Source organism: Aeromonas sp. 160P, assembly GCF_055193095.1.
The window spans coordinates 3,197,887-3,659,259 of the sequence record NZ_JBUXKV010000001.1 but is presented as its reverse complement, the minus strand read 5'-3'; the positions used below and the strand labels follow the sequence as shown (position 1 = coordinate 3,659,259).

The 461,373-nt window shown below is 56.6% G+C and carries 389 protein-coding genes, 10 tRNA genes, 2 other RNA genes, 9 pseudogenes and 2 riboswitches (2 of these 412 cut by a window edge); of the genes and pseudogenes, 214 read left to right on the top strand and 196 right to left on the bottom strand.

From position 1 onward, the window contains the following. From nagA to ACY8FN_RS16900, 19 genes are all read left to right on the top strand, one after another. Positions 1-980, top strand: the 3' portion of a protein-coding gene (gene nagA, locus ACY8FN_RS16990; protein WP_463100665.1) for an N-acetylglucosamine-6-phosphate deacetylase. It extends 220 nt beyond the left edge of the window; only the last 980 of its 1,200 coding nucleotides appear in the window; its start codon lies beyond the left edge, outside the window; the stop codon is at positions 978-980. Further along, positions 971-1,825, top strand: a complete 855-nt coding sequence (locus ACY8FN_RS16985; protein WP_042061250.1) for a tagatose bisphosphate family class II aldolase — start codon at positions 971-973, stop codon at positions 1,823-1,825. The genes nagA and ACY8FN_RS16985 overlap by 10 nt, the downstream gene beginning before the upstream one ends. A gap of 383 nt (positions 1,826-2,208) precedes the next feature. After that, positions 2,209-2,709 (top strand): PTS N-acetylgalactosamine transporter subunit IIB, encoded by a 501-nt coding sequence (agaV, locus tag ACY8FN_RS16980; protein WP_438538590.1) that lies wholly within the window; start codon positions 2,209-2,211, stop codon positions 2,707-2,709. A gap of 45 nt (positions 2,710-2,754) precedes the next feature. Further along, positions 2,755-3,519 carry a PTS N-acetylgalactosamine transporter subunit IIC gene (agaW, locus tag ACY8FN_RS16975; RefSeq protein ID WP_463100664.1) on the top strand — a complete coding sequence of 255 codons (765 nt, stop codon included), beginning with the start codon at positions 2,755-2,757 and terminating at the stop codon, positions 3,517-3,519. Next, complete coding sequence (locus ACY8FN_RS16970; RefSeq protein WP_463100663.1) at positions 3,509-4,411, top strand: PTS system mannose/fructose/sorbose family transporter subunit IID; 903 nt, start codon at positions 3,509-3,511, stop codon at positions 4,409-4,411. Before agaW ends, ACY8FN_RS16970 begins: the two co-directional genes overlap by 11 nt. A gap of 61 nt (positions 4,412-4,472) precedes the next feature. Then, on the top strand, positions 4,473-4,913 hold the full coding sequence (gene agaF / locus ACY8FN_RS16965; RefSeq protein WP_438538593.1) for a PTS galactosamine/N-acetylgalactosamine transporter subunit IIA: 441 nt from the start codon (positions 4,473-4,475) through the stop codon (positions 4,911-4,913). A 146-nt stretch (positions 4,914-5,059) separates the two neighbouring features. Beyond that, complete coding sequence (gene kduI, locus ACY8FN_RS16960) at positions 5,060-5,890, top strand: 5-dehydro-4-deoxy-D-glucuronate isomerase (RefSeq protein WP_463100662.1); 831 nt, start codon at positions 5,060-5,062, stop codon at positions 5,888-5,890. A gap of 65 nt (positions 5,891-5,955) precedes the next feature. Further along, positions 5,956-6,711 carry a 2-dehydro-3-deoxy-D-gluconate 5-dehydrogenase KduD gene (kduD, locus tag ACY8FN_RS16955; RefSeq protein ID WP_139690675.1) on the top strand — a complete coding sequence of 252 codons (756 nt, stop codon included), beginning with the start codon at positions 5,956-5,958 and terminating at the stop codon, positions 6,709-6,711. Between the two features lie 15 nt (positions 6,712-6,726). Beyond that, positions 6,727-7,773, top strand: coding sequence for a glycoside hydrolase family 88/105 protein (locus ACY8FN_RS16950; protein ID WP_463100661.1), 1,047 nt, complete (start codon positions 6,727-6,729; stop codon positions 7,771-7,773). Between the two features lie 180 nt (positions 7,774-7,953). Continuing rightward, complete coding sequence (locus tag ACY8FN_RS16945; RefSeq protein WP_463100660.1) at positions 7,954-9,180, top strand: anaerobic sulfatase maturase; 1,227 nt, start codon at positions 7,954-7,956, stop codon at positions 9,178-9,180. Between the two features lie 34 nt (positions 9,181-9,214). Further along, positions 9,215-10,804, top strand: coding sequence for a sulfatase family protein (locus tag ACY8FN_RS16940; protein WP_463100659.1), 1,590 nt, complete (start codon positions 9,215-9,217; stop codon positions 10,802-10,804). Between the two features lie 59 nt (positions 10,805-10,863). Next, complete coding sequence (locus ACY8FN_RS16935) at positions 10,864-12,333, top strand: DUF2264 domain-containing protein (RefSeq protein WP_463100658.1); 1,470 nt, start codon at positions 10,864-10,866, stop codon at positions 12,331-12,333. A gap of 265 nt (positions 12,334-12,598) precedes the next feature. After that, complete coding sequence (locus ACY8FN_RS16930; protein ID WP_463100657.1) at positions 12,599-13,552, top strand: sugar kinase; 954 nt, start codon at positions 12,599-12,601, stop codon at positions 13,550-13,552. Next, on the top strand, positions 13,549-14,190 hold the full coding sequence (locus ACY8FN_RS16925; protein WP_463100656.1) for a bifunctional 4-hydroxy-2-oxoglutarate aldolase/2-dehydro-3-deoxy-phosphogluconate aldolase: 642 nt from the start codon (positions 13,549-13,551) through the stop codon (positions 14,188-14,190). The genes ACY8FN_RS16930 and ACY8FN_RS16925 overlap by 4 nt, the downstream gene beginning before the upstream one ends. Next, positions 14,187-14,783: a DJ-1/PfpI family protein gene (locus ACY8FN_RS16920; RefSeq protein ID WP_463100655.1), complete on the top strand. Its 597-nt coding sequence runs from the start codon at positions 14,187-14,189 to the stop codon at positions 14,781-14,783. The genes ACY8FN_RS16925 and ACY8FN_RS16920 overlap by 4 nt, the downstream gene beginning before the upstream one ends. A 278-nt stretch (positions 14,784-15,061) precedes the next feature. Next, a complete protein-coding gene (locus ACY8FN_RS16915) occupies positions 15,062-16,615 on the top strand; it encodes a sulfatase-like hydrolase/transferase (RefSeq protein WP_463100654.1) in 1,554 nt (517 codons plus the stop codon). 33 nt (positions 16,616-16,648) lie between these two features. Continuing rightward, positions 16,649-17,368: an oligogalacturonate-specific porin KdgM family protein gene (locus ACY8FN_RS16910; RefSeq protein WP_463100653.1), complete on the top strand. Its 720-nt coding sequence runs from the start codon at positions 16,649-16,651 to the stop codon at positions 17,366-17,368. A 71-nt stretch (positions 17,369-17,439) separates the two neighbouring features. Next, a complete protein-coding gene (locus ACY8FN_RS16905; protein ID WP_463100652.1) occupies positions 17,440-18,771 on the top strand; it encodes a polysaccharide lyase family 8 super-sandwich domain-containing protein in 1,332 nt (443 codons plus the stop codon). A gap of 132 nt (positions 18,772-18,903) precedes the next feature. Then, positions 18,904-19,980, top strand: coding sequence for a polysaccharide lyase family 8 super-sandwich domain-containing protein (locus ACY8FN_RS16900; protein WP_463100651.1), 1,077 nt, complete (start codon positions 18,904-18,906; stop codon positions 19,978-19,980). A 233-nt stretch (positions 19,981-20,213) separates the two neighbouring features. Here ACY8FN_RS16900 and ACY8FN_RS16895 read toward each other — a convergent pair. Together ACY8FN_RS16895 and ACY8FN_RS16890 are read right to left on the bottom strand one after the other, a co-directional pair. Beyond that, positions 20,214-20,599 (bottom strand): annotated as a pseudogene (locus ACY8FN_RS16895) (DUF6404 family protein). A gap of 92 nt (positions 20,600-20,691) precedes the next feature. Next, positions 20,692-21,779 (bottom strand): IS3 family transposase gene (locus ACY8FN_RS16890; protein ID WP_463099321.1). Its coding sequence is split into 2 segments (ribosomal slippage): positions 20,692-21,530 and positions 21,530-21,779, totalling 1,089 coding nucleotides; the frame shifts between segments, so codons are not numbered across the junction. Between the two features lie 216 nt (positions 21,780-21,995). On the opposite strand from ACY8FN_RS16890, the gene ACY8FN_RS16885 reads away from it, so the two are divergent. Then, positions 21,996-22,898: a LysR substrate-binding domain-containing protein gene (locus ACY8FN_RS16885; protein ID WP_101346599.1), complete on the top strand. Its 903-nt coding sequence runs from the start codon at positions 21,996-21,998 to the stop codon at positions 22,896-22,898. A 166-nt stretch (positions 22,899-23,064) separates the two neighbouring features. On the opposite strand, the gene ACY8FN_RS16880 is transcribed toward ACY8FN_RS16885, so the two are convergent. The 4 genes from ACY8FN_RS16880 to ACY8FN_RS16865 form a co-directional block, all read right to left on the bottom strand. Continuing rightward, on the bottom strand, positions 23,065-23,271 hold the full coding sequence (locus tag ACY8FN_RS16880; protein ID WP_101346600.1) for a hypothetical protein: 207 nt from the start codon (positions 23,269-23,271) through the stop codon (positions 23,065-23,067). Between the two features lie 193 nt (positions 23,272-23,464). Continuing rightward, complete coding sequence (locus ACY8FN_RS16875; protein WP_463100650.1) at positions 23,465-25,441, bottom strand: methyl-accepting chemotaxis protein; 1,977 nt, start codon at positions 25,439-25,441, stop codon at positions 23,465-23,467. Between the two features lie 226 nt (positions 25,442-25,667). Beyond that, positions 25,668-27,170: a glycerol kinase GlpK gene (glpK, locus tag ACY8FN_RS16870; RefSeq protein ID WP_101315214.1), complete on the bottom strand. Its 1,503-nt coding sequence runs from the start codon at positions 27,168-27,170 to the stop codon at positions 25,668-25,670. A gap of 53 nt (positions 27,171-27,223) precedes the next feature. Next, on the bottom strand, positions 27,224-28,072 hold the full coding sequence (locus ACY8FN_RS16865; RefSeq protein WP_101315213.1) for an MIP/aquaporin family protein: 849 nt from the start codon (positions 28,070-28,072) through the stop codon (positions 27,224-27,226). A 489-nt stretch (positions 28,073-28,561) separates the two neighbouring features. Between ACY8FN_RS16865 and glpT the strand changes: the two genes are divergently transcribed. The 9 genes from glpT to ACY8FN_RS16820 all read left to right on the top strand — a co-directional run bounded on the left by glpT (position 28,562) and on the right by ACY8FN_RS16820 (position 38,474). Continuing rightward, positions 28,562-29,920, top strand: coding sequence for a glycerol-3-phosphate transporter (gene glpT / locus ACY8FN_RS16860; protein ID WP_068977473.1), 1,359 nt, complete (start codon positions 28,562-28,564; stop codon positions 29,918-29,920). A 102-nt stretch (positions 29,921-30,022) separates the two neighbouring features. Next, the gene (locus tag ACY8FN_RS16855; RefSeq protein WP_068977472.1) at positions 30,023-30,781 is read left to right on the top strand and encodes a DeoR/GlpR family transcriptional regulator; all 759 of its coding nucleotides are present in this window, start codon (positions 30,023-30,025) and stop codon (positions 30,779-30,781) included. A gap of 306 nt (positions 30,782-31,087) precedes the next feature. Next, positions 31,088-32,575, top strand: a complete 1,488-nt coding sequence (gene glpD, locus ACY8FN_RS16850) for a glycerol-3-phosphate dehydrogenase (protein ID WP_463100649.1) — start codon at positions 31,088-31,090, stop codon at positions 32,573-32,575. Positions 32,576-32,682: 107 nt separating this feature from the next. Beyond that, entirely contained in the window at positions 32,683-33,771 is a 1,089-nt protein-coding gene (gene glpQ / locus ACY8FN_RS16845) for a glycerophosphodiester phosphodiesterase (protein WP_463100648.1), read from the top strand. Between the two features lie 218 nt (positions 33,772-33,989). Then, positions 33,990-34,472: a serine protease inhibitor ecotin gene (eco, locus tag ACY8FN_RS16840; RefSeq protein WP_042018918.1), complete on the top strand. Its 483-nt coding sequence runs from the start codon at positions 33,990-33,992 to the stop codon at positions 34,470-34,472. A 297-nt stretch (positions 34,473-34,769) separates the two neighbouring features. Next, entirely contained in the window at positions 34,770-35,147 is a 378-nt protein-coding gene (locus tag ACY8FN_RS16835; RefSeq protein ID WP_438578411.1) for a MaoP family protein, read from the top strand. Further along, positions 35,147-36,019 carry an HTH-type transcriptional regulator HdfR gene (hdfR, locus tag ACY8FN_RS16830; RefSeq protein WP_068977468.1) on the top strand — a complete coding sequence of 291 codons (873 nt, stop codon included), beginning with the start codon at positions 35,147-35,149 and terminating at the stop codon, positions 36,017-36,019. The genes ACY8FN_RS16835 and hdfR overlap by 1 nt, the downstream gene beginning before the upstream one ends. Positions 36,020-36,191: 172 nt before the next feature. Next, positions 36,192-37,133 (top strand): hypothetical protein, encoded by a 942-nt coding sequence (locus ACY8FN_RS16825; protein ID WP_463100647.1) that lies wholly within the window; start codon positions 36,192-36,194, stop codon positions 37,131-37,133. Positions 37,134-37,283: 150 nt separating this feature from the next. Then, positions 37,284-38,474, top strand: a complete 1,191-nt coding sequence (locus ACY8FN_RS16820; protein ID WP_463100646.1) for an amino acid aminotransferase — start codon at positions 37,284-37,286, stop codon at positions 38,472-38,474. Between the two features lie 123 nt (positions 38,475-38,597). Here ACY8FN_RS16820 and ACY8FN_RS16815 read toward each other — a convergent pair whose 3' ends face one another. Next, the gene (locus ACY8FN_RS16815) at positions 38,598-39,101 is read right to left on the bottom strand and encodes a DUF2062 domain-containing protein (RefSeq protein WP_042018923.1); all 504 of its coding nucleotides are present in this window, start codon (positions 39,099-39,101) and stop codon (positions 38,598-38,600) included. Continuing rightward, complete coding sequence (locus ACY8FN_RS16810) at positions 39,095-39,613, bottom strand: DUF2062 domain-containing protein (RefSeq protein WP_463100645.1); 519 nt, start codon at positions 39,611-39,613, stop codon at positions 39,095-39,097. Before ACY8FN_RS16810 ends, ACY8FN_RS16815 begins: the two co-directional genes overlap by 7 nt. 27 nt (positions 39,614-39,640) lie before the next feature. On the opposite strand from ACY8FN_RS16810, the gene ACY8FN_RS16805 reads away from it, so the two are divergent. The 11 genes from ACY8FN_RS16805 to ACY8FN_RS16755 all read left to right on the top strand — a co-directional run bounded on the left by ACY8FN_RS16805 (position 39,641) and on the right by ACY8FN_RS16755 (position 49,836). Continuing rightward, a complete protein-coding gene (locus ACY8FN_RS16805) occupies positions 39,641-41,842 on the top strand; it encodes a DNA internalization-related competence protein ComEC/Rec2 (RefSeq protein ID WP_463100644.1) in 2,202 nt (733 codons plus the stop codon). A 104-nt stretch (positions 41,843-41,946) separates the two neighbouring features. Next, on the top strand, positions 41,947-43,716 hold the full coding sequence (msbA, locus tag ACY8FN_RS16800; protein WP_098969732.1) for a lipid A ABC transporter ATP-binding protein/permease MsbA: 1,770 nt from the start codon (positions 41,947-41,949) through the stop codon (positions 43,714-43,716). Next, positions 43,716-44,711, top strand: a complete 996-nt coding sequence (gene lpxK / locus ACY8FN_RS16795; RefSeq protein ID WP_463100643.1) for a tetraacyldisaccharide 4'-kinase — start codon at positions 43,716-43,718, stop codon at positions 44,709-44,711. The genes msbA and lpxK overlap by 1 nt, the downstream gene beginning before the upstream one ends. Positions 44,712-44,783: 72 nt before the next feature. Then, a complete protein-coding gene (locus ACY8FN_RS16790; RefSeq protein ID WP_042018929.1) occupies positions 44,784-44,972 on the top strand; it encodes a Trm112 family protein in 189 nt (62 codons plus the stop codon). Then, entirely contained in the window at positions 44,969-45,736 is a 768-nt protein-coding gene (kdsB, locus tag ACY8FN_RS16785; protein WP_463100642.1) for a 3-deoxy-manno-octulosonate cytidylyltransferase, read from the top strand. The genes ACY8FN_RS16790 and kdsB overlap by 4 nt, the downstream gene beginning before the upstream one ends. A 215-nt stretch (positions 45,737-45,951) precedes the next feature. Beyond that, entirely contained in the window at positions 45,952-46,596 is a 645-nt protein-coding gene (uvrY, locus tag ACY8FN_RS16780) for a UvrY/SirA/GacA family response regulator transcription factor (protein ID WP_042018933.1), read from the top strand. Positions 46,597-46,724: 128 nt separating this feature from the next. Continuing rightward, entirely contained in the window at positions 46,725-48,578 is a 1,854-nt protein-coding gene (gene uvrC, locus ACY8FN_RS16775) for an excinuclease ABC subunit UvrC (RefSeq protein WP_042018934.1), read from the top strand. A 209-nt stretch (positions 48,579-48,787) separates the two neighbouring features. Further along, positions 48,788-49,342, top strand: a complete 555-nt coding sequence (gene pgsA, locus ACY8FN_RS16770; RefSeq protein WP_042018936.1) for a CDP-diacylglycerol--glycerol-3-phosphate 3-phosphatidyltransferase — start codon at positions 48,788-48,790, stop codon at positions 49,340-49,342. A 181-nt stretch (positions 49,343-49,523) separates the two neighbouring features. Beyond that, positions 49,524-49,599 (top strand) — tRNA-Gly (locus tag ACY8FN_RS16765). A 35-nt stretch (positions 49,600-49,634) separates the two neighbouring features. Further along, positions 49,635-49,708: transfer RNA gene (locus ACY8FN_RS16760), tRNA-Cys, on the top strand. A 41-nt stretch (positions 49,709-49,749) separates the two neighbouring features. Further along, a tRNA-Leu gene (locus ACY8FN_RS16755) sits at positions 49,750-49,836 on the top strand. Positions 49,837-49,918: 82 nt separating this feature from the next. Here ACY8FN_RS16755 and ACY8FN_RS16750 read toward each other — a convergent pair. The 4 genes from ACY8FN_RS16750 to ACY8FN_RS16735 form a co-directional block, all read right to left on the bottom strand. Beyond that, entirely contained in the window at positions 49,919-50,698 is a 780-nt protein-coding gene (locus ACY8FN_RS16750) for a contractile injection system protein, VgrG/Pvc8 family (protein WP_463100641.1), read from the bottom strand. Further along, positions 50,658-51,104, bottom strand: a complete 447-nt coding sequence (locus ACY8FN_RS16745) for a hypothetical protein (protein WP_463100640.1) — start codon at positions 51,102-51,104, stop codon at positions 50,658-50,660. The genes ACY8FN_RS16750 and ACY8FN_RS16745 overlap by 41 nt, the downstream gene beginning before the upstream one ends. Then, positions 51,104-51,598 (bottom strand): phage tail protein, encoded by a 495-nt coding sequence (locus ACY8FN_RS16740; protein ID WP_463100639.1) that lies wholly within the window; start codon positions 51,596-51,598, stop codon positions 51,104-51,106. The genes ACY8FN_RS16745 and ACY8FN_RS16740 overlap by 1 nt, the downstream gene beginning before the upstream one ends. A gap of 69 nt (positions 51,599-51,667) precedes the next feature. Then, positions 51,668-52,108, bottom strand: a complete 441-nt coding sequence (locus ACY8FN_RS16735; RefSeq protein ID WP_463100638.1) for a hypothetical protein — start codon at positions 52,106-52,108, stop codon at positions 51,668-51,670. A 51-nt stretch (positions 52,109-52,159) separates the two neighbouring features. On the opposite strand from ACY8FN_RS16735, the pseudogene ACY8FN_RS16730 reads away from it, so the two are divergent. Then, positions 52,160-52,420: pseudogene (locus ACY8FN_RS16730) on the top strand (transposase); the annotation flags it as partial. Positions 52,421-52,660: 240 nt separating this feature from the next. Here ACY8FN_RS16730 and ACY8FN_RS16725 read toward each other — a convergent pair. Beyond that, positions 52,661-53,704, bottom strand: coding sequence for an IS110 family RNA-guided transposase (locus tag ACY8FN_RS16725; RefSeq protein WP_139692446.1), 1,044 nt, complete (start codon positions 53,702-53,704; stop codon positions 52,661-52,663). Between the two features lie 61 nt (positions 53,705-53,765). On the opposite strand from ACY8FN_RS16725, the pseudogene ACY8FN_RS16720 reads away from it, so the two are divergent. Together ACY8FN_RS16720 and ACY8FN_RS16715 are read left to right on the top strand one after the other, a co-directional pair. Further along, positions 53,766-54,665 (top strand): annotated as a pseudogene (locus ACY8FN_RS16720) (IS3 family transposase); the annotation flags it as partial. 302 nt (positions 54,666-54,967) lie between these two features. Next, positions 54,968-56,164 (top strand): DUF4852 domain-containing protein, encoded by a 1,197-nt coding sequence (locus ACY8FN_RS16715; protein WP_463100637.1) that lies wholly within the window; start codon positions 54,968-54,970, stop codon positions 56,162-56,164. Positions 56,165-56,319: 155 nt separating this feature from the next. Here ACY8FN_RS16715 and ACY8FN_RS16710 read toward each other — a convergent pair whose 3' ends face one another. Then, positions 56,320-56,673 carry a hypothetical protein gene (locus tag ACY8FN_RS16710; RefSeq protein ID WP_139730421.1) on the bottom strand — a complete coding sequence of 118 codons (354 nt, stop codon included), beginning with the start codon at positions 56,671-56,673 and terminating at the stop codon, positions 56,320-56,322. Positions 56,674-57,140: 467 nt separating this feature from the next. Here ACY8FN_RS16710 and ACY8FN_RS16705 point away from each other — a divergent pair, with 467 nt between their 5' ends. After that, positions 57,141-58,058 carry an IS5 family transposase gene (locus ACY8FN_RS16705; RefSeq protein ID WP_463100618.1) on the top strand — a complete coding sequence of 306 codons (918 nt, stop codon included), beginning with the start codon at positions 57,141-57,143 and terminating at the stop codon, positions 58,056-58,058. Between the two features lie 59 nt (positions 58,059-58,117). Here the strand turns inward: ACY8FN_RS16705 and ACY8FN_RS16700 are convergent. The 12 genes and pseudogenes from ACY8FN_RS16700 to ACY8FN_RS16645 form a co-directional block, all read right to left on the bottom strand. Further along, a pseudogene (locus ACY8FN_RS16700) lies at positions 58,118-59,089 on the bottom strand (IS481-like element ISAs19 family transposase); the annotation flags it as partial. 166 nt (positions 59,090-59,255) lie between these two features. Next, positions 59,256-60,077 (bottom strand): hypothetical protein, encoded by an 822-nt coding sequence (locus ACY8FN_RS16695; RefSeq protein WP_463100636.1) that lies wholly within the window; start codon positions 60,075-60,077, stop codon positions 59,256-59,258. A 74-nt stretch (positions 60,078-60,151) separates the two neighbouring features. After that, positions 60,152-60,474 (bottom strand): annotated as a pseudogene (locus ACY8FN_RS16690) (IS1595 family transposase); the annotation flags it as partial. 156 nt (positions 60,475-60,630) lie between these two features. Further along, positions 60,631-61,206: a hypothetical protein gene (locus ACY8FN_RS16685; protein WP_139727433.1), complete on the bottom strand. Its 576-nt coding sequence runs from the start codon at positions 61,204-61,206 to the stop codon at positions 60,631-60,633. 288 nt (positions 61,207-61,494) lie between these two features. After that, positions 61,495-61,722 (bottom strand): EexN family lipoprotein, encoded by a 228-nt coding sequence (locus ACY8FN_RS16680; protein WP_139727431.1) that lies wholly within the window; start codon positions 61,720-61,722, stop codon positions 61,495-61,497. A gap of 73 nt (positions 61,723-61,795) precedes the next feature. Then, positions 61,796-62,269: a DUF2846 domain-containing protein gene (locus ACY8FN_RS16675; RefSeq protein ID WP_162517145.1), complete on the bottom strand. Its 474-nt coding sequence runs from the start codon at positions 62,267-62,269 to the stop codon at positions 61,796-61,798. Positions 62,270-63,019: 750 nt separating this feature from the next. After that, a complete protein-coding gene (locus ACY8FN_RS16670) occupies positions 63,020-64,033 on the bottom strand; it encodes a diguanylate cyclase domain-containing protein (protein ID WP_463100635.1) in 1,014 nt (337 codons plus the stop codon). 72 nt (positions 64,034-64,105) lie between these two features. After that, positions 64,106-64,576, bottom strand: a complete 471-nt coding sequence (locus ACY8FN_RS16665; RefSeq protein ID WP_463100634.1) for a nuclease-related domain-containing protein — start codon at positions 64,574-64,576, stop codon at positions 64,106-64,108. A gap of 72 nt (positions 64,577-64,648) precedes the next feature. Further along, entirely contained in the window at positions 64,649-64,825 is a 177-nt protein-coding gene (locus tag ACY8FN_RS16660) for a DUF3606 domain-containing protein (protein ID WP_082186713.1), read from the bottom strand. Positions 64,826-65,121: 296 nt separating this feature from the next. Further along, complete coding sequence (lpxH, locus tag ACY8FN_RS16655; RefSeq protein ID WP_101320241.1) at positions 65,122-65,853, bottom strand: UDP-2,3-diacylglucosamine diphosphatase; 732 nt, start codon at positions 65,851-65,853, stop codon at positions 65,122-65,124. Continuing rightward, positions 65,850-66,683, bottom strand: coding sequence for a DUF4269 domain-containing protein (locus tag ACY8FN_RS16650; protein ID WP_463100633.1), 834 nt, complete (start codon positions 66,681-66,683; stop codon positions 65,850-65,852). Before ACY8FN_RS16650 ends, lpxH begins: the two co-directional genes overlap by 4 nt. Further along, positions 66,673-67,170 (bottom strand): peptidylprolyl isomerase, encoded by a 498-nt coding sequence (locus ACY8FN_RS16645; RefSeq protein ID WP_042018948.1) that lies wholly within the window; start codon positions 67,168-67,170, stop codon positions 66,673-66,675. The genes ACY8FN_RS16650 and ACY8FN_RS16645 overlap by 11 nt, the downstream gene beginning before the upstream one ends. Positions 67,171-67,443: 273 nt before the next feature. Between ACY8FN_RS16645 and cysS the strand changes: the two genes are divergently transcribed. After that, positions 67,444-68,820, top strand: a complete 1,377-nt coding sequence (cysS, locus tag ACY8FN_RS16640) for a cysteine--tRNA ligase (protein ID WP_463100632.1) — start codon at positions 67,444-67,446, stop codon at positions 68,818-68,820. Between the two features lie 412 nt (positions 68,821-69,232). On the opposite strand, the gene ACY8FN_RS16635 is transcribed toward cysS, so the two are convergent. The 3 genes from ACY8FN_RS16635 to ACY8FN_RS16625 all read right to left on the bottom strand — a co-directional run bounded on the left by ACY8FN_RS16635 (position 69,233) and on the right by ACY8FN_RS16625 (position 72,872). Further along, the gene (locus ACY8FN_RS16635; RefSeq protein ID WP_463100631.1) at positions 69,233-71,041 is read right to left on the bottom strand and encodes an ATP-binding protein; all 1,809 of its coding nucleotides are present in this window, start codon (positions 71,039-71,041) and stop codon (positions 69,233-69,235) included. Next, positions 71,041-72,285, bottom strand: a complete 1,245-nt coding sequence (locus ACY8FN_RS16630) for an SIR2 family anti-phage-associated protein (protein ID WP_463100630.1) — start codon at positions 72,283-72,285, stop codon at positions 71,041-71,043. The genes ACY8FN_RS16635 and ACY8FN_RS16630 overlap by 1 nt, the downstream gene beginning before the upstream one ends. A gap of 302 nt (positions 72,286-72,587) precedes the next feature. Further along, positions 72,588-72,872, bottom strand: a complete 285-nt coding sequence (locus ACY8FN_RS16625) for a hypothetical protein (RefSeq protein ID WP_463100629.1) — start codon at positions 72,870-72,872, stop codon at positions 72,588-72,590. A gap of 551 nt (positions 72,873-73,423) precedes the next feature. On the opposite strand from ACY8FN_RS16625, the gene ACY8FN_RS16620 reads away from it, so the two are divergent. Together ACY8FN_RS16620 and ACY8FN_RS16615 are read left to right on the top strand one after the other, a co-directional pair. Next, positions 73,424-73,732: a hypothetical protein gene (locus ACY8FN_RS16620; RefSeq protein ID WP_139427546.1), complete on the top strand. Its 309-nt coding sequence runs from the start codon at positions 73,424-73,426 to the stop codon at positions 73,730-73,732. A gap of 1,069 nt (positions 73,733-74,801) precedes the next feature. Further along, the gene (locus ACY8FN_RS16615) at positions 74,802-76,157 is read left to right on the top strand and encodes an 8-oxoguanine deaminase (protein ID WP_463100628.1); all 1,356 of its coding nucleotides are present in this window, start codon (positions 74,802-74,804) and stop codon (positions 76,155-76,157) included. 71 nt (positions 76,158-76,228) lie between these two features. On the opposite strand, the gene ACY8FN_RS16610 is transcribed toward ACY8FN_RS16615, so the two are convergent. The 7 genes from ACY8FN_RS16610 to ACY8FN_RS16580 all read right to left on the bottom strand — a co-directional run bounded on the left by ACY8FN_RS16610 (position 76,229) and on the right by ACY8FN_RS16580 (position 81,732). Beyond that, the gene (locus tag ACY8FN_RS16610) at positions 76,229-76,984 is read right to left on the bottom strand and encodes a substrate-binding periplasmic protein (RefSeq protein ID WP_463100627.1); all 756 of its coding nucleotides are present in this window, start codon (positions 76,982-76,984) and stop codon (positions 76,229-76,231) included. 132 nt (positions 76,985-77,116) lie between these two features. Next, positions 77,117-77,863, bottom strand: a complete 747-nt coding sequence (locus tag ACY8FN_RS16605) for a substrate-binding periplasmic protein (RefSeq protein WP_463100626.1) — start codon at positions 77,861-77,863, stop codon at positions 77,117-77,119. A gap of 94 nt (positions 77,864-77,957) precedes the next feature. Beyond that, positions 77,958-78,476: a GDYXXLXY domain-containing protein gene (locus ACY8FN_RS16600; protein WP_463100625.1), complete on the bottom strand. Its 519-nt coding sequence runs from the start codon at positions 78,474-78,476 to the stop codon at positions 77,958-77,960. Continuing rightward, positions 78,473-79,477, bottom strand: coding sequence for a DUF4401 domain-containing protein (locus tag ACY8FN_RS16595; protein WP_463100624.1), 1,005 nt, complete (start codon positions 79,475-79,477; stop codon positions 78,473-78,475). Before ACY8FN_RS16595 ends, ACY8FN_RS16600 begins: the two co-directional genes overlap by 4 nt. Beyond that, the gene (locus ACY8FN_RS16590; protein ID WP_463100623.1) at positions 79,470-80,408 is read right to left on the bottom strand and encodes a DUF2157 domain-containing protein; all 939 of its coding nucleotides are present in this window, start codon (positions 80,406-80,408) and stop codon (positions 79,470-79,472) included. Before ACY8FN_RS16590 ends, ACY8FN_RS16595 begins: the two co-directional genes overlap by 8 nt. 177 nt (positions 80,409-80,585) lie before the next feature. After that, positions 80,586-81,143 carry a TMEM165/GDT1 family protein gene (locus ACY8FN_RS16585; protein WP_463100622.1) on the bottom strand — a complete coding sequence of 186 codons (558 nt, stop codon included), beginning with the start codon at positions 81,141-81,143 and terminating at the stop codon, positions 80,586-80,588. Between the two features lie 259 nt (positions 81,144-81,402). Next, positions 81,403-81,732: a translation initiation factor gene (locus ACY8FN_RS16580; protein ID WP_068979416.1), complete on the bottom strand. Its 330-nt coding sequence runs from the start codon at positions 81,730-81,732 to the stop codon at positions 81,403-81,405. Between the two features lie 119 nt (positions 81,733-81,851). Between ACY8FN_RS16580 and ACY8FN_RS16575 the strand changes: the two genes are divergently transcribed. From ACY8FN_RS16575 to ACY8FN_RS16565, 3 genes are read left to right on the top strand one after another with little or no spacing between them, the layout of a single operon-like run. Beyond that, a complete protein-coding gene (locus ACY8FN_RS16575; protein WP_042018966.1) occupies positions 81,852-82,079 on the top strand; it encodes a FeoA family protein in 228 nt (75 codons plus the stop codon). Next, positions 82,076-84,346, top strand: a complete 2,271-nt coding sequence (gene feoB, locus ACY8FN_RS16570) for a Fe(2+) transporter permease subunit FeoB (protein ID WP_463100621.1) — start codon at positions 82,076-82,078, stop codon at positions 84,344-84,346. Before ACY8FN_RS16575 ends, feoB begins: the two co-directional genes overlap by 4 nt. After that, positions 84,343-84,582: a FeoC-like transcriptional regulator gene (locus ACY8FN_RS16565; protein WP_005346763.1), complete on the top strand. Its 240-nt coding sequence runs from the start codon at positions 84,343-84,345 to the stop codon at positions 84,580-84,582. The genes feoB and ACY8FN_RS16565 overlap by 4 nt, the downstream gene beginning before the upstream one ends. A gap of 109 nt (positions 84,583-84,691) precedes the next feature. On the opposite strand, the gene ACY8FN_RS16560 is transcribed toward ACY8FN_RS16565, so the two are convergent. Both ACY8FN_RS16560 and ACY8FN_RS16555 read right to left on the bottom strand, forming a co-directional pair. Beyond that, on the bottom strand, positions 84,692-85,342 hold the full coding sequence (locus tag ACY8FN_RS16560; RefSeq protein WP_463101191.1) for a DUF2913 family protein: 651 nt from the start codon (positions 85,340-85,342) through the stop codon (positions 84,692-84,694). 78 nt (positions 85,343-85,420) lie between these two features. Beyond that, the gene (locus ACY8FN_RS16555; protein ID WP_042018970.1) at positions 85,421-86,716 is read right to left on the bottom strand and encodes a DEAD/DEAH box helicase; all 1,296 of its coding nucleotides are present in this window, start codon (positions 86,714-86,716) and stop codon (positions 85,421-85,423) included. A gap of 287 nt (positions 86,717-87,003) precedes the next feature. Between ACY8FN_RS16555 and ACY8FN_RS16550 the strand changes: the two genes are divergently transcribed. From ACY8FN_RS16550 to ACY8FN_RS16530, 5 genes are all read left to right on the top strand, one after another. After that, the gene (locus tag ACY8FN_RS16550; RefSeq protein ID WP_101316639.1) at positions 87,004-87,582 is read left to right on the top strand and encodes an O-methyltransferase; all 579 of its coding nucleotides are present in this window, start codon (positions 87,004-87,006) and stop codon (positions 87,580-87,582) included. A gap of 7 nt (positions 87,583-87,589) precedes the next feature. Further along, the gene (locus ACY8FN_RS16545) at positions 87,590-87,820 is read left to right on the top strand and encodes a hypothetical protein (protein ID WP_463100620.1); all 231 of its coding nucleotides are present in this window, start codon (positions 87,590-87,592) and stop codon (positions 87,818-87,820) included. A gap of 96 nt (positions 87,821-87,916) precedes the next feature. After that, the gene (locus ACY8FN_RS16540; RefSeq protein ID WP_463100619.1) at positions 87,917-88,513 is read left to right on the top strand and encodes a transporter substrate-binding domain-containing protein; all 597 of its coding nucleotides are present in this window, start codon (positions 87,917-87,919) and stop codon (positions 88,511-88,513) included. A gap of 44 nt (positions 88,514-88,557) precedes the next feature. Beyond that, positions 88,558-89,475 (top strand): IS5 family transposase, encoded by a 918-nt coding sequence (locus ACY8FN_RS16535; RefSeq protein ID WP_463100618.1) that lies wholly within the window; start codon positions 88,558-88,560, stop codon positions 89,473-89,475. Between the two features lie 118 nt (positions 89,476-89,593). Beyond that, positions 89,594-89,761, top strand: coding sequence for a transporter substrate-binding domain-containing protein (locus tag ACY8FN_RS16530; RefSeq protein WP_463100617.1), 168 nt, complete (start codon positions 89,594-89,596; stop codon positions 89,759-89,761). Positions 89,762-89,879: 118 nt separating this feature from the next. Here ACY8FN_RS16530 and ACY8FN_RS16525 read toward each other — a convergent pair whose 3' ends face one another. After that, entirely contained in the window at positions 89,880-91,094 is a 1,215-nt protein-coding gene (locus ACY8FN_RS16525) for an IS256-like element ISAs3 family transposase (RefSeq protein ID WP_463099048.1), read from the bottom strand. Between the two features lie 43 nt (positions 91,095-91,137). Between ACY8FN_RS16525 and ACY8FN_RS16520 the strand changes: the two genes are divergently transcribed. Next, complete coding sequence (locus tag ACY8FN_RS16520; RefSeq protein ID WP_463100616.1) at positions 91,138-91,809, top strand: amino acid ABC transporter permease; 672 nt, start codon at positions 91,138-91,140, stop codon at positions 91,807-91,809. After that, the gene (locus tag ACY8FN_RS16515) at positions 91,806-92,567 is read left to right on the top strand and encodes an amino acid ABC transporter ATP-binding protein (protein ID WP_463100615.1); all 762 of its coding nucleotides are present in this window, start codon (positions 91,806-91,808) and stop codon (positions 92,565-92,567) included. The genes ACY8FN_RS16520 and ACY8FN_RS16515 overlap by 4 nt, the downstream gene beginning before the upstream one ends. A gap of 85 nt (positions 92,568-92,652) precedes the next feature. On the opposite strand, the gene ACY8FN_RS16510 is transcribed toward ACY8FN_RS16515, so the two are convergent. Continuing rightward, entirely contained in the window at positions 92,653-94,068 is a 1,416-nt protein-coding gene (locus ACY8FN_RS16510; protein WP_463100614.1) for an FAD-dependent oxidoreductase, read from the bottom strand. A gap of 12 nt (positions 94,069-94,080) precedes the next feature. Beyond that, positions 94,081-98,538, bottom strand: a complete 4,458-nt coding sequence (gene gltB, locus ACY8FN_RS16505; RefSeq protein ID WP_463100613.1) for a glutamate synthase large subunit — start codon at positions 98,536-98,538, stop codon at positions 94,081-94,083. 610 nt (positions 98,539-99,148) lie between these two features. Between gltB and mnmL the strand changes: the two genes are divergently transcribed. The 9 genes from mnmL to ACY8FN_RS16460 all read left to right on the top strand — a co-directional run bounded on the left by mnmL (position 99,149) and on the right by ACY8FN_RS16460 (position 117,903). After that, the gene (gene mnmL, locus ACY8FN_RS16500) at positions 99,149-100,078 is read left to right on the top strand and encodes a tRNA modification radical SAM protein MnmL/YtqA (protein WP_463100612.1); all 930 of its coding nucleotides are present in this window, start codon (positions 99,149-99,151) and stop codon (positions 100,076-100,078) included. Between the two features lie 375 nt (positions 100,079-100,453). Then, on the top strand, positions 100,454-102,598 hold the full coding sequence (locus ACY8FN_RS16495) for a type I secretion system permease/ATPase (protein WP_101325110.1): 2,145 nt from the start codon (positions 100,454-100,456) through the stop codon (positions 102,596-102,598). Beyond that, positions 102,591-104,024: an HlyD family type I secretion periplasmic adaptor subunit gene (locus ACY8FN_RS16490; RefSeq protein WP_139718925.1), complete on the top strand. Its 1,434-nt coding sequence runs from the start codon at positions 102,591-102,593 to the stop codon at positions 104,022-104,024. Before ACY8FN_RS16495 ends, ACY8FN_RS16490 begins: the two co-directional genes overlap by 8 nt. A gap of 36 nt (positions 104,025-104,060) precedes the next feature. Further along, positions 104,061-105,380 carry a TolC family outer membrane protein gene (locus tag ACY8FN_RS16485; RefSeq protein WP_463100611.1) on the top strand — a complete coding sequence of 440 codons (1,320 nt, stop codon included), beginning with the start codon at positions 104,061-104,063 and terminating at the stop codon, positions 105,378-105,380. Positions 105,381-105,511: 131 nt separating this feature from the next. Further along, positions 105,512-106,264 carry a transglutaminase-like cysteine peptidase gene (locus tag ACY8FN_RS16480; RefSeq protein ID WP_172956272.1) on the top strand — a complete coding sequence of 251 codons (753 nt, stop codon included), beginning with the start codon at positions 105,512-105,514 and terminating at the stop codon, positions 106,262-106,264. A 3-nt stretch (positions 106,265-106,267) separates the two neighbouring features. Continuing rightward, entirely contained in the window at positions 106,268-108,193 is a 1,926-nt protein-coding gene (locus tag ACY8FN_RS16475; RefSeq protein WP_463100610.1) for an EAL domain-containing protein, read from the top strand. A gap of 266 nt (positions 108,194-108,459) precedes the next feature. After that, positions 108,460-116,487, top strand: coding sequence for a retention module-containing protein (locus ACY8FN_RS16470; RefSeq protein WP_463100609.1), 8,028 nt, complete (start codon positions 108,460-108,462; stop codon positions 116,485-116,487). 83 nt (positions 116,488-116,570) lie between these two features. Beyond that, positions 116,571-117,131 (top strand): hypothetical protein, encoded by a 561-nt coding sequence (locus ACY8FN_RS16465; protein WP_463100608.1) that lies wholly within the window; start codon positions 116,571-116,573, stop codon positions 117,129-117,131. Positions 117,132-117,186: 55 nt separating this feature from the next. Next, on the top strand, positions 117,187-117,903 hold the full coding sequence (locus ACY8FN_RS16460; RefSeq protein ID WP_463100607.1) for an SIMPL domain-containing protein: 717 nt from the start codon (positions 117,187-117,189) through the stop codon (positions 117,901-117,903). Positions 117,904-118,039: 136 nt separating this feature from the next. On the opposite strand, the gene ahpF is transcribed toward ACY8FN_RS16460, so the two are convergent. The 3 genes from ahpF to ACY8FN_RS16445 all read right to left on the bottom strand — a co-directional run bounded on the left by ahpF (position 118,040) and on the right by ACY8FN_RS16445 (position 121,459). Beyond that, positions 118,040-119,620: an alkyl hydroperoxide reductase subunit F gene (ahpF, locus tag ACY8FN_RS16455; protein WP_463100606.1), complete on the bottom strand. Its 1,581-nt coding sequence runs from the start codon at positions 119,618-119,620 to the stop codon at positions 118,040-118,042. 154 nt (positions 119,621-119,774) lie between these two features. Next, positions 119,775-120,341, bottom strand: coding sequence for an alkyl hydroperoxide reductase subunit C (gene ahpC, locus ACY8FN_RS16450; protein ID WP_101316621.1), 567 nt, complete (start codon positions 120,339-120,341; stop codon positions 119,775-119,777). A gap of 671 nt (positions 120,342-121,012) precedes the next feature. Next, positions 121,013-121,459, bottom strand: coding sequence for a CBS domain-containing protein (locus ACY8FN_RS16445; RefSeq protein WP_101316619.1), 447 nt, complete (start codon positions 121,457-121,459; stop codon positions 121,013-121,015). A gap of 212 nt (positions 121,460-121,671) precedes the next feature. Between ACY8FN_RS16445 and queA the strand changes: the two genes are divergently transcribed. The 7 genes from queA (at position 121,672) to nlpI (ending at position 128,658) form a co-directional block, all read left to right on the top strand. Next, on the top strand, positions 121,672-122,739 hold the full coding sequence (gene queA / locus ACY8FN_RS16440) for a tRNA preQ1(34) S-adenosylmethionine ribosyltransferase-isomerase QueA (RefSeq protein ID WP_101316617.1): 1,068 nt from the start codon (positions 121,672-121,674) through the stop codon (positions 122,737-122,739). Positions 122,740-122,812: 73 nt separating this feature from the next. Beyond that, positions 122,813-123,949 (top strand): tRNA guanosine(34) transglycosylase Tgt, encoded by a 1,137-nt coding sequence (gene tgt, locus ACY8FN_RS16435; protein ID WP_101316615.1) that lies wholly within the window; start codon positions 122,813-122,815, stop codon positions 123,947-123,949. Positions 123,950-124,004: 55 nt separating this feature from the next. After that, positions 124,005-124,340, top strand: a complete 336-nt coding sequence (gene yajC, locus ACY8FN_RS16430; RefSeq protein ID WP_042018994.1) for a preprotein translocase subunit YajC — start codon at positions 124,005-124,007, stop codon at positions 124,338-124,340. An 18-nt stretch (positions 124,341-124,358) separates the two neighbouring features. Continuing rightward, entirely contained in the window at positions 124,359-126,212 is a 1,854-nt protein-coding gene (gene secD / locus ACY8FN_RS16425; protein ID WP_101316613.1) for a protein translocase subunit SecD, read from the top strand. Between the two features lie 10 nt (positions 126,213-126,222). Further along, positions 126,223-127,170, top strand: coding sequence for a protein translocase subunit SecF (gene secF / locus ACY8FN_RS16420; protein ID WP_101325093.1), 948 nt, complete (start codon positions 126,223-126,225; stop codon positions 127,168-127,170). An 84-nt stretch (positions 127,171-127,254) separates the two neighbouring features. After that, positions 127,255-127,623 carry a rhodanese-like domain-containing protein gene (locus ACY8FN_RS16415; protein ID WP_438579198.1) on the top strand — a complete coding sequence of 123 codons (369 nt, stop codon included), beginning with the start codon at positions 127,255-127,257 and terminating at the stop codon, positions 127,621-127,623. A 90-nt stretch (positions 127,624-127,713) separates the two neighbouring features. Beyond that, positions 127,714-128,658, top strand: coding sequence for a lipoprotein NlpI (gene nlpI / locus ACY8FN_RS16410; RefSeq protein ID WP_301335802.1), 945 nt, complete (start codon positions 127,714-127,716; stop codon positions 128,656-128,658). A gap of 62 nt (positions 128,659-128,720) precedes the next feature. On the opposite strand, the gene ACY8FN_RS16405 is transcribed toward nlpI, so the two are convergent. Next, a complete protein-coding gene (locus tag ACY8FN_RS16405; protein WP_463100605.1) occupies positions 128,721-129,593 on the bottom strand; it encodes a U32 family peptidase in 873 nt (290 codons plus the stop codon). A 12-nt stretch (positions 129,594-129,605) separates the two neighbouring features. Then, a complete protein-coding gene (gene ubiU / locus ACY8FN_RS16400) occupies positions 129,606-130,601 on the bottom strand; it encodes a ubiquinone anaerobic biosynthesis protein UbiU (protein ID WP_303844846.1) in 996 nt (331 codons plus the stop codon). A 189-nt stretch (positions 130,602-130,790) separates the two neighbouring features. On the opposite strand from ubiU, the gene ubiT reads away from it, so the two are divergent. After that, entirely contained in the window at positions 130,791-131,324 is a 534-nt protein-coding gene (gene ubiT / locus ACY8FN_RS16395) for a ubiquinone anaerobic biosynthesis accessory factor UbiT (protein WP_463100604.1), read from the top strand. Here the strand turns inward: ubiT and ACY8FN_RS16390 are convergent. Further along, complete coding sequence (locus ACY8FN_RS16390) at positions 131,277-131,693, bottom strand: hypothetical protein (protein ID WP_101316599.1); 417 nt, start codon at positions 131,691-131,693, stop codon at positions 131,277-131,279. The two genes, ubiT and ACY8FN_RS16390, sit on opposite strands and share 48 nt — an antisense overlap. A 186-nt stretch (positions 131,694-131,879) precedes the next feature. On the opposite strand from ACY8FN_RS16390, the gene trmJ reads away from it, so the two are divergent. The 20 genes from trmJ to ACY8FN_RS16290 all read left to right on the top strand — a co-directional run bounded on the left by trmJ (position 131,880) and on the right by ACY8FN_RS16290 (position 150,843). After that, entirely contained in the window at positions 131,880-132,602 is a 723-nt protein-coding gene (trmJ, locus tag ACY8FN_RS16385; RefSeq protein ID WP_101316597.1) for a tRNA (cytosine(32)/uridine(32)-2'-O)-methyltransferase TrmJ, read from the top strand. 92 nt (positions 132,603-132,694) lie between these two features. Next, positions 132,695-133,198 carry a Fe-S cluster assembly transcriptional regulator IscR gene (iscR, locus tag ACY8FN_RS16380; protein ID WP_101316595.1) on the top strand — a complete coding sequence of 168 codons (504 nt, stop codon included), beginning with the start codon at positions 132,695-132,697 and terminating at the stop codon, positions 133,196-133,198. Between the two features lie 57 nt (positions 133,199-133,255). Continuing rightward, positions 133,256-134,470, top strand: coding sequence for an IscS subfamily cysteine desulfurase (locus tag ACY8FN_RS16375; protein WP_463100603.1), 1,215 nt, complete (start codon positions 133,256-133,258; stop codon positions 134,468-134,470). 42 nt (positions 134,471-134,512) lie between these two features. After that, positions 134,513-134,896 carry a Fe-S cluster assembly scaffold IscU gene (gene iscU / locus ACY8FN_RS16370; RefSeq protein WP_040094674.1) on the top strand — a complete coding sequence of 128 codons (384 nt, stop codon included), beginning with the start codon at positions 134,513-134,515 and terminating at the stop codon, positions 134,894-134,896. 15 nt (positions 134,897-134,911) lie between these two features. Continuing rightward, positions 134,912-135,235, top strand: a complete 324-nt coding sequence (gene iscA, locus ACY8FN_RS16365) for an iron-sulfur cluster assembly protein IscA (protein ID WP_042019010.1) — start codon at positions 134,912-134,914, stop codon at positions 135,233-135,235. Between the two features lie 114 nt (positions 135,236-135,349). After that, entirely contained in the window at positions 135,350-135,868 is a 519-nt protein-coding gene (hscB, locus tag ACY8FN_RS16360) for a co-chaperone HscB (protein WP_042019011.1), read from the top strand. Positions 135,869-135,896: 28 nt separating this feature from the next. After that, complete coding sequence (gene hscA, locus ACY8FN_RS16355) at positions 135,897-137,744, top strand: Fe-S protein assembly chaperone HscA (protein WP_463100602.1); 1,848 nt, start codon at positions 135,897-135,899, stop codon at positions 137,742-137,744. Between the two features lies 1 nt (position 137,745). Next, a complete protein-coding gene (gene fdx, locus ACY8FN_RS16350) occupies positions 137,746-138,084 on the top strand; it encodes an ISC system 2Fe-2S type ferredoxin (protein WP_042019013.1) in 339 nt (112 codons plus the stop codon). 160 nt (positions 138,085-138,244) lie between these two features. After that, positions 138,245-139,549 (top strand): aminopeptidase PepB, encoded by a 1,305-nt coding sequence (pepB, locus tag ACY8FN_RS16345; RefSeq protein ID WP_463100601.1) that lies wholly within the window; start codon positions 138,245-138,247, stop codon positions 139,547-139,549. Next, positions 139,546-140,829: an aminopeptidase PepB gene (gene pepB / locus ACY8FN_RS16340; RefSeq protein ID WP_463100600.1), complete on the top strand. Its 1,284-nt coding sequence runs from the start codon at positions 139,546-139,548 to the stop codon at positions 140,827-140,829. Before pepB (ACY8FN_RS16345) ends, pepB (ACY8FN_RS16340) begins: the two co-directional genes overlap by 4 nt. A 267-nt stretch (positions 140,830-141,096) precedes the next feature. Next, complete coding sequence (ndk, locus tag ACY8FN_RS16335) at positions 141,097-141,525, top strand: nucleoside-diphosphate kinase (protein WP_042019017.1); 429 nt, start codon at positions 141,097-141,099, stop codon at positions 141,523-141,525. 178 nt (positions 141,526-141,703) lie between these two features. Then, a complete protein-coding gene (rlmN, locus tag ACY8FN_RS16330; RefSeq protein ID WP_042019018.1) occupies positions 141,704-142,807 on the top strand; it encodes a dual-specificity RNA methyltransferase RlmN in 1,104 nt (367 codons plus the stop codon). Positions 142,808-142,818: 11 nt separating this feature from the next. Further along, positions 142,819-143,610: a PilW family type IVa pilus biogenesis/stability lipoprotein TapF gene (gene tapF / locus ACY8FN_RS16325; protein ID WP_098969695.1), complete on the top strand. Its 792-nt coding sequence runs from the start codon at positions 142,819-142,821 to the stop codon at positions 143,608-143,610. After that, positions 143,600-144,541 (top strand): cytoskeleton protein RodZ, encoded by a 942-nt coding sequence (gene rodZ / locus ACY8FN_RS16320; protein ID WP_463100599.1) that lies wholly within the window; start codon positions 143,600-143,602, stop codon positions 144,539-144,541. Before tapF ends, rodZ begins: the two co-directional genes overlap by 11 nt. Positions 144,542-144,551: 10 nt before the next feature. Then, on the top strand, positions 144,552-145,682 hold the full coding sequence (gene ispG / locus ACY8FN_RS16315) for a flavodoxin-dependent (E)-4-hydroxy-3-methylbut-2-enyl-diphosphate synthase (RefSeq protein ID WP_042019023.1): 1,131 nt from the start codon (positions 144,552-144,554) through the stop codon (positions 145,680-145,682). Between the two features lie 138 nt (positions 145,683-145,820). Continuing rightward, positions 145,821-147,098: a histidine--tRNA ligase gene (gene hisS, locus ACY8FN_RS16310; protein WP_042019024.1), complete on the top strand. Its 1,278-nt coding sequence runs from the start codon at positions 145,821-145,823 to the stop codon at positions 147,096-147,098. A 3-nt stretch (positions 147,099-147,101) separates the two neighbouring features. Continuing rightward, a complete protein-coding gene (locus ACY8FN_RS16305) occupies positions 147,102-147,752 on the top strand; it encodes a YfgM family protein (RefSeq protein WP_042019025.1) in 651 nt (216 codons plus the stop codon). After that, complete coding sequence (gene bamB / locus ACY8FN_RS16300) at positions 147,745-148,929, top strand: outer membrane protein assembly factor BamB (protein ID WP_101346940.1); 1,185 nt, start codon at positions 147,745-147,747, stop codon at positions 148,927-148,929. Before ACY8FN_RS16305 ends, bamB begins: the two co-directional genes overlap by 8 nt. 74 nt (positions 148,930-149,003) lie before the next feature. After that, positions 149,004-150,494, top strand: a complete 1,491-nt coding sequence (der, locus tag ACY8FN_RS16295; RefSeq protein ID WP_068979372.1) for a ribosome biogenesis GTPase Der — start codon at positions 149,004-149,006, stop codon at positions 150,492-150,494. A 124-nt stretch (positions 150,495-150,618) separates the two neighbouring features. Then, positions 150,619-150,843: a zinc ribbon domain-containing protein gene (locus ACY8FN_RS16290; RefSeq protein WP_101316578.1), complete on the top strand. Its 225-nt coding sequence runs from the start codon at positions 150,619-150,621 to the stop codon at positions 150,841-150,843. A 49-nt stretch (positions 150,844-150,892) separates the two neighbouring features. Here ACY8FN_RS16290 and ACY8FN_RS16285 read toward each other — a convergent pair whose 3' ends face one another. Together ACY8FN_RS16285 and mltF are read right to left on the bottom strand one after the other, a co-directional pair. Then, the gene (locus tag ACY8FN_RS16285; protein ID WP_162850107.1) at positions 150,893-151,039 is read right to left on the bottom strand and encodes a hypothetical protein; all 147 of its coding nucleotides are present in this window, start codon (positions 151,037-151,039) and stop codon (positions 150,893-150,895) included. A 175-nt stretch (positions 151,040-151,214) separates the two neighbouring features. Then, positions 151,215-152,699 (bottom strand): membrane-bound lytic murein transglycosylase MltF, encoded by a 1,485-nt coding sequence (gene mltF, locus ACY8FN_RS16280; RefSeq protein ID WP_463100598.1) that lies wholly within the window; start codon positions 152,697-152,699, stop codon positions 151,215-151,217. A 149-nt stretch (positions 152,700-152,848) separates the two neighbouring features. Here mltF and purL point away from each other — a divergent pair, with 149 nt between their 5' ends. After that, positions 152,849-156,799 (top strand): phosphoribosylformylglycinamidine synthase, encoded by a 3,951-nt coding sequence (gene purL / locus ACY8FN_RS16275; RefSeq protein WP_463100597.1) that lies wholly within the window; start codon positions 152,849-152,851, stop codon positions 156,797-156,799. Positions 156,800-156,863: 64 nt separating this feature from the next. On the opposite strand, the gene ACY8FN_RS16270 is transcribed toward purL, so the two are convergent. The 39 genes from ACY8FN_RS16270 to ACY8FN_RS16080 all read right to left on the bottom strand — a co-directional run bounded on the left by ACY8FN_RS16270 (position 156,864) and on the right by ACY8FN_RS16080 (position 198,732). Beyond that, a complete protein-coding gene (locus ACY8FN_RS16270) occupies positions 156,864-158,408 on the bottom strand; it encodes an HD domain-containing phosphohydrolase (protein ID WP_463100596.1) in 1,545 nt (514 codons plus the stop codon). Position 158,409: 1 nt separating this feature from the next. Then, the gene (locus ACY8FN_RS16265) at positions 158,410-159,867 is read right to left on the bottom strand and encodes an HD domain-containing phosphohydrolase (protein WP_463100595.1); all 1,458 of its coding nucleotides are present in this window, start codon (positions 159,865-159,867) and stop codon (positions 158,410-158,412) included. Next, on the bottom strand, positions 159,864-161,000 hold the full coding sequence (locus tag ACY8FN_RS16260) for an FIST C-terminal domain-containing protein (protein ID WP_463100594.1): 1,137 nt from the start codon (positions 160,998-161,000) through the stop codon (positions 159,864-159,866). Before ACY8FN_RS16260 ends, ACY8FN_RS16265 begins: the two co-directional genes overlap by 4 nt. A gap of 251 nt (positions 161,001-161,251) precedes the next feature. Continuing rightward, a complete protein-coding gene (nuoN, locus tag ACY8FN_RS16255; RefSeq protein WP_463100593.1) occupies positions 161,252-162,715 on the bottom strand; it encodes an NADH-quinone oxidoreductase subunit NuoN in 1,464 nt (487 codons plus the stop codon). Continuing rightward, the gene (gene nuoM / locus ACY8FN_RS16250) at positions 162,712-164,256 is read right to left on the bottom strand and encodes an NADH-quinone oxidoreductase subunit M (protein ID WP_463100592.1); all 1,545 of its coding nucleotides are present in this window, start codon (positions 164,254-164,256) and stop codon (positions 162,712-162,714) included. Before nuoM ends, nuoN begins: the two co-directional genes overlap by 4 nt. 98 nt (positions 164,257-164,354) lie before the next feature. Further along, a complete protein-coding gene (gene nuoL / locus ACY8FN_RS16245; protein ID WP_463100591.1) occupies positions 164,355-166,202 on the bottom strand; it encodes an NADH-quinone oxidoreductase subunit L in 1,848 nt (615 codons plus the stop codon). Further along, the gene (gene nuoK, locus ACY8FN_RS16240; RefSeq protein WP_042019042.1) at positions 166,199-166,507 is read right to left on the bottom strand and encodes an NADH-quinone oxidoreductase subunit NuoK; all 309 of its coding nucleotides are present in this window, start codon (positions 166,505-166,507) and stop codon (positions 166,199-166,201) included. Before nuoK ends, nuoL begins: the two co-directional genes overlap by 4 nt. Next, positions 166,504-167,055, bottom strand: a complete 552-nt coding sequence (gene nuoJ / locus ACY8FN_RS16235; RefSeq protein ID WP_101316562.1) for an NADH-quinone oxidoreductase subunit J — start codon at positions 167,053-167,055, stop codon at positions 166,504-166,506. The genes nuoK and nuoJ overlap by 4 nt, the downstream gene beginning before the upstream one ends. A gap of 10 nt (positions 167,056-167,065) precedes the next feature. Beyond that, positions 167,066-167,608 (bottom strand): NADH-quinone oxidoreductase subunit NuoI, encoded by a 543-nt coding sequence (gene nuoI / locus ACY8FN_RS16230; protein WP_463100590.1) that lies wholly within the window; start codon positions 167,606-167,608, stop codon positions 167,066-167,068. Between the two features lie 10 nt (positions 167,609-167,618). Beyond that, the gene (nuoH, locus tag ACY8FN_RS16225; protein ID WP_042019045.1) at positions 167,619-168,587 is read right to left on the bottom strand and encodes an NADH-quinone oxidoreductase subunit NuoH; all 969 of its coding nucleotides are present in this window, start codon (positions 168,585-168,587) and stop codon (positions 167,619-167,621) included. Beyond that, the gene (gene nuoG, locus ACY8FN_RS16220) at positions 168,584-171,340 is read right to left on the bottom strand and encodes an NADH-quinone oxidoreductase subunit NuoG (protein ID WP_463100589.1); all 2,757 of its coding nucleotides are present in this window, start codon (positions 171,338-171,340) and stop codon (positions 168,584-168,586) included. Before nuoG ends, nuoH begins: the two co-directional genes overlap by 4 nt. 40 nt (positions 171,341-171,380) lie before the next feature. Then, positions 171,381-172,766, bottom strand: a complete 1,386-nt coding sequence (gene nuoF, locus ACY8FN_RS16215) for an NADH-quinone oxidoreductase subunit NuoF (protein WP_101346856.1) — start codon at positions 172,764-172,766, stop codon at positions 171,381-171,383. Continuing rightward, positions 172,763-173,305, bottom strand: coding sequence for an NADH-quinone oxidoreductase subunit NuoE (gene nuoE / locus ACY8FN_RS16210; RefSeq protein ID WP_101316557.1), 543 nt, complete (start codon positions 173,303-173,305; stop codon positions 172,763-172,765). Before nuoE ends, nuoF begins: the two co-directional genes overlap by 4 nt. Before the next feature lie 91 nt (positions 173,306-173,396). Then, entirely contained in the window at positions 173,397-175,202 is a 1,806-nt protein-coding gene (gene nuoC / locus ACY8FN_RS16205; protein ID WP_463100588.1) for an NADH-quinone oxidoreductase subunit C/D, read from the bottom strand. A gap of 2 nt (positions 175,203-175,204) precedes the next feature. Next, complete coding sequence (locus ACY8FN_RS16200) at positions 175,205-175,879, bottom strand: NuoB/complex I 20 kDa subunit family protein (protein WP_042019050.1); 675 nt, start codon at positions 175,877-175,879, stop codon at positions 175,205-175,207. Between the two features lie 29 nt (positions 175,880-175,908). Continuing rightward, positions 175,909-176,313 (bottom strand): NADH-quinone oxidoreductase subunit A, encoded by a 405-nt coding sequence (locus ACY8FN_RS16195; protein WP_101316552.1) that lies wholly within the window; start codon positions 176,311-176,313, stop codon positions 175,909-175,911. Between the two features lie 380 nt (positions 176,314-176,693). After that, the gene (locus ACY8FN_RS16190) at positions 176,694-177,263 is read right to left on the bottom strand and encodes an Lcl C-terminal domain-containing protein (RefSeq protein ID WP_463100587.1); all 570 of its coding nucleotides are present in this window, start codon (positions 177,261-177,263) and stop codon (positions 176,694-176,696) included. Between the two features lie 13 nt (positions 177,264-177,276). Then, a complete protein-coding gene (locus ACY8FN_RS16185) occupies positions 177,277-178,722 on the bottom strand; it encodes an Lcl C-terminal domain-containing protein (protein ID WP_463100586.1) in 1,446 nt (481 codons plus the stop codon). Positions 178,723-178,781: 59 nt separating this feature from the next. Continuing rightward, the gene (locus tag ACY8FN_RS16180; protein WP_463100585.1) at positions 178,782-181,229 is read right to left on the bottom strand and encodes a proprotein convertase P-domain-containing protein; all 2,448 of its coding nucleotides are present in this window, start codon (positions 181,227-181,229) and stop codon (positions 178,782-178,784) included. Then, on the bottom strand, positions 181,226-183,232 hold the full coding sequence (locus ACY8FN_RS16175) for a prolyl oligopeptidase family serine peptidase (protein ID WP_463100584.1): 2,007 nt from the start codon (positions 183,230-183,232) through the stop codon (positions 181,226-181,228). Before ACY8FN_RS16175 ends, ACY8FN_RS16180 begins: the two co-directional genes overlap by 4 nt. Then, entirely contained in the window at positions 183,232-185,370 is a 2,139-nt protein-coding gene (locus tag ACY8FN_RS16170) for a TonB-dependent hemoglobin/transferrin/lactoferrin family receptor (protein WP_463100583.1), read from the bottom strand. Before ACY8FN_RS16170 ends, ACY8FN_RS16175 begins: the two co-directional genes overlap by 1 nt. Before the next feature lie 163 nt (positions 185,371-185,533). Continuing rightward, on the bottom strand, positions 185,534-186,412 hold the full coding sequence (locus tag ACY8FN_RS16165) for a flagellar motor protein MotB (protein WP_198559543.1): 879 nt from the start codon (positions 186,410-186,412) through the stop codon (positions 185,534-185,536). Next, entirely contained in the window at positions 186,387-187,145 is a 759-nt protein-coding gene (locus tag ACY8FN_RS16160) for a flagellar motor protein (RefSeq protein WP_101316550.1), read from the bottom strand. The genes ACY8FN_RS16165 and ACY8FN_RS16160 overlap by 26 nt, the downstream gene beginning before the upstream one ends. Before the next feature lie 286 nt (positions 187,146-187,431). Further along, a non-coding RNA gene (locus ACY8FN_RS16155) (RtT sRNA) lies at positions 187,432-187,561 on the bottom strand. A 54-nt stretch (positions 187,562-187,615) separates the two neighbouring features. Beyond that, a tRNA-OTHER gene (locus ACY8FN_RS16150) sits at positions 187,616-187,741 on the bottom strand. A gap of 87 nt (positions 187,742-187,828) precedes the next feature. Then, a complete protein-coding gene (locus tag ACY8FN_RS16145) occupies positions 187,829-188,356 on the bottom strand; it encodes a YbjQ family protein (protein WP_463100582.1) in 528 nt (175 codons plus the stop codon). Positions 188,357-188,404: 48 nt separating this feature from the next. Then, complete coding sequence (locus tag ACY8FN_RS16140; RefSeq protein WP_463100581.1) at positions 188,405-188,938, bottom strand: recombinase family protein; 534 nt, start codon at positions 188,936-188,938, stop codon at positions 188,405-188,407. 112 nt (positions 188,939-189,050) lie between these two features. Continuing rightward, positions 189,051-189,188: a hypothetical protein gene (locus tag ACY8FN_RS16135; protein WP_219263743.1), complete on the bottom strand. Its 138-nt coding sequence runs from the start codon at positions 189,186-189,188 to the stop codon at positions 189,051-189,053. A gap of 411 nt (positions 189,189-189,599) precedes the next feature. Next, positions 189,600-190,505: a hypothetical protein gene (locus ACY8FN_RS16130; protein ID WP_463100580.1), complete on the bottom strand. Its 906-nt coding sequence runs from the start codon at positions 190,503-190,505 to the stop codon at positions 189,600-189,602. Then, the gene (locus ACY8FN_RS16125; protein ID WP_463100579.1) at positions 190,502-192,274 is read right to left on the bottom strand and encodes a DUF6538 domain-containing protein; all 1,773 of its coding nucleotides are present in this window, start codon (positions 192,272-192,274) and stop codon (positions 190,502-190,504) included. The genes ACY8FN_RS16130 and ACY8FN_RS16125 overlap by 4 nt, the downstream gene beginning before the upstream one ends. A 127-nt stretch (positions 192,275-192,401) precedes the next feature. Continuing rightward, positions 192,402-192,489: transfer RNA gene (locus ACY8FN_RS16120), tRNA-Ser, on the bottom strand. A gap of 177 nt (positions 192,490-192,666) precedes the next feature. After that, on the bottom strand, positions 192,667-193,284 hold the full coding sequence (locus ACY8FN_RS16115; RefSeq protein ID WP_101316548.1) for a TPM domain-containing protein: 618 nt from the start codon (positions 193,282-193,284) through the stop codon (positions 192,667-192,669). Between the two features lie 20 nt (positions 193,285-193,304). Then, positions 193,305-194,030 (bottom strand): TPM domain-containing protein, encoded by a 726-nt coding sequence (locus ACY8FN_RS16110; protein WP_101316546.1) that lies wholly within the window; start codon positions 194,028-194,030, stop codon positions 193,305-193,307. Further along, positions 194,027-194,617, bottom strand: coding sequence for a LemA family protein (locus ACY8FN_RS16105; RefSeq protein ID WP_139691618.1), 591 nt, complete (start codon positions 194,615-194,617; stop codon positions 194,027-194,029). The genes ACY8FN_RS16110 and ACY8FN_RS16105 overlap by 4 nt, the downstream gene beginning before the upstream one ends. Before the next feature lie 94 nt (positions 194,618-194,711). Next, entirely contained in the window at positions 194,712-195,449 is a 738-nt protein-coding gene (gene mepA, locus ACY8FN_RS16100; RefSeq protein WP_463100578.1) for a penicillin-insensitive murein endopeptidase, read from the bottom strand. Next, positions 195,449-196,348 (bottom strand): amino acid ABC transporter permease, encoded by a 900-nt coding sequence (locus ACY8FN_RS16095; RefSeq protein WP_463101190.1) that lies wholly within the window; start codon positions 196,346-196,348, stop codon positions 195,449-195,451. The genes mepA and ACY8FN_RS16095 overlap by 1 nt, the downstream gene beginning before the upstream one ends. Next, positions 196,348-197,169: a transporter substrate-binding domain-containing protein gene (locus ACY8FN_RS16090; RefSeq protein WP_139727318.1), complete on the bottom strand. Its 822-nt coding sequence runs from the start codon at positions 197,167-197,169 to the stop codon at positions 196,348-196,350. The genes ACY8FN_RS16095 and ACY8FN_RS16090 overlap by 1 nt, the downstream gene beginning before the upstream one ends. A 2-nt stretch (positions 197,170-197,171) precedes the next feature. After that, positions 197,172-197,969: an amino acid ABC transporter permease gene (locus tag ACY8FN_RS16085; protein WP_463100577.1), complete on the bottom strand. Its 798-nt coding sequence runs from the start codon at positions 197,967-197,969 to the stop codon at positions 197,172-197,174. Further along, complete coding sequence (locus ACY8FN_RS16080) at positions 197,962-198,732, bottom strand: amino acid ABC transporter ATP-binding protein (protein ID WP_463100576.1); 771 nt, start codon at positions 198,730-198,732, stop codon at positions 197,962-197,964. Before ACY8FN_RS16080 ends, ACY8FN_RS16085 begins: the two co-directional genes overlap by 8 nt. A gap of 106 nt (positions 198,733-198,838) precedes the next feature. Between ACY8FN_RS16080 and ACY8FN_RS16075 the strand changes: the two genes are divergently transcribed. Then, the gene (locus tag ACY8FN_RS16075; protein WP_139691606.1) at positions 198,839-199,381 is read left to right on the top strand and encodes a hypothetical protein; all 543 of its coding nucleotides are present in this window, start codon (positions 198,839-198,841) and stop codon (positions 199,379-199,381) included. Positions 199,382-199,597: 216 nt separating this feature from the next. Then, the gene (locus ACY8FN_RS16070; RefSeq protein WP_162515556.1) at positions 199,598-199,879 is read left to right on the top strand and encodes an RNA recognition motif domain-containing protein; all 282 of its coding nucleotides are present in this window, start codon (positions 199,598-199,600) and stop codon (positions 199,877-199,879) included. Between the two features lie 70 nt (positions 199,880-199,949). On the opposite strand, the gene ACY8FN_RS16065 is transcribed toward ACY8FN_RS16070, so the two are convergent. Then, on the bottom strand, positions 199,950-200,849 hold the full coding sequence (locus tag ACY8FN_RS16065) for an aldo/keto reductase (protein ID WP_463100575.1): 900 nt from the start codon (positions 200,847-200,849) through the stop codon (positions 199,950-199,952). 147 nt (positions 200,850-200,996) lie between these two features. Here ACY8FN_RS16065 and ACY8FN_RS16060 point away from each other — a divergent pair, with 147 nt between their 5' ends. From ACY8FN_RS16060 to ltaE, 3 genes are all read left to right on the top strand, one after another. Then, on the top strand, positions 200,997-201,404 hold the full coding sequence (locus ACY8FN_RS16060; protein ID WP_033137628.1) for a helix-turn-helix domain-containing protein: 408 nt from the start codon (positions 200,997-200,999) through the stop codon (positions 201,402-201,404). 87 nt (positions 201,405-201,491) lie between these two features. Next, positions 201,492-202,193, top strand: coding sequence for an SDR family oxidoreductase (locus ACY8FN_RS16055; RefSeq protein WP_463100574.1), 702 nt, complete (start codon positions 201,492-201,494; stop codon positions 202,191-202,193). Positions 202,194-202,305: 112 nt separating this feature from the next. Then, the gene (gene ltaE, locus ACY8FN_RS16050; protein ID WP_463100573.1) at positions 202,306-203,325 is read left to right on the top strand and encodes a low-specificity L-threonine aldolase; all 1,020 of its coding nucleotides are present in this window, start codon (positions 202,306-202,308) and stop codon (positions 203,323-203,325) included. Positions 203,326-203,415: 90 nt separating this feature from the next. Here ltaE and ACY8FN_RS16045 read toward each other — a convergent pair whose 3' ends face one another. From ACY8FN_RS16045 to ACY8FN_RS16035, 3 genes are read right to left on the bottom strand one after another with little or no spacing between them, the layout of a single operon-like run. Then, on the bottom strand, positions 203,416-203,847 hold the full coding sequence (locus tag ACY8FN_RS16045) for a PAS domain-containing protein (RefSeq protein ID WP_463100572.1): 432 nt from the start codon (positions 203,845-203,847) through the stop codon (positions 203,416-203,418). Positions 203,848-203,855: 8 nt separating this feature from the next. Next, entirely contained in the window at positions 203,856-204,878 is a 1,023-nt protein-coding gene (locus ACY8FN_RS16040) for a response regulator (RefSeq protein ID WP_101346873.1), read from the bottom strand. 54 nt (positions 204,879-204,932) lie between these two features. Then, positions 204,933-205,871, bottom strand: coding sequence for a LysR family transcriptional regulator (locus ACY8FN_RS16035; protein ID WP_101324430.1), 939 nt, complete (start codon positions 205,869-205,871; stop codon positions 204,933-204,935). 849 nt (positions 205,872-206,720) lie between these two features. Here ACY8FN_RS16035 and ACY8FN_RS16030 point away from each other — a divergent pair. The 5 genes from ACY8FN_RS16030 (at position 206,721) to ACY8FN_RS16010 (ending at position 212,675) form a co-directional block, all read left to right on the top strand. After that, entirely contained in the window at positions 206,721-208,673 is a 1,953-nt protein-coding gene (locus ACY8FN_RS16030; protein ID WP_463101189.1) for a putative bifunctional diguanylate cyclase/phosphodiesterase, read from the top strand. Positions 208,674-208,816: 143 nt separating this feature from the next. Then, the gene (locus tag ACY8FN_RS16025) at positions 208,817-210,382 is read left to right on the top strand and encodes an AbgT family transporter (protein ID WP_463100571.1); all 1,566 of its coding nucleotides are present in this window, start codon (positions 208,817-208,819) and stop codon (positions 210,380-210,382) included. A 72-nt stretch (positions 210,383-210,454) separates the two neighbouring features. Next, positions 210,455-211,180, top strand: coding sequence for an oxygen-insensitive NADPH nitroreductase (nfsA, locus tag ACY8FN_RS16020; protein ID WP_463100570.1), 726 nt, complete (start codon positions 210,455-210,457; stop codon positions 211,178-211,180). A 182-nt stretch (positions 211,181-211,362) separates the two neighbouring features. Next, entirely contained in the window at positions 211,363-212,127 is a 765-nt protein-coding gene (locus tag ACY8FN_RS16015; protein WP_101316518.1) for a DNA repair protein, read from the top strand. Next, a complete protein-coding gene (locus tag ACY8FN_RS16010; protein ID WP_463100569.1) occupies positions 212,121-212,675 on the top strand; it encodes a VOC family protein in 555 nt (184 codons plus the stop codon). The genes ACY8FN_RS16015 and ACY8FN_RS16010 overlap by 7 nt, the downstream gene beginning before the upstream one ends. Positions 212,676-212,842: 167 nt before the next feature. Here ACY8FN_RS16010 and ACY8FN_RS16005 read toward each other — a convergent pair whose 3' ends face one another. Beyond that, complete coding sequence (locus tag ACY8FN_RS16005) at positions 212,843-214,066, bottom strand: MFS transporter (protein WP_463100568.1); 1,224 nt, start codon at positions 214,064-214,066, stop codon at positions 212,843-212,845. A gap of 95 nt (positions 214,067-214,161) precedes the next feature. Here ACY8FN_RS16005 and ACY8FN_RS16000 point away from each other — a divergent pair, with 95 nt between their 5' ends. Together ACY8FN_RS16000 and ACY8FN_RS15995 are read left to right on the top strand one after the other, a co-directional pair. Next, positions 214,162-215,037 carry a LysR family transcriptional regulator gene (locus tag ACY8FN_RS16000; RefSeq protein ID WP_421299906.1) on the top strand — a complete coding sequence of 292 codons (876 nt, stop codon included), beginning with the start codon at positions 214,162-214,164 and terminating at the stop codon, positions 215,035-215,037. Between the two features lie 63 nt (positions 215,038-215,100). Beyond that, complete coding sequence (locus tag ACY8FN_RS15995) at positions 215,101-216,057, top strand: LysR substrate-binding domain-containing protein (protein WP_463100567.1); 957 nt, start codon at positions 215,101-215,103, stop codon at positions 216,055-216,057. A gap of 81 nt (positions 216,058-216,138) precedes the next feature. Here ACY8FN_RS15995 and ribA read toward each other — a convergent pair whose 3' ends face one another. Further along, positions 216,139-216,732, bottom strand: a complete 594-nt coding sequence (ribA, locus tag ACY8FN_RS15990; protein ID WP_042019127.1) for a GTP cyclohydrolase II — start codon at positions 216,730-216,732, stop codon at positions 216,139-216,141. A gap of 249 nt (positions 216,733-216,981) precedes the next feature. Between ribA and cmk the strand changes: the two genes are divergently transcribed. From cmk to pyrF, 6 genes are all read left to right on the top strand, one after another. Beyond that, positions 216,982-217,674 carry a (d)CMP kinase gene (gene cmk, locus ACY8FN_RS15985; protein ID WP_042019128.1) on the top strand — a complete coding sequence of 231 codons (693 nt, stop codon included), beginning with the start codon at positions 216,982-216,984 and terminating at the stop codon, positions 217,672-217,674. 94 nt (positions 217,675-217,768) lie between these two features. Further along, on the top strand, positions 217,769-219,439 hold the full coding sequence (gene rpsA, locus ACY8FN_RS15980; RefSeq protein WP_042019129.1) for a 30S ribosomal protein S1: 1,671 nt from the start codon (positions 217,769-217,771) through the stop codon (positions 219,437-219,439). A 93-nt stretch (positions 219,440-219,532) separates the two neighbouring features. Beyond that, positions 219,533-219,817: an integration host factor subunit beta gene (gene ihfB, locus ACY8FN_RS15975; protein ID WP_033136607.1), complete on the top strand. Its 285-nt coding sequence runs from the start codon at positions 219,533-219,535 to the stop codon at positions 219,815-219,817. A 158-nt stretch (positions 219,818-219,975) separates the two neighbouring features. Beyond that, the gene (locus ACY8FN_RS15970; protein ID WP_042019130.1) at positions 219,976-220,260 is read left to right on the top strand and encodes a LapA family protein; all 285 of its coding nucleotides are present in this window, start codon (positions 219,976-219,978) and stop codon (positions 220,258-220,260) included. A 9-nt stretch (positions 220,261-220,269) separates the two neighbouring features. Then, on the top strand, positions 220,270-221,436 hold the full coding sequence (gene lapB / locus ACY8FN_RS15965) for a lipopolysaccharide assembly protein LapB (protein ID WP_463100566.1): 1,167 nt from the start codon (positions 220,270-220,272) through the stop codon (positions 221,434-221,436). Between the two features lie 18 nt (positions 221,437-221,454). Beyond that, entirely contained in the window at positions 221,455-222,156 is a 702-nt protein-coding gene (gene pyrF, locus ACY8FN_RS15960; protein ID WP_101324439.1) for an orotidine-5'-phosphate decarboxylase, read from the top strand. Here the strand turns inward: pyrF and rrtA are convergent. Then, complete coding sequence (gene rrtA, locus ACY8FN_RS15955; RefSeq protein WP_463100565.1) at positions 222,131-222,724, bottom strand: rhombosortase; 594 nt, start codon at positions 222,722-222,724, stop codon at positions 222,131-222,133. The two genes, pyrF and rrtA, sit on opposite strands and share 26 nt — an antisense overlap. Here rrtA and ACY8FN_RS15950 point away from each other — a divergent pair. From ACY8FN_RS15950 to ACY8FN_RS15930, 5 genes are all read left to right on the top strand, one after another. After that, complete coding sequence (locus ACY8FN_RS15950) at positions 222,723-223,346, top strand: tRNA-uridine aminocarboxypropyltransferase (protein WP_463100564.1); 624 nt, start codon at positions 222,723-222,725, stop codon at positions 223,344-223,346. The genes rrtA and ACY8FN_RS15950 overlap by 2 nt on opposite strands. A gap of 20 nt (positions 223,347-223,366) precedes the next feature. After that, the gene (gene queC / locus ACY8FN_RS15945) at positions 223,367-224,074 is read left to right on the top strand and encodes a 7-cyano-7-deazaguanine synthase QueC (protein WP_139727284.1); all 708 of its coding nucleotides are present in this window, start codon (positions 223,367-223,369) and stop codon (positions 224,072-224,074) included. Between the two features lie 61 nt (positions 224,075-224,135). Then, the gene (gene queE / locus ACY8FN_RS15940; RefSeq protein WP_463100563.1) at positions 224,136-224,807 is read left to right on the top strand and encodes a 7-carboxy-7-deazaguanine synthase QueE; all 672 of its coding nucleotides are present in this window, start codon (positions 224,136-224,138) and stop codon (positions 224,805-224,807) included. Between the two features lies 1 nt (position 224,808). Continuing rightward, a complete protein-coding gene (locus ACY8FN_RS15935) occupies positions 224,809-225,039 on the top strand; it encodes a DUF3820 family protein (protein ID WP_335862941.1) in 231 nt (76 codons plus the stop codon). After that, complete coding sequence (locus ACY8FN_RS15930) at positions 225,036-225,611, top strand: cob(I)yrinic acid a,c-diamide adenosyltransferase (protein WP_463100562.1); 576 nt, start codon at positions 225,036-225,038, stop codon at positions 225,609-225,611. The genes ACY8FN_RS15935 and ACY8FN_RS15930 overlap by 4 nt, the downstream gene beginning before the upstream one ends. Positions 225,612-225,680: 69 nt before the next feature. Here ACY8FN_RS15930 and ACY8FN_RS15925 read toward each other — a convergent pair whose 3' ends face one another. Continuing rightward, a complete protein-coding gene (locus ACY8FN_RS15925) occupies positions 225,681-226,085 on the bottom strand; it encodes an H-NS family histone-like protein (protein WP_101318834.1) in 405 nt (134 codons plus the stop codon). A gap of 198 nt (positions 226,086-226,283) precedes the next feature. Further along, a complete protein-coding gene (locus ACY8FN_RS15920; protein WP_463099013.1) occupies positions 226,284-227,201 on the bottom strand; it encodes an IS5 family transposase in 918 nt (305 codons plus the stop codon). A 257-nt stretch (positions 227,202-227,458) separates the two neighbouring features. Beyond that, a riboswitch (Lysine riboswitch) is annotated at positions 227,459-227,630 on the top strand. An 87-nt stretch (positions 227,631-227,717) separates the two neighbouring features. On the opposite strand from ACY8FN_RS15920, the gene ACY8FN_RS15915 reads away from it, so the two are divergent. Together ACY8FN_RS15915 and ACY8FN_RS15910 are read left to right on the top strand one after the other, a co-directional pair. Beyond that, entirely contained in the window at positions 227,718-229,298 is a 1,581-nt protein-coding gene (locus tag ACY8FN_RS15915; protein ID WP_101324444.1) for a Na+/H+ antiporter NhaC family protein, read from the top strand. 104 nt (positions 229,299-229,402) lie between these two features. Further along, positions 229,403-229,984: a thymidine kinase gene (locus ACY8FN_RS15910; protein ID WP_042019140.1), complete on the top strand. Its 582-nt coding sequence runs from the start codon at positions 229,403-229,405 to the stop codon at positions 229,982-229,984. A 216-nt stretch (positions 229,985-230,200) separates the two neighbouring features. On the opposite strand, the gene ACY8FN_RS15905 is transcribed toward ACY8FN_RS15910, so the two are convergent. Further along, positions 230,201-231,886 (bottom strand): aspartate:alanine antiporter, encoded by a 1,686-nt coding sequence (locus tag ACY8FN_RS15905; RefSeq protein WP_042019141.1) that lies wholly within the window; start codon positions 231,884-231,886, stop codon positions 230,201-230,203. A 772-nt stretch (positions 231,887-232,658) separates the two neighbouring features. Next, positions 232,659-232,734: transfer RNA gene (locus ACY8FN_RS15900), tRNA-Asn, on the bottom strand. A 147-nt stretch (positions 232,735-232,881) separates the two neighbouring features. On the opposite strand from ACY8FN_RS15900, the gene uvrB reads away from it, so the two are divergent. The 3 genes from uvrB (at position 232,882) to ACY8FN_RS15885 (ending at position 235,923) form a co-directional block, all read left to right on the top strand. Continuing rightward, on the top strand, positions 232,882-234,894 hold the full coding sequence (gene uvrB / locus ACY8FN_RS15895) for an excinuclease ABC subunit UvrB (RefSeq protein WP_042019142.1): 2,013 nt from the start codon (positions 232,882-232,884) through the stop codon (positions 234,892-234,894). Continuing rightward, positions 234,891-235,148: a YkvA family protein gene (locus tag ACY8FN_RS15890; RefSeq protein WP_101318830.1), complete on the top strand. Its 258-nt coding sequence runs from the start codon at positions 234,891-234,893 to the stop codon at positions 235,146-235,148. Before uvrB ends, ACY8FN_RS15890 begins: the two co-directional genes overlap by 4 nt. A 124-nt stretch (positions 235,149-235,272) precedes the next feature. Continuing rightward, positions 235,273-235,923, top strand: coding sequence for a DedA family protein (locus ACY8FN_RS15885; protein WP_101318828.1), 651 nt, complete (start codon positions 235,273-235,275; stop codon positions 235,921-235,923). Between the two features lie 357 nt (positions 235,924-236,280). Here ACY8FN_RS15885 and mnmC read toward each other — a convergent pair whose 3' ends face one another. After that, a complete protein-coding gene (mnmC, locus tag ACY8FN_RS15880; RefSeq protein WP_463100561.1) occupies positions 236,281-238,299 on the bottom strand; it encodes a bifunctional tRNA (5-methylaminomethyl-2-thiouridine)(34)-methyltransferase MnmC2/FAD-dependent 5-carboxymethylaminomethyl-2-thiouridine(34) oxidoreductase MnmC1 in 2,019 nt (672 codons plus the stop codon). Between the two features lie 328 nt (positions 238,300-238,627). On the opposite strand from mnmC, the gene ACY8FN_RS15875 reads away from it, so the two are divergent. From ACY8FN_RS15875 to ACY8FN_RS15865, 3 genes are read left to right on the top strand one after another with little or no spacing between them, the layout of a single operon-like run. Continuing rightward, complete coding sequence (locus ACY8FN_RS15875; RefSeq protein ID WP_463100560.1) at positions 238,628-239,926, top strand: anaerobic sulfatase maturase; 1,299 nt, start codon at positions 238,628-238,630, stop codon at positions 239,924-239,926. Positions 239,927-239,936: 10 nt separating this feature from the next. Then, the gene (locus ACY8FN_RS15870) at positions 239,937-241,043 is read left to right on the top strand and encodes a hypothetical protein (protein WP_463100559.1); all 1,107 of its coding nucleotides are present in this window, start codon (positions 239,937-239,939) and stop codon (positions 241,041-241,043) included. Beyond that, positions 241,012-241,878: a formylglycine-generating enzyme family protein gene (locus tag ACY8FN_RS15865; RefSeq protein WP_463100558.1), complete on the top strand. Its 867-nt coding sequence runs from the start codon at positions 241,012-241,014 to the stop codon at positions 241,876-241,878. Before ACY8FN_RS15870 ends, ACY8FN_RS15865 begins: the two co-directional genes overlap by 32 nt. A gap of 7 nt (positions 241,879-241,885) precedes the next feature. On the opposite strand, the gene ACY8FN_RS15860 is transcribed toward ACY8FN_RS15865, so the two are convergent. The 8 genes from ACY8FN_RS15860 to ACY8FN_RS15825 all read right to left on the bottom strand — a co-directional run bounded on the left by ACY8FN_RS15860 (position 241,886) and on the right by ACY8FN_RS15825 (position 251,274). Beyond that, positions 241,886-242,821 carry a LysR family transcriptional regulator gene (locus ACY8FN_RS15860; protein ID WP_139693455.1) on the bottom strand — a complete coding sequence of 312 codons (936 nt, stop codon included), beginning with the start codon at positions 242,819-242,821 and terminating at the stop codon, positions 241,886-241,888. A gap of 176 nt (positions 242,822-242,997) precedes the next feature. Continuing rightward, complete coding sequence (locus ACY8FN_RS15855) at positions 242,998-244,371, bottom strand: BatD family protein (RefSeq protein WP_463100557.1); 1,374 nt, start codon at positions 244,369-244,371, stop codon at positions 242,998-243,000. After that, positions 244,352-246,085, bottom strand: a complete 1,734-nt coding sequence (locus ACY8FN_RS15850) for a VWA domain-containing protein (RefSeq protein WP_042019153.1) — start codon at positions 246,083-246,085, stop codon at positions 244,352-244,354. Before ACY8FN_RS15850 ends, ACY8FN_RS15855 begins: the two co-directional genes overlap by 20 nt. Beyond that, positions 246,078-247,124 carry a vWA domain-containing protein gene (locus ACY8FN_RS15845; RefSeq protein ID WP_463100556.1) on the bottom strand — a complete coding sequence of 349 codons (1,047 nt, stop codon included), beginning with the start codon at positions 247,122-247,124 and terminating at the stop codon, positions 246,078-246,080. Before ACY8FN_RS15845 ends, ACY8FN_RS15850 begins: the two co-directional genes overlap by 8 nt. Then, positions 247,117-247,638 (bottom strand): DUF4381 domain-containing protein, encoded by a 522-nt coding sequence (locus ACY8FN_RS15840; protein WP_463100555.1) that lies wholly within the window; start codon positions 247,636-247,638, stop codon positions 247,117-247,119. Before ACY8FN_RS15840 ends, ACY8FN_RS15845 begins: the two co-directional genes overlap by 8 nt. Beyond that, entirely contained in the window at positions 247,635-248,606 is a 972-nt protein-coding gene (locus ACY8FN_RS15835; RefSeq protein ID WP_139693446.1) for a DUF58 domain-containing protein, read from the bottom strand. The genes ACY8FN_RS15840 and ACY8FN_RS15835 overlap by 4 nt, the downstream gene beginning before the upstream one ends. Positions 248,607-248,614: 8 nt before the next feature. Beyond that, positions 248,615-249,592 (bottom strand): AAA family ATPase, encoded by a 978-nt coding sequence (locus tag ACY8FN_RS15830; RefSeq protein WP_101347429.1) that lies wholly within the window; start codon positions 249,590-249,592, stop codon positions 248,615-248,617. 143 nt (positions 249,593-249,735) lie between these two features. Continuing rightward, the gene (locus ACY8FN_RS15825; RefSeq protein ID WP_232790185.1) at positions 249,736-251,274 is read right to left on the bottom strand and encodes an arylsulfatase; all 1,539 of its coding nucleotides are present in this window, start codon (positions 251,272-251,274) and stop codon (positions 249,736-249,738) included. Positions 251,275-252,072: 798 nt separating this feature from the next. Between ACY8FN_RS15825 and ACY8FN_RS15820 the strand changes: the two genes are divergently transcribed. Next, entirely contained in the window at positions 252,073-252,390 is a 318-nt protein-coding gene (locus ACY8FN_RS15820) for a heavy metal-binding domain-containing protein (protein WP_042019164.1), read from the top strand. Between the two features lie 322 nt (positions 252,391-252,712). Beyond that, the gene (locus ACY8FN_RS15815) at positions 252,713-253,315 is read left to right on the top strand and encodes a hypothetical protein (protein WP_463100554.1); all 603 of its coding nucleotides are present in this window, start codon (positions 252,713-252,715) and stop codon (positions 253,313-253,315) included. 119 nt (positions 253,316-253,434) lie between these two features. Here ACY8FN_RS15815 and cysG read toward each other — a convergent pair whose 3' ends face one another. The 6 genes from cysG to ACY8FN_RS15785 form a co-directional block, all read right to left on the bottom strand. Then, positions 253,435-254,826, bottom strand: a complete 1,392-nt coding sequence (gene cysG, locus ACY8FN_RS15810; protein ID WP_463100553.1) for a siroheme synthase CysG — start codon at positions 254,824-254,826, stop codon at positions 253,435-253,437. Between the two features lie 197 nt (positions 254,827-255,023). Beyond that, the gene (gene asrC, locus ACY8FN_RS15805) at positions 255,024-256,034 is read right to left on the bottom strand and encodes a sulfite reductase subunit C (protein WP_463100552.1); all 1,011 of its coding nucleotides are present in this window, start codon (positions 256,032-256,034) and stop codon (positions 255,024-255,026) included. 11 nt (positions 256,035-256,045) lie between these two features. Beyond that, positions 256,046-256,885 carry an anaerobic sulfite reductase subunit AsrB gene (gene asrB, locus ACY8FN_RS15800; RefSeq protein WP_463100551.1) on the bottom strand — a complete coding sequence of 280 codons (840 nt, stop codon included), beginning with the start codon at positions 256,883-256,885 and terminating at the stop codon, positions 256,046-256,048. 1 nt (position 256,886) lies between these two features. Next, complete coding sequence (asrA, locus tag ACY8FN_RS15795; protein WP_463100550.1) at positions 256,887-257,945, bottom strand: anaerobic sulfite reductase subunit AsrA; 1,059 nt, start codon at positions 257,943-257,945, stop codon at positions 256,887-256,889. A gap of 191 nt (positions 257,946-258,136) precedes the next feature. Beyond that, entirely contained in the window at positions 258,137-258,979 is an 843-nt protein-coding gene (locus ACY8FN_RS15790) for a patatin-like phospholipase family protein (protein ID WP_463100549.1), read from the bottom strand. 421 nt (positions 258,980-259,400) lie between these two features. Further along, positions 259,401-261,656 (bottom strand): LTA synthase family protein, encoded by a 2,256-nt coding sequence (locus ACY8FN_RS15785; RefSeq protein WP_463100548.1) that lies wholly within the window; start codon positions 261,654-261,656, stop codon positions 259,401-259,403. A 255-nt stretch (positions 261,657-261,911) separates the two neighbouring features. On the opposite strand from ACY8FN_RS15785, the gene ACY8FN_RS15780 reads away from it, so the two are divergent. Beyond that, the gene (locus ACY8FN_RS15780; RefSeq protein ID WP_101324462.1) at positions 261,912-262,997 is read left to right on the top strand and encodes a protein kinase family protein; all 1,086 of its coding nucleotides are present in this window, start codon (positions 261,912-261,914) and stop codon (positions 262,995-262,997) included. Between the two features lie 145 nt (positions 262,998-263,142). On the opposite strand, the gene lysC is transcribed toward ACY8FN_RS15780, so the two are convergent. Next, complete coding sequence (gene lysC, locus ACY8FN_RS15775; RefSeq protein ID WP_463100547.1) at positions 263,143-264,495, bottom strand: lysine-sensitive aspartokinase 3; 1,353 nt, start codon at positions 264,493-264,495, stop codon at positions 263,143-263,145. Between the two features lie 90 nt (positions 264,496-264,585). Beyond that, positions 264,586-264,809, bottom strand: a riboswitch (Lysine riboswitch). Positions 264,810-264,916: 107 nt separating this feature from the next. Beyond that, positions 264,917-266,245 carry an amino-acid N-acetyltransferase gene (gene argA / locus ACY8FN_RS15770; protein ID WP_042019181.1) on the bottom strand — a complete coding sequence of 443 codons (1,329 nt, stop codon included), beginning with the start codon at positions 266,243-266,245 and terminating at the stop codon, positions 264,917-264,919. 270 nt (positions 266,246-266,515) lie between these two features. Between argA and msrA the strand changes: the two genes are divergently transcribed. Further along, positions 266,516-267,148, top strand: a complete 633-nt coding sequence (msrA, locus tag ACY8FN_RS15765) for a peptide-methionine (S)-S-oxide reductase MsrA (RefSeq protein WP_463100546.1) — start codon at positions 266,516-266,518, stop codon at positions 267,146-267,148. Positions 267,149-267,409: 261 nt separating this feature from the next. Here msrA and ACY8FN_RS15760 read toward each other — a convergent pair whose 3' ends face one another. The 3 genes from ACY8FN_RS15760 to ACY8FN_RS15750 are packed head-to-tail and all read right to left on the bottom strand — an operon-like array spanning position 267,410 to position 268,659. Then, positions 267,410-267,745, bottom strand: a complete 336-nt coding sequence (locus ACY8FN_RS15760; RefSeq protein ID WP_042019186.1) for a DUF3802 family protein — start codon at positions 267,743-267,745, stop codon at positions 267,410-267,412. A gap of 57 nt (positions 267,746-267,802) precedes the next feature. After that, positions 267,803-268,279 carry a GNAT family N-acetyltransferase gene (locus ACY8FN_RS15755; RefSeq protein WP_463100545.1) on the bottom strand — a complete coding sequence of 159 codons (477 nt, stop codon included), beginning with the start codon at positions 268,277-268,279 and terminating at the stop codon, positions 267,803-267,805. Continuing rightward, a complete protein-coding gene (locus ACY8FN_RS15750; RefSeq protein ID WP_463100544.1) occupies positions 268,276-268,659 on the bottom strand; it encodes an MmcQ/YjbR family DNA-binding protein in 384 nt (127 codons plus the stop codon). Before ACY8FN_RS15750 ends, ACY8FN_RS15755 begins: the two co-directional genes overlap by 4 nt. A 106-nt stretch (positions 268,660-268,765) precedes the next feature. Between ACY8FN_RS15750 and ACY8FN_RS15745 the strand changes: the two genes are divergently transcribed. Beyond that, positions 268,766-269,554 carry an alpha/beta fold hydrolase gene (locus ACY8FN_RS15745; RefSeq protein WP_463100543.1) on the top strand — a complete coding sequence of 263 codons (789 nt, stop codon included), beginning with the start codon at positions 268,766-268,768 and terminating at the stop codon, positions 269,552-269,554. A 289-nt stretch (positions 269,555-269,843) separates the two neighbouring features. Here the strand turns inward: ACY8FN_RS15745 and ACY8FN_RS15740 are convergent, their stop codons facing one another. The 5 genes from ACY8FN_RS15740 to ACY8FN_RS15720 all read right to left on the bottom strand — a co-directional run bounded on the left by ACY8FN_RS15740 (position 269,844) and on the right by ACY8FN_RS15720 (position 277,198). Continuing rightward, entirely contained in the window at positions 269,844-271,631 is a 1,788-nt protein-coding gene (locus ACY8FN_RS15740; protein ID WP_463100542.1) for an NACHT domain-containing protein, read from the bottom strand. A 645-nt stretch (positions 271,632-272,276) separates the two neighbouring features. Further along, entirely contained in the window at positions 272,277-272,759 is a 483-nt protein-coding gene (locus ACY8FN_RS15735; RefSeq protein WP_463100541.1) for an MgtC/SapB family protein, read from the bottom strand. A 234-nt stretch (positions 272,760-272,993) separates the two neighbouring features. Beyond that, entirely contained in the window at positions 272,994-274,067 is a 1,074-nt protein-coding gene (locus ACY8FN_RS15730; RefSeq protein ID WP_463100540.1) for a lipocalin-like domain-containing protein, read from the bottom strand. Further along, complete coding sequence (locus tag ACY8FN_RS15725; protein WP_463100539.1) at positions 274,064-276,493, bottom strand: ABC transporter permease; 2,430 nt, start codon at positions 276,491-276,493, stop codon at positions 274,064-274,066. The genes ACY8FN_RS15730 and ACY8FN_RS15725 overlap by 4 nt, the downstream gene beginning before the upstream one ends. 24 nt (positions 276,494-276,517) lie before the next feature. After that, entirely contained in the window at positions 276,518-277,198 is a 681-nt protein-coding gene (locus ACY8FN_RS15720) for an ABC transporter ATP-binding protein (RefSeq protein ID WP_463100538.1), read from the bottom strand. A gap of 198 nt (positions 277,199-277,396) precedes the next feature. Here ACY8FN_RS15720 and ACY8FN_RS15715 point away from each other — a divergent pair, with 198 nt between their 5' ends. Beyond that, positions 277,397-277,864 (top strand): DUF4357 domain-containing protein, encoded by a 468-nt coding sequence (locus ACY8FN_RS15715; protein WP_042019202.1) that lies wholly within the window; start codon positions 277,397-277,399, stop codon positions 277,862-277,864. 291 nt (positions 277,865-278,155) lie between these two features. Here the strand turns inward: ACY8FN_RS15715 and ACY8FN_RS15710 are convergent, their stop codons facing one another. Then, positions 278,156-278,794, bottom strand: a complete 639-nt coding sequence (locus ACY8FN_RS15710; protein WP_463100537.1) for an NAD(P)-dependent oxidoreductase — start codon at positions 278,792-278,794, stop codon at positions 278,156-278,158. A gap of 101 nt (positions 278,795-278,895) precedes the next feature. Here ACY8FN_RS15710 and ACY8FN_RS15705 point away from each other — a divergent pair, with 101 nt between their 5' ends. After that, entirely contained in the window at positions 278,896-279,786 is an 891-nt protein-coding gene (locus tag ACY8FN_RS15705; protein ID WP_139718766.1) for a LysR family transcriptional regulator, read from the top strand. A gap of 140 nt (positions 279,787-279,926) precedes the next feature. Here ACY8FN_RS15705 and ACY8FN_RS15700 read toward each other — a convergent pair whose 3' ends face one another. Both ACY8FN_RS15700 and ACY8FN_RS15695 read right to left on the bottom strand, forming a co-directional pair. Further along, positions 279,927-280,829 carry a LysR family transcriptional regulator gene (locus tag ACY8FN_RS15700; protein WP_101318764.1) on the bottom strand — a complete coding sequence of 301 codons (903 nt, stop codon included), beginning with the start codon at positions 280,827-280,829 and terminating at the stop codon, positions 279,927-279,929. 95 nt (positions 280,830-280,924) lie between these two features. Continuing rightward, positions 280,925-281,836 carry a LysR substrate-binding domain-containing protein gene (locus ACY8FN_RS15695; RefSeq protein WP_463100536.1) on the bottom strand — a complete coding sequence of 304 codons (912 nt, stop codon included), beginning with the start codon at positions 281,834-281,836 and terminating at the stop codon, positions 280,925-280,927. A 277-nt stretch (positions 281,837-282,113) separates the two neighbouring features. Here ACY8FN_RS15695 and metE point away from each other — a divergent pair, with 277 nt between their 5' ends. Together metE and ACY8FN_RS15685 are read left to right on the top strand one after the other, a co-directional pair. After that, positions 282,114-284,378: a 5-methyltetrahydropteroyltriglutamate--homocysteine S-methyltransferase gene (gene metE, locus ACY8FN_RS15690; protein ID WP_463100535.1), complete on the top strand. Its 2,265-nt coding sequence runs from the start codon at positions 282,114-282,116 to the stop codon at positions 284,376-284,378. A gap of 189 nt (positions 284,379-284,567) precedes the next feature. Continuing rightward, positions 284,568-285,317 (top strand): substrate-binding periplasmic protein, encoded by a 750-nt coding sequence (locus ACY8FN_RS15685; protein ID WP_463100534.1) that lies wholly within the window; start codon positions 284,568-284,570, stop codon positions 285,315-285,317. A gap of 36 nt (positions 285,318-285,353) precedes the next feature. Here the strand turns inward: ACY8FN_RS15685 and ACY8FN_RS15680 are convergent, their stop codons facing one another. Next, positions 285,354-286,217 carry a LysR family transcriptional regulator gene (locus ACY8FN_RS15680; protein WP_463100533.1) on the bottom strand — a complete coding sequence of 288 codons (864 nt, stop codon included), beginning with the start codon at positions 286,215-286,217 and terminating at the stop codon, positions 285,354-285,356. A gap of 167 nt (positions 286,218-286,384) precedes the next feature. Here ACY8FN_RS15680 and ACY8FN_RS15675 point away from each other — a divergent pair, with 167 nt between their 5' ends. From ACY8FN_RS15675 to pflB, 4 genes are all read left to right on the top strand, one after another. Further along, positions 286,385-287,818, top strand: a complete 1,434-nt coding sequence (locus tag ACY8FN_RS15675) for a glycoside hydrolase family 1 protein (RefSeq protein ID WP_463100532.1) — start codon at positions 286,385-286,387, stop codon at positions 287,816-287,818. A gap of 193 nt (positions 287,819-288,011) precedes the next feature. Further along, complete coding sequence (gene ycaO, locus ACY8FN_RS15670) at positions 288,012-289,772, top strand: 30S ribosomal protein S12 methylthiotransferase accessory factor YcaO (protein WP_101324479.1); 1,761 nt, start codon at positions 288,012-288,014, stop codon at positions 289,770-289,772. Between the two features lie 381 nt (positions 289,773-290,153). Further along, complete coding sequence (gene focA / locus ACY8FN_RS15665) at positions 290,154-291,002, top strand: formate transporter FocA (protein ID WP_068977892.1); 849 nt, start codon at positions 290,154-290,156, stop codon at positions 291,000-291,002. Positions 291,003-291,048: 46 nt separating this feature from the next. After that, complete coding sequence (gene pflB, locus ACY8FN_RS15660; RefSeq protein ID WP_463100531.1) at positions 291,049-293,331, top strand: formate C-acetyltransferase; 2,283 nt, start codon at positions 291,049-291,051, stop codon at positions 293,329-293,331. 528 nt (positions 293,332-293,859) lie between these two features. On the opposite strand, the gene istB is transcribed toward pflB, so the two are convergent. The 4 genes and pseudogenes from istB to ACY8FN_RS15640 all read right to left on the bottom strand — a co-directional run bounded on the left by istB (position 293,860) and on the right by ACY8FN_RS15640 (position 296,904). After that, positions 293,860-294,630 carry an IS21-like element ISAeme17 family helper ATPase IstB gene (gene istB / locus ACY8FN_RS15655; protein WP_099994263.1) on the bottom strand — a complete coding sequence of 257 codons (771 nt, stop codon included), beginning with the start codon at positions 294,628-294,630 and terminating at the stop codon, positions 293,860-293,862. After that, positions 294,627-295,639, bottom strand: a pseudogene (istA, locus tag ACY8FN_RS15650) (IS21-like element ISAeme17 family transposase). Before istA ends, istB begins: the two are co-directional and overlap by 4 nt. Before the next feature lie 193 nt (positions 295,640-295,832). Next, positions 295,833-296,267 carry a YcgN family cysteine cluster protein gene (locus tag ACY8FN_RS15645; protein WP_042019284.1) on the bottom strand — a complete coding sequence of 145 codons (435 nt, stop codon included), beginning with the start codon at positions 296,265-296,267 and terminating at the stop codon, positions 295,833-295,835. 151 nt (positions 296,268-296,418) lie between these two features. Next, a complete protein-coding gene (locus ACY8FN_RS15640; protein WP_463100530.1) occupies positions 296,419-296,904 on the bottom strand; it encodes a cell division inhibitor in 486 nt (161 codons plus the stop codon). Positions 296,905-297,132: 228 nt separating this feature from the next. Between ACY8FN_RS15640 and ACY8FN_RS15635 the strand changes: the two genes are divergently transcribed. After that, complete coding sequence (locus ACY8FN_RS15635; protein WP_042019225.1) at positions 297,133-297,330, top strand: DUF4250 domain-containing protein; 198 nt, start codon at positions 297,133-297,135, stop codon at positions 297,328-297,330. Between the two features lie 375 nt (positions 297,331-297,705). Further along, positions 297,706-300,183 carry a glycogen/starch/alpha-glucan phosphorylase gene (locus ACY8FN_RS15630; protein ID WP_101347122.1) on the top strand — a complete coding sequence of 826 codons (2,478 nt, stop codon included), beginning with the start codon at positions 297,706-297,708 and terminating at the stop codon, positions 300,181-300,183. A 64-nt stretch (positions 300,184-300,247) separates the two neighbouring features. Here the strand turns inward: ACY8FN_RS15630 and ACY8FN_RS15625 are convergent, their stop codons facing one another. Then, positions 300,248-301,630 (bottom strand): SLC13 family permease, encoded by a 1,383-nt coding sequence (locus tag ACY8FN_RS15625; RefSeq protein ID WP_101320063.1) that lies wholly within the window; start codon positions 301,628-301,630, stop codon positions 300,248-300,250. A 161-nt stretch (positions 301,631-301,791) separates the two neighbouring features. Then, positions 301,792-302,226: a thioredoxin TrxC gene (trxC, locus tag ACY8FN_RS15620; protein WP_463100529.1), complete on the bottom strand. Its 435-nt coding sequence runs from the start codon at positions 302,224-302,226 to the stop codon at positions 301,792-301,794. 176 nt (positions 302,227-302,402) lie between these two features. Between trxC and ACY8FN_RS15615 the strand changes: the two genes are divergently transcribed. The 3 genes from ACY8FN_RS15615 (at position 302,403) to ACY8FN_RS15605 (ending at position 308,858) form a co-directional block, all read left to right on the top strand. Further along, positions 302,403-305,207, top strand: coding sequence for a hybrid sensor histidine kinase/response regulator (locus ACY8FN_RS15615; protein ID WP_463100528.1), 2,805 nt, complete (start codon positions 302,403-302,405; stop codon positions 305,205-305,207). Between the two features lie 166 nt (positions 305,208-305,373). Further along, positions 305,374-307,110, top strand: a complete 1,737-nt coding sequence (locus ACY8FN_RS15610; RefSeq protein ID WP_463100527.1) for an ABC transporter transmembrane domain-containing protein — start codon at positions 305,374-305,376, stop codon at positions 307,108-307,110. Beyond that, on the top strand, positions 307,107-308,858 hold the full coding sequence (locus tag ACY8FN_RS15605) for an ABC transporter transmembrane domain-containing protein (protein ID WP_463100526.1): 1,752 nt from the start codon (positions 307,107-307,109) through the stop codon (positions 308,856-308,858). Before ACY8FN_RS15610 ends, ACY8FN_RS15605 begins: the two co-directional genes overlap by 4 nt. Before the next feature lie 118 nt (positions 308,859-308,976). On the opposite strand, the gene ACY8FN_RS15600 is transcribed toward ACY8FN_RS15605, so the two are convergent. Further along, positions 308,977-310,572, bottom strand: a complete 1,596-nt coding sequence (locus ACY8FN_RS15600) for a methyl-accepting chemotaxis protein (RefSeq protein ID WP_463100525.1) — start codon at positions 310,570-310,572, stop codon at positions 308,977-308,979. A gap of 254 nt (positions 310,573-310,826) precedes the next feature. Between ACY8FN_RS15600 and hutW the strand changes: the two genes are divergently transcribed. Continuing rightward, positions 310,827-312,188, top strand: coding sequence for a heme anaerobic degradation radical SAM methyltransferase ChuW/HutW (gene hutW / locus ACY8FN_RS15595; RefSeq protein ID WP_463100524.1), 1,362 nt, complete (start codon positions 310,827-310,829; stop codon positions 312,186-312,188). 100 nt (positions 312,189-312,288) lie between these two features. Here the strand turns inward: hutW and ACY8FN_RS15590 are convergent, their stop codons facing one another. Both ACY8FN_RS15590 and ACY8FN_RS15585 read right to left on the bottom strand, forming a co-directional pair. After that, positions 312,289-313,674: a DEAD/DEAH box helicase gene (locus ACY8FN_RS15590; RefSeq protein ID WP_042019238.1), complete on the bottom strand. Its 1,386-nt coding sequence runs from the start codon at positions 313,672-313,674 to the stop codon at positions 312,289-312,291. Between the two features lie 179 nt (positions 313,675-313,853). Next, complete coding sequence (locus tag ACY8FN_RS15585) at positions 313,854-314,330, bottom strand: glutathione peroxidase (protein ID WP_463100523.1); 477 nt, start codon at positions 314,328-314,330, stop codon at positions 313,854-313,856. Positions 314,331-314,634: 304 nt separating this feature from the next. Between ACY8FN_RS15585 and ACY8FN_RS15580 the strand changes: the two genes are divergently transcribed. The 5 genes from ACY8FN_RS15580 to ACY8FN_RS15560 all read left to right on the top strand — a co-directional run bounded on the left by ACY8FN_RS15580 (position 314,635) and on the right by ACY8FN_RS15560 (position 320,625). Beyond that, a complete protein-coding gene (locus ACY8FN_RS15580) occupies positions 314,635-315,243 on the top strand; it encodes a 2OG-Fe(II) oxygenase (RefSeq protein WP_463100522.1) in 609 nt (202 codons plus the stop codon). 204 nt (positions 315,244-315,447) lie between these two features. After that, complete coding sequence (locus tag ACY8FN_RS15575) at positions 315,448-316,437, top strand: D-alanine--D-alanine ligase (RefSeq protein ID WP_463100521.1); 990 nt, start codon at positions 315,448-315,450, stop codon at positions 316,435-316,437. 491 nt (positions 316,438-316,928) lie between these two features. After that, on the top strand, positions 316,929-317,705 hold the full coding sequence (locus tag ACY8FN_RS15570; RefSeq protein ID WP_463100520.1) for an FRG domain-containing protein: 777 nt from the start codon (positions 316,929-316,931) through the stop codon (positions 317,703-317,705). A gap of 562 nt (positions 317,706-318,267) precedes the next feature. Further along, positions 318,268-319,683, top strand: a complete 1,416-nt coding sequence (locus ACY8FN_RS15565) for a leucine-rich repeat-containing protein kinase family protein (RefSeq protein ID WP_463100519.1) — start codon at positions 318,268-318,270, stop codon at positions 319,681-319,683. Between the two features lie 294 nt (positions 319,684-319,977). Then, positions 319,978-320,625 (top strand): thiopurine S-methyltransferase, encoded by a 648-nt coding sequence (locus ACY8FN_RS15560; RefSeq protein WP_463100518.1) that lies wholly within the window; start codon positions 319,978-319,980, stop codon positions 320,623-320,625. A gap of 321 nt (positions 320,626-320,946) precedes the next feature. Here the strand turns inward: ACY8FN_RS15560 and ACY8FN_RS15555 are convergent, their stop codons facing one another. Further along, positions 320,947-323,733 (bottom strand): insulinase family protein, encoded by a 2,787-nt coding sequence (locus ACY8FN_RS15555; protein WP_463100517.1) that lies wholly within the window; start codon positions 323,731-323,733, stop codon positions 320,947-320,949. 162 nt (positions 323,734-323,895) lie between these two features. Between ACY8FN_RS15555 and sixA the strand changes: the two genes are divergently transcribed. The 3 genes from sixA (at position 323,896) to ACY8FN_RS15540 (ending at position 325,768) form a co-directional block, all read left to right on the top strand. Next, positions 323,896-324,363, top strand: coding sequence for a phosphohistidine phosphatase SixA (sixA, locus tag ACY8FN_RS15550; protein WP_042019250.1), 468 nt, complete (start codon positions 323,896-323,898; stop codon positions 324,361-324,363). Between the two features lie 133 nt (positions 324,364-324,496). Then, positions 324,497-324,703, top strand: a complete 207-nt coding sequence (locus ACY8FN_RS15545) for a DUF1107 domain-containing protein (protein WP_139694198.1) — start codon at positions 324,497-324,499, stop codon at positions 324,701-324,703. A gap of 147 nt (positions 324,704-324,850) precedes the next feature. Then, entirely contained in the window at positions 324,851-325,768 is a 918-nt protein-coding gene (locus ACY8FN_RS15540) for a DMT family transporter (protein ID WP_463100516.1), read from the top strand. Positions 325,769-325,872: 104 nt separating this feature from the next. On the opposite strand, the gene ACY8FN_RS15535 is transcribed toward ACY8FN_RS15540, so the two are convergent. Then, positions 325,873-327,489, bottom strand: coding sequence for a peptide ABC transporter substrate-binding protein (locus ACY8FN_RS15535; RefSeq protein ID WP_463100515.1), 1,617 nt, complete (start codon positions 327,487-327,489; stop codon positions 325,873-325,875). Between the two features lie 379 nt (positions 327,490-327,868). Here ACY8FN_RS15535 and fbp point away from each other — a divergent pair, with 379 nt between their 5' ends. Then, a complete protein-coding gene (fbp, locus tag ACY8FN_RS15530) occupies positions 327,869-328,903 on the top strand; it encodes a class 1 fructose-bisphosphatase (protein WP_042020895.1) in 1,035 nt (344 codons plus the stop codon). A gap of 175 nt (positions 328,904-329,078) precedes the next feature. On the opposite strand, the gene mfd is transcribed toward fbp, so the two are convergent. Then, positions 329,079-332,567 (bottom strand): transcription-repair coupling factor, encoded by a 3,489-nt coding sequence (gene mfd, locus ACY8FN_RS15525; RefSeq protein WP_463100514.1) that lies wholly within the window; start codon positions 332,565-332,567, stop codon positions 329,079-329,081. Between the two features lie 50 nt (positions 332,568-332,617). Next, entirely contained in the window at positions 332,618-333,193 is a 576-nt protein-coding gene (locus ACY8FN_RS15520; RefSeq protein ID WP_463100513.1) for a PilZ domain-containing protein, read from the bottom strand. Positions 333,194-333,269: 76 nt separating this feature from the next. Here ACY8FN_RS15520 and ACY8FN_RS15515 point away from each other — a divergent pair, with 76 nt between their 5' ends. The 3 genes from ACY8FN_RS15515 (at position 333,270) to lolE (ending at position 336,554) form a co-directional block, all read left to right on the top strand. Further along, a complete protein-coding gene (locus ACY8FN_RS15515) occupies positions 333,270-334,505 on the top strand; it encodes a lipoprotein-releasing ABC transporter permease subunit (protein WP_101319750.1) in 1,236 nt (411 codons plus the stop codon). A gap of 109 nt (positions 334,506-334,614) precedes the next feature. Further along, entirely contained in the window at positions 334,615-335,313 is a 699-nt protein-coding gene (lolD, locus tag ACY8FN_RS15510) for a lipoprotein-releasing ABC transporter ATP-binding protein LolD (RefSeq protein ID WP_463100512.1), read from the top strand. Then, the gene (gene lolE, locus ACY8FN_RS15505) at positions 335,313-336,554 is read left to right on the top strand and encodes a lipoprotein-releasing ABC transporter permease subunit LolE (RefSeq protein WP_463100511.1); all 1,242 of its coding nucleotides are present in this window, start codon (positions 335,313-335,315) and stop codon (positions 336,552-336,554) included. Before lolD ends, lolE begins: the two co-directional genes overlap by 1 nt. A gap of 87 nt (positions 336,555-336,641) precedes the next feature. Here the strand turns inward: lolE and yfbR are convergent, their stop codons facing one another. Both yfbR and ACY8FN_RS15495 read right to left on the bottom strand, forming a co-directional pair. Then, positions 336,642-337,244, bottom strand: a complete 603-nt coding sequence (gene yfbR / locus ACY8FN_RS15500; protein WP_463100510.1) for a 5'-deoxynucleotidase — start codon at positions 337,242-337,244, stop codon at positions 336,642-336,644. Between the two features lie 93 nt (positions 337,245-337,337). Continuing rightward, positions 337,338-337,772 (bottom strand): YccF domain-containing protein, encoded by a 435-nt coding sequence (locus ACY8FN_RS15495; RefSeq protein WP_068977869.1) that lies wholly within the window; start codon positions 337,770-337,772, stop codon positions 337,338-337,340. 453 nt (positions 337,773-338,225) lie between these two features. Between ACY8FN_RS15495 and tig the strand changes: the two genes are divergently transcribed. The 7 genes from tig (at position 338,226) to ACY8FN_RS15460 (ending at position 348,268) form a co-directional block, all read left to right on the top strand. Next, positions 338,226-339,536: a trigger factor gene (tig, locus tag ACY8FN_RS15490; protein ID WP_042020883.1), complete on the top strand. Its 1,311-nt coding sequence runs from the start codon at positions 338,226-338,228 to the stop codon at positions 339,534-339,536. An 86-nt stretch (positions 339,537-339,622) separates the two neighbouring features. Next, entirely contained in the window at positions 339,623-340,246 is a 624-nt protein-coding gene (clpP, locus tag ACY8FN_RS15485) for an ATP-dependent Clp endopeptidase proteolytic subunit ClpP (protein ID WP_042020882.1), read from the top strand. A 70-nt stretch (positions 340,247-340,316) separates the two neighbouring features. Beyond that, positions 340,317-341,591, top strand: a complete 1,275-nt coding sequence (gene clpX / locus ACY8FN_RS15480; protein WP_463100509.1) for an ATP-dependent protease ATP-binding subunit ClpX — start codon at positions 340,317-340,319, stop codon at positions 341,589-341,591. A 141-nt stretch (positions 341,592-341,732) separates the two neighbouring features. Beyond that, positions 341,733-344,087, top strand: a complete 2,355-nt coding sequence (lon, locus tag ACY8FN_RS15475) for an endopeptidase La (RefSeq protein WP_101319741.1) — start codon at positions 341,733-341,735, stop codon at positions 344,085-344,087. Between the two features lie 240 nt (positions 344,088-344,327). After that, the gene (hupB, locus tag ACY8FN_RS15470) at positions 344,328-344,600 is read left to right on the top strand and encodes a nucleoid-associated protein HU-beta (protein ID WP_042020877.1); all 273 of its coding nucleotides are present in this window, start codon (positions 344,328-344,330) and stop codon (positions 344,598-344,600) included. 148 nt (positions 344,601-344,748) lie between these two features. Further along, positions 344,749-346,662: a peptidylprolyl isomerase gene (gene ppiD, locus ACY8FN_RS15465; RefSeq protein ID WP_463100508.1), complete on the top strand. Its 1,914-nt coding sequence runs from the start codon at positions 344,749-344,751 to the stop codon at positions 346,660-346,662. A 277-nt stretch (positions 346,663-346,939) separates the two neighbouring features. Beyond that, complete coding sequence (locus ACY8FN_RS15460) at positions 346,940-348,268, top strand: IS4 family transposase (protein ID WP_463100507.1); 1,329 nt, start codon at positions 346,940-346,942, stop codon at positions 348,266-348,268. A 59-nt stretch (positions 348,269-348,327) separates the two neighbouring features. Here the strand turns inward: ACY8FN_RS15460 and ACY8FN_RS15455 are convergent, their stop codons facing one another. The 5 genes from ACY8FN_RS15455 to ACY8FN_RS15435 all read right to left on the bottom strand — a co-directional run bounded on the left by ACY8FN_RS15455 (position 348,328) and on the right by ACY8FN_RS15435 (position 354,584). Continuing rightward, positions 348,328-349,920, bottom strand: a complete 1,593-nt coding sequence (locus ACY8FN_RS15455) for an ABC-F family ATPase (protein WP_042020873.1) — start codon at positions 349,918-349,920, stop codon at positions 348,328-348,330. Positions 349,921-350,086: 166 nt separating this feature from the next. Then, positions 350,087-351,739, bottom strand: a complete 1,653-nt coding sequence (locus ACY8FN_RS15450; protein ID WP_463101188.1) for a cation acetate symporter — start codon at positions 351,737-351,739, stop codon at positions 350,087-350,089. A gap of 11 nt (positions 351,740-351,750) precedes the next feature. Further along, positions 351,751-352,062 (bottom strand): DUF485 domain-containing protein, encoded by a 312-nt coding sequence (locus tag ACY8FN_RS15445; RefSeq protein WP_101319735.1) that lies wholly within the window; start codon positions 352,060-352,062, stop codon positions 351,751-351,753. A gap of 105 nt (positions 352,063-352,167) precedes the next feature. Then, positions 352,168-352,794 (bottom strand): 3'-5' exonuclease, encoded by a 627-nt coding sequence (locus ACY8FN_RS15440; protein ID WP_463100506.1) that lies wholly within the window; start codon positions 352,792-352,794, stop codon positions 352,168-352,170. 2 nt (positions 352,795-352,796) lie between these two features. Then, entirely contained in the window at positions 352,797-354,584 is a 1,788-nt protein-coding gene (locus ACY8FN_RS15435; RefSeq protein WP_463100505.1) for a putative nucleotidyltransferase substrate binding domain-containing protein, read from the bottom strand. 168 nt (positions 354,585-354,752) lie between these two features. Between ACY8FN_RS15435 and ACY8FN_RS15430 the strand changes: the two genes are divergently transcribed. After that, the gene (locus ACY8FN_RS15430; RefSeq protein WP_463100504.1) at positions 354,753-355,559 is read left to right on the top strand and encodes a crotonase/enoyl-CoA hydratase family protein; all 807 of its coding nucleotides are present in this window, start codon (positions 354,753-354,755) and stop codon (positions 355,557-355,559) included. A 101-nt stretch (positions 355,560-355,660) separates the two neighbouring features. On the opposite strand, the gene ACY8FN_RS15425 is transcribed toward ACY8FN_RS15430, so the two are convergent. After that, complete coding sequence (locus tag ACY8FN_RS15425; RefSeq protein ID WP_463100503.1) at positions 355,661-357,160, bottom strand: alanine/glycine:cation symporter family protein; 1,500 nt, start codon at positions 357,158-357,160, stop codon at positions 355,661-355,663. A gap of 348 nt (positions 357,161-357,508) precedes the next feature. On the opposite strand from ACY8FN_RS15425, the gene ACY8FN_RS15420 reads away from it, so the two are divergent. Together ACY8FN_RS15420 and ACY8FN_RS15415 are read left to right on the top strand one after the other, a co-directional pair. After that, positions 357,509-357,946, top strand: coding sequence for a GNAT family N-acetyltransferase (locus tag ACY8FN_RS15420; RefSeq protein WP_139721198.1), 438 nt, complete (start codon positions 357,509-357,511; stop codon positions 357,944-357,946). A gap of 78 nt (positions 357,947-358,024) precedes the next feature. After that, complete coding sequence (locus ACY8FN_RS15415) at positions 358,025-358,789, top strand: M90 family metallopeptidase (protein ID WP_463101187.1); 765 nt, start codon at positions 358,025-358,027, stop codon at positions 358,787-358,789. 81 nt (positions 358,790-358,870) lie between these two features. Here ACY8FN_RS15415 and ACY8FN_RS15410 read toward each other — a convergent pair whose 3' ends face one another. The 9 genes from ACY8FN_RS15410 to ACY8FN_RS15370 form a co-directional block, all read right to left on the bottom strand. Beyond that, positions 358,871-359,467 carry an acetate uptake transporter gene (locus tag ACY8FN_RS15410; protein ID WP_042062716.1) on the bottom strand — a complete coding sequence of 199 codons (597 nt, stop codon included), beginning with the start codon at positions 359,465-359,467 and terminating at the stop codon, positions 358,871-358,873. 224 nt (positions 359,468-359,691) lie between these two features. Beyond that, positions 359,692-362,667, bottom strand: coding sequence for a DUF748 domain-containing protein (locus ACY8FN_RS15405; RefSeq protein ID WP_463100502.1), 2,976 nt, complete (start codon positions 362,665-362,667; stop codon positions 359,692-359,694). 52 nt (positions 362,668-362,719) lie between these two features. After that, on the bottom strand, positions 362,720-363,481 hold the full coding sequence (locus ACY8FN_RS15400) for a substrate-binding periplasmic protein (protein WP_139692659.1): 762 nt from the start codon (positions 363,479-363,481) through the stop codon (positions 362,720-362,722). 36 nt (positions 363,482-363,517) lie between these two features. Further along, positions 363,518-363,928, bottom strand: a complete 411-nt coding sequence (locus tag ACY8FN_RS15395; protein WP_098969576.1) for a MerR family transcriptional regulator — start codon at positions 363,926-363,928, stop codon at positions 363,518-363,520. A gap of 14 nt (positions 363,929-363,942) precedes the next feature. Next, positions 363,943-364,881 (bottom strand): hydroxymethylglutaryl-CoA lyase, encoded by a 939-nt coding sequence (locus tag ACY8FN_RS15390; protein ID WP_463101186.1) that lies wholly within the window; start codon positions 364,879-364,881, stop codon positions 363,943-363,945. Between the two features lie 14 nt (positions 364,882-364,895). After that, positions 364,896-366,884: an acetyl/propionyl/methylcrotonyl-CoA carboxylase subunit alpha gene (locus tag ACY8FN_RS15385; RefSeq protein ID WP_463100501.1), complete on the bottom strand. Its 1,989-nt coding sequence runs from the start codon at positions 366,882-366,884 to the stop codon at positions 364,896-364,898. A 109-nt stretch (positions 366,885-366,993) separates the two neighbouring features. Further along, entirely contained in the window at positions 366,994-367,848 is an 855-nt protein-coding gene (locus ACY8FN_RS15380) for an enoyl-CoA hydratase-related protein (RefSeq protein WP_463100500.1), read from the bottom strand. Positions 367,849-367,859: 11 nt separating this feature from the next. Continuing rightward, positions 367,860-369,494, bottom strand: a complete 1,635-nt coding sequence (locus tag ACY8FN_RS15375; protein WP_463100499.1) for a carboxyl transferase domain-containing protein — start codon at positions 369,492-369,494, stop codon at positions 367,860-367,862. Next, positions 369,491-370,633 carry an isovaleryl-CoA dehydrogenase gene (locus ACY8FN_RS15370; RefSeq protein ID WP_463100498.1) on the bottom strand — a complete coding sequence of 381 codons (1,143 nt, stop codon included), beginning with the start codon at positions 370,631-370,633 and terminating at the stop codon, positions 369,491-369,493. The genes ACY8FN_RS15375 and ACY8FN_RS15370 overlap by 4 nt, the downstream gene beginning before the upstream one ends. Before the next feature lie 336 nt (positions 370,634-370,969). Between ACY8FN_RS15370 and ACY8FN_RS15365 the strand changes: the two genes are divergently transcribed. The 11 genes and pseudogenes from ACY8FN_RS15365 to ACY8FN_RS15315 all read left to right on the top strand — a co-directional run. Then, a complete protein-coding gene (locus tag ACY8FN_RS15365; protein WP_463100497.1) occupies positions 370,970-372,127 on the top strand; it encodes an acyl-CoA dehydrogenase family protein in 1,158 nt (385 codons plus the stop codon). A gap of 140 nt (positions 372,128-372,267) precedes the next feature. Continuing rightward, complete coding sequence (locus ACY8FN_RS15360; protein ID WP_463100496.1) at positions 372,268-373,050, top strand: enoyl-CoA hydratase; 783 nt, start codon at positions 372,268-372,270, stop codon at positions 373,048-373,050. 18 nt (positions 373,051-373,068) lie between these two features. Next, entirely contained in the window at positions 373,069-374,181 is a 1,113-nt protein-coding gene (locus ACY8FN_RS15355; RefSeq protein WP_463100495.1) for an enoyl-CoA hydratase/isomerase family protein, read from the top strand. 51 nt (positions 374,182-374,232) lie between these two features. Continuing rightward, positions 374,233-375,153 (top strand): 3-hydroxyisobutyrate dehydrogenase, encoded by a 921-nt coding sequence (mmsB, locus tag ACY8FN_RS15350; protein WP_463100494.1) that lies wholly within the window; start codon positions 374,233-374,235, stop codon positions 375,151-375,153. A gap of 52 nt (positions 375,154-375,205) precedes the next feature. After that, complete coding sequence (locus ACY8FN_RS15345) at positions 375,206-375,985, top strand: SDR family NAD(P)-dependent oxidoreductase (RefSeq protein ID WP_463100493.1); 780 nt, start codon at positions 375,206-375,208, stop codon at positions 375,983-375,985. A 357-nt stretch (positions 375,986-376,342) separates the two neighbouring features. After that, positions 376,343-377,779, top strand: coding sequence for an arginine-ornithine antiporter (gene arcD, locus ACY8FN_RS15340; protein WP_463100492.1), 1,437 nt, complete (start codon positions 376,343-376,345; stop codon positions 377,777-377,779). Positions 377,780-377,881: 102 nt separating this feature from the next. Beyond that, positions 377,882-378,670, top strand: coding sequence for a sulfite exporter TauE/SafE family protein (locus tag ACY8FN_RS15335; RefSeq protein WP_101324545.1), 789 nt, complete (start codon positions 377,882-377,884; stop codon positions 378,668-378,670). A gap of 102 nt (positions 378,671-378,772) precedes the next feature. Continuing rightward, positions 378,773-378,869: signal recognition particle sRNA small type (gene ffs / locus ACY8FN_RS15330), an RNA gene on the top strand. Positions 378,870-378,953: 84 nt separating this feature from the next. Further along, complete coding sequence (locus ACY8FN_RS15325) at positions 378,954-379,175, top strand: hypothetical protein (protein ID WP_463100491.1); 222 nt, start codon at positions 378,954-378,956, stop codon at positions 379,173-379,175. A 3-nt stretch (positions 379,176-379,178) separates the two neighbouring features. After that, positions 379,179-379,553, top strand: coding sequence for a hypothetical protein (locus tag ACY8FN_RS15320; RefSeq protein ID WP_463100490.1), 375 nt, complete (start codon positions 379,179-379,181; stop codon positions 379,551-379,553). An 88-nt stretch (positions 379,554-379,641) separates the two neighbouring features. Then, a pseudogene (locus ACY8FN_RS15315) lies at positions 379,642-379,887 on the top strand (transposase); the annotation flags it as partial. 240 nt (positions 379,888-380,127) lie between these two features. On the opposite strand, the gene ACY8FN_RS15310 reads toward ACY8FN_RS15315, so the two are convergent. Further along, complete coding sequence (locus tag ACY8FN_RS15310) at positions 380,128-381,171, bottom strand: IS110 family RNA-guided transposase (RefSeq protein WP_139692446.1); 1,044 nt, start codon at positions 381,169-381,171, stop codon at positions 380,128-380,130. 61 nt (positions 381,172-381,232) lie between these two features. Here ACY8FN_RS15310 and ACY8FN_RS15305 point away from each other — a divergent pair. After that, a pseudogene (locus ACY8FN_RS15305) lies at positions 381,233-382,137 on the top strand (IS3 family transposase); the annotation flags it as partial. A gap of 124 nt (positions 382,138-382,261) precedes the next feature. Here the strand turns inward: ACY8FN_RS15305 and ACY8FN_RS15300 are convergent. Beyond that, positions 382,262-383,476 carry an IS256-like element ISAs3 family transposase gene (locus ACY8FN_RS15300; protein ID WP_463099048.1) on the bottom strand — a complete coding sequence of 405 codons (1,215 nt, stop codon included), beginning with the start codon at positions 383,474-383,476 and terminating at the stop codon, positions 382,262-382,264. Positions 383,477-383,608: 132 nt separating this feature from the next. Between ACY8FN_RS15300 and ACY8FN_RS15295 the strand changes: the two genes are divergently transcribed. Together ACY8FN_RS15295 and ACY8FN_RS15290 are read left to right on the top strand one after the other, a co-directional pair. After that, on the top strand, positions 383,609-384,571 hold the full coding sequence (locus ACY8FN_RS15295; RefSeq protein ID WP_463100489.1) for an IS1595 family transposase: 963 nt from the start codon (positions 383,609-383,611) through the stop codon (positions 384,569-384,571). A gap of 4 nt (positions 384,572-384,575) precedes the next feature. Beyond that, positions 384,576-385,520: a M14 family metallopeptidase gene (locus tag ACY8FN_RS15290; protein ID WP_463100488.1), complete on the top strand. Its 945-nt coding sequence runs from the start codon at positions 384,576-384,578 to the stop codon at positions 385,518-385,520. A 247-nt stretch (positions 385,521-385,767) separates the two neighbouring features. On the opposite strand, the gene ACY8FN_RS15285 is transcribed toward ACY8FN_RS15290, so the two are convergent. Next, on the bottom strand, positions 385,768-387,591 hold the full coding sequence (locus tag ACY8FN_RS15285) for a response regulator (protein WP_463100487.1): 1,824 nt from the start codon (positions 387,589-387,591) through the stop codon (positions 385,768-385,770). 8 nt (positions 387,592-387,599) lie between these two features. Continuing rightward, complete coding sequence (locus ACY8FN_RS15280) at positions 387,600-388,091, bottom strand: putative pterin-binding protein (RefSeq protein ID WP_463100486.1); 492 nt, start codon at positions 388,089-388,091, stop codon at positions 387,600-387,602. Positions 388,092-388,467: 376 nt separating this feature from the next. Between ACY8FN_RS15280 and ACY8FN_RS15275 the strand changes: the two genes are divergently transcribed. From ACY8FN_RS15275 to ACY8FN_RS15250, 6 genes are all read left to right on the top strand, one after another. Continuing rightward, the gene (locus ACY8FN_RS15275) at positions 388,468-388,818 is read left to right on the top strand and encodes an STAS domain-containing protein (RefSeq protein WP_042020833.1); all 351 of its coding nucleotides are present in this window, start codon (positions 388,468-388,470) and stop codon (positions 388,816-388,818) included. Further along, positions 388,815-389,231, top strand: coding sequence for a hypothetical protein (locus ACY8FN_RS15270; protein ID WP_083221077.1), 417 nt, complete (start codon positions 388,815-388,817; stop codon positions 389,229-389,231). Before ACY8FN_RS15275 ends, ACY8FN_RS15270 begins: the two co-directional genes overlap by 4 nt. 18 nt (positions 389,232-389,249) lie before the next feature. Then, positions 389,250-391,355, top strand: coding sequence for an SLBB domain-containing protein (locus ACY8FN_RS15265; RefSeq protein ID WP_139690576.1), 2,106 nt, complete (start codon positions 389,250-389,252; stop codon positions 391,353-391,355). A 1-nt stretch (position 391,356) separates the two neighbouring features. Then, positions 391,357-392,025 (top strand): P-loop NTPase family protein, encoded by a 669-nt coding sequence (locus ACY8FN_RS15260; RefSeq protein WP_068979293.1) that lies wholly within the window; start codon positions 391,357-391,359, stop codon positions 392,023-392,025. A gap of 58 nt (positions 392,026-392,083) precedes the next feature. Next, on the top strand, positions 392,084-393,574 hold the full coding sequence (locus ACY8FN_RS15255) for a SpoIIE family protein phosphatase (RefSeq protein ID WP_463100485.1): 1,491 nt from the start codon (positions 392,084-392,086) through the stop codon (positions 393,572-393,574). Between the two features lie 101 nt (positions 393,575-393,675). After that, on the top strand, positions 393,676-394,677 hold the full coding sequence (locus ACY8FN_RS15250) for a glycosyltransferase family 4 protein (RefSeq protein ID WP_463100484.1): 1,002 nt from the start codon (positions 393,676-393,678) through the stop codon (positions 394,675-394,677). 543 nt (positions 394,678-395,220) lie between these two features. Here ACY8FN_RS15250 and ACY8FN_RS15245 read toward each other — a convergent pair. From ACY8FN_RS15245 to ACY8FN_RS15235, 3 genes are read right to left on the bottom strand one after another with little or no spacing between them, the layout of a single operon-like run. Then, positions 395,221-395,856, bottom strand: coding sequence for a sugar transferase (locus ACY8FN_RS15245; protein ID WP_042020824.1), 636 nt, complete (start codon positions 395,854-395,856; stop codon positions 395,221-395,223). After that, positions 395,853-397,046: a glycosyltransferase family 2 protein gene (locus ACY8FN_RS15240; RefSeq protein WP_463100483.1), complete on the bottom strand. Its 1,194-nt coding sequence runs from the start codon at positions 397,044-397,046 to the stop codon at positions 395,853-395,855. The genes ACY8FN_RS15245 and ACY8FN_RS15240 overlap by 4 nt, the downstream gene beginning before the upstream one ends. 30 nt (positions 397,047-397,076) lie before the next feature. Beyond that, positions 397,077-398,192, bottom strand: a complete 1,116-nt coding sequence (locus tag ACY8FN_RS15235) for a glycosyltransferase (RefSeq protein WP_463100482.1) — start codon at positions 398,190-398,192, stop codon at positions 397,077-397,079. Positions 398,193-398,383: 191 nt separating this feature from the next. Between ACY8FN_RS15235 and ACY8FN_RS15230 the strand changes: the two genes are divergently transcribed. The 4 genes from ACY8FN_RS15230 (at position 398,384) to ACY8FN_RS15215 (ending at position 403,431) form a co-directional block, all read left to right on the top strand. Continuing rightward, a complete protein-coding gene (locus ACY8FN_RS15230; protein WP_303843428.1) occupies positions 398,384-399,799 on the top strand; it encodes a GumC family protein in 1,416 nt (471 codons plus the stop codon). 383 nt (positions 399,800-400,182) lie between these two features. Next, on the top strand, positions 400,183-401,403 hold the full coding sequence (locus ACY8FN_RS15225; protein WP_463100481.1) for a DUF4365 domain-containing protein: 1,221 nt from the start codon (positions 400,183-400,185) through the stop codon (positions 401,401-401,403). A gap of 327 nt (positions 401,404-401,730) precedes the next feature. Beyond that, positions 401,731-402,818 (top strand): IS3 family transposase gene (locus ACY8FN_RS15220; protein WP_113736197.1). Its coding sequence is split into 2 segments (ribosomal slippage): positions 401,731-401,980 and positions 401,980-402,818, totalling 1,089 coding nucleotides; the frame shifts between segments, so codons are not numbered across the junction. A gap of 40 nt (positions 402,819-402,858) precedes the next feature. Continuing rightward, entirely contained in the window at positions 402,859-403,431 is a 573-nt protein-coding gene (locus tag ACY8FN_RS15215; protein ID WP_463100480.1) for a hypothetical protein, read from the top strand. A gap of 143 nt (positions 403,432-403,574) precedes the next feature. Here the strand turns inward: ACY8FN_RS15215 and ACY8FN_RS15210 are convergent, their stop codons facing one another. Next, positions 403,575-404,420, bottom strand: coding sequence for a DUF1194 domain-containing protein (locus ACY8FN_RS15210; protein ID WP_463100479.1), 846 nt, complete (start codon positions 404,418-404,420; stop codon positions 403,575-403,577). Between the two features lie 143 nt (positions 404,421-404,563). Here ACY8FN_RS15210 and ACY8FN_RS15205 point away from each other — a divergent pair, with 143 nt between their 5' ends. After that, positions 404,564-405,331 (top strand): hypothetical protein, encoded by a 768-nt coding sequence (locus tag ACY8FN_RS15205; RefSeq protein WP_463101185.1) that lies wholly within the window; start codon positions 404,564-404,566, stop codon positions 405,329-405,331. A gap of 111 nt (positions 405,332-405,442) precedes the next feature. Continuing rightward, the gene (locus ACY8FN_RS15200) at positions 405,443-405,892 is read left to right on the top strand and encodes a hypothetical protein (RefSeq protein ID WP_172954863.1); all 450 of its coding nucleotides are present in this window, start codon (positions 405,443-405,445) and stop codon (positions 405,890-405,892) included. Here the strand turns inward: ACY8FN_RS15200 and ACY8FN_RS15195 are convergent. The 4 genes from ACY8FN_RS15195 to ACY8FN_RS15180 form a co-directional block, all read right to left on the bottom strand. Further along, positions 405,870-406,286, bottom strand: a complete 417-nt coding sequence (locus ACY8FN_RS15195; RefSeq protein ID WP_232790200.1) for a hypothetical protein — start codon at positions 406,284-406,286, stop codon at positions 405,870-405,872. The genes ACY8FN_RS15200 and ACY8FN_RS15195 overlap by 23 nt on opposite strands. Before the next feature lie 96 nt (positions 406,287-406,382). Then, the gene (locus ACY8FN_RS15190; RefSeq protein ID WP_463100478.1) at positions 406,383-408,986 is read right to left on the bottom strand and encodes a hypothetical protein; all 2,604 of its coding nucleotides are present in this window, start codon (positions 408,984-408,986) and stop codon (positions 406,383-406,385) included. Next, positions 408,986-410,224, bottom strand: coding sequence for a glycosyltransferase (locus ACY8FN_RS15185; protein WP_463100477.1), 1,239 nt, complete (start codon positions 410,222-410,224; stop codon positions 408,986-408,988). Before ACY8FN_RS15185 ends, ACY8FN_RS15190 begins: the two co-directional genes overlap by 1 nt. Further along, entirely contained in the window at positions 410,221-410,982 is a 762-nt protein-coding gene (locus tag ACY8FN_RS15180) for an acyltransferase (protein WP_463100476.1), read from the bottom strand. Before ACY8FN_RS15180 ends, ACY8FN_RS15185 begins: the two co-directional genes overlap by 4 nt. A 340-nt stretch (positions 410,983-411,322) precedes the next feature. Here ACY8FN_RS15180 and ACY8FN_RS15175 point away from each other — a divergent pair, with 340 nt between their 5' ends. The 4 genes from ACY8FN_RS15175 to ACY8FN_RS15160 are packed head-to-tail and all read left to right on the top strand — an operon-like array spanning position 411,323 to position 416,385. Beyond that, entirely contained in the window at positions 411,323-412,627 is a 1,305-nt protein-coding gene (locus ACY8FN_RS15175) for a lipopolysaccharide biosynthesis protein (protein ID WP_101319662.1), read from the top strand. Then, complete coding sequence (locus ACY8FN_RS15170) at positions 412,615-414,033, top strand: O-antigen ligase family protein (RefSeq protein WP_463100475.1); 1,419 nt, start codon at positions 412,615-412,617, stop codon at positions 414,031-414,033. The genes ACY8FN_RS15175 and ACY8FN_RS15170 overlap by 13 nt, the downstream gene beginning before the upstream one ends. Further along, positions 413,996-415,261: a glycosyltransferase family 4 protein gene (locus tag ACY8FN_RS15165; protein ID WP_463100474.1), complete on the top strand. Its 1,266-nt coding sequence runs from the start codon at positions 413,996-413,998 to the stop codon at positions 415,259-415,261. The genes ACY8FN_RS15170 and ACY8FN_RS15165 overlap by 38 nt, the downstream gene beginning before the upstream one ends. Next, positions 415,258-416,385 carry a glycosyltransferase family 4 protein gene (locus ACY8FN_RS15160; protein ID WP_463100473.1) on the top strand — a complete coding sequence of 376 codons (1,128 nt, stop codon included), beginning with the start codon at positions 415,258-415,260 and terminating at the stop codon, positions 416,383-416,385. Before ACY8FN_RS15165 ends, ACY8FN_RS15160 begins: the two co-directional genes overlap by 4 nt. 275 nt (positions 416,386-416,660) lie before the next feature. Here the strand turns inward: ACY8FN_RS15160 and ACY8FN_RS15155 are convergent, their stop codons facing one another. The 17 genes from ACY8FN_RS15155 to ACY8FN_RS15075 form a co-directional block, all read right to left on the bottom strand. After that, the gene (locus tag ACY8FN_RS15155) at positions 416,661-416,798 is read right to left on the bottom strand and encodes a hypothetical protein (RefSeq protein ID WP_463100472.1); all 138 of its coding nucleotides are present in this window, start codon (positions 416,796-416,798) and stop codon (positions 416,661-416,663) included. A gap of 12 nt (positions 416,799-416,810) precedes the next feature. After that, positions 416,811-417,029 carry a hypothetical protein gene (locus tag ACY8FN_RS15150; RefSeq protein ID WP_463100471.1) on the bottom strand — a complete coding sequence of 73 codons (219 nt, stop codon included), beginning with the start codon at positions 417,027-417,029 and terminating at the stop codon, positions 416,811-416,813. A gap of 175 nt (positions 417,030-417,204) precedes the next feature. Then, positions 417,205-418,292, bottom strand: a protein-coding gene (locus ACY8FN_RS15145) for an IS3 family transposase (protein WP_463099321.1) whose coding sequence is annotated in 2 segments (ribosomal slippage) — positions 417,205-418,043 and positions 418,043-418,292 — 1,089 coding nt in all. Because the reading frame shifts where the segments join, the coding sequence is not laid out codon by codon here. A 249-nt stretch (positions 418,293-418,541) separates the two neighbouring features. Next, positions 418,542-418,617: transfer RNA gene (locus ACY8FN_RS15140), tRNA-Asn, on the bottom strand. Positions 418,618-418,619: 2 nt separating this feature from the next. Then, a tRNA-Asn gene (locus ACY8FN_RS15135) sits at positions 418,620-418,695 on the bottom strand. Between the two features lie 163 nt (positions 418,696-418,858). Further along, on the bottom strand, positions 418,859-419,251 hold the full coding sequence (locus tag ACY8FN_RS15130) for a hypothetical protein (protein WP_463100470.1): 393 nt from the start codon (positions 419,249-419,251) through the stop codon (positions 418,859-418,861). Then, positions 419,244-421,856 (bottom strand): DNA polymerase type-B family protein, encoded by a 2,613-nt coding sequence (locus ACY8FN_RS15125; RefSeq protein WP_463100469.1) that lies wholly within the window; start codon positions 421,854-421,856, stop codon positions 419,244-419,246. The genes ACY8FN_RS15130 and ACY8FN_RS15125 overlap by 8 nt, the downstream gene beginning before the upstream one ends. Before the next feature lie 64 nt (positions 421,857-421,920). Then, positions 421,921-422,433 carry a hypothetical protein gene (locus tag ACY8FN_RS15120; RefSeq protein WP_041205484.1) on the bottom strand — a complete coding sequence of 171 codons (513 nt, stop codon included), beginning with the start codon at positions 422,431-422,433 and terminating at the stop codon, positions 421,921-421,923. A 1,422-nt stretch (positions 422,434-423,855) separates the two neighbouring features. Then, positions 423,856-424,575 carry a hypothetical protein gene (locus ACY8FN_RS15115; RefSeq protein WP_463100468.1) on the bottom strand — a complete coding sequence of 240 codons (720 nt, stop codon included), beginning with the start codon at positions 424,573-424,575 and terminating at the stop codon, positions 423,856-423,858. Positions 424,576-424,628: 53 nt separating this feature from the next. Further along, a complete protein-coding gene (locus ACY8FN_RS15110) occupies positions 424,629-425,411 on the bottom strand; it encodes a hypothetical protein (protein ID WP_146037073.1) in 783 nt (260 codons plus the stop codon). A 30-nt stretch (positions 425,412-425,441) separates the two neighbouring features. After that, on the bottom strand, positions 425,442-427,145 hold the full coding sequence (locus tag ACY8FN_RS15105) for a M48 family metalloprotease (protein ID WP_463100467.1): 1,704 nt from the start codon (positions 427,143-427,145) through the stop codon (positions 425,442-425,444). Between the two features lie 96 nt (positions 427,146-427,241). Further along, a complete protein-coding gene (locus ACY8FN_RS15100) occupies positions 427,242-428,123 on the bottom strand; it encodes a helix-turn-helix transcriptional regulator (protein ID WP_440016057.1) in 882 nt (293 codons plus the stop codon). 222 nt (positions 428,124-428,345) lie between these two features. Next, positions 428,346-429,581: a tyrosine-type recombinase/integrase gene (locus ACY8FN_RS15095; RefSeq protein ID WP_231554924.1), complete on the bottom strand. Its 1,236-nt coding sequence runs from the start codon at positions 429,579-429,581 to the stop codon at positions 428,346-428,348. A 303-nt stretch (positions 429,582-429,884) separates the two neighbouring features. Further along, positions 429,885-430,331, bottom strand: coding sequence for a DUF2787 family protein (locus tag ACY8FN_RS15090; protein WP_104455767.1), 447 nt, complete (start codon positions 430,329-430,331; stop codon positions 429,885-429,887). Positions 430,332-430,389: 58 nt separating this feature from the next. Continuing rightward, a complete protein-coding gene (locus ACY8FN_RS15085; protein WP_463100466.1) occupies positions 430,390-430,887 on the bottom strand; it encodes a hypothetical protein in 498 nt (165 codons plus the stop codon). 21 nt (positions 430,888-430,908) lie between these two features. Then, positions 430,909-431,433, bottom strand: a complete 525-nt coding sequence (locus tag ACY8FN_RS15080; RefSeq protein ID WP_463100465.1) for a hypothetical protein — start codon at positions 431,431-431,433, stop codon at positions 430,909-430,911. Between the two features lie 12 nt (positions 431,434-431,445). Continuing rightward, positions 431,446-431,664, bottom strand: a complete 219-nt coding sequence (locus ACY8FN_RS15075; protein ID WP_463100464.1) for a hypothetical protein — start codon at positions 431,662-431,664, stop codon at positions 431,446-431,448. Positions 431,665-431,850: 186 nt separating this feature from the next. Here ACY8FN_RS15075 and ACY8FN_RS15070 point away from each other — a divergent pair, with 186 nt between their 5' ends. Then, positions 431,851-432,624, top strand: a complete 774-nt coding sequence (locus ACY8FN_RS15070) for a BRO family protein (RefSeq protein WP_463100463.1) — start codon at positions 431,851-431,853, stop codon at positions 432,622-432,624. A gap of 115 nt (positions 432,625-432,739) precedes the next feature. Continuing rightward, a complete protein-coding gene (locus tag ACY8FN_RS15065) occupies positions 432,740-433,432 on the top strand; it encodes a hypothetical protein (RefSeq protein ID WP_463100462.1) in 693 nt (230 codons plus the stop codon). A 218-nt stretch (positions 433,433-433,650) separates the two neighbouring features. Here the strand turns inward: ACY8FN_RS15065 and drt2 are convergent, their stop codons facing one another. After that, entirely contained in the window at positions 433,651-434,925 is a 1,275-nt protein-coding gene (gene drt2 / locus ACY8FN_RS15060) for an antiviral reverse transcriptase Drt2 (protein ID WP_463100461.1), read from the bottom strand. Between the two features lie 1,163 nt (positions 434,926-436,088). After that, positions 436,089-436,164 (bottom strand) — tRNA-Asn (locus tag ACY8FN_RS15055). A gap of 486 nt (positions 436,165-436,650) precedes the next feature. Between ACY8FN_RS15055 and dauA the strand changes: the two genes are divergently transcribed. The 4 genes from dauA to ACY8FN_RS15035 all read left to right on the top strand — a co-directional run bounded on the left by dauA (position 436,651) and on the right by ACY8FN_RS15035 (position 442,082). After that, entirely contained in the window at positions 436,651-438,387 is a 1,737-nt protein-coding gene (gene dauA, locus ACY8FN_RS15050) for a C4-dicarboxylic acid transporter DauA (protein WP_463100460.1), read from the top strand. Positions 438,388-438,661: 274 nt separating this feature from the next. Next, positions 438,662-438,749 (top strand) — tRNA-Ser (locus ACY8FN_RS15045). Between the two features lie 128 nt (positions 438,750-438,877). Further along, positions 438,878-440,590 carry a DUF6538 domain-containing protein gene (locus tag ACY8FN_RS15040; protein WP_463100459.1) on the top strand — a complete coding sequence of 571 codons (1,713 nt, stop codon included), beginning with the start codon at positions 438,878-438,880 and terminating at the stop codon, positions 440,588-440,590. Between the two features lie 400 nt (positions 440,591-440,990). Next, complete coding sequence (locus ACY8FN_RS15035) at positions 440,991-442,082, top strand: M14 family metallopeptidase (RefSeq protein WP_463100458.1); 1,092 nt, start codon at positions 440,991-440,993, stop codon at positions 442,080-442,082. Between the two features lie 176 nt (positions 442,083-442,258). Here ACY8FN_RS15035 and ACY8FN_RS15030 read toward each other — a convergent pair whose 3' ends face one another. The 3 genes from ACY8FN_RS15030 to ACY8FN_RS15020 form a co-directional block, all read right to left on the bottom strand. Then, a complete protein-coding gene (locus ACY8FN_RS15030; RefSeq protein WP_463099048.1) occupies positions 442,259-443,473 on the bottom strand; it encodes an IS256-like element ISAs3 family transposase in 1,215 nt (404 codons plus the stop codon). A 75-nt stretch (positions 443,474-443,548) separates the two neighbouring features. After that, on the bottom strand, positions 443,549-446,194 hold the full coding sequence (locus tag ACY8FN_RS15025; RefSeq protein ID WP_463100457.1) for a phage/plasmid primase, P4 family: 2,646 nt from the start codon (positions 446,192-446,194) through the stop codon (positions 443,549-443,551). A gap of 803 nt (positions 446,195-446,997) precedes the next feature. Further along, positions 446,998-447,348 carry a hypothetical protein gene (locus ACY8FN_RS15020; protein WP_463100456.1) on the bottom strand — a complete coding sequence of 117 codons (351 nt, stop codon included), beginning with the start codon at positions 447,346-447,348 and terminating at the stop codon, positions 446,998-447,000. A 206-nt stretch (positions 447,349-447,554) separates the two neighbouring features. Between ACY8FN_RS15020 and radC the strand changes: the two genes are divergently transcribed. From radC to ACY8FN_RS14975, 9 genes are all read left to right on the top strand, one after another. Continuing rightward, positions 447,555-448,010: a RadC family protein gene (radC, locus tag ACY8FN_RS15015; RefSeq protein ID WP_463100455.1), complete on the top strand. Its 456-nt coding sequence runs from the start codon at positions 447,555-447,557 to the stop codon at positions 448,008-448,010. After that, on the top strand, positions 448,007-448,375 hold the full coding sequence (locus ACY8FN_RS15010) for a DUF2787 family protein (protein WP_463100454.1): 369 nt from the start codon (positions 448,007-448,009) through the stop codon (positions 448,373-448,375). Before radC ends, ACY8FN_RS15010 begins: the two co-directional genes overlap by 4 nt. A 17-nt stretch (positions 448,376-448,392) precedes the next feature. Beyond that, complete coding sequence (locus ACY8FN_RS15005) at positions 448,393-448,521, top strand: hypothetical protein (RefSeq protein WP_254902196.1); 129 nt, start codon at positions 448,393-448,395, stop codon at positions 448,519-448,521. Further along, complete coding sequence (locus ACY8FN_RS15000; RefSeq protein ID WP_176698531.1) at positions 448,518-448,661, top strand: hypothetical protein; 144 nt, start codon at positions 448,518-448,520, stop codon at positions 448,659-448,661. The genes ACY8FN_RS15005 and ACY8FN_RS15000 overlap by 4 nt, the downstream gene beginning before the upstream one ends. A 240-nt stretch (positions 448,662-448,901) precedes the next feature. Beyond that, on the top strand, positions 448,902-449,459 hold the full coding sequence (locus ACY8FN_RS14995; RefSeq protein WP_463100453.1) for a recombinase family protein: 558 nt from the start codon (positions 448,902-448,904) through the stop codon (positions 449,457-449,459). Positions 449,460-449,597: 138 nt separating this feature from the next. Then, a complete protein-coding gene (locus ACY8FN_RS14990) occupies positions 449,598-451,046 on the top strand; it encodes a hypothetical protein (protein WP_463100452.1) in 1,449 nt (482 codons plus the stop codon). A gap of 88 nt (positions 451,047-451,134) precedes the next feature. Next, complete coding sequence (locus ACY8FN_RS14985) at positions 451,135-451,545, top strand: hypothetical protein (protein ID WP_463100451.1); 411 nt, start codon at positions 451,135-451,137, stop codon at positions 451,543-451,545. Positions 451,546-451,720: 175 nt separating this feature from the next. Next, positions 451,721-452,023, top strand: coding sequence for a DUF4156 domain-containing protein (locus tag ACY8FN_RS14980; protein ID WP_254196874.1), 303 nt, complete (start codon positions 451,721-451,723; stop codon positions 452,021-452,023). A 742-nt stretch (positions 452,024-452,765) separates the two neighbouring features. Further along, positions 452,766-453,853, top strand: a protein-coding gene (locus ACY8FN_RS14975; protein WP_463099321.1) for an IS3 family transposase whose coding sequence is annotated in 2 segments (ribosomal slippage) — positions 452,766-453,015 and positions 453,015-453,853 — 1,089 coding nt in all. Because the reading frame shifts where the segments join, the coding sequence is not laid out codon by codon here. A gap of 253 nt (positions 453,854-454,106) precedes the next feature. Here the strand turns inward: ACY8FN_RS14975 and glpC are convergent. From glpC to ACY8FN_RS14955, 4 genes and pseudogenes are all read right to left on the bottom strand, one after another. Then, entirely contained in the window at positions 454,107-455,309 is a 1,203-nt protein-coding gene (gene glpC / locus ACY8FN_RS14970; RefSeq protein WP_463100450.1) for an anaerobic glycerol-3-phosphate dehydrogenase subunit GlpC, read from the bottom strand. Between the two features lie 103 nt (positions 455,310-455,412). Beyond that, complete coding sequence (gene glpB / locus ACY8FN_RS14965; RefSeq protein WP_463100449.1) at positions 455,413-456,690, bottom strand: glycerol-3-phosphate dehydrogenase subunit GlpB; 1,278 nt, start codon at positions 456,688-456,690, stop codon at positions 455,413-455,415. Beyond that, positions 456,683-458,354: pseudogene (gene glpA / locus ACY8FN_RS14960) on the bottom strand (anaerobic glycerol-3-phosphate dehydrogenase subunit A); the annotation flags it as partial. The gene glpB and the pseudogene glpA, both read right to left, overlap by 8 nt. Positions 458,355-458,598: 244 nt before the next feature. Further along, complete coding sequence (locus ACY8FN_RS14955; protein ID WP_463100448.1) at positions 458,599-459,054, bottom strand: YchJ family protein; 456 nt, start codon at positions 459,052-459,054, stop codon at positions 458,599-458,601. 123 nt (positions 459,055-459,177) lie between these two features. Here ACY8FN_RS14955 and ACY8FN_RS14950 point away from each other — a divergent pair, with 123 nt between their 5' ends. Together ACY8FN_RS14950 and ACY8FN_RS14945 are read left to right on the top strand one after the other, a co-directional pair. After that, positions 459,178-460,845 (top strand): methyl-accepting chemotaxis protein, encoded by a 1,668-nt coding sequence (locus ACY8FN_RS14950; RefSeq protein ID WP_463100447.1) that lies wholly within the window; start codon positions 459,178-459,180, stop codon positions 460,843-460,845. A 132-nt stretch (positions 460,846-460,977) separates the two neighbouring features. After that, positions 460,978-461,373, top strand: partial view of an ROK family transcriptional regulator gene (locus ACY8FN_RS14945; protein ID WP_068979313.1) — the 5' portion only. It continues 816 nt past the right edge of the window; the window shows 396 of its 1,212 coding nt (coding positions 1-396); its start codon is at positions 460,978-460,980; its stop codon lies off the right edge, out of view.

Sequence of the window (461,373 nt, the reverse complement as noted above, 5' to 3'; positions counted from 1 at the left end):
TCTTGTCGATGGCCAAGGCGGCGGAAGGTGTCGGTGCATTTCTCGCTACCACGGTTACTGCTCCGCTCCCCGAGATCGAGCTGACCCTTGCCCGTATTGCTGATGGCGTCGCCAGCGGCATGCCGGGCGCTGAGCTGCTTGGTTGCTATCTGGAGGGGCCCTATTTTACCCCCGCCAATAAGGGTGCCCACGATCAGGCGCTGTTTCGGGAGCTGGAGGTTGCCGAGCTGAACCATCTGCAACAGCTGGCTCGCGGCACCCTGAAAGTGGTGGCGCTGGCACCGGAAAAGCCCAATGCCATCACGGCCATTCGCCATCTCGCCGCAAACGGCGTGCGGGTGATGCTGGGCCACTCGGCGGCTGATCACGACACTACTATGGCAGCGCTGTCGGCGGGCGCTTCCGGGCTGGTGCACTGCTTCAACGGCATGCGAGGTCTGCACCACCGCGAGCCCGGCATGGTGGGCGCGGGCCTGGTCCATCCCGATGCCTGGCTGGAGCTGATCGCCGATGGTCATCATATCCATCCAAGCGTGCTCAAACTCTGCCACTGCTGCGCCGGTGAGCGCCTGCTCCTTATTACGGATGCGATGCGCGCCGCAGGTATGCCAGATGGTCACTACCTGCTGGGCAACTACCGGGTCGAGATGAAAGAGGGGGTGGTGCGCACCGAGGCCGGCGGCCTGGCCGGTAGCACACTCACGTTGCTCGATGCCGTGCGCAACATGGTCAATTTGGCAGACATCCCGCTTGCCGATGCCATTCGGATGGCCTCACTGGCCCCGGCAAAGATGCTCGGTATTGCCGATCGTCTCGGTTCACTGGCGGTTGGCAAACAGGCCAACCTGCTCGCCCTCACTACTGAACTTACTCAACAACACATCTGGGTTGCTGGTCGGGAGATTGAGCCCGCCCACTTCGCCCCCCTTTTCTCAGGATCTCGCGTCAATCAGGACGCTCAGGAGTCACTATGTATCTGATCTCTTCCCATGAAATGCTCAAAGATGCCCAGCGCCGCGGTTACGCCGTGCCTGCTTTCAACATCCACAACCTGGAAACCGTCCAGGTGGTCGCTCGTACCGCAGCCCGTATGCGTTCACCGGTGATTTTGGCTGGTACCCCGGGTACCTATCGCCATGCCGGGGTCGAGTATTTGGTCTCCATCTGTCAGGCAGCTGCCCATGAGTACCGCATTCCGCTGGTGCTGCATCTGGATCACCACGAAGACGAGCAGGACATCCATAACAAGGTCGAAGCGGGTATTCGCTCGGCCATGATCGATGCCTCGCACTTTCCGTTTGAAGAGAACATCGAAAAGGTGCGCAGCGTAGTCACCTACTGCCACCGCATGGGTGCCAGCGTCGAAGCCGAACTGGGCCAGCTGGGCGGCCAGGAAGATGACCTCATCGTTGATGCCGCAAATGCCAAATTTACCGATCCGCTGAAGGCGGCCGAGTTTGTCCGCCGTACCGGTATCGACTCGCTGGCTGTTGCCATCGGCACTGCCCACGGCCTCTATAAGGAAGAGCCCCGCCTCGATTTTGCCCGCCTCGCTGCGATCCGTGAGCAGGTGGATATTCCGCTGGTTCTGCACGGCGCCTCCGGTGTGCCGGAAGCCGATGTCCGCCGCTGCATCGAGCTGGGGATCTGTAAGGTCAACGTAGCGACCGAATTGAAGATCGCCTTCGCCGATGCCATGAAAGCCTTCCTTGGTAGCCACCCCGATGCCAGCGACCCCCGTCAGTATCTGGTGCCTGCCATGGCAGCCATGGAAGAGGTGGTCGAAGCGAAAATCCGCATGTGTATGAGTGAGAACCGTATTTGATTTGGATAGGTTATCCATCGCCTGTGATTTATATCCGTTTATTGACGTGCGGCAGTGACCTGGGTTCATCTGTTTGCTAACCGTAAGTGAGATGCATTCTTACAGAAGGCATTAAGTAGTTAGAAAAAGCATTGATGATGGCAGTATCTTTCAATGTCTTTTTATTTACTTCGTGAAAGCGATCCCATTTTCGTTTTCTTTCAGTGTGTTAATATCAGGACTAGAGTTAAGCTCACTAAAACACCGTCAGTGCGGGCTGGAACGAATAATGACATCAAGTATGCACCCAACAAGCATAATGACGTCTCTAGTTAATCTAATCAGATGGGTTAGTGTATTGCCTGCATATATTCAGGCATGCCTATAATAGAGGGATGAAATATATGAAAACTCCAAATATCGTATGGACTAGGATTGATGAACGTTTGTTGCACGGGCAAATTCGTATCACTTGGGGTAAACACACAGAGGCGAATTTGATTCTTGTTGCTAATGATGATGCAGCAGAAGGTCCCAATGCTGCTTTCATGCAGGCAGGGATGAAGGCTTCTGCAGGGGGGGAGTATGCGGTCAGGTTCTTTACGATACAAAAGACCATTGATGTAATTAAAAACGCTTCAGAGAGACAACGAATTTTTATTTTGTGCAACAATCCAACCGACGTGGCTCGTTTAGTCGAAGGGGGCGTGCCTATTACCCATTGCAATATCGGTAACATGCATTATCACGAAGGAAAAAAACAAATTTCAAAAACTGTCTCCGTTGATTCAAAAGATATGAAAGCTTTTGATGTCATGGTTGGCAAAGGGGTCGTCTGTACAGTTCAAAATACACCAGACCAGACTGCTATCGATATTTTTGAGTTGGCTAAGCGTGCAGCTTAACATTCGATTTTAAATGATAGGTTGCATCATTTAAAGGAATTAAATATGTTTATAGAATCTATTCTTGTAGCTATATGGGCATTTTTTTGCGGCATTGATAAATATGATGTTGCATTAAATATCCACCGTCCATTAATTACTGGGCCGGTAGTTGGTTTGATTATGGGTGATATGCAGATCGGGTTAATTGCTGGTGCGACGCTGGAATTAGCCTGGTTGGGTCTTGTTCCCAATGCTGGCGCTCAACCGCCAGATGTCACGATGGGAACGATTGCTGCTGTAGCCTTTGCCGTGATGACTGGACAATCAGCTGAAGTCGCCATGGGTGTAGGTATGCCTATTGCTGTGTTGATGCAGATGCTGGTCATTGGTTTCTTTGCATTAACTGCGTTCACAATGGGTAAGGCTGATCGTTATGCCGAACAGGCGGATGCCTCTGGCATTGAGCGACTACTGATTTCCACCATTTCGTTACGTTCTATGCTCTATGCGGTTGTTGCATTTACAACCGTCTATTTTGGTGAACACGGTGCTACATGGATTGATGAAAATGCACCAAAAGTATTACTGGAGGGGTTGGGGATTGGTGCCAAAATGGTACCAGCTATCGGTTTCGCCATGCTACTAAAAATCATGTGGTCCAAAGAAGTTGCAGGTGTGTTCTTTGTCGGTTTTGTGATGACCACCTACCTAAAATTGCCAATAATGGCTGTTGCAATTTTGGGTGCGTCTGCCGCAGCGCTTTATTACTTCTTTAGTGGCGATAACAATTCAAACAAGCAAGCAGAGGAATTTGAAGATGGCATCTGATATTGCAATTTCTCCATCTAAATCTGATGTCACAGTATCTCCAGTAAAAAGTTCATCACTGGTAGATAATGTGGATTCTTATGAGGACATCACTGTTCGTCAAGTCATTACCAAGAAAGATTTATGGATGTGTTCATTGCGTGGCTTGTTTATGGAGGGTAATTTCAACTTTGAAAGAATGCAGGGTGGAGGGTTCGCATACTCTATTATCCCGGCATTGAAAAAAATCCATGGTGATAATAAAAATGATCTAGCTAAGGCGTTGAAAAACCATCTGCAGTTTTTTAATGCCAGTCCGAAGTTATTTACCTTCCTGCTCGGCACCGCTATAGCAATGGAAGAGAACAAGGAAAAACCCTCTACTGTCAATGTGATGAAAGTCGCCGGTATGGGTCCTACCGGCGGTATTGGTGATGCGATAGACCATATGACGTTGATGCCATTGACATTAGCGCTAGGGGCATCTATTGCCATTGAGGGATCTATTGCTGGTCCGTTTGTATTTTTTCTGTTGTATCAGATAGTGCATTTCTTTGTATATTTCGGATTGATGTTCATGGGATACCGTGCTGGTACTGCAGCTATGGTAAACATGAGTGATGCAACCGAAAAATTGGCCAAGGCAGCCAATATTATGGGTATTTTCGTGATAGGTGCACTATCCGCTACGTTTATCAAGTTGCAGACAACGGTATCATTAGAGTTAGGGGGGAAGACGGTCGAACTTCAAACATCATTATTTGATAAAATAATGCCAAATTTACTGCCGTTGGTATTGGTGTTTTTTATGTTAAAAATGGTAAAAGGGACCGGATTCTGGGCTAAGCCACCAGTGCTTATTTTTTCAACCTTAGCCGCTGGGGTTATTGGTCACTATATGGGTATTATCTAAATATAGTAATCATAGTTAATGGGGGTACATCGCCCCCATATATTTAAGAGGATTCAATTGCATGATCGGTATTGTAGTATCTGGACATATAAATTTTGCATCCGGAATGCAGTCTGCAATAAAAGCAATTGTGGGAACGCCGGAACAGATGCGCTTTGTCGACTTTGTCGAGTCAATGTCGACAGATGATTTGGAGTTAGCACTAAGAGAAGCTGCTCAGGAAGTGAGCTCAGATGATGGGGTGTTATTTTTAACCGATATTCCTGGCGGATCGCCAGCAAATCGAGCATCAGCGATTTTAATGGATACCGACAATGTCGAGGTATTGGCAGGGGTCAACTTGCCGATGATTGCAAATGCCGCATTTGAACGTGATGGTGTGTCGTTAAGTGAGCTGGTCGAGATTCTGCAAGAGATAGGTAAGAGCACGATGCAAGATATGCGAAAAGCACTGGATGCCGCCATGTATCAGCAAGACATTGATGAAGTTGATGGTCTTTAATAACGATGACACTTGTTTTCAGATGAGTTGCATACAATAAAATTTGGCTTCTTCATCATGAACTATTAATACAAAGCCAGTAACACGTTGATGGCTATTTATTGTTATCGATGATTTTGGCTGTGGTAATAACTTGAGGTTTAACAATGGAAATTCGTCAACCTATCCATAGTGAACATGCCAAACAATTGGATACAAGCGGCTTGCGCAGCCATTTTTTGATCGAAGGTATGTTCCAACCGAATGAAATTAATCTTACCTATAGCCACATCGATCGTATCATCGTTGGAGCAGTTGTGCCGGTTGATTATCCCATCTCCCTTGAGGGCGGTAAGGAAATCGGTGTGGAATTCTTCTTGCAGCGTCGAGAGTTGGGGCTGATTAACATTGGAGCCCCTGGCTTGGTCACTGTTGATGGCCAAACTTTTGAGATTGGAGCTCGCGAGGCTCTCTATGTCGGTATGGGGGCTCGTGAAGTCTCGTTTACCAGTGTAAATTCAGAGCATCCTGCTCGCTTTTATCTTAATTGCGCTCCCGCTCATCATGCTTATCCGACGCGTAAAATTTCTCGCGAAGAGGCTGCTCCGGAATCTTTGGGTTGTCAGGAAAACTGTAATATTCGCACCATCTATAAATACTTGCACCCTTCGGTTCTGCCGACCTGTCAGCTGCTGATGGGCATGACAGAGCTGGCTCCGGGCAATTTATGGAATACCATGCCTTGCCATACCCATGAGCGCAGAATGGAGGTCTATCTCTATTTTGATATGAGTGAGAACAACCTGGTTTTCCACTACATGGGTGAACCGCAGGAGACTCGGCATCTGGTGGTGCGTAATGAGCAGGTGGTAATCAGTCCGAGTTGGTCTATCCACTCCGGTGTCGGTACTGCAGCCTACACCTTCATTTGGGGCATGGTCGGTGAAAACCAGACTTTCCACGACATGGACCATGTTGCCATGAGTGATTTGAAGTAAACCCTACCAATTAATCTATGCGGGTTGCTTGATGCAAGCCAATCCGTCTTGTCGCAGGAAGAATTATGAGTATGTTTGAGCTTACGGGTAAAGTTGCCATGGTGACGGGTTGCAACACCGGTCTTGGGCAGGGCATGGCATTGGGTTTGGCTCAGGCGGGGGCTGATATTGTGGGTGTAGGCTATGAGCCAGCACCGGAGACTCAGGCCGCCATTGAGGCGCTGGGCCGAAAATTTCACTACATCACAGCAAATTTGATGCAACAGGACTTGCTGGAGGCGATAGTCGCTGAGGCCGTCGAAGTGATGGGTGCAATCGATATCCTGGTAAATAACGCAGGTATCATTCGTCGTCAGGATATTCTTGAATTCTCCAATAAGGATTGGGACGACGTCATCAATATCAACCAGAAGACGGTATTTTTTCTGTCACAGGCAGTTGCCAAGCAATTTGTCAAACAGGGTAAGGGTGGCAAGATCATCAATATTGCCTCAATGCTCTCGTTCCAGGGCGGTGTAAGAGTTCCTTCCTATACAGCCAGTAAGTCAGCGGTAATGGGTCTGACGAGAGCTCTGGCCACTGAACTTGCTCATCATGGAATTAATGTTAATGCCATTGCGCCAGGCTATATGGCAACAGATAACACAGCTGCTTTACGTGCAGATGAGGCTCGTAACAACGCAATATTGGAACGGATCCCTGCGAATCGTTGGGGATCACCATCTGATCTGGCTGGCCCTGCGGTATTCTTGGCATCTGCTGCCAGTGACTATGTTAACGGCTACACATTGGCCGTTGATGGCGGCTGGCTGGCACGTTGATAAGAGGAGCTGACTATGTCATCAGAATCTAGAGCTGAGGTGCTGGCAGCGATGAAGCGTGTGTATCGCTATCAAGCAGCCCATCAGACCCGTAGTGTGGTTCGCCGCAGTGGCAAGGTTCGATTTATTAAAGATACCGATTGGGAACGGGGAGTATTCTGGTCCTGTGTTGCGAGCGCATGGCAAGCAACGGATGATAATGAGTATCTGGATGGGGTGATGAACTACACCCTGCATACCGGATTTCGGACCGGCCCCAACCCACGCTTTGCTGATGATCATGTGTGCTGTCAGGCCTACTTGGATGTCTATCCTTTGGTCAACCAGATTGAAGCGCTGGAGCCGACCATCAAAGCCCTCGATTTGATGTTGGAATCTCCGGTTCCTGGTCGCCAGGATTGGTGGTGGTGTGACTCTCTATTTATGGCTCCCCCCGTGTTTGCAGGGCTCTCCCAGCTGACAGGAGATCACAAGTATCTGGATTATATGGAGCCTGCATTTTGGGATGCGGTGAACCATTTATTTGATCCACATACTGGTCTCTTCTTTCGTGATCATCGCTATATCCCTGATGGAAAAGGGGGCGAGTTGCGTGAAGCGAATGGAGAGTTGGTCTTCTGGAGTCGAGGGGTGGGGTGGGTCCTGGCCAGTATTCCTCGCTTGCTAGCGCGGTTGCCTGATGACCATCCATCACGGGAACGTTACGTGACACTGTTTTGTAGCTTGGCCAAGACAATATGTCGTTATCAACAGCCGGATGGGTTTTGGCGTACCAGTTTGCTTGATCCTGAGCATTTCCCCGCTCCAGAAAGCAGTGCAACTTCATTGTTTTGTTATGGTTTGGCTTGGGGGATTAATCAGGGGATTCTGGCTCGTGATGAGTACCTTTCAGCCGTACTTTCATCTTGGCAGGCATTACTCGGTTGCATCCATGAAAATGGCATGATGGGTTGGGTACAGTTGCCCGCATTTAATCCCCGTGATGTTCAGCGAGACCATAATATTGACTATGGTGCTGGCGTATTTTTGCTTGCTGCCACAGAGGTGATGCAACTCGTATAGTGTCGTGGTGTACACAAGTTGCAATGATATGAAAACCCAGTTCAGTTGGCTGGGTTTTTTCTTTTATCTGTTTTCATTTTCTTTTGTTTATTGTGTTAATTGTGACTCGACACAACAAATGCTTTCATATTGTTTCGTATACTATGGTTACAGCTTCAATTTGTTTAAAGTATCGGCATCATGAGCATTGATCAAAAGAGTCAAACAGCATTTCATATGATGGCAAAGCCAACTGGCTATCGCTGTAATCTCAAGTGTGAGTACTGTTTTTATCTGGAGAAAGAGCACACCATTCACCAGGATAGTTCCACCGCGTCACAGGTTATGTCAGATGCCACCCTGAAGCGTTACATCCGGGAATATATCCGCTCTCAACATAGCCAGCAGATCGACTTCTCATGGCAGGGGGGAGAGCCTACTCTCGCAGGCTTGGATTTTTATCGCAATGTGGTGGCGTATCAACAGCAATATGCGGATGGAAAGCACATTACCAACAGCTTTCAAACTAATGCGATCGGGATTAATCGGCAATGGGCAGAATTTTTTGCCAAGCATAATTTCTTGGTTGGTGTGTCAGTAGATGGACTGCAAAGTGTGCACGACGCATATCGTGTTTCAGTGAATGGTAACCCAACATTTGAGCGGGTACAGCATGCGATAGAATTACTGAAGGAGTTTGGCGTAGAGTTCAACACCCTGACTGTAATTAATGATAAAAATTGGGATAAGGGGCGTGACACCTATCTTGCTCTGAAAAAACTGGGTGCAAATTTCATGCAATTTATTCCTTTGGTGGAGTTGTCACCTGATAGTCAGGCTGATAATAATGGCCATTATACACCTATGCCAAATCCGAAATTAATGGATTTCTCTGTGCCTGCACATGGATATGGTCGTTTCATGACTGATGTTTTTGATGAATGGTGTCCGAATGATGTCGGACGCATTTTCATTCGTATGTTTGATAGCATACTCGCAGTTTGGATGGGATATCCGGCTTCAGTGTGTGTGCAGTCTAAGGATTGTGGTCAGGCAGTTATCATTGAAGCAAATGGTGATTTGTATTCATGTGATCATTATGTATATCATGCCAATAGACTCGGAAATATACATTCTCAATCACTTGTCAGTATTGTGACCGGTAAGCAACAAAAAAAATTCGGAAAAGTAAAATCATCTCGTTTGACTTCTGAATGTCAACAATGCGATGTTTATTTGCTTTGTTATGGTGGTTGCCCAAAGCATCGAGTTATTTCTCTTCCAACAGAGAAATATCGACATAACTATTTGTGCCCATCATATCGTCACATATTTAACCACACAGCCACCATCATGGCCAGGATGGCTGATGAAATTCGTAGAGGAGGCATTGCGGCTAATGTAATGGTCAACAATCTCGTATTTTGATGAAAACTAAATAAATGGAGTGAATATTTCCACTATGTCAAAAAAAATCATCGCAAGCATGGTTGCTCTTGCCTGTTCCATTTCACCTGTAATGGTTTACAGTGCCGAGTCAGAGCAACCCAATGTGCTTGTTATAATAATGGATGACCTTGGTACTGGCCAGCTTGATTTTACTCTTGATTCATTAGAAAGAGAGACGCTTGATAAACGCCAGGTAGCTCCGCGTTATCAAGGCGATATCGCAAAAATGATAGATGCAGCAGCTCGTTCAATGCCAAATGTAGCTAATTTAGCTCATAATGGTGTTAAAATGACAAATGCATTTGTCGCTCACCCCGTATGTGGGCCATCCCGAGCAGGAATATTTACGGGGCGACACCCGGCGAGTTTTGGTACTTACAGTAATGATGATGCATCACAAGGAATTCCGCTTGATGTAACATTGCTTCCTAAACTATTACAAGATAATGGCTATGCTACCGCTACAATTGGTAAATGGCATAATGCTAGAGTAGAAAGTAAAAATTTAGTACCAGAAAATACACGCACTAGGGATTATCATGATAATGAAGTGACGGTGACATCAAAAGGATATGAACCTAATGAGCGAGGGTTTGATTATTCCTATAGTTATTATGCGTCAGGCGCAGCGTTATGGAACTCACCAGCGATATGGGTAAATGGTAAGAACGTACCATCTCATGGCTACTTGACGCATAATTTGACTAATGAAACTATAAAGTTTATTAACAGCAACAAGGATAAGCCTTTTTTTATTAACCTCTCTTATAGTGTGCCACATATTCCTTTAGAGCAAAGTTCACCTGCTCGATATATGGAGAAATTTAATACCGGCAACATAGAAGCAGATAAATATTTTGCAGCCATTAATGCCGCAGATGAGGGGATTGGACAAATCCTGGATACATTGAAAAAAAGAGATGAACTCGATAATACACTGATCTTTTTCCTTTCCGATAATGGCGCTGTGCACGAGTCCCCGATGCCATTGAATGGAATGGACCGGGGATTCAAAGGTCAAATGTATAATGGCGGGGTTAGGGTCCCATTCATTGTGTCGTGGCCTAACAAGATCCCTGGGGGTCAAGTCAGTGACATCATGGTATCTGCATTAGATATATTGCCTACTGCATTGAGCTCCGCCGGTATTGAAATACCCGGCGTCATGCATATAGATGGCAAGGATATTATGCCTGTACTTAGTGGTGTCAGACATGATTCACCCCATGATTATCTATATTGGGCTGGTCCTGGCGCCAAGCATTACAGTGAAGATAATGACAAGTTCTGGTCGGGATATTGGAAATGGATCACCTATCAGGAGAATGTCATCCCAAGCAATCCTAATCTAGAAAAATTATCTCCAGGTTCATGGGCTATACGTGATGGTGAATGGGCGCTGTATTTTTATGATGATGGCGGTAAAATTAGCCTGTTCAATGACAAATTGAATCCTTCCGAAAGCAAGGATCTTTCTTTGCAATATCCAGATAGAGTGAAGAAAATGAAGTCAGCATTTTATGACTGGATTAAAAACAAACCAAAGCCAGTTGCATGGGGTAGTGACCGTTATCAGGTTTTAACTACATCAGCACAACGCTAAATATATGGCCACCTGATGGGTGGCCATTTCATTGAAAATAAAAACGGTCTTTGTATTCGATGGAAATTTCAGAAACAAAACGTCCATATATTCCTTATGAAAATCCTGATCTGGCTATGTACTATCATCTTTTCCGAGAGAACTTGATACGTGTACGTTACAGAAAATGTGCTTACAGTGTTAATGACAAGTATGTCACAGATGTCTTTTCAACGTCGGAAGGCGAGTTGAAATATCAATGTGATGAGTTGGTGAAGTATTTTTCTGAAGCATTTGAACACTATGCTGTTTGGGACTATACGCATGCATATTATCCCGGGAGACCTAGTCAGCAAAGTGCTAGAACTGATGCTATGGAGGGTACTAGCCGATTATTGCCAACATTGGCATCTTGGCTGCATGGTAGAGGCATTCAAGACAATGAAATTACCCTCATAAATGGTAATAAGCTGAATGTGGCGGAAGTTATTCGTCGTGCATTTATCGCGGGCACAGATCCCTATCACGTTGGTTATTGGGGGCGGATGCATGATTGCGATCAGCGTATTTGTGAAAGTGCAGATTTGGCTCTCACACTCTGGTTGAGTCGTCAACATGTATGGCAATATTTCTCGGCTGCAGAGCAGGAAAAAATCATCTCATGGTTTAGTCAAGTAGATGCATTGATCACTGTTGACAATAATTGGCATTTGTTTCCGCTAACTGTGCAGTGCGTGTTTAAGGCACTAACAGGTGAAGACCATATAAATCGTACCAAGTATGCTCGGATCAAAGAGTTTTATGTTGGTTCTGGCTGGTTTCGTGATGGAGCTCAAGGCAACTACGACTATTACAACGCGTGGGGTTTTCACTACGCGCTCTATTGGCTGGACCAAATCCTTCCTGATTTTGACCCTGAGTTTATTCGTGGTGCTCTAGCAGAATTTGTAGATTCCTATCGATACTTTTTCACTACGCAGGGATTGCCTTTCTTTGGCCGCAGCGCTTGTTATCGATTAGCGGCCGCAGCCCCTCTTATTGCAGCTGCAGATCACGGCATCTTGCCATCAGGTGAAGTGAAGCATGCTTTTGGTTCTTCGCTCTCCTATTTTATTTCGAATGGGGCACTGAAAGCTGGCCTCCCAACCCAAGGGGTATTTGGGCATGATGATAGGTTAATAGATAACTACAGTGGCCCAGCAAGCAGCCTCTGGTCTTTGCGGGCTTTGAATGTGGCCCTTTATTGCGGGGAGCGTTGTGGTCTCTGGGAGGCGCAACCATCACCACTACCGATCGAGCAAGGTGATTTTACTCTTTCGGTACCGGCTATTGGACTCCAGCTCCAAGGGGTAAGGGAAACGAATGAAGTGGTTGCGCTGTTCCGTTTCGATTATGCCGAGCAGCAGAGTCCTTTGACGCGACGTTTGGAGCAGCAACACTGGTGGAGTCGTTGTAAAGAATGGGTCATAGGGAGGGCAGAAAGACCGAAAAACAACCTACTTCGAAAGGGCGTCACTTGTTACAGCTCTAAAATGTTTCATTTTTTCTAGTCTCGCTTACGGTTCTTTTCGTTTTTGTGTGATCAAGATCTTTGAATTTATCATTTAGTTTCGTTATCCTGCTTTTATGGATCGAAACGAAATGGTTGGGGGCATTATGTGTGCTAGTGTCATTAAGATATCTGCAGTATTGGGCACCTTTTACTCGTTGTAGGTTTATGAACTGGGTAACCAGGAATGCGTCAGCTCTTTCACTGATTTCACTGATAGTGGGCGGTGACTCATATGTATCTCATTGTTAAGGTGAATGACTCAAATGGATAAACAACCTGGTGGTATCGCGATACTCGGTGAGTGCATGGTTGAATTGAGCGGACCGGCATTCGGCATTCAGCAGCAAGCGTTTGGGGGCGATACCCTGAATACCGCTATTTATCTCTCTAGATTATTACCAGATCTATCTCCTCGTTATGTCACTGTACTGGGCCATGATCATTACAGCGATGGTATGTTGGAGCGTTGGAAAGAAGAGCAGATAGATTGCTCTATGATATTTCGAGATCTGAATCGGCTTCCTGGCCTGTATGCCATCGAGATAGATAAGCATGGTGAGCGTTGTTTCCATTATTGGCGCAATGAATCCGCAGCACGCTTTCTCTGTCAACATGAGCAATTTACGTCATGCCTGGATAAACTACATGGTATAGAGTTGCTTTACCTCTCTGGGATCAGTATCGCCATTTTACCTGAAGAGGATAAGGAGACATTGATTTTGGCTTTGCAGTCACTTAAAGCCGCGGGTGTCACTATTGCATTTGACTCAAATTATCGTCCTCGTCTTTGGGATAATCATGCTCATGCGGCAATGTGGATTAATCGGTTATATCAACTTTGTGATATTGCGTTGGTAACCGCAGATGATGAAAGTCTGTTGCTGAATGAACCTCAGAGTTCAGAGATGATTATTGAGCGTTTGCACCATTTTGGTGTTAGCCAAGTTATTATAAAATTGGGTAAAGAAGGTGCCATGTGGTCCGTGCTGAATATTGGCTGCGGATTGAGTCGAGGTGAACAGGTCCAGAAGGTGATCGATACGACAGCTGCTGGTGATTCGTTTAACGCGGGTTTTTTGGCTGCTCGACATCATAATCTATCGGTCGCGGAGTGTTGCCGATGGGGTAACAAGGTCGCTGCGGAAGTTATACAGCATCAAGGGGCCATCATTGGCCGCCACTATATTGAGACGTTAACTAGGGAATTGGAATCATGATGAGCAGATGGCAAGAGCAGCTGGGGAAATTAAAAGTAGTCCCAGTGATTCAGATCGACAATGCCATGGATGCAGCCATGTTGGGTAAAACCTTGGTTGAAAATGGTTTGCCTGCTGCCGAGATCACCTTTCGGACTCCCGCAGCTGCAGAAGCTATTCGTCAGATCAAGGCAACAATCCCTGATATTATTCTTTGCGCCGGAACAGTATTGACACGAGAGCAAGCGGACCAAGCTATCAGTGCCGGTGCGGATTTTGTGATCAGTCCTGGATTGAACCCAAACATTGTTAAATACTGTCAGGATGCAGGGATCGGGATCATTCCTGGCGTGAATAATCCCAGCCAGATAGAACAGGGGTTGGAGCTGGGACTTGAATTACTGAAATTCTTCCCTGCAGAGGCATCCGGTGGTGTAACCATGTTGAAATCGCTGGCAGGACCATATTCCCAGGTTCGATTTATGCCTACCGGTGGAATTAAATTGAGTAATTTGTTGAGTTATCTGGCGTTGCCGCAAGTAATAGCCTGTGGCGGCACTTGGATTGCCACGCCATCAGCTATTAATGATCATGACTGGGTCTCTATTGGACGTAATGTTAAAGATACTATGAATTTATTATCCAAGGGGGATGCATGAATGACATGAAACACGTTGCGGTGTTATTGGCTGATGGCTTCGAAGAGGCTGAAGCGGTTGTATTTATCGATATAATGCGCAGGCTGGATATTAAAGTAGATGTGCTCTCATGCATGGCAACGACCAAATTAGCAACTTATTTTGGTACCAGAATTGAAGCTGATGCGATTTTGGATGAAAAGATAGATGTTCTTTATGACGCCATCATGATGCCGGGAGGACCAAAAGGAACTGACAATCTCTTTGGTTCTTCGGTGGTCTATAGCTTTATTAAAAAGCATATTGATAATAACAAATTAATTTGTGCACTTTGCTCTTCAGGGGCAAAGGTTCTCGCTGCACATAACTTGTTACAACATCATCAATATACCTGTGGCAGTGGATTGGAGAAGAAATTTTCTGATGGTGTATATGTTGATAAAAAAGTGGTTTTGGATGGGCGCTTCATCACCGGTAAGGGGCTCGGTGTCAGTTTTGAATTTGCATTTACTGTTGCCCATCACTTATTGAGTGATAATCAAGCCAAGGTAGATTGGCAAGCACGACATATCTATTTTGAACATTGGCCACTGTCTGAAGTGGATAATTGTTAGTTTTGATAATGTGCGGATGATTGATCGAGCATGTAAAAAAGTCATCTCTTCGGAGATGACTTTTTTACATCTATTCTCACTTCACTTCACTTCACTTCACTTCACTTCACCTGCCCTGTCATTTTCTTTTTTTTTAAAATAAACAGCACACATAATCTTTCATTTGGTTTGTGTGATCTTTCGCACTATGCTGCCACTTTCTTTTTGTTATCATTTAACAGTTGAATAAGAGTTGAAAGAAAAGGTATCGAAATCATCTATCATTTCTGGAGTGAAACATGTCCATCTCTCGGCGTGACTTGCTGAAGGGACTAGCGGCAACCGGCGCGGTCGCTATGACTTCATCAATTTCAGGGTGTCAAACATCACTAAGTGGAGGCGCATCCACTGGGCGTATCAATGGAAAAACAAATTTATTAGTTGTATTTCCAGATGAGATGAGAGCTCATGCTCTTGGATTTATGGGGCAAGATCCATCAGATACCCCAAATTTAAATAGATTTGCGAAAGAGAGTGTTGTTCTTAGGCAAGCTGTATCCAATTTTCCGCTTTGTACCCCATTTCGTGGCATGTTAATGACGGGGCAATATCCATATCGTAATGGTATACAAGGTAACAGTCACACTGGTATGCCTGGCCAGTTTGGCGGAAAAGACTTTGGTATTGAGTTGAAAAAAAACTCGGTGACTTGGTCCGATATTTTGAGTCAGCAAGGTTATTCAATGGGGTATATTGGTAAATGGCACCTCGATGCCCCCAGTGCGCCTTTTATTCCAAGTTATAATAACCCAATGGAAGGGCGTTATTGGAATGATTGGACAGCTCCTGATCGTCGACATAGTTTTGATTTTTGGTATTCATATGGTACGTATGATAAGCATATGTCACCTATGTATTGGACTAATAATACTCCTCGTGACAATCCGATAAAAGTAAATCAGTGGAGCCCTGAACATGAAGCGGATATTGCGATAAAATATCTCCGTAATGACAATGGAACTTATCGTGATAAAGATAAACCATTTGCTCTTGTAGTATCAATGAATCCCCCTCATTCCCCTTACGACGAGATACCGCAGAAATATTTAGATAAATTTGAGGGAAAGACTTCTGAAGAATTGAATAGTAGGCCAAATGTTCAATGGAATAAAGAGTACTTGGAAGGATATGGTCCTCAGTATTTCAAAGAATATATGGCAATGGTTCATGGTGTTGATGAGCAATTTGGCAGAATATTGGACGAGTTGGATCATCTAGGTTTGAAAAACGATACGTTAGTTGTATTTTTTTCAGATCACGGTAGTTGTATGGGGTCAAATGGTGAACCGACAAAAAATGTTCATTATGAGGAGTCGATGAGGATTCCAATGATCTTTAGGTTGCCAGGGAAATTAAAACCAAAACAAGATGACTTGCTTTTTTCTGCTCCTGACATATATCCAACAATTTTTGGGTTGCTAGGTTTTGAAGCGTTAATTCCCGATACGGTGGAAGGGAATAATTATGTAAAAACCCTGAAAGGTGAATCTGGTGATGCTGTACCGACATCACAGTTTTATACTTTCATGCCATATGGTGCTCAATCATATGGCCGGCGTGGAATTAGAACAGAACGCTATACGATGGTTATCGATCGGAAGATAGGTAAGCCGTTAACATATATTTTGCATGATAACAATAACGATCCTTATCAATTGCATAATATAGCTGGTAATCACATGAATTTGGTTAATCAATTGACAGAAAAAGAACTAATACCATGGTTAGAGCATACTGGTGATCCATGGCGTCCAACTGAGGTGTCTGTTGGCGTATTGAAAGCATATTCGTAACATACTGTAAAAATAATAATCGGAGTGATTTATATGAAAGGCTATGTCAAGCTTTTACCTATTGCCTTGCTTTCGTTGTCTATTAATCAAGCAATGGCAAATGACTATAAGACAACTGTTGAATATCGTCATGGTTATGCTGATGGTTCTAAAAAGCATGATGATAGATTTAAAGTGTATGTCGATACCGGGAAAAATATAGGATTTGAGCTTGATGCTCGATATGGCAATAGCAATCCATCTCAAGTTTTTGATTCTACATATCTTGATGGATCTGAATTATGTGCATTTTATTATAAATCCTTAAGTAAAAATCTGACTGGCTTAGTTGGCTCTTCATTTGATGTGTCATCAAGTGGTGCTGTTCATATTCCATTCGTAAGATTGAATTATAGCTTTGATAATGGTTTTAGAGTTCAAGGTCGTTATAAATGGAAGTTTTGGGATTATGAAACAGTAAATCCAGTCACAAATTATGGCTATCGTTCTAAAATACAAGAATTTGATGCGTGGGTTGGCTACAAATATAATGATTTTGACTTTGAATATCAGTTCGATTTGTTTAAGCAAATGGCGAGTGGTGCGATGCCAGAATTTAATGGAAAGGAATATGATACTCAGCACAATATTAAAATCAGTTATGCAATAGATAAAAATTGGAAGCCATTTTTTGAAATTGGTAACTTGAGGGAAGACCGTTATTCTGACAATCGGCAAACGCGTTATCGTATTGGTATAAAGTATACGTGGTAAGATTATATTGCAACTAAATAAAGCTGAGGGCTTATTTCTTCAGCTTTATTTTTATATAAAATGGTGAAATTATGTTTTCTATCAAAAATATTGCACTTTATACATTGTTATTTAGCAATGTTGTTGTCGCTCAGCAATTAACAGCGGAGTATGAAATATTAGCCGACAGATGGACTGAGTCGATTATTGGTACTCCTGAACAGGAGTATGACGCGTTTCAGCAGAATATGCTTAGCAATATTCAGCGGGATGCAATGAAATACCTTCATTCATTAAACATGACGGATATGCGACATTCTCTTTGGGATGATCTTCCGCTCGATTACTCACAGGGAGGGAAAGCGCTTGGCCCCAATATAAGAGCATCAATGATTAGATTGCTCACTATGGCAAAGGCTTATCATTTTCCAGGGGAATTGCAAGGTAATAAGGCATTACTCTCCAGTGTAATTAACTCTCTGGATTATCTATTTAAAGAGCATTATAGGGTAGGAGCTCTTGAATATGGAAACTGGTGGGAGTGGGAGATCGGTATACCAAAAACAGCAAATGATCTCTTGACTTTAATTTACGCTGAACTGACAGAAGTACAATTAAATAATTATACGAGTGCCTGTAGATATTTTGCACCATTACCGGACAGGAATGGTGTCAGTGAGGGGGCTAGCGCTTCGAGTAATCCGGTCAATCGTGAAGCAACAGGAGGAAACCGTACAGATATGGTGCAGGTTGTACTGGTTCGAGGGATCTTATCAGAAAGAGATGATGAAATAAAAAATGCACTTAATGCATTACCTCAGGTACTCGAATCTGTGACAACAGATGATGGTTTTTATAGTGATGGTTCTTTTATTCAGCATGGAGATATTCCATATACTGGAACCTATGGTAATGTATTACTTGAAGGTATTGGTAAGGTAATGAATCTGATGGCAAATTCAAAATGGCCTGCAGATGACCCAAGATTATTACGAGTATATGGAATTATCTACAATAGTTTTTTCCCATTTATTTATTCTGGGCAAATGCTAGATATGCAAAATGGTAGAGGTATTGCTCGAGGTAATCGACAGAATCATGTTGAAGGTCACGCTGTTTTAGCATCAATGATTCGGTTTTTGGATGGCGCATCCGAAAGTGATAATAAGAAGTTATCTGGATTTATTAAAGAGCAAATCCTATCAGATCATGTCAAGAATTTTCTTGAGGGACAGCAGGATTTCTTGATTAGTAATAAAGCCAAAAAACTGCTCGAAGATACAAGTATTGAGCCAATGGTTCAATCGCCTAAGGCTTACTATTTTCCTGAAATGGACCGTTTTGTTTACCATGGTAGTGACTATGTATTCTCTCTTGCATTGCATTCCGCCAGGGTTGGTAATTTTGAATGTATGAATGTATGAATGTATGAATGTATGAATGTATGAATGTATGAATGTATGAATGTATGAATGTATGAATGTATGAATGTATGAATGTATGAATGTATGAATGTATGAATGTATGAATGTATGAATGTATGAATGTATGAATGTATGAATGATGAAAATAGAAAAGGTTGGTTTACTGGTGATGGTGCTACATATATCTATAATACAGATCTTTCTCAATATACTGATTATTGGCCTTTAATAAATCCATACCATATCGCCGGAACTACCGTTGATATGACAACCAACTTGGATGATTGTACAAATAAAAATAAAGTTGCTTCACGTGTTGGTAAAAATAAGCAGCTTAAAATGCAACGAGTTGGGGGGGCTGTCTACAGCACAGAGGCTGCGATTGGAGCAGATTTCTATAACCACGATAACAGCGTCAGTGCACTGAAATCCTGGTTTATCTTGAACGATAAGGTTATTGCAATTGGTTCTGATATTGCAAGTAGTGAACATGTTGATGTAGGAACCATCATTGATAGTAGAAAATTAAATGTTAATGGGACAAACACTATAAAAATTAATGGTGTTGTTACCCCTATAGACAACAAGAGCAAGATTGAAAAAATAAGCTCTTTGTTTGTCGAGGGGAATGTTGATGGCGCAAATATTGGTTATTGGTTCCCTAAGCAGGAAGATATTATAATCGAACATCGGAACGTGTCTGCTAACTGGTCTGATATAGGCACTACCAAAAAACTAGTGGAGGGACACACATTAGCTTCTTTCATTCCTCATAATGAGAATTCATCTGGTTATCAATATGTGATGCTAAATGGCATTAGTAACCATGAATTAAATATGTACACCCTCCAACCGGATATAATGGTTATTCAGGCAGATGAAATGGCGCATATTGTTGGTGATACTTCCGGTGAGAATATATTAGCGAATTTATGGGGTAATGGCGATGTTAGTGTTGGTGGACTCAAAACATCTTTCCCTGGGTCTATAGTGTTGAAGAAGAAGTTGAATACATTGGAGGTTAACCTTGCTGACCCAACTAGATCGCTATCTCAAGTTGAATTTATAACAGATGAATATTTTAATGTTATGTCTGATCCTGATGGTCGAGTCAGTATTAATGGTAAAACGATGGTAGTGAATCTTGAAACCTTAAGAGGAAGTACCTACCATTTTTCTCTTCAGAGAGATAATGACTCTTCGCTTTAAAATGAATGAGATGAAGATTAAAACGGCGGAGGAACTGCTGATTTTGAGTGATGCTTATCTTGGGGCAGGTGGATGGCATAGGACTATTCACGCTATTAGCGTATAGTATTTTTAATAAAAAAGCCCCCCGTTGGGGGCTCTATTTTATTGGTGTCTGCAACGCTACATAGTTCAGGTTTTCATGGGCTTTCATATCGAGCTGCTTCCTGTCTCTGAATAATGCCGCTGGTTATCTATCTGGGTTGCCAGCGCTTTGTGTGCGGCTTGTTGAGCATGGCAATCTTTCCCAAGGTGTTAGTTTGAGCTGCTTGCGACGAACCCAGAAGATGATCGCCATCAGCAGACCGAATCCGACACCAAATTGAACGATCTGGCGCATGGCAAATGCTGGGCTTACCTCATATTGCCAGCCGAAGAACCACATAAAGAGTCCCCATATCGCTCCAGTTGGCAGACCCAGAGCAAGCAGGTTGATGATAAAGCGCTCGTAATGAGGTGGCCTGATGTTGAGACCTAATCTGCGCAATAGCCGCCATAATGGCGGGTTATAGTTGAGTGCCAGCACTCCTTTATCCGTTAACTCACTGTGGGCGGCTACCAGCCTGCGTTCGAATTCCATGGTGTTTTTCCTTGTAGTGCATAGTGCCATACGATGCCGTTTTGGCAGCATTGGGTAATCCCCCCATTTTTAGGGGCATTCAAAAGTAGAGGTCATGCAGCCTTTGCCAGATGCTGCTTCGGGGTATAACCATCCAGCGCCATATTGGGCCGCTCATGGTTATAAACCCACAGCCATTGGGTTGCAAACTCTTGGAGCTCCTCCAGCGTGCCAAACAGATGATGAGCCAACCAATCGTAACGTACCGTTCTGTTAAACCGCTCTATGTACGCGTTCTGCTGAGGATTGCCTGGTTGGATATACCCCAAGGTGATCTCCTGTTTCGCCGCCCACGCCTTGAGCACTTCGCTGATATATTCTGGTCCATTATCGCACCGGATCATCGCCGGTTTGCCACGCCACTCAATCACCTGTTCCAGTGCGCGCTTGATCCGTGAAGCGGGCAATGAAAAATCGACCTCAATGCACAGCGCCTCGCGGTTAAAATCATCGATCACATTAAACAGTCGCACTGACCGGCCATCGCTCAGTTGATCGTGCATAAAATCCATCGACCAGCAGTGGTTAGGCTGGGCAGGCACGGCCAGAGCCTGTGGCTTTTCACGTACCAGTCGCTTCTTGGGCTTGATGCGCAAGTTCAGTTCAAGCTCCCGATAGATCCGGTAGACCCGCTTGTGGTTCCAAGCAAACCCTTTGACGTTACGCAGGTAGAGGAAGCAGAGGCCAAAGCCCCAGTTCCGCTGGCTGTTGGTGATACGCAGCAACCAATCCGCAATAAGCTGGTTTTCATCGGCGAGCATGGGTTGATAGCGATAACAGCCTTCGCTGACCTTGAAGATGTTGCAGGCTAGCCGGATAGAAATGGCAAAGAGCGACACGGCTTTGATAGCCATCTCCCTGCGGGCAGATGGCGTCACCACTTTTTTGCTATGGCCTCGGCGATAATCTCGGCTTTGAGGCGCTCCTCGGCATACATCTTCTTGAGGCGGCGGTTTTCCTCCTCCAGCTCTTTGAGGCGAGCCATGAGAGAGGCATCCATGCCACCGAATTTGGCGCGCCACTTGTAAAAGGTCGCGGAACTGATGCCATGCTCGCGGCAGAGTTCAGGGACGGGTGAGCCAGACTCGGCCTGTTTGAGGATGGCGATGATTTGGGCATCGCTAAAGCGTGATGTTTTCATGTTAGAACCTCCTGCGTTCAAGATACGAGAAAATTCTACTTATGAGCACCCCAGGTTTTCGGGGGGATTACCATTGTACTGGCAAACCGTGAGGGCGGTGTGGGCTCGCTGTCACGTTATGTCTCTGTGGAAAACAAAAGGTGGCGCCACAGCACACTTGCCAATCCCGAGCAGCTGCGCCTATAAAGGCCCATTACTCTTGTCCGGATAGCAGCAATGAAGACCCATTCTGATGAACTGACCCTGTTTGTGGCGGTGGTGGAGGCGGGCAGTTTTCGCCAGGCGGCGGAGAACCTCGGCATGGACAACTCGGTGGTGAGCCGTGGCATCAAGCGGTTGGAGGAGAAGCTCTCCACCATGCTGCTTAATCGCACCACCCGCCGGGTCAGTCTGACCGAGGAGGGGAGCTGGTTCTATCAGCGGGCGGTGAAGATCCTGACCGAGATGAGCGAGGCGGAGGGGCATCTGCTGATGCGTCGGGAGCAGCCGGAGGGGATCTTGCGGGTCGATGCGGCCACTCCCTTTATTCTGCACCGGCTAGTGCCGATCATCGGCGAGTTTCGCCGCCGTTATCCTGCCATCGAGCTGCAACTGCACAGCTCGGAGGGCTTTATCAATCTGATGGAGCGGCGGGTGGACATGGCCATCCGCATCGGCGAGTTGACCGACTCCTCCCTGCGCGCGCTGCCGCTGGGCCGTTCGCGGCTGCGGCTGCTGGCTTCCCCTGGCTATTTGAGCGAGCGCGGCACCCCGCGCCAACCGGCGGATCTGCTAAGCGGCCACGAGCTGCTCGGCTTTTTGCATCCCGATCACCTCAACCACTGGCCGCTGCTCAGTGCCGAGCAGGGGGATCGCTTTGCCATCACCCCCAGCCTGCGTGCCAGCAGCGGCGAAACCTTGCGCCAGCTGGCGCTGGCGGGGCAGGGGATCGTCTGTCTGTCGGACTTTATGACTGGGCCGGATCGGGCGAGCGGGGCGCTGGTGGAAGTGCTGGCGCGCAACAACAGCGGTGCCTCGCGCCCCATCAATGCGGTGTTCTACTCCGATGCCCAGCGGGATATCCGGCTGCGGGTCTGGCTCGATTTTCTCAAAGAGCAGCTGGGCAGCCATACCCTGTAGCGCAGGTTGGTTTGTGCGGTTAGTCGATGTGGTTTGCTTATCGAAGAACAAGCCGCACCTTAGTTGCGGCCAATCAGCATCAGCCAAGCGGCAGATAAGCAGATAAACAGGCGGCCAACTTGAGGGTCGGCCGCCGGTTCGGGAAGGTGTGTGAGCTGAAGCGCAGTTACCGTGGCAGTTTGCCCCAGACCCGGCTGAGCAGGGCGCCGCCGATCACCGGCGGAATGGCCAGCAGCAGGGTCCACTGCCAGGAGAGGCCGCCGACGGTGGCTGCCAGTACGATGCAGGTGAGTACCACCAGTTGGGCCACCATCATCAGGAAGGTGCCTTCGCGGGGGGTCAGTGTCTCTTTTTGAGCGGTGGTCGGTTTCATGGCGATATCCCTCTGTTGAGTCTGATATCACTAAGCAATGGCCGTTCCACATTTTTTCAGGTTAATTATCAATAAGTTGCACTCTTGCTCGTCATTCCCGTTTTGAAAACCCAGGCAAAATGATTTGCAAAATGAACACGCCACCCTGAGGTGGCGTCTTGATGATGGAGAGGGGGAGGGAGACGAGCTGGGCCTAGCCAATCCGGTATTGGCGGATCTGCTCGTCGATGGCTTTGGCCAGTTCGAACAGCTCGCGGCTGGCGGCATTGCTCTCCTGCGCGTGTTCCCGCTGGTGCTCGGCCACCATGGCCAGCTCATCGAGCGCCGTTCTGGCTTGCCCCATTTGCTGATTCTGGGACTGGGCCAGTGCGCTTATTTCGTTGATCTCTAAGGCGGTCTGGTTGATCTGGCTGGTGGCATCAACCAGCACCTCTCTGGCCTGATTCATCCGGTTGTATCCCTCTTCGCTCAAGGTGCGGGAGTCCGCCATCGAGCCGCTGGCCTGCCGGGTTCCCTCCTGCAGGCGCAAGATGAGATCCTGCACATCCTTGGTGGCGGTCTGGGTGCGCACCGCCAGCTGGCGCACTTCGTCGGCCACCACCGCAAAGCCGCGCCCCATCTCCCCCGCACGGGCCGCTTCGATGGCGGCGTTGAGGGCCAGCAGGTTGGTCTGGTTCGAGACATCGCGGATCAGGTTCATGATCTGGGTGATGTTGTTGCTGTCTTTCACCACCTCATCGAGCAGGGTCGATGAGCTGCCGATGCTGCTGCGCAAGGTGTCGAGTTGTGCGGCGCTCTGGGTCACATCCTGCTCGATGCTGAGCATATGGTCGGCGATGCGCCGGGTCACCTCGTTGACCCCCTCCGAGCGGCTGGCGATCTGTTCGGCGTTATCGCCGATGGTGGTGACCACATTGGTCAGCTCCTGAATGCTCTGGGCCTGCTGGCTCGCTTCCCCCGCCAGTGCCTGCGCCTGCTGCATGGATTGGGATGACTGCGCGGAGAGGGCGCTGCCTGACTGCTGGAAGCGGGAGAAGCTCTGGTTCAGGCTGTGGATCAGCTGATTGAAACTCTGGGCCATTATTCCCAGCTCCGATTCGTCAGAGAAGTCGAGGCGGGTCGCCAGATCCCGATCGGCGGTGATGTGGTGCATGCCATCGGCCGCCTGACGGATGGGACGGCTGATGGAGTGGGCCAGCCAAGCCGACGCCAGCATCGCCAGTCCACCAATGGCCAGCGATACCATGATGATCAGCTTGCGGGAGGCGAGCAGCCCCTCTTCCAGTTCGGCGCTGTTGATCTCGCCAATCAGCAGCCGGTTGAGGGTGGGGATGTAGCGCACCGCGATGAGGTAGGTCTCTCCATCCAGCGTCAGCGCTTGCACGGCCACTTGATCCCGGGCGTTTGGGGTGAGCCGCTTGACGGTATCGAGGAAGGATTGCTGGTGGTGGGCGGCGCTTTCCTGCTCCTGCTCGGGGTGGATCTCGATATTGCCCTCCATGTCTGCCAGATAGACCTGACCGCTCTTGCCGATCCGGTAGCCGCTGATGAGCTTGCTCAGGGCGCTCATGTCGATGGAGGTGCCTGCCACCGCCAGGGTCTTGCCTTCGTGGGTGACGGCGGTGTTGATATAGAGGGAGGCGCGCTTGTCAAAATCGGAGATGTCGAGGTTCAGCTCATAGGGTTTGCTGCGTTTGAGAAAGCCGTAGAACCACTCATCTTTCGGGTCTGATCCGTTCAGCGCTTTCTGGGCGGTGGGGCCGCCGCTGAAGTTGATCAGGGTGTTGCTCTGGCGAGGAGCGATAAAGACGTTGCCGCCGATGCGCCGCTGCAGATCCTGAAAGTAGCGCTCCATCTCGGGCCACTGCGCCTCGGGCATCCCCCGGGCCAGCCAGTCGATGACGAAGCTGTTGCTGGCCAGCGCCTGCGCTTCGGTCAGGTGCTGGATCAGCTGGGCGGTCAGCTGGTTGGCAATGCGATCGACACTGCTTGGCAGCTCATAGCGTTCGACCCGCTGCTGGGCCTGATTGTGGGATATCTGCTCGAGGATCAAGGTGATGCAGCTGATGGCGATGGCCATCAGTATTGCCACGCCAGCGAGGATCCGGGTGCGGATCCCGAGTCCCGACCAGAGTGAATGCAATCTAAAACGGTGTATCGCCCTATCCATATCGCTCTCCTCATAAATAAGGTCGCATATGCGACCCAGAAGATGATTATAGATAGAGAACTCAATTGCGTTGTTACGGATGGTGACAACAGAGGGCGGCAGGAGAGCAGGGGGAACAACGGGCGGGGAAGGGGGCAGACACCTGCAAAGGCAACAACAAAAAGAGAGGCCGACATTGCTGTCGGCCTCATTAGTTATGTATGTCAAAGGGGAGTCGGTTGCCCGATCAATCCTCTTCAGCCCAGCGGCGTGAACGCTCAACCGCTTTTTGCCAGCCGTGATAGCGCTTGTCGCGATCGGCGTGATCCATCTGCGGGATAAACTCGCGATCCACACTGAACTTGTCTTGCAGCTCGTCAGAGCTTTTCCAGAAGCCAACCGCCAGACCGGCCAGGAAGGCGGCGCCCATGGCGGTGGTTTCGATGCGGGTCGGACGCACCACCGGGGTGTGCATCATGTCGGACTGGAACTGCATCAGGAAGTCGTTGGCCACGGCGCCGCCGTCTACCTTGAGAGCTGCCAGTTTGATGCCGGAGTCCTGCTGCATCGCATCCAGCACATCGCGGCTCTGATAGGCGATGGATTCCAGCGCGGCACGGATGATGTGGTTGCGGTTGGCGCCACGGGTCAGACCGACCATGGTGCCGCGAGCATACGGATCCCAGTAGGGGGCGCCCAGACCGACGAAGGCTGGCACCAGATAGACACCGTTGGTGTCACCTACTTTGGAGGCGAAGTAGTCGGTATCGCGGGCATCGTGAATGAGTTTCAGCTCGTCACGCAGCCATTGGATAGTGGCGCCGCCCATGAACACCGCACCTTCCAGTGCGTAGTTCACTTCCCCTTTCGGGCCGATGGCGACTGTGGTCAGCAGACCGTGGCTGGAGCGAACCGGGGCGGTGCCGGTGTTCATCAACAGGAAGCAGCCGGTACCGTAAGTGTTCTTGGCCATCCCTTTTTCAAAGCAGAGCTGACCAAACAGGGCAGATTGCTGGTCACCGGCAATACCGGCGATGGGGATGCGGGAGCCGCCGCCACGGGTGGTGTAGCCATACACTTCGGAAGAAGGTTTCACCTCTGGCAGCATGGACATCGGGATGCCCAGCTCGTCCAGCATCTTCTCATCCCACTTCAGATCGCGGATGTTGTAGAGCATGGTACGGGAGGCGTTGGTCGGGTCGGTGACGTGCACTTCGCCGTTGGTCATCTTCCACACCAGCCAGGTGTCGATGGTGCCGAACAGCAGCTCGCCGTTCATCGCCTTCTCGCGGGCACCTTCGACGTTATCCAGAATCCATTTGATCTTGGTACCGGAGAAATAAGCATCCAGCACCAGACCGGTATTTTCGCGAACGTACTCTTCCAGGCCGCGCGCCTTGAGCTCTTCACAGATGCTGGCGGTACGACGGCACTGCCAGACGATGGCGTTGTAGACGGGCTTGCCGGTGGCTTTTTCCCATACCACTGTGGTTTCACGCTGGTTGGTGATACCGATGGCAGCGATCTCTTCGCTGCGCAGGCCAGTCTTGGCCAGCACTTCGGTAAAGACGGAGGATTGGGTCGCCCAGATCTCCATCGGGTCGTGCTCTACCCAGCCCGCTTTCGGGTAGTGCTGGGTGAATTCGCGCTGGGAGGTGCCGACGATGTTGGCATCCTGATCAAACACGATGGCGCGGGAAGAGGTGGTTCCCTGGTCCAGAGCGACGATATATTTTTTTTCAGCAGACATGATGTTCTCCACGTTTCTATTTTCCACGTTGTTACACGTTGGAGGGGCCGCTCTTATGCGGCAGCCTCTTCTTTGGCGGTTTGGGTAGCTTTCTCGGCGGCGGCAACACGGTTGCCCGGCACGCAGGGAGCCAGCACTTTGACATACAGAGCGGTACCAAGCTGGGCGCCAACGATGGGGCCAAGGATCGGAACCCAGAAGTAGGGGTTGTCACGACCACCGGTCAGGGCGACATCACCCCAGCCAGCAAAGAACGCGAACAGTTTCGGACCAAAGTCACGGGCCGGGTTCATGGCGAAACCGGTTAATGGGCCAAGGGAGGCACCAATCACCGCGATCAGGATGCCGATCAGCAGGGCGGCAGCGAAACCTTTGGGTGCGCCGTTGTTGTTGTCACCCAGCGCCATGATGCCCAGCATCAGGACGGCAGTGATCACCAGCTCGACCGCGAAGGCTTGCATGTTGTTCAGCAGAGGATTGGGGTAGGTGGAGAAGATCCCGGCGGTGCCAAGGCTCTCGACGCTGCCGCGCACCACGTTGTGGGTCACTTCCCACTGGGTGAACAGGCCGCCGTAGAGGAAGTAGACAAGGGCGGCGAAGCAGAAGGCACCGGCGATCTGGGCGATGATGTAGGGCACTACCTTGCGCTTGTCAAAGCCGGCGAAGGTCATCAGCGCCAGGGTAACGGCCGGGTTGAGGTGGGCACCTGAAATACCGCCGGTCACATAGATGGCGATGGCGACACCCAGACCCCAGGTAATGGAGATTTCCCACTGCCCGAAGTTGGCGCCTGCCAGCACCAGTGCGGCGACACAGCCGACGCCGAAAAATATCAGCAGGCCGGTTCCGATAAACTCGGCGATGCATTCGCCAAGCAGGGTATTGGGTCTTTGTATGCTCATACGTTTGTTCCTTATATCCACCCAGAGTTGAAGTGATGTTCTGTTTTGTTGTTTTTCAGGCCGAGCAATGGTTCCGAAAACGTTTTTTCTTGTTTTTCGAGCTAGCGCAAACGTTATGCTCGTTTGCGCTCGTTATCGGACGTGACTGAAAATAACCCTTCTCGCGGATTTCACCATCCCCCCGCCATAGGAAATGTGGACAAGATCCCACTCATTGCTAAGGAAATGTGACGTAAAGCAACTTGAAAAAGGGTTAATACCCCTTAGGTGGTAGCTTGAGCCCTTGTGGCATAAGGGCTGGCGCTTGCTGAGTAACTGCTCATTTGGAGCTTTTATTTGTAATAAAAATGCAATATTTGAGCCTTCATCACAGATTGAATGTTCACTTGTGAGCACAATAGGCTCGCTTACGAATCAGTGGACTCACATGATTCGTGGTCATGATCAGGGCATCCTCAACCGCCCATAACAACAATAAGGAAGCAGAACATGCTTAGTCTCTTCAAGCCTGCGGCGCACATCGACAGGCTCCCGGCTGACAAGGTCGATCCCTTCTACAAGCGCATGCGTTGGCAGGTGTTTTTCGGGATCTTCTTCGGTTATGCCGGTTACTACCTGGTACGGAAAAACTTCAGCCTGGCGATGCCTTACCTGATCGAGCAGGGATTCTCTCGCGGTGATTTGGGCCTGGCCCTCTCCGGTGTCTCTATCGCCTATGGTCTGTCCAAGTTCCTGATGGGCAACGTCTCTGACCGTTCCAACGCCCGTTACTTCCTCTCTGCCGGTCTGCTGTTGTCGGCCGGTATCATGTTCATGATGGGTACCATGCACTGGGCAACCTCCAGCATCGCCATCATGTTCGTGCTGTTGTTCCTCAACGGTTGGGCGCAGGGCATGGGCTGGCCGCCTTGCGGGCGCACCATGGTGCACTGGTGGTCACAGAAAGAGCGTGGCGAAGTGGTTGCGGTCTGGAACGTGGCGCACAACGTGGGTGGCGGCATGATTGGTCCGCTGTTTATCCTCGGGATGGGCTGGTTCAACGACTGGCGCAGTGCCTTCTATGTGCCTGCAGCGGCCGCCGCGGCCATTGCGGTGATCGCCTTCTTCGTGATGCGTGATACCCCGCAATCTGTCGGTCTGCCGCCTATTGAAGAGTACAAGGACGACTATCCGAAGGATTACAACGCGAGCCACGAACAGGAGTTTTCCGCCAAGGAGATCTTCGTCAAGTACGTGCTGCACAACAAACTGCTGTGGTACATCGCCATTGCCAACGCCTTCGTTTACCTCATTCGTTACGGTGTGCTGGACTGGGCGCCGACCTACCTGAAAGAGGCCAAGCACTTCACTGTTGATAACTCCTCCTGGGCTTACTTCCTCTACGAGTGGGCCGGTATTCCGGGCACCCTGCTGTGTGGCTGGATCTCTGACAAGATGTTCCAGGGCCGCCGTGCCCCGGCCGGTATCCTGTTTATGGTACTGGTGACTGTGGCTGTGCTGGTCTACTGGCTCAATCCGGCGGGTAACCCCACCGTGGATATGTTGGCGCTGGTCGCCATCGGCTTCCTGATTTACGGCCCGGTTATGCTGATTGGTCTGTATGCCCTTGAGCTGGCACCGAAGAAAGCAGCCGGTACTGCGGCAGGTTTCACCGGTCTGTTCGGTTATCTGGGGGGCGCCGTGGCAGCCAACGCCATGCTGGGCTATACCGTTGACCATTTCGGCTGGGACGGTGGCTTCATGGTATTGACCGCCTCTTGCGTGGTTTCCATCATCCTGCTGGCGATGACCCTCAAGCACGAGAATATTGCTGTAGCGGCCAAGAAAGCGGCTGCCGGTAAGGCATAAAACGTGATCCTCAGCTTATTGATCCCAAAGGGGATCAGGTAAACTGCCAAAAGGCCCCGCACCTGCCGGGGCCTTTTTTTGTCTCATCATCGGAGTGCAAGCGTGAAGCAAACCCAACGACATCTGGAGATCCTGGACGTCCTGACGCGGCAGGGCTTTGTCTCGACCGACGATCTGGTGACCCATTTTGATGTCAGTCCCCAGACTATTCGCCGGGATCTGAACGATCTCGCCGAGCAAAGCAAGATCCGGCGCCATCATGGCGGTGCCTCCCTGCATTCGAGTACCGTCAATACCGCCTACAGTGCCCGCAAAGTGATGCAACTCAAGGAGAAAGAGCGCATTGCCCGTGAGGTAGCGGCCAATATTCCCGACGGTTCATCGCTCTTTATCGATATCGGTACCACCACCGAAGCCATTGCCCGTGCCCTGCTCGATCACCGGGAATTGCGGGTGGTGACCAACAACCTCAACGTGGCTAGCATTCTGACGGCCAAGGATGACTTCACCGTGATCATCGCCGGTGGCGAGATCCGCAACCGCGATGGTGGCATCGTCGGGGAGGCGACCCGTGACTTTATCGGTCAGTTTCGCATGGACTATGGTGTCATCGGGATTTCGGGTATCGACAACGACGGCTCCCTGCTCGATTTCGATTACCACGAAGTAAAAATTGCCCAGGCCATCATTGCCCACTCCCGTCAGGTGTTTCTGGCCGCCGACCATACCAAGTTTGGTCGTAACGCCATGGTCAATCTGGGTAATCTCAACCAGATCCACGCCCTCTTTACCGATCAGGAGCCACCGGAAAGCTTGACGCGATTGATGGAGCAACACCAGATCGCCTGTCACATCTGCTGATCGCGGTGTGAACCTGCGCAGTGCCGGTCGCCCGTTCGGGCGGCCTCCTTTCTTTCTTGTTTCTCTCATTTCATCCCTTTCTGGGTATTGCTAAAACCTGTATTCAATCTGGTTTTTTTGGCTATTAACTCGCCGATTTCAGCCCACCACCTGTTGCTCACCTGACGAGCCCTCCTTGTTCCCTCTGGCGGGCTGTGGCGATCACACTTTCGCTAAAAAATGTTCGTTTGTTGTATTTTCATGTTCTAAAATGAGCGAAATCAAACATTGCTGTTATAGCAATCATAAAAATGAAAGTAGGTGAACATGAGCGAACATTATGATCTGGTTGTCGTCGGTGGCGGCATCAATGGGGTCGGCATCGCAGCCGATGCGGCAGGACGGGGCCTGAAGGTTGCCCTGTTTGAGGCGCAAGATCTCGCCTCTGCCACCTCGTCCAACTCCAGCAAGCTGATCCACGGTGGTTTGCGCTATCTCGAACATTACGAATTCCGGCTGGTGAAAGAGGCGCTGGCGGAGCGGGAAGTGCTGCTCGGCATGGCGCCTCACATCGCCCGCCCCATGCGTTTTCGCCTGCCGCACCGCCCGCACCTGCGTCCGGCCTGGATGATCCGCGCCGGTCTGTTCCTGTATGACAATCTGGCCAAGCGCGACAAGCTCAAGGGGAGCTGTGGTGTGCGCTTGCTGCCACAAGATGGCTTGATCGCCGGCATCAACAAGGGGTTTGAATACTCCGACGCCTGGGTCGACGACGCCCGGCTGGTGGTGCTCAATGCCATGATGGCCCGGGACAAGGGCGCCGATGTGCAGACCCGCACCCGCTGCGTCAAGGCGGTGCGCGGTTCCAAACACTGGACGCTAACGCTGGAGCGGGAAGGGGGCGAGCAGTTCACCGTCACCTGCCGTGGTCTGGTCAATGCGGCCGGTCCCTGGGTCAAGACCTTCTATGACGAGAGCCTGCAAGAGAAATCCCCCCGTGGCATTCGCCTGATCAAGGGCAGCCACATCATAGTGCCGCGCATCCATGAGCGCGAAGAGGCTTATATCCTGCAAAACGAGGACAACCGCATCGTCTTCGTCATCCCCTATCAGCAGGACTATTCGCTGATTGGCACCACCGATGTGGAGCATCACGGCAGCCCGCGCGAAGCCAAGATCAGCGAGGCCGAGATCACCTACCTGTGCAAGGTGGTCAATGCCCACTTCATCCGCCAGATCGCCCCGAAAGATGTGATCTGGACCTATGCCGGGGTACGCCCGCTCTGTGATGACGAGTCAGATTCACCGCAGGCGGTGACCCGTGACTACACCCTTGAACTGTCGGGTGAATCGGACGGCGCACCGCTGCTCTCGGTGTTTGGCGGCAAGCTCACTACCTATCGCAAGCTGGCTCAGGCCGCCTGCAACAAGCTCAAACCCTGGTTCAGCCAGATGGGGGATGACTGGACTGCGACCAGCCGTCTGCCCGGCGGCGAGTTTGACTGCTCGGTGCGTGAGCTGGCCCGCGCCTTTGCGCTGGAATTTGACTGGCTCGACGATCGCAGCGCCCTGCGTATTGCCGAAGCCTATGGCGCCCATGCCCGTCTCTGGCTGAAAGAGGATCGCGGCATTCACTTCGGTGGCGGCCTCTACGAGTCGGAAGTGCGTTATCTTATCGAGCGGGAGTGGGCCTGTTCACTGGACGATATCCTCTGGCGCCGCAGCAAGCTGGGGCTGCGCCTGAATGAGTCAGAGCAGCAGATGCTGCACATCTGGCTCGACCAATATCATCACGCTTTGCGCAAGGCGAGCTGATGAGTGACGGTGGGCAGCAGCGCTGCTGCCCACCGCCATCCACCGAAAATATGCAATCAACCTCTGATAGAACAATTCCCTACACACAATAATAACGAGCATCACATATGAAAAAACTCGCCGTTTCCCTCATCGCTTTGAGCCTTGGGGCCTCCCTCTCATTACCTGTATTTGCTGCCGATGAAGGCAAGGTGGTGATCGCCCACCGCGGCGCTTCCGGCTACCTGCCCGAGCACACCCTTGAGTCCAAGGCGCTGGCCTATGGCATGGGGGCCGACTATCTGGAGCAGGATCTGGTGATGACCAAGGATGACCAGCTGGTGGTGATGCACGATCACTTCCTCGATGGCATCACCGATGTGGCCGAGCGTTTCCCCGGTCGCGCCCGTCCGGACGGGCGCTATTATGTGGTGGATTTCACCCTGGCCGAGGTGCGCTCCCTGCGCATGACAGAGCCGTTCCAGCTGGTGGATGGCAAGCAGGTGCCGGTCTATCCAGCCCGCTTCCCGCTCTGGCAGTCGGACTTCAAGATCCACACCTTCCAGCAGGAGATCGAGATGATCCAGGGGCTCAACAAGAGCACCGGTAAGCACATCGGCATCTACCCGGAGATCAAAGCCCCTTGGCTGTTCCGTCACGAGGGCAAGGACATCTCCAAGGCGGTGCTGAAGGTGCTCAAGGAGTACGGTTACACCGGGAAGGATGACAAGGTCTATCTGCAGTGCTTCGATGCCGACGAGCTCAAGCGCATCAACAGCGAGCTGATGCCTGCCATGGGCATGGACCTGAAACTGGTGCAGCTAATGGCCGAGACCGACTGGAACGAGACCATGGTCTATGATGCCAAGGGCAAGGCGACCCCCTACAACTACGACTGGATGTTCAAGCCGGGTGCCATGAAAACCATCGCCAGCTATGCCGAAGGGATTGGCCCGTGGAAGCCGATGATCGTCACCGAGCCGGGCACCCTGGGCAAGCCGGTCTTCACCGGTATGGTGAAAGAGGCCCACGCGGCGGGGCTGAAAGTACACCCCTATACCTTCCGTCAGGATGAAGGCCAGATCCCGGCCTATGCCAAGGACTTCACCGACTTGCTCAACATCTTCCTCTATCAGGCTGATGTGGACGGGGTGTTCAGCGATTTCCCGGACAAGGCGGTGGCCGTCATCAAGGCTCATGAAGGGGCGGCTAAATAACAGCCAGGCGCCATTTGAATGCAAAGCGAGGCCAATTGGCCTCGCTTTTTGTTTGAGGTTCCCGCAACGGGAGTGTGCGCCCTGTCAGAAAATAGCCAGATCACGTCATGGTGTGCCGGATCTGCATCATTTTACGCAGTTTTTACGTAGCAGACCGCTGGCATGAAATCGGCAGAGCGGTTAGTCTAGCGGCGTTGAAGCAACCCCAAGAGGTACAGATGAAAACCGTATTGCGTTTTAGCCTGCTGGGCGCCTTGTTGTTGGGTGGCCATGCCTTCGCCGCCGAGCCGAAAAAATTTGATATCAGCATGTTCCCAGCCGCTGACGTGAATCAGGAACGTGTGGTGATCCGCCTGCCTGAAGTCGAGAAAGAAGCCGACATGATGGTCGAGCTGCAGGTTGGCAAAAAGATGATGGTTGATTGCAACGTGCCCCGTTTTGCGGGCAACCTTGAACAGCACAGCGTTAAAGGCTGGGGCTACAACTACCTGAAATTGGGTAAGATCTCTGATCCCATCAGCACCCTGATGATGTGCCCGGAAAATCAGCAGAAAGAGACCTTCGTCCAGATTTATGGTCAGGGTTTCTTTGTGAACTACAACTCCAAACTGCCGTTCGTGATCTATGTGCCGCAGGAGTATGACGTGCGTTACCGTTTGTGGCGTGCCGATAACCTGGCACAGCCGGCCATGATTGAATAAGTGCATGTGAACCTGAAATGACATTGGCATCGCTGATGTGATAAATAAAGCGCCGTATGGCGCTTTATTTTTACCTGAAAATCAAGAAAGTGGCCGTGTCGGATGGCGATGGACTTACATAAGCCTGTTATTTATCAACGATTTTTGTGTGTTCTGCCACAAAATCGGCGCAAGCTATGGGGTAAATGGACTTCGATAAAAGATATTTATTAATATAGTGAGAAAATTGATTTTGCACTCGGCGATGGCCTGATGATACTTGCCCGCAAAGGTCAAACTAACCAGAAAAAGAGCACTATGAGCTTCGAATCAGACAAGCGTTTCAATGACTTCAAACATTTTCCCCGTGGCCTGCGTCGCAGTGGTGAATTCACTGTGGCCGAAGCGGACAGTCTGGAAAAATATGGTTCAGCCATGCTGGCACTCTATCAGGGCACGCAGAGTGCCCGTGACGATGTCGAGACGGCTTTCGTCGAGCAGGTCAAATCCGGCGCAGCAGGCACTAATCCCCACGCCAAGGTATGGTTCAAATACCTCAAGGTGATCGGTCCCAAGCGGGTGCATCGCCTCTGTACCGTGGTCGGCGGTGCCAACGAAGAGAGCAGTGGCGGTGCCAGCTTTGATGTCGGTGGCGGCAGTGGCAGTGGCCGCAACAGTGACGAGTCCATGGATTAATGGATACCGAGCTGCTTCGGACTTTTATCGAGGTCAGCAAGACCCGGCACTTTGGCAGGGCGGCAGAAAATCTCTACCTGACCCAGTCGGCGGTCAGTTTCAGGATCCGCCAGCTCGAGCAGCAATTGGGTGTCAGTCTGTTTGCCCGTCATCGCAACAACATTCGTCTGACCGCTTCCGGCGAGCGTTTGTTGCCTTATGCGGATGCCATCTTGCACACCCTTGGCCGTGCCAAGCAGGATGTGGCGCTCTCGCCAGGATTCAGCCAGCAGTTGGCCATCGGTGCTCCCGCGGTGTTCTGGGAGCTCGATTTCAACGACTGGCTCAATCACATCTATGCGCTGGCGCCCGGGTTGGCGGTGCGGCTGGAAACTGCTTCCCGCGAACACCTCTGCCGCCAGTTGCTGGAGCGCTCCCTCGATCTGGCCCTGCTCTCCGAGCCCACCAAAATCGACGAGATTGCCCTGCATCCTATTGGTGAGCTGGTGTTCGAGCTGGTGAGCCGAGATCCGGCGGCCAATGCCGATAACCTGATGCAGATGCCTCATATCCATCTTGATTGGGGCACCAGCTTCGAGCCACAGCCGAGCCGTCTGCAGAGTCTGCAAAAGACTCCGGTGCTGCACTCCAGCTCCGCCAGCATGGCATTGCAGTTCGTGCTGGCCAACGGTGGCGCCGCCTATCTGCCCCGGCGGATGGTCAGTCCCTTCCTCGAGCAGGGAGCGCTTCATCTGGTTGAGGGTGGGCACGCCTTGAGTCGTCCGCTCTATCTCGCCTATCTGGAGAAATCCGATCGGCGGGAGCTGATTGATCAGTTGCTGACCCTGCCACTGGGTTGGCACGATGCCGAGCTGCGGCTCAATATCGAATAAGCGTCGCACCCTTATCAAGCAAGAGCCCACCACCATGGTGGGCTCTTCTGTTAGGACACAATTGCAGGGAGCAAGGTCACGTAATTGGCGCGGAAGGCTTGGCGTCATCAGCGGGTAACGGTACCTTTTCAGGCTGTTTATCCGATTGGCTGTTTACAGGGATGGATTGCAATTGATCGACTTTAGTCACCCCGAATGGCGGGCGTTGGCGCAGCAGTTGCTGGAACACGCGCCAGCAGTGATCCGCGGCCGTCAGTGGCAGCCGCTGGTGGGCTTGCTCAGGGACAACCAGCTGCTGCTGGCGGTGGGCCAGCATCGCTATGAGCTGACCCCGGCCGGTCGGCGCTATCTCACCCGCGAGCTGATGCTGGCCGAGATCGCCACCGCCCCCCCTGAGCCCGAGGAGTGGCTGCATGCTCAGGGCTGGCAGCTGAGGGAGCTGGTCAACGAGCGGGTGCTGGCTGCGCTCTATCGCAAGTCAGAGGTGAACTTCTCCCCTAACGAGCAGATCGACTTTGAGGATAAAGGTATTCGGCTCTGTGCCGATCAGCTGTTGCGCTTGCGCGCCGCCCAGCCGTTCAGCCTCTTTTTCAGCAGTGGTACTCTGATCGACGCAGCGCCCTGGTTACAGGCGCTCGGGGAGCTGGCTCTGCCGGAGCGGACCCTGGCTGGCCTTGGCAAGATCCTCTGGGGGGAGGGGGACATTGCGCGGGTGATCACCACCGACAGTGTCGGCGCCTTTGCCGAGCTGCCCGTTGATGCCGGCACCTTGCTGGTGTGGGCCCCGCCATCGGCCCCCCTTGCCCTGCAACAGGTGGTGGCGGCTTTGCCGCCCAAGGTGCAGTGGAGTCATCTCACCGCCCTCGATCCTGCCGGGGTGGATCGGCTGCAGGCGCTGGCCCAGCGGCTCGGCCGCCCGGCCAGCTGGTGGTTGCCCCGTGATCTGGCACCTATCCTCAGCGCGTATGCCCAACCCTTGACGGATCCTCGGCCCTGGGAACCAAGCCGGATCCCCAAGTCATTGTTAGCAGTTTGTAGCGGTTTGGTTGAGTCCAATGGTGGCTTGTCGGCCGAGGTGTGCGCATTGGCGCCAGCCTGGCATGCAGTTGGTTGAAATTGGCCTGTAAGCGAGCCAAAAAGCGGTTTTCCCCCATTGAACGCGATGATATAAAGAGTTGACGAAGCGCTTGCCATCGGCCGAATCGTGCTTCGCTTGCCAACATGTTCAGTCATCCAACGCACTCAACGGAATACAGGGAATACCATGTTTGAAAAGGTTGTTGCCGCCCCAGCGGATCCGATCCTGGGCCTGACCGAAGCCTTCCGCGCTGACTCTCGCAGCCACAAGATCAATCTGGGGGTCGGGATCTACAAGGATGAGACCGGTGCCACCCCAATCCTTCACTGTGTCAAGAAAGCCGAGCAGAAGCTGCTGACTGACGAGAAGACCAAGAATTACCTCGGTATTGAAGGCAATATCGAATATGGCCGCATCGTGCAGCAACTGCTGTTCGGGCAGAATTCCGCACTGGTTGCCAGCGGTCGTGCCAAAACAGCCCAAGCACCGGGCGGCACCGGGGCCCTGCGTATCGCTGCCGAATTCGTGGTGCGCAACGGTCTGGCCAAGACCATCTGGATCTCCGATCCCACCTGGGCCAACCACGTCAGCGTATTCCAGGCCGCAGGTCTGACCGTCAAGTGGTACAAGTATTATGATGCCGCCACCAAGGGGCTCGACTTTGCCGCCATGCAGGCCTCACTGGCGGAAGTACAGCCGGGTGAGCTGGTGCTGCTGCACGGTTGCTGCCACAACCCGACCGGTATCGACCCCACCAGCGATCAGTGGCGCGCGCTGGCCAAGCAGAGTGCTGCCGCTGGCTGGCTGCCAATGTTTGACTTTGCCTATCAGGGCTTTGCCCGTGGTATCGAAGAGGATGCCGAAGGTCTGCGTATCTTCGCCGAGTGCCACGACGAGCTGCTGGTGGCGAGCTCTTTTTCCAAGAACTTCGGCCTCTATAACGAACGGGTCGGCGCCTTCACCCTGGTGAGCGCGACCAAAGAGATCGCCGATGTGGCCTTCACTCAGGTCAAGACTGTGATCCGTGCCAACTACTCCAACCCGCCGTCACACGGTGCTGCAGTGGTCACCGCCGTGGTGAGCGATCCGGCTCTCTATGCCGAGTGGGTTGAAGAAGTGGCCGCGATGCGGGTGCGTATTCGCGAGATGCGCGAGCTGTTGGTGGAAAAACTGGCAGCCCTCGGTGTGAGCCAGGATTTCAGCTTTATCCGCGAGCAGAACGGCATGTTCTCCTTCTCCGGTCTCTCCAAGGATCAGGTTGCGCGCCTCAACAGCGAATTCGCCATCTACATCGTCGGCTCCGGCCGGATCAGCGTGGCCGGTATTACCCGTGCCAATATCGATCCCCTGTGCGAGGCGATCGCCAAGGTGCTGTAACCCCATCACCTTGTGCTCATGCGGCACTATGCCATGAAAAAGCCCGTCACCTTGGTGACGGGCTTTTTTGATCGCCAAGTGCTGATCGCCAAATGTTGATCGACAAACAATGGAAAGGGCGATTCAGTGGTGACGAGCGCCTTGCCACAGTTTGCGCAACTGCAGTAGCAGCGCGGTCAGGGCGCCGCCGCTCAGGGCAGTCAACACCGCCAGCAGCAGGCTGCCGAGCAGGAACGGGGGCACCAGGGTTACCGCCTCCTGCTCCAGCCAGTGGAGGGTCCAGCTAAGGTGGAAAGGCTCTGGCGTCTGGTGCAGCACCAGACAACCGGTGCGATAGGCGTAGAGATACATGAACGGCAAGGTCAGCGGATTGTTGAACCAGACAGCCAGCAGGGCCAGCGGCAGGTTGAGGCTGAATGCCAGCGCCAGTCCGACGGCGATGAGCGAATGCATCGGGATGGGGATCCAGCAGGCGAAGATCCCGGCCGCTACCGCGCCACTGAGGGCTCGGGAGCCCCCTTGCCACAGCGCGGGTGCCAGCAACCGCTCACCAAACAGCGCAAACCATTTTTGCTGGCGCAGGGTGTCGGGGTCTATTTTGAAGCGGGCAAACCAGCGACTCAGCATGCGCGTGCTACCTTGCGCTTTTGCCACTGACGCACCGTGCTGATCCGCCAGAAGGTGCGGATCAGGGTGTAGCCGATGAGGGAGCTCAGCAGGGCCAGTATCAGCGATCCCATCAACAGCGGCGGCGCTATCGTCCCCAGCACCGAGACCAGCCAATCCCAGGTGAACTCAATCTCGATCTGCTGTGCCGAATGTCCCAGCAGCTGGCAACCGACCAGATAGGCGCCATAGAGCAGGGGCGGCATGGTGAAGGGGTTGGAGAGCCAGACCAGCGCCACTGACAGTGGTAAGTTGACCCGAAACAGGATGGCACCCCCGGCGGCCAGCAACATCTGGCAGGGCAGTGGCACCCAGGCTATGAACAGGCCTACCGCAAATGCACCTGCGGCAGAGCGTCGATTGAGATGCCAGAGATTGGCGTCGAGCAGCAGTTTGCCGAACAGTCGCAAGTGCTTGTGTTCTTTCAAGGTTTGTTGATCGGGCATCCAGCGTTTTATGAGTCGTTTGGGCATATTGAAACCTTGCTAAATACTTATCCCATGGATCTGCGTCTATTGTCGTTTGCCCTGGGGGCAAGCTCCTCACTGCTCTGGCCATGGTTACCTTCACTCGCATGGGGGGGCCTGTTGCTGTCCCTGCTGGCTCCCCTTGCATATTACCGCGCCTGGCGGTTGTTGTTTCTCCTGCTTGGTATCCTCTGGATGCAAGCCAACCTTGCCTATCGGCTGACGTGGTTGAACCAGCTTGGAGAGCAAACAAGCCACATCATAACCGCGCAGCTGCAAAGTGCAGAGCCCGAGGGGGATAAATTTGTCCGGCTGCTGCTGCGGGTGAGCACCCTTGACGCACAACCGGTGACACCTGAGCCCCTGATCCGGGTCAATGCTTATCAGGCATTGCCAGCCATGACTGTGGGCAGCCGGATCACCCTGGTCACTTCGCTGAAACCGGCCCACGGTCTTGCCAACGAGGCCGGGCTGGATGGGCGGCGTCTGCTGCTGGGCAAGGGGATCACCGCCACCGGCAATCTGCGCCGGGTGATCGCCATTGAGCCAGTGGCCGCGGGCTGGCGTGAACGCTGGTTGGGAGCGGCGACCGAGAGTTGGCGTCCGCTTGACCATGCGCCCTTGCTGGCGGCCCTCACCTTTGGTGAGCAGAGTGGCATCACGGATGCCCAGTGGGAGCTGTTTCGCGGCAGCGGCCTGACTCATATCATCGCTATTTCAGGGCAACATATTGCGCTGGTGGCGGTGCTCGGGTGGTGGCTGGGGCGTTTGTTTGGCCTGCGTGGCGCCATTGTCACGTCCCTGCTGTTTGCTGCCGTCTATAGCGCGCTGGCAGGATTTGCGGTGGCCACCGAGCGGGCCCTGATCATGGTGCTGGTGTGGAGTGTGCTGCGCTGGAGCCGGCGGGAGTGGCCCGCCTGGCGCATCTGGTTGTGGGCCTTTGTAGTGCTGACCCTCTGGGATCCCTTCGCCCTCTATTCGGCCGGGTTCTGGCTCTCGTTTCTGGCGGTGGCCATTTTGTTGCTGGTGGGATATTTCCACCACAAGCCCGGGTTGTGGCAGATCCAGCTCTGGTTACTGCTCGGCCTGTTGCCACTGCAGTTGGCGCTATTTGAGGGAATCGCGCCGCTGGCCATGGTGATCAACCTGCTGGCGGTGCCGCTCTTTTGTATTGCCATCATACCGCTGGCGCTGATTGGCGTGCTGCTGGCACCGCTCTCCACTTCGCTCGCCTATGGCCTGTTCTGGCTGGCGGATCTGGGGCTGGGGTGGGTGCTGGCCACGTTGAGCTGGTTGGCCGGTCAGTTGCAACTGTGGTGGCCACTGCCAGGCTGGTGGCTGCCGCTCTGTGCCCTGCTGTTGCTGCTCTGGTTCGGTTGGCAGTGGCGCCCCGCACGCTGGATCTGGCTGCCGGGCGTCCTTGCGCTGGTGTTGGCGTGCTGGCCTGCACCGGCCCGCTGGCAACTGCGGGTACTGGATGTGGGGCAGGGGCTGGCGGTGCTGATCAGCAAGGGCGATCGCGCCATCCTCTATGACACCGGTGATCGCTATCCCGGTGGCTATAACATGGCGGATGCGGTGATCTTGCCCCAGTTGAGCCGTCTGGGTATCAGAGTGATCGATCGTCTCATCATCAGCCACAAGGATCGGGATCATGCCGGTAATCGCAGGCGGCTGCTCAGCGCCATGCCGGTGCGCCATGAGACCTCATCTTATCCCTTCAGCGAGGGAACCACCCTTTGCCAGCGTGGGCAACAGTGGCGCTGGCAGGGGCTCGCGTTTGCGGTGCTCTGGCCCGAACACCCGGGCGGTGGGCGTAACAACGATGGCTGCGTGGTACGGATCAGCGATGGCGAGCGCAGCATATTACTGAGCGCCGATATCGAACGGCAGGCCGAACAGCGACTGGTGGCGCTGGAAGGCGAGGGGCTGGCCAGCACCCTGTTGGTTAGCCCGCACCATGGCAGCCGCAGCTCTTCCACCCCACCGTTTGTGGCGGCGGTGGCGGCCCGAGAGGTGGTCCATAGCGCCGGTTTCAGGAACCAGTGGCACTTTCCCCGTCCCGAGGTGGTGGCCCGTTATCAGAATGCTCGCCAGTGGATCACCGGTCAGCAGGGGGCGATATTGGTCGAGCCAACAGCTGAAGGCTTGCGTGTCACGGCCGAGCGTGATGATGGCCCCTGGTATCGGCGCAGTGGCGACTGGTGGCGGCCGAAGCGGTGGTTTGACCAATAAATAGTCACTTCCGGTGTGGATGGTGGTCATATCCAAGGCGGCACTTGGTGGAAACCCAAGCTTTGGCTAGAATGGCGCGTCATTTCCATTACTAACGGCTATTCATGCAACAAGAAACCTCACAAGAGAGCTGGCCAGTATTCAAACGCCTGCTCGGCTATGTCCGGGACCGCAAGCTGGGCCTGGTTGGTGGCATCATCGGGATGCTGGGCTATGCCGCCGTGGATACCACCTTCGTCTACTCCATCAAACCGTTGATCGATCAGGGCCTCAATGGCAATGACAGCAGCGTATTGAAATGGATGCCTTTCTTCGTTCTCGGCATTGTGGCGCTGCGCGGTTGCGCCGCTTTCCTCTCCAACTATTGCATGGCCTGGGTCGGCAACCATGTGGTGATGCGGCTGCAGCAGCAGGTTTTTAGCCACCTGATGGCGATGCCCATGAGCTTCTTTGACCGCCAGAATACCGGCAACTTGCTCTCCAAAGTGACCTATGACGCAGGCCAGGTATCCTCTGCTGCCAGCTCAACCCTGGTATCGCTGGTGCGAGAGGGGGCCACAGTGGTGGGTCTGCTGGGGCTGATGTTCTGGCACTCCTGGCAGCTGTCAGTGATCTTCCTGGTGGTGGGCCCGGTGGTGGGGATCCTGATTGGCCTGATCAGCCGACGCTTTCGCCAGATCAGCCGCCATATTCAGCAAGCGGTGGGAGACATCACTACCTCTACCGAGCAGATGCTCAAAGGTCATAAAGAGGTGCTGATGTTTGGTGGTCAGCAGGTGGAAGACAAGCGCTTCTTCACCGTCAGCAACCGGATGCGTCAGCAGACCATGAAGATGGTCGCGGCCGATGCCATCGGCAGTCCTATCGTCCAGATGGTGGCCTCGGTCGCGCTGGCGACATTCCTCTATGTGGCGACCATCGACAGCGTCAAGGCGACCCTGACCGCCGGTACTTTTACCGTCATGGTCACCTCCATGATGATGCTGCTCAAGCCGCTGAAAAGCCTGACTGACGTCAACAACCAGTTCCAGCGCGGTATCACCGCCTGTCAGAGCCTGTTCGGCCTGCTCGATTCCACCCCGGAAGAGGATTCAGGGACCCGTACTCTGGCGCGCGCCCGCGGCGAAATCGAGTTTCGCAACGTCACCTTTAGCTACCCGACCAAAGAGACACCGGCGCTGCACAATGTCAGCTTCAAGGTCGAGGCGGGTAAATCGGTGGCGCTGGTGGGCCGCTCCGGCTCCGGCAAGAGCACCATCGCCAGCCTGTTGACCCGTTTCTACGATATCGAACAGGGCGAAATTCTGCTCGATGGCGTCAACATTCGCGAATACAAGTTGAGTGAGCTGCGCAAGCAGTACGCGCTGGTCTCCCAGCATGTGCACCTGTTCAATGACTCGGTGGCCAATAACATTGCCTATGCCGCCGAAGAGCGCTACAGCCTGGACGAGATCCAGCAGGCTGCCCGCATTGCCCATGCCGATGAGTTTGTGCGCAAGATGCCGGAGGGTTACGACACAGTGGTGGGCGAGAACGGGGCATCGCTGTCTGGTGGTCAGCGCCAGCGTATCGCCATCGCCCGCGCCCTGCTGCGCGATGCACCTGTGCTGCTGCTCGATGAGGCGACTTCGGCGCTCGATACCGAGTCAGAGCGCCACATTCAGGCTGCCATCGACGAGCTGTGCAAAGCGCGCACCTCGCTGATGATCGCCCACCGTCTCTCTACCATCGAGAAGGCGGACGAGATCCTGGTGATCGACGAGGGTCATATCGTTGAGCGCGGCAACCATGAAACCTTGATGGCCATGCAGGGCACCTATGCCCAGCTGCGGGCCATCCAGTTTGGGAGCGCGTCACTGGGAACCAAGGCCTAATGCTGCAACAGCTTTGGTACGGCAACAGTGGCTGGCGCTGGTTGCTAGCCCCCTTTGCCCTGCTGTTCGCCATCATCAGCGGCACCCGCCGCTACGCCTATCGTCACGGCTGGCGCAAGGGGTATCGCTCCTCCTTGCCGGTGATGGTGGTGGGCAATATTTCGGTGGGTGGCAACGGCAAGACCCCGGTAGTGGTCTGGCTAGTGGAGCAATTGCAAGCCCGTGGTTTTCGCCCCGGGGTGGTGAGTCGGGGTTATGGTGGCAAGGCGCCCCATTACCCTTATCGGCTGGATGAGACCAGCACCACGGCGCAGGCGGGAGATGAACCCGTGTTGATCGCCCGGCGTTGCGGTTGCCCGGTAGTGGTTGCACCGAAACGGGCCGACGCGGTACGGCTGCTGGAGCAGAGCGGTGAGGTGGATATCATCATCACTGATGACGGTCTGCAGCACTATGCACTGGCCCGCGACATCGAGCTGGTGGTGGTGGATGGTACCCGCCGTTTTGGCAATGCCTGTCTGCTCCCCATGGGACCGTTGCGCGAGCCGGTCACCCGTTTGAAGCGGGTTGACGCCATCATCTGCAATGGTGGCGAGCCGGGCAAGGGGGAGTATCCCATGCAACTGGTGGCCGATGCCCCGCGGCGGGTGCGCGATGATGCCCCGTTGGCGGCGCAACTGTCGGGCCCGGTCGATGCCCTGGCAGGCATTGGTCATCCCCCCCGTTTCTTTGCCACCCTGGAGGGATTGGGCTACGCACTGGATCAGCAGGTCGCTTACGGGGATCACCACCCCTTCGATCGCAGCGAGCTGGTGGGGCGCTTTGCCGCCAAGCCGCTACTGATGACCGAAAAGGATGCGGTCAAATGCCGCGCGTTTGCCCTCGATAACTGGTGGTATCTGCCGGTCAGCGCCCAATTGCCGGCTCCCCTGCTCGATACCCTGCTGCAGAAATTGAAATTGGTGAAAGCACCCAATGCGGGTGCCGGGATTTAACATATCGGATTGCTCGACATCATAGCTGGCCGGGTTGTGTGGCTGGCTCGACATCGTTGAAGGAGTATCGTTTTGGCATTAGATATCAAGTTGCTCGACATCATCGCCTGCCCGGTCTGCAAGGGTAAGTTGCACTACAACAAAGCTGTTCATGAGCTGGTTTGCCGCTTCGACAAGCTGGCCTATCCGCTGGAAGAGGGGATCCCGGTGCTGTTGGAAAACCGCGCCCGCCTGCTCAATAGCGATGAGCTGCCATCATGAGTTTCGTGGTCGTCATTCCAGCCCGCTATGCGTCAACCCGCTTGCCGGGCAAGCCGCTGGCGGATATCCATGGCAAGCCTATGGTGCAGCATGTAGTTGAAAAAGCGCTGCAATCTGGCGCCGACAGGGTGATTGTCGCCACCGATGATCAGCGAGTCGCGCAGGCGTTGGCGGCGACCGGTGTTGAGGTGTGCATGACCTCACCGGATCACCAGTCCGGCACCGAGCGTCTGGCCGAAGTGTGCCGTCACTACGGCTTTGCTGCCGATACCATCATCGTCAACGTGCAGGGGGATGAACCGCTCATTCCGCCCGCCATCATTCGTCAGGTGGCCGACAATCTGGCCGCCGCCACGGCACCCATGGCCACGCTGTCGGTGCCGATCAAGGATGCCGAAGAGGCGTTCAATCCCAATGCGGTCAAGGTAGTGACTGACAAGGATGGCTACGCCCTCTACTTCAGTCGCGCGTGCATTCCCTGGGATCGGGACCGATTTGCTGCCAGAGATCGCGCTGCCGGGAGCCACGAGCAGATTGGCGGCCACTATCAGCGCCATATCGGCATCTACGCCTATCGCGCCGGATTCATCCAGCGTTATGTGGACTGGGCTCCGAGCGTGTTGGAGCAGGTCGAAGCGCTGGAGCAGCTGCGGGTGCTCTGGTACGGCGAGAAGATCCACGTTGCCCAGGCCCTTGAAGCCCCGCCGGTAGGGGTAGATACCCAAGCCGATCTGGAGAAGGTGCGCGCATTGTTGGCCAAGTGATGGCAAGGACGTGAAGATTAAGGAACAACGGTGTCGCCAGACACCGTTTTTTGTTTTTAATATTTATATAATTATTTGATTTTAAACATCAATAACGGGTTTTCTCAAACTTTTGGCGGACATGGTTTGCCAATGCGACGAGTTTGGTTATGATGCAAGACGCTCTGTTAACCCTAACCGAGCGGCAAAAACGAGATAAAAAACGGGGTGTTTGGGTGATAAATGTATTCCTGGTCGATGATCATGAGCTGGTGCGTACAGGGATAAGACGCATTCTTGAAGACGTGCGCGGGATCAAGGTGGTGGGCGAGGCACAGAGCGGGGAAACCGCCGTTGCATTTTGTCGCCAACACCATCCGGATGTGATCCTGATGGACATGAACATGCCGGGCATTGGTGGTCTGGAGGCGACCCGCAAAATTCTGCGGATCCGCCCCGATGTACGCATCATAGTGCTGACCATTCACTGCGAAAATCCGTTCCCTACCAAGGTGATGCAGGCGGGTGCCGCGGGTTACCTGACCAAGGGCGCGGCCCCTGACGAGATGATCCAGGCGATCCGGCTGGTGCACTCCGGTCAGCGTTACATCTCCCCGGAGATCGCCCAGCAGATGGCCCTGAGCCAGTTTGCCTCGGCAGACGAGAATCCCTTCAAGTCCCTCTCCGAGCGGGAGTTGCAGATCATGATGATGATCACCAAGGGACAGAAGGTGACCGATATCTCCGAGCAGCTCAACCTGAGCCCGAAGACGGTCAATAGCTACCGCTATCGCCTGTTCAGCAAGCTGGACATCAGCGGTGACGTGGAGCTGACTCATCTGGCCATTCGCTATGGCATGCTGGATGCCGACACCCTGTAACCGGGTGGCGTGAGGTCTCAAAGGCGGCGGATGCCGCCTTTTTGCTTTTCTGCCCCTTTGCTTTTCAGGCGGCAGGGGCAGTATGCTCTGCCCGTCTTTTTGCATTCATCTGTTGAGCCGAGTAGCTGATGACCCTCTCTCCCGATCCCCTCTTCGACAGCAAAGCGTTTCTGAGCGCCGTGACCCATCAGAGTGGCGTCTACCGCATGTATGACAGCGGTGGTACCGTTATCTATGTGGGCAAGGCCAAGGATCTGAAAAAGCGGCTCGCCTCCTACTTTCGCACCAATGTCGACAGCATCAAGACCCGCACTCTGGTGCGCCAGATCGCCGATATCCAGGTCACTGTCACTCACACCGAGACCGAGGCACTGATCCTCGAGCACAACCTGATCAAGCAGTACCAGCCCCGCTACAACGTGTTGCTGCGGGATGATAAATCCTACCCCTGGATCATCATCACCGCGCACCTGCACCCGCGTATCGGCGTCCATCGCGGCGCCCGCAAGGTGAAGGGGGAGTACTTCGGGCCGTATCCCTCCGGCGGCGCGGTACGCGAGAGCTTGCACTTGATGCAGAAGATCTTTCCGGTGCGCCAGTGCGAGGATGCGGTCTATGCCAACCGCAGCCGTCCCTGCCTGCTCTATCAGCTCAAGCGCTGCGCGGGCCCCTGCGTGGCAGGGCTGGTGAGCGAGGCCGAATATGCCCAGCAGGTGGAGTTGGCCAAGCTGTTTCTGGCGGGCAAGAACCAGCAGGTGATTGGCGAGCTGGTGGGCAAGATGGAGTCCGCCAGCGGCGATCTGCGCTTTGAAGAGGCGGCCCGCTATCGGGATCAGATCCAGGCGCTACGCCGCGTCACCGAGCAGCAGTCGGTGAGTGGCAACGTGCTGGACGAGCTGGATGTGGTGGGGGTCGCCTTCGAGCAAGGGGCCGCCTGCATCCACGTACTGTTTATCCGGCAGGGCAAGGTGCTCGGTTCGCGCAGCTACTTCCCGAAAGTGCCGGCCGATACTCCGCAGGACGAGGTGGTGCAATCCTTCCTGCTGCAGTTCTATCTGTCGGGGCAGGGGGGTCGGCAGATCCCCAGTGAGGTGCTGCTCGATGTGGCCCTCGAGGACGAGAGCGTGATCGCCGAAACCCTGAGCCAGACTGCGGGCTACAAGGTGCGGGTGGTCAGCCGCACCCGCGCCGAGCGGGCTCGTTTTATCAAGCTCGCCTCCATCAACGCCGAGACTGCGCTGCGCTCCCGGCTGGCCCACAAGAGCACCCTCATCGCCCGCTACGATCAGCTGGAGGAGCTGCTGGAGCTGGAGCGTCCCATCGCCCGCATGGAGTGTTTTGATATTTCCCACACCATGGGGGAGCGCACGGTGGCCTCTTGCGTGGTGTTCAACCGCGAGGGGCCGCTCAGCTCCGAGTATCGTCGTTTCAATATCGACGGTATTACCGGTGGCGATGACTACGCGGCCATGGAGCAGGTGCTGGAGCGCCGTTTTGGCAAGTTGCAGGAGCCGGACAAGGTGCCGGACGTGCTGTTTATCGACGGCGGTCTTGGGCAATTGCGCCGCGCCGAAGAGATCCTGGCGCGCCAGCTGGAGTTCCTCGGTGGCAAATACCCGCTGTTGGTGGGGATCGCCAAGGGGGTGACCCGCAAGGCGGGGCTGGAGACCCTGATCATGGGGGAGAGCCACGAAGAGCTGCACTTGCCGGCAGATATGCCCGCTTTGCACCTTATTCAGCATATTCGCGATGAATCCCACCGTTTTGCCATTACCGGTCACCGGGCGCGGCGCGCCAAGGCCCGCACCAGCAGCAGTCTGGAGGATATTCCCGGGGTAGGCCCGAAGCGGCGTCAGGCGCTGCTCAAATACCTTGGCGGCCTGCAGGAGGTGAAAAAGGCGAGCGTGGACGAGTTGGCTAAGGTGCCCGGTATCAGTCAGGAGCTGGCTCAGACCATCCACGATGGCTTGCACAGTGCCTGACCCGCTGTTGGTCCCTCGTTGGCGCCAGAGGAGATCGCTAACTCCTTGATGCACAAGAGCCGTGACGCGGGGGGGCCGTAAATGCCATAATGGCCCCGCATCTTGAGAAGATTGATGGATTAACAAGACCGAGACGAGCGCCAGTGCGATTGCATCGCAAATCGGCTTTGGCGCACTGTGTAGCGACGTACAAGAAGTGGCTGAAAATAATGACAAACATACCTAACCTGTTGACGTTTTTCCGGATTTTGCTCATTCCCGTCTTCGTCATCCTGTTTTATCTGCCTTATCAATGGTCCTATCTGGCGGCCGCCCTCGTCTTTATCCTGGCCGCTGCCACCGACTGGTTTGATGGCTACCTTGCGCGCAAGCTGAACCAGTCCACCGCCTTTGGCGCCTTCCTCGACCCGGTTGCTGACAAGATCATGGTCGCCGCCGCGCTGGTGGTCATCGTCGAACACTACAACACCATCTGGGTCACCATCCCCGCCATGACCATGATTGGCCGCGAGATCATCATCTCCGCCCTGCGCGAATGGATGGCTGAACTCGGCAAACGCTCCTCGGTGGCGGTCAGCTGGATTGGCAAGTGGAAGACCATGATCCAGATGGTGTCGCTCACCGGCCTTATCTGGCAATACAACGTCTGGATGGTGTGGCTCGCCTATGTGATGCTCTATGTCGCCACCGTGCTTACCTTCTGGTCGATGTTCCAGTACATGAAGGCCGCCTGGGGCGATCTGACCCACCACGCCAAGCTGTGAGTCACCCGCGCCGCAAGGTGACGTTTCCGCTGACTTGAGACAGGAAACGGCCAAAGGCGCTAAAACTGTTCAAAAAGGGCAAAAAATGCCCGAGCGATCAGGTAATTAAATATTTCTGGTTGACTGGGCGAGGAACATCGCTAGAATGCGTCCTCGTAGTCAGGCAGTCAGCCAGACCAATGCGGGAATAGCTCAGTTGGTAGAGCACGACCTTGCCAAGGTCGGGGTCGCGAGTTCGAGTCTCGTTTCCCGCTCCAAATTCAGACAATAGAGAGCCAACTCTCTTTTGCATGGCGCGTTAGCAAAGCGGTTATGCAGCGGATTGCAAATCCGTTTAGTCCGGTTCGACTCCGGAACGTGCCTCCATATTGACAAGCCCGCCACGCGGACTTGATACCGATTGCGGTGCCCGAGTGGTGAAATCGGTAGACACAAGGGATTTAAAATCCCTCGCTTTTCGAGGCGTGCCGGTTCGATTCCGGCCTCGGGCACCATTAAAATCAAAGAGTTACAAAGGCCACTAGCGATAGTGGCCTTTTTATTTTTCCTCAGTGTCCACATTTGATCCACACAGGTTTATTCCGGTAGCTCTTCCACCTTCACTTCGAGTTGCAGGCGGTTGGTGTAGCCCTGATCGGTGAGGTCGTGCACCACCTGTGTGAGTAGCCAGTCGGCCTCGTCGATTTGTGGTTTGAAGCCCCTGACCGTGGTGGGTTGTTCCGGGTAGAGTTCGGGGCGACCTCTGGCCAAGGTGATCTGAAACTCTGCCACGCCGCGCTGCAGCTTTTCCCACTCTGCCCTGGCAGCCCGCTGGGCGTTGCTCTGGCTTGTGTAAACATGGCGCAGCTCCTTGACGTTCTCGTTACTACCAACCAGCAGCTCATGCTCCTGCTTGTTGACAATAACCCCCGGTGGCAGCGGTTGTTCTTCCTTCGGTTTGGTCTTCTTCTTGCGCTTCACCTCGATTTTCTTTTTCTCGGCGGCCTTGTTGTCTTGCCAGTAGGCGGTGACGCCGGTGTAGGCATCGCGGTCGGCCACCGAGAACTGGTGCTGATCGCCGTCCTGGCGGGTGATGGTGATGCCAGGGAGTGGCTTGCCACTGGCGGTGGTGCCATTGCCCGCTTTGATGAACATCAGACGGCCCGATTTGACGGTGGCGATGGCATCCTGCTCGGTTGCCAAGCGGGTGAGAAAGGCCAGATCGCTTTCGTTGGTCTGGTCGATGTGGTCGATCATCATTCCCTTGAAGGCTTCGCCGACGCTCGGGGTCAGGCCATAGCGGGCGGCCAGCTGCTCGACGATGGCTCCGATGTATTCATTGTGCCAGCTGCTCGACGATGGCTCCGATGTATTCATTGTGCCAGCTGCGCTCGCGCAGTTTGTTCATTCCACCGCTCAAGTCTGCTGACTTGCCCCGGATGGAGAGGGAGTCCGGGGCGCCGCTGTGCCCCACCTCGTCAATGTTGAAGGTGCCTTTATCGACCAGCGCTTGGCCCTGCCAACCGATAAAGGCTTGCATCGTGGCCCCACGGCGTGGCATGGCTAGCAGGCCGTCGCTGTCATCAAGGGTTACCTCGATGGTGTCGGCCGAAAAACCCCGGTTATCGGTGATGGTCATCGACATCAAACGAGGACGGATGGCTGCCGAAATGTCATTGCCATCGATCAGTAGTTGATAAGCCGGGATCGGATGGCCATTCAGCAGGTCATTGAGCGGGTTTTTGATGCCCGCAAATTCGGCCAGTTCGCCCAGGGTCGCCATTAATAGAGCCCCCCAACTTTGCCGCCGATCATGGCGCCCATCATCACGCTGCCGCCGAGACGGCCAAGCAGGTTACCGCCCACGCGGCCTAGCAGGCCACTGACGAGGCTGCCATCGTTGTTATCAATGCGCTTGAGCTTGATGGTGAACTCGATTTTTCTGGCGCTGCCATCTTGAAAGAACTCGCTGCGGGTGGTGCTGATCCCCTCTATCACGAATGAGCCGCGCATCACGCCATCGCCCTGGATTAATGGGAAGGCTTGGCCGCTGTCGCCCATGCTATTGAGCATATCGAGGGAGACGGGCCCGCCGGTGAGCTCTGGATAGAGCACCCCGCTCAGGGTGCTGAGTTCGTCATCTGGCCCGAGGTACTGATATGAGGGGCGGGCGCCGACCCGGTTATTGCCCGGGTGGCGCCATGATTTTTCGTCTTGTTGGGATTGGGGGGCCACGGTCGAGCGCATAAACACGAACCAGCCCAGGGTCATCATCATGTGGTTATCTCCTTACTGGATGTAAAAGGCAGGGGCTGCCCGCAAGGTATTGTGAAAATCAACTGCATATCATGGCCTGTCACCGTATTGCGCTCGGTAAGCCGCCGCTGCGTTACGTTCACGTTTATCAAGCTCTGTGGTTATCGCTTTGGCCACGTCTGTACCTGATTGCCCTGGCTGTTGGTTGACGGTGATGTGGGCGTTGATATTGGTGGTGCCTCCTGCTTTGGCTATTGGGCGCGGTGACGTCATGATGCGCTCACCAATGGTTGCGCCCCCCGCCAATGCCCATTGGTTCATTCCAGACGGGTTCGCCGTGGTGCTGATGCTGGCGGTCATGTTGGCAGAGTCTTTCATCCAGTCAGGCAGCAGGTCTGTCAGGCTTTTGATCTTGGCGACCGCATCATCCCAGAACTTGCTCAAGGCTTTGGATGGGGCGTCCCACAGTTCGCTGAACCATTTCGATATACCATCCCAGTTTTTGTAAATGAGATGTAGTGGTCTAATCATCCCGGACACCATTTTAGGTGGTACAGTCGCCACCATAACCTGAGGTGTTCAATGACAAGATTACGTCGCTCATTTACTGCCGAATTCAAACTCGAAGCCGCATCCCTGGTGCTCGACCAGGGATATTCTGTCCCCGAAGCAAGCCGTTCACTGGATGTCGGTGAAACCATACTTCGCCGCTGGGTTCGGCAACTGCAATCCGAACGAACCGGCACTACTCCTATCAGCAAAGCGCTGACTCCTGAGCAGCAGAAAATCCAGGAGCTGGAAGCCCGCATCAATCGGCTCGAACGCGAAAAGGACATTCTAAAAAATGTATGGTCTGCTCCTTATCTGCAAGCTTGAACTGATTTCCAGAAGTCGTTTGCGTCAATGTATCCGGCCTGTCTGTGAGCCGTTTTCCGGCTCTGGCCTTGATGGGATCCGCACGTCGTCGTCCTAATAAAGCTACCAGTCATGAGAGACTGCTTTTTTAGCCAGGCTGCAACGTCGTGGGGTGAACGCTTCTGTCATCTGTTTTTGGCTCGCAAAACCGGGTATGAGTTATATCTGTTAAACGGCTGCGCTTGCGTTGGGATAGGGTTGGTAATCCCTGCCGGATGTCAGTACTTTCCAGCAAATTCGCATTATCTTGTTGGCCAAGGCGATAAGGACCACATGATGGTGATGGCCGGCCTCCAGCCTAGCGACCCATTCGCCTAACGATGATTTGTCACGCTTCATGTGAATTTTCAGCGCTTTGGCGCCCTGAATAACCATTTGCCTTAAATAGCTATTGCCACGCTTACTGATCCCGCCGAGCGAAGATTTTCCGCCCGTTGAATATTGCCTGGGGACCAGCCCCAACCAGGCTGACAGGTCGCGGGCTTTCTTGAATTGTGAGCCATTGCCAATCGCGGCAATCAACGCGGTTGAGACAATCGGTCCAATGCCGGGGACGGTACTGATTTTTTGGCACAAACTTGATGCGCTTGAGGCTTGTCCGAGCATGAGGCTCATGTCATCAATCTGAATATCCAGCTGTTGCCACCGTTCTCTCAGGCGTAATACCAGGGCGCGGATAAAGTCAGGCAAGCCATTCTCGGCATCTTCAAGGATCGTCGGCAGAGAGCGCTCGAAGACTTTTCTGCCGACTGGCACGGTGAGCCCATATTCCAGCAGCAACGCTCGCATCTGATTGACAGTGGCGGTACGTTCGACGATGAAACGCTGACGGACGCGATGAGTCGCCTGCAATGCCAGTTGCTCATGAGATTTCAACGGGACACAGCGCATAGTGCCTCTGCTACCAGCCTCGGCAATGGCGGTAGCATCGTTGAAGTCATTCTTGTTTGATTTGAGGTAGGGCTTCACAAATTGGGCAGGGATAATCTTGGGTTCGAACCCCGCCTGTTGAAACAGGCGCCCCCAGTATTGCGAACCAGGACATGCCTCGAAGGCGACCCGACAGGGTGGGGTCGTACTGATGAACTGTTTCAGTTGTGAACGAGTGAGCTTTTGCTTGGTCAATACATGCCCCATGCGATCCATCGCCACCAGGTGAAACCAATTTTTGCCTAAATCGATCCCGTAAATGTAAATCTGCGCTTGAGTCATGATGAGCCTCCTTGATGCTGGCTACAGCATAGCGGGGTGGATGGAGCAGACCATCCCATTAGGCTACGGCTCTCTTGATGACGGACGAGTTCACACGTACGCGCTAATAGACCGATTAAGAGAGCAAGCCCCCATCACCCTGGTCTGCTGCGCTTTCGATGTCCCCACTTCCTGTTTTTACGACTATCTGGCCCGCAAGCGGACGATTAACCGTGAGCGGATACAGCAACGCAGCGAGTTGCGCCGGTTGTTCAAAGAGAGCCGGAGCTCGGCAGGCAGCCGCGCCTTGATGTCGATGATGCGGGAGTTGGGGTATCAGATTGGCCGATCCAAAATACGTAACCTGATGAAGGAAGTCGGGTTGGCATCCAAACAGCCGGGCGCACACCGCTATAAGGTTGCACGGTCTGAACGACCGGATATTCCCAATCTGCTGGCCCGCGAATTTGATGTTCCGCAACCCAATCAGGTGTGGTGTGGCGATATCACCTACATCTGGGTTGGTGGTTGTTGGCATTACCTTGCCGTAGTGCTCGACCTGCATACCCGGCGGGTCGTGGGCTGGGGGATGTCTGACAAACCTGATGCAGAGCTGGCAATAAAAGCGCTCGAGATGGCCTATCAGCAACGAGGTTGCCCATCAGGCGTGCTGTTTCACTCCGACCAGGGCAGCCAATATGGCAGCCGTGCGTTTCGGCAACGACTGTGGCGCTATCGCATGACCCAGAGCATGAGTCGACGTGGCAACTGCTGGGATAACGCCCCGATGGAGCGGTTGTTCAGAAGCCTGAAGTCAGAGTGGCTGCCGGCAACGGGATACATGAGCGTGCGGGAAGCAAAGCGGGATATCAGTTATTACCTGATGGATTACTACAACTGGCGGCGTCCACATCGCCACAATGACGGGATGCCGCCAGCAAAAGCCGAGGTTCGGCCTAACCAAGTGTCCGGATTTAGTTGACCACTACAGACCACTACAGAGATCGCACAAACTGGACTGAGTTCCCTTCCTCCAGTGATCTACTATTCGGAACAGCTATTTAGATGAAGAATCTGTTTTACTTGCAAATCGGCAACCAATAGCAAGAACTGCGGGGGTCTCGTAACGCCGTCTGCAAGTACCTTCGGCGATTCACTTTTTGACTGGTGAGTTCGGATTAGTTTGGTTTAAGATAGCCATCCGGTGCCTATTGCTGTGATGGGTAACTCCCTTTGCTGGTCTCAAGTAAGAAAACAACAAAAAAACAACATAATGGAGTGGTTATGAAGAAGAATGTTTTGGCAGTTATGGTGATTTTTGGAATGTGTTCAACTGCAGCTTTGGCGGAGAGTGCAAATGTTAAGGATGCTTTGTTCTATGCATACAAAACAAATGTAACTCAACCCAAGCTGGACGATGATTCATTTATTCGTGACGTAACCTACTTTACGGATGAAGACAGCTACAACAAGGCCTATAGCGACGAATTTGTTTTTGAAGAGAATTTGGAGAAGTTTAGAGAACTAGCGAGAACAACTATAGAAAAGTTCGACACTGACAAAATATACGATATGTATACAGAATTCAATTTGAGCAAGTACGACTTTAAGGACGGCGTATACAGACTGTATGATCACCCTCAACGGCAGGGAACATTTATTGGCGTATCCCCAATGATGCTCGATGCATCTTATAGCCTCGACGGGTTTTCTAGGAACATGAATAACCCGGCCATCCCGAACATCACCAATATTAAGTTTATTAACGGTAGCGATATCCTCCCACTTAAAATGACCAAGGATAAGGCGAAGGCGCTCAAGAGTCGTAATATCAATAGCTTTTTCACAAAGGTAAGTTACAAGTTGGTTGGCACGAATGCTGTAGATACGGTGTATGCCCAAATAACAAAAGTCGAGTATTTCGGCGACAACCGAAGCAATTCCAAAAAGATTGCCGAGCAGGTTTTTGATCCAGTCCCAATGAAGTTGGTAGAGGCAAAACCAAGCGGGAAATATAAAGTCAACTTCAAGATTACTTTCGCCGATCAGACGCTGGCAGAAGAGGAGCAGCTGGTTGGACTAGGGAATAGCGGTGATGTCTTCGCGTATCCTCGGCCTGATGTTTATAAAGTTTCTGCCAAATCAAAAGTGAACCCTGATGCTGCAGCTGTATCCACAACTGAATACGTCCAGCCATTGATGACCGTGGTGAAGAATGAATATGGCAAAGCCGAATTTCTTTCAATATTTAAAATGAACGTTGTTGACCGGACTCGGTATCAGGTTGGTCCATTGGCTGGGGCTACGGGCTTGGCTGCAGCTAATGATACAAATGCTCCGGATATTAACAACGACTTCTACGAAATTGCCGCTGGCGGGCCATTGATTGATGGTAAGTGGGAAGGATCCGGCGTGGCCGTCAAGGACTCCAAAGTTTATAACAACCTGAAATACACGATCACGGTGACCCAGGTGGATTAATCCAGAGTCATCAGAGCTGCAAGGTGTAGGATGGGAGTAACCTGAACCTACATCGGGAAAACTGGGACACCCACCTTTTGGTGTGCTGCTAGGTAGCGACCCGCTCAGAAAGGTGGGTGTCCTAATTTTATTAGGCCTGCAATGGGGTGTTATATTTATATTTTTTTGAACCGTATGGCCATTACTGGGGTTTGCTTTTCTAGGGTTTCGTCATCAATGATTTTCAGTGCTTCCTCACCTGCTTTGCTTTTGAAAACCAAGTAACTCACTTCACCACTTTTACGAACAGATATTTCATCGAATTCTGTGCGTTGGCCATTTGATTCAGTATAGTCTGACCCGATGATGAGTTGACCATTGCGGCCCCCCATCATCTGAATTGCCATCTTGTTAATCGCATCATTTCCCGCATCCATACTAATCTCGTAGGTTCCCTCAAAGCCATTGCCTCCACATGCTGTCAGCATGGTAGAAAACATCACTATTGCTGTCAATTTAGTCAGTTTCATCATTCCCCCTTAATTTATTGAAATTCTCATGAAAAAGCTGATAACTTATAATGTTATGGTTTCGTTAAGGATTTCTGCAAATTACCTGGTTATTATATACAGACAAGTTGGTTTATTTCTACTATAAATAACTGTTCGGGTGTCCATATATTTTCCTCCTAAATAGCTGTTCCGAATAGTAGATCACTGCACTCGTACCGTTTCTACAGGTGACATTGAGCACACATCGTCGCTGAGCCTTGTCACCTCGGCGTTGCCGCCCGATTGCACAGATTGTAGTGGTCAACTAAATCCGGACACTTGTTTACGCTACTTTAGTGCGCACTTCCTTCGGTATCAATTTCAGACCCTTCTTGAACATGCTGTAGGGGATCTGACCGGCGTTGTTGCCCAAATCGATGCAGCTTGAATGGAACTAACTGAGGGCGCGGTGATCTGATCACCACCACCCTCTTCAAGTCTGCATCATGGGCACGTCGCTTCACCCCATCACCAACTGGCCTCAATACAACAAGTCTTTGATTAACCGTGGTTCACTCACCTTCTGGGTTGATGCCGAGGCCATGAGCAACTGGTTTCACCACGACCATCATGGGCGGCGGGGGCGCAGCCAGCTTTACACTGACCAGACCATCTGTACCTTCCTGATGCTCAAGGGGATTTTCAACCTCACTCTGCGGGCCACTCAGGGACTACTCGACTCCCTGTTCGAGTTGATGAATGTGCCGTTGTGCGCACCGGACTATAGCTGTGTCAGCAAGCGAGCACGCACAGTGACGGTCGCTTATCGACAGCCCCCAAAGGGGCGCATTACCGACCTGGTTATCGACTCGACGGGTCTGAAAGTGTTTGGTGAAGGCGAGTGGAAAGTCAGAAAACACGGCGCTGAGAAACGTCGAGTCTGGCGCAAGTTGCATCTGGCGGTAGATCCGGTGACTCACGATATCGTGGCGGCAGAAGTGTCGCTGGAGAATGTGCATGACGCAGAGGTGTTGCCGACCTTGCTCAATCCTCTGCGGCGCAAGCTGGGGCGTGTTTATGCGGATGGCGCCTATGACAGCAAAGCCAGCCATCGGTTGATTGCGCGTAAAGGGGCGACGGCGTGTATCCAGCCTCGCAAGAACGCGGGGTTATGGAAAAAGGGACACCCAAGAAATGACGCTGTGCTGGTGATGCGCAAGGAGGGGCTAGCGCACTGGAAGAAGATGTCGGGATATCACCGTCGCTCGCTGGCAGAGACGGAGATGTATCGGTTCAAACAGTTGCTGACGGGCAAAATCAGTCTGCGAACATACAACGGTCAGGTAGGGGAAGTGATGGCGTATGTTGGTGCAATCAACAAACTGAACACCCTTGGTCTGCCTGTCAGAAAGCCCCGAGTGTAGCGGTCACCTGGGGCTGGGGAAGTAATGACTTGCTGGCTGATTTGGGCAACAACGCCGATCTGACCCTCCATCATCCTGCCCTGATGTGGTCGCTGGGTGTTGTAGTGTTCTAGGTAGCTATCCAGGTCTGTCTGCATCTGTTCTACCGACTCATACCAGGTTGTCCTCCCCTTGATATGAAAGTGTTCATCCAGCAAGGTTCGATGCAACCGTTCGATAAAGCCGTTGCTCTGCGGCCTGCGCACCTTGGTGGTCCTGTGCTCAATTCCCTCCAGTTGCAGGAACAGCTCGTAGGGATGATGGTCAGGGCGCCCACAGAACTCGCGCCCGTTGTCCGACAGGATGATATAGACCCGAGCCTCATGGGCTTCAAAGAACGGCAGCACCGTTTCGTTGAGCACATGGACCGAGGTCACCGGCAGCTTGCTGGTGTAGAGCCGCCCCCAAGCGTGGCGGCTGTAACAGTCCAGTACGGTTTGCAGATACACCTTGCCAACCCCTTTGAGCGCGCCGACGAAGAAGGTGTTGACCGCCACCAGTTCCCCTGTGTAGTGAACCTCAATCTGGCGTTCGCGGAACTCGGGGCTGAAGCGCTCTAACAGGCGAATTTGCTCGTCATTGAGCTCAATGGTCTGCTCCCTGTGGGTTTTCTCGAGGCGCAGCAAGCGGTCGTGTTTGGAGAGCAAGTCGTGACGTTGCCACACGCCACGAACCCCACCGGCACTGACGTTGATACCTTGCAGAGCCAGTTCTTGCGCGACCCGCAGCGGGCCATGGGTTGGTCTGGTGAGGGAGTAATCGAGGATGGCCTGCTCAATCTCGGGCGCGATCCGGTTGGGATGAGCCCCTTTACAGCCGGGCAATTTGTCGAGCAAGCCCTCGGCGCCATAGGTCTGGTAATTACGGCGAATTTCGTAGAACTGCTGACGGCTGTAGCCGATGAGCTTGCAGGCTTTGCTGACGTTATTGAGCTCTTTGGCGAGCTCTAGCAGGCTGAGTTTGCGACGTGCTACTTTCTCGTTGGTGGTCATACGGTGACTCCAGATAACACGGTAGGGGTACCGTTTTGTTATCCGGTTTGAAGCCGTATGACCACTCCCTTTTGTGGGCAACTGTCAGGTGAATACCATCTCCATACAATCGAATTCGGTGATCGCCTGAACGGTCACCTGTAATGGAGTGGTCAGTTACATAAAATTATTTACAGACTCTCCTCTTGTGAAATATGCACACGTCCTGTGGGAACTCCAATGGTCTTGGTTGAGGCTCTAGTGAGCCATCAAAGAGTTTTTCAAAAATCAGAATCCATCTCTCTGCTTGCTCGGCACTCATCATCAGGAATGCTTGTTGATTATGGATGTCATCAAAATCAAAATACAGCCCTGTATTCTTTGCCGCCTCAATATTTGCATCTGATACCGCTATATTATTAAATGCTTTATCAGATATGGAAGCGATAGTATTTTGTGCTAGCCCCACGGCACCACCATTATTGATATTAGTGGACTGCAATGCAACATTTACATCTGGCTGAAAAAATCTGACATTTTTGATCTTATCCAATGGATAAAGCATGACTTTGGTATCTGTAGGCTGCCAAAGATCACCCTCAATTAGGGCTATTTTTTTATCTTCAACATCCACAGCCAAGCCGCTATAGGGGCTCCGACAAAAGTAGTCTACTTTTTTCAAACTACCGATTGTTTCACGCATGTAATGTGAAAGTCCAGTATTAAGTAGTTTTATATTACGTCTAGCTGAGCGAAGGATAAGTCTGTGTGTGACAAAGACTAATATTACGAAAGTACAAATTAATACTCCACTAATAGAGTCATCGTCAATGCCAAATAACATGCTCGCAGGGACGGCAAGGAAGGGTGATAAAAAGAAACATCCCATCACATAAGGAACCATTTTGCCCTTTTCTGCATCTTCGAATGATTCCGCCTCACTTTCCGTTAACGTGCCTAGTATATCAACGATTTCTTGGTTTAATATGTTCCCACTATTTTCTTCCATAATTTATCACCTACTTTTTGTGCGTTATTGAAATGATGTAGTCACATAATCATGCATTAAATATGATGCTGTAATTATCCATGACACTCAACCAGCTTCAAGCGCTGATATTGCATCGGAGGTGTTGCCACCACAGACCTCAATTCAACCTGCATACTCTTAAGGTCAAACCGATGATTAAAGCGGAAGCAATACCGCCAAATGCCTTGGCATATTTTTAGCTCCGAGCGTATGGCAACTGCCCTGCAACGAGTTCTTAATATTTCCTATCATCGTATTTACCCAGTTGAATAGCCAATCCAAGTTGTATCCGATGACTATGCCTAGATGCTCAGAGCTGGCCTAGATGGCCGTTTTGAAGCTTGAAGCATGCCAACCCATCACATATCACTGTGCTACTTCGGTACCATAATTTTTGAAAAACTCAAACAAGCTGTAGCCTTTCTGTAATTTTGGCCATGCTCTCGCACTTCAATGACTGTATGTAAGATCTGGATAGTTTGTGGTGACTGCTAATCATGGATAATCAGAAACACTTTAAGGAAGACGCATTTTACTTAAAAATCTTGCGCATTCCCGCGTTGAGCTGGCGATCACCGTCCTCAGCATCACGGTCTTGCATCAATTTGATCGAGACCTCGTTGGTACCGATGGTATAGGTTGCGCTGTAATCACCACACACGCTGTCGGTTACACATTCAAAAAACGGCACCGACTTATCTTTTATTGTGCGGACGATCACCGGTTTGACTTTCAAGATCTTGGTCGCCTGACTGACTAACTCCTCGAAGTCTGCCTTGGCCTGTTTGACAGAAGCAACGGAGTCGTCTTGGTACAATGCCATGGTACCGCCGAAGGAGAGCACTTTATGTTGGTAGACCGCATAGTAATACTCACCCGTAGTTGGTCGTCCTAGGAATCCCTCGCCCGCCTTCGGTTTGCCGCGAAAGTCTTCATCAATGTCACTGCGCCAGTCATAGCGTATCAGACCATCGTTGACCACTTGGAGCGTGGTGATGGGCAGGTCGACTGTCAGGGTTTTGAAGCCCGTATTTGCGGCAATGGCCGGTGAGGCAATGAGACTGACCGCATAGCAGAGTGCAGAGAGCTGCAGGGTTTTATGGGTCAAGGTGACACCTCATGTAGATAATTGGTTTATGTGGAGTGTTGATACTCATCCGCCCACTGGATAGGTTTACTCTGGCTATTGAATATATCTCGTTCAGCCTCGCCCTGTGTCGTTCCCCAACTGGGAGGCGATAATGCCTCATTCGTAATTGCACCAGTTAGGCGAACCTTAAAATTGATTTTTGCCACCTGATTAGATGATGCTATCAGTTTATATACTAACAAGTGGCATGATTAGGCAAAAAATCTAATCGTTTAATTTAGACTAATTTCTTATGGGTAATAAAAACTACTGGCCCAACATGTTTTTCATCAAGTTAGTAGCCATTTTTTGCTGGGCTGCGATTGCATTTTTACATTCATCTGAATTGGCGTCTTTACCTTGTGCAATTTTCAAGGTGCACTCTTGCAGGGCTTCATTCAGTAATTTCGGATCTTTCATAAAATCCTCAACTGAGGTAGGTCCACAAGCAGTAAGTAACATAGTGATTGGAACAGCTAACAGTAACTTATTCATTTCTATTTTCTCCAAATAAAAAATGCAGATACAAATACTAGGACCTAAAAGATACAGATGGTTTTACAAGAAGTTATAAAGTATGTGGTAATGACATTTCAGATTTCTTGATCAAAACTTGAGCATCTTCAATATCGTCAGGGTCTGTCACAAGCTCAAAATCAGACTGACTAAAGAGAAGCCCCATACGAAGATAGTGGTAGATATAATATGTTTTGCCTGACTCGGTATTTAGGGAAATACTATTGTTTGAAAATTCACTTTCAGTTTCAAATGTATAGTTTTTACCTGCATCAAGTTTCAGAAGATAGAAGTGTTTATTTTCTGATTCACCTAGAAATTTTTTATCGATAAAAAGATCCATATTGCTATTGCGAGCAAGCCAGCCGTGACGGTAGATATAAACATGAGCCTTGCCCTCGGCAGGAGGTGAGAAGCTTTTGGCCTCATTGACGACAGCCTCATCGGTGACGGTTGGCACTGAGGAACAGCCACCAAGCATCATGGCGCAGAGCGCCAAGAAGATCATTACAAACGTATTACGCATTTTTTTACCCATCGTGCTGAAAGTTTATTGATGCTTGTGATTATTATTTTTTGAACATCTGATACGTATGTTTATTTTGCTACAGGATTGTCTGTGAGTGCGATGACGTTTTCAATAGGGTCTTTGAAAAATTTTTTGTAACTATTCGCCGGTTAATTGTTTTGCACCAATTAATGAAAAAAATACCCAAATATATCAATTGCTTATGTATCCTTGTTTTATCGTGGAGGTGATGTGACTTTTGTCACATTACCTGTTTGTCAAGATATGTGGTTAGCGAAAGATGGAGAGAGCTTGATGCTCTCATGCTTTGTCCGATGGGCTTTAAAGTCAGAACTATCAGGCGTAATGCCCCCACAAAATGCGTGAAATCAGGCATTTCATGTAAACTTGAAGCCCTTATAAATCAATCATATAAATTTTCCGTCAACTCACTCTTGGCTTTTAAAATCCCTCGACGTTCGCGTCGTGCCGGTTCGATTCCGGCCTTTTTGTTTTTACCAATACCTAATACTCCACTGCTTTTTTAGGCTATCAACAGCAGGGACGATTTCGATAGATCGATCATATGCTGCCACTTGGGCCTCAGTTTTATGGCCGCTAATACGTTGTTTATCTCGGCTGCTGCCGGCCACATCAGAGATGGCTTTGGCCTTGATGTCGTGAAAGGTGAAGTCCATCGGCCAGCCTGTTTGCTCGCGTGCGGTTAACACCGCTAGGGAAATAGATGTGGGTGTAGAGGCTTGCTGGTTACGCCATTTTGATGCAGTTGCGTCCGGATGATTTGGCGTTGTATAGCGCGGAATCTGCAAGCTGTACCAGTTCTGACGGCTGCTGATGATTTGATGGTATTAGGCAGGCGACACCCATGCTAACGGTCACTAAACCAGTGACGTTTTGTGCGTGTGGCTGGGCGAGTATAAGAATATCTTGCTGGATGTGCTGGGCGATCTCGTAAGCCGATTGAGGCTCAACATTTGGCAACAAGACGACAAACTCCTCTCCGCCATAGCGAGCGACCAATTCCCCTGAACGGCGTCCGGATTGCGCTAAGGCATGAGCCAGTAATCGAAGGCACTCATCTCCGGCAAGGTGGCCGTATAAGTCATTGAATTGTTTAAAGTGATCAATGTCGAGCATGATGAGAGCTATTGGTATTTCAGTACGTAAGCATCGATTCCATGCCTGGATCAATGTGCTATCGAACAGGCGACGGTTACCAATGTTCGTGAGTCCATCGGTATTGCTCAGCGCTTCAAGTTTCCGGTTTGCTTCGGCCAATTCCTTCGTTCGGATCTCTATGATGAGCTCTAGCTCATGCTGGCGTTCATCAAGGCTGGTCATTGGATAGATTTCCATATCACGAGCCAAGCCGTAAGGGATTGAAATGCTACTGTGGGATATTTTCCATTCAGTCTCTTCAAGCCGAAAAACCAGTACGAGCCTGGCAGTTCTTCGGGACAAGATTTCTTCTGTTTTGGGCAGGTGAATATGGAAGAACGAAGTGACGGCCACAACATCAGCAGACAGATCTTGAATTGCTACGTCGAGTATTTCTAAGTGGATTCTTCCTGGGATTTGGGCAAAGTCACAGCGGGTGATCCGGACCCACTCTTTTCTATCGGTGACAAGCACGTCACTACTTCCTGCAAAACCACAGAAATTTTCGCTGAAAAGCGTAGTTAGTCGGTCGTCCCGAGAGGAGTACAGTTCGACATATTCCTCAAACAATCGGCGAATAAGCTGCAACCTTTCTGTGGTCATCGTGCTAGATCCATATGTAGTGGTTAGCGTCTTTCAAACAGTCGATTGAAGTATAGCTACATCAGTCCATCGCTATTTTGCAACATCTCTGACTTTTTGCTCGACTTGATAGGCTATGGCCTGAATTTGCGAGATCTCAAGGGTTCCAACCCGAAACTGATGCAGTAACTTTGGCAATGCCGAGGGATTGACCACATAGGGTGATATTGATTTCTGCCGTAAATCCACAAACCAGCCAGGGAGCACCAGGATCCCCCCAACGGGAACATCGTTACCCGTGGCACTATTGAGCCAGTTACGAACCGAGGTGACGTTGCGGCGAACCTGCTCTAATGGCTCTGTTTCCACATGATTGGGGAAATAGAGGGCATCATTTTCAACTCGAACTTTGAACTGCTTTGCCCCATCGTTGACGGGCTTAGATCTGCCTTTGGTTTCTATGACTAATACCCCAGTTTGAGGTGCTGCAGCCGGTTTGTTGTTTTGTAAGTTTTGGTGGTGCCAACTTTGCGGCCACGCAGGGGCAGAGAATGGCCAGCGCAAAAGCCAAAACGCCAAAGCTAAAAGACAAAAGCCCCGCGAGCGGGGCCTGGTCAGTGTGGCGGGGTGGTGCTGTTACTTCTTGAGGTGTTTTCGGATGGCCTTGCCAGTGGTGCCGACCGCTTTCACTGCCCGTTTCAACTGGACCTCGGTGCACTCGAAGGTCTTGATCCACAGCTTCATCTCATAGGGGTCGTTGATGTTGAGCTTCTTGGCATCAAGGGGATGAGCGATGGCGTTAGTGTCAGGCATGCAAACCTCAACTTATTGAAATAGTTGGCGAGAAAGAAGTTTCTGCCTGGGCGCATCATCCTCTATATCGGCAAGGCGCAGGGTGACGGGGGTCACACAACCCTTGCCCGGCTGCGGATAAGGGGCCGCTACTTGCGGTTATGTGAGCGGCCACGGCTAATGCAGCGACAGTTCGCGCCTGATATGGCGCGAACTGTCGGTTGTGAACAGTACTTGTGAACCGCGAGGTGTGCCTTGCAGGGCGCCGCCGTGAATTGCTCGCCAGTGTGATAGGGCAAGGCGGGGCCGAGGGAGTATCAGCCCTCTGGCAGCGTCCGCACTTCGAGGTGCTGCTCGCCGGGGTGGCAGACCAGTACCGAGCCTTGTTCGAACCAGTCCCCCAGCACGATGCGGCGGGCAGGGTGACCGTCGAGGGTGAAGTCGTGGATGGCGGGTCTGTGGGTGTGGCCGTGGATCATCATCCGGCAGTGGTGGGCACGCAGCATCTCGTCGACGGCAGCCGGGGTGACATCCATGATGGTCTGGCGTTTGACGGTTTTCTCCATCCGGCTTTGGCCACGGATCTTGTGGGCGATAGCCTGACGGCGGGTCAGGGGCAACCGCAAGAACAGCCAGCGCAGCCATTTGAGCTGGGTGATGCGGCGATACTTCTGATATCCCTCATCCCGAGTGCAGAGCAGATCACCGTGACTGAGCAGTACCCGTTCGCCATAGAGGTCGATGATGCAAGGGTCCCCCAGCAGGGTCATGCCCGCCTGTTTGGCAAATTGCTGGCCCAGCATAAAGTCGCGGTTACCGTGGATGAAATAGATGGGCACATTCTGCTGGCTCAGTGCCAACAAGGCTGCCGCCACCTGGTGATGCAACGCATTGGGATCATCATCGCCAATCCAGAATTCGAACAGATCCCCCAGCACATAGAGGGCATCGGCGCCGGGGGCGTCGTGCTCGAGAAAGCGCACCAGTGCCGCGGTCATATCGGGCCGCTGGGCACACAGGTGAATGTCACTGATAAAGAGGGTGCTCATAATGTGGGGTTCGGGCTCTCGGTCGAAACAGGGCAAACGGGGGTGGCAGAGATAGTAGAAACAACAAGGTGCGAAGGTTGCGCTGCGGGCGCCATCGCCGTCGCGTCAGTGGGTGTATGCATACCGTCACGGGATGGGGGTTGCCATGACAGCTCGGCCAGATTGCGGCCCTCCAGCGTCAGCAGGGCGGCGTAAGGATCGCCAGCCAGACCGAGCAAGGTGCACATCGCCGCTTCCCCTTTCAATCCTTGCTCAAGGCGCAGACGTAATACCTCCTGATAGAAAGCATCACCAAAGCGCATCAGCAAAGCGGCCATCAGGGTGAGGTGGCGCCAGCCATTAAGCGTCTCGATGGGGGCGGGGGTGACGTAAAGCTCCACCGGCCAGCAGGCGCCGTCTTGATCCGCAGCGCGCTTATCGCAACCGGGAAAGGTGCGCGCCAGCAGCCAGACATTGTTGCCCTGATCGCTTGCTTGCCAGCGCTCCTTCTTCAGGAGTACGGCGTTTAGAAGTGTGGCGTTCGGGAGTGCGGCAAGGCTCGCGGCAAAAGCAGCCGGATCAGGATGCTGGCAGAGAATATCGAGATCGCTGCCCGGCCGATCCAGCCCGATGGCCAAGGTGCTGACCAGCGCCATATCGCTGCACTGCACTGCCAGCTCATCCCACAAACCGGATGTCAGCAGGGCATGGGCCTCCCGTTGGCGCGGGTTGCCGTGGGCCAGATAGTCGAGGCGGCGCCAGTTCGGGCTGGCAGTTGGGGACGCAGATGGAAAAACTGCGGCCGGGGCCGCAGTTTCATCCGTGCCGAGTTGGCAAAGATCAGTCAGCAAGGGTCACCTTGGTGATCACTACATCTTCGCTCGGCACGTCTTGATGCATACGGCCGTAGTTGCCGGTCTTGACGCCCTTGATCTTGTTGACCACGTCCATACCTGCGGTCACTTCACCGAATACGCAGTAGCCGAAGCCCTGAGTGGTGGCAGATTTGAAATCGAGGAAGTCGTTGTTGTTCACGTTGATGAAGAACTGGGCGCTGGCAGAGTGCGGCTCGCTGGTGCGGGCCATGGCGATGGTGCCAACCTTGTTGGAGAGGCCATTAGCCGCTTCGTTCTTGATCGATGGGCGGGTATCTTTCTCATCAAAGCCAGGAGCATAGCCGCCGCCCTGGATCATGAAACCGTCGATAACGCGGTGGAAGATGGTGTTGTCGTAGTGACCGTCACGGCAGTATTGCAGGAAGTTGGCCACGGTTTCCGGGGCTTTTTCAGCATTCAGGGTCAGGGTGATGTCGCCGTGATTGGTGTGCAGAGTAACCATGAGTTGTCCTTTGATTCTTTTGCGCAAAAAATGCGCGAGCAGGGGGTATGGCATAAAGTGGTGGCAATTCTAGCCCATCAGCGGCGGCGGGCATAGCCCTTCACTTACTCCTGCACACACTCCTTCGCATCGCCATGCAGATACCCCGGCGATGAGCCCTGTCACGAGCATGTTTGGCGCCAGCGCAGTGATAGCAGGCGGGATCTGGCTCGTTTTCTGCCATTGAACGGGGTATTATGACCAACCATTTTACTCACAGGCAGTGGCTAGAAGATGCTGAAGATATACAACACACTCACTCGTCAAAAAGAACAATTCAAACCTATCCACCCGGGCAAGGTGGGCATGTATGTGTGTGGCGTCACCATCTACGATCACTGTCATATCGGCCATGGCCGCACCTTCGTCTCCTTTGATGTGGTCGCGCGCTACCTGCGTTATAGCGGCTATCAGCTCAACTACGTGCGCAACATCACCGACGTGGATGACAAGATCATCAAGCGTGCCGCTGAAACTCGCGTCACCTGTGACGAGCTGACCGAGCGTCTGATTGGCGACATGCACGCCGACTTCGACGCCCTTGGCATGGTGCGCCCGGATATCGAACCGCGCGCCACCCAGCACATCGAAGAGATCATCGAGCTGGTAGAAAGCCTGCTCGCCAAGGATCACGCCTACGTGGCCGATAATGGCGATGTCATGTTTATCGTCGAATCCTACGCCGACTACGGCAAGCTCTCCGGGCAGGATCTGGAGCAGTTGCAAGCCGGTGCCCGCGTTGACGTGGTTGATGCCAAGCGCAATCCGCTCGACTTCGTGCTGTGGAAGATGTCCAAGCCCGGCGAGCCGACCTGGGAAAGCCCCTGGGGCCCGGGCCGTCCTGGCTGGCACATCGAGTGCTCCGCCATGAACTCCAAGCACCTTGGCAACCACTTCGACATCCACGGCGGCGGCTCCGATCTGCAGTTCCCGCACCACGAGAACGAGATCGCCCAGTCCTGCTGCGCCCACGGTGGCGACTACGTCAACACCTGGATGCACAGCGGCATGGTGATGGTGGATAAAGAGAAGATGTCCAAATCCCTTGGCAACTTCTTCACCATTCGTGACGTGCTGGCCCATTTTGATGCCGAAACCGTCCGTTACTTCCTGATGTCTGGCCACTACCGCAGCCAGCTCAACTACTCGGAAGATAACTTGAAGCAAGCCCGCACCGCGCTGGAGCGCATGTACACCGCCCTGCGCGACCTGCCGGTGGCCGCTGCTGCCGGTGGCGACGAGCAGGTGGCTCGCTTTAAAGAGGCGATGGACGACGACTTCAACACCCCGGAAGCCTACTCCGCCCTGTTCGATCTGGTGCGCGAGATCAACCGCCAGAAAGCGGAAGATATCACAGTCGCCGCTGGCCTCGGTGCCCGTCTGCGTGAACTGGGCGCCGTGCTCGGCATCCTGCAGCAAGACCCCGAAGCTTTCCTCAAGGGTGACGAAGCCGACGACGAAGTGGCCGAGATCGAACAACTGATCGCCCAGCGCAATCAGGCCCGTGCCGACAAGAACTGGGCCGCCGCCGATGCCGCCCGCAACCGTCTCACCGAGATGGGCATAGTGCTGGAAGACAGCGCCGGCAAAACCAGCTGGCGCCGTGCCTAAGGCCGGTGGCCCTGTTGCTGCCAACAGGCTGACCCAATAAAAAAACCGCAGCCCTTGGGCTGCGGTTTTTGTTTGTGGCCTGCCGAAGCCTAGGCATTCTCCGGTCTGATCCCCTCGCCCCTTGGGGGAGAGGGTTAGGGTGAGGGGAGCTAATGTCATTCTCCGGTGGAATGCCGTCCAACGCCTGCATGGCATGGCATGGCATGGCATGGCATGGCTTAGCCATCATCCCTGATGGCGCTCCTGACCCGTTGAACTCGACTCGGCGGCTTGCAGGGGGAACCAATACCGTGCCCGTCCGAGACTTTACTTATAACTTTGACTAAAATTTGTCTAGGTGTACAAAGAGTTGGATAACTATTTTGGACACAGAAATAAAAATGTAGAGTGAGACTGCTGTTTTACCAAGATATCATTTGGAATTCCATATATTGGCAAAATCAGCATCATTAGACAGCGGCCCTGGTATCGCCTTATCTATAGAAAATCTAATCGGTAGGTTAAACGCAGAGCCGAATGCTATTGCATCCCCACGAGGAAGTCCTGATATTTCATTAATTAGTTGTTCATTACCATATTCAACAGCATATCTTAATGTTGTTAAATCACGTTCATTAGTTAAACGTAATGACATCCAATTAGAGCACATAGCTAGAACTGTGGATGATAATTCGGATGGCCTTTGTGTGCTGACTAGTAATGAACAACCAAACTTTCTCCCTTCTTTCGCAATTCGCTCATAAGCCTTGACTTGATTTGACTCTTCATTATATGGATCTCTGATATATTGATGCGCTTCTTCCAAAACCAATAAAGTCGGGTGGCTATTACCTTGCCCCCGCTTAAATAATACTTCTGAATACATTTCAAGAAGTGCACCCAGTATAATAGGGGATAAGTCATCAGCAAGGTTCTTAAGGTTTATTATATGAACATTCCAATCATTATCATCACCACTTTTTTTACCAAATATGTAATCAACCTCATCATGCAGTGGCTTATCCCATACTTGTGCATGATCAATATGTTGGCCACCATCAGTATTAATCACAAAGTTGAATCTTGAGTCTTCACATAACTGATGAATGACTTTTATTAATGGAAGTACATTACCATAATTAAACGCATTTCTTTCCGTTGTATTTTGATTTCGGCTGGCGGTTACACATCCAAACTCAGCCACTAAGTTAGCAATCGCTTTAAATGGTGGCCATGATGCTTGTTTACTGACATTCATACTTAATAATGATTTTAACCATGCACCCAGATGTTCTTGGCTATCTTGTCTACAATCATCATACAATACAAATTGTGTATTTTGTTGAAAACTAGGTGGTGCTTGCTCTACCACTATTGAGGTTGTATCAACAGGGTGTGCTTTGACAAATGGTAATGAACGTAATGCATTCCTTAATGCTGGTAATTGAGTTTTATCACTCGGTCTTAATAGTTTAATAAGGCCAGACCATCCGAATGCTTGGTATGGTATTTTTCGGTGTGAAATATCTTCCTTTTTGAATAGCGTACTGGTTGGTTGTGTATCGATTCCATTTCCTATTATGGTCTGTTTTATTTTAGGCAGGCCCTCAAAGGCTTGAGCATACTCCCCATTAATATCAAAAATGACAATTCTAGAGTTTGAGTATTTTTCTGCGATATATCTAGTTATAATGGCATTGAGATTTGATTTCCCATAACCTGTACTACCTAAAACAGCCAAGTGTCGACTAAGTAATGAATTAATATTTGCATAAATTGGAACTGAGCCAGTTCTTGAATCAACACCTAATTTAATAGAATGTATTTTATCTGAAGTCGATAGGCCATAAATGACATCTAGAAAATGTTTCCCCAAAGGTACAGCTTTAGAACCTAGTGGAGGGAGCATCCAGTTCTCTGAAATGAATTCTAAATCATGTTCATTTTGAGACTTTATATACCCTATTGCAAAACATACTATTTGCCTTAAAGGTGTGCTAGATATGCTCAATAAACCATTATGCGCCTTATCTGGTTCAACAAATGCCATCTCGGCTACTTTGGCAATGATCAGGTATCGAGCAGCTTCAATGCCAATTAAATCTCCTGGTTGTGATACTGAGTTGATACCACTTCGATGAGATGCTAGTTGCCCCTTATGTTCATCTAGCAAGTTAAGTTTAATTTTTGTGCCTTCAAGTGAAACAACATAACCAATTTGAGATGAATCAGGACAAATCATTATATTTCTAGCCCTCTTGCAGAGTCTATGCTAAGCAGTGCATCTGCAATTATTTTTGCTGTATTATTTTGGGGGAATAAAACCGGCTTAGGTATTAATTCTACAAAGTTATTAAAATATGCATTTGAACCACCGATAATTGTCACTTGATTTAAGTTCATCTTCCTGATTTTATTTATACATTTTTGTGCTTCCGAAAGTTCTATACCAGATAGAACATTACGCTCTAGATTTTCTAGCTCAGGATAACAAATAACAATATGAAGTGTCGGATTTAATAATGCACCTAAAATCAGTCTATTTATGTGATAATCCCCAAAGCCATAACCGTTAACAAAGAGTGCACTTTGTGGTTTGGAGAGAAATTCACCAAACCTCCTAAACATTTCACCATAGACGAAACCAATAGTCTGACTATATTTATTGGCTCCAGGATAGATTAGCCTTTGATTATGGCTATAGTAATCTTTATTTAAAAGGGGTTCGATTATATCGCTGAATGCTTGTGTGGCTGTGCATTCAACAACATTTCCTTTTTCATCTTGATACCAAGTTAGAGAACCATGGAGTTTATAGAGATATAAATTATAATGGCCAAATCTAGCTTCGCCGATGGCATTTGTTTTTCTATATCCCAAATCAAAAGTATGAGGCTGAAATGTCCGGGTATGCACTCCAGAAAAGCCATTAACAATGCTTATCCCAGACTCTTCTGCTGCCCATTCAACGGCTAGGTCATAATTTGTTGTAAATATTGATGGCGCAGATTGACCTGGTTGGCGATTTGACAGAAGTTTTTCTATAAGATTCCTATGTTTATCAAATTTTGTGTTCGAGCCATTATTTAAAATTGGGAAATCACTGTCGACTAAAAGAGCTGCTTTTGTTACAGCTTTATATAAACCGATTAGAATGTCTTTTAGCTCTCTAGTATTGTTTCCTCTAATTTCCTCAACGTCGATGAATTTTGTTACGTTGTCAATTAGTAGCTCAATATTGACAGTGTTATCTTCTATTTCCGTGTCAGTGATTAATCTATATCTATCTTTAAGAATTGGCATCGAGGACTTATTGGTTGCACAGAAGTCACTCCATATTTCCCACATAACCTTTCCGCCTGCACTTTTTGATGCCCCAGCACCAAGAAGAATTGCTATGTTTTCTAATTGACACAATGAAGATAAATGACTCTCCAAGTCTTTTTGAGTTATTTCATTTCCGCCTTGATAGAATGTATTTTCCATGTTTTTCTCTAGGGAAGGTATAAATGATAGCTCGTAGATTCGATTAGCGAAGCGTAATCGGATGTTCGAGAAATATGGTGTTTTTATGGTGAAATATTCACTGTCTGGCCTTCAATATAAAGCCGTTTACCGATAGGGATATGTGCCGCTTGCTGTTGTACTCACAATGATTTTTTGCACCTATGCAACTATCTAGATGATATATGTTTTATTGGTGCAACAATCAGCTCTCACCATGGGGGTGGGAGAGTGGATGGTTACTGCAACGACTTGTTAGATTTATTCTGCTCAATCATTGCTGATCACCAGTCATTAAACCCCCCGCGACTACTAAACGAATCATCGAAACTACTACCAAAACTATCATTGATACCGCTGCTGAAGCTGTCATGGCTAACGTTAGAGCCGAATGCATTGCCTGCAATATCAACCCCACATTCACCGTCAACCATAGGTAGACCACTAGCAGGGTTAATTGTACTATCATCAACACCGCTACTGACAGAGTGGTTATCAATGCCGGTAATATTTTCATGTCTAGCCGAAGTATCAGAAAGCAATCCTGTAAACCAATTAAAAATACTCATGAATTTTCCTTGCAAAATCTAACGCCCGGTTAAGGGGCTGACAGGGCCGTAGGTTCGATTAGCGAAGCGTAATCGGACGTTCGAGAAATAAGGGCATTATTACTTCAAAGCATTCACTATCGGGCCTTAAATATAAAACCATTCCCCGATAGGGATATGTGCCGCTTGTTGTACGCTCAATGATTTTCTCCTCTATGCACTATGTCTATGAGACCTGTTGAATAGGTGCGACAGTCTCGTCTCAGATGGGGGCGAGGGGGGGGGCTCTGAGATAACAACCCGCCCGATCTTTGCACCGAAAAGGTTGGGGACTGTTACCGCGGTGCAATGCGCTCCGCTTATTGCACCCTACCGTTTCCCGCAGGGGAGAGGGGATTGTTGCCGCGGACGATTACGCTTCGCTAATCGACCCTACACGCTTATTGCACCCTACGTGCATATTGCCCCAACGTTTCGCCCGAATGGGAGGGGGCGACCCCTCCCATTGCTTGGTGCCCCATCCCCCTGGATGCTAGGATGCCCAACCGTTTTCTTATCCACCTTTATCAGTTATGGCAAACCGGCTCGTCGACAGTAAAAACAGCATCACTCGGGCAGGGCGCTGGCTCGCGACGCGCGGGGCCGCGCTCTTTGCCGAACTCTCGGAGTTTCAGCAGCGCATCTGGGTGGTCAGCATAGTGAACGACACCTACACGGATACCTTTATCGTCAATGAAGGCAGCTTTGAGGAGCCCATGCAGTGGATGCGGCGCAAGCAGTACAACGCCGATATGCTGCAGCGGGTCGATGCCATGCAGCGATCTCAGGTGATCCAGTTCGAGCTGGGTGACATCCGCCATCGCCTGATGCGGGTCAAATAACGCTGAGCATGGCCAGTGGCGACGGGCGTTGAGCCAAACGGCATCGACATCCGGCCAGCCAGTGACCCGTGCCGTAGGGTGCAATGAACGAAGTGAATTGCACCTCTATTCGACATTCGACGTGGGTTTGATTGCGGCGCAACAGGGTTTGCGGATTGCGCCATGCGCCTCACCCGTAAGGGGAGAGGGATGGTTACCGCGGACGATGACGCTTCGCTAATCGACCCTACGTGTTGCATGACGAAGCCGTACCAATCAGGCTAGTGACCCCTCACCCTAACCCTCTCCCGCAAGGGGAGAGGGGATGGTTACCGTGGACGATTACGCTTCGCTAATCGACCCTACGTTCATATTGCACCCTACCGCTCACCCGCATGGGGAGAGGGATGGTTACCGCGGACGATTACGCTTCGCTAATCGACCCTACGTTCATATTGCACCCTACCGCTCTCCCGCATGGGGAGGGGGATGGTTACCGCGGACGATTACGCTTCGCTAATCGACCCTACGTGCATATTGACCCTACCGCTCTCCCGTATGGGGAGGGGGATGGTTAACGTGGTGCAATGCGCTGCGCTTATTGCACCCTACCGCTCTCCCGCATGGGGAGGGGGATGGTTGCCGTGGACGATTACGCTGCGCTACTCGACCCTACGCTAAAGTCGCTACCGCCCCTGGCTGTCGCTGCCACATTGCGCCGTTGACCATTGATCACGAGAAGGGGGCCAACAGGCGCCGCTGGATATCTTACGGATTCATTGAGCGCTTAACTATGGCGGCCGTCACGCAACTATCAGAAACCGTAGGTTTTTTTGCGCTGGCACAAACTTTTATTAATTGGTGATTAGTCAATGGCTGTTGGGGTTTTGTACTGGTAGGGCGATGGGATGACGCCGTAAGGGGTGGGGCTATCACCTTGATTTAGAACGAGGCTCACAGATTTTTCGCCGCTGCCGGGTAGACTGGGGCCACTGCGGCGCTGCGCCGCCTCTGGATCAGCAGACAGGGGATAACTGAGCTGGCTCACCTTTATGTTGCACCGAATGTGTTACTGATGGAGGCGTCGGCCATGTCCGCTACCCGTATCTGGATCAAAAACCCCCTTGCCACCTTTACCCCCGAGGCCGTCGATGGTCGCGGCGGGCTGGTGATTGAAAACGGCCTGATAAGCGAAGTGCTGGCGGCGGGCCAGCAGCCTGCCCGGCCGTGCGATCAGCTGTTCGATGCCCGCGACCATGTGGTGCTGCCGGGCCTTATCAATACCCACCACCACTTCTACCAGACCCTGACCCGCGCCTGGGGGCCGGTAGTCAATCAGCCGCTTTTCCCCTGGCTCAAGACGCTTTATCCGGTGTGGGCCAGATTGACGCCGGATGCGCTGGCGCTGGCCAGCAAGGTGGCGATGGCGGAGCTGTTGCTGTCGGGCTGCACCACAGCTGCGGATCACCACTACCTCTTCCCGCGCGGGATGGAGGAGTCCATCGATATTCAGGTGGCGGCGGTGCGTGAGCTAGGCATGCGCGCCATGCTGACCCGTGGCTCCATGAGCCTTGGCGAAGATGATGGTGGCTTGCCGCCGCGCCATACGGTGCAAGGGCAGCAGCAGATCCTCGATGACAGTTTGCGGCTGGTGCGCCGCTACCACGAGCGTGGCGCCGGTGCGCAGATCCAGATTGCGCTGGCCCCTTGCTCCCCCTTCTCGGTGACCGAGGAGATCATGGTGGAGAGTGCCAAGCTGGCGGCCGAGCTCGATGTGCGGCTGCACACCCATCTGGCGGAGACGCTGGATGAAGAGGCGTTCTGCCTCGAGCGCTTTGGCCTGCGCACCGTCGATTATCTGGAAAAGGTGGGCTGGCTCGGTGATCGCACCTGGCTGGCCCACGGCATCCACTTTAATCCGGACGAGATTGCGCGGCTGGGGGCGGCGGGCACCGGGGTGTGCCACTGTCCGGTCTCCAATATGCGGCTCGCCTCCGGCATCTGCCCGACCCTGGATCTGGAAGCGGCCGGTGCGCCGGTGGGGCTGGGGGTGGATGGTTCGGCCTCCAACGATGCTTCGAACCTGATGCAAGAAGCCCGTCAGGCGCTCTATCTGCAGCGGCTGCGTTACGGCGCCGAGCGGATTACCCCGCGCAAGGTGCTGGAGTGGGCGACCCGAGGCTCGGCCAAGCTGCTGGGGCGCGGCGATCTCGGTGAGCTGCTGCCCGGCAAGCAGGCGGATCTGGCGCTGTTCAAGCTCGATGATCTGCGCTTTAGCGGCAGTCACGATCCCATCGCAGCCCTTATTTTGTGCGGCGCCGAGCGGGCGGATCGGGTGATGGTGGGCGGCAAGTGGCGGGTGGTAGATGGCGCCATCGAAGGGCTCGATATCGGGGATCTTATCGCCCGCCACAAGCTGGCGGCTGCGGCGCTGGTGCGCGGCTAGGGGAGATCAAACGGCAAAAAGAGAAGGGGCCCGCTGTGGGCCCCTTGTTGTTGGATCTTTTCGCTGCGCCGCTATTTGGCGGCGGGGGTAGGGAAGTATTTGCTGTGCAGCAGCGGGTATTCGCTGCTCGCCAGCACCTGAGTCAAGCCGGTCTGGAACTCTTTGACCAGCTCGTCGCTCACCGGATGGCTGAAGGCGAAGCAGAACTGCTCTGAGCTCAGCACCCACTGCTCCTTGAAGCGGGCAGGATCGAGTTTTTGCTCGACGATCAGCTGCTCCATGGTGGTCTTGTTGGTGGAGACCAGATCGACCCGGCCGGAGGTGAGCATCTTCAACGCCTGTGCCAGCCGGTTGGCGGCCATCAGCTTGGTCTCGTCAAAGCCGTTGTTGAGCAGCAGTTGCTCCCCCACATCGGCCCGCACCGCGCCGATATTGAACACTTTGGCATCGTCGAGCTTGGTAATGGCGATATTGCGCTCTGCCAGCCCCACCAGCACGATCTCGGCATACCCGATGGGGCAGGCCCATTTGAACAGGGGATCCCGCGCCTGGGTGCGGGCGGTGGAGAAGAGCACCGCATTGGGCTTTTGGGTCAGCAGGTAGTAACCGCGCGCCCAGGGCATGATGGTGACCGGCTGCGGCGGGGTGCTGGTCTTCTGCCACACCAGTTGCAGCAGCTCGACCGCGAAGCCGGTGGGGGTGCCGCTGGCATCGGCGTAGTTGTAGGGTTTGTACTCTTCGGTGATGTAGTGCAGTTTGCCGAGCTCAGGACTCGCTTGTGCCAGGGTGGCCAGCAGCGCCCCGGCTAATCCAATCCATGCTTTCATGTTTGCCATCCTGCTCAACGGAATCCTTATGCTCAAGTGTGACCATGCTGGCCGATTTCGCCACGGTAGCGGGAGATGTTGCCAAAACAGCTGCGGGATGTCAGTGACATCCCGCAGGGCAGGGATCAAGGGTTAGCGTACCGGCAGGTACTTGGCCTGCAGTTTCCGATACGCCTCCGAGGCGAGGGCGCGGGTCAGAGCCTGTTGGAAGAGTGTGATCTCGCTGTCAGGCATCTGGCGGCTGAAGGCGTAGCAGAGCTGCTCGGCGCTCAGCAGCATGGCCACGTTGAAATCGTCGCTATTGAGCTTGAGTTCGCGGATGGCGTCGTATCCCGCCAGCTTGCTGGTGGCGAGCAGATCGGCGCGGCCGGAGAGCAGCATCTTCAACCCCTGGGAGAGGCGGTTGGCCGGGATGATGTTGTTGTCATCCATGCCGTTGTTGAGCAGCAGCTGCTCGGCAGCATCGGCGCGCACGGCGCTGATCTTGTACTGGCTCATCTGCTCGAAGGCGGTCAGCTTGATGTTCTGCGCCTTGCGGCCCAGCAGTATGTACTCCGAGTAACCGATGGGGCAAACCCACTTGAAGAGATCCTCCCGCGCCTGGGTGCGGGCGGTGGAGAAGAGCACCACATTGGGTTTCTGGGTTAGCAAGTAATAACCTCGCGCCCACGGCAGGATGCGCACCGGCTGGGGCGCAACGCCGCTGTTTTGCCAGATCATCTGCAGCAGCTCGACCGCCAGGCCGGTGGGCTGGCCTTGCGGGTCGCTGAAGTTGTAGGGCGGGTACTCTTCGGTGAGGTACTCAAGCTTGCCAAGATCGGCCCGGGCCGTTGCGGTCCAGCAAAGCAGTACAAGATGACAGATCAACCATATCCTCATTGGGAACTTCCTTAGCGATCAACCTTGTTTTGAGTGTGACCACTAATAACCCAAATCGCCACTCGCTGCTGGTAACGGGATCCGGGCTATCCCGTTACCAGCGGGCGCGAGGTGTGCCTATGGGCTGATACGCCTCATCCCGCAATCCCACCAGCAGCGTCTTGCCATCGGCCTGTAGCCGGAACTCGCCGTAGCGGGCTGCCTCGTACTGCTCCCCGGTGCCCTCTTCAAAGAAGTAGGCATCGGGGCCGATCTGCCACTGCCGTTCGCTTTGATGCACCTGCAATAGCCGCTCATCGCTGGTGAGCTGATCCGGTTTGCCATCTGCCACCAGACTTGCCACCTGATGGGCATCGAGGCGGATCACCAGGGTATCGCTGCCGTTGTCTTGAGTCGCACGGGCATCGCGATTGGTCAGCTCGCGGGCAATTTCATAGTTCAGCCGCATGTAATCCCCCTGCATCAGGGAGCGGGGATCGACCGGGGCGAGCCGCAGCAGCACCACCTCGCCGCTGCTCATGGCACGCTCATAGCGCCAGACGGTGGCATTGATGCTCGCCAGGATGGCGAGGCCGCTCAGCAACAGGGCGAGTTGTCGGGTGGCTGGTTTCATGAGTCGCTCCTTGCCGCGAAGGTGTTGAGCAGTTGGCGGGCACCCAGCAGCAGGATGCCGGAGCCCAGCAGCAGCCAGGATTTGGTCATCAGGGTGAGCCCCAAATCGTAGTAGTAGAGGGAACCATAACCGAGCAACAGCAGGGCAGAGAGGGTCATCAGGCCAAGGCTGCCAGCATAGAAGCCGAGGATCAGCACCAGTGCGCCCGCCCCCATGCCGGGGATGATGGCGCTGAGCAGCACCAGCGGCAGGCCAAACAACAGGGGGAGCTTGAGTTTTACCATCACCGCCAGCAGCAGGGCGGCGCAGAGCAGCGGATTAAGCCAGAGCGGCAGGCGCGAGAGCCCCAGCTCGTCCAGCACGCTGCTGCCGCCATCCCACAACGGGTGGTGCAGACGGCCCAGCACCAGCAAGGAGAGGGCAAGCCCCAGGGTGATGGAGTGGTAGAGCTGGTGGCGCTCTGGATCCCTATCTGCCTGCAGCCAGCAGAAGGTGATGGCCGCCATCACCAGCGGCAGCGCCAGCAGTTGCAGCCCGAGGCAGGCGAGGCCCAAGGTCAGCAGCAGGGCCGCCGCCACGCTGTGAAACAGCCGCACCAGCCAGTGATCGAACAGCACGGCGATGGTGAGCGACAGCAGGCAGAGGCCAAGCCAGAGCAGGGCGTGATGATAGTCAATCTGATCGATCAGGCCATAGAGCAGCCAGGCATCGGCCGCCAGGGTGAGTGCCAGCACGAACTGATCCCAGAGATCGCCGCGCTGGCTGCGATTGAGGGCATACGCCCCCGCCAGCAGCACGGCTCCCAGCAGCAGGGCGCTGTTGGCTTCGCGGGTCAGCTGCTCGAAGGTGAGAAACAGGAAAAAGAGCAGGAACAGGGCGGCAATCCAGCCCACCAGCCCCAGCATAAAACGGCTCGACCAGTGGGGCTGGGTGTCACGGGGCATCTCCCCGTCCACCAGATTAGCCTGTTGCAGCGCTTGCCAAAGGGTCAGATCACTCATGGGACCTCCGTTGTTGTTGCAGCCAGCGGGCAGCGCTGACCGAGAGGCCGATGGCGATCAGGCTCAGCAGCAAGAAGCCGTTGATGTCGGGCTCCATCCACTTGCCCAGCGCCGCGAGGATGATGGCAATCAGGCTGAGGCACCCCATGGCGAGTCCGGCGATAAATCTGTGGTGCCAGAGGGCATAGGCGGCTGCCAGCCAACCAAGCCAGAGCGGCCACACTAGCGGGGAGGCGGCATCAAACAGCGCCAGCAGGGTGAGCAGGGTGGCCCCCAGACCCGCAGCCAGACCCGCCAGCCAGCTCGGCATCAGGCGCCAGCGGGCCGGTGCCAGCAGAAGCAGGCCCCAGAGGGCGGCGTTGAGCAGGGTCAGGCACCAGCCCAATCCCTCCTCATCGAAGGTAAAGAAGAGAGCGAACAGGCCGAGCCGCCAGTAGAGCACCAGCGCCAGCTGGCCGAGTAGCCAGCTTAAGGTCCAGAGCAGCGGGCTTTGGCCAAATGCCGCCAGCGGCACCAGCATCAGCGCCCAGGTGGCGAACAGCTGCCAGGGATCGGCGCCGGTCTGGTAGGTCTGACCCACCAGCGCCAGCAGGGCGCCGATATTGAGGGCGATAGCCAGCAGCAGCGCCTGACGGGGGGTATTCCCCAGTGGTTTGCGCCACAGCAGAAGCAGCATGGCGAGCAGTGGTGCCTCCAGCAGGGCGAGGCGGGACACCCGACCCAACTCCTGCCAGTTGAAGGCGACGAAGAAGATAAGGCCAGCCCCGATACAGAGGGCGCCGAGCCAGAGCAGCAGCCGGTCAAACAGCCACTGCCAGCGTGCCGGATGGGGGGGAAGATCGGCGAGGGTCAGGGCGTCCGCCAGCTTCTCTGGCGCCAGCCGTCCTTGTTTTACCCATTCGAGTAGCGTCTCTCTTGATACGTTGTGCATGGGGGGACTCCACGAGGTTTGCCCCATTATGGCATGAGGCACCCGCAACCGTGCACAGCCCCTTGCCGGTGTAGCATAGGCGCTGCGACACAGCTCAGCGCAGTGAGATGGCGGGATGAAAAGGCGTAAACAAAAAAACCCTCCACAGGGGAGGGCTTGGTCACAGGGAAAGGGCGATCAGGCAAAGATCAGGGTGCTTACCCCGAGGCCGATGAAGAGGATGGCACAGGCGATGCGGATCCCCTTGAGCGGCAGCTTGTCTGCCCCCAGCTTGCCGATCAGCACCACTGGCACGTTGGCCAGCATCATGCCAAGGGTGGTACCGGTAATGACCTGCACCAGCGAGTCATACTTGGCGGCCAGCAGCACGGTGGCGATCTGGGTCTTGTCACCGATCTCGGCGATGAAGAAGAGCACGAAGGTGGCCATAAAGGGGCCGTATTTATCCAGCGAGCTCTCCTCGTCATCCATCTTGTCCGGCACCAAAATCCAGATCGCCATGGCAATAAAGGCCACCGCGACCAGATAGACCATGATTTTGGGATCGAGCCAGCGGCTGATGAACTCGCCAATCCAGGCCGCGCCCGCATGGTTGAGCAGGGTAGCGGCAAACATGCCCGCGATAATGGGCCAGGGCTTGCGAAAACGACAGATGAGCAGTAACGCCAACAGCTGGGTTTTATCGCCGATTTCGGCAATGGCGACGCTGAGGGTTGAGGTTAACAAGGCTTCCATAAATATGACCGGGGGACGGAATTGTTATAAACCAGAGACAAGCCTGCGCCATCCGTCCCCGGTATTGGCACTGGCCCGTCAAAGGTCTTGTCAAATCCATGACTGGCATGGATCACCCTGACCATGGTGAGTTGGCACCAAGTATGTTGATCAGGGTCGCAGCGCGGTATTCATGCAATGCATGGAACCGGCGTGCGAGACTACTCCCCCTCGATGGGAGCGGGCATTCTAGGGAAAAACCGCAGGGGTGACAAGGGGATCAGCCACCCACCAGCTTGACGCTGAAACCGGCTTTCTCCAGTTCGGTTTTGATCAGGTCCCGTTTATCCCCCTGGATCTCGATGATCCCCTCTTTGATCCCGCCACCGGTGCCGCACTTTTTCTTCAGCAAGGTGGCCATGGCTTTCTGCTGTTCGGCGGGAACGCCATGAATGGTGATCACCCCGGCGCCCTTGCGCCCCTTGGTCTCGCGGCGAATACGCACGGTGCCGTCAGCAGGGAAGGGGGAGGCGGATTGCGGAGCGCTCTGCTCCTTGATCATGCCGCCATCTGTGCTGTAAACGAGGCGGCTGTTGTTGTCGTGACTCATGGCAATACTTTATCGGTTAGCTAAGCGGAGTTTGATTTTACTCAAATAAAAGTTGAAGACACAGCATATAATGCCTCGAGTAAAAGCGAATTATTATTGTTTAACTTCAGGAGTCAGTCATGGTACTCACGCAGTTGTCACCGGGACAGAGTGCTCGCATCAAGAATATGAACCAGTTGTCCCGGCCGCTGCGCCGCAAACTGATGGTGATGGGCTTGTTGCCTCAAACTGAAGTCATCTATCTGCGGTCTGCCCCCTTGGGAGATCCGCTCCAGATCCAGTGCCAGGGGATCTGTCTCTCCATGCAAAAGAGCCTTGCCGAGCAAATTGAGGTCGAGCCAGTATGAATTATTCCCTAGTCACGGTCGGTAACCCCAATAGCGGCAAGACCTCCCTGTTTAACGCCCTGACCGGTGCCCGCCAGCAAGTGGGTAACTGGAGTGGCGTCACCGTCGACAAGAAGATGGGGGAGTTCAGCGCGGGTGAGCACCACTTCAAGCTGATGGATTTGCCCGGCATCTATAGCCTGGCCAGTCAGGACGGCAGTCTGGACGAGCAGATCGCCAGCCGCTTTGCCCAGAGCCAGCAGCCGGATCTGCTGCTCAACGTCATCGATGCCGCCAATCTGGAGCGCTCCCTCTACCTCACGCTGCAACTGCGCGAGCTGGGGCTGCCCATGGTGGTGGTGCTTAACAAGCTGGATATCCTGGACAAGCGCCGCATCGTCATCGACGAGCAGATGCTCGGTAAATCCCTTGGTTGCCCGGTGGTGGCTCTTTCTGCCCACAACAGCAAGCAGGTTGCCGCCTTCAAGCAGCAGATCCAGCAGTTTATCGGTCAGCCACAAGCGGCTTTGCAGCTCGATTACGGTCACGACCTTGAAAAAGATCTGGCGGAGCTGGAGACCCTGCTCGCCCCGCACCACCTCACCAGCCGTGGCCGCGCCCTGCGCCTGCTGGAAGAGGATGCGGTGATGCAAGAGACCCTGCTGCCCGGTCAACATGCGGCGGCCAGCAATGTGGTGACCCGCGCCCATCAGGGGCAGGATATTGACCTGCAACTGGCGGATATCCGCTACGGCCACATTCATCTGTGGGTCAGTCAGGCGAGCCAGCAGAAGGGCAAGCTGACCGTGGCCCAGAGCGAGTGGCTGGATCGGCTGCTGCTCAATCGCTGGATTGGCATTCCCTTCTTCCTGTTTGTCATGTACCTGATGTTCATGTTCGCCATCAAGGTGGGCAGCGCCTTTATCGACTTCTTCGACATCATGGGCGGCGCCCTGTTTGTCGATGGGGTACATCACCTGCTGGGGTTGGTGAATGCCCCAGAGTGGCTGGGCGCCATTGTGGCGGACGGCTTCGGGGTCGGCTTGCAGACGGTCGCCACCTTTATACCGGTGATTGGCTGCCTCTATCTGTTCCTGGCGGTGCTGGAGAGCTCCGGCTATCTGGCCCGCGCCGCCTTCGTGGTGGATGCCCTGATGCGCCGCCTCGGCCTGCCGGGCAAGGCATTCGTGCCGATGCTGATGGGCTTTGGCTGTACCGTGCCGTCGGTGATGGCGACCCGTACCCTCAACTCCGAGCGGGAGCGGCTGATGACCTCGGCCATGGCCCCCTTCATGTCGTGCGGTGCCCGCCTGCCGGTTTACGCCCTGTTTGCGGTGGCCTTCTTCCCGGAATCGGGTCAGAACCTGGTGTTCGGTCTCTACCTGATCGGTATTGTGGTGGCGGTGCTGACCGGCCTGTTGCTGCGCAGTACCCTGCTGCCGGGCAAGAGCGACTCAATGCTGATGGAGATGCCGGACTACGAGTGGCCACGTCCGGTCAACGTCGGTATCAAGACCTGGCAGAAGCTCAAATCCTTCGTCTTTGGCGCCGGTAAAACCATCGTGCTGGTGGTTGCCGTGCTGAGCGTGCTCAACTCCCTTGGCACCGATGGCAGCTTCGGTCATCAGGATCAGGAGAGCTCGGTGCTGAGCAAGGTCAGCCAAATGGTCACCCCTGTGTTGCACCCCATCGGTGTGCGCGATGACAACTGGCAGGCCACGGTCGGCATCGTCACCGGCATCTTCGCCAAAGAGGCGGTCGTAGGTACCCTTAACAGCCTCTACGCCGGCAAGAGCGGCGACGAGGAGGCGAGCGAGTTTTCACTGGTGGCCAGCTTCCACGAGGCCATCGATGCGGTCGCTACCAATCTGGCGGAGATCAACCCGAGCGACCCCATGGGGCTGGCTGTCGGTGAGCTGGATGATCAGCAGGCTGCAGCCGACGCGCAGGAGGTCGATGTCTCCACCTACGGCAACATGCAGACCCACTTTGACGGTGCAGCCGGTGCCTTTGCCTATCTGCTGTTTGTGTTGCTCTACATGCCTTGCGCCGCCGCCATGGGCGCGCTGGTGCGGGAAACCGGTCGTCAGTGGGCGCTGCTGACCGCTGCCTGGTGCAACTACATGGCCTTTATGTGTGCCACCGTCTTCTATCAGGCGGCCACCTTTGCCGCTCACCCGGAGCAGAGCCTGTTCTGGATCGTCAGCTACGGCCTCTCTCTGCTACTGCTCTGGTGGGCCGGTCGCCGTCACGGTGACATCGTCGCCCGCAAGGTGGTGACCTTATGATCCTGCGCGAGCTGGGGGATTACCTCGCCGCGCAGCAGAAGGTGAGTCGGCGCGATCTGGCTCGCCACTTCCACACCTCGGAAGATGCGGTGGAGGCCATGCTCGGCGTCTGGATGCGCAAGGGGCGGGTCATCAAGCGCGAGAGCCGGGTCTGTGGCGGTAGCTGCTGCGGCAAGAGCGAGGAGGTGATGTTCGAGTGGTGTGACGCGGGTCAGATCGGGTTCAAGATCCGCTAAACAGCCGCTACACCTCATCGGGTGATGACGGAGCACCAGCTATTGAACAATAAAAAACGGCAGATCCCTTATTCAGGATCTGCCGTTTTTTTCATGCCAAGCAACCGGTTCAGGCGCGCTGGCGAGCCTGCGCCAACAGCGCCAGCGCCGGTTGGGCGTTGTCCGGCATCAACCGGTAGGCCTTGTGATGCTTGACCAGGGTGGTTTTCTTGTTGCCCTGACTCAGCAGCAGCCCGTTAGCAAAGGCGGCCTCGGCCAGCACCTTCTCGTCACCACGCACATAGAGGGTGAGGGGTTTGAGCAGTTCACCCGCCTCGATATGGCCCTGATACTCGCTGGCACTGATCACCACGCTCGGCTGGCCGTCGGATTGCAGCCGCAGCTTGGCGTTGATCTCGCTATCGGTTAGCACTTGCCAACCCGCCTCTTCCAGGGTGGCCAGCAGGGCGGCCAGCTTGGCCCCCAGTTGCTGCGGTGTCGCCATGGCGCACTGGTACTGGAAGGCGATGCGCTCCAGCAGCCCCTTGAGGTCGGCACCGGCACCCAGGGTGCGGCCAAGCTGCACCCACTCTTTCAGATCATCCATCACCAGACGGGAGAAACGCTTCTCCTTGAGGGAGTCCGCCATCCAGGTGCAGAGAAAGTGGCTCTCTTGCGCCGGCGTGCGCTTGCCCGCTTTCTGCTCGGCGGTGCGCGCCAGCTCCGCCAGACTCTGGCTGGCCATCTCGAGCAGGGCCTGATTGTAGCAAGGAGGGGTCATCATGGATCCTCGGGAAATAACAGAGATAGCAAAGGCGCCAGTGGCGCCTTTGCGGTTCAATAGATCAACCAGCGTGCCTTATTTCGGCTGACGGGGCTTCTTGGCACTCGCCAGACGCTTGAGGCGTTGGCCTTGCAGCTTGCTCTCGGCCATTACCTGCGCCACGGCGTTATCTTCACGCTGCGGGCGCTTGCCGAAGCGGCGGCGCTCTTGCAGCTGCTTGATCAGCTCGTCGCGGTTGCTCACTTCGTAACCCGGCACCATGATGCGGCGGATCTTCTGGCCGATCAGGGCTTCGATCTCCAGCAGAGTACGCTCCTCTTCGCGGCTGACGAAGGAGATGGCCATGCCATTCTTGCCAGCACGACCGGTACGGCCGATGCGGTGTACGTAATCTTCTGCCAGGAACGGCAGATCGTAGTTGACCACATACTCCAGATCAGGAATGTCCAGACCACGGGCGGCCACTTCGGTGGCAACCAGAACCCGAACCTTGCCTTCCATGAACTCGCGCAGGGCGCGGCGACGGTTGCCCTGGGCTTTCTCGCCATGGACCACGGCGGACTTGATGCCGTCGAGGTTCAGCTCATCGATCAGCACATCGCAGCTCTCGCGGGTACTGGCGAACACCAGCACCTGCTGCCAGTTCTGCTTGCCAATCAGCTCGGAGAGCAGCTCGCGCTTGCGCTTCTGCTCGACCGGATAGACGGTGTGGCTGACGGTATCGGCGGTGGAGTTCTGCTTGTTGACGCTGACGATCTGCGGGCGATCCAGCATCAGGTTGGCCAGCTTCTTCACTGCATCGGAGAAGGTGGCGGAGAACAGCAGGTTCTGACGGGTCTTGTTGACCGCTTGCAGGATCTTCTGCACATCGGCACTGAAGCCCATGTCGAGGATGCGATCCGCTTCGTCCATCACCAGACACTCAACGCCGGAGAGGCTGAGGTTACAGGCGGTGAGGTGCTCCAGCAGGCGGCCCGGGGTGGCCACAATGATGTGAGCGCCCGCTTTCAGCTTCTTGGCCTGCACATCCTGCTTGCCACCACCGACTATGGTGATGGTGGTGATATCGAGATACTTGGCGAAGTCATTGATGTTGCTCGCCACCTGAGCCGCCAGTTCGCGGGTCGGGGTCAGGATCAGTACCCGGGCATTGGACGGCTGGGCCGGAGCCGGATTGTCTACCAGACGCTGCAAAATGGGCAGGGCGAAGGCGGCGGTCTTGCCGGTACCGGTCTGGGCGCTGGCCAGCACATCGCGGCCGCGGCGAATGGCCGGGATCGCCTGTTGCTGCACAGGGGTCATCTCCTGATAACCGCAATCTGAGACAGCACGCAAAATCTCGGGGGCAAAATCGAACGATTCAAATCTCATAATGGGTTCCTGTGTTCCAGCTGGGCTGTGTTTGGCTTGGTTAGCTCGGCATGAGCGAGACGGAGGTTGTAACCACCGACGGCTGCGCCTGACATCAAGTCAGAGAGAGAGCCGGAAAATGGCGGGCGCGAAGTGTAACAGATAGACGGCATAATTTCTGCCTCAAATGGTTGTCCTTTTCTCATCCTTGCGGTCTGAATGGCGTTTAAAAGAAATCATTTGACTCCCAAAGGCCAAGCCAAGAGGATAGAGCGAGCTGTTTTGGGCAAGGACTAAAGGGGATATCGATGGAACTGGAGCAGTTAAAACGCCAGCTGGAGCAGCTTGGTGAACGCAATGATAGCCAGCAGCAGGAACGTAGCCGCAAGTTGCTCAACATCACCCGTGACACAGGGGAGCTGCTGGCGGTGCTGGTGCACACCCGCGGGGCGCAGGCCGTGCTGGAGATCGGCACCTCCAATGGTTACTCCACGCTCTGGTTGGCAGAGGCGGCACGCCGGCTGGAGGGTCATGTCACCACCATTGAGCTGGCTGAGGAGAAGCGCATCCTGGCCCATGACAATTTTCAGCGGGCGGGACTGAGCCCCTGGATCACCTTGCTGGCAGGGGATGCGGGTGAGGTATTGCCGACCTTGCCGCAAGCCGGGTATCAGCTCATCTTTCTCGATTCGGATCGCCAGCACTACCGGGCATGGTGGCCGCAGATCCGCCGCTTGCTGGCGCCCCGCAGCCTGCTGGTGGTCGATAACGCCATCTCCCATCGCAGCGAGATGGCGGAGTGGATGAACGAGGTCGCGCAGGACCCCGCTTTTGCCACCTCGCTGGTGCCGGTCGGCAAGGGGGAGTGGCTGGTGGTGCGTTTGTAACCAGGTGATGCTCGGATTTGGTATCGGGCTGGCAGCGCGTGTTGTTCGTCATAAATTAGCGGTGTGCCCCGCAGTCAGTCGCGAAAGCGGGGCTCCTTATCCGTTATTCATTATTTCACTAAACATCCTCATATTTCATGGTTTGGCAACGGTAACTACCACGTTATGTTTTGCTGGTGCCGCCAAGGGCAACTATTTATTGGCAGTCGTCTATATCTGGCGTGACCCGATTAAATAGTGCTGGCAGCAGCAGGATTCAAAATAATAATTGCGTGGCAATCCGGATTATCGTTGGCAAGCGTGCTGGATGTTTATAAATATAACGAGGTGAATAATGAAAAAACTGCACTCCCTGTTTTTGCTGGCTGCCCTTCCACTGGCTTTGATGACATCGGCGCAAGCCCAGTCCAGCCTCACTGCTATCCAGAGCGCCGGTGTGATCAAAATCGGCACTGAAGGGGCTTATCCTCCTTTCACCTATCACGACAAGAGCGGCAAGCTGGTCGGCTTTGATGTGGAGATTGGCGAGTTGATTGCAAGCGGCCTCGGGGTGAAGCCGGAGTTTGTCGAGGGCAAGTGGGATGGCCTCATCGCCGGGGTTGATGCCAAGCGCTACGATCTGGTGCTCAACGAGGTGGCCATCACCCCGGAGCGGCTGAAAAAGTATGATTTTTCTGATCCCTATATCACCTCCAAAGCGGTGATCGTGGTGCACAGCGATAACCACAGCATCAACAGCTTTGCGGATCTGAAGGGCAAAAAATCATCCCAGTCCCTGACCAGCAACTTTGCCCAGCTGGCCAAAAAATCGGGGGCCGAGGTGGTCGCCACCGAGGGCTTCAACCAGTCGCTGGCGCTGGTGCTGACCGGGCGAGTGGATGCCACCAGGCGTTGTTGCCCAAATCGATGCAGCTTGAATGGAACTAACTGAGGGCGCGGTGATCTGATCACCACCACCCTCTTCAAGTCTGCATCATGGGCACGTCGCTTCACCCCATCACCAACTGGCCTCAATACAACAAGTCTTTGATTAACCGTGGTTCACTCACCTTCTGGGTTGATGCCGAGGCCATGAGCAACTGGTTTCACCACGACCATCATGGGCGGCGGGGGCGCAGCCAGCTTTACACTGACCAGACCATCTGTACCTTCCTGATGCTCAAGGGGATTTTCAACCTCACTCTGCGGGCCACTCAGGGACTACTCGACTCCCTGTTCGAGTTGATGAATGTGCCGTTGTGCGCACCGGACTATAGCTGTGTCAGCAAGCGAGCACGCACAGTGACGGTCGCTTATCGACAGCCCCCAAAGGGGCGCATTACCGACCTGGTTATCGACTCGACGGGTCTGAAAGTGTTTGGTGAAGGCGAGTGGAAAGTCAGAAAACACGGCGCTGAGAAACGTCGAGTCTGGCGCAAGTTGCATCTGGCGGTAGATCCGGTGACTCACGATATCGTGGCGGCAGAAGTGTCGCTGGAGAATGTGCATGACGCAGAGGTGTTGCCGACCTTGCTCAATCCTCTGCGGCGCAAGCTGGGGCGTGTTTATGCGGATGGCGCCTATGACAGCAAAGCCAGCCATCGGTTGATTGCGCGTAAAGGGGCGACGGCGTGTATCCAGCCTCGCAAGAACGCGGGGTTATGGAAAAAGGGACACCCAAGAAATGACGCTGTGCTGGTGATGCGCAAGGAGGGGCTAGCGCACTGGAAGAAGATGTCGGGATATCACCGTCGCTCGCTGGCAGAGACGGAGATGTATCGGTTCAAACAGTTGCTGACGGGCAAAATCAGTCTGCGAACATACAACGGTCAGGTAGGGGAAGTGATGGCGTATGTTGGTGCAATCAACAAACTGAACACCCTTGGTCTGCCTGTCAGAAAGCCCCGAGTGTAGCGGTCACCTGGGGCTGGGGAAGTAATGACTTGCTGGCTGATTTGGGCAACAACGCCATGCCACCATCAATGACAGCCTCTCTTTCCTCGACTTCAAAAAGCAGAAACCGGACGCCAAATTGAGGGCGGCGGCGACCGATGCGAAGGGGGATCAATCGGCTGTATTGCTTGCCAAGGGACAGCCAGAATTGCTGGCTGCCATCAATCAGGCACTGCGCACCGCCAAACAGGATGGCAGCTATCGAAAAATATCCCTTAAATATTTTGGTACTGATGTCTCGCAATAATATTGCCGGAAAATAATAACTCGCGAGGTAATTAACGTGCCAGCTTGGTTGCAGTTAATGATCGACTATTTTTGGCCCCTGCGAGCCTGTAAATAATTCTGTGTAACTGCCCACTCCATTACAGGTGACCGTTCAGGCGATCACCGAACTCGATAATAAAGCGATTCAGGGCCGGCTTCCAATTCTGGATCGGCATGGTCCATTTCTTGGAGGCCTGCTGTATCGCGAGAAACGCCACTTTGAGCGCCGACTCATCGGTCGGGAAGAGCTTCCGTTGTTTGGTCGCTTTGCGCAGCACGCTGTTCAGTGACTCGATCGCATTGGTGGTGTAGATCACCTTCCGGATCGCGGGGGGATAATCGAACAGCGTGATCAGATTAACCCAGTGACTCTGCCAGGAACGCGCTATCTGCGGGTACTGGCTATCCCAGCGTTCGCCGAAGGCCGCCAGCGCCTGCTTAGCCTCACGCTCCGTCGCAGACTGGTAGATCTGCTTCAGTTCAGCCGTCACCGCCTTGTAGTCCTTCCAGGAGACGTAGCGCAACGAGTTGCGGACCATGTGGACGATACACAGTTGCACCTTGGTTTGAGGATATTCCACGGCAATGGCATCAGGGAAGCCCTTGAGACCATCCACACACGCGATCAGGATGTCTTCCAGGCCGCGGTTCTTCAGCTCGGTCAGGACCGACAGCCAGAACTTTGCCCCTTCGGTCTCGGCCAGCCACAGGCCCAACAGCTCCTTGTGCCCCTCCATATTGATGCCCAGTGCCAGATAGAGCGACTTGTTGATCACCCGCTGGTTCGCGCGGATCTTCAGCACAATGCAGTCCAGATAGACGATGGGATAGAGCGGATCCAGCGGCCGGTTTTGCCATTCGTGGACCTGCTCGATGACGCGTTCGGTCACCTTCGATACCAGCCCCGCCGAGATGTCGGCGTCATACATCTCTTTGAACGCGTCCACTATATCCCGCGTACTCAAGCCCTTGGCGTAGAGGGCGAGGATCTGGTCGTCCATCTGGGTCAGGCGTGACTGACCCTTGCGGACAAACTGAGGCTCGAAGGAGGCGTTACGGTCACGAGGCGCCTGGATGGTGACCTCTCCATGGTGGCCTTTTAGGCGCTTGGTGGAATAGCCATTGCGATTGTTGCCGGTCCCGCGGCCTTGTGGGGCGTGTTTCTCGTAGCCCAGATGCTCGTCCATCTCGGCATTGAGCGCGGTCTCCACGGTGAGCTTGATCAGCTGTTGGGTGAGTGTGCCGAGATCTTTTTCAGATTTGATGTCTTTGGCCAGCTCAGCGGCCAGTGCTTTGAGTTTGTCTTGGTCCATTTGCTTACCCACGAAGGTATCCTTTTGAAAAAGTTACTTATTCGTGGGCGGTTACACAATTGGATTTACAGGCTCGCCCCTGCTTAGCGCGGGGCTTATTTTTACCGTACCACTGACCCTGATAACTTTTGTGTTGGGAATATTGCTCGGCCTGCTGGTGGCGCTGACCAGATTATATGGTCCGACACCGCTGGTGGCACTGGTCCGTTTTTATGTCTGGCTCATTCGAGGGACGCCGCTGCTGGTGCAGCTCTTTTTGATTTTTTATGGTTTGCCGAGTGCCGGCATTGTGCTGGACGCCTTCACCGCCGCTGTGATCGGTTTCACCCTCAACATAGGTGCCTACAGCTCGGAGATCATCCGCGCCACTCTGGCGGCGATCCCGAAAGGGCAGTGGGAGGCAGCTTATTCGATTGGCATGAACTGGCCCCAGGTGATGTGGCGGGTGATCCTGCCGCAGGCGGCGCGCATCGCGGTGCCACCGCTCTCCAATACCTTTATTTCGCTGGTGAAGGACACCTCGCTGGCCGCAGCAGTGACCGTGCCAGAGCTGTTTCAGGCCGCTCAGCGGCTCGCCTCTGTCACCTATGAGCCGCTCATTCTCTATACCGAGACGGCCCTCATCTATCTGATGTTCAGCTCGGTGCTCTCCACCTTGCAAGACCGGCTGGAGCGCAAGTTGACCCACAAAGAGACCCGGGAGGTCGCCCTATGATCAGGTTGCGTGGTATCGAGAAGCAGTTTGGCGGGCAGCGGGTGCTCAAGGGGATCGATCTTGCCATGGTGGCAGGCAGTGTGACTGCCCTGATTGGCCCCTCCGGCAGTGGCAAGAGCACCCTGTTGCGCTGCGTCAATGTGCTGGAGCGGCCGGATGCGGGGCACTTGGTGCTGGGGGGGAGTGAACTCGATTTTTCTCGCCATCTGCCCCGCCAGAGCGTGTTGGCCTTGCGCCAGCAGACCGGCATGGTGTTCCAGAATTTCCAGCTGTTTCCGCACATGACGGTACTGGAAAACGTCATAGAGGGGCTGGTAACCGTGTTGAAGTGGCCAAGGGCAAAAGCGCAGGTGCGCGGCTTGCAACTGCTCGACAAGGTGGGGCTCAGGCACAAGGCCGAGGCGGTGCCTGACACGTTGTCCGGTGGTCAGCAGCAGCGGGTTGCCATTGCTCGTGCGCTGGCACCATCGCCCAAGGTGCTGCTCTGTGACGAACCCACCTCGGCGCTGGATCCCGAGCTTGCCCAAGAGGTGGTGACCGTGTTGCGCCAGCTGGCCCGGGAAGGAACCACCATGCTGATTGCCACCCACGATTTACGGCTGGCAGCCCAGATCGCTCAACAGGTCATCTTTCTGCAAGCCGGTGAGGTGGTAGAGGCGGGCAGCGCACGCCAGATGTTTACCACCCCCAAGCGGGCACGTACCTTTGAGTACATCTCCACTCTGACCGAGCGGTTGCCGGAGAGTTGGAGTATCTAGCGGCGCTTGCCAGGGCGGCAGCCGCATAAAGAAACAGCCCCGCAAGATGCGGGGCTGTTTGCTTGGGGAAGCTTTGGACGGCAGATTAAACTGCCAGGTAGTCCATGATCCCTTCGGCGGCCTTGCGCCCTTCGTAGATTGCGGTGACTACCAGATCGGAGCCGCGCACCGCATCGCCACCGGCAAACACCTTGGGGTTGCTGGTCTGGAACGGGAAATCCGCTTGCTCACTGGCTTTGATCCGATCCCGGCTGTCGATTTCGATGTCAAACTCGGCCATCCAGGGCTGCGGATTGGGTTGGAAGCCAAACGCCATCACCACTGCATCGGCGTTTAGCACCTGCTCTGAGCCCTCAATCAACACCGCATTGCGGCGGCCATTGACATCTGGTTCGCCCAGCTCGGTGCTCACCACCTTGATACCGACGGTGCGGCCGCTGGCATCCAGCTCGACCGCCACCGGCTGCAGGTTGAACATGAATTCGCCCCCCTCTTCGCGGGCGTTCTTCACCTCCCGCTTGGAGCCCGGCATGTTCTCTTCATCCCGGCGATAGGCGCAGATCACCTTGTCGGCACCCTGTCGGATGGCGGTGCGCACGCAGTCCATGGCTGTATCGCCACCGCCCAGTACCACTACCTGCTTGCCGGCGAAGTCGATGTAGTCGGCTTGCGCCTTTTCAAAGCCCAGCAGCCGGTTGGCGTTGGCAATCAGGTAGGGCAGGGCGTCATAGACCCCCGGTGCCTCTTCGTTGGCAAAGCCGCCCTTCATGTACTTGTAAGTGCCGACCCCGAGGAAGACCGCATCGAACTCGCCGAGCAGGTCGGCGAAGGTGACATCTTTGCCCACTTCGGTTTCGAGACGAAATTCGATGCCCATCCCCTGGAAGATCTCGCGCCGACGTTGCATCACCTCTTTCTCCAGCTTGAAGGAGGGGATACCAAAGGTGAGCAGGCCGCCAATTTCCGGATACTTGTCAAACACCACCGGGGTGACGCCACCCCGTGCCAGCACATCGGCGCAGGCAAGGCCTGCGGGGCCAGCACCGATCACCGCGACCCGCTTGCCGGTCTTGACCACCTTGGAGAGATCGGGTTGCCAACCCATCTCGAACGCCTTGTCGGTGATGTACTTTTCGATGTTGCCGATGGTCACCGCGCCGAAGCGATCATTGAGGGTGCAGGCCCCTTCACACAACCGGTCTTGCGGACAGACCCGGCCACACACTTCCGGCAGGCTGTTGGTCTGGTGGGCGAGCTCCACGGCTTCCAGAATGCGCCCCTCTTTGGCCAGTTTCAGCCAGTTGGGAATGTAGTTGTGGACCGGACACTTCCACTCGCAATAGGGGTTGCCGCACTCCAGGCAACGGTCAGATTGCATCTGCACCTGGGCTTGATTAAAGGGCTCGTAGATCTCGACAAACTGGATCTTGCGGATCTTGAGCGGCTTCTTGGGCGGGTCGACCCGCTGGACATCGATAAACTGAAATACGTTCTGGCTCATAGGGTTCCCTCCTTATTGCGCCTGGATTCTGAGTTCTGCACTGGAACGGCTGGTGTGGCCCAACAGCGATTTGACGTCGCTGGATTTGGGCTTGATCAGCTTGAACATGGGCACAAAGGCATCGAAGTTGGCCAGGATCTCTTCGGCGCGCGAACTGCCGGTTTCATTGAGGTGCTCGGTGATGATGCCGCGCAGGTGCTCCTGATGAATAGCGAGACTCGCCACATCCAGCAACTCGACCAGCTCGGGGTTGGTGCGTTTGGCGAAGTTGCCGCACTCATCGAGCACGTAGGCAAAGCCGCCGGTCATGCCTGCCGCGAAGTTGACGCCGGTCGTGCCGAGAATGGTGACTATGCCACCGGTCATGTATTCACAACCGTTGTCGCCAATGCCCTCGACCACCGCTAGCGCGCCGGAGTTACGCACCGCAAAACGCTCGCCAGCGGTACCTGCGGCATAGAGCTTGCCGCCGGTGGCGCCGTAGAGGCAGGTGTTGCCGATGATGGCCGCCTCATGGGATTTGAACGCCACGCCGACATGGGGTTTGACCACTAGCTTGCCGCCGGTCATCCCTTTGCCCACGTAGTCGTTGGCATCACCGGTGAGGATCATCTCAAGGCCACCCGCATTCCAGACGCCAAAGCTCTGGCCTGCGGTGCCGTTGAAGTGCACCTTGACCGGATCTGCAGCCATCCCCTGATTACCGTGACGCTTGACGATCTCGCCAGAGAGGCGCGCACCCACCGAGCGATCGGTGTTGCGGATGTCGTAACGGAACTCGCCACCGCTGGAGGTTTCCACTGCTTCCAGTAGATCGTCCACCATCTGCAGGTTGAGCGGCCCCTTATCGAAGGTGGGGTTGTGCTGCTGGCTGAACAGGCTGGAACCTGCCGGAGCAACTGGACGAGCCAGAATACCGGAGAGATCTAGCTTGGCCTGACGGGCGGTGAGGCCGGGCAGGGCCTCAAGCAGATCGGTGCGGCCAATCAGATCGGTCAGCTGGGTGACGCCCAGCTGGGCCATCAGTTCGCGGGTCTCTTGTGCGATGAACTTGAAGTAGTTCATCACCATCTCCGGCAGGCCGGTGAAGTGTTCGCGGCGCAGCTTCTCATCCTGAGTGGCAACACCGGTGGCGCAGTTGTTGAGGTGGCAGATCCGCAAGTATTTGCAGCCGAGCGCCACCATGGGGCCGGTGCCAAAGCCGAAGCTCTCGGCGCCGAGAATGGCCGCCTTGATGATATCGAGGCCGGTCTTGAGACCGCCATCCACTTGCAGCCGTACCTTGTGGCGCAGGCCGTTGGCGACCAGCGCCTGTTGGGTTTCAGCCAAGCCCAGTTCCCACGGGGAACCGGCATATTTGACCGAGGTGAGGGGGCTCGCGCCAGTGCCGCCGTCATAACCGGAGATGGTGATGAAGTCGGCATAGGCTTTGGCGACGCCGCAGGCGATGGTGCCCACACCGGGCTCGGAGACCAGCTTGACCGACACCAGACAGCTCGGGTTGATCTGCTTGATGTCAAAAATAAGCTGGGCCAGATCCTCGATGGAGTAGATATCGTGGTGCGGCGGCGGGGAGATCAGGGTCACGCCGGGCACGGAGTAGCGCAGCTTGGCGATCTGGGCGGTCACCTTGTCGCCGGGCAGTTGGCCACCTTCGCCGGGTTTGGCGCCCTGAGCCACCTTGATCTGCACCACATCGGCGTTCATCAGGTAGTGAGGGGTGACGCCAAAGCGACCGGATGCCACCTGCTTGATGCGGGAGTTCTTCTCGGTACCAAAACGCTTGGGATCTTCGCCACCTTCACCTGAGTTGCTCTTGCCGCCGAGGCGGTTCATGGCAATGGCCAGCGCTTCGTGGGCCTCTGGCCCCAAGGCGCCGATGGACATGGCGGCGGAGTCGAAGCGGGGGAAGAGGGCTTCGGCAGATTCCACTGCACTCACGTCCACCGGATGGTCGACTTTTTTCAACGCCAGCAGATCACGCAAGGTCGAGACCGGACGTTCATTGACCAGCCGCGCGTACTCAAGGTAATCGGCGTAGTTGCCAGAGCGCACTGCGGCTTGCAGGGTTTGCACCACATCCGGGTTGTAGGTGTGGTACTCGCCGCCGTGGACGAATTTGAGCAGGCCGCCGTGACTGAGGGGCTTGCGTTGCAACCAGGCCTGACGGGCCAGATTGTGCTGATCTTGCTGGATGTCGCTGAAATCGGCCCCTTGAATGCGGCTCGATACCCCACGGAAGCAGATCTCAACCACCGACTGGGCAAGCCCCACAGCTTCAAACAGCTGTGAGCAGCGATAGCTGGCCACGGTACTGATGCCCATTTTGGACATCACCTTGTAGAGGCCTTTATTGATGCCGTTACGGTAGTTGACCATCGCCTGACGCAAGGTCATCTTCAGCACCCCTTCTTCAACCTGCTTGGCCAGAGTTTCATAGGCCAGATAGGGGTAGACGGCGGTGGCGCCAAAGCCCAGCAGTACCGAGAAGTGGTGCGGGTCGCGGCAACTGGCGGTCTCTACCAGAATGTTGGCGTCACAGCGCAAGTTGTTATCAACCAGAGTGCGTTGCACCGCGCCCACCGCCATGGCGGCCGGGATCGGCAGGGTGTCGGCGCTGATATCGCGATCTGACAACACCAGCAGCACTGTGCCACTCTTGGCGGCGGTTTTAGCCAGCTCGCAGATGCGAATGATGGCCGCTTCCAGCCCCTCTTCGGGCTTGAAGTTGAGACTGATCACCTGATGGCGATAGTATTCCCCTTCCAGCGCCAGCAGCTGATGGAAGTCGGAGTAGAGCAGGATTGGCGACTGGAACAGCACCCGGTGGGCGTGGCCGAAGGTCTCGTTGAAGACGTTCTGCTCGCGACCGATACAGGTGGCCAGCGACATCACGTGGTTCTCCCGCAGCGGATCGATAGGCGGGTTGGTCACCTGAGCGAACATCTGGCGGAAGTAGTCATACAGGGTCCGTTGACCGGACGAGAGCACCGCCATCGGGGTGTCATCCCCCATGGAACCGACCGCTTCCTGACCGTTCTCAGCCAGGACCCGAATGATCTGATCCAGCTCCTCAAAGGAGTAGCCGAACAGCTTCTGATAGGTTTTCAGCTGGTCATCGGCAAACTCGCGGCTGCCGGTCTGGTTGTCATCCATCTGCTCGAATGGCACCAGTCGGGTGCAGTGCTTGTCCATCCACTGCTTGTAGGTGTGGCGGCTCTTGAGATCGTCGTCAATCTCGAAGCTGGTCCACACCTTGCCGTTGTGGGTATCCACCACGAACAGCTCGCCCGGGCCGACCCGGCCTTTCTCCAGCACTTCATCCGGGGTGTAGTCCCAGGTGCCGACCTCGGACGCGAGGGTGATGAACTTGTCCTTGGTGATGACATAGCGGGCCGGACGCAGGCCGTTGCGATCCAGTGCGCAGGTGGCGTAACGGCCGTCGGTCATGACGATACCGGCAGGGCCGTCCCACGGCTCCATGTGCATGGAGTTGAAGTCATAGAAGGCGCGCAGGTCGTCATCCATGTTCGGGTGCTTTTGCCATGCAGGCGGGATCAACAGGCGCATGGCGCGGAACAGGTCCATGCCACCGGCGAGGAACAAATCCAGCATGTTATCCAGGCTGGAGGAGTCTGAGCCGGTGGTGTTGACGAAGGGTGCGGCGTCTTGCAGATCCGGAATCAGCGGGGTGGCAAACTTGTAGCTGCGCGCCTTGGCCCACTGGCGGTTGCCGGCGATGGTGTTGATCTCGCCGTTGTGGGCCAGATAGCGGAATGGCTGGGCCAGTGGCCAGCGCGGACTGGTGTTGGTGGAGAAGCGCTGGTGGAACACGCAGATAGCTGCCTGCATGCGAATGTCGGCGAGATCCAGATAGAAGCGCGGCAGATCCACCGGCATGCACAGCCCTTTATAGACGGTGACCAGGTTGGAGAGACTGACCACATAGAAGTAGTCATCGTTGATGCGCTTTTCGATACGGCGACGCACGATATAGAGGCGCCGCTCCAGATCCTGTTCAACCCAGCCGGGAGGCGCGTTGACAAAGACCTGTTCAATACTGGGCAGGGAGGCTTTGGCGATAGGGCCGAGCACATTGGTATCGACGGGCACTTTGCGCCAGCCGACCAGACTCAGGGTCTCTTTTTCCAGCTCTTCGTCGATGATGTCGCGAGTCTGCTGGGCCAGGACCGGGTCGGGGTTGAGAAACAGCATGCCGACCGCGTACTTGCGGCCAAGGTGCCATCCCTTCTCTTCGGCGACCGCGCGATAGAAGCTGTCGGGTTTTTGCAGCAGCAGACCGCAGCCATCGCCGGTCTTGCCATCGGCGGAGATCCCGCCGCGGTGTTGCATGCGAGCCAATGCTGACATCGCGAGACGGACAAGTTTGTGGCTGGCTTCCCCTTCCATGTGGGCCAACAGGCCGAAGCCACAGTTATCCCTCTCCAGCTTTGGATCATATAGTGACATTGCATTTCTCCCTTGCTCGGCCTTGCATCGCACAGCCATCAACTGACTGCATAAATTGCGATTGGCTCTTGTGGTTCCGTCTGCCTGACGTGGCGAATCTCCAAACTAATGGGATTTTCTGACGAGGTCAATCGCAGGTCAGGTTTGTCTCGATGGTTACATTCTCATAACAAAATGTCGAAGTAGAGGGGGTAATTGGCTGGAATGGTGCGATTAATCTGCTGAATATGATGTTTGTGGTGAAATATGTTGTCATTGGGGAGTTCAATGGTGTGCTTATCGACGGAGGGTGAATGTAGTAATTTTACCAACCCGGCTTGGTCGACAGCGGAGGTGATCACATTTTCAATATTGCAGGCTTGCAATTGTGTGTTGTCGGGTCTCTTTGAATTTTTCATTGTTCAACAGTGAGTTATCAGGTCTCATTTTCATATTGGCATTTCTTGCCGGGGCGGGCCAACAGCGGCATAACTCAATCTTTTGCGCTTTTTCTCGATATTTATTCAAAATTGACCGGATATTTATATGTTTAACCTCCCCGCTAGCTTGATCCAGCTCAGCGCCTGTTTTGCGCAAGCTCGTACAATGGCGCTCCTTTAGCGGAGGTGCCATGCAGTTACACGAACTCGTCAATACATTCGGTCAAGATCTCAAGCAGCGTCACGGTCAGAAGATCCACAAACTCTCCATCCATGGTGCCTTCACCTGCCCGAATCGGGACGGCACCCTGGGCCGCGGTGGCTGCACCTTCTGTAATGTCTCCTCTTTTGCCGATGAGTCGGCCCAGCAGCTCTCCGTGGTGCAACAACTGCTGGCCCGGCGGGATGAAGTGACCCGCGCCAAGCGCTATCTTGCCTACTTTCAGGCCTATACCAGCACCTATGCCGAGGTCGAATATCTACAGCGCATGTACGAAGAGGCACTGTCAGTGAGCGATATGGTGGGGCTCTGTGTGGGCACTCGCCCCGATTGCGTGCCGGATGCAGTGCTGGATCTGCTGGCGGGCTATCAGGAGCGGGGTTACGAGGTGTGGCTGGAGCTGGGGCTGCAGAGCGCCAATGACAAGACCCTGCAACGGATCAATCGGGGTCACGGTTATGCCGCTTATGCCGATGCGGTGACTCGGGCCCATCAGCGCGGCATCAAGGTATGCGCTCATCTGATCGTCGGCCTGCCGGGCGAGGTGCCGATGGATAGCCTGGATACCCTGCATCGCATCGTGGAAACCGGTGTCGAGGGGATCAAGCTCCATCCGCTTCATGTGGTTGAGGGCAGCACTCTAGGCAAGGCGTGGCAGGCTGGGCGACTTGAGGTATTGACGCTGGAGCAGTATGTGGAAGCGGCAGTCGCCATGATCCAGCACACGCCGCCCGAGGTGGTTTATCACCGCATATCGGCATCGGCGCGTCGGCCAACGCTGCTGGCGCCCGTTTGGTGTGAAAATCGCTGGACTGCGATGGCGGATATTGCCAAAGCGTTGGTCTTGAGTGGCCCACAAGGGCATGCGCTGGGCAGACCCTTCATACTTCCTGACCTATAATTGAGTGCGACGTTATTATTTTCACCTAAAACATAGGGTTATATAAAAAAGTACATACCATAAACTATAGTTTTGGGGGGTTCCGGTTGATATAGTAATGCACACTTAATGGACATCTAATTGACATCGTTATCCATTAAGTTCGACACACTCCCGCAAGGCAGTGATAGCATGGAGCCAATCAGGCCATTTTTATCAGAATTCGGCCATGTCGTTACCAGCGCCCTGCAGTAATTTATGGAGGCATGTTTGCTGACAGGTTGATGCCGTGCCAGCACATCAGGAGATGTGTGATTTGGTGTGTTAGTCGCGCGAGCAGGAAAATACGTGCGGTTCATTTTCGTCTTGATCCCATTTATGCAGTGACAGGATGCTATGCAAGCAGAAACAAGTCGTATCGATGAACTATTAGAGTGCCTGGTCTTCTTGACCCGCTTTTATGGTGTGCCCAACAGTCAGGATGCCCTGACGACCGGGTTGCCTCTGGTCTCTGGCCGTCTGACGACGGCGCTGTTTTGCCGCGCGGCTGAACGGGGTGGCTTATCTGCCCGTGAAGTGATCCAGCCGTTGGCTGATATATCACCCTTGTTGCTGCCCTGCGTATTGCAGATGCGCAGCGGTGGTGCCTGTATTCTGCTGGAGTGGAACGAGGACCGCAGCCAAGGGAAAGTAATTTTTCCGCAGGCTGGTGATGCAGCCCAATGGCTATCTACGGCTCAGCTCGGTGATGAGTATCTGGGTCGCCTCTTCTATGTGAAGAAGCAGTTCAAATTTGACGAACGCTCACCCAAGGTGCTGGAAACTCGCGATGGTCACTGGTTCTGGAGCACCCTGTTCGAATCACGGGGTATTTATCGCGATGTGTTGATTGCCTCGATCCTCATTAATCTGTTTGCGGTCGCCAGCCCCCTCTTCACCATGAACGTCTATGACAAGATTGTGCCCAATCTGGCGTTTGAATCACTGTGGGTGCTGGCTGCGGGGGCCATGGTTGTTTTTACCTTCGATTTTGTGATGCGTCAGCTACGCAGTTACTTTATCGATATTGCTGGCAAAAAATCCGATGTGCTGTTGTCGGCCAAGATCTTTGCCAAGGTGATGGGCATGCGGATGGAGTCGCGCCCTGCCTCCACCGGTGCTTTCGCCAAGCATTTACAAGAGTTTGAGTCGGTGCGGGAGTTTTTCACTTCCGCCACCGTATCTACCCTTATCGATCTGCCCTTCGCGGTGTTCTTCCTCTTTATTATCTGGTTGTTTGCCGGCGTGATGGTGGTGGTGCCCATAGTGGCCATGCTGATCCTGGTTGCCTACAGCTTCTATATTCAAGGGTCGCTCAAGCAATCCATCGAAGAGGGCTCGCGCCTTGCGTCCCAGAAAAATGCCAACCTGATTGAAAGTATTTCCGGGTTGGAAACCGTCAAAATCTTCGGTGCCGAAAGCATGTTCCAGCATCGCTGGGAGCAGGCGGTATCCCATATTTCCACTTGGGGTGTACAGACTCGTCGCATTACCAACTCCATGTCTTCACTGGCTAGCTATATCCAGCAGGTGGTAACGGTCGGACTGGTCATTGTGGGTGTCTACCAGATATCTGAAGGTTTGGTCACCATGGGCGGCATGATCGCCGCCGTGATGCTGGCGAGCCGGGCAATTGCGCCTATGGTGCAACTCTCTGTACTGTCGACACGCTATAACCAGGCCAAGTCTGCGCTGGATATTTTGGAAAAGATCATGCAAACCCCGGGTGAGCAGGAAGAGGGCAAGCAATATATCCATCATCCGGTGATTGCCGGTCGGATCGAATTCGAGAATGTCTCGTTTAAATATCCGGGCATGGAAACCAGCACGCTGCACAATATCAATTTACGCATTCAGCCAGGTGAGAAGGTGGCCATTATCGGTCGGATCGGGGCAGGTAAAACCACCCTGGAGAAACTGCTGATGGGTTTGTATCGACCCACCGATGGTTCGGTACGAATTGATGGATTTGAGCTGGATCAGCTGCCCTCGTCGGTGATCCGTCGCAATATTGGCTGTGTCCCTCAGGATGTCATCCTGTTCTTCGGCTCGGTGCGCGACAACATTATGTTGGGTAACCCGCTGGTGGATGATGCTCGGGTCTTGCGCGCCGCCAAACGGGCCGGTGTGACCAACTTTACCAACCGGGATCCCAATGGCCTTGATCGGCAGATTGGCGAAGGCGGGCGTCAGCTTTCCGGTGGTCAGCGTCAGGCGATCCTGCTGGCGCGGGCCCTGCTCAATGATCCCCCCATTCTGGTGATGGACGAACCCACCTCCAATATGGACAACCAGTCCGAGTTGCAGGTCAAACAGGAGATGGCCAGACTGGGGCCGGAAACCACCCTGATCCTGATCACTCACAAGACCTCCATGCTGGATGTGGCATCCCGGGTGATTGTTATCGAGCAAGGGCAGATAGTGGCAGATGGCCCCAAAGATGTGGTGTTGCAACAGTTGAAAGAAGGCAAAGTACGCGTGCAGGAGGTATCCCATGGTTAAGGGATTCTCCGGCTGGTTCAACCGGTCTAAAAAGACGCAGTCTGACGAAGTCTTACCCGCACCTGAGCACCTGGAGTTTGTCGATGACGGAGCCGCCGCTGTGTTGCTCAGCACACCGACCAGTGCCCGTATCTTGTTGTGGTGTTGCTTCTTGTTTTTTGTGAGTGCCATTGTCTGGGCTGCATGGGCAGAGCTGGATGAAGTCACCGTGGGGCAAGGCAAGGTAATGCCTTCCCGGCAATTACAGGTAATCCAGAACCTGGAAGGGGGGATAGTCAAAGAGATCTTTGTCAAAGAGGGTGACATCGTAGAAAAAGGGCAGGCATTACTGCGTATCGATGATACCCGTTTTCGCTCAGATTTTCGGGAACGTGAGCAGGAGCTGGTGACCCTGAAAGGCGATATCGCCCGGCTGCGGGCCGAGATGGCCAGTGTCGAGGTAAAAAATGAGCCGGCACTGGGTTGGCGTGAGCAAGTGGTCATCTCTGAGGCGCCCATCCAGTTTCCTGATGGCTATGAAACGATTTTCGCTGAATATGCCAACCGTGAGCGCTCTGTCCAAAAAGATCGCCTCAATAACTTGAAGAACCAGCTCTATATATTGGGGCAGCAAATCGAGCAGAAAGAGCAGGAACTGATAGAGTTGAATGCCAAAATACGCACCGTAAACCGCAGCGTGGATTTGGCCAGACAAGAGCTCAATATCAGTCGCCCGCTGGCTAAAGAAGGGATTGTGCCACAGGTTGAATTGATCAAACTGGAGCGTCAGGTCAACGAGATGCAAGGGGAGCTGGAGAGTAACCGGCTGATTATTCCAAAACTCAACTCGGTATTGCGGGAGTCTATATCAAAGCGTAATGACATCGCGCTAACCTTCCGGGCTGATTCACAAACCGAGCTTAATGAGAAGCAGGGCCGACTTGGCCAGCTGTCCGAAGGGCAGGTCGGCTTGCAAGACCGGGTTGATCGTACCAGTGTGATTGCCCCGCTCAAAGGCACCATCAAAAAGCTCAAGATCAATACCCTGGGCGGTGTAGTGCAACCGGGTATGGATTTGATGGAGATAGTGCCGCTGGAAGATACCTTGCTAGTGGAAGCAAAAGTGTCGCCAAAAGATATCGCCTTCCTGCGGCCCGGGCTGGACGCTATCGTCAAGATTACTGCCTATGACTTTACAATCTATGGAGGATTGCATGGCAAGGTTGAACAGATAAGTGCGGACTCGATCCAGGATGAGGAGGGTAACTCCTTTTATCTGGTTCGAGTACGTACCGACAAGAGTTACTTGGGCGATGAGCTTAACGCACTTCCCATCATCCCCGGTATGTTAGCCAGTGCGGATATTATTACTGGTAAAAAAAGTGTCCTAGACTATTTGCTGAAACCCATATTAAGGGCAAAACAGTCGGCACTGAGAGAACGATAAGCCAACAATCTAAAACAATACATGACTGGAGATAACATGAAAAAAACGATTGTTGCCATGCTGATCAGTGGCATCACCTTACTCCCCAGTTTGGGTCAGGCCCAGACGCTGGAGGAGTCGGTAGGACATACGCTTGCGACACATCCCAAGATCAAGGAAGCGTTCGATTTGTATCAGGCACGCCTCTATCAGCATGATGGTGCCAAGGGTGGCTACTACCCCACCATCGATCTGCGCGGTGGCGTAGGTTATGAAAAAACGGATAACACAACAACTCGCTCTCCAACCTTCAAGGGGGATGATTCACTTACGCGTAAAGAAGCTGGACTGAGTCTGCGCCAAATGTTGTTTGATGGCTTTGATGTCAGCAACAACGTATCCAGAACAGAAGCAGAAGCCAATGCCCAGCGTCTGGCGATGATCTCCGAAGCGGAAAACACCGCGCTGCGGGTCTCAGAGGTGTACCTCAACATGCTGCGTCAGCAGGAGATCCTGGAGCTATCCAAGCAGAATTTGGAAACCCACGAGCAGATCCGCAGTGACATTCGCAAGCGGACCGACTCTGGCTTGGGATCGACGGCTGACCAGACCCAGATCGATGGCCGTGTTGCCCGCGCCTATTCAAACCAGGCTGCAGCGGAGAACAATTATCGCGATGCAGAAAGTGAATTTATCCGTGTCGTGAATGAGGTGCCAAAAGATCTGGTACAGCCGGTTCCCAACGCCGAGGTGATTCCGGCCAGTCTGGAGACAGCGCTGAAAATCGCGACCGAAGTTCATCCGACCCTGCTCTCTTCACTGCAGGATATCGAAGCGGCCAAATATCAGCATGAAGGTGCCAAGTCCGGTTTCTACCCCAATGTGACATTTGAGGTGGATCAGAACTGGAATGAGGATATCGATGCGGTTCCTGGTCGTAACGATGATCTGACCGCCATGGTGCGGATGCGTTACAACCTGTTCCGCGGTGGTTCTGACGTGGCAGAGAGCAACGCTACATCGGCGCTCTATTCCCAGGCGAAAGACATTCATCTGAATGCATTCCGCCAAGTGGAAGAGGGCACGCGTCTAGCATGGAACGCCAAAGAGTCGCTGACCAAGCAGAAGACCTTCTTGAAAGAGCACGTCGACGCCAGCTATGACACCGTGCAGGCCTATAAAAAGCAATTTGGTTTGGGCCAACGGACTTTGCTGGATGTGTTGAACACCGAGAACGAACTGTTTGAAGCGCGTCGTAGCTATATCACTGCCGAATATGACGCGCTGCTGGCGGACTATCGCATTCTCAATGCGACAGGTAGCCTGCTCAATGCCTTTAGCGTCAAGCAACCCGCTGAATGGCAAGCCAAGAAGTAACGGTTCGCTATTGATCCCGCAGGGATGATGACAGCAACAAGGTGACTGCGTTTTGCAGTCACCTTGTCTGGCGAATGCAGGTGGTTGTCCGGTTTCAGGAGTGCGCAGTAACAATGCAGCAGGCAACGGATGTGACACTTCAGCCTGGAGAGGGTTACCGGTTTCCTTTGATCTTCAGCAGATGGAAACTGTTATGCCTGCGCGTTTTGCGCCACTCGTTATGGGTTTTGCTGCTACCCGTTTCGCTGTTGCTCTGTGCCAGTCAACCTTTGCCACCGGAAGATCTCAACTTGATCAAACGGGCTGAGCAGACCTATGGTGCACGAGCGGGCAAGCGGGTAACCAGTTGGCGGATGCTGGTTATGGAGACGAAGGGAAGGGCCCTTAGCGAGGCGAAAAAACTCGAGCGAGTGAATAACTTTTTTAATCAGATGCGCTTTATTGATGACATCAAGTTGTGGCGCAAGAAGGATTATTGGGCCACGCCACTTGAGTTTCTGGGGGCAGCCGGGGGAGATTGCGAGGATTTTAGTATTGCTAAATATTCCACGCTGCTTGAACTTGGGATCCCGGATGAAAAAATGCGGATGGTGTATGTCAAGGCGCTTGATTACAACCAGTTTCACATGGTGGTTGCCTATTACGAGACGCCATCCTCCGTACCGGTTATTTTGGATAATTTGATTGGCTCGATTAGACCCGCCACACAACGACGGGATCTGTTACCTATTTATAGCTTTAACGGTAGTCACTTGTGGTTGATGAAGGCGAAAGGCCAAGGGGAACTGGCTGGTCAATCATCGCGCTTGGGATTATGGAATGATTTACGCAATCGCATGACCTCGGGGCGATTGGCTCGGCCAGCGGTGAATTTGGATGATTAACCTATGACGCTCTATCGACAGTTATTAGCCACCATGCTGCTGTTGTTTGGATTGCTCTTTGCGGCCACATATTGGGTGCAATTCAATTCAACCCGCACGTATCTGGCGCAGCAACAGCAAACAACGGTCATCAACACGGCCACCTCGCTGGGGCTGGCATTGACGCCCTACCTGGAAAATGGTGACAAGGTTGCAGCCGAATCAGTGATCCAGGCCATTTTTGATGGTGGCTATTACCGACAGGTTCGCCTTGATCTACTCGCCTCCAAAGATGTCATCGAGTTGGAAAACACCAATAATATTCAGGGAGTACCGCAGTGGTTTATCAATTTGGGGCTGTTTCCTGAGGTATCCAATGAGTCAATTCTGACATCTGGCTGGTTGCAGCTTGGCAAATTAAAGGTGGTCGGCCACCCTGGTCAGGCTTATTACGAGTTATGGCGCGGAATGAGCGAACTGGCGAGCTGGTTTCTGATCGGTTTCTTGATCACCACCATTCTATTGATGAGAGCACTCAACTATTTGCTTAAACCGCTTAAACACATCTGTCAGCAAGCGGTCGAGATCGAGTTGCATCATTTTGGTCACGCCATACCTGAGCCGAAAACCCATGAATTGAAACAGGTGGTTCAGGCTATAAATACCCTCTCAAGCAAGTTGGCATTGCAGTTCAAAGAGCAAGCCGATGAGGCTGAAAAATTGCGTGAGCGGGTGTATGTAGATGCGGTATCTGGTCTTGGCAATCGCGCCTATTTTGTCGGTCAGGTCAATGCTTGGATTGCAGAAGCAGGACAAGGGGGCGTCATGTTGATTGCGGTAGACATGCTTGATGACATCTACCGTGATGAGGGCTTTGCAGCCCGTGACAATATGGTTAAATCCATCGCACAAGCCTTGAAAGAACAACTGCAAGGGTGGGATGGCGCTGCGTTGGCCCGGATTTCGGCAACGGAATATGCGCTGCTCTGCCCAACGGATGACCTCTCTCAACTCAAAGAACTGGCAGAGGTGATTAATAGCCGCATCGCCGATCTGGTGGTGAACCCGATGGGTGAGGGGGATGCGCTTTCCGTCATCGGTATTGCCGGTCGTGATGGCAACGATGATCTCTCAGCCTTGTTGACCAAGGCCGATAATGCGCTTGGCAAAGCGCGCAATGAACGCCGTGGTGCTGTCGTGATGGAAGGAGGCGCCGAACAAGGTTTGATGGGACGTTTGGCCTGGCGAGATCTGGTGCAAGATGCCATATCACGGCAACTCTGGCGCTTCAAAGCCCAACCGGCTTGCCGATTTGATAATGGCGCCAGGTTGCATGCCGAGCTGTTTGCCTCGATTTCTCGTGATGGTACAGATTATTTTGCCGGACAGTTCTTGCCTGCGATTGAACAGTTCAAGCTGGGTGGCGAGTTTGACCAAGCGGTCCTCGATGCGTGCGTTCCATTACTGCAAAATCAGTCTGATCTGGTGCTGGCGATCAACATCACTGCTGGCTCGCTCTGTTCGGATGAGTTTTTAACCTGGCTGACTCGCTATTTGGCCGAACATGCCGAGTTGAAAGAGCGGCTGTTATTTGAAATACCTGAAGCCGCCATCATGAAGCATAAAGAGAATGTGACCGCGTTGGTGCACGCCTTGCAGGCGCATGGCTTCCAGTGGGGTGTTGATCACTTCGGCCGTCACTTCCACTCTCTGGGTTATCTGGAGGAGCTGGCACCTGCGTATGTCAAAGTTGACCACGGTTATACCAGCCAGGTTATGGAGCCGGGGGCTGATACCTCATTCCTGGCCGCGGTGTGCCGTGCGGCACATAATGCTGGGGTGACCACGATTGCGACCCGTGTGGAGGATCAGCGCCAAGTAGAGCTGCTCTCGAAGTTGCATATTGATGGTTATCAGGGGTTTGTTCATCCAGCCTTTCCCTTGTCTTGAACAATACAGTGTGAAAAATGGCCCCGAATGGGGTCATTTTTATATCTAAAAATTCTGTTTTCCCTCTTTCGATATAATGAAACCATGTCGGGTCTCTAATGGTGCTCAATAAATGGTGTTGATTTTTATATTAAAAAAGAAACCCTTCTATTTTTTTCCCTCGTTCTGTTGAATACCTACTGAATAGATACATTTTTGCAACGGATAAGCATGTCATCTCCTCCTACGGTCTAGGAATCAAGATCCGTCACGTTGGAGCAATGGATATGCGTACCCAAATCATCGACAAGTCAGTGGTTGTCTCTGCAATTGAAGGAAAGGTAGACATTGTGTTGGTAGATGGTAGTAGTCGTCCCCTGCAAAAGGGCGAAATACTGCAACCCGGTGCCAAGTTGACCATAGCGGATGATGCCAAGCTGGCGCTGTCCCCTTATGACGACACTCCCGCATCGGATGCTCCGGCGGGTTCCGAGTCTGCTGAGCCAGCGCAACCGCAAGTGGGCGCCAGCCCGGAAGGGGCTCCTTCAGATATTGCCGCCTTGCAAGAATCGATTCTGCAGGGCGTTGACCCGACTCAAAATTTTGAAGCTTCTGCTGCCGGTGGTGCCCCTGCGGCCGGTGGTGGTGGCGGTATTGGTGGGGTTGCCGGAGCCAGTGGTAATGGTGGCTTCGTCACCATTGACCGCGTGGGAGATGCGACCATTGCCGAGGCCGGGTTTGATACCACTTACGATACAACGGCTGAAATTAATGCAAATCAGGCGGAAAATTTAATTCTGGATAATCAGCTTGAGGATCTTGGTGAAACTGTGATTACCCAGGAAGACACAGTCGTCAGCGGTAATTTGTTGGACAACAGTACCAACCCTGATGGGCCAGCTGCTGTCACCATCGTTTCATTTGACTGGGGGATCAATATTGGTGTGCCAGCGGGAGTCCCCGCCACTATTAGCGGTGTGGGCACGTTGATCATCAATCCAGACGGGAGTTATACCTTCACCCCGGCTTCAAATTACAACGGTTTGGTTCCTCCGGTAACTTATACCGTGACTGATGGAGCTGACACGGTTCAGTCGATCTTCACCATCTCAATTACACCTGTCGATGACCCTGTTGTGCTGGAGGGGTTGCAGCAGCAGGGAGGTGGGCTGACCTTTGATGAGGCTGCGTTGGCAGAAGGGAGTGCTCCTGACACGACATCATTGACTCAGGGCGGAACATTTACCTTTAACGCTGCTGATGGCGTGCAGAGTTTGACGATCAGTGGTGTGTCACTTATCACCAATGGCCAGCCAAGCACATCTTCGCCCCAGTCCATTATCAGCCCGTTAGGAAATGTCCTGACAATCACTACGGTGACTTACAACCCTGTGACAGGTGCAGGGCAAGTCAGTTACAGCTATACACTTGGCGATAATGAAAACCATACAAGACCTGCCAATGACGCCTCCCTGAGCGAAAGCTTCAGCGTTGTACTGATCGATACTGATGGTGATACGGCTAGCGATACCCTTGATGTTGCCATTTTGGATGACATACCAACTCTGGCTGATGGGGAAGAACAATTCGTGCGCAGTTTGGTGCACGAAGATGCGTTAGCCAGCGGCAACTTCGAAGGGGCTGGCCAGAGCGTAAGCGCCAGCGGCGCAGCCGGTACCCTTAATGGCTTGGTCAACTTTGGTGCCGATGGGGCTGGTAGCTTTGGCCTTGACAGTGATGTCAGCAGCCTGGAAGTGCAGGCCTGGACCTGTGGCGGCGTGGCACTGAGCTACAGCGTGGTTGACAATTTGCTGACGGCCAGTGCGGGTGGGGTGCCGGTCTTTACCCTGACCGTGGGGGCAGATGGCAGCTACAGCTTTACCCTGAGTAGCCCACTGGACCATCCGGCCAAGGATGGTAACGACAGTGAGCAGCTGTCGACTATCGGCATCGACTTCTCCAGCGTACTGACCGCCACTGATGGTGACGGTGACCTGCTGGTAGGCGGCTTCCCGGCGGGGAGCTTCGCCATCAACGTGGAAGATGATGTGCCGGTCACCACCAATGATGGTTTGCTGGCGACGCTGAGCGAGAACTCTTCTGGGGTGACCATTGGCACGACGGCCACGTTGCTCGGTGACGACAATTACGGTGCTGATGGCGCGGCGACCACCGGTTCGCTGGTGATCGGTAGCGGCGACAAGGGTGGCACGGTCACCATCGTCAATGGCAACCTGGTTTATACCAACACCTCGTGGAACGTGGTGCAGGGCGCGACGGTCACCGAAACCTTCACTTACACGATCAAGGATGCCGATGGCGACACCGCCGAGGCGAGCTTTACGGTCAACCTGACGGATACGGGCGTCACCATCGATGCGGCTCCGGCTAACCTGCTGGCTGACGAAGACAACTTGGCAGCCGGTGTCGGCAATACCACCTCCCCGGGTGATGATGCACAGGTTTTGAGCGGCACCATCAGCTATACGCTCGGTCAGGATGCGATCGGCAGCATCACGCTGTCGACTGTCGACAATGCGACCGGCCTGCAGACGCTGGCAGGCGAGGACGTCGTGACGACGTTCAACAACGGCACGCTGATCGGCTACCTCAGTGGTACAAACCCGTTGGTGGCCGCCAACCAAGTGTTCGCGATCACGCTTGGCACGCTCGGTGCCAGTGCGACCGGTTATACCATGACCCTGCTCCAGCCGGTCAAACATGCGAGCGCGGGCACTGAAGACAATACGACGCCCTTCACGGTCAATGTCGTGGTTGCCGATGCTGATGGCAGCAGCGCCAACACCAGCTTCACCGTCTCCATTGACGATGACATGCCAATCACCACCAATGATGGTTTGCTGGCGACGCTGAGCGAGAACTCTTCTGGGGTGACCATTGGCACGACGGCCACGTTGCTCGGTGACGACAATTACGGCGCTGATGGCGCGGCGACCACCGGTTCGCTGGTGATCGGTAGCGGCGACAAGGGTGGCACGGTCACCATCGTCAATGGCAACCTGGTTTATACCAACACCTCGTGGAACGTGGTGCAGGGCGCGACGGTCACCGAAACCTTCACTTACACGATCAAGGATGCCGATGGCGACACCGCCGAGGCGAGCTTTACGGTCAACCTGACGGATACGGGCGTCACCATCGGTGCGGCTCCGGCTAACCTGCTGGCTGACGAAGACAACTTGGCAGCCGGTGTCGGCAATACCACCTCCCCGGGTGATGATGCACAGGTTTTGAGCGGCACCATCAGCTATACGCTCGGTCAGGATGCGATCGGCAGCATCACGCTGTCGACTGTCGACAATGCGACCGGCCTGCAGACGCTGGCAGGCGAGGACGTCGTGACGACGTTCAACAACGGCACGCTGATCGGCTACCTCAGTGGTACAAACCCGTTGGTGGCCGCCAACCAAGTGTTCGCGATCACGCTTGGCACGCTCGGTGCCAGTGCGACCGGTTATACCATGACCCTGCTCCAGCCGGTCAAACATGCGAGCGCGGGCACTGAAGACAATACGACGCCCTTCACGGTCAATGTCGTGGTTGCCGATGCTGATGGCAGCAGCGCCAACACCAGCTTCACCGTCTCCATTGACGATGACATGCCAATCACCACCAATGATGGTTTGCTGGCGACGCTGAGCGAGAACTCTTCTGGGGTGACCATTGGCACGACGGCCACGTTGCTCGGTGACGACAATTACGGCGCTGATGGCGCGGCGACCACCGGTTCGCTGGTGATCGGTAGCGGCGACAAGGGTGGCACGGTCACCATCGTCAATGGCAACCTGGTTTATACCAACACCTCGTGGAACGTGGTGCAGGGCGCGACGGTCACCGAAACCTTCACTTACACGATCAAGGATGCCGATGGCGACACCGCCGAGGCGAGCTTTACGGTCAACCTGACGGATACGGGCGTCACCATCGGTGCGGCTCCGGCTAACCTGCTGGCTGACGAAGACAACTTGGCAGCCGGTGTCGGCAATACCACCTCCCCGGGTGATGATGCACAGGTTTTGAGCGGCACCATCAGCTATACGCTCGGTCAGGATGCGATCGGCAGCATCACGCTGTCGACTGTCGACAATGCGACCGGCCTGCAGACGCTGGCAGGCGAGGACGTCGTGACGACGTTCAACAACGGCACGCTGATCGGCTACCTCAGTGGTACAAACCCGTTGGTGGCCGCCAACCAAGTGTTCGCGATCACGCTTGGCACGCTCGGTGCCAGTGCGACCGGTTATACCATGACCCTGCTCCAGCCGGTCAAACATGCGAGCGCGGGCACTGAAGACAATACGACGCCCTTCACGGTCAATGTCGTGGTTGCCGATGCTGATGGCAGCAGCGCCAACACCAGCTTCACCGTCTCCATTGACGATGACATGCCAATCACCACCAATGATGGTTTGCTGGCGACGCTGAGCGAGAACTCTTCTGGGGTGACCATTGGCACGACGGCCACGTTGCTCGGTGACGACAATTACGGCGCTGATGGCGCGGCGACCACCGGTTCGCTGGTGATCGGTAGCGGCGACAAGGGTGGCACGGTCACCATCGTCAATGGCAACCTGGTTTATACCAACACCTCGTGGAACGTGGTGCAGGGCGCGACGGTCACCGAAACCTTCACTTACACGATCAAGGATGCCGATGGCGACACCGCCGAGGCGAGCTTTACGGTCAACCTGACGGATACGGGCGTCACCATCGGTGCGGCTCCGGCTAACCTGCTGGCTGACGAAGACAACTTGGCAGCCGGTGTCGGCAATACCACCTCCCCGGGTGATGATGCACAGGTTTTGAGCGGCACCATCAGCTATACGCTCGGTCAGGATGCGATCGGCAGCATCACGCTGTCGACTGTCGACAATGCGACCGGCCTGCAGACGCTGGCAGGCGAGGACGTCGTGACGACGTTCAACAACGGCACGCTGATCGGCTACCTCAGTGGTACAAACCCGTTGGTGGCCGCCAACCAAGTGTTCGCGATCACGCTTGGCACGCTCGGTGCCAGTGCGACCGGTTATACCATGACCCTGCTCCAGCCGGTCAAACATGCGAGCGCGGGCACTGAAGACAATACGACGCCCTTCACGGTCAATGTCGTGGTTGCCGATGCTGATGGCAGCAGCGCCAACACCAGCTTCACCGTCTCCATTGACGATGACATGCCAATCACCACCAATGATGGTTTGCTGGCGACGCTGAGCGAGAACTCTTCTGGGGTGACCATTGGCACGACGGCCACGTTGCTCGGTGACGACAATTACGGCGCTGATGGCGCGGCGACCACCGGTTCGCTGGTGATCGGTAGCGGCGACAAGGGTGGCACGGTCACCATCGTCAATGGCAACCTGGTTTATACCAACACCTCGTGGAACGTGGTGCAGGGCGCGACGGTCACCGAAACCTTCACTTACACGATCAAGGATGCCGATGGCGACACCGCCGAGGCGAGCTTTACGGTCAACCTGACGGATACGGGCGTCACCATCGGTGCGGCTCCGGCTAACCTGCTGGCTGACGAAGACAACTTGGCAGCCGGTGTCGGCAATACCACCTCCCCGGGTGATGATGCACAGGTTTTGAGCGGCACCATCAGCTATACGCTCGGTCAGGATGCGATCGGCAGCATCACGCTGTCGACTGTCGACAATGCGACCGGCCTGCAGACGCTGGCAGGCGAGGACGTCGTGACGACGTTCAACAACGGCACGCTGATCGGCTACCTCAGTGGTACAAACCCGTTGGTGGCCGCCAACCAAGTGTTCGCGATCACGCTTGGCACGCTCGGTGCCAGTGCGACCGGTTATACCATGACCCTGCTCCAGCCGGTCAAACATGCGAGCGCGGGCACTGAAGACAATACGACGCCCTTCACGGTCAATGTCGTGGTTGCCGATGCTGATGGCAGCAGCGCCAACACCAGCTTCACCGTCTCCATTGACGATGACATGCCGAGCATTGGCATTGTCCAACCTGCTTTGAATGTCACGAATGTGGCGGGAACGGTGTTCATTGGTACTTTCGATGTTACATCGGGCGCTGATCAGCCGGTTACTGCGAGCCTGCTCGGAAATACGGTTCCCGCTGGGTTGAGTTCTGGTGGGCAACTGGTTAGCTATTATGTTGACCCTAGCAATCCGGGGGTATTGGTGGCCTATACCGGCATCGACCCAACTGCCAGCGGTGTCAAGGTATTCGCGCTGACCATTATTCCGGGCTCGGACCAATATAAGGTCGAGGTATTCAAGCCCCTCGACGGTATCACCTCTACTGTTGCGAACGATGGCTCGAGCGCCTTCGGATCCGGCCCGCAGCCGTGGCAGGTCCTGTCCAACAGCACCGTTGGCCAACTATCGGTGCTGACAGGATGGAAGACCACAGGCGCCTTCAATCTTGGCACCTGGAAGGCAGGTGGGGCGGCAGCCGTTACCTTTGACAAGGTCAATGGCTCGACGTCAGGTTGGGGTGTCGACAACCAGAATTTCACCGCCGGCGAACTCATGCGGTTTGACTTTGCAGACGTCGACGATTTCGATGGTGCCGGGCCCTATGTTCCGCCCACTTTCTCCGGACCGAACGTGGTCGAGGCAACGTTCAGTTTCCTCGGTTACGATGCTGACACTATCCACTATGTCGTCCATTACACCGACAACTCCACCTCCAGCGGACAATTCTTGGTAGCCCAGAACGCCACCGTCACGCAAACGATTCCTGCGAGGGGCAATACTAAGATCATCGATTTTATCGAACTGTACACTGCGGATGGTAGCGGCAATGGTAAGGTCGACCTAGTCAACCTTGGTGTGACCAATGTTGGTGATCCACAGGATCTTGGATTCAATGTGACGGTCACCGATGCGGATGGCGATCAGGATCAGGCTTCGCTGACCCTTGACCTCCGCAACCCAGACCCAGTGCTCGTGGTCGGTACCAATGTCAGCGATGCCGGTGTGAGCACTACTGATCACTTCATTGCGAACCCGAACCTTGCCGATGTAGATGGCAATATCGCCGGGAGTGCTGGAGCTGATGTTTTGGTCGGTGACCTCGGGGGGGTTGCATCGGGTTCGTACAACCTGACATTCATTATTGATACCTCTGGCAGTATCAACAACACCGAGCTGGGGCAGATGAAGACTGCGTTGAAAACGCTTTTGGACAAATTTGTCGGCGTGACCGATTTGCAGATCGAGATCGGCTCGTTTGCAACAGGCAGTCAGGTTGTGGGGAGTTATTCCACTGTGTCTGATGCCAAGGCGGCAATCGATGCCCTTACTAGGACTCCGGGTGGATCTAATACCAATTATCAAGCGGCGTTGACCATGGCGAACACGCTAGTCGCTAACGACACGGCGGCCGATAACAAGATCGTCCTTTTTGTGACCGATGGCGATCCAACGGTCGGTAGCTGGCTCACCACCACGCAGATCCAGACGGGAATGAGCGGACTGTCGCATCTTTCGGACTCCGCCACTGCAGTCAACAACATCCAGATCAACGCCATCGGCGTCGGCCTTGGCGATACGAGCGGGCCCGATACGTCCGCAACCAGGTTGAATGCGATCGACAATACGACTGACGGTTACGTCCCGATCGCCAACTTCAGCGATCTGACGAATGGCTTGGGCTCGATATTCGTGCCGGTGGCTGTCGGCAACGATGCCCTCGTCGGTGGCCACGGTAGCGACATCCTGTTTGGCGACAGTATCCATGCCGATGGCAGCGATGGCGGCTGGGCCAAGTTGGTCGCGGACCATCCCGGCCTGTCAAATGCCCAACTGCGCACCTTGGTTGCCAACAATCACTCCTTGTTCGGGCAAGACGCTTCACAGGGAGGCGACGACAGCCTTGATGGCGGCGCAGGCAATGACATTCTGTACGGTCAGAAAGGTAACGATATCCTGACCGGGGGGACTGGTGATGATTTACTGATCGGTGGCTCGGGCCGCGACACCTTCAAGTGGCTGGCGGGTGATGCGGATGGCGGTATCGACCGTATTACCGATTTCGCCAAAGGAAGCGGTGGCGATATTCTCGATATATCCGCAGTGCTGGATGTGTCTACGGGGGCCTCTGCTGACACATTGGCGACTTATTTAAACTTTACGTTTGACAGTGCCAATAATCGAACAGTATTGACCATAGACAGCAATGGTACGACGGGTGGCAGTCAGGTTAATCAGACGGTTTACTTTGATGGCGTTGATCTGACGGGAGGAGGCACAGATCAACAGGCCATAATTAATAGTTTGCTGGCTAACTTGAACTTGAAGGTTGATGATTAACCTGTTTGGGCCGGGCTTGCCTGGCCCCTGTTTTTTCCCCTAGGGGATGGATAAGATACAGGCAGTAGACAAGAGGGGTAATCATGCAGTCATTCAACTGGGTCGACATTGATGGCATCCGTTATAGCTGGGATGGGCAGGGGAATATTACCTGTGCCGGCCAGTTTGGCTATCAGGCCTCGATCGCGGGTGATCGGCTGGATGGGATGGAGATAGAGAATGAGGCTGGCGATGTAGCGGGGGCGCTCTATGTTGACTTTGCTGTGGCCTCTATCACCTATGTGCCTGTCATGGATACCGAGTCTGCCCATAGCATGATTCTGGTTGGCCATGATCAGGGGCAGCAGGAGTATCCGCTGGCCAGTTTGCACTCCCCGTTGTTGCAAGATTTGCTGGGGCCGTCTGATACCATCGCTTGGTCTGCGCTAGAGGAGGAGAGTGGTGGCACCGATATTGGACAGGCGGTGCAAGGACACGTTTTGTCGTGGGACTCGTTCCATTTCGATGATGAGGTGTTGGTCTGTGGCGCGGCACCTGCGCTGGATATGGCAAACCAGAGCCAGGAGCCCGGCAACATGGTTACCATCAGCCTCGATCTGACCAATCAGATACTGGATCAGATCCCGCCTTTGCACGATATATGAATCCTGTAGCTGCACGGGCATAATGACCTCAATCTTTCCGATTGAGGTTTTTTCTATGTGGCGTCCCCTTCTTACTCTTTCCGCTCTGGTTGTCAGTGCTCCGCTGCTGGCGATTGAAGTGCCGCAAGCGCCCCATCTGGTGGTGAGCGGTTATGCCGAGCAGAAGACCGAACCCGATATGCTTACCCTCAATGTCGCGGTGAGTGCACTGGATAAGCAGGGCCTCAAGGCCAAGCAGCAGGTCGATACCAAGGTCGCAGCCTTTTTTAGCCAGCTGGAAGGGCTGGGGATCACGCGCAGCGATGTTGAGGCCGGTAACCTGATGGTCTCTCCGGAATATCAGTATGGCGAGAACAAGAAGCCGGTATTGCTGGGATACCGTGCCCAGCGGCAATTGGCGGTCAAACTCTATCAACTGGATAAATTGAGCCCCTTGATGGATACCGCCCTCAAAGCCGGGCTGGAGTCTGTATCCCAGATTGAATACGGCTTGAAATCGCCTCAAGTCATCAAGGAGCAGGCGCGGTTGAGCGCAGTGAACGATGCCAAAACCAAGGCGGAGTCATTGGCCAAGGCATTCGATATGAAGTTGGGCAAGCTATACAGTGTGGAGTATCGCAACTCCTCGCCCATCACAGCTTACAGCCGCAACTTGAAGGTGGTGCAGGCCATGGGGATGGCTGCCCCCGCGCCAGATATGGCGGATAACAGCTATCAACAACAGCAGATCACGGTAAGCGATAATATCGAGGCTGTTTTCTTACTGGAGTGATGCCAGTCGTTGAAGCCCTGTCATGAATAACCCCGCCGTTTGCAGCGGGGTTTTTATGTCGCATCGATGCAGATGTAAAAAAGCCGACTCTCGTGTTTATTTCATCGGGAGTCGGCTTTTTGTTAAGCGGGGTCGATCAGGCGGTCACGGCCTCAGCCTTGGTCGCTTCCGGTGCCGGATTACGGATCAGGTAATCAAACGCACCCAGTGCGGCGGTGGCGCCGGCACCCATGGAGATAATGATCTGCTTGAACGGTACCGTGGTGGCGTCACCGGCAGCGTAGACACCTGGCAGGGAGGTCGCGCCCTTGGCATCGATCTCAATTTCGCCAAAGCGGGTCAGGGCAATCTCGCCCCCTTTCAGGAACTCGGTGTTCGGCACCAGTCCGATCTGGACGAAGATGCCTGCCACTGTCAGGTGCTTGATTTCACCGGTGGTGCGATCTTCGTAATCCATACCGACCACCTTGCTGCCATCACCGATCACTTCGGTAGTGCGAGCGCTCATGATGATGTCGATATTGCCCATGGAGCGGGCCTTCTTCTGCAGTACCTCGTCGGCACGCAGGGTATCGGCAAACTCCACTACGGTCACATGCTCGACGATGCCAGCCAGATCGATGGCAGCCTCGATGCCGGAGTTACCGCCCCCGATCACCGCCACTCGCTTGCCCTTGAAGAAGGGGCCATCGCAGTGCGGGCAATAGGCCACGCCCTTGGTGCGGTACTCGACTTCGCCCGGTACGTTCAGATCGCGCCAGCGGGCACCGGTCGCCAGGATCACGGCGCGGCTCTTCAAGGTGGCACCGGAGGCGAGATCCACGTTCACATAACCATCTTTGCTGATGGCGGCGGCCCGCTGTTCGGTGATCACTTCCACACCGTACTGCTTGACGTGCTGCTCCAGGCTGGCGGCCAGCTTGGGGCCTTCGGTATAGGTCACGGAGATAAAGTTCTCGATGCCGACGGTGTCCATCACCTGGCCACCGAAACGCTCGGCGACGATGGCGGTGCGAATGCCTTTACGAGCGGCATAGATGGCGGCTGCGGCGCCAGCCGGGCCACCGCCCACCACCAACACGTCGTAGGGCGCTTTTTCATTGAGTTCAGCCGCTTTGCGCTCACTGGCACCGGTATCGAGCTTGGCAACGATCTCTTCCAGTGAAATACGGCCCTGGCTGAACGGTTGGCCATTCAGATAAACGTTCGGTACTGCCATGATTTGACGTTCGGCGACTTCTTCCTGGAACAGGGCGCCATCGATCATGGTGTGAGTGATGCCGGGGTTCAGGGTCGCCATCAGGTTCAGCGCCTGCACCACGTCCGGGCAGTTGTGGCAGGAGAGGGAGATATAAGTCTCGAAATGGAACTCGCCCTTGAGATTGCGGATCTGCTCCTGCACGGCCGCATCGGCCTTGGAGGGGTGGCCGCCGCTTTGCAGCAGGGCGAGCACCAGAGAGGTAAATTCATGACCCATGGGAATGCCGGCAAAGTGAACGCGCGGGGCTTGGCCCTGTGCTGCGACACTCATGGAAGGCTTGCGCGCGGCAGTGCCATCGGTCATGGAAATTTTGGGTGACATCTCGCTGATCTCGCTGGCCAGTGCCAGCAGCTCTGCAGATTTGTCGCTGTCATTGCCGGACACGCTGATCTCGATGGGATTGACGATGTACTGCAGATAGGTGTTCAGCTGTTGTTTGAGGTTGGTATCCAACATCTTCGAATTCCTTCTTGTGATTGCGGGTCGGCGTGATATTTGAGCCGGAAAGCTGACCGGCACATTTAACGCAGGCCGGAAAGCAGACCGCGCGTTTTCTGAGGGCCGGAAACAAAACCGGCCCTTGTGCGGGCCGGTCTTGGAAGCGGGAGGCTTAGATCTTGCCTACCAGATCCAGGGACGGGGCCAGAGTGGCTTCGCCTTCTTTCCATTTAGCCGGGCACACTTCACCCGGGTGGGATGCCACGTACTGGGCTGCTTTGACTTTGCGCAGCAGTTCCAGTGCGTCACGGCCGATACCGCCCGCGTTGATCTCAACGATCTGGATGATGCCCTGTGGGTCGATGACGAAGGTGCCGCGGTCAGCCAGACCAGCTTCTTCGATCATTACGCCGAAGTTGCGGGTAATGGCACCAGTCGGGTCACCAATCATCGGGTACTGCAGCTTGCTGATGGTGTCAGAAGTGTCGTGCCACGCTTTGTGAGTGAAGTGGGTGTCGGTAGAGACAGAGTAGATCTCAACGCCCATCTTTTGGAATTCAGCGTAGTTGTCAGCCAGATCGCCCAGTTCGGTCGGGCAAACGAAGGTGAAGTCAGCCGGGTAGAAGAACAGCACTGACCACTTGCCTTTCAGGTCAGCGTCAGACACCTGAACGAATTTGCCATTGTGATAAGCGGTAGCGTTGAACGGCTTGATTTCAGTGTTGATATAGGTAGACATCTATTAGCTCCTTGGTGATGTACATATGCCGGTCTGGTGTTGCAAAGGTTGGCCAGACGAGGCGTTTAACTTTCGATGGATTCATCATAGGGGCTTTTGCTAATCGATAAAAGCCGCAATTTTGAATCGCTTAAATCTACTTATTAGATAACCCACACTGGCTGTACCTAACATGAATATCTCTGGCGTACAGAGATAACTCCTTGTCGTGGTTCAATATCTGTGCGGTACATCGCTTTTTCAAGGCAGCGCAAGCCGTGTGCGGCCGTGATGAGGGAGCAAGCCTATTGCGCAGGAGGTTGAGGCCGCTGGTCGCGGCGAGGGGGGATGCGTTGGCATGGGGGAAGCCGAAAAGCGCGGATAAAAAAATCCCGGCGCTATCGCGATGATAGGGCCGGGTCATCAAACAAGGAATGGCGATATAAACAAATGCTTTACAGCAAAGACTAACTACGGGGTGTGCAAACTTGCAGACATATGAAAGGAAGAGTGTGGGTGCACAATCCCTCGTCTCCCTCTCGGCAACTATTGCATGAGCTGATAATAGTGTGACGAAGATCACAAAGCAACCATGTGGTGTAATTTTTCAATCAAAATGAAAGACTTTCAGCATTTTTGCTGATTAGGCATGCTGAAAACGCTTTTATTGTAATTTTATTACATCCATTCTGTCAGAAATCGGTGGGTGGCTCCTGCTCTTCCATCAACTCCAGCAGGTTGATGGCAACTGCAATGAAATCAGACTCGGTGACGATGCCGATCAGTTTGCGTCCTTTGAGCACCGGCAGGCAGCCATATCTGTGGCGCTGCAGGTAGAGTGCCGCCTCTTTGATGCCGGCGTGGGGATCTACGCTTGCCACTTGCCGTGTCATGATCTCGTCAAGTTGCACGCTGTCGGTAAATTCGGCTTCCCGCTCCGGGCTGATGAGTAGCAGTTTGGATTCCCGGGTAGCCAGGATATCGGTGAGGGTCACCAACCCCAACAGGTGGTGCTGCTCGTCGACGATGGGAATGTGGCGGATCCGCTCCTGCTGCATCAGCTCCATCGCCTGTTTGACACTGTTTTCCGGACCCAGGGTGAAGGGATGTTCGGTCATGATTTCGGATAAGGTCATCATGGTGAGCCTCCTTGTGTATCTCCCTTCACCCTAGCCCACCCCTCTCTGGCAAAACATGATCAGGGTCAATACAGATCATTAAAGAATCATTAACCGGATGGGTGTAGCAATATTGCTCGCTATCCCTTGTCTCTCTTGGGTTTTTGGTCTTTTGGGTTGCCTTGGAAGATGGGGATAACTAGACTAGCCGCCGATTCCCTTCGAGGTGAAAGATGCAAGTATCCGATTTTCATTTTGATCTGCCCAACGAGCTGATTGCCCGCTATCCGATGGCAGAGCGCACCGCCAGCCGCTTGTTGCAGCTCGATGGTCAAACCGGCGCCCTGCGCCATGGTCAATTTGTCGATGTGCTGGATCAGCTCAATCCGGGCGACCTGCTGGTATTCAACAACACCCGTGTCATTCCGGCGCGCATGTTTGGCCAGAAGGCCAGCGGCGGCAAGCTGGAGGTGCTGGTTGAGCGCATTCTGGACGAGCACAGCGTGCTGGCCCATGTCCGTGCCTCCAAGGCGCCCAAGCCGGGCACCCGTTTGATCATGGATGCGGGTCAGGACGGCAAGAGTGTCGAGGCCGAGATGCGGGCCCGTCACGACGCGCTGTTCGAGATCCACTTCCTCGATCCCCGCCCGGTGCTGGAGATCCTGGAAGCGATTGGCCACATGCCGCTGCCGCCTTATATCGACCGTCCCGACGAGGATGCCGACAAGGAGCGCTACCAGACGGTGTATAACCAAAAGCCGGGTGCGGTGGCGGCACCGACCGCTGGCCTCCACTTTGATCAGGCGCTGCTTGAGAAAATTCGTGCCAAAGGGGTTGAAACTGCCTTCGTGACCCTGCATGTAGGGGCGGGGACCTTTCAGCCGGTGCGAGTGGACAAGATTGAAGATCACCACATGCATTCGGAATATGCCGAAGTGCCGCAAGAGGTGGTGGATGCCATCGCTGCGACCCGTGCCCGCGGTGGCCGGGTGATTGCGGTGGGTACCACTTCGGTGCGCTCCCTTGAGAGTGCTGCCAAGGTAACCCTGGCTCAGGGCAAACCGCTGGCGCCATTCTTTAGTGACACCGACATCTTTATCTTCCCGGGTTACCAGTTCCAGATAGTTGATGCAATGGTCACCAACTTCCATCTGCCGGAGTCGACCCTGATCATGTTGGTCAGCGCCTTTGCCGGTTATGACAACGTGATGGCCGCTTATCAGGCCGCAGTGGCCGGGCAGTACCGTTTCTTCAGCTACGGGGACGCCATGTTCGTTACCCGTCGCCAGGTTGAGGCATAAGCTTCAGCTTATTTACCGGGCCAAGTTCGGCCCTTCATTGTCAGACTGTTTATCTGACGCAGCCGAGGTAGCAATGAAATTTGAACTGAAAACCACCGATGGCCGTGCCCGTCGCGGCCAACTGGTGTTCGAGCGCGGCACTGTACAGACCCCGGCCTTCATGCCGGTCGGTACTTACGGCACCGTCAAGGGGATGACTCCGGAAGAAGTGCGTGAAACTGGCGCTCAGATCCTGCTTGGCAACACCTTCCACCTCTGGCTGCGCCCGGGTCAGGAAGTGATGCGCGCCCACGGCGATCTGCATGACTTCATGAACTGGCAGGGCCCGATCCTGACCGATTCTGGTGGCTTCCAGGTGTTCAGCTTGGGTCACATTCGCAAGATCACCGAGGCGGGTGTGCATTTCCGTCATCCCATCAATGGCGAGAAGATCTTCCTCGATCCCGAAAAGTCGATGGAAATCCAGTACGATCTGGGCTCCGACATCGTGATGATCTTCGACGAGTGCACCCCCTATCCGGCCACTTACGAAGAAGCGCGCAAGTCGATGGAGATGTCCCTGCGCTGGGGCAAGCGCTCCCGCGACAAGTTCGATGCGCTGGGCAATAAAAATGCCCTGTTCGGCATCATCCAGGGCTCGGTCTATGAAGAGCTGCGGGATGTCTCCCTCAATGGCCTGCTGGAGATCGGTTTCGACGGCTATGCGGTCGGCGGCTTGGCAGTGGGTGAGCCCAAAGAGGATATGCACCGCATCCTCGAGCACGTTTGCCCGAAAATTCCGGCCGACAAGCCCCGTTACCTGATGGGAGTAGGCAAGCCGGAAGATCTGGTGGAAGGGGTGCGCCGTGGGGTCGATATGTTCGACTGCGTGATGCCGACTCGCAATGCCCGTAACGGTCATCTGTTCACCACCGATGGGGTGGTCAAGATCCGTAACGCCAAGTATCGCACCGACACCAGCACCCTGGATGCGGATTGCGATTGCTACACCTGCAAAAATTACACTCGTAGCTACCTGTATCATCTGGACAAGTGCAACGAGATCCTCGGTGCCCGTCTGAACACCATTCACAACCTGCGTTATTACCAGCGAGTGATGCAAGGTTTGCGGGACGCGATCGAGCAGGGTAAATTAGACGACTTTGTAACTGAGTTTTACCGTCGGCAAGGGAAGCCTGTGCCTCCGTTAGCTGAAAATGACGTGAAATAACAACAGCGTATCAGCTCGTTATCTTTGTATATCTACATCAACAAGAGGTTGTTAAATGAGCATTATCTCCAAGGCATATGCAGAAGGCGCAGTTCCGGGTGCACAGGGTGGTGGTATGGAAATGATCATCATGCTGGCCGTGTTTGGCCTGATCTTCTACTTCATGATCTATCGTCCCCAGGCCAAGCGTGCCAAAGATCACCGCAATCTGATGAGCTCCTTGTCCAAGGGGGATGAAGTGCTCACCTCCGGTGGCCTGGTTGGCAAGATTGCCAAAGTGGCTGCAGACAGCGATTACCTGGTGATCGCCCTGAACGACCAGACTCAAGTCACCATCAAAAAGGACTTCGTCTCTGCCGTTCTGCCCAAGGGTTCTATCCAGTCCCTTTAATCTCCCAAGGAGCACAGCGTGTTGAATCGCTATCCGCTGTGGAAATACCTGATGGTGGTCCTGGTGATCGCCATCGGTTTTCTATATGCAGCCCCCAATCTTTACGGCGAAGACCCGGCCTTGCAGGTATCTGCCAGCCGTGGTGCCGAAGTCAAGCTAGAGACCCTTGACCTGGTGAAAGAGACGCTTGAAGCGGCCAATATCCCGGTTAAACATGCTGCATTTGAGCACGGCTTCATCCTGATCCGTTTCAAAAATACTGAAGACCAGCTCAAGGGCCGTGACGTTGTTGCCAACAAGCTGGGCGATAACTTCATTACTGCACTCAACCTGGCTCCTTCTACCCCCGCCTGGCTTGAAGCTATCGGTGCTGCGCCGCTCAAGCTTGGCCTGGACCTGCGTGGTGGTGTGCACTTCCTGATGGAAGTGGACATGGCCGAAGCACTGACCAAGCAGCAAGAGCAGATGGTGCAGGATTTTCGTACCGAACTGCGCACCCAGAAGATCCGTTACTCCGGCGTGCGCCGGACCGGTGATCAGGTGCAGGTGATCTTCCGTGATGAAGCCGATCAGGAACGTGCGGCTTCTCATCTGCGTCGTCAGAACCCTGATTTGACCTTCACCACCGAGCAGAAAGGGGATGAATTTGTCCTGCTGGCTGGTCTGAGCGAAGCCAAGATCAAGGAAGTGAAGAAGTACGCTCTCGAGCAGAACATCACCATCATCCGTAACCGGGTCAACGAACTGGGTGTGGCCGAGCCGCTGGTACAACAGCAAGGCGCCGAGCGCATTGTGGTTGAACTGCCCGGTATTCAGGATACCGCCCGCGCCAAGGAGATCCTGGGTGCAACCGCGACCCTGGAATTCCACATGGTCGATGAAACGGCAGATATCCAGGCTGCTGCTGATGGTCGTGTGCCGCCAAGCTCCAAGGTCTATAACGATCGCAACGGTCGTCCTGTGGTGCTGCAAAAGCGGGTGATCCTGACCGGTGACCATATCGTCGGTGCCCAGTCCGGTTTTGACGAGTACAGCCGTCCCCAGGTCAACATCAAGCTTGATGGCCAGGGTGGCAACAAGATGGCCAACTTTACCAAGGACAACGTCGGTAAAGGGATGGCGACCGTGTTCATCGAGTACAAGCCGGTGGGTCAGCCTGGTCCGGATGGCAAGCGCAAGTTCCGCAAGCAGGAGGAGGTGATCAACGTCGCCACCATCCAGTCGCGCCTTGGCAGCCAGTTCCGTATCACCGGGATCGACAACGCCAACGAAGCCCACAACCTGGCGCTGCTGTTGCGTGCCGGTGCCCTGATCGCCCCGATCCAGATCGTCGAAGAGCGCACCATTGGCCCGAGCTTGGGTCAACAGAACATCGACAGCGGTATGGAAGCCATCGGCTGGGCCATGCTGGTGATCGTGCTGTTCATGGGGATCTACTACCGTGCGTTCGGCTGGGTCGCCAACCTGGCGCTCTGTATGAACCTGGTGTTGATTGTCGGCATCATGTCGATGATCCCGGGTGCCACCATGACACTGCCGGGTATCGCCGGTATCGTGTTGACGCTCGGTATGGCGGTGGATGCCAACGTGCTGATCTACGAGCGTATTCGTGAAGAGATCCGCAACGGTCGTGGTGTTCAGCAAGCCATCCATCTGGGCTTTGATCGGGCATTCTCCACCATCGCCGACTCGAACGTTACCTCGCTGATTACTTGCGTGATCCTGTTCGGTATCGGTACTGGCGCCATCAAGGGCTTTGCCCTGACGCTGGGCATTGGTCTGACCGCCTCCATGTTTACTGCCATCACAGTTTCCCGTGCCATTATCAACCTGGCTTGGGGTGGACGGCGCATCGACAAGCTGCCCATCTGAGGATAGAGAAATGTTTCAGATTCTACATTTTGAAAAACCGATCCCGTTTATGCGCTATGCCAAGCCGGGTGTGGTTTTCTCTTCCGTGCTGATGGTGATTGCCCTGTTCTTCCTGTTTGATCGGGGTCTGAACTGGGGTCTGGACTTTACCGGTGGTACTACCATCGAGGTGGGGTTCCAGCAGTCGGTGAGCCTGGACAAGATCCACGACGCATTGGAAGAGCAGAAGATTGAAGGGGCAACCCTGCAACACTTTGGCTCCAGCCGTGACGTGCTGTTCCGCCTGACCCCGAAAGAGGGGGTCAAGGTAGAGCAACAAGGTAACGAAGTGCTGGCGGCCGCCAAGCTACTCGACGAGAGCGCTGTGCTCAAACGCGTCGAGTTCGTCGGCCCTTCCGTGGGTGATGAACTGGCAACAGACGGTGCGCTGGCGATGCTGGCCTCCATCCTCTGTATCTTGGCCTATGTGGCGGTGCGTTTCGAATGGCGTCTGGCGCTTGGGGGGATTCTCTCCCTGGTGCACGACGTGGTGATCACCCTGGGCGTGTTCGCTTACTTCCAGTACGAGTTCGACCTGACCGTACTGGCGGCGCTGATGACCCTGGTGGGTTACTCCCTGAACGATACCATAGTGGTGTTCGACCGCCTGCGGGAGAACTTCCGCAAGGTGCGTAAAGGGGATACCGATTACATTCTGGATCTCTCCATGACCGAGACCCTGAGTCGTACCATCATCACCTCTGGCCTCACCTTCATCGTGGTGCTGGCGTTGCTGCTCAAGGGCGGTGCGCTGATCCACGGTTTTGCCGTGGCCATGGTGATCGGTGTGGCGTTCGGTACTTACTCTTCCATCTATGTGGCGAGTGCATTTGCCATGTTCCTCGGCGTCAAGCGCGAGCACATGCTGCCAACCCAGGTAGAGAAAGAGGGTGCGGAACAACAGGAAATCCTGCCGTAACAGTGAAGGGCGCCGTAAGGCGCTCTTTTCTTATCTCAGTATGCCGCTTGCGGATGCAGAGGTTTCAAGCAACAGGAGTTTATGATGCAACACAATCCTCGTTTTTTGGCGCTGGTTGACGGGATCCGCTCCCGGGTTACCGAGACTGACGTTCACCAGATCAAGCGCTGGCAGGATGAAGGGCGCGCTTTTCATCTGATCGATGTGAGAGAAGAGAGCGAGTGGGCCAAGGGACATTTGCCAAGCGCCCTCTATCTGGGGCGTGGGGTGATAGAGCGAGATATCGAGACCCGTTTCCCCGATCCCGAGACCGAACTCTACCTCTATTGTGGTGGTGGTTTTCGCTCCATTCTGGCGGCGGATAATCTGCAACAGATGGGTTATCGCCGGGTAGTCAGTGTAGATGGCGGTTTTCGGGGTTGGCTGGAAGCCGGATACCCTGTCGAATCCTGATTTATTTGAGGCAGAGGGGCACAGCTACATGACAAAGTGGCGGTGGACCTTTACCATATGCGGGGTCAAGCGTAAGCGTCGGAGTGTTCATTGAACGTCAGGAAAGGGATTGGATACCTCCTTGGTATCCTGTTGTTGCTCCCCATGTGGGGTTGCAGCAGTAGCAATCAAGTTAACACCCCCAAGGTTCCCAAGCAGCAGCCTGCTTCACTGGTTTTGGCGACCCCCCTGCAGGTCTCCTACCAAAGTGAGCTGGCGCTGGCGCGACTCGGGCAGATGCTCGGTGAAATGGAATTGACCACCGAACAACGGGCCGAGCTGTTCTATGAGCGGGCCGTGGTATTTGACCGGGTTGGCCTTCGTTCCCTCGCGCGGCTCGACTTTAACCGTGCCCTGCGTGAAAAGCCGGATTTTGCCGAAGCCTATAACTTCATTGGCGTTTATCTGGTACAGCAGCAAAATTATGACGAAGCCTATGAGGCGTTCGACTCCGCCCTCGAGCTGGCACCTGATTATGACTATGCCTATCTCAATCGTGGTATAGCGCTCTATTATGGTAACCGTCCCGAGCTTGCCAGCGCGGACATGAAGCGCTTCTATGAAGCGCAGCCAGAAGATCCCTATCGGGTGATTTGGCTCTATCTGGCCGAGCAAAAACTCGATGCCCCTGCGGCCATGAGCCGGATGCGCGAACGGCTTAACAAATACGATGACGATGCCTGGAACTGGGATCTGGTGCGCCTCTATATCGGCGAGATCAATGCCTCCCAGCTGATGGGCAACGTAGTGAAAGGGGTGAAGGATAACCGGGAGCTTGCCGAGCGTTTGTGTGAAACCTACTTCTATCTGGGCAAGTTCGAGTTGGCCAAAGGTAACCGCAAGGAAGCCATCAGCTACTTCAAGTTGGCGCTTTCCAACAACGTCTATGACTTTATCGAGCACCGCTATGCGTTGCTGGAGCTGGAGCTGATGGCGCGTAAACCCTTGCCACCGGGTGCCCAGAGTGCCCGTAGCAAGAGCGATAAGCCCTCCTGAACCACACAACAGCTGTAAAAAAGGCCTCAATCAGAGGCCTTTTTGTTAGGTGTGCGTCGGGATTATTCCACCAGAGTCATGCCGGGGATCTGGCGCCAGTAGCCGTTGCAATCGCGATCCTGCTGCAGAACGAGGGGATGATTACCCTGCTGGTTGGCCTTGAAGCGGGCCAGCATCTCCAGTGTCTCCATCCCTTGTGGCGAGAGCCTGACCACATCCACCACGTCTTCCATGCCAGCGAGCTCGTTCCCGAGGTTGTAGCAGTAGCCGGACTGGGTCTGGATCCCGTTGAGATTGAACACCCGCTGCCCTTCGCGGCTGTTGGCCAGCCGTCCGGTCGGATAGTGGATGCAGGCGAGTTCACAGTTATCTTTTGGTTTGTCGAGGGAGCGGGCGGTGAAGCAGCGCGCCGAGTAGGCCAGCGGCAGATGGCCGTAGGCAAACACCTCTACCTCGAACCGGTCGCGCAGTGGGCCCAAATCCTGATTGAGCTGGATCAGCCAGTCGCGGGAGAGCTCCACCGGCATGACCCAGCGTTTCATCCCCTGTTTGAGCAGCATCCGCAGCACATCGGCGTTGTAGGCGTTGATGGCGGGGCCGCAGACAAACGGGATCCCCGCCTCCCAGGCAAGTTGCACCGTACCGAGATCGTTGGCTTCGACCATCAGATCGCCGTTATCGACCAGCCGCTTCACCTCTTTGAGTTCGGAGGGGGCGGAGATGAGGGCGAGGGTAGAGAGCACCACCTGCTTGCCGGCGCTGGCTACCTGACGGGCCAGCGCAATCCAGTCATCGACTTTGAGTTCGCGCCGCTTGCTGCAGACGGTCTCCCCCAAATAGATGATGTCGGCCTGGCTGTCGGCCGCGGCATGGTAAAAAGCGTCGGTATCCGCTTTGGGCCAGTAAAAGAGCACAGGCCCGAGAGAGAATTGCATGTTGTGGGCTCCTTATTGCCACTGACGATGATAGGCACCGAGGGTGGTTTGGCTACCTTCGGAGACGCGGGCGAGCTGGGCATCCCACTCAGGTTTGACTTGATAAGCCGCGGGATTTTCCTGATAGGCATCAATGGCTGCGCGCCAGACCCGGGTCACCTGCTCCACATAGGCGGGGCTGCGCTGACGTCCTTCGATCTTGACTGACTGAACCCCGGTCTGGAACAGCTCCGGTAACAGGCCAAGGGTATTGAGGCTGGTCGGCTCTTCCAGTGCGTGGTAGGTCTGGCCATCCACCTCGAAGCGCCCCTTGCACAGGGTCGGATAGCCGGCGTTTTCACCGGGGCCATAGCGGTCGATCAGCACTTCGTTGAGCCGTGACTCGAGGCCGCTCGGGGTCTCTTCCCAGCGCACGAACTTGGCCGGTGAGCAAGCGCCGACGGTGTTGGGGCTCTCGCCAGTCATGTAGGAGGAGAGATAGCAGCGCCCCTCGGCCATGATGCAGAGGCTGCCAAAGGCGAACACCTCAAGGCCCACATCGGTTTCGCGGGCCAGCTGTTTGACCTGATGCATGGAGAGCACCCGCGGCAGCACCACCCGTTTGACATTGAATTGCTGCTGATAGAAGCGAATGGCGGCGGCATTGGTGGCACTGGCTTGCACCGAGACATGGAGCTCCATCTCCGGATAGTGGCTGCTGGCATATTCCAGTACCGCCAGATCGGCGATGATCAGCGCATCGGCGCCGAGAGCTACCCCGCGATCAACCGCCTGTTTCCATCGTGCATCGGCCCCCGGGTGGGCGAAGGTATTAATGGCAATATGCAGTTTGCGACCATGTTGATGCACATAATCCACCGCCTTTTCCAGTTTGCTGTCGGTAAAGTTGAGACCGGCAAAATGGCGGGCATTGGTGTCATCCTTGAAGCCGATGTAAACCGCATCGGCCCCGTTATCCACGGCGGTTTTCAGTGCCGGCAAACTGCCTGCCGGACAGAGTAATTCCATTGGTATGCTCCGAGAATGCATTATGAAGGGCAAACAAGGCCTGATTGTATGCATCAGTGCCGTCCGGTTTTTTGACCTGAGGCAGCTTTGTGTGGCTTTATCCTTCTTGAGGTAACCCTGCATAAGTTTGATTTCCAACAGGATCTTTGCAGTGGCCCTGTGTTTGAATGCGAAAAAAGGGAGTCTATTGTGTTTCAACAACTGCAACATCGCCTGGTCGAACAGGCTCCGCGCTTCTTGCGCCATCCCCTCAAGCTGGTCCCCTTCAATCTGCAAAAACAGCTGATGGAGAGCCTGTTGGCCCGGGTATTCAAGGAGGCCATCGAAGACGGCGACTTCCAGTTTCTGGCAGACAAGTGGCTGAAAGTCGAAGTTTCTGATCTGGAGCTGTGCTGGTTTATCAGCGAGCAGAGTGGCCAACTGGTGGTGGCCCGTGAGTGTGCCAAGGCTGATGTTTGTTTCAGCGGTACGGTCAACGATCTGATCCTGATTGCCGGACGTAAAGAGGATCCGGATTCGCTGTTTTTTCAGCGCAAGCTGAAGATTGAAGGGGATACCGAGCTGGGTCTGGAGGTAAAAAACCTGATGGATAGCCTGGATCTCGATGGCTTGCCGAGCCTGATGAAGTATCCCCTGATGGACTTGGCGACCTTTATCGATCGCGCCCGCGCCGAGTCAGCGCAGGCTCCGGTGCATGCGGCGCCGAGCCGGTTCCCGCTTTAAGTGATTGCTTACCACATGGGCATGGTGGCGATAACGGTGCCGTGCCCAAAGGCAACGGCATGCCCACAAGCAGGGCACAAACGCTGCGAGCGCTATCGGGGCGGACAGTTGCGATATGACCAGCCCCAGCGCAAGCAACACAAAGGGTTGGGCTTCATAAAGCCACTCGGGTTGCAACCAGCGTTTTGCAGGAAAGATGATGAGATCGGTACGACGATAGCTGGAACGCATCATCCAGGTCACTGCGCCCACGATAAATAGCAGGGCGCCAGCAAACCAGAGTAGTCGTTGCTCGTTGAGCATAATCAGGGCAACGGCTGCCAGCAGATAGAGGCTGGGTAATCTCTCATAGATAAATGGAGGGAGCATGGCTTGATTTCTCCGATCTCATAGAACAGGTATCCTTCAAGTTTAGTGTCCCACCTCGATTGCCTCATGCTTGTTTGTTATACAAATCGCCGCTTTTGTTCTGAAATGGCGCACCTTTTACGGTGCCAAAATAGCGATTGGTTATGTTACTATTACGCGCCATTTTTGACTGTAGATTGACAGGGCATGCTGGATCAAATTCGTATTATTTTGGTAAACACTTCCCATCCCGGCAACATGGGGTCTGCGGCGCGGGCCATGAAGACCATGGGGCTGACTCAGATGGTGCTGGTTGATCCACAAGCTTTGCCGGATGACAATGCCTTCGCCCTGGCGGCAGGGGCCAGCGATGTACTGGCCAATGCGCGCATTGTGTCGACGCTCGATGAAGCGATTGCTGACTGTGGTCTGGTCATTGGCACCAGTGCGCGTTCCCGAACCCTGAGCTGGCCGATGCTCGATCCCCGTGAAGCGGGCGAGAAGTTGGTGCTTGAGGGGATGACGCATCCGGTCGCGCTGGTATTTGGTCGCGAACGTACCGGTCTCACCAATGATGAGCTGCAAAAGTGTCACTACCATGTGGCTATCCCGGCCAATCCGGAATACAGCTCCCTCAATCTGGCCATGGCGGTCCAGACCCTCTGTTACGAAATACGGGTGCACTGGCTGCAAGAGCAGGCAGTCGAACCAGAAGAGGAGATGGCCTATCCGAGTGCTGCCCAACTGGAAGGGTTTTATCAGCATCTGGAACAAACACTGCTAAAGACAGGTTTCATTGCCGATGATCACCCGGGGCATGTGATGAGCAAATTGCGCCGGCTGTTCAATCGTGCCCGGCCGGAAGCATCTGAACTCAATATCTTGCGCGGCATTTTGACCTCGGTTCAGAAAGTGAAAACACCGGATTAACCAACTGTTTTACTCAACCATAATACTTGACTGTTTTTGTCGGGTATGTGACCATGTGCCACATCAAATCGCTTCGCAAGACGGTAAGGCTCATGAGACTGACTTCTAAAGGACGTTACGCTGTAACCGCCATGCTCGACGTGGCACTGCATGCAGAGCAGGGGCCTGTGCCCCTTGCCGATATTTCCGAGCGTCAGGGCATCTCCTTGTCCTACCTCGAACAGCTGTTTGCCCGCCTGCGCAAGCATGGCCTGGTGAGCAGCGTACGTGGTCCGGGTGGTGGTTATCGCCTTGGATTGGCTCCCGACGAGATATCTGTTGGCCAGGTGATCACCGCTGTAGATGAGTCGGTTGATGCCACCAAGTGTCTCGGTAAGGGGGGCTGCCATGGCGGCACCCAGTGTCTGACCCACTCTTTGTGGCGTGATCTCAGTGAGCGAATTTCCAGTTTTCTCGGCGATATCACCCTGGCAGAACTGGTTCGCCAGGCCGATGTACGCCGGATTGCCGGCAAGCAAGATGAACAGATGAAAACCGCGTTGTCCCTGGTTGAACGGGCAGAACGCGGCAATGTGAGCTTGAAAGTCCAACTATAAACAAACGTGCTTTCCACAGTCGTTCGATGTGCGAACAAGGCTGTAACGGAGAAATACATGAAACTGCCTATTTACCTTGATTATTCGGCAACCTGTCCGGTGGACCCGCGTGTCGCAGAAAAAATGATGCAGTGTCTCACCATGGATGGCCTGTTCGGCAATCCGGCTTCCCGTTCCCACCGCTTTGGCTGGCAAGCCGAAGAAGCGGTTGATCTGGCCCGTAATCAAGTGGCAGAGCTGATCGGTGCAGACCCGCGCGAAATCGTCTTTACCTCAGGTGCTACTGAATCCAACAACCTGGCCATCAAGGGCGTTGCACATTTTTACGCCGGCAAAGGCAAGCACATCATCACCTCCAAGACCGAACATAAGGCAGTGCTTGATACTTGCCGCCAGCTGGAGCGTGAAGGGTACGAGGTGACCTACCTCGATCCGATGCCAAATGGTCTGTTTACCATCGAACAAATCAACGCTGCTTTGCGTGATGACACCATTCTGGTGAGCATCATGCATGTCAACAACGAGATTGGCGTGGTGCAAGGCATCGCTGCCATCGGTGAGCTTTGTCGCTCTCGCAAGATCTTGCTGCACGTGGACGCAGTCCAGAGCGTGGGCAAAATCCCGGTAGACGTCGAGGCACTGAAAGTCGATCTGCTCTCCGTCTCTGCGCACAAGGTATATGGTCCAAAGGGGATCGGTGCCCTGTATGTCCGTCGCAAGCCCCGGGTTCGTCTGGAAGCCCAGATGCATGGCGGTGGTCACGAGCGTGGCATGCGTTCTGGCACGTTGCCAACTCATCAGATCGTCGGCATGGGCGAAGCATTCCGTATTGCCAAGGAAGAGATGGCCAGCGAAGCGCCGCACATCATGGCACTGCGTCAGCGTCTGTGGGATGGCATCAAGGATATTGAAGCTGTCTATATCAACGGTGATCTGGAGCAGCGTGTGCCGGGTAACCTCAATGTCAGCTTTGCCTATGTGGAAGGGGAATCCCTGATCATGGCGTTGAAGGATCTGGCGGTTTCTTCCGGTTCAGCCTGTACCTCTGCCAGCCTGGAACCTTCCTATGTGTTGCGTGCGCTGGGTCTTAATGACGAGCTGGCACACAGTTCCATTCGTTTCAGCATGGGTCGCTTTACCACCGAAGAAGAGATTGATTACGCAGTCAAGCTTATTCGTGACTCCATTGGCCGTCTGCGCGAGATGTCTCCACTGTGGGAGATGTATAAAGATGGCGTCGATCTGAACACGGTCGAGTGGGCTCATCACTGATCCAACAGGGTCAGTGAACAACGGAATTAGCAGGAGTGAGATATGGCTTACAGTGAAAAAGTAATCGACCACTATGAAAATCCCCGCAACGTCGGTGGTTTTGACAAGAATGATCCCAGCATCGCAACCGGCATGGTCGGCGCTCCTGCCTGTGGCGACGTGATGAAGCTGCAACTGAAGATCAGCGACGAGGGCATCATCGAAGATGCCAAGTTCAAGACTTACGGCTGTGGCTCCGCCATTGCCTCCAGCTCGCTGGTGACCGAATGGGTCAAGGGCAAGACCCTGGACGAAGCGGCTGGCATCAAGAACACCGATATCGCCGAAGAGCTGGCACTGCCACCGGTAAAGATCCACTGCTCGATTCTGGCTGAGGATGCCATCAAGGCTGCTATCGCCGATTACAAGCAGAAGAAAGGTCTCTAAGCGCCGGAGAGCAGTATGGCTATTACCATGACAGATGCCGCAGCGGCACGGGTGTCTTCTTTTCTGACTAACCGGGGCAAGGGCATTGGCCTGCGCCTCGGCGTCAAGACCACTGGCTGCTCTGGCTTGGCTTATGTGCTCGAGTTTGTTGATGAGCTGGCCGAGGAAGATCAGGTATTCGAGCAGCAGGGTGTGAAAATTATTGTCGATGCCAAGAGTCTGATCCACCTGGACGGAACTCAACTGGATTTCGTCAAGGAGGGCCTCAATGAGGGCTTCCAGTTTAATAATCCCAACGCCAAAGGCGAATGTGGTTGCGGCGAGAGCTTTAATGTCTGACAGGGGTGACCTGAATGACGTGACGGTTGAACTGGCATCTGACCGCCAGTTCAACCGTACTATTTCTGCCGCTATATCGAGAGTGGTTATGACGACCGTTGCCAAGAGGTTTGTATGAACCATTTCGAGCTGTTTGGGCTGGTTGAAGGCTTCGAACTAGACACCCGGCAGTTAGCGGATACCTACCGACAACTGCAAACCCGCTTCCATCCCGATCGTTTTGCTACTGCCCCCGAGCGGGAGCAGCTGGCATCAGTGCAGCATGCAGCTCAAATCAACGAGGCGTTCACCACCCTCAAAGCCCCGCTGCGCCGTGCGGAATATCTGCTCTCCTTACGCGGTACGGATATTCGTGGTGAGCAGCAAACACTGCAAGATACCGCATTTCTGATGCAGCAACTGGAGTGGCGTGAACGTCTGGCTGATTTGAAAGACGACGCTGACCCTGAGCGTGCCATCAAGGATTTTCGCTCTGAAATCAGGCATGATCATCAGCTGCTGATGCAGCAGTTGACCGCCTATCTCGCCGCAGGCGAAGATTTGGGAGCGGCTGACTGCGTCCGCAAACTCAAGTTTGTCGACAAGCTCCTCGAAGAGCTGGAACGATTCGAAGACTCGCTCCTCGAGTCTTGATCCTTTAACGCTGGAAGTTTGATTACCCATGGCATTACTGCAAATAGCCGAGCCCGGCCAGAGCGCTGTACCTCATCAGCACAAACGTGCCGTCGGCATCGATCTCGGCACCACCAACTCTCTCGTTGCTGCGGTTCGCAGCGGTCACGCCGACACCCTTTGCGATGAGCAAGGGCGCGATCTTCTCCCGTCGGTGGTGCATTATCAGCCGGATGCTATTCGAGTGGGTATTGATGCCAAGCGCGAAGCGGCCCTTGATCCGCACAACACCATCGTCTCGGTCAAACGGATGATGGGTAAGGCGCTGGCCGATATTGACACCCGTCAGCAACCCTACCTGTTTGTTGCCGCCGAGAACGGTATGCCCCAGCTGCAAACCTGCCAGGGCTTGGTCAATCCGGTACAGGTATCGGCCGAAATTTTGAAAACACTGGCCGAGCGTGGCTCCGCCTCGCTGGGTGGTGAACTCGACGGCGTGGTCATTACCGTCCCTGCTTATTTCGATGATGCCCAGCGTCAGGGCACCAAAGATGCTGCCCGTCTGGCCGGTCTGCACGTGTTGCGGCTGCTGAACGAACCGACCGCGGCCGCCATCGCCTATGGCCTCGACTCCGGTCAGGAAGGGGTGATTGCGGTTTACGATCTGGGCGGTGGCACCTTCGACATTTCGATTCTTCGTTTGCATCGTGGTGTGTTTGAAGTGATGGCCACCGGGGGCGACTCGGCCCTCGGCGGCGATGACTTCGATCACCTGCTGGCTGACTGGATCAAAGCACAAGCCGGTCTGACCGGCGAACTGGATGCCCGTACCCAGCGCGAACTGCTGGATGTGGCGGCACAGCTCAAACACGGTCTGACCGATGCCGAGCAGGTGGCGTGCACCTTCGCCGGCTGGCAGGGCACTGTGACCCGCAGCCTGTTTGAACAACTCATCACACCGCTGGTGAAGCGAACCCTGCTGGCTTGCCGCCGCGCCCTGCGCGATGCGGATCTTGAGCAGGTGGAAGTGCTGGAAGTGGTGATGGTTGGTGGCTCCACCCGGGTGCCCTTGGTGCGAGAACTGGTAGGGGATTTCTTCCAGCGTACGCCGCTGACCAGTATTGATCCGGACAAGGTGGTTGCCATCGGTGCTGCCATCCAGGCTGATATTCTGGTGGGCAACAAGCCCGATGCCGAAATGCTGCTGCTGGATGTGATCCCGCTGTCACTGGGTCTGGAGACCATGGGTGGCCTCGCCGAGAAGGTGATCCCGCGCAACACCACCATTCCGGTAGCCCGCGCCCAGGAGTTCACCACTTTCAAGGATGGTCAGACCGCCATGGCTATCCATGTGGTGCAGGGAGAGCGCGAGCTGGTCGCTGATTGCCGCTCACTGGCCCGCTTTACCCTGACCGGTATTCCACCCATGGTGGCGGGCGCGGCCCATATTCGTGTCACCTTCCAGGTGGATGCGGATGGTTTGCTGTCGGTCAGTGCCATGGAGAAATCCTCCGGCGTGCAGGCCGAGATCCAGGTCAAGCCATCTTACGGTCTGGCGGAGCAGGACATTCTTACCATGTTGAGCGCTTCCATCGAGAATGCCCAACAGGATATGGATGCCCGCATGCTGGCAGAGCAGCAGGTAGAAGCTGATCGGGTTGCCCTGAGCCTCAACGTCGCCTTGGCCGCCGATGGTGAGTCACTGCTAAGTGCCGCCGAGCGCGCCGACATTGAGGCTGCCATCGCCCACCTGCTGATCATGCGCAGCACGGGCACCACCAATCAAATCAAAGATGCCATTGAGGCGGCCGATGCTGTCAGTGGTGAATTTGCAGCCCGCCGGATGGATGCGTCCATCCGCAAGGTGCTGACCGGACAAAACGTCAACAAGGTGTAATATGCCAAAACTGATCATTCTTCCTCATCCTGTACTCTGTCCGGATGGTGTCGCCCTTGAGGGGCAACGTGGTGAGACCATTCTCGACGTGGCGCTGCGTAATGGGATCGAGATTGAACATGCCTGCGAGAAGTCCTGTGCTTGCACCACCTGCCATTGCGTGGTGCGGGAGGGATTTGACTCTCTCGAGCCAAGCGACGAGCTGGAAGACGACATGCTGGACAAGGCGTGGGGACTGGAACCGGAATCACGGTTGAGTTGCCAAGCCAGGCTGGAGGACGAGGATCTGGTGGTAGAACTGCCCAAGTACACCCTGAACCTTGCATCTGAACGCCATTAATTACCCATGAGTGCATTGCACGTGCAGCATCCCGTGGTGCTTCAGTGATATGGTGAAGGCCGTGCCCCTTAAAGGGCGCGGCCTTTTTTGTATTCGTTATTCCCTCTTTGCCTATGAAGAGTGCTTATAAATCGTGCCAGTAAAAAAGGAAGCAAACACGATGGCTAACATGATGAACGTAGCGTTATCTACCCAGGCTGCCGCCGCCCATTGGGGCGAGGGTGCGCTACTCAGTTTTAATGGTGACAGAGCTGACATCCATCTGGGGTCGGTTAGTCAGGAAAAAGATGCACTGCGCGCCATCCAGCGTGCGGCCCGCCGCTTTGAGTCCACCGGGATCAAGCGGGTCAAGCTGGTCGGTGAGGGTTGGGATCTGGAACGCCGCTTTGCCTTCGCCCAGGGTTTTTATGCCGCTAAAGGAGTGCGTGAACTGGACGTTGGCCAGCAGAGTGAGGCAGATAGCTGCGAGCTGGATGCCTTGATCAAGGCGAGCTGCTGGGCTCGTGACATCACCAATGGCTGCCCGGAAGAGATCTACCCCATGAGTCTGGCGGAATCGGCTCTGCTGCTCATTCGCGGTCTGGCAGGGGATCTGGTGACCGCCCGTATCACTGCCGGCGAAGCGTTGCGCGAATCGGGCCACATCGGGATCTGGTCGGTCGGTCGTGGCAGCGAGCGCGAGCCGGTGTTGCTGGAGCTGGATTACAACCCGACCGGGGATCGCCATGCGCCAGTGGTCGCTGCACTGGTGGGCAAGGGCATCACCTTCGACTCCGGTGGCTACTCCATGAAGTCCTCTGACAACATGCTGCCGATGAAGTCCGACATGGGCGGTGCAGCCATGGTTACCGGCGCGCTGGCGCTGGCCATCAGCCGTGGCCTGAACCAGCGGGTGAAGCTCATTCTCTGTTGCGCCGAGAACCTGGTCTCCGGCCATGCCTTCAAACTGGGCGACATCCTTACCTACAAAAACGGTATCTCGGTTGAAATCCAGAATACCGATGCGGAAGGCCGCTTGGTGCTGGCCGATGGTCTGATGGCCGCCTCCGACAGTGGCGCGACCTACATCCTGGATGCCGCGACCCTGACCGGCGCTGCCAAGATGGCGTTGGGCCGCGACTACAACGCCGTGTTTGCCCTCGACGAGACCGAACAGCAGCGCGCGCTGGCCGCAGCCAAGGCCGAAAATGAGCAGGCGTGGGCGCTGCCGCTGGAACCCTGGCATGCCAGCCAGCTCACCTCGGCCTTTGCCGAACTGGGCAACGTGGCTTCCGCCGAAGGCACGGCCGGCGCCACCACTGCGGCCGCCTTCCTGTCCCGTTTTGTGCCCAATGAAGGAAAGGGGTGGGTACACCTGGATCTGGCGGCGGCGTATCAGAAGTCGGGCAACGAGCTTTGGGCTACCGGTGCCAAAGGCCACGGCGTGCGTACTATCGCGCGCTGGTTACAGGAGGTAACTGCATGAATGTCTGGTTAAGTCGTGATTTTGCCCCGGCGGAATGGGGTGACGGGGCCTTGCTCTCATACCGTGCCGACGGTGTGGTGATCCACCTGATCACCGCTTCCCCACTGCTCGATATCCAGCAGGGCGCGCGCCGCCTCTGCCAGCAGGGGATCCAGAAAGTGGCGCTGGCAGGGCATTGGGATCGCGAGCAGCAGTGGGCCTTTGCCCAAGGGTTGCAAACCCCCAAGGTGGAGGTGCAACTGCAATGGGCCATGTCGTCGGAAGAGGACAGAGAAGAGCTGGAAGCGCGTTGGCTGTGCGGGCGCTGGGTGCGCGAGATGACCAATGCCACACCTGAGCAATTGGGGCCGCTGGAGCTTGCGGTCGAAGCGGCCTCCTTTATTACCGAGCTGGCGCCAGACAGGGTGAGTCACCGTATTTTGAAAGGTGAAGCGCTGCAACAGGCAGGCTGGGTCGGCCTCTATCAGGTAGGGCGTGGCAGTGAGCGCGAGCCGGTGTTACTTGAGCTTGATTTTAACCCGGCGCGCGATCCCAGAGCGCCGGTGGCGGCAGCCCTGGTGGGCAAGGGGATCACCTTTGACTCTGGCGGCTACTCCATGAAGAGCTCCGAGGGGATGCTCACCATGAAGTGTGACATGGGGGGCGCAGCCATCGTAACCGGTGCGCTGGCGCTGGCCATGCTGCGTGGCCTCGACAAGCGGGTGAAGTTGATCCTCTGCTGCGCCGAGAATCTGGTCTCCGGCCATGCCTACAAACTGGGGGATATCCTCACTTACAAGAACGGCACCACGGTAGAGATTGTGAATACCGACGCCGAGGGGCGGTTGGTGCTGGCTGATGGCCTGCAACTGGCCAGTGACAGCGGCGCGCCGCTGATCATCGACGCCGCCACCTTGACTGGCGCCGCTGTGATGGCGCTGGGTGGTCGCTACAATGCCCTGTTTGGCCTCGACAAGGGGCTGGTGAGCCGGGCCATGACCTATGCCGATGCAGAGCAGGAGCCAGCCTGGCCGCTGCCACTGGAGCCCTGGCACCGTCAGCAGTGCCCCTCCCATTACGCCGACACGGCCAACAGCCGTCCGGTGAAGGGTGGCGGGCCGGGTGGCGCCTCCAACGCGGCGGGTTTCCTCTCCCGTTTCGTTGCCAACGAAGGGATGGGCTGGCTGCATATCGATCTGGCCGCCTGCTTTAGCGATAACGGCGATGCCCTCTGGGCACCGGGGGCCAATACCCTGGGGATGCGCACCATAGCGCGCGCCCTGCTGGCGGAAGCCAAATAAGCGAGACAAGGCACCTTCGGGTGCCTTTTTCATGCTGTTCGAATAGTGAGCAAAAGATGTCTTTTTGGCAGCTTAAAAGGACTATCGTGCGCAAGCGCACATATTTTCCCGCACAGCTCGGCGAAGATGAGTGTTGATGTTGATTGCAAGGAGGTTATGTTTAATAAAAAGTTGCTTTTTTGTGTGTTTATCCGCTTTTTGTTTACGTATAATCGCCAGCGAACATGGATACTAACAATAAGACCCTGTAATTAAGGAAAGATGCCAATGGCCATTGAACGTACCTTCTCTATCGTCAAACCGGATGCTGTCAGCAAGAACCTGATCGGTGAGATCTACCACCGCATGGAAAGCGCTGGCCTGACCATCGTTGCCGCCAAAATGCTGCGTCTGACCAGCGACCAGGCCGCCGGCTTCTACGCCGAGCATCAAGGTCGTCCTTTCTATGATGCGCTGGTGACCTTCATGACCTCTGGCCCCGTGATGGTGCAGGTGTTGGAAGGGGAAAATGCCGTACAGCGTTATCGCGACCTGATGGGGCTGACCAATCCCGAACAAGCGCTGGCCGGTACTCTTCGCGCCTGCTACGGCGAGAGCATCGATCGCAACGCGGTGCACGGTGCCGACAGCTTTGCCTCTGCCCAGCGTGAAATTGCTTACTTCTTTAATGAAGAAGAGCTTCACACCCGCGCCTGAGGTATGTCTTGATAGACACAAGGGAGCCTCGGCTCCCTTTGTTGTTTTGCAGGCGTCACTTCTTTTTGCGCAATATCCCTCTATTCTCCAGGTGGAAAGCCAGCCCCATTATTTGTACAATGCCGCCCCCTGACATCGTCAGCCAATAATTGATGAAGTGTTTGAACTGAGGCCATTGATGAGCGAAACAAAAATCAACCTGCTGGATCTTGATCGGGATGCCATGCGTGCCTTCTTCGTCGAACTGGGCGAGAAGCCATTCCGGGCAGATCAGATAATGAAGTGGATCTATCACTTCGGTTGTGATGATTTCGATCAGATGACCAACGTCAACAAGGTGCTCAAGGATCGCCTCAAGGCGATGGCGGAGATCAAAGCGCCCGAGATCAGCCGGGAACAGCGCTCCTCTGACGGCACCATCAAGTGGGCCTTGCAGGTGGGTGATCAGGAAGTCGAGACGGTCTATATTCCCGAAGGCGATCGGGCCACCCTGTGTGTTTCTTCCCAGGTCGGCTGTGCGCTGGCGTGCAAGTTCTGCTCCACGGCCCAGCAAGGCTTTAACCGTAACCTGAAAGTGTCCGAGATCATCGGTCAGGTGTGGCGTGCCGCCCGCGTAGTCGGGGGCAAGCGTCCCATCACCAACGTGGTGATGATGGGGATGGGCGAGCCGCTGCTCAACCTCGCCAACGTGGTGCCTGCCATGCGTCTGATGATGGATGATTACGGTTATGGTATCTCCAAGCGTCGTGTGACTATCTCGACCTCAGGGGTGGTACCGGCACTGGACATGCTGGGCGACCAGATCGACGTGGCATTGGCTATCTCCCTGCATGCGCCGAACGACAAGTTGCGCTCCGAGATCATGCCGATCAACGACAAGTACAACATTGAGGATTTCCTCGCTGGCGTGCGTCGTTACCTCGAAAAGTCCAATGCCAATGGTGGCCGGGTCACAGTCGAATATGTGCTGCTCGATCATATCAATGACGACATGCAGCATGCCCACGAGCTGGCCAAAGTGCTCAAGGATACGCCGAGCAAGATCAACCTGATCCCGTTCAATCCCTTCCCGGGCAATCCTTATGGCAAGCCGAGCAACAGCCGTATCGATCGCTTCTCCAAGGTGCTGATGGAGTACGGTTACACCGTGATCGTTCGCAAGACCCGTGGTGACGACATCGACGCCGCCTGTGGTCAGCTGGTGGGGGACGTCATTGACCGTACCAAGCGAACTATCAAAAATCGGATGCAACAGGATGGGATTTCCGTCAAAATGGTTTAAATGCTAAGCCATTGTATAGAAAGGGAATGGATACACGTACATTGATCGTAGTGGCAGCGCTATGCGCGCTGCCCGGCTGTGTGACCGAGACCACTTACGCTGGCCAGAATTCTACCCAGCGTGAAGTGGGTCCCGACCTTAAGGCGGCTGCCCAAACGCGCCTCGACCTGGGGATCCAGTACCTGCGTCAGGGCAATGCCGAGCAGGCCAAGTTTAATCTTGACCGCGCCCTCCAGTATGACCCCTCCAACTCTCAAATCCAGATTGGTTTCGCCTACTTCTATCAGACCGTAGGGGATTTCATTGCCGCTGAAAATCATTACAAAAATGCCCTTGCCATGGATCCGTCCAATGCTGACGCAATGAACAACTATGGTGCCTTTTTGTGTGATCGTGGCCGTTATGAGGAGGCGGATAAGGCCTTTAATCAGGCGGTGCAGCAGCCTGGCTACGTGAAAATCTCCGATACCTATGAAAATGCAGCGTTTTGCGCCCAGCAAAATCGCAGAAATGATAAAGCAAGCGAGTACTATCGCTTGGCCTTGGGGTATAATCCCCGCAACCCAAGGTTATTGCTGGACTTGGCCGAGCTTTCCATGAAAGATGGCAAGCTGCCTGATGTGCAGTCCTACCTCGCTCGTTTTGCCGATGCGTCAGACGAGAACGAGGACAGTCTCTGGTTGAGATTGCGGCTGGCACAGGCGATGGACAAACCGGCATTAATTCACCAATTCGGGACTGAGCTGGTAAGGCAATATCCCACTTCGCAACAAGCCAAGCGTTATTTATCCAATGACTACTGAACAGCCACACGATTTTCAAGACGACTCCCAGGCAGCAGGCCCAGGCCAATTGCTGCGCAACGCCCGTGAACAGCTTGGCTGGACACGAGAACAGGTTGCATCCCGCATTCACCTTCGTCTGACCCTGATTGCTGCTATTGAATCGGATACTTACGACAAGAACACCTCCCATACGTTTATCCGCGGCTATTTGCGCTCCTATGCCAAGCTGGTCGGGATCCCGGATGAGACTATTCTTGCCGCTTACGACAAGCTGGGTCTGACGCCACCTGATAATATCGACATGCAAAGTTTCTCCCGTCGTTCCCGCCAGCAAGCCAATGACAGTCGGCTCAAGATGGTGACCTGGCTGGTGATCCTGGTGTTGATTGCGCTCTCCGTCGCCTGGTGGTGGCAGAGTACCGCCCGCCGTTCTGCCGGTGACGAAGCCCTTGCAGCAACAGAAATGAGCGCGACCGTTTCTGAGCCTGCAGCCGATACGCAGCCCGAGATCATCAGCCCTGTCCTTATTGAGGGGGCTGAGCCATCTGCTGCCGTTGGCACTGATGTGGCTGCACCTATCTCCGCGGCAACTGGCACTCAAGCTGGAGTCTCTGTGGCTCCGGTGAATGGTGCTGTGGCTGATACCTCTGTGCCGAGTGCAGTGGCAGAACCAACAGCGGAGGTGGCTCAAGGTGAGCCAGCCAAGACGCCACAACTCAAGATGAGCTTCACCGCCGATTGCTGGCTGGATGTGAAAGATGGCAACGGCAAAACACTGTTCAGCGGTCTGAAGAAAGCCAATGACGAGTTGGTGCTGGAAGGCGCCGAGCCCCTCAAGTTCACCATTGGTGCGCCGATGGCGGTCAAGCTTGACTACAAGGGCACCTCGTTTGATATGAGTCGTTATAACAACGGCCGTACTGCTCGCTTCTCATTGCCGCAGGAGTAACCTGTTTCCCATGTCTGTTCACGAAAAATCCGCTCACGAATCTCCCATTATTCGTCGTAAATCCAGGCAGATCATGGTTGGTAATGTACCGGTCGGGGGCGATGCCCCCATCACGGTGCAAACCATGACCAACACCAAGACCACCGATGTGGCGGCAACCGTCGAGCAGATCCAGCGGATCGAGCGAGTTGGTGCCGATATTGTCCGTGTCTCTGTGCCGACCATGGAAGCGGCGGAAGCCTTCAAATTCATCAAGCAACAGACCCGTATCCCTATCGTTGCCGATATCCACTTTGACTATCGCATTGCGTTGAAAGTGGCGGAGTATGGTGCCGATTGCCTGCGTATCAACCCGGGTAACATTGGCAACGAGCAGCGGGTACGTTCGGTGGTCGATTGTGCTCGCGATCTGAACATTCCGATCCGCATCGGCGTCAACGGCGGATCGCTGGAAAAAGATATCCAGGAGAAGTACGGCGAGCCGACCCCCGAGGCACTGGTGGAATCCGCCATGCGCCACGTCGAGTATCTGGATCGCCTTGATTTCCAGAACTTCAAGGTGAGTGTGAAAGCCTCCGATGTGTTCCTGGCGGTGGGCGCCTATCGCTTGCTAGCCAGACAGATTGAGCAGCCACTCCATTTGGGGATCACCGAGGCCGGTGGTTTTCGGGCCGGCGCGGTGAAATCGGCGGTCGGTCTTGGCATGCTGTTGGCAGATGGGATCGGCGATACCATTCGTATCTCCCTTGCCGCAGACCCGGTTGAAGAGATCAAAGTCGGGTTTGATATTCTCAAATCTCTGCGCATCCGCTCCCGTGGCATCAACTTCATTGCTTGTCCCTCCTGCTCCCGTCAGGAGTTCGATGTGATCGCTACCGTCAATGCGCTGGAAGAGCGGCTCGAAGACATCATCACCCCGATGGATGTGTCGATCATCGGCTGTGTGGTCAATGGTCCAGGTGAAGCCTTGGTGTCCGATCTGGGATTGGCCGGTGCGGCCAACAAGAGCGCCTTCTACGAAGGGGGCCTGCGGGTCGATCGGCTCGATAACAAGGATCTTATCCCGATCCTGGAACGGCGTATTCGTGCCAGAGCCGCCATGCTGGACCCCGCCAACCAGATCCTGGTGGGCAAGGATTGAACAAATTGGGGCCACCTTGGGTGGCCCTCGTTCCAGGTGACTGATTTTACATCCCGCATACGGATTCTCTGATTTTACCTCGGGGGTGAAAATCCCTATAATGCGGCCAAATTTTACCTCTTTTTCTCGAGTATCAACGTGGCAAAACAGATCCAAGCTATTCGCGGTATGAATGATTGCCTGCCGGAGCAGAGCCCGGTATGGCAGAAGGTTGAACAGATCCTGCGCCAGGTCGTTGCCAGCTATGGCTACAGCGAAGTGCGCATGCCGATTGTCGAGCAGACCCACCTGTTCAAGCGCGCCATCGGTGAAGTGACCGACGTGGTCGAAAAAGAGATGTACTCCTTTGATGACCGCAACGGCGACAGCCTGAGCCTGCGTCCGGAAGGAACTGCCAGCTGCGTCCGCGCCGGTATCGAGCACGGCCTGCTTTATAACCAGGAACGCCGGATGTGGTACATGGGCCCCATGTTCCGCCACGAGCGTCCCCAGAAGGGCCGTTATCGCCAGTTCCACCAATTCGGTGTCGAGCTGTTTGGCATCAACGGGCCGGATATTGACGCCGAGCTGATCATGCTGACCCACCGCCTGTGGCGCCTGTTTGGCATCAGCGATAATGTCACCCTGCAGCTCAACACCCTCGGTCAGAGCGCCGAACGTGCCGCCTATCGCGATGCACTGGTGGCCTATCTGGAGCAGTACAAGGATCAGCTGGACGAAGAGAGCCAGCGCCGTATGTACAGCAACCCGCTGCGGGTACTCGATTCCAAAGACCAAAAAGTACAGGCCATTTTGGTTAATGCTCCCCGTCTGTTCGATCACCTTGGCGAAGAGAGTCTGGCTCACTTCGAGGGGCTCAAGCGCCTGCTCACCTCTGCCGGTATCGCGTTTGAAGTGAACGAACGCCTGGTGCGCGGCCTTGACTACTACAACCTGACCGTGTTCGAGTGGGTCACTACCAGCCTGGGTGCCCAGGGCACCGTCTGTGCTGGTGGTCGCTACGATGGTCTGGTTGAGCAGCTCGGTGGCCAGGCGACCCCGGCAGTCGGCTTTGCCATGGGCATGGAGCGTCTGGTATTGATGCTGGAGACCCTCGAGCTCAATGGCGATATCCGCCCGGCGGTGGATGTTTATCTGGCCATGGTGGGTGAGGGGACCGAGCAGGCTGGCTTCCAACTGGCCGAGCGGTTGCGTGATGCGCTGCCAGACCTGCGCCTGATGAGCCACTGTGGTGGCGGCAATTTCAAGAAACAACTCAAACGTGCCGACAAGAGCGGCGCGTCTATCGCCCTGATCCTTGGTGAAACCGAGGTGCAAAACGGGGAGATCACTATCAAATACCTGCGTGGTCAGGCTGAGCAACAGACCGTCAAGGTTGACGCCGCCATCGCCCTGCTGGCAGCCAAAGGAGAGTAAGCTGTGGAAGTTTATACCACCGAAGAACAACAGGTTGAGGTTATCAAGGAGTGGTGGAAAGAGAACGGGACATCGGTGATCGCCGGGACCGTGATCGGCTTGGTCGGCCTGTTCGGCTGGCGCTACTACAACCAGCATCAACAAGAGTCCATGGAAGCTTCCTCCCAAGCTTACAACCAGGCAATTGAACAACTGGTCAAAGCGGATGCTGCCGGTTTCGAGCAGGCACAGCAGTTTGTCACTGCCAACAAGGGTGACTCCTACGGTGAGCTGGCCGCGCTGCAACTGGCGGCGGCTGCCGTCAAAGCGGGCAAGCTGGATCTGGCTGCCGAGCAGCTGACTCTGGTGGCCACCAGTGGTGACGAGAGCATTCGCCCCATCGCTGCTCTGCGCCTGGCCCGGGTGCTGAATGATCAGGGTAAGGCCGATGAGGCATTGGCCAAGCTTGGCACTATTACCAGTGATGCCTTCAAAGCCCAAGTCGCGGAAGTGCGTGGCGATATCCTGCAAAAGCAGGGCAAGAGCGAAGAAGCCCGTGATGCTTATCAGGCAGCCGCAGATGCTGGCGGCCTGCAAAGCAGCCAGGAACTCAAACTGAAGATGGACGACCTGGCCTTGCCGGCCGTGGTAATGGGTGAGGCACCGGATGCGTAATCTATTCAAGATGGTAGCGTTGGGGGCCGCGGTCTCCTTTGCGCTGCAGGGATGCTCCCTGTTCAGTTCGGAAGAAGATCTCAACCCGATGGCACCATTGCCCCAGGTTGAATCGGCCTTCAGTGCTGATACGGCCTGGTCTGCGACGGTAGGTGACGGGATCGGTAACTTCTACTCCCAGCTCAAGCCGGTGGTGGAAGAGGAGCGTATCTATGCTGCGGCTCGTGGTGGTGATGTCACCGCCTTCGATCGTGTCAGTGGCGATCGCCTGTGGACCGTTGATCTGGCGGATCTGCCGGTCAATGCCGACAAGCGCAGCGCTCGCCTTTCCGGTGGCCTGGTCTCCCGTTACGGCAAGCTGTTCCTCGGCTCCGAAAACGGCGTTGTCTATGCCCTGAACGCAGAGAACGGCGAGGTGCTGTGGCAGACCAATGTGCCCGGTGAAGTGGTTGCCAGCCCGGCGGTGGAAGATGGCCGGGTGGTGGTGCTGACCACCTCTGGCCGCCTGATTGCGCTCGATACCGATGAGGGCAAGCTGCAATGGTCGCTCTCCGAAGAGCAGCCACCGCTGACCCTGCGCAGTGCCGGTGCCCCGGTTATTACCAATGGTGCGGTGATTTACGGTCGTGCCGATGGCAAAGTGGGCATTGCCCTGCTGGCCAACGGTCAGCCGGTTCGTCAATCCAAGGTGGCGGATCCCCGTGGTGCCACTGAGCTTGACCGCATGGTCGACGTCGATGCCAGCCCGCTGATCGCCGGCGATGAGCTCTATGCCATTGCCTACAATGGTCAGCTGATGGCACGCAAGCTGATGACCGGTGACGAGGTGTGGAAGCGCAAGTATTCCGGCTATCGCGATCTGGCGATGACCGGCAATGCCATCGTGCTGACCGACAGCCGCAGCCACCTGTTTGCAGTCGATCGTCGCAACGGCCTGGAGTTGTGGTCTAATACCAAGCTGGAGAATCGTACCGTCACTGCACCTGTCATCTTTGGTGACTATGTGGTGGTGGGTGATGTGGAAGGATACCTGTATTGGCTGGATCGTACCGACGGTACCATCAAGGCGATGCAGCAGCTCGATAGCAGTGGTCTCTATGCCGCCCCGCTGGTGGATGGTGACACCCTGTATGTACAGAGCCGTGACGGCAAGTTGTACGCCCTCAAGCGTCCTTGATCGTCCGTTAATGTGAATATCCGGCTCCTGGCTTTTTGGCCAGGAGCCTTTGTCGTCTTGAGAATGAGGCTTTTATGACTCCTGTAGTAGCCCTGGTGGGCCGCCCCAATGTGGGGAAATCCACCCTGTTTAACCGCTTGACCCGTACTCGGGATGCCTTGGTCGCCGATTTTCCCGGTCTGACCCGGGACCGTAAATACGGTCAGGCGAAGTTGGGCGAGCTGGAATTTATCGTGGTCGATACCGGTGGTATTGATGGCTCCGAAGAGGGGATCGAGCTGAAGATGGCCGAGCAATCCCTGCTGGCCATCGAAGAAGCCGATGTGGTGCTGTTTATGGTGGATGCCCGTGCCGGTATGACTGCGGCGGATCAAGCCATCGCTGAACACCTGCGCAAGACCCACAAGAAGGTGTTCCTGGTTGCTAACAAAACCGATGGCATCGACGGTGATTCCGCTGTGTCCGAGTTTTACGCCTTGGCGCTGGGTGATGTCTATCAAATCGCCGCTGCCCACGGTCGTGGTGTGCTGAGCCTGTTCGAGCTGGCGCTGGCTCCACACTTGGAAACCCTGGTCGACGCCGCTACCGATGAAGATGCGCAGGAAGAAGAGGAGGACTTCGACGAAGAAGCCCTGCTGCGCATGGTAGCTGCCGGTGATCTGGATACCAGAGAAGATACCAAAGAGACCCCGTTTGCCGACTTGCCGATCAAGTTTGCCATCGTCGGTCGCCCTAACGTCGGTAAATCGACCCTGACCAACCGTATGCTCGGCGAAGATCGGGTCATCGTTTATGACATGCCGGGCACCACCCGTGACTCCGTCTATATCCCGATGGAGCGTGACGAGCAGAAGTACGTCATTATCGACACCGCCGGTGTGCGTCGTCGTGGCAAGGTACACGAGACGGTGGAGAAGTTCTCCGTTATCAAGACCTTGAAAGCCATCGAAGATGCCAACGTCTGCCTGCTGGTGATCGACGCCCAGGAGACCATCACCGATCAGGATCTCAGCATCCTTGGCTTCGTGCTCCACTCAGGCCGCTCGGTGGTGTTGGTAGTCAACAAGTGGGACGGCCTGGATCAGAAAGTAAAAGAAGATGTAAAGAACGAGCTGGAACGTCGCTTGGGCTTTATCGACTTTGCCCGCGTCCACTTCATCTCCGCCCTGCATGGCAGCGGTGTGGGCCACCTGTTTGAGTCGATTCAGGAGGCGTACCAGTCGGCGACCCGTCGTACCAGTACCGCCATGTTGACCCGCATCATGCAGATGGCGCAGGAAGATCACCAGCCACCGATGGTTAACGGTCGCCGCGTCAAGCTCAAATATGCTCACGCCGGTGGTTACAACCCGCCGCGTATCGTGATCCACGGTAACCAGCTGAACGACTTGCCCGATTCGTACAAGCGTTACCTGATCAACTACTTCCGCAAGTCCCTCAAGATCATGGGTACTCCGATCCGGGTTGAATTCCAGGAATCGGCCAACCCGTTTGAAGGCAGAAAAAATACCATGACCCTGAGTCAGGAACGGCAGCGTAAACGCCTGCTGAAGATGAAGAAATAAGCCCTGGCGGCTGCCCTCACCGGCAGCCGCTTTGTTATTCCCCCTGCAGTGGCGTTAGGTCCGGCGGGGAGGGGAACCCGCCATGGGCAAGCCCATCGCAGGTTCACTTTATGAGGAGTCGACAATGGAAGCCCTGCTTTGCCCATCATGCCAGGCTGAACTGGATGCCCGTAGCAAGGAGCAAACTTGTGGCCAGTGTCAGGCCCATGTTCGCGTCACAGCCAGCTGCCCCACCTGCCAGCAGGCGCTGGAGCGTCTCCAGGCATGCGGAGCGGTGGATTACTTCTGCAACCACTGCAACTCGCTGGTATCCAAGCGGACGGTACAGTTCAAGGCTGCGCTGGTGTAAGACGTTAGTCAGGTGACAATGAAGATAAAAAACCCGGCTAATGCCGGGTTTATGCTGTTGGTTCTGCAATAAGCAAGGTATATGAACGATTTCTGCGCCACAGGTTGCGCTTGATGTCATTAAGCTTGAGTTTACGTCTGGGGCTCCAGCCGCTCTTTGCTTTTCTGACCAGACTGATTTTTCTACGTTTTTGCATCTTGGTCTCCTCCCAATCGGGTGGCCATCCTGGCCATGGGTCATTGATGGAGCCCATCAGAAATTGCTGTTATTGAAAATATCAAGATGATGAAAACAATGCGATTTCGGATAGGCTCCGATGTAATCAGATGGTAACAGAGAAGTTTGCCTGAAAATAGCCGAATAATGGCTGGTTAGCTCATGGTGATCTGGCGCACCACCTCGGCGATGACGGTGGGGCGCTCGGCAATTTCCGGCTCGCTGTCGTTGTCGAGACGTTCACGCTGATGGGCTTTCTGCTGTTCGTTATCGAGCCACAGCAGGCTCTGGTAGTACTGGCGCACGTTATTGACATAGTTGCGCGCCTCGCTGCCACGGGCGTAGCCATAACGCACCTTGCGATGCCAGCGTGCTTGTTGCAGCAGCGGCAGCACCTCTTTTACATCGCTCCAGGCATCGGGATTCTTGCCCAGCTCTTTGGTCAGGCGGCGAGCATCCATCATGTGGCCGTAACCTATGTTGTAGGCGGTGAGCGCAAACCACACTTTCTCGTCATCGGGCACCGAATCGGGCACCTTCTCCATCATCTGTTGCAGATAGAGGGAGCCCCCCTTGATGCTCTGTTCCGGATGAAGTCGGTTATTGACCCCCATGGCCTTGGCGGTCGGTTCGGTCAGCATCATCATGCCGCGCACGCCGGTGTAGGAGCGGGCCTGCGGGTCCCAGTGGGACTCCTGATAGCTGATGGCGGCCAGCAGGCGCCAGTCGATATTCTTGGCGTGGGTCTGGAACAGCGACTGGTACTTGGGCAGCAGGCTCTTGGCCCGCTTGAGGAAGGTGCGGGTATCGACAAAGTCGAAGTTCTGCACGTGGCCGAAGTACTTCTCGTCCAGCTTGGCGATGGCACCATCCATGAAGCGCTGACCGAAGAAGTCGATGACGCTGGCATAGAGGCTGTCATCGGGCAGCTTGCTCATGGCCCAGGCGACGGTCTGCTTCTGGGCCAGGGTCAGCCCCTCGGTCAGTTCGGGGTAGTAGCGCTGGGTACGTGCCAGCACGGTATCCTGCACCACTGTGTAGTCAATCTTGCCATCCACCACCTGCTTGAGCAGCTCCTCCACATCGGCGTTGTGGCTGGTGCCCCACGTCAGTTCGGGATTTTCCTTGCTCATCTCTTTGAGTAGATCTTCACCGGTGGAGCCGGCGGCCACCACCAGCTTGCCCTTGATATCGTTCAACGAGGCAGGCTTGGGTTTGCCATTGCGATAGACCAGCTTGGGGGAGACTTGATAAAAGCCCGGGCCGAAGCGAAGCAGCTCGCGCCGCTCGGGGGTGACCATGATGGCGGCAGCCGCCAGATCGAGCTTGCCCTTTTTCAGCAGAGCGACCAGTTCGTCAGTGGTATCGACCGGGATGATGGTGAGCTTCACCCCCAACCAGTCGGCATAGTTTTGCGCCAGCTCGTAATCGAACCCCTGGGCGAGCTCATCACGCTGGTAATAAGAGGTGGGACCATAGATGGTGCCAACCCGGATCTCGCCACGCTGGCGGATCTGCTCCAGCTGGCTGGAGGGGCTATAGAAGTCGCAGCCGACTAGCGTCAGCGTCAACAGCAACCCGATAAACAGTCGAAAAATGCATCGCAAGTAGGTGAGTACCTTTGTTGAAAAAATCGGCATTTGTCAAAAAAGAGGCACCTTTATACCAGAGAGTGTGCGCCGAGTCACACAGCATGAAATGAGAAAAACGTTTGTCCGCTGTGAGCCAGATCCCTATAATACGCGCGTCTCAATTCCCCCCCACTTTAAAACTAGGTGAGAAAGGTTATATGGATATCTTGCGTGGTGCCCCAGCGCTGTCTGATTTTCGTGTCCAAAAACTGCTGCAGCGCTTAGCGCAGATTGCGGCAAAAAGTGAACTGGAAAGTGGAAAAGAGAGTGGATTAGAGATAGAGGATGTCTATGCCGAATATGTGCACTTTGCCGAGCTGACGAGCCCCCTGTCGCCCCCCGAGCGAGCGAGGTTGGGCCAGCTCCTGCACTCTGGTGCACAACATGGCCCGACTATCCCCGCACATACCCCCAGCGGTCAGCTGTTTCTTGTTACCCCCCGTCCCGGCACTATCTCCCCCTGGTCTTCCAAAGCAACCGACATCGCCCACAACTGCGGCATGACCAAGGTCAAGCGGCTGGAGCGAGGCATTGCCTATTACCTGACTATCAAAGGTGGTCAGGGTGAGCTGAGTGCTGCCCAGCGCAGCGCCATTGCCGCAGAGCTCCATGATCGGATGATGGAAGTGGTGTTTGCCGAGATGGAAGCGGCGAGCGCGCTGTTTGCTCACCACGAGCCGCGCGCCTTCACCCAGGTCGATGTACTGGGTGGTGGTCGCGCTGCGCTGGCCGAAGCCAACGTAGCGTTGGGTCTGGCGCTGGCCGATGACGAAATCGACTATCTGGTGGAGAACTTCACCAAACTTGACCGTAACCCTAACGACATCGAGCTTTACATGTTTGCCCAGGCAAACTCCGAGCACTGTCGTCACAAGATTTTCAATGCCGACTGGACCATCGACGGTGAGCAACAGCCCAAGTCGCTGTTCAAGATGATCAAAAACACCTTTGAGCAGACGCCAGATCATGTCCTCTCTGCTTATAAAGACAACGCCGCCGTGATGGAAGGCAGTCAGGGTGGCCGTTTCTTCCCGAGCCCCGCCAATGGTGAGTATCAATACCACCAGGAGCGGGTCGACATCCTGATGAAGGTGGAGACCCACAACCACCCGACCGCCATCTCCCCCTTCCCGGGGGCCGCTACCGGCTCCGGCGGCGAGATCCGCGACGAGGGTGCCACCGGCCGTGGTGCCAAGCCCAAAGCGGGTCTGGTCGGTTTCTCTGTCTCCAACCTGCGCATCCCCGGCTTCGAGCAGCCCTGGGAGCAGGATTTCGGCAAGCCGAGCCGCATCGTCAGCGCCTTTGACATCATGCAGGAAGGTCCCCTCGGTGGCGCCGCGTTTAACAACGAGTTCGGCCGTCCGGCGATTCTTGGTTACTTCCGTACCTTCGAAGAGGAGGTGCCGAGTCACAACGGCGTTGAGGTGCGTGGCTACCACAAGCCAATCATGCTGGCGGGCGGCATCGGCAACATCCGCAGCGAACACGTTCAGAAAGGGGAGATCCCGGTGGGCGCTGCGCTGATCGTGCTGGGCGGTCCGGCGATGAATATCGGTCTGGGTGGCGGTGCGGCATCAAGCATGGCCTCCGGTCAGTCGGCCGAAGATCTCGATTTTGCCTCGGTACAGCGCGACAACCCCGAGATGGAGCGCCGTTGCCAGGAGGTGATCGATCGCTGCTGGCAGATGGGGGAGGCGAACCCTATCGTCTTTATTCATGACGTAGGTGCGGGCGGTCTTTCCAACGCCATGCCAGAGCTGGTCAACGATGGCGAGCGTGGCGGCCGCTTTGATTTGCGCGCCATCCAGAGCGACGAGCCGGGCATGAGCCCGCTGGAGATCTGGTGCAACGAATCCCAGGAGCGTTACGTGCTGGCGGTGGCGCAGGAGCAGTTACCCCTGTTCAAGGCACTGTGCGAGCGCGAGCGCGCCCCTTATGCCGTGATCGGCACTGCCACCGAAGAGAAACATCTGACGCTGTCGGATGCACATTTTGACAACCAGCCCATCGACCTGCCGCTGGACGTGCTGCTGGGCAAGGCGCCCAAGATGCACCGCGACGTGGTAACCCTGCCTGCCCAAGGCAAGGCGCTCCAGCTCGATGGCATCACTTTGAGTGACGCAGCCGAGCGGGTTCTGCGCCTGCCGACCGTGGCGGAGAAATCTTTCCTGATCACCATCGGCGATCGCAGCGTGACCGGTCTGGTTAACCGCGACCAGATGGTTGGCCCTTGGCAGATCCCGGTGGCCGATTGCGCCGTCACCGCCGCTACCTACGATAGCTATCACGGCGAAGCCATGTCGATGGGCGAGCGCACCCCGGTGGCGCTGCTCTCTCATGCGGCCTCTGCCCGCATGGCGGTAGCCGAGGCCCTGACCAACCTGGCACCGGCCCACATTGGATCGCTCAAGCGGGTCAAGCTCTCTGCCAACTGGATGTCCGCTGCCGGTCATCCGGGGGAAGACGCCGGTCTCTATGAGGCGGTCAAGGCGGTTGGCGAGCAGCTCTGTCCGGCCCTTGGTATCACCATTCCGGTCGGTAAGGACTCCATGTCCATGAAGACCCGCTGGCAGCAGGATGGCAAGGAGCAAAGCGTCACCTCGCCACTCTCCCTGCTGATCACCGCCTTTGCCCGGGTGGAAGATGTGCGCAACACAGTGACTCCACAGCTGCGTACCGATCTGGGTGAAACAGACCTTATCCTGATTGACCTTGGCAACGGCAAGCAGCGCCTCGGTGCTTCCGCCCTGGCGCAGGTCTATCGCCAGCTGGGTGACAAGGCGCCGGATCTCGACAATCCGGTGCAGCTCAAGGGCTTCTTCAACGCCATTCAGGCGCTGGTGGCAGACGGTAAACTGATCGCCTATCACGACCGCTCCGATGGTGGCCTGTTCGTCACCCTGACCGAGATGGCGTTTGCCGGTCACTGCGGCCTCGACATCCAGCTCGATCGCATCGGCGGCGAACTGCTGCCGGCGCTGTTCAACGAGGAGCTGGGTGCCGTCATTCAGGTACGCCGTGAAGATAAAGAGGCGGTGATGACCCTGTTGGCCGGTCACGGTCTGGCGGCCTGCTCCCATGTGCTCGGCACAGTGCGCGAGGGGGATCTCATCACCTTGCAGCGTGCGGGTCAGGAGCTCTATCGCGCCAGCCGTACCGCGCTGCGCACCATTTGGGGTGAAACCAGCTGGCAGATGCAGCGTCTGCGTGACAACCCGGCGTGTGCGGATCAAGAGCACGCCGCCCGTCAGGACGCCACCGATCCGGGTCTGCATGCCCAGCTCAGCTACAACCCGTCTGAGGACGTGGCGGCGCCCTATATCGCCCGCGGGGTATCCCCCCGTCTGGCGGTACTGCGCGAGCAGGGGGTCAACTCCCACGTGGAGATGGCGGCGGCGTTCGATCGTGCCGGTTTTGCGGCAGTGGACGTCCATATGAGCGATATTCTCTCCGGTCGCATCAAGCTGGAGGAGTTCCAGAGCCTGGTGGCCTGTGGCGGCTTCTCTTACGGTGACGTGCTGGGCGCCGGTGAAGGCTGGGCCAAGTCCATCCTGTTCAACGATAACGCCCGCGCGCAGTTCCAGCGCTTCTTCGAGCGTGGCGATACCCTCTCTCTGGGGGTGTGCAACGGTTGCCAGATGATGTCCAACCTGCGGGATCTCATCCCGGGCGCCGATCTGTGGCCGCGCTTTGTGCGTAACCACTCCGAGCGTTTCGAGGCGCGCTTCAGTCTGGTGCAGGTGCAGGAGTCACCCTCTGCCTTCTTCGCCGGTATGGCAGGCTCCGTGATGCCGATTGCCGTCTCCCACGGGGAAGGGCGCGTCGAGGTGCGCGATGCCGCTCACCTGAGTGCACTGCAGGCCAGTGGTCTGGTGGGGCTGCGCTTTGTCGATAACCGCGGTAGCGTGACCGAGCAATACCCGGCCAATCCGAACGGTTCGCCGGATGGTATCACTGCGGTGACCACCACCGATGGCCGCGCCACCATCATGATGCCGCACCCGGAGCGGGTGTTCCGCACCGTGGCCAACTCCTGGCACCCGGACAACTGGGGCGAGGATGGTGCCTGGATGCGGATGTTCCGTAACGCCCGGGTCCGCTTGGGTTAATACGGATTACGCAAGAGAGTAAAAACAGAAACCGGCCAATTGGCCGGTTTTTTGATCTGCGGCGTTACGGCTTGCCGAGCGGTTGGGGGATAAAGTCCCCCCGGTCGAGGATCCGCAGACAGGCATCCACCACATCCGCATCGAGCTGGTGGCCGCGCATCTGGACGATCTGCTCCCGTGCCTGGGGAATGCCAAGGGCGGCGCGGTAGGGGCGATCCGATGACATGGATTCGACGATATCGGCGACGGTGAGGATGCGGGCCTCCTGCAGGATCTCATCCCCCTTGAGCCCCTGTGGGTAGCCGGAGCCATCGAGATATTCATGGTGCTGGTGGATCATTTGGGCGATGGGCCAGGGGAAGTCGATATCCTTGAGCACCAGATAGCCGATAGCCGGGTGCTCCTTGACCAGCTCGAACTCGAGCGGTGTCAGGCGATCCGGTTTGGTGAGGATCTCGGCGGGCACCTGGATCTTGCCGATATCGTGCACCATGGCCCCCAGATAGAGTCCCCGCAGCTGCCTTTCTGCCAGCCGGAGCTCCCTACCGATAGCCTGCGCCAGCCGGGCAACATGTTTCTGATGACCCGCCGTGTAGGGATCGCGCTGCTCCAGCACGGCGGCGATGGCCCCCAGTGCATCTTCCAGTGCCAGCTCCAGTTGGCGGGCGTGGAGGATCTTCTCCTGCTGCGAGTGCAGGTAGGCCTGCTGGGTATGGCGCGCTTGCAGGCCGTAGGCGAGGTAGTCGGTCAACTGGATGAAGAGCTGCTCCTCCTCCTGACTGAACAGCCGTTGCTGGTCGCTGTGAATGAGCAGTGCCCCCGGCTGTTCTCCCTGCAGTAGCAGGGGGATCAGCAGGTGGGAGTAAAGTGGGTGGCGTCTGTGCTGCTGCGGCTCATGGCAGATGATCTGATTGAGGCTGCGTTGGTGGAGGATGGCCGGTCCGAGGGCATCATCGGTCAACCACAGTGCCTGCTCTGAGGCGTCGGCACTGCCTGCCCGCGCCACGACCCGGGGTGGTTGGCCGGGATCCGGGGAACTCTGCAGCACCGCCACCAACGGAAAGCGGTCGTCGAAGGCGATTGCATCACAAATATCTTGCAGCAGCAGATGTTCATCGCCCGGTTTGAGCAAGGCGTGATGGGCGCGACTGATCGCTTGCTGGGTCCAGCGGTACTGCTGCAGCTTCTCCTGTTGCCACTTCTGTTCGGTAATGTCTTCAAAGAAGATGCCGACCCCCACGATCGCCCCCGCTTTGTCGCGCAGGGGAAACTTGGTGGTGCTGAGCCAGCGGGACTCTCTGCCCTTGAGATAGGGTTCTTCGATGTGCTGATGTATGCCTTCGCGCATCACCCGAGTGTCATCCTCCCGATAGCGTCGCACCAGTTCGGGCGGAAAAAAATCGCTGTCACTCTTGCCGACCAATGCCTCGGGAGTCAGGGCCAGATCATCGGCCAGCAGGCGGTTGCCGGCGAGGTAGATGAAGCGAGTGTCCTTGAGCAGCACCCGGTAGGGGAGCTGGTCCATCACCTGAGTCAGCAACATGGCCGATGAGGGGAGGGCATCTGGCAGGTGATGGCGGGATGAATAGGGGGTGAGCAGTTCAGACATATTATCCCGCCTTGTGCATGACCTGGCTGATGGAGGGGCTGAAGCCGTAGCCGGTCTGCCACAGCTGGATGCAGGTATTGACGACCTGTTCATCGTAACGGATCCCGGCATAGCGGGTCAGTTCGGCAAAGGCGTCGCTCAGGGGCATGGCGCGGCGAAACGGGCGATGGGCCGTCATGGCGATCAGTGAGTCCGCCACCCGGATAATGCGCGCCTCCAGGGTGATGGCGTTGCCTGTCAGCCCCATCGGGTATCCGCTGCCGTCAAGGTTCTCATGGTGTTGCAACACTATGGTGGCGATGGGCCAGGGGAAGTCGATCTGAGTGAGGATGTCATGACCTGCTTGCGGATGCTGCTTGATCAGCTCGAATTCCAACGGCCGCAGTTCACGGGGGCGGGTGATGATCTCGGTGGGGGTCTGCAGCAGGCCGATATTGTGCACCATGGCGGCTAGCCCCAGCCCATCGAGCTGCTCCTGACGCAGCTGCATGGCCTGCCCGATGGCCAGCGCCAGATCATGCACTCTCTGCTCATGGCCTGCGCTGTTGCGATCCTTGTGAGAGATGGCGCTGGCGAGGGCGCTGATGGCCTGGAACAGCAGGTCACGCTGGTGGCGTTCGCTCTCTTTAAGGCGGGTGATATCGACCAGGGTGCCGATGATGCCCGCGATCATCCCCTGATGGTCGTAGAAGAGATCCTTGAAACAGATGACGTTATAGCGCATGCCATTGCGATCGTGCAGTTGCAGTTCAAAGCACTGGGGCTGGTGGTTTCGCAGTAATTCGGTTTCCCGTATGGAGTACTCCTCCGCCATGCCGACGGGCAGCAATTCATGGGTCCGCTTGCCGAGTAGCGACTCTTTGCTGATCCCGATTACCTGACTGAAGGCCGGATTGCAGCCCAGAAAACGCCCCTCGATATCCTTGTAGAACACCGGGATCGGGATGGCTTTGAGCAGGGATTGGTTGAAGTGCTGCAGATCTTTCAATTCGGCTTGCTGGCGCTGGGCGAGCAGTTCGCTGTCTTTGCACAACTGAATGGTGCGCGCCAGATTGCCGAGCACCGGGCTGAACAGATGGCAGACGGGCACCAGTTGCTGCTGTGGCTGGGGGGCGAGCAACAAGATGAGATAGCCCCCGTCGACCCTGAGGCGATAGGCAAAGCGGTAAGAACGGCTACCCGGCAGCGGGATCGTCTGCTGCAGCAGGCAGCGCGCCTCCTCGCTGACCCAAGCAGGCAGGGTCAGGGTGGTGCCGGTATGCTGGCACAACTGCTCGTCGCCAATCGCCTTGAGCAGGGTGTATCCCTCCGGTTTTTGTTGCAAGACCACGCCAACCGGTGTGGCGCAGTGGTACATGAAACGCTGCAATACCTTGGTAAGCAGGGCGTCCAGCGTCACTTCGCGCCCGATACAGAGCGCCAGATCGCACACAATCGCCATGGCGTGATCGTTATTCATACCAATGCCCCGTTGCAGAGAATGGCGCCGTTATGAAACTGGGGATAATCCCCACTGCGGATGCTGCCAATTTCACCCAGTGAGAGTGCGCCTGCCAGCTCGCCCGCGCCCGAGTCGCTCAGCAGGGTGCGCAACTCGGTCACGGTTTGCTGGCCGAAGTGCAGCTGGCGCCCTGCGCAGTAGTAAACCTCCAGCAGATGCGCCCGGGTGAGGGCCTGCTGCTGGCAGAGGCGTCGGGCCAGTGAGCAGGCATGATCGGTGGCACTCTCCGGCGCTTTCAGCAGCGTGAGGATGCTGTGCTCGGATACTTCGCTCGAGCAGACCAGGGCACCCTCATCCGTCACATCGAACGGGATCCTGACAATCACATCCCCATTGGCAAGGAGCAGGCCAAGGGGCATGTGTACCGCGAAGTGGTAGAGCTCCTCGTGCGTCAGCGTGTGCTGGAACTGCTGGCGGATCAGCTCCTGATAGGTGTGAAAAGCCGGTTGCCAGTCGATGTAGGTGATGGTGTTGGCGCCGCTGCCGGTCGCCAGCATCGGTTGGGCCGAGAGTTGATAGCCATGCTCCAGAAAGGGAAAGCTGTTGTTTGGCAGCAGCGTGCAGGTCACCCCGTAGGCAAGTAGCCGCTGGTTGTCGAACAGACAGGCAAGGGGGGTGAAGTGGCCGCTGCCCGCATTGGTGCCGGCATAGTTGACGCGATTGGCCAGCTGCAGATAAAGCGCATCCAGAATGGAGGCAATATTGGGGATGAGGTTGTCGAAGGTCAGAAACAGGGTGGGTGGCGGCGAGAGGGCTGGCCAGGTGGCCAGCATGCTTGCCACCTGATCTGTGATCAGTCGGGCCAGCTGTACTGCATCCCCCTCTGGTGGCAGCGGTATCAAGGTTGCCTGATAGGGTTCCGGTCTGGGCAGTAACCATGCCCCCTGTGGTAGCAATCCTTGCGCGCCGAGCAGCTGGGGGAAAATGGCGCCATCGAGGGTGATCTCAAGGTCGCTGCACAACTGCTGCAGCAGCGCGACCTGCGCACAATCCTGTTCAGCCAGCAGTATGGTCAGCTTGCGGCCTTGCAAGGGAGCAAGCGTGGCGGCCAGTTCTGTCGGGTTAAATTGGCAAACGTAATGTTGCTTCATCAATCTGAACTCCATTCCAGAATCTGATGATTATATCAACATGAGATTCATAAGGATATTGTTAATCCCTGTGACTGTGACTGTGACTGTAACTGAACGCCAACTCGGGTGACCGGGACTCTCCTGTCGCAGGGTGATGGGGTGGCGAGCCAAAGAGAACGGGCAAGCACGTTCACCGGGCTGAAAAGAAAAAACCGGCAGCCAAGGCTGCCGGTTTTGCGGGTAATGATGAGGGGTAACGACGGTAAAGGTTACTGCAACACCACGTGCTGGAACCCTTGTACCAGGCTGATGACTGGCTGGGGATAGAGCCCCAGCAACACCACCAGTGCGGCAGAGAGCAGTACTACCACGCCGCCGGAGGAGAGTGCCCAGTCGGCGCTGGCATCCCGCTGCTGCATACCCGGCTCGCGCATATAGAGGGTCACCATCACCTTGAGGTAGTAGTAGAGACCCAGTGCGCTGCCGAGCACGATGGCACCGGAGAGCCACCAGAGCTGGGCCTCGACGGTCACGCCGATGAGGTAGAACTTGCCGATAAAGCCCAGGGTCATCGGGATGCCTGCAAGGGAGAGCATCATCACCGTCATAACGGCAGTGAGGTAAGGGCGCTTCCAGAACAGGCCGCGATAGCTGTGCAGGGAGTCTGCATCCTTGCCGCGATAGGGGCTCGACATCATGCTCACTACGCCAAAGGCACCCAGGCTGGTGAACAGATACATCAGCAGATAGACCCCGGCCGCTTCCACCGGCATCTGGCCGATACGGCTCGCCACGATCACTGCCAGCAGGTAGCCGAAGTGGGAGATGGAAGAGTAACCCAGCATCCGCTTGATGTTGGTCTGCACCAGTGCCAGCAGGTTGCCGACAAGGATGGAGATGACCGCCATCGCCGCCAGCAGCCAGTGGATCATGGGATCGCTCGCCGCCGGTACCGCCAGATAAAAACGCAGCAGCACGGCAAAGACCGCGACCTTGCTGACGGTGGCGAGGAAAGTGGCGACCGGTGCCGGAGCACCTTCATAAACATCCGGGGTCCAGAGGTGGAAGGGGGCCAGGGAGAGTTTGAAGGCAAAGCCGACCAGCATTAGCCCCAAACCGCCCATCAGCAGCGGATGGTGAGCCGGGCTCTGGGCCAGGGTCTGCCCCAGGGCGGCAAAGCTCAGGCTGCCAGCCTGCGCGTAGAGCAGCGCCATACCAAACAGCAAGAAGGCGGTGGCGGCGGCAGAGAGCACCATGTACTTCACCGCAGCTTCCAGCGAATGGCGCTCACGGTAGGCATAACCCACCAGACCGAACATCGGCAGGGTCAGCATCTCGATCCCGATAAACAGGGAGGCGAGGTGGCGGGAGCAGGCCAGCACCAGACCACCAGCAGTGGCGATCAGCAGCAGCAGGAAGAACTCCTCCCGGTTGTCCGGGTAGGCTTTCAGCCACGACTGGCCGAAGGTACAGGTGGCCAGCGCACCGATCAGCACCAGTCCCATGTAGAAAACGGCATAGCCATCTACTTGCAGCAGCGGGGTAACCCCCTGATCCCCCTGCGCCATCACGATGGGCAGGGAGAACAGCGCCAGATTGAGGCCAACAATGGTCACGGTAAAGGCGGTGGTGACACAGCGGCGCCAGGCGATGGCCAGCATCAGGGCCGCCATGGCCCCGGTGGTCAATAGCAGGGGAAGCAGTGCCAGCAGTTGGGAAGCGGAGAAAGTCATTGCAGGGCTCCAGCAGTCGGCAGCAGATACCAGTGCAGCACGTTTATAAGGCTGCTGCTGGCGGTATCAATCACGGGTTGGGGATAGAGGCCAAGCAGTACCAAGAGACCTGCGATCACCATCATCATGGTCAGCTCGCGGCGATCCAGTCCCTTGAGCACGCTCTCATCCTTGGCGGGGCCAAAGCAGGCGCGCTGCAACATGATGAGGGAGTAGACCGAGGCCAGGACCAGACCGAAGGTGGCGACCGCTGTGATGACCGGGGCCACCTGGAAGCTGCCGACCAGGATCAGGAACTCGCCGACGAAGTTGCCGGTACCCGGCATGCCGAGCGATGCCACCGAGAAGAACAACATCACGCCGGGCAGATAGCGCAGACGGCCCCACAGGCCGCCCATCAGGCGCAAGTCGCGGGTGTGCAGCCGCTCGTAGAGCTGACCACACAGGATAAAGAGACCGGCGGCAGAAAGACCGTGGGCGATCATCTGCACCACGGCGCCCTGCAGGGCCACTTCGCTACCCGAGTAGATGGCGATCATCACAAAGCCCATGTGGGAGATGCTGGTGTAGGCCACCAACCGTTTGATGTCGGTCTGGCCGAACGCCACTATGGCACCGTAGACGATACCGATCAGGCCCAGCACCATGGCGTAGGGGGCAAATTCGGCAGAAGCTTCGGGGAACAGCGGCAGGGCAAAGCGCAGCAGACCGTAGGCGGCGGTTTTCAGCAAAATACCGGCCAGGTCCACCGAGCCTGCGGTTGGCGCCTGACTGTGGGCATCCGGCAGCCAGCCGTGCAGCGGCACCAGCGGCATCTTGACCGCGAAGGCGATGAAGAAGCCCAGCATCAGCAACCACTCAACGCTGTTGCTCATCGGGGTGTTGAGCAGGTCCAGATAGTTGAAGGTGTAGACACCGGTGGCATGCTGGTGGGTCAGCACCAGCCCGATGATGGCTACCAGCATGATCAGGCCACTCACCTGGGTGTAGATAAAGAACTTGGTCGCGGCGTTGATCCGTGATTTGCCGTCAGTGACCGAGTGGCCCCACAGCGCAATCAGGAAGTACATGGGGACCAGCATCATCTCCCAGAAGAAGAAGAACAGGAACAGGTCCAGCGCCATAAAGACGCCGAGCACCCCGCCCAGGATCCACAGCAGGTTGAGGTGGAAGAAGCCGATGCGCTGCACGATCTCTTTCCACGAACAGAGGATGGCCAGCACCCCGATAAAGCAGGTGAGCATCACCATTAAGAGCGACAAGCCATCTACCGCCAGATGCAAAGAGATGCCGAAGCGGGGGATCCACGGCAGGCGCCACTCGGCGGCCCAGGCGGAGGCGGCACCGGTGACGCCAGCGCTGTCGAGACCGGTCGTGGCAAGCGAGAAGTCACTACCGAGCCAGATGGCGCAGGAGAGCAGCAGGCTGGCGCTCATGGAGATGAGGGCTACCCAGCGGACAAACTGCCCGCCGAGACGCTCCATCTGCCAGCAGAGCAAGCCGCCGATAAAAGGAATTAGCAAGATCCAGAGTAAGGTCACGGTATCAGCTCTCGTTCAAGTTCATATGAGATTGCGCTCCCTGTTCCATCAGGGAGAGCAAACAGCCTGGCTGTATGATTGTCCGGTTGTTCATCGTGTTACCCCAGCAGCAACAGCGCCAGCACCAGCACGGCACCGATCCCCATGGAGGCGGCATACCAGCGCAATTTGCCGGTCACGGTCCAGGCCAGCAGCTGGTTGCCACGCAGGGCAAACCAGGCGGGCAGCTCCATGGTGCGGTCCAGCGGATCCCGGGCCAGCAGCTGGGTAGCCAGCAGATAGGGTTTGACCCACAGCTGGTCATAGAGCCAGTCAAAGCCCCAGGCGTTGAACCAGAGGGGGCTGAGCAGGCGGCCCGGCGCACTGTTGGCAATCGAGGTGGCCAGTCGGCGCTCACCGAGGAACAGCAAGGCCGCCAGTGCAATGCCTGCGATGGCGATGATGCCGGAGGCTACCTCCAGTGCATGGCGACCCTCTTCGATATGGTCCCCCGGGCCTGCCGGCAGTACCCCGGCCAGCGGCGGGGTGATCAGCGCCCCAATGCCGGTAGAGAGCACCAGCAGCACCAGCAGCGGCAAGTGGTGAGCCAGACCGTGGCCCGCGTGGGCTTTGGTCTGCTCTTTGCCATGGAAGGCGATAAAGATCAGCCGGAAGGTATAGAGCGAGGTGAGGAATGCCCCCACCAGACCCGCCCACAGCAGCGCGCTTTGGCCCGAGGCTGCTACTTGCCACAAAATGGCGTCCTTACTGTAGAAACCGGAGGTGACCAGCGGCAACGCCGCCAGCGCGGAGCCACCCACCAGGAAGCAGGCATAGACCAGCGGCAGGCTCTTGCGCAGGCCACCCATCTTGAAGATGTTCTGCTCGTGGTGGCAGGCGACGATGACGGCACCGGCGGAGAGAAACAGCAGCGCCTTGAAGAAGGCGTGGGTCATCAGGTGGAAGATGGCCCCTTCCCATGCGCCGACACCGAGTGCCAGGAACATGTAGCCAATCTGGCTCATGGTGGAGTAGGCGAGGATCCGCTTGATGTCGGTCTGAACCAGTGCGGCAAAGCCTGCCAGCACTAGCGTGATGGCGCCAACCAGACCGACCAGATGCAGCACCTCAGGCGCCAGCAGGAACAAGCCGTGGGTACGGGCAATCAGGTAGACACCGGCGGTCACCATGGTGGCGGCGTGGATCAGTGCAGAGACCGGGGTCGGGCCAGCCATTGCATCCGCCAGCCAGGTTTGCAGCGGCAACTGGGCCGATTTACCGACCGCACCACCCAGCAGCATCAGGCAGGCCAGCGACAGGGCAGGGGAGCCCTCGGCAAACATGGTGGGCGCCCGCACCAGCAGTTCGTGGATATTAAGGGTGCCCAGTTCCTGGTAGAGGATAAACAGGCCGATGGCGAGGAACACATCACCCACCCGGGTCACGATAAAGGCCTTGAGGGCCGCCGCGCCGTTGTTGCGATCCTTGTAGTAGAAGCCGATCAGCAGGTAGCTGCACAGCCCCACCCCTTCCCAGCCGAGGTAGACAAACAGCAGGTCATCGGCCAGTACCAGAAACAGCATGCTGGCGATAAAGAGGTTGGTGTAGGTGAAGAAGCGGGAGTAACCCTCTTCTCCGCGCATATACCAGGAGGCAAACAGGTGAATGAAGAAACCGACCCCGGTCACCACCCCCAGCATGGTCAGCGACAGGCCATCCAGTGCCAGCGAGAAGCTCGGGGTAAAGTTGCCCACCGCCATCCATTGCCACAGGCGCTGGACATAGACGCCCCCCTCGGGCGGGTTGCCCAGAAAGTCGATGCCCACCCACAGGGTGGTGAGGGCCGACAGGCCAATGGAGCCCACCCCGATCTGTGCCGAGGTACGCTCGCCAAACCGGCCGAGGGAGAAGGCCAGCACCAGCCATCCCAGCAGCGGAAATAGAAAAGTCAGGTATAAGAGGCTCATCCGCGCATCTCGCTCACAATGTCCACGTTCAGGGTGTGGTAACGACGATAGAGCAGCAGTAACAGGGCGAGGCCGATACTGGCCTCTGCTGCTGCCAGAGAAATCACCAAGATGTACATGATCTGGCCATCGGCCTGGGCCCAGCGGCTACCCGCCACCACAAACGCCAGTGCCGAGGCATTCATCATGATCTCGATACTCATCAGGATGTAGAGCAGGTTGCGGCGGATCAGCAGACCGCACAAGCCGATGCAGAACAGCACCGCGGCCAGCAAAAGTCCGTGCTCCATAGGGATTCCATTCATTGCTGATCTCCTTCTTGTGCAGAGCGGGATGCTGCGCGAGGGACCGAGAGCACTTCACCGTTCTTCTCTTCCCGGCCCAGATGGTAGGCGGTTACCAGACCGGCCAGCAGCAGGATGGAGGCGAGCTCGACGGCCAGTACATAGGGGCCAAAGAGCTCGATACCGACCTGCTTGGCGGTCACCTCGGTCACCCCGATCAGGCCCCCGGTCACCCCGAGAATGCCGTGGGCCAGAAAGCCCAGCAGCACCAGTGAGAGCAGGGCAGGGCCGACCCAGGTCATGGGGGTAAGCCAGGTCTTCTCCTGCACTTGCGCAGTTCCCAAGTTCAGCATCATCACCACGAACACGAACAGCACCATGATGGCGCCTGCGTAGACGATCACCTGCAGAGCGCCCGCAAAGGAGGCGCCCAGGCAGAAAAAGATCATGGCCACGGCGATGAGGGAGATGATGAGATTGAGCAGCGCATGCATCGGATTGCTGGTGCTGATCACCCGCAGCGTGCTGTAAATGGCCACCAGGGCCGAGGCATAAAATGCCAGTTCCATGATTGACTCCTCAGGGCAGCAGGCTCTTGACATCGATGGGTTTGGCTTCGTGTTCGGCATCCCCTTTCGGTTTGCCGTCGATGGCCATCCCGCTCATGCGATAGAAGTTGTAGTCCGGATATTTGCCGGGCCCACTGATCAGCAGATCTTCCTTCTCGTACACCAGATCCTGGCGGCGATACTCACCCATCTCGAAATCCGGCGTTAGCTGGATGGCGGTGGTGGGGCAGGCCTCTTCGCACAGGCCGCAGAAGATGCAGCGAGAGAAGTTGATGCGAAAGAACTCCGGATACCAGCGGCCATCTTCCCGCTCGGACTTTTGCAGCGAGATGCAGCCAACCGGGCAGGCGACCGCGCAGAGGTTGCAGGCCACACAGCGCTCGTCTCCGTCGGGGTCACGGGTCAGCACGATGCGCCCGCGGTAGCGGGGGGCCGCATAGACCGCCTCTTCCGGATAGCTCAGGGTTTCACGGGGCCGCCAGGCATGGGAGAAAACCATGGCCAGGCTGCGTAACTGGGTGCCGACACCCTGAATAATGCTAAAAATTTTCATATTGAGTGCCTCACTGCGTACTTATCAGTACAACTGCCGCGGTGATCAGCATATTGATCAAGGTCAGCGGCAAGCAGACTTTCCAGCCAAACGACATCACCTGGTCAAAGCGCGGGCGAGGCAGGGAAGCCCGCAGCAGGATAAAGAACACCATGAAACAGGCGGTCTTCAGGGCAAACCAGATGAAGGGGGGCAACCAGGGGCCATGCCAGCCACCGAAGAAGAGGGTCACGATGAGCGAAGAGATCAGCACTATGCCGATATACTCGCCCACGAAGAAGAGACCCCACTTCATCCCCGCGTACTCGATGTGATAGCCATCGGCGAGCTCCTGCTCGGCTTCTGGCTGGTCAAACGGGTGACGGTGGGTGACGGCGACACCGGCAAACAGGAAGGTGACAAAGCCCAGGATCTGGGGCACCACGTTCCACAAATCTGCCTGTGCCTCGACGATATCCCGCAGGTTGAAGCTGCCGGTCTGGATCACGATCCCCATCAAGGAGAGGCCGAGAAACACCTCGTAGGAGAGGGTCTGGGCCGAGGCGCGCAAGCTGCCGAGCAGGGAATATTTGTTGTTGCTCGACCAGCCGGCGAACAACACCGCATAGACCGCCAGCCCCGCGATGGCCAGGATGTAGAGCAGCCCCACGTTGAGATCCGCCACGCCCCAGGTGGGGGTGATGGGCACCACCGCAAACGCCAGAATAAAGGCGGTGAAGGCGATGATGGGGGCCAGGATAAAGATCCGGCGATCGGCGAACGGCGGGATCCAGTCCTCCTTGAAGAACATCTTGATCATGTCGGCGGCCAGCTGGAGCAGGCCAAACGGCCCGACCCGGTTGGGGCCGTAGCGATCCTGCCACAGGGCCAGCAGACGGCGCTCGATGAAGCTCATGAAGGCGCCAGCCCCCACGATCCCCACCAGCACTATCAGTGCCTTGCCCACCTCCAGCAACAGATCGATCAGCGACTCGCTCATGCGATCACCTCCTGCAGGTTAGTGATTGAGGCTTGTTGCAGGGCCGTGGGTAGGCCGTTCACCCCAAGGGGGAGCCCCACCAGACCGGCGCTCAGCTGTGCACTAAGACGCAAGCGCAACTGCCAGTGGCTACCGCCCCAGGAGAAGGAGACCTGACTGCCCCCATGGAGGGCCAGACGCTGCGCATCAAGGGGGTTGAGCACCAGCTCGGGTTCGTTCATCCGGGCCTGAATGACCGGGCTGCGGGCCGACAGCTCCTCGCCGCCAAACAGCTGGGCATAATTGACCACCTGCAGCGCCTCTGCGGCCTTGAAGGGGGCGGGGATGGTGGCAAACCAGCCGAGTGGCTCCTTACCTTCTGTTTGCTGGTCGTTTACTTCCAGCAGACGGCGGCCCGGATCGCCAGCACGCAGATGACCACCGACTTCATCCTGGAACTTGTTCCAGGCGGAGGGGGAGTTCCAGCCTGGTGCCCAGGCAAAGGGCACTTGCGGCATGTTCTGGCGGGCACCGGCATACCCTTCCATGGAGAAGTTGAAGGGGGAGTCGGGATCCTGCGCCACCCGTGGCTCGCTGACGTTCTGATCCGCCAGCATGGAGGTGCGACCGCTGTAGCGGTGCGGCTCGCGGGCCAGCCGCATGCCACGGATGCGCAAGCCCGCGTTGGGCGCCGCTTCCAGCATGGTGGCCAGCAGCGGATGGCTGGTGGCGCAGTCATGGCTGATCTGCTCATAGGTCTGCCAGCGCAGCGGCTTGTGCTCGAGCGCCCCTTGCAGCGCAGCCAGCCAGCGCCACCCTTCACGCACCTGAATGTCGGCGTTGTAGAAGGCGGGGGCATAGACCTGGAAGAAGCGCTGGGCGCGCCCTTCCATATTGACCAGGGTGCCATCGGCCTCGGCAAAACTGGCCGCTGGCAGCACCAGATCAGCCTTGTTGGCAGTCAGGGTCGCCTGATGGTCGATGACCAGCAGGTGTTGCAGTCGGGCCAGTGCAGCGTCCACCCGGTTGCGCGGTGCGCGGCGGTAGAGATCGTTCTCCAGGGTTACCAGTGCCAGTCCATCTTCCGCCTCGATTCGCTCGAAAGCGGCTTCGAGCGGCTTGGCTGACAGTGCTTGAGCGCCCAGCATGGCCAGACCCAGTGAGTTGGCCTCTTGGCCAACCAGCGCGATGCTGGCTTCCTGGCCACGGCCTTTCAGGGCGCGGGCAATGTTGCTGGCCGCGTCGACCAGCGCCACATCGTGGGCACTTGAGCCTGCAATGATAAGCGGCTTTTTGGCGTTGCCCAGCAGCTCGGCCCAGCGAGCCGCTTGTGCCTGCTGCTCGGCGCCGAGATCTGTCACGGCCGGTGCGGCCGGGTCGAGCAGGTTGGCGATGGCAAAGCCAAGGCGCGCCTGATCGGCATAGGGGGCGTGCAGCTTGTCGGCCGCCACATCGTCAAGACGGGTGGTGTCGAGACTGGTGATCAGCAGCGGGTAGCGCTCGTTTTGACCCAAGGTCTGAACGGCGGCAACCTGCCACAGATCTACCTTCATCTTGCGGGCCAGTTCGCGGGCCTTGCCCTTGACCGCCTGACGCAGCGCCAGTGCGATACGGGCGGCGCTCATGGTGACATCTTCGCCGAGCACCAGAATGGCATCGGCCTCTTCCATGTCCCGCAGGCTCGGGGTCGGCACGCCACCCTGTTGCAGGATCTGCAGCATCTTCAGCTGACAGGCCCACTCGGCCTGCTCGACGCCTGCGTAGAAGTTGGCTTCACCCACCAGCTCGCGCAGGGCAAAGTTGCTCTCCAGCGAGGCGCGGGGCGAGCCGATGCCGATGACGCCGCTGGCGGTGCGCAGGGCATCGGCGGCGCGGTTGAGGGCGCCATCTACCGTGATGGTCAGCTGGTCGCTGCCATCTTTGAGCAGTGGCTGACGCGGGCGATCCGCCAGATTGACATAGCCATAGCCAAAGCGGCCACGGTCACAGAGGAAGTAGTGGTTGAGGCTGCCGTGGAAGCGGTTCTCGATGCGGCGCAGCTCGCCATAACGTTCACCGGGGCTAATGTTGCAGCCCACGGAACATTGCTGGCAGATGCTGGGGGCAAACTGCATGTCCCACTTGCGGTTGTAGCGCTCGGAGTGGGTCTTGTCGGTGAAGACGCCGGTGGGGCAAACCTCCACCAGGTTGCCGGAAAATTCGCTCTCCAGGGTGCCATCTTCGACCCGGCCGAAATAGACGTTGTCATGGGCACCGTAGACACCCAGATCCTCGCCACCGGCATAATCCTTGTAATAACGGACGCAGCGATAGCAGGCGATGCAGCGGTTCATCTCGTGATTGATGAAAGGCCCCAGCTCCTGATTCTGGTGGGTGCGCTTGGTGAAGCGGTAACGACGGCTGTTGTGGCCAGTCATCACCGTCATGTCCTGCAGGTGGCAGGCACCCCCCTCTTCACATACCGGGCAGTCGTGGGGGTGGTTGGTCATCTGCCACTCCACCACGCATTTGCGAAACTCTTTTGCCTCTTCATCTTCGATGGAGATATAAGTGCCATCGGTAGAGGGGGTCATGCAGGACATGACCAGACGGCCGCGCTTGTCGTCGGCATTCTGATACTGCTTGACCGCACACTGGCGGCAGGCGCCGACGCTACCCAGCGCCGGATGCCAGCAAAAATAGGGGACGTCCAGCCCTAAGGAGAGACAGGCTTGCAGCAGGTTGTCTGCCCCGTCCACCTCGTACTCTTTACCGTCTACATAAATGGTTGCCATACAACTTCCCTGAAACCTGTTTTGTGAAATCTGTGGTTTTTTACCAGCGCTCGCCCAGCAGATTGGGCTGGATCCCTTTAAATGGCTTGTGGTTGTCACCAGCGCCCTTGATCCCGGCCTCGAATTCGGAGCGGAAATATTTGATTGCGCTGGCGAGCGGCTCGACGGCGCCAGGAGCATGGGCACAGAAGGTTTTGCCCGGCCCAAGGAAATTGCAAAGTTGCTCGAGCGTAGCTAAATCGCCCTCTTGCCCTTCACCACGCTCCAGTGCCCGCAGCAGTTTGACGCTCCAGGGCAGGCCGTCGCGGCAGGGAGTACACCAGCCGCAGGATTCGCGGGCGAAGAACTCCTCCATGTTGCGCAGCAGGCTCACCATGCTGATGGAGTCATCCACCGCCATGGCGAGACCAGTCCCCATCCGGGTGCCGACTTTGCCGATGCCGGCGGTATACATCCGGGCATCGAGGTGTTCTGGCAGCAAGAAGCCGGTACCCGCACCGCCCGGTTGCCAGGCTTTCAGGCGATAGCCGCTCTTCATGCCGCCGGCATAGTGTTCAAACAGCTCGCGGGCGGGGATGCCAAAGGGCAGCTCCCAGACTCCGGGGTTGTTCACCTTGCCGGAAAAACCCATCAGCTTGGTGCCGTGATCTTCCGAGCCCGGCAGCGCCAGCCCCTGATACCAGGCCACCCCGTTGCCGATAATGGCGGGGACGTTGCACAAGGTCTCGACGTTATTGACGCAAGTGGGCTTGCCCCAGACACCGGAGACGGCAGGGAAGGGGGGCTTGGCGCGCGGGTTGGCGCGGCGCCCTTCCAGCGAGTTGATCAGTGCCGTCTCTTCGCCACAGATGTAGCGACCGGCGCCGGTGTGGACGAACAGCTCGAAGTCAAAACCCGAGCCGAGAATGTTCTTGCCGAGCAGGCCAGCTGCTTTTGCCTCTTCTACCGCCCGGCGCAGGTTGATGGCGGCATCCACATATTCGCCGCGCAGGAAGATGTAACCGCGATAGGCCTTGAGGGCACGGGCCGAGATGATCATCCCCTCGATCAGCAGATGGGGCAGTTGCTCCATCAGCAGGCGATCTTTCCAGGTGTTGGGCTCCATCTCGTCGGCGTTGCAGAGCAGGTAACGGATGTTCATGCTCTCATCTTTGGGCATCAGCCCCCACTTCACCCCGGTGGGAAAGCCAGCGCCGCCGCGCCCCTTGAGACCAGCATCCTTGACGGTGCTGACGATCTCGTCCGGGCTCATCTGGCCGAGCGCTTTGCGGGCCGCGTCATAACCCTGCTTGCTCTGGTATTCATCCAGCCACACCGGCTGGCCGTCGTCCCGCAGCCGCCAGGTGAGCGGATGGGTTTCGGCGGCGCGAGCAGTGCGGTTGGCGGTGCCAAGAGAGGCGAGAATTTTACTCTGAGGCTGGCTCATTGATACGCCTCCAGGGTTTTCAGCAATGTCACCGGATCGAGGCCGCCGTAGGTGTCGTCATCGATCATGATGGCCGGCCCCTTGTCGCAGTTGCCAAGGCAGCAGACCGGCAGCAGGGTGAAGCGGCCATCTGGCGTGGTTTGACCGGGGCCGAGGTTCATCACCTCTTTGAGACCGGCCATCAGCTCTTCATGGCCATTGATGTAGCAGACCATGCTGTCGCAGACCCGGATGATGTGGCGCCCCACTGGCTGGCGGAAGATCTGGCTGTAGAAGGTGGCGACCCCCTCGACATCGCTGGCGGGAATGCCCAGCTCGGCCGCGATGGCATGAATAGCACCGTCGGGTACCCAGCCGCGAGCCTGCTGCACGATCTTGAGCGCTTCGATACTGGCGGCGCGGGGATCTTCGTAGTGGTGTTTCTCGTGTTCAATGGCATCGCGTTCAGCCTGGCTCAGAACGAAATCGCTCTGTTTGCTGCTGCAAGCCCCTTGCCCCTTTGGGGTCTGATTATTGTGACACTGACATTGCTGGCTCATGACTTGACCTTTTGTGGCTTGTCCTTTAACTGCGAGTCCTGTTGTCTCGTAATCGGTGGCTGTCCCCATCAGGTGGACACCCAGCGGTTACTTAACGGTCCACATCCGACATAACGAAATCGATACTGCCCAGGTAGGCAATGAGATCCGACACCATGCTGTTCTTGATCACCGAGGGGATCTGTTGCAGGTGAGCAAAGCTCGGGGTGCGGATCCGGGTCCGGTAGCTCATGGTGGAGCCATCGCTGGTCAGGTAATAGCTGTTGATCCCCTTGGTCGCCTCGATCATCTGGAAGGATTCTGCGGCCGGCATTACCGGGCCCCAGGACACTTGCAGGAAGTGGGTGATCAGGGTCTCTATATCCTGCAGAGTGCGATCTTTGGGCGGCGGGGTGGTGAGCGGGTGATCCGCCTTGAAGGGCCCCTCCGGCATGTTATTCACACACTGCTCTATGATACGCAGGCTTTGGCGCATCTCTTCGAGGCGCATCATGCCGCGGTCGTAAACATCACCATTGGCACCGACCGGCACCTCGAACTCGAACTGGTCGTAGCCCGAATAAGGGCGCCATTTGCGCACGTCGAAGTTGAGGCCGGTGGCGCGCAGACCGCCCCCGGTGACGCCCCACGCTAATGCCTGCTCTGTGGTATAGGGGGCGACGCCTATGGTGCGGCCGCGCAAGATACTATTGCGCATCGCCGCTTTTTCGTAATCCATCAGCCGCTTGGGCAGCCAGTTCAGCAGGTTCTCCTGGATGAGACGAGCCCAGCCTACCGGCAGATCGTGCGCCACGCCGCCAATACGGAACCAGGCCGGGTGCATGCGGGCGCCGGTGATCGCTTCGATGATGGTGTAGATTTTTTGCCGGTCGGTGAAGGTGAAGAAGACCGGGGTCATGGCCCCCACGTCCTGAATATAGGTACCGAGGAACAAGAGGTGGCTCTGGATGCGGAACAGCTCCGCCATCATCACCCGGATCATGTCGACCCGCTGCGGCACCTTGATGCCGGCCAGCTTCTCGACTGCCAGCACGTAGGGGAGGTTATTCATCACTCCGCCCAGATACTCGACCCGGTCGGTATAGGGAATGTAGCTGTGCCAGGACTGGCGTTCGCCCATCTTCTCGGCACCGCGATGGTGATAGCCAATGTCGGGCACGCAGTTGCGGATCTCTTCGCCATCGAGCTGCAGCACCAGCCGGAAGGCGCCGTGGGCCGAGGGGTGGTTGGGGCCGAGGTTGAGGAACATGTAGTCCTCGTTCTCGTTACCACGGGCCAGGCCCCACTCTTCCGGTTTGAACAGCAGGTTCTCCTGCTCCATGTCCTGTTTGGCGGCATCGAGCATGAAGGGATCAAATTCGGTAGCACGCGCCGGATAGTCTTTGCGCAGCGGGTGACCCTGCCAGTTCTTGGGCATCATGATGCGAGTCAGATGGGGGTGGCCGTCGAAGGTGATCCCCATCAGGTCCCACACTTCCCGCTCATACCAGTTGGCATTGGGGAAGTGGTTGGTGATGGTGGGCAGGTGCAGATCGCTCTCGGCCAGCGCCACTTTCAACATCACATCGGCGTTACGGTCGATGGAAATGAGGTGATAGAAGACGGTGAAATCGCTGGGGGGCATGCCGTCGCGATGGCTGCGCAGCCGCTCGTCGGTGGCGCTGAGATCAAACAGCATCACGAACGGAGAGGGCACCTTGCGCAGGAAGCCAATCACATCCTGCAGCAGTTCGCGAGGGAGCCAGACCACCGGCACGCCAGTACGGGTGCTTTGCACAGTGAAGTGCTCGGCGCCGAAGTGAGCAAACAGTTCGCCAATGATTTTGGCATCTTTGTGGTCGCTGGGTTGCCACTGGGCCATGGCGTAATTGCTGGGAAAATCACGAGTCAGTTTCATGGTCAGATCTCATCCGGCGTGCGCAGGTTGGTCACATTGATCCGTTCGCCGCGCTTGCGCTCTTTTTCGGCCTGCATCTGGGGACGGTAGATCCCCTGATCGCCCACCGTCCAGGAGAGGGGGCGGCGCTCTTTGCCGATGGAGTCCTGCAGCAGCATCAGGGCTTGCAAAAAGGCTTCGGGACGCGGTGGGCAACCCGGAATGTAAACGTCGACCGGCAGGAATTTGTCCACTCCCTGCACTACCGAGTAGATGTCATACATGCCGCCGGAGTTGGCACAGGCCCCCATGGAGATCACCCACTTGGGTTCGAGCAGTTGCTCGTACAGGCGCTGGATGACTGGTGCCATCTTGATGAAGGGGGTCCCTGCAATCACCATAAAGTCGGCCTGACGGGGCGAGGCACGGATAACTTCGGCACCGAAGCGGGCTACATCGTGGGGGGAGGTGAAGGCGGTACACATCTCCACGTAGCAGCAGGAGATACCAAAGTTGTAGGGCCAGAGGGAGTTCTTGCGGCCCCAGTTGACTGTGTCTTGCAGCACCTCCTCGAGGCGGCCCATCATGATGCCGCGGGTCGCTTCTTGCGCCAGCGGATCATCGACGGTCTGGCGCTGTTCCTGGGGGTAGCGCTCAACTGGCGCATCCGGGTCAATCCGGGTCAGGGTGTACTTCATGGTGCAACCTCAAGGAAAGGGTCTGTGGTTCAATCAGTTTTTTTATCGTTCAGCTGTGGCTTGCGTGGCGACCACTCCAGGGCACCGATGCGCCATAGGTAGATCAGACCGATTAAGAGCAGCGTGATGAAAATAGCGGCTTCAATAAAGCCGACCCAGCCGGTTTCGCGCACCGAGACGGCCCAGGCGAAAAGATAGAGTGCCTCGACGTCGAAGATGACGAAAAACATGGCAACCAGATAGAACTTGGCGGAAAAACGCAGGCGGGCAGTGCCAACCGAGTCAATGCCAGATTCGAAGGGCTTGTTTTTGGCGCGACCATAGGCGCGTCCCCCCAGCAGAGCGGCGAGACCTATCATCGTCAAACAGATAGCGATGGCACCTATGACATAAATGGCAAAAGCCCAATGTTGAGCAGAAATATCAGCAAACATAGAGGTTTTTCCTAACCAAATTAATCATGCGACTTAACAATAACGTTACGCATTATGACACTTTCGCACTGATTTACATGTCATTTTTACGGGTTAATTATTAATCTGTTAACTGGAAATTAAATTCTGTTAAGGAGCGCACTTTTTTACTGGTTATGGCAGGCAGGAAAGGCTCGGAAAGAGCAGAAAGCTGCTCCTCGTAATCACCTGAAAGGGAGCCATGTCGAGAGTGAGGCCGGGTCAGATTGGCATCGCAGGTAGGGAGCATAGGTGGGCGAAGAGCGTGATGGCGGGTGAGATAGGGGCTATAGCATTGGCAATAAAAAGAGAGGCTCGCAAGCCTCTCCTCTCATAACGTTCCGGTTTCGGGAATGCTGCGGTCAGGGTTTATTGGCGACCAGCAAGATCTGATCCGGATAGGCGCCCGTCACGCGAAAACCGATATCCCCCGAGGTGATATCCAGATAAGCCCGCTGGCCGTTACCGGAGGCCACCGTGCTGCTCATCAGATAGACGTAGCCCTCATTGACCTCTTTGCCATCCCCTGCCATGGCGCGCGGGAAAATGGCGTCATTAAGGGATGGTTTAATGCAGGCATGCTCGACCAGGGTGGTCAGCTCTTTGATGTCCGGGAGGCGCCACTGGCTGATGCCACCGAATTGATAGAGGGCATGGCTGCTGTCGCTGCGGATCCGCTCCGCTACCTGCAATCCCTGCTGCCAGTAGTACACGTTTGGTTCCCCAAGACAGCTGCTGCCACTCCATCTCTGCCCCAGTTTGCAGCGCATCCAGGTAAGGCCGGTATGCTGATCGGTGACGGTGCCGTTGCCATGGTCAAGAAAACGGGCTGAGGGGGCGGTGCGATCCATGCTGTCATCACAAATGGCTGCACCGTGGGCAAGGGGGGCCAGCAGTGCCAGCATGGACAACGAAAAACGATGAATCTTCATGATACTCCTCGGATTATTTGGTGGTGGTGACGGCAACCAACCGCACTTGCATCAGTTCGATGTATTCATCTTGCTGAACCAATGCGGGATAGGTAGTGCCCGCATCGTCCCCCAGGAATAAGGCTGTACGTTTGCTGATGGGGCCACCGGAGAAGCGCTGGGCGGTGTTGCTGGTGGCGCTCCAGAAGTAGCCATCGTAAGTGCCATCTTCCGATGGGGCGACATCCGGGAAGTAACGGGTATCCACGATGATGCGCTGACCCAGCGGGTCCTTATCCGTGCTGCCGTAGTGCATCAGTGACATCAGCTCGCCCATGGTGGGCAGCCGCCACTGGCTGATGCCGCAGCGCTGCTCGCCATTGAGCCACTGTTGATACGCACGGGTGGTGAGCATGGTGGTCAGCGCCTGTGCCCGGTCGAGGGCAGCCTGATCCCCTTCGGTGGTAAGCTGTTCGATCCTGTTATGGATATGCTGGTAGGCATATTGCTGCTCGCCTGCGGTCGCCTTGAATTGCTCATCCTCATAGGCAAAGGGTCTGCTTTTCCAGGCCGGGCTCAAGGGATCGTCCGATTTGACCTCCCACACCAGACCGGTATTGAGATCCTTGACGCACTGCCAGCTCGGCGCGTTGTCGGGGAGCACCTGACCGCGATCATCGAGCTTGCGATAGGCAAGCTGGGGACGAGTGCGATTCCAGCTGGCATCTTGTCCCGGATAGTCGGCGGGTTCCCGTTCCAGCAGAGGATCATTGCCATCGCTGAAGGTGGTGACGCCGCTGACGGTCAGCAGGTTGCGTGGCTGCTGTTGCACCAGCAGGGTAAGCAGCTCGCTTTGGGTCTCTTCGGCAAATTGGCCGTTGCGCTGCCACTCTTGAGCCAACTGCTCCAGCATCAGGCTGATGGCGCGATAGCTGGTGGCGAACAGCCGGTTCTCTTTGGCGTTGGCAAGGCGTGTGCGGGCCTCTTGCTGTAACCTGATCGCCACCTGCTGCAGCGCCTGATCAAACTGGCCGAGACCCGCGAGAGCTGCGCGGTCGCTGCCCGGTTGCAGCGGGGCGAGATCGGCCTGCAGTTGTGTCAGTGCGCGGTCGGCGGCAATCCCTTCGGCAATACGGCTCTGCCACAGGGTGCTGAGCAGGGTGGGTTGCAGCCGTTGTGGCTCCTCTTTTGCAGCCGGATGCGCCAGCAGCAGCCCTCCTGCACGCGGTACGAACAGCAGGGGTGAGTTGACGATGTTGGCCGAATAGCTGATAAGGGTCACAGCTCCTTCGCCGCTGACGGCAGGATCGGTGGCATCACATTGCCAGTTCTGATCCAGATCGGCGCACAGGGTGCCGGCGGTCGGCAGGGCGACATCGACCCGGTAGTCCGGGTGCGCCAGTGGTGCGTTATCTTCCCCGCCGCCACAGGCGCTGAGCAGGGCTGAGAGGGTTGCAATAACCAGTGCTGATGGTTTCACTTCACATTCCTTGATTCGGTCACAGGTTCACGGGGGCGGTGACCCCCGTGGTACAGAGTTCAACGGCGCGGGGTGCTCCGGCGCCAGAGACGTGGCCACAGGGCCAGCAACAGCAGCAGGGGGGAAGCCGTGCCGCCACCCCCTTCATCCTGCTCAAGGGGGACGATGCCGGTGGTTGGCATGGCTTCATCCTTGTCGCAGCGGGCGCCGACTTGCTGGGCTACCCGCCAGCTGCGCAACTGACCGGTGTCACCGGCGCTGGTGTCGTTGATCTCCAGCTGCCAGCGGCCAGCGAGCGGTTCACCGTGCAGCTTATCCAGCGATTCGAACGGTACCAGTTCACGCGGAAACTCCCCCTTGAGCCGGGTATGACTGGCGTAACCCTTGTTCCACAGGCTGATCCGGGTGCCGTAAGGGGATGTGAGCCAGATCTCCAGCTGCTCCAGTTTGCTGTGCTCCAGATCGAGGGCGACCACGAATCCGCTGTCGATGCGGGCCTTGCTCTCGGGCAAGGTGAGGGTGAAGCGGGACAGGCCGTGCCGTTCATCGCTCACCGCATCCTTGATCTGGCCACCCTGGCCGATGGCCCGCTGCCAGAGCGGTTCACCGATCGGCAGTTGCAGGTCAAGGCGGGTCTGGCGCTCGGTGGGGCTGGGCAGGGTGAGCTGGAACTGCAGCGGCAAGGTGACTGCCTCGCCACAGGTCAGGTTGCTCGCCGCTTCCAGCGGCAGGGTCCAGCGGGCGGTGCCATCGGCGTTGAGCTCTCCCTGCCAGTGACCGTCACCCATGATCCCCTTGGTCGGGAGCACGCTGGCGTCAGCCACGGTCAGGGGGCGGCCGCTCTGGTTGGTCAACTCGATGGCGAGGCTCTTTTTCTCCCCGGGCAGCAGGTAGCTGTCATCGGCAAGGCGCGCCACGATGGGGGTGGGCAGCAGGGCGTGGTGGCGGAATGCCTGCTCCAGCAGCTTGCCATAGCTGCGATCCGGATAGAGGCGGTTGGCGGTATCCACGGTGACCCGCGCCAGCTGGGGCATCCGCACCTGCGGGCCGAGGCCGAAGTGGGATTCAATCAGCAGGGTATCGAACTCGTCACGGGCTACCTCGCCATACTGTTCAACGGCCTGGCGCAGCGCGGTGAAGAGCGGTGTGCCCCACAGCTGGTCACCGTTGCTGCCATTGATGGTGAGGTGAGCCGGATAGAGGAAGCCCGGATGATAGCGCGCCCGCAGATCATCGAGCTGACGGGGCGTCCGGCCGCTGATCCTGGCATCCCAGTTGAAGACCATGAAAGGCTCGAACTGGCGAGCCTCTGGACTGCGCTGGCGCCAGCTGGCGGCCAGATAGTCGCTAAAGCCCTCACCGATGGCGCCCCAGTCACCCTCGTCTCCCATATCGGGCAGGATATGGTGCTGCACCGCATGGCCAAACTCGTGCCAGATCACCATGGGATCTTCCGCATCGGGCACGCCGACCCGGCCAATCTCCAACCGGCGCAGGAAGGGGTCATAGAGGGAGTTGTCCTGCTCCCCGGCATCGGTATCGATGGTCAGGGGGCCACCCATCAGCGCCGGGTAGCCCAGGGATTCCACGTGGCGCTGGGCCAGGTCCAGATGGTAGTAGCCATTGATATCGAGGAAGGCGGGCTGCTGGTGATCCAGCTGGAAGCCATCGGCATCAGGGCTGCTAAAGGAGGCCGTTTCCGGCGCTGTGCCATCCACGACCCGGGCGCGAGGGCCACTCAGCAGGTAGGTGTCATCCACCTTTTGTACCGTGAGCGGGACGGTGCGATAGGCCCCGTTGTCCAGCACCAGATCATGGCGCCACAGCAGGTTGCCATCTTTCAGCTGGGTGCGTGGATCGAGGGCAAAGATGCGGGCTTGCACCGTGGCCGCATCCCCTGCCAGCGGGGCCGGTTCGGCGCGGGTGCTGGCTTCTTGCAGCGTGCGCCCCAGCAGGGCGCTGCCATCGCAGGTGACAAACAGCTGCCAGTGGCTGCTCTTGCTGTTGCCCGGCTGACTTTCCACCGCCAGCAGACGCCAGGCCGGGGTCAGGGTGTCACCATCCTGCCAGTACCAGTGCTGGGCTTCGTCACTGCCGGCGAATTGCCATACCGCGCCGTCCAGCGTGGTGGTATAGGCATCCACACCGCCGCGGCTTGCCTCATCACATGGGACGGCGGCGCTGCCGGGCTGGCGGGTATTGTGATAGAGACGCCACGGGCGACCCTGCTCATCGAGACTGACGGCGGCCATGAGACCGGCGATCGGCGCGCCATTGAGCTGCTGGCGATAGTGCAGATAGTGGCCCAGCTTGCCTTGGCGCTGATAGGCCGGGGCATCACTCAGGGTGACGCCGAGCTGCTGTTCGAGCCAGAGGCGGGGATCGGACGGGGCGTTCTGTTCGACAAAATGCAGTTCGGCTGCCTGAGTGGCAAAGCCAGCCAGCCCCAGCAAGAGGACGGGCAACAGGGGTTTCATAGTGGTACTCCCAATCAGCGGCAGGGTCATTGGTTGATCCCCGCCAGATGCAACAAGAAGGCAAATTCACGAGCCCGATCGCCACCACCGGCGCGGTGGCCCCCCTCCAGTTCGGTCAGCAGCAGGTAGGGGCCGGATCCGGTGCTGTGTTCCCGCAGGCGGGCCAGCCACTTGACCGGCTCCCAGTAGGGCACCTGGCTGTCGTGCAGGGCGGTGGTGACCAGCAGGGGCGGGTAGGGGGCGCGGTGCAGGTTGTCGTAGGGGCTGATGCGGCGCATCGCCTGATACTCTGTGGGCTTGGCCGGGTTGCCCCACTCCTGATACTCCTGACGGGTCAAGGGGAGGGCAGGATCGCTCATGGTGCCGAGCACATCGACGAAGGGAACCTGCAACACTGCGCCACTAAAGAGTGTCGGTTGCTGGTTGAGGGCCGCAGCAACCAGCGTGCCCCCCGCGCTGCCCCCCATGGCAAACAGGGGCAGGGGAGCAGAGTCGGGCGACCAGTGGCGCAGGGCGTTGCCGGCAGCGATAAAGTCGCTGATGCCGTTCTGCTTGTGGATGCCCCGTCCGTCGCGGGTCCACTGCTCCCCCAGCATGCCGCCGCCGCGCACATGGGCGATGGCGTAGACAAAGCCCCGATCCAGCAGGCTCAGCAGCTCTTTCTGGTAGTAGGGGCGCATCGGCGTGCCATAGGCGCCATAGCCATAGAGCAGCACGGCGCGGGGGGCGAGATCCTTGCGCCACACCAGCGAGACCGGCACCCGGGTGCCATCGGCAGAGGTGATCCAGCGCCGCTCGCTCTGATAGGGCAATGCCTTGTCGTCATCGGTGTGCTGGTCGTTGATCCACTGGCCGCTGTTCAAATCCAGCCAGCGCTGGCCGGGGGGCTGGCTCAAACCCTGACTGCGCACCAGAATGCGGTCGCTGGCCGGGTCATGTTCTCCTTGCAGCCAGCCGGTACCGGCGCCACTGGCCAGCGGCAGGCGCTGGCGTTCATGGCCGTTGCGATCGAGCAGGGCGAGCCAATCCTCCCCCTGCTGGCGAAACTGCACCACCAGATGGCGATCAAACAGTCGCCACTTCTCGGGATCGCCGAGATCCTCCTCTTTGGCGGGCCACAGGCGCTGCCACTCACCGAGCGGCGTGCTGGCTGAGTAGAGGGCAAACGCCCCCTCCCGGTTGCTCTTGATCACCCAGCCGGATTGACTGTCCAGATAGTATTCCACCCCGCGCTGGCGGGGTTTGACCTGCTGCGGCTTGCCCGAGTCGAGCAGGTACTGCTCCGAACTGTCGTGGTTGTTGCCCTGCAACACCAGATGTTGGCCATCCGTGGTGCGATAGAGGCTGAGCAGCCAGGCGGGATCCTGCTCCTCATAGAGAGTCTGCTCCTGGCCATCCTGCCAGCCGCGCAGCTGCCAGGGGCGCTGGGTGTAGCGCTCGTTGGCGATGGTGTAGAGGGTGCGACCATCTTGTGACCAGGCGAGATCGGCGCTGCGCTGTGCCAAACTGGCCAGCGCCTTGCCGCTTTGGAGATCGAGCAGGGTGACCTGATAGTCGAGAGCGCCGCGCCTGTCTTCGGCGATGGCCAGTGTGAGGTTATCCGGGCTCAGTGCCCAGCCGCCCGCTTCGTAATAGCCCTCACCCGCTCTGGCGGGAAGCCGTTGCTGCACCTTGCCACCGTGGCGTTGCCAGAGAGAACCATCCGGGCGCAGCTGCCATGCCTGATCGCCGCGGACAAGCCAGTTGTCCGGCACAGGTTCCCCCGCCGGATGGCGGGCAAACTCGGCGCGCAGGGTTGCTTCCAGCGGCTGCTGCGCGGCGAGATGCTGCTCGCTCCAGCGATTTTGCTGCTTGAGCAGGGCGAGAATGGCCGGGTTGCTGCGGCTCTCGTCCCGCAACCAGAAGTAGGGATCCTGGCGTACGGGATTGCCTGAAATCAGGTGCGATTGGGACGGGATCGGCGGTGGCAGGGCCTCTTGCGCCCACGCCAACGGGGCGGCCAACAGGGCCGCCATGATTGCATGATGCTTCATCACATCCCCACGAAACGGTAACTGAGGCTGGCTGACAGGTAGCGGCCGCTCTGGCTGTAGAGGGAGGTGTCGCTGCCAGCCGGGAGTCCGGCCACATCCTGATAGCGGACGTAGCGGGTATCGAGCAGGTTGCCGATGGTGGCATTGACCTTGAGCGCCTCGGTGATCTGCCAGTCGCCGGTGAGGTCCAGGCTGAACCAGCCGGCGCTGCTCTGGCAGGCACCGTTGTAGCCAGTCTGGGCATTGGCGCACTGGGGCACCTTGGTCATGGCAGCGGCATAGTTGCCACTGAGCTCAACCCCCCAGTCGAGCTGTTGCCAGCGCAGGGTGGTGTTGCCTTCCAGCGGTGTCTGGGTGCGCAGCGGCTCACCGCGGTGATCCTTGCCATCCATCCAGGCCAGATTGGTCGAAAGCTCCCACTCGTCGCTCAGCCAGAGGCTGGCGGCCAGCTCGGCGCCCCAGGTTTCCGCTTTGGCGACGTTGCGATACTGGCGCAGGAAGACACCGTCATCGAGGCGGAAACCGGTCTGGCGCCAGTCGATGAAGTTGTAGTAGCGGTTGTAGAAAACGGCCGGTTTGACGCTCCAGTTGTCGCTTTGGCCATTCACTCCCCACTCCAGACTGTGGCTGGTCTCCTCCTTTAGGTTGGGGTTGGCAATGATCTCGAATGGCGGCATGGCAAAGTAGTGGGGAATGTTGCCGTAAACCTGATCGTAAGCGGGGGCGCGGAAGCCGTTGGCATAGCTGAGCCAGCTGCGCCATGTCTCGTTGAAGCGGTAACTGGCCGCCAGGCTGGGGGAGATGTGATCGCTGTGGTTCTCGGCCAGATTGCTGTCCGGTGCGCGCAGGCGCTGGCGGTCAAAGCGCAGGGTCGGGGTAAACTGCCAGCTGCCCAGATCGATCACATCGCTCAGCCAGATGCCATCGCGGCGGGTCTCGGCCTTGCTGAAGGGGGCTTTCTGTCCCTGGGTGGTGATGCCATCTTCCAGGGTCAGATTGCTGACTGGCCGCTCGTGGTTGGCCTGCTCCAGATCCAAACCGTAGCTGAAGGTGTGATCCAGCGCGCCGGTGGTCAGCTTGCTCTGCAACTCCAGCTCGCTGCCAAGGCGCAGCTCCTCGAATGTGGAGAGGGTGCGCTGGCTGCGATATCTGGGATAGCCGCTCAGGGCATCGTTGCGCAGCAGTTGGCGCTGGTTGGCCTCGTTACGAGACTGGTTGCCAAACAGGCTCCAGTTGAGGGTATCGACCACGCCCAGATCGTTGGCTTCCCAGCTGAACTTGCCGCCCTGAGTACGTTGATCACTGTTTTCCTGAAAGCCGACCACATTCCAGCTGCCATCGGGTTGGGGCACCGCTTTGGGGCCCATCAGGCGTTTGGCGTGATCCTCGTAGTAGTCCAGCTCCAGTCGCAGGGCGTGATGGGCATTGAGGGGGAGGCGGCTGCTGGTGGAGGCACTCATGCCATCCAGATCTGCCGGAATGCGGTTCTCCTCAAAGTTGGCCGTTTCGTTGCCGCGCCAGCCGGAGAGGCGCAACAGATGTTCGCTCTCCAGCGCCCGCGCCGCGCCGGTCATGCTGAGCTTCTTCTTGTTGCTGTCGCCTCCGTAGAGGGTCTTGGCCGCCAGATAGCTATCCTGCTGTTGCAGATAATCTTCCGGCTGCTTGGTGTTCATTACCACGGTGCCACCGATGGCGTCGGAGCCATGCAGGGAGGAGCCGGCCCCCTTGGCCACCTCAATCTGCTTGATGTCATCGAGATCGAAGTTGAAGCGCCCCACCTTGTCATTGATGTTGTCGGCGCCAAAGCCGTCGCTGACACGCACCCCATCCTTGATCAGCAGGATGCGGTTGCCGCTGATGCCGCGCACGCTGATGTTTTGCGGTCGCCCGGCAGAGCCGGTGACCGAGACTCCGGGGATCTTGCGAAACACATGGGTCAGCTCGCTGGCGACCTGACGGTCCAGCTCTTCCTGGGTGATGACGGTGATGGAGCCGGAGACATCGGAGAGTTTCTGTTGTACCCGTTGCCCGGTGACAATGATGGTGTCGTCGCTGCGAGCCTTCTCCACAGGGGGAAGATCGGCCGCGCCAGCGGAGGCACACAGGAGTGCCGGCCATGCTTGAAGCAGTTTGTTCATAATGATAATTGTTTTTATTTAAGCCTGAGGGGCGGCATTATTGCAGAGGCCTGACCACTTGACAATAAATGGCAATCATTATCATTAAGATCTTATGGTGTTGATATTACTGAGTTATTTGTTTATAAAAAAGAAGCTCCCGCGCGAGGCGGGAGCGGGGAGGTTAGGGCTTGAGCAGTTGCAGCGACTCTTCTGCGGCCTTGCCTTGGGAGAGGGTGATATCGACCCGGCGGTTCGCCTGGCGATGTTCAGCAGTGTCATTGGCAAAACGGGGCTGAGTGTCGGCAACGCCCTGGGCAATGACCCGTTTGGCATCCAGCTGGGGGTTGGTCAGCATGGTCTGCACGATGGAGGAGGCCCGCAGTACCGAGAGCTCCCAGTTGTTGCGATAGAGCTCCACCGGCGCCTGAGAGTCATCGGTATGGCCGGTCACCACCACCTGTCCCGGGATGTCGGCCAGGATGCCGGAGATCTTGTGGACCAGCGGCACGAACTGGGGTTGCAGGAACGCTGAATCGGATGGGAACAATGCCTTCTCACCGATGCGGATCACCAGCTGACTGCCAAGCTGCTCGACCTCGAGATCCTTGGATTCAATCTGTGCCTTGAGCTGTTGATCCAGCTTTTGCTTGGCCACCTGCACCCACTCCTGCTCCTTGGTCTTGTGGGGCCAGGCTTCGGTGGCACTCGGTTTTTCCGAGGCGCCAATGGTTTCGTTGAAGGGATCCGACGCCGCCATGGGTGCATCTTTCTCCAGCACCGTCTCTTTTTCCGAACTGCTGGGGCTCGTTTTTGATTCTGGTTCGAGAATACCTGTGCCACCCTGCATCACTGGCGAACCGGCAGGCGGGGAGATGAGGCCAATTTTGCCCAGTGACTCGATAAAGCCCTGGATAAGTACCCGAGTCTCTGATTGCTTGGCCATGGCAAAGGAGTAGAGCACCACAAACAGGGCGAACAGCAGGGTCATGAAGTCGGCATAGGAGACCAGCCAACGTTCGTGGTTCTCTGGTGCTTCAGCTTTTTTCTTTTTGGCCACCATGGCCTCCGATAAATGGTTCGAGGGATACTTGCAGTCGCGCTTGTGACTCGCCATCCACGATGCAGAGGATGCCGGTCAGGGTCATCTCCTTGTAGTGGCGGATCTCATGGGCAAATCCTTTGTAACGGTTGCCGAACGGCAAAAAGATCAGGTTGGCGGCGGCAACCCCGTAGATGGTTGCGATAAAGGCCACCGCGATGGCGCCACCCAGTTTGTCCGGCGCATCCAGCAGACCCATGGCGTGGATCAGACCAAATACTGCACCGACTATCCCCATGGTTGGGCAGTAGCCACCCATGGCTTCATAGAATTTGACCGTCTGTTCGAGATCCTCTTGTTCAAATTCGATCTCGTTTTCCAGCACCTCATGGATCTTGGCCTTCTCATAGCCATCGACCATCATCTGTACCCCTTTTTTCAAAAAGGGATCCTTGATCTCTTCGACCATGCCTTCGAGGGCCAGCATACCGCTGCGACGGGCATTACCTGCCATGGTCTCCAGCAACTGGGCCTGCTCCAGCATGTCGAGCTTGAGGGGGGAGAGCAGCCATTTGAAACGCTTGACGGTTTTACCGACCACGGAGAAGGGGAACTGGGTCAGTGCCGCGCCTATGGTACCGCCAATCACAATAAGAAAGGCGGGCAGATCGAGCAGCGCACTGGGATGGCCGCCCTCTATGATGTTTCCGCCAAGAATGCAGATCAGTGCAAAGACAAGGCCTATCAAGCTCATTTTTTCTACGTCCCTGAATATTGATAAGGGCTAGTGTAGCTACTTAAGTATCAGTTTTTCAAAATGATATCCAATCGCCGAGCAATTAATGAGCGCTGGGCAGCGTTCGCAAGGGGTGGTGTGTGGCGGTAATGAGATTGCCTTGCAATCACCTTGTTGCACCGTGTCGTGACAGGAGGAAATATTTGCAGTGCTGGTCAATAACAAGAGCAAGATCTGGATGGGGGCGAGTGTCCGAAATCCGGAAAGCAAAAAGCCCTGATGTTTCCATCAGGGCTTTGCAATTTGGCGGTGAGGGAGTAGATGATTCGCCACTGCGTGGCTCACCCCTTCGGGGCGGCCGTCGGCCGTTCATCGCAGCAAGCTGCTCTGCTCGAACCCGGCGAGGGTTCTCACCCTCACTTGTCAGCATAGGTGTTTGCGTTTGCCGGAAAGCAAAAAACCGACCCTGAGGTCGGTTTTTCTAAATTTGGCGGTGAGGGAGGGATTCGAACCCTCGATTCTCACTAACATTCAGTAACTCACTGATTTCATTACAGTGATGCACCTTGGATTCTTAGCTGTTGTACCAGTGTTTTGTACCACAAGACCCCAACTAAGTATCTAAAGACTGCCACAAGCAGAGGTGTTATTCAACCTGAGCAATGCGACGTAGCAGAATGTCTATCAGAGGCTTGGGGGCCCTACTTCTCCACAACGATTGCTGTTCCAGTCGCAGTCACCATCATCATCGATTTACCTCCACCCGCAACCTCGTCAACATCAATTGACACGCCAATGAGGGCATTGCAACCTAATTCATCTGCTTGCTTTCTTAGCTGAACTAATGCCTGAGTCTTGAGTTCATCGAGCTTTGCCATGTAGGTACCTGAATTACCACCAGTAAAGTCTCGGATCGAGGCCATGAAGTCCCTCAAAAAATTCATTCCGGCAACAATCGTCGCGGTCGTAACCCCTTTGACCTCAATGATTCGGGTGTCTTGTGCTAGTACATTCGTTGTTGAGGTGATTATGTGCTCATAGCCATAGGTACCATCTCTTTGTTGTTTCCATGTTTTCAATGCGTGCTCAATACTTTCACCCCGGCAAGAGTCATAAGCGACAATAAACCCTTGTTCTTGCAACGATGCTATTTCGCTGGATGCAGACTCAGACAATAGATCAACTGCTACAGGTATCCCTTTGCCAACCAGAATGATGTAATTGTTCATTTTCCCTCACGTTATGAAAGTAGCGATTGCTCTTGCTAGGCTGAAATTCTATCGAACCCTGTAAACACTAGATACGCTGATCCCTAGGCGCTTCGCTACGACAGTTTTAGGGATTCCTTGCTCAAGAAGATGCAGCACTTCCTCCCGCTTCTCCATCGCTGTTGGCTTGCGACCTTTGTAGACCCCTTTGGCCTTTGCCAAGGCGATCCCTTCCGCCTGACGCTCCAGCATGATTTCCCGCTCGAACGTGGCGATGGCTCCGATCATGGTCAGCATCAGTTTGCCTGTCGGTGTGGCCGTGTCGATGCCCAGATTCTGGATCTGTAATGTTACCCCTTTGGCGTGTAACTGGTCTGTGATCTCCAACAAGTGCCGGGTATTCCGGGCCAGACGATCCAGCTTGGTGACTTTTAGCACGTCCCCAGACCGGGCGAATTCGAGCATTGCCTGTAGTTGCGGCCTATCCGTCTTGCTACCGCTGACCTGCTCATGAAAAACTTTTTCACACTCCGCCAGAGCTATCAGTTGCTGCTCCAGCGATTGCCCCGTGGTCGAGACACGGGCATACCCGATGATTGCCATGATGGCCTCCCAATAGGCTCAAGACCCTGCAAGAAAAACGTGTCAAAACTCGAAAACCAACCCGTGTGACAGGGGTTGCCGGGGGGCTTCCGGTCTGTCACACGGGCATGGCCTATTGAGCGTCCGGCTCCTTCGGCGGGGTCGGCGGTGTCTGCATCGAGTTGACGGCCTCCTTGATGAGGACGCCTAAGGCTGCCAGCAGTGCCGCCTCCAACGCTTTCAGTAACGGGTTTCCTTGCTGCTCATTCATACGCCTTCTCCTTGCTGGATGGCTCCCGACAAGGGGCCAGATGTGATGTATTCCATGGGGTTCTCCTATGGTGTTGCTCTCATCTGTCTTATACCGGCGTGGAGTCTGAATGTTGCCTGCTCGTTTTCCTTGTGCTGGTGGGGTTTGGGATTGTTTTTGCCGGGCAATCAACCGGGCAAGATCGTTGCAATCTTCTCGGAATCTCTCCTTCGAGTGGCTGGTAAGCTCCCGTCTCGGGTCGTACTAGTAAAAGAAAGAGGTGTGAACTACGGCCTGGAACACCGACACAGTAGACACACAGATGACGAATCCCTCTTGCTCTCTACATTCCTTCATGTGTGCGACCCCGAATGGAGCCACACACATGTTGAACAATGTGTGTGCCACTGACACACCAAGCGGCACTAACTATCAGAGATAGAAGCGATAGAATGCCTGTTTGCCGGTGTGCTTTGACTTAACCCGCAACCCTAGCCGTTTGGCAATCCGCTTCAGGTCGCGTAGTGGCTGCACCGAATAGAGCAGATATCCGGCTGCGTCACAGGTATAACCAAGCTGGGCAGACTTTCGCGTGATGTCGATGTACTTTTCCCCCCGTCGCCAGACCATCAGCTTCAGAAGCCGTTGCAGGTACTCTTCGACGCTGATGATCTCCTGTTCAATGCGGCAGATTGCGGCCCAGACTTCCTGCTCCTCATGACGCACCCGGATTGGCTTCAGGCCGGTAGCCTGCTCGATATGTATATCACGTTGCTGATCACGCAAGCGGTTGGCGGGCTCTTGGTGATAGGCTTCATCAAACTCAATAAGGTACTGCTCCCAACCCCCCATGTCTCGGAAACTCGAAGAGTCTGGCCTGAAGCCACTCAGGCCAACCGAGAAATCGACCCGATAGGGCTCACAAACGTATTGGGGCTGAACCGTCGTCCAGACATCACGCTGCCTGAACTCGTTAAGCAGCGGCAGCAAATAGACAAGGTAGAAGGCCGCTTCGAACCGGCTCATTCCCTCCATGCGGGGGAGAGATTCACCTGTGACGCGTTCAATCTCCACGATCAGCTCGACGTTGAGATGAGAACGAGGGCCATAGGTCAGCACCGCGAGGGCCTGCTGAGGCGTCCATGAACCAAGTCCATCATCGGGTTTTGGGATCTCTAACCAATCAAGTTCCGGAATGTCAATGAGGCTAAGGAACGCCTGCTGTACGTATTGCTCATGCTCGCCATCAAATCCGGGGACGAAGTCCAGCACACGGTAAGGACACAGCAAGTCATTCCGTCCCGGCTCTTGCAGTAGGTTGTCCAGTGTCAGCTTCATGATTGCACCTCCGCTTCTGCGGTCGGAACATCATCAACGCTGAAGGGGTGCCACACGGGGACAGGCCAACGGGGCATCTTGGCGATGGCGTTATGCAACTGCCTGAACGAGCCGTAACGCCTGCCCACGCTGGTGCCCTGCGAATGGCCGGTGATGGCGTTTTGTATGTCTTCCCGGATATCCAAATCCCGCATATGGGTTACGAAGGTATGTCGGAAGGCATGTAATGGGGAGATTGAGCCTGTTTTGAGCCCGAGGATCTGGCGGATCTGCTCCCCGAGCCACTTCCCTAGCTTGTCGCTATAACGCCCAGTCGACTTGCTCACCTTCAACTCGGAGAAAAGCGGGCCTTCTGTGGCACGAGTTGCCAAGAAACGCTCGAAGCCAAGCTCCAACAGGTGTGGATGGAGAGGAACTACTCGACTCTTCCCGGTCTTGACCGACTGCGACTCATCCCAATCCCTGATGTGGATGACCCATTGACCGTCTTTTTGCTCGACATCACGCAGGAACAGTTGGCTGATCTCCTCCAAGCGAGCCCCGGTATAGGCCAGCAGCACCGGCACCCAGTAGATCGCCTCGCCATAGTTGGCCCGTACTGGGCGGATATCCCCCGTGAACAGGCCGCTGTCAAACAGGGTATTCATCTCGGCATCGGTAAACTCAGGGGCTCGTTCACGAGTAACGTTGGGCACCTCGACCTTGATGCTGCTGCAAGGGTTATCGCTGATCAGGGCATCGTTCTGAGCCCTCGTCAGTATGCCGGAAAACAGGTGAAGGAGTACCTCGACCCGCGACAAGGCGATGGTCTTCAGCCCCTCTTGCTGAGCCTTGTCGATCTGCTCTTTAAAGGGCAGCTGATTGATCTCCTTGCTTGGCCGGTAAGGGGTCAGCTTGAGTTGGTCGCGAAATTCACGGCACATTGAGCTGGTAATGTGATTGAGTGGTAGATCACCAAACGCCTCGATAAACCGGCGGACGACAGCCGCTCGTTCCCGTCGCCAAGTGATAGCCCCCTTGGGATTAATCTTGCCCTGCTCATCGGCCAGCTTTTCGAAGAACTCGCCAATCTTGGGGGCATCAGGGGCTGACGGTGCTGTGGCTACAGCAATACCGGCGGGATGAATGGGGGGAACCAGTAGCTGTTCAATACCATAGTCAATTTGCCGATGGGTGGCTTTGAATGCGGTGTTGCAAATAGCTACACAATGCTGAGCTAAGCGGTCACAGAGCACAGTATAGAGCGGGTCTTCGGGAGATAGCTCGACTTGAGCCAGTGCCAGGCACTCTTCGGCGAAGTGCCTCATCGCAGCATGAAGACGGCGTGAGCTGTAGACTTCCTTGCCTTCCGAGTCGGCATCTATCGGCTCCAAGGCATCACTGTAAAACCCGGCAAGCGATGAATATTCGTAGTTGACGCCGTCATCATCCAGCTCACGCAGCACATAACGCTCAAGGGTCTCAGGGTCACGCAGACGGGAGACTTCCCGCAGCCGCCATGTTCTGGCGATTTGCTCGACCTGCGATTGAGTCAGCTGGGTTTTGGATTCTTGCAGAGCCAACTTGTTACGAGCTCCGGCCAAGATGGCCTGTAGCTCCAAGTTAACCTCAACGGCCTTGGCTTTTGCTTCCTGTGGATCTTTGGTGTCTAGAGAACGCTTAAGCTCGCCCTTACCTTCAACGAAGGGACGAAGTGCTGGCGGGATGACTTGACGGATCTTGTAGACCCCCGTCTTCGGGTCTTTTTTGGGGTTCGGCATAATGGCCATTTTGTACCACCTTTCTGGCCCTCCTGACAAAGTGACAGGGGGCGAAGTGTGAACGAAACACCACTAAAACCAGCAAGTTACTGACGCAAAAGAAAAACCCCAACCATCAAGGTCGGGGTTTACTGTTTGGCGGTGAGGGAGGGATTCGAACCCTCGATACGTTGCCGTATACACACTTTCCAGGCGTGCTCCTTCAGCCACTCGGACACCTCACCAAATTTTGGTCTGTGGTTTAACGTGTTCAGCCAACACGGTGTTCGCTGCGCTGTTGCGCTGGAACGGGGCGTAATTTAGGGGAAAGGGCTGTGTGGGTCAACCTCTTTTCCCCTTATTTTTCATAATCTTTTCTGAATGCTTAACCCTTGCACAGAATGCCGTTTTTTTAAACCGGATCAGGGCTTATCGAGGATGATCAGACTGTCCGGCAGCTCGTTTTGATCCCGGGTGGCCGGGAAGGCATCGGTCAGAATGGCGCTGACGCGCGCCACGCACTCCAGAAAACCCTGCTCGATCTCCTTGTTGCGCACTCGCACCACGAAGTCGTCGATGATCTCCTGCCACTGGCCATTGTCGATATGCTGGGCGATGCCGTCATCCACCAGTATTTCTACATAGTGCTCGGCGGCTGAGACGAAGATCAGCACCCCGAGCCGATCGCGGGTGCGGTGCAGCCCCTGTTCGACAAATTGCAGGCGGGCCATCAGGGCTGCCCGGTGCTGGCTGACCTTCTTCGGGATCAGCCGCATTTTGATGGGCGTCCAGTGGAACAGCAGGCTGAGCAGCAGCCAGACTGACCACTGCACCAGCAGGATTTCGTACCAGCCGAGCCAGAAACCGAGCTGGAACACCAGCAGTGGGGTCAGCATGGCCAGCAGCGCGGCCCAGAGGGTCGGAATGTAGCGATAGCCATCGCTGGCCGGGGCCAGCACGGTGACCAGCTCGGCATCAGTCTCTAGCTCCGCCTCGCGAACCTTGGCCTGAAGCGTGTGGAAGAACTGTTTAGAAATCATGATTTTTCTCTTTACTCCTGTTACCAGCCACCGGAGGCACCACCGCCACCAAAACTGCCACCACCACCGCTGAATCCGCCTCCACCAAAACTACCTCCTGAGGAACCGGCACCAAAGCCGCCGGCCGTGTAGGCTGCCCGACGGCGTCTGCCGGACCCACCACCGCCCCCGCGCAGGTTATGGAGCACGATCATCGCAATCACCATCAGAACAAACAGCCAGAACCCGCCGGACTTGTCATCTTTTGGTTGATCGACCGGCTGATACTCTCCGGCCAGCGCCTTCATGATGCTCTGGCTGCCCGCCATGATCCCAGCCACCATATCGCCGCGCTTGAAGGCGGGCAGAATGCGACCATGAATGATATTGGCGGCGATGGCGTCGGGCAGGGCACCTTCCAGCCCGTATCCCACCTCGATCCGCACCTTGCGTTCATCCTGGGCGATCAGCAGCAGCACGCCGTTGTTCTTGCCCTTCTGGCCGATCCCCCAGTGGCGGCCGAGCTGATAGCCGTACTCCTCGATGGTCTCCCCATCGAGGCTGTCGATGGAGACCACCACCAGCTGGATACCGCTGCGTTTTTCAAAGGCGGTCAGCTGCTGGGTCAGTTGATGGGCTTGTTTGCGGGACATCAGCGCCGCCTCATCCACCACCCGTCCGCTCAAGGCCGGAAAGTCGGGCGCGGCCTGCAGCGCCGCCGTCCAGAGCAGCAAAAAAGGGAGCAGTGCACGCAGCATCATCTTCATTGGAAGCTGACCTTGGGCGCCTCATCGGCTCCGGGTTTGGCACTGAAACTGGGTTTGGCTGCCAGATCCGAGTAGAGCAACTTGGACCAGATGACGCCGGGGAAGGTGCGGATCTCGGTATTAAACTGGCGCACCGCCTCGATATAGTCGCGGCGGGCCACCGAGATGCGGTTTTCGGTCCCTTCCAGCTGGGCCTGCAGGGTAAGGAACTGCTGATCCGCCTTGAGGTCTGGGTAGCGCTCTACCACCACCATCAGGCGGGAGAGGGCGCTGGAGAGCTGGTTCTGCGCCGCTTCAAACTCCTTGAGTTGAGCAGGATCGCTCACCTGCACGCTGCCGACCCGGGCGCGGGCATCGGTGACCGCTTTGAGGGTATCCTGCTCATGGCTGGCGTAACCCTTGACGGTGGCCACCAGATTGGGAATGAGATCGGCCCGGCGTTGGTACTGGTTCTCCACCTGCCCCCAGCTTGCCTTGACCTGTTCATCCAGGGTCGGAATGTTGTTCATGCCGCAGCCGGTCAGGCCGAGCAGCAGGGTCAGGGTCAACAGGCTCTGCGTGGTTCTGCGCCAGAGTGATGTGGCCATCTTGTTGTTCTCCTTTGAAATGTCGAGCGGATAGAGCACTACCACTGGGTCGGCCGTGCGCGACCAAATAGCGCACCACCATACCAGCTTGGGGTCAGTTGCCACAACGCGCAGGTAGCTCAGGCCGCTTGTTGATGCCGGATACCTTGGGCAGCTGGGGCTTGTCTTTGAGCCAGGAGGTGAGCTCCTCGCCGCAGCCGTTGCCGGGCGGAATGGGGGGCTGGGGCTCGCAATCGGCGCTGCCAATCGGGCAGCGCAGCCGCACATGGAAGTGGCTGAAGTGGCCGACCCAGGGGCGCAGCTTGGCGACCCAGGGCTCATCACCCGCCTGCTGGCAGACCGCGGATTTGATCACCGGATTGACAAAAATGCGGGCCACATCGGGTTTGCTGGCGGCCAATCGCAGCAGGGTGAGCTGCTGTGGGCCAAAGCGCCCCGGCAGCATCTTGTAGCTGGGTTCGTCGATCAGTGCCCACTCCTTGGGGGCATCCTGCTCCCATTTGCTGATGGGGCGGTTGGCCATGCGAAACCAGATATCGGCATCGAGACCGGTCTGGTGGCTGCGATGGCCGGAGGTAAAGGGGCCGCCACGGGCCATCGCCAGATCGGCGATGTAGAGATCCGGCAGCCCGGCCATGCGGGTCTGGTTGGCCAGCGCCTGCAGGTAGTGGATAAGGTCGGGGTGGCCGTAGTAGCGCAGCCGCTTGGTGCGGATCACCTGATAACCGGGCCCTTCGAGGGGCAGGGATACGCCGTTTTTCAGACAACCGGCGGCATAACCGCCGATGGCTTCCGCGTGCAATACGGTTGCCAGCAACAGGGATGTCAGCATCAGTGGGCTCCTTGTCTATTTTCGAGTCGGCTCAGCAGCACGAACAGACTCAAACATATCAATAAATAGGCCGCCGCCACCAGCAGCCAGATCTCGTAGACCAGTCCGCTGGAGTTGGCCATCTCGGTACCGACGAAGGTGAGCTCCTGCACCGAGATAAGCGAAACGATGGCGGTATCCTTCACCAGCGCGATGAGCTGGCCGGTGAGGGGGGGCAGCATTAGCAGCATGGCTTGCGGCAGGATCACCCGGCGCAGCCGCACCCAAGGGGAGAGCCCGAGGCTCTGCGCCGCTTCCCACTGGCCACGGGGGATGGCGGCCAGCCCGGCACGGACGATCTCGGCGACGAAGGCGGCGCTGATCATCCCGACACAGAGGGTGCCTGAGATGAGGTTTTCCCAGCGGGCTGGTGGGCCAAATAGCGCCTCTTGCCACGGGGAGAGTGAAACGGTGCCGAGCCAGCGGGAGAGGCCGCTCGCGGGCAGCAGCTGGTTGGCGATAAAAAAGTAGAAGATGAAGATAAAGACCAGCGGCGGCAGATTGCGGATCAGCTGGATAAACAGGGTCGCGGGCATCACCAGCCAGGGGCTGCGGCTGAAGGCGGCTACCCCCAAGGCAGTGCCGAGCAGCAGCGCCAGCACCATGCCGAGCAGGGCGATGCGCAAGGTGGTGAACAGACCGCTAAAAAAGTAGGGCAGCTCGCCGTGAGGGCCGGGGGTGAACAGCAGATCGAAGGCCTGATGCCAGCGCCACTGATAGGCCACCCCGATGTGCAAGCGGCTGGCCAGCCAGAGGCCAGCCAGCAGCAGGAACAGGGCGATCACCCCATCCAGCCAGTTAATGTTGTGAAATAGCTTCCAGACTATGCGCCGGATGGTGTGTTTGAGGGCAACCAGCATCAGGGATTGGCGACCTGCGCTTCCCACGCTAGTGACTTGAACCAGTAGTCATGGCGCGCCTTGAGCCAGCCATCGGCCTGACGGGCGGCGATCCACTCGTTGAACTCTTCCGCTAACGCATCATCCCCTTTGCGCAAGGCAAAGCCTTCATCGCCTTGTGCCAACGGCTCGGCAAACGGCATAAAGAGGGCATCGGGGTGGCGCAGCGCCTCTTGCTCCGGTTTCGGGGAAGAGGAGAGGGCACCGTGGGCGCGGCCGTTCAGCACCTCCTGAAATACCTGTGACTCGTCATCAAACTGGCGCAGGGTGGCCTTGGGGAAGTGCTCTTTGGCCACCTGTACCGGCGAGGCGCCACGACGTACCGCCAGGATCACCCCGCGCTGGTTGAAGTCCGCGATGGTTTTCTTCGCTTGGGCTTGTGTACTGGAGGCGGCCAGTTGCACCCCGGAGTGGGAGTAGGGCTGGGTGAAGCGCACGCTCTTCTCCCGCTCGGGGGTGATGGTGAGGCCGCCGATGATGACGTCATATTTTTTTGCCAGCAGGGAGGGGATGATGCCATCCCAGGCGGTCGGCACAAACTCCACCTGCCAGCCGTTATCGGTGGCGAGGCGACGGGCCACGTCAATCTCGAAACCGATTAGCGCCCCTTGTTTGTCGCGCATCGCCCAGGGGGCGAAGGTGGACATGCCGACCCGCAGGGTACCGCTCTGCTCGATCTGCGACAGGGTCGCCGATGTTTCTTCTGCCTGGACAGGGGTCACCAGGGCGGCAGTAAACAGCAGGGCTGCGCCCGACAGGGCGGTCTTGAATGATAAATTCATGGTTAGCGTCCTTGTTGGTCCGGATTCAGGTGACGTGCCAGCGCCCGTGAACAGGCGGACAGCGTCAGGGTTAACAGCAAATAGAGGGCGGCCACGGTAAACCACACCTCAAAGGTCAGAAACGTATCGGCAACCAGAGTACGCCCTTCGTTGGTCAGATCGAAGATGGCGATCACGCTCACCAGCGCCGAATGTTTGATAAGCGACACCAGCTCGTTGGTGAGCGGCGGCAAGGTGATGCGCACCAGCTGCGGCAGGATCACCTTGCGCAGGGTGATGGTCCGCGACAAGCCAAGGGAGTGGGCCGCCTCCCACTGTCCTTTGGGAATGGCCTGTACTCCTGCGCGCAATACTTCGGCGGTGAAGGCCCCCTGATAGAGGGAGAGGCTCAACACGGCGCAGGCCAGCGGGGCCAATCCCAGCATGGGGCCCAACAGAAAGTAGAGAATATAGAGCTGCACCAGTTGAGGCGTGGTGCGCACCAGCGCCAGATAGGCGATGGCGAGCCAGGGGCCAAGACGGGAGGGGAGCAGCCGCAGGCTGACCACGCACACCCCGACCGCCATAGTGCCCAGTAGACTGAGCAGCGCCACCTGCAGGGTGACCAGCAGGCCGTTTAGCAGGGGGCCGGCATAAAAGGTTCCCTCATCCCACTCACCGAGAAAGGGCAATACTCGCGGCCATTGCCACTCATAGCCCATCTGGCGAGCGCCGCTATAGAGCGCCCAGCCGAGTAGCGCAGAGAGCACCACAGTGCCTGACAGCCAGCCAAGCAGGCGGGTGCTGTTGAGCCTAGCCATGATAGCTGAGCACCTGTTCGAGGAAGGCTTGGGTGCGCGGGTGCTGGGGGGCGCTGAACAGCTGGGCGGGCGGGGCCGATTCGATGATCTTGCCCTCGTCCATAAAGAGCACCCGATCTGCCACCTGACGGGCAAAGCCCATCTCATGGGTGACGCAGATCAGGGTCATCCCCTCGTCAGCCAGCTCGCGGATCACATCGAGCACTTCGCGGATCATCTCGGGGTCGAGGGCGGAGGTGGGCTCGTCAAACAGCATCAGCTCAGGTTGCATGCAAAGGGAGCGAGCGATAGCCACCCGCTGCTGCTGACCGCCGGAGAGCTGGTGGGGGTACTTGTCAGCCTGCGCCTGAATGCGCACCCGCTCGAGCAGCCCGAGCGCCCGGGCCTTGGCCTCTTGGGGTCGCAACCCCAGGGTATGCACCGGCGCCACCATCAGGTTCTCCAGCACCGTCATATGGGGAAAGAGGTTGAACTGCTGAAATACCATGCCGACCCGACCTTGCAGGCGGCGCAGGTAGGCGGGGGTCACCAGCTCGCCAAACAGGCACAGCTGGCCGCCATCGATCCCCTCAAGCCCGTTGATGGTGCGGATCAGCGTCGATTTACCCGAGCCTGACGGGCCACAGATGACCCACTTCTCTCCCCGTTCAATGGTGAGATCGATGTGATGAAGAGCCTGAAAGTCGCCATAGAATTTGTCGACGCCACAAAAGCGCACACAGGGTTGCGAGCTGGTCAAGAAGCGGGTTCCACTGAGAATCATTTACGCCATGGTATTGATTTTATAGGGGGATGACAAAGAAAACCCCCTTGTCAGTATCCTGATGCCTATTCACAATGGCGCCATTTCGTGATGACAGGAGCTTTTCATGCGTATTACATCCTTGCTTGCCGGTTCGCAGGTGCAGCTGTTGATGCCGCCCGCGGTTCGCTATCGCTGCGTCATTTTTCTGCTGTTGCTGGTGAGTTGGGGCGTGGTGGCCGCCTCCTTGTGGGATGGTTGGGGCGCCATGGCGCTGCTCAACTGGGTGGGGGTGGTGTTTGGTGGCATCACCGGGATCATGGTGTCGCTGCCCCGCAGCTGGCAGCCGTGGCGACTGGCGGAGCTGGGGTGGGATGAGCAGCATATCTATCTGCTCAATGGCGGCAAGGATGAGGCGCTGGCGTTGCCCCGCAGTCAGCTGGTGGCTCTCGAGCGGGAGCGGCGAGTGGGCCACGATGGTCAGTGGCTCGACTTCAGCCTTGATCTGCAACTGAGTGAAGAGGAGCTGGCGGCGGCCATGGCCTTGCTGGATCTCAAGGCGGAGGAACTTCATCTGGTGAGCCCGTCGGTCTATCGCTTCGGCTTTAAACGGACCTGGCACGGTCGCCGGATGCTGGCGCAGCGATTGTCAGATCTGCACTCGGTCTGAATCGACTATTTTCTCGACAATTCCCGGCAAAGCTCAGATACTGCCAGTGACTCGAATTGATCTTGTCTGCACTGTTAACCCAAGAGATCAATCACTTGAAGACAGTGCTGTGAGGGCCACGGCATGACGCCATGGCAGGTCCGGCAGAGGGGTTGTGCCCTTACCGTTATGCCGGGAATTGCATAGAGAAGGCACCTTGAATCGAGAGTGGATGGCATGAAGATTTACGTAGGAAATCTGTCGTACCGGATGACGGCCGACGAACTGAAAACCCTGTTCAGCCAGTTTGGACAGGTCGAGAAGGTTGATATCATCATCGACCGCGATACCGGCCAGTCAAAGGGGTTTGGTTTTATTGAAATGCCGGTCAATGGTGATGCCGAAAAGGCCATCGCTGGTCTGCATGGCACGGAAGTCGGTGGCCGTACCATCACCGTCAACCAGGCCAAACCGAAGACAGATGCTCCCCGTGGACGCCCGCAACAGCGCCACCGCTAAGGTGCCTTTGCAATGAAAAACGGCATGGGTTTACCCCATGCCGTTTTTGTTTCTGAATGTTTTGCTGTTATCAGGGGACGTCGTAGCCGAGCGCCGCCTTGCGGATGCGGAACCACTGCTGGCGGTTAAGCTCGATGGATTCGGCGGCCACGGCGGCGGCAATCCGCTCCCGCTTGCCGGAGCCAATCAATGGCAGCGGCTGGCTCGGCAGCATCATCACCCAGGTGTAGACCACCTGCTCGATAGTCTGGGCGCCCACTTCGTGGCGGACCTGCTCCAGCTCGGCGCGCAGCGGCGCACAGGCGTCATCGCTGAACAGTCGGCCGCCGCCGAGGCATGACCAGGCCATCGGCTTGATACCAAGCTGCTGACACTGATCCAGAGTGCCATCGAGTGTCCCGTCCTGATGGAGCGGCGAGATCTCCAGCTGGTTGGTGACCAGCGGGAAGGGAAGGCGAGATTGCAGCAGCTCGAACTGGCGGGCAGTGAAGTTCGATACCCCGGCGTGCTTGATCTTGCCCGCCTGTTTCAGGGTGATGAAGGCGTCGGCCACTTCATCGGCATTCATCAGGGGATCCGGGCGGTGGATCAGCAGCAGATCCAGATGGTCGGTGCCGAGCTTGCGCAGCGAGGCCTCGGCGCTGGCGATGATATGACCCTTGCCGGTGTTGTAGTGGTTGAGGGCATGCTCCGGCTTGGCGGTGAGGGCGATGCCGCACTTGCTGACGATTTCCATCCGCTCGCGCAGGGAAGGTTCGAGGCGCAGGGCGTGACCAAAGGCCTCTTCGCACTGATAGCCGCCGTAGATATCGGCGTGATCTATGGTGGTGACCCCCAGATCCAGATGATATTTCATCAGATCGAGCAGAGCGGCCGGGGAGAGTTGCCACTCCATCAGGCGCCAGTAACCCATGATGAGGCGAGAGAAGGTGGGGCCTTGCGGATGCAGGGCGACACGGGATACAGACATGGTTGACTCCTTGGCAAACGAGATGCGAAAACGATGTGCAACATAGATGAGTGCGGGCATCTTGGCCTCATGTGGCTGGCAAAGCAATAATGGGCAGTGGCATGATTCGAACTTTGGTTCTGACCGCAGAGTGAGGGAGAGAGTTAGATGGAAGGATTTGCCGAGCGCTTGCAGAGCCTGATCGGGGAGATGAGCGTGAGTGCTTTTGCCCGCAAGGTGGGGCTCAGTGAAGCGCTGATCCGCAAATATTTGAAAGGGGCCGAGCCCGGCCTGGCGCGGGCCAACCAGATCGCCATGGGGGCCAACTGCTCGTTGGAGTGGCTGGCGACCGGCTGCGGTTATCTCTACCGTCAGGCGGAAGTGGTGGACAGAGAGGCGCTGGCGGCAGCGCAGCAACTGCTGGGCGAGCAGCAACCCGGGGTAGGGTTGCCCGATGAGGAGGCGCTGGTCACCCTGCTCGCCTATTACCAGTTTTTGCGCACCCACAAGAAAGCGGACGGTTTTCTCGATCTGGCGCTGGCGCGGGAGTTTGGTCGCCATCTGGGGGAAGCGTGATGAGGGGCGTATTACCCTTTGGTCGTGTCACGGCCGGTTGATTATTCTGATACGCTCTAGGCAAGATAATTCTCCATGGAATGGGCGATGAGCTACTTGATCCTCGGAAGCGGTGCGCTGGGCTCGGCGCTGGCAAGAGAGCTGATGGCAAGGGGGGAGTCCTTCCTGCTGGCCGGGCGCACCTATCCAAAAGGGATCGAGATGGGGGCCTTCTTCCCGCTGCAAGAGGTCGATGCCATCTCGTTCGATGCCCTGTTTACCCTCTACGATAGCGATCCGCTTCCCACCGTGGTCATCAACACCATCGGCGTGTTGCACGATGTCAGCTTTATGCCGGAGCGGCGGGTTGAAGAGGTGCACCCCAAATGGCTGTGCGACAGCCTGCTGGCCAATGCCTGGCCAACGCTGGCGCTGGCTGCCCGCTTCAGCCGGTTGATGGGAAATGACCATCCGCTGTGGCTCTGCGTCATATCCGATCTCGCTGGCTCCATCGCCGCCAATCGGGAGGGGGGGCGTTACAGCTACCGGATGAGCAAGGCGGCCCTCGATATGGGGGTGAAAACCCTGGCTCTTGAGTGGGCGCAGCGTTTCCCGCAAGCGGGGGTGGTGGCGGTGGCACCCGGCTTGATGGACTCCCCGATGAACACCCCCTTTCTGAGCGAGTTGCCTGCGGAACAATTGCAGGAGCCTGCCGAGGTGGCGGTGAAACTGCTCAATCTCATCAAGGGGTTATCGTTGACTCAATCGGGCCAGCTACTGGATCTCAACGGTCAGCCGCTGCCCTGGTAAATTCTGCCTGCGGGTTCCCCAGACGCCCATTTGCTTCACATTCTGCTTATGCGCCCCTTGCCAAGCGAGGGGCGCATGGCTAACGTCACTCTCCTGTTTCAGGAGGGATCTCATGCGCTATATCGATTTACGAAGTGACACTGTCACCCAGCCTACTGATGCCATGCGTCAGGCCATGCTCCACGCCGAAGTTGGTGACGATGTCTATGGTGAAGATCCGGGCGTCAACGCGCTGGAGGCCCACGGGGCCAGATTGCTGGGCAAACAGGCGGCGCTGTTTGTGCCGTCCGGTACCATGTCCAACCTGCTGGCGGTGATGAGTCACTGTCAGCGCGGTGAGGGGGCCATACTGGGATCCGCCGCTCACATCTATCGTTATGAAGCGCAGGGGAGTGCCGTGCTGGGCTCCGTGGCCCTGCAACCCTTGCCGATGCAGCGTGACGGCACGCTGGCATTCGATGATATCAAGGCGGCGCTGGCCCCTGATGATGCCCATTTCGTCCAGACTCGCCTTATCTGCCTTGAGAACACCCACAATGGCAAGGTGTTGCCGCTCTCCTATCTGCAGGAGATGGGGGCATTCGTTGCCGAGCGTGGCTTGAAGCTCCATCTCGATGGCGCCCGGCTCTTTAACGCCGCCGTGGCCAGCGAGACCCCGGTTGAGGTGATCGCCGCGCCGTTTGACAGCATCTCGATTTGCCTCTCCAAGGGGCTGGGCGCACCGGTTGGTTCGCTGCTGGTGGGCAGTCACGACTTCATCGCCCGTGCACGCCGCCTGCGCAAGATGCTGGGGGGCGGTATGCGTCAGGCGGGCATTCTGGCGCAAGCCGGTCTGTTTGCCCTCGAGCAGCATGTAGCCCGTCTGGCGGATGATCACCGCCGTGCCAAGCGGCTAGCCGAAGGGCTAGCGGCGTTGCCGGGCATCGAGCTCGACCTATCGCTGGTGCAGAGCAACATGGTGTTCCTGCGGCTGCGTGAGGGGGAATCAGCCCCTCTGCTGGCCTTTATGAAGGAGCGGGGGATCCTCTTCTCCGGTTACGGCGAGCTGCGGCTGGTAACTCATCTGCAGATCAACGATGACGATATCGAAGAGGTGATCGATGCCTTCACCGAGTATCTCGGGGCGCGTTGAGACTGTTTGGTGATGTAGACGTTATACCGAGACTTGTTTATACCGAAATAACAGAGGGCGCCGCGGCGCCCTCTGTTATTTGCAGCAGTCTCAAGCCTGTCGTTGGCCGCTCATCAGCATAGCCTCATCGGTGGCGTCGTAGATCATCACCGCTATGTGGGTCACCTGACCGCCGAAATCGGCCAGTGGCACCAGCGTCAGGTTCTGGAACATGTGGGGGGCCGAGCCGGTAATGGGACGATAGTTGGAGAAACGCAGCAGATAGGGTTTCTGCTCCCAGGTGCTGAAGGCGCGGTTGTTGAGCTTGAAGACTATGTTGGCCTTGCGCTCGAACCAGGCTTTGTCCACATCGGGGAACAGCTCGAACAGCACGCCATCGCGTACTTCACCGGCCAGTCGGCCGCTGTGGCTCTCCATAAAGCCGTTCCACACCTGCACCTTGTACTCCTTGTCGAGCACCAGCAAACCGACGTCCAGGTTCTGGACTATGTTCATCAGCCAATGAAATTCACGGATTTCCATAGTCACTCCTAGAGCATGTGCATGATTTTGTTGTTCATGGTGGCGATGGAATCTTCGGTAAACAGCAGCAGCAGATCACACTGCACCGCGTAATCCTGGATCCGGTAGTTGATCTCGATGGCTAGCGTGCGGCGCCAGCGACTCTTGTTGGTATTGATCAGCTCGTTGATGGATCTGTGCTGGCCAAGGACCACAGGGTGGCCCTGACTGAAGGGGGTATCTAGCTGATTGGCGTAGCCGCGCAGGAAGGCGCCGATCAGCACGTTGGCGGTATCCATCAGCAGTTCGAGTTCGGCGGTGCGATCCAGCGCACCCGGATGGTTCATCAGCTTGGCCAGATCCTGAAAACTGGCGTCATGGAACAGCACTAGCGCCTCGCCAGCAATCCCTGCGCCGATAAAGCCCTGACAGACGGCAGAGAGGGTGTCAGAGTCTGCGGCAGCCGAGAGGGCCATGTGCAGCTCGGAGACCTCCAGCACGTTGACGTTGGGGATGGGCAGCACCACGAAGGCGTTGAGCAGACGGGCCAGTAAGTCGGCCGCCTGACCCATGGAGACGTTGGCCAGCTCCTGATAGACGTCACGAATCTCCGGGGTGATGATGACCCCCGCATCGGCGATCACCCCGCTGGGCAACGACTCGGCTGCACTCGGCTGACCGCTTGGGGCTGCGCTCCAGAAGCCATGCTTTTTGAGCAGGGCGAGCAGGGTGTCAGGGGCGGCAGGCTTCTTGATGAAATCGAGCGCCCCCAGCCCCATGACCCGCTGATAGGCTTCCGGCTGGATGTCGCCGGAGACCACGATCACCTTGTTGCGCAGCCCCTCCCGTTTTAGGGTCTCCAGCACGCCGTAACCGTCCATCTCTGGCATGGTGAGATCGAGAAAGATGAGATCGCCATGACCCATCAATACCTGTTCGATCCCTTCGAGACCATTGGCCGCGTAGTGCAAATCGACTTTCCAGTCGGCGGGGAGGGCCCGCGCCAGCTGTTTGCGGGCGAACCCGGAGTCATCACATATCAATACATTCATGGCGTTAGGCAGGCTCTGTTGGCAAGGATTGCTATAAGTGTGGCCCGCTAACGGTCAGATGCAATGGGTGAGGGTATCACCTTGTGAAAATTGGTTGTCCCATTGCCGATTGCGATAGCGCGCTGAGTATTTTTCAACAAATTCAACGAACATCTTAACACGCAGCGGGGCGAACTGCTGCTGGCAACACAACATGTAGAAGGGGCGATTGCCGGTTTGCCAGTCAGTCAGTACCGGCACCAGCTGCTCGTCATGGAGGAAGCTGTTCAAATAGTGCCGGGGGGCATTGACGATCCCCAGATGACGCCTTGCCGCCCGCACCGCCGCCTGAGTCTGGTTGACGGTCAGCTTGGCAGTGCGTTTGATACAGACACTCTGCCCATCCTTGTCGGTCAACTGCCAGTGTTGGTGCGGCCAGCAGTAGATGAGCTCGTGCTCTTCCAGCTGATTGGGGTGGGATGGGGTTCCTTTTTTGGCTAGATAGAGCGGCGAGGCAAACAGGCCGTACTCGATATGACCGAGACAGATCGCATTGGGCAGCGATTGGGGCAGCTCACCGTTGAAGAACACCAGATCCCGATCATTGTCGAACAGGTGCTGGTGATCATTGGTCTGGTTGATATCGAACTGCACCTCGGGATAGTGCAGCCCGAATTCGGCCAGCATATCGATCAAGATGGTGTTGGAGAGCGCGATCGGTGCCGCTATCCGGATAAGTCCGGTGATGTCGGCCTCTTTGCCCTGAATCTCGCTGGTGGCCTGTTCGATTTGCGCGAGCGGCGTGCAGATACGTTCGTAGTATCTGAGACCCTCATCAGTAAGCCGGATTTTGCGAGTAGAGCGATGTAGCAGGGAGCAACCCAGTTGCTCTTCCAGCTGTGATATGCGTCGACTGATGGTGCCTGTTGGCATCCCCAGTGCGGCGGCAGCGTGGGAGAATCCCCCCTCTTGCACCACCTTGACGAACAGGTAGAACTCTTCGATGTGCTTCATAAACGCTGTTCTGGGTGTAACAAGGGGGCAACCATAAAAAGAGCGTCCAGGGTTGGCAAGCGTAATTCAGCGTTTAATTGATCTGGATTCGATTTCTGCTGATACCACTTTTGCCGTGGCTTGTTAACTAAATGATTACATCCAGGTGGTAATAGGGCACTCGTTACGTTTGCTGAGTGCGATATGGTCAACCGCATAGTCGGTGGGCAAAGAGGATATGACTCAAGTTGTATGATGCAGTCGTTTTGGTATGGCAGTACTGGCGTACTGCGGGGTCGCCGCATCTGTCTCCGATAAAAATGAGATCACGATCACGTATTCACGTTTTGCCCCTGTGTTGCCGGAGAATGGATATGGTGTATTTCAGAATCATGATTAATGCATAAATATTGTTCGCACGGGTGTGTTTTTGTCTGTTTCTCCATCCACTTGGTTAATTAATGGATGTTTTGTCAAAGGAATGACGACTATTTTTGTCGCTGATTAAACAGTTAATAAGAAAGGCGCCGCAGCAAAAAAGCAATTTGTGTTGAAAGGGCTCGACTGAGCATCTCTTAGTGCTTGTTTTTAATGGAGAAAAAAGTTAAAAATTGACAATGTAACGCACTTGAATTAGCGATGAAAACGGCTGTTTCCCTTCTCTCCATTGTTGGAAATGCCTTTTTGTTACTGATTTTTGAAGTCGTGTTGTCTGCTCTTGGCCATATTAAAAATGGTGGTCGAGAGGTGTTTGCTCCTTGCATTCGACCTCTGGCAGTTTGCTAGATTTCTCTCTTGGTTAGCCAGTGACCATCCAGCAGGAATGACCTTGATCTGATGAATACCCTTGACGAACGGTTACTGAAAACCATGGATGTGCTACATACCCCGATTTGGGTGTATGACATCGAGCATCATCATATTTTCTGGGCAAATCGTGCGGCTCTTCCCGTCTGGGAGGCCACGTCCCTTGCGGAGCTCTGTGCCCGCGATTTTTCGGCCGATATGGCCACCGCCATCGATCTGTTGTTGCAGCGCTATCTGGGGGATTTCCAGCAGGGCCGCAGTTACAACGAGTGGTGGACCCTCTCCCCAAAGGGGGTCAAGAAGCAGATCTATCTGCGCCTCTCCGGCATTCAGCTGGCTGGCCGTCTGATGATGATGACCGAGGCGGTGCTCGACTCCGATACCCTCTATCAGGAGTCCTCTCTGGCGACCGGCGATACCCTGGCCTGCTTGTTCGATAGCCACGGTGTGTTCGAGAGTGGCAACTACCACTTCGAGATGTGTTTTGGTCACCAGATCGCCAAACTATCCCAGATCTTCTCCGGCAATGACGACAGTTTTTACCAGAAGCTCTCTCGCCTTGATGAGGTGGTGACGGAAGGGGAGTGCCGTACCCTCAAGGGGATGCGCTGGTTCCAGTATCAGTTCCGCTATATCCAGCAGGGAGCCCGCATTCTGCTCACTATGCGGGACATTACCGACCGCAAACTCGAGGAGCTGGAGCATCGCCACCTCGCCTGGCACGACTCCCTGACCGGTCTGCTCAACCGTTATGGTTTGATGAAATCCCTTGAGGCCTATTGTGGCCTGGGTGAGCGTTTCGCGCTGGTATTCATGGATCTGGACAACTTCAAGCTGGTCAATGACAACTACGGCCACAAGGCAGGAGATCGGCTATTGGAGCGGGTCGCCGGTCGCCTAAAACAGATTTGCCCGCGGGATGTGGAGCTGGCTCGCCTCGGTGGCGATGAGTTCACCGCGCTGGTGCCGCTGGGCAATCAGGGGGATCGGGCACAAGAGGTGGCCGATCAGATGCTCTCCCAGATGACCAAACCGCTGCAGCTGAGCGGGCTGCCGGAGGTGACCATCGGCGGCAGTATCGGCATCGCCATCTATCCTGATGATGCCGATGATGGGGATAACCTCATCACCCGTGCCGACATGGCGATGTATCAGGCCAAGCAGATGGGGCGGCTGCGCTGGCAGCGTTTCACCCCCAGCATGCAGCAGACCCTGCAGCGCAAGCTCAACCTCAAGCAGTTTCTGGCCAAGGCCATCGGCCGTCAGGAGTTGAGCCTCTGTTACCAGCCGCAGGTTGATGCGGCCAAGGGAAGGTTGATTGGTTATGAAGCGCTATTGCGCTGGTACAACCCGGTACTCGGCCATGTCTCACCGGTGGAATTTATTCCACTGGCCGAAGAGATGGGGTTGATCCGCGAAATTGGCAGTTGGGTGCTCTCCACCGCCCTGGCTCAGATGGCCAGTTGGAAAACGCGCTTCGCGCAGCGAGTGCCGGTCTCCGTCAACCTGTCCGGTTTTCAGCTTTCATCTTCGCTGCCGGGAAAAGTGCGCCAGCAGTTGGTAATGCACGGGGTCGATGCCTCGTTACTGACGCTGGAGCTGACCGAAACCGTGCTGATGCTCGATATGAAGGGGTGTCTCGGCATTCTCGATGCGTTGAGCGAGCAGGGGATCAAGATTGCCATCGACGATTTTGGCACCGGCTACTCATCCCTTGCGTACCTGAATCGCTTGCCCATCGACACCATCAAGCTGGACCGATCCTTCGTGGTGGGCCTCAACCTGCCGGTGATCCGGGCAACCGCCGCCATGGCCACCAATCTGGGGTTGGAGATCATGGCTGAAGGGGTTGAGGAGCCCCACGAACTGGCTGCCCTGCAGACCCAGGGGTGTCAGGTATTCCAGGGTTACCTGTTCAGCAAACCGCTGACGGTGGCGCAAGTTGAGGCGAGCGGTTTCGTGGTTGAGTGTCAGGCCGGGCGTTATCCACTGCTTGACGCCGTCATGGCAGAGTGAAAAGTGTGCGTTAGGCCACAATTTGGGATTTTATCCCGCCATATTTAATCAATATTAATCATCTTTTTGCGGCCCGTCATGGGACGGATTGGCAGGGATTGCTAGCATGCGACCTCGTTTCTAGGGAAAGGAGTATCGCAATAATGAGTCATGCTGCTGTCAATGACCGTCCAGCCAGCCCTCCCAACGGCTGGCTGAACCGTTTCCTCAATGGCGTCGAGAAAGCCGGGAACAAATTACCCGACCCCGCCATGCTGTTCCTCTACGCCTTGCTGATCGTCTGGGTCGGCTCCTGGGTGTTGTCACAATTCCAGTTTGATCTGGTCAACCCCCGAACCGGTGAGGCGGTGATGGTCAACAACCTGCTGACCGGTGCCGGTCTGGCAGAGTTTCTCTCCACCATGGTGACCACCTTCACCGGTTTTGCACCTCTTGGTATCGTGCTGGTGGCCATGCTGGGGGTCGGGGTGGCCGAGCAGTCCGGTTTTATCAACACCGGTCTGAAAAAGCTGCTGAAAGTGACGCCAGCGCGGTTTCTGACCCCCATGCTGATTCTGGTAGCGATCGTCAGCCATACCGCCGCAGATGCCGGTTATGTGCTGGTGATCCCCATCGGTGGCATCATCTTCCACGCTGCCGGGCGTCATCCGCTGGCGGGGATCGCCGCCGCCTTTGCCGGGGTCTCCGGTGGTTTTGCCGCCAACTTTTTGCCCTCCGGTGGGGATGCGCTGCTGCAGGGCTTTACCCAATCAGCCGCTCAGTTGCTCGATCCTGACTACATGGTCAACACCCTGTGTAACATCATCTTCACCGGTGCCTCCTCCTTGCTGATCATCTGCGTCGGCTGGTTTGTCACCGAAAAAGTGGTGGAGCCGCGTCTCAAGCACGTGGCGCTCAACGAGGATCTGGAGAGTGCCGACGAGATGGGCCGCTACAGCGCGCAAGAGAGCCGGGCGTTCAACTGGGCCGGGTTTGCCATGCTGGCGGCCATCGTGCTGCTGGCGCTGGCGCTCTCCCCGAGCGATTCGCCGCTGCGAGCCGCTGACGGCTCCCTGACTACCTTTGCCGCGCCGGTGATGAAGTCCATCGTGCCGCTCATTTTCCTGCTCTTTATTTTGCCCGGTATTGTTTATGGCTTTGTCGCTGGCAACTTCAAGAGTGGCAAGGATGTGATTGATGCCATGTCGGCCACCATGAACAAGATGGGCTCCTACATGGTGATGGCCTTCTTCTGCGCGCTGTTTATCAAGGCGTTTGGCGACTCCAACCTGGGTACTCTGCTGGCTCTCTCCGGTGCCGAAGTGCTCCATGCGCTGGCGTTGCCTGGTCAGGTCACCATCGTCGGAATGATCTTGCTTACCGCAGCCGTCAATCTGGTGGTGGGGTCGGCATCGGCCAAATGGGCGCTGATCAGCCCGATCCTGGTGCCCATGCTGATGGCGGTGGGGATCTCCCCCGAGCTGACTCAAGCGGCCTATCGGGTTGGGGATTCCGCCTCCAACATCATTACGCCGCTGATGGTGTTCTTCCCGCTGGTGGTGGTCTATTGCCAACGCTATGTGAAGAGTACCGGGATCGGCACCCTGGTCTCGATGATGCTGCCTTACTCGCTGGCCTTCCTGGTGAGCTGGACCATTTTCCTGCTGCTTTACTGGGCGCTGGGGTTCCCGCTCGGGTTGCAAGCCCCTTACGTTTATCCTGCCCCTTAAACAGGGTTATGCGAGGGAGCCTTGGGCTCTCTCGTTTTTTTCGTTATGGTGTGACCTCATTTTGGAGGTGCCATGAATCAGACCATCGATCTTATCCTTTCCCATCGCTCCATCCGTCAGTTCACTGCCGAGCCGATCGCCCCGCAGCAGCTGGATGCCATTATCGCTGCCGCCCAGTCAGCCTCAACCTCGAGTTTCTTGCAGGTGACCAGCATTGTGCGAGTCACTGCACCCGATGTGCGCCAGCAGTTGGCGATGCTGGCGGGTAATCAGCCCTACGTAGTTCAAGCGGCAGAGTTTCTGGTGTTCTGCGCCGATTACTATCGTCACAGCCAGATCGTGCCCGAGGCCCAGACCGGTTACGCGGAGCAACTGCTGATCGGCGCCATCGACGGCGCCCTGATGGCACAAAATGCCCTGCTGGCGGCCCAGTCGCTGGGGCTGGGTGGTGTCTATATCGGTGGTATTCGCAACAATCCGGCCGAGGTGAGCGAGCTGCTCGGCTTGCCCCATCAGGTGATCCCGCTGTTTGGCCTCTGCCTCGGTCATCCGGATCAACAACCAGAGCAGAAACCTCGTTTGCCCAAGACGTTGGTGGTGCATCAGGAGCGCTATCAACCGCAGCTGGATCGCGATCTGCTGGCCCGGTACGATCAGCAGATCGCGGCCTACTATCAGGCCCGCAGCAGCAACAACAAACAGCAGACCTGGAGTGGCCAGATCCGCTCGATTTTAAGTAAAGAGTCCCGCCCTTTCATGATGGGCTTCTTGCAATCGCGGGGCTTTAACCTCAAGTAATGGCGCTGATGGGCGATACTATGGGGAAGTGGCCACCATGGTCATCATCCCCTGATCATGCAATCGCTCCCTGAGACCGGGTGGCGACAAATCGTGGGCAAGGGGGGATATGCAGGCTACCTTAAGTGGGTAAGCTGTTGTAGGATCACGCAATTGGACTGGGACAGGGGTTTGGACATCCTATGATTTTAACTTTGGTATTGCTGTCTATCGGCGCACTCCTGTTTTTGGTTATCGCCTATAACGTGGTGCAGCAATATAAGCAGAAGGCTGAGGCGGACAAGCGTCACGCCGTTGCCAGACACAAGACGGTGGCCGACGAGACCGAAGAGGTACTGCTGAACGTCAATCTGGTGCCTTTTTCCAAGAACATGGTGTTGCTGTTGCAGCACCGGATCCTCGATGCCTATCGCGCCATCGCCCAGGTGATGCCCAACAACCAGATCAAGCAGCGCATCGCCGATGTGCAGACCCAGATCAAGAACGTGCAGGAAAACTACAGTCCTCATGATGAAGGGCATTTCAAAACCCCTGAGTCTGATCGCCAGGCGATCCAGATGCTGCAACTGGTCAAGAAGATGCGGGCCGTGCTGCGAGTTGAGCACAATAAGGGCAAGATTGACCCGCAGGGGTTTGCTCAGGAAGAGCGCCGGCTCGAGCTGATGCAGCTCAAAATCAATATCTCCAATTTGATCAAGCGGGCGATGGATGCGCAGATCCAGGGCCAATTTGGTACCTGTCGCCAACTCTATATCAAGGGACTCTCTGCCATCGGCAATGTCGGTGACAAAGATCCGTATCTGGTCGCCCGAGAAGAGGATATGCGGCAGGGTCTCAAGGCGCTTGATGAACAACAGCAACAGAACAGCGCGCAGGATCTGCAGAATATCAAGGACAAGGAAACCGACGAGCTCGATGTCCTGTTTCAACCCAAGAAGAAATGGTAAGTATGTCTCATTCACTCGATTCCACACTGGGGCCAATGGCCCCATTTGTTTCTCAGCTGTTGGCCGAGCTGGCCGCCACTGGCATCACTATTCCCCAGCCAACGGTCGATCACCTTTGTTATCGGGCCGCCACCTTGCAGGAGTATCGCGCGCTATGTGCTGTGCTGGCCGAGGCGGGCACCTTGCTGGTGGAGGGGATGATCGGCGGTCGCCCCATCGTCACCTATCAGCTGCATCAGCCGGTGCTGGCTGGCGAGGTGCAGGTGCCCTGCATCGAGCTGGCTGCGCCGAAACCGGGTCGTGTCCATCAGGCCGGGCTCGAGCATATCGAGCTGGTCGTTGCCTCGCTGCAGGATCTGGTGGCGCGCTATCCCGAGCTGCCATTCAAAACCGGCAATATGCAATGTACCCGCAATCCTGATATCGGGCTGATGTTGCCCTCCGGCCAGATCAAGTTTCACCTGCGCCCGCTGGCAGAAGTGATCGCCGAAGAGGTGGCGACCGGCTCGGTAATGGCGGTGCCTGCAAACTATTTCGAGCAGGATTGATTGCGCGCACAATGCATCGCGCGAGCCTGACAAGCTCTTGAATAACGCAGCAAAAGGGGTCACCAGCGTGACCCCTTTTGCTATCTGGCTGTGCTTTTTGCTATCTGGCTGCGCTGGACCACGAGATGGTTATCGGGTAGTGGGTGACCCTGTTTGCGCTGATCCTGTTACCCGTGCCGGTGGGGTTGCTGGGCGGACAGTGGCGATTCGCTTCGCTGCTTGAGGCGGCCGAGCCAGAGGCTTAACCCTGCCGTCAGGAAGAGAACCAGCTCAATCCCCATGACCAGCCCGCCAAGCTGGCCCTGTTCCCAGAACGGGTGCAAGTAAAGCCCACCCAGACTGGCCCCCAGATAGTAGGCCACCAGATAGAGGGAGGAGGCGAGGGCCCGGTGGTGTTCGACATGATGGCCCACCCAGGCACTTGCACAGGCGTGTGCCAGGAAAAAGCCGAAGCTGGAGACCAGCAAGCCACTCAGGATCCCGGGCAGACTACCCAGTAGCAGCCACAGAGTGCCGACGGCCATCAGTGCGATCCCCACTAGCAGCATACGTTGTGCCCCCCAGCGGTTGGCAAAGCGGCCGCTCAGAGAGGAGGCCACCGTCCCCGAAAGATAGGTGAGAAACAGCATGCCGAGCCACTGGGTGGGCAGCGAGAAGGGGGGCTTGGCCAGCAGGAAGGTGAGGTAACTGAACTGGTTCAGAAACACCATGAAGTTGAGGCCGCCAATCAGATAAGCCCCCAACAGTAACGGATTTGTGAGGTGTTGCTGCAAGGCGCGGGCGAATTGACCGCGAACGGGGGCGCTTGCCACAAAGCGGGTCTGATGGGGCAGCAGCCAAAAGACCAACGGCAGAAGCGACAGGCTGATAAGACCAATCCCCAGAAAGGTGTGCTGCCAGTCGCCAAACCAGCCTGCCAGCAGGCCGCCCACCACCCGACCGGCAATGCCACCGAGGGAGTTGGCGGCAATATAGACTCCCACCGCCGAGAGCAGCGCCCGTTTGCTGAACTCTTCCCCCATGTAGGCGATGGCGGTCGCGGGCAGCCCGGCCAGCAGCGCCCCCTGTACAATGCGCAGCAACAACAGGGAGCTGAACTGTTCAACCAGCGGGATCAGCAATGAGAGCAGGATCGCCAGGGTGAGGGTGCCCAGCATGACCTGCCGACGGCCATGGCGATCCGCCAGTCTGGCGCAGATCAGCAGGGAGGCGGCGAGGCCTGCAGTGCATCCTGCCAGGGTCCAGCTGGCAGACAGGGAATTGACCGAGAAGACCTCGGCAATCAGAGGTAACAAGGGGTGGGTCTGGTAGAGATTTAGAAACACCAGAAAAGAGCCCAGGCTGAGTGCCAGGGTTGCGCGTATCCACTCGCGACTTCCAACTTCAATCATTGCGTATTGTCCTGACTGCTTTTGGTCAGGGTAGAGCCCTTAGCGTTATAAATATAATATATTTAAGTTATCCATCTCATAAGATGAATTGATACATGGATCTGAAACAGCTCACCTATCTGCTGGCAGTCAGGGATGCCGGCTCGTTTACCAAGGCGGCCAATAGTTTGCACGTGGCACAACCGGCCATCAGCATGGCCATCGCCAAACTGGAGCAGCAGCTTGAATTGCGGCTGTTTGATCGTCAGGACCGGGCGGTACGACTCACCCCGGAGGGGGAAGTACTCTGCCGCCATGCCGAGCGTCTGTTGCTGCAAATGCATCAGGCAGAAGCGGAAATGGCAGAGCTCAAGGGGTTGGAGCGGGGAGAGGTGCGGATCGGGATCCCCTATATGATGGGCTCCTACTATTTCCCCCCTCGTCTGATGGCCTTCAAGCACCGCTACCCCGGCCTCAAGATCCGGGTCGAGGAGGCCGGTACCCGCGAGTTGCTCAGCCGGATGGTGGATGGCTCCCTCGATCTGGCCATTCTCATCACCAGTGATCTGCCGCCCGCCATCGAGGGGGCACACCTGCTGAGCGAAGAGATGTTGATGGTGGTGGGGGACGATCACCCCCTGCGCGACGAACCGGCCGTGACTCTCTCGCAGTTTTTTGCTCAGGAGTTGGCGCTGTTTCGCCGTGGTTTCTATCACCGGGAGCATATGGAGGCGCTGGCCCAGAGCCTGGGCGTTGAACCCGATATCGCCTTCGAGAGCAATCTCATCCCCCTGCTCAAGGCGGTGGTGCGGCAAGGTTTTGCGGTGACCACCTTCTTGCGGATGGTGCTGGAAGAGGAGCCGGATCTGAGCGGCGTGCCCTTCGACCCACCCATCTACCTCGATCTTTGTGTGGCGTGGCGGCGTGGCGATCCGCTCTCCATGGCCAACCGTGCCTTGCGCGATTTTCTACTCAAGGATCGCCCGGCCTGATGGCGGCGGGCCATTGCTGAAAGTTTGTTACTATTAAGGGTGGGTTCGCTTGAGGGCTACACCATGAAACTGCAGCAATTGCGCTATATCGTCGAGGTAGCCAACCACAGGCTGAATCTGTCGGCCACTGCCGAAAGCCTCTACACCTCCCAGCCAGGGATCAGCAAACAGGTGCGGATGCTGGAGGATGAACTGGGGGTGCAGATCTTCGAGCGCAGCGGCAAACACCTGACCCAGATCACCCCCATAGGGCGGGATGTGATCAAAGTGGCTGCCGAGGTGCTGGACAAAGTCGCCACCATTAAGGTGATGGCCAAGCAGCATGTGCATCCGGAGCAGGGAACCCTCACCATTGCCGCCACTCATCTGCAGGCTCGCTATATTCTGCCTGCCCTTCTCAAGGGGTTCATGACCCGCTTTCCCAAAGTTGCCGTAACTGTGATGCAGGGGAGTGCGGCGCAGTGCCGTGCAGCTGTGCTTGCTGGCGTTGCCAATCTGTTACTTGTCGATGATCTGCAAGAGGGGAGCGATCTGCTGATGCTCCCCTGTTTTCAGTGGCAACGGGGCTTGGTGCTGCCAAAGGAGCATCCGTTGGCGAAAGCAGCATCACTGACTCCGGCCGAGCTGGTCGAGTTTGCGTTGGTGACCGACGGAAGGGGGCTATCTGCTGCTCATGGCGCCGATTGTGCCCATGCCGAAAGCCGGATCGCCTGCAGTGCGAGCGACAGCGATGTGCTCAAGACCTATGTCAGACAAGGGATGGGGATTGGGGTCATGGCAACCTTTGCCTGGGAGCCCCAGCGCGATGGCGATCTGCTGCTCAAGCCGGTGCCCTGGCTACCTGGTAGTGTGGCAGCTATCGGGCTGCGCAGAGGGGCGTTTTTGTGTGGTTATTTGTACGATCTGATCGAACGTCTCGCGCCACAATTGACCCGGGAGCAGGTCAACCAATGCTGTGCAGCTCGCAGTGGTGAAGAGCTTGATGCACTGCTGGCCAATCTGACTGTGCCACAACGATAGTCTTGGCCGTTGTGTGACCGTCACAAGAAAAACGCCTCCCAATCGGAGGCGTTTGACTATCTGCAATCCACTAAATCAGGCTCACTTCTTCAGCATGTGATCCAGCTTGTTGGCCTTGGTTGACAGATAGAACTCATTGTGGGGATTACGCCCTTCCTGCAGCGGCACCCGCTCGGCGACCGGAATGCCGAAGGATTCCATCGCTTTCATCTTGCGCGGGTTGTTGGTCATCAAGCGTAGGGATTTCACCTCGAGCTGCTTGAGCATGTCGGCGCAGATGGTGTAATCGCGCATATCGGCGGCAAAGCCGAGGGCCACGTTGGCCTCAACGGTATCGGCCCCCTGATCCTGCAGGTGATAAGCGCGGATCTTGTTGAGCAAGCCGATGCCACGGCCTTCTTGACGCACATATAACAAGACACCACGGCCTGCCTTGGCAATATTTTCCATGGCGGCTTGCAACTGGAATCCGCAGTCGCAACGCAGACTGAACAGGGCGTCACCGGTCAGACATTCAGAGTGGATACGACCCAACACAGGGTCATCGCCGGTAACGTCGCCCATCACCAGTGCGGCGTGATCCTTGCCTGTGCCGGTTTCCTGAAAACCTACCAGCGTGAAGGTGCCCCAAGGGGTTGGCAATTTGGATTTGGCCACGAGGGTAACGCTGCTCATAGGTTGCTCCTTACTACTCACTGCTCAAAAAAGGGGGGCCAGTTTAACGTGCCTTGTCGGGAACAACCATAAGAACAAGTCCCTGCATTGCTTACTGAAATTTCCAAACGTGATACTGGACTGCCACGAAGCGGCCCTTTTCAGTCTTTGTGCCGATTGATGACTGCCAGGCACATCACATTCGGGTATAATCGGCGCCCATTAACCCACCCCTTCGGGATGGGAGCAACACAGTGCAGGAGAGAAGTTATGCCTCAGATGGCCCCCGTAATGACAATTGATGGCCCCAGTGGTGCAGGTAAAGGCACCTTGTGTCAGCTGCTTGCTGAAAAGCTGGGTTGGCACTTGCTGGATTCCGGCGCCATCTATCGGGTGTTATCCCTGGCCGCTCTGCATCACGACGTGGCGTTGGATAGTGAAGCCTCACTGGTGCCGCTGGCCGCCAATCTGGACGTGCAATTTCAGGTGGAAGGCGATGCCGTAAAGGTGATCCTGGAAGGGGAGGATGTGTCACGCACCATTCGTACCGAAGAGGTGGGTAATGCCGCCAGTAAAATCGCGGCTTTCCCCCGGGTGCGTGAAGCCTTACTACGTCGTCAACGGGCATTTCGTCAAGCTCCGGGTCTGATTGCCGACGGTCGAGACATGGGCACCGTGGTTTTCCCAGAAGCCGAAGTGAAGATTTTCCTCGATGCCAGCGCTGAAGAACGGGCCCAGCGCCGCTATAAGCAGTTGCAAGATAAGGGCTTTGATGTTAACTTTGAGCGTCTTTTAACCGAGATTCGGGAACGTGACGACCGCGATAGAAATCGTGCCGTAGCGCCCCTTAAAGCGGCAGAAGATGCTCTGGTGGTGGACTCTACCGCCATGAGCATAGAGGAAGTGCTGGCAACAGTACTTGCCTATGCAGAGCAACAACTTGGTGATGCCAGCGCAAGCTGACATCCGGTCGTCTGCACCATGGATGGCGCAGATTATTTAAAACAGCCCCGCTTGTGCCGGATTGCAAGTGGATGTTTCATTTGTGACATAAACAATGATCGAATCTTTTGCTCAACTCTTTGAAGAGTCCCTGAACTCCGTTGAAACCCGTCAAGGTTCCATCGTCAAGGGTACTGTCGTTGCTATCGAAAATGGTTTTGTACTGGTTGACGCCGGTCTGAAATCCGAGTCTGCCATCCCGGCTGAAGAATTCAAGAACGCCCTGGGCGAGCTGGAAATCAGCGTGGGTGACACCGTTGACGTAGCTCTGGACTCTATCGAAGATGGTTTCGGCGAAACCAAGCTGTCCCGTGAAAAAGCCAAGCGCCACGAAGCCTGGCTGCAGCTTGAGAAGGCTTACGAAGAGCAAGCTACCGTTATCGGTATCATCAACGGCAAGGTCAAGGGTGGTTTCACCGTTGAACTGAATGGCATCCGTGCCTTCCTGCCGGGTTCTCTGGTTGACGTGCGTCCGATCCGTGACACCGCTCACCTGGAAAACAAAGAACTCGAGTTCAAAGTCATCAAGCTGGACCAGAAGCGCAACAACGTTGTTGTTTCCCGTCGTGCTGTGATCGAGACCGAGAACACCTCCGAGCGCGAAAGCCTGCTGGCTAACCTGCAAGAAGGTCAAGAAGTTAAGGGTATCGTTAAGAACCTGACCGACTACGGTGCATTCGTAGATCTGGGCGGTGTTGACGGCCTGCTGCACATCACTGACATGGCGTGGAAGCGCGTTAAGCATCCTTCCGAAATCGTCAACGTTGGCGACGAGATTGCTGTCAAGGTTCTGAAGTTTGACCGCGAGCGTACCCGTGTATCTCTGGGTCTGAAGCAGCTGGGCGAAGATCCCTGGGTTGCTATCGCCAAGCGTTACCCGGAGACCACCCGTCTGTCTGGCCGCGTGACCAACCTGACCGACTACGGCTGCTTCGTTGAAATCGAAGAAGGCGTTGAAGGCCTGGTACACGTATCCGAGATGGATTGGACCAACAAGAACATCCACCCGTCCAAAGTTGTTAACGTTGGCGACGTGGTTGACGTGATGGTTCTGGACATCGACGAAGAGCGTCGTCGTATCTCCCTGGGTCTGAAGCAGTGCAAATCTAACCCATGGCAGCTGTTTGCCGAAACTCACGCCAAAGGCGACCGTGTTTCTGGCAAGATCAAGTCCATCACTGACTTCGGTATCTTCATCGGTCTGGATGGCGGCATCGACGGTCTGGTTCACCTGTCTGACATCTCCTGGAACAACCAGGGCGAAGAAGCCGTGCGTGAATTCAAGAAAGGCGACGAGATCGAAGCCGTTGTTCTGCAAGTGGATCCAGAGCGTGAGCGCATCTCCCTGGGTGTCAAGCAGATCGAAGAAGACCCATTCAACAAGTACCTGGCTGATAACAAGAAAGGTGCTATCGTGAAGGGTAAGGTTACCGAGGTTGATGCCAAAGGTGCCGTTATCGAACTGGCTGACGGCGTAGAAGGCTACCTGCGTGCCTCCGACGCTGCTCGTGACCGTGTAGAAGACGCCACTCTGGTGTTGTCTGTTGGTGACGAAGTTGAAGCTCGTTTCATGGGTGTTGATCGTAAGAACCGCACTGTAAGCCTGTCTGTCCGTGCTAAGGACGAGGCTGATGAGCGTGTTGCTATCGATAGCCTGAACCAACAAGAAGAAGTTGTGTTCAGCAATGCTATGATGGAAGCATTCAAAGCCGCCAAGGGTGAGTAATCCTTGATGCATAAAAAGGGCGGCATTGCGCCGCCCTTTTTTATCTTGGCATAAATGAATATTGCATGTGATCGGGGAAGGAGATTTAACGTTATGACCAAATCAGATCTCATCGAACAACTGGCATCCAGCCGCATGCATATGCCGGCCAAGGATGTCGAAGCTGCCATCAAGGAAATCCTTGAACAGATGGCGTCGACCTTGCAAAACGGCGACCGGATTGAAATCCGCGGATTTGGCAGTTTTTCACTGCATTATCGTGCTCCCCGAGTGGGACGTAACCCCAAGACGGGGGACAAGGTTGAACTGACCGGGAAATATGTTCCGCACTTCAAGCCTGGTAAAGAGTTGCGCGAGCGCGTCAACATCATCGAATAATGTAGAAATGGGCATACCTCAGGTATGCCTTTTTTGTTTTTGGCATGGATTCCTGTGCCAATCGTCTTGTTTCTGAAACTCTTTTCCCATTCACGCTAGAGTCTGCCTGCGATTTTAAGGATAATCAGCCTCTCATTAGATACTGACAGGGAGCTCTTATGAAGCGTATCTTGGCACTCATTCCGTTGGTGCTGGCATTCATTCTGACGCTGGCACTGGGTTCACAAAATGGCCAGCTGGTTCAGTTCAATTACCTGATCGCTCAGGGTGAGTTCTCACTTGCCATGTTATTGGGTTTCTTCTTCGCTGGCGGTTTTTTGCTGGGCTGGCTGGTATTTGGCCTGCTGTTCCTGCGCCTGAAGATGCAAAACCGTACCCTTAATCGCACCATGCGTCGTCAATCCCGCGAGTTGGAGCTGGCCCGTTCACCGGGTAAGGAATAATGTTCCTCCATGCTTGAACTGCTTTTCCTGCTGTTACCCATTGCTGCCGGTTATGGCTGGTACATGGGCCGCAGGAGTGTTCGCCAGGACACCCAGAAACAGAGTAACGAGTTTTCCCGCCAGTATGTGGCGGGCCTCAACTATTTGCTGTCCGATGAATCCGACAAGGCGGTGGATCTCTTTATCCAGTTGCTTGAGGTGGACAGTGAAACCATCGAAACCCACCTCTCTCTTGGCAATCTGTTTCGCCAGCGGGGGGAGGTCGATCGTGCCATCAAGATCCACCAGAACCTGGTGACCCGCCAACTGACCCGTGAACAGCGCCAGCTTGCATTGCAAGAGCTGGCCCGTGATTTTCTGGCCGCAGGTTTGCTGGACCGGGCAGAAGCGCTCTGGAACGAGCTGTGCGATGACAGCGATTTCGAAGAGACGGCGCTGGCGCAGCTACTGATCATCCATCAGCAGTTACGGGATTGGGACAAGGCGATTGATGCCGCAGTCCGGCTGCAAAAATTCCAGGGCAAGAAACTCGCAGCCCCCATCTCCCACTTCTATTGCGAACAGGCCGAGATTGCCTTGCGTGAGGGCAACCCTGGCGAGGGGCTGGCCAAGTTGAATCGAGCGCTTAGCATCAACCCCGCCTGTGCCCGCGCCAGTTTGCGTTTGGCGGACCACGCCATGGCACAGGGGGAGTATGAGCAGGCAGGTAAAGAATTGCTGCGGGTGTTTGAGCAGGATATGGATTTTGCCTCCGAGGCAATGCCCAAATTGCTCGAGTGCTATCAGCAGTTGGGCCGCACGCCAGCGTTGATCCCGCTGCTTGAAAAGGCGGTGGAAGATCATGCAGGCGTCAGCGTGACTTTGGCCCTTGCCAAGCTGGTTGAAGAGCGTGACGGCCTGAGCCAGGCCCGTTCACTGGTGTTGCGCCAGCTGCGTCGTCATCCCTCGATGAAAGGTTTTTACCAGTTGGTGGGTTTTCAGCTGGCCAGTGCGGAGGAGGGGCCTGCCAAGGAGAGTCTCGAACTGCTGCAACAGCTGGTTGGCGCGCAGATCAAAATCAAATCAACCCACAAGTGTCGGCAGTGTGGCTTTGCTACTCATTCGCTGTTCTGGCAATGTCCATCTTGTCGCCAGTGGGGTTCCATCAAGCCGATCCGTGGTCTGGACGGTGAATAACAAGCAATAGGATGTGAGATGCAAGATCCCAAAGTACTGGTAGCGCTGGATTATCAACACGAGGCAGATGCCTTAGCGTTCGTTGAACGTATCTCTCCGGCCCAGTGCCGTCTCAAGGTAGGCAAGGAGATGTTTACCCTGTTTGGCCCGCAGTTTGTACGTCAGCTGGTGGCTAAGGGATTCGATGTCTTTCTGGATCTGAAGTTTCACGATATTCCCAATACCGTTGCCAAAGCGGTGGCAGCAAGTGCCGAGCTCGGTGTCTGGATGGTCAACGTGCATGCCAGTGGTGGCGAGCGGATGATGCGTGCCGCCGTCGATGCGCTGCTGCCCTATGGCGACAAGGCGCCTTGGCTTATCGGAGTGACAGTGCTGACCAGCATGGAGCAGTCCGACATGACTCCCCTTGGGTTGGATGTTAGCCCGGCCGAGCAGGTGATCCGGCTGGCTACCTTGACCAAGACATCCGGTCTGGATGGGGTGGTCTGCTCTGCCAACGAGGCTCATGAGCTGAAAGCCTTGCTGGGCGCCGATTTCAAGCTGGTGACCCCGGGCATTCGCCCGACCGGTTCAGCAGCGGGCGATCAGCGCCGGGTGATGACACCGAGAGCTGCGGTCGAGGCGGGCTCCGATTATCTGGTTATCGGTCGTCCCATTACCCAGGCTACCGATCCGGCCGCCATGCTGGCCAGCATCAATGCCGAGCTGGCTGGTGCGTAACAGGCTCATTCAGTGAAACACGGTGCAGGCCAAGCAACAGGCCTGCACCTGCCCCGATAAGATGAGAGCCGATGTGTACCCTGGCATTGATCAGGGTGGCGATCGGGCTATCTCCTGCGTTGTAGAAGTCCATCACCAGCTTGAGCCCCATCCCCGCTAGTAGCAGCCAGCCCGATGTGCGGCGTCCGTGGTGGATATCCTGCATCGCCCCCCAGACAAACAGGCCATGCAGCGAGCCGGATAGCCCCATGTACCACTGGGTCTGTGGGCACCACCACCAGATCCCCAAGCCCACCGCCAGCCAGAGCAGCAGCATCAGCAGTGGCAGATGAGCCTGCCCCAGGTAGTCGCGAAACAGGTTATAGAGGATAGTGAGGCCACCCAGATTGAGCAGCAGGTGCCACAGATTGGTATGGGCCAGATTGCCTGTTATGATCCGCCACCCTTCGCCCTCGGCGATCAAGGGCCGATCGAAGGAGAGCTGAAGATTGGGAACGGTAAAGAAGAGTAGCAAGCTGGTGAGAGAGAGCGTGATAACCCAGAGCAATCCAGATTTGTCTGACAACATGAAACAGTCCAACGACAAGAACAGTCGATACTGTACACGTTGCACCCGAGCCCTCAAAGCCTGCCTGTGCGATTATATTGTGGCGGTTGATAACCCAACTCCCCTCTACATTTTGCAGCACCCCAACGAGGTAGCGCACCCCAAGGGCACCGCGGCGCTGCTGGCGGCCTCTTTGCTGCAGTGCGAGATCCATGTGGGGGAGGACTTTTCCCGCGATGAGTGGCTCAATGCACTGCTCACAGATCCTTCCCGTCGCTGCTATCTACTCTGGCCGGATGAGGATGCCATTTCGCTGACCGATCTTCGCCAAGAGCTGGAGAGTGAACCCTCTGATACGGCGTCCGTCGCCTTTATTTTGCTCGACGGCACCTGGCGCAAAGCCTATCGCATGTTGCAGAGCAACCCGGCACTGGCCCGCTTGCCCCGTATCGGCATTGGCGCCATTGCCGGTCAATATGCCATTCGCAAGAAACCCTTTCCCGATGCCCTCTCTACCATAGAGGCGGGTTATCACCTCTTGTCCCGGTGGGAGGGGAGGCCGGCGCGCTATGCGCCCTTGCTGACCCTGTTCAACCGGTTGAATACCCAGTGGCAGGACTTTGCCGAAGGCCGCCGTGTGTGACAATTCAAGGAGTTATCAAGATGAAAAAAGCAGTCGTGGTTTTCAGTGGCGGTCAGGACAGCACCACCTGTCTGGTGCAGGCATTGGCTCAATATGATGAAGTGCACGCCATCACCTTTGACTATGGCCAGCGCCATCGGCAAGAGATTGACACCGCGCGCCATCTGGGCAGTGCGCTGGGGATCGCCGCCCACAAGGTGATGGATGTGACGCTGCTCAATGAGCTGGCGGTTTCTGCCCTGACCCGCGACGACATTCCGGTCAGCTGCGAGCTGCAGGATAACGGGCTGCCCAACACCTTCGTGCCGGGCCGCAATATTCTGTTCCTGACCCTGGCTTCCATCTATGCCTATCAGGTTGGCGCCGAAGCGGTGATCACCGGTGTGTGCGAGACCGATTTCTCCGGCTATCCCGATTGCCGTGACGAGTTCGTCAAGGCCCTCAATCAGGCGGTCTCGCTGGGGCTGGATCGCGGCATCCGTTTTGAAACTCCCTTGATGTGGCTCGACAAGGCGGAAACCTGGGCACTGGCGGATCACTATGGCCACCTCGACACGGTGCGCCAGCAGACCTTGACCTGTTACAACGGCATTGCCGGTGATGGTTGCGGCACGTGTCCGGCGTGTGAACTGCGCAGTCGTGGCCTGAACAACTATCTGGCCGACAAGGCGGGCATCATGGCCAAGCTGTTTGAGAAAACCGGGCTGGGCGAGAAAAGCGCAGAGTGAGCCTGCGTCTTGCCGTGGCTTGGGGTATAATCCGCGACTTTTGCAACAAGCCGTGATCGAGATGCACTACCCAATCAACGAGATTTTCCAGACCATCCAGGGGGAGGGCATCTTTACCGGCCTGCCCGCCATCTTTGTTCGCCTGCAGGGTTGCCCGGTGGGCTGCCCCTGGTGCGATACCCGTCATACCTGGGTTGTTGATCCGGCTCGTGAAGTGGGTCAAGAGGCGGTGCTGGATCGCTCCAATGAATCCGATTGCTGGAGCCAACTCAGCACCGCGCAGATCATAGCCAGCTTTAGCGATCTGGGTTATCAGGCGCGCCATGTGGTGATCACCGGTGGCGAGCCCTGCCTCTACGATCTGCACGAACTCTCGTCAGCGCTGCTGGCGGCGGGTTATCAGGTGCAGATTGAAACCAGTGGCACCAGCGAGATCAAGACCCATGAGCAGACCTGGGTCACTGTCTCCCCCAAGATTGGCATGAAAGGGGGGCTGCCTGTGCTGGTGTCGGCGCTCGAGCGGGCCAACGAGATCAAGCATCCGGTGGCGACCGAGCACCATATTGAAGAGCTGGATGCGCTGCTGGCCACCGCGACCCTGCGTCCGGATGTGGTGATTGCCTTGCAGCCGATTAGCCAGAAACCACGGGCCACCCAATTGGCGATGGATACCTGTATCGCCCGTAATTGGCGACTCTCAATCCAGACTCATAAATATCTGGATATCGATTAATATGGAGTGGCTATCCGACGAACAGGTGCTACTGACCCTGACCAACAAGATGCCTTACGGAAAATATCAGGGGCGGCGTATCATCGATATTCCTGAACCCTATCTGGTGTGGATGGCGCGCAGCGGTTTTCCGGCGGGTAAATTGGGTCAGACCCTGGCGCTGGCTTACGAGATCAAACTCAATGGACTCGAGTCCATGATTATTCCCATTATTAACAGGATGTCGGTATGAGAATATATACGAGGCAGGGTGACAAGGGCATGACCCGGTTGGCAGATGGCATCCAGCTGGCCAAGGACCATTTGCGGGTCGAAACCTACGGTTATATCGATGAACTCAACTCCCATATCGGCCTGCTGATTTGTGAAGTGCCACAGCAAGAGGCCGCTTTATTGGCTGACTTGCAGTTGCTGCAACAGGAGTTGTTTGATCTGGGGGGTGAGCTGGCGTTCTCCAGTGCTGCCCAGAATGTATCAATCTGGCAAGTCAATGCCGCCTGGACCACTCGCCTTGAACAGCAGATCGATCGTTATAGCGAGCCATTGCCACCACTGCGTCAATTTATATTGCCCGGCGGTTCCCGCGCGGCGGCGCAGGCACATGTGGTACGCACCCTGGTGCGGCATTGCGAGCGATTGCTGCTGACATTGAGTCATGAAGAGTGCGTCAATCCCGAGGTTCTGCCCTATCTGAACCGGATGAGTGACTGGTTCTTTACCGTTGCCCGCTATCTTATCTGCGTGGCAGGGGAGCGTGAAGTGCTGTGGGTCAAGGCCGCAGATCGCCCGCAATCGGCTGTCTGATATTTCACGTTTAACCGGCAATAAAAAACCTCGCCAAGGCGAGGTTTTTTATTAGCAAAGCAAGTGGGGTCAGATAGCAAAATCTTCCAGTGATTTGCCTGCGGCCACGGCGCTGGCAATTGCCGAAGGCATACGCCCCTGGCCGGTCCAGGTCTTCTCTACGCCATTATCCTGATAGCGATATTTGGCTGGACGTGGCGCGCGCTTGGCTTTCTCTGATTTGCCGGGAGCGGTAGCGACGACGTTAACCAATTCTGCCGGATCAATACCAGCCGCTTTCAGCATTTCGCTGTATTCGTTAATCTTACGCTGATGCTCTTCGCGCGCCTGACGCCCAGCGGATTCATCTTGCTGGCGTTCTGCGACGATAGCTGAAAGTTTTTCCAGTCCTTCTTCCAGTTGCTCCAGAGAAAGTTCGCGGCAGGTTGCACGCAGACTGCGGATATTAAGCAGTACCTTTAAAAATTCATTCATACAATTTACCACGCCGAGTCAGAGGGGAATATAATGTTCAAGCTGATTCTTACGTGGCACTTTAAATAAGTCAAGCCAGATGAAATATTATATCGAAGGTAAATCATTAACAGATGATTCATATGTGTGATGACATAGAACAGGCGTTGTTGCCCAAATCAGCTATCAGGTCACAACGTCCCCAGCCCCAGGTGACCGCTACACTCGGGGCTTTCTGACAGGCAGACCAAGGGTGTTCAGTTTGTTGATTGCACCAACATACGCCATCACTTCCCCTACCTGACCGTTGTATGTTCGCAGACTGATTTTCCCCGTCAGCAACTGTTTGAACCGATACATCGCCGTCTCTGCCAGCGAGCGACGGTGATATCCCGACATCTTCTTCCAGTGCGCTAGCCCCTCCTTGCGCATCACCAGCACCGCCTCATTTCTCGGATGGCCCTTTTTCCATAGTCCTGCGTTCTTGCGAGGCGGGATACACGCCGTCGCCCCTTTACGCGCAATCAACCGATGGCTGGCTTTGCTGTCATAGGCGCCATCCGCATAAACACGCCCCAGCTTGCGCCGCAGAGGATTGAGCAAGGTCGGCAACACCTCTGCGTCATGCACATTCTCCAGCGACACTTCTGCCGCCACGATATCGTGAGTCACCGGGTCTACCGCCAGATGCAACTTGCGCCACACTCGCCGCTTCTCGGCGCCGTGTTTTCTGACCTTCCACTCGCCTTCACCAAACACCTTCAGCCCGGTTGAGTCGATAACCAAGTCGGTAATACGTCCCTTTGGGGGCTGTCGATAAGCGACCGTCACTGTGCGTGCTCGCTTGCTGACGCAGCTGTAATCGGGGGCACAAAGCGGTACGTTCATCAACTCGAACAGGGAGTCGAGTAGTCCTTGGGTGGCCCGCAGAGTGAGGTTGAAAATCCCCTTGAGCATAAGGAAGGTACAGATGGTCTGGTCAGTGTAAAGCTGGCTGCGTCCCCGTCGCCCATGATGGTCGTGGTGAAACCAATTGCTCATGGCCTCGGCATCAACCCAGAAGGTGAGTGAGCCACGGTTAATCAGAGACCTGTTGTATTTAGGCCAGTTGGTGATGGGGTGAAGCGAGGTGCCCATGATGCAGACTTGAAGAGGATGGTGGTGATCAGATCACCGCGCCCTCAGTTAGTTCCATTCAAGCTGCATCGATTTGGGCAACAACGCCCATAGAACACAATCTGGATGCCAATGAAACTATGTCAGGTGAAAATAGTGTCAAAACCAATAGCATTGCGTCATTTGACTACCATTTAGCAGTGTTGGCCTGTTTATCAAGGCTATTTAATCAAAAAACTTGCTATAAGCTGCTATGTCGATAGAATGATCGGCGAATACCTTTAAGTAGAGGCGCGCTGCCTATGAGTATTTGTGCGGAGGGTGATGCCTGGGATGCACAAGGAAAGGAGTCAGCGCCGAAGTGGCCAGGCCATCATACCGGGCTGCTGGTTCTGCACCTAACAGATGCAGGACTGCCATAGTCATCCACTATGGAGCGCTACCTGAAGGGGCTGAGGAGTATAACCTCCCCATAGGTTTTGTTTCTTTAGATCCTCTCGGTAGATCTCCACCTGTCTTTTTAGGTGCAAAGAGATCATGGACATTAGTCATTTTGCCGACTCCGGTTGGTCAGTACTTCCCCCTTTGTTAGCTGTCGCTCTGGCGATCACTACCCGCCGTGTATTGCTGTCCCTTGGCGTTGGTATCGTGACCGGCAGCCTGCTGCTCAATCAGTTTTCCCCTCTTGACTCCCTGCATTACATGTTGAACACCGTGCTGAAGATCTTTTGGGTCGACGGTGCGCTCAATCGTGACAACGTCAACATGTTGCTGTTCATGCTGCTGCTGGGCGGGCTCATCAGTCTGATGAGCGTGTCGGGTGCCACCCGTGCTTTTGCCGAGTGGGCCGAGCGCCGCGCCAAGACCCGTAAGGGGGCCAAGGCGCTCACCGGCATGATGGTGTTTGCCTTCTTTATCGACGACTTCTTCCACAGTCTGTCGGTGGGTGCCATCTGCCGTCCGGTGACTGACCGCTTCCAGATCTCCCGTGCCAAGCTGGCCTATCTGCTGGATTCGACCGCCGCGCCTGTCTGTGTACTGATGCCCATCTCCTCCTGGGGTGCCTATATCATCGCCCTGGTTGGCGGCATCCTGGCGGCTCACGGCCTGACGGATCAGAGCCCCATCGCCGCGTTTGTCGAGATGATCCCGATGAACCTTTACGCCGTCTTCACCCTGATCATGGTGTTGGTGGTGATCGCGTTTCAGCTTGATATCGGCCCGATGCGTCAGCACGAAGCCTGGGCACTGGAAGGCAAGCTGTGGGATGAGTCCAAGGGACGCCCCATCGGTCTGGACATGGAGAGCCCGGAAGAGAGCAATGGCGGCATGATCGACATGGTGTTGCCGATCCTGACTCTGACCTTGGCGACCGTCTACTTCATGATTGACTCCGGTGCGACAGTATTGAGCGAGAAGGGGCTGCCGTTTAGCGTGCTCGGCTCGTTCGAGAACACCAACGTCGGCTCTTCACTGGTGTATGGCGCTCTGTGCAGTCTGGTGGTCTCCATCGGGTTGGCGATGCGTCTCAAGCTGGGCGCCAAGAACTGGATGAAGGCTGCGCCGCAAGGTGTCATGGCCATGTTGCCGGCGATCAATATCTTGCTGTTCGCCTGGACCATAGGTGCCGTGGTGCGTGATGTGGAGACCGGCAAATACCTGGCTTCGCTCGCCAACGGTAATCTGCCGGTCGAAGTGCTGCCAGCGGTGGTCTTTGTCCTCTCTTGTGCCATGGCGTTTGCCACCGGTACCAGCTGGGGCACCTTTGGCATCATGTTGCCGCTGGCCGGTGACATGGCTGCGGCCAGCGATATCAGCCTGATGTTGCCGATGCTGGCCGCAGTATTGGCGGGCTCGGTGTTCGGCGATCACAGCTCGCCCATCTCCAGCACCAGTATCCTGTCGGCCACCGGTGCCGGTTGCCATCATATCGATCACGTGATGACCCAGCTGCCTTATGCGCTGGCCATTGCGTTTGGTGCTGCCATCGGTTATCTGGCCATGGGCATGATGCACTCGGTGCTGGCCGGTTTTAGCGTGAGCGCACTCTGGTTTGTGGTGTTTACCACTTATCATCTGCGCAAAGCGAAAACCCATGCCGTCCTGGCAACTGCATAACGCACATAAAAAAACACTTTACGCGCAGGGGCCTACGGGCCCCTTGGTTTTGTCAGGGGCTTTGGTTAGCATGCGCCCCATAAATTCAGTTTCGGAACAGTATCATGGCTTCACTGCACTACAAATTTGCCACCATGAATTCAGGCAAATCCACCCAGCTTATTCAGGCGCACTTCAACTATCTGGAGCGAGGAATGCACCCGCTGGCGATGACACCGGCCATTGATGACCGTTTCGGCGTCGGGGTGATCAGTGCCCGGGTTGGCCTTGAGCTGAAAGTGGATGTATTCAGCGATAGCTGCGATCTGTTTGAAATGGTGAAGGTGCGTCATGCAGAGAAAGCCATCGATGTCTTTATCGTCGATGAGGCCCAGTTCCTGACCCGCGAGCAGGTCTATCAACTGGCCCGCATCGTCGATGAGCAGGATATTCCGGTGATGGCCTATGGCCTCAAGACCGATTTTCGCGGCGAGCTGTTCCCAGGTTCCTACCATCTGCTCTGTCTGGCCGACAAGTTCGAAGAGTTGAAAAGCATCTGCTGGTGCGGCAACAAGGCCCACATGAACTCGCGGGTGAGCGAAGCGGGTCAGGTGATGCGTGATGGTGAACAGGTGGAGATTGGCGGCAACGATCGCTATGTGTCGCTGTGCCGCAAACACTATCTAGAAGGGCGGGCCTACAAGTAGTTAGAAAGTGAGAGCGCCACGGTTAATCAGCAAGCTGTGGTATTGAGGCTTGCTGGTGATGGGGTTAACGAGCCCCCGATGCAGACTTGAAGGGGATGGTGGTGTTCAGATCGCCGAGCCTTAATGGGTTCCATTCAAGCAGCGTCAATTTAGGGAATTAGCAAAAAGGGGAGCCTGGCTCCCCTTTTTGCATATGGCTGATCAGATGACGGCGGGCTAGAACCAAAAACCGATGATAAAGGAGCCTGCCAAGGTCAGCATCACGTTGGCCACCGCATAGGTGCCCGCGTAGCCAAGGGCTGGAATAGAGCTGTTGGCCGCCTCATTGACCACATCCATCGCCGGGGCACAGGTACGGGCACCGGTGATGGCCCCGAGCAGCAGAGCCGGGTTCATCTTCAATACCCAGACTCCAAACAGGTAGCCAACCAGTACCGGCAAGGTGGTCACCAGCATGCCAGAGAACAGCACCACCATACCCACCTCACTGAGGTGATCCAGGATGCCGCCACCGGCTTTGAGGCCGGTACTCACCATAAACACTGCAAGACCCAGATCCTTGGCCAAGCGCAGCGCGCCTGGCGGTACATAGCCGACTGTCGGGTGGTTGGCACGCAGATAGCCCATCAGGATTCCCGCCAGCAGCAAGCCGACGGCGTTACCCAGCCCAAACTCAAGCTGGCCAAACACCAGTGAGACGGAGCCGATCAGCAGGCCCAGGACAAAGAAGGTGGTAAAGGCCACCAGATCGGTGGTTTGGCTGTGGATGCTGATAAAGCCGATCTTGTTGGCTAGCAGTTTGACCCGCTGTTTCTCGCCACTGATCTGCAACACGTCGCCTTTTTGCAGCATGATGTTGCGATCGAACGGCATCTCGATCTGGGAGCGTACCACCCGGTTGAGGAAGCAGCCTTTCTCGGTGAGGTTGAGTTCCACCAGATGACGACCCACCACCGAGTCGTTCTTTACCACGATCTCTTCGGTGACGATCTGCAGGTCAAGCAGGTTGCGATCAAACACCTCCTTGCCGTTGCGGTAGTTCACATCCAGCTTTTCGTGGCTCTCGGGATACCCCACCAGGGCAATCTCGTCCCCTTCCTGAATGACGGCATCGCCATCCGGGCTGGCCAGAATGCCGTTGCGGCGGATCCGTTCGACATAGCAGCCGGTGTGCGGATAGATGCTGGTCTCGCGCAAGGTTCGGCCACCGATCCAGGCGGCCAGCTCGGGACCGACCCGATAGGCGCGGATGATCGGCAGATAGGTCTTGCGGTTGTCACTATCAGAGAGCCCTCGCTCACGGGCAATTTTCTGGGCTTCGGTATTGAGATCAAGCCGTGCCAGTGAGGGGAGGTAGCGCACCACCAGCATCAAGCCAACCAGTCCAACCAGATAGGTCAGTGCATAGCCGATACCCATATTATCGAGCACTGCCTGCATATCGGTCTGATGGGGCAGATTGAGCAGGCCGCTGCGCAGTGCATCCTGGGCACCCACCAGCGCCGGGGTGGAGGTGAGGGAGCCCGCCAGGATCCCCGCTGCCATGCCCGGCCCCAGGTTGAAGAACTTGGCCAGCCCCACCGTCAGGAGCAGGGCGGTCAGCAAGATCACCAGGGTCAGGGTGATGTAGTGGATGCCATCGCGCAGGAAAACACTGAAAAAATGCGGTCCAGCCTCTATCCCCACGCAGAAGATAAACAGCATAAAACCGACGTTTTCGGTGGTGGCGGTAAACTCGAAGCCCATCTGGCCGAACAGCAAGGCCGTAAACAGCACGCCAATGGTGTTACCAATCTGGAAGTTGCCAAGCCGTACTTTGCCAAGCAGCAGGCCAAAGGCCAATACCACGAACAGCAGCAGGGAGTCACTTTGATGTAGCAGTGTCACGAAATCTATGGTCATGCCCGGGAAAACCGAGAGAAAAGTGGGGTCGATATTGTGCCGGAACTATCGCCAATAAAGAAGCGCAAGCCACCGATTAATCGGGAGTTATCAGACACTATTTCACCGGCAAGAAGTTTGACAGTAAAGCGGATGGTTGAAAGTTAGTGTTTATTGCTGAGAGTCAGCCTGTCAATTAGTGAAATCTGCTGATGACCCGCGATCATCACGGGGGAGGGGGGCCACTTTAGATTCTGCTGCTCTAACGTACCTCCCGGCTCTGTTTCAGCAGATTCAACCAGGGGCACAGGCTGCTGGCGATGGACGAAAGTGGTGTCGTTGTTATCCGATCGCTGATGCCCCATGGTCTGGGGAAAAGAGATCGGAGTAAAGGGTCAAAAGAGCCCTGCAGCGGAGGGCCATGAGTGTGTTGGCAAAACAGCATAAAATCAGGTTGATGGGTGAAAAGTACCCCGGCTGAGTGCAATTGCTGGCAATCCCGCGTCCTGACAGGGATTGCTGCAGTTACCCACAGAATCTGTGGATAACCCTGTTAATGAATCTTGCGCATTGACCGGAAAGCCGCGCCAGTACTGGGATGCAAGTACTGTTCAAAAAATACCGCATTTAAAAAGTTGGTATAAAAATCATATAGTTAGATGCAGCGGAAGAAAACACTGTCGCGCATGGATGGGTAACAAAAGAGGAAGCATGCAGCAAGAGAGGACTTGTGCATTAAAATCGGAAGGAGAGGGCACTAAAGTGGATAACTTGCACCGAGATGGTGAGGAATTGGCTCCCCCGACTGGACTTGAACCAGTGACATACGGATTAACAGTCCGCCGTTCTACCGACTGAACTACGGGGGAACATCAGGCAAGGAGGAGCACTATACAGAAGCAGTCTGAGGTGGTCAAGCCATTATCGGCAGGAGACACACGGGCAGCGCGCCTGTGTGTACCGGTGCCAATCCCTCGGTTACACTGCGCTTCTGCGGTTTTGTGTCGGGAGTGTTCATGAGCAAATTGTTCAAACTAGTCAGCCAGTTTCAACCTGCCGGCGATCAGCCTGCGGCAATCAGCCAGCTGCTCGATGGCATCGAGTCCGGCCTTGCCCAGCAGACCCTGCTCGGGGTGACGGGCTCTGGCAAGACGTTCACTATCGCCAACGTGATTGCCACCCTGAATCGCCCGACCATGATCATGGCCCCCAACAAAACCCTGGCAGCCCAGCTTTATGGGGAGATGAAAGAGTTCTTTCCTGACAACGCGGTAGAGTATTTCGTCTCTTACTACGACTACTACCAGCCTGAAGCCTATGTGCCAACCACCGACACCTTTATAGAAAAGGATGCCTCGATCAACGATCACATCGAACAGATGCGGTTGTCGGCGACCAAGGCGCTGCTGGAGCGGCGCGACGTGATTATCGTCGCCTCGGTGTCGGCCATCTATGGTCTGGGAGACCCGCAGGCCTACCTCAGCATGATGTTGCATCTGAAAGTCGGTGATGTGATCAATCAGCGGGATATCTTGCGTCGTCTCGCCGAGCTGCAATACACCCGTAATGACATGGCCTTTCAGCGCGGCACCTTCCGGGTGCGGGGGGAGGTGATCGACATCTATCCTGCCGAATCAGACAAATTGGCCTTGCGGGTGGAGCTGTTTGACGAGGAGATAGAGCGGCTCTCCCAGTTTGATCCATTAACCGGTGCCATCGAGCAGACGGTGGTGCGTTACACCATCTACCCCAAGACCCACTATGCGACCCCGCGCGAAACCATTCTCGGTGCCATCGAGCATATCAAGGAGGAGTTGCGCGGGCGGCGTGAGCAGCTGTTTTCACTCAACAAGCTGGTAGAAGAGCAGCGGATCAGCCAGCGTACCCAGTTCGACATGGAGATGATGCAGGAGCTGGGTTACTGCTCCGGCATCGAGAACTACAGTCGCTATCTCTCCGGCCGGGCGCCGGGGGAGCCGCCCCCCACCCTGTTTGACTACCTGCCGGGGGATGGCCTGCTGATCATCGACGAATCCCACGTTACTGTGCCGCAGATCGGCGCCATGTTCAAAGGGGACAGATCCCGCAAGGAGACCCTGGTGGAGTACGGCTTCCGGCTTCCCTCGGCGCTGGACAACCGCCCCCTCAAGTTTGACGAGTTTGAAGCGCTGATGCCGCAGACGGTGTTTGTCTCAGCCACCCCGGGCCCTTATGAGCTGGAGAAATCTGGCGGCGATCTGGTGCAGCAGGTCGTGCGCCCAACCGGCCTGCTCGATCCCGAAATCGAGGTGCGTCCGGTGACCACTCAAGTGGATGATCTGCTCTCCGAGATCCGCAAGCGGGTGGCCGTGACTGAGCGGGTGCTGGTGACCACCCTGACCAAGCGGATGGCGGAGGACCTGACCGAATATCTGGCAGAACATGATGTCCGGGTGCGTTACCTTCACTCGGATATCGATACGGTGGAGCGGGTGGAGATCATCCGCGATCTGCGCCTTGGCAAGTTCGATGTGCTGGTGGGGATCAACCTGCTGCGGGAAGGTCTCGACATGCCGGAGGTGTCGCTGGTAGCGATTCTGGATGCGGATAAAGAGGGCTTCCTGCGCTCTACCCGCTCGCTGATCCAGACCATAGGTCGGGCGGCGCGTAACCTCAACGGCCGGGTCATTCTCTACGGCGATACCATCACCAACTCGATGCGGGTGGCCATCGAGGAGACTGATCGCCGCCGCGCCGTGCAGCATGAACATAACCTCAAGCACGGCATCACCCCGAAAGGGCTCAACAAGTCGGTGGGGGATGTGATGGACATCGGGAGCAGCCGCACGGCCGGCAAAGCGGGTCGCGGCGCTCGCAAGGCGGCTGAACCACAAGGGGAGTACCATGCCCGTTCGGTCAGCGAGATTGCCAAAGAGATCAAGCGGATGGAGGAGCAGATGTTCCAGCATGCGCGGGATCTGGAGTTCGAACAGGCCGCCGCGCTGCGGGATCAGATCCAGCGGTTGCGTGGCGAGTTGATCGCATCATGAGTGCGAAACGCTGGCTGGTCTGGCAACGCCTGCACCGTCTCTATCGGGGCTTTCGTCATCCGGCCACCCCTTGGTGGGCCAAAGGGCTGGTCATCCTGATCCTGCTTTATGGCATCAGTCCGGTGGATCTGATCCCCGATGTGGTGCCTCTGCTGGGCTGGCTCGATGACATGACTTTGCTGCTGGTGTTGCTGTGGGGCTGGGAGCGTTGCCTGCCAGAACAGGTCAGAAAGGGGTTGCAGCAGGGTGAATAACCTGGTGATACAAGGCATTTATTGAGTCTGAATGCTCGTTGATTAAAAAGCCCGCAAACAGGTGATTGTGACCCGGATTGCATTGGCGTAGACTCCACGCCGTTCACTTTATGAGTATGGAAAAATGGATCTAATCCTGTTTGCTATCGATTTTATTCTGCACGTTGACGTGCATTTGAGAGAACTGTTCGAGAACTATGGCGTGTGGGTTTACGCCATCCTGTTTCTGATCATCTTCTGTGAGACCGGGCTGGTGGTGACGCCATTTTTGCCCGGTGATTCTCTGCTGTTTGCTGCCGGAGCGCTGACCGTGGGCAGTGTGCTTGATGTGCATACTTTGGCAGGCGTGCTGATCGTGGCTGCCGTGCTGGGTAATGTGGTCAACTACACCATCGGACACTTCTTTGGTGAGCAGCTGTTTCGAAATCCCGACTCCAGGATCTTCCGCCGCGACTATCTGGACAAGACCCACGCCTTTTATGCCAAGCATGGTGGCAAGACCATCATCATCACTCGCTTCCTGCCCATAGTGCGTACCTTTGCGCCGTTCGTGGCGGGGATGGGGGCCATGACCTATCAGCGCTTCCTGACGTTCAATCTGGTCGGCGGTCTGTTGTGGGTATTGTCGTTTGTCTACGCGGGCCACTTCTTCGGTAACTTGCCAGTGGTGCGTCACAACTTTACCCTGCTGATCTTCGGCATTATCGCTATCTCGCTGTTGCCTATGGTGTTTGGCATGGTCAAAGCCAGGATGAGCGCCGCCAGGGCGGGCTGAGCGGTTGATGGATAAGGGATAAAAACGGGAGCCATGATGGCTAATGCCAGTCAGTTAAGCCTGACTGGCATTTTTTATTGGTTTTTTGCACTGCGCTGCGGTGGCCCTGGCTTCGGGCTGCGGGCATCACGTCGCTCCCTTCGCGTGAAGCAGGGCGATAATGAGCTCGGCGCATGACTCAAGCCGGGCAGCATGAGTGGTGTGAAGCAAGTCGGGAGCCTGTTCGATAGAGATAAAAAATCCGAAACCCATCGACAGGTTTCGGATTTTTACAGTTCATAAGGTGCGATGAATGGCGCCTTGACTGATTTTGCATCAGGCCATCTGGCGGCCTTGTTACTGCTTGCGGAGTCCGGTTTAGACCAAGGCTTTACCCTTGAGCAGTTTGCGCACCCAGTAACGGGCCGGGTGGAGGGCCTCCAGCAGATCGGCGGCCAGCGGCAGGGGATCGCCGCAGATCTCGCTGGCGAGCAGCTCGCCACAGAGCGGCGCCGAGCAGAGACCCCGTGAGCCGAGCGCCCCCAGCACATAGAGGCCGGGGTGAAGGGGCAGCGGCTGGGCGTCGTGCTGATCACGCTGCAGCTGGGCATAGTGATCCGCCAGACCTTGCAATCTGGCCACTGGCCCCACCACCGGCAGGTGATCCCGACTGGCACAACGCACCCCTACCCGTGCCTCGTTGCCACTGACATCCACCTCCGCTGGCCAGCGTTGATCCGGCAGGCAGGCTTGCAACCGCTCCTGATTCTGGGCTTGTTCGTCGGCGCGAAACTCAAGGCTGCTCTGGTTGCGGCCATAACTGGCACCGATACAGTGCTGCTCGTGGTGCATCGGCGTCAGGTAGCCATCGTAGCAGAGCACTGTCTTGAGTTGGCGCAAGCTGGCCGAGGTCGGCACATGGCTCACCTGACCCCGTACCGGATAGAGCGGCAGCTCGGCAAAGGGGAGCAGGGCGGGCAATTGATGACCGGCGGCGACCACCAGATTGGGGCTCTGCCAATGGCGGCCATCCTCACTCGCCACCTGCCAGCCGTCAGCCTGCTCGGTAATGGCGCTCACCCGGGTATTGTATTCAAGCTGCAGCAGGCCGCTGGCTTGCGCCTCCTTGATGGCGGCGCGGGTCAGATCCGCCGGACAGAGCCAGCCCCCCAGCGGGTAGCTGACCCCCTCATGGCCACTGGGCAGGCCAGCGACCGTTTCGGTCTCTGCGGCGGTCAGGGGTTGCATCAGCGCCGGGGGGAAGGGGCCCTGACTCATCTTGGTCAGCTTGGCACGGGATTTGTCGTCATAGCCCAGTTGCACCACACCGCACAGTTCAGAGGCGATGGGATGGCGCTCGGCCAGTGCCAGCAGCCGTTGGCGAGCGTAGCCAAAGGCCAGCGAATAGAAGCGCGACAGCGCATCGTGCTCGCCATTGAGCAGCGGATAGAGCGCGCCCTGGCGGTTGCCGGAGGCGCCGGTGGCCGGTTCGCCATCTTCGCACAACAGGGTCACCTTGCGGCCCCGCTCCACCAGTGACAGGGCAGTCATGGCCGAGGCGACCCCCCCGCCGATGATCACTACCTCGCCCTCCCGCCCGGCAGGACGGTCATAGCAGGGGGCAATGCTCTGCTGCGGGAGCTTGTCTGCGCGCTGGCCTGCCAGCATGGACCACTTGCTGCCGAACCCCTTGATTTTTTTCGTGGCAAAACCTGCCTCAATCAGGCCACGGCGCACAAAGCCGGCGCAGGTAAATGTGGTTAGCGTGGCGTGGGGGCGAGCAAGGCGTGCCAGGCCTTGAAAGAGTGTCTGGGTCCACATCTCGGGATTTCTGGTTGGGGTAAAGCCATCCAGATACCAGGCATCGACCAGCCCTTGCGGCCCATGAGGCACGCGCGGCAGCATCTCTGCGATATCCCCCAGCCACAGATCGAGCCGCACCCTGCCATGGGCAAAGTGCAGACGATGGCAGCCAGAGGTAGCGATCGGCCACTGGGCAATCAGCTGTTGACTCAAGGCGGCGAGTTCTGGCCAGGCACCATGAGCCTTGCGCAGATCCTCGGTAGCAAGAGGGTATTTTTCAAAACTGATGAAGTGCAGGCGAGCGCCGTGGCCCGTATCGGGGGCTTGGGCCAGAAAGGCTTCCATGGTCGCCAGAAAATTGAGACCGGTGCCAAAGCCGGTTTCGCCGATGACGAAACAGTCGCGATCGTGCTGTGAAAAGCGCTCTGGTAGCCGGTTTTGCAATAAAAAAACGTAACGGGTCTCACTGAGACCGTGGTTATCAGCAAAGTAGACATCCCCAAACTCGCTGGAGATAGGTGTACCTGTGTCGCTCCAGTCCAATCGGGCATGCTGTAAGGTTGTTTGACTCACGTTTTCCTCGGCTCGCGTCACACAAATCGCGGGCATTCTACGTGATTACCATCCCCCCTGCACAGAATGGCCGTCGATAACCGGTTTAAAGCGTCATCGTGCCTTGCTGACCTCGCCGGAGCCCAAGCCGCTTTGGCCAGTGGCAGTGCTACGAGCAGGTTGAATGTTTAAACGCTGGGGCCTGTTTTGCGGTGCTCCGCTCTGGCCCGCATTAGTCGGGAGGAGGGCAGTAATACCGGCGCAACCAGCGGATGCATATCTGCTGGTTATAAGGGGTATAACCAGCGCGTGACAGCATGACTCTTTATACTGCACCCCTCAAAACAGCAATTTTTCAGGTGGTGCGTTTATGGTGATTACTCCGGGTCCACAGTTCAACGGCAAGGCATCCAAGCGGATGCATGTGATGGCCAAACCGATCGGGGCCGTGTGTAACATCGATTGCACCTACTGCTACTACCTCAGCAAGCAAGATCTGCTGGAGTACAAAAAGGGCTGCTCCCCCGAGATGGATGAGCAGACCCTTGAAACCTATATCCGCCAATATATCGAGGGGCAGAATACCCCCGAGATCATCTTCTCCTGGCAGGGTGGCGAGCCGACCCTGCTCGGGCTCGACTATTTTCGCAAGGTGGTCGAACTGCAGCGCAAATATCAGCCGCAAGGGGTGGTGATTGCCAACGATCTGCAGACCAATGGCATCTTGCTCAATGACGAGTGGTGTGAATTTCTGGCGGCCAACAATTTCCTGATCGGCCTCAGCATCGATGGGCCCGAGCTGCTGCACAACACTTACCGGGTCAACCGTGCCGGGCGTGGTACCTTCCGCCAGGTGATGGCGGCGGTGGCGCTGCTGCACAAATACAAGGTGAAGTTTGCCACCCTGACCTGCGTCAACAACCTCACCAGCAAGAATGCGCTGGAGGTCTATCGCTTCCTGCGTGACGAGGTGAAGTCGCCCCAGATGCAGTTCATCCCCATAGTCGAACAGAAGAGTTTTCGCACCACGGCGCCCCAGACCTGGCAGCCGCAGGAGCAACTCAAGCAGGGGGACAAGCGCCTCAACCCCTGGCACAAAAACTCGGTGGTCGAACCCTGGTGTGTCTCTGCCGAAGGGTGGGGGGATTTTCTGATCACCATTTTCAATGAGTGGGCAGAGCGGGATCTGGGTCGGGTGTTTGTGCAGTATTTCGAAGCCAGTGTCGAGGCCTGGATGGGGCGCAAGAACCCCCTCTGCACTCTGGGCGAGATCTGCGGCAAGGGGCTGGCGATGGAGCCTAACGGCGATGTGTTTGCCTGTGACCACTATGTCTATCCCAAGTACAAGATTGGCAATATCCACCATCAGCCGCTGAACGAACTGGCCTATTCGCCGGCTCAGCAAGCATTCGGTTTTGCCAAGTCACGTACCTTGACCCGTCAGTGTCAGCAGTGTGACTACCAGTTTGCCTGCTATGGCGAGTGCCCGAAGAATCGCTTTATTCGCACCCACGAGGGCGAAACCGGTTTGAACTACCTCTGTGCTGGCTGGCACAAGTTCTTCAGCCACATCGATCAGTCGATGGCCTTCATCCTGCGCCGGGCCGGTTATCCGGTGGCGCACGGTAAATTCCGTGATGCGGTGATGAACAGTGGGCAGGGGAAATAGAGCAATGAGCATGTTGAGCAACATATCTGGTCGGCAGCGACTTGTTGGCGGTGTTCGCACCTTGTGGCTGACCCTGGGCTTGGTCTCTTCCTGCGCCGCACTGGCGGTATCGGCGAGCGGACCGGCAACCCCGGAGCCGCAGAGTGCTGCGGTCACCGCGCCGGTTGCCGCCAGTGCGCCGTCAGCGGCCCAGATCCAGCAGTGGGCGTACAGCGCCCAGGATCTGTCCCAGCCCGAGACAGTGCGGGCCGATGCCCTGCGCCAGCTGGCGGCTTATCCGAACCAGAACAGTCTGGTGGCGGTGGCCAGAAGCCTGCGTGACGAGAGTGCGCTGGTGCGCGAGGCGGCGGTGATTGCGGCAGATCCCTATCAGTTTACCCACCGCTGGCGGCTGCTCTCGCCGTTGCTGGCAGACAGCAGTGCCGAGGTGCGCCGCGCGGCCACCCTCAATCTGGCGCGCGATTATGGCGCCATGGATGAGGGGCAGCTGAGCGCCATTCGCCAGCCGCTGGCGGAAGTGAGCGGTTATCTGGCCCAGCAGCAAGATCCGGCATTGCAGCAGTTGCACGCTGACCTGCTGCGCTGGACCCGGCAGTGGGCCAAGGCACAAGCAGGCTACGAGCAGCTGCTTGCCACCCAGCCGAATAATCCCCAGCTCTGGCTCGGCCTTGCCGACAACCTGCGTGCCCAGCAGCAGGATGCGAACGCGCTGGCCCTGCTCGATAAAGGGATTAAAGCGGTGCCGGAAAATGCCAGCCTGTATTACGCCAAAGCGCTGACCCAAGTACGGCTTGGCGATAAAACAGCGGCTGCGGCGACCATGGAGCAGGCGGCAGAGCTGGCTAGCAACAACAGTTACTTCTGGTATCTCAACGGGGTGCTGCAAGAGCCGCTGGATCTCGATAAAGCCATTGGTTCGTTCGAGCTGGCCTATCGAATTTCCGGCGCGCCGGAGCAGCTCTATGCGGTGTGCGATATCTATCTGCGCCACGCTCACCCCAAAAGCGACGCTTGTATGACTGAGCTTGGCAAGATAGCCCCCCCCGAGGTGCTGGCGGAGCTCAATGGCAAGCGGGTGAGCAAGGTTGGCGCTTCCCCTGTTTCTGCTGGCCAATAACGGCGGCACTCCTTTTTACTGCACAGGTCAGATGATGAAAAATCGCGCATTCAAATTCGCACTCCCGCTGCTGGCCACCACAGTGCTGGTGGCAGGCTGCACTTTCTGGGTAACCCGGGCTAATAAACCTGTCCATCCGTTGCAACAAAAAATTGAAGCGGACATGGTGCTGGTGGAGGGGGGGCGCTTCGAGATGGGCTCAGAGGAACCCGCTGCCAAACCGAGCGAGGGGCCGGTTCATACGGTATCGCTCAACAGTTTTTACATGGCGAAGTTCGAGATGACCCAGGCGTTGTTCGAAGCCGTAATGGGGCCCTCGTTCAGCTATTTCCAGGCACCCAGTGTGCCGGTAAACAACTTGAGCTGGCAGCAGGCCAACCTGTTTGTGGCAAAGCTCAACGAGCTGACCGGTGGCCACTACCGGCTGCCGACCGAAGCGGAGTGGGAGTATGCCGCCAAGGGGGGCAAACTCAGCCAGGGCTATCGCTATAGCGGGTCCAATAATATTGACGAGGTTGCCTGGTACAGCGACAACGCCAAGAATCGTGCCTATCCGGTGGGGCAGAAAAAGCCCAATGAACTGGGGCTCTATGACATGACCGGCAATGTGGGGGAGTTTGTCTCTGATGCCTATGAAGAGACTTTCTACCGTCACAGCCCGCAAGATAACCCGAACAATGCCCAGCAGAGCAAGATCCACTTGGCCCACAAGTCAGTGCGGGGCGGCAGTTACTCCTACGAGGCGGAGCTGTCGGAAAACTACCGGCGTGATTTTGCCAGCCAGTCGGTGATGATGGCTGATATGGGATTGCGCCTGGTGCGTGATGCCCGCTAGGGCGGGGTCATTGCGCCACTTGGGAGGTGATCAGCCCCAGCTCGTTGATCACCTCAAACAGCTGCTGGCGTAACCAGCGGTGCCCCGCTTCGGCACTTCTGCTCGGGTGCCAGATGGCCGAGAGGCTGAACACTGACTCCGCAAAGGGGAAGGGTAGCGTTCGCACATCATACATATTGCTAAAGGTATCTATGGTGGAGTGGGGCAATACCCCGATGATCTCGCTGCGCGCGATGATTGGCAGCATCTCCATGGCGGTAGGTACCCGCACCACGATATTGCGATTGGCCATCTGTGGCAGGTGTTCGGCGGTCATCATGCTACCTCTGACCTGCCACTGGGCCAGCGCCACATGCTCCTCGGAAAAATACTCCTCTACAGCCAGGGTCGTGCCCAGTCGCGGATGCCCGCTGGCACATACCACCTTGACTTGCTCGGCATAGAGCACCTCACTCTTGAGCATGCTGCGCCCGCTTGGCGTCATGTCGATGATGAGATCATAACGCTGCATGCGCAGGTCGCTTTCCATGTCTTCGGTAAACAGCGGGTGCACTTCCAGCGCAATACCCGGTGCCTGCGCTTTGATCTTGCAGAGCAAGGCCGGGATCAGGTTGGCACTGACCAGGGTGATGCAGGCGATGGAGAAGACCCGTTGAGAGCTCTTTGGATTAAAGGTGCGCGAGGTTGACAGGGTCGAGCTGAAATTCTTCAGGGCAGCGGCCATCGCCGGGTAGATGTCGATGGCAAACGAGGTGGGCTCCATCCCCGCCACCTTGCGGTGAAACAGGGGATCATCGTAGATCTCCCGCAGTCGCTTGAGGGCTTTGCTAACGGCAGGTTGGCTGATCTCCATGCGTGTTGCCGCCCGGGAGAGGCTGCGCTCTTCATAGATGGCGACAAAGATCGGGATGAGATTCAGCTCGGTACTTCTGATGTCAAGCAAAGGGGGCCTCGTTACATGTTCGTGAAGTAGATCACGCGGCCGCCATGATTGCTTGGTAGCAAGGGAAAGAGATGCTGCCGCGCCAGTGCATTGGCGCGGCAGCAGGCCGGTGTCCAGTCTCGGCAGTGTAATGAAGTGCGTCTGCGGGTACAACCATCCAGGGGCCGGGTGGTGGCTTATCTCTCTTTGTCGCTGGCTGGGAGGCCGGAAGTTGCCGACTTGTCCACCCTGGTTGCCAGCCCCGGCAAGGCGGGTCGCCAGCCAACAGTGCGACACAGCCGGGCCACCCCATCACCGGTCGGCAATGACAGCCGCTTCACCAGTGCCCATCCCATCTTGAACGCTTGCGGGCGGTCGCCATCTGCTTGCTGAAAGGCCGCCTGTTGCTGCTGCCACGCCGGATCACTGCTGACACTGGCCAGCTCCAGCGACCCGCGTCGGGCCCGCAGATAGCGATAGGCCAACACCCGCACAGTGCCCCACTGTTGGCGCCAGATGGCGGTGCCGTATTGCCAGCTGAGCGGGCGAGGGTGGTGACGGTAGTAGCGGGCGATGGCCACGCGTGTCAGTGCCAGCAACGCCAAGCCGCTTGCCACCCCGACCAGCCAGGGCCAATAGGCCGCCAGCCAGGAGGCCGGGGTGTGGTGCACCCGCAAGGTTTGCCCCGGGAGGGTCAGGGTTTCCAGTTGGCCGAGCTGGCTGTTCCACCAGCTCAGCTCCAGTGGGGGCAGGGTCAACTCCCCCCCTTGCTGCACTATGTAAGTGGTCTGATCTTCCCGTGTCGAGAGGTACTCCCCCCGCTCCTGGGTATCGCTAAGGCGAGGCTGCGCCGGATAGGGCTGCAACTGATCAGTGCCCTCGAGCGCCGGGATCAGCGCCGGGATCAGTACCGAGAGGGTATCTTGCCCGCTGGCGGTGACGGTGCGAGTGATGGCATCCCCCACCCGCAGCTCGCCCATGTCGCTACCATTGTCATCCTCGGCCCTGTTGTCGCCGGAGCTGCGCCATGTCTGGTTCAGGGTGAGGTTGCTGGCGCTCAACCAGCGCCCCCCGACCGTCAGGGCGGGGTCGGGCAGGGCGGCAGCAAAACGCTGGGGCCGGGTGGTGAGGGTGATCTGCCGGGAGCCCCCTTCAGGACGGGCCACCGTAGCGCGTACCGCAATGGCGGGGATCTCGAACTGGCCAGATTGCTGGGGATAGAGGCTCAACTCCCAGCGCTGGTGCGACCAGGTATCCCCGTCCTGACGCTGGGTGAAGTTGGTGGCCATCTCACTGCGTTGCTTGACCATCACCCCAGGCAGTTCGAACTGACTGATGCGGGTACCGGCGGTAAACCAGCGGTTGGTGGCCAGTTCCAGATAGAGGGTGATCTGCTGGTTGACCGCATAAGGGCCATGTTCCGCTGGCTGATCTTTCAGCCAGCTTTTCAGGGTGATCTGGGTCGCAGGTTGCGCCTCTGCCCCCAGGGTAACCGGGGCCAGCAGCAGGGTGCTCAGCACTGTGGTCGTGGCGAGCAGCCAGCGGCAAATGTTATTGCGCCTGTTGCACATGGGCAGGCTCCTCGGTGGTGGCTGCGGGATGAGGGCGTGATAGCGCCTGAGTCTGCCGCGTGTGTAACTGCAGGCGGAATTTGGCTTGCAGAAAATCAGCAGGGTCGGATTCGACCCGGCGCAGCCATTTTTCGGCCTGGGCAGGATTGGCCAGGATCTGGTCCGCGGTCAGGGTTTCACGCTCCATCAGGGCGGCGGCGACTTTCTCCTCTGCCCCTTCGGCGGTGCGTGGTTCATTTTCGGGCAACTCACGGGAGTGGTCAGGCCCGTCGGGTGTACCGGTCTGGCTCTGGCTGGCGCGGTTGATCTCATCGACGATCCCCCTCATCACCTGATAGTTGTGGGCGGCTGATTGACGCACCGTGGGGTCATTGGCTTCGTCAGCCAGTTGCTGGAACAGCCGGCGGGCGGCCAGATACTCCCGTTGTCTGGCAAGGGCATTGCCCGCATAGAGCAACGCCTGTTCGGTATCGGCTTGTAAAAAGGCCGACTGGGCCAGCGCAAATTCGGCGCCATAGTAGTAGGCCACCCCCTTGTAGAGGGGATCTTCATAGCGTTTGGCCGCTTCGAGATAGTCACCGCGCTGGAAGTACCACTGCCCTTGCTGATCCGGGGTGAGCCAGAGATCGAGCCACTGCTGTTTCAGCTCCTCTACCCAGTGATTGGTCGCAGGCTCTGTGGGCTCTGCGGAGGCCAGTGAAAAGGTGGTTGCGTGCGCCGGTGCCGCTTGCAGCAAGGAAAAGCTGACTGCCGCCACCAGACCCCACTGCACCAGCCACCCTTTGCGAAACCACAGCAGCAACAGGGCCACAACCGGAAACAACAAGTTGTAGCCGATGTCATGCCAGGGCATCAGGGAGTCGCTGTGGATCAAGAAGTGGCGAGCAATCGCCCGGTTGATGCTCTCTACATCGTCATTATCCACCGTCATGGTAAGCAGGGTGGCGTTGCTGTCGCTCGCCAGTCGCCGCAATGAGGCCAGCTCCAGCGGGCGTTTGCCACTGAGGGCCGGATCGCCGGCAGCCAGGATCAGCAGTTGATGGGATTGCGCCTTGAAATAGTCAGCCAGTGGGGCAATGGCCGACGGGCTGATGCCGTCACTGATCAGCAAGACGGTGCTGCCAGCTTCATCGGCCAGCTGTTCGCTGAGCAGCGGGATCACCTGCTCGGTGTGCTTGCCCGCTTTGGGCATGATCGCGGGGCTGATGGCAGCGAGAAACGGGGTGAACACCGTATTGTCGCGGGTCAGCGGCATGGCGGTATGGGCCGAGCCGGCAAACACCACCAGACTGGTGCGTCCGCCACTGCGGGTGGCCAGCAGATCACCGATCTTCTGTTTGGCACGGGTCAGCCGGTTGGGGGCGATATCCTCTTCCAGCATGGAATCACTGTTATCGAGCAGGATCAGCAGTGCGCCCTGATCTTCACCAAAGGGGGAGGGCTCACGGCTCCAGGTCGGGCCGGCGCAGATCAGGATGGCAAGCCCCATGATCAGTGCCAGCGCCTTGAGGGGCAGGTTCTTTTTCCAGCCCTCTTCCCCCAGGGTCAATGCCTTGCGCAGATGAGATGGCAGTCGCTGTTGCCAGTTTTTCGCGTCGTCCATGCGCCAGCGCAGCAGGATGATGGCGGCAAGGGGGATAAAGGCAAGCAGCCACCAGGGGCGCAGAAAGTGGGCATTTAACCAGAGCTGTTGCCAGAACAGGGTATCAATCATGGGTGTCTCCTTGGCGAGCAGGGCGCAGGCGGTAGCGCCTGAGGGTCAACAGGGAAAAGAGACCGAGATAGAGGCCGACGCTGGCGGCAATCAGGTAGTGGTGCAGGCTTTCGCGGGTCTGAAAATGGGTGCTCTCGTAACGTTGCGGTTCCAGGGTATCGATCACCTGATAGGCCTGCGCCAGCGCGGTCTGGTCGAGGGCTTGAAACAGCTGGCCGCCGGTCAGGGTTGCCAGTTGCTGCAGGGTATCGAGATCGAGCGCCTGTTCGCCAACTGTCGCCGGATCTCCCATGGCGATGGTGTGCAGCCGCACCCCGTTGACCGCAGCCACCCGGGCCGCATCGCGGGGGCTGACGAAACTGCCGGTGTCGTTGCCATCGGTGAGAATGATGGCGACCTTCTCCCGTTTGCCAGCCATCTGGGCATTTGGCTCATTGCGATCACTTTGGTTGAACACCTTGATAGCCAGCCCGATGGCATCCCCCAGATGGGTGCTCTGGCCCGCCATGGCCACATCGGTCTCTTGCAGCAGGGTCTGCCAGGTGTCGAGATCGGCAGTAAACGGCGCCTGAATAAAGGCGGCATCACCAAACAGAATGAGCCCCAGCCGATCCCCTTGGCGCTTGGCGGCAAATTGGGTCAGTACCCCTTTGGCCGCTTCCAGCCGATTGATGGGCTTGCCGGGATCCGGTGAGAAGTCGGTTTCGGCCATGGAGCCGGAGAGATCCAGCACTATCATCACATCCCGCCCGAACCGCTCCCGTACCTGGGGCGGTCCATAGATGGTCGGTTTGGCCAGCGCCACTACCGCCATCAGCCAGACCAGCAGCAGCGCGATCCGTTGCCACCAGCTGGCGGTGAGCTGGGTTGCCCCCTCTTGCGGCGGTTCGTCCAGCAGGGAGACCAGCAGATCGAAGAAGGGCACCTTGATGGCACTTTGCCGGGTGCGATAGGCCGGAATGAGGCGAAAAACCAGCAAGGGCAGGGGCAGCAGCCAGAAGCAGTGGGGATGGGCAAACTCGAGACCAGCATCAAGCATGACGAGCCTCCACCGTCAGCGCAGCGCTGGGGCATGGCGTTTGATGATGTTGCAGCCAGTCGCTGCACAGGGAGACCAGACAGAGCTGATCGCTGACACTCAGCACCACCTGATCACACACCAGCGACACCAGCCAGCGCTCACCCAGTTCGGTGGCGAAGCGGGTTTGGCGATCAGGCATGGAGCTGTCGAGGGTCTGCAGCAGGGGAGTGCCGAACAGCTTGGCGTAGCCGGGTGAGAGATGGGTCAACACCTCTTTGATGATGTGAAACAGCGTCAGGCTGGTGCCGGTATTGGACCAGTTGAGGGTGCGCAGGGCGGCCAGCGCCTCACGGCGGTAGCGCTGTTGCCACCACAGTTGCACCCTGTGATAGATCCAGAGCAACGCCAGTGACCCGAGGATCATGGCCAGCAGTACCCAGCCAGCGGTTTGTGGTTGCCAACTGATGGCTGGCAGGACAGTCACATCCTGCAGTTCACGCAGCATATAGGTGCCGGGCAACTTGTGGATCATCGGTGATTTCCTCCCAATGCGGTGGTGAGATGGGCGAGGTGGTGGCCACTGGTGTCGAGGGTGATCAGGGGCAATCCTTTGATGGCCATCAGCCGCACCAACTGATCTTTTTTCAGCTGCTGCTGGCAAGCCAGACCCTGATCCAGCAGGGGCAGTTGATGAGGGGCGATATTGAGCTGGTATTGACCATTGCCGACCACCCAGCTGGCGTCAGAGGCGGTGCCAGACAGGGTTGATTCGAGGGGATCGGCGATGTGCAGGGCCAGCACGTCGTTATGCTGCTGCAAATAGCCGAGGCGGGTCAGATCGGCGTCGGTGACGCCCGCCCAGTCGCTCAAAAAGATCAAGGTGGCATTTTTGAGCTTGAGGCGGCCCAGCATGGCCAGCAGCGGCGCCAGTCCCGTCGCCTCGTGGTCGTGGCTGCTGACCGAGAGGGCATGGTTGGCGGCACAGAGCTGGCGCAAGCGTGCCAGCCAGTGGCCGCGAGAGCGCTGTCCACGCATCCACTCCACGCCGTCACTGCGCATGATGGCAAGCCCGACCCGATCGCTCTCTTTAAGCACCTGCCAGCCGAGCAGGGCCGCCACTTCAGCGGCCACCACTGACTTCATCACCTCGACCGAGGAGAAGAACATGCTGCTGCGCTGATCCACGCAGAGGATCACATGGCGATCCTTCTCTTCGCTGTAGCTACGAACATGGGGTCGGCCGGTGCGCAGGGTCACCTTCCAGTCCAGGGTGCGAATATCGTCCCCTTGCTGGTAGTGACGCAGCTCCTCGAAATTGAGACCACGGCCACGAAAACGGGATTGATGGCGACCGCACAGCACGCTGCCGCTGTTCAGTCGTGGCAGCAGGGAAAACTGCCCGACCAGACTCTGCAGCCGGACCAGTCGCAAGTAGTCACAGTGGATCCGTGGATCTGGCTGGGGGGGCGTTGCGCCATGGGGCAAGGTACGGTGATCCATAGGATGGCTTACCCGATGACAACGTGATCGAGCAGCGCCATCACCACCTGCTGGTGATCCACCCCGTCTGCCAGTGCGTCGTAACTGAGGGTAAAACGGTGACCCAGCACGCTGGGCACCATGGCCCGCACATCATCCGGCAGCACATGGTTGCGGCCCTGCAGCCAGGCGTAGGCGCGGGCGCATTTGTCGAGAGAAATAGAGGCGCGGGGGCTGGCACCGACCGCAATCCATTGGGGCAACCCTGTGCCCGGGTAACGGTCGGGATGGCGAGTTGCCATCACCAACCCGATGATGTAGTGCTCTACCAGCGGCGATACCGTCATGGCCGAGAGCTCTGCTCTGGCCTGCAAAATCAGCTCGGGGGAGAGGGGGGCGAAATGGTCGCCTTGCTGGCGGTTGCCGCGCTCTTCGGCTCGCACCAGCCGAATAATGGCCAGCTCTGCCTCGTCGTCGGGGTAGGCGACCGAGACCTTGAGGGCAAAACGGTCCATCTGGGCTTCCGGCAGCGGGTAGGTGCCCTCCTGCTCGACGGGGTTCTGGGTGGCCAACACCATAAAGAGCTCGGGCAGACGATGGCTCTTGTCACCCACGGTGACCGTGCCTTCGGCCATGGCTTCCAGCAGGGCCGCCTGCACCTTGGCCGGGGCGCGGTTCACTTCATCGGCCAGTACAATGCTGTTAAAGATGGGGCCGGGCTGGAAGCGCAGCTGGTGGGCACCCTCATGCTCCTGATACATCTCGGTGCCGGTCACATCGGAGGGGAGCAGATCGGGGGTGAACTGAATGCGGCCGAAGCTGGCATTGAGCGCCTGGGCCAGCGCCTTGACCGAGCGGGTTTTGGCGGTACCGGGCAAGCCTTCGAGGAGCACATGACTATTGGTCAGCAGACCAATCACCAGGGCGCGGATCACATGGGACTGGCCGACCACGCTTTGACCAACCTGTTCGATGAGTTGAGAGATCTGTTGTTGCAAGGGGTTCATAGGGATTTCCAGTGCAGATAACGAGGCGATGAGAGATGTTTGACAGACGAGTCAACGGGTTTTCAATTTTCACAGGGTTCGGGACGAGCCATGTGGAAATTGAAAACGCCCACCAGAGAGTGATGGGCGTTGGAGTCACCGTCTTACTTGATGGTGGCGACTTTCTGCTTCAGTGCTTCCAGCTCGGCGAGCTTGCCCTGCAGCATCAGGCTCTGGGAGCTGATGTTGGCTGGGTTCATCTGGAAACTCTGCTGCATCGGGTAACCTGGCAGGGTATCGAAGAACCCTTTCAGGATGCCTTGTACCGGTACGAACAGCCACATGTTGTCAGCCATCCAACGCATGTACAGACCTGATTCGTGCGGTGCTTTCTCGAACGGGTCGGCGCGCAGGTTGATGATTTGCGGCCAGTTCGGGATCACGCGGGTGGCATCGGTGATGTTGCCCTGCATGGTCGCGAAGTTCAGCTTGAAATCATTCCAGCGCACGGCGTTCAGCTCGCCGTTGGCAGAGAAGTAGAGCATGGAGTTACGGGGTGCAGTGTCAGTTTTGCCTGACAGGTACGGCATGAAGTTGTAGCCGTCCAGGTGTACACGCCACTCTTTGCCGTTAGCCTTGTAGCCTTTGGCCAGCTTCTCTTTCACATCCGGTACACCGGCGGCGGCCAGCAGAGTTGGCATCCAGTCCTGGTGCGCCATCATGGCGTTGACCTTGGTGCCCGGCTTGATCACGCCCGGCCAGCGAACCAGCTGAGGTACGCGAGTACCGCCTTCCCAGGTGGTGCCCTTCTCGCCGTAGAACGGAGTGGTACCGCCATCCGGCCAGCTGCCGGTCTCGGCGCCGTTGTCGGTGGTGTAGATAACGATGGTGTTGTTAGCGACACCCAGCTCGTCCAGCTTGTTGAGCAGGATACCTACGTGGTCATCGTGCTCCAGCATGCCATCGGCATAGATGCTGATGCCGGATTTGCCCTGATACTTCTCTTGCAGGCGAGTCCAGACGTGCATACGGGTGGCGTTGTGCCAGATGAAGAAAGGCTTCTTGGCCTTGACCGCTTTCTCCATAAAGGCCAGTGAGGATTCGAGGAACTCCTCGTCAGCGTGCTCCATGCGCTTGCGGGTCATGGGGCCGGTATCTTCAATCTTGCCGTCAGCAGAAGACTTGATTACGCCGCGCGGGCCGAACTTCTTCTTGAACTCCGGATCTTTCGGGTAGTAGTAAGTTTCCGGCTCTTCTTCCGCGTTCAGGTGGTAGAGGTTACCGAAGAACTCGTCAAAGCCGTGCTTGGTCGGCAGATGCTGGTCACGGTCACCCAGGTGGTTCTTGCCGAACTGACCTGTCATGTAACCCTGCTCTTTGAGCAGATCACCAATGGTGGGAGTCCATTCTGGAATACCGTGGGTAGAGCCAGGCATGCCGATAGTCAGCAGGCCGGTACGGAAAGGCTCTTCACCGGTAATAAAGGCGGCACGACCGGCGGTACAGGATTGCTGACCGTAGTGATCGGTAAAGATCGCGCCTTCATTGGCGATACGTTCCAGGTTCGGGGTCTGGTAGCCCATCATGCCCTGGTTGTAGGCGCTGATGTTCCAGTAGCCGATGTCATCACCCATGATGGCAAGAATGTTGGGTTTGGCGGCTGCTGCGGCACTACCAGCAGTGGCCATTAATGCAAGGCTCATTGCTATTTTGTTTAAATGAATGGCCATTATTGGCTCCCACTCCTAATTTGATGTGATTTAGTACACAAAAATGCTGTATGAAAGCAGATAAATAATGTGCTGTTACCTTTATTCCGAATCAGCGCAGACACCGAAGCAGACACCGAAATAGCAATTTACTGTGCATATATTGTTACGGCGGTGGGCTATCCCATCTGGGAATTACACACAATAAGCTTTCAACCGTTTTACTCTATGCAGTTCGGAGTAGGTTGTCGCCTTATAGCGAATATAACTGGTGGTTATCTGAGGGGCGTGTTAGCCGCTAAAATCGTGGCTGGCAGCACAAAATGGTGGTCTGGGCACCGCCAGTGCCCTGGTCATGGCGCAGTGGTCACAGACAGTGGTCACTGACAGTGGTCATGGCAAAGTGTTGGCTGATATTTATCCATCGCTGTGCATTATCAAACCTCAAAATAAGCGGCCTATTTTCTTATAAATAGACCACCATTAAATATCTTATGTTTGATAATTAAGTGAAGCTTCACGGTTGATGTGATGCGGTGCAAAAAATATCTTTCCGCCTGCCTGAAACAGGCATCCATCATATCGATGCCCGCTTTGATCTGAGAATGTTTCAGGTCGGGAAATACCGTATCGGATAAGGACAATGGTGAGCCGCTGGAGCTTGACCACGACCAGCGGCCATATGGTCAGGGTCTCGTGGTCGCCAGTGTTGGTCGGTTGCCCTGGTTGGCGGGTTGGGATTTGCCAACTGTTGCGGTAGTCTGAACGCTCTGTTACTCACAGGAGTTCAAGATGATCCTCTCGACCACCCCCACGCTGGAAGGCAAAACCATTCGTGAATATCGCGGCATAGTGGTAGGCGAAGCCATTCTCGGCGCCAATATCTTCAAGGATCTCTTTGCCGGGATCCGCGACATCATCGGTGGCCGCTCCGGCGCCTACGAAAAAGAGCTGGCCCGTGCCCGCGAGATCGCCTTCGACGAGTTGAAAGAGCGCGCCGCCGCCCTCGGTGCCACTGCGGTGGTCGGCATCGATATCGACTACGAGGTAGTGGGGCAAAACGGCAGCATGCTGATGGTCAGTATCAGCGGTACCGCCGTAGTGGTCTGATATCCTGCCGCCAGCGGTACGGGCCAAAGCCGATAACCGGGTTATCGGCTTTTTTGCTGCCAAGCTGCGGGCAAAGAGGTGCGGCCGAGGCGTTGAAAAAATGCCATCAGTGATGGTAACGCCATGATTTTAAGCATTTATATTTTTTCATAACCCGATGGCGCGGGTTTTATTTTTTTTAACTGGGTCACCCTGAACCGCTGGACTAGATTAGGTGCCAGCAGGACGACACCTCTCACGGATGAACCCCACTTTGTTTGAGCCACTATGTTTGAACCACTATTATCTGGCTTGAACCACCATTTTTTGAAGGCGTATCAAGATGCACAAAAAATCTGCTCTGTTGACTGTTATCACCCTGGCCATCGCCGCTTATGCCGGTAGTGCCGCCGCGGCCGTTCCCAACTTTACCGCCAGCTGTCCGATGAATATTCAGGTCAAGGCGCAAGGGGGCAGTGTCTTTATCAATGGCAAGAAGGCCACCCTGAAAACCGATGCGCCGACCGCCTATAGCGCCCAGAGCGGCAAGATCATGATCGGCATTACCTCTGCATCTGCCGACAGCGAACCCAGCGTTGATTACGCCATCAAGCATGACAAGCGGGCCAACGGCATCTGTACGGTAAGCGCCTGGTCGGCGGGCAAGGAGGTTGCGCTGCCGATGGCCAAGGGGGACTCTCCCTATCAGGGCAAGTGGACCGCCAAAAATAGCGAGACCGGTGCCACCGTGGCCAATATTCAGATCGATGGCAAGGAGCAGGTGTGGGTCAACGGGGTCAAGGTGAAAGCCAAGCGCACCGACGGCGCCCTGCAATTTCGTCAGGGCACCATCCTCTATACCTTGCAGGGGGATCCGCGCGTTCGTAATGAGAGCGACTGGAACGACAGCGATGCCCAGAATAACGGCCCCATCACGTTGGAGTAACGGGCGCGCGGTGTAACGCGTATCTTGCTGATGAAAAAAGCAGACACCGCTTGCCCGGTGTCTGCTTTTTGTCTCTGGAGGGCCAAGGGATCAGTCCGCCCCTTGACGCGGCTGCCGGATCAGACCCCGATGATGGTATTGGCCTCCCCATACCAGTCCAGCTTGTCGGCCAGGGTCACCACTGAGCCGATGATGATCAGGCTCGGGCTCTTGACTCGCTGGGCCAGTGCAGCCAGCTGCTGCAATTCGCCGCGCACCACCCGCTGGCTGAGCCGGGTGCCTTGCTCCACCAGTGCCACCGGGGTGTGGCCGGGCATGCCGTGGGTCTGCAGCTCATCCTGAATGCGGGCGGCATGGGCCAACCCCATGTAGAACACCAGGGTCTGGTGAGGGGCGGCCAGTGCCGACCACTCCTGGGCGATATTGCCCTCCTTGTCGTGGCCGGTAATGAACTGCACCCGCTGGGCGTGATCGCGGTGGGTGAGGGGAATACCGCTGTAGGCGGCGCAGCCCGAGGCCGCCGTGATGCCCGGTACCACCGAGAAGGGGATGCCTGCCTCGGCCAAAGTTTCCAGCTCTTCGCCGCCCCGGCCAAAGATAAAGGGATCGCCCCCCTTGAGCCGCACCACCTGCTTGCCGAGGCGAGCTTGCTCCAGCAACAGTTGGTTGATCGCCTGCTGGGGCACGCAGTGGCGGCCTGCCTCCTTGCCAACGAAAATCCGCTCGGCATCGCGGCGAACAAGCGCCAGCACCGCTTCCGATACCAGTCGGTCATAGACCACCACATCGGCCTGTTGCAGTTGCTGTAGGCCACTCAAGGTGAGCAGCCCGGCATCGCCGGGGCCCGCGCCGACCAGGGTGACGCTGCCGTGACTCTGCTGTGGTTCCTCCAGCAACTTGTTGACGCTCTGCTCGGCGGCCTGCTGCTGACCACGGGCCAGTTGGCGGGCGAGGCGATCGTGGCGGAACAGCCGCTCCCAGAAGTGGCGGCGGGCCAGCTTGTCCGGAATGAGTTTGACCCGCTCGCGCAGCTTGCCCGCCAGGGTAGCGAGCTGGCCGAGGTGTTGCGGCAGCATGGCTTCGATTTTCTCCCGCAGTTGGCGGCTCAATACCGGCGCCGCGCCTGCACTGGAGATGGCCACCATCAGCGGCGAGCGGTCGATGATGGCGGGCATGATGGCACTGCAGTGGGCCGGGGAGTCCACCACATTGCAGAAGATCTGGCGCAGGCTCGCCTCGCGAAAGACCTGATGATTGACCTCTGGCTTGTTGGTGGCGGCGATCACCAGCCACTTGCCATCGAGCAGTTCGGGGTGAAAATCGGCGGCGCAGGCGGTCAGGCGACCTTGCTCGGCCCAGCTCATCAGCTGGGGTTCAAGGTGCGGGGCATTGATGGTGATCTTCGCCTTGGCATCGAGCAGCAGGCGCGCCTTGCGCACCGCCACCTCACCGCCGCCGACGATAAGCACCGGCTTGTTTTGCAGCTGACAGAAGAGAGGGAGAAAGTCCATAACAGGCTCCGGATACTGGCCCGCTCGCAATGCCGCGCCGGGCGAGATAGCAGGGCGCGCCGTGGCGCACCCTGGATGGTTGGGGGAAAGGCCCCCCAACGGGAATAAAAAAGGGGACGCGTGATCTACGCCCGGGCCAACGACAGATCCCCACCGGTGTCGGCCACTTGATCACGCTTCCCCAAACGAGGTTTTTCCTATTGCACCGCTTTGACGTGCATGTTGGCGACGTACTGATCTTCGGCCCAGAAGATGCGGTCAGCGACCATGGCTTCCGGGTTGAGGGTGACGCCGCGCAGCACCCGCTCCTTGAACTTGTGATAACCGGCCCGGTCGATAAGGTGACCCATGTGCAGGTAGATGGGTTTGCCATCCAGCATCTCGGCCTCGAACTCGAACAGGTTCTTGATCACCGCATGCAGCACCTCTTCGGTAACCCAGTTGAGGAACAGTTTGCCGGTACGGGGGGTCTTCTTGCTGGTGCGTCCCCCCAGCTTGACCATATAGAGCTGCTTGGGATCCCGCTGCCAGGCCATGGTCGGGCAAGCCAGCACGCATTCGCCACAGCCGATGCACTTGCTCTCCTCCTTGACCGCCTTGCCATGTTTGATGGCGAGGCAATCCACTGCATGGTGGCTGCACGCCTTGACGCAGGCGCCGCAGCCGATGCAGCGCTCGGCATTGAAGTGGATTTTGGCGATACCGAGGATGCCGAAGTCGGCCATGTTGGCCTTGGCGCAGTCGTTGGGGCAGCCGGCGATCACCATCTTGAGGTGATAGGGGTTGGGGTAGAGGTGCTTCTCCATCCGCTGGGCCAGCCCAGTGCAGTCGATATTGCCCTTCTGGCAGATGGTGTTGCCCTGACAGGCGACGATGTTGCGCCCGCCGATGGTCTGGTAACCGGCAGTGGTGTCATCCACCTCGATACCGCAGGCTTCTACTTCGATCTCCTTGATAAAGGGCTCGAGAGCGGCATTGACCTTGTCCATGTCCTGATACTTGATGCCGGGCATCGCCAGCTTCTGGCGGGTGGTGAGGTGGATCAAGCCGTTGCCGTACTGTTCGGCGATCTGCTGGGCCACCGCCAGCAGGTGGGCGGGCATGATCCCGCCGGGAATACGTACGCTGATCATCGCCTCGCCGCGCACCTTGGAGAGGCGGTATTCGTTCTTGGCGCGGGCCTTGATGATGTCGATATCGAGACTCATGGTGTTCTCCCTCAGTCGATCAGATGCTGGGCCTGGTCAAAACGAAAGACCGGTCCATCCACGCAGATATAGGTGTCGCCCATCCGGCAGTGGCCACACTTGCCCACGGCGCAGGCCATGCGGCGTTCGTAGTCGACCCAGATACGCTCCTTGGGGATGCCCCGCTCGAGGAAGGCGAGCACCACGAAGCGGATCATGATGGGGGGGCCGACCACGATCACCTGGATATCCTCTTTGTCTGCGAGATCCAGCTGGTCGATGTAGTCGGTGACCCGACCGATGCGAAACTGATCGCTCTCCTTGCCCTCGTCCAGGGTGACGATGAGGTTCTGCTGCTCGGCCCAGAGCGGCATCTCGTGGCGATAGAGCACCGCCTGCTCGTTCTTGAAGCCGAGGATCATGTCGAGGGATTTCACCTGTTCCGGGTGTTTGCTGAAGCGGCGCAGCAGCCCCTTGACCGGGGCGACACCGGTACCGCCCGCCACCACGATGAGATGCTGGCCGCGATAGGTATCCAGCGGATAGCCGTTGCCGTGAACGCCGCGCATCCACACCTTGTCGCCCACATCGAGGGCAAACAGCGCATCGGTTACCTTGCCGACCTTGCGGATCAACAGATCCACATAGTCATCGCCATAGTCGGAGACCGAGATGGGCGCTTCGCCGACGGTGGGCAGGGAGATCTCCACAAACTGGCCGTAGTGAACATCAAAGTCGCGGGAGACCCGAAAGTTCCACTCCAGCTCGGTGTGGCGCTCGATGGCCAGAATGGTGTAGGCCTTGGGCAGCAGGCGGTTTTCGACCTCGTCCTGCTGCGGTTCTGCTGTTGCGGTTTGCTGGCACTGGCACATATCAGTTCGCCCCCTGCGCGTTGTCGGCTGCGATGGTCTGTTCGACCACATAGGTCATCTTGTTGATGATGTTGCTAAAGGAGATGTAGTGAGGGCAGCGATCGTCGCAGCGGCCACAGCCGACGCACATGTGCTCCTCCCCCTGACGGGCCTTGTAGTCGTTGACCTTGTGCAGGGCGCGATAACGCAGGCGCTCGCCATGTTTGGCGCGAAAACCGTGGCCACCGGCCATGTCGCTAAAGCCATCCACCATGCAGCTGGCCCATTGGCGACGGCGCTCGCCCTGCTTGGGGTTCTCCGCATAGGTGAGGTCATGCACGCTGTAGCAGCTGCAGGTAGGGCAGGAGGTGGTACAGCGGCCGCAACCGATGCAGCGGCTGTCGTACTCGGCCCAGACCGGATGGGCGGTGAGGATCTGGCGGATCCGCTGGGGGTCGTCACAGATGCTGTCCGGGGTGCGTACCTTGACCGGATTGCTCTGGACAAATTCCGGGGTGAAGTCATCGGATTCACCCAGCTCGGCAAAGTAGCCGAGCAGCTCGGGATCCTTTACCTCGATGCGGGCACCCTCATCGCTCAGACGAATGGCGGCGGCGTAGTCCTGGGTCTCGTTGCTGCCCATGGAGACGCAGAAGCAGTTCTCGAAGCTCTCGCGGCACTCCAGCAGTACCAGCTTGAGCTTGCTGCGCAGTCTGGCGTAGTAGACGTCACTGTTCTGGCCATTTTTCAGGTAGACCTGATCCAGCCTGCGCAGGGCGTGGGTATCGCAGCTGCGCAAGAACAGCAGGGTGGGTTTGGCCTCCACCTTTGATTCGCGCAGCTCCAGATTGTCGAAGTGGAAAAGGGTCTGGGTGATGGGGAGCACCACCTCTTTCGGGGAGAAGTGGGACTTCTCCTGCCACACCAGATCGGCCGGATGGCGGATGCTGTGGTAGGTGACGTTGTCGGTGTCGGAGAAGCGGCCGCCCCGATATTCGGCCGCGGGCGCCATGATCCGGTAATCGGGCAGCAGCCGCTCGAACAGCTGCGCCAGCGAGGGATGGGTGAGAAGAAACGACATAAATAAACACCTTGTATGAGGGTGAGATGCCCTGGCATAGGGATGAGGAGCGGGCCGATCAGGGTGTCTGGCACCGATGCTGGCCGCGCTTGCCTCGCCACGGTCTGTTTTTATGACTCATGTTGCTCAACTGACCCGATTGTTGTTGTGGGCGGCGCCGAAGCACCGCACAGGCCGGGTCACACCTGTCATCAATTGAGCAGGGCGGCCTGATAGCCTGCGCACTTGCCCATCACGTATCCCATCTCCAGCTTGTTGATATCGCGGGTGAAACGGGAAACGGGGAAGTAGTCGGCCGGGGCGATCACCTCGATCTGGCAGTCATCCGGCGGATTGGCGATAAAATCGAGCGCCTCGTTGTAGCTGCGATCCCGCTGCTCCAGCGCATGGGCCAGCGCGGGGCGGGTCTTGAGCAGGGTGCGGATCATCCAGGGGAACGGCATCGGCTTGAGCCGGTAGCCGAGCGGCTCGGAGAGGATCACCGTCAGGTGACGAGCACCGCGGCGGTAGGCTTCGATCACCGGGATGGAATCGGCCACCCCCCCATCTGTCATCGGTACACCGTGCACTTCCGGGTATTCGTGGGAGGCGAGGGGAATGGCGCAGCTGGCGGGCAGCACCTCGTTCATGTTCTCCGGCTTGACCCGGATGTACTCCGCCTTGCCGGTCAGGGTATTGGTCACCACCGCGTAGAAGGGGATGGCGGTCTCCCGGTAGGCGTGAATGTCGAGGGGATACTTGCGACAGCTGGTGTTCCACAGCCAGTGGATATCCACCAGATTGCCCCCCTTGGCAAAACGCAGGGGATCCATAAACTGCTGGCTGCATGCCAGTTTGGTCAGGATCTCGTGGCTGCGGCCATGTTGGCTGGCGAGGTAGGCCAGCAAGTTGGTGGCCCCCGCCGAGACGCCGATGGCGAAGTCAAAGGGGCGATAGTCATGCTCGATAAACGCATCCAGCACGCCGCTGGCAAAGATGCCGCGCATGGCACCGCCTTCTACAACCAATGCGCTGGGGGATGCGGTTTTGTTCATGACATGCACCTCATGGATAAGTGAGAGAGAAAAGATAAGTGGGAGAGAAAAGATAAGTGGGAGAAAAAACGTCCGGGCTGTCAGGCCGACCGTTCTGACGGCGAACCGGGGTTGGCCATCGCAATGAGGTCATTCTAAGAAGGGGATGGTGTTTAGAATATCTGTTAATAATGAATCAATCGTTTTGTTTTTCTAAACGACATGGCGCAGTACGAGCAGATTATTTGGCTGTGGATGGACCAGCCGCAGTGAGAAATGGAAGTAACGGAAGGTTAGAAAGAGCCTCTTCTGGATTGCCGATTGCCGATTGCCGATTGCCGATTGCCGATTACGGAGAATGGAGCAAGTAATGTCGATGTTTGCAGGAGGCAAATATAAACAAGGCCGCTGATGCGGCCTTGTCTGTTTTTGTGGGGCGGGATCAGGGCAGGGCGTCGGGCCGGAAGCTGGCACGGATCTGCGGCACCAGGCTTGAAGGGTCGAATCCCTTCTCTTCCCCCAGTACCGGATGGAGCAGGGGTTGCTCTTCGATAGGGGTGATATCCCCCGCCAGCAGCTGACGAGTCGCCTGACCCATCTGGTAGAGCTGGCGCACCGGGGCAAACTGGATCGCCAGATTGAGGGGATCATCGGCGCGGGCAAAGGCCATCATGGGGATCTGGTAGGTGGCATCGCGCGCCGGTTTGTCACCGTGAATGCCCTTGCCGGCGGACATCAAAAACGGCTGGTGATCGCCAAAGGCCACCACCAGATAGCGCTTGCCCGACTGGTCTAGGGTCTTGAGCAGTCGCTCCAGCGAGGCCATGGCATCCACCACCCCGGTGTAGTAGGTGTTGAGCAGCTGGGTGTCACTCTCGCTCTGGTTCGGACAGGCGCCGCTGCGCTCCTGCCCCTGATAGCGGGGGCCATCGAAGGGGCCGTGCCCCTGCATGGTGACCGCGTAGGCAAACAGCGGCTTGTCATCCTGATCGCTGCGCTTGAGCATGTGGTCGATCAGCGCGTCGTCGGAGATATAGAGCCCCTTGTGCTCAAGGGTGGTGAAGCGGGTATCGAACCAGCGCTCCTGGTAGCCGAGTGCAGGGATCGCCTTGGCGCGGCCCCAGAATTTTTCCACATAAGGGTGGGCAAACAGGGTCTGGTAGCCGCTCTGTCTAGCGCTTTGAGCAAGGCCGGGCACCTGCTCCGAGAGGTAGTAGTAGGGCACCACCCCTTGCTTGAGCAAGCCCACCGGCAGGCCGGTGTTCATTTCGAACTCCGCCAGCACCGTCATGCCGCCGGTGGTGGGGGAGTGGATGGTTTTGTGCCACTGCTGCACGCTGGCGGGCAGGGCGAGGGTGGGGGCAGGGGCGCAGATCCGCCCCTGCCAGTCCAGCCAGAGCGACTCATATTGCAGCACGATCACCAGATCCCAGCGCGGCGCAATGCCTTGGGGCGGGTGGCTCAACTGCGGGGTCAGCTCGTTGATCTGCAAGGGGTAGCGAAACACGCTGCCGCTTTGCAGCATCTCGTCCACCAGATTGAACAGATAGAGGCCGGGGCCGGAGCGGATGATGTCCCTGTGGTAGTTGACCGCGCGATCCACGTAGCGAATGTTGGCCCCCAGCAGCTTGTTGCCGGTCTGGGTGGCAAACACGCACAGCGCAAAGAAGGCGACAGTGGCGGCGGCGGTGCGCAACACCCAGCGTGACAGGGCAAAGCGCCAGCAGAGAAACAGTGCCAGTAAAACGGTGAAGATGGGCAGGATGGGATGCTGATCGAGCAGGATCCGCAGCAGCGCCAGCAGGTTGCCAAAATCATCCCCCCCAAGCGGCACGCCGTAGATGGCGATCTTCATAAAGTTGGCCAGCAGCCCGATGCCCGAAAGCGCGGTAAAGACCAGCCCCATATAGAGGTTGAAGCCTGCCAGCGCGCAGAGGCTCCAGCCCAGCACCATGCTGCCCCAGGCGAGGTAGTAGTGCTCCGGTCGAAAGCCTGACCAGAGCAGAAACTCCCCCAGCTTGAACACCACGAAGCCGTGCAGCAGCACGAAAGTAAGGTTGCCGAGCAGCAGGCTGCCGATGATCCGCCAGCGCAGGCTGCGGCGCAGCTTTGGCAGCACCGTTTTGAGCACGGCGGCGCTCAGGGCCAGCACCAGCGAGAGGCTCACCACCAGATAGGTGAGGTTGAAGCCCTGCTCCGGCAGGGTTTGCAGGATCTGGCTGAAATCGCCGCTCTCGGGGCGATCTTTGAGCAGCAGGCCAATGCGCAGTTGATAGCGGCTATCCAGCGCATCGTCCGGGGCGCGCAGGGTGCTGTTGAGATCCAGGGTGCAGCGGTTGTTACGGCACACCTGACGTTTATCCACCCCCTGACTGAGCTGATCTATCCGCTCGCCTTTGTCGTTGAGCAGCTCCACCCGCACCTTGTCCCCCGCTTGCAGCGGCCCCCGCAACTGCCACTGGCTGCGCACCACCAGATAGAGGCCACGGCTGTCGCTTTTATAGAGCAGGGCGTGGCGGCTGAGGGTGGCCAGCGGATTGTCGGCAGGCCCCAACACCAGCGGCTGGGCACGGCCCAGCCAGCTGCCGGGATTGACCAGCGGCAACAGCAGGGTCAGCAGCAGCAATCCGCCTAGCAGAGCGAGTACCAAAGAGGGCAGACTCAGGACCGGTTGGCGGCCTGAGGAGGGACGATTCATATAAGCTCATCCTTTGAGCGAGTGAGGGAGAGATCGTTCATCCGTATAGGTTTTGACCCGATGGTGCGGGCCTTGTTCCAGCTTGTCAATTTAATGACCGTTTAATGAATATTTGGTTACTGTTCAACCCTGCAAATTGTGATCCCGATCGAGGGGTTGCACGGAATATGTGATGAAAGCGTCATCATGGGGTTTTGCCGCTGGCCTGGGAGGAGAGCGCTGTTTAGTCTCTCAATAGCGACAGGAGGTATATGTATGAATCCTAAAGTGATGGCGCGTCAGGCCAGATTGCTGCGCATGCTGGAGAGCAAGGAAGAGATCCGGATCGGACGCGAGCGCGACTGCCCGCTGCCGCTGGCCCAGCTGGTCAAACTGAAGGATACCCATCCGGCGGTGGTCAAGGTCTATCGCCACGGTCTCACCGCCGAGGTGTTTCACCTCAAGGTGGAGGGGCATCACTGGTGCCTCAAGCGGCGCCGTCAGGCTTCGCTGGTGGCCAACCTCGATGGCAAGACCGCCTTCCTGACCGAGCTGGAGCGGCGGCGCGAAATCGAGGCGCTGCGCGAGCTGCATCCCACCATCCTCTCCCATGTGGTCTGTACCAGCTTTGGCTCTGCCCGCGCTGGTGTGCTGGTCTCTCCCTGGTTACGGGGTGTGCCGGTCCATCAGCTCAACGAGCGCAATCTGGCCCAGATGCTGGAGGTGCAGGGGGAGCTGGCCCGCTGGGGCTGGTTTGACTGGGACCCGAGCCCAGGCAACCTGCTCGACGACGGCGAACAGATCAGCGTGTTCGATTTTGGCTATATGTGGACCTTCGATCCCCGCTTTGAATACAACTCCAACGGGCTGGTCGATCCGCAGTTTCATGTGCCGGAGCGGCTGGAGACCCGCACTCTGTCAGGGCTCTGGCTCGATGAGGCCGATCCCTTGCCGCAGTTTCGCTACTGGCGCGAGCTTTGTCTTCAGTGGGTCAAGCGCGAGATCCATCACCTTACCCGTGAAGGGGCCAGTGCGCCGGTGCTGGCCAGACTGCATACCTTGCAGGGGGAGTGGAGTGCCGCGCTGGCGAGCGACCAGGCGCTGGTTGCCAACTGGTGGCGGGACATGTATCGCAGTCACCGGCTCGATGTGGCCGATGATCTGAGTGGCAAGAGCTGTGGCCCGCTGACCCTGCGCCGCCTCGACTGGCTGTTGCAGGCGGTGACGGATCACTATCTGCTGCTAGTGGATAACCTCTCCCCTCAAGAAACTGAGCTGGGCCAGACCGGACTGCGGGCCCGCTTGCAGCAGCTGCGCCGTGAAGCCGTGGCCTGTCAGCTGCCTGCCACGTCTCTCGCTTGAGTTGCACGGTTCAATACAGGGTGCAATAACGGATCTGGCTAAAAACCGGGTCTGCCAATAAACAGGGCGCCTTTTGCTGGTTTAGCAAAAGGCGCCCTGTTGTATGCCGCTCTGCGACCCTTATCTGGTCAGTTTGCTCAAGTGGTTAATCCAGCAGCTCCTGATGGAGGCGGTTGACGATATTGCCCGCCTCGCCCTCTTTGACCAGGAAGCAGAGGTTATGGGCGCTGGCGCCGTAGCAGATCATCCGGATGTTGTGCTCGCGCAGGGCATCAAAGACCTGACTGCCCACCCCGTTCACTTCGCTCATCCGGTTGCCAATCAGCGCCACCAGTGCCAGACCGGTTTCCACTTCCACCTTGCAGAGTTGCCCCAACTCGGCCAGCACCTTGTCGCTCAGGATCGGCTCGCCGTTGCTCTGGCTGCCGGTGTGATCCAGGGTCAGCGACACGCTCACCTCCGAGGTGGTGATGAGGTCTACCGAGATGCGGTGACGGGCCAGAATGCCGAACACTTCCGCCAGAAAGCCGTAGGCGTGGAACATGTTGAGGCTGTGCAGGGTCACCAGCACCTGCTGGCGGCGCAGGGCGACGGCGCGAAACAGCGGGCTTGAATCTGTGCTGGCGCGGATCCAGGTGCCACCGGCGGCGGGGTCCTTGGCGGAGCCGACAAACACCGGAATATTCTGGCGCACCGCCGGTTGCAGGGTGGCGGGGTGCAGCACCTTGGCGCCGAAGGTGGCCATCTCGGCCGCCTCGACAAAGCTGATTTCGGGGATGGGGCGGGCGCGGGTCACCAGGCGCGGATCCGTGGTGTAGATGCCGGGCACATCGGTCCAGATCTCGATACTGGCGGCATCGAGCGCTTCGGCGAGCAGCGCCGCGCTGTAGTCAGAGCCGCCGCGGCCCAGCGTGGTGGTGCGGCCATCGCCATCGGCACCGATAAAGCCCTGGGTGATGACGAGGGTATCGCCCAACTGCGGGCCCAGGGTCTGCTGGCAGAGGGTGCGGGTAGTGGCCAGATCGACGGTGGCCTTGCCAAAGCGGCTGTCGGTGCGCATCAGTTGGCGCACATCCTGCCAGTGAGCCTTGACGCCACGCTGGCGCAGCAGCTCGGTAAAGAGGCGGGTAGACATCAGCTCGCCGCAGGCGATGAGGCGATCCGCCAGCTCCGCATCGGTATGCTGGTGGGCTTGTTGGGCCATCAGGCGGATCTCGCCCAGCTGGTCATGAATGAGGGCGCTCACATCGCCGGGGTTGCCGAGGTCCGCCAGAATGGCCTGCTGGATCGCGGCCAGTTTGGCCAGCTGCTCGTCGCGGCCCGCTTCGTCCAGCTCTCCTTGTGCCAGGGCGACCAGCAGGTTGGTGACACCGGCGCTGGCGCTCAGTACCACCACCCGGGTGGCGGGATTGGCCAGCACGATATCGGCGCAGTGATTCATGGCCGCGGCGTTGGCGACACTGGTTCCGCCAAACTTGGCGACATTGATCGGGCTCATTGCTTACTCCTGTCTTAATTTAAGATTCCGGTTCCATCGGGCAAAAAAGAGAGGAGGAGGCTGAAAATGGCAGGAATGAACGAAGCTATCCCGGCCAGAAGCACTCCACCTGCAGAGCCCATCCCGTACCGCCCCTGACAGGGCGCGGTGGGGGATGATCACTACCGATGACAACCCGGGGGATTCAGCCCCCGCAGCCGACGTTGAGGTCACCAGTCTCCTCATTCGTCTCGGCGCTGCTCCCCATGACCCAAGTTCACCGGACGCTGGCGTCCTCCCTTGGGCTGCCTGGGCAGCGCTCCTCTTCTGGCTCCACCATGGCGGTGGAGTGTATTTAGAAATACCTTGCGTTGGATTGCACTGTCAATCGAGTTTGTGAAAAAGTTCAAATTGTCGGCTAACTCAACACAGAATCAATATCTTAGACAATGGTCTTTGACAAAACCTTGGAGCGACGCTGCCAGTTGTAGAGACGCTGGCGTGCCACCGGCAGATCTTCCACTTCCAGCGGATCGAAGCCCCGCTCCCGGAACCAGTGGATGGAGCGGGTAGTGAGCACAAACAAGCGGCGAATGCCGAGCCGCTTGGCCCGCTCGGCCACCTTGGCCACCAGCTGATCCCCCCGGTTGGAGTTGCGATAGTCGGGGTGGATGGCGACGCAGGCCATCTCCGCCATCGCCTCTTCCATAAAGCAGTAGAGCGCCGCGCAGCCGATGATCAGGCCATCGCGATCTATGATGGTGAACTTGTCGATCTCCATCTCCAGCTGTTCGCGGGAGCGGCGCACCAGAATGCCTTCCTCCTCCAGCGGGCGAATGAGATCCAGAATGCCGCCGATATCCTCGATGGTGGCGGCGCGGGCCTGCTCGGCACTTTCCCGCACTATCTGGGTGCCGAGGCCGTCGCGGCTGAACAGCTCTTGCAGCATGGCGCCATCATCCTGATAGCTCACCAGATGGGAGCGGGGCACCCCGCCGCGACAGGAGGCAATGGCCGCGCGCAGGTAGCGGGCGGTGCCGGACATCTCTTCGCCCGCCTGCTCCAGCTCCACCAGCAGCTCTTCGGCCTGCTCGGGGAAGAGCTCGGAGATGGCCTCGCCGCGTCTGTCCATCACCCCTTGGGTGCTGCTAAAGCAGATCAATTTGTCCGCTTTGAGATCCACCGCCACCCGGCGGGCCACCTCTTCCGAGCTCAGGTTGAAGCTCTCGCCAGTGACCGAGCAGCCGATGGGGGAGATCAGCACCAGACTCTTCTGATCGAGCTGGCGGGTGATCCCCTCCACGTCGATGCGGCGCACCCGGCCGCTGTGGCAAAAGTCGATGCCATCATCCACCCCCAGCGGCTGGGCGGTGACGAAGTTGCCACTCACCACGCTGATCCGTGCCCCCTGCATTGGTGTGTTCGCGAGTCCCATGGAGAGCTGGGCTGTGATGTCGTATTGCAGGCCGCCACACACCTGCTTGATGATGGCGAAGCTATCACCATCGGTAACGCGAGTGCGTCTGTGGTATTGGGCCTCGATGCCTGCATGGGCCAGCGCCTCGTCATTTTGCGGCCGTGAGCCAAACACCAGTACCAGACGTATGCCCAGTGTCTGCAGCAGGGCGATATCGCTGACGATATTGGCAAAATTGGGGTGGCTGATGGCTTCTCCCCCCATCATCAGCACAAACGTGGCACCCCGATGCACATTGACATAGGGGGTGGATTGCCGAAAGGCATTGACCAGACTGGGTTCGCGTTCACGCACTTGATATTTCTTCCATAAAAAAACAGCGATTGGCTCAATATATGAAAATTAATTCACAAATCAAGACTAAATATTGATTTTGGCTGTTTCTGGTCTACCAGAGGCGGCTTGGCCGTGCGGATCGGGAAAGGGGGCTGAGAGGCGTCGATGGCATGATGGGGCGAGCGGGGAGGGGGCCCGCCGGTTGATCCGCCGCGATAAACTGCTATCTTCGATGCTCCTTTTCGTCAGCTGTGTGATTTCACAGGGTTTTATACAAGGACAGGATTCATGGAACAGATTATTTCACCGGCAGATGCCCTGCCGGGACGACGCGAAGTGATGGTGATTGGTCAGCAACATGGGGTGAACGGCAACCCGACTCAGGGCCCCTGGCCGGAGGGGATGGCGGTGGCCTGGTTTGGCATGGGTTGTTTCTGGGGTGTGGAGCGCCTGTTCTGGCAGCAACCGGGGGTCTACTCCACCGCCGCCGGTTATCAGGGCGGCGTCACCCAGAATCCCAGCTACAAAGAGGTGTGCAGCGGGCTGACCGGCCATGCCGAGACGGTGCAGGTGGTGTTTGACCCGGCTGTTATCAGCTATGGCGATCTGCTGAGACTGTTCTGGGAGCAGCACGATCCGGCGCAGGGGATGCGGCAGGGGGGCGATGTGGGCACCCAGTACCGCTCGGTGATCTTCTTCGATGACGAGAGCCAGCAGATCATCGCCCAGCAGAGCATGGCGGCCTATCAACAGGCGATGATGGCGAGCGGCGACAGCCGTGCCATTACCACCCGCATTCTGCCGCTGGCGCCCTTCTATTACGCCGAGGATTACCATCAGCAATATCTGGCGAAGAACCCGGACGGATACTGCGGATTGGGTGGCATTGGCGTCTGTTTGCCGCCAAACCTGAACCGCTGAACTGCGCTGTAGGGATTTTCTTAAAAAAAGTGAAAATAAATGATGTCTGGCGGGAACTTATTGCTACTGGGCAGGACTAACTAGTTAGCGTCCAGGGATCGGATGCAAAGTCCAGACACATTTCTTGCCTTGATAACCACCCAATGAATGAACGCATGGGGGGATTGAAAGTGATAGCAAGCAGGGCTGCCCACCAAGGCGGCCCTTTTCATATCTGCGTGTTTTAAAACCTTGCGTTGGACGGGAGAACCGGGCGGCAGATCAGGCGATCGCGCTGTCAAAGAGGTTCTTGATAAGGTCGATAAACTCGATGAGGAAGGCTTTTTGTTCCGGGGTCGGGGCGCGCAGCCAGACGGCGGAGAGCACCTCTTCCAGATCGGCGACCACGGCGTCGGCCTCCTGCATGATGGCAAAACGCACCTTGGGATCGATCTGCGGGTTTTGCTCGCAAATGGCCATCAGGTTGCTGGCAACACGGCCACTGACCAGATCTTCGATGGTCTCTTCACCGTTGCTCTGCTGTTGGGATTCAAACAATCCCAGACTCTCCACCAGATACTCGATCAGCGAGATATAGCCTTCACTTTCTACCACCATGGTTGCTGCCTCAATACAGTAACAATACGAAAATTAAGCGTATTTTAGTGACTTGACCTAGCTTGGCAAGCAGCAGTGCAGGCGATGGCGCGTAAAACTGACTCCGCCCCGCTCCACGCACTCCAGCCCGGTCAACACAAAGCCATGTCGTAAAAATAGCTCATAACTGAAGGCGCTGGCCTCGGTGGTGATGCGCTGCAGGCCCCGCGCCCGGGCGCCCGCCAGTGCCGTGGTGAGCAGCAGATTGCCCAACCCCTGTCGCTGATAGTCGGCGCTCACATAGAGCAAGCTGAGGTGGCCATCCGCACTCAGGGTGACGAAACCCAGCGGCACATTTCCAAGCTCCGCCACCCAGCCATGATGCTCGCGCAGCTGGCTGACAAAGCCGGGATGGCGCGCGCCGAGGGCCCACTGCGCCACCTGTTCGGCGCTGTAGTGCTCGGGGCCGCTGCGCCGCACCGCCTGCTCGAACAGGGTAACGAGGGCGGGGATATGTGGCTCGCTGAGCGGGACAATACGCAGTGCTGGGGTCATGGGGCTTTGCCGTCAGTGGGTTGGAGGGGCTGCGGCGCCTGCGGCCGTTTGGCTTTGGGCAGACCCGCGATAACCCGTTCATAGGAGTGGTGCACCCAGCCTTGCCAGAGATCGGCCGGCAGTGCATCGCTTAAGGTCACCGTATTCCAGTGCTGCTTGTTCATATGCCAGCCCGGTTTGACCTCGGGGTGGATCTCGCGCAGCAGCAGGGCCAGTTCGGGCTCACATTTGAGGTTGATGGTGAGCGGTTCGGCCTGCCAATCCACCAGCGCGAACATCTTGCCCGCGATGCGGTAGACCAGGATCTCCGGGCCAAATGGGGTATCTTCCTGTGTGCCAGGCAGGGTGAGCAGAAAGGCCCTCACACTCGTCAACTCCATCTTCACGCTCCTTGCCGGTTACCATGTAAACGTATTTTTTTGCTGAAATTATCTGCTAAGATGCGCGCCTACTATACCCCAATGCCGTCGATGAGGGAGTCGCAAGATGCTGTATCACAAGACCTTTGAGCTTGGCCCCGAACGGGATTGGGTAGTGTTTGTCCACGGCGCCGGTGGCAGCTCCTCCATCTGGTTCAAACAGCTGCGCGCCTATCGCGAACACTTCAACGTGCTGCTGCTGGACTTGCGCGGCCATGGTCAGTCCCACCAGCTGCAACAGGTGGTCAAGGGCCACTACAGCTTTCGGGAAGTGACCGAAGATATCGTGCGTCTGCTCGATCACCTCAATATCCGCCGCGCCCACTTTGTCGGCATCTCCCTTGGCACCATCCTTATTCGCCATCTGGCCGAGCTCTGCCCGGAGCGGGTCAAGAGCATGGTATTGGGGGGCGCCATCCTGCGGCTCGATATCCGCTCGCGGGTGCTGGTACAGCTGGGCCGACTCGGCCAGCATATCCTGCCCTATATGTGGCTCTACCGGCTGTTTGCCTTCATCATCATGCCGCGCCAGCGCCATCAGGAGTCGCGCAACCTGTTTGTGCGCGAGGCTCGCAAGCTCTGCCAGAAAGAGTTCAAACGCTGGTTCCGCCTCGCCACCGAGGTCAACCCGCTGATGCGCTACTTCCGCGAACGCTCCCTGCCCATTCCCACCCTCTATGTGATGGGGGAGGAGGATCATATGTTTCTGGCACCGGTGCGTGAGCAGGTGGCCCGCGATGCTAGCTCCTCGCTGGCGGTGATTGAACAGTGCGGCCATGTCTGCAATGTGGAGCAGCCGGAGCAGTTTAATCGCCGCACCCTGGCGTTTATTCAATCGCTGGGGGGCGGGAAGTAATCCATTATCTCAACTCTTTATCTATTAGGTATATGAAGTTTGACCCTCGCAAGTTTGTGCAACTGACATATCAGGCTACAACGAAAGGGCTTTACGATAATTTCGAGCCGAGATTTCCACCTAATTTTTGTTGCAACAGTAGTTCAACAATGTACATGGAGTTTATCATCCTGATATGTGAGCCAAGCATAGATATAAACTTCATAGTAACTAAAGAACTAGTTCAGGGCCATTAACAATAAAGCAACGAGCTAAACAACATGTTTTTTCTCTAGCTTGCCGCAAAAAATTAAAATGGCAATATTTGATCTGTCATCCTATCTGCCATGTTGAGGTCTTGCTCTAACGATAAAACTTCACGTTTGAAATTACTTTGGTCAAAAGAAATTGATATTCTTTTGCAAATCTCTTTATGTTTACAAGTTTCTTTTATTATATGGTCAATAAAGATAACAAAGTAACCATCAAACGTTTGGAAGTTCTCATAGTCTTCTTGTTTACAATATGAAATATACTCTGCAATTGTTTTTTGGATTTTTTTTAAGTACTCGGAAACAATATGCTTAGCAAATTCAGAATATTCTATGAATAAGACAGATGACAATGTATCCCCCCAATAAAAACCCATGACCTTACCATTCTCATCAACTTTTACTCTAGAGTCTCGACCAATTAAATTTAAAAGAGCGCTGTAGTTGATAGATACACTCCCATTGACATCCAGACATAGTGCGTGTTTTTTATAGGGAATAAGGAAGTATTTAGTGTAGTTTCGTTCATCGATAGTATTCAAAAAAGATAATACGTTTTGCCATTTTCTAAACTCATGTATATTATCAATCACCATCTTGTAAAACTTACTTTTCTTATTCTCACTTAGCCTATAAATAAATGCTGCGGAAAAATACTCTTGAATGCTTTTGTGAGTATATGAGTAATGATCAAATCCGTCTCTAACAATTAATGCTGTGATGTCTGAAATATCAGAGATAAGTGCATCTTCTAGGTTTTCGCTCAAACGTTCAATTTTAGATGCATCTTCTAGATACTTTCTAAATTTATTGGCTGAAAACCTAGTCTGATTATCATTTAAAGATAGAAAGCTTAAACTATCGAATAGCCTTTGCATTTGATAATCAGTTAGTCCGGAAATCCTATTCCTTTCAAACCCAACCTTCATTCTGTCATGTCGATAGAGCATAGTTGGAAATATTAGACTATAAAATTCAGATAAGCTATCAGGCTTAAATTGGCGTGCGTTATATGTTATTGAAAATAATGTAAGTAATAGTGGTGAGGTTGTCACATCAGATAAGAAAGTACTATTTTTTAAAATGGAATTGATACTTTCAGATTGTTTTTTTGATTTGTAAATATGCTCTATAAATTCATTTTGAACTGATAGGGGCATTGGATCTATTCTTAGCTTATAAAAATAAACTGATGAACCCATGCCAGAATCTGGACGGGAGGTTACAACAATCCTGAGTTCTGAAAAAGCTCTAGCAATATTTTCTAGTTCGCGTGCTATCTTAGAACGCTTGTCATTGGGGATTTCATCAAAACCATCTAAAAAGAGAATTATTTTTCCTGAGGTAGCTAGATGTTCAAAAATAGAAAAGTCTAAAGAAACGCCTAGCTCATTAATAGCAGCTATTAACTCCTCTCTTAAAGAACTCTCGAATTTTAAGTTTCTAAACTCAACAAATATTGGGATGTACGAACTATTCTTTGCTTCATTAATACATATCTTGCGTAAGAATAATGATTTGCCTTGTCCCGGTCCACCTTCAATTAAAACATGCTTATTTCTAAGTTGGCTAAACGTATCTATACAGAATCCATCAAAAGACACTGCTTTATCAAAAAATATCTCATTTAGCGAGACAATAGAGTCAGGATTTAATATTGTCTTTACATTCCCAATGCGTTCAACATTTTTTTTAAAAAACTTAAGCTTTTCTATCGAAAAGGCATTGGATATTTTTTCTTTAAGTTTACCTGATACAGATGTTATTAATTCATCAACCAAACCATCTAAGCCACCCGTTGCCTTATTTATAATGCTATCTAACATTTTAGCCTCTTTGAAAAATTGATGTATTAATTACTCTTTGCTTCAGGATAATGAGTTTTATTAGTGACGCGTAATCGGGCTTTGGAAGCACTCAGCAAGGTAGGTTGGGCTGAGCTTGCGAAGCCCAACGTTTACCGAGACGTAAGGATAAGGAATTGCTCTATTCTCCATGTCTTTAAAATAAGGTGGTGGTGCAATGCGCTTCGCTTATTGACACCCTACGGCCGGGATGGCTACCGCACGGGGTTACAGCTCCCCGAGTACTGCGTTTAACCAGATTGAAAATGGGTAAATCATGGGCTGACCTCGGCTGCTTTTGGGGTCGTGAGGGCCGGATGAGTAGGGTATCAAACGCTGACTGGCTGTAGTGAGTAGAACGTTAGTTAACGCTCGGATTTTATATGGTTTTTTGACGGGGATCAGACTTGAGCCAAAGTGGCTGGGGGCGGAGTGGGGGAGGTTTGGTCGATAAATAAGCAGCATCGGCATCCTTGACTACTGGCACCAAGTGATAGGGATTGCTGGGCAATGTCTGTTTTATGCCCTGTTTATATGGGCGAAGGGTTTCGCTTTATCGAGCAAACCGGCCACCTTGGTAGCCGGTCATCGCCTGATAGCTGTCGCCATTGGTATGGCGAGTGAGGGTCATTCACGGCCCTCTTTTTTGAGGCTCAGCAGCCAAGGCACAATGGTTAAAATAAACAGCGCTATCAGGGTGGCGAGCACTGCGGTGGATTCGCGGCCCATGCCAGCGGCAATGCCGATGGCCGCGGTGACCCATATTCCGGCGGCTGTGGTCAGCCCTTTGGTTTCTGTTTGTCGGGTACCCAGAATGATGGTGCCAGCCCCCAGAAATCCCACCCCGGCAGTGAGACCCTGCAACACCCGGGTCAGATCGGCGGTTGATGCGCCAGCTTGCTGGGGGATCAGCACGAACAGCGCGGCGCCAATACTGACCAGCATATGGGTGCGGATCCCGGCACTTTTCCCTTTCTGTTCACGTTCGTAGCCTAATAGACCACCGAGTAGGCCAGCCACCAGCAGGCGCAATACAATCTGGGTCATCTGCTTGATATCTTGAATATCCGCGAACTCGGAGACGATGGTCTGCCATATCTCTTGCCACATAAATGCCATCCTTGTGCATGCTGCATATGAGTTGAACGACTCAAACCGGTTAATTCTGTCGCCATGGGGGCGGTACGAAAATACGCCATGAGACCGCATCTGCAGGGTATCAAACGCTGACTTCCCTTGTTGAGTAAAAAGCTGTCCAAGTTGTCGGATTTTAATGAGTTCTTAATAGTGCCCCGCTTTTGAAGCAAGCGTCAGGATAAGGGATAACCGGCGATGGCCGCAGGCTTAATAGCCGGTCATCTCCAGATAGCCGACCCCCTTGGCATCTCCCGAGACAGTGACCGCCCCCTCCCAGTAGTCAAAGCGGCCGGTCATGGCCTGATTGGGCTGACGGGCTTTGATGGTGAGGGTCATTCCGGCGGCGTTTAGCTGCCACTCGACGGGGTAATCCTGCCCCTTGGGGCCGCGCCAGGTCTTGCCCGGAGTAAGACGAATAGCATCGGGGGGGAGCACCCGGCTGCTGCCATCCTGTTCAATCAAAATGCCGTAGCGGTTTTCCGGATTGGCGCGGCCCGCCTTGGTGCGCAGGCGAAACAGCATCAGCTCGCGGCCATCGGCCAGTTGCAGCGAAAACCAGTCCCAGCCCGATTGCCACTCGGCCAATACCGAGCTGCTCCACTCGTGATCAAACCAGCCTTGTCCGGTCACTGTGCGGGTTTCGCCATCGCGGGTCAGGGTGCCGCGCAGCGTGAGGCGCGGGTAGGAGTAGTAAAAGGAGGCGTTGCCCGGGCTCTTCTCGCTGTAACCGGCCTTGCCTTGCAGCACCAGCGGCTTGGCGGCAGTGACGGTGAGGTTCAGCTCGCCAATCTTGCTCTGCACCTTGAGGGTGGCGGGGAACAGCGCAGCCCCTTGCGAGGCAAGTCGCCACTCCCTGAGCCAATATTGGCCGCCGCTGGCCCCCGCCAGCCCCGGCCCCTGCCGACTGGCCCGTTCATCTTGCTGGTGGGTGCCACGCTCGAGATCCGTGATGGCAAACTGCGCCAGCCAGAGCTGGGGGGTGAGCCAAGGGTTGCTGGTGCGGAGTTCTTGCTCGATAGCTTGGCGAAACAGGGTCCACTGCATGCCATATTCGCGCCCCTGTTCATCCTTGAGGTTGCCGGTGAGATACCACCACTCGGAGCGGTAATCGGGGTGGGCGGCGTGATCCTCCGGCAATTGAATCGTTTGCCCCGGCAGCACCTTTTTAAAGCTGTCGCTGCCGCCCCCGAGCAGGGCGCCCAGATCGCTGGCAGCGATAGCCCCGCTATAGAGCGTCCAGAGCATACCCAGCACCAGCGGCCACCCTTTGATCTGTTTCATACCACTCTCCTTGCCGCATACCAGGAGGCCAATGCGCCACATACCGGCGCCAGCAACAGGGCGGTGACCGCATGAAGGGGGGCGGCTTCGAAGGCGAGGCGCCAACCAAAGGCGCGGGGGTTAACCACCTCGATCAGCACCCAGGCGAGGCCATATCCCACCGGCAGGGCCAGCAAGGCGGTGAGTAGCCCCAATCCCGCTCCTTGCCACACCAGCAGCTGGCGGCAGTGGCGGGGGCTCAAACCCAGACTCTGCAAGGTCTGCAGCTCGCCACGGCGCGCCAGCCCCAGCACCATAAAGGCCGAACCGATCCCGACAAAGGCGATGCCGAGGATCAGCAGTTTCAATAGTTCGGTCACCACAAAGGTCTGGTCAAACACCTTGAGCGCCGCGCTGTGTATGGCGGGGGCGGAGAGCAGATTGAGCTGCTCGCCAAAGCGCTCGCGCAGGCGGTCAGCCAACTGCTCGGGGTCGTCGCTAAAGAGGGCGAGGGATTGCACCACTCCCGCCTCGAAGGCGTGCAGGAGTTGCCCCTTGTCGCTGCCGTAGTCCTGATAGACGCCGGTGACGGTGAACTGCCTTGGCCCCTGCTCGCCGCTGATCGCCAACTGCTGGCCCACCTTGACCCCGAGGCGCACCGTCAGCGGTTCGCTCGCCAGCACTTCGTCGGGGCGGGTCGGCCAGCGTCCGGCCAGCAGCGGATAGGCCGCTTTAAGCTGGGGGATAAAGTCCATCTGCGCCCACTCGACAGGCTGCTCCTGCCAGCGGGCGGGATGCACCGAGCGGCGCGAGGCGGCGCTCACCAGCGGATTGGCGAGCAGGGTCTCGAGGGTGGCTTCGCTCAAGGTGCCCTTGCTGCCCGCCACCCCCTTGGGGGCGGTGACATAGAGATCGGCGGCCAGACGCTGGCCGAGCCAGATCTCCACGCTGGAGCGAAAACTCGACACCATGACCCCGATGCCGATGGCCGCCGCGATGGCCAGCTGCAATGCCATCACCGCGATGGCGGTGCGATCGAGGTGATAGAGGGTCTCGGCCACCCCGAGCCGGGCAGTGAGGGGGCCGCCCGCCCGTCTTCGCAGCCAGCCAAGCAGGCCGCGCAGGGCATCGGGCAGCCATAGCGCCATGGCCAGCAGCCAGCCTCCGGCGATAAACAGGGCGCCGGTGAGACCGGTTTGCGGCAACCACAGGCACAGAGCGCACAGCAGCAAGATGGCGATGGCCAGCACGCGCCGTCGCCACGGGTGAGCGGGGGGGCGGCTGCTTCCGGCTCGCAGTTCGAGGGGGGATTGGCGCAGCAGTTGCCACCAGCCGGGCAGGTTGGCGGCCAGTGTGCCGAGCAGGCCGATCAACAGCGCCTTGAGCAGGCTCAAAGGGGAGAGGCGCAACAGGTCAATGGGGTTGGGGCCATAGAGATCGGCCAGCGCCTGGGTCAGTTGTCCCATCAGCGCCAGTGCCAACAGGCTGCCGAGCAGCACCCCGAGCAGGGTGCCGATTGTGGCGAGAATAACGAGCTCCAGGATGAGCCAGCCAAGCACCCGACTCGGTGGCATCCCCAGAATGATCAGCTGGGCCAGCTGGGGTCGGCGCACGCTCTGCACAAATCGCTGGGCGTTGAACACCAAAAACAATCCCACCGCCATGGCGAGCAATGACAGCGCCGTCAGGTTAAGGGCCAGCGCATCGCCAAGCTGGCTGGCATCGAGCGCCGGGCTGATAGGCTCAAGCCACAAGGGCTGAACCGGGTAATCGGTTTGCAGCGCCGCCTGCAGGGTACGAGCCTCGGCTTCGCTTAGCTTGAAGAGGATGCGATCGAGCCGACCCGCCTTGCCCAGCAGCGGCTGGGCGAGGCCGATATCGGTCACCAGCAGCCGATCCATGGGCACGGCGCCGGGTTCGAAGGTGCCCGCCAGGGTCAGGGTCAGGGGGCGTGCGCTGGCGCCATCGCTGCCGCCCAATACAAAGCGACGGCTCTGGCCCGCTTGCCAGCCAAGGCGATCTGCCTCGGGGGCTGCCAGCCAGATGCTGTCGGCACGGTTTAGGGCGAAGGCGGGTTCGCTCGCGGGTTGGGTGCCAAACAGCTGGCGCAGGGGGCCGGGGTTGAAGAGATCCATCCCCAGCAGTTGAAAGCTGCGCCCCTGCTCATCCTTGAGCCAGCCATGGAGCTGGGGCATGGCATCGAGGGCGGGCTGGTTTTTCACCAGTTGCACGTAAAGCTGTTCATCCAGCCCGCCAGTGGGGGCCAGCCGGTAGTTGGCTTCCCCTGCCAGCTGGCTGCGGGCGGCGACAAAGTTGGTGCGGGCGCTGTGATTGAGCAGCTCGATGGCCACCACCAGCGAGACCCCCAACACTAGCCCGGCCAGACTCATCAACAGCAACCAGGGGTGGCTGCGATAGAGGCGCAGCAGCGCTTTGAGTGGCAGCATCAGCGTGCTCCCGGCAGACGCAGCTTAGTCATGACGGGGCCCTTTGAGTTCGATCAGCAGACCCCCTTCGAGGCGCAGCACCCTGTCGGCCAGCGCAGCATAGGCCGGGTTGTGGCTCACCAGCAGCAAGCCTGCGCCGGTGTCGCGCACCGCCGCTATCATCAGCACCATCACCTGTTCGGCATTGTGCTCATCGAGGCTGCCGGTGGGTTCGTCGGCGAGCAGCCACCTGGGCTGATGGATGAGGGCGCGGGCCAGCGCCACCCGCTGTCGCTGGCCGCCGGAGAGCTGCTCCGGCCAGGCATGGCGCTTATGGGCCATATCGAGCTGTTGCAGCAACTGGTCAATCTTGGTCTCATCTTGTGGCAGACCGTTGATGGCCAGCGGCAGGGCCAGATTCTCGGCCACGTTCAGGGTCGGCAGCAGGTTGAAATCCTGATAGACGATGCCGAAATGGCGGCCACGCAGCCGTGCCCGTTCGTCGGGTGATCGGGTGTCGATCCGGGTCTCCCCCAGCCAGATCTCCCCTTCGTCCGGCGCAATCAGACCGGCGATCAGATTGAGCAGGGTTGACTTGCCGCAGCCGCTTTGGCCCAGCAACAGGGTGATCTCGCCCGCGGGGAGGGCGAGATCGAGATGGTGAAACAGCGGCAGTCGTTCACTGCCGTTATCGAAGCTCTTGCAGAGGTTGCGCAGGGTCAGCATGGGATAACCGTTTGATGGTCAATGGCTTTCATCATGGTAGTTACGCTACCACGGCCACCAATGATCAACACAGCCTTGCTGTTGATCAACAGTGCCAGTTAGTGATCAAGGCGGCAAAAGAGCAGTGGATCCTTGCTGGATCATGGTTGCCCGAGGTGGTTAGAATAGAGGCTTCCATGGGTCACAGGATGAGCAAGGATGTTACACAAGCAAGTCAGTTTTATCATCGATAGCAAGGGCAACAAGCAGGCTGCCGTCGTCCCCATCGAGATCTACAACGAGCTGATGACCCTGCAAAAGGCGCTCGCCGACAACCGGCCGGGGGAGCGCGAGCTCTACCACTTCAACGGCAAGGGGGCCGAGGCCCACGGTTATCCGGTGGGCAAGCGGCAAAATCCGGGCTTTATGGTGCTGGCCGGTTCCACCGCCAATGGCGAGGATGCGGCCTCTTTGCGCGAAGCGGTGATTGAGCTGCGGCTGGAGTTGCTGGAGAAGGGGATCATAGTGCCGCGCAGTCAGGGCGGTTTTGTCTTTACCGCCGATCAGCTGTTCAACAGCCCGAGTCTGGCGGCCAGTCTGGTGGCGGGCAATAACCGCAGCGGTCTGGATGCCTGGCAAAACAACGCCAGCTATACCCTCAAGCAGTCGGGTTTTGGCAAGAAGTAACCCGACGCTATCGAAGTCACATCATTTGAGCATCTCTTGACCCGGGTGAACTGGTGGGCGCCGATCCCTGACGGCTCGCCAGCCTGGTCAACCTAGAGCGACTGATGGTACGACCCATAGTACAACGGATGTCGGGCGCCCTGTTGAGGGCAACCAGAGGCAAGCTGCCAGCGGCAAAATGACCAAAACAGAAGGGAGGCGAATGCCTCCCTTCTGTTTGAGCGGGTTATCACCTGATTGAGGGATCAGGGGAGTGACCGCGAATGTCTGGCCTTAACCGCCTGTTGGCGCTCAGTAACCCAGGGTAAAGCGCTGGCGCAGGTGAGCCGGTTTTTCCACCTCGTTCAGCACGCCATCGGCCAGATCACCGGCGGTGATCCCGGCAGGCTGTTCGCCGCTAAAGAGCACCTGATCGCCGCCAATCCGATAGCCGCCGCGCTTCTCGCCCGGTTCCAGAAACACCGGAGGAGAGACAAAGCGCCAGTCGAGGGCGGTTTCACGGCGCAGGGCAGTGAGACCGTCGCGGGCCGCCAGTGCCCCCTGTTTCCACTCGGCCGGAAATTTCGGGGTATCCACCAGTTGCACGCCGGGGGCAATCTCCAGACTGCCAGCACCACCCACTACCAGCAGCCAGCTGTTGGCCTGCACGGCGGCAGCCACGATGGCGTTGGCTCCTTTGAGGTACTGCTCGTAGATATCCGGCGCACTCCAGCCCGGGTTGTAGGCGCTGATCACCCGATCGTGCCCCTTGAGCACTTCGGCCAGCGCATCCGGGTTCTGGGCATCCACCGCCACGGCGGTGACCTGCGGATGGGCGGCCACCTTGCTGACATCGCGGACGATGGCGGTGACGTGATGGCCGCGGCTGACGGCCTCGTTCAAAATGGCTGAACCGACAAAACCGCTGGCACCGATCAGGGCAATCTTCATGGGGAACTCTCCTTCACTGTTGGAATGAGGCTATCCTACGCCTTCGGGTATGATTTAATAATCACCGCAAAAATGCATTCACTTATAAGCTGGATTTAATAATGGAACAGCTCAGACGTTACGCCATCTTCGCCGCCGTGGTGGAGGCGGGCAGCATGACAGGTGCGGCCAAATCCCTCGGCATGACCCCCTCTGCTGTCAGTCAGCATATCAGCCAGCTGGAGAGCCTGCTCGGGCTGACCCTGCTCCATCGCTCCACCCGCCGACTCAGCCTGACCGAGGCGGGGGAGGTGGTGTGGCAAGGGTGCCGGGCGTTGCAGCAGACCCTGAGCGAGACCGAGCTGCGCCTTTCTGAGGTGCGCGATAGTCTGCTTGGTGAAGTGCGGATCACCGCCCCGGTGGGGATGGCGGGCCAGCCGCTGGCACTGGCCCTCTCGCCGCTGTTGCAGGCCCACCCCGGCCTCACCATCCAGATCATCGCCGATGACGAGAAGCGGGATCTGATTGCCGAGCGGATCGACGTGGCGCTGCGGGTCGGCAGCCTGCCCGACTCGACCCTGGTGGCCCGCAAGCTGGGGCAAACCCGGATGCTGCTCTGCGCCGCCCCCGCCTATCTGGCGCGCAAGGGGACGCCGCGCACGCCCGCCGATCTGACGACTCACGACTGGCTCTGTGGCGACATGCTGGGCAACGGTTTGCTGCTACTCGATGAGAAGGGGGGCGAACACAGGGTCAGGTTCAAACCCAAGGTGCTCTGCAACAACGTGTTGCCCCTGCGCCAGTTTGCGCTGGCGGGGCAGGGGATCTCGCTGCAACCGGAGGGGGAGATTGGTGAGGATCTGGCGCTGGGGCGGCTGCTCGAACTGCTGCCCGGTTTTCGGGTGGCGCCGATGGAGATCCACGCCATCACGCCGCAGCGGGAGATCCCGGAGAAGGTGCGGCGGGTGGTGGAGGCGCTGCGCAGCTATTTCGGTACCACTATGTCGGCATGACCTGCGCCCCAATGGCTGGCAGAGCGCGCCCGATGATCCTGAGGGCTGATTGCCCATAAGAGCGCTTTTCCAGTAGAACGATAATTCAGAAGATCGATAGCCCAGCTGAGTCGATGGGTGGGCTGGATTGTGAAGCAGGCTTAAAACGAGCAAACATTGCGCACTTGTTGTTTGAGCCAGTTCAGCCCCGCATCCTGATTGGAGCTTTTGTGCCAACTCATGTAAACCGGGCAATCTTCCGAGACCCAGGGGAGGGGGTAGCTGGCCAGCGCCAGGGTATCGCCCAGCATATCCATGTGCCACTGGCTGGCAACGCAGAGCCAGTCGGTACGGCTCACCAGATGGAGGGCGGTGAGCAGGGAGTCGCTCTCGTAGGCGATCTGACGGGGCGGCAGCGGTGCCTTGGTCAGGGTGTTGAGTAACAGGTTGTCGAGCCGTCTGGCCTGCAGTACCACATGCTTTTCGTTGAAGAAGGTGGTCATGTCGGGGGCCTGGCGGATCCGCGGGTGATCCTTGCGGCAGGCGATGCGCAGGGGCTGGGACATGATCTGCTCGTTTTCAATGCTCTGCTCGACCATGGGTTTGGTCGCCAGCACCAGGTCAACGCTGTGCAGATAGAGACTGTTCTGGCGCAAGGCTTCATCCTGCACCTGGGTGTTCCACTCCAGCTGGCAGTTGGGGGCTTGGCTCTGCAACAGGTTGTTGAGTTCCGGCAGGAAGAAGACATCGATATCAGGGACGCCCGCGATGCGAAAGGTGCGCCGACTGGTATGGTGATCAAACAGGTCGGTGCGTTGCAGACTGCGCTCCATGTCGTGCAGCGGTACCATGATTTCGTGGTGCAGGCTCAGCGCCCGCGCCGTGGGGGTAATTCCCCGTCCCTGACGGACAAACAGCTGTTCGCCCACCAACGCGGTCAGGCGGCTGATGGCCTGGCTGATGGCCGAGGGGGTCATCTCCATCATCTCGGCGGCGGTGGTGACGCCCCCATAGCGGATCACAGCATCCAGGACGCGAAAGAGATTCAGATCAACGTGGGACATGATGGCTACCGTTAAGCAACGTTAAAGCATCAGGATACTGTTCTGCCCCTTGTCAGGCTAGCATTGCCTGCGATAACTGTGATTTTCCCCTCTCTTCAACCATTCCCCATCTTGTTGCGAATGCACTCGAACAGGCTCTGCAGACAGGTCTGATCCTTGTCGGCGCCCCGCACCGCGCCATACATATGGCGACGGATACCGCTGCCGAGGGGGCGGGAGCAGAGCATCCCCTGTCTGACAAACTCCTCGCTGGCCCAGCGCGGCAGGGCGGCGACCCCGAGTCCGGCAGCGGCCATCTGCAACATCACCGAGGTGTTGTCCACCGGCTTGCAGCGAGCGGGCTCCACCCCGGCGGGCTGTAAAAAGCGGCTGAAGATATCCATGCGGCTGCGCTCCACCGGGTAGACCAGCAGTACCTCTTGCCCCAGATCGCCCGGCTCGATGCGGCTCTGGTGGCAGAGGGGGTGATCCGGCGCCATCACCAGGGTGAGATCGAAGGCAAACAGCGGCTCGAAGTGGAGATCGCCGCGAGCCTGCACGTCAGAGGTAAGTAGCAGGTCGAGCTGGCCGCCGAGCAGGGCATTGAGGGCATCAAAGCCCGGCACTGATTCCACTTCCAGATCCACCCCCGGCCACTGGCGGCGAAATTCTGGCAACAGCGGCAACAGCCACTGGATGCAGCTGTGGCAATCGAGCGCCAGATGCAGCCTGCCCGCATCGCCGCTCTGCAGGGCCTGCAGCTGCTTCTCGGTCTGGGATAGCGCAGGTAACACCTGACGGGCGAGGGCGAGCAGCTGGCTGCCAGCCGCGGTCAGCACCAGCGGGCGGCTTTTGCGCAGGTAAAGCTCCAGATTAAGGCGGGTCTCCAGCTCTTTGAGCTGGTGGGAGAGGGCGGACTGGGTGAGGTTGAGGGTCAGCGCCGCACCGGCCAGCGAGCCCTGCTCGGCCAGCGCGGTCAATGTTTTCAAGTGCTTGATCTCGATCCCTGCATTGCTTGGCACTGCCATAAGATGGCTCCTTGTGAGATTGCGTATGGCGCTGATATTGTTGTCGGCGGTTAGCCTGCTGCGCTTCTGAACTCCGGCACTTCTTACACCTGTAAAAATCGGCCTCTGTATCCTTATGGTGAACCTGACTGGCGGTCAGTTGCGGATTATTTGAGAGCCAGTTGAAGAGGATTCAATAGCCAGCGTCACCTTATCTTGTCATTTTGGATGTGTAAACATCTGGATGGCTAAACCATCCAGTTTCCCATCAGATGAATGAGCATAAGGAAATGAACCTATGACACGAGCACACACCCTGGGCTTCCCCCGTATCGGCGCCAAGCGCGAGCTGAAATTTGCCCTCGAATCCTACTGGCGTGGCGAGACCACTCAGGCCGAACTCGTTGCCGTGGGCAAGACGCTGCGTGAGCGTCACTGGCAGGCCCAGCACGCCGCCGGGGTCAATCTGCTGCCGGTGGGGGATTTTGCCTGGTATGACCAAGTGCTTGGCACCAGCCTGCTGGTGGATGCGGTGCCTGCCCGTCACCGTCATGGCGAGACCGACCTCGACACCCTGTTCCGGGTGGCCCGTGGCCGTGCGCCGACCGGCCCGGCCGCCGCCGCTGCCGAGATGACCAAATGGTTCAACACCAACTACCACTATCTGGTGCCGGAATTTAGCCGCGATCAGCGCTTCAAACTGGGCTGGAGCCAGCTGTTTGACGAGGTGGACGAGGCCAAGGCGCTGGGGCTGCCGGTCAAGGCGGTGCTGCTGGGGCCGATCTCCTACCTGTGGCTCGGCAAGGAGAAAGAGAGCGGTTTCTCTCGCCTTGAACTGCTCGATCGCTTGCTTATCGTCTATCAGGAGATCCTGGCCAAGCTGGCCGCGCAAGGGGTGGAGTGGGTACAGATCGACGAACCGGCGCTGACGCTGGACTTGCCGGACGAGTGGCGGCTGGCCTACCTCAACGCCTACGAGCGCCTCGCGGGCCCCTGCAAGCTGCTGCTCACCACCTATTTCGGTTCGGTTGCTCATCAGCGCGATATCATCACCAGCCTGAAGGTGGATGGCCTGCATCTGGATCTGGTGGCCGCCCCCGAGCAACTGGAGACCCTAGTGCCGCATCTGCCAGCCCAGTGGGTCATCTCCGCCGGGGTGATCAATGGTCGCAACGTCTGGCGCGCCAATCTGGCTAAGCTGGCACCGACCCTGAAGGCACTGAAAGCCAGACTCGGCGAGCGACTGTGGGTTGCTTCCTCCTGCTCTCTGCTGCACAGCCCGGTGGATTTGACCCTGGAACTGGAGCTGGATCCCCAGACCCGCAGCTGGTTCGCCTTCGCCCTGCAAAAATGCTACGAACTGGGGCTGCTCAGAGACTATCTGGATGGTGGCGAGCGCGACAAGATCACCGCCTACAGCCAGCCCATCGTCGATCGGGAGTCCGACAGCCGGGTCCACAAGCGTGCGGTGCAGTCCCGTCTGGCCAGCCTCACCAACAGCGATTTTGATCGCCACAACCCCTATCCGGTCAGAGCCGAGCTGCAGCGGGCCGATCTCAAGTTGCCGCTGCTGCCCACCACCACCATCGGCTCCTTCCCGCAGACCTCGCAGATCCGGGTATTGCGTCAGGATTGGCGCGCTGGTCGCATCGATGACAACGCCTATGAGGCGGGCATTCAGGGGGAGATCCGCGATGCCATCGCGCGTCAGGAGGCGATCGGGCTGGACGTGCTGGTACATGGCGAGGCCGAGCGCAACGACATGGTGGAGTATTTTGGTGAACTGCTGGATGGCTTTGCCATCACCCGTTTCGGTTGGGTGCAGAGCTATGGCTCCCGCTGCGTCAAGCCGCCGGTGATCACCCGTGACATCGACCGCCCGACCCCCATGACCCTCGAATGGACCAAGTTTGCCCAGAGCCTGACCGACAAGCCGGTCAAGGGTATGCTGACAGGCCCGGTGACCATCCTCTGCTGGTCCTTCCCGCGCGAAGATGTGAGCCGCGAGCAGTCCGCCCTGCAAATTGGCCTGGCCATTCGCGACGAGGTGGCGGATCTGGAAAGCGCGGGCATCAAGATCATCCAGATCGATGAACCGGCGATCCGCGAAGGCTTGCCCCTGCGCAAACAGGATCATCAGGCCTATCTCGACTGGGCGGTGCGCGCCTTCCGTCTGAGCGCGAGCCCGGTGGTGGACAGCACCCAGATCCACACCCACATGTGTTACAGCGACTTCAACCTCATCATCGAGGCGGTAGCGGCGCTGGATGCAGACGTGATCACCATCGAGACCAGCCGCAGCCAGATGCAGCTGCTCGAAGCGTTCGAGCGCTTCAACTATCCCAATGAAATCGGCCCGGGTGTCTATGACATCCACTCGCCGAACGTGCCGAGCCAGAGCTGGATTGAGGGGTTACTGCGCAAGGCGGCCAAGCAGATCCCGGCCGAGCGGCTGTGGGTCAACCCGGATTGCGGCCTCAAGACCCGCGGTTGGGAAGAGACTGAGGCCGCACTTAAAGTGATGGTCAATGCCACCAGGGCACTGCGGGCCGAGCTGGCGTAACCAGAAAGCTGTGACCGCCATCGATAAGGTGGCGTGCTGAAAAACTAAAGAGAGGGGAAGCCAGTGCTTCCCCTCTCTCTTTTTCCGTTCGCCACTGTTTCGCTAGTCACTTTTCGCTGGCTCCTGATCCTTGCCGTAGCACGCTTTGCACTAGGCTCAGAGGTGGCAGAGGTGGATGGAGTTGCGGCCATGAGAGTTGGTATAGGGAGCCTAATCCTGTGGGGATTGCTGATGTGGCAGAGTGCCTTGGCAGCGCCCGCTCCCGAGTTGAAAATGGCTTATTTTGACGACTTTGCCCCTTACTCATGGCGTGACGAGCAGGGCAAGATGCGCGGACTGATGATCGATGTGATGGATCGGGTGGCAGGGCAGATGGGGCTGCGGGTCACTCATCAGGGGTATCCGTGGCAACGGGCGCAAAAAATGGTACGGATGGCGCAGGCAGATGGCTTTGTGACCATCGCCACCCGGGAGCGGCTTACTTATACCCAGATGGTGGATGAGCCAGTCACCACGACGGTGATGACCATATTTACTCAGCTTGGCCACCCCCGGATGGCGGAGTTCCAGCGAGCCAGCCGCTTGAGCGACCTCAAGACTTTCACCTTTCTCGACTATCTGGGCAACGGCTGGGGCAAGGAGAATCTGGCTGGCTTCACCGTTCATCACACCATCAACGTCGATAACGTCTTCAAAATGCTGGCGGCGGGCCGGGGTGACTTGATGGTGACCGACCCGCTGGTGGCGCGCTTCAAACTCAACCAACTGGGATTGTCCGGGCAGGTGGTCGAGGTGCCGCTGCAGCTGGCATCGACCCCGTTCAACCTCTGCATTGGCAACCATTCCCGCTTTAATATCCGCATAGCCGAGTTCAACCGGGCACTGCAACAGCTGCGTCAAAGCGGTGAGTTGGCGCGCATTGTCGCGCGCTATCGTTGAGGCGCTGCCGCCATCCGCTATTTGCCAGCGACGTGTCTAGCTCGGTGTCATATCGGCGATGGTTGCCCAGAAGGCGTCTATTAATGGCCCCTTGCTGTGGGGCGGACGAATCAGCCCTATGGTCCAGCAGGCTTCGCCATCTCTCAGGGGCAGGGTAAGCACATCCGGGTGCTCTATGGTGGTGGAGGAGGGGACCAGGGTCCAGGCGATCTCCGCCGCTGCGGTGGCAACCCCGGCGGCGAAGTCGTTGACGTACTGGATACCCTGAAATCGCAGCCCGCTCTGGGCCAGATAGTTCATCAGGTGATCGTAAAACGACGGCGCCTTGTCCCGGCGCAGGATCGCCAGCGGTTTGTCCACCAGATCGGCCAATTCCCTCACATCGCGGTAGCTGGCGGGCAGCACGGCAACAAAGTGGGCTTCGACCACCGGCTGGGCGTGCCACCCCTTGGGGGCGGGCAGGCGGCAAAAACCGAGATCCAGCTTGCCTTCACTGAGCGCCAGCAGCTGGTGGTGGGTGGAGAGATCGTTGAGTTCGATGGTCACCTGCGGCCGCTCGGTGCGAAACCGGGCGATGGCGGCGGGCACCAGGATCTTGGTGGCCACGCCAAAGCCGATACGCAAGGTGCCGACGTTACCCGCCAGCACATCGCGGGCAGTGCGCGAGAGCTGCTCGCTCTGGATGACCACCGCGCGGGCATCCTCATAAAGCGCCCGGCCCAGTCCGGTGAGGCGGGTGCTGCTGGCGTTGCGCTCGAACAGTTCGCCCCCCAGCTCCTCCTCCAGCCGCCTGATCTGCTTGCTGAGGGCCGACTGGGTAACGTGCTGGCGCACCGCTGCCTGGCCAAAGTGCAGTACCTCCCCCAGAGTGACGAAGGCTTTCAGATCCCGTAGCTCCATCAGGGCTCCTTTCATTCCTGTCGGGAATGTTGAGTGGTCATATTTGTCATTGGACGGAATTTTAGAAGTGTTGGATGCTGATGCCAATTCATTTCGGGCGCCCCAACGCGGGGGCGCTGAGTTATAAAAGATGGCTGACACCATCAGCGCAGCAGGAGCAACACCAGATGCATCACCACAAGTTCAATGACTTCCCGAGCGATTTTCTGTGGGGCGCCGCCTCCGCCGCCTATCAGGTGGAGGGGGGCTGGAATGCCGATGGCAAGGGCCCCTCGGTGTGGGATCTCTTCACCAAGCTGCCGGGCAAGACCTTTGAAGGGAGTAACGGCGATGTGGCGGTGGATCACTACCACCGCATGGAAGAGGACGTGGCGCTGATGGCCGAGATGGGGCTCAAGGCCTACCGTTTTTCGGTGAGCTGGCCGCGTATTTACCCCACCGGTCGGGGCGAGGTGAACGAGGCGGGTCTGGCCTTCTACGAGAAGCTGATCGACACCCTCTTGGCCCACCAGATCGAGCCGGTGCTCACCCTCTACCACTGGGATCTGCCGCAAGCGCTGCAAGATGAGTACGGCGGCTGGGAAGACCGACGGATCATCGCCGATTTCGAGCACTACTGCGTGACCCTCTATCAGCGCTTTGCCAGCAAGGTGAAGTACTGGGTGTCGCTGAACGAGCAGAACTACAACCTGACCAACGCCTATCAGCTCGGCACTCATCCGCCTGCGGTGCAGGACCGCAAGCGCTTCTTTGCCGCCAACCACATTGCGTTTCTGGCTAATGCCCGGGTGATTAAGGCGTTTCGCCAGCATGTGCCAAATGGCCTCATCGGCCCGAGCTTTGCCTATTCCCCTGCCTATCCGGCGTCGTGCGACCCGAAAGATATGCTGGCTTACGAGAATGCCGAGGAGTTCAACAACCTCTGGTGGCTCGATGCTTACTGCTTTGGCCGTTATCCGCAGGCGGCGCTCGCCTATCTGCGAGAAAACGGCGAGGCGCCGGAGATCCTGCCGGGGGATTTGGCGCTGCTGCGCGAAGGGACGCCCGACTATATTGGCGTCAACTACTACTACACCCTGACCTACACAGATAACCCCTTGGGCGGTCAGACCCTGCAGCGGATCAACACCACCGGACAGAAGGGGACTACCCCATCGAGCGGCATTCCCGGCCTCTTCAAAACGGCCCCCAATCCGCACCTTGAGACCAGCAACTGGGATTGGGCCATCGACCCGACCGGGATGCGCATCGCCCTGCGCCGCCTCTCTTCCCGCTACGGCTTGCCGCTGATGATCACCGAGAACGGCCTTGGCGAGTTCGACCAGCTGGAGGCGGGCGACAAGGTGAACGATGAGTACCGCATCGATTATCTGCGCAGTCACGTCAAGGCGTGCCAGGAGGCAATGCAGGACGGGGTAGAGCTGCTCGGCTACTGTGCCTGGTCATTTACCGACATCCTGAGCTGGCTCAACGGCTATCAGAAGCGCTACGGCTTCGTCTATGTGGAGCGTGACGAGAAAGGGGGCTCGCTGCGCCGGATCAAGAAAGCGAGCTTCCACTGGTACAGCCAGGTGATCGCCAGTCAGGGCAAGCAGCTCTGACGGTTTATCGCGTCGCGTAACCAGCGGGCCCGGGCAATCCCCGGGCCCGCGCTGTTTGTGGTGTAGGGGCGGGGAGCTGCCTCATTGATGACCTTGTAATCCCCCTTGTTTGCTGATTTTTGTCCTGCCAAAGCGGCCGACCCCTGCTATTATCTGCGGCCAAGCATGAGCCAATAAAAATCAGGATACAGTGATGACAGACCACACTTTTATTCCCGGCAAGGACGCGGCACTGGAAGATTCCATCGACCGTTTCCAGACCAAGCTGCAAGCCTTAGGGTTTGATATCGAAGAGGCCTCCTGGCTTAACCCCGTACCCAACGTCTGGTCGGTGCATATTCGGGACAAGGAGTGCGCCCTCTGCTTCACCAACGGCAAGGGTGCCAGCAAGAAGGCGGCACTCGCTTCCGCCCTTGGCGAATATTTCGAGCGTCTCTCCACCAACTACTTCTTCGCCGATTTCTATCTGGGCGAGCAGGTTGCTAATGGCGACTTTGTTCACTACCCGAACGAGAAGTGGTTCCCCATCGAGGGCGACCAGTTCCCGGCGGGTCTGCTCGACAGCTTCACCCGCAAGTTCTACAACCCGGACGGTGAAGTGACCGCCGATATGCTGGTGGATCTGCAGTCAAATAACGAGGAGCGCGGTATCGTCGCGCTGCCGTTCGAACGCCAGTCTGATCACCAGACCGTCTACATCCCGATGAACATCATCGGCAACCTCTATGTCTCCAACGGCATGAGCGCTGGCAACACCCGCACCGAAGCGCGCACTCAGGCGCTCTCCGAGGTGTTTGAGCGCCACGTGAAGAACAAGATCATCGCCGAAGCCCTGAGCCTGCCGCTGATCCCGGACGAAGTGATTGCCCGTTACCCGGGGATTGCCGCGCCTATCGCGGCCCTGGAAGCGGAAGGTTTCCCGATTTACAGCTTCGATGCCTCCTTGGGTGGCCGTTATCCGGTCATCTGTGTGGTGCTGCTCAACCCGAGCAACGGTACCTGCTTTGCCTCTTTCGGTGCCCATCCGCGCTTCGAAGTGGCGTTCGAGCGCACCGTCACCGAGCTGCTGCAGGGCCGTGGTCTGAAAGATCTCGATGTGTTTGTGCCGCCGTCATTCGATAACGAACAGGTGGCGGATCACCACAACCTCGAGACCCACTTTATCGACTCCTCGGGCCTCATCAGCTGGGATCTGTTCAAGCAGGAATCAGACTTCGAGTTTGCCGACTGGGACTTCCGTGGCACCTCGCAGGAGGAGTTTGATCATCTGATCGGCATCTTCCACGAGCTGGAGCAGCCGGTCTACATCGCCGACTACGAGCATCTGGGTGTCTACGCCTGCCGCATTCTGGTGCCGGGCATGTCTGACATCTATCCGGTTGAAGATTTGCTGCTGGCCAACAACAACATGGGCGCCAACCTGCGCGAAGTGATCCTGGCGTTGCCATCGCTGGAGTGGGATGCCGAGCAATATATGGCGTTGTTTGATCAACTGGATGAAGAGGGGCACGACGAGCGCACCCGCGTTCGTGAGCTGCTGGGCATCGCCGCCGCCAAGGGCACCGCGCTGCACACTCTGCGGGTCGGTGAGCTGAAAGCCATGCTGGCACTGGCCGCTGGCGAGCTGGAGACGGCGATGGATCTTATCGACTGGACCATGGAGTTCAATCAGTCAGTGTTCACTGCCGAGCGAGCCAGCTACTACCGCGCCCTGCGTGCCTGCGTCGAGTTGTTCCTCGACGAGGAGCGAGATCCTGAGCAGTATCGCGCCGTCTTTACCCGCATGTACGGCGAAGAGACGCTGGCGCTGGCGTGGGCCAACGCCAGTGGCGAAGCGCGCTTCCACGGGCTGGACGCCGCTGACCTGTCGCTGTCGCAGTTCCCGTTGCATCAGAAGCTGCTGGCGGCTTATGAGAAGCTGCAAAACGCCAAGCGCGCCCATAGCTGGGCGTAACCCTTGTGGTAGAGGGAGGGGCCGTGTGGCCCCTTCTGTTTATCGCGCGGTAAGATTGGTGATTTTTATTCCAAGATGAAATAAAAAACAAAAAATACCCCTAATGGGGTTGATGAAGGGGCAGGGGATGTGTTGTCGAGCTGCAAAGATATCTTGCCAATATCATCTTTACGTGCATGGTAATAAATTGTTTGAAATCATTAAATTAAACACACAGCATTTCTGTTTCAGCTGAAACCTGGTGTAAACTGGCGCAGCCGTTGCACTAAAATATTTGTAGTAAAATTACATTCACAGTCTGATAAACTTGATCGATGTCAATTTTGGCCATTTGGCCCTTTGTTATGATTTCAACAGGCAAAACATTCAGGTAGATAAGAATTGAAAGCTGAATCCCCATTCGATTGTCTCAAGCCAGAAGCCATCGCTGCATTGGCTGAAGATATCACCTATGCCAAGGCCACCAAGCCGGCATACAAGGTCATTCCACTGGCCATTACCGCAGGCGCTTTCATCGCCATCGCGTTTATTTTTTACATCACAGTGACCACAGGTTCAGGCTCCATGTCTTGGGGCATGGCCAAGCTGGTCGGTGGTCTCTGTTTCTCCCTGGGTCTGATCCTTTGCGTGTTGCTCGGTGCCGAGCTGTTCACCTCCACCACCCTGACGCTGGTGGCCAAGGCCGCCAATCGCATCAGTTGGGCCCAGTTGCTCAAGAACTGGGGTCTGGTCTACTTCGGTAACCTGATCGGCGGTTTGCTGATGGTTGGCCTCATCATCATGTCAGCGCAATATACTGCGGCAGATGGTCAGTGGGGGCTGAATGCCCTGAAAGTGGCCCAACACAAAATTCACCACACCTTCTTTGAAGCCGTGGCGCTGGGTATCCTTTGTAACTTGATGGTGTGTCTTGCGGTGTGGATGGCCTTTGGGGCCCGCACTGCCACCGACAAGGTGATGGTAATGTTGCTGCCCGTGGCCATGTTTGTGGCATCCGGTTTCGAGCACAGCATTGCAAACATGTTTATGATTCCGGTGGGCATCGCTATCCATAGCCTGGCCAGCCCGGAGTTTTGGCAGGCCATCGGCCAGGATCCGGCGACCTTTGCCGATCTGACCGTATCCAACTTTGTCCTACACAATCTCATCCCTGTCACCATCGGTAATATCATTGGTGGTGGCGTGATGGTTGGTTTGACTTACTGGTTTATCTTCCGTCGTCATCATTAAGGATGATTGCGGGATACTACATCAATACCGTGTGAGGTAATGAAAAATGGCAGAACTTAACGAACAGTTCCAAAAAGCATGGGAAGGCTTCGCGGCCGGTGAATGGCAGACTTCTGTCAACGCCCGTGACTTCATCCAGAAGAACTACACCCCGTATGAAGGTGATGAGTCCTTCCTGGCTGGAGCGACCGACGCAACCGCCAAGCTGTGGGACAAGGTCATGGAAGGCATCAAAATCGAAAACCGCACTCATGCGCCGGTCGATTTTGATACTGATATGCCCTCCACCATTACCGCACACGATGCCGGTTATATCGATCAGAGCCTGGAGCAGATCGTTGGTCTGCAGACTGACAAGCCGCTGAAGCGCGCCATCATCGCCAACGGCGGTATCAAGATGGTTAAAACTTCTTGCGAAGTGTACGGTCGTCAACTTGACCCGATGGTCGAGAAGATCTTTACCGAGTACCGCAAGACTCACAACCAGGGCGTGTTTGACGTTTACACCAAAGACATCCTGAACTGCCGTAAGTCTGGTGTTATCACCGGTCTGCCTGATGCCTACGGCCGTGGCCGTATCATCGGTGACTACCGTCGTGTTGCCCTGTACGGTATCGACTTCCTGATGGCCGACAAACTGGCCCAGTTCAAGTCCCTGCAAGCTGACCTGGAAAACGGCGTCAACCTGGAAGCCACCATCCGTCTGCGCGAAGAGATCTCCGAGCAGCATCGTGCCCTGGCACAGATGAAGGTCATGGCTGCCAAGTACGGTTGCGATATCTCCGTTCCGGCCAAGAATGCTAAAGAAGCTGTACAGTGGACCTACTTCGCCTACCTGGCGGCAGTCAAGTCCCAGAACGGCGCAGCCATGTCCTTCGGTCGTACCTCCAGCTTCCTGGACGTGTACATCGAGCGTGACCTGCAAAAAGGCCTGATCACCGAGCAAGAAGCCCAGGAGCTGATGGACCACATGGTCATGAAGCTGCGTATGGTTCGCTTCCTGCGTACCCCAGAATACGATTCACTGTTCTCTGGCGACCCGATGTGGGCTACCGAGACTCTGGCTGGTATGGGCGTTGATGGCCGTACTCTGGTCACCAAGAACAGCTTCCGTATGCTGAACACCCTGTACACCATGGGCCCGTCCCCTGAGCCGAACCTGACCATCCTGTGGTCCGAGAAGCTGCCGGTCGGTTTCAAGAAGTACTGCGCCAAGGTATCTATCGAGACCTCTTCCGTTCAGTACGAGAACGACGACCTGATGCGTCCGGATTTCAACAACGATGACTATGCCATCGCTTGCTGTGTATCCCCGATGATCGTTGGTAAGCAGATGCAGTTCTTCGGTGCTCGTGCCAACCTGGCCAAGACCATGCTGTATGCAATCAACGGCGGTATGGACGAGAAGCTCAAGATCCAGATTGGTCCTAAGACTGACATGGTGACCTCCGAGTTCCTCGACTACAACGACGTGATGAGCCGTCTTGATCACTTCATGGACTGGCTGGCCAAGCAGTACGTTGCTGCGCTGAACATCATCCATTACATGCACGACAAGTACAGCTACGAAGCCTCACTGATGGCGCTGCACGACCGTGACGTATATCGCACCATGGCGTGTGGTATTGCTGGTCTGTCTGTTGCTGCTGACTCCCTGTCTGCCATCAAGTACGCCAAGGTCAAGCCGATCCGTGACGAAGATGGCGTAGCCATCGACTTCGAAATCGACGGTGAGTACCCGCAGTTCGGTAACAACGACGAGCGCGTTGATGATATCGCCTGTGAGCTGGTTGAGACCTTCATGAAGAAAATTCAGAAGCTCAACACCTACCGTGGCGCTGTTGCTACCCAGTCTGTTCTGACCATCACCTCTAACGTGGTATATGGCAAGAAGACCGGTAACACCCCGGATGGCCGTCGCGCTGGTGCTCCGTTTGGCCCGGGTGCAAACCCGATGCACGGTCGTGACCAGAAGGGTGCTGTTGCTTCCCTGACTTCTGTTGCCAAGCTGCCGTTTGCTTACGCGAAAGATGGTATCTCCTATACCTTCTCCATCGTACCGAACGCCCTGGGTAAAGATATGGAATCCCAGAAAGCCAACCTGGCTGGTCTGATGGATGGTTACTTCCATCACGAAGCCAACCTGGAAGGTGGTCAGCATCTGAACGTTAACGTGATGAACCGTGAAATGCTGCTGGACGCCATGGAAGACCCGGAGAAATATCCGCAGTTGACCATCCGCGTATCCGGTTATGCCGTTCGCTTCAACTCTTTGACTAAAGAGCAACAGCAAGACGTCATCACCCGTACCTTCACCGCTTCTCTGTAATCGAGACGTAGTGAGTAAAAACCGGCGCCAAGGCGCCGGTTTTTTTATGTGTGCGATTCAGGGGAATAGACTTTCAGGATCAAGCACCATCGCAATCACAAAGGTTGTCATGGGGCATTTGAACAGGGTTATGGCATAGCGGTTTACCAAGATTGCCTTGCCATTACCTGTAACGCGATCACGCTTTATTCGTGCGCTATCGCCACTCAGGGAGACTGCTTTGCCTGTCACTGCGCCAGTGTCGCGTTATGACCCGGCGAACTGGCTTATCCGGCTACGGGTTAGCAGAGACGCCATCGCGGGTGTAAAGCAATATCCATAAGCCTGTGGATCTGTCATCATTTTCTGCCTCTGCCTCTGCCTCTGCCTCTGCCTCTGCCTCTGCCTCTGACTTCATCTTCTACCAATGTTCCTGTGTGGTAAGGAGGGGGCTACGGTGATCCTGCCAGATATGTGTCAACGCCGACCGAAAACTGATCCACTCTGGCTAATTTCGCCGATTGAAAAGTGATCCACCCGGACATGGGGTTAATTGGTTTTGGGTGTGGCCCCCGCTTTGCGTTTCTCTTTCAAACGATAGCTTTCACCGCTGATCTGAACGATGTGTGCATGATGTAACAGTCTATCGAGCATAGCTGCCGTCAGTGTCTGATCATCGGCAAAGGTGCTGGCCCACTGGCTAAAGGGCAGATTGCTCGTCAAGATCAGGCTCCCTTTCTCATAACGTTTGGCGATCACATTGAAAAACAGGTTTGCTTCCTCACGCCCAAACGGCAAGTAGCCTATCTCATCGATCACCAGTAAACGCGGCCCCATCACGACACGGCTGAAGTAGGCATTAAGCCGCTCCTGTCGTTGAGCTGCTTGAAGCTGCAACATCAGGTCTGCTGCGCTGATAAATCTGGTCTTGATGCCAGCCATCAGAGCCCGATAGGCCAGTGCGATGGCAAGATGCGTCTTGCCCACTCCGCTTGGGCCCAGCAGCACTATGTTTTCGCTCCGCTCGATAAAGGCCAGACTGGCCAACTCCTGCAACTGGCTGCGAGGTGCGCCACTGGCAAAGCCGAAGTCGTACTGCTCCAGCGTTTTGACCACGGGTAAAGTGGCCAGTTTGAGCAAGGTCTGGCGGGTGCGCTCGGTCCTCAAGGTCTGCTCTGCGTGCAGCAACCACTCCAGATAATCGGCGAAGCTCGCCTCCTCGTTGGCCGCCTTCTGAGCTAGTGCTGACCACTGGGCAGCAATCCCTTCCAAGCGCAGCGCCTGACTCAGGGCCATCAGGCGTTCATGCTGCAAGTTCATACGTTCACCTCCAGCAGGTCTTGGTATACCGATAGCGGATGCTGCAAGCTCTCCAGCGGCATGGGGCGCGCAGTGGCCGTGGTGCCGGGACTAACGGGTAGCGTCTGTGGCAGGGGTAGAAAATGAGGCAGCTCTTGTTGCAATCGGATAGCCGGGACTTCACCGGTAGTACCATGGCTACGCTGGTTGGCGATGTCTTCCAACCAGGGGCCGATATGGGCATTGGCGGTTGACACATCTAGCGCCAGTCCTGCCTGCTTGAGGGTGGCTGCCAGTGGTGTGACAAAACTGCGTTTGAGGTAGCCGTTGAAGCGCTCGACCTTGCCTTTGGTCTGGGCCCGGTAGGGACGGCAGACGCGGGGGCGAAAACCGAACTCTTCGGCCAAGGCGAGCAGGGCCGGGTGCCAACGATGGTCACCTTCACCGTAAGCATCCCGTTCGCGGATGATGGTGCTGGCATTATCAAATAGCACCTCCTGCGGGACCCCACCGAAGAAATGACAAGCCTCACGCAGTCCGGTCAACCAGGCATCATTACGTTCGTGATCGAAGAAACGGACATAGCTGGCGCGGCTAAATCCCAGGGTAGCAACAAAGGCCTTTAGAGGCCGATTGCCGCGGCGGATAATGGTGAAATCGACCTGCATCTGTTTACCGGGGGCCGTTTCAAAACGGACGATGGTGCCAGAGGCGTCATGGCGCAGAGGCGATAACCAGGTCTTGAGCTGGGAGAGCCCGCCAGTGTAACCATGCTCTCGCAGTTCCCTGAGCAGAACCGTCGCCGGGATCCAGTGTGGCTTCGCTGCCTGGATACGCGCTTGCAGATAGGGTTTAAAAGGATCGAGCTTGGTTGGTCGGGCTGCTCGGCTGGGATAGATTGGCAGGCCCGGGTTGCGCAGATACTTGCGAACCGTGTTACGGGACACCCGCAATTGCTGGGCGATAGCCCGGATGCTCATGCCCTGACGGCCAACACTCTGATTTCCACTGATAACTCCTGGGTCAACATGGGCGTGGCTCAAAAGCCACGATCTTGGCCCAGGTGGGTCAACTTTACTCCGGCGTTAGTGGGTCATTTTTACATCGGCGGTGACAGATATGCGCGGGGTTCTTCTCAATGAGGCGGAAAACCATGCCTGCAGAAACAACAAGGGCTGCACAATGTGCAGCCCTTGTCTCAATGAAAATAGGGGGGGAGCGCGTCAGCTGGCCCAGGTGATGATGTGATCAATCCATTCACCCGCCTGCTCCTCGTGAATGACCTTGCCACGTACAGATTGACCTGCCTGATGCATCGCGGAGCGACTGCCCGTCAGCAGAGGATGCCACTGCGGCAGGGTGTCACCTTCAGCCAGCAGACGATAGGCGCAACTAGAGGGCAGCCAGTCATATTCGGCAATCTTGTCATGGGTGATCTGCAGGCAATCAGGCTCTTTTTTGAAACGATTGGTATAGTCAGAGCACTGACAGGTCTTGGTGTTGAGCAGGTTACAGGCGACATTGGTGAACACCAGCTCATCGGTATCTTCATCGATAAGCTTGTTGAGGCAGCATTTGCCACAACCGTCACAGAGGGATTCCCATTCGGACTCTGTCATCTGCTGCAGACTCTTGGTCTGCCAAAAGGGGGCTTGCATGATGCCGCTCACTTAATTCACCTGATAAAGCGCGTGGTTATACCCTGTGTGACTCACAATTTCAAGAAGAGGGTCATATTGACGGCAAAATAGCTGCCATGGTGTCAAATTGCGGCGGATCATCTCGATGTGTATACAGGGTGACCTTGTCTTAATGATTGAGATAGATGTCCTGCTCTGCATAGGCCAGCAGAGGTGTGATTGGACAGGTTCGTTGTGTGCCAAAGAAACGAGTCAGCACACCAGATTGTTGTCCCAGACGTTGCAACTTGGCGTGATCCAGCTCGATCTGCTCGGGTAGCCAGGTAAACACGGCGGCACAGTGGCCGTTGCCCAGACTGCGCTCCAGAGTCTGTTGCCAGTTCTTGATTTTAGGGCTGTGTACTACCAGTACCCTCTTGGGATCTATGCCTTGCTCTTGCAGCCGCACAGCAGTGGGGCGCCCCGGTGGTGCTATCAGCAAGATCCAGCCAGCGTGAGTGTTGCCTAGCTTGGCCAATTCAGTCAGAAATTGGTCATCAGACTTGAGCGTCACGCCATAATGAGCAGATTCCGCTTTGCAAGCGGTTCTGGTTGGCCATGGGTTACTCATGGCACGGTTCATCGCAAACGGCAGTGAGTGCAGAGGCTGGTTCATAGTTCAATTCCTGTATGAATGTCCAAGCTGTATGCGCATACAGTAGTTCTATCCTGCGGTAGTGACAAGGTGTTTTTGCTGAAATCTGTGATGGTGTTGGCACTGATTTTGTTTATATTATTGTTTTTAAAGGTTTTTGATCAAAACTACGCCGTGTGTTTTTTGCTCTATGGACAAATGGCGCTGCACCGCCCATGGTTATACAGGCAATTTAAAGGAGGTGCCGCTATGGATATAAGTACCTTGCAGCGTCTGGATGCCAACATCTTGCTGGGCATCATCAATGAAAAGCTGAGACTGGAGTGCGATGGGCTGGAGGAGCTGCTGGCCTATTACGATATGAGTGAAGCCCAGTTGGCAGGACGTCTGGATCAGATTGGGTACCATTACGATCCATTGAGCAATCAGTTCAAGGCACATCTCTGAGGGTGCAATGATTGCTTCATATTTATACGGTAATTTTTAAGGCGCATTGAAATCGGTTTCAATGCGCCATCTTGTTGTCTATTTTCAGGGATTTTCAAGGCTTAGCAATCTCTGAAAACCTATTCATGCCATAATATTTTCATTTTTTTTATAAGTCGTTGATAATAAAGGTTATGTTTGTTTTTCTACAATCAGTTAAAGGAAAGGGTTTTCAAGCTTTTCAGGCTGTTTTTATCGGTTAAAGTGTGACTTGCGTTAACTTTTAATTCTGCCGCTTTAGTTAGTATTCTCACGCCGGTACATATTTTGAGATAACAACAGCGCCGGTCCCGCAAGCGGGATAACAATTTTATTTGTAACGAAGGAATATGGTTTATGGCTACCAAGAAGAAGACAGACCAGGATCTCCAACTGGATAAAGATCAGCTCAAGGCGAGTATCGTGCGTCACCTGCGTTCTACCTTGGGAACAAGCGAACAGAAAGCCTCCCCCGAAGCGTGGTGGAAAGCCACTGCTGCGGCCGTCAATGAACAGGTGTACGAGCGCCTGACCCGCACTCAGCAGACTCACTTCAAGAAAGATACTCGTGCCATTCACTATCTCTCTGCTGAATTCCTGATGGGACGATTGACCTCCAACAACCTGCACAACCTCTCCCTGTACAAGGCTTGTGAAGAGGCACTGGGTGAGCTCGGTCTGGAGCTGACCGATCTTTGCGAGCAAGAGCCCGACATGGCCCTTGGCAACGGCGGCCTGGGCCGTCTGGCTGCCTGCTTTATCGATTCGCTGGCAACCCTTAACTATCCGGCGGTCGGCTATGGACTCCATTACGAACATGGTCTGTTTCGTCAGGAGATCCAGGATGGCCGCCAAATCGAGCGTCCGGACTCCTGGCGTGAATACGGTAACCCTTGGGAAATTTGCCGTCCGGAATCCGTTCAAGAGATCCCGCTCTACGGCTATGTGGAGACGGTATTCGGTGACAAGGGTGGCCTGAAAAAAGTATGGCATGCCGGTCGCAAGATCAAAGGGGTGCCTTGGGATATCCCTGTCGTCGGATTTGGCGGTAACACGGTCAACATTTTGCGCCTGTGGGAATCCCGCGCCTCCGAGTTTTTCGACTGGGACGTATTCAACGCCGGTGGTTACATCGACTCTCAGGCTGAAAAAGCCCAGGCAGAAACTATCTCCAAGGTGCTCTATCCGAACGATGATACTGATGCGGGCAAAGAGCTGCGTCTGATCCAGCAGTACTTCTTCTGCGCCTGCTCCATCAAGGACATCATGCGCCGCTACAAGCGGGTGCATGGCGCTGATTTCAGCAACTTTGCCGCGCAAATTGCCATTCAGCTCAACGATACTCATCCGGCGGTGGCTATCCCCGAACTGATGCGGGTACTGGTGGACGAGGAAGATCTGAACTGGGAGGCCGCTTGGGCCATCTGCTATCAGGTGTTCTCCTACACCAACCACACTTTGCTGCCTGAAGCGCTGGAGAAGTGGTCGGTCAGTTTGTTTGAGAAGGTGTTGCCCCGTCATCTGGAAGTGATTTACGAGATTAACGCCCGTTTCCTGAGCGAGCTGGTTGAGCCCAAGTGGCCAGGCAATGATGTCATCAAGGCCAAGCTCTCCATCATCGAAGAGGGGAGTGTGCGCAAGGTGCGGATGGGCAATCTCTGTGTGGTCGGCTCTTCCAAAGTGAACGGCGTAGCCGAGATCCACTCCAAACTGGTGAAAGAGGACCTTTTCCCCGAGTATGCCGAGCTGTGGCCTCAGAAGCTGTGCAATGTCACCAACGGGGTGACACCGCGTCGCTGGCTGTTGGCTTGTAACCCTGAGCTGGCCGGGCTGTATACCGAAGTGGTTGGCAAAGAGTGGCCGCTGCAGCTGGACAAACTGCGTGGGGTGGCGAAGTTTGCAGATGACAAGGCGTTTCAGCAGCAGTTTATGACCATCAAGCGTCATAACAAGGAGAAACTGGTCAAGGTTATCAAGGCAGAGACCGGTATTGATGTCAGCGCCGAGGCGATCTTTGACATCCAGATCAAGCGTCTGCACGAATACAAGCGCCAGCAGCTGAACCTTATCCACATCATGGCGCTGTATCGTCGCCTGCTGGCCAACCCGGACTATGACATGCATCCGCGGGTGTTCATTTTCGGCTCCAAAGCGGCGCCCGGTTACAAACTGGCCAAAGACATCATCTATGCCATCAACAAGTTGGCGGATCGGGTCAATAACGACACCCGGATCCAGGGCAAGCTGAAAGTGGTGTTCATGCCGAACTACCGCGTCAGCCTCGCCGAGAAACTGATCCCGGCGGCAGATGTCTCCGAGCAGATCTCCACTGCAGGTTATGAGGCTTCCGGTACCGGCAACATGAAGATGGCGCTCAACGGTGCGATCACCATAGGTACGCTGGATGGCGCTAACATCGAGATCGCTGAAGAGGCGGGTGCCGAAAACTGTGCCATCTTCGGTCTGACGGTAGACGAGGTGAAGTCGTTGAAAGCACGCGGTTACAACCCGTACGACTTCTACTATGCCAACTCAGAGCTCAAAGCCGTGCTGGACTGGTTTGATACCGACTACTTCACACCAGGTCGCCCGGGTGAGCTGGCCTCCATCAAGCGCTCCTTGCTGGAAGGGGGAGATCCTTACCTGGCCTTGGCGGACTTCCAGTCCTACTCAGAGGCACACAAGCTGATCGATACCTGGTATCGGGATCCGGCGCTGTGGGCGAAGAAGGCAATCATCAACTCGGCCACCATGGGCAAGTTCAACTCCGACCGATCCATTCAGGACTACGTGGATCGGATCTGGAACCTGAAGAGTTGCAATGTCGCGGGTTAATTAACCACCGGAGATGAAAAAGCCCTCGCATTGCGAGGGCTTTTTGTTTTGGCGTAACAGGTGATCAGAGAATATCACCGACAAAATAGGCCAGCAGTGCGAGCAACACGGTAAAGACCACGTTGAGGGCCATACCGGCTTTCATCATCTCCTTCTGGCGGATGTGGCCGCTGGCAAAGACGATGGCATTGGGTGGCGTGGCGACCGGCAGCATAAAGGCGCAGGAGGCACCGATAGCGATCAATACCGCCATTACGATGGGGGAGACGCCGAGCGCCTCGGCCACACCGGCGAACAGCGGGATCAGCAGGGCTGCGGTGGCGGTGTTGGAGACCAGTTCAGTCAGGAACACCACGAACGCTGCCAGCATCAACAAGATCACGAAGATATTGGCGTGGGAGAGCACGGCCGACAGATGGCTGGCCAGGAAGGCGCTGGTACCGGTGGCCTTGAGAATGGCGCTCAGGGTCAGACCACCGCCAAATAGCATCAGCACGCCCCAGTCGGTGTTCTGGTTGACGTCATCCCAACTGGCGACGCGGCTGACCACGATGGCAATGATGGCGCCCATGGCAATCAGGGTGTCGAGTTGCGGGATGCCGCCAAAGGCGTTGGAGATGGGTTGCGAGCCGATCCACAGCACCACGGTAGTCAGGAAGATAGCCAGGGTGACTTTGCGTTCGCGGGTCCAGCTGATGGTGACATCCTGGATCTCGACGCGGTGGTTGAGCTGCGGGCGGGTCACCAGATAGAGCAGGGCAATGCCGCAGGGCATCAGGATCAGCACCACCGGAATACCGAATTTCATCCAGTCGGTAAAGCCGATCCCCATCTGGGCGGCAGCGATGGCGTTGGGCGGGCTGCCCACCAGGGTACCGATGCCACCGATACTGGCACTGTAGGCGATCCCCAGCAGTACGAATACGAAGGTTGCGCGATCTTTTTTGCTATCGAGGCGAGCCAGCATACCGATAGCCAGTGGCAGCATCATGGCGGTGGTGGCGGTGTTGCTGATCCACATCGACATGGCGGCAGTAATGGTAAAGAGCAGGATGACGCCCCAACCCAGATGACCATTGGCCATGTGCATCACTTTGCCTGCCATCAGGGTATCCAGTCCCTGTTTGGAGAGGGCGGCCGCGAGGGCGAAACCGCCAAAAAACAGGAACAGGATCGGGTTGGCAAAGTCGGTGAGGGATTTGCTCATGTCAAACACCCCGAGCACGGTGGCCAGCAGGGGCACTAGCAGGGCGGTGATGGTGACGTGCAGCGCTTCGGTCAGCCAGAGGATGGCGATAAAGACCAGAATGCCCAGCCCCTTGTTGACCATGGGATCAAACGGGAGCCAGGCCAGCATGGCACAAAGTAGCAGGACATCCAGGATGACGATCCCTGATTTGATGTCCAGCCAGCGAGATGGCGCAGAGGGTACAGCCGATGTGTGCATAATGTTCTCTCGGTTAATTTATGGTTGTTTTTGTGTTGCCGAGATTACATCTGTTCACCTGTTTGAAACAGGTTGCATTCCTCAAAATCAGTCACGACTCACAGAGTGATTGATAAAAATGCGCGAAATTAAACATGAATAAAACATGTTTGCAGCATAAATCAAACATCCATGAACTGTTCCAGCCACTGCTTGAACATACTCTTGGGTAGCGAACCGTTTATCTGATCCACTATGTTGCCCTGCTTGAATACGATGAAAGTGGGAATGCTGCGAATGGCGTAACGGGCGGCAATGGCGCTCTGCTGCTCGGTATCGACTTTGACAAAGCGCATCCGGGGTTCGAGCTCATGGGCAACATCATGAAATACAGGGGCAAACTGCTGGCAGGGGCCACACCAGCTGGCCCAGAAATCGACCACTACCGGAATATCGGAGTTGATCAGGGTATCAAATTGATCTGCTCGTCCAAGGACCGGGGTCTGGCTGAATACTGACGCCTTGCAATGGCCGCATTTGGCTGATGTGTCGATATGGGTGATGGGCAGGCGGTTTCTGGTAAAGCAGTGGCTACAATAAGTAGTGATAAATGACATAATTGTCTCCTTCAAGATCGGCTCCGGCCGCAGATATGATGGGGGGGCAGAATGAAACAACAGCAACATTACAGTGAAATAACGGTAACACAGTGACCGGCGGGAGTGGATAATTCCCTCTGGGTTTATCGCCCAACCGGATAATTCAGCGACCACCAGATGAGAGTCGAGACGGGATGAAAAAAGGATCACGGAAGAACCGTGTTGTGGCAGTGCTGATCACAGCCGTATTGCTCGCTTTTTCAGGTTACTGCTGGCAGTTGCTCAGTCAACAACAGCAGGTGAAGGAGCTCAATAGCACGGCAGAAGTGGTGCTAAACAGGATCAACGCCGATACCGTCTATCTGCTTGGGCGGGAGCAGGCCAACGACAGTAATATCCAGCAGCGCCTCAGCCAGTTATCCATCATCCTTGACGGTTTTGTTCGCCACATCCGCAGCGATCCTGCCGCTGAGCAAGACCCTCTGTCGCAAGCGCTGCTGGCAGATATGGATGTTTATCTGATGGAGTTGGCCAAGCTCCACGCCATGGAGATGGCCATTGAATATCTCGAGTCGCCACTGCAGGCCCAGGCGCTCAAAATGCGCGAGATCACTCAGGCAGACAGCGCACTACAGCGCGATGTCGCTGAGCTGGTACAGCTGACCAACTATTTGCAGCGTAGCTGGGATAAAAATGAACAACAGCAGCTGGCGCTGCTGCAACAACAGCTGCAATCCCGTTATGGTAGTGAGCCGGGGGTTATCGCGCTGATCCGCCTGAGCAAGGACATGAGCCAGCAGGTGGTCGCGTATCACACCCTACGTTATCGACTCATCGATATGCATGTGGTTGACACGCTTATCAGCTGGAAGACCGACAAGCTGGAGCGCGCCACTGCCTTGATGAATCGCTTCTATCTGATGGTGTTGGGTGGCGCGTTAATCTGCTTTGGTCTGGTCGCTTATACCCTGTGGCGCCGTAATCATAAGCTGAGTGAATTGTCGCGCCATACCGGCTTGCTGGCCCAGGCCAAGAGCGATTTTCTGGCCAATATGAGCCACGAGATCCGCACCCCCATGAACGCCATCATTGGCTTCAGTTCGCTGGCACTGCAGACCGAACTGGATCAGCAGCAACGGGACTATCTGGGCAAGATCAAATCCTCCTCTGACACCTTGCTGCTGCTTATCAACGACATCCTTGATCTGACCAAGGTGGAGTCCGGCAAGCTGACCCTCGAAGAGATTGACTTCGATCTCAGCGAGCAGCTCGATTCTCTGGCGGGCATGTTTGCCGATCTGGCCGAGCGCAAACATGTGGAGGTGATCATTCGCAAGTCGCCGGAGGTGCCGGTTTTCTTGCGTGGGGATCCCCTGCGGCTGGGACAGGTACTGGTCAACCTTGTTAACAATGCCATCAAGTTTACCGAGCGTGGTGAGGTCGAAGTCTCCATCCAGCTGGTCAATGCCCATCCGATGAGGGTCAGCTTCAGTGTGCGGGATACCGGAATTGGTATTGCCGAGGAGAAACAGACTCAGCTGTTTCAGGCGTTTACCCAGCTGGAGGCGGGCAATACCCGTAAATATGGCGGTTCTGGTTTGGGGCTCAATATTTCCCAGCGGCTGGTGGAACTGATGGGGGGAAAAATCACCGTACAGAGCAAATCCGGCGTTGGTTCGCGGTTTCAGTTTGATATTCCGATGGCCACGGCGGCGTATGGTGTATCCGGGCACCGGGTATTCTTTGAGCACCAGCCGCTAGTGATGGTGATGGATGACAATGAGCTGGTATTGGATCTCGCCCGTGACATCCTGACCCGTGCCGGAGTGCGGGTATTGTCAGTCAACAGCCTTTCTCGTGCCCGTCAGGTGCTATGGGAAGAGGGGCAAAACCTGCGTCTGGCGATTCTCGACTGGCGCATGGGCCAGGAAGACGGGCTCGATCTGGCACTGGAGATGTATCAGCATAGCCTGTGGCGGCAGATCCCTATCCTGATGATCAGTGCCTGGGCCAAGGAGGGGTTGCACACCAGAATGGACAGTATGGGGTTGACCCATTTTTTGTCCAAACCGATGACCGAAAACGGGTTATTGGCCAAGGTGGATGAGGTGCTCAACGGCAGCTCCTACGATCAGCATCTGCGCAAGGCGGAGGTGCAGGGCGATCAACAGCATTTTAAATCCTTGTTGCAAGGCACCCGGGTGTTGCTGGCCGAAGATAATCGGGTCAATCAACAGCTGATCATGGAGTATCTGCGTCGGGTTGATGCAACGGTCTGTGTGGTGAGTAATGGTCGGGAAGCGGTAGAGCGGGTTGCTGAGCAACCTTTTGATGTGATCCTGATGGATCTGCAGATGCCGGTGCTGGATGGTCTCGATGCCACCCGCCAGATCCGCAAAATGGTCGACAAGCACGATGTGCCCATTATTGCCCTCACCGCCAGCGCTATGCCTGGCGATAAGGATCGTTGTCTGGGCGTTGGGATGAATGGCTATGTCACCAAACCGGTCAGCAAGCTGGAACTCTATAACAACTTGCTACAGTGGGTAAAACCGCAGGACTTTGCACGCAGTGGACTGGTGGAGGTCAGGCCACCCGATCAGATGGATATCCTCGATTTGCAGGAGGCCCTCAAACGGTTGGAGCAGGACAAGGAGGCGTTGCAGATCCTGTTCAAGTTGTTCATGTCGGAGCACAAGGACGATCTGTGGGAGATCCGCTCCGCCTTGCGTTGTCAGCAACCCGAGCTGGCCAGCAAGTTGTTACATACCCTCAAGGGGGTGTCGGCCAATATCTCGGCGGTTCGCTTGCAGATGGTCAGCGGAGATCTGGAGTGGCGTTTAAGGCAAAAAGAGGTGCTGAACGAGGTGGATCTGGCGCAGTTGCAATACGTTTTCAGTCAGACGCGGGAAGAGGTGTCACACTTTTTGCTCACAGGTGAGCAGCATGATAATTCGCACAATCCCTATTCATCAGGGGATGATCACATGTCACAGTGAATTAAATAGTAATTATTCTCAACCATGCAGGTTCAGGATATGATGAGCTTTCGTTTTAATCGCCTCCAGTTGGAGGCGATTGTTTTCATTTTTCTCAGTTTGCGTGGCTTGCCTGGTGGCTGCTCTGACGAGTGGTCACCGACAGATAACGCTAAAGGTTGGTGGTGTGAGCGTTTTTTTACGATTGAGCTGGTTTTTCAAGGAGCAGTGGCCTCGCTATCTGGCCGCCATCTCTCTGCTGTTGATGGTGGCCCTGTTGACGGTGATCCCGCCTAAAGTGGTGGGCTGGGTGGTGGATGGCATCACCAGGGGAGAACTCGATAATGGCACCTTGATGCGTTATCTGGCGGGGCTGTTTGGTCTCGGTCTGCTGATTTATCTGTTGCGTTACGTCTGGCGGGTGATGCTGTTTGGCGCCTCATACCGGCTGGCCTATGTTTTGCGTAATCGGCTGTTCAGCCATTTCACCCGCATGAGCCCCGATTTTTATCAGCGCCACCGTACCGGCGATCTGATGGCCCATGCCACCAACGACATTCAGGCGGTCGAGATGACCGCCGGCGAAGGGGTGCTGACACTGGTGGACTCCATCATGGTCGGGGTGCTGGTGCTCTCCATCATGTGCAGCCAGTACTCCTGGCAATTGACACTGATCTCGTTGTTACCGCTGCCGGTGATGGCCTATTTCATGAACCGTTTCGGCACTCAGATCTACACCCAGTTCAAGGCGGCGCAGGGGACGTTCTCCAAGCTCAACAACAAGACCCAGGAAGCCCTTTCCGGCGTGCGGGTGCTCAAATCCTATGCGGTCGAGTCCCTTGAAGATGAAGGCTTTGCCGAGCTGACAAGACAGGCCGGGGATCGCAACATGGCGGTAGCCCGTATCGATGCCAAGTTTGATCCGGTTATCTATCTCTGTATCGGTTGCTCTTACTTTCTTGCGGTGGCGGGGGGGAGTGCGCTGGTATTGCAAGATGAACTGACCCTGGGGCAGCTCACCAGCTTTACCATGTATCTTGGCCAGCTGATTTGGCCGATGTTTGCCATCGCCTGGTTGTTCAACATCATCGAACGGGGCAGCGCTGCCTATTCCCGAATCGAGAGCCTGCTTGGCGAACGCAGCGACATTGAAGAACCAGCTCATCCCACGGCGTTTATTGCAGCGTTTCCCCTTCATGTCGAGGCGGTGAGCTATCGGCTGGAGCAACGTACCCTGCTGCAGGATGTGGATTTTACCCTGCAACGCAACGGTATGCTCGGGGTGGTGGGACGCACCGGTGCTGGCAAGAGCACCTTGCTCAAGCTGTTGATGCGCCTTGCCAATCCCACTGCAGGCCAGATAGTGATGGGCGGCGTGACCATTGAGCAGCTGTCGCTGGGGGCATTGCGGAGCCAGTTTGCCTATGTGCCGCAAGAGCCGTTCCTGTTTTCAACCACCATTGCGGCTAACATCGCTCTTGGCAAACCACAGGCCAGTCGTGAGGAGATCGAGCGGGTGGCGCGTATCGCCTGTGTCCACGATGATATTGTGCGTTTCCCCAAGGGGTATGAGACCGAGGTGGGTGAAAAGGGCGTCACCCTCTCCGGTGGCCAAAAACAGCGGCTTGCCATTGCCCGCGCCCTGCTGCTGGAGGCACCGATCCTGGTACTTGATGATGCGCTGTCGGCGGTAGATGCCCATACAGAGCAGCAGATCCTCCATGCGCTCAAGGCCCATGATCGCACTCTGATCCTGATCAGCCACCGGATGACGGCGGTGGAACAGGCCGACGAGATATTGGTATTGGAGCAGGGGGTGATCAGTGAGCGGGGTAGTCATCAGGAGCTGATGGCACACGATGGCTGGTATGCTGACATGGTGCGCTACCAGCGTCTGGAACAAGACGTGGAGGAGAGCCTGTGAACCCGACTATCAAACGGCTGCTAGGGTACTGTGCCCGTTATCCGCGTTGGCTGATCCAAGCTGGCATCTGCCTGTTACTGGCGACGGGTGCTGAAGTGGCAGGGCCACTGCTGATCAAGACCTTCATCGATGACTATCTGGCACCGCGCAATATCGTGTGGCCTGCCATCGGTGCGATTGCTGCCGGGTATCTGGCCTTGCAGGTACTCTCTGCGGCGGGTTTTTATTTGCAATCACTGCGCTTTAACCGCATCGCCCAGGCGGTGGTGCAGACCTTGCGTGAGCAGGTGTTTGCTACCGCCATCCGGTTGCCGGTTCGCTATTTTGACCAGCATCGTTCGGGCTCCCTCATCTCCCGGATCACCAATGACACTGAAGCCATCATGAACCTCTATGTGCAGGTGATCGGGATGCTGGTGCAAAAGGTGGTGCTGCTGTGCGGCATTCTCATCTCGATGGCATTGCTGGATCTGCGCTTGATGCTGGTCTGTGCGACCTTGCTGCCTGCGGTAATGGCTGTGATGTGGCTTTATCAGAAGTTGAGTGTACCGGTGGTACGAGTGACCCGCAGTTTGCTGTCCGATATCAACAGTCGCCTTAACGAGTCGCTGCAGGGAATGCCAGTGATCCAGGCGATGGTACAAGAACATCATTTCGCCAACGCCTTTGCCGAGGTTAACCAGCAACACTGGTCGGCCCGGCTCAAGAGTCTCAAGATCAATGGCATCTTGCTGCGCCCGCTGATCGACATGTTTTACATGATGGTGCTGATCGGTTTGCTGGCGTTGTTTGCCAAAGAGGGATTAAGTGCAGAGGGGGCCATTCAGGTGGGGGTGCTCTATGCCTTTATCAGCTATCTGGGGCGGATGATCGAACCCTTGATCGAGATGACCAACCAGCTCAACCAGCTGCAGCAGGCGATGGTGGCGGGGGAGCGGGTGTTTGCCCTGCTTGATGAGCCGCGTGAAAGTACCGATGGCGCGCACCAGGATCTGCAAGGACGGGTCTGCTTTGATAAGGTGACTTTCTCCTATGATGGCCAGCAACAGGTGCTGCGACAGGTGAGTTTTGCTGCGCGACCCGGTCAGATGTTGGCGCTGGTAGGCCATACCGGCAGCGGCAAGTCCACCATCATCAGTCTGCTGATGGGCTTCTATCCGCTAGACCAAGGAGCAATCCGTTTTGATGATCACTCGCTAGAGACGCTGTCGCTGGCGGCGGTGCGTCGCACGATCGGGCTGGTGCAGCAGGATCCCTTTATCTTCGTCGGCACTTTGGCAGAAAACCTGCGCCTTGGCCGCGCTGGCATCGATGAGGGGCGGCTTTGGCAAGCACTGACCGAGGTACAGCTGGCCGAGTTTGTGCGCAGCCTGCCAGAGGGGATCAACACCCTGATGGAGGAGGGGGGCAAGAACCTCTCCGCCGGTCAGCGTCAGCTGCTCTCGTTCGCCCGCGCGCTGGTGGGGGATCCGCGCATCCTCATTCTGGACGAAGCAACCGCCAGTGTGGACTCCCAGACCGAGCTGGCGCTGTCGCAGGCGATCTCTGCGGCGCGTCGTGGCCGCACCACCATCGCCATCGCTCACCGACTTTCCACCATTGTCGATGCAGACGAGATCCTGCTGCTCTCCCGCGGTCAGGTGAACGAGCGGGGCAGCCACGGTGAACTGATGGCCCTCGGCGGTCATTATGCCCAGCTGTTCGAGATGCAGAGCCAGGGGGCATGGCTTGAGGAAAAACGGGCTTAAGCCGCCAACATGGTTGATGAGTGATCCCACATAGCGTCAACATGTGATCGGTCAATTTGATAAGTGAAAAATCCGATACCTGTACAGGCATCGGATTTTTTTTGCTGAGCCACAGCGATCACCAACGGTAGGTTTTAAGCAGCGCCTCCAGTTTCTGGCACTGCTCTACCAGCTGGATGCTGGCGAGGTTGGCGGCGTGGGCCTGACCCAGAGTGTCGTTGGAGGTGTTGCGAATATCGCTCACCGAGCTGTCTACCTCATGGCAGACCCGATCCTGCTCTTCGGCCGACTGGGCCATCTGGGCGTTGAGGTCGTTGATACTGGCGATGCGTTCGATGATGTTCTGCATGGCCGCCAGGGTCGCTTCGGTCTTGCTGATGCTCTCACCGGCCTTGCTTTTTGCATCCCCGATCACCGTAACTGCGCTCTGGGCCTCTTTTTGCAGGGCGGCGATCATCTGGGAGATCTCTTCGCTGGCGGCGCGGCTGCGGTTGGATAGGGCTCGTACTTCATCGGCCACCACCGCAAAGCCGCGTCCCTGTTCGCCCGCCCGGGCCGCTTCAATGGCGGCGTTCAGCGCCAGCAGGTTGGTCTGATCGGCTATCCCCTTGATCACTTCCAGCACACTGTCAACGGCGAGGCAGCGACTGTCGAGCTGCTGGATCACCTGATCCACCCGATCAATTTCGGCCGACATTTCGTCCATATCGGTGATGGAGTGCTGGGCGAGGCGGCTGGTGTTGGCGGCATCCTGATTGGTGAGGGCGGAGAGCTCGGCGCTGCGGCGGGCGTGTTCGCGCACTTCGTGAGAGCTGGCGGCCAGTTCGCTCACAGCTGCGGCGACCTGAGTGGTCATCCCCTCTTGCTGGCTGGCCGAATTTTCGGTCTGGGTCGCGATCTGACGGATCTGGTTCGACTCCTGATAGAGCTGGTGGGTGGCGCCTTCCACCTCCTGCAGGCTGTGGCGAAATCCCTGCACCATGTCATTGACGGCGCGGGTCATCTGGCCCAGTTCATCCCGGCTGTGATTGACCAGGGGGAGGGCCAGGTCACGCTCTTTGGCCATCTGGATCATGGTGAGTTGCAACTGACGCAGCGGGCGTTTTACGTAGCGTTGTAACACCCACCAGAGCAGGCCGAAGCCGAGGCTGAAGACGGCGGCCAGGCTGCCGCTGAGGATCAGGTTGTTGTGGCGGATCTCGCCGAAGGTGTGGCTGAGGTCATAACTGATCCGCACCGCCCCCATCACTGTCCCCTCATTGACCTGATGGCAACTGGTGCATTGGGTGCCGCGATACTCCTTGTAGGCTTTGAACGGCTTGATCAGGGTGAGCTGGTTGCCCTGTTGCTGGAGGATGGTTTCTCCCTGAGTGATGGCTCGTTCATCCAGTGCATCTTGCGCTTTTTGATCAGAGTGACCCGGGCCAAACAGGTTGCTGACCGCGGGGGCACGGATCAGCCGCGCCTCGACAATACCAGCCTCGCTCTTGAGCTTGGTCTGCACTATCTGCCGGTTGGCCATGCCACCGGTCATCATCAGCACGTTGAGCTGATCCATGTAGGTGTTGGCCGCGCTCTCGACTTTCTCTCCCGCCAGCCGGATGGCGAGATCCCGTTGCAGCCAAGCGGAGAGTTCGAAGCAGAGGCCAAAGGTGGTGCTGATGACCAGCGCAAGAGGGAGGAATATCTTCCAGTTCAAGGAGAGGTTATGCATCTTGGGCAAGTTCCATGCGCTTGGTGTTGTTATGTGATCCCGTATCATCTTGATCGTAGACGAAGAAACGGCGGGAGATGGTTCTCTATCGGCACACAATAACCGCTCTTGAGTAAATAATCTGTTAAGAAGATCGGTAATGCAGGTTGCCAAAATACCCTCCGGCAGTGGCGCGGCTCCTCGGGTTGATCCAGAACAAATCACCAGTAACGATAATCGTTATCATTGTCATTATTTGCTGAATAGTGACCATCATGAATCTGACCCCCTCAATGACCGGCATTGCCTCACCGGACCCCCTTAAATTTGCCTTTAGCGCCAAGACCTCGGCTCACGCCAGTCGGGGAGGGATGCGCCCCTTCCCGCTGGATGAGGCTGGTTGGCAGGGCTGGTGGCAGCGAGAAAGCGATGCGCAAGAGCGAGCCCTCTATATCCACATTCCGTTTTGCCGTAAGCGTTGCAGCTTCTGCAATTTTTTTGAAAATGGCGCCAATCCGGCGCGGATCAACCGCTACATCAATGCGCTCTGCGGGTCGCTGGCTCAGGCAGCAGAGACGCCATTGGTGCAGAGCATGACTTTTTCGGCGGTGTATGTAGGAGGCGGCACGCCGACGGATATGAGCGCCGACGAGCTGGCGATGCTGGCCGAGGTGATCCGCCGTTTTCCGCTGGCGGCCGATGCCGAGGTGACGCTGGAGGGGCGGCTCAACGGTTTTGATGATGAAAAATGGCAGACGGCACTGGCGGGTGGCTTCAACCGCTTCTCGTTCGGGGTACAGAGCTTTGATACCCAAGTGCGCCAGCAGGCGGCCCGCTTCGATGACAGGGATACCCTGCTGACCCGTCTTGGCGAGTTGACCCGGGATGATGCGGCGGTGATCGTGGCAGACCTCATCTTCGGTCTGCCCGGTCAGGATGATACCGTGTGGCAGCAGGATATCCGCGATGTGATGGCGAGCGGGGTGCACGGGGTCGATCTCTACCAGTTGATCGCCATGCAGGGCACCAATCTGGATAGGGCGCAGGAGAAGGGCACATTGGGTTGGATAGCCGACGGCCAGCAGCGAGCGGCCATGTATGCCTATGGCGGAGCGCAACTGGAAGCCCACGGCTGGGAGCGCCTATCGTGCAGCCACTGGCGGCGCAGCCAGGCCGAACAGAGCCGTTATAACCAGATGGCCAAGCGCGGCGCCGAGATCCTCCCCTTTGGCGCTGGCGCAGGGGGCAGTGTTCATGGTCATGGCCTGATGTATGGCCGGGATCTGGCCCCTTGGCACGACGCGCTGGCTAACGGCAAGCGGGCGCCCGGCATGGTGATGGGGCGCAATCCCAATGGGCGGATGGATGGTGTGCTTAGAGGAGCCCTCGATAGTGGTGTGCTGGCGCTGGATCGTCTGCCTGCGCCTTTGCTGACTCATCTTATGCCGCTCTTTGCCGCCTGGCAGCAGCACGGGCTGGCCGAGATAGAGAGCGCACGACTGCAACTCACCCTCGCTGGCCGCTTCTGGAACGTCAATATGCAGGCTGGCTTGTTCGAGTTCTTGCAGCTCAATCCGCGCGATGGTTCAGCGCCGCCTCACCATGGCACCGCCGCTGTGGGTCATTCACTGGTCTGATCCTGAGCTGAACAGCTGAGTGCAACTGCCAACGTTTATAACGAAAGAGGGAGCCATATTGGCTCCCTCTTGGGGTTAGAGCGGCAGCTCAGGGCGTGAGTTATTCGTCACTGCTGTCCTGATAGCTGTCGCGCATGGTCTTGGGCAGGCGGCGCATCGGGGTAAAGCCGATATCTTCACCGACCACTTCCCGTTTACGGGCTGGTGCCGGTTTTTTGGGGGCATCGCTCTTGGCTTTACCTTTGCCTGCCGCGGGTTTGCCTTTGGCATTGCTCTTGGCGTTGGCATGGCCGCGGTCACGGGGCGGGTTTTGCACCGGCTTGCTACCTGGCAGGGTTTGGCGGCTCACCTTACCGCTGGGCTCGTACCCGGCCATGATCTCCCGTGGCAGAGACTGGCCGATCAGTGCTTCGATGGCTTTGAGTTGATCCAGCTCGTCATGGCTGACCAGCGAGATGGCTTCACCACCACGACCGGCACGGCCAGTTCGGCCGATACGGTGGATATAATCCTCTGCCATTTGCGGCAGTTCGAAGTTGATCACATAGGGCAGTTGATCGATATCGAGGCCGCGGGCGGCGATATCGGTGGCGACCAGCACCCGCACGGCGCCGCTGCGGAAATCAGCCAGTGCCCGGTTGCGGGCGCCCTGGCTCTTGTCACCGTGAATAGCCACGGTATTGAGGCCATCTTTTTGCATCTGCTGGGCGAGGCGATCGGCGATCTGCTTGGTGCGGACAAACACCAGCACCCGCTGCCAGTTGCCACGGCCAATCATATGAGAAAGCATCTCACGACGGCGCTCCCGATCGACTTCGATGATCCGCTGAGTCACCTGTTCGGCGGCGGTATTGCTCGGGTCAACCTCGATCAGGGTGGGCTCTTTGAGCAAGTCATCGGCCAGCGCCTTGATCTCGTTGGAGAAAGTGGCAGAGAACAGCAGGGTTTGCCGCTCGGCAGGCAGTGCCTTCATGATCCGGCGAATGTCGACGATAAAACCCATGTCGAGCATGCGGTCAGCTTCATCCAGTACCAGCACTTCCAGCTGGTTCAGGGTCAGTGCACCTTGAGTCAGCAGGTCGAGCAAGCGGCCCGGGGTGGCGACCAGAATATCGACACCCAGCTTGATGGCATCGAGGTTGGGTTTGATGCTGACGCCACCGTAGGCGATCAGGGTACGAAACGGCAGGTGGTGGGCATATTTGGTGATGCTCTCACCCACCTGGGCGGCCAGTTCGCGAGTCGGAGTGAGCACCAGCGCCCGCACCTGACGGCGGCTACGCCCGTGGTTGACCAGCAGTCGCTGCAACATTGGCAGGGTGAAACCGGCCGTTTTGCCTGTGCCTGTCTGAGCGCCGCCGAGCACATCCTGACCGGCCAGAATGGCCGGAATCGCTTGCTGCTGGATGGGGGTTGGCTGCTCGTAACCCAGCTCCTTGACGGCCCGCAAAATGTGCGGGGACAGACCCAGTTCGTTAAATGACATGTTCGAGAGACACTCCTGAGGTGAGCCTTGGGCTCAATGGGTGATCGGCAGCGTTGCACCAATCACCATCTGGAAAAGATAGTGGGGCCGTAATATAGCAGAAGAGCGGCCTGCACGCAGTAGCTGTCGTGCTGGCCGCCACACAATGGTGTAAATATGGCGAAAACAAGGTTGGGGGATCAGAGCATCTCGCGGATCTGTTCGGTCAGGCTCTCGGGTTTGGCTTGGGGGGCGAATCTGTCCACCACATTGCCATCCTGATCGATCAGAAACTTGGTGAAGTTCCATTTGACGTTTTCCAGCCCCAAAAATCCCGGTTTCTGCTTTTTAAGCCACTGGTAGAAGGGGTGGGCATGTTCGCCGTTGACATCGCACTTGGCCATGATGGGAAAGCTGACCGGATAGTCGAGTGAGCAGAAGCGGGCGATATCCTCCGCATCCCCCGGCTCCTGATTGCCGAACTGGTTGCAGGGGAAGCCCAGGATCACCAATCCCTTGGGCCCAAGCTCCTGATAGAGCGCTTCAAGACCGGTGTATTGCGGGCTAAATCCACAGCGACTGGCCACATTGACCACCAGTATCACCTTGCCCGCCAGCTGAGTCAGCGGATAGGGGGTGTCATCCAGTTGTTGCAAAGTCAGATCAGGCAGGGACATGACATTATCCTTTTGTTGGTTGTCAGCATAAGAGCGGGGGAACAGGGCTACTGCTACGGTATCGGTTGGTTCTTGCTGCGGCAAGGCTCGCCGGTGATGGCACCTGCTCATTGCGGGTAATATCACACTTTCGTCAGCCAATACGGCAAGGGGAGGGGCGGGATCACACTCATCTAGAAAAATCAGATAGCCATCAATGAAATAGCGTATTGATGGCGGGACTTCTCAAGAGAAGCAAACCGGTTTGTACCTTGGCCGGTAAGCCGCTACAAAGCGCCCTCTCTCCACTCATTGTGAGCCTGCCTTGGACTATCAAGCTGTCATGGATGCCATTTACACCCGAGGATGGGTGATTGTGGATGATTTTTTAACCGCCCCCGAAGTGGATGCCCTCAAAGCGTGTCTACCCACCGAATGGCAACCCGCCGGGATCGGCCGTGAGACACTGCATCAAGGCAATGCCGATATTCGCCGTGACCAGATCCACTGGCTGGAGCCGGAGCTCGGTGCCCCTGTGGTCGATTACCTCGCGCGAATGGAGTTGTTGCGGCTCGCCGCCAACCGGATGCTGATGCTGGGGCTGTTCGACTACGAGGCTCACTTTGCGCGCTATCGCAGCGGGGATTTTTACGCCACCCATCGCGATGCCTTTGCCGGTCGCTCCAACCGCCGCTTCACCTCGGTGTTCTACCTCAACAACGACTGGCAGCCCGAGGCCGGTGGCGTGCTCAGGGTGTATGACAACGACGAGCAGTTTCTGATGGATGTCAGCCCTAAAGGAGGGCGATTGGTGCTGTTCCTCTCCGAGGAGTTTCCCCACGAAGTGTTGCCCGCCAATCAACTACGTTACAGCATTGCTGGCTGGTTTCGGGTCAATGGCAATGGTGTGGGGCGGGTAGATCCGCCCCGCTGAGGCGCGGTTTTACCGGTTTTTGACGGCACGGGCGCTTTTCACCGCAAGAAGTAGGGTGATGGGGCTCCCATCAGCTGACAAGGGTTGATCTCCCTTGCTACACTGGCGCGCACTTATGTTCGTATCTGGCTTCGTCCGGTTTTTATGGTGGTTGGCTTATCAAATGGTCATGACGAGGCCGCTTTCCCAAGGGATCACATCTAAATGAAGAACATGCATGTCTTGCTGCTGTGCGGCGGCGGTGGCTCCGAGCACGAAGTCTCTCTGCGTAGCGCCAATTTCCTCGAGCAACAACTCGCTCTCCTGCCCGGCATCGAAGTGACCCGTGTCGAGATGTTCGCCGACCGCTGGCTCAGTGCCGATGGCCGCGAGTGCAAGCTGGGGCTCGACAAGCTGCTTTCGTTTGACAGCGTGGCCCGTCCGGTGGATTACGTGGTGCCCTGCATTCACGGCTACCCGGGTGAGACCGGCGATCTGCAATCCTTCCTCGAACTGGCCGGATTGCCTTATCTCGGTTGCGATGCCGAGGCGAGCAAGATCTGCTTCAACAAGATCAGCACCAAACTGTGGCTCACCGCCATCGGCATTCCCAACACCCCTTACCTGTTCCTGACCGAACAGAGCGACGCGGCCCTCGCCGAGGCGAAAGCTGCGCTGGCCAAGTGGGGCAAGGTCTTTATCAAGGCGGCCTCCCAGGGCTCTTCCGTTGGCTGCTACTCCGCCAGCAACGAAGCAGATCTGGTGAAGGGTATTGCCGATGCCTTCGGTTACTCCGAACAGGTACTGATCGAAAAAGCGGTCAAGCCGCGCGAGCTGGAAGTGGCTGCCTACCAGTATGGTGACGAGCTGATTGCCACCTATCCGGGCGAGATCTGTGTCCCGCAGGACAAGTTCTACACCTATGAAGAGAAGTACAGCAGCGCCAGCCACACCGAAACCAGCCTCACGGCACAAGGGCTGACCCAGGCGCAGGCCGATGCGATCCATGAGTATGCCCTCAAGGCGTTCCGTCAGCTGAAACTGACCCACCTCTCCCGCATCGACTTCTTCCTGACCGACGAAGGGGAGATCCTGCTCAACGAGATCAACACCTTCCCGGGCATGACCTCCATCTCCATGTTCCCGAAACTGCTGGAGCATCACGGTCACAACTTTGCCGACTACCTTGAGCAGATCCTGCGCAAGGCCAGCTAAGTGCGCTCTCCCGTTCGCGGGATGAAGAAGGACCCAATAAAAATCCCCGCCAACCGGCGGGGATTTTTTTATCTGTTGATCACCAGCAGCGTGAACCAGCGTGAGGGGATAAAAGCGGGGAGGGGCAGAGCTTCTAACCGGTTTACCGCCAACCTCACGAATAAGAAAGACGCCCGAGGGGGTCTTTTCCTTAATCTACGATCCGGCATCTCTGATATGCGGTCAGCATTGCTACTTATTGATTAATTTGTTGATCTTGCTCAGGAAACTATCATCATCCTCTTTTGCTTATCTGCCTTGCTCGCTAGGATAGTCGTTTGGAAATGGCCTCTTTGGAGTCATCTATGAGTCAGGCCAGAGAAACAGCGCAGGTAAAAAGCAGAAAACTGGTTCATGCAGGCGGAACGGAGTTATACGGAAGGCTCTGCTATTGGATTGATACAGCCTTCCATCTAATAACTGTTAGGCTTATAAGAAGTACACGAGAAATCATGAAACTAATTAAATCTGATATTTTTGGAAAGGTGAGGCAGCCAGCAAGCTTCGATGATCTAATTAAAGCCATTCATAATGGGCGCCTTGAGAATAGTTCTTTTATAACAAGAATGTGGCGAGGACAAGGCAGTATTGATTGGCCTGTTCATAGCTCGGGTTACAGAAGAGTTCATCCGAACAATGATCGTTGCTTAGCCTCATACGAAGTTCGCTTGCTTAAACAAGCGACACATAATGGCTATAGGTTCCTTGATGGTCGTGAATTGTCTGATATGGAATTACTCGCGCGTCTACAACATCATGGCGCGGCAACTAGATTAGTAGACACTAGTAAAAATGCACTAGTTGCACTTTGGTTCTGTTGCGTTTCGGAACCTAATAAGACAGGTGCCCTAATCGGTATACATACAGATCATTTAGGCGGATATGAAGGTGAGCCAGAAATACGGCCTTATAAAGAGGTGGTTGAAGAGTTGGAAGATATGGACTACCCCATGACTTGGGAGCCACCATCTATAACAAAGCGCATTGCCGCTCAACACTCGCAATTCTTATATAGTTCAGTTAAAAATGACAAGCGTGGAAGTTTGGCGTTACCCAAAGATGATGATATTACTTATATATTCGCCATTCCTCCATCATTGAAAGAAAAGTGCTTAACGATCCTGCAAGAAGCGTATGACATTCGTCATTTGACGTTATTCCCTGACCTAGATGGTTTTGGCCAAGCAAACAGCCATGAGAAATATGAATTTTATAACAACAGGTGGTAGTAAGCCTAACAATCCTATCAAGGAAACGCCAAACAGCGGCGCGAATTATGGGTAGTATTATATTTTAGGTCAAGGAAATATGTCATGAATAACACGGAGGTTAAATTTATAAAGCCATGCTTGTTAAAAATGCAACCGAACGAGATATTACAGTAAGATATTCATTGAATCTATTTAGTGAAGGTAAAATAGCAAAAATTAATCTTGATGATTTATCTTTGCAGAGAATGGAAAAACCACCTCAAATTGCAACAATTGACGATGTGGAAAAAGTAGTGCCGTAGGGTGCAATGAAATTGCACCGCTAATTTGGTCTCTGCTTTCTTGAACAAAAGCCGCCCCGCAAACGGTGCAATGCGCTGCGCTTATTGCACCCTACGTGTTTCGTTAATCCGCTGGGGGGGGGCTGCTGGACGCCATGCCTCGTCAGCAGGCAACAAAAGGGGCGATCTGCGCCCCGAATTCTTTATAATGCTCCCCTTTAAAACCGCCGGACGCAGGTTCGGCGCGCGCTGATGGCTGGCTACGCCATCAGGCAGATCATCAGGATTGAGAAACGGTTATGCATACTCTGGAACAGCTGCGCGCGGGCGAACTGTGCGGTGCCCGCCATCTGAAGCTTTGTGAAAATCTGACGGAGTTCCCCACCGAGATTTTGAGCCTCAAAGAGACGCTGGAGGTGCTGGATCTCACCGGCAATCAGCTCAGCGCGCTCCCTGACGAGCTGGCGGGGTTCAGCAAATTGCGCATCATCTTCTGCTCCGAGAACCGCTTTACCGAGCTGCCAGAGGTGCTGGGGCGCTGCCCGGCATTGACCATGGTGGGCTTCAAGGCCAACCAGATTGCCACCGTCTCGGCCAGGGCGTTGCCTGCGCGGTTGCGCTGGTTGATCCTGACCGACAACGCGGTGGAACAGTTGCCCGATGAATTGGGCCAGTGCGACGCCCTGCAAAAGCTGATGCTGGCGGGCAACCGCCTGCGCGAGCTGCCGGCCAGCCTTGCCAACTGCCGCAATCTGGAGCTGCTGCGTATCGCCGCCAACCGCATTGAGCGCTTCCCCGAGTGGCTGCTGTCGCTGCCGCGCCTTGCCTGGCTCGCCTACTCCGGCAACCCCTTTAGTGAAGGGGAGGAGGCGCGGGCCATCGATGATGCCCATGTCGCGACCCTGGCCTGGGACACTCTGGCGCTGGGCGAGCTGCTGGGGCAGGGGGCATCCGGCGTTATCCATCGCGCCACTATTTTTGATGACATGGTTGGTGACGTGGCTGATGCCAATACCAGTGCCGATAACGCGAGTCAGGCGAGCGACAGAGGCGATGCCAGTCAGGTGGCGGTCAAGCTGTTCAAGGGGGCGGTGACCAGCGATGGGCTGCCCCGCTGCGAGATGGCGGCATCGCTGGCGGCGGGCACTCATCCCAACCTTATCAAGGTGATGGGGAAGGTGGCGGATCACCCCTCCGGCATTGCGGCGCTGGTGATGGAGCTGATCGACCCGGCCTTTGCCAATCTGGCCGGGCCGCCGAGCCTGGACTCCTGCACCCGGGATGTCTATCCCGATGGATTGCGCCTCTGTGTGCCGGATGCGCTGGCGATGGCTCACGGCATTGCCTCGGTAGCGGGTCATCTGCACCGCGCGGGCATCATGCACGGTGATCTCTACGGCCACAATATTCTGTTTGTCCGTGGCCCTGACGCTCCGGCTCGCGCCCTGCTGGGGGATTTTGGCGCGGCCTCTTTGTATGAACGCAACAGCTATGACCGCAGCAACCGCGAGCGGGCGCAGGGCCTTGAGCGACTGGAAGTGCGCGCCTTTGGTTGCCTGCTGGAGGAACTGTTGGCGCATTGCGATACGCAAGGTTCACCGCTCGATGGGCTGCATCAGCTCAAAGCGGCCTGTCTCTCTGAATCCCCTACCGAACGCCCCGATTTTGCTTATATCGACCGTCAGCTGGCGGCCGCTCGCGCCACCCTGTCGTGACCTGTTGGGCGTTGGCAGGCGCTGTTTAGCCTGCCAACGCCATGCCTCTCATTCATTCATCGCCACCCACCCATGACGCATTTGCATGGGGCGGTGGCGCCGTGCCCGTGACAAAAGCGTGATACACGAGCCAATACGGGCCAGTGGCTGCCGCGAGGTCGGCGGCAAGGGGAACTCCGGTCATTCGCCTGATAACACGCTGGGTCTGCGCGGCAAAAAGGGCAGGGCAGAGGGTTGCGCGGTGCCGGTTAAGTTGTGATATTGAGGCATCTTTAGTACAGAAGGGTAATAACGATGGAAGCTGCGTTTTGGCATCAGCGTTGGGAAGAGAACCGGATTGGCTTTCATCAGGCGGACTTCAACCACTGGCTGCAATCCTGGTGGTCGGCCCAGCAAGCGGACGAGCCGGTGCTGGTTCCCCTGTGTGGCAAGTCCCGCGACATGCTCTGGCTCAGTGGTCAGGGTCATCCGATCGACGGTTTCGAGCTATCGACCCTTGCCGTCAGTCAGTTCTTCAGTGAAAACCAGCTCGCCGCTGCCGTGAGCGAAGTTGGCCCTTATCAGTGCCATCAAGTGGACAGCCTGCGCATTTTTCAGGGGGATTTTTTCGCCGCCCCCGAGTTGGGTCGCCGTTACCGGCTGGTCTATGACCGCGCCGCGCTGATCGCCCTGCCGACGGTGATGCGTCGTCAATATGCCGCGCTGATGAGCAAGCTGGTGGAAGCAGGCGGCCAGATCCTGCTGGTGACCCTCGAATATCAGCCGGAGCAGCAGACTCAGCCCCCCTTCTCGGTGGGGGAGATGGAGGTGCGGGCACTGTTCGAGCGCGATTTTCGCATCGAGGTGCTGGGGCGCGCCGCCGAGGTGGATCATCCCAAGGTGCTGGCGGGTCAGCTCTCTTACTTCGATGAGGTGGCGTACCGGCTGGTGCGCCGTGGCTAACGGGCAGGCAAAGGGTGATCTGCGCCGACAAATCGTCGGGCTGTGTGCTCTTCGCTACCTCCTTTGACATAGATCAACGTGATTCGCGGCGGGAGTGCCTACTATGAGGCTGTTTCTCAATCACTGTTGGCATTGCAACGCAAGTTCAGGGTTTAGCCCACTTGCTGATCAGCAACTCAGTGTCTGATTTTCACGCTCATGTTCACTTTTGGCGGCTTTGGTCGCAATTGTTATGGTTTTTCCAGCCGACCCTGATGGGTCGGCTTTTTATTGCCTGCGATTTACCGTGGGAGGGGGAAAACGGGGGACAGCGAGGCCCGATCAGGCCTCTAAGGTGGCGGCATTGAGCCGAAATGCGCGTGGATCATCGATAAACTGGCCGGTGATCCGCTCGTCATGTTCGTGCCCCTGACCATAGCTGCAGAGGATCAGCCGATCGGAGGTGCGCGAGCGCAGCTGGGTGATAAAGCGCACCAGATCGGCGCGGCTTAAGTTACCCACCTCGTCGCAGACCCGTTCCCGCTGATCGAACCCCAGATCCTTGTTGCCGATGCTGACCCACAGCCGCTGGCCGCGACTGCGCAGGTTGGCATCCCGCTCGCTGAGCTGGGCTTGCAGCCCCGCCTTGCTCTCCTGCCACTGCTGCTCGGTGAATTCGAGCATGGCCAGCGGGAAGAGGTCGATAAACTCCTCCACTGCATCCAGCAGGATCTGCGGCCCCGCCACCGGCGACTGGATATAGAAGATCAGGCCCGGGTGGCGATTGAGGGGCAGGTTGCCGGCGCCCACCACATAACCCAGCTGCTGGCGGGTGCGCAGCTCGTGGAAGAAGGTGGAGGACATGATGTGGTTCGCCAGAGTGAAGCAGGCGAGATCCCTCGGTCGGGTGGTGCGGGATTGGTAGTAGACCAGCAGCGCCGAGTCCTCGTGATCGCAACCCTGCTCGCGGATCAGGGTGCCCCTGTCTTGAATGGAGATGAGCGGACGGCGGGTCTCGCCACTGGGCTTGCTGCTGGCGCCATTGATGTCGCTCAGGTGGCGCTCCATCAGGGCTGCCAGCTCCAGCGCCTCGGGGGCGGTCCAGTCGCCGTGCACCAGCGCCTCGACATGCACCTCGCCAAATAGCTGGGCGACAAAGGCGGGCATCTCTTCCAGCTCTACCGTGCGCAGGTGGCGCAGCAACTGCTCGAACGGCGGGTTGTTCGGTTGCAACAGGCTGGTGAGCTGGTTGAATAGCTGGGAGATAGGGCGCGCCTTGGACTGATTGTCCCAGTTGCGGATCAGCTGCTCTTTGATTTCGGCGAAGCGGCCCGGGTCTGGATAGCCGAGGGTGCGGTTGCCGAGGATCATGTCGAGCAAGAGCGGTTGCTTGTCGGCAAAGCCGCTCAGGTTGATGGTAAAGCCCCCCTGATGGGCATAGATCTGGTAGCCCAGCCCCGCCAGCTCTGCCGGATAGGTGAGGGCGTTGAGGTGATCGGTCAGCAGCTCCACGGCGAGGCGCGCCATGGCGATATTGCGCGGATTTTTCACCGCATGTTCGCTGTCGATGGAGATATAGAGATTGCCCTTGGGCACGCTGAACAGGTGCTCATGGAGGTGCCAGAGGCGAAAACCGGGGCGATCGATAAGGCAGGCGGGCATGTCGGCGGCAAGTGCCGGCGAGCGTGGATCGAGCCGACTGCTGATAAAGGGGTTGGGCAGCGGCAGGGCCAGCGCCGGATCCGGCTCGCTCTGCTGCCAGCGGATCTTCTCGGCCTCGGTGATGGTCGCCACGCTGTAGGGGGTCTGATACCAGCGGGCCAGCCGATCGGTCGCCACTTCCGGCGCGGTAATGGTGATGCGCAGGTTGTGCGGGGTGAGCTTGGCGAGAAAGCGGCGGATCAGCCCCTCGTCATATTCCCGCATCATGTAGTCGCCGTAGAGCAGATCCTCAGGTTTGTAGCTAAAGAGGTTGAGCACCAGCCCCGATACCGTATCGAGGGGGCGGCCGCGCTCCTGAAAGCGGAACGCCGATTCGAGCACGGTGCGCTTTTCGTCGTAGCGCCAGCTCTGCAACCCTTCGCGGCCAATCAGTTTCAAATAGCCAAACAGGGCGGCGAGGATGTCGTCCACATGCTCAAGGCCCAAGGGTGTCAGGCCGAAGTTGACGCCAAAATCCTTGAAGTTGGCGCCGCTGATGCCGCCCCCCGCCGAGAGCTGGTTGACCCAGCCTTTCGCCTTGAGCAGGGAGAGCAGGCTGCCATCCCCCTCGTAGCCAAGCAGATGGCTCAGGAAGGTGAGGGGCTTTGTGTCGTAAAACTCGTCCACATTGGGCAAGGGGAAGCTCAGTGACAGCTTGCGGGTCTCCTTGACCGGATTGATGTGGATGCGCACGCCGAGATCATCGAGCCGGTAGAGCGGCATGGTGAGGGTCGGCGTTCCCAAATTGCGATTCAAAATGGGAGCAAAATAGCGACAACACCACTGCAACTGGGTATCGATCGATGCTGGCGAAATCATTACCAGCGCCATGCGATCCGCGCTGTAGTGGCTTTCGTAAAAACGGATAAGGTCGGAGCGCAGATCCCGGCCCGGCAGGTCGGCCAGGGTATCAAGGTTGCCCACCGAGAATTTGGCGAAGGGGTGCGCGGGATTGACTGTCTCTTTATGCACCTGATAGCTGCGGCGCACGTCGTCCTGCAGCTTGAGGCGGTACTCGGAGTCGACGGCGTTGCGCTCCTTGTCTACCCACTCAGGGGTGAAGGTGGGGCAGATAAAAAACTGGGAGAAGCGATCCAGCCCCGCTTCAAAGAAGCCGTTGTCGATCTCGAAGAAGAAGTTGGTGAACTCGGTGCCGGTCCAGGCGTTATTGCTGCCGCCATGACGGCTCATAAATTGCTGGTATTCACCGGGCTTGGGGTAAGTGCCGGTGCCGAGAAACAGCATGTGTTCCAGAAAATGGGCCATGCCCTGGCGGTCGGCAGGATCGTCAAAATGGCCGGTATTGACCGCCAGAGAGGCGGCGGATTTGTCGGTATCGGGATCACAAATCAACAAGACCCTGAGCTGGTTAGCCAGCGCCAGAAAATGGTATTGCCGATGGTCGTTAGGACTGGCATATGGGCTCATTGGCGTGTGACTCACGTTGGATTTATTTGAATTTAAACATGATTATCGACCGCGCTATCCCGTCAGGCAAACCCTTTTCTGAGAGGTAGCGCAATTGTTTACATACCCGTGGCGGGGTAAGATCCGCCAGCTATCAAAACAGGCCCGTTGGGCGAGGTTGTAATGAAGATCTATATCATGCGTCATGGCCAGGCTGGCATGAATGCGAAAACAGATGAACAGCGTCCATTGACCGAACAGGGTATTGAAGAGTCCATCGGCATGGCCCGCTGGTTGGCGCCTCAGCTGAGCGGCCCGCTGGATCGGGTGATCCACAGCAACTATCTGCGGGCCCGCCAAACCTGGCAAGCCATATGCAGTGAGTTACCTGACGCAGCAGCCGTCGAAGAGAGTGGCGACATTACCCCTTATGGAGATACCGCTTTCGTGGCCAGCTACCTCACCGCCCTGGCTGAACAACACGACCAGATCCTGATGGTCAGCCATCTGCCGCTGGTGGGTTATCTGGTGCAAAGCCTCTGTCCGGCCGCAGGCGCACCGATGTTTGCCACCTCAGGGATCGCTTGCATCGAGTGGCACAATGGCAAAGGTGCCTTGCTCTGGTTGGAAGGGCCGCATACAATAGGCTAAAAGTTAATAAAAAGTTATAGATTGAATTTTTTGGGAAGAGATGGGCGATTTTTCCGGTTTTTTATAGTTAGTTAACGGAATTATTTCGCAGAAGCTGCTGTCATACGGATACAACTGCAAGAGGTTGCAAACGATGAGAGTGTTCAAGAAGTACCTGCCACTGATGGTGGCAAAGCACGTCAAAACCTTCTTCAAAGGTCGGATTTACATCCATGGTCGAGGTCGGTTTGATTTTCAATTTGGTGTGTTGTTGATGCCGAGCGCTGCCGACATCCCTCACCGTCAAACGGTTACGGAGGTCAACCAGATGATCTCCAGACTTCATATGGATGCGGCGTGACGTTCTTCTGAACGCGTTTCTGCACTGATATACCAACCTGTTGATGACCGTTAAATTATGCCCGCGATTGTGCGGGCATATTTGTATCTGGCCGCTCGCCCCTTATACTCGCTCGCTGTTGTCTGCTTCGTGATCCTGGATGTGTGCATGCCCCTTGCCTTCTTGTTCCCCTTCTCCTGCATTGCCATCTGGGCGGGTAATGGCATCGTCAGCAAACTGGCGGTCGGTGTGTTGTCGCCCGCCGCCATGGCCTGGTCGCGCTGGGTGGTGGCTGCCTTGGTGTTGAGCCCGTTTCTGGCCCGGCGGGTATGGCGCGTGCGCGCCCGTTTACGGGCTGGCCTTTGGCAGATCGCCATGCTGGCGCTGCTGGGCATGGTGCTCAACCAGACCTTTGGTTACTACGCGGCGCAAACCCTGGGGGCCACCGAGATGGGGTTGATGATGGGACTGACGCCGCTGTTGACCGTGTTGTTCAGCATCTGGCTGCTGCGCGAGCGGCCCACCTGGGGCGCCGTGCTGGGGGCGCTGCTCTCCATCCTCGGCTTGTCTATCTTGCTGGGGCAGGGGGACCCGACCCGGCTGTTTACCCAGGGCATTCATATCGGCTCGGTCTACATGCTGCTCTCGGCGGGCACTTATGCCCTCTATAGCGTGCTGCTCAAGAAGTGGGATCTGGGGCTGGATAACTGGTCGCTGCTCTACGGTCAGGTGCTCTGTAGCGTGGTGATCCTCACCCCCTTCTATCTGCTGGTGGATGGTCAGTTGCCAGAAGGGCGTGCGCTCTGGCTGATCTTCTATGCGGGGATCCCTGCGTCGGCACTCTGCCCCTGGCTCTGGATGCAGGGGATCACCCTGCTCGGTGCCAACCGCACCGCCATCTTTATGAACCTGCTGCCGGTACTGACGGCTGGCCTTGCCATCACCCTGCTGGGGGAGCGGCTGACCAGCTATCACCTGATCGGTGGCGGTCTGACCCTGCTGGGGGTTTTGCTGGCACAGCTGCTGGTGCGTCCTGTGGTGCTGAGGCGTCGCCGGGTGGCGATGGCGCCCTGTCCTGAGGAGTAATCGTGCCCGGACGGGTAATTTGGCAGCGTGATGTGCTGGCCAAGAACGAAAAAGCGCCTGCAGCAATGCAGGCGCTTTTTTATGGTCAGATCTGGCCGAGCCGGTTACTGGGCGACCAGATAGAGCTCCCGGCTATAGACGATGTCTTGCGGGTTCTCATAGGGATAACCCTTGACGAACGGCTTGAGCAGCCGCGATTTGACGTAGAAGTAGACCGGCGCGATCGGGGCTTCTGCCTCGATCAATGCTTCGGCCTGCTGGTAGAGCTGATTGCGCTCGGTAGCATCCTGCGCGTCATGGGCCTTGGCGAGCAGGGCGTCGTACTGCTTGTTGAACCACTTGCCGCTGTTGCCACTGCTGCTGGAGGTCAGGATATCGAGGAAGGTCGAAGCATCGTTATAGTCCCCGTTCCAGGAGTAGCGGCTCACCCCGAAATCCCCCTCGTTGAGGGTGGAGACCATGGTCTTCCACTCCATGTTGTTGAGGGTGGCGGTGACCCCCAGGTTGTGTTTCCACATGGAGGAGATGGCCAGTGCGATCTTCTTGTGCCCCTCGTTGGTGTTGTAGAGGATATCCACGCTGAGCGGTTTGTCCGGGCCATAACCCGCTTCGGCCAGCAGGGCTTTGGCCTGCGAGATCCGCGCCTCTTTGCTCTGCTGCTGGCTGGCCGGTTTTTTCAGATCAAAACCATCGACACTCGGCGGGGTCAGGCTGAAGGCGGGCAGCTGCCCTTGTCCCAGGATCTTGTCGGTGATGGTCTCTCGATCAAGGGCCAGCGAGAGCGCCTTGCGCACTTTCGGATCATCGAACGGTTTGCGGTTCACATTGAACACATAGTAATAGGTGGCCAGCATGGGGGCGCTCACCAGCTCTGCCGGGCTCTGGCTCTTGAGATGCTTGTACTGTTCCAGCGGATAGGTGGTGTAGTGCAGCTCACCGGTGCGATAGCGGTTGTAGGCGGCAGTCTCGGAGACGATCTCCAGATAGACCACTTTGTTGATCACAGTGTTGCCATTATCCCAATAATGAGCATTGCGCTCGGCGCTCAGCCGCTCGTTGGGGGTCCACTCTTTGAGTACAAAGGCGCCATTGGAGACGATGTTGCCCGGTTTGACCCACTCCTTGCCAAATTTTTCGATGGTCGCTTTGGGGGCGGGGAAGGTGGTGTAGTGGGCCAGGGTCTTCAGGAAGAAGGGAACCGGATTGGTCAGGGTCACCTGCAGGGTGTGCTCATCGAGCGCCTTGATGCCAAGTTCTGACGGGCTCTTCTTGCCCTGGATCACCTCGCCAGCATTGACCACACCGGTCAACTCGATAAACCAGGCGTAGTTGGAGGCGGTTTTGGGGTCGGCAGCCCGTTGCCAGCCGTAGACATAATCGGCGGCGGTGACCGGTTCACCGTTTGACCACTTGGCCTCGGGCCTCAGCTTGAAGGTGTAGACGGTACCGGTTTTATCGACCTCGTAGCTGAGTGCGCCAGCGGGCTGGGTCTTGCCCTGGCCATCCAGTACGTAGAGCCCTTCAAACAGATCGTTGACGATGGCGCTGCCGGCACTCTCTTCCACCAGCTGGGGATCGATGGTGGTGGGCTCGCTGCCGATATTGGTCACATAGATTTGTTGGGCATCCGGCAGCAACTTGGTACCGGCAGGCACCTGGGCAGCCCAGGCGGGAAGGGCAAATAGTCCGGCTACCATGCCGGCAATGAGAGTCTTGTTCATTGATAATCCTTGAGTTTTATTTGCTTCCAAAGCGAAATCAGTGTGCTGGATCGGCGATCGGATCTCAAGGGGCGGCAGAGTGGGAAGCAAGTGTCAGCCGGTGCTTTAGCCAGCGGCTGAATGCCAGTCATCACGCGGGATACAGCCGCTTATTTGCACGAATTAAGCGGGCTTAAGTTATCGTATGAAACCTTTTAAAGGGAATAATTGAGCGAGAAAGGGGCGAAATCGTCGATTTATTAGACCGCTTAATTCGCTGCAAAAAGCAAAGGCAGGCGTTACATTAGGTTACAAATCAAGGCCGTCGGTGATCGGTGTTTTTTTTACCGGCCCCTGCAAACGTTTTCAAAGCCAACTGATGCGACCTAAAGGAATAACAATGCGAAACATGATCACCATGGGTGAGTTCATCGTCAAAAAGCAGGCGGACTACCCTACCGCGACTGGCGAGCTGACCTCGCTGCTGAGTTCGATCCGCCTCGCTGCCAAGGTGGTGAACCGGGAGATCAACAAGGCGGGGCTGGCGGATATCATCGGCTCAATGGGCGCTGAAAACGTGCAGGGAGAGGTGCAGCAGAAGCTGGATGTCTATGCCAACGAGCGCTTCAAGGCTGCACTTGAGGCCCGTGGCGAGGTGTGTGGCATGGCCTCGGAGGAGGAAGAGGACTTCGTGGCCTTTGACTCGCCACTCTCCAAAAATTCCAAATATGTGGTGTTGATCGACCCCCTCGACGGCTCCTCCAACATTGATGTCAATGTCTCGGTCGGCACCATCTTCTCCATCTACCGCCGTTTGAGCCCGCAAGGTGGCGCAGTGACCTTGGAAGACTTCCTGCAACCGGGCAACCGTCAGGTTGCAGCAGGTTACGTGGTCTATGGATCTTCCACCATGCTGGTCTACACCACCGGCTTTGGTGTCAACGGCTTTACATATGATCCTTCCATCGGTTGCTTTTGCCTCTCTCACGAGAACATCCGTATTCCGGAAGAGGGCAAGATCTACTCGCTCAACGAGGGCAACTACATCAAGTTCCCGGACGGGGTGAAGAAGTACCTGAAATATTGTCAGGAGCGCGACGAGGCGACCAATCGCCCCTACACCTCCCGCTATATCGGATCCCTGGTCTCTGATTTTCATCGCAACCTGCTCAAGGGCGGCATCTACATCTATCCGTCCGGTACCAACTCGCCGAATGGCAAACTGCGGCTGCTCTATGAGTGCAACCCGATGGCGTTTCTGGTGGAGCAGGCGGGTGGCAAAGCGTCAGATGGCTTTGGCCGGATCATGGATATCCAGCCCACCGCGCTGCACCAGCGCACCCCTTACTTTGTCGGGTCGACCAAGATGGTGGAGCGGGCCGAGGCCTTTATGCGGGAGTTCTCAGCCCACGAGGATCCGGCCAACCAGGGTTGAATGTCCCCATCTGATCAGCCGGGCAGGTTGGGCTGAACTAAGATAGGCCCAACCAGGGCTCGGGTTGTCGGACTTAACATACTCAGCGCCAGCCAGCATCAATAAAACGGGAGCCGATTTGGCTCCCGTTTTCATTGGCTTCATGGGCTGGGCTATCTGCCTGCAAGGCCCGCCCTCACTGGCTGTTGTTGGCCAGATCTGCCAGCAAGCCATCCACCAGCTTGAGGCGCATGGCGCGCTCTTGGGTGGGCATCTGAAACCGCAGCCGGGTCGGCCCGTCCATCTTGTAGATCCGTGGCTGGCTGGAGAGCAACTTGACCAGATAGGCCGGATTGACCTTGGTCTCCTGGGTGAAGTCGAGATAGCCGCCGCGCTCGCTCATCTCTACCCGGCGAATGCCCAACGCTGTGGCACGCTGGCGGAAAGCCGCCAGCTCCAGCAGGGTTTTGGACGCCTCCGGCAGCAGGCCAAAACGGTCGATCAGCTCCACTTTCAGCTCGCGCAGCTCCTGTTCGTCCGCCGCACTGGCGATCCGCTTGTACATGGAGAGCCGCATGTTGACGTCCGGAATATAGTCATCCGGCAACAGCGCAGGCAGGCGCAGCTCCACCTCGGTGTGCTGGCTCATCAGCTGTTCCAGTGACGGCTCCTTGCCATTTTTCAGCGCCTCGACCGCCTGCTCCAGCATCTCCATATAGAGGGTGAAGCCGACCGATTCGATCTGGCCGCTCTGATCGTCACCGAGCAGCTCGCCCGCACCACGGATCTCCAGATCGTGGGTCGCCAGCGCAAAACCGGCGCCGAGATCCTCAAGGGCGGCGATCGCCTCCAGCCGCTTGACCGCATCCTTGCTCATCAGCTTGGGATGTGGCGTGAGCAGGTAGGCATAGGCCTGATGGTGAGAGCGGCCAACCCGACCCCGTAACTGGTGCAACTGGGCCAATCCCAGGTGATCCGCCCGATCCATGATGATGGTGTTGGCGCTCGGCACATCGATACCGGTTTCGATAATGGTGGTGCAGACCACCAGATTGAAACGCTGGTGGTAGAAGTCGGACATGATCCGCTCAAGGTCGCGCTCGCGCATCTGACCGTGGGCGATACCGATGCGGGCCTCGGGTACCAGCTCCGCCAGATCTGCGGCGCATTTCTCGATGCTCTCTACGTCGTTGTGCAGGTAGTAAACCTGACCGCCGCGTTTGAGTTCCCGCAGCACCGCTTCGCGCACCACTGCCGGTTCGTGCTGGCGCACGAAGGTCTTGATGGCGAGCCGTTTGGCGGGCGGGGTGGCGATGATGGAGAGATCCCGCATCCCCGCCATCGCCATATTGAGGGTGCGCGGGATCGGGGTAGCGGTGAGGGTGAGGATATCCACATCGGCCCGCAGCGCCTTGATCTTCTCTTTCTGGCGCACCCCGAATCTGTGCTCCTCATCGACCACCAGCAAGCCCAGATCCTTGAAGGTCAGCTCGGCGCCGAGCAGCTTGTGGGTGCCGATGATGATATCCACCTTGCCCTCCGCCAACTCTTTCATCACGGCGGTCTGCTCCTTGGCAGAGCGGAAGCGGCTGAGCACCTCAACCCGCACCGGCCAGTTGGCGAAGCGATCGCGGAAGTTGTCGTAGTGCTGTTGCGCCAGCAGGGTGGTGGGCACCAGCACGGCCACCTGCTTGCCGCCATGGACGGCCACGAAGGCGGCACGCATCGCCACTTCGGTCTTGCCAAAACCGACGTCGCCGCACACCAGTCGATCCATGCTCTTGGCCTGACACATGTCCCCCAGCACCGAATTGATGGCGTTGAGCTGATCGTCGGTCTCCTCGAACGGGAAGCTGGCGGCAAACTGGCGATAGGCCTCTTTGTCGTGCTTGAAGGCGAAACCGGCGCGGGCGGCTCGGTGGGCGTAGACATCCAGCAGCTCGGCCGCCACGTCGCGCACCTTCTCGGCCGCCTTGCGCCGCGCCTTGACCCAGGCTTCACCGCCGAGCTTGTGGCTGGGCGGGTTATCAGAGCCGGTATAGCGGCTGATGAGGTGCAAACTGGTGACCGGCACGAACAGCTTGTCACCACCGGCATATTCGAGGGTGAGGAACTCGGTGGGCAGGCCACCGGCATCGAGGGTTTCCAGCCCCAGATAGCGGCCAACCCCGTGATCCAGATGCACCACCGGCTGGCCCTGGGTCAGTTCGCCGAGGTTGCGGATCACCGCATCGGAGCTCAGGTTCTTACTCTTCTCCCGCGCGCGCTTGCTGCGCACCTTGCCACCCAACAGTTCGGTCTCGGTGATCAGCGCCAATGGATCCTGACCGGCCCCCTGCAGCAGGAAGCCGCGCTCCAGCGGCGCCACCAGTAGACCGTGGCGTGCCGTGCTCGCCATGAAATCCCTTAACGAGGCGAACTCTTTGGGCTGCAGCGAGATACGCGCCAGCAGATCGCCGAGCACTTCCCGCCGCCCTTCGGACTCCACCGCAAACAGGGTGCGACCGGCAAAGCCTTGCAGGAACTGGTTCAGCGCCAGTAGCGGTTGCTCCTTGCTGTGATCAAGTTGCAGCTCGGGCAGCGCCGAGATGGGCAGATCGTGCTGGCCTGCATCGCCAGCGGTAGGGGCCTCTTGCAGCCGCACCGCGCCATATTGACCGAGGGCGGCAAACAGTTGCTCCACTGGCAGATAGAGCTGCGTCGGTGGCAGCAGCGGCCGGGTGTTATCCCAGCGGCGGTCTTCATAGCGCTGGTCGATGTCATTCCAGAAGCGCTGGGCGGCGGGGTAGATATCCCCCACGGTGAGCAGCAGGGTCTCTTCCGGTAGATAGTCAAACAGGCTGGCGGTCTGGTTGAAGAAGAGCGGCAGATAGTATTCGATGCCGGCGGGCCAGCGCCCTTTGCTCACCTCCTGATAGACGGAGCCCTCGGCCCGCGACAGCTCGAACTGCTCGCGGAACTGCCCGCGAAACAGCTCGATGGCCGTCTCGTCGGTGGGGAACTCCCGGGCAGGCAGCAGGCTGACGGTCTTGACCGGCTCGCTGGAGCGCTGGGTCTCGGGATCGAACGGGCGGATGGAGTCCACTTCGTCATCGAAGAAGTCGATGCGATAGGGGCTGTTGCTGCCCATGGGGAAGAGATCGAGCAGGGAGCCACGGGCGGCAAACTCGCCGTGCTCCAGCACCTGATCCACAGCAACATAGCCCGCTTCGGCCAGCCGCCCCCGCAGTTGTTGCAGGTTGAGGCGCTGCCCGGCCTTGACCACCAGGCTGTATTTGTCGAGATAGACCCGGGGGGCGCAGCGCAACATCAGGGTGGAGATGGGGACGATCAGTACCCCTTTACTCATCTGCGGCAGCTTGTAGAGGGTCTCGAGCCGCTGGGAGATGATGTCCTGATGGGGGGAAAAGGTATCGTAGGGCAGGGTTTCCCAGTCGGGAAACAGCAGCACCGGACAGTCCTGCTCAGCCAACTGCTTGTTGGCCAGCAGCGTGTTTGCCAGCAAATACTGTAGCTCCTGCTCAAGGCGCAGGGCGCTCGGGGTATCGGCGGTGATGAGCAGTACCGGCCCTTTGGCGTCGCTGGTGAGGCGGGCCGCAATCAGGGCGAGACTGCTGCCGACCAGCTGGCCGAGGGTTAACTTCTGGCCCGCTTTGGCGGGTAAGGCGGGGAGTGTTATGGGCATTGTTCGATTCTTTTAACGTTGACGTGATCTATCGTTGGCGTTCGCTGTGGTCAGCGCTGACGCTCTTGGGCGCGCAGCTTGAGTTGCCTGGACTGCACATGCAGGCTGGCACGCACCAACAGTTCACGGTCATCTTCGCGGATCCGCACATAATCGAGCAGCACATGGGTGCCATTCTCGCTGCGGTCGAGCTGTTTTACCTGGCCATAGCAGTAGATGGCGGCCGCTTCATCGTGCAAGAAAATTTTGAGCCGCACGATCTGCTGCAAGCGGGGAACGTCGCCATGGCCATGAACGGGATGCAGGTAAGTGAGCTGGCCCGCGCTAAAGCGCAGGGTGTAGAAACGTTGTTCCGGGTGGTCCTGTACTGACAACACATATCCCATGATCAGGTCGATCTTGCGGGACTGCTGGTTGACGATTTCGATCAGATCGTGCATCGACTCGTTTTGATTGCGCAGCAGGCGAGTGGTCACCAGATCGATGGATGTAATGGATGACGAAATCCGAAAGGGCTCCGGCAACTCAGCATCCAGCTCCGCCAGCGAGGGGAGATGGAAGTCGGCCGGCATGGGGATCACATTGACCGGCGTGGCATGAGTGACGCTGAAGAACTGTTCCTGCATGGAGGCTATCCCTTGTTGTCATGGACGGTTTCCCTTTATTATCCGGTATCTTATTTTGTTGGCAACGTACATATCCTTGAAGACCGGACTTTTTCAGCCCCTTTCGCTGGCCATCGGCCTGCGTTATGCCGGCTCGAAGCGCAGCAATCGCTTCGTCTCATTTATCTCCCTGTTCTCTACTTTTGGCATTGCCATCGGGGTCGCCGCCCTGATGGTGGTCATTTCGGTGATGAACGGTTTCGAAGGGCAGCTCAAGGGGCGCATCCTCGGGGTGATCCCCCATGTGGTGGTGACCAATCAGGCTGGCCGCATTGATGCAGATCCGCAAGGTCTGCCGGATCTGGCCACCTTGCCCCATGTGGTGGCGACGGCCCCCATGCTCGACAGCGAAGGGATGCTGCAAAGCCCCGGCCAGCTGACCGGGGTGAGCGTGCAAGGGATTGACCCCGCCCACTGGCCCAAGGATGACATTCTTCACAGCCAGATGCTGGGAGGTCGCCTTGATACCTTGCAGGCCGGTCACTATCAGATCGTGCTGGGGCAGGGGGTCGCACGCCGTCTCAATGTCTCCATCGGTGATCAGGTGCGGCTGCTCCTCACTGAAGGAACCCGTTTTACGCCGTTTGGCCGGGTGCCAGCCCAGCGTCTCTTTACCGTCTCCGGCATCTTCGGGGTGGGCGCTGACGTGGATAACCAGATTGCACTCATTGCGTTGGGGGATGCCCAGCGGTTGTTGCGTCTGCCGACCGACACGGTCGGGGGCATTCGTCTCTGGCTCGATGATCCCTTTGCGGTCGATGAGGTGATCAAGAGTGCGCTGCCCGACGGGCTGCAGTGGCAGGATTGGCGCCGCGAGCGGGGCGAGCTGTTCCAGGCAGTGGCCATGGAAAAGCGGATGATGGGGCTGATGCTGGTGCTGATCATCGCTGTCGCCACCTTCAATATCCTCTCGGCACTGGTGATGGTGGTCAGTGACAAGGAGGGGGAAGTGGCCATTTTGCGCACCATGGGCATGAGCGAGTCCGGTATCGTCAAGATCTTCATGGTACTCGGTGCCTCCAGCGGGGTGATTGGTGCCCTGTTTGGCGGATTGGCGGGCCTTGCGCTCTCCCTTGGTCTCAACCCCCTGCTCAACGGGGTGGGGCTCAACCTCTATATGGCGGCGGGCGGCAGTGGCTTGCCGGTCATCGTCGAGCCCAGTCAGGTCATGACCATATTGCTGGGCGCCGTGCTGCTGAGCTTCAGCGCCACTCTCTATCCGGCTGTTCGTGCGGCGCGGGTCAAACCGGCCGAGGCACTGCGTTATGAGTAACTCTGTGGATCAGTCATCTTCTGTTGTTACCGCCGGTGTGAATGCCGGTGTTGTTAATGGTGCCGTGACCGGTGCCAGTGTAGTTACTGAGGCAAGTGGAGCCCCTTGTATGAATGAAGCCGTATCCCGTGAACCTCTGCTGCGCTGTCAGGCGCTTAATCATGTCTATCAAGAGGGTGAGCTGGAGACCCAGGTGCTCAAGGGGATCGATCTTTGCGTCGCACCGGGCGAAATGCTGGCGGTAGTGGGCAGCTCGGGCTCCGGCAAGACCACCCTGCTGCACTTGATGGGGGCGTTAGATAACCCTTCCAGCGGTGCCGTGCTGTTCAAGGGGGATGATATCCACCACTGGGATAGCCGTACTCAGGCGCGCTTTCGCAACCGCGAGCTGGGGTTTGTCTACCAGTTCCACCACCTGCTCGCCGAGTTCAGTGCGCTCGAAAATACCGCCATGCCGCTGCTGATCGCCGGTGAGTCGGTGGCGGTTGCCACCGAAAAGGCGACCAAAATGCTGGGGCGAGTGGGGTTATCTCATCGTTTGAATCACCGCCCCTCCGAGCTCTCCGGTGGCGAACGTCAACGGGTAGCGATTGCCCGTGCATTGGTCAATGAGCCGAGTCTGGTGCTGGCGGATGAACCGACCGGCAATCTGGATCACGCCAGCGCTACCGCCGTCTATGAACTGTTGTGCGAATTGAATCGTGAACTGGGCACTGCGTTTGTGGTGGTGACTCACGACTTGAGCCTGGCGGCCAAGCTCCATCGCCGGGTGACCTTGGTGAGCGGCGTGATGGCGGAGGTTGCCTGATGTTCAAACCGCTGCCCCTGTTTCTGGGCCTGCGTTACAGCCGCTCCCGCCGTCGCAACGGGTTTATCGCTTTTATCTCGGCTTCTTCCCTGATCGGTATCGCCCTCGGGGTGATGGCGCTGATCCTGGGTCTCTCCGCCATGAACGGTTTCGAGCGCGAGCTCAAAGATCGGGTGTTATCTGTGGTGCCGCAGGGCGAGCTGGATGCGGTCGAGCAGCCGCTGCCGGATTGGCCTCGGCTGCGCGACTATCTGCTGGCTCAGCCAGGTGTCGAGGCGGCCGCACCGGTGATCCGTTTGAACGGCCTGCTGGAGCACGGCTCCGCCCTCAAGGGGGTGCAGCTGCGCGCGGTGCTGCCGGAGTTGGAAGCCAATTTGTCGGATGCAGGCAAATACATGACGGGCCGTGGCCTGCGTGAGCTGCAGCCGGGCGAGCATGGGGTGATCCTCGGCAAGACCATCGCCGACAAGCTGGGGGTCAAGGTGGGGGACGCTGTCGCCTTGCTGCTGCCGCAAGGGGGCGATCAGGCGGGGATCAAAAATCCGAAACGGGAAGCGCTGACCGTAGTGGGGCTGCTGGAGATCGGCGGTCAACTCGACGGGCTGCTCGGCTTTATGCATCTGGCGGATGCTCAGACCATCACTGGCATGGGCAGCGGTGTGGAGGGCTTCAGTCTGCGGGTGAGCGACGTGCTCAAGGCGCAGTCGATCACGGTTGCCGCGGCGCAGCAGTTCCCCCATCACGTCTATATCCGCAGTTGGATGAACAGCCAGGGCTACCTCTATCAGGACATCCAGATGGTGCGTACCGTGATGTATGTGGTGATGCTGATGGTGGTGGCGGTCGCCTGTTTCAACATCGTCTCCACTCTGGTGATGGCGGTGAACGAGAAGCGCAGCGAGATTGCCATCCTCAAGACCATGGGAGCGAGCCCCGGCCAGATCCGGCTCACCTTCGTGATTCAGGGGATGGTGAACGGGGTGGCGGGGGCGCTGCTCGGTGCCTTGCTCGGTGGGCTGCTCTCCAGCAAGTTGACCCAGATCTTAAGTTTTATCGAGGAGTTGATCGGTCATCGCTTCCTCAATCCGGATATCTACTTCATCGACTTTCTGCCGACCGAGTTGCATATGCAGGATCTGCTCATCGTGACTGGCGCCGCCATCCTGATGAGTCTGGTGGCGACCCTCTATCCCGCCTGGCGGGCGAGCGGTCTGGTGCCGTCTCGCGAGCTGGGCCACTGATGCGCCGCATCTAATCTGTAATAAATAACGAAGGGCCCGCCGGTGCAAACCGGCGGGCCCTTCTGTTTTCAGGTGGTGTGGCGTGACTTAGTGGGCGTTCAGCTCATCGAGCGGCAGCGAAAAACTGGCCACAAAGGTGTCGATAAAGTAGCGCATCTCCTCACTCATCCGCGCTTCCAGCATGGCTTCAAGGCGCTTGCGAGCCGGTTCAAACTCCCGGTTGCCGGCGTTGATCTCCTCCAGACACTTGGTATAGGCACAGAGGGTGTCGGCATCCTTGACCAGTCTGGCTAGCTCCTCATACTGCGTGCCCGATTGTACGCGAGAGTCGAGTAGCGGGCGAAAATCCTCGATCAGTTCCGGTGGCAGCATGCCGAGCAGCCGCTGCTCGGCGGCCAGCTCGATCTTCTTGTACTCGCGGGCAATTTCGGGATTGAAGTATTTGACCGGCGTGGGCAGATCGCCGGTCAGCACCTCACTGCTGTCGTGGTAGAGCGCCAGCACGGCGGCGCGGTCGGCATCCACACTGCCGCCAAACAGCCGGTTTTTGATGATGCCGAGGGCATGGGCCACCATGGCCACCTGCAGGCTGTGCTCGGCGATGTTCTCGGGCTGGATGTTGCGCATCAGGGGCCAGCGGTAGATCAGCTTCATGCGGGCGAGGTTGGCGAAAAAGTGGCTGGGTAACATGACGGCCTCAACAAAAGACAAAAGAAAAGGGCAGACCCTAGTCTGCCCTTTTTTTCGTTGCAGGGCAGTGCCCGCCCGCGCATTTTCCCGCGTTTAGCGGATATAGCGGCCTGATTCAGCCTCGTGGTTGGTCACGATCATCTGGCCAATGGGGGCCAGGCTGATGAGTGCCAGTTTGAGGTGCTGGATACCAAACGGAATGCCGATGATGGTCACGAAGCAGGCCAGCGCCGAGGCGATGTGACCGATTGCCAGCCAGACACCGATCAGCACAAACCAGATAATGTTGCCTATCAGCCCCAGGGTACCGGTGCCGATATCGCTAAAGCCGGTCATGCTCTTGCGATTGACCGCCTGCTTGCCAAACGGGAAGAAGGTAAAGGTACCGATCACAAAGCAGGCGCGGCCCCAGGGGATGCCGATCAGCGAGATAAAACAGAGCAGACCGGCTAGCCACCAGGCCAGGCCCATAACGATGCCTCCCAGGACAAACCAGAGCAGATTGAACAAAAAGCGGAAAAAGCCCATGTGAGTGACTCCAGATTCATCAATTTGGCTGTCACCATAACGAGGGAGGGCAGGGGACGCAATGTCTGATTAGGTCAATCGTCGTTTGGCAGGACAAATTGAGTCGTCGCCACGGCGGGCGTGTTGTTTATGACCGGTTCTGACCCGAAAAACGGGCAATAAACCGCCATCCGGATAAAAAGAACGGCGTAAACGCAAAATTATCGCCAACCAATGGTTGAAGTCGTGCATCTCTCTCCCCATATAAAGGAAAGTTTTGCAAGAATTGTGCTGGCACGCCACTCAATGTGGGGGATGTGTGGCTCGACTCGACCAAAGTGCGCCGCTATAATGCCGCGTCATATTTTCTCATCACAAAGACATATCGTTGTCTTTATAAACAGGAAGACTCCGGGCTTTGCCCAGGGGCAATAAAGGGTCAGCACTCAGTGCTGAGTTGAACGAGGTAGAAGAATGCAAGTTTCTGTAGAGACAACCCAGGGTCTGGAACGCCGCCTTACCATTACCGTACCGGCCGCTACCGTTGACGCCGCTGTGCGTAAAGAATTGAATGGCCTGGCCAAAACTCGTCGCATCGACGGTTTCCGTCCAGGCAAGGCGCCGGTAGCCATCATCAAGAAGATGTTTGGTGCCATGGCTCATGCCCGTGTTGCTGATGAAATGATGCAGAACAACTTCATCAAAGCCATCATCGAAAACAAGCTGAGCCCGGCTGGTGCCCCGACCATGGATCCGAAAGAGATCCAGGAAGGTCAGGATTTCGAATTCACTGCAACCTTCGAAGTATACCCGGAGTTTGAAGTGGCAGGTCTCGAGACCATCAAGGTCGAGAAGCCGGTTGCGACCGTGAAGGATGAAGATCTGGCCAACATGATCGACACCCTGCGCAAGCAGCACGCTACTTGGGCTGACGTTGATGCCGCAGCAGCCAACGACATGCGCGTTACCCTGGACTTCGTCGGTTCCATCGACGGTGAAGAGTTCGACGGCGGCAAAGCTGAAGGCTTCAACCTGGTGCTGGGCGCTGGCCGCATGATCCCTGGCTTCGAAGACGCCATCATGGGCAAGAAAGCAGGCGAAGAGTTCACCATCGAAGTGACCTTCCCGGCTGACTACCACGCTGAAAACCTGAAAGGCAAAGCAGCCAAGTTTGCTTCCAAGCTGAACAAGGTTGAAGAGCAGATCCTGCCTGAGCTGACCGAAGAGTTCGTCAAGCGTTTTGGTATCGAGAACGGTTCTGTTGAAGAGCTGAAAGCCGAAGTGCGCAAGAACATGGAACGCGAACTGGCTCAAGCCCTGAAAAACAGCGTGAAAGAGCAGGTTCTGAACGGCCTGGTTGAAGCCAACCAGATCGATCTGCCGAAAGCTGCTGTGGCTCAAGAGATCGACACCCTGCGTCAGCAAGCGCTGCAGCGCTTCGGTGGTTTCCAGGGCGGCAACGCACCTGAGCTGCCGGCTGAACTGTTCCAGGCTCAAGCCGAGCGTCGTGTACGCGTAGGCCTGCTGCTGGGTGACGTGATCCGCACCAACGAGATCAAGGCTGACGATGCCCGCGTAACCAGCATCATCGAGTCCATGGCCACTGCCTACGAAGATCCGCAGGAAGTGATCGAGCACTACCAGAAGAACGAACAGATGCTGAACGGCGTTCGTAACCTGGCAGTAGAAGATCAAGCCATCGACCTGATACTGTCCAAAGCGCAAGTCACTGAAAAAGAACTTGCCTTTGACGAAGTGATCAACAAGTCCGGTGTCGCTGCCTAAGAACATTTGACTTAAGGTCAAGACTGTTAAGTATAATGGCTCGTGTGATCTCCACTCGGGCCATTTTATTTTAGGGACAATGCCTTATGTATAAAAACTATAACGATGTAACTGAATCCCCGCGCAATGCACTCATCCCGATGGTGGTAGAGCAAACTGCAAAAGGGGAGCGTTCCTACGACATCTATTCCCGTCTGCTGAAAGAGCGAGTGATCTTCCTGACTGGTCAGGTGGAAGATCACATGGCCAACCTGGTGGTTGCCCAGCTGCTGTTTCTTGAGTCCGAGAATCCGGACAAAGACATCTACATCTATATCAACTCTCCGGGTGGGTCGGTGACTGCAGGCATGTCTATTTATGACACCATGCAGTTCATCAAGCCGGATGTCAGCACTATCTGTATGGGGCAGGCTTGCTCCATGGGGGCCTTCTTGCTGGCCGCCGGTGCCAAGGGCAAGCGTTTCTGCCTGCCGAGTGCCCGCGTGATGATCCACCAGCCGTTGGGCGGTTTCCAGGGCCAGGCATCTGATATCCAGATCCATGCCCAGGAGATCCTGAAAATCAAGAATACCTTGAATGATCGTCTGGCTTTCCATACTGGTCAGGACATGGCTAACATTGAGCGTGACACCGATCGTGACAACTTCATGTCCGCCGAACAGGCCGTGGCTTATGGCCTGGTTGATGGCGTGCTGAGCCAGCGTAGCTGAGCAGGGTGTTCCGGCCTGTTGTAAACTCAACAGGCTAATCCATCCTCTATTGATAAAACGAGGTTGCTGAATGACAGATAAACGCAAGGGTGAGGGTGACAAGCTGCTCTACTGTTCTTTTTGCGGCAAAAGCCAGCATGAAGTGCGTAAGCTGATCGCTGGCCCTTCCGTCTACGTGTGTGATGAGTGTGTCGAGCTGTGCAATGACATCATCCGCGAAGAGATCCGCGAGATCTCGCCGAAGCGGGATGGTAGCGAGCTGCCGACCCCTCATCAGATCCGTGCTCATCTTGATGACTATGTGATCGGGCAGGACCATGCCAAGAAGGTGCTGGCTGTTGCCGTCTACAACCACTACAAGCGTTTGCGTAACAGCGGCGAAAACAGTGGCGTGGAGCTCGGCAAATCCAACATCCTGCTGATCGGTCCAACCGGTAGCGGCAAGACCCTGCTGGCCGAGACGCTTGCTCGTCTGCTGGATGTGCCATTCACCATGGCCGATGCGACCACTCTGACCGAAGCCGGTTATGTGGGCGAGGACGTGGAGAACATCATCCAGAAGTTGCTGCAAAAGTGCGACTACGACGTAGAGAAGGCCCAGCGTGGCATTGTCTACATCGACGAGATCGACAAGATCTCCCGCAAGTCGGACAACCCTTCCATTACCCGCGATGTGTCTGGGGAAGGGGTGCAGCAGGCACTGCTCAAGCTGATCGAAGGCACAATCGCTTCCGTGCCGCCGCAAGGTGGTCGCAAGCATCCGCAGCAAGAGTTTTTGCAGGTTGATACCTCCAAGATCCTCTTTATCTGTGGTGGTGCCTTTGCCGGTCTGGACAAGGTGATTGAGCAGCGTTCCGTCAAGGGAACCGGTATCGGTTTTAGTGCCGAGGTGAAATCCAAGGATGCCAAGGCAACCCTGAGCGAGACCTTTGCCAAGGTGGAGCCGGAAGATCTGATCAAATACGGTCTGATCCCCGAGTTCATCGGCCGTCTGCCGGTGGTCGCCACCCTGACTGAACTGGATGAATCCGCACTTATCCAGATCCTGAAACAGCCGAAAAACGCACTGACCAAACAGTATGCTGCGTTGTTCGATCTGGAAGGGGTTGAGCTGGAGTTCCGTGATGACGCACTGAATGCCATTGCCCGCAAGGCAATGGAGCGTAAAACCGGTGCTCGGGGCCTGCGCTCCATCGTGGAAGCTGTGCTGCTTGATACCATGTATGACCTGCCTTCTCTGGAAGGTGTCAGCAAGGTGGTGGTCGACGAAACCGTGATCAAAGGGGACTCTGCACCCTTGATGATCTACGAAAATCCCGAGACCCAGGCTGCTGCATCAGAGTAAATGTCTGATTTTTAATCAAATGAAAGGGGCTTTTTGCCCCTTTCATGCTTTTTACGGTTTCGGCGATTGAATCTCATCTCTGCGCCCCCATATACTCAGCCAAGCGCTTTGCCAACGGTATAACAAGCCGAGAGGACATATATGAACCTAGAGCGTTCAGAACGCATCGAGATTCCCGTCCTGCCTCTTCGTGACGTGGTGGTGTATCCCCACATGGTCATTCCACTCTTTGTGGGGCGGGAAAAATCTATTCGCTGTCTTGAAGCAGCCATGGAGCAGGACAAAAAAGTTCTGCTGGTGGCCCAGAAGGACGCATCAACCGATGAGCCGACGGTCGAAGAGATCTTCAACGTCGGAACAGTGGCCAATATTCTCCAGATGCTCAAACTGCCGGATGGCACCGTCAAGGTGCTGGTAGAGGGGGGGCAGCGTGCCCGCCTGGAGCGGATGATCGACGATAAGGATTTCTTCGTTGGTGAGGCGCAATACATTGCCTCCAGCACCATCGAGGAGAAGGACCAGGATGTGCTGGTTCGTTCCGCTATCGGTCAGTTTGAAGGTTACATCAAGCTCAACAAGAAGATCCCGCCCGAGGTGCTTACCTCGATTTCGGCGATCGACGATGCTGCACGGCTGGCCGATACCATGGCTGCCCACATGCCGCTCAAGCTGGAAGACAAGCAGAAAGTGCTGGAGATCGTCTCTGTCTCCGAGCGCATCGAGTTCTTGATGGCGATGATGGAGTCGGAGATTGACCTGCTGCAGGTCGAGAAACGCATCCGTACGCGCGTCAAGAAGCAGATGGAGAAGAGCCAGCGCGAGTATTACCTCAACGAGCAGATGAAGGCCATCCAGAAAGAGCTGGGTGAGCTGGAAGATAGCCCGGATGAGTTCGAAGCCCTCAATCGCAAGATTGAAGAGGCCGGGATGCCAGCGGACGCCCGTGAAAAGGCGTTGGCAGAGCTCGCCAAGCTGAAAATGATGTCGCCCATGTCGGCTGAAGCTACCGTGGTTCGCAGCTATGTGGACTGGATGGTACAGGTGCCGTGGAAGGCGCGCTCCAAGGTCAAGAAAGACCTTGGCAAGGCGCAAGAGGTGCTGGATGCCGATCACTATGGCCTTGAAAAGGTCAAGGATCGCATCCTCGAATATCTGGCAGTACAGGCGCGGGTGAACAAGCTCAAGGGCCCGATCCTCTGTCTGGTTGGGCCTCCCGGTGTGGGCAAGACCTCGCTGGGCCAGTCCATCGCCAGGGCAACCGGTCGCAAGTATGTGCGGATGGCGCTGGGCGGGGTGCGTGACGAAGCGGAGATCCGCGGTCACCGCCGTACCTATATTGGCTCCATGCCTGGCAAGCTTATCCAGAAGATGGCGAAAGTCGGGGTGAAGAACCCGCTGTTCCTGCTCGACGAGATCGACAAGATGAGCTCGGACATGCGTGGCGATCCCGCCTCCGCCCTGCTGGAAGTGCTGGACCCGGAACAGAACAACAGCTTTAACGATCACTATCTGGAAGTGGATTATGACCTGTCGGACGTGATGTTCGTGGCCACCTCCAACTCCATGAACATCCCGGGTCCGCTGCTGGACCGGATGGAAGTGATCCGTCTCTCCGGTTATACCGAAGACGAAAAGCTCAATATTGCCAAGCAGCATCTGCTCTCCAAGCAGATCCAGCGCAACGGCCTGAAAGAGTCCGAGATCACCATCGAAGATTCTGCCCTGGTCGGGGTGATCCGCTACTACACCCGCGAGGCCGGTGTGCGGAGTCTGGAGCGGGAAATCTCCAAGATTTGTCGCAAGGCGGTCAAGCGCATCCTGCTGGACAAGAGCATCAAGCATGTTCAGGTCAATCAGGCCAACCTCAAGGAGTTCCTCGGGGTACAGCGTTTTGATTACGGCAAGGCTGCTGACCAGAACCAGATCGGTCAGGTCTGTGGTCTGGCGTGGACTGAAGTGGGGGGAGAACTGCTCACCATTGAGACCACCAGCATGCCGGGCAAGGGCAAGCTCACGTATACCGGTTCACTGGGCGACGTGATGCAGGAGTCTATCCAGGCTGCCATGACAGTGGTGCGTGCCCGTGCCGAGAAGCTGCGGATCAATGCCGACTTCTACGAGAAGCGTGATATCCACGTACACGTGCCGGAAGGGGCAACCCCGAAAGATGGCCCGAGTGCCGGTATCGCCATGTGTACTGCGCTGGTCTCCAGCCTGACTGGTAATCCGGTTCGTGCGGATGTGGCGATGACTGGCGAAATCACCTTGCGCGGCGAAGTGCTGCCCATCGGTGGTCTCAAGGAGAAGTTGCTGGCGGCCCATCGTGGCGGCATCAAGCGAGTGCTTATTCCGAAAGAGAACGAGCGAGACCTTGAAGAGATCCCGGATAACGTCAAACATGACCTTGAAATTTATCCGGTTCGCTGGATTGACGAGGTGCTGGAATTGGCATTGCAGGACAATCCACAGGGGTTCGAACGCGTTTCTGTCGTGTAAATGTTGATGCGCCGCAAATTTGGCGCATTCGGTGGGTGGTTAAGGCTTGCATGCGCCCGATAACGGAAGTAGCCTTGACCACCGATCGGGTACTCGTGATGAGTCGCAATGCGTTATGTGGCGCGGGTTTGCGCCAGATTGTCACTTGCAACTGATCAGGAGGCTTGCTATAAAACCTCCACTTGTTGTGGCCAGGGAAATCGACGTCGCAGCGGTATTTGATAAAAGGGGAATATAAGAGTGAATAAATCTCAACTGATTGACAAGATTGCAGACGGTGCTGATATCTCCAAGGCGGCCGCTGGCCGTGCGTTGGATGCCTTCATTGAGGCTGTAGGTGAAGCTCTGAAAGAGGGTGACCAGGTTGCTCTGGTTGGTTTTGGTACTTTCGCTGTACGCGAGCGTGCTGCCCGTTCAGGCCGTAACCCGCAAACTGGCGCGACCATTGAAATCGCCGCTGGTAAAGTTCCTGCCTTCAAAGCCGGTAAGGCCCTGAAAGACGCTGTTAACTAAGTCGGTCGCTGATATGCGTCGGCTACCGTCCTTGGTCGCAGACCAGACAAGTTAGAGAGTCTTCTCTCATACTGATTGACCAAGGCGCATCGCAATCGGTGCGCCTTTTTATTGTTTACGCCACCGAGTTCGGAGCATAAGTACAAACATGATGTTGGATAAACTACGCGAAGGGGCGCAGGGCAAGGTAGCCAAGGTTATCTTGGGCCTGATCATCCTCTCCTTTGCCTTGGCTGGTGTAGGTAGTTACCTCAACGGCCCGGCTCGTACCGCCCCCGCCACTGTGAATGGCACCGAGATCAGTGCTGCGGCACTGGAAAATGCTTACCGCAACGAGCGTGCCCGAATGGAATCCCAAATGGGAGAGGCATTCAGTCAGCTGGCCGCGAACCCCGATTACATGAAACAGTTTCGTCGTGGCGTGCTGGATCGGCTGATTGACCAGGCGCTGTTGGACAGCAAAGCCCGTGAACTGGGTCTGCGCATCAGCGATGAGCAGATCAAGCAAGCCATTGTCGCCATGCCGGAGTTTGCCGAAAACGGTAAGTTCAACAATGACCGCTATTTGCAGCTGATCCGCCGTGCTGGCATGACCCCTGAAATGTTCCGCGACTCCCTGCGTCAGGATACGGTCCGTCAACAGTTGATGGGCGCTCTGGTGGGCACCGAGTTTGCGCTCAAGGGCGAGGCAGAACAGCTCGACAAGCTGTTTAACCAGACCCGGGATCTGCGTCTGGTACGGTTGGCTGCGGCCAATTACGTTGCAGATGTTCAGGTGTCAGAGACTGAGCTGGAGCAGTACTACAAGACCAATGGCGCGCGTTTTATGAATGACGAGCAGGTCAAGGTCGACTATCTGCTGCTGGATGCCGCCACCCTCGGCAACGAGATCAAGGTGTCCGATCAGGATGCCCAGGATTACTACGATCAGCACCAGGATCTGTTCCAGCGTGCCGAGCGTCGTCAGGTGGCTCATATCCTGATCCCGTTTGGCAAGGACGAGAAAGCGGCCGAGCAGAAAGCAGAAGCCGTGCTGGCCAAAGCCAAGGGTGGCGATGATTTCGCTGCGCTGGCCAAGGCTGACTCTTCCGATACCTTCTCCGCCAAGAAGGGCGGCGAGCTGGACTGGTTCGAGCAAGGGGTGATGGATCCTGCTTTCGAGAAAGCGGCCTTTGCCCTGAACAAGGCGGGTGATCTCTCCACCGTGGTGAAGAGCCCGTTTGGTTTCCACATCATCAAGCTGTTGGGTGTTGAAGCGGCCCAGACCAAGCCGTTTGCCGATGTGAAGGCAGAGACCATCACGCGTCTGCAAGCTGACAAGGCCAAGGAGCTGTTCTTTGCCGAGCAGCAGAAGATGGCTGACAACAGCTTCGAAAATCCGGACTCGCTGGATTTGACTGCTGATGCCATGGGGATGAAGGTGCAATCTTCCGATTACTTCACCCAGGCTAACGCACCGGCTCCGCTCAATGATGGCAAGGTACTCTCGGTGGCGTTCTCCGAGCAGCTGCGTGATGACAACACCAACTCCGACGTGATTGAGCTGGCAGATGGCAAAGCGCTGGTGCTGCACATCACTGGCCATCGTCCGAAAGCGGTCAAGCCGCTGGCGGAAGTGAAAGAGCAGGTGATTGCCGCCATCAAGCATGACAAGGCCGGTGAAGTGGCCCGTGGCAAGGCGCAGGGCCTGCTGGACAAGCTGAAGGTCGGTGAGAGCATCAATGCCGATCTGACCGCGCTCGGTCTGAAGGTAGAGACCCACCAGGGTGTCACCCGCTTCGATCGGGAAATGGATCAGAACCTGATTGCCCAGGCGTTCACGCTGCCCCATCCGAAAGATGGCAAGCCGAGCGTGGCGCTGGTCACCGAGAGCAACAACGATCGCGTTGTGGTGGCACTGGACAAGGTGAATGTGCCAGCTGCACCGTCCCAGATGGTCAGCATGCTGCAAGGCCAGCTTGGCCAGGGCAAGGCCCAGGCAGACTACAAGTCGCTGATCGACGAGCTGCGTAAAACAGCCAAGATCGAGTACTTCACCAGCGTGGAAGCGACCGTTGAGTAATTGAGTGGTCGTCACCCTATTGAAAACGGCTCCTTGATGGAGCCGTTTTTTATCTGAGTGCGAAGGGACACTCAAGCCTGTTCTCTGTTCTCTGTTCTCTGTTCTCTGCGCTGTAGCTCTCTGTGGTCGTGGCGCAGCTATATCCAATATCAGTAGTGATAAACACCAGATATAAAAAAACCGGCACGTGAGTGTAATGCCGATCAGTTAAGGATCCATTGACCGATCCTTCTGATGTGTGAAAATCCGAAACCTGTTGATTGGTTTCGGATTTTTTATGCGTATCGCTCAAGCTCTCGACTTCCTCCACGCAAGTAATGCCGCTCAGTTTGAGTCACTCTCCGACCTCATTCCCAACGAGCTCATCACCACTCTGCTCGGCGAAGAGGGCGTCGCTACCCTCCGCCGTCGCCGTATGCCCATGGAGCGACTGGTCTGGGCCATCATCGGCATGGCCATCTTCCGCCACGTCCCCATGACCCAGCTGGTCAATCAGCTCGATATCCTGTTGCCTGGTGACCGCCCCTTTGTCGCCCCCAGTGCCTTCCTGCAAGCTCGCCAAAAACTCGGCCACAAGAGCATTGAGCGGCTGTTTCACGAGACCGCCGCAGGCTGGCACCAGCAGGCCAATCACCCCGGTTGGGCCGGGCTGCAACTGCTCGCCGTCGATGGCGTGATGTGGCGCACGCCTGATACCCCGGACAATGCCGCCGCGTTTGCCAAGCCCGGCACCCAGCATGGGGAGACCGCCTATCCGCAGGTGCGCATGCTCTGCCAGATGGAGCTCACCAGCCACCTGCTGGTTCAAGCGGTCATGGAGAGCTGCGCCGTCAACGAGATGGTGTTGGCCGAACAGCTTATCGCGCGCACGCCGGACCACTCGCTGACCCTGTTCGACAAGGGGTTTTACTCCCTCGGTTTGCTCCATGCCTGGCAGACCACTGGCAGCGAGCGGCACTGGTTGCTGCCACTCAAAAAGGGCACGCAATACGAGGTGGTGCGCAAGCTGGGGCGTCAGGATGCCCTGGTGCGTCTCAAAACCAGTCCACAGGCGAGAAAGAAATGGCCACAACTGCCTGACACGGTGGAAGCGCGCTTGCTGACTCGCACTATCAACGGTAAAGAGCGGCAGGTACTGACCTCAATGGTCGACCCGATGCGCTTCCCTGGCGCCGATATCGTCGAACTGTATGGCCACCGCTGGGAAATCGAGTTGGGCTATCGGGAGATGAAGCACAGCTTGCAACAGCACCGGCTGACCCTGCGCAGCAAGAAGGCGGCGGGGATACGGCAAGAGCTATGGGGTGTGTTGCTGGCGTATAACCTGCTGCGCAGTCAGATGGTGAAGATGGCGGCGAGCCTGAAGGGATACACGGCGAGTCAGCTGAGTTTTCACATGGCCTCGGTCTACCTCATCCATGAGTTGAGCTGCATGCCGTATGTGTCGCCGGGGAATATCCCGGGACGCGTTGCGGAGCTGGATAAACAGGCGGGCCAGTTTGTATTGCCGGCCCGAAGGGAGCGAAGTTACCCGCGCTGCGTGAAGCCAAGGCCACAGAAGTATGGAGTTAAAAAAGCCAATAAAAACAATGCCAGTCAGGCTTAACTGACTGGCATTAGGCACGTGAGTGCCGGTTTTTCATTGCAAGGTGGTGCAGGGGAGCGTTACGCCACACCCTGGGTACGCAGGTAATCCTCGTAGGTACCACCGAAATCACGGATACCATTTTCGCTCAACTCAACGATCCGGGTCGCCAGTGAGGAGACGAATTCACGGTCGTGAGAGACGAAGATCAGGGTACCCTTGTACATTTCCAGCGCCAGGTTCAAGGATTCGATAGATTCCATGTCCAGGTGGTTGGTCGGCTCATCCATGATCAGGATGTTGGGACGCTGCATCATCAGCTTGCCGAACAGCATGCGGCCCTGTTCACCACCGGAGAGTACCTTGACCGGCTTCTTGATGTCGTCTTGGGAAAACAGCAGACGACCGAGGATGGAGCGTACAGCCTGCTCATCTTCGTTCTCTTGTTTCCACTGGGCCATCCAGTCGAACACATTGAGGTCGGTGTCGAAATCTTCAGCGTGATCCTGCGCGTAGTAGCCGATCTGGGCATTCTCAGACCACTTGATGAGGCCGGTATCCGGGGTCAAATCGCCGACCAGCGTCTTGATCAGGGTCGATTTACCGATACCGTTGGTACCCAGGATCGCGACCTTCTCACCCACTTCCAGCATCATGTTGAGGCCCTTGAACAGCGGCGCCTCGCCGTAGCCTTTGGACACACCTTCGATTTCCAGGATGTTGCGATAGAGCTTCTTCTCCAGCTCGAAGCGGATGAAGGGGTTCTGACGGCTGGATACCTTCACTTCTTCAATTTTGATCTTGTCGATCTGCTTGAGACGGGAAGTGGCCTGGCTGGATTTGGAGGCGTTGGCACTGAAACGAGAGACGAAGGATTGCAGATCGGCGATCTGGGCCTTCTTCTTGGCGTTGTCAGAGAGCAGACGCTCGCGAGCCTGAGTGGCAGCGGTCATGTATTCGTCGTAGTTGCCCGGATACACCCGCAGCTCGCCGTAGTCCAGATCCGCCATGTGGGTACAGACGGAGTTCAGGAAGTGACGGTCGTGCGAGATGATGATCATGGTGCTTTCACGATCGTTGAGCACCTGCTCCAACCAGCGAATGGTGTTGATGTCCAGGTTGTTGGTCGGTTCGTCCAGCAGCAGGATATCAGGGTTGGAGAACAGCGCCTGTGCCAGCAGTACCCGCAGCTTCCAGCCCGGGGCCACTTCGCTCATCGGGCCATTGTGCTGTTCGATAGGAATACCGGCACCCAGCAGCAACTGACCGGCACGAGCTTCGGCAGTGTAACCATCATATTCAGCAACCAGCCCTTCGAGCTCGGCAGCTTTCATATAGTCGTCGTCGGTGGCTTCGAGGTTGGCATAAATCGCATCGCGCTCGGCGATAGCCGCCCACAACTCGCCGTGGCCCATCATGACCACGTCCAGAACACGGGTATCTTCGTAGGCGAACTGATCCTGACGCAGCTTACCGATGCGTTCGTTGACGTCGAGGCTCACATTACCGCCGCTGGGCTCAAGGTCGCCGCCGAGGATCTTCATAAAGGTGGACTTGCCACAGCCGTTGGCGCCAATAAGGCCATAGCGGTTGCCGCCGCCAAACTTGACGTTGATGTTCTCAAACAGCGGCTTGGCGCCGAATTGCATGGTGATGTTGTTGCTGCTTAACAAGATGAGTGTCCCGGTTGATCTATCAAATGGCGCGCATTATGGCACATATCTGTCGAAAGTTTTAGCAAGAACTGTGATCTGGATCGGTCAGAGGTCTATTTGGCTGAGCAGGGATCCACCATGAAAAAAGCCGGCACGGGGCCGGCTTGGTGAGGGAGTGATAACCTCAGTGGGAGGTGGCGCCAGAGGCACCCAGCCCAGTCTGGGAGCGGACGAACTGAGGCAGGAACTTGGCATGTTCGTCGGCAGCGTTCTGGGAGCTGTCGGTGATGGAGAAGAACCAGATCCCGACGAACGCCAACCCCATGGAGAAGAGGGCAGGGTATTCGTAAGGGAAGATGGCCTGGGCATGGCCCAGCACCTTCACCCACACGGTCGGGCCCAGGATCATCAGGGTCACCGCGCTCACCAGCCCCAGCCAGCCACCGTAGACGGCGCCACGGGTGGTCAGGCGTGACCAGAACATGGAGAGGAACAGCACCGGGAAGTTGCAGCTGGCGGCGATGGAGAAGGCCAGACCCACCATGAAGGCGATGTTCTGTTTCTCGAACAGGATCCCCAGACCAATGGCTACCACGCCCAGAGCCAGGGTGGTCATCTTGGAGACGCGCAATTCATCGGTCTCGTTGGCCTTGCCCTTCTTCAGCACACTGGCATAGAGGTCATGGGAAACCGCAGAGGCACCGGCCAGGGTCAACCCGGCAACCACCGCCAAAATGGTGGCAAACGCGACCGCAGAGATAAAGCCGAGGAACAGACTACCACCCACAGCGTCGGCCAGGTGAATCGCCGCCATGTTGGTGCCGCCTAGCAAGGTGCCGGTGGCATCTTTGAAGGCCGGATTAGTGCTGACCAGCAGGATGGCGCCAAAGCCGATGATGAAGGTGAGGATGTAGAAGTAGCCGATAAAGCCGGTGGCATAAAACACCGATTTACGCGCTTCCTTGGCATCGCTCACAGTAAAGAAGCGCATCAGGATATGGGGCAGACCGGCGGTACCGAACATCAGCGCCAAACCCAGCGAGATGGCGGAGATAGGGTCGGAGACCAGACCACCCGGACTCATGATGGCGATCCCTTTTTCGTGCACTTTAACGGCTTCGCTAAACAGCGCGCCTATGTCGAAATTGACCGACTTCATCACCATGATGGCCATGAAGCTGGCACCGGAGAGCAGCATCACCGCCTTGATGATCTGCACCCAGGTGGTGGCCAGCATGCCGCCAAACAGCACGTAGAGCACCATCAGGATACCGACCAGCACCACGGCCACATTGTATTGCAGGCCAAACAGCAGCTCGATCAGCTTGCCTGCCCCCACCATCTGGGCGATCAGGTAGAGGGACACCACCACCAACGAACCGCAAGCAGACAGGATGCGAACTTCGGTCTGCTTGAGGCGGTAGGAGGCCACGTCAGCGAAGGTGTATTTGCCGAGGTTACGCAGCCGCTCTGCGATCAGGAACAGGATAATGGGCCAGCCCACCAGAAAGCCGATGGAGTAAATCAGGCCATCGTAGCCAGAGGTGTAGACCAGCGCGGAGATGCCAAGGAAGGAGGCGGCAGACATGTAGTCACCGGCGATGGCCAGACCGTTCTGGAAACCGGTGATACGACCGCCCGCGGCGTAGTAATCGGAGGCCGAGCGGTTGCGCTTGGAGGCCCAGTAGGTGATACACAGGGTGGCGGCCACGAAGATAATAAACATCACAATGGCTGGCACATTGAGAGGTTGGCGTTGTACCTCGCCGGTCAGCGTATCCGCAGCCAGCAGCGGGGAGGAGGCCAGTGAGGCCAACAGCAGCAAGGTGCCTTTCATGCTTTTTGCTCTCATGACTGCACTCCCTTGAGGATCTTCTGGTTCAGCTCGTCAAACTCGCCGTTGGCACGAAACACATAGATGCCGGTCAGCACGAAGGAGGCGAGGATCAACCCCACCCCGACCGGGATGCCGCGGGTAATGGTGGTGCTGTCGTTGAGCGGGGTGCCCAGCCAGCCGGGGGCAAAGGCGATGAGCAGAATAAACGCCAGGTAGAGTCCCAGCATCAGAGCCGAGAGGGCCCAGGCAAAACGCTGGCGCTTGGCGACCAGCTCCTGGAAGTTGGGATCTTGCTGGATCCTCAGGTAGCTTTGCTGTTCCATTGCAGTTCTCCATGACATGAGTGTCAGCGGTGGATGGGGTAACCCCGACGAGCAGGGGGCCTGCTCATGTAAGCAAAATGTGAATTAAATGTTATTTATGGGCAATTAGACTTTGGGATAAGCCAATGGTGAGCCACGGGTGAGGCGCAGGTAGATGAGCGCCGCCGTGGTGGCGTCGGCAAGGGCATCGTGGGCGGGCAGGGGGGGCAGTTCAAGATGGTTGCAGATGGCACTCAAGTGCAGGTCGATGGCCGCGTCCGGATAGCGGCGATAGAGGTGGTCGTGATAGAGCTGGCTCACCTCGATCCCTTGCTGGGGCAGGGTCAATCCCCATAGTTTCTGGCAGGCGAGATTGAGAATGCGCAGGTCGTAGGCGATGTGATAACCCACCAGTTCACGGGGGCCGATAAAGGCCAGAAGCAGGCGTAGCGCGGCTTCCAGCGTCATCCCCTGTTGCAGATCCTGATGGCGCAGGCCGTGGATCACCACCGATTGGCCGGTCAGGCTGGCCGGTGGCTGTACCTTGATGGCGAGTGCCTCGCCGGTCAGCAGCCGGTTGCCCTGAATGCGCACCGCCCCGATGGAGACGATCTCGGCCTGCTCGGGATCGAGACTGGTGGTCTCGAAATCGAGGGCGATCCGCTCATCTTCCGGTGGGGTGGCAAAGAGCGGCGCGAACTCGCCAGTGCGAAAGGCGCGGCCATACCAGTAGCGTCGAGCGCGGCTTAACATGGCTATTGTCTCAGACGAAAGTGCAAGGTGAGCCACTGCTGGAACTTCTTCACCTGATGCAGCGCCTGGCGCAGCAGATCCCGCTCGCTATGGCTGAGTTCCTGTATCTGCACCCGGCTGTTGCCATCCTTGAGCTGGCTGCGCAGCCTTAGCCGGATAAAGAGCCGAAACGCCTCCGCCAGATTGCTGCCATAGTCGGCACTGAGCCGCTCGGCGGCCACCAGCGCGTCGATGCGTCCCAGGGTCGAGGTCTCCAGTATCCCCCCCTCAATGGCCAACATGCGGATGCCGTGTACCAGCGGAAACAACCCGCCTCTTTTCAGATCCAGCCCTTCCGGTGGCTGCTCCAGCCGGCCAAACAGGGTGAGCGGGGCATGAAAGGCCACCGCCGGTCGTACCATCTCCGCCAGCAGGTCCCGCCTGTCGGCCAGCTGCTCGCGCAGTGCTCTGGCAACCGGCAGATGCAGCTGGCGATCCCCCGCGATGGGGTGGGCATCGGCCAGGGTCGCAAGCCACAGCAGCTCATCCTCTGTTGCCGTGGTGCAGGCGCTGGCAATGGCCCGTTGCCACTCGCCGCCCGTTTTCACCCAGGCCGGATTGTTCACCATCACCTGCCCGGGGCAGAGCGGGTAGCCGAGCCGCTCCAGCAGGGCGCTGAATTCGGCCAGATCGGCTGTTTGGGTGGGCCATACCAGCGTTTCGGGCAGGATCAGGGCGTTGTCCTGATCGGTTTTGAGGATCTGTTCGCCGCGCCCCTCCGAGCCCAGCATCAACAGGCAGACGTTATTTTGCACCTCGGGGGGGATCACCAGCGCAAAGGCCTTGGCGATCAGTTGCTCGTTGATGGTGGCGATCAGCTTCATCAAAAAGGCGGTGTGGATCCCCTGGGCAAACAGCGAGCGGGTCAGTTGCTGCTGCTCGCGGGCCACCGCTTCCAGCGCTGGCAGGCTGTCGGCGCGGGCGATGCGCAAAGTCAGTACATGGGAGTGGGTGGAGAAGAGCCCCAGCACCTGAGTCAGTTGCAAGATGCCCGCCACCTCGTTGCCACGCCACACCACCAGTCGCTTGATGCGATGGCGGGTCATCAGCAGCAAGGCATCAAACAGATAGCTCTCCAGCGGCAGACCAATCAGCGGTGTGGGGGCCAGCACCGAGAGGGGGGCCGTCAGCGGCAATCCCTTGAGGGTCAGGGCGTGGAGCAAAGTCTTGCGGGTTGCCAGCGTGAGAGAGCCGTCGTGGGCGGGGTAGAGCAGGCAATCGGTCCCTTGGTTCACCATGGCTTCGGTCGCCGCCAGCAGTGACAGCTTGCTGTCGACGATCAGCGGTGCCTGCAGGTGGCCGGGTTCGATACGGGTCAGGATAAATTCCGCCAGATTCTTCTGGCCCAGTTGCTCGCGTTGCTCCTGCTGTTGCTGCCGCTCGGCCAGATTGGCGGTGAAGTAGCTGGCAAACTGCGGATCCTGCTCACAGAGCGCCAGAAAGGTGTGGCGAGGAATGAGCTGGCAGAGGCTATCTTCCAGTGCGGTGAAGTGGTGGCGGCAGCGGCCGTCAAACTGGGCGCGCACGTCGAACAGATCATCGACCCCGTAGTCACCAAACGGGTGGTGAGGGGCCGACTCTTCCACCGCCCCCTTGATGATGAGATAGAGGCCGGGAGGTTCGTCCCCCTCCTTGAGCAGCAGATCCCCGGCCCGAAAATAGCAGAGCGAGAGGTGGCGGGAGAGCCGCTCGCGCGCCGCCTCGTCCAGTCGGTCGAACGGTGGTCTGGCAAAATTGAACAGGGTTGACATGACAGCGTCCTTTACTGGCTTGCGGCACTGATCCTGCGTCCAGTGTGACAAAGGGAGGGGTAGGCAACCAGCCGACTTTAGTCTCAGCTGTACCGTATGTTCACACTCTGATAACGTGGTGGTATGACCAGTAGGTCGATAACCCGGATCAAGGAGAGGACAAGGAAGATGGAAAAACCAAGGATCAAGTGCGAGATCCACGACGGGATTGCCGAAGTGATGCTGACGCGGGGGGATAAACTCAATGCGCTGGACCGCGCCATGTTCAGCGCCATCGACCAGACCCTGACGCAGCTTGCCCAACACAAGGGGTTGCGGGCGGTGATCCTGCACGGCGAGGGGCGAGCCTTCTGCGCCGGGCTGGATGTCAAATCCATGCTCAAGCAGCCGGTGGCGGCGCTCGATATTCTCAAGCGCGAGGCGGACGAGGCCACCAATCTGGCCCAGCGGGTGGCTTATGGTTGGCACCAGTTGCCGGTGCCGGTGATTGCGGTGACTCAGGGGGTCTGTTTCGGCGGTGGCCTGCAGATCGCCCTTGGTGCCGATTTTCGTTTCACTACCCCCGATTGCCGCTTCTCGGTGATGGAGATCAAGTGGGGCATCATTCCCGACATGAGCGGTAGCGTCACCCTGCGCAACCTGATGGGGGTGGATACCGCCATGGAGCTGGCCATGAGCGGACGTGAGCTGGATGCGGTCGAGGCCAAATCCCTCGGGCTGGTAAGCCGGGTCTGCGCCGATCCGCTGGCAGAGGCGCGCGAGTTCGCCCGCACCCTCATCACCAAGTCGCCGGATGCGCTGGCGGGGATCAAGCAGCTCTATAGCCAGGCCTGGGCCCGCAGCGACGAAGTGATGCTGAAAGAGGAGACCCGGTTGCAAAAGCAGATCCTGGGGCGACCCAATCAGTGGCGGGCCACCTTCAACAGCCTGTTTCGCTGGCGTCTGCCATTCGGGCCGCGCCGCAATCCGCTCTGACCGCGAGTAGCACGAGCAGATAGAGAGCAAAAGAAAGATAGCGCGCAAAAGAAATGGCAGCCGAGGCTGCCACTTTTATGGGTGCTTTACGCTGGTGTGGTTCAGGAGATCTTGCGATCCGGATCTGGCTCGAACGGGTGGCCTGCTTTCTCCCGCTCCAGATTGTCCTCGGAGCGGTGGCCCATCCAGTAATCGGCGTTTTTGATGCCGAGCTTCTCCGGGTGGAACACTGGATCCAGTCCTTGTGCCTGCTGGGCTTCATAATCCTTCAGGCAGGTGAAGGCGGTCTTTTGCAGCAGCAGGATGGCGACGATGTTGAGCCAGGCCATCAGACCGACCCCGATATCACCCAGACCCCATGCCAAGTCTGCCGTCTTGACGGTGCCATAGACGGTAGCGGCCATCAGCGCAATTTTCAGCAAGAAGGTGAGCCAGGGGCGATTCATCTTGCGGTTGATATAGGCGATGTTGGTTTCGGCAATGTAGTAGTAGGCAACGATAGTGGTGAACGCGAAGAAGAACAGCGCGACGGCCACGAACATGCTGCCAAAGCCCGGCATCATGCTCTCCATGGCGGTCTGCACATAGCCCGGGCCTGCTGCGATACCGGCAATACCCGTGTAGATGGCGGCGCCGTCCGGCCCTTGTACGTTATAGAGCCCGGTGATCAGCAGCATAAAGCCGGTGGCGGAGCAGACGAACAGGGTGTCGATATAGACGGAGAACGCTTGCACCAGACCCTGCTTGGCCGGGTGACTCACAGCGGCGGCGGAGGAGGCGTGCGGCCCGGTACCCTGACCCGCTTCGTTGGAGTAGACCCCGCGTTTTACCCCCCACATGATGGCCAGACCCAAAATGGCACCGAAACCGGCATCCATACCAAAGGCACTTTTCCAGATCAGCAGGATCACGCCCGGCAGGGCAGAGATGTTGAGGGCGATGATGACGCAGGCCACTATGATGTAGCCCAGCGCCATAAAGGGCACCACGGTACTGGCGAAGCTGGCGATACGCTTGACGCCACCGAAGATGATAAAGCCAAGCAGCAGCGCCAGACCGGCGGCAGTGACGTTCGGATCAATATCAAACGCGGTTTTCAGGCTGGCACCGATGGAGTTGGCCTGCACGCCCGGCAGCAGCACGCCGCAGGCGAAGATGGTGGCGATGGCGAAGGTCCAGGCGTACCACTTCATGCCGAGCCCTTTCTCGATATAGAAAGCCGGGCCGCCGCGGTATTCACCGTTGATCTTCTCTTTGTAAACCTGACCCAGGGTGGATTCCACGAAGGCAGAGCTGGCGCCGAGGAAGGCCACCATCCACATCCAGAACAGGGCACCCGGGCCACCGAAGGTGATGGCGGTTGCCACGCCCGCGATGTTACCGGTACCCACTCGACCTGCCAGGGTCATGGCCAGCGCCTGGAAGGAGGAGACACCGGCATCGGTGCTCTTGCCATCAAACATCAGGCGCACCATCTCTTTGATATGGCGCAGTTGCAAAAAACGAGTACGCAGGGAGAAGTAAAGACCGACCCCCAGACACAGGTAAATGAGCGCAGGGCTCCAGATCACACCGTTGATGGCATTGACGATTTCATTCATGTACAACAACTCCTTTGTTGTTTTTGTGGCGCTGTCTTGGCGAGATCTTGGCCTCGCTCTCTGTCACTGTTTTCGGCCCAACTTGTTAACAATTCAATTAACAAATGAGCACGAGGTTGAGGGGTTAAGCACAGCGCAAACACGCGCCATGCGTGGGTTGTAACATATCGAGTTGTATCGGTACTTCCCAGTGAAAAATGTTGCCTTGTTGCAAATTTGTGAATTGACAAGGGTGGGGGGATAATGGCAAGCAGCGTTTTCTATGAGTAAAAATGAGATCCTCCTTGTTGATCTGCGCCGATCAATGTGACGGGCGTAACACAATGGAAAGCAAACATAAGGCCAATCATGAAAGAGATTGCTGAAACATTGACGATCCGCGCCCCTGAGGCCGCTGACGGGAGCGCTATCGCCCACCTGTTCAGCCAATTGGGGTATCCTGCCGAGGGCGGTGACGTGACGGCGCGCCTGTTGGCGCCAGATCCCGCCAGTGCGGTATTGCTCGCCTCCCTGGCCGATAAGGTGGTCGGGGTATTGGTGTGGCACAGGCTGGCACCGCTGCATGTTGCACCAGCGTGGGGCCTGATCTCGGCGCTGGTTGTCGATGAAGGGGCAAGAGGGGCGGGGGTTGGCGCAGCCTTGCTCAAGCGAGCTGAACAGATGGCGCGTGCCGCAGGTTGCGCCCATATGGAGCTTTCCAGCAGCCTCAAGCGCGAGGCGGCCCACCGTTTCTATCTGGCGCAGGCGTATCAGGAGCGGCCGAAACGGTTCATCAAACTGCTGTGATCTGGTTTTTTGCTTAAAGAAGAAGGAGTAGGCGTGCTGGGATGGTTCAAATGGCTGGGTGGTCGCCCGCAAACGCCCATGAGTGAAGATGAGCTGGCGCTGTGGCGCCAGGGGCTGGCGGCAGTGCCCATCTTGCAAGGGCTGAGCGAAGCCGAGCAAACCACGCTCATCGGGCTGGGGCAACAGCTGCTCAAGCGCAAGACCCTGACCCTGATCGGGGTAGAGCTCAGTCCCCGTCAACAGGCGGTGCTGGCGCTGCAGGCGGCGCTACCCATTTTGCATCTTGGAGCTGACTGGTATCGCGGCTTTCACGAAATCATCATCATTCCCGAACCTGTTACGCGCAGGCAGGAGGTACAAGATGAGTTCGGGCTGGTGAGCGAAGTTGAAGAGGAGAACGCCGGTGAATCCTGGCCGCAAGGGCCGCTGGTGCTGGCCTGGAGCGATCTGCAGCAGGACGGTGACTGGGACGGCTTTAATCTGGTGATCCACGAGCTAGCCCACAAGCTCGACATGCTGGGCGGTGAGGCGGACGGCACGCCCCCCTTGCCGGGGCCGATGAGCAGCCAGTTGTGGCAACAAGCCTTTCAGGCCGCCTTCGATGCGCTGTGCCAGCAGCTCGACCGCGACGAAGTGACCGCCATCGATCCCTATGCCGCCGAACATCCCGCCGAGTTTTTCGCCGTCAGCTGCGAGTGCTTCTTTACCGATCCGCTGCGGCTGCAGCAGGTCTATCCCGCGGTATACCGGCAACTGAGCCAGTTTTTCAGTCAGGATCCCGCCCTGCGTTTCCCCGCCACCCGCTTGCTGGCGGGGGAGGCGGATGCCGAGTCACTTATCTGATCACCGATCAGCAGATGGCTTATTCGAAATAGCAAAAAGGCACCCGAAGGTGCCTTTTTCACAATCTGAATGGCTTGCCTATCAGGCAGCAGCTTTCAGCTGTACGGCGGCGGCTTTCTTGTGATCGCCGATCGGCATCACTGTGCGGCCGAACTGCTCGTTGATCACGGTGGCCATGGCCAGGTAGATAGCGCTGGCGCCACAGATGATGCCTTCGAAACCGGCGATGGTGCCGATCAGGGTGCTGCCGGTGAAGTCACGGGCGGCCAGCAGGAAGAACAGCACGGTCAGGGAGGCGAACACGAACTGCTTGGCACGCGGGTAGTTGACAGTACCTACCAGCATGAACAGGGTGAAGACACCCCACAGCAGCAGATACCAGCCCATGTAGGCGTGCGGGGTGGCTTCGGCCAGACCCATGGTCGGCATCACCAGCAGGAACACCAGGCTCAACCAGAAGAAACCGTAGGAGATAAAGGCGGTGACACCGAAGGTGTTGCCACGCTTGTACTCCATGATACCCGCGACGATCTGGGCCATACCGCCGTAGCACAGGCCCATGGCCAGGATCATGGCGCTGATGGGAAAGAAACCTGCGTTATGGATGTTCAGCAGGATAGTGGTCATACCGAAACCCATCAGACCCAGAGGGGCAGGGTTGGCCAATTTTTCGCTCACGTGGCGTTCTCCAAAAATAGAGGTGGGGGGTTAACAAAAGACGCGCGATTTTAAGCAGGGGATAGATCTCCTGCAAGGGGGGAAGAGGCAAAAAACGTAAAAAAACTACGTGATTATTTGTGTGGCAGGCTAAATGCTCACCAAATCAGGTTGTTTGGTGAGCAAAAGGTGTCAAAAAAGTTGAAAGGGTGTGTTTTTATTACGCAATGATAAAAGGGGCTGATTTACTGATCCAGCGTCAGCACCACTTTCGCCTCCTTGTCCTCCTCCTTGACCTGACTGTCGAGTACAAACAGCCGTTCCGGGGCGATCCCCTGGCTGTCGACCAGAAACTCTTTGGTATTCTGGGCGCGGCGCATGGCGAGATTGCGCAGGGATTTGGCGGTGATGAGTTGTTGCTCCTGCAGCAGGGCAATAGCTTGGGCCCGCAAGGCGGGGCTCTCTTCATCCAGACTGAGGCGGTCAGCCAGATCATCGAGATCTTCGGAGAAACGCTCCTGGTAGGCTTTCGCTAGCGCCTCCTGCAGGTCGGGATCTTGCTCCAGCAGGTCAAGATCGGCCTGATTACCGGTGAGTTTGGCCAGCACTCGCTCCAGTTTCTGCCGTTGCAGTATGGGGCGCTCCTCGTTGAAATTGACCTTGCCGCGAATATTCATGCTGAGCTTTGGCCGATCCTTGAGGGCCTGCGCCAGCTTGGCCAGTTTGTCCAGCTGGGTTTGGGTCAGGTCGGGGTCTCCCGGCAGGAAGGGGAGTTCATCGAGATCTTCGGTGCCATCGGCCAGTGAGGCGAGCAGCGAGAAGGGGGAGGTGATCGCCTTGCTCAGGGTGTTGCCCAGCACATCCCAGAAGATATTGCCGATGCTGAAGTCCGGCTGATCGAGATCCCCCTTCACCTTGAGGTTCATCTGTATGACCCCATTGGCATCGCTTAGCAGGGCGATGGCCAGCCCCAGCGGCAGATCCTTGGCCTGCTCGCTCTTGATCTTTTCGCCCAACTGCAGCTTCTTGATGGTGATGTCGTTATCCCCCTCCAGCCGGTTACCCTCCAGCTTGTAGTGCAGCTTCATGGAGAGCTGGCCCTTGTCGATGGCATAACCGGCATAGGTGCCCGAATAGGGGGTAAAGGTGGTGAGCTCCAGATTGTTGAAGGCCACCGCGATGTCGAGGATCGGGTTGGCGACCAGCAGGTTGGTGCCGCCGCGAATGGTCACCGGCGCATAGCGATCTACCTTGCCGTTGAAGGCGAGATCGGAGCGTTGCCCCGGAATATTGCTGATATGGCGGCTCTGACCGCCCAGCGAGGCGATATCGGCCACGAAATCCTGACTCAGGCTGCGATCTGCAAAGCGCAGATTGCCCTGCTCGGTACGCAGCTGGTCGATGGTGAAGCGAAAGTCGGGGCCCTTGCTGCCAGCAGCCGCTTGAGTGCCTGCAGCCGCTTGAGCGCCTTTGCCCGCCGCAGGTTGCGGCAGCAGCAGTTGTTGCAGGTTAGTGATGCCATCCTCGTTGATCTCGATGCGGGCGAAGGGTTTGCTCAGGGCAATGTCCTTGATCCGCATCTGCTGGCTGATGCCATCATAATCGAGGCCGGTGAGCTGGAGATTGCTGATCTCGAGGAGTCGCTGGTTGTCAGCCCGATCGACCACTTTGAGCCCGCTGATATCAAGACCTCCTTGCAGGGTCAGTTTGCCCAGCGCCCCTTGCGCCGTGGTGGCGAGATCAAGCTTGGTCTTGCTGCTCAGCTGCCCGGTTTGCAGCTTGATGCGCAGCAGATCGGCCAGATAGGGCTGCGCCAGCGCCAGGGGTAGCCCCTGCTGGCTGATCTCGCCGCTTAAGGCGAAAGGGATCAGGGTCAGCTGACCGGCAAAGGTGACGGGGCTGTTCTGGTTGAAGTGGGTGGCCAGGGTCAGTTTGCTCGGTTGCTCCCCCTTGCTGCCCAGTGGCCCCAGCGCCAGCGTGAGGCCGGAGAGCTGGCGCGCCAGCGGTTTGCCGCTGCTCGATTCGGTGAGGGTCAGATCGCCCTTGTCGATGGCGATCTGCTTGATCTGCCACTGCCAGGGTTTGTCTGCGGCAGTCGGTTTGGCCGTTTTGGTAGCTTTGGCATCTTTGGCATCTTTGACGGGTTTGGCAGGTGCTTGCTCAATGAGCAGATCCGCCAGATCCAGCTCCTGCTGCGCATTAAGGGTGGCCTTAAGGATGGGCTGCTTTAGGCTCACCTTGCCGATCTGCAGCGACTGTTTTTGGCCATCGATCGCCAGTTCGCTGAGGGCCAGCTGGCTGAAGCGGGCAAACTCGTCGCCCTTGTGTTTTTTAAGCTGCCAGTTGTCCAGCATCAGCTTGCCTTTGGACAATTGCCACTGCACCCCTTGCTTGCCCTCTTTGAGCAGGTATTCCACCTCCGCGTTGGCGTGCCCTTTGGCCAGCTCCAGCGTGAGGTAGGGGGCCCAGAGCGGGGCAAAGGGTTTAAGCTCGACCTGCTTGAGGCTCACCTTGCCCTGACCCATGCCACTCATCACATCGAGCTTGCCGTGGGCGGCGAGGCTGCTTTTACCGTTGATGGCGGCATTGAGCTGATAGGCGGTCGGGTGGTTTGCCTCGGTGCGCAGGTTATCGAGCTTAAGGCTCACTTTCTCCAGATTGAGAGGGGGCAGCCAGCCAGGTTCGCTCTCCTTGCGCTGATCCTGATAGCGCACATGACCGTCAGTGACAGCGATGCTGGCAATATCGACCAGCAGCGGGGCGCTCGCCGTCTCGGGTTGCGGGGACGGAGCAGGGGCGAGCAGGGTGGCCAGCGCATCGGTCAGATTGAGTCGAACGTCCCCTTTTTTGTCTGCCAGCCGTTGCAGCAGTACTACAGGTTTGGTCAGGGTGACGGCGGAAAGCACAACCCCCTTCTGCTGCCAACTGGCGTGCAGGTTGGGGGTGATCAAGAGCTGCTCAAAACTGACGATGGGCTGCTGCTTGGCATCGAGCAGGGCGGTGGCGCCAAGGGTGAGGGAAGGGTGGCGCAAGCCTACGTCAATCTCCCCAAGAGTCAGCTGCAGGCCGTAGTGTTCGGCCAGCCAGCCGGGCAGATAGCGCTGGACAAGTCGGGGTGTCTGCCACAACAGCAGGGTGATCAGGATCAGCAGAAGCAGGAAAGCGTAGGCAAGGTAGCGCAACAGGCGAAGCTTGGGGAACGCGGGCTTGGTGGTGTTCATATGGTGCACTCCCATTTGGTTCCCGCCATGGTACAGAAAAGCGGGATAGTAATCATGGGGTTGCGTACTGTTGTACGCCGTACTTTGTCCAAAGGCGATCCAGTTCACCCTTTTGCTGCAGAGCTGCCAGCCACTGCTCCAGCTGGGCAGGGGTAATGGGGGCCGCAGGGTGGAGAATGGTGCGGTGTTGATACTGTTGATCCCATTTTTGCGAGATCAGCAGCTGGTCGGCCGTGTCGGGATGGGCCAGCAGATACTGGTTAAGGTATGAGACGTTGAGAATGGCCACCTCGCCACGCCCTTTGAGCAGGGCTTGCAGGGCGCTGATGTTGTCTTTGACCAGGGTGATATTCAGTGTGCGCTTCAGGTAGGCGGGATCGGCATTGAACTGACCAACGCCATAGTGATAGCCGGTCACCCCGATGAGGTGATGGCTGGCCGGATCGTCGAAAAAGCGTTGATCCCGGCCCGCTTTTTTCAGGGCCACATAAACCTCGCCACCACCGAGGAAGGGGGCTGTCATCTTGTATTGATCGGCTTGCCAGCCCCAGTTGCTGTCTTCAAACAGCATCAGGGAAAAACGGCCCATATCGAGCGCCTTGTAGCGGTTGGCTGCCGAGGTGGGGACAAACACGAAGTTCACCTCTTGCTGGACGGCGTTGAGCTGGTCGATGAGATCCAGGGTCAGCCCTTCATAGTGTGAATCGGAGAGCTTGACCACGAAGGGGGCATAGGGGTAACCGCCAACCTTGATCAGGGGGCGGCTCCAACCGGACAGGCTGAATAACAGCAAAAACCAGCACCAATATTTCATGGGTTCACCAGGGCAATGGCATGTTCCCAGATTCGGTTAATCTGCGCTGCTTTTCAAGCTGTTAAGGGAATTAACACAGCGCTGTTCGGCCGCCTCCAGCTCGGCCATCACCATCTGGATATCGTCCAGTTGCTGGCGCAACGCGCTGCGTTTTTCATCAATAAGCTGGATCATCGAGTTGAGCTGGGTGTTGCTCGATTTGTCGGTGTCATACATCTCGAACAGCTCGCGGATCTCGGCTAGGCTAAACCCCAGCCGCTTGCCGCGCAGGGTCAATTTCAGGCGGGTTTTCTCCTTGTGGCTGTAGATGCGGGTTTGCCCCTCCCGCTGCGGGGTGAGCAGCCCCTCATCCTCGTAGTAGCGGATGGTGCGCGGCGTGATATCGAACTCGTGGGCCAGCTCCGAGATGCTGTAGGTGATCTCCTTGCCAGGCTGGGAACGGGACATGGTGATGCCTCCTGTCAGTGGGCAGATGGCTGGCAGAGGCGGGCCCGCAGCCGCTCGGCATTGGCGTGCAGGGCCTGGCCGACCCGCGAGCCGTTGGGGCGGCCGAGCTGCTCGCTGACCCACTGGCCGGCGGCCGCCAGTTTGTCGAGATCCACCCCGGTCGTCATGCCAAGGCCGTGCAGCAGGTAGACCACCTCTTCTGACGCCACATTGCCGGAGGCCCCCGGTGCATAGGGGCAGCCACCAAGGCCCGCCACCGAACAGTCGATGGTGCGAATACCGCGCTCCAGCGCGGGCAGCAAATTGGCCAGCCCCTGGCCGTAGGTGTCGTGAAAATGTACCGCAAGGCGACCCGCCGGGATCTCGTGTAGCACCGCATCCAGCATCGGGACCACAGTGCCCGGGGTGCCAACGCCTATGGTGTCCCCCAGTGAAATTTCGTGGCAGCCGAGATCCAGCAGTTGCTCGGCCATGGCGGCGACCCGTTTCGGGCGGGTCGGGCCATCGAACGGGCAGGCGATGACGGTGGAGAGGTAACCGCGCACCTTGATGCCGAGGCGGCGCGCCTCCTGCACCAGCGGGGCGAAGCGCACCAGGGATTCTTCGACGCTGATGCCGATATTGGCGCGGGTAAAGCCATCGGAGCAGGCGGTGAAGAGGCCAATTTCGTCGGCGCGGGCGGCGATGGCGGCCTGCAAGCCTTGCAGATTGGGCACCAGCGCACCGTAACGGGTCTGCCCCTTGCGCGGCAGTGCCTGAAAAAGTGCGGCGGAGTCAGCCATCTGCGGCACTTTTTTGGCAGAGACAAAGGCCCCCACCTCGATGCGCTGCAGGCCGCTGTCGGCCAGTCGCTGGATCAGCTCCAGCCGCTGGATCAGTGCCAGCGGGCTGGCTTCATTTTGCAGGCCATCGCGCGGCCCCATCTCCACCAGACTGACCTTGTCATCCGGCATTGCTGATCCTCTCGTCATGGGTTGCTCGCTTGTTGGTTGATGGCGTTATGCTCGGCATCGGCATCGGCAAAGCGCACCAGCACGGCCCCCTGGCTTACCTGCTCGCCCTGTTTGCACTGCAGGGCCTCGATCACCCCGTCCCGCTCTGCTCGCAACTGGTGCTCCATCTTCATTGCCTCCAGCACCAGCAGGGGTTGCCCCTTACTGACCATTTGGCCGGGCTCGACCAGCACGGCCACTACTATGCCGTGCATGGGGGCGATGGCGCCCTGCGCCTTCTCATTTGTCTGATCATGGTGGTGATCGTGCAGCTGATCATCGGCTGCGAAGCGGATGCGCTGGCCCGCCAGCCTCATGACAAAGGTGGCATCTGTGCCTGCGATCGCATCGATAGGGATCCGTTGCCAGCAGCCACCCTGTTGCAGGTGGATGTGATCATCGCCGCTCTGGTAGCAACAGATCTCCCCTTGCCACCCAAACTGGCCGTCATGATCGTGAAGGGTCAATACCCGGCGCTCATCACCGATGCGCACCGCCGCCGTCCAGCAGCGATCCGGCCCCAGCCGAAATCCGCAGGCTTGCTGCCAGGGGGAGGGGCCCGCAGGGCGACTCGCCAGCCAGAGGGTGGCCAGCGGCCAAGCGAGTTCAGGAATGGGCTGCGGTTCAGTGGGGATGGGCCACTGGGTATGGTGGCGCATGGCCAAGACGTCAGGCTCTTCACACAGCCGCAGCAGTAGTGGGCCGTTGTGCGCCAGCGGGCCGAGATCCAGCGCCGCCAGCGCATCGGCCAGTTGGGCGAACGCCTCGGCGCGGCTTTGGCCGTGGGCGATCAGCTTGGCGATCATGGGATCGTAATAGGGACTGACCTCATCGCCAGCGGTGACGCCGGTGTCGATGCGCACGCCATCCGGCCAGCGTAGCCAGTGGATGGGGCCGCTGGCGGGCAGAAAACCGGCCGCCACATCCTCGGCGTAGAGGCGTGCCTCCACCCCATGGCCGCGCAGCACCACTTCATCCTGAGTCAGTGGCAGCGGCTTGCCTTCCGCCACGGCAAGCTGCCAGGCCACCAGATCCTGTCCGGTCACCGCTTCGGTGACCGGATGCTCTACCTGCAGCCGGGTGTTCATCTCCATAAAGAAGAACTCATCTTTGCAGAGCAGAAATTCGATGGTGCCAGCCCCCTGATAGTGGATAGCTTTGGCAGCGGCCACGGCCGCATCCCCCATGGCGCGCCGCAGAGCCGGGGGAATGTTGGGGGCGGGCGCCTCTTCAATCACCTTCTGGTGGCGCCGCTGCAAGGAGCAGTCCCTGTCCCCCAGATAGATGGCGTTGCCAAGGCTATCGGCAAAGACCTGCACCTCCACGTGGCGAGCCTGGGGCAGATAGCGCTCCAGCAGCACCAGATCGTCGCCAAAGGCGGCCTTGGCTTCACGTTTGACTGCCGCCAGCGACTCGTCAAAGTCGGCCAGCTGATCGACCCGCCGCATCCCCTTGCCACCGCCGCCGCTGGCGGCCTTGATAAGCAGCGGGAAGCCAATCTGACTCGCCTGATCGCGCAAAAAGTCCGGCCGCTGATCCGTGCCGTGATAGCCGGGCAGCACAGGTACGCCGGCTGCCTGCATCAGCGCCTTGGCGCCCGATTTGTCGCCCATGGCGAGAATGGCGGCGCCGCTTGGGCCGACAAAGCGAATGCCGCGCTGCTCGCAGGCGGTGGCAAAGTCGCTGTTTTCTGACAGAAAGCCATAACCGGGATGGATGGCATCGGCGCGCGCCGCTTTGGCAATCTTCAGCACCTTGCCGGTGTCGAGGTAGCTCTCTCTGGCTGGCGCGGGCCCCAGATGCCAGGCCTCATCGGCCAGGCGGGTGTGCATGGCATGGGCGTCAGCATCGGAGTAGAGGGCGATGGTGTGGATGCCGAGGCGTTTCGCCGTCTTGATGATCCGCACGGCAATTTCGCCGCGGTTGGCAATCAGCAGACGTGTAATCGGAGTGTGATGAGTCATTTTGGCTCCCTGTTGTTCAAGGTGCACAAGTGCAAAGCGTGTTGATCCGCACTCCGGTTATATTCGCCGCGATTAGCGATCAGCAGGCGCTTGATAGGGGGGTATTGAGTCATGCTTCGTCCTTGAAACGGGGGCGCCAGCTGGGGGGGCGTTTGTCGAAAAAGGCCTGCATTCCCTCTTGGGCTTCAAGCCCCACCCGTACCCGGGCGATGGTCTCGACGGTTTTCTCTTCGTGCAGGCGGGAAGGATGGGCCTCTATCGCCGCCAACAGCCGTTTGGTCTCTTTCATCGCCTGCGGTCCGTTGCGGCACAGACGCAGGGCTTGCGCCCGCCCTTCCGCCAGCAGTTGGTCCGGTTTGCAGGTCTGGTGCGCCACATTGAGCCGACAGGCGGTGATGGCATCGAACGGCTCGGCACTGAGCATGTAGCGGCGAGCCTGACGCATCCCCATGGTGCGCACCACGTAGGGGCTGATCACCGCAGGCACCAGGCCCAAGCTCACCTCGGAGAGGCAGAAGCGGGCATCATCGCTGGCCAGCACCAGATCGCAGGCACAAATCAGCCCCAGCGCCCCGCCATAGGCGGCCCCTTGCACCAGCGCCACCGTGGGGAAGGGGAGTTCGTCCAGCGTCTGCATCAGCCGCGCCAATACCCGGGCATCCTCCCTGTTATGTTCGAAATCGGCGTGGGCCAGATTACGCATCCAGTTGAGATCGGCGCCAGCGCAAAAATGTTTGCCCTCTGCCCGCAGCAGCAGGGCATGGGGTCGTTCGGCAAGATCGTGACCATGGAGATGGGCCAGATCGTCGAGGCAGTCGAGCAGCCCCAGCATCAGGTCGGCATCAAAGGCGTTGTGGCGGGCCGGACGCGACAGCACCAGTTCGGCCAGCGGGCCGTGCCGTTCCAGCCGAAACGGGTTCTGGGCTGAAGTGCTGAGTGCTGGGGAAGTGAGTGGATCGGACATGTGCTTGCTCCTTACATCCGGAAGATGCCGTACTGCTCGGGTTCAATGCGGGCACCCTGACAGGCGGCCAGTGCCAGCGCCAGTACGGTGCGGCTCTGGGCCGGGTCGATGACGCCATCATCCCAGAGGCGGGCGCTGGCGTAGTAGGGGTGACCCTGGCGCTCATACTGCTCGATCACCGGGGCGCGGATGGCGGCCGCCTCTTGCTCGCTTAAGCTCTTGCCCTCGGCCATAAGCTTGTCCCGACGCACCTGCACTAGCACCCCGGCAGCTTGCTCGCCCCCCATGACAGAGATGCGGCTGTTGGGCCAGCTAAAGAGAAAATCGGGTTCATAGGCGCGGCCGCACATGCCGTAGTTGCCAGCGCCAAAGCTGCCGCCGACGATCAGGGTGATCTTGGCCACCCGGCTGCAGGCCACAGCGGTGACCAGCTTGGCGCCGTGCTTGGCGATCCCCTCCTTTTCTGCGCTACTCCCCACCATAAAGCCGGTAATGTTCTGCAAAAACAGCAGCGGGATGGCGCGGCGGTTACAGAGCTGGATAAAGTGGGCCCCCTTCTGGGCGCTGTCACTGTGCAGCACACCGTTGTTGGCGAGGACCCCTACCTCCATGCCGCAAATGCGGGCAAAACCGGTCACCAGTGTGGTGCCGAACAGCGCCTTGAATTCGTCAAAGTCAGAGCCATCCACCAGTCGGGCAATCAGCTCCCGCGCGTCGTAGGGGCGTTTGAGGCTGGTGCCCACCAGACCGTACAGCTCTTCTATCGGGTAACAGGGCGTTGAGTAGCCGGGTTCATCGTAGGTTGGGCTGCCCGATGCCAAACCCGAGATCGGATCATGGTCACTGCCCAGATGGGTGAGTAGGGTACGGGCGATGGCCAGCGCATGGGCATCGTCACGGGCCATGTGATCCGCCACCCCTGAGTGGGCGCAGTGTACCTCGGCGCCGCCCAGGGCTTCTGCGCTGATCTCCTCGCCGGTGGCAGCCTTGACCAGCGGCGGGCCTGCCAGAAAGAGGGTGGCCTGGCTCTTGACCATGATCGACTCGTCCGCCATGGCGGGGACGTAGGCCCCCCCAGCGGTGCAGAGCCCCATCACCACCGCCAGCTGGGGGATGTTCTGGGCCGACATACGGGCCTGGTTGTAGAAGATGCGGCCAAAGTGATCCCTGTCGGGAAATACCTCATCCTGCATCGGCAAGAAGGCGCCGCCGGAATCCACCAGATAGAGGCAGGGGAGGCGTAGCCGCTCGGCGATGGCCTGGGCGCGCAGGTGTTTTTTTACCGTCAGCGGGTAGTAGGTACCCCCTTTCACGGTGGCATCATTCACCACCAGCATGCAGAGCCTGCCCGAGACCCGGCCGATGCCGGTGATGATGCCAGCGGCAGGCACCGGCTCGTCATAGACCTGCCAGCCAGCCAGCGCCGACAGCTCGAGAAACGGGGATCCCGAGTCCAGCAGTTGATTGATGCGCTCGCGGGGCAGCAGCTTGCCACGGGCCTGATGGCGGGCGTTGTTCGCCGCGCCGCCCCCTTGCGCGATCTCGGCGATGCGGGCATTGAGATCGTCGACCAGCCCCTGCATGGCGGCCCGATTGGCCGCATATTCCGGGCTCGCCGTGTCGAGGCGGGAGTGGATCCTGCTCATGGGTTATCCTCCATCAGCTCGCGGCCAATCAGCCAGCGGCGGATCTCCGAGGTACCGGCACCAATTTCGTAGAGCTTGGCATCCCGCAGCAGCCGACCGGTGGGGTATTCGTTGATGTAGCCGTTGCCGCCGAGCAGCTGGATGGCATCGAGCGCCATCTGGGTGGCATTTTCGGCGGCAAACAGGATGGCGGCGGCGCAATCTTTACGGCTGGTACGGCCCTGATCGCAGGCACTCGCCACCGAGTAGACCAGTGCCCGGCTGCTGGCCAGACGGGTATACATGTCGGCGAGCTTGCCCTGCACCAGCTGGAACTCGCCGATGGCTTGACCAAACTGCTTGCGCTCACGCACATAGGGCAGCACTACATCCATGCAGGCCTGCATGATGCCAAGGGGGCCCGCCGCCAGTACCACCCGCTCGTAGTCGAGCCCACTCATCAGTACCTTGACCCCGCCGTGGAGGGGGCCCAGCAGGTTCTCCTGCGGTATGCGGCAGTTGTCAAACACCAGCTCGCAGGTGCTGGAGCCGCGCATCCCTAGCTTGTCGAGTTTCTGGGCAGTTGTGAAACCGGGAGTGCCTGCCTCGACGATAAAGGCTGAAATCCCTTTGGGCCCCGCGGCGGCATCGGTCTTGGCATAGATGACGAAGGTGTCTGCATCCGGGCCGTTGGTGATCCACATCTTGTTGCCGTTGAGCACGAAGTGATCGCCCTCGCGCACCGCAGTCAGGCGCATGCTGACCACGTCGGAGCCCGCACCCGGCTCGCTCATGGCCAGCGCCCCTACATGCTCGCCGCTCACCAGCGGCGGCAGGTAGCGCGCTTTCTGATCCGGCGTGCCGTGGCGGTGGATCTGGTTGATGCAGAGGTTGGAGTGGGCGCCGTAGGAGAGACCGACCGAGGCGCTGGCGCGGCTCACCTGCTCCATCACCAGCACGTGGGCCAGATAGCCGAGGTTCACCCCGTCATACTCCTCTGCCACCGTGATGCCGTGCAGACCCAGCTCACCCATTTGGGGCCAGAGATCACGGGGGAAGGCGTTGCTCTGATCGATCTCGCTGGCGCGCGGGGCGATCACTTTCTGGCAGAAGGCCGCAACCTGTTCGGTCAGGGCATTCAGGGTCTCATCCATCTGCATCCATGCTCTCCTTGCGGATATGACTCTCTTGCGGACATGACAGTCGGGTAGGAAGGTTGGTTCGACCGGCTGACTCGGCTTTACGGCTGGCAGTGGTCGGTCCATTTTTGTACTTCACTTCTGCCACAAGTTTACGTTAGCGTAAACGTAAATCAATTGTTAATCTGTTGTGTGTCGATAGAGAGGTGGTAGTGAGAGCGTCATCAGCTACCACGACAACAGCGCCATAGTGGCAGATCCGAATGGCCAGTGTTTGGGCGCCGCGTCATAAAGCGCTAACGCGGGAAAATAAGCGCGGGACAATAAGCGCGGGGCAACAAGGGAGTGAACGACAAGATGGATTTTACCCTGACCGATGATCAACAGGCATATGTGGAGGCGGCCGCCGCCTTTGCCGACGACGCGCTCAAACCCCATGCCGCGCGCTGGGACAAGGAGCACGAGTTTCCTATTCCGACCATCAAGTTGGCAGCCGAGCTCGGATTTTGCGGTCTCTATACCCCGGAGCAGTTTGGCGGATTGGGGCTGCCGCGCCTCGATGCGAGCCTCATCTTCGAGCGCCTCGCCATGGGCTGTACCTCGACCACTGCGTATCTGACCATCCACAACATGGTGAGCTGGATGCTGGGCAGCTGGTTGCCTGCTCATGTCGCCGAGGAGTGGGTGCCCAAACTGGCCAGCGGCGAGCTGCTGGGCTCCTATTGCCTCACCGAGCCCGGGGCGGGCTCCGATGCGGCGGCCCTCAAGACCCGGGCGGTGCGCAAGGGGGACAGCTACCTCATCGAGGGGACCAAAATCTTTATCTCGGGGGCGGGCAGTACCGATGTGCTGGTGGTGATGGCCCGCACCGGTGGTGAGGGGGCGAGTGGGATCTCCGCCTTTATGGTACCGGCCGACAGCGCGGGGATTGTTTATGGCAAGCCTGAGGAGAAGATGGGCTGGAACAGTCAACCGACCCGGGAGGTGGCGTTCAACGGAGTGCGTGTTCCCGCCAGCTACCGACTGGGTGAGGAGGGGGAAGGGTTCAAATTCGCCATGCAGGCCCTCGATGGGGGGCGCATCAATATCGCCACCTGTTCGGTGGGCACCGCCCAGCAGGCGCTGGATGATGCGCTGGCTTATGTGCAGCAGCGCCAGCAGTTTGGTCGTCCGATCAGCGAATTCCAGAGCGTGCAGTTTCGCCTTGCCGACATGGCGACCGAGCTGGCGGCCGCCCGTTTGCTGGTGCGTCAGGCTGCCGACAAGCTGGATCGCGGGGCGCCGGACAAGAGTGCCTGGTGCGCCATGGCCAAGCGTTTTGCCACCGATGTGGGTTATCGAGTCTGCGATGAGGCTCTACAACTCTTTGGCGGCTATGGTTATATCCGCGAGTATCCGCTCGAGCGCTATCTGCGCGATACCCGGGTACACCGCATTCTGGAGGGCACCAACGAGGTGATGCGACTCATCATCGCTCGCCGCCTGCTGGCCGATCCCGGCTTGTCGCTGGGCTAACCGGTGGTCGCAGCAAGGGTGTGTTGCCTGCCACCCGATTTGCGCCATGCCATGCTGGTTTCGGCTTTGTGAGCCAGCTACAGGTTGGTGTCATTCAAGCCTGTCATTATGGCTGCAGCTTCCTCGACAAGGACAATGTTATGACAAGGATCAGACTCGAATATCATGGCCACGTTGCCTATATCACCCTCGACCATCCCCCTGCCAACACCTGGACCCTCGCCAGCCTGCAAGCCTTTTTGCAGATGATGGTGGAGCTCGACAGCCGCCCCGATGTGGTGGCGCTGGTGATCCGCGGTGCGGGCGACAAATTTTTCTGCGCCGGTGCAGACCTCAATATGTTTGTCGAGGGGAATGTCGAGCTGGCTCGTCAGGTGGTCGACGCCTTTGGCAAGGCCTTCGAGGCGCTGGCCCGTTTTCACGGGGTCAGTATCGCCGCCATCAATGGCTATGCCATGGGGGGCGGGCTGGAGGTGGCGCTGGCCTGTGATATCCGCATTGCCGAGCAGCAGGCGCTGCTGGGGCTGCCGGAGGCATCGGTGGGCTTGCTCCCTTGTGCAGGAGGCACCCAGCGTCTGACCGAGCTGGTGGGGCCGGGCTGGGCCAAGCGGATGATCCTCTGCGGCGAGAAGGTGAGTGCTTCGCTGGCCTACGAGATGGGGCTGGTGGAGGAGGTGGTGAAAACCGGTCAGGGGTGGGAGGCGGCGCACCAGATGGCCCAGCTGGTGGCTCGTCAGAGCCCGAGCGCCCTGCGTGCCTGTAAAACCCTGATCAATCAGGGCCGCAGCGGCCCGCGAGATGCCGCACTGCCCCTTGAGCGGGCGCTGTTTCTCGATCTCTTTACCGATGCCAACCAGCGTGAAGGGGTGGCCGCCTTCCTGGAGAAACGCTTACCGCGCTGGCAATATGGCCCAACAGAATAAACCCATACGGAGCCGTTTATGAGTGAGCCGGTCAAGGTTAGCTGCCATCCCACCGAAGATGGCCATCAGATCGGGGTGTTGACCCTCGACAGCCCTGCGTCTCTCAACGCATTGAGCCTGCCGATGATCCAGATCCTGCAACAGACGCTGACCCGTTGGGAGCAGGATCCCGCCATCGTCTGTGTGCTGCTGCAGGGGGCGGGTGAGAAGGCGTTCTGTGCCGGTGGCGATATTCGCTCCTTCTATTACCGCAAGCAGGAGGCGAGCGAGGCGGAACTGTTTGGCTATGCCCGCGACTTTTTCGAGCAGGAGTACCGGCTCGACCACCACATCCACGGTTATCGCAAGCCCTTGATCTGCGTGGCGGACGGCATCTGCATGGGGGGCGGCATTGGCCTGTTTGCCGGCGCCGATTTTCGGGTGGTGACCGAAAGAAGCCTGTTCGCCATGCCGGAGGTGACCATAGGGCTCTACCCCGACGTGGGGGCGAGCTGGTTTTTAAGCCGGATGCCGGGGCGGCTCGGGCTCTGGCTCGGTCTGACTGGCGCCCGCTGCAATGGCGCCGATGCCCTTGGAGTAGGGTTGGCGGATCACGCCATCGCCAGTGGCGAGCGCAGTGCGCTGTTGTCACGTCTCGCCGTGCTCGACTGGGCTGCCGGTGGTGATCCCCGTGAGCAGATCGATCTGCTGCTCAGGGGGTTGCACCGTGAGGTGGTGGCCCGCTTGCCTGCGCCAGTGCTGTTGCCCCATCAACAGAGGATCGATGCCCTGCTGGCGGGGCGCACGTTGCAAGGGGTATTGGATCGGCTGTTCAGCGCCGGTTTTGATCAACAGGAGGCGGCACTCCAGCAGGCGCAGCAGATCTGCCGCACCGGCAGCCCCATCAGCCGCGCCATTTTGTGGCGCCAGTATTGGCAGGCTCGCCGCCACTCCCTGGCCGAAGTATTTGCCGAGGAGCTGACCCTCTCGGTCAACTGCGTGCTCAAGGGGGATTTTGTGGAAGGGGTGCGGGCACTGCTGATCGACAAGGATAAAAATCCCCGCTGGCAGCAGTTGCCTTTGGAGGGGGAGTGGCTGGATGAGTTTTATCGCTGGCCGCAGGGACTCAATCCACTAGCCTGCAAGGGATAGCACCTTGGCAACCGGCGGATGCCGCCATCAGCAACGCAAGGAGCAAGCGCGATGACAAGGATAGGATTTATCGGGCTCGGCAATATGGGTGGCCCCATGGCGGCCAATCTGGCCAAAGTGGGACACAGGGTGCAGGTGTTTGATCTGGTTGCGCAAAGCGTCGAGCGTGCCATCGCTGCTGGTTGCATCGCAGTGCGGGATGCCAGTGAGGCGGTGACCGGCTGCGAGGTGGTGTTCAGCATGCTGCCCGCGGGGGAGCATGTGCGCGCCCTCTGGTTGGGCGAGAGCGATGGTGAGCGGGGCGGGCAGGATCTGCTGGCGGCATTGCCTGCTGGCGCACTGGTGATCGACTGCTCCACCATCGATGTCGACTCAGCCCGTCAGGTCGGGGAGGCGGCCCGCGAGCGCGGTTTACGCTTTATCGATGCCCCCGTGTCGGGCGGTGTTGCCGGTGCGGCAGCCGGGACGCTCACCTTTATCGTCGGCGGCGATGGGGCGGATTTTGAGGCGGCGAAACCCCTGCTCGCCTGCATGGGGCAGAACCTGTTTCACGCCGGGGCGCTCGGGGCGGGGCAGATCGCCAAGATGTGCAACAACATGCTGCTCGCGATCCATATGGCGGGCACTGCCGAGGCGCTGGCCCTCGGGGTGAAGGAGGGGCTGGATCCGGCCGTGCTCTCCACCATCATGGGCAAGAGCTCCGGCAACAACTGGAGTCTGGAGCGCTACAACCCCTGGCCCGGGGTGATGGAGAATGTGCCTGCCGCCCGCAACTATCAGGGGGGCTTTATGACCCGGCTGATGGTGAAAGATTTGGGGCTGGCCATGGCGCTCGCCGAGCACGGTCACAGCGCGGTGCCCATGGGGGCGCTGGCTCGCAACCTGTTCAACCTGCATGCCGCTCAGGGGCAGGGGAGTCGGGATTTCTCCAGCATCGTCGAACTCTATCTGGATAAACAGGATCCCGCCTGACGGGCCACCTCTTTTCGAAGCATCTCCCCTCGACCAGCTACAAGGAGCATTGATGGATATCAAAGATAAGGTCATCGTGATTACTGGCGCCGGACGTGGCTTGGGACGGGCCATCGCTCTTGCTCTTGGCGCACAAGGGGCGATGCTGGCGCTGCTCGACATCAATCGCGCCGATCTGGAGGCGACCGCCGCCATGGTGCGCAGTCAGAATGATCAGTGCGATCAAGATAGCCAGTGCGAGCTGTTTGTCTGCAATGTGGCCAGCGAAGCCGAGGTCGAGGCCGCGTTTGCTGCTATCAAGGGGCGCTTTGGCGTGCTGCACGGGCTGGTCAACTGCGCCGGTATTTTGCGCGATGGCATGCTGATCAAGGTGAAAGAGGGGGCGCTGGTGGAGAAGATGACGCTGGCCCAGTGGCAGAGCGTGATTGATGTCAACCTCACCGGTACCTTCCTCTGCGGTCGCGAAGGGGCGGCGCTGATGGCGCAAGGGGGGCAGGGGGGCGTTATCATCAACATCTCCTCCATTGCCCGGGCTGGTAATATTGGCCAGAGCAACTATGCCGCCAGCAAGGCGGGGGTCGCTTCGCTGGTGGTGACCTGGGGGCGGGAGCTGGCCCGCCACGGTATTCGGGTGATGGGGATCGCCCCCGGGGTGTTTGCCACCGAGATGACGGCGGCGATGAAGCCGGAAGCGATGGCGCGGATGCAGCAGGCCATTCCGGTCGGTACCCTTGGCGAGGCGCAGCAGTTGGCCGATACGGTGAGCTTTATTGTTGCCAACGATTATCTGTCGGGGCGGATGATAGAACTGGATGGCGGTTTGCGTTTATAGAGCTTTACACCATGGGCCCCGGTGTTTCCACCGGGGCTTTTTTATGCAGATTATTTATACAACAGAGAGCTGCATGAGGATGCATGGGGTTCATCCGGATTAGTTCTACATAGCAGAAACTGCTAAATATCAAGAAGTCTTGGTTAATTTGAGCCAGCTCACAGGCCATCTGGATCAGTGCTGTAGAATTGCGCGCGGTCAAGGCTGTGCATGATTGACGGATCGAGGGATTGCGGTCGGAATAGTCATGCAATATAGTTGCCGCCTTTTTCACGGGGTCTGGATTTCTGCCCCCGCCCATATTGCGCGCAGTATGAATACGGATGCTCTGCCGCCGCCTAAGTAGACAGGATTGAGATGGATAAGAAACTAGGGCTTGGCGCCCTCATTTCGCTGGTGGTCGGCTCCATGGTCGGCGCCGGGGTCTTCAGTCTGCCACAAAACATTGCTGCTCATGCCAGTGCCGGGGCGGTTGCCCTGGGTTGGGCCATCACCGGTCTTGGCATGATCTGTCTCGCGCTGGTTTATCAGAACCTCTCCATGCGTCGCCCTGATCTCGATGGCGGTATCTTCAGCTATGCCAAAGCCGGTTTCGGCGATTTCATCGGCTTCAACGCGGCTTGGGGTTACTGGCTCTGCCAACTGCTGGCCAACGTCTCCTACGCCATCGTGGTGTTCAGTGCGCTGAGCTACTTCTTTGATACACCGGATAACGTCATCTTTGGTGATGGCAATACCCCGGTCGCCATCACCCTTGCCTCGATCCTGATCTGGTCGGTGCATGCGCTGGTGCTGCGCGGGATCCAGGTTGCGGCGCTGGTGAATATTGTCACCACCATCGCCAAGATGGTGCCGCTCATCGTCTTTTGTGTCGCTGTGCTGCTGGCGTTCAATATGGAGACCTTCACCCTGGATATCTGGGGCCAGAACAACATGGAGCTGGGCTCCGTGATGGATCAGGTCAAGTCCACCATGAAGGTGACACTCTGGGTCTTTATCGGGATTGAGGGGGCCGTGGTGGTCTCTGCCCGTGCCCGTCATCGCAAGGATGTAGGCCGTGCCACCGTGCTGGCGCTGCTTGGCGCGCTGGCGCTCTACGTGATGGTGACCCTGTTCTCGCTGGGGGTCATGAGTCAGCCCCAGCTCGCCGCCCTCAAAAACCCCTCTACCGCCATGATCCTCGAGGCGGTGGTTGGCCCCTGGGGGGCTTGGCTTATCAACATCGGTCTGGTCATTTCGGTGATGGGTGCCTTGCTGAGCTGGACCGTGTTGGCCGCTGAAGTGCCTTACATTGCGGGCAAGACCGGCGTGTTCCCCGGTTGGTTTGCCAAGGAGAACAAGAACGGCTCACCGCAGGTGTCGCTCTGGTGCTCGACCTGTCTGGTGCAAGTGTTCCTCATCATCATCTACTTCCAGAGCAGTACCTATCTGGCACTGGTCAATATCGCCACCTCGGCGGCGCTGGTGCCTTATGTCTTCTCTGGCGCTTATGGCCTGAAGCTGGCCCTGAAAGGGGAGACCTATGAGGGTCAGCCTCATCAGCGCAAACGGGATCTCATGCTGGCGCTGATGGCGACCGTCTACGGCTGCTGGCTGGTTTATGCTGCCGGGGTCGAGTATCTGCTGCTGGTGGCGTTGCTCTATAGCCCGGGCATCTTCATCTATTGGAAGGCGCGTCAGCACCATGGTCTGCGCGGCCTTAACCGGCTGGAGCAGGGGATGACGGCGGCCCTGCTCGGTTGCGCCGTACTGGCCTTCTACAAGGTGATGGACGGTACCATTCCCTTGAACTGACAGGCACCCAAAGAGATGGCCCAAGGGCCATCTCTTTTTTCATGGGGATCTTTTTTGTAGCCGGGCCGTTGTGGCCATTTTTCGTTGATGACAGGAATTTTTATGCTGTTTATGGGATATCTCCTGCTGGGGGCTTTTGCGGGCATGCTGGCAGGGCTGTTTGGCATTGGCGGCGGGCTGATCATAGTGCCGGTGCTGGTCATGACGTTTCGCGTCCAGGGGGTAGACCCTGACATCATCACCCATCTGGCCCTTGGTACCTCGCTGCCGACCATGATCTTCACCGGTTTCAGCTCGCTGCGGGCCCATCGGGACGCCGGCGCCGTCGACTGGGTGATGATCCGCCGACTCGGGGTTGGCATGTTGATCGGGGGCTGGCTGGGTGGCATGACCGCCAATCTGCTCAGTGTCAGCACCCTCAATATCATCATCGGCTGTTTTGCCTGGAGCATGGCACTGCAGATGGGGCTTAACCTCAAGCCCAAAGCGGAGCGCCATATGCCGGGGCCGCTGGGCACAGGTATCGCTGGCACTATTATCGGCTGGATGTCGGCCCTGTTTGGCATAGGTGGCGGCTCACTGACCGTGCCGTACCTCACCTGGAACAGTGTACCGATGCGCAATGCGGTGGCCGCGTCCGCTGCGTGCAGCATGCCCATCGCGCTGGCGGGCAGTCTCAGCTACCTCTATGCCGGTTGGGGTCATGCCGACCTGCCCGAGTGGAGTGTTGGCTACATCTACCTGCCAGCCCTGCTGGGGATTGTGCTGACCAGTACCCAATTTGCCCGCATTGGCGCCAAACTGGCACACCGCCTGTCACCCAAGCGACTCAAGCAGGCGTTTGCCCTGTTGATGCTGCTGGTGGGGGCCAAGTTCATGCTGTTTAGCTGATTCATTCGGCAGATTGTTGAAAAATAAGGCAAACGAACTATTGGAAGGCAGAAAGCCGTTGCATTGAGAGCCCAGTTTGCCTATTCTCCTCGCCGGTGGTCCTATTGGTCCTCTCGCATTGATAACCCGTCGACCTGGTCAGGACCGGAAGGTAGCAGCCAAGGTGGGGGACTCGAGTGCCGGGATGTGGCTGGTAGGGCCACCACTTGTTTCTGCAATTCAATAAGTTACCTTCCTAAAGCCCTTGGTCATCCACTTTGTGTGGACGACAAGGAGCTCATCGATGAATCTCTGGCTCACTCACCACGGCATCTGGTATTACCGGAAAGTCACCACGCTCCCATGTGGTCGTCGTAAAGAGATCAAAAAATCCCTGCATACCCGAGACAAGCTTTGTGCACGCCACAAGGTGACCCAGCTGCTTGCCTGTCTGCGTTCCAGAGCGAAGCCCATTCAGTTGCCTGCAGACGTCAATGCGGTCTCACAAGAGCAATCAGTAGCTTAGCCGATGACTCCGGCGGCTAAACCGCTTGTTCCGCTCCTGTCGGTCTTGAGTGACCGCTATCTGAAAGAGAAGGCCCTGTCCTGGGCACCGAAAGAGCTCAGCAACCAAAAGAACTACATCGTCTGCTTCATCAAGGCGCTGGGTGATAGACCGGCAGCTGACTATGCGAAAGCGGATGTGGTCAAGTTCAAGGAGGGCCTGCTGAACTCCGGCAAGAGTCCGACCACCATCAACAAGTATCTGCAGAAGCTCTCCCTGTTTTTTAGCTGGCTAACCATCAGGAGGGGATCGTCAACTACTTCGCTGGGCTCAAGTTGCAGCGGGTCAAAGAGGTCAATGCTCGCTGTGGGTACACATCTGCGGAGAAACAGCGATTGATCCAGTGGGTGAAAGAACAGGAGCCTGAATCGCCCCTACTTTCCTAGACACCTCAAGAGCCTCAAACTGAGGTCATTCAGGAGGTGTTATGAGCAAGCAGCAACGTTACACGGAAGAATTCAAACTGGCCGCCGTCAAGCAGGTGACTGAGCGCCATTACCCAGTGGCAGAGGTCGCCGAGCGACTTGGTGTTTCCAGCCACAGTCTCTACGCCTGGCTCAAACGCTACAGCCAGCCCGAAGTGCAGCAACAGCATGACTCCAGCCAGCAAGCCGAGATTCGGCGCCTCAAGGCTGAACTGCGCCGCGTCACTGATGAGCGAGATATCTTAAAAAATGTATGGTCTGCTCCTTATCTGCAAGCTTGAACTGATTTCCAGAAGTCGTTTGCGTCAATGTATCCGGCCTGTCTGTGAGCCGTTTTCCGGCTCTGGCCTTGATGGGATCCGCACGTCGTCGTCCTAATAAAGCTACCAGTCATGAGAGACTGCTTTTTTAGCCAGGCTGCAACGTCGTGGGGTGAACGCTTCTGTCATCTGTTTTTGGCTCGCAAAACCGGGTATGAGTTATATCTGTTAAACGGCTGCGCTTGCGTTGGGATAGGGTTGGTAATCCCTGCCGGATGTCAGTACTTTCCAGCAAATTCGCATTATCTTGTTGGCCAAGGCGATAAGGACCACATGATGGTGATGGCCGGCCTCCAGCCTAGCGACCCATTCGCCTAACGATGATTTGTCACGCTTCATGTGAATTTTCAGCGCTTTGGCGCCCTGAATAACCATTTGCCTTAAATAGCTATTGCCACGCTTACTGATCCCGCCGAGCGAAGATTTTCCGCCCGTTGAATATTGCCTGGGGACCAGCCCCAACCAGGCTGACAGGTCGCGGGCTTTCTTGAATTGTGAGCCATTGCCAATCGCGGCAATCAACGCGGTTGAGACAATCGGTCCAATGCCGGGGACGGTACTGATTTTTTGGCACAAACTTGATGCGCTTGAGGCTTGTCCGAGCATGAGGCTCATGTCATCAATCTGAATATCCAGCTGTTGCCACCGTTCTCTCAGGCGTAATACCAGGGCGCGGATAAAGTCAGGCAAGCCATTCTCGGCATCTTCAAGGATCGTCGGCAGAGAGCGCTCGAAGACTTTTCTGCCGACTGGCACGGTGAGCCCATATTCCAGCAGCAACGCTCGCATCTGATTGACAGTGGCGGTACGTTCGACGATGAAACGCTGACGGACGCGATGAGTCGCCTGCAATGCCAGTTGCTCATGAGATTTCAACGGGACACAGCGCATAGTGCCTCTGCTACCAGCCTCGGCAATGGCGGTAGCATCGTTGAAGTCATTCTTGTTTGATTTGAGGTAGGGCTTCACAAATTGGGCAGGGATAATCTTGGGTTCGAACCCCGCCTGTTGAAACAGGCGCCCCCAGTATTGCGAACCAGGACATGCCTCGAAGGCGACCCGACAGGGTGGGGTCGTACTGATGAACTGTTTCAGTTGTGAACGAGTGAGCTTTTGCTTGGTCAATACATGCCCCATGCGATCCATCGCCACCAGGTGAAACCAATTTTTGCCTAAATCGATCCCGTAAATGTAAATCTGCGCTTGAGTCATGATGAGCCTCCTTGATGCTGGCTACAGCATAGCGGGGTGGATGGAGCAGACCATCCCATTAGGCCGCCGCGTACTTTGCCAAGCTGTCGGGTAAGGTACGCCTTCATCTGGGAGCACGCGTCCACACATCCCATCCGCCGACTGTGTCGGATGATGAATGTCCACCCGAGCGGTTATTACGCCTGGCAGCGCCAGCCTTTATCTGCCCGCGCGCTTGAAGACCAACGCCTTCTGGGCCAGATCAAGCAATGTTGGCTAGAAAGCGGCGGCGTCTATGGTTATCGCAAGATCCGGGACGACCTGCGAGAGATTGGCGAGACCTGTGGGAAACACCGGGTGGCGCGATTAATGCGTCATGAAGGTTTACGTTCACAAACCGGTTATCGTCGCCGTCCCGGTCATTATGGTGGCCGGCCAACGGTGGTTGCACCGAATCATCTTGAACGCCAGTTCGATGTGACTGAGCCAAATAAGGTCTGGGTAACGGACATCACTTATATTCGAACCCATGAAGGCTGGCTCTATCTGGCCGCGGTATTGGATTTGTTTTCACGACAAGTCATTGGTTGGTCAATGGGGCCACGGATCGACCGAGAGTTGGCCATCAGCGCGTTACTGATGGCGGTGTGGCGACGGCGACCCGAACAGGAAGTACTGGTTCATTCTGACCAAGGGAGCCAGTTTAGCAGCTATGACTGGCAGGATTTTTTGCGGGATCACCGGCTCAAGGCCAGCATGAGCAGACGTGGCAATTGTCATGATAACGCGGTGGCGGAGAGTTTCTTCCAGCTCCTCAAACGCGAGCGGATCCGACGTAAAACCTATGCGGATCGCGAAGAGGCCCGGCAGGATGTGTTCGATTACATTGAAATGTTTTACAACCCCAAGCGTCGGCACAGTTTCAACAATGGGCTATCGCCAGTAGAGTGTGAGAAGCAATATTTCGAACGGCTCAAAAGTGTCTAGATAAGCCGGGGCGATTCACTCGGCCCTGGATGTAGCAGATCTTGCTACAGGTCAGCACCGCTTTATGTTTGGCTCTGTCCCAATTATGGAGCCTGTAAATAATTCTGTGTAACTGCCCACTCCATTACAGGTGACCGTTCAGGCGATCACCGAACTCGATAATAAAGCGATTCAGGGCCGGCTTCCAATTCTGGATCGGCATGGTCCATTTCTTGGAGGCCTGCTGTATCGCGAGAAACGCCACTTTGAGCGCCGACTCATCGGTCGGGAAGAGCTTCCGTTGTTTGGTCGCTTTGCGCAGCACGCTGTTCAGTGACTCGATCGCATTGGTGGTGTAGATCACCTTCCGGATCGCGGGGGGATAATCGAACAGCGTGATCAGATTAACCCAGTGACTCTGCCAGGAACGCGCTATCTGCGGGTACTGGCTATCCCAGCGTTCGCCGAAGGCCGCCAGCGCCTGCTTAGCCTCACGCTCCGTCGCAGACTGGTAGATCTGCTTCAGTTCAGCCGTCACCGCCTTGTAGTCCTTCCAGGAGACGTAGCGCAACGAGTTGCGGACCATGTGGACGATACACAGTTGCACCTTGGTTTGAGGATATTCCACGGCAATGGCATCAGGGAAGCCCTTGAGACCATCCACACACGCGATCAGGATGTCTTCCAGGCCGCGGTTCTTCAGCTCGGTCAAGACCGACAGCCAGAACTTTGCCCCTTCGGTCTCGGCCAGCCACAGGCCCAACAGCTCCTTGTGCCCCTCCATATTGATGCCCAGTGCCAGATAGAGCGACTTGTTGATCACCCTCTGGTTCGCGCGGATCTTCAGCACAATGCAGTCCAGATAGACGATGGGATAGAGCGGATCCAGCGGCCGGTTTTGCCATTCGTGGACCTGCTCGATGACGCGTTCGGTCACCTTCGATACCAGCCCCGCCGAGATGTCGGCGTCATACATCTCTTTGAACGCGTCCACGATATCCCGCGTACTCAAGCCCTTGGCGTAGAGGGCGAGGATCTGGTCGTCCATCTGGGTCAGGCGTGACTGACCCTTGCGGACAAACTGAGGCTCGAAGGAGGCGTTACGGTCACGAGGCGCCTGGATGGTGACCTCTCCATGGTGGCCTTTTAGGCGCTTGGTGGAATAGCCATTGCGATTGTTGCCGGTCCCGCGGCCTTGTGGGGCGTGTTTCTCGTAGCCCAGATGCTCGTCCATCTCGGCATTGAGCGCGGTCTCAACGGTGAGCTTGATCAGCTGTTGGGTGAGTGTGCCGAGATCTTTTTCAGATTTGATGTCTTTGGCCAGCTCAGCGGCCAGTGCTTTGAGTTTGTCTTGGTCCATTTGCTTACCCACGAAGGTATCCTTTTGAAAAAGTTACTTATTCGTGGGCGGTTACACAATTGGATTTACAGGCTCCAATTATGTGTTGAAAGGCTAAGCTTGAAGTAGGCCATCACCTTGAGGTCTACCATCATGGATACCCCAGCCTTTCAACACCTGCTGTCTCTCTTTCCACAGCTTACCCTGCGCCAACGCCGTGCTGCTCAGCATGAACTCTCTGCTCCACACGCCATTACCTCCCTGAACTCCCAGCTACCTGCATGCAGTGGTTGCCCACATTGCCAGGCCGATGCCAATCAGTTGGCTCCCTGGGGATGGAGTCGGGGACTACGTCGCTACCGTTGCAAACAGTGTCTACGCACCAGCACCGTGCTGACCAAGACCCCCTTGGCCAGATTACGTAAAGCGCAGTGCTGGGAAGACTACGCGCAAGCCCTCATTGAAGGACTCACTGTCCGCCGGGCCGCTCTGCGTTGCGGGGTCAGCAAGAACACCGCGTTCCTCTGGCGCCACCGCTTCTTGCGTGCGATGGCCGCCCATCAAGCCACACGGGAAGAGGGTATCGTTGAGGTCGACGAGACCTTCTTCCTCGAATCGTTCAAGGGGCAACGGGGACTGCCGCGTCCGGCACGGCATCGCGGTGGTAAAGGGCGAACCCGGGGAACCGGGCCGGATTACATCCCGGTGATGGTGGTGCAAGACCGTGCTGGCCATCATGCGGATTTTCAGTTAGAGCAGATGAATGCCGAAACAGTCATCGCGGTCTTGAAGCCCCTTGTCTCGCCGGATGCCGTGCTGTGTAGCGATGGCGCGGGCGTGTATGCCAGTTTCAGTAAAGTGCAGGGCGTGACTCATCAAGTAGTGCGCAATCGTCAGGGTGAGCGGGTTGTAGGAGCATTCCACATTCAACATGTAAACGGATATCACCATCGATTGAAAGAATGGATGGTGCGCTTTCATGGCGTGGCAACTCATTATCTGAGGAATTATCTGGGTTGGCGCAGGATGCTGGAGCGTTACGGGAAGGGAGTGAATATCAAAGCGTGTCTGCATGAGGCGCTGGGGCACCCCATGCAACACGTAATTGGGACATAGCCTTATGTTTGAGGGGGTCGAGACCGGAACCGGTCAGCGCTGGTATGTGCCGATCATGGTGGCCAAAGGTGCTGCTGATGGTAAAAAAGTATTGCTGCAGGCTGGCGTACATGGTGACGAGCTCAATGGTGTCCGGATCGTGCAAAAGGCGATGGCACAACTTGATCCGACCAAGATGAAAGGGAGTGTTATTGGTGTGATTGGCCCCAATCGTTCCGGCCTGGAGCGTGTGTCACGTACCTGGGCGATCTCGACCGACGGTGGCGATGTGATCGATTACAACCGGATCCATCCAGGTAAAGAGACAGGTAATCCCCCCGAGCGTCAGGCGTGGTTGATGTGGAACAAGATCTACAAAGGGAATGTCGATTTGGCCATCGACTACCACACCCAGTCTACCGGAACGGCGTACCCGCTCTTTATCTATGCCGACTATCGCAATGCGGATGTGAAGACCATTGCTGAACTGTTCCCCGCTGACCAAATCAAAAAAGATCCTGGTGAAACCGGCTCGATGGAAACGACGTTTGTTGAGAATGGTATCCCGGCGATAACCGCAGAAGTGGGCGAGCCGCGCGTGTATCAACAGGACATGATAGATCGTGGGTTGCAGGGGGCTTTAAACGTATTGACCCACTACAAGGTGATAGACGGCAAGCTGGGTGCCACCGCCGAGAGCCACAAGGCATATATCGGTAATGAAATGAGCTCGATCCGGGCAACAACGGGTGGTTTTGCCGAGATCCTCGTCAAGTTGGGGGACGATGTGAAACAGGGGCAGAAAGTGGCGTTGCAGCGTAATGCCTTTGGGGATGTGGTGGCTGAATACACAGCCAACATGGACGGCAAAGTGCTCGCAGTGGGCACTGATGCGGTTCGTGAACCGCGTGCGTTGCTGGTTCGGATACTGGGGAACAATCCCGCACAAACCTGCACCAATGGCTGCTGAGTAACGCAGTGCACCATAGCGACATCGAATGGGCATCTGGAACACGTCTGTCGTAGATGAACCCGCCAATGATGCCTGTTGGGCATAACGTGAAAATTAACCAATGAGGGGCCTGCGGGCCCCTCATTCGGTTAGAGGGGGGCGGGTTCAGGTGAAGGTAATTCACTATCCGCCATCCGCCATCCGCCATCCACCATCCATCTAAGCCCCTGCCCATGACATACGGTTTTGGCCCCAACGCAGGGCGCTATCCGTGACGAGGGTGGGCGTGATTGCGCTGATACAGGCCCCGTGAGACTTGTCTGTTGATCTCGTTGAGCAGGGTTTCTTTATTGATCGGTTTGGTGATGTAGCCATTCATGCCGTGTGACAAGTAGTACTGTTTGGACTCGGGCATGGCATCGGCGGTTAAGGCAATAATGGGGATAGTTGCCCACGGGTGCTGGGAAGTCCGAATGTGTGTGGTTGCCGCCAGGCCATCCATGATGGGCATCTGCACGTCCATCAGCACCAGATCAAAGTCAGCGTCAGCCAGTTTCTCCAGCGCTTCAGCCCCCTGTACGGCAAGGGTGACCTGATGGCCAACCGAGTCGAGCATGGCGCCGATCACCTTGCGGTTGGTCGCATTATCATCTACCAGCAAGATACGGTAGCGCTCTTGATCCGCAGGCTTGGCAGGCAGGCAGACAATGGAGGGGGTGGTGGCTTGCGCTGGCCAGATATAGGTAAATTGGCTGCCTTTTCCCTCTTGGCTTGCCACCGAGATATCTCCGCCCATCAACCGTGCCAGGTTGCGTGATATTTCAAGGCCCAAACCGGAGCCACCATATTGACGAGTAATAGAGACATCAGCCTGAGCAAATCGCTGAAACAGGTTTTGCAGCTGGTACTTGCTCATACCAATGCCGGTATCCTGGATCGCTACCCGTATGGAGTAACGTTCCTGCTCCAGCCTGGTGCTATCAATATGAATGTTGACTGCGCCATGATGGGTGAACTTGATGGCATTACTGAGCAGATTAAACAGGATCTGGCGTACTCTGAGCGGGTCGATCATCAACCATTCGGGGGTATCGTCGGCAATGGTGAGGGTGAGGGTGATCCCTTTTTCATTGCAGCTGCTTTGTAGCAATGCGCGAATATCTTCCAGCAGTTGTGGCAGGTGATGGGGGGTGAGCTGCAGCTCTATCTTGCCTTCCTCCAGTTTGGAGATATCCAGAATGTCGTTGAGCAGACCGAGCAAGTGGTTGGCAGACTCGCGTGCTGTCTCAAGGTAATCCCGTTCCCGTGGGGCCATATCGCGATCGGCCAGCAGAGACAGCATCCCGAGAATGCCATTCATCGGGGTGCGGATCTCATGGCTCATATTGGCCAAAAAGCTGCTTTTGGCTCGGGTGCCCGCTTCGGCCTCGCGGGTAGCCCGCGTCAGCTTCTCGTTGAGCTGTTGCATCAGTTTGTGTTGCTTCGACGAGATATTCATCTGCCGCGAGATCAACAAGGCCAGTATGAACAGCAGGGAAAATTGCAGGGCGGCGATCAGGGTGGTGGTGATGATCTGCTGCCTGACATCGTCACGACGCGCTACGTCAAACAGGGTGGCCTGTTGATTCACCTCCAGGGTCAGTTGATGCAACAAGGGAAGCAACAGCGCCAGTTGCTGATGCAATTGCTGATGGGCAGCAGGCCCTAACGGTTCAGCCCCTTCCGGCCCCAGCCAGCGATCGGCCAGCGCAATGTAGTGGCGGATCCCGGTGCTGGCCTGCTGGTAGATCGCGGTTTGCTGTAGCAGCGAGCGATCCTTGCTCTGCAGAATAAGGTCCATGCGGCTCACCAAAATATCGTATCTGAGCTGATATTTGGCTTGCGGCTCATGGCGTAGCGCATTTTGAAAGCGCAGGGCTTCGTTGTAGAGCTGGAAGTAGTTCCACATCACATTATCTTCACCCTGGCTGGTGCTGCGCTGCAGATCCTGAAATTGCCGATATTGAATGGTGCCAATGCCGGCAAAGGCGAGCAGCAATACACACAGCACCACCGCCAGAAAACGCTGACTTGCCGCCAGGGATCGCATGGTGAGGCCTACTCGACCTTGATCTGGCTGATCTGCCAGATGGCGCGACCGTAATAGAGCTTGTTGCGCAGCTCCGGATACTGATCGAATGGATAGATGAGAAATAGTGGGCCTTTATCGCGGATCGAGAGCGGTTTGCCATCGATGGTGCGGGCCAGGATCACCTGGTATTGCGCGGCATCACTGGCGGGCACTTGCACCGAGTAGTCGTTGAGTGCAGTGATGGTGAGCTGCGTGCCATTTGCCCCGACCTTGGTCAGGACGTCTTGCAGCCGCGGGCCACGAAACGTCCTGGCCTGGTCATACCAGGGGGTATGGGTGGTGATTTCATACTGGGTTAACTGGTCCAGCATGGCGCTATCCCACAGATAAAACGTGTGATGAGTAGGGCTTTCGATCGCGCCCTCTACCTTGAGCAGCGCATCTTCAAGGGTGGGGGCGGCTTGTGTGAGGCCGCTGAGGGCGCCCAGTAGTGGTGCGATATAAAGGCCTAGTCTCATAACTTCCTCCTTGAACCTGTTCGATGATGACACGCAGAACAACCACTGTTGCTCCCGGTAACAGGAGGCAAGCAAAACTCGGGCCGAGTTAAATATCGCGTGTATCACCGCATTTTTAAGGCGAGTTCAGTCTATCTGCGCTCTTTGGTGACAGTTGTCGTTGCAGTTTGCAAGGTAATACGCAGCTTTGTTGCAAATTGGTAACTGAAATTGGGTCTGGATGTGTAAGGAGTAGGGCGAGAGGAGTACCATATGGAGAGCATGACGGGTTATCCGGTCGACTAATCTGGGCTCGGCATAACACTTGCAGCATGACAGTTGCAAGGTGGCGGTGCGATGACAGTGAACAGTCCGGGATATAGACAAGGAGTTAACCATGGAAAGTATGACTTACACCCTTAATGACACTCAGGTTGTGGTACTGGAAAATGAGTTCGATGCGATGGCGGTCAGTGCGTTGCGTCCGTTGTTCGAGGAGCTGGCTACCTATCACGGCAATGTGTTGGCAGATATCAGCGATGTGCATTTTATCGACTCGTCAGGGATCGGGGCATTGGTTTTTCTCTATAAAAGACTGATTATGAACGGGCATCAGATGGCCCTTGTTTGTGGGCCAGGTCAACCCCACGATCTGTTGGAAATGTTACATATAGACAGGGTGATCCCTTGTCATGACACGCTCAAAACCTATATGCGTGCTCGTAACATGATGGCGGCCGCATCATGAAACGATGGGGGCTATTACTGTCATCTATCATGCTGTCGGGTTGTACTCAGTGGCCACCTGCGGGTTACGGCGGACTGGCCGAGGTGAGGCCGACGCGTATTCCGGTGAATGAGGATGAACGAAAAGTCTGGTCTCGTTATGATGAGGCTCAGAAGACCCTTGATTCGCAGATTGTGCAGTTACAACAATCTCATCTAAGGGAGTGTATGCCTGCTGAGCTTAAACAATTACAATCACAACGCATTGATATCGAACGGGATATGCATGGTCGGCTCTGGTCTGAGGTCGGTTGGCGTCAGACGGTGTTGGCACAGTCACTACAAAAAGTACGTTTGCGGCTGCAACAAACCACCGTTGCGGGCTGTAGCACTGATTGGTCAGGGCTCCCCTTGCGACAATGGGGGCAAACGTAACAGACAAAAAGGATGTCTATGAAACGGGGCGCTATCGAAGGATTGATCGGTTTTTTCTTGCTGCTATTTACTAGCCCGTTACTGGCTTCCACTTTACTCGCTCCTGGTGATCGGCTGGCCATAGTGCAGCCCGGTGAGCCTGCCTTTGATCAGCCGTTCCAGATCAACAAGCAAGGGGAGATTACGCTACCTGAAGTCGGCACTGTGGTGGTGGGGGGGAAAACCGTGCCACAAGCGGATGAGCTGATCCGCACCGCCCTCACACCGGTTTACAACAACCTCTCTCAATTGACCGTCACCTTGCTGGAAAAGCGGCTGCTGATCAGCGTGATGGGCTATGTCAAAAAACCCGGCAGTTATGATTTGGCCCCCGATGGCAACGTACAGATGGCCCTTGATGCCGCTGGCGGTCTGGTGCCCGGGGCCCAGCTCAACAATATGCAAGTGCGCCGTGGCAGCACGGTATCGAGCTTTGACTACAAGCGTTATCTCGATACCGGCGATGCCAGCGTGTTGCCGCCGCTGCAATCCCTTGATGTGGTATTTGTGCCCGCATCCCCCCTGATTGGCAACGTGCAGATCGATTTTGATGCCGCCACGCTGGCTGCAGGGGGCGATGGCGATACCGGCAAGGCGATCAAGGTGTTTGGTGAGGTCAATAGCCCGGGTGCCTTCAGTTTCAAAAGTGGCAACACCATCGTGGATCTGCTGATGCGGGCGGGTGGGGTGACTCGGTTTGCCGGGGTGGAGCGGATCAGGGTGATCAATGGCGATGCCCCCGAGCTGTTTGACCTCAAGGCCTACCTTGATTCCGGCAATAATGCCTTGCTACCCAATCTGGCGCCGGGGGCCACCATCTTTATACCCAAGGATGAAGAGCAGATAAAACGGGGTGCCCGCACCATCTACATCATGGGCGAGGTGTTCAAACCCGGCGCCTATGAGGGGCGGGAAGGGGACTCCTTCCTCGATATTCTGGCCAATGCCGGTGGCCCGACCCGCTATGCCGAGAGTCGCCAAATCCGCTTGCTGCGCACCGATGGCAGTGTGGAGCCCATTGATCTGCAGGCCTATACAGAGGGACTCCAAAAGGCATTGCCACAAATAAAACCCGGTGACGCGATTTTTGTGCCGGAGAAGACCGACATCAACGAGAAATCCTGGCTCAAAGTGGCGCCCGGACGGGCGGTGATGGTGATGGGGGCGGTGCGGATCCCGGGTCGTTATGAATGGTCTGATGAGATGTCGCTGCTGGATCTGATTGCCCACGCCGGTGGCCCCAGTGAGCAGGCCGATATCGCCAAAGTCCAGATCCTCACCTCCGAGGGGGGCCAGGCCACGCCGACCCTGTTTGACCTTGACCGTTTTTTGCATCAGGGCGGGGCGCTGGCCAGCCTGCCCCGGATCCGTGCGGGCTTTACCATCATGATCCCCGAGCTGCCCACCGATCCCAGCGATAACAAATCCCAATGGGTGCGCCAGTCACCGGACAGCTCCATCTATATCTTCGGCCAGGTCGGCGCGCCGGGGCGTTATGCCTTTAACGACCAGCTGGGGTTTATCGATATCTTGTCGGCCGCCGATGGCCCGACGGCGGCCGCTGATCTGCGCAATGTGCGCATTGCCCACCGCAATGGCAGCACGGCGCGGGTCAGCAAGCTCGACCTTGCCATGTACTTTGAAACCGGTGATGAAACCTTGCTGCCCAAGGTGATGCCGGGCGACTCCATCTACCTGCCAGAGAAGAATCGCCCTTGGCTGGATGAACCCAAGGAGAACACCATTCGGGTGCTGGGGGCGATAGCGCGCCCCGGTCGCTACCGCTTTGACTCCTCCATGACCTTGCTGGATCTGCTGGCTGAGGCCGGTGGCCCGACCAACACCGCCTATATCAAGAAGATTGTGGTGATCAACATGGCCACCAGCGGGCAGGGGGATCAGGCCCGCAGCTTTGATCTCGATGGCTTTGCCAAGGAGCCCGACTTTAGCCAATTGCCGGTATTGCGGGCAGGTGACACCGTCTTTATCCCTGACAGCAAGAGCAGCAACTGGGCGATTTTCATGGATGGGATGAGGGATATTCTCACCACGATTTCGGTGGTGGCGCTGGTCGGGACGCTTTGATATGAGCATCCCCATTCAATATCTCGAGCTCGAATCGCTCTACGCAGCGACCCTCGCCCGGGGAATAAGATCGCTGGCCATTACCTCTGCCGAAGGGGGGGAAGGGGTGAGCTCCATCTGCGATGCGTTGGCCAGACGAGCAGAGGCCGATGGACTTCGCACCCTGCTGGTGGATCTCAATCTTTATCACCCGGGGCGTGCGACGGCGCTCGCCTGGGGGCCCAACGATGTGCCCGAGCCGGTAGCGCATGGTCGTTCGCTCTCACTGTTGCCCGCACCCGGTAAAGATTTGATGGCGTTTCGCAACAAAGATACCTTGCGCCAACTGCTGCAGCGTTGGTTCGAACATTACGATGTGGTGATCTTCGATACCTCCCCCCTTAATGCCCTCAATCGGGGCAACATTCCTGCCGATCAGGTGTGTGGCGCCTGTGACGGGGCGTTGCTGGTGGTGCTGGCCGGGGTCACGCCGACCAGCTCAGTGCAGAGTGCGGTGGATAAACTTACGCGGGCTGACGCCAATCTGGTGGGGGCGGTTTATAACGACAAGCTCAATCCGGGCCTGGCCAGCGAGATCCTGCGGGAACTCAACCGGCTGCCCAGTAACCGGGTGACCGAATGGCTTAAACGCTGGTGTCGGCGCAGTTCGCTACTTAACTTCCGGATCTGACCGGGCGCAGTAGGGGCGGGTGGCGAGTGTCTCTGGAGATGGCTGATGGATAGTGTGTATGGATGATTGGTTGCGATCTGCCCCTGCCAGTTTGCAAGCGGTGCGTGAACTGCGCCACCGGCTGGCACAAGGGTTGTCCCTGTTTCAGGTGTCCCAGCAGGAGCAAGCCAACTGGCTGCTCTGTTTCAGTGAACTGGCGACCAATATCGTCCGCCATGCGATGCCGCCTGCCACTCAGCTGTGGCTCACCCTGAAACAAGATGAGCAGGGCCTGATCCTGTTGTTGGAGGATGATGGCGGGCCCCAGCCCACCCTTAGCCCTATGCCGTTACCCGATGAGCTGCAAGAGGGAGGCTATGGGCTCGCCCTGGTGCACCAGTTGTTTGCCGAGGTGCGCTTTGCCCGCGATGGAGAACGCAATCGGGTCAGCCTGCGCCCTCATGCGGTGATCAAAGCGCTGCCCGTGATTGCCGTCATTGATGATGACAAGGTGATGCGCGCCCTGCTCACGGCTTATCTGCATGAGCACTACCGGGTCGAATCCTATGCGGATCCCGATGCAGCCTTACAGGTATTGGGAAGACAGCCGCCCGCCATGGTGCTGTCCGATATCGAGATGGAAGGTCTCGACGGTTTTGCGCTGCGCCAGCAGCTGATGAAAGATCCCAAGATGAAGGGGGTCCCCTTTATTTTTCTCACCGGCCATCAGGATCAATGGACCCAGAGTCGTGCCGGTGCCCTGGGTATCGACGATTTTCTGGTCAAACCCATCACCAAACAAGACCTGTTGATGGCGGTGTCCCGGGTGTTGCAGCGTTCTCGCCAACTGCAATCACAATGGGGGGCGCAGCTTGATCAGCGGATGACCTCGGCGCTGCGTCCGTTACTACCCGCCACCTCGATAAACGGATACCAGCTGGCGTTGCAAACCCGCGCGGCCACCGTGGGGGGCGGGGACTTTCTACTGGTCAAAGATCGGGTGTTGTGGCTTGGGGATGTGATGGGCCACGACGCGGAAGCCAAGTTTTTTGCCCATGCCTATGCCGGTTATTTGCGTGGCTTGCTGACCGCCCACGATCTGGAACGCGCCCCCGCCCGCTTGCTGACCATTTTGTCCAACGCCGTCCACAGTGATCCCTTGCTGGGGGCCACCCTGCTCACCACCTTGTGTATTGAGCTCGGTGACGAGGGGCGGGTGCAGTGGGCCAGTGCCGGTCATCCTGCGCCCTGGCTGATCGGGCCGGGTTCGGTGCGTCAGGTCGGGGTGACCGGCCCCTTGCCCGGTTTGCGACCAGACCCCCATTTTGTGACCAATCAGCGTCAGCTTAAACCGGGAGAGCGCTTGCTGTTCTGGACCGACGGCTTGCTCGATAGCCGAGATGCCAGCGAGCGCCAGCAGTGGGAAGATCAATTGCGGACATTGTGCCTGACGCCTGAGCCGAGCCTGGAGCGGCTGGCCCAGCGGATTGCCAACTGGTTTGATGAGCGGGCCGAGGGGGCCGCGCTGGATGATATGACCCTGTTACTGCTCGCTTATCCCGCCGCCTGATCCTGCCCTTCCTTGGTGTTGCTGGCCCGCTCTATGCATCTCTGCAGCAGTACGCAGTCGCCATGTTGCACATGGCGTGGAGCCACACAAGGAGGGCGCTTATGTTACCAACACAGCCGATCTGGCTCGCTATTGATGCCCGTCAAGTAGGCGGGATCGAAGTTCACATTACCCATTTGGCGCGTGATCTGCTGAACAGGGGCCTCAACCCGACCATAGTGCTGGTGAGCAACCACGGAATAACCCCCTTTATTGCGCTACTCAAGCAGCAGGGGCTGCCTTATCGGGTCTGTCGCAACAGCCGTGATTTTGTGCAGACGTTGGCGAGCCAATCCGGTGATGTGCTGGTGCACACCCATGGTTACAAGGCCGGGATCCTCGGTCGTCTGACCGCCTGGTGCAGCGGAAAATCGGTCGTCTCCACCTTTCACAGTGGTGATGAGGGGCAGGGGTTACTGAAGTTTTACAGCTGGCTGGATCGGGTCACGGCGCGTTTTGCGACCTGTATTGCAGTGAGTGAGGCGATTGCTCGCAGATTGCCAGTGCCGAGCACGGTGATCAGCAACTTCGTGCCGATGCCTGCGTCCCCTGTCGCGGTGCAAGGCAATCGCATCGCGTTTGTTGGCAGACTGTCAGCTGAAAAGGGGCCTGCGAGCTTTTGCCAGTTGGCGGCGCTCTGTCCCGATGGCGAATTTCATCTCTACGGTGCTGGGCCATTGCAAGATACCTTGTGGCAGCAATATGGTGACCGTGTGCAGCTCCACGGTTTTCGGCAAATGGCCAACGAGTGGCACCATATTGACCTGCTCTGTATCACCTCCCGGTTTGAGGGGTTGCCGCTGGTGGCGCTGGAGGCGATGGCCCATGGCATTCCGGTCTGTACCTTTGCGGTGGGTGGCTTGGTGCAGTTGATTGATCACAAGTCCAATGGCTGGCTGGTGGAGCCCGGCCATGTGCAGGACATGGCCGATCTGGTCAATTATTGGTTGCGCAGCGATGAGGAGGTGCGTGGCCGGATGAGTCAGGCGGCGCGCAGAACCATAGCGCGCGGTTACAGCGTCAATCACAGAGTGAGTGATATTCTGGCGCTCTATCCCCGCTAACCAGCCCGTGAGATTGACCAATGCGAGTGGCCTGGCCACTCGCTTTTTTATGGGCAATAGGTAATGAGTCATGAGCGTGCGAAGCGATCTCGACTGGCTGGCGTCTTAACGGGCTGCCGTCTGTGGTAAAGGGCGGTGACCCGACGGTGCCATCGCCCTTGCTCCGCCGTGTGCAACCGCAGCAGTGTGTAGCCTCCGAAGCGTGCAGCCTCAGAAGTGTGCCGCCGTAGCGTGGCGAAGACCCACGATCACCACAACCTCCCCCCGATTGATGGTGCTGCTACCGCATCGAGGGCCGAGGGCTATTGCGGGATTCTCCTTGGCGGGTGCGTTGTACCGCCGCTGATTGATGCCTGCGCTGCGGCATCCAGGGTAGAGCGCCAGCCGCCCCTTGCTGGGCGCTGTGCGGGCAAGGGGCTGACACCATAGCGCGACATGGTTGCGAGGGGATCAAGAAAAAGGCCATTGCATCAGCAATGGCCTGCACTATCTGGTTGGGATGTGGGGCTGGTGGGGATCGTGCATCCACCGGTAGGTAGGGGCTCAGCGGCCCTTCTTGCCGACCATGATGGCAATGGTTTTGCCGATGATCTGGAGGTCTTGCACCAGCCAGCGCCACGGGTGGAGCAGGGCTACCGAGTAGGCCAGATCAAAGGCCAGCTTGCTGCGCACGTCATCGAGTGACTCATCATAGCCCTGATTGACCTGCGCCAATCCGGTAATACCGGGGGCGACTTCATAGGTGCGTTCAATGAAAAACGGCACCGCATCTTCCAGCCGGTTGGCGATGCCGGGGCGTTCTGGTCGGGGGCCAATCAGCGACATCTCCCCCTTGAGCACATTGAGAAATTGCGGCAGCTCATCGAGCCGGGTTTTACGCAGAAAATCGCCACTGCGGGTGATGCGGCTATCTCCTTTCCCGCACCAGACCGGGCCTGTCCCCGCCTCGGCATCAGCGCGCATGGTGCGAAACTTGATCATAAAAAACAGCTCGGTATGGCTGGCATGGCTGCGGCCAATCCGCAGTTGGCGAAAGAACACCGGACCCGGACTATCGAGGCGGATAGCCAGCATGATCAAGGGCCACAGCGGCAGCGTCAGCAACAAGCCAAGGGATGCACCAGCCAGATCCATGATGCGTTTGACCACCAGGGTCACTGTCGGGATAGGGTGTTTCATGCTGCTCTCTCCTGAGTGGTGGAACGGATCAGTGTGCGCAAGCCGTAGTGGAGGGTGCCAATGCCGTTGTACCAGTGGCCAAGCACCAGATAGTGGATAGTGCGCAGCGGGCCGGGCCAGCGGTAATTCGGGGTCAGCTGGATCAATGCCACCAGGGCATAGCCCAGCAGTTGCGCGGCAAGTACGGCGCCAAAAAAGGCAGATGCAGTGGCCAGAGGGATAGCGCACAGCCACAGCAGCATCAGGCACAGGGGCATCAATACCCGTAACCCTTTGCCACTGGCAAAATTAAAGGCCACCCAACCAAATTTGGGGTGCAGCAGCGGCAGCAGACGCAGCAGCTGCTGGGTATTGCCAGCCCCGATCCGCTTGCGCCGCACTGCCTCAAGGGCAGCATCAGATACTTCCAGCTCCAGCGCGGCGCAGCGATTGTCATAGACCGCCTTGTAACCCTTGGCGATGGCCTGCATCGGCAGGATGAAATCGTCGTTGATGGTATCGCTCGCCAGCGGAGTCAGGCAGTGGCTGCGGATCACATAGAAAGCACCATGGGCGCCCAGCATGCTGCCGAGGGCTGATTCGCACAGCTTGATCTGGCTCTGATAGCGCCAGTAGTGCTCTTCGCCCTCGGAGCCTGCTTGCCAGAACCGGTAGGCTTCGCCCACCACCCCCACCTTGGGATCTTGAAAATGGGCGGCGGCCAGCAGCAGGCTATCGATGGGGAGCAGGGCAGAGACATCGCTCAGGGCCACCAAATCGCTCTTGACCAGCGCCATGGCATCGTTGAGTACGGCGACCTTGCCGCGATTGAGGTCGTGATTAAACAGCCTGATCTGCACATGCTGCAGGGCCGGATCCCCGAGCTGGAGCAGGGCGATCGGATAGCTATCGTCGCTGCAGCCATCAAAATGCACATGGACCCACAGCTTGTCGGCGGGGTAATCGAGGCTGGCGATATTTTGCAACTTGGCCGCGATGGTCGCCGCCTCGTTATAGACCGGCATGATCAGGGTGATGGTGGGGAGCGCCTCATCGCCATGGCTGCGGTTAAGGCCACGGGTCATGGGTTGCGGATGCGGGGTGATCTGACGAGCCCGCTGACCAAAATATTTAAGCAGCAGGGGGTAGCCAACATGGTGGTAGACCACCAGCGCTGCACAGAGCCAAAACGCTATCATGTACCACTCCATGGGATGCTCCTTTAATCCGGTGCCGTCTGCTTAACGGCGGTAAAGTGCCTGATAGGCCTGCGCCATCTGGCTCAGGCTGCCTTGCTGGCAGACAAACTCACGGGTGACTGCGCGCAGGCTAGTTGAGTTCAGCAACCCCTGTGCCAGAAGTTGCGCCAACAGCAGCGGGTCTCGTTTATCGAGCAGATAGCCGCTGGCCGGACAGACTATCTCGACCGCCGCGCCAACGGCGCTCATCACCACCGGGACGCCGCAGGCCTGGGCCTCCAGCACACAGAGCGGCATCCCTTCTGCCAGTGACGGCAAGCAGAACAGATCCAGCCCCTGATAAAAGCGCGGCATCTGCTCAACCAGCCCGAGGAAGTGCACGCGATGGGCAATGCCTAACTCTTGGCACTGCTGCTGCAATGCATTTTGCAAACTGCCGACCCCTGCCAATGCAAGATGCACCTCTTCCGGCAGGGCGCTGATCGCCTCCAGCAGCAAGCTATGGCCCTTGACGGTTTCGAGGCGCGCCGCGCACCCAATCAATTTGACCCCTTGCGGCAGTCCCATCTCCTGACGGGCGAGGGCGGCATTGCCCAGGGTAAAACGCTGTTCATCGATGCCGTTCGGGATCACCTGTGCGGACAACTGCCCCAGCTTGGCCTGCAGCTGGTTGGCCACCGGGGTTGCATCGGCCACCAGAGTCGGCCTGAAGGTGCGCAGCCCCAGACTGGCCAGGGTGCGTTGATGAGGGTCATCGAGATACCAGGCATCGTGTTCGGTGTGCACCAGGGTTGTCACTTGCGCCAAGCGACTGGCCAAGCCGCCATAGAGCAGCGGGCCAAGATGGTGGGTATGCACCGCCCCCGGTTTGAGTTGCCGCAGCAAGCGGGTCAGCCGCCCGAGGGTGGTCAGGGACCAACCGGCCGGTTTGGCCAGACAGTGGATCCGCGTGGCGAACGGGCGCAGGGCAGGCCATGCCGCCAATACCGCCGCCTTATCCCCCTCAAGGGAGATGATATGCATCGGTTGGTGGTCCGCATTGGCCTGGGTCAGGTTGAGCACCATGGTCTCCAGCCCGCCGGGCTGCAGGTGCTGGACGATTTGCACCACCGCCGGTTGGCGCTCGGAGGGGATAAGGGGATCGGACGATGGCAGCATGGTGAGCACTCCAGCACAGGGAGGGGGCGTGGCCCCGGACTATCGGTTAATGCGAATCTTGTACCACTCTTGCCGTTAGCCAAGTCAGTGCCCGGCAACCACGGGAGCTAAACGGCGCTGGCAGCGGCCTTGCACTGGCACCGGCCTTGCATAGAGATGACAGCCCTAGCTGCTTCATCGGGAGTGATGTCATGCCAGTCCAGTTCTATTACAACCTCTACCTCATCTTGTTTGCGGCCTGGCGCCGTCGTTATCTGCTGGTGATCCCGGTGCTGGTGATGCCGCTGGTCGGCGGCGCCATTGGCTGGCTCACCCCCAAGGAGTTCGAGAGTCGCACCACCTTTATGGTGCCGCAAGATGCCAACCAGACCCCGACCCTCAAGGATCTGATCACTCAAGAGAGCCTCAAAGATCGCTTTGCGGTGCTTGAAGCCCTGCTGCGCAGCCGCTACGTGCTCGATGGGGTGGCGCGAGATCGCGGTCTGGTCAATGACGAGACCCCACCGGCCAAGCGCGATGCCATCATGGACTGGCTCTCCGGGGCTGTCTCATTGCGGCTGATCGGTGACGAGGTGATTGAAATCAAGGTCAGGGCCGATTCGGCCGCCAACAGTGCCGGTCTGCTGGAAGCGATCTCACGGCGTTTCTTTTTCAACTTGCTCAGTAAAGGGCGCCAGTCGGCGGAATCCTCCGAGCGCTTTTTGCAAAGCCAGCTCGATAGCCGCCGCAGCGAACTGCAAGGGGCCGAGCAGCTACTGGCTGACTTCAAACGGGAACATGCCAGTGCCTTGCCCCAGCAACAGAGTGCCAACGTCGCCCGGCTCTACGGATTGAAAGAGCGCTATGCCGACAGCCTGCTCACTTTGCAACAGGCGAAAGCCGCGGTGGAGCTGCTGGCCCGCGGGCAGCAGAGCAAGCTGGCGCTGCAGCTCGATGAGCAGTTGCAGCAGATGCAGACCGAGCTGGCCCTGCTGCGTGCCCGCTACAGCAATGAGCACAGTCAGGTGCAGAGCCTGCATTATCAGATTGAGCAGTTGCAACAGGAGCGGGATCGCCTGCACAGTCAGCCCGATATGGCGATGGGGCCCGAGTTTCAACAGGCGCAGCGTATCTTGACCCAGACCGAACAAGCGGTGAGCGGGTTGCAGGCGCAGATCGACGGGCTGGACAAGGTGGTGGACTCCCAGGGTGATACCGAACGGCAACTCGCTGAACTGGAGCGGGATCTGGAGGTAAAACGTGGCCTCTATCAGGATCTCTCGCTGCGCTATGAGAAGGCCAAAGTCACCGGGGCGCTCGGCAATTTCGAGCAAGGGGAGCGGATCAAGGTGATCGACAAGCCGTTCGCCCCGAGCAAACCGAGCAACTACCCGCTGTGGCTATTTGTGCTGGCCGGGCTGATTGGCGGGTTGGGGTTGGGCGGTGGGCTGGCCTTGCTGACCGAGTTGGCGGATACCAGCTTGCGCCGCAGTGATCGACTGGCTTCCCTGATCAAGGCGCCGGTGCTAAGCCGGATCCCTTATTGCGAACCGGTGCCGGACTATCCATCAAACAGTTATCAGGGTCTGGATGGGCAGGTGCTGCCTTTGGCTCCCGAGCCGGGTTGATTACCGCAAAGCTGGCTACCAGACTGAACCTGAATATGTCTGATAAGGCCTCGTGATGAGGCCTTTTTTATTTTGTTTCGGTCACAGTGAAATATATCACATCATCCATATTAAATTGGCTCTCTTGTGTTATCTGATATAGTAGGGTCATATTTAATTTTCGTGACTGTAATTTTCATTAGTGGCGTGGCTGAAGTTAGTAAAGGAGGCGGTAGTATGTATATCAATCACAGCTGGGGTGGTAAGTTTTGTATAAAATATTTCTCTGCGTGGGCAATTAATGATATCTTGGGTTCATATGGAGTCTGCCACCAGCAAATTAATAGCAAGCTAAATATAATCACTTTTTAATGTTTTGTTAGAGTATGTGGGATAATTAAACAATGAAATATGTGAGTAGTTCACAAACCGAACGCTTAGGAGTTCAAATTGTAGGTTTATTGTTCGAAAAGTGTGGGTGCATTTTTCGCGAACAACCAATTGTCGATTGTGGTATCGATGCTCAAATTGAAATTGTTAATAATAATTACGCATCAGGGAAATTAATTGCGTTGCAAATAAAATCTGGGGATTCTTGGTTTAAAGAAAAAATGAAGGACGGTTATGTTTTTCGTGGAGACAGAGAGCATCTTGATTATTGGCTTAGTCATTCATTACCAGTTGTAATCGTTCTATGTGATACGGACAAAGGTACTGCTTATTGGCAAGCAATAAGCAAATACACGGTTGTATATACAGGGAAGGGGTGGAAAGTAATAGTGCCTTTTCAGCAACAGATAAATGTTGGTATGAACAGCGACTTACGTCGTCTTGTGAATCAAGTCGAAATTATTCCAGATTACACAATTACTAAAATCTCAGATATTAGTCATGGCGCAGCCAAAAGATACTCTGCGCGAGTAGTATTGTCAAAAGAACATAGTCAATCAGAACTAATAAAAATAATCTCATCATTAACTAAAGAGATAAGAGTTTGTGAGTATCACCGAAGCTCTTTAACAAGAGTTACTTGGCGAAATAAGCCTGCAGACGTTGTCTGGTTGTTTGTTTATCCGACGTCTCAAGATGAACGAAATAACAACTATCTGTGTAAATCAGAATGGATCAATAGTGAGCTTGAAGAGACATTCCGTCCTTTCCCTCAAAATGGTCAAGATATTGGTGATGGCGTCAATGTTGAATGGAATACTATGTATTTATCAACAGCTAAATATAACCATAAAAATGAAATTCCAAAAGAGTCATTTGTACAGTTTGTCGAAGAGTCGTTGGCTCAATCAGTGATGTTATTTTCAGAGTTAGAGCGAAAGTTTATACAGTTCTCAGATTCTGAAGTATCGTTTGATGATTTGTGTAGGTTTATTAATGCAAACAAGTCTAAATCCCATGATATTTATCAAGGTGGATTATCCATTGGATTGTCATCTTATGAGTGCAAAGAAGTATCAATAAAGTTTCAAAATATGATTGCTCATTTAGATAATATATTTATGTTACTTGGGTATCCTAATGAGAAGATCACGATTTTTAATATAAGAGATCAAGTAAAGTATTTTTCCGAAGCCGTGGGTGCTCTAAAGTATGAGTTGAACAAGATCGCTTAGCACGTAGGTTCGATTAGCCGGTAGGCGTAATCGGACGCTCGCGGTGACATTCCCAGCTAATGTGGTAAGTACGCCCCAACCGGTGACTTTGGCTGCCAGTTTGAGAGTGAGCATTGGGGCTAAGAAGTGGCAATGTTGGCGGATTTTGGCGAGTTAAAGAGACATATTACAGAAAGGCCGCGAACGTCCGATTACGCTTCGCTAATCGAACCTACGGCCTTATTATGTTAAGTTTGCATTAGTGGAGATATTGATGGGTAATCCCCCCGAAAACCTGGGGTGCTCATAAGTAGAATTTTCTCGTATCTTGAACGCAGGAGGTTCTACATGAAAACATCACGCTTTAGCGATGCCCAAATCATCGCCATCCTCAAACAGGCCGAGTCTGGCTCACCCGTCCCTGAACTCTGCCGCGAGCATGGCATCAGTTCCGCGACCTTTTACAAGTGGCGCACCAAATTCGGTGGCATGGATGCCTCTCTCATGGCTCGCCTCAAAGAGCTGGAGGAGGAAAACCGCCGCCTCAAGAAGATGTATGCCGAGGAGCGCCTCAAAGCCGAGATTATCGCCGAGGCCATAGCAAAAAAGTGGTGACGCCATCTGCCCGCAGGGAGATGGCTACCAAAGCCGTGTCACTCTTTGCCATTTCTATCCGGCTAGCCTGCAACATCTTCAAGGTCAGCGAAGGCTGTTATCGCTATCAACCCATGCTCGCCGATGAAAACCAGCTTATTGCGGATTGGTTGCTGCGTATCACCAACAGCCAGCGGAACTGGGGCTTTGGCCTCTGCTTCCTCTACCTGCGTAACGTCAAAGGGTTTGCTTGGAACCACAAGCGGGTCTACCGGATCTATCGGGAGCTTGAACTGAACTTGCGCATCAAGCCCAAGAAGCGACTGGTACGTGAAAAGCCGCAGGCTCTGGCCGTACCTGCCCAGCCTAACCACTGCTGGTCGATGGATTTTATGCACGATCAACTGAGCGATGGTCGGTCAGTGCGACTGTTTAATGTGATCGATGATTTTAACCGCGAGGCGCTGTGCATTGAGGTCGATTTTTCATTGCCCGCTTCACGGGTCAAGCGCGCACTGGAGCAGGTGATTGAGTGGCGTGGCAAACCGGCGATGATCCGGTGCGATAATGGACCAGAATATATCAGCGAAGTGCTCAAGGCGTGGGCGGCGAAACAGGAGATCACCTTGGGGTATATCCAACCAGGCAATCCTCAGCAGAACGCGTACATAGAGCGGTTTAACAGAACGGTACGTTACGATTGGTTGGCTCATCATCTGTTTGGCACACTGGAGGAGCTCCAAGAGTTTGCAACACAATGGCTATGGGTTTATAACCATGAGCGGCCCAATATGGCGCTGGATGGTTATACCCCAAAGCAGCATCTGACAAAGGCTGCATGACCTCTACTTTTGAATGCCCCTAAAAATGGGGGGATTACCGATGCTCTTAGAAAGATTAGATGCTTCTTTAAAGAAAGCATTTTGGGAAAGTCAACAGTTTAGTTCTTACCAACCTAGATTTCTTCATTCCGTCAGAAGCAAAGCTTGGGTGAGATACCTTGCTGAGTCATTTAGAGATGAATATGACAAGATTGAATACAGAGTTTTTTCAGCAGATTACCCTGGTAACAAAAGTGAGTTTAAACTAAAGGAATTGCTTTTTGATATTAGTGTCGTAAGTGTGAAATCAATATGTTCAGCATCAAAAAACAAACAGTTAGTATATGTTGAAAGTATGGAGTGGGCTATTGAAAGTGAATTTCAAAAAAATAATAGTCGTGCATCTATAATTGATTTTAGTAAGTTGGTGATGGCACGGTCAAAAAATAAATTATTAGTCCTTCCGCAAAGTGCTGAAATTAAGCGGTGGGCCTTGGGGGAATTAAGGGAGGCTGTTCCTTGTGATGAAGCAGATTACTATTTGGCATTTGTTCCTCATCCTGATTGTTGGGTTCTGGATATGAAGGTTGAACTGTATTTTCATGATGGGAAAAGCTGGGTGGAAAATTGTTAATAAGTATTGGTTGTAGCTATAAAAATTCTGTGCTTCATATGCTCTTTTATTTCTATTCTGTCTAGTTGAATAAATTGCGTTCAATTTTTCAGCAAAAAATCAGGGAGCCATGGCTCCCTAATCGCGACACACTGGGTGATTAACTAGCCGAAGGCGGGGGTCTGTTGCCAGTTGGCGGGTTGCGGGCTTGCTTTATTGCGGCGTTGATAGCGCCAGGCCAGCAATAGCGGCATACCGAGCAACAGTTGGGCGGCCAACGGGATCTCCTCGATGGGGGCGGCCAGTGCCCCTTCCGGAATAATCCCTCCCTCAATTTCGGCCGCCAGTTTGAGCTCCAGCGCATTGCCAAAGTCGGCGAAGGTGGTGGCGTTGATAACAAATGCATCCTGACCGCCAGCCACGTTCTCGACATACCAATCTTGCAGCACGCCATCGGGATAGTCCTGACCTATGGTGATGCCGTTAATGGTATCGATGCCGGAGGCGAGCAGCTGATCCCGCACGGTGGAGGTATCCAGCCCGTTGTTCTGGATGCCGTCTCCCGACACATCCATTACCTGGCGGGCGGCGGTGTAGTTGTTGGTGTCAAACTGCTGGGCACCAAAGGCCATGGCAGAGCCGGGTGCCGTCATCCCCGCATAGGGGCGCACCAGGTTGTCCAGCGTCGCGGCGAAGTTGTTGATGGAGGTCATGTCGTAGAGGTGGAACCAGTCAGTCATCGCTCTTTGCTGGTTGCCACTGCTCCACATGATCATCTGTACGGCAATAGAGCCCAGCTTGCCGCCACTGGTGTTGAGGATGGCGCTCTGCACATCCTGGTTATAAAAGGCGTCCACATAGCCCTGTAATTGCAGATTGAATTCCGATGAACTGACGCTGCCCGACACATCCATCAGCAGTTGCAGTTCGGTATCGACTTCGGTCAAGGCGTATGCGGGGGAGGTTACCAACAGCATCCCCAGCAGCCCTGCCAACGGTTTGAGTTTCATCGCTCACTCCTTTCCTTGGCTGTAGTGCCAACAGGGTGAATGAATAAACCGTGCCAGCTTTCCCGTGCGCCACGCTATCTCATAAAAAGGCATGGAACTTGCGATGCCAAGGGATGATAAACCGATCCGGGCAGGGTGACATGATGGCGATGCGTCCTTGGCAGTGGGCTCCCAACTGGTTGTTACTGGGGCTGGCCAATCAATGGGGCATGGTGTGGATCAATACGGCGCATTTCAACCTGCTGGTGGTGTTGCTGATTGCTATCTGGTGGCAAATTGCATTGCGGGTTGCAGTGGATTGGCAGTTGAGCCGCCTGCAGATCGCGCTGTTCAGTCTGTTGCTGCTGATCCCCAGCGCCAGTTGCAAGGCGCTGGCCTGTTTGCTGCTGGTGGCCACGCTGTGGCGTCGTCGCCAGAGCGCCGATGAGCGGGCGGTGCTGCAGATTGTGCTGGCGTTCACCATCGCGGTGTTGTGGGGGCAGCAGGTGTTTGCGCTGTTCTCTGGCCCGGTGCTGGCACTCGATGCCTGGGGGGTGGGGCAGTGGTTGCACCTGCTGGGGTGGGAGACCCGCCTTGATGGCAACCGGATCGAACGGTTGGGGGGCCATGCGCTGATTGTGCTCAAGGGCTGCTCCTCTTTCGCCCAGCTCTATCTGGTGGCCCTTGCCTGGTTGATCTCCTCTAGCTGGCTGCTGGCCGGACGCCATTGGCTGTCGCAATTGCCGTTATTACTGCTGGTGTCGCTTTTCTATATCGGTGCCAATCAGTTACGACTGGTGCTGATGAGCCTGGATCTGCGCTGGTATGATTGGTTGCATATCGGCCCCTGGGCCCAGCTTTATCAGTGGCTCATCATGCTGTTGGTACTCACCATGCTGTTTATGAGGGGGCGCCATGTTGCGACTGTCTAGGGGATATCTACTGCTGGTGCTGTCTGTGCTGTTTATGAGGGGGAGTCATGGTGCGACTGTCTAGGGGATATCTGCTGCTGGTGCTGTCTGTGCTGTTTATGAGGGGGAGTCATGGTGCGACTGTCTAGGGGATACCTGCTGCTATTGCTGGTGGCGCTGGCCAGTGCTGCCGCCATGGGATGGCGCTATCAAAACCGGGTGGTCAATGAAGGGGCCAAGCCCATGTTGCTGGAGCTGGTCAAGCTGGGCTGGCGTGTGCGAGGGGCTACTCCGATATTGGGTGGCACCTATGTCAGCTATCAGCTGGCTCATCCTCGTTGTGACGGCGTGCTGCAGGCGATGCTGGTGGCCCCTGATAGCGAGGCGATGTCAGTGACGCTGGCAGGGGCGGGGATGGCTCAGGGAGTGATGTTTTTAGGCGAGCTGCACCAGCGCCCGCCGCTGCTGTTATACCGCTTCACCCAGGGCTGGCGCAAATTGTGGGGGTTGGCCCCCTATCCCCTCTATCGGGTGGCCTTGCCGCCTGCTTGCCTTGGCCTTATTGCGCCGCCGATGACGTGATTGTCGCCTGTTCACCCCTTGGCAGAATGCGGATCAGCAAGGTATTGGGGGCCAGCATGGGGTCATAACGGGGTTCCAGTTCAATGGCGCGAGACCCGAGCAGACGGGTCAGCGTCGTGAGCCGCTGGCTGGCCAGACGGGCACTGGCCAGCATATCCGTTTGCGGGCCGGGGCCGCTGATCAGCGCTATCTTGTCGGGGTCCTTATAGGCCAAAAACTGGTGTAGCTGTTGCTCCTGATTGCTCTGCAGTGTTGCCTCCTCTTGCTGATAGGTCAGTTGCAGCTGGGGTTGCTCGGCCAGCTGTTGTTCCCTCAACTGGTTCAAGATAGGCAGGGTCTCATTGACCGGCTCCTGACGGGCGCAGCCAGTCAGTAAGAGCGAGAACAACAGCACGGGCAGCAGCCCAGCCCTTGTCTTGGATAAAGTGCCAGATAAGGGCGCAGCAAGAGGAGTTGCAAACTGTGAACAATGGGCCATGCAGGTGTCACTTCAGGGCGATGAGTTGGCACCAGTTTGCAATGTTTTCAAGTGCTTGGCCAGTTGTTCAATCTCTTTTCGCCAGCGGTACCACTCGCTGATCGGTAGCTGCTCCGCCAGTTGCCAGTGGGTCGGCACCTGTTCGCGCAGACGTTGCAGCAGCAGGGCCGCCTCTACCTGATAGCGGGCCTCCTGCTCCAGCCAGGCGAGCCAGCGCAGATCCTCGATGGCTTGCTGCAGCAGCAACAGGTCGTGGGAGAGGCGATGCGCCTCGCAGGCTTGCGGGCCGAGCAGCATAAAGTCGCTCTCCCGCCCATCGGTGGGGTCGTAGGGCAGGGCGGTGGGCATGCGACCATGCCACTGCAAATAGCCCTCGGCGCCGCTCTGCCACAGGTAAAAACCGGCGGCTCTCGGGGTGCCCAGATTGTAAAACCAGGGGGTGACCTTGTGCTGGCGCACCCGCTCCACATCGGCCTTGTCGGCACCAAAGCCTGCGTTGATCAGGGCGATCTCCACCTCTTCTAGCAGACCAACCTGACCCGGGTGATTGAAGTGGCCCGCGCGGATCACCGCAGGGTCGCGCCGTTTCATCTCCCGCGCCAGCGTGGTGATGGCGGGCAGGGTAGCGAGATCCGGCTCATCAAACAGGCTCCATGCCAGCGGTGGCAAGCCGCTGGCGGTCAGCGCCTGTTGCCGCGCCTGCCACTGCTCCAGCTGGCTGGCAGGGTCGCCCCCCCAGCGTTTGAGCGGGTTATAGGCCAGCAGCGGTGGCACAAATCCGAGCCCGGCCGCTTCTCCCATGATATCCCGCATCCCCGCTTCATCTTGTGGCAGGGCGGGGGAGAGGCCGTTGATCCCGAGCTTGGCGAGCCGCTGCAGATCGCAGCGACTGGCTGTGGCGATCTGCTGTTGCAGCGCCTCGGGGTTGGGGCTGAGCCAATTCAGATAGGGGGGCGCTTCGACGTAGATGCCAACCGGCTTGCTGGCCGCAGGCAGGGTCAGCGGCAGCACCTCGATAGTCAGCGGCAGCTGCACCAGTTGCTGCTGGCTGAGCAGCTGAATATTGCCCTGATAGCGACCCGCCGGGGCGTCGCGGGGGATGGTGATGTGCAGCACCAGACGGCGGGGCACTCCCGCCCGCAGGGTGAGCCCGGCCACGCCTTCGACCAGCTCCTGATCCGAGGGGGCCAGCAGGGTGCCGCTCGCCTGTGGGCGAACCAGATGCCACTGACCGTAATAGGGGGTCAGCGCCAGCGGCGAGCCTGCGTGCTCGGGGGGCTGGATCACCAGCAAGGGGGCCGGATCGTCGCTGGCGGCGTGGATGGCAAACTCCAGCAGCAGTTGGCCGCCAAGGGTCGCCAGTTGCGGCTGCGCGGCGAGCTTGAGCGCTTGCTCCGGTGCAGCAGGGATCACCGAAAGTGTCGCGGCCGCATCCCTGATCGGGGTGAGGCTGAGCTGCTTGGCAGGGGCCAGCTGCGGATAGGGGGCCAGGGTCCATTTTTCCAAAAACAGCTGGCGCTGCTTGGTTAGCACCCGGTCGGTGGCATCGGCCAGCCCCCGGGTTGCAGCATCGGACGGTATAGTGCGGGGTGGTTTATCTGTCGGAATATCGGCCTTGCCGGTGCTGGCCGGATAAGGGGCCAGCAGCAGCCCGGCCAGGTATTTGGCATCCGGCGTGTGGCCAACAAGGGTAATGGTGAGCGGGCCACCGGGGTGGTTCAGGGTGACATGGACCGGGCCCCCCTGACGGGCCCCAAACAGCTGCCAGGGATCCGGGTTTGGCAGCGCCTCGCGGGACTGCCCGGCCAGATAGCGCTGCGTTAGCCATGTTTGCGGCTGCCACTGCTCGGCCCAAATGGGCTCGCCATTGACCAGCACACTGCGCTCGAAGGGGTGGGGCAGATACTCCCACTCGCCGGGGTCATCGAGCCACAGGGTGAGCTGGTAGCGCCCTTTTTCCACCTCAAGGCGTACCCCGTCGAGATTGCGCAGGCCATCGCGCACCAGGGCATCGCCGGAGGGGCGCAACACCGGAGTGGGGTGGCCGAGCAATCGGGGATCCCCCGGGCTCAGGGCCTCAAAGCCGGTAAAACGCGGGGCACTGGCCGCCCCCAGATCCAGCGCAATGGTGCCCTCTGGCAGGGTCAAGCCGGGCTCCCAGAACCAGCGTTTAATGGTCAGTGGGGGCGCGTCATCGGCCATAAACAGGTAGATCTTGGTTATCTCATCAAGGGCCAGTGGCCGTGGTTGGCTGGTGCGCCAATCACTTAAGGCAAAGCGCAGGGTGAAGGGGCCCGGGGCGACCATCCGCTCCTGATTGACCCGGCTGCGGTAGTTGACCGAGGCCTTGTCATCGACCCGTAAAATCAGCGTTTGCGGTTGTGTGTCCGGATTATGACCCTCGATCACCAGCTCATCGTCGCTGCCCACAGGCCAGGGCACATTGCTCAGATTGAGGCGCTGGGGGGTCAGGGTGCCAGTGAGGGGCAGCTGGATGGGGGCAGGCAACTGCGTGGCGCTGAACAAGGACGCGCAATAGAGCAGCGAACAGCCGCAGAGCAGGGTGGCCAAGCCTCCCCTGTGCCCATGTCGTCTCCAGAATGTGGCGCGGCCCATCAGCAGATCGCTGCCAACCAGGATTTAAGATCAGCGGCCTTGTCATCCCAGCTCTGGCCCGCGACCCGCTGTTGCCGGCCCTGACGCCCGCCCTGCTCCGTCAGGGCTTCCCATTCGTTGGCTTGAAACCAATTCTGGCGAGGGCCATCGCAGGCGGCCTGATTGATGGCGTGGGCCAGATTGTCACCGGCTCGCGGCAGATGCACCAGTTCACGGTAACCTGCCAGTGCCGGGAAATCAGTGCTGACGATAGGACGGCCGACCGCCAGATACTCGCGCAATTTCAGCGGGTTACAGGCACGAATTTGCGCATTGTCGACAAAGGGCAGCAGGCTGACCTGCCAGTGCTGGGCATAGGCCGCCAAGGTATGGTGTGGTCTGGGCCCCAGCAGATGGATGTTGGAGATCCCCTCCAGCGCGCTGAGGTCAGTCTGTTTGGGCCCAATCAATACCAGATCCCAGTGGGGCAGGGCGCGGGCCGTGTCAGCCAGCAGCGGCACATCGATCCATTCGCTCAGGCTGCCATAAAATCCGGCAATCGGCCGACCGCTGGGGAGATCTGCCGGGCGAGGCTGTGGCGGCATAAACAGATCCAGATCCACCCCATGGCTCAGCAGGCGGGTCTTGTGGGGGGGGAAGCGACTGGCCAGTGCCGGGCTGGCCACCAGGATCAAATCGGCTTGGGCCACCAATCTGGCTTCACAGCGGGCAATGGCTTGATGATCGACCCCCGCCAGCGCAGAGAAATCATCACCGCAGTAGTAGATCACCGCCCGCTCACCCAGTTTGCCAATCAGATCCACCGCGCTTGGCAAGGAGATCCACAGCAGCGGACGATCCAGCTGGGGTAAGCGCCGGCGGATCTGGGCGGCCAGCCAGTGGCCATTGATCTTGCCTGCAAGCCGACTGCCGGGCAGTGGCAGCGCCAGCGGCGGCAGTATCTCGGGCGTCTGTTGAGTTTGCACCTGATGCTGGCCCTGGCCCTGGCCCTGGCCTTGGCTCTCGCTCGGATCGAGGTGACCGGCGGGGGCGGCGCGCTGCACCACGGCGCCCAGCTTGCGCACGATGCGAGTGATGTCGCGCAGGTTAAAGCGAGGACGGCGCAGCCCAATGGAGTTGACCCACAGCACCTGATAATCGGGCAGCAGGCGTTTGATCAGATGCTGGGTACTGGAGGGGTGTTGGCCCCAGTCTTCCCCTAATACCACCAATTGCGGTTTGCTATGATGCTGCGTCATTGCGGGCTCTCCTCGCTATCGTTGCCCAGGGTTTCCCTGTCATCCTGACTCCCCAACTGCCGGATCACTCGGGCAGGCACGCCACCTGCCAGCACCCCGGCAGGCAGACTGCGGGTGACTATGCTGCCAGCGGCAACCACAGTGCCCGCACCTATGGTGACACCGGCCATCACCATGGCGCCGGTACCCAGCCAGACATCCCGTTCGAGCACTATCTCGCCGACTTGCTCATCAGCATCCGGTAGCCCCCGGGCGCGGGCACAGGCATCCAGCGGATGGCCGGGATAGCCAGCCAGAAAGGCGCGACCGGCAATCCTGACGTTATCTCCCAGCACTATTTTGCTGCCAACGGCCAGGGTGGTCTGCCAGCCAATCCCGACATTATTGCCGATCACCAAGCTTGGGGCCCGGCTCGCCGTGCGGCCGCTAATGGTCATGGCGGCGCTCAGGCGGCAATCGGCCCCTATGGCTATGGCGACGGGTCCACTGATATAGGGGATGCCGCCATAGAGATAGAGGCGGGGAGCAGGGGCGGTCAGGCGAGATTGAAACAGCGGAGTCCACCAGAGGGTGCGCATCAGGGTAGCGATGCCATGGCTACTCACCAGATAGAGGCGATAGAGCAGGCGATGAAGCGGCGGGATCAGTGGTAAAGACCAGCTGCGAGCCCCTTTGGCGAGTCGCCACACTCTGCGGGCCAGCGGGGTTTCCCCTTGTTTGGCCCACGCTTTGACCCGGTACAGACTGAGGGTGTTCATGATGATCTCTCCCTGTTTATCTGGTGCTGCGAGGTACTAGCAGGGATCGGGCCAACCGCGTGGGGAGCTCTTTATCGGGCAGGGGGGCGCAGTGAAACGGGGATGATCCCGCCGCGGGGTGCAATTTGCGTCAGTGGTTGTGCAAAACGCAATCGTTCACCCAATATGCAGTCTCATTTTGGACTTGCTGGGCTGGCTGTTCGCAGCGCAATGAGGCGCAGAGGTAAGGGGACGGGGATCTGTCTCATTCGGGTTAACTGGCGTGCCCTTTGCATTATTGCAGCAGTGAGATAAGCAATGATGCCCGGCGGCTAAGCCACCAGGGTGGCTGGGAGGCCTTATGAGACTGGGTGTGAACCAAATTGCCATTGTCTATTATGCCGCGGGCTTGCTGTTGATGAAGGGGATCTCTTTGTTGATGCTGCCGGTGCTGACTCATCTGTTGGTTCCTCGTGAATATGGTCAGCTGGAGGTACTGCTGACCTTGATTAATCTGGGCTCCCTCATTCTCGGGTTCGGGCTGGTGGATGCGCTCTACCGCTTTGCCGGACTGGCCACCGATGAGCAGGCCCGCCAGCAGGTGGTCGCCCGGATGTTCGGCCTGGTCTGGATCATTGCGCTGGCCAGTTTGCTGCTGCTCTGGGTGCTGGCGCCTGTGGTGCAAGCCTGGCTGCCGGTTGAAACCCGTCTTGCGGATGTGCGCTGGGTACTCTGCGCCCTGCCATTTGAAGGGGTGATCGGGGTGCCGCTGGCGTGGCTGCGGATGCGCAATCAGGCCAAGCTTTTTTTCGTGGCGACCGCAGGCAAGGCGCTGATCCAGTCGCTGCTGACCGGCTGGTGGCTCTGGCTCGGCTGGGGGGTGAGCGGGGTGCTGGCTTCCGGTACCCTGACCTGCATCGCCCTGGCCCTGCTGCTGAGCCTGTGGCAATGGCGTGATAGCGGGATCCGCTTTGATTGGCAGCACTATCGGCCGGTGCTGCGCTATGGCTTGCCACTGGTGGTGAGCGGGCTGGCGGGTTTCTCCTTAAGCGGCCTTGATCGTCTGCTGCTGGCCGATGTGGTGGGCGAGGCGCTGCTGGCCTATTACGCGGTGGCGGGCAAGCTGGCGCTGGCGGTGGGGCTGTTGCTGCAACCTTTTGCCCTCTGGTGGTATCCCCGCCGTTTTATGCTGCTCAAAGAGCCCGATGGCCTGCGCCTCAATGCCCACTACAGCGTGCTGGGTTCGGTGCTGGGCTTTGCCACTGCCGGGGTGGTCGGGCTCACCGCTCCCTTGTTGATCCGGCTGCTCACGCCGGAGAGCTATCACGGGGCGATTGCCTATATCCCGTTGCTGGTACTGGGGATGGCGGTACGCAACGTCTCCGATCTGCTCAATGTCGGCTGTTTTAGCGGCGAAGAGAGCAAGGCACAGATGGTTATCAATCTGGGATGCAGTTTGCTCGGGGTCGTTGGCTTTTTGCTTGCCATCCCCCGCTTTGGGGTGGATGGGGTGATCTGGACCCTGCTGCTGGTCTATCTGGTTCGGGCTCTGGCGTTTTATCTGGTGAGCCAGCGGTTATTGCCGTTGCCCTATCGGCTGGCCCCCCTTTGGGCCAGTTCAGGTTGTGCCTTGGCCATGGTGTGGGGTGGGCAATGGGTCGCCTGAGTCATGCCCTGTGGGCATTGGCGATTTGTCTCGTCGTGGCCCTGCTGTGGTGGCGATTACCCCATCCGTTACTGCTGCCGGTGATTGGGCTGGCGATCCCCGCCATCTGGTTTGCCCTGCGCTGGCCATTTCTGATGGTATTGGGCTTTGTCACCTTCTCGTTTTTCCGCTTGCACGAGGTGTTTCCCCAGCTCTATCCCCTCAAAATCCCGTTGTTGTTCTCACTGGCGGCCATTGGCGCCCTGGCCTGGCACATCCTGCTGACTGGCCGGATCAAGCCTTACTGGCACCCGGCCCTGAGCTGGTTGAGCGCCTTTTTCCTGATGGTCTCCATCGGCGTGCTGTTTGCCAGCAACCGGGGTGAGGCGATCGCCACCTGGACCGGCAGCTACAGCAAGATCTACCTGATGACCCTGGCCACCGCCTGGCTGGTGCGCACCCCGGGGGATTTTGCGTTGGCGGTGCGGGTATTTGTCTTGGCCGGCTGCCTGGTGGCGCTGGTGGCCCTCTACAACAAGGCGAGCGGGATCGGGCTGGTGGAGCAAACCCGGGTGACCATTGGACGTGAGCTGGGTTCTGTGCTGGGGGACCCCAACGATCTGGCGCTGGTGCTGCTCTTTCCTGCCGGCTTTTCGCTGAGCTTGCTGCTCAATCAGGGTAATGGGCTGGGGGGGCGCTTGCTGGGCGGGCTTGGCTTTGCCTTGACCGCCGCCGCCATTATTGCCACCCAGAGTCGCGGGGGCTTGCTGGGCATTTGCGCGGTCTGTGGCCTGTTTGCCTGGCAGCGGGTGAAGTCGAAAACCTTGCTGATCATGGCGGGCACGCTGGCACTGAGCGTGTTGTTTGTGGCGGCCGGGATCAGCGACCGGGCATCTGGCGGCGCCGCCGAGAGCGGGGTCGATGCCTCGGCCATGGGCCGCATCTACGCCTGGCAAGCGGCGTGGGGGATGGCGCTGGCACATCCGCTGGTGGGGGTGGGGCTATCCAATTTTTACTACAACTACTTCTTCTACAGCCCCCATTGGGACGGGCTTAATCACGCCGTCCATTCGACCTGGTTCGGGGTGCTGGCAGAGACAGGGTTCGTGGGCTTGACACTGTTTATCGGCATGGTGGCGTTGACGTTGCGCCGTTGCTGGCAGTGTCAGCTAGTTGGCATGCCCCCTGCAGTGATCACCGCTATGCAAGGGGTGATGGCCAGCATGGTCGGGTTTGTCATCTCGGGCTCATTTTTAACCCAGGGTTTTACCTGGCCCATCTATCTGGAGTTGGCACTGGCGGTCGCGGCCATCAAGTATGTGCAGCAAGCCCGGGTTGCCACTGATGAGGCGGCAGATCGGTCAGAACCCGCAATGCAGGAGCACAATCATGAGCGCAATTCCGGTCCTGTTGGTGCATTACGGTGAGAACTGGATCCGCGGTAGCGAGCGTTGCTTGCTGGATCTGCTGGCCCATCTTGATCGCGCCCGCTTTACCCCCTTGCTCTGGTGCAATAGCCAGCGGCTGGCAGATGAGGCCGCGCTGCTGGGCGTGAAGGTGCTGGTCGAGCCCTTTTCTCTGTTGCTCGGCTGGCAAGCTCCCCGCTTTGATGTAGCGGCATATCGCCAGTTGCAACGGCGTGCCGCCAGCTTGATCCAGCAACACCGGATTGCACTGGTGCATGCCAATAGCGCGGCCCCTTGCCAGTGGCTGGCGGGTGTATGTCGCGATGTGCAGGTTCCTCTGGTGTGCCATCTGCATGCCCGTTATCAACCCAGAGACAGATTCACCCTGAAGGTGCACCAGGCAAGCGTGCTGATCGGGGTGAGCGAACCTGTGTTGACCGCTTGGCAGCAAGATGGTTGTGGTACAGAGCGGCTGATCAGGATACCCAACGGTGTCGATGCCGCCAGGCTGAACGAGGGCCCCCAGTGGCCTGTCATGGGTCTGCCGGGTTTGCCAGCGGGGCAGTTGATCATCGCGACCGTCGGTTCACTGATCAAACGCAAGGGGGTGGATCTGTTGCTCCGTTCCCTTGCAGAACTGACCCGGTTGGGCGAGGAGGCACAACTGCTGGTGATCGGCAGTGGCCCCGAGCAGCAGGCATTAGCCAGCTTGGCCAGCGAACTGGGGGTCACCGCGCGGGTGCACTTCTTGGGGGAGCGGGCTGATAGCGCGGCCATCTTGCGCGGTGGCGTTGATGTTCTGGTATCCGGTGCCCGCGAGGAGGTGTTTGGTCTGACTCTGGCAGAAGCAGGTATGCTGGGGCTTGCGGTCAGTGCCTATCGGGTGGGCGGTATCCCTGAGGTGGTCGAAGACGGGGTGAGCGGGCTGCTGGCCGAGCCGGGAGACTGGCGTCAGATGGCTTGCCATTGGCAGCGTTTGAGCAATCCGCAAATAAGGTGTGCGATGGGGCGAGCGGGGCAGCAACGGGCGGCGCGGCATTTCACCGTGGCCCGTTATGTCAGCAAGGTGACCGAGGTGTGGTCTGATGCGCTGGCGGGGCGATGGGCGGGGGAGGGACGCCAACCTTTCCGGGTTATCGCCGGTTGGCTGTGGCAACGAGTCGCTGCGCAAGGGCAGGCCATGCTGGCCAGGTTATCGATCCTCATAGCCGGACGTGGGGGCAAGCTAATGGGAGATAAACAGCGATGAGTAGCCAGATGGGCGCGGACAAGGTGCTGATTGTGGATCCTATCGCGTTTCGGGGGGGATCCAAGGTGGCCACCGAGGTGGTGCTTGCTGAGCTGAGCAAGCGGATGCCTGCGATGGCGTGTCATGTGATGACCGAAGATGTCGACTCTTGGCCCCATTGCCCACATCATCGGCTGTGGATCCCCGCCATCGTGCGAGGGCGGGAGTCTGGTTGGCGCTATCTGCTCAAGCAAGGGTGGCAGACCTTGTTGATCCTGTGGCAAGTGTGGCGCTTGGGGGGCGTCAGCTGCCTCGTCGCAGCGTCTGGCCCCGGGGTCGATCTCTGTTGTTACTGGGCTGGCCAGTTACTGGGGATCCCGGTGGTGCAATTTATTCACGGCCCTGTCGGCTGCTCGGGGTTATCTGCTCGCGCCTTGTGGCGCGCGCGCGCGGTGTTTTACCTCGACAGTTGCCGTCCCTCGTTGACGGCGATCCTGACCCGGCTCGGTCAATCCCATTTCCCACCCCATTGGCACTCATTTACCAATGGCTTGAGCGACCACTCTTGGCCGACCGCTACCTCTGGTGGCACCGATATCTTGTGGGCAGCCTCACTGCTGCGCTGGAAGGGCCTGGAGACCATGCTGGCGGCTCATCAACAGATGCGCGGCGAGCGCCCCGAGCTGGTGGTGTGCTATCTGCAGCCGAAAAACAGTTTACAACCCTGCAGCCCCATTGCGCCCGAGCTTCCGGGCACCCGCTGGCATGCCAATCCGGTAAACCTCGATGAGATCAGGTCTGAGTGCGGCATTTTTGTATCGACCAGCCAGCAAGAGCCTTTTGGACTCTCGATTCTGGAGGCGATGGCAGCGGGATTGTGTGTGGTGATCCCCGCCGATGGCGCCTGGTGGGATCAACGCCTGCACGATGGGGTGGAGTGTTGTAAATATCAGCCCAATGATCCGGACGATCTTGCCCGGGTATTGGGGACGTTAAATGCCATGCCCGAGCGGATCACCACACTGGGACGCAATGCGCAGGCGCATGCGACAACCCATTACAACGCCGCTGATACCTATCAAGGCATCATTGACCAGTGGGAAGCCCTGCTGCGCCGGGAGTCACCCTCATTGTGTCAGGAGTGAGCGAACCGTGTTGGCAAGGGCTTAATCAGCTGGCAACACGAGAATATGGATCCGTCATCGGGGAATCTCTCGGCAATATGAAATCTGGATCTGGATCAGTAGCGCAGGGAATTGCAGGTAGATTAGCAGAAAAAGGCGACTAACAGAGCAAATGAGAAGTGCAAAATAGCCATTAATAAACTCTATTGTCCACAACAAAAAACATGTTGTGGACAATTTCAAAGGGTTGAAAGTTAGGTGTCATTAATAGCTCAAAAAATAATCTTTTCGTGTTGTCACATTTTATTAGCACGAGTGGTTGTCGGTGTTGTAATGACCTCCTGCATCAGCAAGCTCAGCGTTTGCCAGCTGTAGGCATACCCCTTGAGCGTCTCGTGGGAAGCGTATTTCCCTTCTTGAATAAACTCATCCATGGCTAACCTCCCTCAGTCCGCTGGGCCGGTGATGTAGCCGATGGTGCCGCCGATGATGGTGCCTGCGACGGCTCCAGGGATACCGCCTCTGGCACCGATACCCGCTCCGGTGATGGCTCCTTTGGCTGCGCCTTTGGTGCTGCCCTTGACCGTGAAGTCGAGCCCACCGTCCCTCATAGGCTTGATGCTGATCGCAGCTACTTGCTTGCGCAAAATTTGGTGGATAAACATGTTTTTTCCTTTGGATCGTGGATATGAAAAAGGCCCTGAGTGGTTAGCTCAGGGCCTGATGTTCAGGATGAACATGATTTTAATATGCATTTAAAATCTTAGTATTTTCGGCCTCATGGTGGAGTGAGCGCCGGACGGTAATCCCCCCATTTTTAGGGGCATTCAAAAGTAGAGGTCATGCAGCCTTTGCCAGATGCTGCTTCGGGGTATAACCATCCAGCGCCATATTGGGCCGCTCATGGTTATAAACCCACAGCCATTGGGTTGCAAACTCTTGGAGCTCCTCCAGCGTGCCAAACAGATGATGAGCCAACCAATCGTAACGTACCGTTCTGTTAAACCGCTCTATGTACGCGTTCTGCTGAGGATTGCCTGGTTGGATATACCCCAAGGTGATCTCCTGTTTCGCCGCCCACGCCTTGAGCACTTCGCTGATATATTCTGGTCCATTATCGCACCGGATCATCGCCGGTTTGCCACGCCACTCAATCACCTGTTCCAGTGCGCGCTTGATCCGTGAAGCGGGCAATGAAAAATCGACCTCAATGCACAGCGCCTCGCGGTTAAAATCATCGATCACATTAAACAGTCGCACTGACCGGCCATCGCTCAGTTGATCGTGCATAAAATCCATCGACCAGCAGTGGTTAGGCTGGGCAGGCACGGCCAGAGCCTGTGGCTTTTCACGTACCAGTCGCTTCTTGGGCTTGATGCGCAAGTTCAGTTCAAGCTCCCGATAGATCCGGTAGACCCGCTTGTGGTTCCAAGCAAACCCTTTGACGTTACGCAGGTAGAGGAAGCAGAGGCCAAAGCCCCAGTTCCGCTGGCTGTTGGTGATACGCAGCAACCAATCCGCAATAAGCTGGTTTTCATCGGCGAGCATGGGTTGATAGCGATAACAGCCTTCGCTGACCTTGAAGATGTTGCAGGCTAGCCGGATAGAAATGGCAAAGAGCGACACGGCTTTGATAGCCATCTCCCTGCGGGCAGATGGCGTCACCACTTTTTTGCTATGGCCTCGGCGATAATCTCGGCTTTGAGGCGCTCCTCGGCATACATCTTCTTGAGGCGGCGGTTTTCCTCCTCCAGCTCTTTGAGGCGAGCCATGAGAGAGGCATCCATGCCACCGAATTTGGCGCGCCACTTGTAAAAGGTCGCGGAACTGATGCCATGCTCGCGGCAGAGTTCAGGGACGGGTGAGCCAGACTCGGCCTGTTTGAGGATGGCGATGATTTGGGCATCGCTAAAGCGTGATGTTTTCATGTTAGAACCTCCTGCGTTCAAGATACGAGAAAATTCTACTTATGAGCACCCCAGGTTTTCGGGGGGATTACCACCGGATAGGGACCGGAGCCGTCGTTAGTCGAATTTGGGTCGCGAGAAAACAGGGAGTGTCGATTGTTCACAGCGAGAGGAATGTGGGAATTATGAAGTGAGGGATAGCTGGCTCAGCTTGAAACAATGGAGAGATGGATATGAAAAAGCCCAGCCAAAAGGCTGGGCTTTAGAATTTGGCTCCCTCGACAGGACTTGAACCTGTGACATACGGATTAACAGTCCGCCGTTCTACCGACTGAACTACGAGGGAATTGGCTCCTCCTACTGGACTTGAACCAGTGACATACGGATTAACAGTCCGCCGTTCTACCGACTGAACTAAGGAGGAATTGCCTGTCTCGTTAAGACGGGGCGGATAATAGTAATCTATCTAATAAAAGTCAATCAGAAAGACATGCAGAATCAGGTAGCTTGCAAACTGAATCGCTAGAAAAAAAACGCCGCAGCTATGGGCTACGGCGTTGTCATATGATACCGATTAATTAATCATCTCATGGCCGTTGCTCATCAGCCATCATCTCCAACCGAAAATCCTCGTTATCAGCCTCTATCTGCAGCTTTCGATCTTCAACTGCATCGGCAAGTGCATCCAGTCGGGTCACCCTCGGCGCAGCTCTTAGCCTATCTGGCACAGCAACCCCAAAATGCTGCCCAATCAACTCAAAAACCCTGTAGAGAAACTGATTACTCCCCCAGTCAGGAGTCTGCGCAATCAGGGAGAATAGTTGACGCTCGAACTGGGGCGTTTGGGCCAAGCTAGGCATATACTGTTTTATCAAGTAGGGGAGCTCGCGACTCCCGTACTTGGGTTTACGAGCCTTCATGGCGGAGCTAAGATAATGGGCCTCCGCAAGAATTTGACGGCCATATTGTTGTTCAGGCATGTGATATCTCCATAGAATTCAGACGACTTTTAACTTCATCAAGACGCTCGGGCTTGAATAAAGGCTCAAGTGGGTATTCAGGGACTTGTCGTAGCAGCAGAGCCAGTACCCGCAACACCTCGCCAGTCACCGGTACAACATTCTCCGGTAGAGCGGCCCGCTTGCTGTTCTTGCAGGTGTCGACCGTGACGGGCAAGCCCACCGACGTCAGCAACGCCGAAATCTCGCCGTAAGTCATCGTGTGGTCGAACCAAGCCTTCTGCACCAGTGAACGGGTCAGAATGCGGGTCAAGATGCCCAGCGAGCCATCCTCGCGAACCCGCATCTTGGAACCTTGCAGAGCTAGCGCAGATTCGTAGTAATCTTCCCAACTAGCCCAATCCTCCAAGGTCTTGAGGCAGTTGTCCTCTCGCCAACCCTCGAAACGGGCACGGCAATGATCCGCCATGCCAGCATCGCCCCAAGGCACCGTATCGCAAGCAATATGCGACCCACCGGCCACTTCTACTATCTGGGGATTAACCAACTGCCTTTTCTGGTCGAACTCGTAGGACAGCCTGCTCTGCTTCTTTATTTCGATTAGGTCGCTTTCCGTTAGCCACTGCTCCCGAAGCGAGATCAGGTGACTGGCGTCGATCTTCTGTCCTGGCTCACGGTCAAGGTAGAGCCGCATGATCCATTCGTTCTGCTCCTCTGTCGTTCCCGCACACTTAACGCCAGCTTTAGCCAGCACAGGGGGCGTATCACCTTGGATAGCGGTGCATTGTCCCCGCGTTTTGATAGACACAATCTGGCGAGCATGGTGCTTCAGTTCCAGCATCGGCACGGGGTCGCCACTCTCATCACCATGCAACTGCTGACACAGCGCCTGATAACGACGACACAGAGGCCCAGTCTGGTCGAGCTCCTCCAAAGGGGCATCAGTGAGGAAACCATCGGTAGTGACCGATACCACCGTGCGATGTAAGGGGATCCGGTGAAGAAGCTCACCGCACACCGCCCGGATCAGGCCCGTTGTATGAGCCGCCATGTATGGATTGGTCACAGCCGAGGGGCCGATCTTATTATTCTTACCGGTAGCAGTATCGAACGCAGTCTTATCGCGAAGCCCTTGGGCCAGCTTCCCGTAGAGCGAGTTACCGATTTCCTTGACCATCACCTCTTCGAGGCTCTTTTTGGGGTACTCCTGACGTAGCCGCTGGATCATCCGCGTGAATTCTTCGAACAGAGGCCCACTACCCGATAGCCAGGGCACAATGACACCGTGTTTTATATGGATGCTGGCGCCCATGGAGAGAGCCAATTCGATTTCTGGCGCAGTGACATACGCCAATCCTGATAAAGGAAAGCGCAGCCCATATTGCTCGGATCTAACTGGAAAACAGGGAAAGCTAGTGCCAGCAGGGAAAGTGAACTCAATGTAGGCGAAGCCCATGACGTGACCGACAAAGTCTTGAGGGTCAGAACTCGTATGCATGTTGGCGTAGTCAGGCACCAACAGGTCACAAAGCCCCGTGGTATAAGCGCCCTTCAGGTCCCAGTCATACCAATCCCCTATCTCGGTAGGGCCTATCATGAATGACTCATTCCTGCCACCGTGGTAGCTGCGGATAGCAAGATCTTCATACAGGCCACGAGCAGGAGATGGGCGTGTCACCGCCTTTGTCGTGACTTTGCCTTTTCCGGTATTCCAGCGCTCAATCTTGGCGAGCTCCAGCCCGAAAGCCACCATGTAGTCGATGTCAGCGTCTTTGAGTAGTCGCCGAAATACAGAAACACCGACAGCCCCCAATGACCTAGGAAGCTTCTGCAAACCGAACTGACTGCCGAGAAAACCGCGTACTTTCAGGGCATATTGCACAGCAATCTCAGCATCGCGCAGGGCATACCTTTCAAACGCCTCCTTGTCGCCAACCAACAGCTCATCCATACGCTCGATGCTGTAACCCTCGGGGATTTCCACCTTGGGCAAGCCGAGCATTGAGCCCAGCGCTGACAACGGCGATTTGTTGGGGGATAAAAAGAGGGTATCGACGAATTGGATTATCGATTTCTGGGGTTTGCGATTGCGATCGCGTAGTGTGATGGGTTTTAACGGAGCACGGCGCTTGCGTTCAGCGGTTTCATCAACGCCATAGCCACTATCGGTAATAATTTGTCCGACTACGCTCCCACCCTGACCATCCAGGCGAGTCTTCATGTGCCAGAAGTCTTTGAACGTACTGAGGTCGGCACGCAGAAAGTGAGCTACGACGACTATCGTTCGTGGCCACTTTTTGATTAAGCCAGCTGCACGGCAGTCCTCAACCACTTGCGAAATGAACGCTTCAAAGGAGAAGCGCTTGCCCTCATCAGGGTAATAAACTTTGCTAAACACCGCGTTATCATGGTTGATCGCAAAAGATTGGTAAGACAGAACTTTATTACCAGTATCCAACCACCTCCATTCGGCATCGCAACCGATCCAGATTGGGAAGCCATCAGCTAGCGAGATAGGCGGCTGTTTTGGGTCAAACGAGACTTTCTTTATCGCAAACTTAAGGTGGGGGGGCTCAGGCTGATCTTCTTCTATAACCCCGATTTCTGCCTTCTTAAATTCAAACATGAAATTATCTCCAGACAAAAAAGAACCCCGCCCTGCATGCAAGGCGGGGTTAGGTTGCGCGAGGTTATTGAGTAGATGACCCGTTCAGGCGATTAGAAAGCTCGGTCAACAACTGGACACATGCAGCTTCAGAGGAGCAGAGGCATGTCAATATCGGTTTCTCGATACCATCAGCATATAAGCGAACCACGGGCCCATTGCCCATATCACCGTAGTCAGCAGACTTGACCAACTCCGGTAGCACAATGGTCCCATCTTCTAACATAAAGTATTTTTCAAGAAGACCGGCATTCGCCAACGCATCACGAACATCCTTAAGAAGCTGCACTTGCTTCTCGGGTTCAGCGGCGGCATCGAAAGCTATTTGCCGCTCAAGGCTGTTGATCCCAACGCCCAACCGTGAAATAGCATCGGGAGTCATCCGATCCAAAGACTCATTCAACGGTTGGTAGCGTTTGGTATAGGCAATGTGCGCCAAATTGACGAGGTTTCGGCCAATGATGGCGGTTAGAGTACAAGCTGGTTCAGTTTTTTTCACCAGACGAGTGCTGGTATTTCGAGCTGCGTTTTTAGTCATGGTTCCTCCATTGTGTCGCAACTTTACATGTGTCCCCCGTTCTGGATTAAACGTGAGACATGTATCCGGTTCCTTGTTAGGTCATCAGCAAATGACCAACAAGCCTTTAACAGAAATGTAAAGTTATGCGACACACGAAGGCCCTGTGCAGGAATGCAAAAGAGGGGCTTTAGTGGCGCTTTATAGCCGGTATTGCTTATGTAAGCGGCTACGGTGGCGAATCTAATGGATAGTCGAATGCCATGTCAAGAACGTATTAGAAAAAAAATATCAACAAGGGGATGGGGGCAATGGGCAAAATCCTAGCGCAAAACTCACCGCCACGCGCACGACTCAAACTGGGGAAACCGCGCCTGATAAGAACTGCTGCCATGGTGTAGTAGTGCTGTTGGGGATGGTGCAGATCCACCGCACCGTCCCTATCATGAGCGACTGATGAATCTTGGTGGCTGCGCGAGCGGGATGTTCCAATTCCAGAGAACGACGTGAGCATCATCGGAGCCCCCCATCCCAGATTAACTTCATGGTCATACTCCAGATAACCGTATAGGCAACATGGCAGGGGATGGAGAGCGCTACGATGGGGCGTGTGATCCGCTCTCCATCCCCAACGACGTTATTACCCCGCTCTACCATCCCTTGATATGCTTGCTTTCCCGAGTTTTCACCTTGCGCGTATCCCCCGAATCTGCGCCATCGTGTTAGTACTAGATTTGCCTCCCAGCGTCATTACTCCAATAACGGTGTCGGTAGGCCCGTTGGTATAGATAAAGGCACCGGTCCGCCGTTGTGAAAACGCAAGCAATGAGTCCAACTCGCAATCCCTCTGCTGATGATTTCCTTGACCCACCCGAGATGCGAAAGGGCTACGAACGGTGCTGAAAATGGCGGTTAAACTGCGCGAAAATCCGAAAACGCGCCGATGTGAATTTCGGGAGGCCATGCGGGGCATGGGCCCGTGGGGTGGTGTGTTATACCCGTTGGGGATGAGGGTGAGCCCCCACCCGCCCTCATCTGGGGCTCTGCCCCCATGATCCGGCTGCAGGGTGGAAAATGTGGAGCGAATGGAGGGGGGAAACTACTCCTATCCAGCCTTCTCTATGAACGTTGTCCGCTGGCTTCTCTGGTGGCCTGACTGTCTTGGTCTCTTACTTGGTTTTTTCCTCGGCGTCTCTGAGTCGAGCTTGTCTTGTTGGCTAGAGTGGGGACACTCCCTCCGGGCTGCTTGTTATAAATATGTTTGGCCTACAGAGCCCATATTTTCTGTCTAACCCTTGTCATCGTCTGACGGTGCGGCGGACCTCTGGCCGTTGTCCAATGTAGGGGAGTGTGTTTCATGCGCATTGGCCCCGCGCATCCCACGTAACTGCAGCCCTATGCCGTCAGAAAAAAGTAAGGCGGGATTGCTCCCGCCTGATCTTCTTACTGAGCCACATACAGCTCTACACCGCACTTTGTATCTCTTGGGTCTCCCAGCTCCTTCTGGCAGGTCTTGCCCTGGCCCTTCTCATCGAGCTCGAAAATCCGCTTGGCCTCGACTCGATAGATCCCGTACTGCGTCTTGAGCGGGTTAGTAAATGGCCCTTCAAAATCAATGCTGCATTCCGAGCCGCAACTCTCCACAACAGTATGCCCGTTGCTCTGGATCGTGATGAACTCAGCTGTACCGCTACCGCCCGAAAAGTTGAAGCGCCGTTTGCCGACAAATGGTAGATCAGCGCGGGCTTGGGTCCTCTCGGTCACCCCTTTTGGTTGTTGGCTTTGTGCTGCCTCACACATCTTTTCCAGCAGGGCATCAATCATGATATCCGGTTGTGGCTGTCCGTTTATCTCCAATGCTTCCACGCTGAACTCTTCACCTTGGATCCACATCTGGAGCAGGCCGCGGACGGGTCTATCTCCATATGTGAACGTGCCACTCACGTTGACCAACTTGCGGCCATCAGCGGCTTTGCCTGCCGACCACTCGGGATCCTTAAAGAAGCTATCGGCCTGCTGCTCCAAGGTCACGCCTGGACAGCTTTCCAGTTCTCCCCCTTTTACGGTCAGTTCGTCCAGTTTGTTGAACATTCCGGCTTGAGCTGCAGGAACCGTTAACAGCAGGCAACTAATAGCTGTTAGGGAACCACTTATAATATTCATTGACAATGTTCCTTTTAGTCATTGTTGTATTCAGAGTTAAATATGTTGCTGCGTCAGTAAACTTGTTGCATTCTTGACATGAATACCTTCACGTAAGCTTTGTTGTTTATTAGCTCGCCGTTGATAGTGAACACCACAAATCCTTTTGCATTGCCATACAGAGCTCGATTCATATCACTATTGTCATTGAGGAGTACTGATGGGCCTGAGTTTGAAAAACAATGTATCTTGGCAGCGCCAGGATGCCCAGATTTATCATTAACCCAAATAGCTTGTTCCATCCCCATCCCTGATGGGCAATTTGTGGTCTCAACTAATCTAAATTCTTCCTTAGCGATGTCTGGAAAGTTGATTGGTTTAAGGTCTAACGAGAATCCGTTTTTTGTCAGCTGGAACTCTCGACTGGCAAGTACGTGACGCTTGATTGCCCCCGTATTGGAATGCAATATTTCATCCGTGCCTTCATCGGCTAACGGGCTGCCAATTTTAGTGATATAGGGTGGATGCCTAGGGCTTAGAGTGGTTGCAAGTGACTGGGTTTCATCTACAGCCTTGCCTTGTAACATTGATAGGCACTGCTGTTGCTTTGCTCTAACATGTATTCCAGCACTATTTTTGATAGCCTCACAATTTTTCTCGGTGGGTGTCCATTTTTCCTTTTGTACTGGCATCGAAGTTTCTTGAGCCGCGTTGGGATCAAGTCCAGCGGCAAGGTTATCGAGCGGCGCAAGAGCATCATCTACGACCTTGTTCAAGGCAGAACCAAAATTATCTCCATTGGAAACGCAGCCTGATAAGGCCATAACTAAAATCGAACAAGCAGTTTTTCTAAACATAAATAACTCCATTGTAAAAACAAATAACAATTACCAAATCCATTGAAATGCTTTAATTTTTTGAAGGTTGTAACGTTTGTCGAAATCTTCTTGAGTCAGGCAAAGCACCCGAATAAACTCGATAAGAGATAGAAAAACAGGAATCCAAGTTATGCAGCCAGCGAGATAGATAAGACCCCAGCCCCAGTTGCCAGCGTAAAATTTATGTAACCCCAAACCGCCACCGAAAAACATCATCAGGGCCATAACAGATTTTCGCTTGCCGCGATGATGAACTTGGTCAATCGTAGTCGTCTGTACTTCCTGTACTTCCTGTACTTCCTGTACTTCCTGTACTTCCTGTACTTCCTGTACTTCCTGTACTTGTGGTTGTGTTGAGTCACTAACTGTGAGTTTAGTTATATTGTCAGTCGCAGGGATATAGGTCCCATCGTCAAGTGCGGCAAGTCGTTTGCTTATTGGTGGATGTGTTGAAAATATTTCTGAGAAGCCGAGTCGGCCTGATATTTTGAACGTTGCATAAGCACTCTGTTCAAGAGGTATCTTGGATGTGTCATTTGCGAGTGACTTCAGCGCATTCATCATGGGGCCTTTACCCAAAAGTACTGCCGCAAAAGCATCAGCCCGATATTCTCGTGATCTTGAGAACGCCTTCACAACTAAACTACCCAGAAGGGTCAGTACAAGAGCCGCTATCGTTTTAATTAGCCATAACGTAAATTCAACAACCCAGCTGAAGCTATCACCAAAAATATTCAGTACACGTAATAGGTTAAGCGGTAGGGTAGCTATTAAAACAATGCTATTGATAACTCCCTGTAAAAGAACAGTCCCTAACATGTCTCGGTTGGCTATATGAGCAATTTCATGCGCTGCGACAGCCTGTATCTGTTCTCGATCCATTTTATTCAAAAGGCTGGAGCTAAAGGCAACAAGTGCATTACTGGGGGAGGAGCCTGTAGCGAATGCATTTATATCTGGACTGTCATAAACACCAACCTCGGGTACACAGTCCAGCCCTGCACGTGTTGCCAGCTCAGCGACCATTTCATATAAATGTTTCTCCTCGTTTGACGCTGGATAACGATGGTCAATAACTTTGACTCCATGTGCCCGTTTAGCCAACCATTTACAAAACATCAGCGAAAGCAATGCACCAGCAAAACCTAAAAATGGTATAGCTAGTGCGCCGGGGCCTGTCCACACAAGGCCAATAACCAGCCCCCCGTTCAACAACAGGAACCATTTAAGGAATTTCGCGTTTGATAGTGATTTCAGTTGTGCCACCGATACATTGTTATGGTCTGTGGGTTCCGTTATATTAATCTGTTGCGTATTTATCGGTATCTCGATTGGCATAGGGACGTGATCTGTAGTCTTTTCTTCGTGTAACGGCCATATTGTCCTATTGATAGGGGATGTGATAACTTCTGCGATCGTTTTGGCTTTCTTCTTGGCCGTACCGAAAGTATCTATGGCATCAGCGAAAGAGCCTGTCAGTGATATCTCAACAATCCCTTCTTCTGGCGAGCTGAAATTCACGGTAACGCGCAACCCGAACGGATTGATACCGTACTTCCAAGATGCTTCCAGTATCCCCTTGGCTCGGTCAGCAACCTTGATGGTGCCGCCCTCTGCTTGTAGGTGGGCAGCAATGTGTTCGAAGACAACTTCATAATCGTCATGACTGCGTAAAATAAGGTCGGATTGTTTAGTTATCGTAGGGGACTCCATGATGATTTTTCTCCTTGCTTGTTAGGCTATCTATAGTGGTGATTGCCCCCGACAGCTGGTGTCGGGAAGTGAATTAATTGGCGTGAAAAAATCTGCTCACATCCGGCTAAGTAGGGCTTTGAGGTCACGTTTTACCAATTGCTGTATACCTTTAGGGGAAACTACCTCTAAATAGGGAATGTAGGTTTTTATCACAGGCAACAATTGAGAACCACTAAAAACGCGGCTTGCCAGCAAGACGCTGCCATCCTCCAGCTCTCGGATCAGTGCCTGCTCGGGGAGGATGTTCCGAAGCTTGAACTCGTGGGCGATAGGCGAAGCTGCCTTGATCACGACTTCGTGAGTAGGGATGGCCTCTTGCTCGATGAGGCGTTGAAGAAGGTGCTGTTGTGACTCGCTGATCGTTGCTGGCGTATCTATCTGTTGGACGCTGGCGATACTCGACAAAGGCTCGATAAATGGCGTATCCGCCGTTACCCCCGCCAAGTACCAGCGGCCCCGCTTATTGACCAGACGATATGGCTCAATCTCTTGCTCTGCTGGCTCGCCCACCCATGTCAGCCTGACGTTGAGCTGTTGGCTGATTGCCTTGGCAAGTGGCTTCAGCCATTGGTAATGGCTGTCATCTTCATCGAGTTGAAAGCCAGAAAGGACGAATACAGGTGTTGATGCAGGGTTGAGCCAGAGCTTGATCAGACTTTCGTGATCATCCGGGAACAAAGCTTTGGCCCCCAGTTGCTCACACAGTCTCAAAATGGCGGGAGTGGTGGTTCTCCCTAGATAGCTAGGGTCAAGCCAATAGGTTTGTCCGTCACGTTCCAGCGGTAGATAAGCCAGTCTGACGTTCAGGTCTCGCTGGATCGTGCGAGCCGAGACATTGAACTCGTGGGCCAACTCGGAGATCACCAACCGCTGCCCGTTGTTGAGCTTGGTCAGGATCACGCCGAGGCGTTGGGCTAGGGTGTCGTGTTCTGCCATCTAGGGGATCATCGTAGTCAAAGGTATCCAAGTGTCACGGAGGTGCCCGACAGGGCGTGTCGACTTGGATCTTCACGACAGGGGAGTGTTTCGGTAAGCAGAGTTGGTATAGCAGTGTGGACTTTGGTATCTGAAAATGCGGGAGAGTTGATGGAATGCCGACGATCGCGTCGAGGCGTCGAGTTTGCCCGTCAGCACGTCACGACCGTCGGCATTTTTCCCCTAAATTCCTCCGTTTGGGCTGAGTTGGGGTAGGGTTGAGTGGACCGTGTTGCTGGGTATCAACGCCTGTTCCACACAGTTGGCCACTTGGGTACTGGTGTGCCTCAGTCTGCTGGCGTGCAGATGGGCATATCGTTGGCTGGTCTGGCTGCTGGCATGACCCAACTGGGCTTGCACGTCATACAAGGTTCCCCCACTTGAGACGATCAAGGCTGCGACTGAGTGGCGGCAAGTATGGATACAGACTGGCCCTTCAATCCTCGCTCGCTTGAGCATCCGGTTAAATGGTCTGGTGACGTTGTTCAGCGGCTGGCCCTGTTTCTGTCCTGGAAACAGATAGAGATTCCCTTCAATGGGGTGGGTCTCCTTGAGGATCTGCATGGCCATATGGTTGAGGTGGAGGATCCGGCTTTTCCCATTCTTGGTGTGGGGGATGAACAGGGTCAGCTGGGATTGATCAAGGTGTTCCCACTTGGCCAGCCTCAACTCATCCTTACGCAATCCTGTGAGCAACAGCAGTTTGACGTACTGACCGGCATAACGGTTTTCATCGATATCCGCAGCCATAAACAGCCGCCTGATCTCCCCTTTGTCCAGATAGCGGGTGCGTTGGTTGTTCTCGGTCAGGGTTTTGAGATGTTTCATAGGGTGTTGCTCCAGATAACCCATTCGAACGCTCCAAGTCAGGATCGCTTTAAGCAAAGTGGTGATCCGGTTGTTGGTGGCTGGCTTTACCTTGCTCAGCAAGTTGGTTTGCAGGGCCTGGCCCTGCTCAAGTTTTATTTCCGAGAGTAACCGTGATCCCAAGGCGGGTTTTAAGTGGTCACGAAAGCGTTGTGCATCATCCCGCCATGATCGTTTGTGGTGCATGGCATAGGGGAAGTAATGTTGTTCAAACAACTCGGTCAGGGTGAGTTCCTGCCGCTTATCTTCCTTCTGTTGCTTGGGGTCGATGCCTTGCGAAAGCAGCCGTTTATAGTCTGTGGCGATCTCTCTGGCCGTGTTCAGGTCTACATCGGGGAAGCGACCTATGGATATAGCCCGTTTACGTCCTTGCCAGAGATAGCGAAGCAGGAATTTCTTGGAACCTTCACCTTTGCCTACCAGACATTTAAAGCCTGGGATCTGGGTGTCGCTGTATTCGGCTTCTGTTGATCTGGCATGAGGTGGGTTCGGTGGTAGCGCCTCAATGGATTTTTGCGTGAAGCGAAATCGGGAGGGAGCATTTGTCATCATCTGTCTCCTGTCATTTGATAAGTGGGGGTAGGGCTGGTCTGCCCAAGAAAAAACAGCACAGGGATGTCAATTCCTTGTGCTGCCGAGATGAGATTGGGGATTGGCTGAGCCTAATGCTGGTCTCAGGCCAGAGGTGGAACAGGGCTTGGCCAACTTCCGGTCGATATCCGGTCTTCTGGGCGGGAAAATTCGTCAAGCGTAGAAATTTGCTGTCGGTGGCGACGTGCTGACGAATTGACCTAAACGGTTCCCGACGCTTCGTCGCCACCGACGCGACTTTTTGAGTTTCTTGCCTGAACTGGATCAGTCAGGTGTCACCGTCAGGGTGAATACATCCATCTGGGCATAGCAGCAAAAGTTAAGCTGCCAGAGCTCAAACCACTCATGCACCTCTGCCAGTGACATTTTCCCCATCAACGAGTGGGTGTACTCACCCATGCTGAAATCGAAATCCAACTCTTTGGCCAACTCAGTGCACCAGCCTTGGCCCACATAGGCAAAGTCAGTGACATAGCACAGATGCCAGCCGTCATCCCAGCGTTCTAGGCGGATCTCGACAGGGTGATAACCACCTGTGGTGGCACTGTAGTCTGGGTCTCGATAGTTGAGGGTCAGGGCTGCTGGTGTTGGACCATCTGGGATTTCATCAGGGAAATCCTCCAGCGCCGAGCTGATGGCCTGCTCCAGTAGCGTTTGCAGGTCGTGACTTATCCTCACAGGCAAGCCCGTGATAACGAGGGTAGGTTTCATATCTTGGTTCTCGTTGAGGTTGAGTAAAGGGGTAGGGGAGAGTAGGAGGCTGGAACGGTTACTGGGCTGCGTTGGTCGCTTCTGGGAGTTTGGCCTTCAGGCTATCGAACCACTCGGTATGCTTGCCCGTGATCAGATGGCCGAACCGGACGTCCGGTGCTGCCTTGGTCAACTCCAGATGGCGCAGCACAGCAGCCAAGAACCCCGCGTTATTGCTGCTGCCTTTGAAGTGCCAGATCACCTTGAACAGGCCGGAGGTAAATGCCTTATCCGGCTGTTGCTCGTTTAGCAGAACGACGACTTGTGCCAGACCGAACCACTCCTTGGAACAGAGACCTCCACCGCTGCTACCGGTCAGACGGATCAACAGTTCATCCTGTTCGGGTTCATGGCCAATCTCATAGCCCACGGTGGTAGTTGAGCCTGGCGAGAGCAGGGTGGCTACGCCACTGACCAAGACCACTTTGGCTGGTGATACTTGTATGCCATCAAACTTGGCTGTAGCAGTCGTATTTATTTGCTGTTTGGCTGCTTGCTTATCGGTTTTGGTGTTCATGCTTAGCATCCTTCGAGATAGTCAGATAGTGGATTTCAGGTAGATAGTGGTGCCCAAATCAGGCGAGGTTTGATCTGGTTTGAGATCGAAGGCCAGATGCTGGAATACAGGAAGTGGGGCAGACAAGGCATCAAACGGTGAGCCATAGCCAGAGAAGCGATATGCCTCCCATGCTTCGACAGCTGGGAGAGGCAGCCAGAACACGGCATCTTCAGCACAGTCGATCAGCTTGATAGTTCCTGCTGCTAGCCGCCAGTGGTCAGCGTAGTAACCGTTGTCGTCATCTCTGACTAACTCACCAGTGTGGGATGCTATAGAAATCAACACTTCAGGCGCTTCGCTGTGCAGGGACTTGGCCTTGAGCACGGTCGCCTCTTTGATCACGACCAGTAGCACTGGCTGATTTTCATCTGGTAGGAACTCAGGAACATACATACCGTTTGTGATGACCTCCTGCATCAGCAAGCTCAGCGTCTGCCAGCTGTAGGCATACCCCTTGAGCGTTTCGTGGGATGCGTATTTCCCTTCTTGAATAAACTCATCCATGGCTAACCTCCCTCAGTCAGCTGGCCCAGTGATGTAGCCGATAGTGCCCCCGATGATGGTGCCTGCGACGGCACCTGGGATTCCTCCCCTGGCACCGATACCCGCTCCGGTGATAGCGCCTTTGATCGCCCCCTTGGTGCTGCCCTTTACTGTGAAATCAATGCTGCCGTCTCTCATAGGCTTGATGCTGACAGCGGCGACTTGCTTGCGCAAAATTTGGTGAATAAACATGCTCTGTCCTTTGGATCGTGGATATGAAAAGGCCCTGAGTGGTTAGCTCAGGGCCTGATGTTCTGGATGAACATAGTTTTAATATGCATTTAAAATGCAGTTGTTTACGGCATCATGGTTTCCAATGAAGACATATAGTATGCTGTCGATAAAAATCGGCTATAGAGACTTAATATGGAGTGTTGTGTGGACGAGAAAAAATTTGACATTATATACCCTGCAACTAACGGTGGTGAACCAATAAAGACAATGGATCGGGATGGTAAAATTTTATTTCGCTTCCCTGATGTGGTTCGAGTCTTGGCAAAAGACAATGAAAATATTTCATACAACACAGGTGTTAAGTCTGGATTCGGTGGTCTTTTAAGTAAACTTTCTTCAGTGTTGAAAGAGAAAGAAAAATATATTATCCCTTTGTCTGGGAAAAATGAATATGGCTTCGACTACGAGTTCTATATAACAGAGGCTGGGCTATATCGAATCGTAACAATTGATGATAGTGAAGCATCTGTTCGATTCCAAGATTGGATTTTTGAAGATGTACTACCATCCATCCGAAAATATGGTATTTATCCCCCGCCGAAAGAGGGCGCTTCTGAGTTAAGTACCATGGTGGCATTGTTGCAACAGAACGTTTCTATTTTGGCAAGAGAAATTGAGAAACGTGAGGAATTAGAGAAAAAAGTAAATGTTATCGAGAATCGAGTTAACTTGATAGAGCAGAGCATTGATAGTAGCGATATGCATGTTCTTGTAGATGTTATCACTGCTCGTGGAAGTTCTTTGCCTATCGAACAGCTTTGGGCATGGTGTGAAAAAATTCGTCTTGAGAGTGGCTCGGATAGCCAAAAATGCTTCTCAGGTGAGCGTTATAAAACTAAATATCCACTGTTTGTTATTGAGCAAGCTATTAATCATGTGACAACATGTGTTCGCCTAGCCAATGCAAAGCATAATTGAAGTATGCGTTGCATAGAGTGCTATATCTTGCAAGCTCGCATCGAACCTGAATTAAATATGTTCAGCTCACAAAAACTAACGCTGAAAGTTTTTTATATAAACATTAGGGTGGGGTATGTCTCTAAAAGTATACAGAATTGACAGAAGTTTATTTGGTAAGCTTAATAATAAATTGAAAAGTCCAGATTTGCCTGTAATGGGCGCAGCTTTTTTGGGAAATCCATTTAAAAACTACAAAGACTATAAATCAAAAGATTTTTTCGTGCTATCGAAAGATGATGAGATAGCACGTTTCACTGAAGTTTTTAACGATGAGTGGGTTAATGATGTTTATTACATTAGGCATCCAAAGAAAATAAAGACGGATATACTAATTCCTGCCAGTGAATTTCATTCATACATAATGAGAGAACAGTTGGCTGATATTGTATCTTACATAAGAGCCAACTTAAGAGTAACGGCACTAGATATTGAAATCACAAGAAAGAATGGTGCTTCTGTTTCCACAAAAGGAGTGTTTGATGGAATGCCACTTGAAGGTAAGGCAACATTAAATAAATCAAGAGCAAATAAAGTGACGATTCAATGTGATCAACCACTTAAAGTATCTGAGAAAAGACAGAATTATATTTGGATGGATGAATTTCCTCATATATTAGCAATGCTTGATGAAGCAGATGAAGGGACTTTTACGGTAAGTGAATCCTATGATCTTAGTTTTGGTTTAGGTCTAGATTTAGCCGAGCGAATTGGTGTTAATCTGGAGTGGAATGATAATTTCACATTTAATTTCATGGTTAAGGCATAACAGATAAATCAATTTATTTGTATGTGCTAAAAGTGAAGCTTGAAAAATCACGCTGATGGTTGTGTCGGCGTGACGATCCGACACCTCGTCACCACCGTCGCAAAAATTATTAAAAAACCCATTTCAAGACTAACTAGGGAGGCTATTATCAATTTTTGATGTGAACCAGTATGATTGGGTCGTGAAGACATTATGTCATGACTGGTTATTACATAGTGTTATTTATCGATCTCTCTGACTAGCCGGCCCCATAGTGGTTTTAGTTGATTTTTGATAGCTTTTGAGTTCATTTTTTTTGCGGCCATATGTCCATAAGTGATGAAATTTCTTCTACTTAGATGTGAGTAACGCTCATAAATTTTTTTCTTGAACAGAGGGGTTTTATTAATTCCTTTTTCCTCTTCAATCAGATTGGCTTTACTATGTGTCTTCTTGGCTAGCCGGACACCAGCTTTCATTCGTCCAGAAAACCTTGCCAGTGCGGCTGATCTAATTAATTTCCTTTCGCCATCAAAAATGAAGCCGAGATATTGCAATGCTTTGTCACTCTTCTGAATGCCATGAGCAATGGAAAAATTTCTAATCTCTGTTTTGTCACCGTTTATATCAATTTTAAGGGCTGCAATGTTTTCTGTGACAATATCAACTAAGATATCTTTTTTATCTGAATCTATAATGAAAAGCATATCATCACAGTATCGATAATAGTTTCCATCCATAGAAGTGACTATATTTTTTATCTTTGAATCAAAGTCCAACATGTAAATATTGGAAAGAAGTGCGCTTATAGATGTTCCTTGTGGGATACCTTTGCCACTTTTATTTGTTTTTATTAAGTCAGAACCTCTGACTACATCTCTAAATGTTTTGATGTTACATAGTCTTAGGCCAGCTTTTCTGGGGTTGTTTTTTGATATTTCAAGTTTGTCAAACAACTCATCTCTTTTGACTGTCGAATACTTAGTAAGTGACCTAAATATATTAAAATGGTCAGGTGGTAGACGTTCAACTTTAAGTACTTTAGACCACATAGATTTTAGTGTTTCATGGTCTAGGTTATCAAAGAACCCGGATATATCCATTGCAATAGCTGTACAGTTACCATGCTCTTTTATTTTCTCGAAAGCATCATTGGCGAAATCAATATTACTTTTTCTTAGAGCTCTGAAAGCCAAAACGGAATCATGTAGTGATAAGGAAGCAAGATCACTTTCATAAAGCTGAGATAGCTTCTCTGCATAATATGAATAAATATGTGAATCAATGTGTGAAGCATATGAAATGGGACGTAACTTTGGTTTCTTTACAATTTTTCCGTCTTCATCTGGATGAACTTTAAAACTCTCAATGCTATATGAAATCAGTGGTAGAAATGCATGCTTGGAAACATTATCAGGAGAGCTAACAATTTTACTTGCTTTGCGAAGTTTAACAGGGGCATCAAAATGCTGATATCCTCTGCTTCGAAACCACTGGTTATTTGAATTAAGCATCAGGATGACCTTAAAATGCAAAACCCGGAAAGGTAAAGGACTGTGGCCATCCAGTTTCCTCTCCGGGCTTAGGTAACGCACTAGGTACGCATTCACAACATCAATGATGCCGGCCACGAATGTCAGATATGATATATGCTATCATCATCGCAGGAGTGTTCGATATGAATCTACTAGTCATCTGCGGCTATGCAAGTCGTCTGCTCGCCAGTGTTCTGGTTCGTATTCTACTTGACAGCTTGTGATACACCTTACTTTCCAAAAAAGTAAGCGTGATGATCCTATATTGATAAAAAAATAAGTTCAAGCAAGATTAGAACACAAGTTCGTGTGGATCACGATTCTCAAGCTCTTTTTTACTAAAGACACAAATATTCGGCACATACTCCCTGTACGACTGGATACGCTTATGCGTCATCTCATACGACAGCAAGTCCATCTTGTTTTCTACGACTCAGAGTGTCGTAGCTGTGTATCATGTCTTCGCCTCCAGTAATCTCTCATACTGTTTCCTGTGTCTATGATGCTCGTAGGCAAGTTGGTTCTATCCGCTGAAAGTTGCCGACGATCGCGTCGGCGTGACGGCCCGACACCTCGTCGGCATCGACGCGACTTTGCACAACTCCTGGCAAACTCAGCCACAGCCCAAGCGACCGGATATGCCCCAGAGGCTGCTCCGGTCTTGCCCACTAACCATTCCTCGTCCCTTGTGCCTGGTGAGCGTCTCCATCTTTCAATCTGTGTTATCTCCACGTCAGAGCCACCAGCTCCGCTCTGACCATCCTCATGGTCTCCCAGCAGAAAGACCGGAAGCTGTGACCGGAGGGGGTTTCTGGGGGAATCGACGTCAGGGGAGGGGATGGCTCTAGGCACGAGCGAGAGCGTGACCCATTCACCAGCTGAGCTGACCGGATAGGGACCGGAGTAATCGTTAGTCGAATTTGAGTTGAGATAAAACAGGGAGGGTGGCTCGTTCACTGCGAGGGGAATGTGGCAGAGCAAACGGTGAGGGATAGCGATCTGGGCTTGAAACCATGGAGAGATAGATATGAAAAAGCCCAGTTATAAAACTGGGCTCTTTTCGCAATCCGAAGACAGGACTTGAACCTGTGACATACGGATTAACAGTCCGCCGTTCTACCGACTGAACTACGAGGGAAAAGTGGCTCCTCCTACTGGACTTGAACCAGTGACATACGGATTAACAGTCCGCCGTTCTACCGACTGAACTAAGGAGGAATTGCCTGTCTCGTTGAGACGGGGCGAATATTAATGACCCCGGGGGCGGGTGTCAACCTGCTATCTCGTTGAAAACCCTATTTTCAGACTGTTTGCCCAAAACTTGCGCTTTACGGTTTATTTTCAGCACAATCAGTCTCTTGTCATCCCTCAGGGGAACCGGTGTCACGCCGCTGTGCCATATTGGCGTTTGCCTGAAAATGCGACTTGCTGCCTCGAACGTGCCAGTGATAAATGAAGGCTCAAATGGTTATCTTTGCAGTTAAAAGGGCCGTCGTAGCGGGAAAGATCGCCGATTTGGCGGCAAATAGGCCAAATAATGGGTGAGCGCGCGTTTCATTGATCCTGCCCATCGAAAAAATGGCCGGTGTGGAGTAAGGTTACGCAGGATACCATCGCCGTGTCGACAGCTCTGCCGGCCCTTGATGATGATCGGGCGCCGGATCTCTCCGGCCTTTATCTCCCTCTTCTGGTATTACGATATACATGCACAAGCAAGCCTCCTTAAATAGCGTGAAGCTCGCCATAGCCTTACGCCAGTCCTGTATTGATGAACCCTACAGCATGGCCCGCTTCGGCCGTGATCTCATCGCCGGCGTCACGGTGGGTATCATCGCCATCCCGCTCGCCATGGCGCTGGCTATCGCCAGTGGTGTGCCGCCGCAGCACGGTCTCTATACCGCCATCATCGCCGGTATCGTGATCGCCGTGACCGGTGGCTCCCGTTACTCCATCTCCGGCCCGACCGCCGCCTTTGTGGTGATCCTCTATCCGGTTGCCCAGCAATTTGGCGTGGGTGGTCTGTTGATGGCGACCCTGATCTCCGGCTTCTTTTTGGTGGCCATGGGGTTGGGTCGACTTGGCCGCCTGATCGAGTACATTCCGCCGTCAGTGACGCTGGGCTTTACCGGTGGTATCGCCATCGTGATCGCCACCTTGCAGATCAAGGACTTCTTTGGCCTGAGCGTGCCCGAGATGCCGGAAACCTATCTGGGCAAGGTCGAGGCGCTGGCCGCTGCCCTGCCCAGCTGGCAGTGGGGCGATACCTTGGTGGGGGTGGCGACGCTAGCCGTGCTGCTGCTCTGGCCGCGCCTGCGTCTGCCGGTGCCCGGTCACTTGCCCGCGGTGCTGGTCGGGGTGGGCCTGGGTTTTGGTCTGCATTACTTCGGTGTAGATGTGGCCACCATCGGTAGCAAGTTCAGCTATACCCTGGCCGATGGCACCCAGGGGATGGGGATCCCCCCCATCGCGCCGACCCTGGTAATGCCTTGGGCCTTGCCCGGGCCGGATGGCGCCCCTGTGGTGTGGGATCTGGCTGCCCTTGAGCGGCTGCTGCCTGCCGCCTTCTCCATGGCGATGTTGGGTGCGATCGAATCGCTGCTCTGCGCCGTGGTGCTAGATGGCATGACCGGTCGCAAACACAGCTCAAACGCCGAGCTGGTGGGGCAGGGGCTTGGCAACATCTTCGCCCCCTTCTTTGGCGGCATTACTGCCACCGCCGCCATCGCCCGCTCTGCTGCCAACGTGCGCGCCGGGGCCACCTCGCCCATCTCGGGGATCATCCATGCGCTGGTGGTGCTGGCCGCCATTCTGGTGCTGGCCCCCTGGCTCTCCTGGCTGCCCCTCTCGGCCATGGCTGCGTTGTTGCTCATCGTTGCCTGGAATATGAGCGAGGCGCACAAGGTGGTGGAGCTGATCCGTCGTGCCCCCAAATCCGACGTGCTGGTGCTGCTGGTCTGCCTGTCACTGACCGTCATCTTCGACATGGTTATCGCCATCACCTTCGGGGTGATCCTGGCGTCCCTGCTCTTTATGCGCGAAATCGCCAAGATGACCAAACTGCACGATTTGGCCGAGCACAAGCGCTATGCCCATGAGGTGCCGGACAACGGCCTGCTCTACAAGATCAACGGCCCGCTCTTCTTTGCCGCGGCCGAACGGGTCTTTGCCGAGCTGGAAGCGCAAGTGAAAGGGCACCAGGTGCTGGTACTGCAGATGGAGGCGGTCTCCATCCTTGATGCGGGTGGTCTGTCTGCCTTCCTTCAGTTTGGCAAGCAGATGGCAAAAGCCGGTGTCGAGCTGCGGGTGGCGGAATTGCAGTTCCAGCCGCTCAAGACCCTGGCCCGCGCCAAGGTGCGGCCGCAGCCCGGCAAGCTGGAATTCTACGGCTCGCTGGAAGAAGCGCTCAAAGGTGAACATTTGCACGAAGCGGCAGTAAATTGATTGAAAGGGATACGAAACGGCATATTTTTGGTCACTTGGTTCGGATATTGAGCAAACGAACGCAAAAAGTAAAAAATTGCATTGACCAAAAGCCATCGTATCCCTTACATTACGCCCCGTTCCGGCGCAACAGCGTAGTGAACACAGTGTTGGCTGAACACGTTAAACCACAGACCAAAATTTGGTGAGCGGCTCCAGTGGCTGCACACCGACGAAGTCGGCAAGAAAGCACGCGTAGCGTGCTCCGAAAGCCACTTCAAAGAAGTAAAAATTTGGTGAGGTGTCCGAGTGGCTGAAGGAGCACGCCTGGAAAGTGTGTATACGGCAACGTATCGAGGGTTCGAATCCCTCCCTCACCGCCACATTGAAAACCCCTGCTTTCGAGCGGGGGTTTTTCTTTATAGGTCAAAAGCTTCCTGATTTCATAGCGATTTTGTGATCAACCCTCCCATCCCGACACTTCCGAGGTGGTACAAAAAGGTGGTACAAAATGAGGTCTATGAGCAACCTACTCCAAAACCGAAATGGCACATGGTACGCCCGTGTCGTCATCCCCAAAGAACTACGCCCTTTGCTTAACGACCAGTGGGAGTTTCGTCGTTCTCTCAGTACTACGAACGAGTCTGAAGCCCGTCGGGCCGCTCTGCCTGTCTTGGATGAACTTTATCGCCTGCTGGAGGCCGCCAAGATTGATCTAGCGGTGCAGCCCCTCGACCTCTCCAACGCGGCGGACTGTTGGTACAACTCGATGATAGAGCGACTGGACGAACCTGATGTGCGTGGTCGCTTCATTCGTCAGGTGTGGGATGGTGACGGTTTGGTCTGGGAGGACTATACCGAAATCCTGACCATGCTGGAGGAAGAAAAAGATCCCAAACGAACCCGTGACGTGCAGAAAGGGCTTGCCCGCTTCCTGATCTGGATGAAGCCCTACATCGACGAGGCATTCCAGCTCACAGGGCTTCGCCTGTGCGTCGATTCGGCCAACTATGTCGCTTTCGCCGAGCTGCTGGCGGGCAAGTTCAAGGCCCTCTCCAGAGCGGTCATACAGAATGCCGCGACGAACGCTAATCAAAGGCGTATCGGTCAACCTGAGATCCCTCTTGTTCCTGCTGGTGATACCACCGTCACCACAATCAGCACTCGGGGGATCCGCCTATCTGCCCTGTTTGAGCGTTACAAGGCCACCATCAAGCGGCGAGAGCCGAAGAAAGCCGATGGCCGTATCCTTGAGTATCAGGTCGCCGTGGAGCGATTCATCGAGCTGATGGGGGATAAGGGTATCGAAGACATCTCCAAGAGGGACATTTCCGAGTTCCGTAACCTGATGGAGCAACTGCCAGCTCGCCCCAAACGCCATGTGTCCGCCATGCCGTTACGCCAGCAGACCGCCTATGCAGCAGAGCACAGTTTGCCTCGTCTGACAGCTGCTACCGTCAAGAAACTGGGGCGAGCCCTGTCAGCGGTGCTAGGTCATGCGGTGGAGGATGGTCTGCTGGAGTTCAACCCTGCTCACGGGGTTAAGTATGCAGAAAGTCAGGTCAACCCACTGAACAAGCCGGAGCACACTTTCACAGAGGCTGAACTGACGACTATCTTCGGCTCCCCCCTGTTTGCCGAGCGTTCTGACCACCCTCGCTTCGGGGAGGCTCGCTACTGGGTGCCGCTGATCCTCTACTACACAGGGGCTCGTGTCAGCGAGATATGCCAGTTGTACGTCGCAGATGTGATGCAGCAGGACAACATCTGGTTCTTCCGGATTGCAGAGCTTCGGGAAGACCAGAGCGTCAAGAGCCGCAGCAGCAACCGTGATATTCCCGTGCACTCCCACCTTCTGGAGCTGGGGTTGCTGGATTACATTCGCTCGTTGCCTGCCGATGGTCGGCTGTTCCCATTGTTGCAGCAATCGGGGCCGAGGAAGAAGTATTCGGTGCGGCTTGGGGTATGGTGGCAGAGATACTTGCGACTGAAGCTCAAACTTGGGCGAGATGATATTCAACCAAACCATAGCTTCCGGCACACCGCCATCACTCGTTTCCGTGATGCTCTCATTCGCGAAGATACCCAGAATGCTATCGAGGGCCATAGCCAGGGAACCGGGCAGGCATCCACAGGACGCCACTATGGCGACTTCCCACTGAGAACAAAGCAGGAAGCTATCGAAGCAATCCCAGTCGCCCCCATCCCTGCCAGAGCCGGATAAAGGGAAGGATGGGTCTGCCGAGATGCTGAAATTTTGGCATTTTTAAGAACTTTTTCTACGAGATCTCATACAGGAAAAGTTCTATAAATAGCTGAAATTTTGGCAGATTGACTACTTGGTTTGGGCCCTTTGCCTTTGTTGGCGGGCAAAACGGGAAAATCAAAAGCGGCAGATGTGATTTGGTTTTGTGGTCTTGCATGTCAGCACAGGGGAGAGTGGATTCATTCGTCTTCAATGTGTCCGAGACTATGTCTTTGCATCACATTTCTTCTAACCCAAAGTAGATACTCGACTTATCTCTTTGATAGCTTGGTCACCTCGACATGTTTTTAGCCTTGGACTGCCTGCCAGCTTATCGAGTCGGGATTTACTAATCATATTGAGCATCATGGAGAGTCGTATGCGTTATGTTGCGTTTGCTGTTGGATTAGCACTTTTTGGTTCGGTTGCCCATGCAGCCACCCAGTACACAGGCGATAAGGTCCAAGGTATACCTGTGATTTCAGCACTCGATGTCGCTGATCTTGCTACAGGCCAGCACCGTTTTATGTTCGAGGGTGTCGAGACCGGAACTGGCCAACGTTGGTACGTGCCGATCATGGTGGCCAAAGGGGCTACCGATGGTAAAAAAGTATTGCTACAGGCTGGAGTACATGGTGACGAACTCAATGGTGTTCGGATCGTACAAAAGGCGATGGCACAACTTGAACCAGCCAAGATGAAAGGGACCGTCATTGGGGTTATTGGCCCCAATCGTTCCGGTTTAGAGCGAGTGTCGCGTACATGGGCAATTTCAACTGACGGTGGTGATGTGATCGATTACAACCGGATTCATCCCGGTAAAGAGACAGGTAATGCTCCCGAGCGTCAGGCATGGCTGATGTGGAACAAAATCTACAAAGGGAATGTCGATTTGGCCATCGACTATCACACTCAGTCTACTGGGACGGCATACCCACTCTTTATCTATGCTGATTATCGCAATGCGGATGTAAAGACCATTGCGGAACTGTTCCCTGCCGACCAAATTAAAAAGGATCCCGGTGAGGCAGGGTCGATGGAAACTACGTTTGTTGAGAATGGCATTCCGGCTATAACAGCAGAAGTAGGCGAGCCACGGGTGTATCAACAGGATATGATTGATCGAGGCTTACAGGGGGCCTTAAACGTATTGCGTCACTACAAGGTGATAGATGGAAAGCTTGGGGCCACCGCCGAGAGCCACAAGACATACATAGGTAATGAAATGAGCTCGATTCGGGCAACGACTGGTGGCTTTGCAGAAGTTCTCGTCAAGTTGGGGGACGATGTGAAGAAGGGCCAGAAGGTTGCTTTGCAGCGTAATGCTTTTGGTGATGTAGTGGCCGAATATACTGCGAATATGGACGGTAAAGTGCTTGCAGTCGGCACTGATGCTGTACGTGAGCCTCGGGCGTTACTGGTTCGGATTCTGGGGCAAAATCCTATGGACACTTGCAAAAATGGTTGCTAACTAAGGGATGCAGCTATCGCGACAAGGAACATGTTTCCGTTAAGGTCTGCTTTGGATGCACGACCAAACACTCTATATATTGAGCGTTACTTTTAGATCAAAGTATGAGGGGCCCGCAGGCCCCTCGTTTGGTTATACGGGAGCCTGTAAATAATTCTGTGTAACTGCCCACTCCATTACAGGTGACCGTTCAGGCGATCACCGAACTCGATAATAAAGCGATTCAGGGCCGGCTTCCAATTCTGGATCGGCATGGTCCATTTCTTGGAGGCCTGCTGTATCGCGAGAAACGCCACTTTGAGCGCCGACTCATCGGTCGGGAAGAGCTTCCGTTGTTTGGTCGCTTTGCGCAGCACGCTGTTCAGTGACTCGATCGCATTGGTGGTGTAGATCACCTTCCGGATCGCGGGGGGATAATCGAACAGCGTGATCAGATTAACCCAGTGACTCTGCCAGGAACGCGCTATCTGCGGGTACTGGCTATCCCAGCGTTCGCCGAAGGCCGCCAGCGCCTGCTTAGCCTCACGCTCCGTCGCAGACTGGTAGATCTGCTTCAGTTCAGCCGTCACCGCCTTGTAGTCCTTCCAGGAGACGTAGCGCAACGAGTTGCGGACCATGTGGACGATACACAGTTGCACCTTGGTTTGAGGATATTCCACGGCAATGGCATCAGGGAAGCCCTTGAGACCATCCACACACGCGATCAGGATGTCTTCCAGGCCGCGGTTCTTCAGCTCGGTCAAGACCGACAGCCAGAACTTTGCCCCTTCGGTCTCGGCCAGCCACAGGCCCAACAGCTCCTTGTGCCCCTCCATATTGATGCCCAGTGCCAGATAGAGCGACTTGTTGATCACCCTCTGGTTCGCGCGGATCTTCAGCACAATGCAGTCCAGATAGACGATGGGATAGAGCGGATCCAGCGGCCGGTTTTGCCATTCGTGGACCTGCTCGATGACGCGTTCGGTCACCTTCGATACCAGCCCCGCCGAGATGTCGGCGTCATACATCTCTTTGAACGCGTCCACGATATCCCGCGTACTCAAGCCCTTGGCGTAGAGGGCGAGGATCTGGTCGTCCATCTGGGTCAGGCGTGACTGACCCTTGCGGACAAACTGAGGCTCGAAGGAGGCGTTACGGTCACGAGGCGCCTGGATGGTGACCTCTCCATGGTGGCCTTTTAGGCGCTTGGTGGAATAGCCATTGCGATTGTTGCCGGTCCCGCGGCCTTGTGGGGCGTGTTTCTCGTAGCCCAGATGCTCGTCCATCTCGGCATTGAGCGCGGTCTCAACGGTGAGCTTGATCAGCTGTTGGGTGAGTGTGCCGAGATCTTTTTCAGATTTGATGTCTTTGGCCAGCTCAGCGGCCAGTGCTTTGAGTTTGTCTTGGTCCATTTGCTTACCCACGAAGGTATCCTTTTGAAAAAGTTACTTATTCGTGGGCGGTTACACAATTGGATTTACAGGCTCTTATACGGTGTAGTTAGCACCGAGCTCTGTCTTACTGGATGATGCCGTCATGTCAGCCATCTCGCTATCTAGCAGGGTCAACCCGATGATGGTTACCTTGTTGTTGTAGCGGGTGGTGGCAAAGCCCTTCTCCATCAGCTTTTTCTTCAGGGTCTGCTGCTTCATGGCCCATTCACCGTTCTGCTTGATCCACTCGCAGTAGACTGCGTAGACCTCGCTCATGGGCACTTTGGCCCCTACTCTGGCCTGTGTGCACTCTTCCAGGAAGCAGCCGACCATATCCGACTCGGCACGGTAGGTCTCGACATCCTGCTTGAGGCGAGCAGGAATCGATGCCTTGAGTCTCTGCTCTTGCCACATCTGGCAGCCCTGAATAGCCCAATTCAGAATGCCTGGCATCTCGGCCCGCAGCTTCTCCATCAGCATGGGGTCTAGCTGTGCCTTCGTGAAGGAAGCATTGAAGGGCAGCATCAGCATCCGACGCCACATACCATTGCTGGTATCGCGGATCTCGGGCTTGTGGTTGCCCACCATCACCAGTGAGAAGGTCGGGCGGAACTCCATCTCCTTCTTGGCGTAGGGAGCACGAGCGACAATCACGTCATCCCCCGTCATGGCTTTCACCAAGTTCTCATCCATGCGAGACCCCTCTGGCAGTTCGTTGGCCACCACCAGACGGGCATCCACCAGCTTGGTCAGTGACGGGTTCGGCCCGGTATTACCGTTGCGGTTAAACAGCAAGACGTTACTGCTGATCTGCCGACTGAACTCTCCCAGCAACTGCTGAATGACCGACATGAAGGTACTCTTGCCGTTGCAGCCGCCCCCGTGGAGGAAGAACAGGAGCTGTTCGTCGGTGCGGCCGGTGATCCAGTAGCCCACACAACGTTGCAGGAAGGCGGCATACTCGGCATCGTCACAGGTGATCTCGCTGATGAACTGCTCCCATCGCGGGCAGACAGCGGCTGGGTCATAGGCTACCGGGCTATGGTGGGTCATCATGAATGCTCGTCTCGGTGCCAACAGGCGACCCGACTTCAGATCGATGACACCATTCGCCGTGCCCAACAGCATCGGATTGGCATTCAGCTCGTGCAGTCTTGCCGTCATCATCGGCTTGGCCAGCTCCAGCATGTTTTGAATGCCAGCCCGGTTAAGGCTGCTAGAGCCGTGTCTGAGCACTGTATAGGCCCAAGACAGCTCCTCTTTCTTGCATGCCTGCTTGATCAATGCCTGCCCCATTTCCTGGATCTCTTTGCCCACTGTTTGAGCAAGGGTCATGGGCGTCAAGTCATTCTGGGTCCAGTGCGTCCCGTCAAAGTGGATAAAGCCACCTAACTCAGGGACGAACTTCAGGTTATGCCCGTGCATCTGCACAAACCGTTCGGCGTTGGCCGAATCGTTGAGCTCGTTTTCAAAGATGGCTGTACGTGGCATGACCTTGACGACTTCCGATAGCTGATCATCGTCCTGGACGGCTTCGGCTTCGGCTTCGGCTTCGGCTTCGGCTTCGGCCACAGGCTCAACCAGGGTAAATGCTGCCACCAGCTCGGCCAGGGGCAACGGGTTGTCGCCGTGCAGATACTCGTCGATGTCCTTGACGCTATCCGGCAGCTTGACTTGGGTCAGCTTGAGACCGAGTTGGGCCACTTTTGAGCGGTACTTGTCGCCAGCATCGTCGGTATCGAAGAAGGTGACGACATCACAGTCAACGAGCTCACACCCCAGCCACGCCAACTGGGTCTGTGATAGTGTCCCGATGGTAGCCAGCACAGGGCCCGGCCAACCGGCATCTACCAGAGACAGGCGGTCATTCTCTCCCTCTACCAGGGCGACAGGGCCGGGGGAATTCAGACTCTCTTCCCCGTAGAACTGCACCCCGTTAAGCCAGTGCTGGCTCGGCAACTGGAACTGATACTGCTTGTTGGGGTCCTTGAAAGTGAAGCGGCTGGCTTGTCCGCTGCGGTCGAAGTGCGGGAACACATAGACACCGCTCGGGAAGAAGTCACGAAGCAGATCTGGGGCATCGTTGCGAAGCTTGACCAGACCGGAGGCCAGTCGCTCCTCTCGGCTGAACCCGGCATCCTTCAGTGCCTTGTTCAGGCCACCGGAGAAGCCGATATCCAGCCCCACCAGCACCTCCTCAGAGTGGCCACGCAGCTCCATAAGTTCGTCTAAATTCAGACGGGACTGATAGTGACTAGCTGCGAGATTGAAGATTTCTTGCAGGCGAGCAGGTGGGGCCGTGTAGATCGGCTGCTCCAGCTTCACCACTTTGCGAACGGTCGGGGTGACTGACAGCTCTCCCAGCAGGAGTAAACGGGCGGCATCGTAGGCGTTACGAGCCAGACCGGTCTTGACGATAAGCTCGAACACGTCCCCTCGCTCCTCACAGCTAAAGCAGTGGAAGTTATTGTCGTCAGGGTCAGGATAGAGGGTGAAGCAGTCGTTATGGCCACACAGTGGGCAACTGGCATCGTCCAGTCGATAGGTGTTGGAGCCGACTTTCTTGACGTCTTGCCCAGTCAGGGCTGAGGCGACATCCAGAATGGGGAACTGCTCTTTGATGGCAGCAAAGTCGATAGTCAGGGAGTGGCCAGCATCGGCCAGGGCATATTCAAGATCAAATTGAGTGGATTGAGACATGATGTCTCTCCTCTTAGATGACCGCTGCTGTGGAACTAAAATCAGGTTGAGTGCGTTCCAAGCGGCGGTAATCAGGTCGGGTAATTGGCGCCCCCCGAGGGCTTATGGCGTGAGCCAAGGTGCGATGTGCGGGGGCGTCTGCCCGCCGACAACCCCGACTATACGGATCGGCGGAAGCAATACAACCCCTCTTTTTTCCTCCCCAAGTCCCCATTTCGAGTTTTCGTTGTGAACAACGCAAAAAAAGCTATTCATGAAATATTCTAATGATTGATACAGGTGATGTAGTGACATCCCTTGCTAAGTCGATAGCCTCCATCCGGCCCAGCCAAACAGGTGGGATATAAGGTCTGCCGATCTGCTCAAATTTCGGCAGATTGAGCACCCTAGTTGGCCCTTTTGCTCTCGTTGGTGGGCCAAACGGGAAAATCAAAAACGGCAGATGAGGCTTAAGGCGATGTCATGAAGCAATACCAGCAGAATCTGGGGTTGTATTTGGTTAGCCGCCGTGACGGGGATCATGTCAGGGCCAGCCGAGCTGGCTCTTGCCCTCAGCCTATAGTGGCAAGAAAGGGGAAAAGAAGCTGAACAAAAGAAGTGGGAGCTGGTTCAGAAAGAGCATCTGGAACAGGTCAGGTAGGTCTGCCGATCTGCTGAAATTATGGCATTTTTAAGAACTTTTTCTACGAGATTTCATACAGAAAAAGTTCTATAACTAGCTGAAATTTCAGCACATTTAACATCCGAAATGGCCCCTTTGCCTTTGATTGCGGGCAAAAGGGCTTGATCCAAAGTCAGCAGATTTACGCAGCCACCACCTCCTCGGACAGCATCGCATGAACCGCCTTGGCGATGTGCTCCAACGCCAGCCCATCGGCGTAGCCAGAGTCCAGCATGTGAGTCGTGACGAATGCATCCGGTAGCCCTTTCTGATGGAGGAAGGACTGGACTAGCTGGGCCTGCTTGGGGGTGATGGCAAAGTCACCGCGAAGGCAGCCCTTGCGGTGGTAGTTCTCGATGATCCAGAGTGCCGGAGTGTTACTTCTACTGCAACGCTCGATTAGCTCGCTCTTCATCTTCTGGCCCAACGGGCTCTTCTCGACCTCTTCATCCATCATGATATGGGTGGGGTGGATTTGTGGCTCGTAAATCATGCTGTTTCCTTACATCATCGCTAAGTTGGCGTTTCGGTTAGATATTTTTTTGGTGCATCCCTGACATTTTAAGGGTACCCCTCCAGGGTACTTATACCCTGACCGACGCAATCTGACAAAGTCACCGGCGGGAAACCGTCGTTCAATATCTGATCCTCCCCCTGGCATAAGTAACTCGTGTACCCAAACGACGCGAGGTTACTGTTATGTCACACCACTATGATGATCACGATCACATCATCAATCAGGCATTGGCCATTCTGGAGAGCCGACAGCGGCATCTGGGCCACGCCTTCACTCAACCCAAAGCGGCAGCAGACTTCCTTCGGCTCAAGATGGGGGACTACGAGCGGGAAGTGTTTGCCGTCATGCTGCTCGACAATCAACACCGGTTGCTCGATTACCAGGAGCTGTTCTTCGGCACCATCAATGCCGGCACTATTCATCCCCGTGAGGTGGTCAAGGCGGCTCTCAACAGAAACGCCGCAGCGGTCATTCTGGCCCACAACCACCCCTCCGGCATGGTCGACCCTTCAGATGCAGACAAAGCGATTACCACTCGTCTCAAGGAGCTGCTTGAGATGGTAGACGTGCGAGTGCTTGACCACTTTGTGGTGGGACAGCATGACATCGTCTCGTTTGCCGACAGGGGGCTGCTATGACCCCATCCAAACAGCTACAGGCCCTGTTCGCCAAGTTAATCGACCTCCACCCCGATGCCACTGCCCTGACCCTCAACTTCCGAAGTCCCGATTATTCCGCCGACACGGGTGGTTACCGTCCGGTCGAAATTCGTCTGGAGAAACGGGCTGGTAGCTGGCGAATGGCCTACGTCACCGAGTTTACTTACCTCGGTGGCGAGCTGGTCAAGGATCTCGATTTTGACTTCAACGCCGGGCTGGCCTCACAGCTCTGGTGTGGAGAGCGGCCGCTGGCCACCACCATGGGCCTCTACCGGCTCTGGGAGAGGAACTTTCTCGACTATCACCGGATGGAGGTCTACCGACTGAAGATAACCCCTGAGTAATCGCCATGAATGACTTCATGAAAACCTTGCTGCTGGACGCCTTGAAGGCAGCCCTGACGGCGTTTGCGTCTGTCATCGTCAACGCGATGATGGCTCGCTACATGCCGCCACACTTCTACAACATGAACGAAGAGGACTACCCATGAACAAAATGATCCTGACCTCGGTGACACTGGTTGCCATTGCAGGGGGAACCCTGATGATCCGCCTCATCGCCCGCGACAAGGCTCATGCCGATGAGCTGGCCAAGGTATTGCGGATGCCGGGTGGGGCGACGCGTCATTGAGATCCCCCGGTCGGCACCCTGCATGACCAATAGATAGAGCAGCCAGAGCATCTGGTTGACTACCCCTGCGGGCCCTCCATTACGGAGCGGCCCGTTTTCATTTGTATCACTGGCACAGGTCAATAGACCAAGCCCGTGTGACGCGAGCGAAAGTGCCACTTTTTGCCGGTCATATGGGTTCCTTTCGACCTTCTGACCGGTCGAGTCAGTGTACCTTGCCCTATTGACCAGGAGGAGACCATGGCACTGGTGGGATATGCACGTGTCAGCACTGTGGGGCAGAGCCTGGATGCCCAGCTTCAGGCTCTGGCCGAGTGCAGCAAGATATTCAGGGAGAAGGTGAGCGGGGCCAAGGATGACCGCCCTCAGCTCTCGTTGATGCTGGATTTTGTACGTGAGGGAGACGTAGTGATGGTGACCAAGCTGGATCGCTTGGCTCGCAACACTCGCCACCTGTTGGAGATCTCGGAGTACCTGCACGCTAAGCGGGTTGCTCTGAGGATTTTGAATCTGGGTATCGATACCTCGACACCTACCGGAAAACTGATGCTGACCATGATCGGTGCCATCGCCACGTTTGAGCGTGAGCTGATGCTGGAGCGTCAGGCAGAAGGGATTGAGCTGGCTAGGCAGCGTGGGGTCTACAAGGGCCGCAAACCGACAGCCATGGCGAAGGGAGACGAGGTGCAAGCACTGGCGGCAAGAGGACTTGCCAAGGCCGAAATCGCACGTCGGACGGGGATCAGTCTCTCCAGCGTGCAAAGAATACTCAGGCAGTTAGAGGGAAGATCAATGTAATCAACAAGATAAAGTCGTCATTAATGCGTGAAAGCGCTATCAATCACACAAATCTTAGCTGCGATTTATTAGCATACCTCCTTTGGAGTCAAATTGTGCTCGGTGTGCTGATAATAAAAAAGACAAGGAGAGAAATAGATGTCAGTTCGTTCACTGGTGAGTATGGGTGTATGCATAGCTCTGACTGCTTGTGGAGGTGGTGGTGGAGATAGCGGTGGTACCCCGACCCCTCCTAAACCCAAGGCCGCGATCTCGGGGAAAGCGATCGATGGGTATGTTCAAGGGGCCTCTGTCTATCTGGACCTGAACTTCAATCGGCAATGGGATGAGGGAGAGCCTAAGAGCACCACATCTGGGGCTGGTGATTATCGTCTGGAGCTGACAGAGGCTCAGCAAGCGTGTGCTCAATACGTGCCCTTGGTTGTCGATGTGCCTGTGGGGGCCGTGGATCTGGATCTGGGGCCTGTTGAGAAGGCTTATCAGATGGTACTACCGCCGAAGTTCAAGCCGATCACGCAAGATGATTTCTATCATGTGACGCCGCTGACCACTGTGCTGTGGAGTTCAGTAGAAAAGGAGTTGGCTGCTGGTGGGGCTCTGACTTGCCAGAGTGTGATGGAAAATCAGCAAAAGCGTGAGCAACTGATGCAGTCGCTGAAACAGGCTGTGGATCGGGTGATGTATCACTACAACATCCCTGAGAATAAACTGTTCGATGACTTTATCGCTACCGGTGATGACGAGACTGCGATCAAGGCCCAAGAAATCGTACGCGGGCTACAGAAGTCATTCAGCGCCAGTGAAGAGCTAAAGCGTGCCCATCCTGATGCGTTCTATGCCTATGTGGATTACCACCAGGGTGACTCGAGAGACAACAACAATGCGTATCCCAAGGCTTGGTATCGCGAGCAAGGGATCTATTGGCCAACCAAGAGTCAAACTGAGCTGGTTAAAGTTAGTGACGACTTCAATCAAGATATCAAAACCATCATCTATGGCGAGAAGATCAGCGTTGCTGGAAAGGACTACCGCTACAGCAATAGCTACGAGTTTGAGTCTCGGAATGGAGACGGAACACCTTACAGCTGCGACATCAAGGAGACTGTCTCCACTAACGCTGATGCGAAGGAATATGAGCTGGTGAACCTTGCTAACGGTGAGGCTCAGGCGTTTGAAGAGTGCATCCCAGAGAACTTGACTGGGGCAATTACTCATCGCTACGCGACGGTCGGCTATAAAGCGGAAGGGGCCAACTACAGCAGCCAGTTTGTTTACTTCCTCGGCGGTTCTGCCAGTTTCCCTTTCCTCAGTAACTGGGTAGGGATGGCTCATGATCACGCGACTCGTAACATGAGCGAGTTGGTTGCCGCTTTCGAGCAACTGCCGTACCGCTATGATGACAAGACGCCGGAGCCGGATGCTGGTGCTTGGTTCAAGAAACAGACCGTGACTGACAGCAACAAGGTCACCACCACTATCAGCTATGACAACCAAGGGCGTTACCGCAAGTTCACCGTCTTTGCTGATGGGACGCACAAAGAAGAGTGCGGCACTGATGGTGTTGTATGGGGGACGTGCAACCAGTAACACATCAAGGAGCCCATATCGGGCTCCTTTTTATTAGAACAACCGCCTCGCGGTAGCTTCTTCTATCGATAAAATGAGGAGTTGCAGTATGAGATTTTTTACGTCGTCTATTTTTTTGTTACTTTCTGTCACATCATCCGTTGCTCTGGCTGAAGGCAAGAATGGGGAGGCTCTTCGTAAGTTTTCGTGTGAGACGGCAAAACACCGGATTTTTATTGATTCAACCGACAACAATTCTTACCGCTACCGCTCTTGGAATAAGCCCAAGGCAATAAGTGAAAAACCAGATGTCGAGTTAATAGATCAGAGGGCATGGCGGCCTCAGGGCACTGGGGCTTGTAGTTACACTGCGTGGGATTTCTCGCGAGGGAATGTAAATTACCTTGTGTTCGAGCCAGGTGGATGTGGCGAAGCTCCTGCTTCGGGTGAACCAGAAGACCATGGAGAATTGGTAGTAATGATTGATGATGTCGAAAAGCTACGCCTTAGATGTCAATGACTGGGAGCCATCTATATAGCAGCTAGTCCCATGTTGTGGGTGGGGCTGGGTATCAGCGTGTCGAGTGTCCATAGAATTGCTTGTCAATCTTGAGTTGCTTGTGCATGATTTTGTATCGAGTCTTCCCTCATTAACTGGGTGTATGTCAACCACCATTCAGAGACTGGATTTTGAAATGAAGAAAATTGCAATTCTATTTTCAGTAGCATTAATAACTGCATGTTCATCAAGTTCATCAGCATCATTGCCAGTAAAAGTTATTGATGCTAAAGCGGCAGAGAGCTGCAAGCTCATTGATGTTGTATCAGGAACTGAAATTTTCAGCTTGACAGTAGATAAGAACGTTGCATTGGCAAGACAAAATGCTGCAAATGAGGCTATCAAGCTAGGAGCTAATGCTGTTGTCATTACAGGTACTGACGTTACCGCAAATGGTAATTCGGCAACCGTTACGATGAATGCGTATTCGTGCAACTGATTCAGTATTGGTGCTAGCAACCTCGGATATGAGGAGATGCGATCTTGATTTATCGCATCCTTTCATTGCCATCTATCGATAAGGGAGTGTTCATACAGTGAAGTTATCAGGGATTGTATGTGTTCTGTGTGGTGTTTTTTTGATTTCTAATGCTCTTGCTGCAATTACTGAAGAAGGGAGCGCTGTACAAAAGTCCCTTTCTGAAGGCAAAAAATGCATGGCTACATGGAGTAGTGAAAGTTCTAAGGAAGGCCAAGAGACAGAGATTTTCGCAGTGAGGGAGCTGGATGGTAAGACCCAATACTACGTTTCTCACTCGAATGAGTACCCAAAGATATGGACATGGGACTTTAGACTTATGGGTATCAAGTGCGAGTAGTACCCTAAGCTAGCATAAAAAAAGCAATCTGGTGTTACGTTGAAAATGAGGGGCCTGATAGCATTATCTGTATAGCTGCTTGCATCATATGTGGTACAAACCAGTGGTACAGTCGACAATGATCCAAGTTAAAATATCGCAATGAAATCAGTGGGTTGAAGAATGACGGATAGTATCGAGGGTTCGAATCCCTCCCTCACCGCCATATTGAAAGCGAAAGCCCCATGAACTTCATGGGGCTTTTTCTTTTTACCGCAAAAAGGCCAGTGCCAGGATGCGGTGTGGTAATCCGGTAATCCCCCCGAAAACCTGGGGTGCTCATAAGTAGAATTTTCTCGTATCTTGAACGCAGGAGGTTCTAACATGAAAACATCACGCTTTAGCGATGCCCAAATCATCGCCATCCTCAAACAGGCCGAGTCTGGCTCACCCGTCCCTGAACTCTGCCGCGAGCATGGCATCAGTTCCGCGACCTTTTACAAGTGGCGCGCCAAATTCGGTGGCATGGATGCCTCTCTCATGGCTCGCCTCAAAGAGCTGGAGGAGGAAAACCGCCGCCTCAAGAAGATGTATGCCGAGGAGCGCCTCAAAGCCGAGATTATCGCCGAGGCCATAGCAAAAAAGTGGTGACGCCATCTGCCCGCAGGGAGATGGCTATCAAAGCCGTGTCGCTCTTTGCCATTTCTATCCGGCTAGCCTGCAACATCTTCAAGGTCAGCGAAGGCTGTTATCGCTATCAACCCATGCTCGCCGATGAAAACCAGCTTATTGCGGATTGGTTGCTGCGTATCACCAACAGCCAGCGGAACTGGGGCTTTGGCCTCTGCTTCCTCTACCTGCGTAACGTCAAAGGGTTTGCTTGGAACCACAAGCGGGTCTACCGGATCTATCGGGAGCTTGAACTGAACTTGCGCATCAAGCCCAAGAAGCGACTGGTACGTGAAAAGCCACAGGCTCTGGCCGTGCCTGCCCAGCCTAACCACTGCTGGTCGATGGATTTTATGCACGATCAACTGAGCGATGGCCGGTCAGTGCGACTGTTTAATGTGATCGATGATTTTAACCGCGAGGCGCTGTGCATTGAGGTCGATTTTTCATTGCCCGCTTCACGGATCAAGCGCGCACTGGAACAGGTGATTGAGTGGCGTGGCAAACCGGCGATGATCCGGTGCGATAATGGACCAGAATATATCAGCGAAGTGCTCAAGGCGTGGGCGGCGAAACAGGAGATCACCTTGGGGTATATCCAACCAGGCAATCCTCAGCAGAACGCGTACATAGAGCGGTTTAACAGAACGGTACGTTACGATTGGTTGGCTCATCATCTGTTTGGCACGCTGGAGGAGCTCCAAGAGTTTGCAACCCAATGGCTGTGGGTTTATAACCATGAGCGGCCCAATATGGCGCTGGATGGTTATACCCCGAAGCAGCATCTGGCAAAGGCTGCATGACCTCTACTTTTGAATGCCCCTAAAAATGGGGGGATTACCGTGTCACTATCATGCTTGGTTCACCATGCCGGGTTCATCATGTCTGGTTCACGGCCCACATCGGCACGATAACGCCCTTTCGTGCGTTGATATCGACCCCAATAAAAGAGCCCCTCTTGTGCAAAGAGGGGCTCTTTTATTATCTGGGCAGGCCATAGGCCTGCACGCTGTTATGACGGTGTCTCCTTGCGCCATTGCGCAAGGTACTGATATCTCACGCGAGCGCTTGGGCCAGCAGGTGGATGGGATGTTCGCAGCGAAATGTCGTGCTCATCTCGATCTGCCATTTGCAGGTTTCGCAATCGGTGATCACCAGATCGGGGGAGAGGCGGTTGATCTGATCAAACAGCCCTTCGCCGATGGTTTGGCTGGTTTCGTAGTTCTCCGACTTGAAGCCGTAGGTGCCGGCGATGCCGCAGCACTGTGATTCCAATACCGTCACCTTGACTCCGGGAATGGCGCGCAGCAATTCGAGGGTATAGATGACGCCGCCCATCTTCTCCATGTGGCAAGGGGTGTGGTAGGCGATGTGCAGATTGAGCGGCTTCATCGCCGGTTTGTTGCCCTTGTAGAACTCGTTCCACAGGAAGCGGGTCACCAGCGAGATGCGATCCCGCACCTTGTGGTTGTCCTGCTCCAGCAGGTGGGGGTATTCGTCCCGAAGGGTAAAGCCGCAGGTGGAGGAGGTGGCCAACAGCGGCATCTCGTTACCCAGCAGGGTGTTCTCCAGCTGCTTGATGTTGAAGGCCGCTTGCTGCTTGGCCTTGTCCATAAAGCCGTTGGCAATCAGCGGCACGCCGCAGCACTTTTCCCGCTCCAGCAACTGCACGCCTATGTTCATGGCGTTGAGCACCTGCACCAGCTCCTTGCCAAGCTGCGGGTGGTTGTAGTTGACGTAGCAGCCGTGGAAGTAGGCGATCTGGCGCGCATAACTGGCCTGCGTAGCCTTCTGCTTTTTGTACCAGCCTCGAAAGGTGCCCTGGGAGTATTTGGGCAGATCGCGGTGGGAGGAGACCCCCAGCGCCTTGTCCAACACCATTTTCATTGGCTTGAGGCCGGTGGTGAAGTTGACCACGGGCGCCATCAGGGTAGACATGCTGCCCATCAGATCGGTGTGGGAGAGCACGAATTCGCGGATCCCCGGTTTGAAGCCGCTGTATTTGTCTTTGGCCTTGGCGATGATGTCGCCGATGCGCACCCCGCTCGGGCAGGCCACTTCACAGCGTTTGCAGTTGGTGCAGTGCTTGAGGGCGCTGTCGAACAGCTCCGGGCTCTTGATCCGCAGCCGCTCCCCATCCGGGCCTGCCTGTTTGGGGCCAGGGTAGGCGGGGTTGGCCTTGGCCACCGGGCAGTAGGCGGTACAGACGGTGCATTTGATGCACTGATCGAAAGTTTGGTTGGCGTGATCCAGTAGCATGATTTACTCCTCCCGGGCCGGATTGAAAGCAACAGGGATGCGGCAATGGGATTGTCGAGCGGGCAGCGCTCTGCCCGCAGTCAGAAAACAGAGGGTTGGCATCTCAGACTCCAGCCAGAATATGGCCAGCGGCCTGCCAGCCGGTGGCAACGGCAACACCGGAGCCGGAGCCCTCTTTAATAGGGTCGTAGTGGGCCAATACGCTGCCCGCACCATAAAGGTTGGTCATCGGCTTGCCGCCGAGCAGTACCCGCAGCTTATCGTCAGTCTTGACCCCGAACCCCATGAAGGGGTGGTGGTCGAACAGCCGGCGACCGGCCCAGGCGTCACGCTCCTCCAGACTCAGCACATCGGCATTGAAGATGGGTTCGCGAATGCCACGCAGACGGGATTCCAGCCCGCGGCTGAAGAAGCTGCCGGAGGCGAGCACGAAGTTGTCCGCTTCAAATAGCTGATCGTCGCCATTCTGGCTGTGTACGCCGATGACTTTATCCCCCTCATAGCGGGCGCCCAGCACCCGTTCGCTGGTGAGGAAGGTGCCGCCAAGGGCCATGAAACGGCGCTTGAGTGCCTCCTGCATCCGCATCCCGATAAGTGACGGCGGCATGGTCGCCACCTCCTTGATGGTGCAGCCGGTGCGTTGCTCCAGCTCTGCCAGACGCGGGCCGACCAGCCCCAGTGACAGGCAGGCGGGCAGCACGATATGGCGGCAGTCGGGTACGCCGCTCTCTTGCACCATGCGGCTGATCTCGCGGGCCAGTTCGGCCACCAGCGGGTGTTTGCCCCCGCTCTGTTTATCAAACAAACGGGCGATATCGGCGGAGCGAAATTCGTGGGGATTGCGGCTGAACTCCGCCAGCTGTGGCAGGCGTATTTCGCCAGTCAGGACGCGGCAGTGGGCGAAGCGGGGATGGGTGGCCAGATTGGCGGCCGCGAGCGCAGGATGGAAGTCGCGAAAGCCTTCCATGGTGGCGAGCAGCAGGGCATCCGGGATCGGGGCATCGGTGACGCAGGCGCAGGTATCGGGGGAGAGCCAGGTGCGCTTGAGGGTGCCGATGGGGGTCAGGCGCTGGTGGTTGGTCTCGTTGTGCACCAGCGGCAATCCCTGCTCGGCGCAGTGGCGCTGCAGATCGGCAAGGCTCGCCTCGATATTGTCCATCCCTACTTTGCTGTAGGGGTGATCCGGATGGGCGGCCATAAAGGCGGGCAGCGTGGTGCGGGGGTCTCCCTCGCTTTCCAGCAGATCGACCGAGCCGGAGGAGAAGTGCAGGGCGCTCTGGCCGGAGGCCATCAGCAGGGTCTTCTGGCCCGCCTCTACCAGCCGCAGGGCAGCCGAGAGCCCGGCCATGCCGCCGCCGATAACGATATTGTCGAACTTCATGACGGCTCTCCTTGTGAGTGGTCTCGGCTTGCAGCGGCGCGAGGGGGTTCGGCGACCAGTTGTGGCGCCGTCCACTCCCCCAGGCCAAACAGCCCTTCGTAGATCCAGTAGGTAAACTCGGCCTCGCGCAGGGCATCCCCCCACAGTACCGGGCGGGTCCCCTTGTAACGCTCCTCGAGGAACTGGCGCAGCATGACGCAGGCCTGACGACCGTCAGCCTTGCCATACTCCTGCATCAGACCGGCGGCGCGATAGGCACACAGCTCGCCCTGACAGGGACCCATTCCCAGACGGGTGCGGCGGCGCAGGTCGATGAGGTTGTCCACATCCAGCTCGCGCAGGGCATATTCGATTTCGCCTGCGGTGACCATTTCGCATTCGCAGATAAGGGCGTTGGCCTTGGGGTTATCGCGGAAGAAGGCGATGACCCGCTCGCCATGGCGGTATTGGGCCGAACCTTCCGCGGGGGCCGAGAGCCCGGGGGCCGAGACTTTCTCCGGGTCCCGCGAGCCGGGCAGGTTCAGTTCGGCGGTCTGGCAGGGTTTGCTGTTGCCGAGCTTCTTGGCCAGCAGATCGGTGGCCCACTCCGCCATCAGGCGGTAAGTCATCAGCTTGCCGCCGGTGATGGTGTTGAAGCCCTTGAGGCCGTCGCGTTCGGCGTGATCCAGCAGCACGATACCGCGGCTGATGTTACGGCCGGTTTCATCACCGTCTACCGCCACCAGCGGGCGTACCCCGGCGTAGGCGCGCAGAAGACGGGTGCGGGCCATGATGGGGGCGAGCTTGATCCCCTCACGCAGCAGCACCTCCACCTCTTCTGGATCGACGGTGAGCTGGTCAATCTTGTTGTAATCAATCCGGCTGGAGGTGGTACCGATGAGGGAGATGGTATCGCCCGGCACCAGAATGTCCGCATCCGCCGGTTTGCGGGCGCGGTTGAGCACCAGCTGGTTGATGCGGTAATCCATGATGAGCAGGGAGCCCTTGGCTGGGAACATGCGGATACCGAGATCGGCGTATTCGCAAATTTGCTGGCCCCAGATGCCGGCGGCGTTGATCACCTCCTGACACTCCACCTCGAACGCTTCGCCGGTGCGGGTGTTGATGGCCTTGACCCCGTGCACCCGATCCTGACTGCGCAGCAGCCCCAGCACCTTGCTGTGGGTGAAGATACGGGCGCCATGTTCTTTCGCATCCAGTACGTTGGCGGCGGCGAGGCGGAACGGATCGACCGTGCCATCCGGCACATGAATGGCGCCGATCATCGCCGGGTTGGCGTTGGGTTCGAGCAGCAGCGCTTCGCGGGGATCGAGCTGGCGGGTGTCGATACCGGCCAGGGCGCATGCATCCATAAAGGTGCGTTGGAAATTGATGTCATCTTCCGGCAAGGTGAGGAAGAGGCCGCCAGTGTCCTCGACACAGTGGCTGGCAATCCGCTTGAGGATGCGGTTTTCCTGGATGCATTCACGGGCGGACTCTTGATCCGTCACCGCGTAGCGGGCACCGGAGTGGAGCAGGCCGTGGTTGCGGCCGGTGGTGCCAGCGGCGATATCATCGCGCTCGAGCAGGATGCAGTCGATGCCGCGCAGTGCGCAATCGCGCATGATGCCGGCCCCTGTGGCCCCGCCGCCTATGATGACGACTTGTGTGGTTATTCTTTTCATTGTTGCCCGTCTCATCTCTTCCAGATGAGGCCAGTGTGGCCTACTTCTGAGTGGAAATGTTTGATATGGGCCAAATTTGCGCTCGCAAACGCTCATTTGTTCGCGCGTTAATGAGCATTCTGTGACATTTGTCACGCTGCTATCGCCTCGGTGACCTGGCTAGTGGCGGATGGCAGGCACAAAAAAGGGGCATCGGATGCCCCTGTTCGTTTGTGTTTGACGAGTCAGGTCGGTGTGTGACGCGTCAGCCGCAGCACTTCTTGTGCTTTTTGCCGCTGCCACAGGGGCAGGGATCGTTGCGCCCTGCCTTGAGGGGGGCGGGATCCTGCTCCCCCTCGGTGTAGACCCAGCGCCCCTGATAACGTACGAAGCGGGAGCGCTCGTGCAGGCAGTGGCGCTCATCCCCCTCCAGAAACCAGGCTTTGAACTCCACCATACCGGTTTCATCCTCCGGGCCGCCCTGGCTGGTGATGATCTCGAGACCATCCCAGCTGGTATCGCGTTGGGACAGGTCTGCCGCCGTGAGGCCGCCGAGGTGGGCCGGGTGCCAGCTATGGACCAGATACTCCCCCAAACCGAGTACGAAGGCGCTGTAGCGCGAGCGCATCAGCTGTTCCGGGGTGTCAGGCACAGCGCCACAGTGACGTGAGCCACAGCACAATTCGAGAGAAAGGGTGGAACCACAAGGACAAAGATTCATGATTTTCACTAAATGGCCGATTTATTTAGGGGAATTGTAACGAACGCTGGCCTCGCCCTGCCAGCCTATATACTGATGAATAGGCTAGGTATTCCAATAAAAACAGCTGCAAGGATGTGGAAGATGATGCTCAAGCAAAAAATCCTGTTACTGGGTGCGGTGCCCGTGCTGTTGATGGCCCTGGTGGTCAACCTCAGCAATTATATGGTCTCCAAAAGCGATCTGGAGTCTGATCTGGTGGTCGCGAGGGAGAGTGCCATCAAGGAGCGTAAAGCGCTGCTCAGCAGTTACATCATGATGGCCAAAACGGCCATCGATACCGTTTATGCGCTGCCGGACTCACCGGAAAATCGTCAAAAGGTCAAAGAGTTGCTCAGGCCGCTGCGTTACAGCAGCGACGGTTACTTTTTTGTCTATGACTTCCAAGGCAACACCATACTGCTGCCAGTGCGTGCCGAACTTGAGGGGAAAAACCGCTGGAACGACAAGGATGCCAAGGGCAAGTTGCTGATCCAGGACATTCTCAAAGTGGCCCGTCAGGGTGATGGCTTTGCCGAATACTGGACGGCCAAACCCTCCATCGGCCGTGATGCCCCCAAGCTGGCGTTCAACATGGTGCTGGATAAATACCAGTGGGTGATCGGAACCGGTTTTTATATCGATGATATCGACAACGAGCTGGCTGCCCTGCGCGAACAGCGAGAAAGCAACATGCATGCGTCGCTGCAGAGTAGTGTGCTGGTGATCCTGTTGATCCTCGGCATCACCCTTTCGGTGACAGTGATCGTGGGCAACCGGGTCACCAAACCACTGGCGGATGCGGTGTTGGCGTTGAACGATATTGCTAACGGTGAGGGGGATCTGACCCAGCGTCTCAAGGTGCATAGCAAGGATGAAATTGGCCAGCTGGCCAGTGCCTTCAACCGCTTTGTCGAGCGGATCCAGTCGGTGGTGAGTCAGGTGGGAGAGACCAGTAATCACCTGCTTGGTGCTGTCGACAAGCTGCACCATCTGAGCGAACACTACGATCATCAGATGCAGGGTCACAGTCGCGAGACCGATCAGGTGGTCACCGCGGTGACCGAGATGAGCTCCACCGCGCAGGAGGTGGCTGCCAGTGCCTCCAATGCCGCGACGGCAACCAGCGATGCCGCCCGTGAATCTGACGCCGCCCGTGGTGTGGTGAGCGGGGCCATCAACAGTATCAACCGGCTGGTGGGGGAGGTGCATACCGCCTCCGGTGTCATCGAACAACTGGCACAAGAGACCGCCAAGATTGGTTCGGTGGTCGAGGTTATTCGTGGCATTGCCGATCAGACCAACCTGCTGGCATTGAACGCGGCCATCGAAGCGGCGCGGGCCGGTGAGCAGGGACGGGGCTTTGCGGTGGTGGCAGACGAAGTGCGCTCGCTCGCCGGTCGTACCCAGCAGAGCACCAAGGAGATCAACGAGATGCTGCAGCGCCTGCAAGGGGGTGTCAAACAGGCGGTGGATGTGATGCAGGCGAGCGAGGAACGCAGCCAGGAGACGGTGCAGGAGGCGAGCCACATCGCCAGCTCCCTCGACAGCATGGTGATGGCGGTCAGTACCATCAACGACATGAATATCCAGATTGCAACGGCTGCCGAGGAGCAACATGCGGTGTCGGAGGAGATCAACAAGAACCTGGTGGCGATTCAGCAGATTGTCAGCGAGCTGACCAATGCCGCGCTGGAGTCCAACAGCACCACCCGCGATCTGGCCAATACTGGTGACAAGTTGCGCAAACTGGTGTCGCAATTCCGTTACTGATCCTGTGATGGTTCGTGACACTAGCCACAAGATGCGGTCTGAATCCCGGTTCAGACCGCTCTTTATTTGGGTATTGACCAATAATGTGTGAAAATTGGCGGCCTCTTTTTTTCAGCCTTTGCCCCATACCCTATGAATGAGATCGTGAAAGGTAGTATCGATTTGATCCGGCAGCTCAACTACGGCCTGGTCTATGCCAGCCTGGAAGAGCACAAGGAGCTGTCGCGCACCGATCTCTCCCGCTTGACCGGCCTCTCGCCTGCCAGCATCACCAAGATCACTCGTGAACTGCTCGATGGCGGTCTGGTGGTGACCTGTGGCGAAAGCTCGGTGGGACGCGGTCGTCGCCAGACCCTGTTGCGTATCAACGAGCGCCGCTTCCAGTTTCTCTCGATGCGCCTTGGTCGTGGTTATGTGGATATGGCACTGTTTGACTTCTCCGGCCGCTCGCTGGCCCGCCAGCGCCACCTGTTCACCGAGGAAGAGCGGGCCGATCTGCTGGCGAGTCTGGTGCATGCCATCCAGGTG

Coding starts and splice junctions, on each gene's coding strand:
- ACY8FN_RS16985 (WP_042061250.1), top strand. CDS start 971: ATGTATCTGATCTCTTCCCATGAAATGCTCAAAGATGCCCAGCGCCGC.
- agaV (WP_438538590.1), top strand. CDS start 2,209: ATGAAAACTCCAAATATCGTATGGACTAGGATTGATGAACGTTTGTTG.
- agaW (WP_463100664.1), top strand. CDS start 2,755: ATGTTTATAGAATCTATTCTTGTAGCTATATGGGCATTTTTTTGCGGC.
- ACY8FN_RS16970 (WP_463100663.1), top strand. CDS start 3,509: ATGGCATCTGATATTGCAATTTCTCCATCTAAATCTGATGTCACAGTA.
- agaF (WP_438538593.1), top strand. CDS start 4,473: ATGATCGGTATTGTAGTATCTGGACATATAAATTTTGCATCCGGAATG.
- kduI (WP_463100662.1), top strand. CDS start 5,060: ATGGAAATTCGTCAACCTATCCATAGTGAACATGCCAAACAATTGGAT.
- kduD (WP_139690675.1), top strand. CDS start 5,956: ATGAGTATGTTTGAGCTTACGGGTAAAGTTGCCATGGTGACGGGTTGC.
- ACY8FN_RS16950 (WP_463100661.1), top strand. CDS start 6,727: ATGTCATCAGAATCTAGAGCTGAGGTGCTGGCAGCGATGAAGCGTGTG.
- ACY8FN_RS16945 (WP_463100660.1), top strand. CDS start 7,954: ATGAGCATTGATCAAAAGAGTCAAACAGCATTTCATATGATGGCAAAG.
- ACY8FN_RS16940 (WP_463100659.1), top strand. CDS start 9,215: ATGTCAAAAAAAATCATCGCAAGCATGGTTGCTCTTGCCTGTTCCATT.
- ACY8FN_RS16935 (WP_463100658.1), top strand. CDS start 10,864: ATGGAAATTTCAGAAACAAAACGTCCATATATTCCTTATGAAAATCCT.
- ACY8FN_RS16930 (WP_463100657.1), top strand. CDS start 12,599: ATGGATAAACAACCTGGTGGTATCGCGATACTCGGTGAGTGCATGGTT.
- ACY8FN_RS16925 (WP_463100656.1), top strand. CDS start 13,549: ATGATGAGCAGATGGCAAGAGCAGCTGGGGAAATTAAAAGTAGTCCCA.
- ACY8FN_RS16920 (WP_463100655.1), top strand. CDS start 14,187: ATGAATGACATGAAACACGTTGCGGTGTTATTGGCTGATGGCTTCGAA.
- ACY8FN_RS16915 (WP_463100654.1), top strand. CDS start 15,062: ATGTCCATCTCTCGGCGTGACTTGCTGAAGGGACTAGCGGCAACCGGC.
- ACY8FN_RS16910 (WP_463100653.1), top strand. CDS start 16,649: ATGAAAGGCTATGTCAAGCTTTTACCTATTGCCTTGCTTTCGTTGTCT.
- ACY8FN_RS16905 (WP_463100652.1), top strand. CDS start 17,440: ATGTTTTCTATCAAAAATATTGCACTTTATACATTGTTATTTAGCAAT.
- ACY8FN_RS16900 (WP_463100651.1), top strand. CDS start 18,904: ATGAATGATGAAAATAGAAAAGGTTGGTTTACTGGTGATGGTGCTACA.
- ACY8FN_RS16885 (WP_101346599.1), top strand. CDS start 21,996: ATGAAGACCCATTCTGATGAACTGACCCTGTTTGTGGCGGTGGTGGAG.
- ACY8FN_RS16880 (WP_101346600.1), bottom strand. CDS start 23,271: ATGAAACCGACCACCGCTCAAAAAGAGACACTGACCCCCCGCGAAGGC.
- ACY8FN_RS16875 (WP_463100650.1), bottom strand. CDS start 25,441: ATGGATAGGGCGATACACCGTTTTAGATTGCATTCACTCTGGTCGGGA.
- glpK (WP_101315214.1), bottom strand. CDS start 27,170: ATGTCTGCTGAAAAAAAATATATCGTCGCTCTGGACCAGGGAACCACC.
- ACY8FN_RS16865 (WP_101315213.1), bottom strand. CDS start 28,072: ATGAGCATACAAAGACCCAATACCCTGCTTGGCGAATGCATCGCCGAG.
- glpT (WP_068977473.1), top strand. CDS start 28,562: ATGCTTAGTCTCTTCAAGCCTGCGGCGCACATCGACAGGCTCCCGGCT.
- glpD (WP_463100649.1), top strand. CDS start 31,088: ATGAGCGAACATTATGATCTGGTTGTCGTCGGTGGCGGCATCAATGGG.
- glpQ (WP_463100648.1), top strand. CDS start 32,683: ATGAAAAAACTCGCCGTTTCCCTCATCGCTTTGAGCCTTGGGGCCTCC.
- eco (WP_042018918.1), top strand. CDS start 33,990: ATGAAAACCGTATTGCGTTTTAGCCTGCTGGGCGCCTTGTTGTTGGGT.
- ACY8FN_RS16835 (WP_438578411.1), top strand. CDS start 34,770: ATGAGCTTCGAATCAGACAAGCGTTTCAATGACTTCAAACATTTTCCC.
- hdfR (WP_068977468.1), top strand. CDS start 35,147: ATGGATACCGAGCTGCTTCGGACTTTTATCGAGGTCAGCAAGACCCGG.
- ACY8FN_RS16820 (WP_463100646.1), top strand. CDS start 37,284: ATGTTTGAAAAGGTTGTTGCCGCCCCAGCGGATCCGATCCTGGGCCTG.
- ACY8FN_RS16815 (WP_042018923.1), bottom strand. CDS start 39,101: ATGCTGAGTCGCTGGTTTGCCCGCTTCAAAATAGACCCCGACACCCTG.
- ACY8FN_RS16810 (WP_463100645.1), bottom strand. CDS start 39,613: ATGCCCAAACGACTCATAAAACGCTGGATGCCCGATCAACAAACCTTG.
- ACY8FN_RS16805 (WP_463100644.1), top strand. CDS start 39,641: ATGGATCTGCGTCTATTGTCGTTTGCCCTGGGGGCAAGCTCCTCACTG.
- msbA (WP_098969732.1), top strand. CDS start 41,947: ATGCAACAAGAAACCTCACAAGAGAGCTGGCCAGTATTCAAACGCCTG.
- lpxK (WP_463100643.1), top strand. CDS start 43,716: ATGCTGCAACAGCTTTGGTACGGCAACAGTGGCTGGCGCTGGTTGCTA.
- kdsB (WP_463100642.1), top strand. CDS start 44,969: ATGAGTTTCGTGGTCGTCATTCCAGCCCGCTATGCGTCAACCCGCTTG.
- uvrC (WP_042018934.1), top strand. CDS start 46,725: ATGACCCTCTCTCCCGATCCCCTCTTCGACAGCAAAGCGTTTCTGAGC.
- pgsA (WP_042018936.1), top strand. CDS start 48,788: ATGACAAACATACCTAACCTGTTGACGTTTTTCCGGATTTTGCTCATT.
- ACY8FN_RS16750 (WP_463100641.1), bottom strand. CDS start 50,698: ATGAATACATCGGAGCCATCGTCGAGCAGCTGGCACAATGAATACATC.
- ACY8FN_RS16745 (WP_463100640.1), bottom strand. CDS start 51,104: ATGGCGACCCTGGGCGAACTGGCCGAATTTGCGGGCATCAAAAACCCG.
- ACY8FN_RS16740 (WP_463100639.1), bottom strand. CDS start 51,598: ATGATGATGACCCTGGGCTGGTTCGTGTTTATGCGCTCGACCGTGGCC.
- ACY8FN_RS16735 (WP_463100638.1), bottom strand. CDS start 52,108: ATGATTAGACCACTACATCTCATTTACAAAAACTGGGATGGTATATCG.
- ACY8FN_RS16725 (WP_139692446.1), bottom strand. CDS start 53,704: ATGACTCAAGCGCAGATTTACATTTACGGGATCGATTTAGGCAAAAAT.
- ACY8FN_RS16715 (WP_463100637.1), top strand. CDS start 54,968: ATGAAGAAGAATGTTTTGGCAGTTATGGTGATTTTTGGAATGTGTTCA.
- ACY8FN_RS16710 (WP_139730421.1), bottom strand. CDS start 56,673: ATGAAACTGACTAAATTGACAGCAATAGTGATGTTTTCTACCATGCTG.
- ACY8FN_RS16705 (WP_463100618.1), top strand. CDS start 57,141: ATGGGCACGTCGCTTCACCCCATCACCAACTGGCCTCAATACAACAAG.
- ACY8FN_RS16695 (WP_463100636.1), bottom strand. CDS start 60,077: ATGGAAGAAAATAGTGGGAACATATTAAACCAAGAAATCGTTGATATA.
- ACY8FN_RS16680 (WP_139727431.1), bottom strand. CDS start 61,722: ATGAATAAGTTACTGTTAGCTGTTCCAATCACTATGTTACTTACTGCT.
- ACY8FN_RS16675 (WP_162517145.1), bottom strand. CDS start 62,269: ATGCGTAATACGTTTGTAATGATCTTCTTGGCGCTCTGCGCCATGATG.
- ACY8FN_RS16670 (WP_463100635.1), bottom strand. CDS start 64,033: ATGACCACAGAAAGGTTGCAGCTTATTCGCCGATTGTTTGAGGAATAT.
- ACY8FN_RS16660 (WP_082186713.1), bottom strand. CDS start 64,825: ATGCCTGACACTAACGCCATCGCTCATCCCCTTGATGCCAAGAAGCTC.
- lpxH (WP_101320241.1), bottom strand. CDS start 65,853: ATGAGCACCCTCTTTATCAGTGACATTCACCTGTGTGCCCAGCGGCCC.
- ACY8FN_RS16645 (WP_042018948.1), bottom strand. CDS start 67,170: ATGGTTACTCTGCACACCAATCACGGCGACATCACCCTGACCCTGAAT.
- cysS (WP_463100632.1), top strand. CDS start 67,444: ATGCTGAAGATATACAACACACTCACTCGTCAAAAAGAACAATTCAAA.
- ACY8FN_RS16635 (WP_463100631.1), bottom strand. CDS start 71,041: ATGATTTGTCCTGATTCATCTCAAATTGGTTATGTTGTTTCACTTGAA.
- ACY8FN_RS16630 (WP_463100630.1), bottom strand. CDS start 72,285: ATGGAAAATACATTCTATCAAGGCGGAAATGAAATAACTCAAAAAGAC.
- ACY8FN_RS16625 (WP_463100629.1), bottom strand. CDS start 72,872: ATGAGTATTTTTAATTGGTTTACAGGATTGCTTTCTGATACTTCGGCT.
- ACY8FN_RS16620 (WP_139427546.1), top strand. CDS start 73,424: ATGGCAAACCGGCTCGTCGACAGTAAAAACAGCATCACTCGGGCAGGG.
- ACY8FN_RS16615 (WP_463100628.1), top strand. CDS start 74,802: ATGTCCGCTACCCGTATCTGGATCAAAAACCCCCTTGCCACCTTTACC.
- ACY8FN_RS16610 (WP_463100627.1), bottom strand. CDS start 76,984: ATGAAAGCATGGATTGGATTAGCCGGGGCGCTGCTGGCCACCCTGGCA.
- ACY8FN_RS16605 (WP_463100626.1), bottom strand. CDS start 77,863: ATGAGGATATGGTTGATCTGTCATCTTGTACTGCTTTGCTGGACCGCA.
- ACY8FN_RS16600 (WP_463100625.1), bottom strand. CDS start 78,476: ATGAAACCAGCCACCCGACAACTCGCCCTGTTGCTGAGCGGCCTCGCC.
- ACY8FN_RS16595 (WP_463100624.1), bottom strand. CDS start 79,477: ATGAGTGATCTGACCCTTTGGCAAGCGCTGCAACAGGCTAATCTGGTG.
- ACY8FN_RS16590 (WP_463100623.1), bottom strand. CDS start 80,408: ATGCACAACGTATCAAGAGAGACGCTACTCGAATGGGTAAAACAAGGA.
- ACY8FN_RS16585 (WP_463100622.1), bottom strand. CDS start 81,143: ATGGAAGCCTTGTTAACCTCAACCCTCAGCGTCGCCATTGCCGAAATC.
- ACY8FN_RS16580 (WP_068979416.1), bottom strand. CDS start 81,732: ATGAGTCACGACAACAACAGCCGCCTCGTTTACAGCACAGATGGCGGC.
- ACY8FN_RS16575 (WP_042018966.1), top strand. CDS start 81,852: ATGGTACTCACGCAGTTGTCACCGGGACAGAGTGCTCGCATCAAGAAT.
- feoB (WP_463100621.1), top strand. CDS start 82,076: ATGAATTATTCCCTAGTCACGGTCGGTAACCCCAATAGCGGCAAGACC.
- ACY8FN_RS16565 (WP_005346763.1), top strand. CDS start 84,343: ATGATCCTGCGCGAGCTGGGGGATTACCTCGCCGCGCAGCAGAAGGTG.
- ACY8FN_RS16560 (WP_463101191.1), bottom strand. CDS start 85,342: ATGACCCCTCCTTGCTACAATCAGGCCCTGCTCGAGATGGCCAGCCAG.
- ACY8FN_RS16555 (WP_042018970.1), bottom strand. CDS start 86,716: ATGAGATTTGAATCGTTCGATTTTGCCCCCGAGATTTTGCGTGCTGTC.
- ACY8FN_RS16550 (WP_101316639.1), top strand. CDS start 87,004: ATGGAACTGGAGCAGTTAAAACGCCAGCTGGAGCAGCTTGGTGAACGC.
- ACY8FN_RS16545 (WP_463100620.1), top strand. CDS start 87,590: ATGCTCGGATTTGGTATCGGGCTGGCAGCGCGTGTTGTTCGTCATAAA.
- ACY8FN_RS16540 (WP_463100619.1), top strand. CDS start 87,917: ATGAAAAAACTGCACTCCCTGTTTTTGCTGGCTGCCCTTCCACTGGCT.
- ACY8FN_RS16535 (WP_463100618.1), top strand. CDS start 88,558: ATGGGCACGTCGCTTCACCCCATCACCAACTGGCCTCAATACAACAAG.
- ACY8FN_RS16525 (WP_463099048.1), bottom strand. CDS start 91,094: ATGGACCAAGACAAACTCAAAGCACTGGCCGCTGAGCTGGCCAAAGAC.
- ACY8FN_RS16515 (WP_463100615.1), top strand. CDS start 91,806: ATGATCAGGTTGCGTGGTATCGAGAAGCAGTTTGGCGGGCAGCGGGTG.
- ACY8FN_RS16510 (WP_463100614.1), bottom strand. CDS start 94,068: ATGAGCCAGAACGTATTTCAGTTTATCGATGTCCAGCGGGTCGACCCG.
- gltB (WP_463100613.1), bottom strand. CDS start 98,538: ATGTCACTATATGATCCAAAGCTGGAGAGGGATAACTGTGGCTTCGGC.
- mnmL (WP_463100612.1), top strand. CDS start 99,149: ATGCAGTTACACGAACTCGTCAATACATTCGGTCAAGATCTCAAGCAG.
- ACY8FN_RS16495 (WP_101325110.1), top strand. CDS start 100,454: ATGCAAGCAGAAACAAGTCGTATCGATGAACTATTAGAGTGCCTGGTC.
- ACY8FN_RS16490 (WP_139718925.1), top strand. CDS start 102,591: ATGGTTAAGGGATTCTCCGGCTGGTTCAACCGGTCTAAAAAGACGCAG.
- ACY8FN_RS16485 (WP_463100611.1), top strand. CDS start 104,061: ATGAAAAAAACGATTGTTGCCATGCTGATCAGTGGCATCACCTTACTC.
- ACY8FN_RS16475 (WP_463100610.1), top strand. CDS start 106,268: ATGACGCTCTATCGACAGTTATTAGCCACCATGCTGCTGTTGTTTGGA.
- ACY8FN_RS16470 (WP_463100609.1), top strand. CDS start 108,460: ATGCGTACCCAAATCATCGACAAGTCAGTGGTTGTCTCTGCAATTGAA.
- ACY8FN_RS16465 (WP_463100608.1), top strand. CDS start 116,571: ATGCAGTCATTCAACTGGGTCGACATTGATGGCATCCGTTATAGCTGG.
- ACY8FN_RS16460 (WP_463100607.1), top strand. CDS start 117,187: ATGTGGCGTCCCCTTCTTACTCTTTCCGCTCTGGTTGTCAGTGCTCCG.
- ahpF (WP_463100606.1), bottom strand. CDS start 119,620: ATGTTGGATACCAACCTCAAACAACAGCTGAACACCTATCTGCAGTAC.
- ahpC (WP_101316621.1), bottom strand. CDS start 120,341: ATGTCTACCTATATCAACACTGAAATCAAGCCGTTCAACGCTACCGCT.
- ACY8FN_RS16445 (WP_101316619.1), bottom strand. CDS start 121,459: ATGATGACCTTATCCGAAATCATGACCGAACATCCCTTCACCCTGGGT.
- queA (WP_101316617.1), top strand. CDS start 121,672: ATGCAAGTATCCGATTTTCATTTTGATCTGCCCAACGAGCTGATTGCC.
- tgt (WP_101316615.1), top strand. CDS start 122,813: ATGAAATTTGAACTGAAAACCACCGATGGCCGTGCCCGTCGCGGCCAA.
- yajC (WP_042018994.1), top strand. CDS start 124,005: ATGAGCATTATCTCCAAGGCATATGCAGAAGGCGCAGTTCCGGGTGCA.
- secF (WP_101325093.1), top strand. CDS start 126,223: ATGTTTCAGATTCTACATTTTGAAAAACCGATCCCGTTTATGCGCTAT.
- ACY8FN_RS16415 (WP_438579198.1), top strand. CDS start 127,255: ATGCAACACAATCCTCGTTTTTTGGCGCTGGTTGACGGGATCCGCTCC.
- ACY8FN_RS16405 (WP_463100605.1), bottom strand. CDS start 129,593: ATGCAATTCTCTCTCGGGCCTGTGCTCTTTTACTGGCCCAAAGCGGAT.
- ubiU (WP_303844846.1), bottom strand. CDS start 130,601: ATGGAATTACTCTGTCCGGCAGGCAGTTTGCCGGCACTGAAAACCGCC.
- ACY8FN_RS16390 (WP_101316599.1), bottom strand. CDS start 131,693: ATGCTCCCTCCATTTATCTATGAGAGATTACCCAGCCTCTATCTGCTG.
- trmJ (WP_101316597.1), top strand. CDS start 131,880: ATGCTGGATCAAATTCGTATTATTTTGGTAAACACTTCCCATCCCGGC.
- iscR (WP_101316595.1), top strand. CDS start 132,695: ATGAGACTGACTTCTAAAGGACGTTACGCTGTAACCGCCATGCTCGAC.
- ACY8FN_RS16375 (WP_463100603.1), top strand. CDS start 133,256: ATGAAACTGCCTATTTACCTTGATTATTCGGCAACCTGTCCGGTGGAC.
- iscU (WP_040094674.1), top strand. CDS start 134,513: ATGGCTTACAGTGAAAAAGTAATCGACCACTATGAAAATCCCCGCAAC.
- iscA (WP_042019010.1), top strand. CDS start 134,912: ATGGCTATTACCATGACAGATGCCGCAGCGGCACGGGTGTCTTCTTTT.
- hscB (WP_042019011.1), top strand. CDS start 135,350: ATGAACCATTTCGAGCTGTTTGGGCTGGTTGAAGGCTTCGAACTAGAC.
- hscA (WP_463100602.1), top strand. CDS start 135,897: ATGGCATTACTGCAAATAGCCGAGCCCGGCCAGAGCGCTGTACCTCAT.
- fdx (WP_042019013.1), top strand. CDS start 137,746: ATGCCAAAACTGATCATTCTTCCTCATCCTGTACTCTGTCCGGATGGT.
- pepB (WP_463100601.1), top strand. CDS start 138,245: ATGGCTAACATGATGAACGTAGCGTTATCTACCCAGGCTGCCGCCGCC.
- pepB (WP_463100600.1), top strand. CDS start 139,546: ATGAATGTCTGGTTAAGTCGTGATTTTGCCCCGGCGGAATGGGGTGAC.
- ndk (WP_042019017.1), top strand. CDS start 141,097: ATGGCCATTGAACGTACCTTCTCTATCGTCAAACCGGATGCTGTCAGC.
- rlmN (WP_042019018.1), top strand. CDS start 141,704: ATGAGCGAAACAAAAATCAACCTGCTGGATCTTGATCGGGATGCCATG.
- rodZ (WP_463100599.1), top strand. CDS start 143,600: ATGACTACTGAACAGCCACACGATTTTCAAGACGACTCCCAGGCAGCA.
- ispG (WP_042019023.1), top strand. CDS start 144,552: ATGTCTGTTCACGAAAAATCCGCTCACGAATCTCCCATTATTCGTCGT.
- bamB (WP_101346940.1), top strand. CDS start 147,745: ATGCGTAATCTATTCAAGATGGTAGCGTTGGGGGCCGCGGTCTCCTTT.
- der (WP_068979372.1), top strand. CDS start 149,004: ATGACTCCTGTAGTAGCCCTGGTGGGCCGCCCCAATGTGGGGAAATCC.
- ACY8FN_RS16290 (WP_101316578.1), top strand. CDS start 150,619: ATGGAAGCCCTGCTTTGCCCATCATGCCAGGCTGAACTGGATGCCCGT.
- ACY8FN_RS16285 (WP_162850107.1), bottom strand. CDS start 151,039: ATGCAAAAACGTAGAAAAATCAGTCTGGTCAGAAAAGCAAAGAGCGGC.
- mltF (WP_463100598.1), bottom strand. CDS start 152,699: ATGCCGATTTTTTCAACAAAGGTACTCACCTACTTGCGATGCATTTTT.
- purL (WP_463100597.1), top strand. CDS start 152,849: ATGGATATCTTGCGTGGTGCCCCAGCGCTGTCTGATTTTCGTGTCCAA.
- ACY8FN_RS16270 (WP_463100596.1), bottom strand. CDS start 158,408: ATGTCTGAACTGCTCACCCCCTATTCATCCCGCCATCACCTGCCAGAT.
- ACY8FN_RS16265 (WP_463100595.1), bottom strand. CDS start 159,867: ATGAATAACGATCACGCCATGGCGATTGTGTGCGATCTGGCGCTCTGT.
- ACY8FN_RS16260 (WP_463100594.1), bottom strand. CDS start 161,000: ATGAAGCAACATTACGTTTGCCAATTTAACCCGACAGAACTGGCCGCC.
- nuoN (WP_463100593.1), bottom strand. CDS start 162,715: ATGACTTTCTCCGCTTCCCAACTGCTGGCACTGCTTCCCCTGCTATTG.
- nuoL (WP_463100591.1), bottom strand. CDS start 166,202: ATGAGCCTCTTATACCTGACTTTTCTATTTCCGCTGCTGGGATGGCTG.
- nuoK (WP_042019042.1), bottom strand. CDS start 166,507: ATGAATGGAATCCCTATGGAGCACGGACTTTTGCTGGCCGCGGTGCTG.
- nuoJ (WP_101316562.1), bottom strand. CDS start 167,055: ATGGAACTGGCATTTTATGCCTCGGCCCTGGTGGCCATTTACAGCACG.
- nuoI (WP_463100590.1), bottom strand. CDS start 167,608: ATGAAAATTTTTAGCATTATTCAGGGTGTCGGCACCCAGTTACGCAGC.
- nuoH (WP_042019045.1), bottom strand. CDS start 168,587: ATGAGCGAGTCGCTGATCGATCTGTTGCTGGAGGTGGGCAAGGCACTG.
- nuoG (WP_463100589.1), bottom strand. CDS start 171,340: ATGGCAACCATTTATGTAGACGGTAAAGAGTACGAGGTGGACGGGGCA.
- nuoF (WP_101346856.1), bottom strand. CDS start 172,766: ATGAGCCAGCCTCAGAGTAAAATTCTCGCCTCTCTTGGCACCGCCAAC.
- nuoE (WP_101316557.1), bottom strand. CDS start 173,305: ATGAGCCAGCAATGTCAGTGTCACAATAATCAGACCCCAAAGGGGCAA.
- nuoC (WP_463100588.1), bottom strand. CDS start 175,202: ATGAAACTGACTCGTGATTTTCCCAGCAATTACGCCATGGCCCAGTGG.
- ACY8FN_RS16200 (WP_042019050.1), bottom strand. CDS start 175,879: ATGAAGTACACCCTGACCCGGATTGACCCGGATGCGCCAGTTGAGCGC.
- ACY8FN_RS16195 (WP_101316552.1), bottom strand. CDS start 176,313: ATGTTTGCTGATATTTCTGCTCAACATTGGGCTTTTGCCATTTATGTC.
- ACY8FN_RS16190 (WP_463100587.1), bottom strand. CDS start 177,263: ATGAAGATTCATCGTTTTTCGTTGTCCATGCTGGCACTGCTGGCCCCC.
- ACY8FN_RS16180 (WP_463100585.1), bottom strand. CDS start 181,229: ATGACCCTGCCGCTGATTGGGAGTACCACTATGAAACCCCTGTTGCCC.
- ACY8FN_RS16175 (WP_463100584.1), bottom strand. CDS start 183,232: ATGAAGCATCATGCAATCATGGCGGCCCTGTTGGCCGCCCCGTTGGCG.
- ACY8FN_RS16170 (WP_463100583.1), bottom strand. CDS start 185,370: ATGAACAAACTGCTTCAAGCATGGCCGGCACTCCTGTGTGCCTCCGCT.
- ACY8FN_RS16165 (WP_198559543.1), bottom strand. CDS start 186,412: ATGGTGGCCAAAAAGAAAAAAGCTGAAGCACCAGAGAACCACGAACGT.
- ACY8FN_RS16160 (WP_101316550.1), bottom strand. CDS start 187,145: ATGAGCTTGATAGGCCTTGTCTTTGCACTGATCTGCATTCTTGGCGGA.
- ACY8FN_RS16145 (WP_463100582.1), bottom strand. CDS start 188,356: ATGAACAATTACATCATTCTGGTTGGCAAAGGGATACCTGTAGCAGTT.
- ACY8FN_RS16140 (WP_463100581.1), bottom strand. CDS start 188,938: ATGGCAATCATCGGGTATGCCCGTGTCTCGACCACGGGGCAATCGCTG.
- ACY8FN_RS16135 (WP_219263743.1), bottom strand. CDS start 189,188: ATGAATGAGCAGCAAGGAAACCCGTTACTGAAAGCGTTGGAGGCGGCA.
- ACY8FN_RS16130 (WP_463100580.1), bottom strand. CDS start 190,505: ATGAAGCTGACACTGGACAACCTACTGCAAGAGCCGGGACGGAATGAC.
- ACY8FN_RS16125 (WP_463100579.1), bottom strand. CDS start 192,274: ATGGCCATTATGCCGAACCCCAAAAAAGACCCGAAGACGGGGGTCTAC.
- ACY8FN_RS16115 (WP_101316548.1), bottom strand. CDS start 193,284: ATGATTTCTAAACAGTTCTTCCACACGCTTCAGGCCAAGGTTCGCGAG.
- ACY8FN_RS16110 (WP_101316546.1), bottom strand. CDS start 194,030: ATGAAGATGATGCTGCGTGCACTGCTCCCTTTTTTGCTGCTCTGGACG.
- ACY8FN_RS16105 (WP_139691618.1), bottom strand. CDS start 194,617: ATGGCCACATCACTCTGGCGCAGAACCACGCAGAGCCTGTTGACCCTG.
- mepA (WP_463100578.1), bottom strand. CDS start 195,449: ATGCTGACATCCCTGTTGCTGGCAACCGTATTGCACGCGGAAGCCATC.
- ACY8FN_RS16095 (WP_463101190.1), bottom strand. CDS start 196,348: ATGCTGGTTGCCCTCAAACACACCATCCGGCGCATAGTCTGGAAGCTA.
- ACY8FN_RS16090 (WP_139727318.1), bottom strand. CDS start 197,169: ATGAATTTATCATTCAAGACCGCCCTGTCGGGCGCAGCCCTGCTGTTT.
- ACY8FN_RS16085 (WP_463100577.1), bottom strand. CDS start 197,969: ATGGCTAGGCTCAACAGCACCCGCCTGCTTGGCTGGCTGTCAGGCACT.
- ACY8FN_RS16080 (WP_463100576.1), bottom strand. CDS start 198,732: ATGATTCTCAGTGGAACCCGCTTCTTGACCAGCTCGCAACCCTGTGTG.
- ACY8FN_RS16075 (WP_139691606.1), top strand. CDS start 198,839: ATGCGTATTACATCCTTGCTTGCCGGTTCGCAGGTGCAGCTGTTGATG.
- ACY8FN_RS16070 (WP_162515556.1), top strand. CDS start 199,598: ATGAAGATTTACGTAGGAAATCTGTCGTACCGGATGACGGCCGACGAA.
- ACY8FN_RS16065 (WP_463100575.1), bottom strand. CDS start 200,849: ATGTCTGTATCCCGTGTCGCCCTGCATCCGCAAGGCCCCACCTTCTCT.
- ACY8FN_RS16060 (WP_033137628.1), top strand. CDS start 200,997: ATGGAAGGATTTGCCGAGCGCTTGCAGAGCCTGATCGGGGAGATGAGC.
- ACY8FN_RS16055 (WP_463100574.1), top strand. CDS start 201,492: ATGAGCTACTTGATCCTCGGAAGCGGTGCGCTGGGCTCGGCGCTGGCA.
- ltaE (WP_463100573.1), top strand. CDS start 202,306: ATGCGCTATATCGATTTACGAAGTGACACTGTCACCCAGCCTACTGAT.
- ACY8FN_RS16045 (WP_463100572.1), bottom strand. CDS start 203,847: ATGGAAATCCGTGAATTTCATTGGCTGATGAACATAGTCCAGAACCTG.
- ACY8FN_RS16040 (WP_101346873.1), bottom strand. CDS start 204,878: ATGAATGTATTGATATGTGATGACTCCGGGTTCGCCCGCAAACAGCTG.
- ACY8FN_RS16035 (WP_101324430.1), bottom strand. CDS start 205,871: ATGAAGCACATCGAAGAGTTCTACCTGTTCGTCAAGGTGGTGCAAGAG.
- ACY8FN_RS16030 (WP_463101189.1), top strand. CDS start 206,721: ATGGATGTGCTACATACCCCGATTTGGGTGTATGACATCGAGCATCAT.
- ACY8FN_RS16025 (WP_463100571.1), top strand. CDS start 208,817: ATGAGTCATGCTGCTGTCAATGACCGTCCAGCCAGCCCTCCCAACGGC.
- nfsA (WP_463100570.1), top strand. CDS start 210,455: ATGAATCAGACCATCGATCTTATCCTTTCCCATCGCTCCATCCGTCAG.
- ACY8FN_RS16015 (WP_101316518.1), top strand. CDS start 211,363: ATGATTTTAACTTTGGTATTGCTGTCTATCGGCGCACTCCTGTTTTTG.
- ACY8FN_RS16010 (WP_463100569.1), top strand. CDS start 212,121: ATGGTAAGTATGTCTCATTCACTCGATTCCACACTGGGGCCAATGGCC.
- ACY8FN_RS16005 (WP_463100568.1), bottom strand. CDS start 214,066: ATGATTGAAGTTGGAAGTCGCGAGTGGATACGCGCAACCCTGGCACTC.
- ACY8FN_RS16000 (WP_421299906.1), top strand. CDS start 214,162: ATGGATCTGAAACAGCTCACCTATCTGCTGGCAGTCAGGGATGCCGGC.
- ACY8FN_RS15995 (WP_463100567.1), top strand. CDS start 215,101: ATGAAACTGCAGCAATTGCGCTATATCGTCGAGGTAGCCAACCACAGG.
- ribA (WP_042019127.1), bottom strand. CDS start 216,732: ATGAGCAGCGTTACCCTCGTGGCCAAATCCAAATTGCCAACCCCTTGG.
- cmk (WP_042019128.1), top strand. CDS start 216,982: ATGCCTCAGATGGCCCCCGTAATGACAATTGATGGCCCCAGTGGTGCA.
- rpsA (WP_042019129.1), top strand. CDS start 217,769: ATGATCGAATCTTTTGCTCAACTCTTTGAAGAGTCCCTGAACTCCGTT.
- ihfB (WP_033136607.1), top strand. CDS start 219,533: ATGACCAAATCAGATCTCATCGAACAACTGGCATCCAGCCGCATGCAT.
- ACY8FN_RS15970 (WP_042019130.1), top strand. CDS start 219,976: ATGAAGCGTATCTTGGCACTCATTCCGTTGGTGCTGGCATTCATTCTG.
- lapB (WP_463100566.1), top strand. CDS start 220,270: ATGCTTGAACTGCTTTTCCTGCTGTTACCCATTGCTGCCGGTTATGGC.
- pyrF (WP_101324439.1), top strand. CDS start 221,455: ATGCAAGATCCCAAAGTACTGGTAGCGCTGGATTATCAACACGAGGCA.
- ACY8FN_RS15950 (WP_463100564.1), top strand. CDS start 222,723: ATGAAACAGTCCAACGACAAGAACAGTCGATACTGTACACGTTGCACC.
- rrtA (WP_463100565.1), bottom strand. CDS start 222,724: ATGTTGTCAGACAAATCTGGATTGCTCTGGGTTATCACGCTCTCTCTC.
- queC (WP_139727284.1), top strand. CDS start 223,367: ATGAAAAAAGCAGTCGTGGTTTTCAGTGGCGGTCAGGACAGCACCACC.
- queE (WP_463100563.1), top strand. CDS start 224,136: ATGCACTACCCAATCAACGAGATTTTCCAGACCATCCAGGGGGAGGGC.
- ACY8FN_RS15935 (WP_335862941.1), top strand. CDS start 224,809: ATGGAGTGGCTATCCGACGAACAGGTGCTACTGACCCTGACCAACAAG.
- ACY8FN_RS15930 (WP_463100562.1), top strand. CDS start 225,036: ATGAGAATATATACGAGGCAGGGTGACAAGGGCATGACCCGGTTGGCA.
- ACY8FN_RS15925 (WP_101318834.1), bottom strand. CDS start 226,085: ATGAATGAATTTTTAAAGGTACTGCTTAATATCCGCAGTCTGCGTGCA.
- ACY8FN_RS15920 (WP_463099013.1), bottom strand. CDS start 227,201: ATGGGCACCTCGCTTCACCCCATCACCAACTGGCCTAAATACAACAGG.
- ACY8FN_RS15915 (WP_101324444.1), top strand. CDS start 227,718: ATGGACATTAGTCATTTTGCCGACTCCGGTTGGTCAGTACTTCCCCCT.
- ACY8FN_RS15910 (WP_042019140.1), top strand. CDS start 229,403: ATGGCTTCACTGCACTACAAATTTGCCACCATGAATTCAGGCAAATCC.
- ACY8FN_RS15905 (WP_042019141.1), bottom strand. CDS start 231,886: ATGACCATAGATTTCGTGACACTGCTACATCAAAGTGACTCCCTGCTG.
- uvrB (WP_042019142.1), top strand. CDS start 232,882: ATGAGCAAATTGTTCAAACTAGTCAGCCAGTTTCAACCTGCCGGCGAT.
- ACY8FN_RS15890 (WP_101318830.1), top strand. CDS start 234,891: ATGAGTGCGAAACGCTGGCTGGTCTGGCAACGCCTGCACCGTCTCTAT.
- ACY8FN_RS15885 (WP_101318828.1), top strand. CDS start 235,273: ATGGATCTAATCCTGTTTGCTATCGATTTTATTCTGCACGTTGACGTG.
- ACY8FN_RS15875 (WP_463100560.1), top strand. CDS start 238,628: ATGGTGATTACTCCGGGTCCACAGTTCAACGGCAAGGCATCCAAGCGG.
- ACY8FN_RS15870 (WP_463100559.1), top strand. CDS start 239,937: ATGTTGAGCAACATATCTGGTCGGCAGCGACTTGTTGGCGGTGTTCGC.
- ACY8FN_RS15855 (WP_463100557.1), bottom strand. CDS start 244,371: ATGTGCAACAGGCGCAATAACATTTGCCGCTGGCTGCTCGCCACGACC.
- ACY8FN_RS15850 (WP_042019153.1), bottom strand. CDS start 246,085: ATGATTGATACCCTGTTCTGGCAACAGCTCTGGTTAAATGCCCACTTT.
- ACY8FN_RS15845 (WP_463100556.1), bottom strand. CDS start 247,124: ATGCTTGATGCTGGTCTCGAGTTTGCCCATCCCCACTGCTTCTGGCTG.
- ACY8FN_RS15840 (WP_463100555.1), bottom strand. CDS start 247,638: ATGATCCACAAGTTGCCCGGCACCTATATGCTGCGTGAACTGCAGGAT.
- ACY8FN_RS15835 (WP_139693446.1), bottom strand. CDS start 248,606: ATGGATCACCGTACCTTGCCCCATGGCGCAACGCCCCCCCAGCCAGAT.
- ACY8FN_RS15830 (WP_101347429.1), bottom strand. CDS start 249,592: ATGAACCCCTTGCAACAACAGATCTCTCAACTCATCGAACAGGTTGGT.
- ACY8FN_RS15825 (WP_232790185.1), bottom strand. CDS start 251,274: ATGAGCCTTGCATTAATGGCCACTGCTGGTAGTGCCGCAGCAGCCGCC.
- ACY8FN_RS15820 (WP_042019164.1), top strand. CDS start 252,073: ATGATCCTCTCGACCACCCCCACGCTGGAAGGCAAAACCATTCGTGAA.
- ACY8FN_RS15815 (WP_463100554.1), top strand. CDS start 252,713: ATGCACAAAAAATCTGCTCTGTTGACTGTTATCACCCTGGCCATCGCC.
- cysG (WP_463100553.1), bottom strand. CDS start 254,826: ATGGACTTTCTCCCTCTCTTCTGTCAGCTGCAAAACAAGCCGGTGCTT.
- asrC (WP_463100552.1), bottom strand. CDS start 256,034: ATGAGTCTCGATATCGACATCATCAAGGCCCGCGCCAAGAACGAATAC.
- asrB (WP_463100551.1), bottom strand. CDS start 256,885: ATGTGCCAGTGCCAGCAAACCGCAACAGCAGAACCGCAGCAGGACGAG.
- asrA (WP_463100550.1), bottom strand. CDS start 257,945: ATGTCGTTTCTTCTCACCCATCCCTCGCTGGCGCAGCTGTTCGAGCGG.
- ACY8FN_RS15790 (WP_463100549.1), bottom strand. CDS start 258,979: ATGAACAAAACCGCATCCCCCAGCGCATTGGTTGTAGAAGGCGGTGCC.
- ACY8FN_RS15785 (WP_463100548.1), bottom strand. CDS start 261,656: ATGAATCGTCCCTCCTCAGGCCGCCAACCGGTCCTGAGTCTGCCCTCT.
- ACY8FN_RS15780 (WP_101324462.1), top strand. CDS start 261,912: ATGAATCCTAAAGTGATGGCGCGTCAGGCCAGATTGCTGCGCATGCTG.
- lysC (WP_463100547.1), bottom strand. CDS start 264,495: ATGAGCCCGATCAATGTCGCCAAGTTTGGCGGAACCAGTGTCGCCAAC.
- msrA (WP_463100546.1), top strand. CDS start 266,516: ATGGAACAGATTATTTCACCGGCAGATGCCCTGCCGGGACGACGCGAA.
- ACY8FN_RS15760 (WP_042019186.1), bottom strand. CDS start 267,745: ATGGTGGTAGAAAGTGAAGGCTATATCTCGCTGATCGAGTATCTGGTG.
- ACY8FN_RS15755 (WP_463100545.1), bottom strand. CDS start 268,279: ATGACCCCAGCACTGCGTATTGTCCCGCTCAGCGAGCCACATATCCCC.
- ACY8FN_RS15750 (WP_463100544.1), bottom strand. CDS start 268,659: ATGGAGTTGACGAGTGTGAGGGCCTTTCTGCTCACCCTGCCTGGCACA.
- ACY8FN_RS15745 (WP_463100543.1), top strand. CDS start 268,766: ATGCTGTATCACAAGACCTTTGAGCTTGGCCCCGAACGGGATTGGGTA.
- ACY8FN_RS15740 (WP_463100542.1), bottom strand. CDS start 271,631: ATGTTAGATAGCATTATAAATAAGGCAACGGGTGGCTTAGATGGTTTG.
- ACY8FN_RS15735 (WP_463100541.1), bottom strand. CDS start 272,759: ATGTGGCAAGAGATATGGCAGACCATCGTCTCCGAGTTCGCGGATATT.
- ACY8FN_RS15730 (WP_463100540.1), bottom strand. CDS start 274,067: ATGAAACAGATCAAAGGGTGGCCGCTGGTGCTGGGTATGCTCTGGACG.
- ACY8FN_RS15725 (WP_463100539.1), bottom strand. CDS start 276,493: ATGCTGCCACTCAAAGCGCTGCTGCGCCTCTATCGCAGCCACCCCTGG.
- ACY8FN_RS15720 (WP_463100538.1), bottom strand. CDS start 277,198: ATGCTGACCCTGCGCAACCTCTGCAAGAGCTTCGATAACGGCAGTGAA.
- ACY8FN_RS15715 (WP_042019202.1), top strand. CDS start 277,397: ATGTTACACAAGCAAGTCAGTTTTATCATCGATAGCAAGGGCAACAAG.
- ACY8FN_RS15710 (WP_463100537.1), bottom strand. CDS start 278,794: ATGAAGATTGCCCTGATCGGTGCCAGCGGTTTTGTCGGTTCAGCCATT.
- ACY8FN_RS15705 (WP_139718766.1), top strand. CDS start 278,896: ATGGAACAGCTCAGACGTTACGCCATCTTCGCCGCCGTGGTGGAGGCG.
- ACY8FN_RS15700 (WP_101318764.1), bottom strand. CDS start 280,829: ATGTCCCACGTTGATCTGAATCTCTTTCGCGTCCTGGATGCTGTGATC.
- ACY8FN_RS15695 (WP_463100536.1), bottom strand. CDS start 281,836: ATGGCAGTGCCAAGCAATGCAGGGATCGAGATCAAGCACTTGAAAACA.
- metE (WP_463100535.1), top strand. CDS start 282,114: ATGACACGAGCACACACCCTGGGCTTCCCCCGTATCGGCGCCAAGCGC.
- ACY8FN_RS15685 (WP_463100534.1), top strand. CDS start 284,568: ATGAGAGTTGGTATAGGGAGCCTAATCCTGTGGGGATTGCTGATGTGG.
- ACY8FN_RS15680 (WP_463100533.1), bottom strand. CDS start 286,217: ATGGAGCTACGGGATCTGAAAGCCTTCGTCACTCTGGGGGAGGTACTG.
- ACY8FN_RS15675 (WP_463100532.1), top strand. CDS start 286,385: ATGCATCACCACAAGTTCAATGACTTCCCGAGCGATTTTCTGTGGGGC.
- ycaO (WP_101324479.1), top strand. CDS start 288,012: ATGACAGACCACACTTTTATTCCCGGCAAGGACGCGGCACTGGAAGAT.
- pflB (WP_463100531.1), top strand. CDS start 291,049: ATGGCAGAACTTAACGAACAGTTCCAAAAAGCATGGGAAGGCTTCGCG.
- istB (WP_099994263.1), bottom strand. CDS start 294,630: ATGAACTTGCAGCATGAACGCCTGATGGCCCTGAGTCAGGCGCTGCGC.
- ACY8FN_RS15645 (WP_042019284.1), bottom strand. CDS start 296,267: ATGCAAGCCCCCTTTTGGCAGACCAAGAGTCTGCAGCAGATGACAGAG.
- ACY8FN_RS15640 (WP_463100530.1), bottom strand. CDS start 296,904: ATGAACCAGCCTCTGCACTCACTGCCGTTTGCGATGAACCGTGCCATG.
- ACY8FN_RS15635 (WP_042019225.1), top strand. CDS start 297,133: ATGGATATAAGTACCTTGCAGCGTCTGGATGCCAACATCTTGCTGGGC.
- ACY8FN_RS15630 (WP_101347122.1), top strand. CDS start 297,706: ATGGCTACCAAGAAGAAGACAGACCAGGATCTCCAACTGGATAAAGAT.
- ACY8FN_RS15625 (WP_101320063.1), bottom strand. CDS start 301,630: ATGCACACATCGGCTGTACCCTCTGCGCCATCTCGCTGGCTGGACATC.
- trxC (WP_463100529.1), bottom strand. CDS start 302,226: ATGTCATTTATCACTACTTATTGTAGCCACTGCTTTACCAGAAACCGC.
- ACY8FN_RS15615 (WP_463100528.1), top strand. CDS start 302,403: ATGAAAAAAGGATCACGGAAGAACCGTGTTGTGGCAGTGCTGATCACA.
- ACY8FN_RS15600 (WP_463100525.1), bottom strand. CDS start 310,572: ATGCATAACCTCTCCTTGAACTGGAAGATATTCCTCCCTCTTGCGCTG.
- hutW (WP_463100524.1), top strand. CDS start 310,827: ATGAATCTGACCCCCTCAATGACCGGCATTGCCTCACCGGACCCCCTT.
- ACY8FN_RS15590 (WP_042019238.1), bottom strand. CDS start 313,674: ATGTCATTTAACGAACTGGGTCTGTCCCCGCACATTTTGCGGGCCGTC.
- ACY8FN_RS15585 (WP_463100523.1), bottom strand. CDS start 314,330: ATGTCCCTGCCTGATCTGACTTTGCAACAACTGGATGACACCCCCTAT.
- ACY8FN_RS15575 (WP_463100521.1), top strand. CDS start 315,448: ATGAAGAACATGCATGTCTTGCTGCTGTGCGGCGGCGGTGGCTCCGAG.
- ACY8FN_RS15570 (WP_463100520.1), top strand. CDS start 316,929: ATGAAACTAATTAAATCTGATATTTTTGGAAAGGTGAGGCAGCCAGCA.
- ACY8FN_RS15565 (WP_463100519.1), top strand. CDS start 318,268: ATGCATACTCTGGAACAGCTGCGCGCGGGCGAACTGTGCGGTGCCCGC.
- ACY8FN_RS15560 (WP_463100518.1), top strand. CDS start 319,978: ATGGAAGCTGCGTTTTGGCATCAGCGTTGGGAAGAGAACCGGATTGGC.
- ACY8FN_RS15555 (WP_463100517.1), bottom strand. CDS start 323,733: ATGAGCCCATATGCCAGTCCTAACGACCATCGGCAATACCATTTTCTG.
- sixA (WP_042019250.1), top strand. CDS start 323,896: ATGAAGATCTATATCATGCGTCATGGCCAGGCTGGCATGAATGCGAAA.
- ACY8FN_RS15545 (WP_139694198.1), top strand. CDS start 324,497: ATGAGAGTGTTCAAGAAGTACCTGCCACTGATGGTGGCAAAGCACGTC.
- ACY8FN_RS15540 (WP_463100516.1), top strand. CDS start 324,851: ATGCCCCTTGCCTTCTTGTTCCCCTTCTCCTGCATTGCCATCTGGGCG.
- ACY8FN_RS15535 (WP_463100515.1), bottom strand. CDS start 327,489: ATGAACAAGACTCTCATTGCCGGCATGGTAGCCGGACTATTTGCCCTT.
- fbp (WP_042020895.1), top strand. CDS start 327,869: ATGCGAAACATGATCACCATGGGTGAGTTCATCGTCAAAAAGCAGGCG.
- mfd (WP_463100514.1), bottom strand. CDS start 332,567: ATGCCCATAACACTCCCCGCCTTACCCGCCAAAGCGGGCCAGAAGTTA.
- ACY8FN_RS15520 (WP_463100513.1), bottom strand. CDS start 333,193: ATGCAGGAACAGTTCTTCAGCGTCACTCATGCCACGCCGGTCAATGTG.
- lolD (WP_463100512.1), top strand. CDS start 334,615: ATGAATGAAGCCGTATCCCGTGAACCTCTGCTGCGCTGTCAGGCGCTT.
- lolE (WP_463100511.1), top strand. CDS start 335,313: ATGTTCAAACCGCTGCCCCTGTTTCTGGGCCTGCGTTACAGCCGCTCC.
- yfbR (WP_463100510.1), bottom strand. CDS start 337,244: ATGTTACCCAGCCACTTTTTCGCCAACCTCGCCCGCATGAAGCTGATC.
- ACY8FN_RS15495 (WP_068977869.1), bottom strand. CDS start 337,772: ATGGGCTTTTTCCGCTTTTTGTTCAATCTGCTCTGGTTTGTCCTGGGA.
- tig (WP_042020883.1), top strand. CDS start 338,226: ATGCAAGTTTCTGTAGAGACAACCCAGGGTCTGGAACGCCGCCTTACC.
- clpP (WP_042020882.1), top strand. CDS start 339,623: ATGTATAAAAACTATAACGATGTAACTGAATCCCCGCGCAATGCACTC.
- clpX (WP_463100509.1), top strand. CDS start 340,317: ATGACAGATAAACGCAAGGGTGAGGGTGACAAGCTGCTCTACTGTTCT.
- lon (WP_101319741.1), top strand. CDS start 341,733: ATGAACCTAGAGCGTTCAGAACGCATCGAGATTCCCGTCCTGCCTCTT.
- ppiD (WP_463100508.1), top strand. CDS start 344,749: ATGATGTTGGATAAACTACGCGAAGGGGCGCAGGGCAAGGTAGCCAAG.
- ACY8FN_RS15460 (WP_463100507.1), top strand. CDS start 346,940: ATGCGTATCGCTCAAGCTCTCGACTTCCTCCACGCAAGTAATGCCGCT.
- ACY8FN_RS15450 (WP_463101188.1), bottom strand. CDS start 351,739: ATGAAAGGCACCTTGCTGCTGTTGGCCTCACTGGCCTCCTCCCCGCTG.
- ACY8FN_RS15445 (WP_101319735.1), bottom strand. CDS start 352,062: ATGGAACAGCAAAGCTACCTGAGGATCCAGCAAGATCCCAACTTCCAG.
- ACY8FN_RS15440 (WP_463100506.1), bottom strand. CDS start 352,794: ATGTTAAGCCGCGCTCGACGCTACTGGTATGGCCGCGCCTTTCGCACT.
- ACY8FN_RS15435 (WP_463100505.1), bottom strand. CDS start 354,584: ATGTCAACCCTGTTCAATTTTGCCAGACCACCGTTCGACCGACTGGAC.
- ACY8FN_RS15430 (WP_463100504.1), top strand. CDS start 354,753: ATGGAAAAACCAAGGATCAAGTGCGAGATCCACGACGGGATTGCCGAA.
- ACY8FN_RS15425 (WP_463100503.1), bottom strand. CDS start 357,160: ATGAATGAAATCGTCAATGCCATCAACGGTGTGATCTGGAGCCCTGCG.
- ACY8FN_RS15420 (WP_139721198.1), top strand. CDS start 357,509: ATGAAAGAGATTGCTGAAACATTGACGATCCGCGCCCCTGAGGCCGCT.
- ACY8FN_RS15415 (WP_463101187.1), top strand. CDS start 358,025: ATGAGTGAAGATGAGCTGGCGCTGTGGCGCCAGGGGCTGGCGGCAGTG.
- ACY8FN_RS15405 (WP_463100502.1), bottom strand. CDS start 362,667: ATGAACACCACCAAGCCCGCGTTCCCCAAGCTTCGCCTGTTGCGCTAC.
- ACY8FN_RS15400 (WP_139692659.1), bottom strand. CDS start 363,481: ATGAAATATTGGTGCTGGTTTTTGCTGTTATTCAGCCTGTCCGGTTGG.
- ACY8FN_RS15395 (WP_098969576.1), bottom strand. CDS start 363,928: ATGTCCCGTTCCCAGCCTGGCAAGGAGATCACCTACAGCATCTCGGAG.
- ACY8FN_RS15390 (WP_463101186.1), bottom strand. CDS start 364,881: ATGCCGGATGACAAGGTCAGTCTGGTGGAGATGGGGCCGCGCGATGGC.
- ACY8FN_RS15385 (WP_463100501.1), bottom strand. CDS start 366,884: ATGACTCATCACACTCCGATTACACGTCTGCTGATTGCCAACCGCGGC.
- ACY8FN_RS15380 (WP_463100500.1), bottom strand. CDS start 367,848: ATGTCCGATCCACTCACTTCCCCAGCACTCAGCACTTCAGCCCAGAAC.
- ACY8FN_RS15375 (WP_463100499.1), bottom strand. CDS start 369,494: ATGAGCAGGATCCACTCCCGCCTCGACACGGCGAGCCCGGAATATGCG.
- ACY8FN_RS15370 (WP_463100498.1), bottom strand. CDS start 370,633: ATGCAGATGGATGAGACCCTGAATGCCCTGACCGAACAGGTTGCGGCC.
- ACY8FN_RS15365 (WP_463100497.1), top strand. CDS start 370,970: ATGGATTTTACCCTGACCGATGATCAACAGGCATATGTGGAGGCGGCC.
- ACY8FN_RS15360 (WP_463100496.1), top strand. CDS start 372,268: ATGACAAGGATCAGACTCGAATATCATGGCCACGTTGCCTATATCACC.
- ACY8FN_RS15355 (WP_463100495.1), top strand. CDS start 373,069: ATGAGTGAGCCGGTCAAGGTTAGCTGCCATCCCACCGAAGATGGCCAT.
- mmsB (WP_463100494.1), top strand. CDS start 374,233: ATGACAAGGATAGGATTTATCGGGCTCGGCAATATGGGTGGCCCCATG.
- ACY8FN_RS15345 (WP_463100493.1), top strand. CDS start 375,206: ATGGATATCAAAGATAAGGTCATCGTGATTACTGGCGCCGGACGTGGC.
- arcD (WP_463100492.1), top strand. CDS start 376,343: ATGGATAAGAAACTAGGGCTTGGCGCCCTCATTTCGCTGGTGGTCGGC.
- ACY8FN_RS15335 (WP_101324545.1), top strand. CDS start 377,882: ATGCTGTTTATGGGATATCTCCTGCTGGGGGCTTTTGCGGGCATGCTG.
- ACY8FN_RS15325 (WP_463100491.1), top strand. CDS start 378,954: ATGAATCTCTGGCTCACTCACCACGGCATCTGGTATTACCGGAAAGTC.
- ACY8FN_RS15320 (WP_463100490.1), top strand. CDS start 379,179: ATGACTCCGGCGGCTAAACCGCTTGTTCCGCTCCTGTCGGTCTTGAGT.
- ACY8FN_RS15310 (WP_139692446.1), bottom strand. CDS start 381,171: ATGACTCAAGCGCAGATTTACATTTACGGGATCGATTTAGGCAAAAAT.
- ACY8FN_RS15300 (WP_463099048.1), bottom strand. CDS start 383,476: ATGGACCAAGACAAACTCAAAGCACTGGCCGCTGAGCTGGCCAAAGAC.
- ACY8FN_RS15295 (WP_463100489.1), top strand. CDS start 383,609: ATGGATACCCCAGCCTTTCAACACCTGCTGTCTCTCTTTCCACAGCTT.
- ACY8FN_RS15290 (WP_463100488.1), top strand. CDS start 384,576: ATGTTTGAGGGGGTCGAGACCGGAACCGGTCAGCGCTGGTATGTGCCG.
- ACY8FN_RS15285 (WP_463100487.1), bottom strand. CDS start 387,591: ATGCGATCCCTGGCGGCAAGTCAGCGTTTTCTGGCGGTGGTGCTGTGT.
- ACY8FN_RS15280 (WP_463100486.1), bottom strand. CDS start 388,091: ATGAGACTAGGCCTTTATATCGCACCACTACTGGGCGCCCTCAGCGGC.
- ACY8FN_RS15275 (WP_042020833.1), top strand. CDS start 388,468: ATGGAAAGTATGACTTACACCCTTAATGACACTCAGGTTGTGGTACTG.
- ACY8FN_RS15270 (WP_083221077.1), top strand. CDS start 388,815: ATGAAACGATGGGGGCTATTACTGTCATCTATCATGCTGTCGGGTTGT.
- ACY8FN_RS15265 (WP_139690576.1), top strand. CDS start 389,250: ATGAAACGGGGCGCTATCGAAGGATTGATCGGTTTTTTCTTGCTGCTA.
- ACY8FN_RS15260 (WP_068979293.1), top strand. CDS start 391,357: ATGAGCATCCCCATTCAATATCTCGAGCTCGAATCGCTCTACGCAGCG.
- ACY8FN_RS15255 (WP_463100485.1), top strand. CDS start 392,084: ATGGATGATTGGTTGCGATCTGCCCCTGCCAGTTTGCAAGCGGTGCGT.
- ACY8FN_RS15250 (WP_463100484.1), top strand. CDS start 393,676: ATGTTACCAACACAGCCGATCTGGCTCGCTATTGATGCCCGTCAAGTA.
- ACY8FN_RS15245 (WP_042020824.1), bottom strand. CDS start 395,856: ATGAAACACCCTATCCCGACAGTGACCCTGGTGGTCAAACGCATCATG.
- ACY8FN_RS15240 (WP_463100483.1), bottom strand. CDS start 397,046: ATGGAGTGGTACATGATAGCGTTTTGGCTCTGTGCAGCGCTGGTGGTC.
- ACY8FN_RS15235 (WP_463100482.1), bottom strand. CDS start 398,192: ATGCTGCCATCGTCCGATCCCCTTATCCCCTCCGAGCGCCAACCGGCG.
- ACY8FN_RS15230 (WP_303843428.1), top strand. CDS start 398,384: ATGCCAGTCCAGTTCTATTACAACCTCTACCTCATCTTGTTTGCGGCC.
- ACY8FN_RS15225 (WP_463100481.1), top strand. CDS start 400,183: ATGAAATATGTGAGTAGTTCACAAACCGAACGCTTAGGAGTTCAAATT.
- ACY8FN_RS15215 (WP_463100480.1), top strand. CDS start 402,859: ATGCTCTTAGAAAGATTAGATGCTTCTTTAAAGAAAGCATTTTGGGAA.
- ACY8FN_RS15210 (WP_463100479.1), bottom strand. CDS start 404,420: ATGAAACTCAAACCGTTGGCAGGGCTGCTGGGGATGCTGTTGGTAACC.
- ACY8FN_RS15205 (WP_463101185.1), top strand. CDS start 404,564: ATGGCGATGCGTCCTTGGCAGTGGGCTCCCAACTGGTTGTTACTGGGG.
- ACY8FN_RS15200 (WP_172954863.1), top strand. CDS start 405,443: ATGGTGCGACTGTCTAGGGGATACCTGCTGCTATTGCTGGTGGCGCTG.
- ACY8FN_RS15190 (WP_463100478.1), bottom strand. CDS start 408,986: ATGGGCCGCGCCACATTCTGGAGACGACATGGGCACAGGGGAGGCTTG.
- ACY8FN_RS15185 (WP_463100477.1), bottom strand. CDS start 410,224: ATGACGCAGCATCATAGCAAACCGCAATTGGTGGTATTAGGGGAAGAC.
- ACY8FN_RS15180 (WP_463100476.1), bottom strand. CDS start 410,982: ATGAACACCCTCAGTCTGTACCGGGTCAAAGCGTGGGCCAAACAAGGG.
- ACY8FN_RS15175 (WP_101319662.1), top strand. CDS start 411,323: ATGAGACTGGGTGTGAACCAAATTGCCATTGTCTATTATGCCGCGGGC.
- ACY8FN_RS15170 (WP_463100475.1), top strand. CDS start 412,615: ATGGGTCGCCTGAGTCATGCCCTGTGGGCATTGGCGATTTGTCTCGTC.
- ACY8FN_RS15165 (WP_463100474.1), top strand. CDS start 413,996: ATGAGCGCAATTCCGGTCCTGTTGGTGCATTACGGTGAGAACTGGATC.
- ACY8FN_RS15160 (WP_463100473.1), top strand. CDS start 415,258: ATGAGTAGCCAGATGGGCGCGGACAAGGTGCTGATTGTGGATCCTATC.
- ACY8FN_RS15155 (WP_463100472.1), bottom strand. CDS start 416,798: ATGGATGAGTTTATTCAAGAAGGGAAATACGCTTCCCACGAGACGCTC.
- ACY8FN_RS15150 (WP_463100471.1), bottom strand. CDS start 417,029: ATGTTTATCCACCAAATTTTGCGCAAGCAAGTAGCTGCGATCAGCATC.
- ACY8FN_RS15130 (WP_463100470.1), bottom strand. CDS start 419,251: ATGCCTGAACAACAATATGGCCGTCAAATTCTTGCGGAGGCCCATTAT.
- ACY8FN_RS15125 (WP_463100469.1), bottom strand. CDS start 421,856: ATGTTTGAATTTAAGAAGGCAGAAATCGGGGTTATAGAAGAAGATCAG.
- ACY8FN_RS15120 (WP_041205484.1), bottom strand. CDS start 422,433: ATGACTAAAAACGCAGCTCGAAATACCAGCACTCGTCTGGTGAAAAAA.
- ACY8FN_RS15115 (WP_463100468.1), bottom strand. CDS start 424,575: ATGAATATTATAAGTGGTTCCCTAACAGCTATTAGTTGCCTGCTGTTA.
- ACY8FN_RS15110 (WP_146037073.1), bottom strand. CDS start 425,411: ATGTTTAGAAAAACTGCTTGTTCGATTTTAGTTATGGCCTTATCAGGC.
- ACY8FN_RS15105 (WP_463100467.1), bottom strand. CDS start 427,145: ATGGAGTCCCCTACGATAACTAAACAATCCGACCTTATTTTACGCAGT.
- ACY8FN_RS15100 (WP_440016057.1), bottom strand. CDS start 428,123: ATGGCAGAACACGACACCCTAGCCCAACGCCTCGGCGTGATCCTGACC.
- ACY8FN_RS15095 (WP_231554924.1), bottom strand. CDS start 429,581: ATGATGACAAATGCTCCCTCCCGATTTCGCTTCACGCAAAAATCCATT.
- ACY8FN_RS15090 (WP_104455767.1), bottom strand. CDS start 430,331: ATGAAACCTACCCTCGTTATCACGGGCTTGCCTGTGAGGATAAGTCAC.
- ACY8FN_RS15085 (WP_463100466.1), bottom strand. CDS start 430,887: ATGAACACCAAAACCGATAAGCAAGCAGCCAAACAGCAAATAAATACG.
- ACY8FN_RS15080 (WP_463100465.1), bottom strand. CDS start 431,433: ATGGATGAGTTTATTCAAGAAGGGAAATACGCATCCCACGAAACGCTC.
- ACY8FN_RS15075 (WP_463100464.1), bottom strand. CDS start 431,664: ATGTTTATTCACCAAATTTTGCGCAAGCAAGTCGCCGCTGTCAGCATC.
- ACY8FN_RS15065 (WP_463100462.1), top strand. CDS start 432,740: ATGTCTCTAAAAGTATACAGAATTGACAGAAGTTTATTTGGTAAGCTT.
- drt2 (WP_463100461.1), bottom strand. CDS start 434,925: ATGCTTAATTCAAATAACCAGTGGTTTCGAAGCAGAGGATATCAGCAT.
- dauA (WP_463100460.1), top strand. CDS start 436,651: ATGCACAAGCAAGCCTCCTTAAATAGCGTGAAGCTCGCCATAGCCTTA.
- ACY8FN_RS15040 (WP_463100459.1), top strand. CDS start 438,878: ATGAGGTCTATGAGCAACCTACTCCAAAACCGAAATGGCACATGGTAC.
- ACY8FN_RS15035 (WP_463100458.1), top strand. CDS start 440,991: ATGCGTTATGTTGCGTTTGCTGTTGGATTAGCACTTTTTGGTTCGGTT.
- ACY8FN_RS15030 (WP_463099048.1), bottom strand. CDS start 443,473: ATGGACCAAGACAAACTCAAAGCACTGGCCGCTGAGCTGGCCAAAGAC.
- ACY8FN_RS15025 (WP_463100457.1), bottom strand. CDS start 446,194: ATGTCTCAATCCACTCAATTTGATCTTGAATATGCCCTGGCCGATGCT.
- ACY8FN_RS15020 (WP_463100456.1), bottom strand. CDS start 447,348: ATGATTTACGAGCCACAAATCCACCCCACCCATATCATGATGGATGAA.
- radC (WP_463100455.1), top strand. CDS start 447,555: ATGTCACACCACTATGATGATCACGATCACATCATCAATCAGGCATTG.
- ACY8FN_RS15010 (WP_463100454.1), top strand. CDS start 448,007: ATGACCCCATCCAAACAGCTACAGGCCCTGTTCGCCAAGTTAATCGAC.
- ACY8FN_RS15005 (WP_254902196.1), top strand. CDS start 448,393: ATGAAAACCTTGCTGCTGGACGCCTTGAAGGCAGCCCTGACGGCGTTT.
- ACY8FN_RS15000 (WP_176698531.1), top strand. CDS start 448,518: ATGAACAAAATGATCCTGACCTCGGTGACACTGGTTGCCATTGCAGGG.
- ACY8FN_RS14995 (WP_463100453.1), top strand. CDS start 448,902: ATGGCACTGGTGGGATATGCACGTGTCAGCACTGTGGGGCAGAGCCTG.
- ACY8FN_RS14990 (WP_463100452.1), top strand. CDS start 449,598: ATGTCAGTTCGTTCACTGGTGAGTATGGGTGTATGCATAGCTCTGACT.
- ACY8FN_RS14985 (WP_463100451.1), top strand. CDS start 451,135: ATGAGATTTTTTACGTCGTCTATTTTTTTGTTACTTTCTGTCACATCA.
- ACY8FN_RS14980 (WP_254196874.1), top strand. CDS start 451,721: ATGAAGAAAATTGCAATTCTATTTTCAGTAGCATTAATAACTGCATGT.
- glpC (WP_463100450.1), bottom strand. CDS start 455,309: ATGCTACTGGATCACGCCAACCAAACTTTCGATCAGTGCATCAAATGC.
- glpB (WP_463100449.1), bottom strand. CDS start 456,690: ATGAAGTTCGACAATATCGTTATCGGCGGCGGCATGGCCGGGCTCTCG.
- ACY8FN_RS14955 (WP_463100448.1), bottom strand. CDS start 459,054: ATGAATCTTTGTCCTTGTGGTTCCACCCTTTCTCTCGAATTGTGCTGT.
- ACY8FN_RS14950 (WP_463100447.1), top strand. CDS start 459,178: ATGATGCTCAAGCAAAAAATCCTGTTACTGGGTGCGGTGCCCGTGCTG.